Here is a 453,869-nt window from a genome sequence, read left to right as displayed (position 1 = left end):
GGCGGCCACGCTCCGGCCGAAATCAGTGAGGTCAGCAGGTCAGCAGGACCTGCCCGTCCCCCGGCCCTCGCCCGGGAGGGCGCCGGCCCCGTCGGCCACCTCGCTTTCCTCCGGAGCGCGACAATTCGAAAGCTCGCCAATGACTTCGGGCGCAGCCGTTGCTACCCGGCCGCCGCCGACGCCATGCCCGCGGAGCGAGTTCGCTTCAGGCCAATGGCCACCACGACCACGACCGCTAATGTCAGAACTACGTCCGCTATGAATGCGAGATGGATACCGGCCAAAAGATCCGCCCGGAGAGCCATGACGGCGCCTAGAACCGGAATTCCAACGGTGACCGCAACCTGCTGGGTCATGCTTAGAAGGCCGGTAGCCAATCCTTCGTTTTCGTCTGTGACTTGCGAGGTTGCGGCAACGGTTGCTGCGACGACAGCCGTGATGTGACCGAAGAAGCCGACAAAGAGCGCCGGCACGAGCAGCCACATCCAGATTGCATCGCTGCCAAGCACGATCAGGGGCGCGGTGAAGCCCGCTTGAACCAACATCGCAACAAGCAGCACACGCCGCGCACCACGGTGGGCAATGATCCGACCCGCGATGACGCCGGCAACCACCGACGCGATCCCTGGAACGCCAAAGATCAGGCCGGTCGTCATCGCACCGAAATGCAATGCGTCCTGAAGATACAGGGTGATCAGATAGATAAGACCAGCCTCCATCGAGAAGATGGTCAGGAGCGCCAGGTTGCCCCACCGCACGGAAGGCAGAGCCAGCATGTCGATCGCGACCAGCGGGGCCTTCGCGCGGCGCTCGATCCAAAAGAACAGGATCAGAAGAACGGCTCCGGCGATTAGCGCCAGAAGAGTGTGCTCGGTGATTCCGAACACAATGGCAAACAGACCGAGCGTCACTGACACCGCGCCTGGCACGTCGAGCCGCACCGTCTCAGGAGCATGACCTGCGGGAACGACGAAGGGCGTCAACGCGAGGATGGCAACGGCGAAGGGTACGTTGATCAGGAAAGTCCAGCGCCAGCTCAACGCCCCGACGAGTATTCCGCCCGCGAGCGCCCCCACCGTAAAGCCGGCCGAAAGAAAGGCGCCGTTCAGGCCCAGAACCCGCGCACGCTGTCGTTCATCAGCGAAAGTCGTGATCAGGAGCGACAGAGCGGCCGGTGCTGTCATTGCGGTTGCGCCCCCTGAAGGGCGCGAGCTGAGAGGAGCATGGTCGGCCCTGTCGCCAGGCCACCCATCAGCGAAGCCGCGGCGAGAAGCGCGAGCCCCAAGAGAAACATGCGACGCCGACCATATAGATCGGCAAACCGCCCAGAGAGGAGCGACAATCCAGCGGCCGGTAGGGCGAAGGCCGTCGCTACCCAAGGCAGGCTGACGATGTCGAGCCCGACCGCTCGTCCGACCTCGGGCAACGCTATGTTGAGGATTGAGAAGTCGACCGACAACATGAAGTTGGTGCCGAGAAGAAGGACGGCGATCAGGCGTTGCCGAGGCGTCATAATAGGCGCTTCGTCCGCTTGCGTTTGAGAGATTGTAGATGTCGCCACCGGGCCGACTCCTTGGGCGTTAGTTGAGTTCGTTCAGATCCGCGCCCCGCGGCACGTTCAAGGCGACGCGAGTTCGCAAAGCGCATTGTCGGTAGGGACGGAAGCTGCCCCGAGCAGTCGGCTAGGTTGCCGCCTGCCTAAAGCCTGCTCGAGATCGGAGTAACCGTGCGGCTTCCGGGATGACTCATGTATTAGATGGTCGGAGGCGATCGTAGTTGCGTCGGAACAGGGCAACCGACCTCTCGACGCCCAGTTCGCTGACACTCGCAAGCGTCCAGCCCCGCGCCCAGACGAACGGTTGCCCAAGTCCTTCAGCGACCAGCTCCTCACTAAGCTGCGGACTCGTGGCCAAATGGATCGAGCCATCGAGATGGATGTGCCCGAGTTCATCGGGCCCGACGTAAAAGTCGACGCCGTCAACCTGGTTCGGAGCGTCGAAACGCCAATGAGTTGTGGCCTGGACCTCGGGCCAGACAGTCACCGCGTCGGCCACCGCCTTCAGCGCGCCTGTCAGCGCAGGCGGCGGGCAAACTCGCCCCTTAGCAGCGCGGGGCAGAGTGGAGAAAGCTTTGTCAGTCATCACGACTCCTTGTTCTTTCAGTTGCAAATGATTTGCCGCATCTGAGATGCTTTTCGTCGCATCTACTCCGGCTAAGTTTTGCCGTTTCTTACGTTGTACTTCGGCGTGCCCATCGGCCTCGGGCGGACGGCTTCAGCTCGGGTCGCGAGATCGTGTAGTGGCAACGCAGGCCTGCGCTGCCGCGATGACGCTCAGCTCGGTGCCCCGCAGCTCGATAGCTACTCTTTGGCGCGCTGCGCATGATCGTCATGCGACTATGAACTCGACCCGCCATGCGCGTCGCCACCACGGGCAAGCACGAGCTTTTTCGGCGACTACGCTACCGATCCAAGCGAGACCGCCACACCTGTCCTCGTCCGGGTTTGGTTTTCCCGTCGCACTAACTTGGTTCCAAAGCGCCCCGCAGCGTGCTAAACCGAAGGGTAACTACGCTTAATATACGTAGGCACCCTACGTTTATCAAGAGGCTTATTCGATTTGCAGGAAAAAACCACTCCGAAGGCGACGCGCCGGCCCCGTTCTGACGGCGAGCGAAACCGCATCCGATTAATCGAGGCGGCCAAGCGCGCCTTTGCGGAAAAAGGCCCAAGCGTCGGTCTCGAACACATCGCACGCGACGCAGGCGTCAGTATCGCCTCGCTCTACCGCCATTTTCCAACGCGCGACGACCTCATTTCGGAGGTATATCAGCAGGAGGTCACTGCGCTCATCGAAGCAGCCGATGAGTTGATGAGCAAGCAAGAGCCGGTGGCTGCGCTCCGCGAGTGGCTGATGATGTTTGTAGAGTTTCTCGACGCCAAACACGGCATGGCCGCCGCCATGGACACCCTTCTCGGCGGACCGGAGCCCATCTACAGCAAAACCCCGCACCGCCTCGACGTGCCCGTTAAGGCGCTGGTCTCGCGTGGTGTCGCGGCTGGCGTGTTTCGGAGCGACATCGAACCGCACGATTTGCTTCGCGCGCTCTCTGGCGTGGCGCACGTTCGGCCCGGCAAGAACTGGAAACAGCAAGCAGTTCGGATGGTCGACCTTCTGCTTGACGGCTTGCAGCGAGTCTAATTGCGCGGCCCAACGAGGCCCTCCGATCAGGACTTGGGTGCTATGAGGGGTTACCGCCCCGCTTCACACTTGGTCAGGATCGCCGTGGCGACGACGCCGAGAAGGTGTTCCGCGCGCGACGCGAAAGCGGGCTGGTCGCCAACCCATCCGAGCGCTCCGATCAGCGCGAAGAGATCGACACCATCCAGGTCGTGACGAGCCTCTCCTTGGGACTGAGCGCGTCGAAGCAGCCTTCCGCCTGCCGAACGCAGGTTGGAGCAAGAGGCGTGAAGCGCAGAGCTGTCGTCGGCCAGTGCTGCAGCCATCGCGCTGACGACGCCGTTATAACTCCGGACAAACGCCACCGCCTCCCGCAGCCACGACGCAAGGGCCTCCCTAGGCGACGCGGACGCTTCCAGATCGGCCGCCATCTGCGTCAGCTCGTCAAGCGTGGTCCGCAAAAGCGCCTCGAGCAGGGCCTCCCGCGTCGGGAAGTGGCGATAAAGCGTCGCTAATCCCACCTCCGCCCGGCGCGCGATATCGCGCAGCGAAGCGTCCGCGCCGTGCTCAGCGACGACGGTGCGGGCGACGGCCAGCAGGTGATCATAGTTCTTCTGAGCATCGGCGCGCATGGGCATGGGCCCTCTTGACAAACGGAGCAGTGCTACGGATATCTGTAGCACTGCTCCGTTTAGATAGCCATTTCCAATCATGAAGGAAACAGCCATGTCGAAAACGCTGCGATACAAGGTCTTTGGCAAGCACACGGGACTGCGCGTCTCCGAACTCGTCCTCGGCACCGCCAACTTCGGCTAGGCGTGGGGAGGACATGGAGCCGATCCAGACGAAGCCCGGCGGATATTCAATGCGTATGCCGAGGCGGGAGGCAATTTCCTCGACACCGCCAATGGCTATCAGGACGGCCAATCGGAAGAGTTTCTGGGCGATCTGCTGGCTGGCCGACGCGACGATTTTGTCTTGGGCACGAAGTACTCCGTGAAGACCGACGCCAATTCCGGCGTCCTTGTCACCGGCAACAGCCGCCAGGCCATGGCGGCGTCGGTCGAGGCCAGCCTCAAACGGCTCAAGACGGATCGGATCGATTTGTACTGGGTGCACGTCTCGGATGGCGTGACGCCGCTGGAGGAGATTGTCCGCGGGTTTGATGACCTCACGCGCGCCGGCAAGATCCTATACGGTGGGTTGTCGAACTTCCCGGCATGGCGGATCGCGCGCGCCGCAACGATCGCGGAGCTGCGTGGCGCCGTTCCGATCGCGGGCATTCAGGTGGAACATAGCCTTGTCCAGCGCGCGACCGAGCAGGAACTGATCCCTGCCGCTCGGGCACTCGGCCTCGGCGTGGTGGCATTCTCGCCCCTTGGCGGCGGCGTGCTGACCGGCAAATATCGCAGCGGCAAGTCCCAAGACCGGCGCGACGAGGCTTGGGGAGGTGCCGGCTTCCAGCCTGAGAACACCGCGCAGCGCACCGCCGTTATCGATACGGTGATTGCCGTCGCCGAGGAGGCCGGTGTCACCCCGGGTGAGATTGCAATCGCATGGGTCGCCGCCAAGGGCTCGCTGCCGATCATCGGGCCACGCACACTCGCGCAGTTCCACGACAATCTTGCTGCGGCGAGCGTCACGCTGGAAGCAGACCAGATCGCGCGGTTGGACGCGGTGAGCGCGATCCCCGCGGTCTATCCCTATACGGTGCTCGATGATCCTCGAATCCAGGACCTCATCACGGGGGGAAGCTCGATCTGATCGATGTGCCGACAGCACCAATCGCGTAAGTGAACCTGAAGGCGGATCGCAAGTCTGGTGTGTTGATCGTCCAGCGGGCGCATTTCGAACCGGATGCGCCGCGACATGCGGCCGAACGGCTCATTGACGAGCTCGCCTGATGGCATTGTGCCTGGGACTTTCGAGCCTCGCTGTGGCATGACCTGCCGCAGGAGCAGCCCTCGGCCTTCGTAGACGCCATCGTCAAGGTGCGCGACTGGCTTTGATGGCGGCATTGAAAGGCTCCCCGGTCGTCGCCGGCCGCGGGGAGTCTTCTTTTGCGATGGGAGTCGGGGATCTCTCTCGATCCGGTGAGTGGTCGACGCATCGAGCGACGCTCAGGCCGTCACCCCTGGCGGACCCCGGTCCGACGGTACTTAACGTCCTAAAGACCGATCATTCGCTTCGTGATGCTCATCTGACGCTTCGACCCAAGCCAACGCCGGACCTCCTTTCCTCGCCTTCGATCATTCGCCTTCTCCCAGCGGATTGGTTTCATCAAAGGGAAGATCGTACATTTCGCACAGGCTTTGGCGCAGCAATGAAAGGTGCGGATCGCGGCCGTCGACTGGCAGAAGCGTGCGCCGGGCAATAACCCAGCGACCATTGCGCCGTTCAAGCTCCCACCTGTTCACGACCGCCCGATGGATCCGATAGCCGGTCGACACGCCGTGGTTGGGCAGATCCCGCGGCTCGCCCTCGTGATCGAGATGGATAATCATCAGATAGGAGGTCGCGGTCGCGGTGTCGCCGTTGATTTTGACCAGCGGAAGACCGACGAAATGCGCCAAGCCGCTGCGAATGGCGGCCTGATGTTCCGGCCGTCGAATGAATGCAGCGATCGCCTCGGAGCCTTTCGCGCCGTCCAGCGTCGGACCGCGGTCGAACACCCCGTCTTCGCGGTAAGCTGAGATGGTATAATCCGCGCTTCCAGTATCCGCACTCGGGGGATGCGATGCGAGTAGATCGTAAATCGCGAGCTTGTCTTCGATAATGCGCAGTCTGGCTTCTAAGTCTTGTGGGGCAGTACTCATTCTCTAACCTTTCTGGGACATTTCGCCTCAGGGCGCCAGCTCGCCCCTCTCGCCGGAGCGAAAATGCGTACGCCCGCTTGACGATCATCCTACTAGTAGGTAGCTTGCGTTGCAATGGCCAACCTAAGAAACACCTCTGACGAAATTCTTCGTTGCACCCGCTCTCTTATCGTCGCTGGGGGCTACAACGGCTTCAGCTATGCCGACATCTCTGAAGCCGTCGGTATTCGGAAGGCGAGCATTCATCATCATTTCCCCAGCAAGGTCGATCTCGTCCGGACGCTCGTGGCCGGTTATCGCGAGGATACAGAGGCGGCGCTCGCCCAGCTCGCGCATCAGCAGCCCGTCGATCAGCTTCGCGCCTATGCAGAGTATTGGGCTGCCTGCATCGGGGATGGGACCATGCCCTTTTGCGTGTGCGCCTTGCTTGCCACCGAAATGCCGCTGCTGCCGCCGGAGATCGTGCTGGAAGTCCGAGCCCATTTCCGCGTTTTGTCGGCGTGGCTGACCTCGGTGATGGAGCGAGGCGCGAAGCAGGGGTCTCTCACACTGTCTGGCACCGCCCGATCTGAAGCGGAAACCTTCATCGCAACCGCGCATGGTGCCATGCTTTCGGCAAGGGCTTACGGCGACCCTACCCTATTCGCGACCATCACCTTCCCCTTGATCGAAAGGCTTGCTGCCGTTCGACAATGAATGGGGCTGTGGGCACCTGGCACCTCCCGCAGCAAATTTAGACGCCAAAGCTACCTATTAGTAGGTAGAAAGGAGATCTAAGATGTTTGGAATCTCACCCATCGGCTGGGTGCACACGCTCGGCAGCTTGCCCGCCATTCCGCTGGCCATCTACATGTTCGCTCGCCATGGACGAATCGTACCTCGGTCGACTGCCGGGACCGTCTATTTTGCTTCGATGCTGATCGGCGCGACCACGGTGTTCCTCGTCGCGCATAAGCCGGTGAGCTACGGGATTGGCGCGGTCACGATCCTGCTGCTGCTCGCCGGATACGGCGTAGGCCGTATTTCGAGCTTCGGGCGTGCAGCTATTTACCTCGAGACAATTTTCCTCAGCCTTACAGCGTTTCTACTGATGGTGCCGACCGTTACCGAAACTCTGCGGCGCGTTCCGGACGGCCATCCCTTCGTTACGGACCTGAACTCACCGCTTCTTCTCGGCTCTCAAGCCAGTCTCCTAGTCATGCTCGTCGTCGGGCTGACAGCCCAAATCCTCCGTTTGCGCAGGCAAGGCAGGCTCGCGGCGTTCGCCTCGCCGAACCAGATATCCGCCCAATGACGTGAGCGCCCTACTGCCGAGCGATCAATCTTGACAGTTTGTTTGATAGCAAACATTCTTGTTTGATGGCTAACAAACTGGTCGATCATACCTCTGTGGGGCATTGGGCAAAGCGGTGCTACCTCGCGGGGCGTCAGATGATGGACGATGCGCTACGCCCCTACGGGCTTGGCGCGACGCAATGGTACATCCTGCATCAATTGGTCCATGCCGGGCCCACGATGCAGCGCGACCTCGTCGGATTACTCCAGATCGAACGCGCGACGGTGAGCATCGTCGTCACAAGCCTCGTTCGGAAGGGCTTAGTCGAGCAGACCCCGGACGCGGCCGATCAGCGCCAGAAGAAACTGCGCCTGACCGCAGCTGGAGCTGCGCTGTGGGACAAGCTGCCGGACCTCACCTTCATCCGTGACATTGCTTTCGACGGTTTTTCCGATGCCGAAATCGAAACGACGGTGCGCGTGCTGAAAACGGCGACTGAGCAGCTTCAACAAAGATCAAAAGGAACCAATGCATGACGATCCTCGTGACCGGAGCCACCGGATTGGTCGGCGCGCGCCTGTTGCCGCGCCTTGTCGAGAGGGGTGAGGACTGCCGCGCCTTGATACGCCCCGGAAAAGCCACTTCGGCAGGCGTGACGGCCGTGGAAGGTGACCTTTTCGATTCCGCGGCGCTGGCGGACGCCGTTACTGGTGTTTCGGCGATCATTCACCTAGCAGCGGTGTTTCGCACGCAGGACACCGATCTGATCTGGAAAAGCAATCTGGAGGGTACCCGCAGCCTGATCGCCGCGGCCCAGGCACATGCTCCCGAAGCCCGTTTCATCATGGCGAGCACCTCAAACGTCTACGGCAAAAATTTATCGTGCCCAGGCCGCGAGACAGATAACGTCGAACCGGCACAGGCGTATCCGGCCAGCAAAGTCGCCGCCGAGAAACTGCTTCGAGAGACCGCGCTGAACTGGTCGATCGTTCGATTTCCGTTCGTTTATGGTGATGGCGATGGTCACTTGGAGATGCTGCCCAAGCTCCTCCATCTGTTCGACTTCCATCCGGCCAATCGGATGAGCACGATACATCATCGCGACATCGCCACCGCCATGGAAATGGCGCTGAAGGGCGTATTCGACGGTCGCATCGTCAACATTTCTGACGATGCGCCCACGACCATTTACGAGCTGGTTCAACTCGTCGGCGCGACGATGGAGCCTTCATCTGAAGCGATGCAGTACCCTTGGTACCAACATATCGACGCTTCGCTTGCCCGCAGCCTTGGCTTTCAGCCGACGGTGCGATCCGTCTATCAAGCTGTGCATGAAGGCATAATGTAAGCCGTGACGATAGCTATTTCGCCCGCTGTCATCGCCGACGCTGTTGAGCCGGTCCCGAGCAAACTGCGCATACAGGCGTTGGACGTCATTCGCGGATTGGCAATCCTCGGCATTCTCGCTGTGAATGCCGACGGCTTCGCCGCTCCCCAATCAGCCTCACTCAAGCCCGCGATGTGGCTGTTTCCGAACGTAGGATGGACCGCCATTTCCTACTGGGTCATGGACACCTTCTTTCATGAGAAATTCCTGACCATCTTCTCGATGCTGTTCGGCGTGTCGCTGTTCCTGGTTGGAGGCGACGGAACAGACCCGCGCAAGGGGAGGATTCTTGCCAGACGACTTGCGGTCCTCCTCGTGTTCGGCTTGTTGCACGGATTCGGCATTTGGTGGGGAGACATTCTCTCGCTCTACGCGGTGACCGGCTTCCTGATGTTCTTCTGTCGTAGTTGGAAGCCGAAGCTACTGATGGGCATTGGCGTGTCGCTGTACGCGGCAATGGCACTGTCCGCCGTTCCGACTGCGGCCTATCCATTTGCCCCGCCTTCGGCGCGGGCGGAAGCCGGCGCCGCGCTCATTCCTGACCCAAAGGCGCTCGCGGATCGCAAAGCCAAGACGCTGGAAAGGATGGTTGAGGCGAAAGCCTCTTGGGCCGGTGCCTATCGGCTCAACACGAAGGAATACCTGAACCTTTTGTCCGGAAACCCATGGCTTATCCCGCAGACGCTCGCCCTTATGATGATCGGCCTGTCGCTGTTCAAAAGCGGCTTCCTGGCTGGGAAATCCAGCAACCGGCGATATGTCGTCGCGATTGCAGCCGGGGCGGCCGCGCTTGTTTTCGTAGCTTGTCTGGCCTGGCAGGCGGATGTTCTTGAGCGGCCTGTGCTCGGAGACAAGGGATTGAGCCTTCTCCTGACGCCGGTGGTCTCGCTGGCCTACGTCGGCGGGCTCGTTCTTCTGCTCAGATCCGGTGCAGGCAAACTGCTGTCTCCGCTGGCCGCGGCGGGGCGCATGGCGTTCACCAACTACATCACCCAGTCACTCATAATGACCTCGATCTTCTACGGGGGTCGTGGAGCGTTGATGGGCGAGGTCGATCGTCCCGGCCTTTGGGCGCTTACGGCCGCAGTCTGGTTGCTTCAGTTGGTTTGGTCCTGGTTATGGCTTTCGCGCTTTGAGATGGGACCGCTCGAGTGGATCTGGCGGTGCTTGACCCTCGGCCAGCTTGTACCCCTGCGAAAGCCTGCATGAGCCCGGGGCCATAGGTGCCGGGAGGCCTACTGCCCATCTGTTCAAGCCGCCGCGGCAATAACCGGCGGCGACCTTGTAAGGAATCGAGGATCATGATCAATCACGTCATGTTAGGCTCCAGCGACATCGAACGGTCCAAAAGGTTCTATGACGCGGTCCTTGCTGTGCTGGGCGCCGGCGAGCCCGTCCGCAACATTGCGGCGTCCGGGCATGTGCGATATTTCTATCGCCACGACGGCAGCACCTTTTCGATCAGTCAGCCGATCAACGATGAGCCCGCGTCAGCAGGAAACGGGTCCACCATCGCCTTCAAGTGCAACTCCGCCGCGCAAGTGCTGGAATTCCATGACGTCGCTGTGGCGCATGGCGGGACGTCGATTGAGGATGCGCCAGGGCCGCGCAACAGCAACATGGGTGTGGTCGAGCTCGCCTATGTCCGCGATCCCGATGGCAACAAACTTTGTGCCATCCATTGGCATTGACTGGGCTCGAAATCTGAAAGGGCGCGCTTTTTCGGACGGATGCCGCGCAGTAGCGAAGGCACAGACCAAACAAGCAGTGAGCATCAGGCCGCATTTGGCACCGATGCGCGATAGCGACCATAGCCCACCTTCACGAGCAGCCCCTCCTCGATCATCTGCGCAAGGTAGCAACGATGAACCCCGATCTCGGTAAGATCCCTTGTACGGACCTCTCCCTTTTCCTGGGCAAGCGCGATCGCGCGCTCTCTTAAAGTGGGTTTCGGCCCACCAGCCAGCCTAATCCTCTCCGCGCGGTCACGGTCGCGCTTACGCATCGCGACGGTGGGTTGTGGCGTAGAATGGAGAGGAATATCGTATTGGTAATTCGCGGATTCTGTCGGTCCCGGAGAGCCCGTCCGGATTTGAACTTTTGCCATCGGCGTCAAATCCTTCTCGGTCTTAGAAGGTCGACCCATCCGATTTGCACGCTATAATGCGATATTCCCGCACCAGTACATGCGGCATCTTCCCATAATCCAAGCCTATCGCTTTCTATTGTCGCGAAGACCATAGGAGGCAGGGAAATGAACGGACGAGTTACCAGTCCGATTTTGCGTCGGACTATTCGACGCCAGCAATTGCGCGAAATGGTCCCGCTTGCCGATAGCACGATCTATGAAATGGAGCAGCGTGGCGAATTCCCGCGGCGCTTTGCGCTTTCGCCGAGATGCATCGTCTGGGACTTGGCCGAAGTGGAGGCGTGGCTGTTGGCGCGGCGGACGGTGCCGATCCTTCGCGCTCAGCACCCAGACGTCACGAAGCGAAAGACGCGCCCGGTCAAAGCGCGGGATCGAGCTCCATCAAAGACATAGCCGGGGGCAAGAGCACCGGTATGTGCTTCCGCCCTTCGACCCAAGCGTCCACGATGTCCGACCATTCCTGCATCATGTGGCGGCGCTGAACCTCGTACTCCGCCTTGTTATAGACGCCACGCGACGAGCGTCCGTCCTCGTGAGCAAGGCATTTCTCGATCCAGTCGCTGTTGAAGCCCAGCTCATTCAAGAGCGTCGATCCAGTGCGCCTCAGGTCGTGAACCGTGAACGGTTCAAGCGGCAGCCCCTCCTTCTTCGCCTGCTCGACCACGGCGTAGGTCACCCGGTTGAACGTGGCGCGCGACATCGGAGCATCGGCATCGTAGCGCGATGGCAAGAGATATCGCGAATTGCCTGCACAGGTCTTCAGCGCGATCATGATGTCCAGAGCCTGTCGCGAGAGATAGACATTGTGAGGCTTCGAGCGCTTCATTCTCTCCTTCGGGATGGTCCAGACAGCATTCTCGAAATCCACCTCGTCCCAAACCGCATCCTGCAGTTCGCTCTTCCGCACCATCGTCAGCAGGTAGAGCTTCATACCTAGCCGGATGGTCGGCAACGTAGGGACGTGCTCGAGTTGCTTGAGCATGATCCGAATTTCCGTCGGCGACAGCGCGCGGTCTCTCGGTGCGAACGTCGCGATCGCGGCTGGTCCAACCTCATCCGCTGGGTTGGGCACCTTCTCTCCATGGAGGATCGCGAAGCCGTAGATCTGCTTCAGGATGTCCCGCACATGGATCGCTGTGGCCGGGGCGCCTCGCTCGACGATCTTAGCGCAGTGCGCTCGCAGATCGTCCGGCGTGATTTCCGTAAGCAGGCGATTGCGCCAGACCGGGAGCAGCTCACGTTCGAAGATGGCACGGCGCATTGCCCGAGTGCTATCCGCCATCGGAGCATTCACCAGCCATTTCTCGCCGAACTCGCCAAAGCTCTTAGCCTCTTTTAGGCGGCGCTTCTCGCGCTGCTTCTCGATCGCCGGTGAACGTCCCTCTCTGATCGCCCGCCGTGCATCTAGGCACAGCTCCCGTGCCCGCGCGAGAGAGATGCCATCACGCCCATACTTGCCGAGATAGACCGTCTCTCGCCGGCCGTTCAGCCGGTAGTCCAGCCGGAAGGATATCTGTCCTGACGGCATGACACGGACATACATGCCGTCGCGATCCGCGACCTTGTAGATTTTGTCTTTGGGTCTCAAGGCCTTGAGTGCAGCGTCCGTCAGCATTGTCGTATCACCTCCGAAAAGTACCGTCATACGGTTTTTGGGAGGCCCGCGTCTCAAAATGCGCGTTCTTACAATGGCTTAAGCCAAAAAAAGTACCGTCACGAGCCTCATTTCCCGTGACGGTACTTTCAAAATCAGCAGCGATCAATACGGGTAAGGGCCGTCAGCTGTGACGGCACTCGCGACCTATGCCCACCGATAGGTATCGATAGGCATCGTCGTAAAAATTATTTTAGTTCAGTGACTTATGTCGAACTCTGGCGTAGAATCGGCGGCGTTCGGATGGGCCTGAATCATTCCCACTCGATCGTGCCCGGCGGCTTCGACGTGTAGTCGTAGCAGACGCGGTTGATGCCCTTCACCTCGTTGACGATGCGGGTCGCCACGCGGGCGAGGAAGGCGGCATCGAACGGGTAGATGTCGGCGGTCATGCCGTCGGTCGAGGTCACGGCGCGCAGGGCGCACACGGCATCGTACGTGCGGCTGTCGCCCATCACGCCCACGGTCTTGACCGGCAGCAGCACGGCGAAGGCCTGCCAGATGGCGTCATAGAGGCCCGCCTTGCGGATCTCCTCAAGGTAGATGGCATCCGCCTTGCGGAGGATATCGCACTTCTCCTTGGTGACCTCGCCCGGAATGCGGATGGCAAGGCCAGGCCCCGGGAACGGATGGCGGCCGACGAACTGGTCCGGCAGGCCCAGCTCCCGGCCCAGCTCGCGCACCTCGTCCTTGAACAACTCGCGCAAGGGCTCCACCAGCTTCAGCTTCATGAAGTCCGGCAGGCCGCCCACGTTGTGGTGCGACTTGATGGTGACCGACGGGCCGCCGGTGAAGGAGACGCTCTCGATCACGTCAGGGTACAGCGTGCCCTGCGCCAGGAACTCCGCGCCTTCGATTCTTTTGGCTTCGGCATCGAACACGTCGATGAACGCCTTGCCGATGAACTTGCGCTTGGCCTCGGGGTCGGTGACGCCGGCGAGGCCGCCGAGGAACATATCCTCCGCGTTCACGTGCACCAGCGGAATGTTGTAATGCTCACGGAACAGGGTGACGACCTGCTCGGCCTCGCCCGCGCGCATCAGGCCGTGGTCCACGAACACGCAGGTCAGCTGGTCGCCGATGGCTTCGTGGATCAGCACGGCGGCAACCGCCGAGTCGACGCCGCCCGACAGGCCGCAGATCACCTTGCCCTTGCCGACCTGAGCGCGGATCTCCGCCTTCTTGGTCTCGCGGAAGGAAGCCATGGTCCAGGTGCCCTCGCACCCGGCGATGTGCCGCACGAAGTTGGCGATCAGCTTCGCGCCATCCGGCGTGTGCGCCACCTCGGGGTGGAACTGCACGGCGTAGATGCGCTTCTCGTCGTTCGCGATGGCGGCGAACGGCGCGCCCTCAGTGACCGCCACGGTGCGGAAGCCTTCCGGCAGGCTGTCCACCCGGTCGCCGTGGGACATCCACACCTGATGCTTCTCGCCCTTCTTCCACAGCCCGTTGAACAGGCTGCAGTCATCCACGATCTCGATGAACGCCCGGCCGAACTCCCGGTGATCCGACGGCGTAACCGACCCGCCCATCTGGGCGCAGATGGTCTGCTCGCCGTAGCAGATGCCCATGATGGGCAGGCCGCTGGCGAACACCGCTTCCGGCGCGCGAGGCGTTGCCACCTCGGTCACCGACGCCGGGCCGCCGGAGAGGATGACGCCCTTCGGCTTCAGGCGGGCCAGCGCGGCCTCGCCCTGATGGAAAGGGACGACTTCGGAATAGACCCCGGCCTCGCGCACGCGCCGCGCAATCAGCTGCGTCACCTGGCTGCCGAAATCGAGGATTAGAATGGTTTCATTGGGCTGCATGGCGAGCATTTAGCGGCGCACGGCTCTCAAGTCCAGTATGCCTGGAGCAGCTTTCGAGCAGGACGCACGTCCTGCGGTTAAGAAAGTGCGACCAATAAAGCGCAGGGCTGGCGTCACGGTGGCGCAGGGGTGGGGCCGCGGGCTTGATTTGAAGGGGGACTCGTCCCCCTTCACCCCCTTCGTTCATCGGGCCGCGCTCGTCACGATCGGTTGCGCTTGCCGGAGGGAGAATGAAAGGGCCGCGCCCCGCATCGGCGCCGGGCACAGGAACATGGCCCAGGGAGCCGCACTCCCCGCTCCTTCGTCGTCCCCTGCCCCTCATTGCTTGAATGATTTTAAGGAGCGATCTTCCCCTCGTGCCTGACGGCAAGACCGGGTGCGTTCCCATAAAGCCCCCCGCCGACTCGCACCGGCTCCCTGTCCGTCATTCATCGAATGATTGTAAGGAGCAGTTTCGCGAGATCGCACGACGGCAAGGCCGGGTGCGTTCCGATGAAACGCCGGGGTGCAGGGGACCTAAGTCCCCTGCCCTGCGGAGCAAAGACCCTCAAACCACCAGCGTCTCCAGAAACCCGCGCATGCCGGCGGGCAATGGCACCGGGCGGCGCGTCTGCCGGTCCACGTAGACGTGGACGAAATGGCCGAGGGCGGCAGCCTCATCCTCCTGCCCGCCGAACAGGGCAATCTCGTAGCGCACGCTGGAATTGCCGAGGCGGCCGACGCGCAGGCCAGCCGTCACCGGCTCAGGGAAGGCGAGCGGGCGGTGGTAGCGGCACTGGCTTTCAACCACGAGGCCGATGACCGGCCCGGCGTGGATGTCGAGCACGCCCGCCTCGATGAGCGCGGCGTTCACGGCCGTATCGAAGAAGGAATAGTAGACCACGTTGTTGACGTGGCCGTAGATGTCGTTGTCCATCCAGCGGGTGGTGATGGACTGGAAGCGGGGAAAGCCCGCCCGGCGCACGATCGGCCTGTCGTCCTGCTCTGCCATGGTGCGCCTGCGCTCAAAATGCTGCGCGGTAGAGGGCGCGGGCGTCTGCCAGCCCCACCTCGCGCGGGTTGTTCACGAGAAGGCGGGTCTGGTTCATGGCGTCCCTGGCCAGCCGCTCCACGTCCTCCTCGCCGATGCCAACATCCCGCAGGCGGCGCGGCACCTTTACGTCATCGCACAGCTGCTCGATGGCGGCGATGAAGCCGTCCGCCCCTTGCGCGCCCACCAGCGGGGCCAGTTCGGCGTAGAGGCTTTCCGCCGCCTCTCGGTTGAAGCGCAGCACGTGGGGCAGCATCAGCGCGTTGGAGACGCCGTGAGGCACATGGAACAGCCCGCCGATCGGGTAGGCCAGCGCGTGCACGGCGGCGACGGGCGCATTGGTGAAGCTCTGGCCCGCCAGCATGGCCCCGAGCAGCATGGCCTGCCGCGCCTCGCGGTTCTCCCCATCCGCGCAGGCGGCGCGAATGTTGCCCGCCAACAGCCGCAGCGCCTCCCGCGCCAGCATGTCGGAAAGCGGGTTCTTCTTGTGGCGGCTGGTGTAAGCCTCGATGGCGTGGACCATGGCGTCGATGCCAGTAGCGGCCGTCGCGTGCGGCGGCAGGCCCAGCGTCAGGTCCGCATCCAGCACCGCCCAGTCGGCAAACAGCGCGGGCGAGACCACGCCCTTCTTCTCAGCCTGGCCGGTCGTCACGATGGCGATGGGCGTCACTTCCGAGCCCGTGCCCGCCGTCGTCGGCGCCAGCACCAGCGGCAAGCGCCTGCCCTTGGCGTTGCCGATGCCGTAGATATCCTCCAGCTGCTCGCCCGAGCCCAGCAGATAGGCGGTGAGCTTGGCCGTATCCATCGGGCTGCCGCCGCCGATGCCGAGCACCGCCTCGGCCTTGCAGCTGCGCCCCGCTTCAACCGCCGCCTCGATCACCTCGACCGGCGGGTCGGCCAGCACCCCGTCGAACACCGTGCAGGCGATCCCCGCCTCGCCCAGCGCGGGCAGAACGCCATCCAGCAACCCGGCCCTCACCACCCCCATGTCGGTGACGACAAGCACGCGCCTTGCCCCCAGCCCGCCCAGAATCGGCCCGATCTCTGCCGCGCAGCCGGGCCCGACCCGGAGGTTGGCAGGCGTCTGGAACAGGAAATCCGGCATGGGCCCCTCCCCGGCGGTTGCTCATTCTTCCAAAGAATGAAACCGGGCCCCTGGCCGCACAAGGCGAGCCACGGGGGGCACCCTGCCATCGGGACCGGAGGAAGATTTCCCTGGGATGATTCTTTGCAGGGGGATCGCGATCCCCCTGCAACCCCCTTTCGTTTTGCGGCCGCGTTTGCGGCGTTTCTTGGATGAGGAGACGGATTGGGCCGCGCCCTCGCATCAGCGCCGAGGCTCAGGACGTTAGGCGCAGGGTCTGCTCTTCCCTCCCCCGACTTGAATGATTTTAAGGAGCGATCTTGTTCTGTTGCCCGACAGCTGGACCGGGTGCGGCTGGTCACCCCTCGGAGGCTGCGCGCTGGAACCACGACCCTTGGATGAATGGGAGGTTGCCAGGAGGGTTACAGACCCTCCTGCAAAAACTGCAAAAAACCGCCAACAACGTCCAAACGAAAGCGGGCGGCCCCGAAGGACCGCCCGCTTTTCCAACTCAAGCCTGAAGCCTGGCTTATTCAGCCGCTTCCAGCTCTTCGGCCTGCTCAGCGGTCGGGCCGCTGTCCTGGCCCTTGGCCGAGACGTCGCGGTCGACGAACTCGATGATGGCCATCGGCGCGGCGTCGGAGGCGCGCAGACCGGCCTTCAGCACGCGGGTGTAGCCGCCGTTGCGATCGGCATAGCGCGGGGCCAGCACGTCGAACAGCTTCTCGATCTGCTGCAGATCGCCCAGGCGAGCAATCGCGAGACGACGGTTGGCGAGGCCACCGTGCTTGGCGAGGGTGATCAGCTTTTCCACGTACGGGCGCAGCTCGCGCGCCTTCGGCAGGGTGGTGGTGATCTGCTCGTGCTTGATGAGAGCAGCGGCCATGTTCTTGAACAGGGCGGCGCGGTGGCTGGACGTACGGCCGAGCTTACGGCCTGCAATGCGGTGACGCATGGTTCTCTCTCCGTTTGTTCGCGGGGCCGTGCGAGGTACCCCGGACCAGGCCTGGCGGGATCAGGCCCATTTCTGTTTCGACGTTCCCGCTTGCGGAAAGGCCGACGGGGTTAACCGTCGGCCGTCCCTGTGTTCGTTGCCTGACGCCTTAGCCCCTAGAAACTCAAAGGTCCAGGGGCTTCCGCGTCCAGCCGGATCAGTATTCCTGCTCCAGCTTCTTGGCGAGGTCTTCGATGTTCTCCGGCGGCCAGCCGGGGATTTCCATGCCGAGGCGCAGGCCCATGCTGGCAAGGACTTCCTTGATCTCGTTGAGCGACTTGCGGCCGAAGTTCGGGGTCCGCAGCATCTCGGCCTCGGTCTTCTGGACCAGATCGCCGATGTAGATGATGTTGTCGTTCTTGAGGCAGTTGGCCGAACGGACCGACAGCTCCAGCTCGTCCACCTTCTTGAGGAGGTACTTGTTGAGCGTCGGCTTCTCTTCTTCCGGCTTCGCGGCGACGGCCTTCGGCTCTTCGAAGTTGATGAAGAGCTGCAGCTGGTCCTGCAGGATGCGGGCGGCGTAGGCCACCGCGTCTTCCGGCGTCACCGTGCCGTCGGTCTCAACGGTCATGGTGAGCTTGTCGTAGTCCAGCTCCTGGCCGACGCGGGTGTTCTCGACCTTGTAGGCCACCTGGCGCACCGGCGAGTACAGGGCATCGATCGGGATGAGGCCGATCGGCGCGTCAACCGGGCGGTTGGCGGCAGCCGGAACGTAGCCCTTACCGGTATCGACGATCAGCTCCATGTTGAGCGTCGCGCCCTGGTCCAGCGTGCAGATGACCAGATCCGGGTTCATGATCTCGACGTTGGCGACGGTCGTGATCTGACCGGCCTTCACCTCGCCCGGGCCCGTGGCCGTCAGGTGGAGGCGCTTGGTGCCTTCCTGGCTCACCTTCACGGCGAGCTGCTTCACGTTCAGGACGATGTCCGTCACGTCTTCGCGAACGCCGGGGATGGAGGAGAACTCGTGCAGAACGCCGTCAATGCGGAGCGCCGTTACGGCAGCGCCCTGCAGCGACGACAGCAGCACCCGGCGAAGCGAATTGCCGAGGGTCAGACCGAAGCCCCGCTCCAGCGGTTCCGCGACGAAGGTCACCTTGCGGGCCGCGTCGACAGCTTCCTTGACCTCGAGCTTGTTGGGCTTCTTCAGCTCCTGCCAGTTCTTTGCGATCACGGGTGCACCCCTTAGCTCTTAATATCTCAAGCGGCCGACGCCATCGCCGGCCGCTCCCTGCATGCAGAAACGCTTGCTGCGACCTTAGACGCGGCGACGCTTCGGCGGACGGCAGCCGTTGTGCGGGATCGGCGTCACGTCGCGGATCGACGTGATGGTGAAACCAACAGCCTGAAGCGCGCGCAGAGCCGACTCACGACCCGAACCCGGACCGCGAACCATGACTTCCAGAACACGAACGCCGTGCTCCTGAGCCTTGCGGCCGGCGTCTTCGGCGGCAACCTGGGCAGCATACGGGGTCGACTTGCGCGAACCCTTGAAGCCCATCATGCCCGAGGACGACCAGGCGATCGCGTTGCCCTGGGCATCCGTGATCGTGATCATGGTATTGTTGAACGAGGCGTTCACATGAGCGACGCCGTTGGTGATGTTCTTCCGCTCGCGACGCTTAACGCGGGTGGTATCACGTGCCATTCTATAAATCCTTTACGGCCGGACTTACTTCTTCTTGCCGGCGATCGGCTTGGCCTTACCCTTGCGGGTACGGGCATTCGTGTGGGTGCGCTGACCGCGGACCGGCAGACCCTTGCGGTGACGCAGGCCACGGTAGCAGGCCAGGTCCATCAGACGCTTGATGTTCATGGCGACTTCGCGGCGAAGGTCACCCTCCACCGTGTAGCCGGCATCGATGATTTCACGGATCTGGAGAACTTCCGAGTCGGACAGCTCGCTAACGCGGCGCTCCCGCGGAAACTTCATCTTCTCGCAGATCTCCTTGGCCTTTGCAGGGCCAATGCCGTGGATGTAGGTCAACGCGATCTCGACCCGCTTATTGGTCGGAATGTTGACACCTGCAATACGCGCCACGTTTGATCTCCTCGTTCCACCCCGTCAGCGGGGCCAACACCCGCGTTGGGCACGCGTTAAGTTTTTGTCAAGCCGATTCGGAAAGGCGGGGATTATAGGAAGGCTCCCGTCCCCGTCAATCACGGAATCGACTCAGCTCTTTCCGTTCAGGATCGATACGATCTCGGCATAGACCTCGTCTATGTCCGCCATCCCGTCGATCTCTTTCAAAAGCCCCTTCTCCCGATAGTAGGTCGAGATGGGGGCCGTCTTCTCACGATACTCAGCCATGCGCTTCCGGACCGTCTCTTCAGTGTCGTCCGGACGACGCTTGAACTCCGTCGATCCGCAAACGTCGCAGACGCCCGGAGTCGCCGGCTGCTTGAACTTGTCGTGGTAGCCCGTGCCGCACTTGGCACAGGAGAAACGGCCGGTGATACGCTCAACCAGCGCTTCCTCGTCCACCACCAGTTCGATGACGTGCGCCAGGGTCAGGCCCTTGCCCGTCAGCATGGCATCCAACGCGTCGGCCTGGGCCGTGGTGCGCGGGAAGCCGTCAAAAATCACGCCGGCCGCAGTGTCCGGCTGCTCAAGGCGGTCGGCGATCAGGGCCACGATGATGTCGTCGGACACCAGCTGCCCTGCATCCATGACCGCCTTGGCCTTGAGGCCGACCGGCGTTCCGGCCGCAACAGCGGCCCGGAGCATATCGCCGGTCGAAAGCTGGACCATGCCGCGCTCGGCCTGGAGGCGCTGCGCCTGGGTGCCCTTACCGGCACCCGGCGGCCCGAGAAGGATGATGTTCACTTAACGACGCCCCCCACGCAGCTTGGCCTTCTTGATGAGCCCTTCATACTGATGAGCCATCAGGTGACCGTGAATCTGCGCCACCGTGTCCATAGTCACGTTCACGACGATCAGCAGGCTGGTGCCACCGAAGTAGAAGCCTACGCCCATCTCCGCGATCAGCCATTCCGGCAGAAGACAGATGATGGTCAGGTATGCCGCGCCAACGACCGTGATACGGGTCAGCACATAGTCCAGATACTCGGCGGTCCGCTGGCCGGGACGGATGCCCGGAATGAAGCCGCCGTAGCGCTTCAGGTTGTCGGCCGTCTCCTCCGGGTTGAACACAACCGCGGTGTAGAAGAAGCTGAAGAAGATGATGCCAGCCGCGTACAGCGCCATGTAGAGCGGTTGCCCATGGCCCAGCAGCGTCGTCACCGTCTGCAGCCAGCCGTTGCCCTGGCCCGCGCCGAACTGCGCCAGCGTCAGCGGCAGCATGAGCAGCGACGAGGCGAAGATCGGCGGGATAACGCCGGAGGTATTCAGCTTCAGCGGCAGGTGCGAGGTATCGCCCTGGAACATCTTGTTGCCGACCTGGCGCTTCGGATACTGGATCAGGATCCGGCGCTGGGCGCGCTCCATGAAGACGATGCCGAACACCACCGCAACCGCCATCACGCAGATGAAGATGATGGCGAAGGCGGACAGCGCGCCGGTGCGGCCCAGTTCAAACATCTGGGCAAAGGCGCCCGGCAGGGCCGCCACGATGCCGGCCATGATGATGAGCGAAATGCCGTTGCCGATGCCACGGCTGGTGATCTGCTCGCCCAGCCACATCAGGAACAGGGTGCCGCCAATCAGCGTGATGACCGTGGTGATGCGGAAGAACCAGCCCGGATCGATGACGGCCGAGACGCCCTGGGTTGCTCCCCAGCTTTCGAGACCGACAGCGATGCTATAAGCCTGGATGGCGGTCAGGACCACCGTGCCAAGCCGGGTGTACTGGTTGATCTTCTTGCGCCCGCTCTCGCCTTCCTTCTTCAGGGCGGCCATCGAGGGCGACAGGCTGGTCAACAGCTGAACGATAATCGATGCCGTGATGTACGGCATGATGTTCAGCGCGATGATCGACATGCGCTGCAGCGCTCCACCAGAGAACAGGTTGAGCATGCCAAGCATGCCACCCGCGTGCTGCTGGTAGAGCCGCGACAGAGCGACAGGATCAATTCCAGGCAGCGGCACAAACGTGCAGAGCCGGTAGATGATCAGCGCACCCAGCGTGAACCAGATGCGCTGCTTCAGCTCAGTCGCCTTGGAGAAGGCGCCAAAGTTGATGTTTGCCGCCAGTTGCTCGGCTGCAGAGGCCATGCCAGATCGCCTTAGGCCACAATCTCAACCGAGCCGCCAGCCTTCTCGACGGCTTCGATCGCCGCCTTGGAAGCACCGGCAACCTTCAGCTTCAGAGCGGTCTTCAGCTCGCCCTTGGCCAGCAGGCGCACGCCGTCCTTGCCCTTGCCGGCCAGGCCCGCGGCGCGCAGCGCCTCGGCATCCAGCTCGGCGCCGGCAGCGAACTTGCCAGCCTCAACCGCCTTCTGCAGACGGCCCAGGTTCACCTCGGCAAATTCCTTGGCGAAGATGTTGTTGAAGCCGCGCTTCGGAATACGCATGTGCAGCGGCATCTGGCCGCCCTCGAATCCGGCGAGCGCAACGCCGGAACGCGAGGTCTGACCCTTCTGACCGCGGCCGGCGGTCTTGCCCTTGCCGGAGCCGATGCCGCGAGCAACGCGCATGCGGCCCTTGCGGGCGCCTTCGTTATCTTTCAATTCGTTCAGCTTCATGGCTGACTCCGTTTCGCTCCGTCCCCGTACCCGACCAATATCAGGCCGGAGAGGTCAGCTTACAACCTTGAAAGGCGAAGGTGCGACATCCGCCGCACCGTTCCCCGTTCTTACTCGCCCTCGACCCGAACCAGGTGGGCAACCTTGCGAACCATGCCGCGAACCGACGGAGTGTCCTCCAGTTCACGGGTCCGGTGCATCTTGTTGAGCCCCAGCCCGACCAGCGTCGCGCGCTGATCCTTGGTCCGGCGGATCGGCGAGCCGATCTGAGTCACCTTGATGGTCTTCTTCTCGCTCATCTTAGCCTCGCTCGCCCGGATTATTCGGTCTGGGCGTCGGCCTCGACGGCCGCCACCTTGGCGCCAACGTCGCCGCGACGGGCGATGATGTCAGCGATCTTCTTGCCACGACGGGCAGCAACCATCTTCGGGCTGGCCTGGTTCACCAGAGCGTTAAAGGTGGCGCGGATCATGTTGTAGGGGTTGTTAGACCCCATCGACTTGGTCACCACGTCCTGCACGCCCAGGCTCTCGAACACGGCGCGCATCGGACCACCGGCGATGATGCCGGTACCCTGCGGAGCCGAGCGGAGGAACACCTTGCCGGCGCCCCAGCGGCCATTGACGTCGTGATGCAGCGTACGGCCTTCGCGCAGCGGCACGCGCACCATCGTCTTCTTGGCAGCGGCGGTCGCCTTGGAGATGGCTTCCGGCACTTCGCGCGCCTTGCCGTGGCCGAAACCGACCCGGCCCTTGCCGTCGCCGACGACGACGAGCGCAGCAAAGCCAAAGCGCTTACCACCCTTCACCGTCTTCGAGACGCGGTTGATGTGGACGAGCTTTTCGATCAGCTCGTCGCCCTCGCCGCGTTCGCCACGCTGTTCTTTTGGTTCGCGCGCCATTCTTAAAACTCCAATCCGCCTTCACGAGCCGCTTCGGCGAGAGCCTTCACGCGACCGTGATAGATGAAACCGCCGCGATCGAAGACGACCGCGCTGATGCCAGCCGCCTTGGCGCGCTCGGCGAGCAGCTTGCCCACCTCTGCCGCCGCTGCGACGGTTGCGCCAGTCTTGCCGCGCAGCGACGCATCGAGCGTCGAGGCGGCCGCGACGGTGGCGCCCTTGGTATCGTCGATCACCTGAGCGTAGATGTGCTTCGACGACCGGTGAACGGAAAGCCGCGGACGGCCACCCGACTTGAGCCGGAGCTGGGTGCGAACCCGCTGCCGGCGCCGCTCGAACAATGAGAGACCCTTGGCCATTGGTGCACCCCTTACTTCTTCTTGCCTTCCTTGCGGAAGATGTATTCGCCCCGGTACTTGATACCCTTGCCCTTGTAGGGCTCCGGACGACGCCAGCGACGGATTTCAGCCGCCACCTGGCCCACCTTCTGCTTGTCAGTGCCAGAGATCTCGACCGTGGTCTGATCCGGGCACTTGATCGCGATACCTTCCGGGATCGGATAATCGACGTCGTGGCTGAAGCCGAGCTGCAGCTTCAGGTTCGAGCCCTGAACGCTGGCGCGGTAACCAACGCCGTTGATTTCCAGCACCTCGGTGTAACCCTCGGTCACGCCGACCACCAGGTTGTTCACCATGGTGCGCTGCATGCCCCAGAAGGAGCGCGAGCGCTTGGAGTCGTTGCGCGGCTGCACGGAGATGACGTTGCCGTCGATGGTGCAAACCACCTCGTCGGCAATGGTCATGGCCAGCTGGCCCTTCGGCCCCTTCACCGCCAGGTCGGCGCCGCTGAGCGTCGCCGTCACGCCGGCCGGGAGAGCCACAGGTTTCTTACCAATACGAGACATTGCGGCCCTCCGTTAGAACACGGTGCAGAGCACTTCGCCGCCGACGTTCTGCTCGCGCGCTTCCGCGTCGGACAGCACACCCTTCGGCGTCGAAACGATCGAAATGCCAAGGCCGTTACGCACGCGCGGCAGCTCCTTGGAGCCGGCGTAGATGCGGCGGCCAGGCTTGGACACGCGCTGCAGCCACTGAATGGCGGGATCGCCCTCGTGGTACTTCAGCTCGATCCGAATTTCGCGGCGGCCGGGGCCCTGCTCATATTCGGAATAGCCACGAATGTAGCCCTCGCGCTTCAGCACCTCGAGCACGTTCGCACGCAGCTTGGAAGCGGGGGAAACAACGGAGTCCTTGCGGGCCTGCTGACCGTTACGAATACGGGTCAGCATATCGCCCAGGGGATCGGTCATCGGCATTGGATGAGTCTCCCGCTTACCAGCTTGACTTCACGACGCCCGGAATCAGGCCCTGATTGGCCAGTTCACGAAGCGACACGCGAGACATGCGGAATTTGCGATAATAGGCGCGCGGACGGCCCGTGACTTCGCAGCGGTTGCGAATGCGGGTCGGGTTCGCATTGCGGGGAAGCTCGGCGAGCTTCAGGCGAGCCAGGAACCGCTCGTCGTCGGAGAGGTTCTGGTCGTCGGCGGTCGCCTTCAGCCGCGCAAACTTGCCGGCGAATTTCTTCGCCAGCCGCTTGCGCCGCTCGTTCTTATTGATCGAACTCAGTTTGGCCATCTTTTATCCTTCCCGGTGGTCAGGCCGCTTGCTTGCCCTGGGCTTCGCCGGTGAACGGCATCTCGAAGCCTTTCAGCAGAGCACGCGCCTCCTCGTCGGTCTTGGCGGTGGTGCAGATGATGATGTCCATGCCCCGGACCTTGTCGATCTTGTCGTAGTTGATCTCGGGGAAGACAATCTGCTCTTTGAGACCGAGGGCATAGTTGCCCCGGCCGTCAAAGCTGTTCGGGTTCACGCCCCGGAAGTCACGCACGCGCGGCAGCGCGATGTTGATCAGCCGGTCCAGGAACTCGTACATACGGTCGCGGCGCAGGGTCACCTTGCAGCCGATCGGCATGCCCTCGCGCAGCTTGAAGGTCGCGATGGACTTCTTGGCGCGGGTGATGACCGGCTTCTGGCCGGCGATCAGCGTCAGGTCGGCAACGGCGGAGTCCACCTTCTTGCGGTCCTGGGTCGCTTCGCCCACGCCCATGTTGATCACGATCTTCTCGAGCGTCGGCACTTCCATCGGATTGCCGTACCCGAACTGCTTCTGGAGCTCTTCGCGGACCTTGGTCTCGTAGACCGTCTTCAGCCGCGGCTTGGGAGCTTGCTCAGCCATCGATCACCTCGCCCGAACGCTTGGCCACACGAACCTTGCGCCCGTCTTCCAGCACCTTGAAACCAACGCGGGTCGGCTTGCCAGTCTTGGGGTCCTGCAGAGCCACCTTGGAAGCGGCCAGCGGAGCCTCGACCCGCTCAATGCCACCGGCACCCTGGCCCGTCGGGCGCTTGTGCTTGGTGACGACATTCACGCCGGCGACCACGAGCTTGCCTTCCTTCGGAAGAGCGCGGACGACCTCACCGGTCTTGCCCTTGTCGCGGCCCGACAGGACGACAACCTTGTCGCCCTTTTTAATCTTCGCAGCGGACATCAGAGCACCTCCGGAGCCAGCGAAATGATCTTCATGTGGTTCTTGGCGCGCAGCTCACGAACCACCGGGCCGAAGATACGGGTGCCGATGGGCTCGTTGTTCTTGTTGATGAGCACTGCGGCGTTGCGATCAAAGCGGATCACCGAGCCGTCTGCACGGCGGATGTCCTTCGCGGTCCGAACGACGATCGCGCGGTGCACGTCGCCCTTCTTCACGCGGCCCCGGGGAGAGGCCTCCTTGACCGACACGACGATGATATCGCCGACGCTCGCGTACTTACGCTTGGAGCCGCCCAGCACCTTAATGCACATAACGCGCTTGGCACCCGAGTTGTCGGCGACGTCCAGGTTAGTTTGCATCTGAATCATAGCACTACCTCCTGTCTAGGTCGCCAACTCAGGAGACTTTTTTCGAGAACGCGCCACGACTTCTGCTTAGAAATCGGACGGCATTCCTCGATACGCACGATGTCACCCGCCTTCATGGCGTTGTCCGCGTCGTGCGCGTGATACTTTTTGGACCGACGCACGATCTTGCCGTACAGCGGATGGCGCACGCGGCGCTCCACCAGTACGACCACCGTCTTGTCCGCCTTGTCGGACACCACCGTGCCCTGAAGGATACGCTTCGGCATGTCCTGACTCCTTAGTTCGACGCGCGCCGACGCTCGTTCAGGAGCGTCTGGATCTGGGCGATGGTGCGCCGCACCTGGCGGACACGCGCGGTATTGGTCAGCTGGCTGGTCGCCGCCTGGAAGCGCAGCGAGAACTGCTCCTTCTTCAGGCTGGCCATATCTTCAGCGAGCTGATCGTCGGTCTTCGTCTTGAGGTCCGCGAATTTCATAGTTTCCTCCACGAGCCTCACGCGTTTTCGCCAAGGCGGGCGACGAACTTGACTTTGATCGGCAGCTTCGCGGCCGCGCGCTCGAAAGCGCCGCGGGCGACGTCCGCCGGAACACCGTCCAGTTCGAACAGGATACGACCCGGCTTCACGCGGGCTGCCCAATATTCGGGCGAGCCCTTACCGGAGCCCATGCGGACTTCGGCAGGCTTGGTCGAAACCGGAACGTCGGGAAACACGCGGATCCAGAGCCGGCCAGCACGCTTGATGTGGCGGCTGATGGCGCGACGCGCCGCCTCGATCTGGCGGGCGGTGATGCGCTCGGGCTCAAGGGCCTTCATGCCGAACGCGCCAAAGTTGAGTTCGGCGCCGCCCTTGGCCAGGCCGTGAATGCGGCCCTTGTGAGCCTTGCGGAATTTAGTCTTCTTCGGTTGCAGCATTTTCTATCGCCTTCTGACAGAGCCCCGGGGGACCGGGATATGCCCTCGATCAGGCGACGCGGTGGGTTACCGCGCCGGCCGGACCCCCGCGGTCTGAGCCTCAAGCATCAGCTTATCCTGCGCCATCGGATCGTGACCCAGGATCTCGCCCTTGAAGATCCAAACCTTCACGCCGCAAACGCCGTACGCTGTATGGGCTTGCGCTTCGGCATAGTCAACATTGGCGCGCAGCGTATGAAGCGGAACGCGACCTTCGCGGTACCATTCCATACGAGCGATTTCAGCGCCGCCGAGACGGCCGGAGCAGTTGATACGAATGCCCTCAGCGCCAAGACGCAGAGCGGACTGCACAGCGCGCTTCATAGCGCGACGGAATGCCACACGGCGCTCCAGCTGGTCAGCGACCGACTGGCCCACCAGGCGCGCGTCGATTTCCGGCTTGCGAATCTCGACGATGTTCAGCGACACTTCCGACGTCGTGAACTGGCTGATGCGCTTGCGCAGCTTCTCGATGTCGGCGCCCTTCTTGCCGATGATGACGCCCGGACGGGCGGCATAGATCGACACGCGGCACAGCTTGGCCGGACGCTCGATGACCACCTTGGAGATGGCGGCCTGCGGCAGTTCCTTCATCACGAACTGGCGGATCTTCAGATCCTCGTGCAGCAGACGGCCATACTCGGCGCGATCAGCGAACCAGCGCGAATCCCAGGTGCGGTTGATCTGCAGACGCAGACCGATCGGGGAGGTTTTCTGACCCATTAGGCTTGCTCCTCGACTTCACGCACCACGATACGGATGCGGCTGAACGGCTTCACGATCGGGGCGCCACGGCCGCGAGCGCGGGCCATGAAGCGCTTCATCTGCAGCGACTTGCCGACCGAAGCTTCCTTAACGACCAGGGCGTCCACGTCCAGGTTGTGGTTGTTCTCGGCGTTGGCGATGGCCGATTGCAACACCTTCTTCACGTCCCGGGCCATGGCCTTGGGAGAGAAGGTCAGAATGTTGATCGCCTCGGCAACCGGACGGCCCCGAATGAGGCCGGCCACGAGATTGAGCTTGCGCGGGCTACCGCGGACCATCGTATTGACGGCCAGCGCTTCCTTGTCACCCACGCGGCGGGGAGCGGATGGCTTACCCATGCCTCAGCCTCACTTCTTCGATTTCTTGTCGCCGGCGTGGCCGGGGAACGAACGGGTCGGGGCGAACTCGCCCAGCTTGTGACCCACCATTTCCTCAGACACGTAGACGGGGATGAATTTCTTGCCGTTGTAGACGTTGAACGTCAGACCAACGAACTGCGGCAAGATGGTCGAACGACGCGACCAGGTCTTGATCGGCGTCTTTGCGGCACCCGATTCCTGAGCAGCTTCCGCCTTCTTCAGAAGGTGGAGGTCAACGAACGGGCCCTTCCAAACAGAACGTGCCATCTCGCCTTAGCCCTTCTTCTTCGCATGACGCGAGCGGACGATCCACTTGTCGGTCGCCTTGTTCGACCGGGTCCGCTTGCCCTTCGTCGGCTTACCCCACGGGGTCACCGGATGACGGCCACCGGAGGTCCGGCCTTCACCACCGCCGTGCGGGTGGTCAACCGGGTTCTTCGCCACACCGCGGGTCAGCGGGCGCTTGCCCAGCCAGCGGTTGCGACCGGCTTTCGCCAGGTTCTGGTTCGAATTATCCGGGTTCGAAACCGCGCCGACCGTGCCCATGCAGTTGGACTGGATGTAGCGCTGCTCGCCCGAGTTCAGACGAACGATCACCAGACCGCGATCACGACCCACCACCTGAGCGTAGGTGCCGGCGGCGCGGGCGATCTGACCGCCCTTCATCGGCTTCAGCTCGACGTTGTGGCAGATGGTGCCGACCGGCATCTGGCCCAGCTCCATCGCGTTGCCCGGCTTCACGTCGACCTTGCGGCCGGCGACCACCGTGTCGCCCACGGCCAGGCGCTGCGGCGCCAGGATGTAGGCCAGCTCGCCGTCCTCATACTTGATGAGGGCGATGAACGCCGTGCGGTTGGGATCGTATTCCAGGCGCTCGACGGTCGCGGGGATGTCCCACTTGCGGCGCTTGAAGTCGACGATGCGGTAGGTGCGCTTGTGACCGCCGCCAATGCCGCGCGCGGTGGCGTGGCCCTGGTTGTTGCGGCCGCCGGACTTGGTGAGACCCTGGGTCAGGGCCTTCACCGGCTTGCCCTTCCACAGGCCGGAGCGGTCGACGAGCACGAGGCCGCGGCGGGCCGGGCTGGTCGGATTATATTGCTTCAGTGCCATGTTACTTCAACTCCGGCGCCGTAAGGTCGATCGCGCCCTCGGAGAGAGTGACGATCGCCTTCTTCTGGTCCGAACGCATGTAGGGCTGGCCGCGCCAACGCTTGGTCTTGCCCTTCTGCACGATGGTGTTCACGGACTTCACCTTCACGCCCGCGAACAGAGCCTCCACCGCCGCCTTCACGTCGCCCTTGGTCGCACCCAGCGCCACCTTGAAGGTGTACTGCGAGTGCTCCGACCCCAGGGTCGACTTTTCGGTGATCACCGGCGAGAGGATCACGTCATAGTGCTTCAGCTCAGCCATTGAACCGCGCCTCCAGCTTCTCGACAGCGGCCTTGGTCAGAACCAGCGTGTCATGCTTCAGAATGTCATAGACGTTCGCGCCGATGACGGGGAGGGCGTCGATCTTCGGCAGGTTGGAAGCCGCCAGCTTGAAACCGGCGTCAACCGCTTCGCCGTCGATGAACAGGCCGGACGTGATGCCCAGCTTGCTTAGCTTCTCCGCCAGAACCTTGGTCTTGCCTTCGGCAATGGACAGGTTCTCGAGAACGACCAGCTTGCCTTCAGCCTGCTTGGCGGACAGAGCCGTCTTCAGACCGAGAGCGCGGATCTTCTTGTTCAGCGAGATTTCGAAGTCGCGGGCGCGCGGACCGTGAGCCTTACCACCCTTGCGGAACTGCGGAGCCGCCTTGTTGCCGTGGCGAGCCGAGCCGGAGCCCTTCTGGCGGTACATCTTTTTCGACGTCATCTTGACGTCGCCACGCTCCTTCGCAGCGCGTGCGTAGGCGCGGCGGTTGGCCAGCTGCCAGGTCACGACGCGATGCAGAATGTCGGCGCGGATTTCGCGGGCGAAGATTTCCTCGACCAGATCAATCTGGCCGACGGTCGCCGCATCGAGGTTCTTTACATCGACCTTCATGGCTTACTCTCCCGCCTGCTCGGTGGCCGGCGCTTCAGCCGGAGCCTGCTCAGCGGCAGCGGTCAGGACGGCAGCCGGGTACGGCGCAGCCTCGGGGCGCGCCACCTTGGCGGCATCCTTCACCAGCAGCCAGCTGCCCTTCGCGCCGGGGACGGAGCCCTTCACGAAGAGCAGACCGCGCTCGGCGTCGGTCTGAACGATTTCAAGATTCTGCTGGGTGATCCGGCTGGCGCCCATGTGACCGGCCATCTTCTTGTTCTTGAAGACCTTGCCCGGATCCTGACGCTGACCGGTCGAACCGTGGGAACGGTGGCTGACGGAAACGCCGTGCGTGGCGCGAAGACCACCGAAGTTCCAGCGCTTCATGGCGCCGGCGAAACCCTTACCGATGGTGTCGCCCGACACGTCGACCAGCTGGCCCGGCACGAAGTGCTCGGCCGAGATGGTCGCGCCGACATCGACGAGGGCATCCTCGGCAACGCGGAACTCGACCAGCTTGCGCTTCGGCTCAACCTGCTGCTTGGCGAAGTGACCGCGCTCGGGCTTGGTCAGGTTCTTCACCTTCACGGTGCCGGCACCAAGCTGAACGGCGGCGTAGCCGTCCTTCTCAACGGTGCGTTGGGCCACCACCTGGCAACCCTCCAGTGCCAGAACGGTGACCGGCACGTGCCGCCCGTCGTCCTGGAACAGGCGGGTCATGCCCACCTTCTTTGCAATAACTCCGGTGCGCATCGCACCTTCTCTCCTTCTTCAGAGGCTTGCCGGACCATCCAGCAAGCGTGACGCTGCAGATTTCTTAGGCCTGCAGCTTAATCTCAACGTCCACGCCAGCAGCCAGATCAAGCTTCATCAGCGCGTCAACCGTCTGCGGCGTCGGATCGACAATGTCCAGCAAGCGCTTGTAGGTGCGAACCTCAAACTGCTCGCGGCTCTTCTTGTCGATATGCGGCGACCGGTTGACCGTAAACTTTTCGATCCGGGTCGGCAGCGGAATCGGCCCGCGTACGAGTGCGCCGGTCCGCTTGGCGGTCATTGCGATTTCACCCGTCGCCTGGTCAAGCACCCGGTGGTCAAAGGCCTTCAGCCGGATCCGGATGTTCTGCGTTTCCATGGGTCAGACCCTTCGTCAACGTAACTGCACAGTTCCGCTTCGAGTCGTCCGGAAGCGGCCGGCGTTCATATCCCACAAATAGAAAAAGCGAAAGCCGCTCGGGCCCAAAAATCAAAGTTTTTTGAGCCCGAGCGGCGGTAAGCGTTTTTACTCGACGATCTGGCTCACCACGCCGGCGCCGACGGTGCGGCCACCTTCGCGGATCGCGAAGCGCAGACCCTGGTCCATGGCGATCGGAGCGATCAGCTGGACGGTCAGGGTCACGTTGTCGCCCGGCATCACCATCTCGGTGCCTTCCGGCAGAGTGACCTGGCCGGTCACGTCCGTGGTGCGGAAGTAGAATTGCGGACGGTAGTTACCGAAGAACGGCGTGTGACGGCCACCCTCTTCCTTCGACAGGATGTAGGTCTCGGCCTTGAACTTGGTGTGCGGGGTGATGGTGCCCGGCTTGGCCAGAACCTGACCGCGCTCCACGTCCTCACGACCGATGCCGCGCAGCAGGGCGCCGATGTTGTCGCCGGCCTGACCCTGGTCAAGCAGCTTGCGGAACATCTCGACGCCGGTCACGACGGTCTTCTGGGTGTCCTTGATGCCGACGATTTCGACTTCCTCGCCAACCTTCACGACGCCGGTCTCGACGCGGCCGGTCACCACGGTGCCGCGGCCCGAGATCGAGAACACGTCTTCGATCGGCATCAGGAAGGTCTTGTCGAGCGGACGCTCCGGCTGCGGAATGTAGCGGTCGACCTCAGCCATCAGCTTCAGGACGGCTTCCTTGCCGATTTCCGGCGAACGGTCCTCGAGGGCGCACAGAGCCGAACCGGCAACGATGGGAATGTCGTCGCCCGGGAACTCGTACTTGGACAGCAGTTCGCGGATTTCCAGCTCGACCAGCTCGAGCAGCTCCGGATCGTCGACCATGTCGACCTTGTTCAGGAACACCACCAGAGCCGGCACGCCGACCTGACGGGCGAGCAGGATGTGCTCGCGGGTCTGCGGCATCGGGCCGTCAGCAGCGGACACCACCAGGATGGCGCCGTCCATCTGCGCCGCACCGGTGATCATGTTCTTCACGTAGTCGGCGTGACCCGGGCAGTCGACGTGCGCGTAGTGACGGGTCTCGGTCTCATACTCCACGTGCGAGGTGGAGATGGTGATGCCGCGAGCGCGCTCTTCCGGCGCCTTGTCGATGTTCGCGTAATCGACAAAGTTCGCGCCACCCTTTTCGGCCAAGACCTTGGTGATCGCCGCGGTCAGCGACGTCTTGCCGTGGTCGACGTGACCGATCGTGCCGATATTGCAGTGCGGTTTGGTCCGCTCAAATTTAGCCTTGGCCATTGTGCTTTACCTCTTCTCGACAGGTCTTGTTTCGGCGATCTGCTTTAAGTGATTTAAGCGAACTTCGCCTTAACTTCTTCCGCCACGTTGGCGGGCACTTCATCGTAGTGACTGAAAACCATGGAGTATTGCGCGCGACCCTGCGTGAAGCCACGCAGCTGGTTCACATAGCCGAACATGTTGGCCAAGGGAACCATCGCGGTGACGACCTGCGCGTTGCCGCGCGAGTCGGTACCCTGGATCTGTCCGCGCCGCGAGTTCAGGTCGCCGATAACGTCGCCCATGAAGTCTTCCGGCGTGACAACCTCGACCTTCATGATCGGTTCGAGGATCTTGATGCCCGCCTTCTGCGCGACTTCACGCATCGCGCCACGGCCGGCGATTTCGAAGGCCAGCGCGCTCGAGTCCACATCGTGGTACGCGCCGTCCACCAGACGGATTTCAAAGTCGATGAGCGGGAAGCCGATGAGCGTACCGGAGGCCGCCACTTCGCGCATGCCCTTCTCGATCGCGGGGATGTATTCCTTCGGAATGACGCCGCCCTTGATCTCGTCGATGAAGGTGATGCCCGAGCCCAGTTCGCCCGGAGCAACCTGCACCTTCACGCGGCCGAACTGACCCGAGCCGCCCGACTGCTTCTTGTGGGTGTAGTCGATCTCGACCGCCTTCTTGAGCGATTCGCGGTAGGCCACCTGCGGCGCGCCGACGTTGGCCTCGACCTTGAACTCGCGCTTCATGCGATCGACGATGATCTCCAGGTGGAGTTCGCCCATGCCCTTGATGATGGTCTGGCCGGACTCGTGGTCGATCGACACGCGGAAGGACGGATCTTCCTGCGCCAGACGGTGCAGGGCGGTACCCATCTTTTCCTGGTCGGCCTTGGTCTTCGGCTCGACCGCAACCTCGATCACCGGATCCGGGAAGTCCATGGACTCAAGGACGATCGGCTTGTTGTTCACGCAGAGCGTGTCGCCGGTGATGGTTTCCTTGAGACCGCAGATGGCGATGATGTCGCCGGCGCGGGCTTCCTTGATGTCCTCACGGCTGTTCGCATGCATGAGCAGCATGCGGCCGATCTTTTCCTTCTTGCCCTTCGTGGCGTTGGTCACGGTGGTGCCGGACTCGATGATGCCCGAGTAGACGCGAACGAAGGTGAGCGAACCGACGAACGGGTCGTTCATGATCTTGAAGGCGAGGCCGGAGAACGGAGCCTCGTCCGAGGTCTCGCGGGTGTCCTCGCTGCCGTCCGGCAGCACGCCCTGCACCGCCGGAATGTCGAGCGGGGACGGCAGGTAGTCGACAACGGCGTCGAGCAGCGGCTGCACGCCCTTGTTCTTGAACGACGAACCGCAAAGAACCGGCACGAAGTCGAACGCGATGGTGCCCTTGCGGATCAGACGCTTCAGCGTCTCGACGTCCGGCTCCTGGCCTTCCAGGTAGGCTTCCATCACGGCTTCGTCCTGCTCCACGGCGAGCTCGATCAGCTCGCTGCGAGCAACGGCGGCAGCCTCGGCCATGTCAGCCGGGATGTCCTTGTAGTCGAACTTCGCACCCAGCGAGTCGTCCTGCCACACGATGGCGCGGTTGTGCACCAGATCGACCAGGCCGACGAAATCCGACTCCAGGCCGATGGGCAGGTACAGCACCGCAGTGCGGACGCCCAGGCGGTCCTGGATCATCTTCACGCAGCGGTCGAAGTTGGCGCCGGTGCGGTCCAGCTTGTTGACGTAGCACATGCGCGGCACGCGGTACTTGTCCGCCTGACGCCACACGGTCTCGGACTGCGGCTCAACGCCGGCCACACCGTCGAACGCGGTGATGGCGCCGTCGAGCACGCGCAGCGAGCGCTCCACCTCGACGGTGAAGTCCACGTGACCCGGAGTGTCGATGATGTTGATGCGGTGGTCGCGCCAGAAGCAGGTGGTCGCCGCAGAGGTGATCGTAATGCCACGCTCCTGCTCCTGCTCCATCCAGTCCATCGTCGCGGCGCCGTCATGCACCTCGCCGATCTTGTGGCTCTTACCGGTGTAGTACAGGATACGCTCGGTCGTGGTCGTCTTGCCGGCATCGATGTGAGCCATGATGCCGATGTTGCGATAGCGCTCGAGCGGATGGGTGCGGGACATAGTACGATCCTTGGGCGAACAGTTTACCAGCGGTAGTGCGAGAACGCCCGGTTGGCTTCAGCCATGCGGTGCGTGTCTTCACGCTTCTTCACTGCAGTGCCACGGTTGTTCGATGCGTCGATGAGCTCGGCCGACAGGCGGGCGGCCATGGTGTTCTCCGAGCGGTTGCGGGCAGCCTGCACCAGCCAGCGGATGGCCAGGGCCTGGGCGCGCTCCGGACGGACTTCCACCGGAACCTGATAGGTGGCGCCACCGACACGGCGCGAGCGGACTTCGATGCCCGGGCGCACGTTGTCGAGAGCGGTGTGGAACACCTCCATCGGCTCGCGCTTCAGGCGAGCTTCGATGGAATCAAGGGCACCGTACAGGATGCGCTCGGCAACCGACTTCTTGCCCTGTTCCATAACGCTGTTCATGAACTTGGTCAGCACGACATCCCCGAACTTCGGATCGGGGAGAACTTCGCGCTTTTCTGGACGACGACGACGAGCCATCGGTCAAACTCCTTATTTCGGCCGCTTGGCGCCGTACTTGGAACGGCTCTGGCGACGGTCCTTGACGCCCTGAGTATCGAGCACACCGCGCAGGATGTGATAGCGCACACCCGGCAAGTCCTTTACGCGGCCGCCGCGGATGAGCACGACGGAGTGCTCCTGAAGGTTGTGACCTTCACCCGGGATGTAGCCGATCACTTCGTAACCGTTGGTCAGACGCACCTTGGCGACCTTACGAAGCGCCGAGTTCGGCTTCTTCGGGGTCGTCGTGTAGACACGCGTGCAGACGCCACGCTTCTGGGGGCAGGCCTCCATGGCCGGCACCTTGTTGCGAGCCTTCTGCGGTTCGCGGCCCTTGCGGACCAGCTGGTTAATCGTCGGCATCCTTTACCGCCTCACAATCTCTATCTGCCCCTCAACGAAGCAGGCTTGCGCATAAAAAAACGGAGCCCGGACGGGCCGCCTTTTCCAGCCCTTCCAGAGGCCAGCGCGCAATACAACTCCGTCTGTCAGCTCTCAAGCTCGTACCAGGCAGCGTTTCGGACGTACGCCGACCACCAACCCGCGAGCGACGGCGGCTTATATTGCCGTGGCTGCGCCCCGTCAACGGGATTCTTCCAAAGCAGGCTGATCGGCGGGCCGCCCGAAGCTGCCCGGCTTGCCCCGTTGCCAAGCACCGGAGCGCAAGAAAATTAGCAAAATTTGAACTGCATTGAAAGGGTCCGTACAACATCAGCCTCAAACAAGCCCCGGGCCGACGGAAGCCGGGGCCGCAGCCCGCCGGATCAGGCCCTTGACCTGTGGAAAAGAGGCGCGATCGCGCGCCCGGCCGACAGCTGGCGACCATAGATTCGCCCCCGTGCCCCCGCCATTCAGGCGGGTTCGCGAATCACGCGTTCGGGGGATTCGCAGCCAGCAGGCCGAGCCTGACCGCACAAGGAAAAGCGGCCGATTCCGGAGACCGCCGTTCGCGTCAGCACGGCGCGCCTGCCTGCCGGGGCACAGGCATGCAAAAGCAAGACGCGGAGGCGTTGCCGCCCCCCGCGCCTCGTAACGTGCTCTGCGCGTCTCAGTCGCGCCCGTGGCAGTGCTTGAACTTGCGGCCGGACCCGCACGGGCACGGCGCGTTGCGGGAGACCAGATGCTCCCACGTGGACGTATCCTCCGGATTGAACTCCGGCCCGTACTGGTCGGCCACCGCCCGCGCGTTCTCCACCTCCTGGGGCGTCAGCGCGGCCATGGTCATCACGCCGACTGGCATCGTGCCGAAGGAGAACTCGGGCACCGGCGCCGCATCGTTCTCGCCCGTGAAGGGGTCGATGTGCGTCGGCGTCATGTCCTCGGGCAGCTCCAGCGGCGGCGGCGCCTGGAACTGAACCCTGGAGGTCAGCTCCGAGACGTGCGCCCGCACGGCCGTCAGCATGCGCTCGAACAGGGCGAAGGCTTCCGACTTGTATTCGTTCAGCGGGTTGCGCTGGGCATAGGCCCGCAGGTGGATGACCTGGCGCAGCGCATCGAGCGTCGCCAGATGCTCCTTCCAGTGCTGGTCGATCGCCTGAAGCAGCAGGCTCTTCTCGATCTGCCGCCACAGGTCCTCGCCGACCTGGGCCACCTTCTCCTGGATCTGAACCGCAGCCGCCGCCGCGATCCGCTCCTCCAGCATCACCGGATCGACCGCCTCTTCCTGCACCCAGGCGTCGATCGGCAAGGCCAGGCCGAAGATGCGCTCCACCTCGGCCTTGAGGCCCTCCACGTTCCACTGCTCGGGATAGGTGTTGGGCGGGCAGGCGTCGGCGATAATCATGTTGATCGTCTCGGCCCGCATGTCGTTGACGATGTCGGTGACCGATTCGGACTCCATGATGTCGCGGCGCTGTTCGTAGACCACCTTGCGCTGGTCGTTCATCACGTCGTCGTACTGGAGCAGCTGTTTGCGGATGTCGTAGTTCCGCGCCTCGACCTTGTGCTGCGCCTTCTCGATGGCCTTGTTGATCCACGGATGGATGATGGCCTCGCCTTCCTGCAGGCCAAGGCGCACCAGCATGGCGTCCATGCGGGTCTGCGGCCCGAAGATGCGAAGCAGGTCATCCTGCAGCGACAGGTAGAACTTGGAGAGGCCGGGGTCGCCCTGACGGCCGGCGCGGCCGCGCAGCTGGTTGTCGATGCGCCGGCTCTCGTGCCGCTCGGTGCCCAGCACGAACAGACCGCCCGCCGCCAGCACTTCCTGGCGCTCGGCTTCCACCTCGGCGATAAGCTTCTCGCGGATGCGAGCGATCTCGTCCGGATCCGTGACGTCGCCATATTCATCGTTCAGGCGGAAGTCGACGTTGCCGCCCAGCTGAATGTCGGTGCCGCGGCCCGCCATGTTGGTGGCGATGGTGACCGCGCCCTTGCGGCCCGCCTGCGCCACGATGTGCGCTTCCTGCTCGTGATAGCGGGCGTTCAGCACCGTGTGCGGCACGCCTTCCTTCTTCAGGTGCTCGGAGAGCAGCTCGGACTTCTCGATGGAGACCGTGCCCACCAGCACCGGCTGGCCCCGCTCCTGCGCGGCGCGGATGCCCTTGACGATGGCGGCGAACTTCTCCTGCGCGGTGCGGTAGAACTCGTCGTGTTCGTCGCGGCGCTGCACCGGCACGTTGGTCGGGATCTCAACGACATTCAGCTTGTAGATGTCGAAGAATTCCTGCGCCTCGGTCGCGGCCGTGCCGGTCATGCCCGCCAGCTTGGGGTACATGCGGAAGTAGTTCTGGAAGGTGATGGAGGCCAGCGTCTGGTTCTCCGGCTGGATCTCCACGCCTTCCTTGGCTTCCACCGCCTGGTGCAGGCCTTCCGACCAGCGGCGGCCTTCCATCATGCGGCCGGTGAACTCGTCGATGATGACGACCTTGCCGTTGCGGACGATGTAATCCGTCTCGCGGTGGAACAGCACGTTGGCACGCAGGGCCTGGTTCAGGTGGTGCACCACCTGGGTGTTCTCGAAATCGTAGAGGTTCTCCGACTTCAGCAGCCCGGCGGCCTCGAGCATGCGCTCGGCCTTCTCGGTGCCGCCCTCGGTCAGGATGACGGACTTCTGCTTCTCGTCGACCTCGTAGTCCTCCGCCACCAGCTGCTTCACGATGGCGTCGACCTGAATGTACAGCTCCGACTTGTCCTCGGTGGGGCCGGAGATGATGAGCGGCGTGCGCGCCTCGTCGATGAGAATGGAGTCCACCTCGTCGACGATGGCGAAGCTGAAGGGCCGCTGGACCATCTGCTCCAGCGAATACTTCATGTTGTCGCGCAGGTAATCGAAGCCGAACTCGTTGTTCGTGCCGTAGGTGATGTCGGCAGCGTAGGCGCTGCGGCGTTCCTCGTCGGTCAGGCCGTGAACGATGACGCCGACGCTGAGGCCGAGGAAGTTGTGGATCCGCCCCATGGTGCCGGCGTCGCGGCTGGCCAGGTAGTCGTTGACCGTGACCACGTGGACGCCCTTGCCGGTGAGCGCGTTGAGATAGCACGGCAGGGTGGCGACCAGCGTCTTGCCTTCGCCGGTCCGCATCTCGGCGATCTCGCCCCGATGCAGCACGATACCGCCGATCATCTGCACGTCGTAGTGGCGCTGGCCGAGCACGCGCTTGGCAGCCTCGCGCACGGTGGCGAAGGCCTCCGGCAGGAGGTCGTCCAACGACTCGCCCGCGGCCAGGCGCGCCTTGAACTTGTCCGTCTGCGCCTTGAGCGCGTCGTCGGACAAGGCCGAGATTTCCGGCTCAAGAGCGTTGATTTGAGCGACCAGAGACCGCAGCGATTTTACATAGCGATCGTTTGACGAACCGAAAATACGCCGAGCGATCGCGCCCAATCCGAGCATGAAGTTACCCCAGTATTGGATAAATGAATGGGCTGTTTAGCGGACCCCGAGGCTTGAGAACAGCCCTTTGAAACCCGATATAGCCCCCTGCAGATAGGAACCCCTCGGGAAACTGTCAACGTTGCCTCTCCAAACCGGGCCTGGCCAAACCCGCCTGCGGCCCAGCTGCCTGAATTTTTGCGGCGTGTGGGCGGAGTGTAACTGCTTAGTCACTTCTCCGCCCTAGCAGAATGGGTCATAAGGCTTGCACGCCCCCCGTATCGTTTCGAGTTACACCATGTCGTTCTGGAAAAAGCGCCTGCCAAAGCGTGAGGAGATCCTCGAATCTCGCTTCGTCCGCCCGTTTGCCCACTATTTCGGGCACGGCGCCCTTTGGCATCTCAACCGTCGCTCGGTGGCGCGGGGCGTGGCCATCGGCATGTTCGTGGCGTTCATGACGCCCATCGCGCAGACCGTGTTTGCGGCCCTGGCCTCGGTGCCGTTCCGCGCCAACGTGACGGTGGCGGCGCTGGCGACCTTCATCACCAACCCCCTCACCACCCCGCCCATTCTGTATTTCGCCCATTATATCGGCATGAGGCTGCTGCACCTGCTGGGCCTGGCGGACGAGCACCGGGAGGTGCTCAACTCCCTCGGCTCGCTGTGGTCGGATGCCCCGATGATCCTGGGCGCAACCGCCATCGGCCTCTTCGCCATCGCCGTTGCCTGCTCTCTCGTCAGCTACTTCGCGGTGGACATGCTCTGGCGCTGGCGCCTCGCCCAGCGCTGGCGCACCCGGCGCGGGTGATTTCACGGCAGATTTCGCGGTCTGGGCTTCATTCCGGCAATTGCAAAACCTTGCGTCCTTCGCCAGTGTCCCCCGGCGCCGCTGTTCCCGGCGCATGAATGTTCCGACCCCCTGGGGTCCTGTTCAACGGATAACGCCGATGGCCAAAGATCTTGCGGTCTCCCCGCTCGCCCCTGCCCGTTTCCCTGATCTCCTGCCCGTTACCGGCGTGCGGTTCGGCATGACCTATGCCGGCATCCGCTACAAGCCGGGGCGCAATGACCTGCTGGTAGCCCTCTTCCCCGAAGGCACCACGCTTGCGGGCGTCTACACCAAGTCGCTGACTGCCAGCCCGGCCGTCCACTGGTGCCGCAACGCCCTGCAGGCGGCCAAGGGCCACGCCCGCGCGCTGATCGTGACCGCCGGCAACTCCACCGCCGGCACGGGAGCGGACGGCGACCGCGCCTGCCGCGCCATCGCCGAGGGGCTGGCGGGCCACCTCGGCTGCGCGCCGGAAGAGGTGCAGTTCTCCGCCACCGGCGTGATCGGCGAGCCCTTCCCGGCGAGCAAGCTCATCCAGGCCCTGCCCGCCGCGCTGGAAAGCGCCGAGGCGAACGTGTGGGAAGCGGCCGCCCGCGCCATCATGACCACCGACACCTACCCCAAGGGCACCAGCCAGACCGCCGTCATCGACGGCGTGGCGGTCAACATCTCGGGCTTCGTGAAGGGCTCGGGCATGATCCAGCCCAACATGGCGACCATGCTCGGCTACCTGTTCACCGATGCCAGGCTTCCCGCCGACGTGCTCGACGCCCTGCTGCACGAGGCGGTGGAGAAGACCTTCAACTGCATCACGGTGGACGGCGACACCTCCACCTCCGACACGGTGCAGCTGTTTGCAACAGGCGCAGCCGCCCACGGCCCGGTGACATCGGCCGACGACCCGCGCCTTGCCGACTTCCGGGCCAGGCTGTTCGACGCCTGCCTGGAGCTGGCCACGCTGGTGGTGAAGGACGGCGAAGGCGCGCAGAAGTTCATCACCATCAACGTCTCGGGCGCGCAAACCTTCGAGGACGCCCGGACGCTGGGCCTGTCCATCGGCAACTCGCCGCTGGTGAAGACCGCCATTGCGGGCGCGGACGCCAACTGGGGCCGCGTCGTCATGGCCGTCGGCAAGGCCGGGCCGCTCATCGACCCGAACAGGCTGTCGGTCGCCTTCGGCGGCACCACCATCTGCCGGGACGGCCTGCGCGTTGAAGGCTACGACGAAGGCCCAGTCGCTGAACACCTCAAGGGCCGCGACGTGGTGATCGACGTGGACGTGGGCGTCGGCGACGCCTCGGCCACGGTCTACACCTGCGACCTCACCCACGGATACATCAGCATCAACGGCGACTACCGCAGCTGAGCAGGTTGCCGTTTTAGCGAACCGGGAAAGGCAGCCCACGGGCTGCCTTTTTTCTTTGCAGGGGACTCAGTCCCCTGCACCCAGTCCTTTAGGGACGTGCGGTAGCAACCGTCGCGCCCTTTGAATTGACCAAACGAAAGGGCCGCGCCCCTGGATGCAGGACACGGCCCTCTCAAAACGAACAGGGGGTCGCAGGGGGAACAAGGTCCCCCTGCTAACAATTCCCTGAATTACTGCGCCGCCACGTTGGCCGCGCCCTCGCTCGCCGGGATCTGGGTACGATATTTCTCGAACCAGGCGAGGATGTTGAGGTTTTTGGCGATAAGCTGGGTCGGGCGGCTGGACATGCCGTGCGAGGCATCGGGGATACGGACCATGGCGGTGTCCACCCGGCGCAGCTTCAGCGCCTGATAGTACTGCTCCGTTTCGGACATCGGCGTGCGGTAGTCGGATTCGCCGGTCAGCAGCATGGTCGGCGTCTTCACGTTGCCGACGAGGGACAGCGGCGAGCGCTTCCAGTACTGCTCGTGCGCTTCCCACGGCATGGCCGGGAACCAGTATTGGGTGAAGAAGGGCGCCATGTCCGCCGTCAGGGCGAAGCTGGTCCAGTTAATGACCGGCTTGGAGACGACCGCCGCGCGGAAACGGTCGGTCTTGCCGACGATCCATGCGGTGAGCACGCCGCCGCCCGAGCCGCCGGTGACGAACAGGTTCTTGTCATCGACGAAGCCCTTGGCGATGACCGCGTCCACCACGCTCATCAGGTCGTCATAGTCCTGGCTCGGGTAGTTGTGGTGGATGAGGTTGCCGAAGGCCTCGCCATAGCTGGTCGAGCCGCGCGGGTTGGCATAGACCACCACATAGCCCGCCGCCGCATAGGCCTGCATCTCCGCGCCGAAGCGCGGGCCATAGTTGGCGAACGGGCCGCCGTGAATCTCAAGGATCAGCGGATACTTCTTGTTGGGGTCGAACCCCGGCGGCTTCATCAGCCACGCCTGGATATCGCGCCCATCGGCGGAGGACTTCACCCACATTTCCTCAGCGTCGGCGAGATCGCGGTAGGCGAGCACGTCCTCGTTCAGGCCGGTCAGCTGGCGCACCTTGCCGCCGCTGTAGAGGGCAACGTCGGCCGGCCGCTTCGGGTTGGTGGTGAGGAAGGCGATCTTGCCGGTCTTCGAGACCGAGAAGCTGCCGCTGCCGTAGGGACGGCCGAGATCCGTGCCGCCGAGGTTGGCGGCGAGGTCGCGCACGCGGCCGTCGAGGCTGATTTCCGCGAGGCGGGTGACGCCCTTGTCGTCATACTGGAAATAGAAGCCCTTGCCGTCTTCCCGCCACACCGGGTTGTCCACGTCCCGATCCAGATTGGCGGAGATCACGCGCCGGTTCTTGCCGTCGCGGTCCATCACTTCCAGCCGGGCGATCTGGTAACCCAGCTTCTGGTCGTCATAGCCGATGATGGCGATGTGCTTGCCATCGGGCGAGACGATCGGGCGGCCGTCCGGCCCGTTGCGGTCGGTCAGCTGGCGGATGCCGCCGGTCGCGAGGGTGATTTCATAGACCTCGCTGTTGTTCAGATTATAAACCGCATCGTCGCGCCGGTTGGCGGAGATGAGGAGGCTCTTGCCGTCCGGCGCCCAGGTCGGGGTGCCGTCGTGGTCGAAGTGGCCGGTGGTCAGCTGGCGCGGGCTGCCGCCTTCGCTCGGCGCGAGGAACACCTGGCTGAAACCGCTTTCCAGATAGCCGGCGCCGTCCACGCGGTAGATCACGTCGTCGATCACGCGCGGCGCATCGCCCCACTTGGCCCCTTCGGGCTTGGGCGGCATGGCGGCGAGCGGCTTCTTGTCCTCCGGCACGAACATGGTGAAGGCCAGCCACTTGCCATCCGGCGACCAGGCGAGGTTGGACGGCCCCTCGGGCAGGTTGGTCACGCGCGCGGTCTGGCCGGTGTCCATCCAGCGCACATAGATCTGGGCTGAGCCGCCCGTCGATGAGATATAGGCCAGCCGCTTGCCATCCGGCGACCAGCGCGGGCTGGAATAGCTGTCGGTGCCCGAGAGAATGGGCCGCTGCTCGCCCGTTTGCGTGTCGATGATCCACAGGTTCCGGCGCGCACGATCGGTCATGATGTCGTTGCTGACGCGCACGTAGACGATGTGGCGGCCGTCCGGGGAGATCTGCGGGTCGTCCGCATATTCCAGGTCGAACAGGTCGCGCGGGGAATAGTGCGGCAGCGCCGTGCCGGCCTCGGCGGCCGAAGCGGCGGATACGCCCATGGCCGGCATCAGCGCAGCCGCGGACGAGGCGGAGAGAAGAAGGGCGGCCATGGCCGCGCGCAAGGCTGTCATAAGGCACTCGCTCGGAAGGTTGATGAATGCCCGTCATCATATCCCCCAAGCGAGGCGGAGCAATATAATTACAATAAGAATATTGCCTTAACCAGAGTCCTTGGCTTTCCAGCAACAGCTGCAGGAAGGAAATTCGCAGAAGGCAGACCGGAAGAAGAAGAGGAAGAGGAGTCCAGTTCCGCCCTTGCCAGATCCGGGTGCTGGTGCAGGCAGCGTGCCGGATCTCTCGGGGACTTTACGCGGAACTGGACCTCCCACTTCCCTGGCCATCGGACGGGAGGCCCTTTGGGGCGCGGATGGGCTCATCCCGTCGGCGATCATCCTATCCCTGATCCCGGCGACAGAGGGAGGCGCATATACTGCAATATTGCCTGGAATATTAGGACGGCCCGCCTGATCCGGTGGCTGGATGGAGGGCTGCAAAAGAAAAGGCCGCCGGATTTCTCCGGCGGCCCTTCCAGTCTTTGGCGTTCCGGTGGAACGAGCTGGAGCAGCTTTCGAGCAGGGCGCATGCCCTGCGGTGAACAAAAGTGCGACCAACCAAACAACCAAAGCGGGCGACCTGCTCACCGAGCAGGTCGCAAACCGCCTTAGAAGTCCATGCCGCCCATGCCGCCCATGCCGCCCGGCATCGCCGGAGCCGCGGCTTCCTCGCGCGGCAGTTCGGCAATGGTCGCCTCGGTGGTGATGAGGAGACCCGCAACCGAAGCAGCATCCTGCAGAGCCGTGCGAACGACCTTGGTCGGGTCGATGACGCCGGACTTCACCAGATCCTCGTACTTCTCGGTCTGGGCGTTGAAGCCGATCTCGGCGCCCTTGCTGTCCAGCAGCTTGCCGGCAACCACCGCGCCGTCGAAACCGGCGTTCTCGGCGATCTGACGGATCGGGGCCTGCAGCGCCTTGCGGACGATGTCGACGCCGCGGGTCTGGTCGTCGTTCTGGCCCTTCAGCTTGTCGAGCGCGCGGGTGGCGTACAGCAGGGCGGTACCGCCGCCCGGCACGATGCCTTCCTCAACCGCGGCGCGGGTGGCGTGCAGCGCATCGTCCACGCGGTCCTTGCGCTCCTTCACCTCGACCTCGGTCGCGCCGCCAACCTTGATTACGGCCACGCCGCCGGCCAGCTTGGCGAGACGCTCCTGGAGCTTCTCACGGTCGTAGTCCGACGTGGTGGTCTCGATCTGGGCGCGGATCTGCTCGACGCGGGCCTTGATGTCGACCGGCTTGCCGGCGCCGCCGACGATCGTGGTGTTTTCCTTGTCGATCGTCACCTTCTTGGCGCGGCCAAGCATGTTGAGCGTGACGTTCTCAAGCTTGATGCCCAGGTCTTCGGAGACCAGCTCGCCATTGGTGAGGATGGCGATGTCTTCCAGCATGGCCTTGCGGCGATCGCCGAAGCCCGGAGCCTTCACGGCAGCGACCTTCAGGCCACCGCGCAGACGGTTGACGACGAGGGTGGCCAGCGCCTCGCCTTCCACGTCCTCAGCGATGATAAGGAGCGGACGGCCAGACTGCACCACGCCTTCGAGGATCGGCAGCATGGACTGGAGGTTGGAGAGCTTCTTCTCGAAGATGAGAACGTAGGGGTTCTCCAGCTCGACGAGCATCTTCTCCGGGTTGGTGATGAAGTAGGGGCTGAGGTAGCCGCGGTCGAACTGCATGCCCTCAACGACGTCCAGCTCGCTCTCGAGGCCCTTGGCCTCTTCAACGGTGATGACGCCTTCCTTGCCGACCTTGTCCATGGCCTGGGCGATCATCTTGCCGATTTCGGCCTCACCGTTGGCGGAGATGGTGCCGACCTGGGCGATCTCGGCGTTGTTCTTCACCGGGCGCGAACGCTTCTGCAGGTCTTCGATGACCTTGATGACGGCAAGATCAATGCCGCGCTTCAGGTCCATCGGGTTCATGCCAGCGGCCACCGACTTCATGCCCTCGCGGACAATGGCCTGGGCCAGCACGGTGGCGGTGGTGGTGCCGTCGCCGGCCAGGTCGTTGGTGCGCGAGGCCACTTCACGGACCATCTGCGCGCCCATGTTCTCGAACTTGTCCTTCAGTTCGATTTCCTTGGCGACCGACACGCCGTCCTTCGTGATGCGCGGCGCGCCGAACGACTTCTCGATGACCACGTTGCGGCCCTTCGGGCCCAGGGTCACCTTCACGGCGTCCGCCAGAATGTCCACGCCGCGCAGAATGCGCTCGCGGGCGTCGCGGGCGAATTTTACCTCTTTGGCTGCCATTATATCAGCTCCTTAAAAAACAGAATCGGGGAATCTCTCAGCCGAACAGGCCGGATTTACTTCTTCTTCGGGCGGCCGCGCTTGGCCGGGGCCGGAGCAGCAGCCTTGGTCGAACCCTTGGGGCGGCCGCGCTTGGCCGGAGCCGGCGCAGCGGCAGCAGCTTTCGGGGCAGCCTTGGCGGCGACAGCCTTCGGCGCGGCCTTCGGAGCCGGGACACCCTCGATGACGCCCATCACGTCCGTCTCTTTCATGATCAGCAGCTCTTCGCCGTCGATCTTGACTTCGGTGCCGGACCACTTGCCGAACAGCACACGGTCCCCCGGCTTCACGTCCAGCGGCGTGACGTTGCCAGCCTCATCGCGCGTGCCGGAACCGACAGCAACGATAATACCCTCCTGCGGCTTTTCCTTGGCGCTATCGGGGATAATGATGCCACCGGCGGTCTTTTCCTCGGACTCGACACGACGCACCAGCACTCGATCGTGCAGGGGACGGAAAGACATGCAGTCACCTCTTCGTTCTTCAACGAGGACCAGACCCACAGCGGCCCCCGGGTCGGTTGCATAAAAAGTCGCGGCGTTAGCACTCGAGCAATTCGAGTGCTAACGTCCTTCTGGCATATGAGGTTGCATTTTTGCCGAGTCAAGAACCCGCCCCCGGATTTATTCCGGAGGAAGAGCATTTAATGTCGCGATAAATAAGGTAATGTCCGATGCGGCGGGCGACAATCCCTCCGCCGGGCACGACAGGCGCCAGGAATTGCCGGCCGGTCTGTCCGGTCTATTTGTCTGCTTCATTTATTCATCATGTCCGATTGGCGGTGACATGCTCGATTTTCTGAAAATGCTCTGGCGCGCGTTTGTCGCTCTCAAGGATCTGGTCTTCGGCATTATCGCCATCGTGATCCTTCTTGGGGTCATCGCGCTTCTTTCCCCGGAAACGGAAACGGCGGTGCCCGACAAGGCGGCGCTGCTCGTCAGGCTTGACGGATATCTGGTCGAGCAACGCTCGGCGGCCGATCCGCTTGCGCTTCTGGGCGGCGGCGAGGGCCTGATTCCAGAGACGCTGCTGCGCGACGTGGTAAAGGGCATCGACCGCGCGGCGAAGGACAAGCGGATATCGGCATTGACGCTGGAGCTGGACGGCTTTTACGGCGCGGGCCCCGGCGCGCTGGAAGCGGTGGGCGATGCGCTCGAGCGCTTCAAGAAATCGGGCAAGCCCATCTATGCCTATGGCCGCTATTACACCGAGCCGCAGTATTACCTGGCGAGCCTGGCGGACGAGGTCTGGCTGCACCCGATGGGCGGCCTCCTGCTGCGCGGCTACGGCCAATATAATGTCTACCTGAAGGACGCCCTCGACCGGCTGAAGGTGACGGTCAACGTTTTCCAGGCCGGAAAATATAAATCCTTCATCGAGCCCTATACCCGCGCAGGCATGTCGGAGCCGGCGCGCGTTTCCCTGCAATCGCTCTACGACAATCTGTGGCAGACCTACGTGCGCGACGTGGAAGCCGCCCGCAAGCAGCACGGCCTCAACCTGACCGCGGCCATCAACGGCGCGGCGGACAGCATTGCCGCCAATGGCGGCGACCTGGCCGAGTTCGCCATCAGAGCCAAGGCGGTGGACAAGCTCGGCACCTATGCGAACTTCGTGGAGCAGGTGCAGGGCGTCGCCGGCAGCGGCGAGGACATGGACGGCCTTCCATCCTACAACCAGATCGATCTGCCCACCTATGTCGCCGCCACGGCGGGCGAGGAGAAGCAGACCGGCGACGCGGTTGGCGTCATTTACGTGAGCGGCGAGATCGTCGATGGCGAAGCCCCTCCGGGCATGGCGGGCGGCGACACCATCGCGCGGCTCATCCGCCAGGCGGTGAACGATGATTCCATCAAGGCGCTCGTCGTTCGCATCGACTCCCCCGGCGGATCGGCCACGGCGGCGGAGGCCATCCGTGAGCAACTGATGCTGGCCCGGCTGAAAGGGCTCCCGGTCGTCACCTCCATGGGGTCGATCGCGGCCTCCGGCGGCTACTGGGTCGCGGCGGGCACCGATGAAATCTGGGCCGAGCCCTCCACCATCACCGGTTCCATCGGCGTGTTCGGCATCCTGCCGACGTTCGAGCGCACGCTGAATGCCGTCGGCATCCAGTCGGACGGCATCGGCACCACGCCGCTGTCGGACATCGGCGATCTCACCCGGCCGCTCAGCCCGGATGCGCGCCGCATCGTGCAGTCAACGGTCGAGAACACCTACCGGCGCTTCCTCGGCGTCGTCTCCCAGAACCGCAACATCTCCATCGACCAGGCCGATGCCGTGGGCCAGGGCCGTCCGTGGAGCGGCGCAACCGCCAAGGAGCTGAAGCTGGTCGATCACCTCGGCGGTCTCGATCAGGCGGTGGCCGCCGCCGCCCGGCGCGCCAAGCTGGAAGAATACCGCGTCGTCCACGTGGACCCGATCGAGCCCTGGGCCGGTTTCATCATGCGGAAGCTGGTGGGCGCGGCCCAGCCCGGCGCGCACGTCAAAGCCCCCTTGCCCGCCACCGGCGCAGGCGAGAAGCTGCGGGCGGCGGCGGTGCAGCTTGCCACCGCGCGGGTGGCCGGGCTTGGGGCCGCGCAGGCGGTCTGCCTCGAATGCCTGCCGATGATGCCGCCGCGCGCCCTGACGGCGGCGCAGGGCGAGCAGATCGCAGGCCTCGCCGGGCTGGTGGGGCTCACCGGCATGGCAGACGAGCTTGGGCTGATAAGCCATCATTAGAGCCATCGGAGCCGGGCTTCGGGAAAACCCGGCAACGAAAAACGAAAAAGGGCGCGCTTGCCAACGGCCTGCGCGCCCTTCTCTTTAGAATCAGAATAGTTTTAAAGCTGGCTCAGCGTGTTCTCGGCGGTCGAGGCCTTGAACTCGCCCGGCTGCTCCACGTTGAGGTGGGTGACAACGCCGTCCTTGGCGATCAGCGAGAAACGCTGGCAGCGGGTGCCAAGGCCGAACTTGCTGCCGTCCATCTCCAGGCCCAGCTTGCGGGTGAGGTCCGCATTGCCGTCGGCGACCAGCAGCACCTCGTCGCTCACGCCCTGGTCCTTGCCCCAGGCGTTCATCACGAACACATCGTTGACCGCCATGCAGACGATCTCATCGGCGCCCTTCGCCTTGAGGGCGGCGGCGTTCTGCACGAAGCCCGGCAGGTGCTTGGCCGAGCAGGTCGGCGTGAAGGCGCCCGGCACGGCGAACAGCACGACGGTCTTGCCGGCGAAAAGCTCATCGGTGGTCACCGGGCCGGGACCATCCGGGGTCATACGCATCAACGTGGCAGAGGGAATCTTGTCGCCGACCTGAATCGTCATGAATGGAACCCTTTCTTCCGAGGACGCTTGATTTCTTGGCATGGCTTGTCGCTGCCTCGTTGCGACTGCACGCCAGTTATAGTCTCAACACATGGCATGTCGAGGACTTGCCAGCGAGGGTTGGTAGGATCATCCTTATGACCATGAGCGACGATCACTACCTTGAAGGACAGCTCCTGCTGGCAATGCCCGGCATCGGCGACCCACGTTTTGAACGGGCGGTTATTCTTGTGTGCCAACATTCCGCCGAAGGCGCGATGGGCATTATCATCAACCGCCCCTTCCAGCGGCTCTCGGTCGCCGAGCTGCTGCAGCAGCTTGAGGTCGACCCGCCCGAGGAATTCGAGCACACGCTGGTTCATGCGGGCGGGCCGGTGGAGCCGTCGCGCGGTTTCGTATTGCACAGCGCGGAATATTCCCAGCCTTCAACGCTCAAGGTAACCGACACGATCGCGCTGACCGCCACGCTCGATATCCTGCGCGACATGGCCGCCCATCACGGGCCCGCCCAGAGTCTGGTGGCGCTGGGCTATGCGGGCTGGGCCCCCGGCCAGCTGGACAAGGAGTTGACCCGCCACGGCTGGCTGAGCGCGCCGGCCACCGGCGCCATCGTGTTCGATGCGCCCATAGAGCAGAAGTGGTCCCGCGCCATGACCTCCATCGGCATCGACGTGCGGATGCTCTCGGGCGAGGCCGGCCACGCCTGAGGCGCCTTCCGTGCATCTTCTGTTGCGAAGCCCGCCACAGCCCGTATAGGTGCGGGTCATGTCCAAGCTCATCACCAGTCCGTCCAATCCCTTCATCAAGCGCATCAATTCCCTGCACGAGAAGAAGTTCAGGGTGCGCGAAGGCCTGTTCCTGGCCGAGGGCATGCGCGTCGTCACCGAGGCGGTGGAGGCGGGCGTCGCGCCGGCCTACCTCATCCACGGCCCGGACATGGGCGACCACCCGGTGCTGAAGCGCCTCGCCGAGGCAACCGAGGCCGCAGGCGGCGAGGTGATCGAGACCAGCGCGGACGTGCTCCGCAAGCTCTCCCGCAAGGACAACCCGCAAAGCGTGCTCGGCGTCTTCACCGAGATCGGCAAGTCGCTGGCCGACCTCGACCGCAACACCTCCTACGTCTGGATCGTCTGCGAAAGCCTGAAGGATCCCGGCAACCTCGGCACCATCCTCCGCACCGCCGACGCGGTGGGCGCGGGCGGCGTCATCCTCATCGACAACAGCTGCGATCCCTACAGCGTCGAGGCCGTGCGCGCCTCCATGGGCGCGCTGTTCACCGTGCCGCTGGTGCAGGCCAAGTGGGAGGAGTTCCAGCCCTGGCTGCGCTCCGGCCCCGGCTTCCTCGTCGGCGCGTCGCTGAACACCGAGCACGACTACCAGGCCATCGACTACCCCGCGCCCACCTTCCTGTTCATGGGCAACGAACAGTCCGGCCTGCCGGAGCCCTACGAGCAGGAATGCGACGCGCTGGTGAAAATCCCCATGCGCGGCAAGGCCGACAGCCTCAACGTCGCCATCGCCACGGCCGTCATCGTCTACGAAGTGCTGAACCAGACGCGCCGGAAGTAGGGTTTCCAGGTTTCCAGAAGTTTTCTTTGCAGAGGGGCTTGCCCCTCTGCACTCCCATTCGTTTTTCAGGCCGCGCTTGTGGGACGGATGGCGCACGATTGCTGCCAGCGTGAGCAGGATCAGAAAACAGAACAGCCCCGGCATACGCGCTCCCTTCGTTTGCATTTGGCCCAACCACAACACGCAAACCGGAACACGAGTACGCCCCTCGGAAACACGCCCGAGGCTCATCCCTTCTCTCATGGGGCGTTTCCAATGTCAATAGGTTTTTAACAATCACCCGACGGAGCAAACCTGCGCTCTGCCAGAGCGACCGGGTGCGTTCCGAAATGACAAGGGGGTGTGGGGGTTATAGACCCCCACGAAACCTAACCCGAAAACCTAACCCCGCTCGCCTTCCCAGCGCACGAACAGCGCCGTGGGGATGAGGTTGCCACGCTGCGACGACTCGCGGATGGCCATTTCGCCGAAGGTGATGCGGCCGCCGAGATCCTTGAGCGCTTCCTCGACGGCCTGTGCGAAGGCGAGCGAGGAGGCGCGGATGGCGTAGACGGTGAGGATGAGGAACAGGGAGTCCTTGTCCAGCACCTGTCGGCAGAGCTGAAGCAGTTCGGGCAGCTGCTCGAACAGCTTCCAGATTTCGCCCTTGGGGCCTCGGCCGTACTTGGGCGGATCGAGGATGAGGCCCTGATACGTGCGGCCGCGCCGCACCTCGCGGGCGAGAAACTTGCCTGCGTCTTCCACCAGCCAGCGGATCGGCTTGTCTGTAAGCCCTGAGAGCTTTTGGTTCTCGACCGCCGCCGTGATCGCCTTCTTGGAGGCATCGACGTGGGTGACGCGTGCGCCCGCATCGGCGCAGATGAGGCTGGCAAGGCCGGTGTAGCCGAACAGGTTCAGCACCTCGGGCTCACCGCCCGCGCCTTCGATCTTGCGCCGCATGAAATCCCACTGCGGGGCCATGTCGGGAAAGAACGCGAGGTGGCGGAACGGCGTGCAGGAGCCCCAGAAGCGGATGTCCCCGCGCGCCAGCGGCCAGGCGTCGGGCACCTGGCGCGCGAACTGCCACTTGCCGGTGTCTTCGGTGCTGCCGGGCACGAACTCGGCGTCGGCGTCCCAGTTGGGCAACGCCGGTTGCCACAGCGCCTGCGGCTCGGGCCGGATGAAGCGGTACTTGCCGTAGCGTTCCAGCTTGCGGCCGTTGCCGCTGTCCAGCAGCTCGAAATCCGCCCACGGCTCGGTAATCAGCAACTCAAGCTTGGGGTCGATGTTTGCAGCAGGGGGCGTCATGACAGGTAGGCCTGGAGTTTGTTGAGGCTCGGCACGATGCGCGAGGGGCCAACCGTTGCCAGCGACAGGGGCCCCGCCTCGATCATGCGCTGGGCCGCCCGGCGCACGTCCTCGGCGGTTGCCGATTCGATGCGCTCGATGATTTCCTTGGTGGGGATCACCCGGTCGAACAGCAGCAGCTGGCGGCCGATCTGCTCGGAGAGGCCCGAGCAGCTCTCCAGCCCCATGAACACGCTGGCCTTCAGCTGCGCCCGCGCCCGGTGCAGCTCCTCCTCGCTCATGCCGTCGAGCGAGCGCAGCAGGGTTTCCAGCGTCAGGGAGACCGCGTCGCCCGCCGCCTCCGGCCCGGTCGCCATGTAGATGGTCGTGAGGCCGGTCTCGGCGTAGTTGGAGGCGTAGGAATAGATGGAATAGGCCAGCCCCCGCTCTTCCCGCACCGCCTGGAACAGGCGGGAGGACATGCCCCCGCCCAGCGCGGTGGCAAAGATGAGCAGCGGGTAATAGTCCGGGTCCGCGTAGCTGACGCCCGGCAGGCCCAGCGTCACGTGGGTCTGCTCCAGCGGTTTGGAGGTGCGGGCCTCGCCGCCGGTGTAATGGGCAGCAAAGCCCTCGGGGCGCTTGCCGGACGGCAGGCCGCCCAGCCGCTCCTCGGCCAGGCGCACGATGGTGTCGTGGTCCACCTTGCCGGCGGCGGCCAGCACCATGGACTCGGCGCGATAGTGCTCATCGAGCCAGGTCCGCACATCCTCCGGCTGGAGGGACTGAATGGTCTCCTCCGTGCCCAGGATCGAGCGGCCCAGCGGCTGGCCCGCGAAGGCGGCTTCCTGCAGGTCATCGAAGATGATGTCGTCGGGCGTGTCCCGCGCCTGGGACAGCTCCTGCAGCACCACCTCCCGCTCCCGGTTCATTTCCTGCGCGTCGAGCACGGGCTCGGTGATGAGGTCGGCCACGAGGTCCAGCCCCAGCGGCATGTCCTCGGCGAGGATGCGGGCGTAGAAGGTGGTCTGGTCCCGGCTGGTGTAGGCGTTGAGGTGCCCGCCCACCGCCTCGATCTCCTCGGCGATCTGCCGGGCTGAGCGGCGGCGGGTGCCCTTGAACACCATGTGTTCCAGCATGTGGGCAACGCCGTGCGCGGGCGCCGGCTCGAACCGGCTGCCCGTATCGACGTAAAGGCCGACCGCGGCCGTTTCCAGCCCCGGCATGTCCAAACTGGCAACACGCAACCCGTTGGCAAGCCTGGATACGGTGAGGGTCATTCCTTGATCCGTTCAGCGATGAAGGATTCGATCGCCTCCAGGGAGTTCGGCAGAACGTCGTACCGCTCCTCGCGGTCGAACAGCCCTTGCGCGCGCGCCGGCATCACCGGGCGCTGGCCGGTGGCCCGCTCGACGGCATCGCGGAACTTGGCCGGATGGGCGGTCGAAAGGGTGACGACAGGCGCGCTGCCCTCGGGCGCCTTGGCCCAGGCGGCGGCCACGCCGACTGCCGTGTGCGGGTCGAGCAGCAGGCCGCTGTCCGCCCACACCTGACGCAGGGTGTAGGCGGTCTCGTCCTCATCCGCGCGGAAGGAGGTGAACAGCGCGGCTGCCCGCTGGCGCTGCTCCGGCGTCAGCTCCATGCGGCGGGTCTTCTCGAAGCCCTCCATGGTGGCCTTCAGCGCCGCGCCGTCCCGGTCGTGCAGGTCGAACAGCAGCCGCTCGAAGTTGGAGGATACCTGAATGTCCATGGAGGGCGAGCAGGTGGGCTGCACCGTGCCCACCGAATAGTCGCCCTCGCTCAGCGCGCGGTGCAGAATGTCGTTCACGTTGGTGGCGACGATGAGCTGCTCGATCGGCAGGCCCATCTGGGCCGCGATGTATCCGGCGAACACGTCGCCGAAGTTGCCGGTGGGCACGGAGAACACCACCTTCCGGTCGGGCGCGCCGAGGCGCACGCCGGCGTAGAAGTAGTAGACCACCTGCACCAGGAGCCGCGTCCAGTTGATGGAATTGACGGCGGACAGGCGGAAACGGTCGCGGAACGGCTGGTCGTTGAACATCGCCTTGACCAACGCCTGGCAGTCGTCGAACGTGCCCTCGATGGCGATGTTGTGGACGTTGTGCGCCATGACGGTCGTCATCTGGCGGCGCTGCACGTCGGACACCCGGCCCAGCGGATGCAGCATGAAGATGTCAACGTTATCGCGGCCCGCCAGTGCGTGGATGGCGGCGGAGCCCGTATCGCCCGATGTTGCGCCGACCACGGTCATGTGCTGCTTGTCTTCGGCGAGGAAGCGCTCGAACAGCAGGCCAAGCACCTGAAGGGCGAAGTCCTTGAAGGCGAGCGTCGGCCCGTGGAACAGCTCCAGGATCCAATGGCGTGAGTCCAGCTGCTTGAGCGGGGCAACGGCGGCGTGGTCGAACTGGCCGTAGGCTTCGGTCAAAAGCCCGCGCAGGTCGGCCTCGTTGATGACGTCGCCGAGGTAGGGCATCAGCACCCGCACCGCCGTCTCCACATAGGAGAGGCCGGCCATGGCGCGGATGTCGTCCGCCGAGAACTGGGGAATGGATTCGGGGACGTAGAGACCGCCATCGCGCGCGAGGCCCGCCAGGGTCACGTCTTTAAAGTTCAGAACTGGAGCGCTGCCCCGCGTGCTTTTGTATTTCACGTTACTGTCACCGAATCGCGATTCTATGAGCGGCGGACTGTATCGTTGGCACCTGCTGCCTGCAACCTGCGCCAGCGGGCCAAATAAACGCCGTAAATAATTAGCAAGATTGTTGCGAAGGCGAACCACTGGATGGCGTAGGATCGGTGGTTGTTGGGGATCGCCTCCACCTGCAACGGGCTGGGCTGGATGCCCGGCAGGCTCGCCCCTTCAAGCGGGGCAATCGTCCTTGCCTGCACGAACACCGGCGCGATCGGGCTGTCGGCCTCGCCACCGCTCTGGAAGGTCTGCGGGGACACCCGCGCCGACCCGCTGAGCGTCTCGACGAAGGTGTGCTCGGTCCATGGCCGGGCGATGCCCTCAATGCGGGCGCGCAGCCCGGCAATCAAGGGCACGTCCGCCTGGAACGGCACCCAGCCGAGGTCAACGACCACCCGCGCAGCGCGGCCCTCTTCCCGGCAAAGGGCGTAGACATGCTGGCCGGCCCGTCCGTTCGGGCTGCTGCCGGGCGACAGGTGGGCCGGTCCCTCGAAGGCGCAGTCGAGCTGCACGGCGCGAAAGGCATAGCTTTGCGGATCGGCGATCTGCCGGGGCAGCGGCGCAGGTGCCGCAAGGCTGTTGGCATGATAGCGCGCCAGCATGGCCTCTTTCTGGCGCATCCGGTCGAGCTGCCAGAAACCGAGGCTGCACAGTACCGTCAGCAGCACGGCGACGGTCAAGGTCGGCAGAACGGGGACGATACGCGGCATTCTTTTAGCTCCAAAAGACAACGCCCCGGACACGAGGCCGGGGCGTTGTCTTTGTGACAAGCGAGCAGTTCGGTCTTAGTGGCCAGCCACCACGGCGGCGCCGAAGTCGCTGCCCCAGATGTAGATGGCCAGGAACAGGAACAGCCACACCACGTCGACGAAGTGCCAGTACCAGGCGGCGGCTTCGAAGCCGAAGTGCTGCTTCTGGGTGAACTGGCCCTTGGCGGCGCGGATGAGGCAGACGACCAGGAAGATCGTGCCGACGAACACGTGGAAGCCGTGGAAGCCGGTCGCCATGTAGAAGGTGCCGCCATAGACGTGGCCCGCGAAGGCGAACGCGGCGTGCGCGTATTCGAAGACCTGGATGCAGGAGAAGATCGCGCCCAGGATGACCGTGCAGATCAGGCCGTTCTTCAGGCCCTGGCGATCGCCGTGGATCAGGGCGTGGTGAGCCCAGGTCACGGTGGTGCCGGACAGCAGCAGGATCAGCGTGTTCAGCAGCGGGAACATGAACGGATCAAGGACCTGGATGTCCTTCGGCGGCCACACGCCACCGGTCGCGGTGGAGATGGCATCATACCCCTGCGGGAACAGGGAGAAGTTGAAGTAGGCCCAGAACCAGGCGACGAAGAACATCACCTCGGAGGCGATGAACAGGATCATGCCGTAGCGGTGGTGCAGCTGCACAACGGGGGTGTGATGGCCGGTTTCGGCCTCGTGCACCACGTCCGCCCACCAGGCGTACATCACGTAGAGAATGCCGGCCAGCCCCAGGCCGAACACCCACGGACCCCATGCCGCGTCACGCATCCACGAAATACCGCCGACCGCTGCTGCGAAGGCAGAGAACGAGGCGATAATCGGCCACGGGCTCGGGTCAATAATGTGATAATCGTGTTGTTTAGCAGCCGCCATCACGAACGGTCCTTTTCTAGATTCTTGTCGCCCCAACGGCCGAAGCGGCTGCCGCAGTCGCTTGCTTCGGAGCCTCGGCCGGTTTGTTTACCTTGTAGAATGTGTAGCTCAGCGTGATTTCGCTGATCTTGCTCGCCTGCGGATCGTCGAGGATCGCCGGGTCGATGAAATAGACCACCGGCATGTCGACGCTCTCGCCAGGCTTCAGCGTCTGCTCCGTGAAGCAGAAGCATTCGATCTTGTTGAAATACTGCCCGGCGATGTCCGGCGTCACGTTGAAGACCGCCGAGCCCACCACCGTCTGGTCGCTGGTGTTGACGGCCTTGTAATAGGCCATCTTCTGCTCGCCGACCTCCAGCGTCTGGGTGGTCTGCTCGGGATGGAACTTCCACGGCATCCCCTGGCTGACGTTGCCGTCGAACCGCACGGTGATCGAGGTGCCCTCGACCGCGCCGGTGGAAGCCTCCGCCCGCTGGGTGGTGCCGCCAAAGCCGGTAACCTGGCAGAATACGCGATAAAGCGGGACGGCGGCATAGGCCAGGCCCGTCATGCCCACGACAATGCCGATTGCAACCAGCGCCACGCGCCGATTGCTGCGGCTGATGTTTTGCTGCTCGCTCACGATCCGCCTCCCATCCGGGCGATCGACATCAGGTAGACGATGACGACGAAGGCGAACAGCGCCAGGCCGAGCGCGATGTTACGGCCGCGCAGGTTCTTCTTCGGATTGGGCTGATCGCTCACAAGCTCCTCCCGAGGTAATGGTCGGCAACCAGCGTGCCGAACAGCACGAAGAGATACAGCACCGAATAGGCGAACAGGTGCTTGGGAGCCTTCATGTCCTCGCCGCGCCACACGCGGAACGCGCCGACAAGGAACAGCACGCCGAGCGCGGTGGAGACAAGGCCATAGGTCGCCCCGGTAAGGCCAAGCGGCCAGGGGGCGATGGCGGCAGCCACCAGGGCCCAGGTGTAGAGCCAGATTTGCAGCCGGGTGGCGCGTTCTCCCGCAACCACCGGCAGCATGGGGATGCCCGCCCGCTCGTAGTCGCCCTTCACGAACAGCGACAGGGCCCAGAAGTGCGGGGGCGTCCACAGGAAAATGATGGCGAACAGCAGGGCCGGCAGCAGGGTGACGTCGCCCGTCACCGCGGCCCAGCCGATGACCGGCGGAAAGGCGCCCGCGCCGCCGCCGATGACGATGTTCTGCGGCGTGCGCCGCTTCAGCCACACCGTATAGATGTGGGTGTAATAGAGAATCGAGGCCAGCAGCAGGCCTGCCGCCACCCAGTTGGTGGCCAGCCCCATCAGGACCACGGATGCGCCCGCCAGCGTGACGGCAAAGGCCAGCGCCTCGGGCTTGGCGATCCGCCCGGCCGGGATCGGCCGGTTGGCGGTCCGGCGCATCAGGGCGTCGGTGTCCGCTTCGTACCACATATTGAACGCGCCAGCCGCGCCCGCGCCAACGGCGATGCACAGGATGGCAATTGCCGCCAGGATCGGGTTGATCGACCCCGGCGCGATCATCAGGCCGCAGATGCCGGTGAAGACCACCAGGCTGACGACCCGCGGCTTAAGCAACTCGAAATAATCCCGCCACGTGGCCAGCTGCCCGCTTTGGGCGAAGCCCAGCCAGTCGGCCTCGGCGCCGTGCGCCGAGGCCGTCATGGTGGTCGAGGTGACGGACTTGTTCACCGTCTCAAGTTCCCTTTTCCAGACCTGCTTACTTGATCTTCGGCAGGGTCTCGAACTGGTGGAACGGCGGCGGCGAGGACAGGGTCCACTCCAGCGTCGTCGCGCCTTCGCCCCACTGGTTGTCACCAACGCGGCGGCCGGCGGCCAGCGTGTAGATGACGTTCAGGAAGAAGAACACCATGCCGAGAATCGTGATCCGGTAACCCCAGCTGGACACCATGTTCCAGTGCTCGAAGGCATCCGGGTAATCAGGGATACGCCGCGGCATACCGTTCAGGCCCAGGAAGTGCTGGGGGAAGAAGATCAGGTTGACGCCAATGAACATCAGCCAGAAGTGCAGGTGGCCGAGGATGTTGCTGTACTGGCGACCGCTGATCTTGCCGATCCAGTAGTACCAGCCGGCGAAGATGGCGAACACGGCGCCCAGCGACAGCACGTAGTGGAAGTGTGCCACCACATAGTAGGTGTCGTGCATGGCCAGGTCGATGCCCGCGTTGGAGAGCACCACGCCGGTCACGCCGCCAACCGTGAACAGGAAGATGAAGGCGATCGCCCACAGCATCGGAAGCTCGAACTTGATCGAGCCGCCCCACATGGTGGCGATCCAGGAGAAGATCTTCACGCCCGTGGGCACCGCGATAATCATGGTCGCGGCGGTGAAGTAGGCCTTGGTGTCCACCGAGAGACCGGCGGTGTACATGTGGTGCGCCCACACGACGAAGCCGACGACGCCGATGGCGACCATGGCGTAGGCCATGCCGAGGTAGCCGAACACCGGCTTCTTCGAGAAGGTCGAGACGATGTGGCTGACAATGCCGAAGGCCGGCAGAATCATGATGTACACTTCGGGGTGGCCGAAGAACCAGAACAGGTGCTGGTACAGAACCGGGTCACCGCCGCCGGCCGGATCGAAGAAGGTGGTGCCGAAGTTGCGGTCGGTCAGCAGCATGGTGATGCCGCCCGCCAGAACCGGCAGCGAAATCAGCAGCAGGAAGGCCGTGACCAGCATACCCCAGGCGAACAGCGGCATCTTGTGCAGCGTCATGCCCGGCGCGCGCATGTTGAAGATGGTGGTGATGAAGTTGATCGCGCCCAGGATCGACGAGGCGCCCGACAGGTGGAGCGACAGGATGATGAAGTCCGTCGCCGGGCCGGGGTGGCCTGCGGTCGAGAGCGGCGGATAGGCCGTCCAGCCGCCGCCGAAGCCGTGCTGGCCGGCCGGGCCTTCGACGAACATGGAGCACAGCGCCAGGATCAGCGAGGGCGGCAGCAGCCAGAACGAGATGTTGTTGAGGCGCGGGAACGCCATGTCCGGCGCGCCGATCATGATCGGAACGAAGTAGTTGCCGAAGCCGCCGATCAGCGCCGGCATCACCATGAAGAAGATCATGACCACGCCGTGGGCGGAGATGACCATGTTCCACATCTGGTAGGCGCTATCGAGATCGCCGCCCGTCATGCCGGTGAGGACCTGCATGCCCGGCTGCATCAGCTCTTCGCGCATGATGCCCGAAAGGCCGCCGCCGATGATACCGGCGACGATGGCGAAGATCAGATAGAGAATGCCGATGTCCTTGTGGTTGGTGGACATCAGCCAGCGACGCCAGCCCGTCGGCAGGTCGTGCGCGTGCTCGTCGTGAGCGTGTGCTGTGGCGTTTGCCATCTTGTACTCCGTATCTCGAACTTACTGCCGCACGGTCAGGTCGGCTGAAGCGAACTGCGTCGACGCCGAGGCAGAGGCGAACTGGGCCTTGGCTTCCTCAAGCCAGGCCGCGAACTGCTCTTCGGACACCACTTCGACCATGATCGGCATGAAGCCGTGGCGGATACCGCACAGCTCGGAGCACTGGCCGTAATAGATGCCGGGCTTTTCCGCCTTGAACCAGGTTTCGTTGATCCGGCCCGGAACGGCATCCATCTTCACGAAGAAGGACGGGATGGTCCACGAGTGGATCACGTCGGTCGACGTCAGCAGCAGCTTCACGGTCTTGCCGACCGGAACCACCACGCGGTTGTCGGTCGCCAGCAGACGCGGAAGATTGGCCTTCGCGGCGTCTTCGTCCGTCAGCATGATGGAGTCGAACGAAAGGCCGTCATGGTCCGGGTATTCATAGGACCAGTACCACTGGTGCCCGGTGACCTTGATGGTCAGGTCCGCCTTGGGCGGGGTATATTCCGAATACAGCAGCTTGAACGACGGAATCGCGATCGCCACCAGGATAAGCACCGGCACGACCGTCCAGATCACTTCGATCAAGGTGTTGTGCGAGGTCTTGGACGGCTCCGGATTGGCGCTGGCGCGATAACGGACCATGACCCAGACCAAGAGTACCGTCACGAAAACCGTGATGGCCGCGATGATCGGGAACAGCCAGTCGTTGTACATCCAGTTGCCGAATTCGCCGATTTCAGTGACCGGCGCCTGCAGCCCAAGAGCTTCAGGAACCGGCTGGCCCGCCACGCTCTCCGTAGCCTGGGCACCGGCGCTCCAAGTCACTGCTGCCCCCGCGGCCAGCATCTGCACCGTGCTTGTGATCTTTCTCATGGTGACCCCGCCATTACTCACCGCCAAGAAGGCGGCCATAATCGCCCGCGTTATAGGGGGAGATCCTGTCCCGACAAGCGGCCAAGGTGACGCATTGACGGAAATCAAAGCTAATTCTGTAAATTCGGGATATCGTTGGAAATCCCGCGCCCCGCGCAACAGCCCGGCGAACCGGGTCCGCGCCCTGCCTTCCGCCCCTTGTTCCGGCCATGAAGCGCCGCGCGGCCCGCAAGGCTGCGCCTCATTTATCGCACCGGTCCCCGCGCCGGCATTGCGGCCTCGGGGCCGTGCGGACATGAAGTTGCGCTTCGTGCCGCTGCGCCTTTCGCCCACGCCATGAATATGCTTTTAAGAAGCATCGAATGAACGAGGTGCCCATGCCCAAGATCGTCCTCAACGGACGCTTGACCGAATTTGATGTCGACCCGGAGATGCCGCTTCTCTGGGTGCTGCGCGATGTCGCCAATCTGACCGGCACGAAATACGGTTGCGGCGCGGGGCTGTGCGGCGCCTGCACCGTGCAGGTGGAGGGTGTGGCCACCCGCGCCTGCCAGACGCCCATCGGCACCATCGAGGGCGCGCGCGTCCTGACCATCGAGGGCCTTTCCTCCGACCGGAAGCACCCGCTGCAACAGGCGTGGATCGAGCATCAGGTGCCGAGCTGTGGTTACTGTCAGTCGGGAATGCTGATGGCGGCTGCGGTTCTGCTCCAGGAAACCCCTGAGCCGACACGGGAAGACATCGCCCGCCAGATGACCAACCTGTGCCGGTGCGGCACCTACCCCCGCGTCGAGAAGGCGATTCTGCGCGCGGCGGAGCTGACGAAGATCGCCGCCCTCAAGGCGCTTGAATCCTCCAGCCCCTTTGCGCGCCCCGAGGAAACGGAAGAAGAAAAAGAAGCGGAAACGACGGAATAACGGGCGCTTCGCGCCCAAATGCAGGGCCGCCTGCCCGGTTTTCGCCTTTCCGTGCCCCGGCCTGGCGCTGCTTCCCCTGACAGCGCCGCCGCCTTGCGGCCCGGCTCAGCAGTGGAAAGCCAGCGTGCCTCCCGAGTCGGACCGGGAATCGGCCCGCACGCCCGCACGCCGCCAGGCGCGCTCGTGGAAGAAGAACACGACCGCGTTGGCCATCGGCTCCACAAGAGCGATGGCGCTGGAGACGCCGATCTGTCCGGTAAAGGCATAGGCGACCGAGAAGCCAACCATGAAATGCAGCATGAGAAAGCTCAGGGTCTTGGCAAGGTCGCGTTTCATACGGAACTCCACATGTCACAAGGGGAATGACATCTCACATATAGTGAAATTGCGAATTACTTTCAATATCACATTGCAAGGCCATTCCCTCGGTTCAACGCAACAGACGGGACGATTGATCCGCCGGCGCGAATCAGCCGCCGGTCTCTTTCTGAAACGCAAAGCGGCGGCCCCTTTCGAGACCGCCGCCCAGAGTCGTTCCTGCCAGGGAGGCCGACGCTGGCGTTACCGTTAGGCCCGCTTGCGGCGCGCCAGGGCGCCAAGAGCGAGCAGCCCGCCGCCCAGCAGGCCGATCGAGGCGGGCTCAGGCACTTCCACCTCTCGGGAGGACAGCCAGAAGCTGATGTGCGAGACGCCCTTGTTCTTGAGGGCCGCAGTCGAGAAGGTGCCGGATTGGGCGCCGATTCCGTCCAGCTCGTAAAGGACGTAGGAGGTGCCGGCCTTGACGGTGATGTACTTCACGAAGACATCATCGGACAGCACCTGCCATTCGCCGGTCAGGATGCCCCCGTCGCCCTTGACCTTGATCGGCGTGATGTCGATGAGGCTGCTATCCCCTTCCCACTTGCCGAACAGGGAAATGTCCACGGCCTCGTTGGTTGCCCTCTGGATCGCCTCCTCGACAGCCTGCTCGCTGTCGCCGCCCGGCGGGCTGTAGACGCCGAAGGGGTCCCCCCTTGGAAGCAACGCAGCCATCGTGGACCAGATCAAGCGCCGCGCTGCCCGTGCCGCCGCTACCGGAAATGCAACGGTACGCAACGGCGCCGGCTTCCGGCGCCGCCAACAGGTAAGCGCACGCTGCAAACACGGCCGTACCGGCCAGCTTGGTCCATCCTGACGACATGTCGTCCCTCCTCGTCCCTCCCGGGCGCGATTCGCTATTGCTGGGTAAGCTAAGCAATAGCTATGCCAGTGGCGGATTTCCGCCGACACCAGCGATTCAGACACCAGTAATCGTATCGGAACTGTAAAGAGTCCCGACTCTTTTCATTGGACTAACCGGCAGATCCGCCGTCCATGATTGCGCGGCTTGCGCGCCTGCCCTTACCGGCCGAGGACCGAAAGGGCCGCCGCCGTCATCGCCTCGATACCCGTGGCAAGGGTCGGCTGCGGATCGGGCGCGAAGAACGGCGAATGCAGGGACGGCAAGGGCTTGCCGGATTTCTGCGCCTCTTCCCAGGTGGCGCGCTTTACGGCGCCCAGCCAGAACAGCGTGCTCTCCAACGAGCGATCGGCCCGGTAATAGCGGGCAAAATCCTCGCCGCCCATAACCGGCTGGGTCTCCACCACCCGATTTTCGCCGAAGCGAGCCTTGAACACGCCGGCCAGCCGGGCGCTCTGCGCCTCGGTGTTGAAGACGGCCGGGGTGTATTCATCCTTCACCTCGACCACCGGCAGCAGGTCCTGCGGCAGGCCAAAGGCGATCGCCTCCCCTTCGGCAACCCGCTTGATGCCGGAGAGCAGATTCTCGCGCACCTCGTCGGTGTAGGAGCGCACGGTCAGCTGCAGCTTCACCGTATCGGGAATGATGTTGTGCTTGGTGCCGCCGTGAATGGAGCCGACCGTCACCACCGCTGGCTCGGACGGGTCGGTGTTGCGGCTGACCAGCGTTTGCAGCGCCGTGACGATGTGCGCCGCCAGCACCACCGGGTCGCGCGTCGTCTGCGGGTAAGCCCCGTGGCCGCCGATGCCGCGCACCGTCACGTCGACCGAGTCCACATTGGCCATGGCGAAGCCCGAATGAACGCCCACCGACCCGGCCGGCAGCCCGGCGTTCACATGCAGGGCGATCACGTGGTCCGGCTTGGGAAAGCGCGCGTAAAGCCCGTCGTCCAGCATGGCCTTGGCGCCGCCGCCGCGCTCCTCCGCGGGCTGGGCGACCATCACCAGCGTGCCCTTCCACTGGTCCTTGAGGGCGGCAAGGCGGCGGGCCGCGCCTACCCAGGCGCTCATGTGGATATCATGGCCGCAGGCGTGCATCACCGGCACTTGCGCGCCCGAGTCATCCTTCGTCGTCACCGTGGAGGCATAGGGCAGGCCGGTCTGTTCCTTGACCGGCAACGCGTCCATATCGGCGCGGATCAGGAGCGTCGGCCCCTCGCCGTTGCGGAGCACGCCAACGACGCCATGGCCGCCCACGCCCGTCGTCACCTCGGTAAAGCCGGCCTTCTTCAACTCCTCGGCCATGCGCGCCGACGAGCGGGTTTCGTGAAACGACAGCTCCGGCGCCTTGTGCAGCTCGATGTAGAGACTTTGCACATAGGGCAGGTCGGCCAAGACCGCATTCCGCAGGGAATCGGCGCACGCCGGCATGGCGACGAGCATGGCTGCAAGGCTGGTGACCAGAAGACGCATGGTTTGCCCCCTTAACGACACTGGTTGGTTTATCCGCCATCCCCCGGCGATGGGCAAGAAGAACGCGTTCGGCCTCAAGGCCGTATTGCGCGGGCGATCGGCCGCTGACGGCGCGGAACCCTGCCTGCGACGAGGCGTGCCCGCACGGTTCGCCGCAAATCATCGAAGACGTTGTTGACACTCATTCGCATAATCAGTTACCCAAAAGCCACCGTAAAACTGGCTTTCGGGTTCGGCGCATGTACGTTTGCATTTGCAATGGATTACGAGAAGCGGATGTCCGCGCCGCCGCGCGCACGTCTGGCGAGCAGCGGCCCAACGCGGTCTATGCCCATCTCGGATGCCGCTTCGAATGCGGCCAGTGCGCCAGCTTCGCACGCTCGGTCATCACGGAAGAGCACAAGGTGGGCCAGCCCACCTGGCCGGCGGAATAGAACCGCGCCGGGCCACCCGCCGAGCATGAACCAGCCGCCCCTGCCGGCGGCCTGGCCTTTTGGCGCGCCCTGATTTCCACTCTCCTTCACGATCCTTTTGGTGTTAGAGTGGCTGCGTATATTCCCGTGTTTTTTCAGCCATGATGGCAGATTCGTCGGAAGGAGTTGAAGATGAAGGGCGATCCCGAGGTCATCAAGCACCTGAACAAGATCCTCAAGAACGAGCTGACTGCCATCAACCAGTATTTCCTTCATGCCCGGATGCTGCAGAACTGGGGCCTCGATCGGCTGGGCGACTATGAATACAAGGAATCCATCGACGAGATGAAGCACGCGGACCGCCTGACCAAGCGGATCCTGTTCCTCGATGGCCTGCCCAACCTCCAGACCCTGAACCGCCTGCGGATCGGCGAGACCGTACCCGAGATCCTGGAAGCGGACCTCGCGGTGGAGATGGAGGCGATGCTCGACCTGCGCACCGCCATCGCCTACTGCGAATCCATCCAGGACTATGTGAGCCGCGAGCTGCTGGAAGACATCCTTGCCTCCGAGGAGGAGCACGTCGACTTCATCGAGACCCAGCTGGGCCTCATCCGCACCGTGGGCCTGGAGAACTACTTGCAAAAGCAGATGAAGGCGGCCGACGAGCACTGATCAACGCGGCTCTCAATCCGGCGGGCGCTTTCAGAAGGCAGGCACCGGGCGCTCCGCCGCCTCGGGCAGGGATATCCGTATCCTGGCGGTCCCTGGCGCGCAGGAGGTGACGGAAAGCCTGCCGCCCCACCGGACCAGCATGGTCCGGATGACGGCATGGCGCGCAGGCTCTGGCATCCGTAGAATCCGCATCGCCTGCTCAGGCTCATCCGGCGCGCTGCTTTGCGCCGTTGCAATTGCAATCTCCAGAACCCCCGCATGCCGGCCCCCTGCCCGGCCTGCGCCCAGCAGCACCTCTCCCTTTCCGCTGATGTCCTCGGCTGCCTCGAGCACGAGGGCCAGAAGCGCCTGCGCCAACTCCGCCCGGCAAGCCATGATCCGGCCCTCCGGCGGGTCCGCCTCCACGCGCACCGCCACCTGCGGCGGCAGGATGAGGCAGGCCGCCCGCGCCACGTCCCGCAGCAGGCCGGCCACCGGCACGACGACCGGAACGCCATCCGCCTCCCGGCCGGTCCGCGCGATTGCCTGGGCCGTTTCCATGACGTCGCGGATCTGCAACGCCGCTTCGTAGATGAAATTGAGATACTGCTGGCGCGTCTCGGGCGGCGTGTCCTCCCGCATATGGCGGGAGAATGTCAGGATCGGTTGCAGGTGATTGTTGAGGGCGTGACCGCAGCCGGACGCCAAACGGCCCAGCACCTCCATCCTGTGCAGGTGCTGGCAGGCGTTGCCGCACGCCGGGTCGCCCATCGCCGTGCCGGCCTCCGGCGTCTCCTGCTCCACGGCGGTCACGGTGCTGATGACGCACCGGCCATCCCCCGCCCCGCCGGCAACGGACCGGTGGCTGATCCGCAGCCGCCGCCTGCCTTCGGGCAACGCCATGCAGTGCTCGGAAACCATGTCTTCCAGCCCGCCATCAAGACACTGCGCCACGGCGCGCTCAACCTCGGCCGCCAGGGACCGGGGCAGGCAGCGGGCAACGGGCTGGCCGAAAACCGCCGCGAGATTCAACCCCAGCAGACGGCAGGCATGATCATTCGCGCCGATGAGCCGGATACGCCCGTCCGCCCCGCGGTCCAGCGCCAGCACGGCCACGCCGATTGCCTGAAGGAATGCCTGCATGGGTCCTCGCCGGGCAGCTCGCATCAAGCCCTGGGAGCGCACCTCCGCCAGGGCTTTGATGTAACGCGCCAGACGGGCTTACGCCCGCAACGGCAAGGTGGGAATTTGGCGGGACGGGCATTGCCCCATCCCGCCGGTGTTCTCGCGGAACGTTACGCGGCTGCGCGGCCCGCCAGTTCCTGCTGCAGCCCCTCGGCGATGAGGAACGCCAGCTCCAGCGCCTGCGCCGCGTTGAGGCGCGGGTCGCAATGGGTGTGGTAGCGATCGCCCAGGGTCTCGTCGGTCACGGCGATCGCGCCACCCGTGCACTCGGTCACGTTCTGGCCGGTCATCTCCGTGTGGATGCCGCCCGCATGCGTGCCCTCGGCCCGGTGGATGGCGAAGAACGAGCGCACCTCGGAGAGGATGCGGTCGAACGGCCGGGTCTTGTAGCCGGTGCCGGTCTTGACGGTATTGCCGTGCATCGGGTCGCACGACCAGATGACGCTGCGGCCTTCCTTCTTCACCGCCCGCACCAGCTGGGGCAGGTGCGCCTCGATCTTCTCCGCGCCATAGCGGGCGATGAGGGTGAGGCGGCCGGGCTCGTTGTTCGGGTTCAGCGTGTCGATGAGGCGCAGCAGCATGTCCGTATCGATCGACGGGCCCACCTTCATGCCGATGGGGTTGCCGATGCCGCGCATGAACTCCACGTGGGCCGAGCCGGGGAAGCGGGTACGATCGCCGATCCACAGCATGTGGGCCGAGGTATCGTACCATTGGCCGGTCAGCGAATCCTGCCGGGTCATGGACTGCTCATAGCCCAGCAGCAGCGCCTCGTGGCTGGTGTAGAAGTTGGTGCCCTGCAACTGGGGCGCGCTTTCCGGGTTGACGCCGCAGGCCTCCATGAAGGCGAGCGCCTCGCCGATCCGGTCCGCCAGTTCGCGGTAGCGCTTGGTGACGGGCGAGGAGCCGACGAAATCCAGCGTCCACTTGTGCACCTGGTGCAGGTTGGCGTAGCCGCCCTGGGCGAAGGCGCGCAGCAGGTTGAGCGTGGCCGCCGCCTGCATGTAGGCGCGCAGCATGCGCTTGGGATCCGGCTCGCGCGATTCCGGGTTGAAGTGGATGTCGTTGACGATATCGCCCCGGTAGCTCGGCAGGCTGACGCCACCGATGGTCTCCAGCGGTTCGGAGCGCGGCTTGGCGAACTGGCCCGCCATGCGCCCCACCTTCACCACCGGCATGCGGCCGGCAAAAGTGAGCACCACCGCCATCTGCAGCAGCACGCGGAACGTGTCGCGAATGTTGTTCGGATGGAACTCGGCGAAGCTTTCCGCGCAGTCGCCGCCCTGGAGCAGGAAAGCGCGGCCGGCGGCCACGTCCGCCAGCTCTTCCTTCAGGCGGCGCGCCTCGCCCGCGAACACCAGCGGCGGATAGGATTGCAGCTCCTTCTCCACGTCCGCCAGCGCCTGCGGGTCGTTATAGGTCGGCATCTGGCGGGCCTCAAAGCTCCGCCAGCTGTCCGGGGTCCAGGGGGTGGACGTTCCCATCTCAGCCATGATGCACCTTGCCTTTCTTCCGCCCGCAACCTTGGGCAATATTCTTACAGATCCGGCACGCCGGATATTCGGTTAATGCGTTGCTTGCGCGCCAATGGCAAGCCTCAACGCATGAGGACAAATTCCTCGGCCGCCGTCGGGTGAACCGCGACCGTCTGGTCGAACTGGGCCTTCGTCGCCCCCAGCTTCACGGCAATGGCGACAGCCTGAATGATTTCAGGCGCATCCGGCCCCAGCATGTGGGCGCCCAGCACCCGGTCGGTCTTCACGTCGACCACCAGCTTGCACAGCGTCCGCTCCTGCCGTCCCGCCAGAGTGAATTTCATCGGACGGAACTCGGAACGGAAGACCCGTATTTCGTGCCCCTCTTTTTGGGCAGTATCTTCGTCGAGTCCAACGCTGGCCAGCGGCGGCTGGCTGAACACGGCCGAGGGGACACGGGTGTGGTCCGCCGTCCAGTGCTTGCCGCCGAACACTGTATCAGAAAACGCATGACCTTCCTTGATCGCGACGGGGGTGAGCTGGATTCTGTCGGTCACGTCGCCCACGGCATAAATGTGGGCGCAGCTGGTCTGGGAGTTGGCATCGACAAGAATCGCCCCGTTCTCGCGCGTCTTGACGTTCGCCTTGTCCAGCCCAAGCCCGTCGATATTGGGACGGCGACCGATGGCGTACATCACCGCATCCGTCTCGATCACCGCGCCGTCGGTCATGGTGGCGCGGATGACATCCCCATCCCTGTCCAGCCGGGCGATGGACGCGCCGCCGCGCATGTGGATGCCCTTCTGCACGTAGATATCCTGAAGCCGCGTCCGCAGCTCCTCGTCCCAGCCGCGCAGGATCGTCACGCCCCGGAACGCCTGCGTCACCTCGACGCCAAGACCGTGGAAGATGCCCGCGAACTCGGTGGCGATGTAGCCGCCGCCGTAAATGAGAATGCGCTTAGGGAGTCGCTCCAGATGGAACGCCTCATTGGAGGTGAAACCCAGATCCGCCCCCGGAAAATCGGGGATGACCGGCGTGGCCCCGGTCGCCACCAGAATCTTGCGCGCCGTCACCCGCTGGCCGCCCACGTCCAGCGTGTGCGGGTCGAGGAACGTGGCGCGGGCGTCGTAGACGCTTACGCCCGCCTTGGCGAGCGTCTGCCCATAAAGCCCCTGAAGGCGGGAGACTTCCCTTTGCACGTTGTCGCGCAGGGTCGGCCAGTCGAAGCGCGCGCCCTCGACGGTCCAGCCGAAGCTGGCCGCGTCCTCCAGCTCCTCGGCGTAGTGGGAGGCGTAGACGAACAGCTTCTTCGGCACGCAGCCGCGAATCACGCAGGTCCCGCCGACGCGGTACTCCTCGGCGATCGCCACCTTCGCGCCGTGCGCGCTGGCAATCCGCGCCGCGCGGACGCCGCCCGAACCGGCACCGATGACGAAAAGATCGTAATCAAACTGGGACATTGCGCGTATCCTGCCTGTCAGCCGTCAGGCTGAGGTAAGACGCCCGGCGCGCGGAAGCAAACTGAAAGTCCCGATCACACCGTTCGAATTTGTCGCAAAGGAAGGGAAGAGGGCGATGGGCCGGTTTCTCATCATCGCCGGAATCGTGATGCTGGCGCTGGGCCTTGCCTGGCCGCTGATCTCCAAGCTCGGGCTCGGCCGCCTGCCCGGCGACATCGTGTGGGAGCGCGGCAATACGAGGGTGTATTTCCCGATCGTCACCAGCATCATCCTCAGCGTGGCGCTGAGCCTGATCCTCTATCTCATTGGCCGCGGGCGCGGGTGATCCGGACTGCCGGGCGGAGCGCGCGCCTCATCTTAAATCTGGCGAATTTCAGCAAAACGCCGCATAGTCCCTTTGGGTTAAACGGCGGGCGGAACAGCACGTGCTTCCCAATCGATGGTCCAGCCGGGATGTAAACGTCCCCCGCACCGCCGTCCTTGGCGGGGCCAGCCCTGCCCCATCCCTTCAGACACTTCCCTGCCAGAGAGAGCCGTTATGAGCGCCACCGCGCACCAGCCGCTGCCAACGTCTCCGGATACGGATGGCCCGGATACGACCGGAATGCCCGACTGGCCGCTGCGCGCCTGGGGCCTTGCCCTGCTGGGCGGGCTGACCGGCCTTGCCGTCTTCGCCATTCTCCGCCCGGACCAGCGGCCCATGGGCCTGCAGCCAACCGATTTCCATCCGACGGCGGCCACATTCCTCACCGTTGCGGGACTGGTCTTCGCCTTTGTCGTCGAGCGCCGGCACATGGCCTGGAGCCTCATTTTCGCCCTGCTCTCCGCCCTCGTGGTCGCCGGGGCGACCCACGGCTCGACCAGAGCAGGCTTTGACGAACCGTGGCGCATCCTCTGTGCGGCGCTGGCCGTCGGCATCGCGGCGCCGCTGTTTCAGGCGTGGCGCGACCAGCGGCTGAAAAACTCTCAGGGCAACCGCTGGGCCATCCCCTACCGGCCCGCGCACAACCATGCCTGGACCAACTTCGTCCTGTGGTGCGCGGCATGGGTTTTCGTTGTCGTTGTCTGGCTGATGGCGTGGCTGCTGGCGGGCCTGTTCAACCTGATCGGCATCGGGATCCTTGAGGACCTTCTGCATAAATCATGGATGCAACTGGCGCTGGTCGGCATGGCGCTTGGCGGAGGCATCGGCCTGTTGCGCGACCGGGCGCCAATCGTCGGGCTGTTGCAGCGCGTGGTGACGACCGTTCTGTCCGTCCTCGCCCCGCCTCTGGCGTTGGGGCTGGCGGTCTTCCTGATCGCCCTGCCCTTCACCGGCCTCGCGCCCTTGTGGGAGGCAACCAAATCGACGACGCCCATCCTGCTGTGCTGCGTGATCGGCGGCCTTGGCCTCATCAACGCCGCCATCGGCGACGCGCCGGACCATGAGGCCCGCCACCCCGTGCTGCGCTCCAGCGTGATCGTGCTGTGCCTCGCCCTGACGCCGCTGGCGGTGATCGCGGCGGTCTCGGTCGGCAGCCGCGTCTCCCAGCATGGCCTCACGCCTGAGCGGCTGTGGGCGATCATCTTCACCGGCATCGCCGTGGCCTATGGCCTCGCCTATCTCGTCTCGCTCATCCGCGGCCGGACCAAGCCTGCGCCGTTCCTGCGGGCTGCCAATCTCAAGCTGGCGATCGGCCTGTGCCTCGTGGCCTTTATCCTCTCGACCCCGCTCATCAACTTTAACGCCATATCGACGCGCAATCAGGTGGCGCGGCTGAACAGCGGCGCCGTTTCGGCAGACGAGTTCGACTGGGCCGCCTTGCGCTTCGATTTCGGTCAGGCCGGCTCTGCCGCAACCGAAGAGCTGGCCCGGAACGGCAAGACGCCCGCCATCCGCAAAGCCGCGGCCAAGGCCTTGCAACAAACGGATCGCTGGGCCGCCAGAACGGTTAATCCGCCAATCGATGCGGCGCGCCTGACCATTCTGCCGCGCCCCGTCGAACTGCCGGCGGCGCTGCATGAAAAGCTGAGCCAGTATAACGCCTGCGGTCTGCACGGCCCCTGCGCCGTCATCCACGAGGCGGGAAGCGACGAGGCGATCATCGTCGTTGGGCAGAGCGTCACGCTGTGGCACCGGGAGGGAGCGTCGTGGCAACCGGTGGAACCCGCCTATGGGATTGCGACACCCCTTCGTGTCAGGCCGGAGCAGCTTGATAAGGCCGTGGCCGCCGGCAAGGTGGAGGTGCGGACCATCCAGCGCCGCCAGGTCTTCATCGATGGCCAGCCGGTTGGCGCGGACTTCAAATGAGCGAGACCCAGCTCCACAATGCCCCGCCAAGGCCCGTGAAGGCCCCTACAGCGCGATTCCAGGGGCGCCCGCTACCCACCTAGCCGGAATAGGCAAAAACCTCTCAGTGAGCGTTTAAACCCCCTTAGCGTCGATTTCGCGCAACAGGAGAATTTTCGCGAAAATATATCGCCAAATAGGTGCAGAAGCGCGCCGCGCGGGAACCGGGGCGCAGAGGGACCGGGTCCCCGTGCGCCCCGCCAAAATCACTCGACCGTCACCGACTTGGCGAGGTTGCGCGGCTGGTCCACGTCCGTGCCCTTGGCGACGGCGACGTGATAGGCCAGCAGCTGCACCGGCACCGCATAGACCAGCGGGGCGATGATGCCATCGACCTTCGGCATTTCGATGGTGGCCATGAGGCCGGTGCCGTGGTGGGCGAGGCCCTCCTTGTCGGAGATGAGGATAACCTGGCCGCCGCGGGCGATCACCTCCTGCATGTTGGAGATGGTCTTCTCGAACAGCGGGCCCGAGGGGGCGACGACGACCACCGGCACGTTCTCGTCGATCAGCGCGATCGGGCCGTGCTTCATCTCGCCGGCGGCATAGCCTTCGGCGTGGATATAGCTGATTTCCTTCAGCTTCAGCGCGCCTTCCAGCGCGATCGGATAATCCGGGCCACGGCCGAGGTACAGCACGTCCGTCGCGCGGGCGACCGCGTGGGCCAGCTTGGCGATGTCCTCGTCGTGCGCCAGCGCCTCGTTCATGTAGGCCGGGATTTCGGTGAGGCACTGCACGAGCGCGGCTTCTCGCTCCTCATCGACCTTGCCCTTGGCCTGCGCCATGGCGATGGCGAAGGCGGAGAGCGTCGCCAGCTGGCAGGTGAAGGCCTTGGTGGAGGCAACGCCGATCTCCGGCCCCGCGTGGGTGGGCAGCACCGCATGGGCTTCGCGCGCCATGCTGGAGGTGGGCACATTGACGATGGCCACCGTGTGCTGGCCGTTTTCCTTGCAGTGGCGCAGGGCCGCCAGCGTGTCCGCCGTCTCGCCGGACTGGGAGATGAAGATGGCAAGGCCGCCCGGCGTCAGCACCGGGTCGCGGTAACGGAACTCGGAGGCGATATCCAGCTCCACCGGCACGCGGGCCATCTGCTCCAGCCAGTATTTGCCAACCATGCCCGCATAGTAGCTGGTGCCGCAGGCGATGATAGACACCCGCTCAACCGACGCCAGATCGAACGGCAGGTCCGGCAGGGCGATGCGGCCATCGAGCGGCCGGATGTAGGTGCCCAGCGTCTGGGCGACCACCGTCGGCTGCTCGTAGATTTCCTTCTGCATGTAGTGGCGGTGGTTGCCCTTGTCGATCAGGCCGCCCGTCACCGTGGAGATGGTGACGGGGCGCTCCACCGGCCGGTCGTCCGCGTCGTAAACCTGAATGGAGGTGCGGCTCAGCACCACCCAGTCGCCCTCGTCCAGATAGGCGATGCGGCTGGTCAGGTCCGACAGGGCGATGGCGTCCGAGCCCAGGTACATCTCGCCGTCGCCATAGCCCACCACCAGCGGGCTGCCGCGCCGCGCGCCGATCATCAGGTCGTCATGGCCCGAGAACAGAATGGCGAGCGCGAATGCGCCGTGCAGGCGCTTCAGCGTGCGCTGCACCGCCTCGACCGGGCCCGCGCCCTGGTCCATCTCGGCGGAGATGAGGTGAACGACCACCTCCGTATCCGTTTCGGATTCGAAGGCGTAGCCGTTCGCCACCAGCTCCTGGCGCAGCTGCTTGAAGTTCTCGATGATGCCGTTGTGCACCACCGCCACATGGCGGCTGGCGTGCGGGTGAGCGTTGCTCTCGGTCGGCGCGCCATGGGTCGCCCAGCGGGTGTGGGCGATGCCCAGCTCGCCCGCCAGCGGAGCCTCGATCAGCCGCCGTTCCAGATTTTTCAGCTTGCCCTCGGCGCGGCAGCGCGCCAGCGCGCCATCAACCAGGGTGCAGATGCCCGCCGAGTCGTAGCCGCGATATTCCAGTCGGCGCAGGCCATCCAGAAGGCGATCCGCAACCGGTTCCTGGCCGATAATCCCAATGATTCCGCACATAAGCCGCCTGTTACCCTGCCTTCTTCTTCGATTGCATGGCCGCGCGGAAGCGCGCTGCCCAACCCTGTTTTTCTACCTGTTGGCCACGCGCCACGGCCAGCGCATCTGCCGCCACGTCCTGCGTCACCACGCTGCCCGCGCCGATGATGGCCCCATCGCCGATCGTGACCGGCGCCACCAGCGACGAGTTGGAGCCGATGAAGGCCCCCGCGCCGATCCGCGTCTGGGACTTGTTGTAGCCGTCGTAGTTGCAGGTGATGGTGCCCGCGCCGATGTTGGCCTTCTCGCCCACGTGCGCGTCGCCGATGTAGGTCAGGTGATTGACCTTGGCACCGGCCTCCAGCACCGCCTTCTTGATTTCGACGAAGTTGCCGACCTTGGCCTTGGCCTTCATCACCGCACCGGGCCGCAGCCGCGCATAGGGACCGACCTCGCAGCCCGCGCCGACGCTCGCGCCCTCAAGGTGCGAGAAGGCGCGGATGACGGCGCCGGATTCAACCGTAACGCCCGGCCCGAACACCACGTTGGGCTCGATCACCACATCGCGGCCAATCACCGTGTCGTGGCTGAAGAACACCGTCTCCGGCGCGATCAGGGTCACGCCGTCCAACATCATCTCGCGGCGGCGGCGGTTTTGGAACACCTGCTCCACGGCCGCCAGCTCGACGCGGGAGTTGACGCCCGCCACCTCTTCCTCGCCGGTCTCGACGACAAGCGAGGGCAGGCCATCCTGGCGCGCCAGCATCACCACGTCCGGCAGGTAGTATTCGCCCGCAGCGTTGTCGTTATCGACGCGCGAGAGCAGCGACCACAGCTGCTCGGACTTCACGGCCATGACGCCCGAGTTGCACAGGTTGATGGCGCGCTGCTCGGGGCTCGCGTCCTTGAACTCCACCATCGTTTCGATGACGCCGTTCTCATCCGTGATGATCCGGCCGTAGGCCGCCGGGTCCTGCGGGCGGAACGCCAACACCACGCAGGCGGGCAGCTGGCCGCCGACCGGCGTGTTCAGCCGCTCCAGCATGGCGCGCAGCGTCTCGGGGCGGATGAGCGGCACATCGCCATAGAGAATGAGAATGTCGCCGTCGAAGTCGGCCAGCTGGCCTTGCGCCGCCTGCACCGCATGGGCGGTGCCCAGCTGCGGTTCCTGCACGGAAATGGCGGCCTTGTGCCCGAAGGCGGCCTCCACTTGCTCCTTCAGCGAGCCGACTACCAGCACGGAGCGGCGGGCGTCCAGCGCCTCGGCGGTTTTCAGCACATGGCCCACCATCGGCAGGCCGCCAATGGGGTGCAGCACCTTGTGCTTGTCCGACTTCATTCGCGTACCCTTGCCGGCCGCGAGGATAATGACGGCCACAGGCCGCGTCGTCATAAGCGGATCCCCCATCAATCAGCTATGCTTGCTCTGCGTGTCGGCGGTGTGCCACAGAAGGCTTGGCGTTTCTACTCAATTGCATCACTCCGGACCTTGCGAAATCCATACCATGACCGTTCTTAATAATATGCCACGTTGCGTTGTTTTCGACCTCGACGGCACTCTGGTCGACACGGGACCAGACCTGACCGCCGCCACCAACCACATCCTGTCCCTGGCCGGGCGGCCGCCGGTCACGATTACCGAGGTGCGGGACATGGTGGGGCTGGGGGCCCGGAAGCTGATCGAGCGGGGCTTGGCGCATACCGGGGGCGGAACGCCCGAGCAGGCGGAAAGTCTCCTCAAGCCGTTCCTCGATTATTACGCCGCGAACGTGTGTGAGACTCCCAACCCTTTCCCGGAGTTGAACAGACCCTGGCCCAGCTTCAGGAAGCGGGCATCTTCATCGGCATCTGCACCAACAAGCCGGAGAAGCTGAGCCGGGCGCTGATCGAGGCTCTGGGGTGGGAGCGCTTCTTCCCGGTCAACGTCGGGGGCGACAGCCTGCCCTTCCGTAAGCCGGACGGCCGCCACATCCTCACCGCCATCGAGCGGCTGGGCGGCAACCCGGCAGAGGCGGTGATGGTGGGCGATTCCGCCGTGGACGTAGGCGCGGCGCGCGATGCGGGCGTGCCGGTGGTCGCCGTCTCCTTCGGCTTCTCCAGCGTGCCCGCGACCGAGCTGGAAGCCGATGCCCTCATCGATCATTACGACCAGCTGTGGGATGCGCTGGCGGCCGTTCACGGAGCGCGGGCGGCGGCCTAGCAAAAAAATCGCAAAAACTTTTGCACCCCTGTTACGCATCGTGTCACGCGGGCGGGCGCTGCCTCGTCTTTCTCCTGCAACCCCGATTTTTCAGGAGATCAAGCGATGCAAGCCCGCCTCGACTATTTCAAGATCGCCCCCGAACTCATGAAGGCCATGCTCGGCTTGGAGACCGCCACGCGGAACAGCGGCCTTGAGATGAGCCTCATGGAACTGGTCAAGATCCGCGCCTCGCAGATCAACGGCTGCGCCTACTGCCTGCACATGCACACCCGCGATGCCCGCCAGGCGGGAGAGACCGAGGAGCGCATTCACCTCCTCCCGGCCTGGCGCGAGTCTTCCTACTACACCCCACGCGAGCGGGCAGCGCTGGCCTGGACCGAGGCCCTGACGCTGATCGCCGAGACTCAGGCTCCCGATGCCGTTTATGATGAGCTGCGTAAGCACTTCAGCGAGGAGGAGATCGTGAAGCTGACGTTGCTGATCGGCACCATCAACGTCTGGAACCGGATTGCCGTCGGCTTCCGCAGCCAGCACCCGGCCGCCTATGTCGTCAAGGCCGCCTGAAGACGTCCCGGCCAACCGCGCGGCGGCGTTCGAGGCTGAGCGCCGCCGCCTGACGGGCCTTGCCTATCGCCTGCTCGGCTCGATGAGCGACGCCGAGGACGTCATGCAGGATGCCTGGCTGCGCTGGCAGAACACACCTTTGGGCGAAATCCGGCAGCCCTCGGCCTTCCTCTCGACCATCACGACCCGGCTGTGCCTCGACCGGCTGAAGCAGGCACGCCGCCACCGGGAGGTGTACGTGGGCCCCTGGCTGCCCGAACCCGTGCTGGAAGACCCGGCCTCCGCCCTCCTGCCGGAGGAGACGATCGCCAGCGATGTCTCCTTCGCCCTGATGCTGGCGCTGGAACGGCTCTCTCCGCTGGAGCGGGCCGCCTTCGTGCTGCACGACGTGTTCGACATGAACTTCGCGGAGATCGCCACAACCCTTGGCCGCAGCGAGGCCGCGTGCCGCCAGCTGGCCAAGCGCGCCCGCGAGCACATCCGCGCCGAGCGCCCACGCTTTACCGTCAACAAACGGGAGAGCGAGGCGGTGGCGGAAGCCTTCTTCGCCGCCTCCCGTACGGGCGACGCCCAGATCCTGGGCCGCCTGCTGGCCGAAACCGCGACGCTGCAAACCGATGGCGGCGGCCGCGCAACCGCGGCGCTCAACATCATCCACAGCGCGGCCAAGGTGGCGCGCTTCTTCATCGGCATCGCCCGCAAGCCGCGCACGGCCCCGCCGCGCTGGTCCCGCCGCATCACCGTGAACGGCCTGCCCGCTGAACTGACGTTGGAGGCCGACGGCACCCGGCAACTGAAAGCCGTGGAAATCAGCGCCGGGCAGATCAGCAACGTCTACATCATCCGCAATCCGGAGAAGCTGGAGCGCCTCTGGGCCGCAGTCGCCGAGGATGCGCCGGTTACCGCCGCGATCTAAGAGTAAGTTTAAAAAGACTATTGCAGGAGGGGGCCTCGCCCCCTGCACCTCCCTATTTGTTTTGCTTGGGCCGCGTTCTGCACAGGCCATAAGGCTCTCCGGACTGTCAACGTTGGCGCATCCGCACGACCGGGTGCGTCCCGTTCAAAACAAATGGGGGATCGTAAGGGGGTCCAAGACCCCCTTAACCCTTCTTTCGAGGTGACGCCTTGGTGCCGGTAGGGGTGCGCTAGGCGGGAGTGCGCGACTGGACCACGCGGTGCTGCCCGCCAACGCTGCGGCGGCGCCATTTGGTCCACAGGTGCCGCGCCAGCAGCAGGGGCGGCATCTTCAGCCAGTGGGAGCGGATGAGGAGCAGGAGGCCCGCCAGATACGCCGCCGTGCCATCTTCCGCCGCCCCGGCGTGGCGGAAGGTGGTGAGGAACAGCCGGTCCATCAGCCAGAGCAGCGGCTGGGCAGGCAGGGCCTGGGCGGCCTCAGACATCGTCGCGGCGGGAATGGCCGTGCCGAACAACCGGCTGGCGTAGCGCAGGGCGTAGGCGAGCGTGCGGCCAAGCCCGTGAAGGCGGGCTCGCTCGGCAAGGTCCGGCCAGAAGGCGGGGCTTTGGCCGAACTCGGTGAGGAGGGCATGAATGTCCCACAGGTTCCGCAGGGGTTTGACCATGTCCCCGCCGTGGAACAGGTGGGCGGCGCTGTGCAGCACCATGTCGGCGGGCGCGAGGATGGAAAGGCCGCTGTCGGCCAGCGGCCGGGCGTCGCGCACCAGCGCCCTTGCATCAGGTTTCGCACGCGCCGTCAGCGGCAGGACGGTGTGGTGCACGTCCAGCTCCGTCCCGCGCGTTCCGTGCACCATGGGCGGCAGCTCGTGCATCCATGCCCGGTAATAGTGCATGTCATAGGAGTCGGTGTGAACGAAGCTCCAGCCCGCTTCCTGCAACTGCGCCTCCGCCGCGCCGAGGTAAGAGCGGGGAATGAGGATATCGAGATCCCCCGCCGCCCGGCCCCGCCCCGCGTGCAGGCCCGCCAGCGCATAGGCCGAGCCCTTGAGCAGGATGACGGGGCAGCCCAGCGGTTTCAGCGCCGCCCGCGCCTGCCGCGCTTCCCACCCGGCAACCACGTGGCTGCGGGCAACCGCAATCTCCGCATCTTCCAGAATGGCGCGCACCTGCATCGACAAGCGGTCCCACACGCCCGTCTCACGCAGGCGGCCCGCCAGCACCCCCGCCAGCCCCTCGCGCCGGGCGCAGCGCAACGCGTCGGACCACGTCGCGGGCGGCAAGCCAAGGCCATCGCCCGGCGTTCGCAGCAGACGGCAGAGCAGAAGCGCAGGCGTCTCAGCCATGCCGCCGCCTCGCCGGGGCCTGCGCCCCGCTGTCCTGCCACACCTGGTCGACCAGCCGCGTTGCGGCATCGAGCGAGGGGTAGGTGATGGCATAGGCCGGGCAGGCATCGAGCAGATTGGCCATGGCGCGAAAGCCCGCCTCGCCCAGGGTCTGGTAGTTGGTGGAACTGGCCACCAGCAGAATATGCGCCTCCGCCACCGGCACCCGGCGGATGGCGGGCGTGCTGTCTGGCTGGAACTTGGGAAAGACGACGCAGCGCGGCCGGGCGGGCTCACTCATGCGGGAGATAGCGTCTGACGGCGGCAGCAGGTAGCCGAGCGTGCCCTTGGGCGCGCCGGTATAGCGGCGGCTGAACCGCTCGGCGGGCGCGCGCTCCATCATCACGTCGATCGACCGGTTCTTGAGGGAAATCGGCCGGGGGAACGGGCGGGCGAGCCCGGTGCGCGGCTCGATGAGGGCGAATTCGTCCCCCAGCAGCCGCCAGCCCGCATAGGCCAGCCCCGCCGCCAGCGTGCTTTTGCCCGAGCCCGATTCGGCGGAGAAGAGGACGCACTCCCCCTCCCGCTCCACCGCCGAGGCATGGAGCAGGAGGTAGCGGTTGAGCCCCATCGCCAGCTGGTAGTTCATGCCCATTTCGAACGCCACCTGCCCCAGGCTGGCGGGCAGCGGCGCGAATGGCCCCATGATATCGGCGCGCAGCTCGATCTGCGGCCGGGCGAATCGCCGCCACCAGCTGGTGAGGCGAACCGATACCTCAAATTCCGGGCAATGCTGCGGGTCGTCGCGCGGATAGTCGCGGTAGAGGGCGGACAACTCCCGCCAGACGGTCTCCACCGGCGTCGCCAACCGATAGTCGATCGGGCCGACACGCACGGTCATGGCGCGCCAGCCCCGCTGGCGAAGCGCTTCACCCGCCGTCATTACGTTGCGGCCTCAACAAGGCCTGCTGCCTGCAACTCCCGCAACTGCCGCTCCACGACGCCCTCGATGCCAACCTCCGGCTCCACATCATAACGCGCCGCGAGCGCCGCGGGAATCTCGGGCACGCTGAGGCTGTTTTCGTCCAGCAATTCAAGCAGGGCGAAGGATTGCACCGGCAGCAGGTGAGTCTGGCCGGAGGGACGAAAGAACACCAGGAACAGGCCATCCACCGGCTGAACGACGCAATCCCGGCTGAGCGAAGACCGGAACTTCAGGTTCATGCAATCGCACGCACGCGAAACAGCGCCCTGCCGGCAGGTAAGTCGCCCTTAGGAGAAGCTCTAAGACAATCAGCCTTGGGCAAGATCCAGGCTCATCAGGCAGGAGACGCCCGCGCCGTGCTCCTGCTTCACCTTGTTGAGGTAGGCGACATAGGCATCGTACTGGTCCTTGTCGGCGCTGATGCCGTCGATGCCGAAGCCGTTCTGAATTTGCTGGGCCGTCAGGCCACCGCTGTCCGGACCCAGATAGCACATGGAGCCGGAAGTCTGGCCGGTCTGCGTCTTATCATGGCCGACCGACAGCCCGTGGGCGTTACTCTGTTCCATGGTATGACCCATGGCCATGCCGGTGCTGTCAGAAGTGCCGGCCACCTGCTGGCTGGACTGGGTCGCGCCGGAGCAGGGCTCGCCCCGCTCGTTCACGCTTGTCGGCATGGGAACGAAGCAATGCAGAACCGAGGTTGCCGCCCGGGCGCTGGCCGGCGCCAGTGTGATGACGGCGGGCGCGGCCATCGCACCCAATTTCAGAAGATGGCGCCGCGACGCCACGTCAGCATGGGGTTTACGCTCGCTCATCCTTCACCTTCTTGCTCACTTAGGTTTTAGTGATGCGTCGTCCATTACGCAAAACTGGTGGCCGTCATCTCAGCGTGGGATCTTGTCTCGATGTATCAAGGCTTCGATGTATCAAGCACTTAAGACGTCGTTCGGTTCCCAACCCGAGCAAAATCCGTACCACATCCATAACTAACTGAATCCGAGCGGCATTTTTTTACTGTTAAGGTCAGCTTGCCTCAAAATTGTAAAAAAAACCGACGAACATCCGCCAGATCGCTACCAACGAGATAACCATGGATTCAATTACAAAGCGCTTGCTCCGTCGTCTGCTCGCCGCAAGCGCTGCCGCTCTGGCCGTATTCCTGACCGTCGCCCTGTTCGCCGACGACACTCTCGCGGCGGCAGCCTGCGCGGTTGTCGCCGCCATGGTCGTCATTGCCATCGCCTATGACAGCGAGGCCCGCGATCGCGAGGGCGCGCTGGAACGCGAGCGCAATCTTAACGCCGAGCTTCGGACCCGGCTGGCCCAGGACCGGGTGCGCCAGATTCTCGAGGCCATCAACGAGCCCCTTCTTATAATCGACCGGGACCTGACCGTCCACCGCGTCAACCGCGAAGCCCGCACGCTCCTGGGCGGCGTGTCCGAGGGCGAGACCCTGGCGCTGTTTCTGCGCCAGCCGGGGGCGATGGAGGCGATCCGCAGCGTCGCGGCGGGCGGCGCGCCGACCGAACGGGAGGTGCAGTTCCTCGCGCCCGTCGAGGCCACCTACGTGCTCGGCGCGCGCCCCCTCAGCGGCGACGAGGGTCTGCTGCTGGTGTGGATGCGCGACATTACCAAGGCCCGGCTCACCGACCAGATGCGGGTGGACTTTGTCGCCAATGCCAGCCACGAGCTTCGCACGCCGCTGGCAACGCTGATCGGCTTCATCGAAACCCTGCAGGGCCCCGCCGCCAGGGACGAGGCCGCCCGCGTCCGCTTTCTCAGCATCATGGGCGAGGAAGCGGCGCGCATGGCCCGCTTGATCGACGACCTGCTCTCCCTGTCCCGCATCGAGATGGACAAGCACGTGCGCCCCTCGACCAGGCTGGACGTGCGCCCGCTGCTCAGCCAGGTCGGCCAGGCCCAGGCGATGCGGCTGGAGACGGACAAGCGGCGCCTCGACGTGCAGGTGCCGGAAAGCCTGCCCAAGGTGATCGCCGATCGCGACCAGGTGCTGCAGGTGCTCCACAACCTCGTCTCGAACGCGATCAAATATGGCCGCACGGGCACGGTCATTACGCTGGAGGCCGATGTGGTGACCAACCCGAAGACTGGCCAGCCCCTGCACGTGCGAATCGCCGTCACGGACCAGGGAGAAGGCATCGCGCCGGAAAACCTGCCCCGCCTGACCGAGCGATTCTACCGCGTGGACACGGCGCGCTCGCGCAAGCTGGGCGGCACGGGGCTGGGCCTCGCCATCGTCAAGCACATCGTCGAGAAGCACCGGGGCGAATTGACGATCCAGAGCCGGCTGGGCGTGGGCACGACCGTTGCCTTCACTCTGCCCGCCGAAACGGCCGAAACCCCGGCGGAAGCGGCCTAATCTCCTCTTTTTCAAGCTTGTCATAAAACTGTAACAAACCCTTGTCACAGACTTGCAACATAAAAGGCATAGAGGGGTTCCTGCCAGAAGGCGGCGCCGGAGCCGGCAACATAAGGATGCGTGATTACTCGCAGTTCGCTTGGTTTGACGGCCGCCACGAGAAGAGATGGCGCGGGATATGCCCGGCCAAATGAGGAGATCCGAAAGTGCTGAAACAGAGCCTGATGATCGCAGTCGCTACTGCGACGTTGACGGCCGCTTGCGCCGACAACGCTGAAGCGCGCGATCAGATTCGCGTGGTTGGCTCGTCGACGGTCTATCCGTTCACGACCGCGGTGGCCGAGCAGTTCGCCCGCTCGAACCCCAAGTTCAAGGCCCCCATCGTGGAATCGACCGGCACCGGCGGCGGTCTCAAGCTGTTCTGCGCGGGCGTGGGCGCCAACACGCCCGATATCGCCAACGCCTCGCGCCGCATCAAGGCCTCCGAGATCAAGCAGTGCGCCCAGAACGGCGTGACCAAGATCATCGAGATTCAGGTCGGCCTTGACGGTCTGGTCCTGGCCCAGGCCAAGAACGGCCCGGCCATGGAGCTGACCCGCGCCGACGTCTACAAGGCGCTCGCCGCCCAGCCGCTGGGCAAGAAGAACACCGCCCGCACCTGGAAGGACGTGAACGCCAAGCTGCCGGCCAACAAGATCGAGCTGATCGGCCCGCCGCCGACCTCCGGCACCCGCGACTCGCTGAACGAGCTGCTCATGCTCGCCGGCTGCAAGACCTTCCCGCAGATGAAGAAGATGGAAGAGGCCGACAAGAAGAAGGCCGAGGCCATGTGCGTCACGCTGCGCGAGGACGGCGCCTACATCGAGGCCGGCGAGAACGACAACCTGATTGTTCAGAAGCTGGTGGCCAACCCGCAGGCCGTCGGCGCCTTCGGCTACAGCTTCCTGGAAGAGAATCAGGACAAGCTGCGCGGCATCAAGGTCGACGGCGTGGAGCCGACCTACGCCAACATCCAGACCTTCAAGTATCCGGCCGCGCGCGCCCTTTACATCTACGTGAAGGCCCAGCACATCGGCCCGATCCCCGGCATCAAGGAATTCCTTGCCGAATACAGCAAGGAGAGCACCTGGGGTCCGCGCGGATACCTTGCCCGCCGCGGTCTGGTCGCCTCGACGGACAAGGTCCGCGCCGAGGCGGCGAAGATCGCCAAGACGCTCAAGCCGCTTGACCCGGCGAGCGTGAAGTAAAATACACACGCAAGGGGAGCGGTCCCGCAAGGGTCGCTCCCCTTGTCCTTATGCTGAACTGGTGGTTGGTATGCCCTTATCTGCCCTCGTGCTCCTGCTTCTTGGCCTCGCAACCATCGGATTCCTTGTTTCCCGCGGCCGCGCCGCGCAGTTCCAGGCCGATTTCCGCGCGGTTCACTCCCGGCCCAACTACCACGGCTGGTTCAGCTTCATCTGGGTGTTTCTGCCCGCCGCCCTCTTGGTGGTGGCGTGGAGCCTCTTCGCCCCCAGCTACATCGGCCCAAGCGTCATCAACAGCCTGCCGGCCGAGATGCAGCCGGAGCCCGGCATTGCCCGCCAGATGTTCCTGAACGAGGTGCGGAGCCTGGCCGAGGGCACGTCGGACTACGCCTTCAGCCCCGGCGCCGAAGAAGCCGCCGCCCAGTACAAGGCCATTGCCACCCGCGCCAACTGGGTCGTCGCCGCCCTTGCCGGCGCGCTCGCGCTTCTTGGCTTCTTCTATGCCTTTACCCGCGTGAAACCGCAGTTCCGCGCCCGCACGCGCGTCGAGCGCTTCATGATGGGTCTGCTCATCATTGCCTCCATCGTCGCCATCATGACGACGCTGGGCATCGTCTTCTCCCTGCTGTTCGAGAGCCTGCGCTTCTTCGACAAGGTTTCCCCCATCGAGTTCCTGTTCGGCACGCACTGGAGCCCGCAGCAGGCGATCCGCGCCGATCAGGTGGGCTCGTCCGGCGCGTTCGGCGCGGTGCCGCTGTTCTGGGGCACGGCGTTCATCACCATCATCGCCATGGCGGTCGCCGTTCCCATCGGCTTGCTTTCGGCCATTTACCTCACGCAGTACGCCAGCTCGCGCTTCCGCAAGTGGATGAAGCCGATCCTCGAGATCCTGGCCGGCGTGCCGACCGTGGTTTACGGCTACTTCGCCGCGCTCACCGTCGCGCCGCTGGTGCGCCAGTTCGGCTACGCGATCGGCCTGTCGGACCCCTCCTCCGAAAGCGCGCTGGCCGCCGGCCTCGTGATGGGCGTGATGATTATTCCGTTCATGTCCTCGCTGTCGGACGACGCCATCACCGCCGTGCCGAGCGCGATGAAGGACGGCTCGCTGGCGCTTGGCGCCACGCCCTCGGAGACCATCCGCAAGGTGCTCATTCCCGCCGCCCTGCCCGGCATCGTCGGCGGCTTCCTGCTGGCGGTCTCCCGCGCCATCGGCGAGACCATGATCGTGGTGATGGCGGCCGGCCTTGCCGCCAACATGACCGCCAATCCCTTCCAGTCCGTCACCACCGTGACGACCCAGATCGTGGCTCTGCTCACCGGCGACCAGGAGTTCGACTCGGCCAAGACCCTCTCGGCCTTCGCGCTCGGCCTGGTGCTGTTCCTTGTCACCCTGGCCCTCAACGTCTACGCCCTCCGGGTCGTGAAGAAGTATCGGGAAGCTTATGAATAACGCCGCCATGACCTCCCGCCCGGCAGAGGAAGAGACCATGCAGCGCCCGACCGACTGGAAGTCGCCGGAGATGGTGGCGCGCATCCGCAAACGCTACCGCTCGGAGAAGCTGTTCCGCACCATGGGGCTCGTCGCCCTTACCTTCGCGGGCGCGTTCCTGGCCTTCCTGCTGTTCACCATGGTCCGCAACGGCCTGCCCGGCTTCGAGGCGACCGAGGTCCGCCTCAACGTCGCCTACACCGAGCAATCGCTGGGCGTGAGCGCGGCGGATGTGAAGGGTCCGAACGGCCTCGAGACGCTGCGGAACGCCGACTACGGCCTCCTGGCGGGCGATGCGCTGGCGGCAAAGCTCGGTATCGCAGACCCCAACGAGATCATGCGCGCCGAGCGGATGGTGAGCCAGGCGACTTCCACCATCTTGCGCGATCACCTGCTCGCCAACCCCTCGCTGTTCGGCAAGACCGTGCCGGTGTGGGTGCCGGCCGCTTCCGACTTCGATATGCTGCGCAAGGGCAACATCCGCCGCGATGCGCCGGAGGGCGTGCGCCGCATCTCCGACGACATGCTGGCCTATTTCGAGAAGCTGGAAGCCTCGGGCGACGTTCGCACCGCCTTCAACACCCGCTTCTTCACCAGCGCGGACAGCCGCGATCCCGAACTGGCCTCGGTATGGGGCGCGACGGTGGGCTCGCTGCTCACCCTGTTCGTCACGCTCCTCATCTCCTTCCCCATCGGCGTGCTGACGGCGGTGTACCTTGAGGAGTTCGCGCCGAAGAACCGGATCACCGACTTCATCGAGGTCAACATCAACAACCTGGCCGCCGTGCCGTCGATCATCTTCGGCTTGCTCGGCCTCGCCGTGTTCCTCGGCACCTTCGGGATGCCGCGCTCGGCCCCGCTCGTCGGCGGCCTGACGCTGGCGCTGATGACCCTGCCGACCATCGTGATCGCCAGCCGCGTCGCCATCCGCGCCGTGCCGCCGTCGATCCGCGATGCCGCCCGCGGCATCGGCGCATCGCCGCTCCAGGTGGTGTTCCACCACGTGGTGCCGCTGTCGATGCCGGGCATCCTGACCGGCACCATCATCGGCATGGCCCGCGCGCTGGGCGAGACGGCGCCGCTGCTCATGATCGGCATGCGCGCCTTCATCGTGGATGTGCCCCGCTCCCTGGAAGACCCCGCAACGGTTCTGCCCGTTCAGGTGTTCCTGTGGTCTGATAGTATCGAGCGCGGCTTCGTGGAGAAAACCTCCGCCGCCATCCTGGTGCTCCTCGTCTTCCTGATGCTGATGAATGGCCTGGCCATTTACCTGCGCCAGAAGTTCGAGCGCCGCTGGTAACCGGCTAGAAACACGGGGCTGACCGCCATGTATGCAAACAACGAGACGCCAATGACTGAAGCCACCAACAGCGCCCTCAAGATGACGGCCCGCGATGTGAACGTTTACTACGGCGAGAAGCACGCCCTCAAAGGCGTCTCCATCGACGTGCGCGCCGACGAGGTGACGGCGTTCATCGGCCCGTCGGGCTGCGGCAAGTCCACGTTTCTGCGCTGTCTCAACCGCATGAACGACACCGTGGCGGCGGCCCGGGTGGTCGGCGATATCCGCCTCGATGGCGAGGACATCTACGACCGCCAGATGGACGTGGTGCAGCTGCGCGCCCGCGTCGGCATGGTGTTCCAGAAGCCCAACCCCTTCCCCAAGTCGATCTACGAGAACATCGCCTACGGCCCGCGCATCCATGGCCTGGCCAAGTCCAAGGCGGATCTCGATGAGGTCGTCGCCACCAGCCTCCAGAAGGCGGGCCTGTGGGACGAGGTGAAGGACCGGCTGAACGACAGCGGCACCGCCCTGTCCGGCGGCCAGCAGCAGCGCCTGTGCATCGCCCGCGCTATCGCGGTGAACCCGGAGGTGATCCTGATGGACGAGCCCTGCTCGGCGCTCGATCCGATCGCCACCGCCAAGATCGAGGAGCTGATCGAGGACCTGCGCGGGCGCTACGCCATCGTCATCGTGACACACAACATGCAGCAGGCCGCCCGCGTCAGCCAGAAGACGGCTTTCTTCCATCTGGGCGATCTGGTGGAATACGGTCCCACTTCGGAAATCTTCACCAATCCGAAGAAGGACAAGACCAAGGACTACATCACCGGCCGTTATGGCTGAGCTGGCTCGGGTTTAAGGAGAAGGGCGTCATGGCCAACATGCACACCGTCAAATCGTTCGACGAGGACCTGCGGCAGCTCCGGTCGTACATCTCGCAGATGGGCGGCCTGGCCGAGGCCCAGATCATGGGGGCCATCGAGGCGCTGGCCACCCGCAATCCGGAAATGGCCCGGAAGGTTGTGGAAGGCGACCGCGCTCTCGATGATCTGGAAGTGGCCGCCGAACGCAACGCCATCCAGACCATCGCCCGCCGCCAGCCGCTGGCGGACGACCTGCGCGAGGTGATCTCGGCCCTCAAAATCGCGGCGCTCCTGGAGCGCATTGGCGACTACGCCAAGAACATCGCCAAGCGCGCGACCGTGCTCTCGCAGGTGGAGCCGATCGAGCCGCTGGTCATCGTGCCGGAGATGGGCCGCACCGTCACCCACATGCTGAAGGACGTGCTGGACGCCTACGGCTCCCGCGATGCCGACAAGGCCCGGGCGGTGTGGTCGCGCGACAAGAGCGTGGACGACTTCTACAATAGCCTGTTCCGCTCGCTCCTCACCTACATGATGGAGAACCCGCAGCAGATCACGCCGTCCACCCATGTGATGTTCATTGCCAAGAACCTGGAGCGGATCGGCGACCACGCGACCAACATCGCGGAAATCATCTACTTCAACGTGACGGGCAGCTACATGGATACGGATCGCCCGAAAGGGGATGAAACCGCCTACGCCCTTGTCAACAAATCGGCGGAATAACCCATGAAGCCCAAGGTTCTGCTGGTCGAGGACGATGTCAGCCTGACGGAGCTGCTCACCTACAACCTGGAACAGGAAGGCTTTGAGGTCATCCATGCCGGAGACGGCGAGGAAGCCATGGCGCTGGCCGAGGAACGCCAGCCCGACATCGCCATTCTGGACTGGATGATCCCCTACCTCTCGGGCATCGAGGTCTGCCGCCGCCTGCGCCGCCTGCCGGAAACCGCCAACCTGCCGATCCTGATGCTGACGGCGCGTTCGGAAGAAGGGGACCGCATCCGGGGGCTGGAGACGGGCGCCGATGATTACATCACCAAGCCCTTCTCCCCGCGCGAGCTGATCGCCCGCATGAAGGCGGTGCTGCGCCGCCTGCGCCCGGCACTGACCGGCGCGCCGCTGTCCTTCGGCGGCATCGAGCTGGACACCACCACCCACAAGGTGGTGCGCGACGGCAAGGCCATCGCGCTTGGGCCCACTGAATTCCGGCTGCTGCGCCACTTCATGGAGCATCCGCGCCGGGTGTTCTCCCGCGAGCAGCTGCTGGATTCGGTGTGGGGCCATGACGTGGAGGTGGAGCTGCGGACGGTCGATGTGCACATCCGCCGTCTCCGCAAGGCGCTGAACGTCGGCGACCTGCCGGACGTGATCCGCACCGTTCGTTCCGCCGGGTACGCGCTGGACAGCGAAGCGGAGACGGAGACCGTCCGCTAACAGCCTGAAAGCTTTTCCAGAACCAGGCGCCCCGGCGGCCATCCGCCCACCGGCAGCCTTGCCGCATGATTGTAACCTTGGCCTGCTAAAGCCAGGCGCACAGGCTGGCGCGTCCCGGTGGCATATGAATGCAACCGGGCGTCGCATATGGCGTCCTGCGTCGATAGATTTTACATCTTCCCCGAAACGTTCTCGGGCAGCCATTTAGCTGCGCCTTGAATTTATTATATATTTTCAACCTCGTCTCAGGCTGGCCCAAAAATTGCTTCTAAATCGTAACGCTGGCAGCGCTGCCTTTTCCGGGGGCGATGCAGGCAGGCTGCCGCGTCGCGGGTCGCGTCTGGCAGTCTTGTTGTACACGGGGGTCGATACCAAGGGCCGTAGAGTATTCGGCCGGAGGCCGGGGAGAGAAACATGACACGTCTCGATCAGGGCACGGGCCGCCTTTCGCTCCGAAATTCCATCCTGGTATGGGTTGCAGGAATCGTGATTGGCTGGGGGTGCGCGGTCGTTCTGTTCTACCAGCTGATCCGGGACTCGAGCGAGGAACGCGGGGCCAACGCGGCCGCCCTGATGGCAAGCTCGGAGGAGGCCGTGGGCGTGGCCGATATCGCGCCGGCCGCCGGCGGCGCGTCGGATACGGAAAAGGCATCGTCCCCGGCAAAACCCCAGGCCAGGCAATCGGCTAGCCAAGCGGAACAACAGCTCCGCTAAACCTGCCCGCCAATCGGAATGCGCCGCCAGCCGTAGCTGCTACGGCTGGATGCCGTTTGCTGTGAGCAACTGACGGATGAACCCGGCCGGAATGGCGTAGGCGATGCCGCTGGGATCGGCGATGACCTTTTCCCGCGTCGACTTGATGAAGGTGGCGTTCAGAATGCCGATCACTTCGCCGGTTTCCGCATTATAGAGCGGGCTGCCGCTGTGGCCGGGGTAGGCCACCAGATCGAGCTGGTAGACCTCATAGCGCGGGGTGGTCACAAAGGCGGCGTCGAGAAAGCGGCTGTCCGGCTGCGGGCTGACGTTGGGCGTGCGCGCAGAGACGATGCCCGCCTGCGTCGCCGGGTAAAGCCCCAGCACGGTGCCGATGGGAAAGCCGGTGACGGCGATGCTGGAGCCTTCCGGCAGCAGCTCGGGTTCTGCCCGCAGTTGCACGGCGGGCAGCGGATCGCCGGACATGCGGAGCAGGGCCAGGTCGTGCGCCGGATCCTCCGCCACGACGGTGAGCGTGCGCCGGTCCACATCGCTGCCGTTTTTCACCAGCGCGAACAGCGCCTGCTGGCCGCCCTTGCTCGAATCCGAATGAATGACATGGCTGTTGGTGATGACATGCTGGCCGTCACCCACCACGAAGCCAGTGCCCGCCAGATGCGAGGCAAGTGGCCGCATCACCCGGAAGGTGGTGATGCCCACGACCGACGGCTGCACTCTGCGAACAGCTTCCACCAGGTTGGCCAATGCCGGAGCGGGCGCCAGCGCGCTGGCGAAAACCAGCGCCAGCGCGAGCAAACGCGGCAGCGCAACGGCCGCCCGGAGGAGGTGCGCCATTCGTCAGACTCCGGCAGCTGCAGGTTGGTTGACCAGATGTTTGAGGCTGAGGTCGAACATAAGCAACTGCCAAAGCAGGCGGCTGTTGTCGCGCAGGCCCTTGATGTGGTCCTGCGCCGCCTGGGTGATGAACTCAGGGTTGAACCAGCCGGTCTCGGTGACGGTCGCGCTCGAGGCCAACGACAGGGCCGTCTCCGCCAGCGGGCCACGGAACCAGCGGTCGATGGGCACCACGAAGCCCATCTTGGGCCGGTAGAGCAGGTCGTGCGGCACGTAGGGCTCCAGCGCCTTCTTGAACAGCCACTTGCCCTGCCCGCCCCGGATTCGCATGGCCGTCGGGATGCCCGCAGCCCACTCCATCAATTGGTGATCGAGCAGTGGCTCGCGCGATTCCAGGCTCACCGCCATGCTGGCCCGGTCCATCTTGGTGAGGATGTCGCCGGGCAGCCAGACCTTGAGATCGGCATACTGGGCCTGGCTCAGCGGGTCATCCGCCGGGGCCTTCTCCATCACGTCGCGGTAGATGTCGCTGGCGCGATACCCCTGCAGGGAGCGGCGGAACGCGTCGCTGAACAGGCGCTGGCGATCCGCATCGCGCACCACGGCGATGGAGTTGAAGTAGGCTTCAGCCGTCGACAGCCCCAGGGACTGGAAGGTGGTCTTGGCGCGCAAGGGGCGCGGCGCCCAGTCCATCTTCGGCCAGGCGCGACCCAGAAAGCCGAACAGCGAGCAGCGCAGGCCAAGGGGCAGCATGGAGCGCACCCGCTCCTCATGGGCATGGAAACGATAGCGCCGGTAGCCGGCCAGAATCTCATCGCCGCCGTCGCCCGACAGGGCCACGGTGACGGTCTCCCGCGCCAACTCGCACACCCGGTAGGTGGGCAGGGCCGAGGCGTCGGCGAAGGGCTCGTCGTAAGCCAGCGCCAGCCGCTCGATCAGCCCGAAGTCGTCGGGCGAGACGCGGCGGCTGCGATGATTGGTGTGGTAACGCTGGGCCAGCCGCTCGGCATAGCCGGACTCATCGTAGCCGGCCGCATCGAAGCCGATGGAGCAGGTGTTGACCGGCGTGTTCGACAGCCCGGCCATCATGGCGACGATGGCGCTGGAATCAACGCCGCCTGAAAGGAAGGCGCCCAGCGGCACTTCCGAGACCAGGCGGATCTTCACCGCTTCGCGCAGCCGCGCGATCAGCTCTTCCCCCAGTTCCTCCGCCGTGCCGGGGTGGGTGGTGTGGAAGGAGATATCCCAATACGGCTTGGGCTCGGGGATCGAGCGTCCGCGCCGCAGCGTCAGGCTGTGCCCGGCGGGCAGCTTGTAGACGCCGCGCAGGATGGTGCGCGGGTCTGGCACGTAGCCGTAGGCGAAGTAGTCCTCAACCGCCTGCTCGTCGATGGTGCGGGAGACGCCGGGATAGGGCAGCAGCGCCTTCAGCTCCGAACCGAACACCACCATCCCATCGGGCAGCACGCTGTAGTAGAGCGGCTTCACGCCCAGCCGGTCGCGGGCGAGGAACAGGGTTTCGGTGCGCCGGTCGTAAATGGCGAAGGCGAACATGCCCCGGAAGTGCTGGAGGCAGGCCTCGCCCCACTCCATCCAGGCGTAGAGGATCACTTCCGTGTCGCAGTTGGTGCGGAACTGGTAGCCGCAGTCGATCAGCAGAGCGCGGGTTTCCTGGTAGTTGTAGATCTCGCCGTTGTAGGTAACGACGATCTGGCCGTCGCCGGTGGCCATGGGCTGCTGGCCGCTGGCCAGGTCGATGATCGCCAGGCGGCGATGGCCGAGGCCAACGCCGGGGTCGGTCCACAGCCCCGCCTCGTCCGGTCCCCGGTGGGCGATGACATTGGTCATGCGCTGCAGCAGGTTGCGGTCGATCCGCCGTCCCCCGCGCGTATCAAAAATGCCGCTGATGCCACACATGGCTACTGGTGCCCCTTTGCACTGGCGCTGAGGATGCCGCGCAGGCTGGATTCAACCGGGCCCAGCTGGTCCGCGAACGCCTGCAGGTCATCGGTGGATCGCACAGTGGTTTCCTTCCGCTCCGTAGAGAGAACGAGTGTGGCCGCCGCAAGGTCCCCGCCGAAAAGCTTCGCCTTCAACCCTTCGACCTTGGCGACATAGGGGTTTCCGGTCAGCTTGCCGTTGACCCAATACCATTGCCACACGTCCCGCACCTTGCCGCGCCCGTTGATCTGCATGGCCTGCGCCTCGGTCGTCTTGCCGCCGATGGTGAGCCGGTTCGGCAAAGCCGCCGCCCAGGTCCAGATATCGCTCGGCGCCACCGCCGTCTGGCCGTAGGCGACCAGCTCGGCGTCGTCCGTCTGGCGGCCAAAGGCAGCGACATAAAGGCTCACCGTCCGCGTGCCGTCGCTGTAGGTCTGGAACAGCTCGGCGTCGGCCCCGGCGAAATGGGGCTTCCAGTCCGTCGGCGCGGAGGTGGCCTGCCAGCCCTCCACCTCGGGCGGGGTCATTTGGGCGAAGGTGACGCTGGCGGCCCGGTGGTCCATCCAGCTGCCGTAGGCCGCGCCCGCCACGACGACGGCGAGCACGGCGGGCACCGCCACCCACGCCTGCCGGGGCGTGCCGGCGGCCACGCGGGTAAAGCCCTTGCCCACCACATCCACTTGCGGATCGTCGATCCAGCGATCGGAGAACAGGCGGCCGATGAGCAGCACCGCGATCATCACGACGGAGAAGAACAGCCAGCCGTAGACGATGTGGTCGACGCCCACCGCGTATTCGTTGCTGGTCTTGTAGGCGATGTAGATGATGCCGAAGGCGCGAAAGCCGTTGGCGATGACCGGCACGATGAGCGAAATGATGATGATCGCCGCGCGCCGCCACGGGCTGGCGAAGGCCACGTTGGCATAAAGGCTGCCCACCGCCAGCATGGCGATGACGAAGCGCACGCCCGAGCACGCCTGCGCCACCTCGAAATCGCCGGTCGGGATCGAGATGAAGATGCCGTCGTGATAGACGGGGATTTGCAGCCACTCCAGCAGCGCTACCGAGAAGTGGGCGGTGAAGTCCTGCAACGCCGGCATGACCTGGTCGCCGAACGGCACCAGGAACAGCAGGTAGAACAGCGGGAACATGAGCGTGCGCGCCACCGTCAGCCCGAGGACGGTGAGCACGCTCGCCTGAATCATGAAAATGAGCGCGAACTGCTCGACGAACGCCACCCTCGCCACGTCGCCTATGACCCACAGCAGCGCCGCGCCCGCCATGGGGACGAGCCCCCACCAGAACGGCCGGGGGTTGATCTGGGCGAGCAGGCCCCGGCGCATCCACACCAGCCACAGCACGATGGGCAGGATGAGCCAGGCGTGGCCGAAGGTCTCGTCGTTCTCCCACTTCTCGACCATGGAGATGGCCTCGGCCCGGAAGAGGAAGAGGATGACGGCCACCACCGCCAGCCATGCCAGCGCATAGGGCCGCCAGATGGGCGCGAAGCGGATCGGGGCTGTTGCCTTTGGCGTTGCCGTCTTTTCGGCGCTTGCGGCCTCCAGCGCCTCAGCGCCGTCCGCTGTGGTCGTGTCCGGTTTCAAGCCGCGTCTCCTCCGGATGCTCGGCTAAGGGGAACAACGGCAGGCCCGGCCTGCCGCTGAGGCGTCAGGTCAAGCAAATCATCAAGCAACGATAGCGACCGGCCCCAGTCATACCGGTCGAGCACCAGCCTGCGCGCCTCCCGGCCCATGGCCGCCGCCCGCTGGGGATCCTGCGCCAGGCTTACCACAGCGTCAGCCACCGACTGCGCGGTAGCCCCCACCAAAAACTCCTTGCCCGGCGTGGCGGCGATGCCTTGCGCGGCGGCCGGCGTCGTCACCACCGCCTTGGCCATGGCCATCGCTTCCAGCACCTTGTTCTGCACGCCCCGCGCGATCCTGAGCGGGGCAACCGCCATGCTGGCCGCCGCAATGTAGGGGCGCACGTCGTCCACCGTGCCGGTAACCGTAATGCCGGGCCGCCTGGCCAGCTTCTGCACCTCGGCCGTTGGCCGCGCGCCGACGATGGTGAAATGCGTCTCGGGCAGCGCGGCGCGCACTTTGGGCAACACCTCATCCGCGAACCAGACAACCGCATCCACATTGGCCCAGTAATCCATGGCCCCGGTGAAGACGAGGTTGGGGGCGCCGGGAAGCGACACCGGCTCGAACGGCGCATCGGGCGAGAACTTCTCATGGTCGACGCCGTTGAACAGCGCCCGCACGTCATGCGCGGCGGAACCCGCCACCGCCTTGAAGCTGGCAACTTCCGCGTCGGTGACGAACAGCGACACATCCGACCGGTAGGCGGCGGTGCGCTCCAGCCCCAGCACCTTCACCGCCTCGCGCCTGTAGAGGGCGGACATGGGCCAGCGCTTGGACTGGGCATATTGCCGCCACTTATCCGAATCCATATCCACGAAGTCCATCACCACCCGGCGGCCGGGGCGGATAAGCGGGGTGGCGAAGGGGAACATGGCGGAGGAATAGAGAAACACCCGCTCCACCCCATGGCGCTGGGCGATATCCTGCGCCCATTTGGCCAGCGGCTGGCGCGGATAGTAGCTGGCAGTGATGGACTCGCCGTCCATCAACCCCTTCAGCCCCCGCACCTTGCACGCCAGCGGGCTGATGGGCACGAAGCAGGCTTCCCCGCCAATGACGGAGCGCAGGGTATCCTGATGCTGCATGTCTGCGGGATCGTCGATGAAGCAGCCCAGATGCACCCGCGCCCGCTCGGCCAGGTGCCTGAGGATGTGCCACGACCGGATCTTGTCCCCCTTGTTAGGAGGATAGGGAATGCGGTGGGCAAGAAAGAGCACGTCCATCGTCAGGCCAGACCTCGCGCAATCAGGGGGCCAAGCGTGTTGGCAACCGGCAATGGCAGGCGGCTCCACACTTCGGTCATCAGCTTGTACTTGGGGTTGAGCGGGTTGAGGTCGGGCATGGCGTGCCCATCCGCCAGCCGGTACTCATAGACGAGCGGCGTCGGCTCGAACCCCCAGTTCTTCTTGAACGAAAAGGCGCCGGTGCCGACCTTGGAGCGGCCGAAATCGAAGCGGTCGCAGCCCCGCTCCACCGCGTGGAGCATCAGCTTCCAGTACATGTGGTCGTTGGCCCGCCAGGTGCGCGCCGCCTCAACGCCGCCGCCGTAGTAGGGCGCAACCTCGCCGTTGAAGTAAAGCGACAGCACGGAGGAGAGCGGCTTGCCGTCCCTGGCGACGGTGAGGATGTCCGCGTCCGGCCCATAGGCGTTGAGGAGCGCCGCGAACCAGCGCTTGGGGAACACCGGCGTGCCCAGGTTCCGCACGCTTTCGGCATAGACGGCGAAGTGCCGGTCCACGTTCCGGTCGATCAGGGTTTCCAGGTCGAAGCCCAGGCTGCGGCGCACCTCCGCCCGCTGCTTGCGGGGAATGGCCTTCAGGTTGTCATCCTCGCTCACCGCCAGCGGGCGGCGGAAGGTGACGTAGGTCTCCGCCTTGGCCGCCCAATCGGGGCGCAAGCGCTCCTGATTGCGATACTCGAGCGCAGGCACGCCGAACTTCTGCGCCAGCACCCACGCCTCGGCGTCGAGCGCCGCGTGGGCCTCCGCATCGTCCGCCAGCGGGCCGCCATAGACCGCGAAGGCGTTGGAGATGAGCGACTTGCCGAACAAAGCCGAGCGCACGTGGGTGAGCGGCAGCACGCCCACCACCTCCTGCCCGCGCCGGGCGCGCAGGTAAGGCGTCTCATAGCCGTAGGCATCGTTGATGGCCTGCGCCCAGTGGGTGAGGTGGAACGGCGTGCCGCTGGGGTGCGCCCGCACATAGGCGTTCCAGCCCTCGGCGTCCCGGCCGCTGCGTACGTCGATCAGGTCAACCTGCACCATCGCCTACTCCGCCGCCGGGAGGGACGAAGCCTGGGGCAGGAACAGGGCGTCCATCCGGTCCCACGCGAAGTCGTCGGTCAGGCGATCAAGCTTGGCGTACATGCGCTTGAGGTTGGTGTAGTGCCGGAAGCGGGAGCGCAAGGGCGCATCCGCAATGCGCGGCTGCTCCGGGTCCACTTCCCACGGGTGGAAATAGAACACCGCCGGCTGCCCCTCCTCCCGGTTCACCTTGGCGACGGCCCAGCGGGCGACGCCATAGGGCAGCAGGCGGAAGAAGCCGCCGCCGAAGGAGAGCGTGCGCCCGGCCACCGGCACGGTGGTGATGGGCACCTCGATGAGCGGGAACTGCTTGAACGGCTGGTAGGCAAAGCGGGGCGCTTCCGGCCAGCCGTAATGATCGTGCCGAATGGGCGCAACGGAGGAGGAGTAGGCATAGCCCAGCTCCGCCAGCACCTCGAGCGCCCAGGCGTTGCGCTTGCCGATGGAGAAGCTGGGCGCGCGATAACCGCGCACGGCAACGCCGCCCGCATCCTCCAGCAGCTTCTTGGAGCGCTCTAGGTCCGCCCGGAAGCCGCGCGCATCAAAGCTCGTCACCCGGTCGTGGGCGTAGCCGTGGGAGGCCAGCTCGTGCCCGCCCTCCACGATGCGGCGGATCAGCTGCGGCTGGCGCTCTGCCACCCATCCCAGCGTGAAGAAGGTGGCGCGGATGCCCTTCTCGGCGAACAGGTCGAGCACGCGGCGGGTGTTGGTGTCCACCCGGCTGGCGTAGCTCTCCCAGTCCTCGCGCCGGATGCAGCGCTCGAACGCGCCCACCTGGAAATACTCCTCCACGTCCACGGTCATGGCGTTGCGGAGGCGCGCGCCGTCCGCCCGTGCGGCGCGGAACGCGGAGCCGTTCTCCTCGGGGGTCGCCGGAGCGTCGAAAGCGTTGGTTGAAACGTTACTGGGCATCGGTTCCGGTCTTTGAGTAGCTGTCGGAGGCATTCTCCGCCCATTCGGAGAGAATATCCAACATCTGCCGGATTGTCCGGTCGTGCTGGCGCACATAGCGCTCCAGCACCTCCAGCCGCCGCAGGATATGAGCCTCCGCACCGTTCAGATAGACCTCGGAGGCCGCCGCGGCCAGTTCCGCCCGCACCTTGGGCGGAATGTTGGAGCGCATGGGGCCGACGCCCGACACCGTATCCACCTGCGAGATGTGCTTGGGGCCGGTGGTGGGGGTCTGGTCCTTCTTGAGATCGTCGATGACCTCGCGCACCACCTTCTCGTCGATCTCGTGCAGCTCCTCGAGCGCGCCGAACAGCAGCACGCGCGAGCACAGGTTGTTGAGCCGCCGCGGCACGCCGCCCGAATATTCGAACATCAAGGAGAAGGCCTCGGGTGTGAACATGGGGTCGTTCTGCCAGCCGCACAGCTTGAGGCGGTGGTAGACGTAGCCCGGCACCTCCTCCTCCTGCATCGGCTCCAGGTGGTGGGTGGCGATCACGCGCTGACGCAGCTGCTCCAGCTCGGGCGAGAGGGCCAGCTTGTCGCGGAACTCCGGCTGGCCGAGCAGGAAGATCTGGAGCAAGGCCCGGTTGCCCTCCTGGAAGTTGGAGAGCATCCGCAACTCCTCCAGCGCCGAGACCGGCAGGTTCTGCACCTCATCGACGATGAGCAGCACCCGCCGCCCCTCGCGGTGCTGGGAGCGCAGGAAGTCCTCGATGCGGTGAAGGATGGCCGACTTCTCCAGCCCGTCGGTGCCGATGCCGAAGGCGTTGGCCACCATCTTCAGCGTGTTGTCCGCATCCAGCTGGGTGCTGACGATCTTGGCAAGCAGGAAGCGGGTCTTGTCCAGCGCATCGAACAGGTGGCCAACCAGCGTGGTTTTGCCCGCGCCGATGTCCCCGGTGATGATGATGAACCCCTCCCCCTGGTTGATGCCGTAGGTGAGGTAGGCCATCGCCTTCTTGTGGGTCCGCGTATCGAAATAGAAGCGCGGGTCGGGGGTGAGCTGGAACGGGCGGCCGTTCAGCTTGTAAAACTCCATGTACATGGCGCGCTTCCTCCCGCGTTTAATGCCTTGCACAGGACAGGACGCCGTTCGGCGGAACCGCGCCCGGCCCTGATCTTCGTCTCCGATCGCACTGCGTTCCGCGAAGAACCGGCGCCGCTTTCTCGCGCAGTGCCCTAGAAAGTTGCCCGCAACGTCAACGTCAGGGTGTTGCTGTGCTGGCTCGATCCAAAACCCTTTGAAGAACGATGCAGGCTGTTGAACATTGCCGAGGCCTGCAGGTTCTCCATCAGCTTCCAGTTGTAGCTGATCGATCCGCCAAACACACTATCCCGGCGCTCGCGCGACAGGGCGTACTTCAGGTTGCTGTAATACAGGTTGCCGCTGATGGACTGGCTGCCCGACAGCTGGCGCGACAGGCCGGCCGTCACACCCCAGGTCACGTCGCTGCGGCCCGCCAGGGTGTTCTCCGCCACCGGCGTGTCCGGGCTGACGGCCTGACCAAGGTTCAGATAGTTCCGACGGTCGTAATAGGCAGCAATGTTCGCGTTGGTCCGCTCCGTCGTGTAGTTCAGTCGCAGCTGGCCGAGGCGGGACTTGAAGGTAGCGTTGGTGACGATGCCCGGCACCGGCAGCAGGCCGAACTCTGTCGGCACCATGATGAAACCGGGCCCGAGGCGATAGTTGTTGCCCACCATGAAGGAGAAGGGCTGCCCCGCCAGCTGGCCGCTGAACAGCCGCCCGAAGGTGTTGAGCGATTCCGAATACTGGGCGACGAGCGTGATGCCGTTGCGGATCTGGTAGGAGAGATCGCCATTGATGACGGTGCCGCCATACTGGCGACCGCCACGCAGGGTGAGTTGGGTGCGGCGGGACGGCGTCAGGCGCACGCCCACATCCCAGGTCATGCCCGAGCGATCCATCACCATCTGGCGCGGCTGATCGGGGTCCACCTGCAGGCGGCCCTCGTCATCGAGGATGGGGAAGCCGGTCTCCGGGTCCACCAGCAGGTTGTCCTGCTCGTCGGTGATGTCCTCGTAGCCGACGCTGCCGAGCAAGGCGAGCTTGCGCGTCACCGAATAGCTGAGGTCAAGGACGCCCGATTTGATCCGCAGCTCCTCATTCAGATCATCGCGATCATCGGCGGTGTAGTTGCCCCGCAGGGTCCAGCCCAGGCGCGAGTTGCGGTTGGTCCTGTTGGACAACGCCACCTGCACGTCCTGCGAGACGGAATCGGAGGCCGGAGCCAGGCTGAAGGCCGTGCCCGGCGGCGCCTCCTCGCCCGCCTGGAACAGGCGGCCAGCGTTGTTCACGTCGTTGTAGCTGAAGCGATAGAAGGCATCGAACACGGCGATGGTGCCGATCTCCTCCTGCAGCGTGGGCTGCACGTAGAAGGATGACACCGTGGACTGGTTCGGGTTGTTCTGCTCCGGCCCGGTGGAAAGCGGCCCGCGCCAGTCGCGGAAGGTCTGGGTGACCACGCCGCCCGCGTTCAGATTGAGCAGGTCGCGGATGATCGTGGCCTGGCCGTTGGCGTTCAGCCGGTGCTGACCCTTGTCGTAGAGGGTTCCGCTCCAGGCGAAGCGGCGCGAGAACTCGTAATCGAGCTGCCCCTTGAGGCGCTTGGTATCCGCCACCACGTGCATGCCCGGCACCACCGCCGTCAACACCTGAAAGTCGTTGTAGGTCGTATCGCCGAAGCTTTGCCGCAACTCCACGCGGGGCGTCACCTGAACGTCGGCCCGCGCCCCGGACGGCAAGGCCACAGCCGAAACCGATGCCAATAAACCCGTCGTCACGCTCACCCAACGACGCCGGAACCCCTGACGCCGAAACACCAGACGCTGGAACCCATGCACACCGCGCACGTATCCGTTCCCCCCTGTGCAGCTACCATTCCCTGCCCCCCTGATCTGTACGGTCAGGAGCCGTACGTGTAACCGTACCCATACCCGTAGTAGGCGCCGAACCGGCGGCCCGACGCGCTGAAGCGGGTCTTGTTCAACAACAGATGCGTGTGCTCGCACGCCGAAACCATTGCCAGCCCCTCGCGCAACTGCTGCTCACGGGTGCGCTCGGCCTCGACGACGAACATGGTCTGGCCCACATGCAGGGCCAGCACGCCCGCGGCTGACGATGCCAGCGCCGGGGGCGAGTCGAAAATGATGATGCGGTCGCGGTAACGCTGGGCGATCTCTTCGATCATCGCGCCCATGCGCTCGGATGCCAGCAGCTCGGTGGTGAGGTGGTGCTGGCGCCCCGCCGGCAGCACCGACAGGTTCTCGATATTGGTGCGAATGAGGCAGTCGGCCAGGTCGATGTTCGGATCGGCGATCACGTCGATCAGGCCCTTGCCGCCTTCCAGTCCCAGGGTGGAGAGCACCTCGGGCTTGGCGAAATCCGCGTCCACCAGCAGCACGGTCACGTCCCGCTCGGAGGCGATGGAGAGCGCCAGGTTGATGGCGCAGAAGGTCTTGCCCTCGTTGGGCTGGGCCGAGCACACCAGGATGAGGTTGCCGTTCTTGATCGCCGCCTCGCCCTTGGCGAAGGCGTTGAGCAGCAGCTGCCGCTTGACGAGGCGGAATTCCTCCGCCGTGAGCGTGGAGGGGCTGTCCGGCACCACGAACCCGGCTTCCCGCAGGGATTGCAGGTCGATCTCGCCCCGACGGCTCTGGCGGCCGGACGTGCGGCGCGCGGTGGGCCGCGCCGCCGGAGCGGCGGTTGCTGCGGCCGGCGGCGCGGGCATTTCCATTACCGGCGCTGCGCCCGCGGACCCAGCAGGCACGGTCTCCAGCGGTATGGCCGTGGTCGCGCCTTGCGCGGCCTGCGCCTTTTCCAGACGCCGGGCGGCCCGCTCCAGAAGGGAGACGCCTTCGTCGCGGCGGCTCGTCTTGGGGGTTTCGTCACTCATCCCGTCTTGCCTTTCAAATCCGCGTTGCAACGGCGCGTCTAGATGGCCGGCGTCTGCCGGCTGAACTCAAGCACCAGCAGCGCCACGAAGACGCCGGCGAGGCCGATGCAGCAGAAGGCGAAGACGCCAAGCCGGAGCCGTTCCTGCGCGCGCTGCTGCTCGTTGGTGATGGCGCTGACCGCGCCGAGCACCGACATATTGGCGAAGCTGTTCTTGAGGCTGGAGACCGTGACGTAGACCGTGTGGATCTGGCTCATCAGGAACGCCAGGCCGACGCCCGCCGCCAGGCCGACCGCCAGCACCACGGCCAGCAGCATCGGGCGGTTGGGCGCCACCGGCTTGGAAGGCACCTGCGGCGGATCGACGATGCGGAACTGCACCTTGTCGGTCTTGCTTTCAAGGTCGGAGGCGACGCGGGTTTCCTCGCGGGAGCGCAGCAGCTCCTCATACTTGGCCTTGAGCACGCTGTAGTCGCGGTTGAGCTTGGCGCGTTCGGCCTCGATGCCCGGCAGGGTTTCGGCGCGGCTTTGCAGCGCGTTCAGCTCCTGCTGGACCTGCGCGCGCTGGGCCTGGAGGGTCGCGATCTCGGCATCGCGGTCGAACAGGCGGCTGCGAAGATCCACATAGACCGGGTTGGATACGCCACGTTCCTCGGAAGCGCCGGACTGGCCGGCCGCCTTCACCTCTTCCTCGTGCTGCTTCTTGAGCCGCGCGATGGTCTGGCGGGCCGAGACGATGTCCGGGTGCTTCTCCGTGTAGCCGCGGGCAAGCGAATCGGTGATCTGGCGCTCCAGCACCTCGATACGGCCGAGCGTCGTGGACGGGTCGAACCGGGGCGCGCCACCCGTGGGCGCCATGCCCGCGTTCGGCAGGGTCGCCGGAATGGAAGCCAGCTGCGAGGCCAGGGCCCGGCGGGCGCTTTGCGCCTGCTGGATCTTGAAGTCGATGTCCCGCAGGCTGCCCTGGACCGATTCCAGCCGCTGGCTGTAGTTCACATCCCCCGGCAGCAGGCCCATGTACTGGCGCTGGAATTCAGCCCGGCGCGCCTCGGCCTCCTCCAGCTGCTTCTCGTACTCCTGGATCTGCCGGTCGATGAACTGCCGCGTCTCGTTGTAGCTTTCGCGGCTGCCCTCCATGTTCCCCTCAACGAAGATGTTGATGAGGTTGGTGACCACCCGCTTGGCCACCGCCGCATTCTGGGCGTCGGTCAGATCCGGGTTGCCGGAGGTGTAGGAAAGGGTGAACAGGTCGCCGCCCTGCTGGTTGACCTCGATGTTCTCCATCATGTTGTTGATGAGGCGCTCCATGCCGGCCTCGTCCTGCACCGTCAGGTCCAGGTCGGAGCGGCGGATCACCTTCTCCAGGTTGGGACGGCTGATGAGGGTCCGGCGGACGATGTCCACCTGCCGGTAGATGTTGGCGTTCACCGTACCGACCAGCTTGGGCAGCACCGTGTTGGTGTCAACGAAGACACGCGCGCTGGCTTCATACTGGTTGGGAATGGCCGCGACGATGCCCCAGCCGACGAGGCACACGATCCACATGGCCGCCAAGCCATACCACCGTTTGCGCCAGACCATGTAAAGTATCGTCATGATCTGGTCGTAGATCGACGTCATCGCCTACTCCTCAGCCTTTCGCCGGCACCTGCGCCTGTCACTGAAATCGAATATGCCTGTTGTGCCCGACGGTCCGAAAAAGCCGGCACCGCCTACGCCAATCTATGCACTGCCAATCTATGCACTGATCGTAAACGCCTTGTGTACGCAGGCCGGGCCGGCAGGCCGCCCGTCGCCACCTTGCCGCCTTCCGCCTCATTCCGCCCTTCCGGCGGCCGCGACGGGCCGGCCGTCTCTCGGCCAGCCCACCCCGCCGGATCAGGACCGGATCAGAAGAAGCCCTCAGGAATGATGATCACGTCGCCCGGCTCGATTCGCACGTTGGCCGAGGTGTCGCCGTCCTTGATGAGGTTCTCGATCTTCACCTCGTACTCTTTCTGCTTGCCGGTCGCCTTGTCGAAGCGAACCAGGCGCGCCCGGTTGCCCGAGGCGTAGTCGGTCAAGCCGCCGACCGCAATCATTACATCAAGCAGGGTCATGTTCGCCCGGTACGGGATGGCCTGCGGGTTGGCCGCCTCGCCCACCACGCGCACCCTGCTGCGCGAACGGCCCCTGGAACCCGGTGACGATGATCGAGACCAGCGGGTTCTGAATGTAATTCTTCAGCTGCTCCTCGATGTCCTTGGCCAGCTGGGTCGGCGTCTTGCCGGTGGCCGGAAGGTCGTCGATGAGCGGCACGGTAATCCGCCCGTCAGGCCGCACGGTCACGCCGGTGGACAGCTCCGGATTGCGCCACACGAAGATGCTGAGCGAATCCATCGGGCCGATGATGTAATCCGGCCCTGGCCCCTCGGCCGGCGACACGAACTGGGCGGAAGGCAGCTCGCCGGACGAGCCCGAGGAACAGCCTGCCAATGCCAACGCGAGACACGACACAAGACCAGCAAATTTAAGATAGGATGACGTCACGGTTGTTACCCCCTTGCGAACAGCAACCGCCCCGACAGCGGCCTGCCACTTTGCCGGCGCAGACCCTGCGCTATTGCACCACCTAAAACTCCAGAGCTGCAAACTATGGGCTCGGCGGGCCGGGCGCAATGAGAATCACCTAGTTCCAATGCATTGCCCGCTTTGAGAGAAAGCATAGAACCCCTAGCGTGGATCCAATTGGTGACCCTGTTCAAGTGCCGCCGCGATCAAACCAATCGCTCGGCAGGTTCCGGATGCCCCAGGAATCGGACCGGGCTTGCGGTCAAGCCATAGGCACCCGCGAGAAAAACGCCAATGACCTCACCGGGTTCCACGACGGGAACCTGGATCTTCTCGGCCAGGCGGTCAAGCGGCGTGCACAGACAACCAACAATTGTCGCAGTCTCTTCTGGTGAAGCACTGAAGCGTGTAGCGACCGCCACTGGATAGTTCCTTCGGATGACCTGCCCGAAGTTGCCGCTGGCGGCCAGCTGATGGTGCAGCCCGCCATCGGTAATGAGGAATACCTCGCCATGGGACACTTTCCGGTCGATCACTTGCGTCAGATAAACTCCGGCCTCGCCCACGATGTAGCGACCGAGCTCGATGATGATTTCGCTATCTGCGATTTCCACGTCCAGCCGGTCAAGCCGTGCAGAAAGAGCGGCGCCCACCGCAGCTAAATCGAGGGGCTTATCCGCAGGCGCGTAGGGAATACCGAAGCCGCCGCCGATGTTGACGAAACGGGGCGGGCGCGGCGCATGGCGAGCCAGCTCGGCGGCAAGGGTGAGCGCCTTGTCCTGCGCCTCGATGAGCGCGGTGGCGGAGAGGTTTTGCGAACCGGTGAAGATGTGGAAGCCTTCGAACTGAAGGCCGAGTTGCCCCAGCTCCGCCAGCATGGCGGGCACCCGCTCGGCATCGACGCCAAACGGCTTGGCCCCGCCGCCCATTCGCATCCCCGAGCCCTTCAGCTCGAAGTCCGGGTTCACGCGCACGGCGGCAGAAGCCGGCTTGCCCAGCTGCTTCGCCAGCCGGGCGAGGCGGCGCATCTCGCCTTCCGATTCCAGATTGACGACAACGCCCGCAACGATGGCGGCGGCCAGCTCCGCATCGCGCTTGCCGGGCCCGGCGAAGCTGATATGGCGCGGCTCCATGCCGGCGCTGAGCGCGATCTCCAGTTCCCCGGCGGAGGCGATGTCGAGCCCGTCCACCAGCGGCGCGATGAAGCCCACCACATCCGGCATGGGGTTGGCCTTGATGGCGTAGTGCAGATGAACCCGCTCCGGCAGGGCGGCGCGCAACTGCTCGATGCGGCGCGCAATGAGCGCGCTGTCGTAGAGGAACAGGGGCGTGCCCCCGGCCTCCTCGATCCAGTGGGTGACGGGGCGACCGCCAACCGTCAGCACGCCGCCGGGCGTAACGCCGAAGCCCTCCGGCCAATAGCGCTGCTCCCCATGCGCGGGCGCGACCCCAGAACTTGCGGGCGCGGTCATGCCCCGGTCTCCTCCAAACGCTGCCTCGACGACTCCACCAGACTGGCGCTCAAGCTCGCCCGGTCCAGCTTGCCGTTGGCGTTGCGCGGCAACGCCTCCCGCCAGATGATCCGGGCAGGCACCATGTAGCCCGGCATTTCCCGACGGCAAAAGTCGAGCACCGCTTCGGTGGGTTCGGGGTCATCGCCCGCGGGCGCGGCGATGACGACGATGGCCTGCCCCAGCCTGTCATCAGGCACGCCGACGGCCACCGCCTCGGCGACGAGGCCGGAGGCATAGAGCGCCTCCTCCACCTCCGTGGGGCTGACGCGATAGCCGGAGGTCTTGATCATTTCATCGTTGCGGCCGACGAAGGTGAGGAAGCCCTCTTCGTCTCGCACCACCATGTCGCCGGACCACACGGCCAGCGCGCCCGGCTGCGCCGTGCGGGAGCAGGGCGGGGCAGGTTTGAAGCGTTGGGCCGTGCGCCTTGGGTCGCCCCAATAGCCCAGCGCCACGAACGGCCCCACGTGCACCAGCTCGCCGGGCTCGCCGGGGGCCGTCTCCTGCCCGTCCGGCCGCACCGCCAGCACCTCGGCGAAGGGCACCGCCTTGCCGATGGACTCGGGCCGCCGGTCGACTTCCCTTGGGTCGAGGTAGGTGGAGCGGAAGGCTTCGGTCAGGCCATACATCAGGTAGGGCGTGGCGTTGGGCAGCAATGCCCGCAGTTTCGCCAGCAGCGGCCGGGGCATGCGCCCCCCGAGTTCGTGAAGAAGCGAAGCGACTCCCTCGCCTCCTCCGGCCAGGTGACGCCCGCCAGCTGCATCCACAGCGGCGGCACGCCCGCAAGGCCGGTGATGCGGTGCTTCGCCACCGCCTTGGCCACATCCAGCGGAAACAGGTAATCGAGCAGAACGACGCTCGCCCCGGCCCTGAGCGCCGAGGTGATCTGGTTAAGGCCATAATCGAAGCTGAGGGGGAGCACGGCGAGCAGCCGGTCATCCTGCCTCAAGCCCAGATACTCCGCCACGCTCACCGCCCCCATCACCAGGCTACGGTGGGGCAGCACCACGCCCTTTGGGTTGCCGGTGGAGCCGGAGGTGTAGAGGATCGCCGCCATATCCTCCGCCGTGCGGGGCGCGGGCGAAGACTGGGGCGCGGCGGCGAGGAAATCTTCCCAGCCGATGAGGCGGGCATCATCCGCATCGGCGGGCTTGCCGCCAGCCAGCACCACGCGGCGTACCGTCTCCGGCACCGCGTCGCTGTCGGCCAGCGCGCGCCAGCGCTCGGGCGAGGTGACGAGGGTATCGACCGCGCAGTCGGACAGGATGTAGTGCACCTGCCGGCCTTTCAGCACCGGGTTTACCGGCACGAACACGCCCCCGGCACGGGCAGCCCCCAGCATGGCGGCGACCGCCTCCACATCCTTGCCGAGATAGACGGCGACGCGCGCCCCCGCCGCCAGCCCCAGCGCGAGGAAGCCGTTTGCCGCCGCGCTCACCAGCGCATCGAATGCCGCATAGTCGAGCTGGCGCCTGCGGTCGGCGAGCGCCGGGTGGCCTGGGCAGCGGCGGGCGGCTTCGGCCAGGAGGCCGTCAATGCTCACGGGAATTGGGGTCATACGGCCCTCAGCGGCGGCGCGAGGCGGATGACCGGGGCGTTGCCGCCAACCCGGTGCCAGTGCGGGCGCTCCAGAAGCGATGATCCGGTCAATTGCCACTGCCCCATGCTGATTGCCCAAACCGTTCCCAATCGCCAGCCCTGTAGCCGGGCATGGGCCGAAAGCGAAGCGGCGTTATAATCGGTTATCCTGCTGAACGACCAGCCCAATCCCCGCGCGTCCAGCCACGCCCCCGCCCCGGCCCACAGGGCGGCGAAGGCGCGGGTGGCCCGGTGCTCGGGCGGCACGTAAAGCCCCAGGTCCCAGGCCCCCTGCCCTTGCGTATCATACCATAGGTCGATCTCATCCTCCCGGAAGGGGGAGGCGGTGAGCCAGAACACGCCGACCAGCTGGTCCTTGCGGTTGAAGGCGGCCAGCGCGTCACACCCCATGGACAGGCGATAGGCCACGGCCTCGGGCGACGTGCCCAAATTCATTCCGGCACATTGCGCCGCGCTCAACGTTTCCACCGTGTAGCCGCGCGGCATGGCCGGCATGGCCTGACGGGGCACGGCAGTGAGGATGTAACGGTGAAAGCCCAGGCCCGGCAGGAGGCCGAACGCCCGCGTGGTTTGCCACGAGAAGTCGGCCCAGCGGTCCAGTTGGCCGCTGAGGCGCACATCAACGGGCCTTTTCTGGAGGGCAGGCGGTTTTCCGGGCAGAGACGGCGGGACCGGGGATGTCACAATGTCTCGAACTCCGCTGAGGCGCCCCAGAGAACGGCTCTGTGCTGCGCTATTGCTGTTGGCGTTGAACCATCGTGCGGGTATAACCGCGCGGTTTCGTAGCGAGATATAATCCGAAGGCAACGAACCCCATGGCTCAGCTTATCGCAAAGTCCGATCCCGCCGTCGAGGCGCGCCTGCGCGATCTGCTCGGCAGCGTCCTCAATCTGGGCGCGCGGGCGGACGGACTGGAATCAGACACGCCGCTTCTGGGGGCGCTGCCCGAACTGGACTCCATGGCCATCGCCACGCTGCTGACGGCGCTGGAGGAGCGGTTCGACATCATCATCGATGATGAGGACGTGAGCGCCGATATCTTCGAGACCTTCGGCAGCCTGTCCGAATTCCTCACCGCCAAGGTGGCGGCTTGAGCCGCCCCGGCTGGCCAGAGGTTCGATTTCTCCCCACCGAGGCGGGCCTGACGCCCGCCATCTGGCGGTCGCCCGCGCCGGAGCGCCCCCGGCACCCCTTCGCGGCGCTGTTCGTCCCGCCCTTCGCCGAGGAAATGAACCGCACCCGCCGCCTGATGGCCCTTGCCGGCCAGATGCTGGCGATCGAGGGCATCCCCTCCCTACTGCCGGACCTGCCGGGCACGGGGGACAGCCCGCTCCCCTTCCGCGAGGCGACGTGGGAAGGCTGGGTCGAGGCGCTGACGGCCTGCGCCGGGCATCTGGCGGAACAGGGGCTTGGCGTGCGCCTCGTCGGCATCCGGCTCGGCGGGCTGCTCGCAGCAGACGCGCTGGCGCAAGGGTGCCAGGCCCAGTCCCTTGCGCTGGTGGACCCGGTCGAGGACGGGCGGCTCCACATGCGCCATTGGCTTCGCATCCGCTCCGCCGCGTCCATGGAGATTGGACCGCGCATCACCCTGAGCTACCTTCAGACCCAGCTCGACAACGGCCAGACCATCGAAGTGGCGGGGTATGAGATGGGCCCGCAGCTGGTGAACCGCATCAACGCGCTGAAGCTCGCCCCGCTGCTGGCGGAGGCGCAGGTGCCCGTGCACCGGCTGGACGTGACGGCGCCCGGCGCGGAGACGCAGGCGCCGGTGGCGGATGGCCGCCGCATCATCGCGGCGGACGCGCCGTGGAATTCCTTCGAACCCGCCGAGCCGGCGGCGCTGGCCCGCGCGGTGGCCGACATGGTGCAGGAGGCCGCATGACCGCCTCGCGCACGCCGCCCTTCACGCCGCTGATCTTTGCCTGCGAGGACGAGCCGCTGGTGGGCGCGCTCCACCCGGCTGCCCAGTCCACACCGGGCTCGATCGGCGGGCTTATCGTCAGCGGCGGGGTGCAGGTACGCGCCGGGCCGCACCGCAGCCATGTGGATCTGGCGAACGGCCTCGCCGCCGAGGGGCTGCCGACGCTGCGCTTCGACCGGCGCGGCGTGGGCGACAGCGGCGGCACGAACCCCGGCTTCGAGATGGCCGGGCCGGACATTCTGGCGGCCATCGACGCCCTGTGCCGCGAAACCGGAGTCGAGGGGTGCATCGGCTATGGCCTGTGCGACGGCGCGACGGCCCTTGGGCTGCTCGCCCCCTACGAGCCGCGCCTTGCGGGCCTCATCCTGATGAACCCGTGGACCATCGACGAGGCGGACAACGGCAACAGCCTCGTCATGCACCACTACCGCCGGCGGCTGCGCGACCCGCGCCAGCTCGGCCGCCTGCTGCGCGGGGAAATCGCGCTGGGTTCGGCGATTGCCTCCCTCGGCAGCACCCTCGGCCGCTCGCTGAGCCGGGTGACGCTCGACCGGCTGCGCGCCCGGCCGCGCCCGGCCATCCTGCCGCTCGGCCACCGGCTGGCCAAGGCGCTCAGCAGCTTTCCGGGGCCCATCCACATCATCCTGTCGGACCATGACCGCACCGCAAGCGCCTTCGAGGCGGGGCTGCACACGCCCGCCTGGAAAGCCGTGCTGGCCCGCCCGAACGTGACGGTGCAGCGCATCGGCGGGGCGGACCACACCTGCAGCCCGGCCACCGCCAAGGCCGCCTTCCTCAGGGAATGCCGCGCCGCCGCCAAGGCAATGGCCGCACGCGAGGCGATACCGGCCTGAGCGCAGGCGAAATCAGGCTCCCAAGGCGATGAAGCGGGCGCGACCCGAGGCGGAAACGCCGGGTAAAACCGAACTGAGGCTCGACCTTCGGCCGGGGCCGTCTATTTTTCCGAAGAGTCCGGCTTATCCTCGCGGATGGCCCAGACGAACAGGACATACAAGCCGATGCAGGTCAGCGCGATGGCAATGGTGGTCATGGTTTTCTCCCTCCCTTCCCGTCTCGCGCCCCCTTTCGCGCGGCACGAGCGCGCTTCCGTTTTGTCCGGGCGCAAGCGCCCCGGCGGCGCATCGAACCATATCTAGGGCACAAACTCCGCTGTTGCAGCGAAAACGATGATAGCATACCTGCGAACCAGGGGGACGCGCAAACACGTGCATCCGGAAACGCAACACGATGATCGGGCAAACCGGCAGCGGCGCGGGCGCGCCTGCCTGCCAGGGTTCTGCGCCGGCCAGGGCGGCGTCACTCCAGCGGGAGAGGGCCATTGGGCAGCCTGTTCGTAGCGATCGTGGTGATGGCGGTGGTGCCGCTGATCTTCAAGCGCGCCTTCGTCGGCGTGCTGGCCTGGTCGTGGCTGTCGTTCATGTACCCACACCGGCTGGTCTACGGCTTTGCCACCCGCTTTCCGTTCCTCGACGTGGTGGCGGGCTCCACCATCCTCTCGGCCCTGTTCTCGCGGGACAAGAAACGCTTTCCGGCCCACCCGGTACTGATCCCGTTCATCCTCTATGCCTTGTGGGTGTGCATCACCACCGTCTTCGCCGCCGACGTGGAACTGGCGGCGGGCAAGCTGTCCAACGTGATGAAGGCCATGCTGCTGGGCCTCATGGTGCCCATTCTCATCACCACCCGGCACCGCATGATCGCGCTGATGATGGCCATTGGCGGCTCGTTCGGCTTCTACGCGCTGAAGGGCGGGGCCTTCACGCTTGCCACCGGCGGCCAGTTCAACGTGATGGGCCCCATGGGCACCTTCATTCAGGACCGTAACGACCTGGCGCTGGCGCTGGTGATGTGCGTGCCGCTGTTCCGCTATCTCCACATCCACGCGCCCCACAAGATCCTGCGCCTCGGCGCGCTGGGCCTGATGCTGGGGGCATCGGTCGCGGTCATCGGCTCCCAGTCGCGCGGCGGCCTCATCGCCATTGCCCTCGTCGGCCTGTGGCTCATCCTCACCTCGCGCCACCGGTTTGGCCTCCTATGCGCGGCGGGCATCATGGTCGTCTTCACCATTAGCTTCATGCCGGATTCCTGGCGGGAACGCATGGAAACGGTGGAAACCTACCAGGAAGACGGCTCGGCCATGGGCCGCCTGCATATGTGGCGCTACGGCATCGAACTGGCGGACAACCACCCGCTCGGCATCGGCTTTCGCGCCTACAAGAACCGCGCCGTGGCCGCGGGCTATCTGCCCCAAGGCATCAAGCTGCGCGCCTCCCACTCCATCTATTTCGAGGTGCTGGGCGAACACGGCTACGTGGGGCTGTTCCTGTTCCTCTTCCTTTATGCCGCCGCCTTCTTCAGCTTCTGGGATACGCGCAGGAAGGCCCGGCGAAACGGCCTCTATTGGGCGGCGGACCTGGCCAGCATGATGCAGGCGAGCCTCGTTGCCTATGCCATCGGCGGGGCCTTCCTCGAGGTCGCCAGCTTCGACCTGGCGTTCCAGATCGTCGGCATCTCCATGGCGCTTGGCCTCATCGTCCAGGAAACCCTGAAGGAGCGGGAAGCGGCCAAGGCCCCCGCGCCCGTGCCGTTCGGCCTGCGCCGGCCCCAGCCGGTGGGCCAGCTGGCCGCGACCAGACAGGGGCCTGCGGCGTGATCCTTCTCAAGGAAGCCTTAGCGCCTGCCTTCCCTGCGCCGCGCCCGCGCGCCGCAACCGTTCGTTCTCTCCGCTTCTCTGCCAAGAGGTGTTCATGCCTGCCCTTGTTCATCTGATTGCCGCTGCCCGGCCGAATTTCATGAAGGTCGCGCCGCTCTACCATGCGCTGAAGGCCAGCGGCGATTTCACGCCGAAGATCGTTCACACCGGGCAGCACTATGACTTCAACATGTCCGACGCCTTCTTCGTCGATCTCGGCCTGCCCGAGCCGGACCACCACCTGAACGTGGGCGGCGGCAGCCATGCCGAGCAGGTGGGCAACGTGATGATCGCCTACGAGAAGGTGGCGCTCGCCGAGCGGCCCGACTGGCTGGTCGTCGTGGGTGACGTGAACTCGACCGTCGCCTGCGCCATGGTGGGCGCGAAGCTCTGGATTCCGGTCGTGCATCTGGAGGCAGGCCTTCGCAGCCGTGACCGCCGCATGCCGGAGGAGATCAACCGGCTCGCCACCGACGTGCTCTCCGACGTGCTGTGGACCCCCTCGCCCGACGGCGACGAGAACCTAGCCCTTGAGGGCATTGCGCCTGAGCGCATCACCCGCGTCGGCAACATCATGCTGGACTCTTACGAGTTGCTGCGCGAACGCATCGAGGCGGAGAACGCCCCGGCCCAGCACGGGCTGCAACCCGGCGGTTACGGCATCGTCACGCTCCACCGCCCGTCCAACGTCGACCAGAGGGAAACGCTCGAGCCGCTGGTCGCCCAGTTGGAGAAGGTGGCCGCCCGCCTGCCGCTCATCTTCCCGGTCCACCCGCGCACGCGCAAGAAACTGAACGATTTCGGCCTCTGGGGACGGCTGGAGACCGCAGGCATCAAGCTGGTGGAGCCGGTGAGCTACCGCCCGTTCATGAGCCTCGTCAGCAACGCCCGCCTGTGCATCACCGACAGCGGCGGCGTGCAGGAGGAAACCACCTACCTCGACATCCCCTGCCTCACGCTGCGCGAGAACACCGAGCGCCCCGTCACCGTCACCGAGGGCACCAACCGCCTCGTGAGGCCCGAAAAGCTGCTGGAAGCCGTGGAGACCGTTCTGGCCGGCCAGTGGCCCTCCGGCCGCCGCCCGGACCTGTGGGACGGCAAGACCGCCCAGCGCTGCGTTGAGGACCTGCGCCGCCGCGCCGCCCTGCGCCAAGCAGCGGAATAGGGCCGGACCGGAAGAAGGTGTTTGATGCAGAGGGTCGCGGACCCTCTGCACTCCCGTCATTTTATCGGAACGTGTCTGGCAGGATCCACCGTACACTTCCAGCCTGCCGGGCATATGCGCGCAGCCACAAGCTCTCCAACCAAGGGACGCCGGGCGGCATACGGCGCGTCCGGCCGCCGCCCGCATATCCGGACAACCGGATAGGGTCGCAGGGGCCCTTTTGCTTGTACGCCTCCGCGTCCTTGGCTCCCTGCATATGCAATTTGAAAAAACTACACCCTGAGAACCATTCGCCCGATCTGCGGCCAAACGCCAAACAGGGCGAGACCCAGCCTGGCAATGCCCCGTAAAGGCCCGTGGAGGCACTTTACAGCGCGATTCCAAGCTTGCCCGCTACCACCCTAGCCGAAATAGGCAAAAACCTCTGTACGGGCGTTTAAAGCCGATTACGGGCCATTCGCGCTTTACGAGCACAACAGCCCATCCAACACGCGCCATTTACAAGTCGCTGCGGGCGGACCACCAGGCGCGGTAGGCGCTGGCGGAATCGAGCAGATAAGCCAGCTTGCTGTGCCCGAGCTTGGTGAACATGAGGGCCGCCAGCTCCACCTCCGGCCGGATGAACGGCGGGCGGCCGAGCCCGGCCTCGCGCACCGAGCGGTAGCGGGCCAGCGCCGTGCGCCGCTGCTGGGCGTGGTAGTCGGCGCTGAGGGGCTTCCACTGGATGTCGGCGTCCGGCAGCGGCAGGGGCGAGGCAATATGCCCGGCATAGGCCTGCCAGGGCACGGAGCGCACCACGGCGGGAAAGCGATCCATCCACTTGTCGTAGAGCTTGTGGCCCATGCACTCATCCAGCGGGAAGCGCTGGAAGGCGGCGGCCAGCTTGGTGTCGAACAGCGGCATCACATATTCGAAGCGCCGCAGGTCGATGTTCTCGTAAAGACCGGTGACCTGAAAACGCTCCTGCGTCGTCAGCATGAACCACTGCACCGCCCGGCCGGGATCGCGCCCGCCGTAACTGCGGAGAATGTCCGCGATGCGAGACTCGAAGTAGCTGTTGAACCGCTCACGCTCCTCGCGCTTGAGCAAGGTCGAGCGCAGGCGCATGAACTTGCGCTCCACATGGATGCGCGCCGCCTCGTTGTAGCGCCCGGCCCGCAGCGCCTCGACAAGCGCCGGGGTGGTGTTGACATAGCCGAGGCAGACGCTGCCGCCGTCCCCCGCCCAGACGAGGCCGGGCCGCGCGCCCGGCACATCGCGGAAGGCCGCGTTTTCCCGGTACACCTGATCGGTGTAATAGCTGATGTCGTGCGGCATGGGGCGCGGCACCTCGGCCATAAAGTGGCGCGCGCCAAGCCTTGCGGCGTACTGCTCCGCCAGCACGGCATCGAGCGAGCGCGGCCAGGTGAGCGTGAGGGTTCGCACGTCCACGTTGCGCCGGCGCAGCTCGGTGACGATCATGCGGGAGTCGAGCCCGCCCGAAAGCTGGGCGCGCGCGGCCGTATCACCGCGGAGCCGCAGGTCAACCGCCTCGCGGAACAGCTGGTAAAGCTCATCCACCGCCTCGGGCGTGACCGGCCGGTCATCGGGCACCTTGTCCCACGCCCAGTCGGTGACGACACGAACGCCGTTGCCGTCCGCCAGCAGCCGCTCGCCGCCACGCAGCATGTAGATGCCCTGATAGGGCGTGCGATTCTCGAAACAGTAGTGGATGGTCACCCACTCGTGCACAGCGCCGTTGTCCACCCGCTTCGGCACGAACGGCAGGGCATCCAAAATCCTGAGGGCCGTGGCGAAGACCACGCAGCCGCCCACCTGCGTATAGTAAAGGGTGCGAACGCCAAGCCGGTCGTTGGCAAGGCAGAGCCGGTGCGATCCGAGATCATAGAGCGCAGCGGCATAGGTGCCCCGCGCTTGCGAGAAGGCCGTGGCATCGCCCTTCACGTGGGCGCGCAGCAGCGTCTCCAGATCCTGCTGGCGCGGCGCGGCGGGCGGCCCGCTGACCAGCGGCTCGCCCGCGCCGACGGCCCCATGGCCCTCATCGATGAACGCCGGTTCGCCGAAGACGCCGATATCCACCTTGGCCAGCAGCAGCCCCGGCCGGTTAACGACCTGCGCCACGTCCCTCGGGTCGCGCGACAGGGCGCGGGTGAGCAAGCGCCGCCAGCCCTCGTCGATCGGCTGGCGATCATGACGGAACACACCAGCAAAAACAGTCATGCAGGATTAAACCCCGAAAAATGCCGCGCTTCGCGCAGCGCCTTTCCTACAAGATATTTTCGGAGACAAATTGGTCCAGCAACTCGAACTGCCCACTGCGGGTAAAACGCTGCTTGTGGGGGCTTTTCACATCAGGCAGACGCGGCTGCGCGTCCTTCCGGGCGATCCACTCCCGCAGCTGCGCCGCCAGCACGTCCGGGTTGTTGGAGACAACGCCGAAGCCGCCCTCGCGCACGATGTCCGCCGCCTCGCCGGTCTCCGAGCCGATCGCCAGAATTGGCCGCTCCGCCCCGATGTACTCGAACAGCTTGCCGGGGATGATGCCATCGTCCGCCGGGTTGTCCCAGCGGCAAAGCAGCAGCACGTCCGTCCGCCGCTCCAGCTCCAGCACCTGATTGCGCGGGATGGGCGGCGAGATGGTCACCTGCGCCTCCACCCCGTATTTGCGGGCGAGGGCCTGCAGCGAATCCGCCTGCTCGCCATAGAACAGCAGGCTCACCCGGTCCTTGAGATCGCCCAGCTTCGCTGTTGCCGCGAACAGCGACGAGGGATCGCGCTTGCCGATGTAGATGGAGCCGGCATGCATGATGGTGAGCCTGGCGGGATCGAGCGGGGCAACATTCTCCAGCCCCGCGAAGTCCGCCGGATCGTAGCCGTTCATCGAGAGGATGGTGGGCTTGCCGTAGGCGTTCATCAGCGTCTGGCGGGTGGTGGCGGTGAGCGCCACCAGCGCCTGCGCCTGGCCCAACACCCGCTGCTCCAGCCGCTTCTCGAGGAACGAGCGCAGCCAGCTCTCAAGGCCGTAAGGGTTGCCCGCCCACTCGTCGCGCAGCTCCGCGACCCACGGCGCGCTCAGCGACTGGGCAAGGCGGGCGGCGATGAGATGCCCGGAATGGGGCGGCCCGCTGGAATAGATGAGGTCCGGCTTCCATCCCTTTGTCCACTCCAGCCCGGCGCGGGTGCCGGTCTCCACCCAGAACAGGTGCTTGTCGGGAATGAACATCAGGTCCCAGTAGAGGTCCGCCAGCAGCTGGCGGAACGGCAGGCCGCGCAGGCGCGGGCCGGACTTCGCCTCGGACCGGGACCCCGAGCCTCCCCCTGCCGCCACGCCGGCGACGCCCTCAACGGAGGGAATGCGCCCCGAGAGATGATAGGCCAGCACGTCGCGCAGCGCCTTCACCTCGGGGAAGGGCACGAACCGCACCGCCTCGTCCGGCAGGCTGTGGCTGAGCACCTGCGGCTTGCCCGGATTGTGGGCCGCCAGCACGCGCACGTCATAGCCCCGGTCCATCCAATAGCGCGCGAGCGTCGGCGCGCGGGTGGAGGCAGACGGGGCCAGTGGCGGGAAAAAGCCGGTGACGAGCAGGACGCGGCGACGCGCGGACTCGAACGGCGGCGCCGGTTCCGTTACGGTGGTTTCTAGGATGGCGTCGTTCTCCACCTGGGTGCCGCACTCGCAAAGTTAATCCGGCTCGACGGTTTTCCTTATCAACCTGCCCTTGGGTCGATCAAGCCCGCAGCCTGAGATAACCCGTAAAAAGCGCAGGGCAACTTTGGAATAAATTCTTTGCACTGGCCTGAACGCATGGGAGAAGACGCGCTATCTTTCTGTGCGATGAACCATGAGCTACAACGGGCGAGATGCCCCAGCCGTATAACGGGCGCAACGCCCAAGCCGGAGGTTGCCGCTTCCCACCATGCGTATCCTGCACGTCTTCGACCACTCGCTTCCGCTGCACAGCGGCTACACGTTTCGCAGCCGGTCCATCCTGCGGGAGCAGAACCGCCGCGGGTGGCAGACCATGCACCTGACCACGCCCCGCCATATCAAGCCCGGCCCGGACCCGGAGGAGGCGGACGGCCTCCTGTTCCACCGCACCCCACCCATCGGCGGGATGGCGGCGAAGCTGCCGGTGCTGCGGGAAATGGCGGAGGTGAACGCCACCACGCGCAAGCTGGCCGAACTGGTGGAAGAGACCCGGCCGGACATCCTCCACGCCCACTCGCCGGTGCTGAACGCCATTCCCGCGCAGCGGGTGGCGAAGCGCTTTGGCCTTCCGTGGGTTTATGAAATCCGCGCCTTCTGGGAGGACGCCGCCGCCTCCCACGGCACCACGCGGGAGGGCAGCCCCCGCTACCACGCCACCCGCTGGCTGGAGACCCGCGCGGCGAGCCAGGCCGATGCGGTGGGAGCCATCTGCCACGGCCTGCTCGATGACCTGCGGAAACGGGGCATCGCGGCGGACAAGCTGTTCCACGTGCCCAATGCGGTCGATGCGGAACAGTTCACCTTGGGACGCCCGCGCGACGAGGCGCTTGCCGCCCAGCTTGGCCTCCAGTCGGCTGATATCATTGGCTTCATCGGCTCCTTCTACGACTACGAGGGGCTGGATGTGCTGCTGGCCGCCATGCCAGAAATGATCGCGGCCCGGCCGAAGCTGCACCTCTTGCTGGTGGGCGGCGGGCCGATGGACGCAAGCCTCAGGGCCCAGGCGAAGGCGCTGGGGCTTGAGGGGCATGTGCATTTCACCGGCCGGGTGCCGCATGGGGAGGTGGACCGCTATTACAGCCTTGTCGACGTGCTGGTTTACCCGCGCAAGCGGATGCGCCTGACCGAGCTGGTAACGCCGCTGAAACCGCTGGAGGCGATGGCCGAGGGCAAGCTGGTCGCCGCTTCGGATGTGGGTGGCCACCGCGAGCTGATTACGGATGGCGAAACCGGCGCGCTGTTCCGGGCGGACGATCCGAAGGCCCTGGCCACCAGCGTGCTGGATCTGCTCGCCCACCCGGAAAGGTGGGAAGAGCGGCGGGAGATCGCCCGGCGCTACGTGACGCAAGAGAAAAGCTGGGCCAGAACGGTGGACAACTACGTGCCGGTGTACGAACGGCTGACGTCAGGGGCCGCGCGTAAGCTGGCCGCCTGAGGGCTGGCCCTTGCCAGCGGACGTAATTGGTCAAGATGTGCGATCGGGACACACGTTCTGATCGGAACAGGATGCGCGTTCCAAAGGTATGACGCGCAATCGGAGCAGGGAAGCTTGGGGGGCTGAGCCATGGTCAACAAGGTTGCATTCTGGATCGGTCTGGCGGCAGCTGCCCTGATCGTCGCCATTGCCGTGGGTGCGGGCGACAAGGTGGCTGCCCTGTCTTCCGACGCCGGGCTGGCCTCCGCCTTCTTCGGCGCACCGCTGGCCGAGCCGCTGGTCATGACCAGCCTGGGCGTGGCGCTGGGCACGCTGGCGTGGATGCTCATTGGCTGGACCATCCCGCTGGTCGCGCTCGATGGCCGCATCGGCACGGTGCTGGAAGACGCGCTGGAGCCCGGCCAGATGGAGTTCGACGCCCTCAACGACCGCCTGGGCGGCAACCTCGTGCCCCTGCCGACCGGCGACGGCGGCGTTGCCTCCGCCCTGCCCGAGCAGGGGCGCGGGCATGCGCTCCTCAACCAGTATGCGGACGCCTGGTTTTTTCGCCTGCTGCCGCTGGCGGCGCTGGGGCTGGGCGTGCTGATCGCGGGCATCGCGCTCATCAACGGCCCGACGCACGCCACCAGCCTGGCGGGCGGCATCGAGGGCGCGCTGTACGACGTGCTCGACCTGCCCACGCCCACGGGCGGCACGCTGGCGCTGGGTTGCCTCATCATCTCGGCAGCGGGCGCGTTCTTCGCGGCGCTGCTCTACTGGCTGACCGGCGGGGCCGTGGCCGCCCGGCTGGACCGGCTGATCGCCATTACCCGCGCCCGCGTGCTGGGCGGCGCCTCCCATCGGCTGGAACACCGGCTGGCGGAAGCGCTGGCGCCGGTGTCCGAGGCGCTGACCGCCACGGCCGAGAAGCTGGCGGACGCGCAGGCCCGCACCACCCAGGCGGGCATCGAGGAAGCTTGCGCCCGCTTCCTCAAGCAGCTGGAGAAGGCGACCGGCAGCCGCGCCGCCGCGCTGGAGAAGACCATGGCCGCGCTGGAGGGCAGCGCCGGGGCTCTCTTGGAGGCCCTCACCCAGACCGAGGCCCGGCTGGCGGCCGCCCGCGAGGCCCAGGCCGCGCAGGTGGCCGAGACCTACGCCACGACCCTGCAAACCCTGCAACAGCAGCAGGCCGAGCATGCGGATACGGCGCTGGGCGAATTCCGCGCCCTTTCGGCCGAACTCAAGGCCCTCACCCAGACGGCGGTGGAGAGCGTGACCGAGCAGGTACGCCAGACCCGCGATGCGACCCAGCAGGCGCTCGACCTCATCACCAAGGAGGCGGGCGGCGCTGATTCCATCCGCCAGGCCGCCGAGCAGATGGCCGTTGCCGCCAAGGCCAGCCGCGAGACGGTGGAGCGGTTCATCGCGCTGGCCGAGCGGATGCGCGATGTCAGCCAGACCATCACCCCGCTGGCAAGCAATGCGGACCTCACCCCCGAGCCGGCCAACATCAACCGCATCGAGCCGCCGCTCACCAGCCCGGAGACCGCCAAGCGCCTCTCCAACGCCATCCGCTCGCTCAAGCAAACGGTGGACGAACCGCTGCCGGAGCTGTGAGGCAGGCGGCCCGTGCGGCCGCCCGGCCCAGCGCCGGGCTTCGCTTGCTGTTCATTCTATTGAATGGTATGCTTCTCTCTCATTCTGGAGAATGAAGCCATGCACCCAGCTCCGGCGATGGATACCGCGCCCGCCTCCCCGACCGACACAACGGCGCGGGAGGAACAAGCCCTCACCCGCGCGGTGACGAAGGTGGCCGAGTTCTGGGCCTTCGGCAACGAACAGCTGGGCGAAATTCTCGGCCTCTCCGATTCCACCGTCTCCCGCCTTCGCAACGGTCGCCTCACGCTGAAGCGCGGCACCAAAAGTTTCGAGTTGGCGCAATATCTGGTGCGCCTGTTCCGAAGCCTCGATGCCCTGATGGGCAGCGACGACGCAGCCGCCCGCTCGTGGCTGGCAACGCACAACCTCGACCTGCAAGCCGCCCCCATCCGGCTGCTCGGCACCGTTCATGGCCTCGTGACCGTTTGCGATTATGTGGACGCCTTCCGCGCTCGCATCTGAGGCGCGGCCCTACCGCGCCATGGTGTGGCGCGTCGTCGAGGGACAGCACCGCATCTCCACCAACCGGCTGGCCGAAAACCGCGAAGATCAGGCCCTGCTGGAAAACCTCGTCGAAGAGGTAAAGCCCCTCATGCCCGCCGCCTGCGCCGGGCTGCACTTCCTGCTGGCGACCCCCTTCCGCTACGGCCACACCGTCGCCTCCCGCTTCCGCCGCGCCCGCACCCGCGAAGGCATCTTCTATGCCGCCGAGCAGATCAAAACCGCGCTGGCGGAAATCGCCTACCACCGGCTGGCCTTTCTCGCCCGCTCGCCCGGCGTCCTGGCCCCGCGCACCGTCATCGAACACACCGCCTTCAGCGTCACCGTCGCCACGCCCGACGCACTCGACCTGACCCGGCCGCCCCACGACACCGACCCGCGCCTCTGGGCCGAGCCCAACCACTACGAAGGCTGCCAGCTTCTCGGCGAAGCCGCCCGCGCCGGAGGCCTCAAGCTGCTGCGCTACGCCTCAAGACGCGACCCCGGCGGCATCAACGTCGCCGCCCTGACGCCCGACGCCCTGCGCGACCGCCAGCCCGCCATCTCCGGCACATGGCACATCCGCATGACCGCCGACTCCCTCACGGCGCTGGCCGCCTTCCCCTCCAGCGAAAGCTACCACTTCACCGCCGCCCAGTTCGGGCTGGGCGGTTAAAGCGTCTCCATGGATTAACGCAAGGGGGCGCAGCCCCTCCCGTGCGCGGAGGCACACGACTAAGAATGTAAGGGGGTCTCAGACCCCCTTACGATCCCCGATTCGTTGAAAGGGCCGCGCCCTGCATGACGCGCCCCGCGCGCTGGAAAAGGCGAGTGCGGTCTGGATGGTCGAAACTCTCAGGAGCGCGCCCGGCGCTTTCTGCCGATCAGCGCTTGCGCTTCATCCATAACCTGTTGGTGAGGAAGTGGAGGCCGCGTATCGGCCAGCGCTTCTCGCACCTTCGCGCGGAACCAGACCTCGTGGGCATCGGGTTTGGTCATCATCGAAATTCCTTCCGCAGCACGCACGAAGCGCGAAGCTTCCCCTTAAGCTCATTCAAATAAACGACTTTACGAACACAAGTGCCAACCGGTTGCCACCCGCGCGGCCCGATAACCGAATGGGAGCGCGAGGGGTAAGCCCCTCGCATCATCCTGCAAACTGATTGTAAACCGCTCTAAAAACCCGAAAACCAGAGGACCAGTCCCTCAGCCCAGCGCCTCGCCCTGCGGCGGGTGGTCGGCGAGGACGGCGCGAGCGAGGCCGAGCACGGTGTCGCGTTCCTGCGGGAAGCCGGCGTCGATCCAGCGTTCGCGGACAATGCCCATGGTGCGGGCGATATCCGGCCCCTTGGGGATGCCCAGTTCCATCAGGTCGTTGCCGGAGAGCGGCAGGCGCGGCGGGGCGTAGCTGCGGGCCAGCCCGGCCCAGTGGGCGGCTACGTGAATGAGGCTGTCGGCGCCTTGCGCGGCGGCCTCGGCCTCGGCGTTGGGCGTGGGCTCGGCCCCGATTTCGCCTACCTGCGCGGCCAGTTGCAGCACCATCCGGTCGATGAAGGTTTCGGCCCCCAGCCGGTAGATGGCGGCTTCGGCCTGCTGCCGGGTGGCGGGAATTTCGAACCGGCGCTCGGCCATGGCCACCAGCCGCTTGCGCTCAAGGTTGGAGAGGCGCAGGCGACGGCCGATGTCATCCAGCAGGTCGGCCGCCGGGGGCAGCAGCTGGGCAAGGCGGCGCAGGGCATCAGCATCACCGAGCGCGCGCTCCACCACCACGAGGCCGGCAAGGCCCGCCAGCCCTTCTGCCGTCAGCTCCGGCAGCACGGGCGTGAACACGCCGTGGCGCACCATGAGGTCGACCGTCGGCGCGGGATCGGTAGTGGCGAGCAAGCGCAGCACCTCCTCGCGGATGCGCTCGCGCGAGAGGGCCATGAGGTCGTTGGCGCGGGCAACACAGGCCTCGAAGCTCTCCGGGTCGGGCGCGCCCCGGCCGAAGCGGGCGTGGAAGCGGAAGAAGCGCAGGATTCTGCAAGTGATCCTCGGCGATGCGCTCCAGCGGCTGGCCAATGAAGCGCACCCGTCGCGCCTCGAGGTCCGCAAGGCCGCCGAAATAGTCGAAGATCTCGCCGGTCAGCGGGTTGGCATAGAGGGCGTTGATGGTGAAGTCGCGCCGGGCGGCGTCTTCCTTCCAGTCCTCGGTGAAGGCGACGGTCGCGCGCCTGCCGTCGGTCGAGACATCGCGGCGCAGGGTGGTGATCTCGAACGGCTGGTGATTGGAGACCGCCGTGATGGTGCCGTGCTCGATGCCGGTGGGGATGGCCTTGATGCCTGCCGATTCCAGACGGCGGATCACCTCTTGGGGCGCGAAGCGGGTGGCGAGGTCCACATCCTGCACCGGCAGGCCGAGCAGGGTGTCGCGCACCGCGCCGCCAACGATGCGCGCGGCGCCGGCTTCCGCCTCCAGCGCGAGCAGCACGCGCTGGAGACCCTGGCTGTCCTGCCAGGACTGGTGGGGCAGACGGATCATGGGCCTTACTCTTCCCCAGGTTTCTCGAAGCGGCCCTGGACGATCTTGCCGTTTTCCTCATGAGCCGGGATGTAGCGGTCGCCCGGCGCGCCGGATTCGGTGAGGCTGGCCGCCAGCCCGAAGCCGAGCAGCGTGGCGACGAGCAGCCCGGTCACCAGCGCGAACAGGCCGAGCTTGCGCGGGCCCGAAAGCCGCCCGCTCCAGCGCAGCCAGGCCCAGAACAGCAGGAACGGCAGGAAGAACAGGCAAAGGCGAATAACCCAGATCACGCAGTCGCTCCTTGCTCCGTTTTCTCGTGCGCCAGCAACACATCGGCCAGATTGACGATGATACCGGCGGTTGCACCCCAGATGTAACGCTCGCCATAGGGGATTGCATAGAAGAAACGGGGCACACCCTGATGGAGGAGCAGAATCGCGCACCCGCCGCTCGGGGTCGATGAGGAAGGCCAGCGGCACCTCGAAGGCGTCCGCCACCTCGACCGCGTGGAGGGCAAGCGTGAAGCCCGGCTGCACGATGCCGACGACCGGCGTGATGGCATAGCCGGTGCGGGTGCGGTAGCAATCCAGCGTGGCGATCACCTCCACCCGGTGCGGCTCCAGCCCCACTTCCTCGAAGGCCTCGCGCAGCGCCGCCTGAACGGGTGTTTCCTCCGGCCCGTCGAGCCGCCCGCCGGGAAAGGCGATCTGCCCGGCGTGGGCCCGCAGCGTCGTCACCCGCTGGGTGAGCAGCACGGTGGGCCCTTCCGGCCGGTCGATGATGGGAATGAGCACCGCCGCCGGTTTGAGGGCGCTTGCCGCCAGCGGGAAGACCACGCCGGGGTTGAGGTCATCGTCGCTGCGGTGGGAGACGCCGCAACCCTCGGCATGATGGCGCGTCAGGCGCTGGCGCACCGCCTCGATCGATAGGTTCAGGGGAACGGGGACGGGCGGCGTCACGATCCGCCTTCTCCGATCTCGCCCCCGCCAGTGTCTCCAAGCGGGAAGAACACGCCGTCGCTCCACAGGCCAAGCGTGCCCGTCTCGCCGCCTTCCTCCATGGCAAGGCTCACCAACTCGTAGAACACCGGGCGGTTGATGAGCGCCTCCAGCCCGCGCCGCACATGGATGTAGGGGCGCGGTTCGCCGGTTTTTCCGTCCACCTCAACCCGCAGGCGGTTGTTCGGCCCCGCAATGACGTAATCATCGGTGTTGAGCCGGAAGCCGAGGCGGCGCTGCCCGCCTTTGCCCTCGCTCACCAGTTCCACCGCCACAAAGGGAGCATCCTCAACCGTGATTTGCAGTTTTTCGACCGGCGTCACCAGATAGTACCGGCCGTCCTCATCGCGGCGGAGCACGGTGGAGAACAGTTTCACCAGCGCATGCCGGCCGATGGGCGAGCCCAGATACAACCAGCTGCCATCGCGTTTAATCACCATGTCGATGGCGCCGCAGTACGGCGGATTCCAGCGTTCGACAGGCGGCAGCCGCTTGTCCGCCAGAAGGCGGGCAATATCTGCAAGGGATTGACCCGGCTGCACGGTATCAAGGCCCGCCATGGATCGTCTCACGCTGCTTGGTTATGGCCAGTCGTTAACATCGCTCTTATATAAGAACTTGTCCTCTTGTTGGAACCGCGTGGATGCTCAATCAGTTCGCCCAGGGAACCCCGAACGCCGACGCGCAGGCGGAACGCCGGCTGGCCGAGCTGGCCAACCGGATGCTGGCCGCGCGGCAGGCTGTCGAGACCGTCATCATCGGCCAGCGCAGCGTCGTCGACCTGACGCTCATCACCCTGCTGGCGGGCGGCCACGCCCTTCTGGTGGGCGTGCCGGGCCTCGCCAAAACCCGGCTGGTGAAGACGCTGGGCACGGTGCTGGGGCTGGATACCCGGCGCGTGCAGTTCACGCCCGATCTGATGCCGACGGACATTCTGGGCTCGGAAGTGCTGGAGACGACGAGCGAGGGCAGCCGCGCCTTCCGCTTCGTCCACGGCCCGGTGTTCTGCCAGCTTTTGATGGCGGACGAGATCAACCGCGCCAGCCCGCGCACCCAGTCCGCGCTGCTTGAGGCCATGCAGGAAATGCAGGTGACGGTGGCGGGCCAGCGCTACACGCTGCCCCAGCCCTACCATGTGCTGGCCACCCAAAACCCCATCGAGCAGGAAGGCACCTACCCCCTGCCGGAAGCCCAGCTTGACCGCTTCCTGTTCGAGATCCGCATCGATTACCCCGGCCTCGACGACGAGCGGGCCATTCTGCTCGCCACCACCTCCGGCCTTGAGGAAGCGCCGCCGGTGCTGTTCTCGCCCGAGGAGCTGCTGGAGGCACAACAGCTCATCCGCCGCATCCCGGTGCCGGAACAGGTGGTGGAGAGCATCCTGCGCGTGGTGCGCGCCACCCGCCCCGGCCCCGAGCGGCCGGACATCGCCTGGGGCGCAGGCCCCCGCGCCGCACAGGCGCTGCTGGCGGGCGCAAAGGCGCGGGCCTTCCTGATGGGCCGCACCGTGCCGCTGCTGGAGGACGTGGAGGCGCTGCTGCACCCGGCGCTCGGCCACCGCATCGCGCTTACCTACGGCGGGCGGGCGCGGGGCCTGACGACGGCGGACGTCATCAACGGCGTCGTTCCGCTGCTGGACGCCTGACCGGCCCTCATGGCGGCAGACCAGCCTCGACAAGCACCCGGTATCAACACCCTCTGGCCCGAGGCCGAACGGGCGGCCAGCCTGCTCGGCCCGCTTTCACTGCTGCGCCCGGAGCTGGGCCGCCCCAGCTGGCAGCAGGGCCAGCACCCGCGCCGCCGCGCCGGGCAGGGCAGCGAGTTCTGGCAATACCGCCCGCTTGAGCCCGGAGAGGCGGTGGACCGGGTGGACTGGCGGCGCTCAGGCCGCAGCGACTCGCTTTATGTTCGCACCCACGAGCGGGAATTGCCCGCCCGCCTCGCCCTGTGGGCCGACCCCTCCCCCACCATGGACTATGCGAGCGCGCGCCGCGTGCCCACCAAGCGCGAGCGGGCGCTGGTGCTGGCGGCAGCCCTTGCGCTGAGCGCCGAGGCGGCGGGCGAGGCCTGCGCCGCGCTTTCCGCCGCGCGCCCGGCCCGCGCCCGCGCCGTCGCCGAACTGCTGGCGGCCGAGCCCGCGGGGCCCATGCACAGCGCGCCCACCGGCACCTTGGCTGCGCCGGGGGACACGGTGGTCATCCTCAGCGATTTCCTGGAGCCGGACCGGCTGCCTGCCCTTGCCGCGCTCGCGGCGCAGGGGGCGGGCGGCCTCGCGGTGCAAATCGCCGACCCGGCCGAGATCGACTTTCCCTTCGAAGGACGCGTCGAGCTGCGGGACGTTGCGCCGGATACCGAGCCGCGCCTCATCGACGCCAGCGAGGACACCCGCGCCCGCTACCGCGAGGCATGGAGCGCCCACGTGGCCGCCGTGGAGACCGCCGCCCGCGCTATCGGCTGGCAGAGCCTTCTCCTTCGCACCGACGCGCCGCTGCAGGACGGATTGGCAAGCATCGCGGCGCGCATTGGGGCCACACACATCGCGGGAGGTCCGCCCCGGCGATGATCTCCCTTGGTCCCCTATCCCTTGCTGCGCCTGCGGTGCTCGCCGGGCTTGCCGCCCTGCCGTTGCTGTGGTGGCTGATCCGTCGCCTGCCGCCGCCCACCCAGCGCGTGGTGTTTCCCGCCGTGCGCCTGCTGGGACCCGTGGTGGAGGAGCCGCCGCCGCAGGCCCGCCCGCCGTGGTGGCTGCTGGCGCTACGGCTAGGGGCGCTCACCGCCCTGCTGCTGGGCCTTGCCGGGCCGCGCTGGGACCCGACACCCAATGCCCCGAGCCCTGACCGGCTGCTGTTGGTGCTGGACAACGGCTGGCAGGCCGCCCCCGGCTGGCAGGAGATGATATCGGCGGCGCGCAATCGCATCGAGGCGCTGGAGGGAGAGGCCGCGCGCGTCGCGCTGGTGACGACCGCCGCCCCGGCCGGAGGCTGGCCGAACGGCGTGCCGCCTGCCCCCAACTGGGTGACGCCGCGCACCGCCCTTGCCCTGCTCGCCCAGCTTGCGCCCCAGCCCTGGCCCGCCGACCGGGAGGCGACGGCCCGCCAGCTGGCCCGCTTCGCCCCTGGCAGCGCCGATGAAACCCTGTGGATCACGACCGGCTGGGACACTGAAGGGGCCGGGCGGCTGGGCGCGGTGCTGGAAGCGCTGGGCCCGGCGCGGCTGGTCATCGTGCCCGCGCGGATGCTTGCCATCCGCCAGTTCGACGGCACGGCGGGCGGCTGGCGCGTGCAGCTGGTGCGCCCCGAAGGGTTGCCCGCCGAGACGGCGCGGCTGACCGCCGTCGACACGAGCGGCCGCCCGCGCGCCGAAACGCTCGTCACCTTCCCGGCGGGCGAAACCAGCGCCACCGTGCGCCTCAACGTGGCGGTGGGAGACTTGGCGCGCATCAGCCGCCTGACGGTGAGCGAGAGCCGCTCCGCCGCCACCACCGCGCTCATCGACGCCGCAACGCTTCACCCGCGCGTCGCCGTCCTCTCCGGCGAGCGGCGGGGTGAGCCGCGCCCGCTGCAATCGGCAGCCTTCTACGTGCGCCGGGCGCTGGAGCCCTATGCCGATGTGGATGCCGTGCCGCTGGAGGATATGCTGAGCCACGAGGCGAACCTGCGCGTCTTCCTCGACCTGCCGGTGACGGGGCAGGATCAGGCAGCGGCGATGATGCGCTGGGTGCGCGAGGGCGGCATCGCCATCACCTTTGCCGGGCCCCGCATCGCCCAGAACGGCACCGAACTTGCCCCCGGCCCGCTGCTCACCGGCACCCGTGCCGTCGGCACCCGCCTGTCGTGGGACAAGCCGCAAAAATTAGGCGGCTTCGCCACGGACGGCCCGCTAGCCGGCCTTTCCATCGACCCCGAAGTCACCATCACCCGGCAGGTGCTGGTGGCCGACCCCTCCGCCCCCGGCCTGATGCGCTGGGCCTGGCTGGAGGACGGCACGCCGCTGGTGACGGCCCGTGCTGTCGGCGCGGGCGCGTTGGTGATGGTGCACGCCAATGCGGACCCGCGCTGGACCAACCTGCCGCTCTCCGGCCTGTTCGAGCAGATGCTGCGCCGCTTCCTGCCGCTGGTGGGCCGCGCCAGCCAGCCTTCCGGTGCGCCGCAGGGCAGCTTCGCGCTGGAAACCGCGCTGGATGCCGAAGGCATGCTGGTAAACCCGCGCCAGCCCCGGCAGGTAAGCCCGCAAGACTGGGAGGCCGCCACCGCCAGCCCCCAAACCCCGCCCGGCCTCTACCGCGCCGGGGGCGTCAGCCGCGTGCTCAACCTGATGCGGGGCAACGGCCCCATCAGTCCCCTGTTCCGCTTCGAGCCGCTGGCGGATGCCGCGGGCCTGCCGGTTTCCACCGGCACGGGCGCACGCGCGCCCGTTGACCTCGCCACGCCCCTGCTCATCCTTGGGCTGCTGCTGGCGGTTATCGACGGCTTCCTCAGCCTCGGCAAGGCGCTGCCGTTCCGCTGGCCGGGCAAGCGGACGACCGCAACCGCCGCCATCGCCGCGCTGGCGCTGCTGGCAGGCGTACTCGCCATACCGCAAACCGGCCATGCCCAGATTCTGCCGCCGCTGGTGCCGCGCCAGGCTCCCGCCGATGAAATCCCGGCGGCAGCGGTGGACCCGGTGCAGCTCGGCTACGTGACGACCGGCAACCCGGCCGCCGACAGCCTCGCCCGCACCGGGCTCGATGTTCTGACCAGGGTGCTCGGCACCCGCACCGCCGTGCGCGCGGGGGCCCCGGTTGCCGTCAATCTGGAGAAGGACGAGCTGGGCCCGCTCGCCCTCATCTACTGGCCGGTGACGGGTGGGGGCGCGGGCGCGCGCCCGCTCTCGCCCGAGGCGGCGGCGCGGCTCAGCGCCTACCTGTCGAGCGGCGGCCTGCTGGTGGTCGATCTCGGCGCAAACCCGCCCCCGCCTGGGATCGTGCGGCAGGTGCTCCAGCCGCTCGGCCTGCCGCGGCTCGAACCGCTCACCTCCGACCACGTGCTCGCCCGCAGCTTCTACCTGCTCGACCGCTACCCCGGCCGGGTGCAGGGGCAAACCGTATGGGTGGAAGCGGGCACCGAAGGCGGCAGTGACGGCGCGGTGGCCGCCGTCGTCATGGGCAGCGCGGACTGGGCCGGCGCCTGGGCCAGCCATCAGGACATCAACGCCCGCCAGCGCGAGTGGGCGCTGCGCTTCGGCGTGAACCTCGTCATGTATGCGCTCACCGGCACCTACAAGGCGGACCAGGTGCACGTGAAGGCCATTCTCGACCGCCTGCCGGAGCGCCACAGATGACCGCGCTGGCGCTCGATTCCCTCATTCCTGCATGGGCGCTGTGGCTGCTGGTCGTCCTGCTGGCGCTGCCCGGCCTCGTTGCCCTGTGGCGGCGGCGCTGGCTGACAGGCGCGGCGCGCCTTCTTGTCGCCGTCATCGCCTTTGCCATTCTCGCCCGCCCCATTACCCGTATCGAGGAGCGCCGCGCCGAGCCCGACATCGCGGTGGCGGTGGTGGACACTTCCGACAGCATGAACATCGGCAACCGCCGGGCCGAGGCCGCCGCCGCGCTCAAGGCCCTGCGCGAGGCCAGCGGCCCCGACCTGCGCTGGCGGGTGGTGGAAACCGAAGGGCGGCCCCTCGCCAATGGCGGCACCGGGCTGATGGACGAGATCGGCCGCGCCATCGGCCAGACCTCGGCCGACCGGCTGGCGGGCGCGGTCGTTATCAGCGACGGCATTGTGGGCAAGGAACAGCCGCCCGTGCTGCCCGAGGGCAAGCCGGTGCACGTGCTGCTGGCGGGGGACCGCAACATGGTCGACCGCCGCATGGTGGTGGAAGCCAGCCCGCCCTACGCGGTCGTCGGGCAGATCGCCCACGTCACCGTGCGGGTGGAAGGCGGCCCGGCGGGCCTGCCGGTCAACTGGAGCATCGACGGCCAGCCCCAGCAGCCGGTGGCGACGGATGCCAAGGGTCGCGCCCGCCTCGCCATCAAGATGGCCCGGCGCGGGCCTGCCATCGTCACCGCCAGCGTGCCCCCCGCCCCCGGCGAGCAGGTGATCGCCAACAACGCCGCGCTCGTGCGCCTCAACGGCGTGCGCGACCGGCTGGCGGTGCTCCTGGTCTCCGGCGCGCCGAGCCTTTCCACCCGCATGTGGCGGGATATCCTGACGCTGGATGCGGCGCTGGACACGGTGCACTTCACCATCCTGCGCCTGCCCTCCTCCTTCGACCCGACGCCGACGGAAGAACTCTCGCTCATCCCCTTCCCGGTCGAGCAGCTGTTCGAGCAGCGCCTGCGCCGGTTCGACCTCATCGTGCTCGACCGCTTCGACCAGCTGGACCTGCTCTCGCCCGCCTATTTCGACGCCATCAGCGACTATGTGATGGGCGGCGGGGCGCTGCTCGTCGTCACCGGGCCGGAGCATCAGGCCCCCTTCGGCCTCAGCAGCACCTCCGTCGGGCGGATGCTGCCCGCCCGGCCCACCGGCTTCTGGGAGACGACGCCCTACCGCGCCGCCGTCACAAGCGAGGGCAAGCGCCACCCCATCACCGCGACGCTGGAGGAGGAATGGGGCCTTGGCCGCCCGTGGGGCCGCTGGCGCACCCGCCTGCCTGCAACCGCCACACGCGGGCACACCCTGCTCTCTGGCCCCGGCAATGCGCCGCTCCTTGTGATCGACCGGCAGGGGCGCGGGCGGGTCGGCGTGCTGCTGGCGCTGGACGTGTGGCGTTGGGGCCGGGGAGTTGATGGCGGCGGCCCGCGCGATGCGCTCCTCACCCGCCTCGTCCACTGGCTGATGCAGGAGCCGGACCTGGAGGAGGAACAGCTCTCCGCCCGCGGCGTCGGTGGCGACCGGCTGGAGGTGACGGTGCGCTCCATGGCCGAGCCCGAACCCGTCACCATCACCCCGCCGCAAGGCGCGCCGCAGCGCCTCGACCCCAAGGTGGATGCCCAAGGCCTCGCCCACCTCACCGTGCCCGCCCCCGTGCCCGGCCTCTACCGCATCGAGAGCGGCAAGCGGCGCACCTTCGCCCTCGTCGGCGCAGGGCCGGAGCGGCAGGAAGTGCGCCCCCGCCCCGAACCCCTCGCCAGCCTCGCAAAGGCAACCGGCGGCGGCGTCTTCTGGCTGGCGGACGGCACGCCCTCCCTCCGCCGCCTTGAGGCCGGTCGCCCGCAGGCGGGCGGCAGCTGGCTCGGCCTCATCCGCAACGGCGGCGGCGCGCTGCTGGGCGTGCGCGAGGAACCCCTGATTCCCCCGCTGGTGCTGTGGAGCCTGCTCGCCGTCGCCCTCGGCGTGGCATGGGTCGCGGAACGGCGACGGTAATTCTCTTTGAGAGATTTTTTATTTCTTGCAGGAGACCTGGGTCCCCTGCGACCCCATTCGTTTTCAGGGACGCACCCGGTCATGCTGGCGCACCCGCTGGAGGAAGGACACGGCCCGATAATTCTTTTTATTGGGATGTGTGCCAGGTGGGCGCTGGAAACGCGGCCCGAAAAACGAATGGGGGTCGCAGGGGGTTATAGACCCCCTGCAAAGCTCACTTCCTGAGCACACGCCTTATTCCGCTGCCGCGCGCAGCGGGGCTTGTACGTCCGCCTCAACCGGCAGAGTGAGCGAGGGGTCGCTCGCCCGTACCATCAGCCGCCGTTGTTCAACCGGGCCGGGCATGCCCCAGTTGGCGGTGGCGGTGTTGGAGAAGCCGAAGCGGCTGTAATATTCCGGGTCGCCCACCAGCAGCACGAGGGTGTGGCCGAGCGCTTGCGCCTCCACCAGCCCGAGGCGGATGAGGTCACCGCCGAGGCCCTTGCCCCGGCAGTCTTCCGCCACGGCGATGGGGCCCAGCAGCAGGGCGGGGAGCCGCGCGCCGGTGCTCCGGCAGGCGATCTCGATGGGCCAGAACTCGATGGTGGCGCACAGGTGGCCGTTGCATTCGCCATCCTCGCGGCGCGCGACGAAGCAGAGGGCATCGATTGGCGCCGAGCCCTCGCGCAGCCGGTAGGCGGTACGAAGGTGCCGGTCCGGGCCGAAGGCGGTGTCCAGCAGCTGTTCGATCTCCGGCCGGTCTTCGGCCGTCGTCTGGCGAATGTGCATTGAGGGTTGTGATCTTTCTGGCAGGCAAAAAACAGGGCATGGCAGACCGCAGCCGCAGCGGGCTGCGGAGAGGAGACGACTTACTGTCGTCGGAGGAGCGCCAGACGCGGGCCAGCCAGGTGGATCATCAACGTTTATCCCAAAGGGGCATGAATTTTGGCGGCGCTTATCACGAACCCCTGCCGCACGCCAGAGCATTTTCCACCGGCGCCCTCCGTTATGAAAAGCCACCCAAAAGGAATAATGGTCGATACCTGCATATACACGCTTTATTCCTCCGCGCAGCCGGGTTAGGCTCACCATCACCAGACATGGGGAAAGGAAAGCCAATGAAGCTTTACGAGCTGGAGAAAGCGCCCAATGCGCGGCGCGTGCGTTGGTTTCTGGCAGAGAAGGGAATGACGGTCGAGACGCAGCAGATCGACCTGGCAAGCGGCGAGAACCTGAAGCCGGAGTATCTTGCCATCAACCCGCGCGGCCTCATTCCAACGCTGGTGCTGGATGACGGCACGGTGATCGACGAATCGGTCTCCATCTGCCGCTACTTCGAGGAACTTCATCCCGAGCCGAACCTGCTGGGGCAGGATGCGAAGGAGAAGGCGCTGATCGACTGCTGGCAGCGCCGCGTGGAGTTCGACGGCCTCGCCTCCGTGGCGCTGGCCTTCCGCAACAGCACGCCGGTGTTTGCCAACCGGTCCGTGGCGGGTTGCCCGGAGCCGACCGAGCAGCTGGCTCCGCTGGTGGAACGCGGCCTGATGCTCACCCACCGCTTCTTCGATATGCTCGACAAGCGCCTCGGCGAATCGGACTACGTAGCGGGTGACCGCTTCACCATCGCCGACATCACCGCCTTCGTGACACTTACCTTCGCCCGCTGGATCAAGGAAACGCCGGGCGAACAGCACGCCCATATCCATCGCTGGTTCGAGACAGTCTCGGCGCGTCCGGCCTCGCGGGCGTGAGAATACCGCAACGCTTTTTGCAGGAGGGACTTCCCCCTCCTGCGCCTCGCATCCACAAACAAAAAGGGCGGCCTTTCAGCCGCCCCTCTTGGTCTGGTCGGTTGCCCGCTCAGGCGAGGTTGCCTTCCAGCCACTCCTTGAGAGCGGTCTTGGGCGCCGCACCCACCTTGGTGGCATAGGGCTTGCCGTCGCGGAACAGAATCAGGGTCGGGATACCGCGAATACCGAAGCGGGTCGGCACTTCCGGGTTCGCGTCCGTATCGATCTTGGCGACGGTAACCTGCCCTGCCATTTCGTCCGCCAACTCCTCAAGGATCGGCGCGACCTGACGGCACGGGCCGCACCACGTCGCCCAGAAGTCCACCAGCACGGGCTTCGAGGACTTCAGAACATCATTCTCGAACGAATCGTCGGTAACATGGATCGACGGCATGGAAACTCTCCTGGGCAAGCCGGACACAAAACCTGTTCATTTCAGTCGGTTCATGATGCAACGTAGGTATCGGCCAGATACCGGTCAAGCGATGTGCTGCGCGGACGCAGCGTTCTCTGCTTACGAACCAATGGCCCCAAACGCCTGTTCCATCAAAGCCCCCGGAAGCGGCATCAAGGTGGGACCGGCCGTCCACAGCAACGCGGCCTCGATGGTCTTGCCCTCGAACATGCGGGTGAGCGCGGCCCGATAAGCCCCCATCTGCTGGAGATAGGCGAGCGGCGTCTCCTCCGCAGTGGCGGGCACCTGCGCGCCGGTCTTGATATCAACGACCAGCACCACTCCGTCCTTCACGATCAGCCGGTCCACCTGGCCGGAGAACACCCGGCCCTCGATCACCGCCGAGAGCGGAATTTCCGCCAGCGCATCGGGGCCGAACAGGGCGTTGATGTCGGGGTCGCGCAGGGTGCGGAGCACGGTGCCGATGATCTCCTCTCGCGCTTCCCACGTAAGGTCGGCCGCGCAGCGCTCCAGCCAGCGGCGGGCGACCTCTTCCCGCGCGTCCTCGGGCGTTACGGGCAGCCGCTCCAGCAGCCGGTGGATGAGCGTGCCGCGCCGGGCGGCGGGCGTGCCCGCTTCCAGCGGCGAGCCGGCGGGCGGCTCGGGCACCGTTGCCACCTGGCTGGGAGCGAGCGGGCGCGGCGGGCGCGGCTCGGCCCCGGCGGGTGAGCGGGCCCAGGCGGGCAGTTCCAGCGCGGGAGCCACATCCCCCTCGCCCGGCCGATCGAGGTGGACGTTCGGCCCTTCCAGCCGGAACGCGCGCACCTCGCCATAGTCGCGCCACAGGGGATCATCCTGTGGTTGCGCGCCAAGCTCGTCAAGCGCCGAGGCCACGGTTTCGTACCACGGCGTCAGCGTGCGGGTAATCTGCCGGCGCGGCTTCCACCCGGCCACATACAGCCGGTCCTCCGCGCGGGTGAGGGCCACGTAGAGGAGGCGGGCGTGTTCCTGCGCCTGTTTCTCGCGGATGGCCTCGATGGACTGGCTGACCGGCCCGACGGCGTAACTCTTGCCGCCGTACCAGATGGGAACCGTCCCCTCCTGCGCCGAAATGGGCACCATGGGGTTCTTCTCGTCCGGCAGCGCATAGGCGTCCGCCAGAATGACGATCGGCGCTTGCAAGCCCTTCGCGCCGTGCACGGTCATCACCCGCACCTCGTCGCGGGCGGCCTCGGGATCGCGCTTCACCTCGATATCGCCGCGCTCCAGCCAGTCGAGGAAGCCTTGCAGCGAGGGCGGGAAGTCCCGCTCGTAGGCCAGCGCCGCTTCCATCAGCATGTCGAGCGGGTCACGCGCCTGTGGGCCGAAGCGCCCCAAAGCCCGGTTGCGCCCGCCGAGGTCGGAGAGCACGATTTCCAGAAACTCGTAAGGCGGGGCCCAGTCCGCAATCGCCAGCACGTCGTGCAGACGGTCGTAGGCCTTGGCGGACTTGGTCTCGCCGGTCTCGGCCCAGCGCTTCAGTTCGGTCCACAACGAGGCCTCGCCGCGCCCGTGGGCCAGATCGAACAGTTGGCTCTCGTCCCAGCCGATGAAGGGGGACTTGAGCACCTCGGCCAGCGTCAGGTCATCGTCCGGCAGCAGGGCGAAGCGGATGAGGGAGAGGATGTCCCGCACCACAAGGGGCACGGCCAGCATCATGCGGTCAACGCCCGCCACCGGCACGCGCAGGTGGGCCAGTTCCGCCACAAGGGCGCGCACGAACTCGCTGCGTTTCCGCACCAGCACGAGAATATCGCCGGGGCGCACCGGGCGGCGGCGCGCTTCCAGCTCCTCGCCGCTGCGAATCCAGTCCGCGATCTGATGGGCGATTTTCTCGGCCAGCTTGCGCTCGGCGGGCGGCTGCCAGCCCATTTCGGCGGCAGCGCCGTTGGAGCCGTTGCCGTTCTCGCCCTCTTCTTCCTCCGCCTCCGTCGGCTCGATGGCGGGCCAGAGGGCGACCATGCCGGTCTGCCCGGCGCGAGAGGCGACATGCGGGTGCGCCTCGCGAATGCCCAGCGCCTGTGGGCCCAGCTGGTTGATGGCGGCATCCACGAGCTTGAGCACGGCCTCGACCGAGCGGAAGGAGCGATCGAGCGGCACGCGCCGCAGCTCCGCCCCCACCGCTTCGGCCTCCTGCGCGTAGCGCTGCTCCGCCTCGATGAAGGTGGCGGGGTCCGACCCCTGGAAGCCGAAGATCGCCTGCTTGAGATCACCCACGGCAAAGACCGTGCGGCCCGGCTCGTGCGTGCCGAGCCCGGCGAAGAACTCTTCGGTCAGCGCGCGCACGATCGCCCACTGGTCCGCGTTGGTGTCCTGCGCCTCGTCGACCAGCACGTGGTCGATGGACATGTCCAGCTTGTAGCGCACCCACTGGGCCGCGCCCTCGGCGGTGAGCAGCCGGGCGGCGCGGGCGATGAGGTCATCGAAGCCGAGCGCGCCGACTCTCGCCTTGTAGGCATCCATCGCCGCGGCCAGCGTGAAGCCGAAGCGCAGGTAGCAGGCGGCCGTATCCACCGCGCGGAAGCGGGCGACCGTATCTTGCAGCTCCGCCACGCGGTTCAGGGCCTGCTCGGCCACCTCCGTGATGGCGGGATCGAAGGTAATCGCGCCCTTGGTGGCCAGCTTGGCGAAGGGCTTGCCGGTGGACTCGCTGAAGAACAGGCCCCGGAAAGCATCGAACCCGATGGCGCGATCATACGCCTCCTGCGCCAGCCAGAGTTGCAGGCGGGCCGCCTTGTCCTGATCGCCCGCCGCGCCATGCTTCCAGCTTTCGGCAAGGCGCGGCAATTCTAGCGCTGCAATCTCGTCGTCGGTCAGCCGGCTCGCCAGCCAGTCGGTCGGCGTGCCCTCGCGCGGCAGCTTGAACAGCGCCCGCAGGCGCGGCTCAATGCCCCGCATGCCGCCCTGCCCCGCAAAGGCGAGGATGCGCGGCCCCTGCCGGATGAGTTCGCCGACGATGGACATGAACTTCTGGTCGCCCGCCGCGACGGAAATGCAGGCCACATCTTCCAGCAGGCGATGGTCCCCCTGCCGCGCGGCGCGGGAAAGCTCGGCGGTCATCACGGTGCGGACAGCCTCCGCCGCCGTGCGATCATCGAGCGTCGAGAAGCCCGGCGCGATGCCCGCCTCCAAGGGAAAGTTGGCAAGCAAAGACTGGGCGAAGGCGTGCAAGGTCTGGATTTTCAGCCCGCCTTCCGCATCAAGGCAGCGGGCGAACAGCGTACGGGCACGCGCCAGACGCTGGGGGGACGGAATCTCGCCCAGGCCTTCAAATTCTGCACGGAGCTGGTCGTCGCTCGCCCGCGCCCAGTCGCCCAGCACCTTGAACACGCGGGTCGCCATTTCGGCGGCCGCCGCCTTGGTGAAGGTGATGCAGAGGATGGATTCCGGTTTTACGTCCTGCAGCAGCAGGCGCAACACGCGGGCGGTCAGCACCTGCGTCTTGCCGGACCCGGCCGAGGCCGACACCCACACCGGAGCCGTAGGGTCCGCCGCCGAGGCCTGTTCGGGCGTGAGGCGGAAGCTAGCCCTGGCCATGGTCGTCTCCCGCCGCGATGCTGCGGCCGATATTGCCGGTGTCGTGGCCGTTGCTGCGGCCGAGCCATTCGTCGACGCGGGCGAGCACGTCGTAATCTTGGCCCTTTGCATACTCCGGGTGCAGCTTGGCGACGAACGGTGCCGTGCCGTCCAGATACTCCGCCACCGCTTCTCGCAAGCGCACGACGGAGAGCGCCACCCAGTCCTCAACCGAAATCCACGGCTTGCGGCCGTACATCAGCGCGTCCACGTCCTTGCCCTCTGTCGCGCCGCCGCTCAGCTTCCAGTAGCGCAGGTCGGCGGCCTTAGCCGCGCCCAGCTCCTTGAAGCCGCCGTGCTCGGCGATCAGCGCGAGCAGCGGCAGCTGGGGCGCGTAGCCCGCCTCGCGCTGGGCATGGGAGGGCGGCTCGCCGGTCTTGTAGTCGATGATGGCGAGCAGGCCGTCCTGATTGCGCTCGACGCGGTCCGCCTTGCCTTTCAGCATGACGCCCGCCACCTCGACCTCGCCGCTGGCCTCGATGCCGGCTTGCGTCCAGTTGTTCGCCATGCGCTCGTGCACCCGCTCCGCCACCCAGCGGGAGATGCGCTCCAGCCTTGGCCGCCACAGGTTGGCGATGAGGGGCTGGCGGAAGATATCCGCCAAGACGGCTTCCATTTCCGCCTGCAGATGCTCGGCGGCGAATATCTGCTTGTGCGCCCAGTTTTCGAGCGCCTTGTGGAGGAGGGTGCCGCGCTCGGCCGCGTCCGGGTCCGCCTCCAGCGGGTCGAGCGGGCGCAGGCGCAAAATCTTGCGAGCGTAGAACACGTAAGGGTCGGTGAGCAGCGTCTCCACTTCCGTCACCGAGAGCTTGCGCGGGCGGGCTTCCAGCGGCGGGGCGGGACGCGGCCGTTCGGCGGGCACCACGGCGGGCGGGTGATCGAGCCCGCGCGCGTACGCCAGCAGTTCCTTGTCGTGCGGCAGGCCGCCGACGGTCGCCTCCAGCCGCAGCCAGAAGCGGGAGGGGACGGTGGGGGCCGAGCCGTCCTTGCGGGCGCGGGTGAGCAGCACGTGCGGGCTGCCGAGCAACTGAGCAAAGTCGTGCGCGCTCTGGCCGACGCGGCGTTCGGCGGTCCAAAGCCCCAGCTGGCGGCGGATGGCGGGGCTCAGCCATGGGTCGGGCGCAGGCAGGCCGGGCCACACGCCCTCGTTGAGACCGGCGAGGATCATCAGGTCCATGCGCTGGAGCCGCGCTTCCATCAGACCCCAGATCGCAAGGCGCGGGTGGGTGCGGTAATGCGGGCGCACCACCACATCGTCCATCCACGCGGTAAACAGCGCCGGGTAGTCCTCCGGCGCGAAGCGGCCGAGCTTTTCGCCGCAGCGCTTGAGGTCGCCGAGGCGGCTCGACAGCTCCCGCCCCGCATCGCCCAGCCACAGGTCGCCGTTGCCCACCAGCCGCTGCGAGGCTTCGATGTGAGCGTCGAGCATGGCCTCGCCGTCCACCTGATCGGCATGCATCAGGTCGGAAAACGGCTGGAGGATTTCGGCAATGCCCTTCCACCAGCGCGCCAGATCGCGGCCGATCTTGGCCAAGTCCTTGCCTTCGTTCTGCAAACTGTCGATGGCGCGGGCAATGCCCTCAATCCCCGGCGCGGCCCGCAGGCGGCGCAGCACGTGGCGGTCGAGATCGCGCACGGAGTGCAGGTGGGCCGCGCGGTTGGCGTGGGAGCAGGCGAGCGGGTGCTTGAGCAGCGCCAAGAGCGAAACGGCGGAGAACTCCCGCAAGCAGGCGGTCGCCAGCAGCCGCATGAACACGGCGGGCGGGGTGACACCCAGCGGGCGACCGGCGGAATCGTCCACCTCCACCCCATAGCGGCGCATGAGGGCGGCGACGCGCCGGGCAAGGTTGCGGTCCGGTGTTACGAGGGCAGCGGTGCGGCCCGGCTCCTCCAGCACCTGCCGGAGGGCGAGCGCGATCACCTGCGCTTCCTCGGCCGGGTTCCCGGCCTCGATCACCTTCACCCCTTCCAGCGCCTTGTCCGCCGGGGGAGCTGACGCCAGCGGGTGGTGACGCTGGCGGGCAGCATGGCGATGCGGGCGGCCTCCACCCGGTGGGGTTCGGCATGGCCGTCCCACGGCCACGGCTCCACTTCCTCACGGGCGACGCCCAGGGTGTCGAGCAGCTGCTTCAGGTCCCACTGCGGGTGGCGGGGGTCGACGGCATCCCACGCCTCGTCGTCCAGTTCCAGATCGAGCCCCGGCAGCACCACCATGCCGTTCGGCAAACGGGCGATAACGCGCAAGAGGTCGCTCGCTGCGGGAATGGAGCCGATGGACCCCACCGCCACCACCAGATGGTCCGGCGGACGGTCCATCCAGCGGCGGGTGAGGGCTTCCAGAAGGCGATTGCGCCGGTCGGTCGCGTCGATCAGCCCGCGCTCGGCCAGATGCTGTGGCCAGGCGTCGAGCACGATGGAGAGGAAGCCCAGCGTCATCTGCCAGTGTTCGGCGAGCGTGTCCGGCACAGTTTCGCGAAGCTGGGTGGGGTCCACCCGCTCGATAATGAGCTGGTCGAGCGTGCGGGTAAGCGCCGCCGCCAGCCGGTGCACCTCGGCGGCGGGCGTGTCGGCGCGGCCTTGCGTGGCGAGCCATGCGCGCACCAGGCGGGAGAGCTCCACCTGCCGCTCCACCGTGCCGATGGAGGGGGAATATCGGTTTCCGCCGCGAAATCGTCGATGAAGCTGCCGAGCGCCTCGTCTTCATCGATGTCACCGAAGGGGGTGAGGCGCGGCAGCAGCGTCGCCCGCGCCTCGCTCTGGCGGATCAGCGCCTCGCTCATGGCGCGGGTGGAGCGGCGGTTGGGCAGGAAAATCTGGGCGCGGGCCAGCTGGAGAGGATCGCGTTCGGTCATGGCGTAGACGCCGCGCGCCACCGAATCGACGAACGCCTCGTGGGGCGCGAGGGTGTAGACTCTGGGCCGTCCCGGCTGTTGCTCCGCCATGCCCCTACCCTCGCGTCAGCCGCCGCGTGGCCTCGCCAACGGCTTCCGGCGTGCCGACGTGATGCCACAGCCCGTCATGCACCAGCCCGTAGAGACGCTGCGCGGCCAGCGCCCGGTTGTAGAGCAGGTTCAGCGAAAACGGCCCCTCCGGCAGGTCGGCAAACAGGCGGCGGGAGAGCAGCTGCACGCCGGAGAAGACGTAGTTGGCGGTCAAATCATGGCCGCGCCGGTGCAGGCGGCCGGAGGGCTCGCGGTGAAAGTCCCCCGCCCCGTCGTAGCCCGCAGCCTCCGCCCGGTCGACGACCAGCAACAGCGCGTCCATCCGCGCCGGGTCCCACTCATGGGCGAGGCGGGCGATGGTGTTCTCAGGCCCGTCCAGCCACAGGTTGTCCGCATTGGCGATGAGCAGCGTATCGTCTCTCAGGAGCGGCAGGGCCTTGGCGACGCCGCCGCCGGTCTCCAGCAGTTCGCCCCGTTCGTCGGAGATGAGATATTGCGCCTTGTCGCCTGCTGCCGAGCGGGCGCTCAGATGCGCCTCGATCTGGCCGGCGAGGTAATGGACGTTGACGACGATGGTTTTGACGCCTGCCGCCTCGAAATTGTCGAGCGCGCGGTCGAGCAGCGTGCGGCCTGCCACTTCAATGAGCGGCTTGGGGCAAGCGTCGGTGAGCGGGCGCATCCGGGTGCCGAGGCCCGCCGCCAGCACCATGCCGCAAGTTGGGACTTGGCCCATCAGGCGGCCTCCGCCCAGCGGGCGGCGCGCCATTCGGCGGGCATGTGGGCATCGAACCACGCCTTGACCGGAGCCAAGGCCGGATGCTCCAGATTGCGGGAGAGCAGCGCCCACACGCGCGGCTGGTGGGCGAGGTAACCCGGCTTGCCGTCCCGCTTCCACAGGCGCACGAACACGCCCAAGATGCGGCTGGCCCGCTGTGCGCCCAGCACCGCATAGGCGGTGCGGAAGGCGGCAGGGTCAATCTCTGGCCGGGCGGCCAAATACCGTTCGATCAGCACCGGCTCCAGCCCGGCAGCCACATCCCGGCGCGGGTCCTGCAACAGCGAAACAACGTCATAGGCGGCCGGGGCTTGCAGCGAATCCTGAAAGTCGAGCACGCCGACGTGGCGCAAACCCTCCCGCTCCGGCAGCCACAGGAGGTTGGGCGAGTGGTAATCGAACTGCACCAGCACCGGGCGGTCGTGCCACGCGAGCGGCCACACCGCTTCCCACGCCGCGCGCCACTCGGCGGCCACGCTCTCCTGCACGGGCGAACCGGCGACAGCGGGCCAGTACCATTCCAGCACCAGATCCACCTCGCGCTGCATCCGCTCGTTGGAATAGCGGGGCAGCGCATGGGTGCCATCCGCAACGGGCAGACTGTCCGGCACCGGCTCATTGTGCACCCGCGCCAGCACGTCGGTAGCGGCGGCGTAAAGCTCGGCCTCATCATGCCCCGCCTTGATGGCGGCCACAAAACTGAGATCCCCCAGATCCTCCAGCAGCACGAGGCCGTTTTTGGCATCGACGCCAAGGATGGTCGGCACCGACAGGCCCAGCCCCGCCAGATACTGGCCCACCGCCACGAACGGCTCCACCAGTTCCAGCCCCGGCGGCGCGATCATCAGCACGGCGGTCTTATCGGCTTGGCGCAGGCGCATGTAACGCCGGTGGGAGGCATCGCCCGCCAACGGCAGGATTTCGGCATCCCCCAGCCATGATTGGTGAGAAACTGGTTCATTTCGCTCGGCAACGACATGGGTTTACTCGGCGGAGAGGAAGGGTTGGAACAGGCGCTCGGCCCGCTCTTCCCAAGCGGGCGGCGCGTCAACTGTCAAGGTTCGCCCCTTGCCGTTCGTCGCAGGGGCGAGGGCGAGCCACAGCCGGTCAGCGGGCATGAAACCCTCCATGCGCTCCGGCCATTCGATGAGCGAGAGGGCGGTGTCGAACGCCTCATCCAGCCCCAGCTCCACCGTTTCCTCCGGCTCTTCAAGGCGATAGAGGTCCACGTGCCACACCGGCAGGCGCAAGGGCGGCGCGTCGTAGGTGACGACGATGGTGAAGGTGGGGCTCGGCGCTTCCTCAGCAAGGCCAAGGCTGGAAAGAATCGCCCGGGCCAGCGTGGTCTTGCCCGCCCCCAAATCGCCTGAGAGAGCGAGGATGTCCCCGACGCGCGCCTCCTGGGCGATGGCCGCGCCCAATCGGGCAACGGCGTCGAGGTCGGGCAGGTCGATATGATAGGCGGTCATGTGGAGCAGCGGTCCGGTCACAGGGCGACAAGAGGGGCGATATTCGGCGGCAATACTCAACGCCGGAGCGCCCCAGCGCAAGGCTCATTCGGTGGCGGGTTCACTCCGTAGCGGGCAACGGCTCGCTTGGAGCCTTGCGGGCCAAATGCACCACGACGCGGGTGCCCTGCTCATCGGCTAGAAGTTCGACCGTGCCGCCGTGCATGGCAACGAAGCGGCGCACCAGCGACAGGCCCAGCCCCACCCCGGCCTCGCCGTCGCCCTCAGCGCCGCGCCGGAAGGGGTCAAAGTCCGAAATGCCAGCGCCCGCACCGGAGGTGCCGGTGTCTGCCACTTCGAGCGTGATGCCGTTCACGTTGCCCGAGGCGCGCACGGCGACCCCACCGCCCGGCGGGGTGAAGCGGATGGCATTGGACAGCAGGTTGTAGAGCACCTGCTTCAGGCGGCGTTCGTCGCCTTCGATCACCCCGGCGGATGCATCCACCGCCTGCGTAAGGTGCAAGGTGCGGGCGCGGGCTTGTTCCTCGACCATTTGCACCACGGAGGAGACCATCGGCTCGACCGCCACCTGCGCGATATCGAGCACCAGCGCGCCGGTCTCGATCACCGCCAGGTCGAGCATGTCGTTGATGAGCACCATCAGCCGGTTGGACGAGGTGAGGATGGAGCGCACATAGTCCCGCTGCCGGTCGTTCAGCGTGCCGAAATAGCCCTGGTCCAGCATCTCGGCAAAGCCGATGATGGAGGTGAGCGGCGTCCGCAGCTCGTAGGACACATTGGCGACGAACTGGGACTTGAGCCGGTCCGCCGCCTCCAGCGCCTCGTTGCGCTCGCGCAGGGCCTTTTCCATGTTGGTGGAGGCGGTGACATCGAGGAAGGTGACCAGCGCGTTGCCATCCGGCAGCGGCACGGCCACGTAGTCGATGACCCGGCTGTGCACCAGATGGAAGCGGCCGGTGGAGGGAACCCGCCCCTCGGCGGCCTGCAGCACTACGTCGCGCAGGCGCTGGGCCTGGTCCGCCTGCTCCAGCTGACCGGCCACGTGGGCAGCCAGCTGGTCCACGTGAGGCTGCTCGTCCAGCAGCTCGGGCGGGCACTCCCACAGCGCCTTGAAGCGGGTATTGTGCAGCTCCAGCCGCCCGGACGGGCCGAACACCGCCACCGCTTCATAAAGGTTGTTGAGCGTTGCCGCCTGCACCTTGATGAGCGTGTCACGCGTCGAGCGCAGGCTGAGCTCTTCCGTATAGTCCTCGAACGCCAGCAGGAGCCCGCCGATGGGGTGCGGCTGGGCGATGACGCGCAGCACCGTCTCATCCGGCAGCACCCAGGTTTCCTCCAGCGGCTCCAGCGCCGTCGTAAACCAGCCCAGATGCCGGCGCTTCCATTCGGGGAAGTCGCGCTGCTCGGGCAGGCGATGCTTCTCGCGCATCCGCTCCAGCACCTCGGCCATGGTCGGCCGCACGTCCAGCCACTCGGATTCCAGCTGGAACAGCGTGGCGAAGGCCTTGTTGTGGAAGAACAGGGAGGTATCCGGCCCGAAGATCGCCACGCCCGAAGACAGGCGGTCGAGCGTCTCGTTCTGCGCCTGCTCGTAGCGGGCCAGTTCCGCCCGCGCCTCCTCCCGCTCGGTGATATCGAGCGCAAAACCGCCGACGCCCGCCTGGCCCAGCGGCACGTCGTAGATCTGCAGGGTCCGGCGGTGGCCGTAGAGAATGACGTTTTCCTGGTGCACCTGCGCGGTCTCCAGGTCCCGCGCCCGCTCGGCGGAGAGGGCGGGGGACATGCCCGGCGCATTGCCCACCAGCTCGATGCCCTGCTCGATCACCTGCCGCGCGTCGGCGGCCTCCACCGCGTCCACATAGGCCGCGTTCACATGGGCCAGCTTCAGGTCGGCCCCACGCCGCCACATGGGCAACGGCGCGGCCTGCACCAACGCCTGCGTCGCCGCCAACTCCTGACGGGTGGCCGCCAGCTCGTCCTTCAGCCGGTCCAGCGCCTCCTGCGTTGCCGTGGCGTCGAAGAACCACACGACAACGCCCGTATCCCCCGCCACGTCGATGGGGGCCGCGCGCCCCTCGGCCAGCAGCTGCCGGTCGCCCTTGGCGCTGGAGATGAGCCGCTGGAACGGCCGGGCGGACAGGGAGAGCGCATCGATGTCGCGCACCAGCTGGACATAGTCGCCAACGTCGATGCCGCTGGCGCCCTGCCCCTCCAGCTCTTCAAGGCGGGAGATCTGATGGTCCAGCCCCAGCCAGCTGCGGAGGGAATCCGAGCAGCTGGCCTCGCCGTTCGCGCCGACGACCAGATAGGCGCTGGGCGCGGTTGAAAGGAGGCCATGCAGCCGTCGGCTCCAGCGGGTGGACACCCGGGCCGTCATGATAGCGTTGCTGCCGCGAATGATGGCCCACACGGCCACGGCGAGCCAAGCCGCCGCCACCATGGCCGCCAGCGCCAGGCGCCAGGTTTCGGGAGTCTCGATCACCGGGGCATCAAAAGACACGGGCCGAACCGCATACGGTCGCCAGCGCCTCCACGAGCATCCAGGATCATGCCTCTCCCCTCAACTGTCCGGCAGCATAATCACGCGCACGGCCAGACGGCAAACCAACCATCTTAAAGCGCCGCACCGGACATATGTGCCGGATCGAGGAGCAGGCAGCAAGAGGGGCCGAAGTCGACCCGCGACCCCGACCTCTCAAATAAACTCGATTATTTCTTGTTGCAGAGGGTGTTGGGACCCTCTGCAACCATTGTTTTTAATACCGGTAGTGGTCAGGCTTGAACGGACCCTGCTGCGGCACGCCGATGTAGGCGGCCTGCTTGTCGGAAAGCTGGGTCAGCTTCACGCCCAGCTTGGCCAGGTGCAGCGCCGCCACCTTCTCGTCGAGGTGCTTCGGCAGGGTGTAGACCTTGTTCTCGTAGGAAGCGTTGTTGGTCCACAGCTCGATCTGGGCCAGCGTCTGGTTGGTGAAGCTGGCGGACATGACGAAGCTGGGGTGGCCGGTGGCGCAGCCCAGGTTCACGAGGCGGCCTTCAGCCAGCAGGATGATGCGCTTGCCGTCGGGGAACTCGATCTCGTCCACCTGCGGCTTGACGTTGTGCCACTTGTAGTTCTTGAGCGCGCCCACCTGGATCTCGCTGTCGAAGTGGCCGATGTTGCAGACGATGGCACGGTCCTTCATCGCCCGCATGTGGTCGAGCGTAATCACGTCCACGTTGCCGGTGGCGGTGACGAAGATGTCGCCGCGCGGCGCGGCGTCTTCCATGGTCACCACTTCATAGCCTTCCATCGCCGCCTGCAGGGCGCAGATGGGGTCGACTTCCGTCACCAGCACGCGCGCGCCGCCCGAGCGCAGCGAGGCGGCCGAGCCCTTGCCCACGTCGCCGTAGCCGGCAACCACGGCCACCTTGCCCGCCAGCATCACGTCCGTCGCGCGGCGGATGCCGTCAACGAGGCTCTCGCGGCAGCCGTAGAGGTTATCGAACTTGGACTTGGTGACGCTGTCGTTCACGTTGATCGCCGGGAACGGCAGGCGGCTGTCCTTGGCCATCTGATAGAGGCGGTGGACGCCGGTGGTCGTCTCTTCCGACACGCCCTTGATGGCTTCGCGGCACTTGGCGAAGAAGCCGGGGCGCTCTTCGTTCACGCGGCGGATGAGGGCGAAGAGAACCTCTTCTTCCTCATTGGAAGGGTTCGCGATCTTGGAAGGATCCTTCTCCGCTTCCGCGCCGAGGATGACGAGCACGGTGGCGTCGCCGCCGTCGTCCAGAATGAGGTTCGGCGTGCCGCCATCGCCCCATTCCATGATCTTCAGCACGAAATCCCAGTATTCCTTCAAGCTCTCGCCCTTGAAGGCAAACACCGGCACGCCCGCCTCGGCGATGGCGGCGGCGGCGTGGTCCTGCGTCGAGAAGATGTTGCATGAGGCCCAGCGGATGTCCGCGCCCAGCGCCTTCAGCGTCTCGATGAGCACGGCGGTCTGGATGGTCATGTGCAGGCAGCCGGCGATGCGCGCGCCCTTCAGCGGCTGCTTCGCGCCATATTCGTCCCGCAGCGCCATGAGGCCGGGCATCTCGGTTTCGGCAATGGCGATTTCCTTGCGCCCCCAGCCGGCAAGGCTGATGTCTTTGACCACATAGTCGGTAAAGGCCACGGATGAACTCCCTCGTGCTGACAAGCGCCGGGCGGCAAGTAGAGCGGCCATCGCCGCTCCCCCGCGTCCCCGAGCAACATTGTTGCTCTTGTGGCAGCAGCGCAGACGGCATGCAAGCATAAAGATATCTTTATGTTCTGAGCCGGCCCCATCATGGCCTGGTCCCGTGCAGCCAAGGCGCAGGCCGTTCGTTGCTTGGGAAGGGCTTGTGGCAAAATGCCCGCAGGGCCATGCAAATAAAGAGAAAACACGCGGCTCCGCCGGCAGTTTCGCTCTGGCCGCCGCCCAGCTTTTCCCATCATAGTCGGTTTATGTTTCAGGACTCTGTCGGAAGGCACCCGCATGACATACGAGACCTATCACAAGCAGAAGGTCGGTCAGCATATCCTGCACCCCGAAACCCAGATGATGGGCTACGGCTATGACCCGCACCTGTCGGAAGGGGCGCTGAAGCCGCCCGTGTTCCTCACCTCCACCTTCGTGTTCAGGAACGCGCAGGAGGGGAAGGACTTCTTCGACTACGCCTCCGGCCGCCGCGAGCCGCCCGCCGGCACCTCCGCCGGCCTTGTCTATTCCCGCTTCAACAACCCGAACCTCGAGGTTCTGGAAGACCGGCTGGCGTTGTGGGACGGGGCACAGACTGCCGCCGTCTTCGCCTCGGGCATGGCGGCCATTGCAACGACCCTGCTGGCCTACCTGCGCCCAGGCGATTCCATCCTTATCAGCCGGCCGCTCTACGGCGGCACCGAAGGGCTGGTGGACAAGGTGATGCCGCAGTTCGGCATCAACGTCTTCGGCTTCACCGACGGCTGCTCGGCGGACGAGGTGCGCGAGGCGGCGCAGGCTGCCCGCGCCAAGGGCCGCGTCGGCCTCATTCTGGTGGAGACGCCCGCCAACCCCACCAACGGCCTCGTCGACCTCCAGCTGATGGCCGCCGTTGCCGATGAGCTGGGCCAGGCCCAGGGTTTCCGCCCGCCGGTGGCGGTCGATAACACCTTCCTCGGCCCGGTCTACCAGCAGCCGCTCCAGCTGGGGGCGGATCTGGTGCTCTACAGCCTCACCAAATATGCGGGCGGCCACTCGGACCTGGTGGCGGGGGCCGTCACCGGACCGAAGACATGGGTAGGCCCGGTCAAGGCGCTGCGCGGCGCGCTCGGCACCCAGGCCGACCCCAACACCGCGTGGATGCTCATGCGCTCGCTTGAAACCCTGTCGCTGCGGATGGAGCGGGCCAACACCAACGCCGCCGCCATCGCCGCCTACCTGAAGGACCATCCCAAGGTCGCCTCGGTGAACTACCTCGGCTTCCTCCAGGCGGGCGATCCGCGCAAGGCGGTCTATGATCGCCAGTGCAAGGCGCCGGGCTCCACCTTCTCCTTCTACGTGAAGGGCGGCGAGCCGGAGGCCTTCCGCTTCCTCGATGCGCTTCAGGTCATCAAGCTGGCGGTGTCGCTGGGCGGCACGGAATCCCTGTGCTCCCACCCGGCCTCCACTACCCACTCCGGTATCCCGGCAGAGCAGCGCGCCCGCTCGGGCGTCACCGACGCCATGATCCGCCTGTCGGTGGGCATCGAGAACCCGGACGATCTCATCGCCGATCTGGAGCAGGCGCTGGCCGCCATCTGAGGCGCCGGATAAGGGTAACGGGCGCGGGCAGCCTGCCTGCCTCGCCCGCCCCTGCCGCCCTATTGTCTTCCGTTGCAATCTTCCCCTGCGCGCCCCCTACTCTGGTAGGCCGCGCCCTGCGTTGGCAGGTGCGCTTCTTCCGGCGCATCCCCTGAAAAACCGTGCGAAAACGGAAAAGAGGCGAAGCCTGCCGGGCAGCGCTTCCCCGGCCTGCTACAATTTTTCTCTTTCATTTCTTCTAGCAAATAGGTTTAGGTCCCGGCCCATTGTTTGGCATTTGAGTGAAAGACGGCTGTGAACGACCCCCGATCCTCAGCTTTCCTCCATTGCCCGCGCTCCAACAGGCGCAGCGTTGTCTAGCGGAGCCCGGCCATGGTTACTATTTCCCCTTCCGAGGAAGCGGCAAGCGCCGATGCCTCGGCCACAACCCGCATGCGCCTGCTCCTGGCTGCGATCGAGCTGATCGGCGAGCACGGCGTCGAGGGCACCTCCCTGCGCCGGATCAACGAACTGGCGGAGTGCCGGAACTCCAGCGCGGTCCACTATCACTTCGGCGGCCGGGAGAAGCTGATCGGCGCGGCGATGGAATTCATCGGCTCGCGTTGGGAAACGGACACGCTGACATCCCACGGCATTACCTCAACCGAAGCGCTGATCGAGGCCGTTGGCAAGTCGCTGCTGGATATGCGGAACAACATGCCCTGGGGCTACAACGCCATCCGCTTCATGCAGCGGCTGATCGCCGAGCGCGACCCCAAGGTGCAGGCATTGTGGCGTACCCACTTCGGCCAGCACCTGGAGCCGCTGCTGAATGCCTTTCAGGCGCTGAACCCGCATCTCGAGGAAAGGATCGTTCGCCTGCGGCTCATCTTTGCGCTGGTTTGCCTGATTAACAGCATTGCGGGGCTGGATGGCTACTACCGCACCGCTTTGGGCGATGTGCGGGGGGCGCGCACCGACGCGCAGATGGTGGACGAGGTTATCGCCTTCATCACTCGCGGGTTGGGCGCGCCGCAGCTTGAGCATGCCTGACACGGCAGGCCGGCCTCGCACGGCAGGCTTAAACGTCAGCCCGCCTTGAAGCCGGCCCGCTCCAGCCCCTGGTCGATCAGTTCGTCGGTGACACGCAGGGTCTGGCCGATTTCGATGTGCGCCATCTCGCGGAACAGGGTGCGGGCGCGCTGCCGGTCCACCGTCGTCTTGGAGGGGAACACCTTGACCGGTTCATCCGGGCCGATGCCGAGCGCCGTGGCGATGCGGTGGGCGTATTTGTCCACCAGTCCCCACATGGTGCTGCACTTGTCCGTCTTGCGTCCCTTCTCGCGACAGGCGGGGCTGAGGATGTAGCGGGTCATGATTTCGCGGGGCGTCCGCAGGTTGTGCTTGAAGCGGTAGGCGTGCAGCGTGATCGCGATGGCCCGGGCCGCGTAAACCGGGTCCTGAAACACCGCCAGGCGCTGCTCGCCCACCTTGGCCTGCCCTTCCCACTGGGTGCCCTTGAGGCACCAGTAGTTGTTGTACTGGTAGCAGGGTTGGCGGGTCACGGTGTCGGGCAGCGCGTCTTCATCCGCCTGCACGTATTTGCCGTCCGGCTGGCGCATGAGCAGCGGCAGGGCATCCTGCGCCGCAGGCGCGGCCGTTGCGGCAGCCGTTGCCGTGGCCGAGGCGGCATCAGCGGTTTCGACGGGGGCTGCGGTTTCAGCGGAAGCCGGGGTTTGAGCAATTGCGGAGGTCGATGCGGCGGCCAGGACAATCGCGGTGGCCAGACCGGCCTGGAGTGCAATTGACCTGAAAGCTGACGGTAGAGGCCGCATAAGGGTCTCTCCTTCCAGTTGATCCCTTGGCCTGCCGCCGAAGCGGCAGTTTACAGGCAACAGGCACGCATAAGCGCCCGCCCCATTCCGGATGTGTACGCAGAACGATTGACGGGTTCTGACGAAAAAAGCCAGCCAGTGCAAGCCGATCCCGAAAAAGCCCGGAAAACCGGGCAATATGGAGGGACGAAACCTCTCGGCAAAGGATCGGTTCCATGCGGAATCCCGCGCCTGGCGCAGTGTGTCAGGCGCGCATCAGCCGATCCGCGAGCAGAACGGTAGGAAGGGGGGAAGGAAGGAGAATTGCGAGGGGGAAAACTCCCGCGCCTCGCTTTACTCTTCGTTGAACTTGGCCTCGACCAGCGCCACCAGCGCCGAGAGCGCCTCGCCGGCCTGGCGGCCGGAGGCGTTGATGGTGATGTCCTCGCCAATGCCGGCGGCCAGCATCATCAGGCCCATGATGGAGGTGCCGGCGACCTTGGCGCCATCCTTGCAGACTTGCACGTTCGCATCGAACTGGGAGGCGAGCGTGACGAACTTGGCCGACGCCCGCGCGTGCAGGCCGCGCTTGTTGAGGATCGTAACCGTCTTTGACAGCTCCAGCGTTTCCATCAGGAGACACCCGCGAGAATCTTGGAAGCAACGGAAATATATTTACGCCCGGCTTCCTGGGCGGCTTCAACCGCGGCCGTTACGTCGCAGGTGCGCCGTACGGTCGCCAGCTTGATGAGCATGGGCAGGTTGATGCCCGCGATCACCTCCACATTGGGCTTGCCCATGAGTGAGATGGCAAGATTCGACGGCGTGCCGCCGAACATGTCGGTCAGCAGGATGACGCCGGAGCCGGCATCCACCGCCTCCACTGCCTGGGCGATATCCTGCCGGCGGGCTTCCATGTCGTCCTCGGGGCCGATGCAGATGGCCTTCACGGCCTCCTGCGGCCCGACAACATGTTCCATGGCCGAGACGAACTCGGCCGCAAGCCGGCCGTGGGTGACCAGCACCAGTCCGATCATACGCTGATACTCTCTGCTTTTTCGGTCAGGGATTGCTCCGCGCCCTGGGTCTGGGACCGCAGGTCGCGATGCACGATGGAAAGGACGTGCCCCTCGTTTCTGAGGACTGCCGCCATGCGCTCCGCAACAAACACCGAGCGGTGCTTGCCGCCCGTGCATCCGAAAGCGACGGTCAGATAGGCCTTTCCTTCCTTCCGGTAAAGCGGAAGAAGGTACGAGATCACGTCATGAAACTTGTCGAAGGCGGGGGCGAAGTTGGGGTCGGCCTCGATATACTGGCCCACGCCGTCGTCCTGCCCGGTCAAGGGGCGCAGATCCTCTACCCAGTGCGGGTTGGAGAGGAAGCGCATGTCGAACACCAGGTCGGCATCGCGCGGGATGCCGCGCGCATAGCCGAAGGACATGATGGTCAGCGTCATGTCGCTGGAGCGGGCCAGCGCGAACCGGCTGGAGAGCGCATGGCGCAGCTGGCGCGAGGAATACTGGGTGGTGTCGAGCACCACGTCAGCCCAGCGCCGCAGCGGCGCGAGCAGCTCCCGTTCGCGGGCGATGCCGTCCTGCACCGGCCGGTCGAGCGCCAGCGGATGGCGACGGCGCGTCTCGGAAAAACGGCGGCTCAACTCTTCGCCCGAGCAGTCGAGGAACAGAACGCTGACCGCAATGTTCTCCCTGTCGCGCAGGTCCTTCAGCGTCTGGACAATCTGTTCGGCGTCAAAGGCGCGCGTGCGGCTGTCGATGCCGAGCGCGATGGGACGATCCGGCGCATGATCGCCGGTATCCTCCGTCGCCAGCAGCTTGGTCAGCAGGCTGATGGGCAGGTTGTCGACGGCCTCATAACCCAGGTCCTCAAGCACCTTGAGGGCCGAGGATTTTCCGGCGCCCGACATGCCGGTGACCAGCAGAAGCCGGGTTGTCGGTTGCCGATCGGCGCCCTGGGCAGGGCTCACCTGAACAGGGCTCAGGGGCTGTTGAGACATATCCCTCACTTATAGCGGAAGTGGCCCGCCGCTCAAAGCCATCTCCACCTTGAGCGGCGAGTCGTCGCGTAAAGCATCCATTACGATCAACGGCACAGTGACGCCCAACATCTCCCATTCTTTGGGTTCTGGCAACCGCTCGTCCTCCCGGCCGAGACGGACCGTAAGAACAAGAGGAATATTGCGCCGGAAGGGCAGGCGAAAAATGCCAAGGCCGCGCACTTCGATGAGCCCGGCGATTCGCCGGGGCGGGGTCGCGACCAGCGCGTCGCCCGCGCGAGTCAGCAGCGTGTAGTCGTCCGCCACCAGCATCGCGCCCCGGTCAATAAGACGCAGGGCAAGGCTTGATTTGCCCGTGCCCGGCTCGCCCATGATGAGCACACCCCGGCCGTGGCAGGAAACGCAGCTGGCGTGCTGAAGCACGCCGTCCTCAGCGCCGGCGCCGATGGCGGGGACCTCTTCCGGGCCGGTCATTTTCCTGCCTCCCGGCCGGGGCGGGAAGCCGCCGGCAGGTCCACCGTGAAGCGCGCGCCCAGAACCGCGTCGCCCTGCACCCGGTTGGCGGCGGTAATGTGCCCGCCATGGGCCTCCACCACCTGCTTGGAAATGGCGAGCCCCAGCCCCGAGTGCTGGCCGAAGTCCTCGCCAGAGGGCCGCTCGGAATAGAAGCGCTTGAAGATGTTCTCCTCGGTCCCCTCGGGGATGCCGGGGCCGTCGTCGTCCACCATGAGCCGCACCGTCCGGTCGTCCACGGTGAGCATAACGCGCACGCTGCCTCCTTCGGGCGAGAAGGAAACCGCATTGTCGATGAGATTGCGCGCCACCTGCCCCAGCCGCGTCTCCAGCCCCATGACCATGGCCGTGCCGGGGCGCGGGCCCGCATAGGCGATGGTGACGTTGCGCTGCTTGGCGTTCAATCGCTGCACTTCGATGAGGGTGGAGATCATCTGGCCAAGATCCACCGGCTCGAAGCGGGCGCGGGACAGCTCGGCGTCCATGCGCGAGGCATCGGAAATATCGGTGATAAGCCGATCAAGTCGCTGCACGTCGCCCTGGATGATGCCCAGCAGCTGCTTCTGGAGCGCCGGGTCCTTCACCCGTTCCAGCGTCTCGACCGCGCTGCGGAGCGAGCTGAGCGGGTTCTTGATTTCATGGCTCACGTCCGCCGCGAATGCCTCGATGGCGTCCATCCGCAGGTGCAGCGCCTGGGTCATATCCGAAAGGGCGCGGGCGAGCTGGCCGATCTCGTCGGTGCGCTTCGGCAGCCGCGGCACGATCACGTCCCGCGCGCGGCCCTGGCGCACCCGGTCCGCCGCACGGGCCAGCCGCCGGATCGGCCGCACGATGGTGCGGGCGAGGAAGAACGACACGAGCACGGTGAGCGCCAACACCAGGCAGAAGATCTTGAACGAGGCCAGCCGCTCGGCGCGCACCACCTTGGTGATGTCCCGCGTGTCGGCGGTCAGCACGACGACGCCCATCACCCGCTGCACCCGCTGGATCGGCTCGGCGACGCTCACCACCACCGTGCCCGCCTCGCTGAGCCGCAGCTGGCTGGCGGCATCGCCCCGCGCGGCAGCGCTCACCTCTGGCAGGCGGAACGTCTCTCTGGATGGCAGGTCCCGGTAGGGCTCCAGCCGGGGCGCGGCGGCAACCAGTTCGACCATGCGGTCGAGCCAGAGCGCGACCTTGCGCCGCCAGCCGGGCTTGAGCTGGGTACGGATGACGGCCCGGTCGGGCAGCATGTTGCTGTCGATGACGGTGCGGCCATCAGGCAGGAATACCTGAATGCGCGCCTGCGTCGCCTCCGCCAGCCGGGTGACGAGATCGGCGGCGCGCGTCGGGTCGAGCGTGGGGGTTTCCGGCGTGAGCGCCGCCAGCTCCGACAGGCTGCCGGCCATCAGCGAGGCCTGGGTCTGCATCTCGTCCCGCCGCTGCTCGATCAGCCGGTTGCGGAATTCATCGAGATAGAAGATGCCGCCCGCCAGCATGAGCACGGCGAAGAGGTTGACGGCGAGGATGCGGGCCGTCAGCGGAGAGATGGACCGCTCCCGCGCTTGCGGGCGAAAGGCGAGCGCCGGTTTCATTCGTTGAACCGGTAGCCCACGCCGTAAAGGGTCTCGATGCTCTTGAAGTCGCCGTCCACCGCGCGAAACTTCTTGCGAAGGCGCTTGATGTGGCTGTCGATGGTGCGATCGTCCACATAGACATCATCGCTGTAGGCCGCGTCCATCAGCTGGTCGCGCGACTTCACGAAGCCGGGACGCTGGGCCAGCGCCTGCAGGATGAGGAATTCGGTAACGGTGAGCGAGACCTCCTTGCCGTCCCACGTCACCTCATGCTTGGCCGGGTACATGGCGAGGCGGCCGCGGATCATCGCCTGCTCCTCGGGCTCGGCGGCGAGATCCGGGTCGTTGCGCGAGGCGGAGCGGCGCAGCACGGCGCGGATGCGCTCGATGAGCAGCCGCTGCGAGAACGGCTTGCCGATGTAGTCGTCCGCGCCCATGGCAAGGCCCAGCGCCTCGTCGATCTCATCATCCTTGGAGGTGAGGAAGATCACCGGCAGCTTGGACTTCTCCCGCAGGCGGCGCAGCAGCTCCATGCCGTCCATGCGGGGCATCTTGATGTCCAGCACCGCCAGGTCGGGCGGGTTGTCGAGCAAGGCCTTCAGCGCCGACGCGCCGTCGGAATAGACGCGTACGGTGAAACCCTCCGCCTGCAACGCAATGCTGACGGAGGTGAGAATGTTGCGGTCATCATCAACCAGGGCAATCGTGGCGTTCACGCCGTCACATCCTTAACGCTTGTGGGCCACACATCTTGCGTGTCTGTCTATTTGCCCGCTCAAGCGCCTTGCTGCAAGGCCGCGCTCCCCGCAGGTGCAGAGAAGCGCATGGAAATTATGAAAGATGCCGGAGGAACCCGTTCCCAGACGCGCGGAGGCGCGCAGTCAATGAGATGCAGGGGAAACTCGTTCCCCCTGCAATAAAACCAGAACCTTGAAACCAGACTATGCCGCCAGATGGGCGAGGAACGCATCGATCGCGGCGATGGAGTCCGGCTCCTCCAGCGAGGGGGCGTGGCCGACGCCGGGCACGGTAACGCCGGTGACGTGAGCCCCGCGCGCCGTCATGCGGGCGAGGGTTTTGTCGCTGAGGATGTCGGACGTCTCGCCGCGCAGCACGGTGACCGGCAGGCCGGCCAGCGCATCGAAGGCGGGCCACAGATCGACGCCGGCCGAGCCGTTGGGCAGTTTGAACGGCACCGCGAGGTTGGGGTCGTAATCGGGCACGATACGCCCGCTCGGGTGCAGGTAGCAGGTGCGCTTGGCCATGCGGAGCCAGTCGTCCATGGTGTAGTGGGGGTAGACCTCGGCGTTGAGGTCGCGGATCGCCCAGGCCGCATGTATCCAGGTGGGCCAGGGGCCCATCTTGCCCACGTAGCTGCCGATGCGCTCCAGCCCCGCCGCCTCGATTTCCGGCCCCACGTCGTTGAGCAGCACGCCCGCCAGATGCTGCTTGAGCGTGCCCGCCATCAGCATGGCGATGATGCCCCCTAAGGACGTGCCGATGACCGCGACCCTGCCCGGCTTTTCGGCGGCGATCAGCGCCTCCACGTCGCGCAGGTAGGTGAGCGGCACGTAGGTGAGCGGGTCCTTGGCGTAGGCCGAATCCCCCCGCCCCCGCAGATCGAGGCACCAGACGCGCCATTGGCCCGCCAGCCGCCCGGCCACGCCCTCGAAGTCGCGGGCGTTGCGGGTGAGGCCCGGAATGCACAGCACGATCGGCCGCTCGTCAGGCCCGGCGTAGTCGCGGTAGTGCAGCCTCAGCCCGTCGTGGGACCAGTAGTAGCGATCCTCGTAAGCGGCCATCTCCTCCCCCCACGGGTTTTGGATCAGCATCATTCATCGGCGCGTCCTCCCCTCCCCCTAGGTTTAGCCCCGGCCCGCCGCCTGCCGGAAGCCTTTTTGTGCACGGAACCTCCCCCCGGCAGGCCGCGCTAAATCGCATGGGCCGCCGCAAGGGTGGTCGCGTCGATGAAACCGAGGCGTTATGAACAACCCGGCGCCCCATCGGTGAATGAAGGACTCCCATGACCAAGGCCGAGTATCAGCCCGCGCAGGACATTCTCACCCTGGGCGAGGCGTTCTACGATGCCGTCGAGCCCGCCGACTTTCCCAAGCACATCATTCGCTTCCGCAACCAGCGCTGGGCGGAGCGGGTGGGGCTGGATGACCTCTCCGACGCGGAGTGGATCAACCACTTCGGGCGCTTCCAGCCGTTGCCGGGCTCCCTCCCGAACCCGCTCGCGCTGCGCTACCACGGCCACCAGTTCAGGGTTTACAACCCGGATATCGGCGACGGGCGCGGCTTCCTCTTTGCCCAATTGCGGGACGTAGAGGACCACCGCCTGCTCGACCTCGGCACCAAGGGATCGGGCCAGACGCCCTACAGCCGCTTCGGCGATGGCAAGCTCACGCTGAAGGGCGGCGTGCGCGAGGTGCTGGCGACCGAGCAGCTGGAAGCGCTGGGGGTTTACACCTCCAAGTCCTTCTCGCTCATCGAGACCGGGGAGGCACTCACCCGCCACGACGAGCCCTCGCCCACCCGCTCCTCCGTGCTGGTGCGCCTGTCCCACAGCCACATCCGCTACGGCACCTTCCAGCGGCTGGCCTATTTCAGCCTGGCTGATGAAATGATCCAGCTTACCGACTATGTGCTCGCCCGCTACGTGCCGGACGCGCCGGGGCCGGAGACGGCGCTGGAAGAACGGGTCTCGGCCCTTCTCGATCACGCGGTCAAGGGTGCGGCAAGGCTGGTCTCCAGCTACATGGCGGCCGGGTTCGTCCATGGCGTTCTGAACACCGACAATATCAACATCACCGCCGAGAGCTTCGACTACGGCCCCTGGCGCTTCGCCCCCATCTACGACCTCGCCTTCACTGCCGCCTATTTTGATGAATACGGCCTCTACGCCTATGGCCGGCAGGCGGAGGCGCTGCACTGGAACGTCTACCAGCTGGCCAAGGCGCTGCTCACCATCGTGCCCAAGGAGGTGGTAACGCCGGTGCTGGAGACCTTCCCCGAGCACTTCGAGAATGAGTTGGTTTCCGCGATTTTCCGGCGGCTCGGGGTCGTCCCCGCCGAGGACGAGCAGCGCAACCTCGCGCTCCTCCAGGCCATGGAGCGGTTCCTTATCGATACGAAAGTGGGGCTGGAGCGCTTCTATTTCGACTGGTACGGCGGCTCGCTTTCCGAGGGTCGCCGCGACAAATCGTCCGCCGCCAACACCTACGCGGGCGAGGACGCCGCGCCGTTGCGCGAGCAGATCGCCACCTTCCAGCCGAGCGATGCGGCGCGGCAGAACCTCGCCCACCCCTATTTCGCGGAGGAAAACCCCTGCACAATGCTCATCGACGAGGTGGAGGCCATCTGGGCGGCCATCGACGAGCGGGACGACTGGGAGCCCTTCAACGCTAAAATCGCCAGCATTCGCCGCATGGGCGAAGCCTACGGCCGCAAACCCTGAAATCCCAAAAACGCGTTGCGTGCTGCGGGTGCGAAGCGCTATCCCCCCGCGCGTGTAGTTTCCCCGTTGAAGGACGTTCCGCATGGATATTCGTTACATTCCGGTCGGCAAGAACCCGCCCGAAGAGATCAACGTCGTGATCGAGATCCCGGCAGGCGGCGCGCCTGTGAAGTATGAGATCGACAAGAAATCGGGTGCGCTGTTCGTCGATCGTTTCGTCAACACCGCCATGGTGTACCCGGCCAACTACGGCTTCGTGCCGCACACCCTGTCGGAAGACGGCGACCCCGTTGACGTGCTGGTGCTGACCGATACCCCGGTCGTGCCGGGCTGCGTCATCCCCGCCCGCCCCATCGGCGTTCTTCACATGGAAGACGAAGCCGGCAACGACGAGAAGATCCTCGCCGTCCCCATCGCCAAGCTGAACCCGGTTTACGCCAACGTGCAGAGCCACGACGAGCTGCCGCCGATCCTGCTGGAGCGCATCGCCCACTTCTTCCAGCACTACAAGGACCTGGAAAAGGGCAAGTGGGTGAAGATCGTGAAGTGGGACGGCCCCGAGGCCGCCCGCAAGGCGATCGTTGAAGGCGTCGAGCGCGCCGGCGGCAAGCTGACCGCCGCCTGAGCGGTTGCTTGGGATTTTAAATGCAGGAGGGTCTTGGACCCTCCTGCACCTCCCCTTCGTTAGAACGGGCCGCGCCCGGTCAGACCGGGTGCGTCCCTAAAAACGAATGGGGGATTTTTTAAGGGGGTTTGCGACCCCCTTATATTTTTTGCGGAACAAATAGCTGCTAAACCCTAGGATGTTACGCAAACAAATGTGCAGGCATTCTGATGGCAGTAACGCGCCCCTATCGCCGTATTATACGCCAGTTCGCCGACGGTGATTATGCTGAAGGTGGCCGCTGGATGTATATTCGGCATCCCAAATATGCGACGGATCCAGCGCATTTCATCCGCTCCTTCCTGATGATCCAGAGGGACCTCCAGAGTCTCCTCGATTTCATTGAACCCGCAGATACGAATCTCCAGACCTATTCTTTCAGGATTCACCAGCTTCTGATGGCTACTTGCATGGAAATCGAAGCTAACTTCAAAGCGATATTCTTTGATAATGGCTGTGATCTAGGCAGCAAGGGCAACATTAAAACCTACGAACAAGTAGGAAAATCACACCAATTATCTGGATATGAAATAAAACTGCCTCTATGGCGCGAGCGGACAATGATCTTAAGACCATTCAGAAACTGGCCTAATGCCATAGGAAAAGGCCCAAGCTGGTATCAAGCCTACAACAATCTAAAGCATAACCGGCATGAGAACTTCGCTCAAGCCAACCTTGAGAACCTGCTCAATGCAATCGCCGGGCTTGCCATCTTGCTGACAGCCCAATTTCAACATGAAGCGTTCTCGTCTGGGCCTGATTTTTTATCTATTTCTTTGGAGGCAGACACAGGCGGATTTGAGTCCTGTATCGGCGACTATTTCACGGTTCGCTACCCTACAGACTGGCCTGAAAACGAGCGCTATGATTTTGACTGGCGACAATTCAAATCAGAGAAGGACCCCTTCGTAAATTATCCGTATCGCGGCCTAGAGAAGCGCTGTCATCAGAAAAAAGAAACTTAACTTCCTATAAAATCGGCCTCTTACTGTCCTGCAACCAACGCTTTGCTGCCCAGCTTGGCGGAATGCCTGCCAGGGGCCCGGCGGCCTGCCAGTCTGCCGATTGACTCCGGCACACCGGCATCGCACCACGGCTGTATGGCCGAAACCATCCGCACCGCCGCGCAACAACTGGTCGATTGTCTCATCGCCCAGGGCGCAACCCATGCCTTCTGCGTTCCGGGCGAGAGCTACCTCGCCGTGCTCGATGCGCTGCATGACGTTCAGGATCGCATCCGGCTCATCACCTGCCGTCACGAAGCGGGGGCCGCCAACATGGCGAGCGCCTACGGCAGCCTGACCGGCCGCCCCGGCCTCTGTTTCGTCACCCGCGGCCCCGGCGCGACCCATGCCGCCATCGGCGTGCACACCGCCCGGCAGGATTCCATCCCGATGATCCTGTTCATCGGTCAGGTGGCGCGGCAGGACCGGGACCGCGAAGCCTTTCAGGAGGTGGACTACCGCCAGATGTTCGGCACGCTGGCCAAGTGGGTGGCGGAGGTGGACGACCCCAACCGCATGGCCGAATATGTGGACCGCGCCTATGCCGTCGCCATGAGTGGCCGCCCCGGCCCGGTGGTGCTCGCCCTGCCGGAGGACATGCTGGTGGAGCCGAGCACGGGTCCCACCTTCGGACGCGTGGAGCCCGCCGTCTCCGCGCCGGCGCTTTCCTCCATCGAACAGCTGAAGGCGCTGCTGGCGGGCTCGATGCGCCCGCTGGTGCTGCTGGGCGGCAGCGGCTGGAGCGAGGAGGGGCTGGCCAACCTCAGGATTTTCGTGGAGGCGAACGACCTGCCGGTCGCCACCACCTTCCGCCGCAAGTCCCTGTTCGACAACACCCACCCCAATTACGCGGGCGACCTGGGCATCGGCCCCAACCCACGGCTCGCCGAGCGGGTGAAGGACGCAGACCTGCTGCTGGTGTTCGGCTCGCGCCTTTCGGAGATGACGACGAGCGGCTACACCCTCATCCAGCCGCCGGTGCCGCAGCAACGGCTCATCCATATTCATCCGGATGCGAACGAGCTGGGCAAGGTCTACCAGCCGGTGCTCAGCATTGCCTCCAGCCTTGATGAAGCCGCCCATGCGCTGGCCGCCATCCGGGTGGACGCCGCCGCCTGGGCGGGCGAGGCGGCCCGCGCCCATGCCGATTATCAGGACTGGATCAGGCCGGTCGTGGTAGGCGAGGGCGTGAACCTTGCGGAGGTGATGGCGCATCTGGACCGCACCCTGCCGCACGATGCCATTCTCACCAACGGCGCGGGCAACTTTGCCGCGTGGCTGCACCGCTTCTACCAGCACCGGCGCTACCGCACCCAGCTTGCGCCCACCAGCGGGGCCATGGGCTACGGCCTGCCCGCCGCCATCGCCGCCAAGATCGTGCACCCGGAGCGCACCGTCGTTTGCGTGGCGGGGGATGGGGATTTCGTCATGTCCGTGCAGGAACTGGCGACCGCCGCCCAGTATGGCGTCAACATCATCGTGCTCATCGCCAACAACGGCGTCTATGGCACCATCCGCATGCACCAAAGTCGGGAGTATCCGGGCCGGGTTTCCGGCACGGTCCTTGCCAACCCGGATTTCGTGGCGCTGGGCGCCAGCTTCGGCTGCTTTGCAGCAAAGGTGGAGCGCACGGAGGATTTTGCCCCGGCCTTCGAGGCGGCCGTTGCCAGCAATCGCCCGGCCGTGCTCGAGCTGCCGGTCAGCGCCCGCCACATTGCGCCGGGCAAAACGCTGAGTGATCTTTAAATCATCGAACTATCTTTGTTTCCTCGAACCGCTTTTGAATTCCCCAAAGGAGTAGACAGCATGGTGGATGTGACCGGTTATCTCGATGCGATGGGCGTTCCGCGCACCCTCTATGCCGAGGGCGATCTCGTCGCCCGCTCGCCCATCGACGGCAGCGAGACCGGCCGCCTGAAGATGGACACGCCCGCAAGCGTCACGGAGAAGATCGGCCAGAGCGTCGAGGCCTTCCGCGCCTGGTCGCGTGTGCCAGGCCCGGTGCGTGGCGAGCTGGTCCGCCGCCTCGGCGATGCGCTGCGCCAGCACAAGGAGCCGCTGGGCCGCCTCGTCTCCGCCGAGAGCGGCAAGCCCCTCTCCGAAGGGCTGGGCGAGGTGCAGGAAATGATCGACGTGTGCGATTTCGCCCTCGGTCTTTCCCGCCAGCTTTACGGCCTCACCATCGCGACCGAGCGCACCAACCATCACCTGCGCGAGATGTGGCACCCGCTGGGCCCCGTCGGCATCATCTCGGCGTTCAACTTCCCGGTCGCCGTGTGGTCGTGGAACGCGGCGCTGGCGCTGGTGTGCGGCGATTCCATCCTCTGGAAGCCGTCCGAAAAGACGCCGCTGACAGCCATCGCCGTGCAGCACCTGATGGAAACCGTGGCGGCGGACTTCCCGCAAGCCCCCAAGGGCCTCTCCCAGCTCATCATGGGCCGGGCGGATGTGGGCGAGGCGATGACCGCTGATCCCCGCGTGCCGCTTGTCTCGGCAACGGGCAGCACCCGCATGGGCCGGGCCGTGGCGCAAACGGTCGCCGCCCGCCTTGGCCGCACGCTCCTGGAGCTGGGCGGCAACGCCGCCACCATCGTCTGCCCGTCGGCGGATCTGGAACTGGCGGTGCGGGCCGTCGCTTTTGGCGCGGCGGGCACCACCGGCCAGCGCTGCACCACGCTGCGCCGCCTCATCGTACATGACTCGGTTTACGACGCGCTGGTGCCGCGCCTGAAGGCGGCGTTCGCGTCGCTGCCCATCGGCGACCCGCTGGATGCGAAGAACCTGCTCGGCCCGCTCATCGACGAGGGCGCTTACGAGGCCATGAAGCACGCGCTTGAGCAGGCGAAGGCCGAGGGCGGCGCCATTACCGGCGGCGAGCGCATCGAGCGGGTGCCGGGCGGCGTCTACGTCACCCCGGCGCTGGTGGAAATGCCGGAGCAGACGGCAATCGTCCGCGAGGAAACCTTCGCGCCCATTCTCTACGTGCTGCGCTACACCGACTTCGAGGAGGCCATCCGCCTGCAGCGGGACGTGCCGCAGGGCCTCTCCTCCTCCATCCTGACGACGGACATGCGCGAGGCAGAATACTTCCTCTCCGCCCAGGGCAGCGACTGCGGCATCGCCAACGTCAACATGGGTACGTCGGGCGCCGAGATCGGCGGCGCGTTCGGCGGCGAGAAGGAGACCGGTGGCGGCCGCGAATCCGGCTCGGACGCCTGGAAGGCCTACATGCGCCGCCAGACCCAGACCATCAACTACGGCCGCGATCTGCCGCTGGCCCAGGGCGTCAAGTTCGAGATCGACGCTTAGAGCCTCTGCAAGCCTCAACGGCACGGAAGAACACCGGCGGGAGTCAGCTTCCCGCCGGTGTTTTTTTGGAAGATATATCCTCCCCCCACCCCGGCGTTTTGCCTTGGCCCATATAGTTGCTTTGAGCTAACTATTTCGGCTGAGAAACTTGTTGCCGGGGGGCTGTAACATGGGGAAACGTTGCTGGGCGGCAGCCTTGGCGGCTGCAATGATGCTGTTGGGGAGCGTGCCGCCACAGGCGGCGGTGGCCGCAAACGCGAACAGCGCGCAGCCTGCGCTTATTCCAACCGAAGACTTTGCCCAGCTTCCCGTCATCAGTGCGCCTGAGCTGTCGCCGAGCGGCACGATGCTGCTCGGCATGGTGAGGCGCGGAAGCGAGGAGCCCAAGGAAACCCTTGGGGTCATCGACCTGTTCGGCGACCAGCATCAGTTCTTTCCCGTGTCCGACGGCTACGAAGTCGCGTGGTATCGCTGGGCGGGCAACGGCAAGGTACTTATCAGCCTCGGCCGCAATCAGAAGTTTCGGGGCAACGACATTTACGTCACCCGTCTCGTCGCCTTCGATCTGGCGACCCGGGAGACGAAATTCGTCGGCAAGCGGACGCAGGGCATCGTTGGGGATGACGTGCTTTACGTGGACCCGGACGGCAAGTGGCTGCTGCTCTCCATCCAGAAGACGCTGGAGGATTACCCCGCTGTCTACCGGGTGGATCTGGAGACGGACGACATGGAGCTGGTCGTCGGCCAGCGGGCAGGCGTATGGCAGTGGTTCGCGGACAGTGCCGGCGTCGTGCGTGGGGGCTATTCCTTTACGCAGCAGGGGTATTCGCTCTTTTACCGCAGTAGGGACGGCGACCCGTTGCGCCGGATCGACAAGGTTCGCTACGACGGCCCCGCCAGCATCATCGACGGGTTTGTGCCGGTGCCGGACAGCGACGAGGGTTACGTTCTCTCCAGCGAGCAGACGGGGCGCCGCGCCGTCTACCGCTTCGACTTCGCGACCCTGACGCTCGGCGAGCGGCTGTTCGAAAGCCCGACCAATGATATCAGCAACATCAGCCTCGCCCCGGACAAAAAATCATTGCTGGCCGCCTATTACACCGACGAGCGCCATCGGGTGGAGTGGTTCGACCCGGCGCTGAAGGAGCTTCAGGCCGCCCTCGACAAGTCCGTTGCGCCGCAGCGGGCCTCGATCGTCTCCCGCAGCCGCGACAACACGCGCCTCCTCGTTCACGTGTCCAGCCCGGACAACCCGGGCAACTACTATCTGTTCCAGATGGCCACGGCCACCATGAACCGCGTCGCCGCCGTGAACGAGAAGTTGCGGGGCAAGACGCTCGCCAGTCCGAAGCCGATCTCCTACAAGGCCCGCGACGGGCTGGAGATCCATGGTTACCTCACCCTGCCGCCGGGGCGCGAGGCGAAGGGCCTGCCGCTCATCATCATGCCCCATGGCGGCCCCTATGGCGTGCGGGACAACGACGCCTACGACCCCGACGTGCAGTTCCTCGCCAACCGCGGCTATGCCGTGCTGCAACCCAACTACCGGGGCTCGGGAGGCTATGGCTGGGCGTTCGAGGAGCGCGGCGACGGCCAGTGGGGCCGGGCCATGCAGGACGATCTGGACGACGGCATGGACTGGCTGGTGAAGGAAGGCATCGCCGACCCCAAGCGCGTCTGCATCGTCGGCGCCTCCTACGGCGGTTATGCCGCCCTGTGGGGCGCGACCCGCAACCCGGAGCGCTATCGCTGCGCCGCCAGCTTCGCCGGGGTTACCGACATCGCCCGGCAGCTGCGCTATTCGCGCGACTTCTTCTACAGCGGCACGGAGGCGCGGGTCTGGAAGGAGCGGGTGCGCGGCGACAAGGACGCGGACATCGACGACTTCTCACCGCTCAGGCAGATCGACCGCCTGCAGGTGCCGGTGTTCCTCGCCCACGGCGACGACGACCAGCGCGTACCACCGGAGCAGTCCATTCTCTACGCCAGGGCGCTGGAGAAGGCGGGCAAGCCGCACGAGTTCTACCTCTATAAGGACGAAGGCCACGGCTTCTCCCACATGTCCAACCGCAAGGCCTATTTTAACCAGCTGGAAGCGTTCCTCCGCAAGCACAACCCACCGGATTGAGCTTCGTCGCCGTTAGCCGTTAACAACACAAAAAACACTGGCGGGAGTCAGCTTCCCGCCGGTGTTTTTCGTCACTCTCGGAAGAGGGATTTAAAAAAGCGCATAATCTTGCCCGATTGGCGTTGGGGCACTGGAGCCACGTCAGGCCTCTGTGATGCGACAGGTTCGGGCGGGTTAAGCTGACCGGAAGAAGGCGGCACTTCTTCCATCACATTCAACAATCCAGCTCGTGCCGCCGCCATTGATACGAGTTCCTGATTTGCGATCGCAGCGCGGCGAAGCCCCTCCTCGTCTGGTTGAAAACCATGGGTGCGAGTGACCCATGAGTAATCTACGCGCCACTGATGCCTCGACCGCCGTTCCCATTGTCGAAATGCAAAATCAGCCGCCTTTTCTGCTTCGCTCCGGCTCCACCGGTTGATGTGCATTACCCACTCGAAAGCCTCCTCCTCGTTGCCATCGACCATGGTCTTTCCCCAGTGTCGGACACGGTGACACGACGGGCAAAGGGCAATGACACCCTTTAAGGTCTGGGTGAGGGTAGCATCATCATATTCCCATGCCTCATCAGCCTCTACGGGCCACTTGGGGCCACGCCCTCCGCACACACGGCAGCGATTGCCAGCAGAAGCGTAGGCATGTCGGCGAACAACGTCCCATTCTTCTTTCTTAAGGACGGCCCGTAGGTTCTTCCCCCATGAGGTCTGCGGGACCATCCATGGACGGATGTATGGTGGCTCCACATCCAGCCGGTACATACGCGGGACAAAAGGGCGAAGCTGCGCGTATAAGTGAGACGTGAGCTGGGCAGGCTCGCAGATCCAGGCTCGGAGCTCTGGATCCCATTTTGCGCCAGCGCGGCGAGCTTCATCTTTCCGATTGTAAGGAACGCATAGGGGTATCCTGTCCATTTATCCTGGTTACCCGATGCCAATTCCAGGATCCAGACCGACCAACGATCAGAGATGCTTTACCAACCCCTCCCACCCCTTGCGGTCGAGGCGGTAGAGGACGTGGCGGCGGAGCCAGTTGCCCTCGGGCACGAGGGGGTGGTCGAAGTCGAGGGCGGGCTCATGCCGGAAACCGATGCGCTGCATCACCCGCTGGGAGGGCTCGTTCGGCACGGCGGTGAAGGAGACGATCTCCTCCAGCCCCAGCCGGGTGAAGGCATCGTCGCGCACGGCGCGGGCCGCCTCGGTGGCGTAGCCCTGCCCCCCACGCGGACCGCATCAGCCGCCAGCCGATCTCGACGCAGGGCGTGAACGCCGCCTCGAACCGGGGCACGGAGAGGCCGACGAAACCGATGAACGGCGCGCCGCCCTTTTCCTCCACCGCATAGAAGCCGAAGCCGCGCTCCGCCATCATCGCCATGATGCGGTCCACCATGGCGTTGCTCTCTTCGGGCGTGTAGGGCCGGGGGAAGTAGCGCATCACCTCCGGGTCCGCGTTCATGGCGGCGAAAGGGGCGCGGTCTTCGCCCCGCCATTCCCGCAAGGCAAGGCGCGGCGTCTCAATAACAACAGTCGACATGCAATGAGTCCTTTGAGTTGAATCCGGCTCAGCCCTTGCGTGCCCCGCCTGGCGGCCGGACCCCGTCTATCGGATAGCCGGTGAAGCGCTTCACCTCGGCCATGCGGATGAGGGAGGTGATCTTGGCGACGCCGAAGTCTCCCGCCAGCACCGCATCCGCAAGCGTCCGCCAGGCGTTGATATCCGGCACCGCGACTTTCAGGAGATAATCGAAGTTGCCGCTCACCTGCGCCGCCTCGATGACGGCGGGCAGGGCAGCGATCCGCTCCTCGAAGCGGGCGAAATCCTGCGGGTGGTGGCTGGCCAGGGTCACGCCCGCATAGATCACCACCGTTGGCTGCACCCGCTCGATATCCACCGCCGCATGCGCGCCGAGAATCAACCCCGCCGCCTCCAGCCGCCGCACTCGCGCAAGGCAGGCGCTGGGCGACAGGTTCACCCTTCCTGCCAGCGCCTGGTTGGTCATCCGCGCGTCCTGCTGGAGCGCGTGGAGAATCCGCCGGTCAGTGGCATCGAGAGTGGCTTGCCTCATATTATTACGCATACACCGAATTTTCTGCGGCGAAAAGCACAGCCTTTCGTAACCCCTGCGGCGGCAGGCGTGACAATATCTGTGCCGGAAGGATTAATCCCCATGCTAGGTTCAATGACGCGCATCGATACTCGCGAACAGGCCGCGCTGGACTGGATCGACGGCCAGAGCAACGCCATGATCGATACCGTGCGCCGGTGGAGCGCCATCAACTCCGGCAGCCGCAACCTCGCCGGGCTGGCCCGCATGGCCGACGTGCTGCGCGAGGCCTTCGCCCCGCTTGGCGGCGACCTGCGGCTGGTGGACCCCGCGCCTGCCCATGCCGTCACCGCCGACGGCCGCCTCGCCCCCCTTGAGCACGGGCGCATCCTGCGCCTTTCCAAGCGGCCGGAAGCGCCCATCCGCGTGCTGCTGGCCGGCCATATGGACACGGTGTTCGCGCCCGACCACCCGTTCCAGACGCCGCAGGACTTACGCCCCGGCGTCATCAACGGGCCGGGCGTTGCCGACATGAAGGGCGGGCTGCTCGTGATGCTGCACGCCTTGCAGGCGCTGGAGCGCAGCCCGTGGGCGGACCGGCTGGGCTATGAGATCGTCATCAACGCCGACGAGGAGGTCTCCTCCCTCGGCTCCGCCCCCGTTCTGGCGGAGGCGGCACGCAGCGCGCACCTGGGGCTGGTCTACGAGCCCGCCATGGAAGACGGGCGGCTGGCGGGCGCGCGCAAGGGCATCGGCTCGTTCAGCATTGTGGCGGAGGGCCGCTCGGCCCACGCCGGGCGCAACCCGCAGGAAGGGCGCAACGCCGTGCTCGCTGTCGCCGACGCCTTCGTGCGGCTGGCGGCGCTCACCGGCGCAAAAGAGGGCCTGACGGTGAACGTTGCCCGCATGGAGGGCGGTGCGCCGACCAATGTGGTGCCAGCCTCCGCCGTCGGCCGGTTCGAGATTCGGGTGAAGACTCACGCGGACATGCACTGGGCGCAGACGCAGGCGGAGCGGATCATCGCCGAGGTCTCCGCCGCGCGGGATGTTGCGCTCACGCTCCACGGCCGCTTCAACCGCCCGCCCAAGCCGATGGACGAGCGACAGGCCGCCTTGTTCGCGGCGGTGAAGCTGTGCGGAGAGGACTTGGGCCTGCCAATCCACTGGGCGGCGACCGGCGGCTGCTGCGATGGCAACAACCTCGCCGCCGAGGGCCTCGCCGTTGTGGACACTTTGGGCGTACGCGGCGGAGCCATCCATTCGTCTGATGAGTTTCTTGTTACCGAGAGCCTGGCCGAGCGCGCCCGGCTTTCAGCATTGCTTCTGATGCGGCTGGCTTCCGGGACGCTTCCGGTTCCGCCGCGGGGGGACCGTCCGTGAGCCCGAACGCAAGCGAGAAACTGATCGCGAACCAGGCCGTGCGCGCCGAAGCGCGGGGCGGCGCTTTTCGTGTTCGCATGGCCCGGCCGGAGGATATCGACGCCCTCTACCAGTTGTCGCTCAAGACTGGCGGCGGCTTCACCAACCTGCCGCCCAATCGGGACGACCTTGCCCGCCGGGTGAACGCCAGCGTGGCCGGTCTGTCCCAGGCCGCCGCCGAGGGCTCGGGCGAGCTTTACATGCTGGTGCTGGAAGACGTGGGCACCGGTGCCGTCTTCGGCACCGCCAGCCTGTTCACCCGGCTGGGCGTTGAGTGGCCGTTCTACAGCTACAAGATCACCCGCATCTCCCAGACCTGCAAGGAGCTGGGCAAGTCGCTCACCTCCGACGTGCTGCACCTGGTCAACGACTTCGACGGCTGCTCGGAAGTGGGCGGGCTGTTTCTGGAGCCGGAGCGGCGCGCCGCCGGCGCGGGCCGCCTGATCGCCCGCAGCCGCTACCTGTTCCTTGCCGCCCACCGGTCACGCTTCGCCGCCAAGATCATCGCCGACCTGCGCGGCTATCAGGCGGAGGATGGCAGCTGGCCGTTCTGGGAGGGGCTGGGCCGCCACTTCTTCGACATGGAGTTCGAGGACGCGGACCGCTTCAACAGCCTGCACGGCAACCAGTTCATCGCCGACCTGATGCCCAAATATCCCATCTATGCGCGCCTGCTGCCGCCTGCCGCCCAGGCGGCCATCGGCCGCCCGCACCGGGATGGGGAGCGGGCCTATACCCTCCTCGCCGAGGAAGGCTTTCGCTACGAGGGCTATGTGGACATCTTTGACGGCGGGCCGACCGTTGTCGCCTACGCCGATGACCTGAAGGCGGTGAAGGATCACCACCTCTCCGAAGTGGCGGGCGTGCGCCCGCTCGATAGCGAGACCAGCCTCGATGCGCTGGTGGCCGTCGGCCGGGGCGCGGATTTTCGCGCTGCGCGCGGGCGGCTGGAACTTCTTCCCCACAGCGCCGTGATGGTGGACGAACCCCTGGCCGCCTGTCTCGGCCTCAGCCCCGGCATGGAGATCCTGCATGTCACCTTTTGACAAGACCGGCGTGCCCGCGCCTCTGACCGATCAGGCGGGCGCCGAAGCCGGCGCGCTTCTCGTTTCCTACGACCCCTCGACCGGCGCGCCGGTGTGGCGCGGCCCGGTTGCCACCGAGGCGCAGGTTTCCGCCGCCATCGCGGCCGCGCGCAGTGCCCTTCCTGATTGGGCGCGCCGTTCGTTCGAGGCGCGGGCCGCCATCGCCACCACCTACGCCGAGCGGATGCGCGAGCGGAAGGAAGAGCTGGCCCGCCTCATCTCGCAGGAAACCGGCAAGCCGTTCTGGGAAGCGCAGACGGAAATCGACAGCGTCGCCGCTAAGGTGGAAATCTCCATCCGCGCCTATGGGGAGCGCACCGGCACGAAGGTGCAGGAGGCGGGCGGGATGCGCCAGCGCGTCGCCCACAAGCCGCACGGCGTGCTGGCGGTGCTGGGGCCCTACAACTTCCCCATGCACCTGGCCAACGGGCACATCGTGCCCGCCCTCTTGGCGGGCAACACGGTCGTCTTCAAGCCGAGCGAGGAGACGCCCGCCTGCGGCCTTGCCATGGCCGAGGTGTGGGAGGAAGCGGGCCTGCCCGCCGATGCGCTGCGCGTGGTCAACGGCGGGGCAAGCACCGGCCGGGCGCTCGCCGGGCACCCGGATATCGATGGCCTCCTGTTCACCGGCTCCATGCCGACGGGCCTTGCGCTCCACCGCCAGTTCGCCGAGACGCCGAACAGAATCCTCGCGCTGGAGATGGGCGGCAACAACCCGCTCGTCGTGTGGGGCGTCAGCGACGCGGAAGCGGCCGCCCACATCATCGCCCAATCCGCTTTTCTCTCCGCCGGGCAGCGCTGCACCTGCGCCCGCCGCCTCATCCTGCCCGCAGGGGACGAGGGCAACCGGGTGCTGGATGCGCTGGTGGGCGTGACCGAGCGGCTGATCGTCGGCGCGCCGTTCGACGAGCCCCAGCCGTTCATGGGCCCGGTCATCAACCGCAACGCCGCCCGCCGCCTACTCGCCGCGCAGGAGGGAATGCTGGCCGCCGGGGGCAAGCCGGTGAAGCTGATGACCCACCCCATCGAGGACAGGCCGTTCCTCACCCCCGGCATCATCGACGTCACCCACGTCGCCTCCCGCCCGGATGAGGAGCATTTCGGCCCGCTCCTGCAGGTGATCCGCGTCACCGATTTCAGCGCCGCGCTCGATGAAGCCAATGCCACCCGCTATGGCCTTGCCGCCGGGTTCATCGGGGAAGACGAAGCGCTTTACACCCGCTTCTGGGCCGAAACGCGCGCCGGGGTGCTCGCCTGGAACCGGCCGACGACCGGGGCGGCCTCCGCCTCCCCCTTCGGCGGCGTGGGGCTTTCCGGCAATCACCGGCCGAGCGCCTACTATGCGGCCGACTACTGCGCCTATCCTGTCGCCAGCCTGGAGCAAAGCGCGCCGGGCGCCCCCATCCGCACCGGCCTGAAGCCAGCCTGACAACCGAAGAGTCCGCACCCTATGTCCTACAGGGAAATCAATTTCGACGGGCTGATCGGCCCGACCCACAACTACGCCGGCCTCAGCCTCGGCAACGTGGCCTCCGCCGCCAACGCGGGCGAGGTTTCCTCGCCGCGGGCCGCGGCGCTCCAGGGCCTCGCCAAGATGAAGCAGCTGTTGGATCTGGGCCTGCCCCAGGGCGTGCTGCCGCCGCAGGAGCGCCCCCATGTGCCCGCCCTGCGGATGCTGGGTTTCGACGGCTCGGATGCCGCCGTGTGCGCGGCGGCTTTCGCGGCGGACCCGGCCCTGTTCCGCAACGCCTTTGCCGCCTCTTCCATGTGGACGGCCAACGCCGCCACCGTCTCCCCCAAGCCGGACACGGCGGACGGGCGCGCGCATATAACCGTCGCCAACCTCGCCTCCATGGCCCACCGCTCGCTGGAAGCGCAGGAGACGGAGCAGTGGCTCCGCATGGCCTTCACGGACGAACAGCATTTCTGCGTGCACGCACCGTTGCGCTACGGCGTCCACTTCGGGGATGAGGGCGCGGCCAACCACATGCGTCTGGCGCCCGCCCACGGCGCACCGGGCGTTGAGGTGTTCGTCTACGGCGAGGAGAAAGGCGGCCGCTTCCCGGCGCGCCAGCGCAGGCGGGCGAGCGAGGCCGTGGCGCGCCTCCATGGGCTCGACCCCAAGCGCACGCTGCTCGTTGCCCAGTCCGACACCGCCATTCAGGCCGGGGCCTTCCATAACGACGTGGTGGCGGTCGCCAACGAACAGGTGCTGTTCGCCCACGAGCACGCCTTCGAGGACAAGGCGAAGTTCTACGCCGCGCTGGAGGAGGCGCTGCCGGGCGTCGTCATCATCGAGGTGCCGTCAAGCGAGGTGGGGCTGGAGGACGCCATCCGCTCCTACCTGTTCAACTCCCAGCTCGTCACGCTTCCAGAAGGCGGCATGGCGCTGGTGATGCCGCAGGAGTGCCGGGACAACCACCGCGTCTGGGACTACGTGCAGAAGCTGCTGGCCGCCGACAACCCGATCCGCGAAGCCATCGTCATCGACGTGCGCGAGAGCATGCGGAACGGCGGCGGCCCCGCCTGCCTGCGCCTGCGCGTGCAGGTGGACGAGGCAGCGCTGGCCGCCATCGACCAGCGTTTCCTGCTGGACGACGCCAAGTGGGAGCGGCTGTGCCGCGTGGTCGAGGAGCACTGGCCCGAGCGCATCACCCCCGGCGACATCGGCAACCCCGCCCTCTGGGACCAGTGCTGGGCCGCCCGCCGCGCGCTTCTCGCCGCCATGCGGCTGGCGTAGTTTTCTCAAGGATTATCTCGCAGGAGGGGCTTACCCCTCTTGGCAACCTCCCTTTCCATTTAGGGCCGCGCCTTTCATGCAGGACACGGCCCTTTCAAAAAACGAATAGGGAGGTCGCAGGGGAACGAGTTCCCCCTGCAAAAATCTCGCGGGAACCCCACCCCTCAATGCGACAGCAGCACCGGCATGGTGGCGTTGGCGAGCACGTCGCGCGTCGCGCCGCCCAGCAGCATTTCCCACATGCGGGAGTGGCCGTAGGCGCCCATCACCAGGAGGCGCGCGCCCTGATCGCGCGCGAAGGTCTGGAGGACTTCACCGATGGGGCGGCCCTGGCTGTCCAGCCGGTGCACATCCACGTTTCGCACGTGGCGGGCCAGATGCGCCGCCAGGCCCGCGCCCGGCTCCTCGCCGTGGCCGTCGTCGCTGGGCACGGCATCGACCACGGCCACATCCACCCGCTCGGCGGCGCTGATGAGGTCCATGGCGTCGTGCACCGCCCGCACCGCCTCGCGGCTGGCGTTCCAGCCGATCATCACCTTGTCCAGCGGCAGGTGCGCCCGCTCGGGCACGATGATGAGCGGGCGGCCCGTCTGGAAGACGATGCTCTGCACCAGCCGGTCCCACATGCGCCCGTCGCCGTACGAGCCGCGATGGCCGACCAGCACCAGATCGGCGTAGCGGGCGTGCACCGCCGCATCCATGGGCAGGATATCCAGGTCAACGATAATGGTGCGGACCTCGTGGGGAACGCCCGAAGCGCCCAGCCGCTCGCGCACGGCGGCGCACGCGGCCTCCGCCACCTCGGTCTGACGGCCGACCTCGGTCTGGTATGCCTCGAACACGACCGTGCCGAGCAGGTATTCCTGATAGAGCGGCACGCCCGCGCACACGACGGCGGTGAGATGGGCGCTGTTGGCCCGCGCCAGTTCAACCGCGAATTCAAGGGCGGGCGACTCCGCCCCGGTTTCGCCCAGCAGCACCAGAATGTCTTTCAGCATGGCAGGGTCCCCGTTTCACTTGGCCCGTTCGATTGGGCCCGTTCCGGCGCGACGGAACCATCGCGCTATGATCCCATGTATTCACATGTGTAACGCATCAGCGGGCCGGCCAGCCCAACGGAGTGCCGCGTCCGCCTTTCCCCTGTGGGTCCGTTCCCCAAGTTGGGCTAGGGGTCGCCCAAGAAAACCTCGTTTGCGATTCAACCCGTCTGAAGCCAGTTTACGCTCCCGGATTTCAGGAGAGAACCATGCAACGGTGGCTGGCTTCAGGGGCCAACCGTCCCTTTGGCGTCGATTCATCCCAACGCGGGCAAGAGCCCGCGGCGGGGCGCGTCGTACTCGTGGGCGGCGGCCCAGGCGATCCGGATCTGCTCACCGTCAAGGCGGTGAAGGCCCTGCGCGATGCCGAGGTGGTGGTCTACGACGGCCTCATCGATCCGCGCATCATGGACCTCGTCAACCCGCTGGCCGAGCGCATCTGCGTGGCCAAGGCCCGCTCCCGCCACACCATGAAGCAGGAGGACATCAACGCCCTGCTCGTCGCCAAGGCCCGCGCCGGCTACCGCGTGGCGCGGCTGAAGGGCGGCGACCCGTTCGTCTTCGGCCGGGGCGGCGAGGAGGTGGAAGCCTGCCGGGATGCCGGCATTGCGGTCGAGGTCATCCCCGGCATCACCGCCGCGCTCGGTTGCGCCGCCGAGAGCTTGCTGCCGCTGACCCACCGGGAGCACGCCAGCGCCGTCACTTTTGTGGCGGGCCAGTGCAAGGGCCTTACCGACCAGAACTGGAAGGGTCTGGCCAGCCCAGGCCGCACGCTCGTCGTCTACATGGGCCTCGCCGCCGCGCCGCTGATCGCCGAGAAGCTGATGGAAGATGGCCTTGCCCCCGACACTCCCGCCGCCGTGCTGGAAGGCGGCACGCGCCTTGAGGGCCGCACCTTCAAGACCACGGTTGGCGGCCTGGCCGAGACTATCGCCACCCACAAGGTCCGCAGCCCGGCGCTCTTGGTGGTGGGCGAGGTGGCGGCGCTGGCGGTGGAGCGGCCGGGCATCATCGCCCCCTTTATCCCTGAAAATCTCGATCTTCTGATGGCCGCGGAGTGAGTTGGATGCCGCAAGTGATGACCGCCTATGACGTTCCCACAGGCGACGTTGTGTATTGGGCCGGAAACGGCTGGACCCGCGACGTGCGCGAGGCCGCAGTGTTCGACGACCCCGCGACTGCCGAGGCGGTCGCCGTCCGCGACGCCGCCGCGCAGATCGTGATGGATTACTACCCCATTGATGTCGAGCTGAAGGACGGCAAGCCCTGGCCCACCCGCTACCGCGAGGTGGTGCGCGCCAGCGGGCCCTCGGTCCGCCTCGACCTTGGCAAGCAGGCGGAGCTTTAAGCCATGTACCAGTATGATTCCTTCGACCAGGCGATGTTGGACGCCCGCATCGACGAGTTCAGCGATCAGATCTCCCGCCGCCTGTCGGGCGAGCTGACGGAAGAGCAGTTCAAGCCGCTCAGGCTGATGAACGGCATCTACCTCCAGCTGCACGCCTACATGCTCCGCATCGCGATCCCCTATGGCACGCTGAACGCGGCCAAGCTGCGGGGCCTTGCTCACGTGGCGCGTACCTACGACAAGGGCTACGGCCACTTCACCACCCGCACCAACATGCAGATGCACTGGCTGAAGCTGGAGCAGGCCCCCGATGCCCTGCGGGCGCTCGCCAAGGTGGGGCTGCACACCATCCAGACCTCGGGCAATTGCATCCGCAACACCACGGCGGACCAGTTCGCCGGCGCCGCCGCCGACGAGGTGTGCGACCCGCGCGTGTGGGGCGAGGTGATCCGTCAGTGGTCCACCTTCCACCCCGAGTATTCGTTCCTGCCGCGCAAGTTCAAGATTGCGATTTCCGCCGCGCCGAGCGACCGCGCCGCCGTGCAGTGGCACGACGTGGGGCTTTATATCCTGAAGAACGAGGCGGGCGAGCTGGGCTTCCGCGTGATGGCGGGCGGCGGCATGGGCCGCACGCCGCTCATCGCCAAGACGGTGCGCGAGTGGCTGCCGCAGCAGCACCTGCTGTCGTATCTGGAAGCGTTGCTGCGGGTCTACAACCGCTACGGCCGCCGCGACAACGCCTTCAAGGCGCGCATCAAGATCCTCGTCCACGAAATCGGCATCGAGAAGTTCCAGGAGGAAGTGGAGGCCGAGTGGCAGGAGGTCTTGAAGACCTTCGAGGATATCGACCCCCGCGAGGTGGAGCGCATCGCCCGCTTCTTCGCCCCGCCGCCGTTCGAGACCCTGCCCGAGACGGACGAGGCTTATGAGGCCGCGCTGGCGAGCGACCCCGAGTTCGCCCGCTGGGTTGAGCAGAACGTGCACGCCCACAAGGCACCGGGCTACGCCATCGCCACCATCAGCCTGAAGGCGACCGGCGAGACGCCGGGCGACATCTCCGCCGACCAGATGGACGCGGTGGCCGACATCGCCGAGCGCTACTCGTTCGACGACGTACGGGTGACGCACGAGCAGAACATCGTGCTGCCGCATGTGAAAAAGGCGGACCTCTACACGGTCTACCAGCAGCTGAAGGCGCTGAACCTGGCGACGCCCAACCTCGGGCTGGTCTCCGACATCATCGCCTGCCCCGGCCTTGACTACTGCTCGCTGGCCAACACCCGCGCCATTCCCGTGGCGATGGATATTCAGAAGCGCTTTGCCGACATCGAGCGGCAGCGGGACATCGGCGAGCTGAAGATCAAGATCTCGGGGTGCATCAACGCCTGCGGCCACCACCACGCGGGCCACATCGGCATCCTCGGCGTTGACCGGCGCGGCGAGGAGAACTTCCAGATCACGCTCGGCGGCTCGGGCGCGGAAGACGCGTCCACCGGCAAGATCATCGGCCCCGGCTTTGACTATGACGGCGTCGTCAACGCCGTCGAGACCATCGTCGAGACCTATCGCTCGATCCGCGAGCCGGGCGAGCGGTTCCTCGACACCTATCGCCGGGTCGGCATTCAGCCCTTCAAGGAGGCGGTCTATGGCCAGAATTGAAATCAAGCGGCAGGTTCAGCACGAAACGACCGCCGGCGTTCTGGAGGTCGAGGGCCAGCTGGAGATCCGCTTGCGCGAGGATGAATCCCGCAACTGGACCCAGATCTCCGACGATGCCGAGCTGCCGGAAGGCGGCGCGGTGGTGGTGAACCTCAAGCGGCTGCCAGAAGTGGCGGAAGACCCGCGCTTCGAGGCCATCGGCGTGCGCGTCGCCGCGGGCGAGGACGTGCGCCAGATCGCGCCGCATCTCCCCCGCATCCGCCTGGTCGAGCTGGAATTCCCCAAGTTCCGCGACGGGCGGAATTACTCGTCGGCCTCCATCCTGCGCCAGCAGATGAAGTACGCGGGCGAGATCAAGGCGGTGGGCGACGTGCTGGCCGACCAGCTGTTCTTCATGGCCCGCTGCGGCATCGACTGCCTCGCGCTGCACCCGAGCGTGCGCGAGGAAACCGCCCGCCGGTCGCTCGATCGCTACAAGTTCGTCTACCAGCAGGCCAGCGACGGCCGCCGGCCGATCTGGTCCCTCAGGAACGGGTGAGATGGAAATGACCGATTTCACCGAGCTGCGGGAAGCCGACCTCAACGCCGACAGCGTTGATGCCGCGCCCGCGCAGCGCTTCACGCAAGGCTTCGCCGACGAGTTGAACCAGCGCTTCGACCGTGTGCCCGCGGCCGAGATGCTGCGCGCGGTGCTGACCGAGATTCTGCCGGGGCAGGTATCGATGGTGTCCTCCTTCGGCACCGAATCCTCCGTGCTGCTGCATCTGGCGGCGCAAGCCGACCCGAGCATTCCGGTCATCTTCATCGATACGCTGCGCCTGTTTCCCGAGACGCTGCGCTACCGCGACCAGCTCGTGAAGCTGCTGGGCCTGACCAACGTCAAGACCTTCGAGCCGCTTCCCGAGAAGCTGGCGGAGGCCGATCCCAAGTATCTGCTGTGGTCGCACAATCCGGATGCCTGCTGCGCCGTTCGCAAGGTGGAGCCGCTGGCCCGGGCGCTGACCGGCGTCGAGGCGTGGATTTCCGGCCGCAAGGGCTTTCAGGCGAAGACGCGGGCGAACATTCCCCTGTTCGAGATCGCCGATGGGCGGCTGAAGATCAATCCGCTGGCCCGCTGGACCCGCGAGGACCTGGTGGCCTACATGGAGCAGTACAACCTGCCCCACCACCCGCTGGAGGCGGACGGCTACCTTTCCATCGGCTGCATGCCCTGCACCACCCCGGTGCGCCCCGGCGAGGATCCGCGCGCGGGCCGCTGGCGCGGCTGGGACAAGACCGAGTGCGGCATTCATTTGCCGCTGAACCCTGGCTCCGAACCGGCGTTCTGAGAGACAACCAATTTGGCATACGCCGGGCCGCCTGCCCCGGCGTGCGAACAGCCCCCCGTTCGCCCTTCAGCAGGCCTGCCCCGCCCCGGTCTCCCCCTGCCGGCGGCGGGGCGCCCTTTTGGGCGAGACCCGCCCCTGGCATGCCCCATAAAGGCCCGTAGAGGCCCCTTACAGCGCCAAGATGGGCCTGCCCGCTACCACCCTAGCGGAGATAGGCAAAAACCTCTCTACGGGCGTTTTAACCCCATTAGCGGCGATTTCGTGTTTTAGGCGTATCCGGCAGGCGTGAACGCCGCCCGTTGGTTTCAGCCCGGCCTACTGGCCCCGATAGCGCTCTATGCGCTCGACCCGCTCAAGATGGCCGAAGTAATCGGACGCGCCGTAGGTGCCGCGATAGCCATAGGGGTAGCGGCCGTATCCGTAGCCGTAGTAGGGATCGTACCGGTAGGTGTTGCGCTCGTAGGAGAAGGCCGCGCCCACGGTGGCGTTCTCGCCGACCGGAGCCACCATGGACGTGGCAACGCCCATCGCGCCGCCGGTGCCGACCATGATGGATGCCTCGCCATGGATGCGCCGGTCCCCGGCCTCATCAAGCCCGCTCAGGCCCAGCCGCTCGCGCTCGTAGGCCTCCGCCTCAAGCTTTGCCTTCTCCTCGGGCGAAAGGCTGAAGACCCGGCCTTCCGCCGTCTCCTCCGGCTCATCCGCCGATGCCGCCGTCGCGCAGAAGCCAGCCGCAATGCCGCCCATGAGGACGGCAACAAATCTGGCGTTGCGGGTGCTGGTCATTGCGGCTCTCCGCCGTTTCGTTGGGCCTCCACGCTGCGGCCGAACGTCGTTAATGTCAAACAATCACATCATCTGTTCATCGCAACGTTCCCACGCCATACCGGCACCGATGCGCGCCCTGCCCGCCTTTTCCGGGTGCGCTGGCCACCCGCGCCCGCCTTCGCTAGAGTGAGGCCATGCGCGTGCTTCCTCTCAGCTTTGATATCCAGGGCAAGCCGGTCCTCGTGGTGGGCGAGGGCGACATGGCCGAAGCCAAGGCCCGGCTGGTGAGCGCCGCTGGCGGCCGCCCGGTGCGGCTGGCCCCCGGCGTGAGCCTGGATGAGCTTCCGACGGAGGCCGCCAAAATCGCCTTCGTCGCGGTGATGGAAAGTGGCCCGGCTGAACGCTGGGCCGAACGGCTGCGCGCCCGCGGCCTTGCGGTCAATGTGGTGGACCGGCCGGACCTGTGCGACTTCCAGGTGCCCGCCATTGTCGACCGCGGCTCGGTGAGCCTTGCCATCGCGACGGGCGGCCGGTCCGCCTCGCTCGCCAAGGCGCTGCGGGAGCGGCTGGAGGCGTGGCTGCCCCCCGCGCTGGGCGCGCTTGCCGAGGCGATCGCCCGCCGCCGCGCGGATGTGGCCCGCCGCGCCACCACCATCGAGGCCCGCCGCGCCTTCTGGGACCGGCTGCTCGCCCCCGGCGGCGCGCTTGACCCCTTTGGCGAGACGCCCGATCCGGACGCCGCCATCGATGCCGCCCTTGGCGAGGAGGCCCGCCCTGCGAGCGAGCGTCTGGACCTCATCCTCTCCAGCCTTGATCCCGAAGACCTGACCCTGCGCCAGCTGCGACTGCTGCAACGGGCGGATTATATCCTGCACGACGAGGGCATCCCCCCGGCCCTGCTTGACCGGGCGCGGCGCGACGCGGTGCGGATGCCGCTGCGGGAGGAGGCGAACATGCCCGCCGGCCTTGCCGGCGTGGTGCTGCGATTGCGACTGAGCGGAGAGGATTAACGGTTGCCCAGCAGCCGGCGTACGGCTTCGATGAACTGCTGGGCCAAATAGGGCTTGGACAGGTAGGCATCGTGCCCGCGCGCATAGGAGACGGGCAGCTTTTCCTCCGGGATGGAGGTGACCAGCATGATCGGCCCCGCCCAGCCCTGCGCGCGCAGGCGGGTAATCATCTCCAGCCCATCCATCACCGGCATCATGTAATCGGCGATGATGAGGTCGGGAGGGTTGGCCGCCACCATCTCCAACGCCTCCGCGCCGTCATACGCCACATCCACGTGAAAGCCCTCATCCTCCAGAAGCATGGAGGCGTTCAGGGAGATGATGAACTCATCCTCAACAACCAGAATCGTTGACATGGCTCAGCGGTCTTTCCTGCCGGCCTCATCCGGGGAGTCGTATCCCGTGTCCGCACTCGCCGCCGGATCGGGGCTTGCGTTGGCCGGACGCCGCTCACTCCCCGTCCTCTGCCCGAACACAATCCCCTTGCTACAAACATGAAACTCTTCCGCGATCGGATCATAGTCGCTGTCGCGCACCTTCAGGATCGACAGGTTGCGGGTCAGCGTGCCTTCCCGCCGCGCGTAATGCAGGAGAAGCACATTGTTAAACAACGTGGACATCTCGGCCGTTCCCAGATCGGCGGGCAGAAAAACCGCGCTATTCACCAGGGTTCCGACGACCGTGACGCCGAGCGACTGCAAGCGATAAAGAAGGGCGTTGACGATGAGCGGCAACCGCTCCTCGTGGATCAGCGAGGCCTTGAGGGAGTGCAGGCCGTCGATGAACAGCCGCTGCGCGCCGGTTTCCACCACCTGCTGAACGATGTGGTGGATGATCTCGTCCACATGGCTCTCGCCGAGCGAGCGCCAGATGATCCGCAGAGCCCCAGTCTCCAGCATCTTCGCCAGGTCGATGCCGATGGAGGCCGCCTTGGCGATCAGCCGGTCCGGCGTTTCGTAGAAGCCGAAGAACAGCGCCGGGGATTGCGGGGTCGCCTGGCTGATGAAATGCAGGCCAAAGGTGGTCTTGCCCGCACCGGACGGCCCATAGATCAGCGTCGATGAGGTCTTGGGCAGCCCGCCGTGGAACATGGTGTCCAGGCCCTCGATACCCCAGCTCGTCCGTCCGGCGGCCGTTTTGGCCGGCACGCAATCCCTGAAAAAGGCCTCCACCCGGGGAAAGACCTGAACGCCGCTGTTGGTGATGCGGAACAGGTGGCGGCCGCGCAGGAAGCTGCCGCCGCGCTGCTTGTGCACCTCCAGCAGGCGAACGGCGCGGTAGGTGTGGGTTTCGTCGTGCAGCTCGATCCAGCCGTCCACCATGGTGTATTCCGGCGAGGACGGGTCCCGGCGCTGGTTGGTGAGCAGCAGCAGGGTCGCCCCCAGGAACGCCGCCTGCCCCTGAAGCTCGTGCACGAATTCGCGGAACGCCTGGTCGCTGATGGCGGCATCCTGGGCGACGAACAGGCCGTCGAAGATCACCAGCGTCGCCCCGCGCCTGCGGGTTTCGGCCGCAAGCAGGTTGAGAACGCCGGGAAGCCCCTCCCGCCGCAGGGCGGAATAGGCGGAGATGTAGGTCAGCCGCTCCGGCACGTGCTCGGGCAGGTAAAAGCCCATCCGCTGCATGAAGCGCATCATGCGATCATGGGATTCCGCGAACAGCGAGACGTAAAGCGCCACCTCGCCCCGCTGGGTGTGGCCGAAGCAGATCTGGTTGGAAAGGATCGTTTTGCCTGCGCCCGGCGGACCATGGATGATGTAGGCCGCCCCGCGCAGCAGTCCGCCGTTCAGAACGGTATCAAGACCCTCAACACCCGTCTGTAGGCGATCAATCTCCGCTGGTTCCTTTTGCGTCACCCTCGACCTCCGTAACCCCAACCACCACACAGCAAAGTAACAGCCGTTTTTGGGACGGCCACCCATGGTGGCCGAATACCGGCATTTCAATCGCTTTTTTGGAATTTTAGCGCGGCCCAGCGGAAACCGGCGGCCGGAGACGGCCTAGAACTGCCTTGGCGGCAGCGGCGCGCCGCGGATGAGGCTGATGAGATGCGCCCCCAGCACGAACAGGGCGATGAGACCGATGAGCTGGATGACATCGGGCGGGATGAGCGGCACCCGCCCCAGCTTGCGCGGACGGCGCGAGGCGATGTTGGCCCACAGGGTGAGCGCCGCCACCGCCACCAGCGCCCCGACAGTGATCTGCCAATCCATGTTTGCGCCTTCGCCTCGATCCGTTACCTTCACGCCCAACAGCATGTTCCGCGTGCTCTGGCAACAGGCAGGCGCACGCGACATTGCGGAAGGGGGGACCAATAGTCGGAAGCGCCGCCTTGAATCCACCAGGGCTGCGGCCGGGCCATAGAGCCCTTTGCGACCCGCTTGCAGCGGATCGCGGCTCTAAGTCATTTATTGGTCGCATTTTTAACCGCAGGGTGATGCACCCTGCCCGAAAACTGCTTTAGGGGAGACCAGCTTCATGCGTCAGATATCGATCAAGGCACTGGCCGCGGCCTCGCTTCTTTGCGCCGCGGCGCCCGCTCTCGCGCAGACCGGCGGGGCGGCCCCTGTCGCCGCTCCCTCCGGGGCGGACGTAGGCGCGGCGCTGGATGCCGCCATCACCGGCGCGCACCGCAGCCCGGAGAACCGGGGGCGCGACGCCCACCGCCACCCGAAGGAAACGCTCGGCTTCTTCGGCCTCCAGCCGAACATGACGGTGGTGGAAATCGCGCCGGGCGCGGGTTGGTACACCGAGGTCCTTGCGCCCGTTCTGAAGGACCAGGGCAAGCTCATCGCCGCCCATGGCGACCCCAACGGCGGGGCCTATCGCCGGCGCGCGCTGGGCGGGTATCTCCTGAAGCTGGCCGCCAACCCGGATATCTACGGCAAGGTGGAAGTGGCCGACTTCAGCCCGGCCAAGGGCATTCTGGATGTCGCCCCCGGCAGCGCCGACATGGTGCTGACCTTCCGCAACGTCCATAACTGGGTGGGCGCGGGCACGGCCGGGACCGCGTTCAAGCTGTTCTTCGATGCGCTAAAGCCGGGCGGCGTGCTGGGCGTCGTTGACCACCGCTGGCCGGAGGACCGGCCGTCCGACCCCCGCTCCGGTTACCTGAAGGAGTCGGAGGTGATCCGCCTGGCGGAGCAGGCGGGCTTCAAACTGGTGGGCCGGTCCGAAATCAACGCCAACGCGAAGGATACCAAGGACTACCCCAAGGGCGTGTGGACCCTGCCGCCCACCTTCCGCGAAGGCAACACGGATCGCGGCCGCTATGCCGCCATTGGGGAATCCGACCGCATGACCCTCAAGTTCGTGAAACCGTAAGCGCCGAACGGGCTGTCGGAGACGGCCCGAAATTTCGTGGAATTACCGGACCCCGAGGATACTTCTTCGGGGTCCGCATTCTTTATCCGGGCATGGAAGGAAGCCTTCCAGCCAGCCGGGTCGCAGCCGTGGGGGAATCGCCCGATACCCCCTCGACGGCGGCGATTCTCCGGTTTAAGTCAAATTCTTACGGTAGGGGTTGGAACGGCCGAGATGGATATTTATCTGCCCATTGCCGAGATGTCGGTGAACGCCCTCGTCATTATCGGCTTCGGCGCGCTGGTGGGCTTTCTCTCGGGCATGTTCGGCGTCGGCGGCGGCTTCCTCACCACCCCGCTTCTCATCTTCTACGGCATCCCGCCCTCGGTCGCTGTGGCCAGCGCCGCCACCCAGATCGCCGGCTCCTCCGTCTCGGGCGTGCGCGCCCACTGGCGGCGCGGCGGCGTCGACGCCAAGATGGGCGTCGTGCTCATCATTGGCGGCCTCGTCGGCTCCACCCTCGGCTCCTACATCTTCAAGGCGCTGAAGGAAGTCGGACAAATCGACTTCATCATCCAGCTGCTCTACGTGCTGATCCTCGGCGTCATCGGCGGGCTCATGCTCATCAGAATCCGTCGGCGCGCTGCTGCGCGCCCGCAGCGGCGAGGCCCCGCCCCCGGCGCGGCGGCGGCACCACGGCATTCTGCACCGCCTGCCCTGGCGGATGCGCTTCCCCCGCTCCGGCCTTTACATCAGCCCGCTCGCGCCGCTGGCGCTGGGCGGGGGCGTCGGCATGCTCACCGCCATCATGGGCGTGGGCGGCGGCTTCATTCTCGTGCCCGCCATGATCTATATGCTCGGCGTCTCGACCAGCGTCGTCGTCGGCACCTCGCTGTTCCAGATCATCTTCGTTTCGGCGGCCGTCACCGTGCTGCACGCCATCAACACCCAGAGCGTCGATATCATGCTCGCCATCCTCCTGCTGGTGGGCGGCACCGTGGGCGCGCAGCTGGGCGCGCAGTTCGCCCAGCGGCTGGGCGGCGAGAAGCTGCGCGTGGCGCTGGGCTTGCTCGTGTTCCTCGTCTCGGCGCGGCTGGCGGTCGAGCTGATGATCCGCCCGAGCGAGCTGTTCTCCATGGTGGAAGGGATGGCGTCATGAGGCGGCTGGCTGTCCTTCTCCTCGCGCTGGCCGGCGTTCTCGGCGCGGGACTGGCCCTGCCCGAACCGGCGGCGGCGCAGCGCGGCCCACGGCTCATCACCGACCTGTCGCAAAGCCGCATCGATATCGAATACACCTTCGCCGGCGCGGACATCCTGCTGTTCGGCGCGATCGACCGGGCCTCGTCCCTTCGCAACCGACAGCTCGATCTCGTCGTCGTGGTGCGCGGCCCGTCCTACCCGCTGACGGTCCGCAAGAAGGAGCGGGTGGCGGGCGTGTGGCTGAACACCCGCTCGGTGCGGTTCCAGACCGCGCCCAGCTATTACGCCCTCTCCAGCACCCGGCCGGTCAGCGAGCTTGTCGATGAAAAAACGGCGGCGATCTACGAGTTCGGCATCAAGAACCTGCACTTCTCCCCCGCCTCCACCGAGCGCAGCGCCAAGGAAATTCAGGAGTTCCAGCAGGGCCTCGTGGAGCTGCGCCAGCGGCGCGGCCTCTACGTGGAAGACCCGACCGGCGTGCGGGTGGTGGAAGGCGTGCTGTTCCGCGCCCGCACCCGGCTGCCGGGTGACGCGCCGGTGGGCGAATATACCGCCTCGGTGTTCCTGGTATCGGGCGGCGACGTGATCGCCACCACCTCCGTGCCGCTGACCGTGGGCAAGACCGGCTTCGAGCAGGTGGTCTACAATTTCGCGGTGAACCACGGCCTTGCCTACGGCCTGCTCGCCGTCGTCATCGCGCTCGCCTCCGGCTGGGGCGTCGCTGCCATCATGAAGCGCTGAGGGTTCCCCCATTACAGGGGGCCGGTGCCCCTTTCCCCTTGCGAATCCTGACCCGGCTTAACCGAGTGGAAGGAACTGGCCGCCTAGTCTTCCGGGCCCGAGAACCGGGCTCGTGAAAGGAAAGTGCCATGCTTGACGCCAGCGCCCCTGCTGCCCCCTTCACCACCGCGGACCGGCAGGCGCCGGAGACGCAGGTGGCGATCGGCCAGATCATCAGCGTTTCGGGCGATGCGGCAACGGCACTGCTGGACCAGCAGGTGCTGGCCCGCCTGGCCGAGCACCCGGACGTCGCCTTGCAGACCGCCGGGCAGGTGGGCGTGCCGGTGAAAACCCTGGTGCGCGGCCGCTGGGTGGTGGCCAGCGTGAAGGCGATTGAGCTGGCCGGCGGACAGGACGGCATGCTGGCGGCGCGGCTGGATTTCCTCGGCGAGGGCTGGGTGCAGGGCGAGGCGGCGGGCCTTAGCGACTTTCGCCGCGGCATCACCCACCATCCCGCGCCGGGCAACACCCTTTATCCCGTCACCTCCGATGATCTGGAGCAGATCTACGCCACCCGCGACCGGCCGCACATCACCCTGGGCACGGTCTACCCCACCGACCACGTGAGCGCGGCCCTGTTCATCGACCCGCTGCTCAGCCGCCATTTCGCGCTGCTGGGCTCGACCGGCACCGGCAAGTCGACGACCACCGCGCTGCTGTTGCGGCGGATCATCGAGCAGGCCCCGCACGGGCATGTTCTGATGCTCGATCCCCATGGCGAATATGCCGCCGCCTTTGCGGATGTGGGGCAGGTCTACGATGTCTCCAACCTCCACCTGCCCTACTGGCTGATGAACTTCGAGGAACATGTGGAGGTGCTGATCGGCCCGCGCACGCCGGAGCGGGAGCCGGAGGTGGACATCCTCCAGCGCTGCCTGCTTGCCGCCCGGCAAAAGTCGCGCCTGGCGAACGCCAGCACCAGGGTGACGGTGGACACGCCCCTGCCCTACACCCTCGCCGAACTGCTCAACCAGCTTGCGGTGCAGATGGGCAAGCTGGACAAGCCGGAGAAGATCACCCCCTACCTGCGCCTCAAGAGCAAGCTGGAGGAATTGAAGGCGGACCCGCGCTACAGCTTCATGTTCTCCGGCCTGCAGGTGAACGACACGCTCGGCCCGCTGCTCTCCGATCTCTTGCGGATGCCGGCGCACGGGCGGCCGGTTTCGATCATCGACCTCTCCGGCGTGCCTTCCGACATCACCAACGTGGTGGTGGCGTTGCTCGCCCGCCTAGTGTTCGACTTCGCGGTGTGGACGCCGCATGAGACGCGCCGCCCCATCCTCCTCGTCTGCGAGGAAGCGCACCGCTACGTGCCCGCCGAGCGGCTGGACGCTTTTGGTTCCGCCCGCAAGAACCTGGAGCGCATCGCCAAGGAAGGGCGCAAGTATGGCGTCTCGCTGGGGCTGGTCTCCCAGCGTCCGTCCGATCTTTCGGAGGCCGTGCTCTCCCAGTGCGGCACCATCATCTCCATGCGCCTCAACAACGAACGGGACCAGACTTACGTGCGCTCGGCCATGTCCGAAGGGGCGCGCGGCTTCCTCGACGCCATCCCGTCCTTACGCAACCGCGAATGCATCATCTGCGGCGAAGGCGCGGCCGTGCCCATGCGCGTGCGGATCGACACCCTCAAACCCGAACACCGCCCCGCCTCCGACGACCCCGTGTTCTCCACCAGCTGGGCCTCCAGCAGCCACGGCCTCGCCGCGATCGAGACCGCCGTCACTCGCTGGCGCAACCAGCGGCGGTAGGTTTCATTTCAAGATGCTTTTTGCAGGGGACTCGGTCCCCTGCGACCCCATTTGTTTGAACGGGACGCGTTTCCGGCGCTACTCGCAAGGAACGCGGCGATATACGACCTTGGGGCGCGTTGCGAAAATCCGGGACATTGGGTAGTCTACCAAAACTCGGGGGCGGGTTCCTAGGCCCTGCCCCCGAGCGTTCGGGTTAGAAGAAGAACCAGAGGGTGATTCTGATCTTCATCCACTCGAACAGGAGTGGGAATATCATTCTCTTTCCTTTCGGTAGAATCGGCGGGGCCCATTCCCCGCCGACCACCGGACCATAGCGCAGCCATTACGCTCCCCCGAAGCGGGCAATGGTCTAATATCATTTCTAATGCATTGATATTTAACGAGCTTTATTCAACAAGGTCGCACCCTTTGTGAAGCGCACAGCTGTGAAGCGCACAGCCTGAAACGAACGGGGTGCAGAGGGAGTCTTGTTTGTGCGCCTTCGCGCACAGGAATCTCGTTTGTGCGCCTCCGCGCATGGGAGTCTCGTTTGTGCGCCTCCGCGCACGAGGACCCCTGCTAGAAATCCTTACCTGAAAGCCCCCTCACTTTGCCGAGGGGAACGGCTCGTCGGTTTGGGGCGTGTGGATGATGTCCGTCAGATCGAACCCCTGGGCGCTCGCGGTGGCGAGCCATTCGTCGCGGCGGGCCGGGTCCATGCGCGGCGTGCGGGAGAGCAGCCAGAGGTGCTTTCGGTCGGGCGTGCCGACGAGGGCGGTGGTGTAGTCCGGGTCCAGCCGGAGGATCCAGTAGTCGCCCTTGGTGAACGGCACCCAGCGCAGCCCTTCAGGGAGGAAACTGATCTCCAGCTTGGCGTTGGAGGGATCGACCGGTTCGGCGACGCCCACCGCCACCTCCTGCTCGCCCGAGGCGGTGACGCAGCGGTTGACGACGTGGATCTTGCCGTTTTCCTCGAAGGAATATTGGGCGATCACGTCCCGGTCGGCGATGTCCTCATGGGCAAACGGCAGCCGGGCGATCTCGTACCAGGTGCCGAGGTAGCGGGTGAGGTCCACCGAAGGGACGGTGATCGGGTCCTTGGTGTCGTCCGTCATGCGCCATGCTCCTTGCCCCTGTGGAGCAAGAACGATCCGGCGCGGCGATGGTTGACCAGAAGGAAGACGGGCGTCAGGCCGCGTCCGTCCTGCCGTGGCCCATGGGGCAGACGCCGGTGCGGGGCTGAGCGATGCTGTCGCGCACGCGGCCATAGGCTGCGCCCCAGCGGTCGGTCATCTGGGCGCGGATGGCCCACAGCTCGGGGAAGAACTGGTGGCGCGCGCCCGCTTCCAGCAGCTCGACCGGGCGGCCCTTCAGCGAGGCCGAGCCCATGCCGATGGAGCGGTGGATGAGGAGAATGTGGTAGGCGCGAAACTTCTGGAAGCGCTCGTCGAATTCCGCCAGCGCTTCTGCCACGGCATAGGTTTCATCGTGGGCGTACTGGCTATCATAGACGCTCTCGACCGTGCGGCCTTGGGCTTCCAGATAATGCGTCTTGAAGGTGCGCCACAGGTGCGGGGCCATCCGCAGCAGCACGCGAAAGCCAGGGCTTTCCTGCCCGCTGCCGTTGCCCAGCTGCAGCCGGATGGTCTGGTAATCCTTGGGGGACATGGTCTCCAAGAGCCCCAGCTGCTGCGTCATCAGGTCGATCACCCGGTTCACCCGCTCGAACAGGGTAAGCACACGGAAGCTCTGGCGCTCGGCCAGCTGTTCGTCGATTTCAAGGAGCGTGTAGGCCGCCAGCTTCATCCACAGCTCCTCCACCTGATGGACAATCTGGAACTGAAGCTCATCACGGTTGGCGAGCTGGTCGAACGGCTTCTGGCAGCTGAGCAGCCGGGCGCAGTTGAGGTAGGCCTCGTAATCCAGCGACTCGTCGCTTTGCATCAGCGTATAGAACTGCTCGCGGTCCATCGACCTGCCCTCCCCACGTCTTACAGCGTTGTTCTGAACGCTCATGATAGCCGGGGCGGGCGGAAACATTGTCCCCAACCGATTGCGCTTCGCGCGGAATTGCAGGACATTGTTCCTAATAAACACGTTTATGGAGAACGAACGTGCCGCTCGACCGCATCGACCGCGCCCTGCTGACCGAACTGGAGCGGGACGCCCGCCAGTCCTTCGCCCAGCTCGGCGAGGCGGTGGGGCTTTCCAAAACCCCGGCATGGAAGCGGGTGCAAGCGCTGGAGAGTGCAGGAGTGATCGAGGGCTACCGCGCGCTCATCAACCCGCAGGCGGTGGGGCTGGAAATCCACGCCTTCGTGCAGGTGGAAGTGGCGTTCGAGCGGCACGACGCCTTCGAGGCCGCCGTGAAACGCCACCCCGCCGTGCTCGCCTGCTACGCCACGGCGGGCGACGCCGACTACGTGCTCGAAGTGCGCGCCCGCACCATGCCCGACCTCGACCAGCTCCTCCGGCAGGAGCTCTGCCTGCTTCCCGGCGTCAAACGCTTCTCCACCACCATCGGCATGAAAACCATCAAGGCCCACGGCGGCGTGATGGGACTGGTGGCGGGGTGAGGGCTGAAAGGGGGACCCTTGGCACTGCCACGCTATAGTTGCAGTGCCGGTCGCGCGTCGGTGCGGTTTACGTTTCTAACATATAATTACTAGGTTCTTTCAGCTAATCGCCTGATATGGCTCACCTTGGCCTATCGGCACGCATCTTGCGTCAACCGCCATGTTCCGTGTGTCCGGTAGCCCGGCCGCCCATACCGACACTCCGTCGCGTCAACCGTGTAGCGGTTGTTCAGCAACATCCATCGGTTGTCACAACGAAAGCGCGAATGCCGTTCGCGCCAGCGGCGGCTTGCGCCCCAAACAACACGGAGAATTGCAAATGAGAAAAGGCATCGCCTCGATTGCTGTTTCGGCCTTTGCGTTTCTGACTGCCCCGCAGGCCTTCGCCATCCCTGTCGGCGGTTTGCCGACCGGCGTCAGCGGAGACATCACCGACGGCCCCTTCGATCTGACCTTCACGCTCAACGGCGGCGAAGTCGTCGATGACGCCGATGCCACAAACGTCACGCCCAACCCGGCCCCCGGCGGCAACTGGCCGATCACCTTTTCCGTCATCAAGGAAGATCGCAGCGGCGACATGATGCCCGCGGCGGACTTCGTGGTGATCTCCGGCACCGTGTTTCACAACTTCGACCCGCACGCCGGCGAGGAAAACGGCGCAATCCTGAGTTTCAACGTCACATTCGAAACGCCGAACAATCCTCGCATCGTCGCCAACGCCATAGGGCAGGACTTCGAGAACATCCGCGCCCTGGACCATGAAGGACACCTCGACACCTATACGTTGAGGGCACAGTACACGTTCATCGGCAACAACATCCTGACCTGGTCGCTCACCATCAACGGCGAGCATCCGCGTGTCGTGCCGGAACCCGCCGCCCTTGCTCTCGTAGGGCTCGGCCTCATCGGCGCCGCCAGCCTGCGGCGCAGAAAAACCGCCTGACGGCATCCAGACAAGGGACGGCGGCAGCGCCGTCCCTTTCCTTGGCATGTGGGATTTGATTCTTTGCAGGAGGGATTCATCCCTTCTGCGCCTCCCATTCATTCTTACGGTCGCGTTTCCTGTGCGCTCCTGAAGCACGGCCCCTTTAACAAAGTTCAGAGGGCCGCACCCGCCATCCCACGCACGGCCCGATCATGACCGGGGGTGCAGGGGGTTTTGAAAACCCCCTGCAATCAAAAAGCCGTCAGGCTTACTTCCCCACCTCACCGCTGCCACGGCATGAGCTGCCTTGCCAACGCCGCCTCGGCGTCGCCGACGGCGATGAAGGGGATGTTCTCGAAGCCGGGTTTGGCGTAGCGGAGGGGTTCGCCGGTGGCGGCGTCGAAAACTGCGCCGCCTGCGCCCACGAGGAGGCCGTGTCCGGCGGCGGTGTCCCATTCGGAGCAGGCGTACCAGCGGGGGTAGAGGTCGGCCTTGCCGTCGGCGAGCATGGCGAACTTGATGCTGCTGCCGCGCCCGGTGACCTTGGCTTCGGGCAGGGTTTCGAGATAGCGTTTGGTTTGCACGTCGCGGTGGCGGTAGCTGGCGAGCACGATGAGCGGGCGGTTGCCGAGCCTGCGGGTGGAGACGGGCTCGCGCCGGTTCTGCCGGTCCAGCCGGAATGCGCCCAGCCCAAGGCCACCGGCCCAGAGCGTGCCCTCGCGCGGGGACATGACGACGCCGAGCACGGCTTCGTAATCAACGATGAGGCCGACGTTGACGGTGTAATCCTTGCCGCCGCGCACGAATTCCTTGGTGCCGTCCACCGGGTCGATGAGCCAGAAGGTGCCGCCGATATCGGAGGGCGCAAGCCCGGCGGAGAAGGCTTCCTCCCCGATGATGGGAATGTCGGGCGTGAGCGTTTTGAGGGCCGCCTCGATGATCTCCTCGGCGGCTTCATCAGCGGCGGTGACGGGGGATTTGTCCGCCTTCTGGCGGGTGGTGATGCCCTCCTCGCGGACGGCCTCGATGGCGTCGGCCGCCTCGCGGACAGGTTTGATGAGCGCATCCAGCAAGGCACGGCGAGCCTCGGGCGTCTCTAAGCCCGGTGTGATGCTCTCGCCGCTTCCTGCCGTCATGCCACTCTCACGCTAGATGATGCCGCGCGCCTCCAGATCCTGAACGATCCGCTCGGCCGCGGTTTCCGGCCCGCCGTCCGTCGGCCGCACGACCACCTCGGCAGAGTCCGGCGCTTCATAGGGGCTGTCGATGCCGGTGAAGTTCTTGATCTGCCCGGCCTTGGCCTTGGCGTAGAGACCCTTGGGGTCGCGTTTCATGCACTCCTCAAGCGGCGTATCCACATGGATTTCGAGGAATTCGCCCTCGCCCACGCGCTCGCGCACCATCTGCCGCTCGGCCTTGAACGGCGAGATGAAGCTGCACAGCACCACCAGGCCTGCGTCCACGAACAGCTTGGCCACCTCGCCCACGCGGCGAATGTTCTCCACCCGGTCGGCATCCGTAAAGCCGAGGTCGCCGTTGAGGCCGTGGCGCACGTTGTCGCCATCCAGCAGGTAGGTGTGGATGCCGCGCGCGTTCAGCTTCTGCTCAACGATGTTGGCGATGGTGGACTTGCCCGCCCCCGAAAGCCCGGTGAACCACAGCACGCCAGCGCCATGGCCCTTGATGCGGGCGCGCGCCTCGCGGTCCACCGCCAGATCCTGCTTGTGGATGTTGGTGGCGCGGCGCAAGCCGAAGCTGATGAGCCCCGCACCGACGGTCGCGTTGGTGAAGCGGTCGATGAGAATGAACGCGCCGGTCTCGCGGTTCTCGGCATAGGGGTCGATGGCAATGGGCGCCGCGGTCGCCACGTTGCAGAAGCCGATGCCGTTCAGCTCCAGCGTCTTGCCCGCCAGATGCTGGAGGGTGTTGACGCAAACCTTGTGCTTCAGCTCGGTTACGCGGGCGGGGACATACCGGGTGCCGATCCGCATGAGGTATTGCCGCTCGGGCAGCAGGGCTTCCTCGCCCATCCACAGGATGTGGGCAGCGAACTGGTCGGTTACTTCCGGGCGGGACTGGGCAAGCGCCAGCACGTCGCCCCGGGCGATGTCGATTTCGTCCTGAAGCGTGATGGTGACGGCGTCCCCCGCCACGGCTTCATCCAGGTCGCCGTCGGCGGTGACGATGCGGGCAACGATCGATTCCTTGGCCGACGCCGCCACGACCACCCGGTCCCCCACCTTCACCCGGCCCGAGGAAATGGTGCCGGAGAAGCCGCGGAAGTCGAGGTTCGGGCGGTTGACCCACTGGACGTAGAAGCGGAACGGCTTCTCGGCGAGGCCGGCTTCCACATCGACCGATTCCAGCCACTCGATGAGGCTCGGCCCCTCATACCAGGGCATGTTGTCGGAACGGGTCGTCACGTTGTCGCCGAAGCGGGCGGAGAGCGGAATCGGCGTGATGCTCTCGAAGCCGAGCTGCTCTGCGAACTCGCGGTATTCGGCGACGATCTTGTCGAACGTCTCCTGCGAGAAGCCGACGAGATCGATCTTGTTGATGGCGACGACGACGTGGCGGATGCCCAGCAGCGAACAGATAAAACTGTGGCGGCGGGTTTGCGTCAGCACGCCTTTGCGCGCGTCGACGAGGATGACGGCGGCATCCGAATTGGACGCGCCGGTCGCCATGTTGCGGGTGTACTGCTCGTGACCCGGCGTGTCCGCCACGATGAACGAGCGGTGCGGGGTGGTGAAGAAGCGGTAGGCCACATCGATGGTGATGCCCTGCTCGCGCTCGGCCTCGAGGCCATCCACCAGCAGCGCGAAGTCGATATCGCCCTCGCCCACGGTGCCGTGCTTTTTCGAGTCGCGCTCAAGGGCGGCCAGCTGGTCTTCGAAGATCAGCTTGGTGTCGTAAAGCAGGCGGCCGATGAGGGTGGACTTGCCGTCGTCCACCGAGCCGCAGGTGAGAAACCGCAGCAGGCTCTTGGCCTCAGCGTCGCCGTGGGGAATGGAGTGCTGATCGGGGCGCATCAGAAATAACCCTCGCGCTTCTTCTTTTCCATGGAGGCGGCTTCATCGCTGTCGATGAGGCGGCCCTGACGCTCGGAGGTGCGCGAGGCGCGCATCTCGGCGATGATGTCATCAAGCGTGGCGGCTTCGGATTCCACCGCCGCGCTCAGCGGATAGCAGCCGAGCGAGCGGAAGCGCACCATGCGGATCTCTTCCGTCTCGCCGGGGAGCAGCGGCAGCCGCTCGTCGTCGCGCATGATGAGCATGCCATTGCGCTTCACCACCGGGCGGGGCGCGGCGAAGTACAGCGGCACCACCGGAATGTTCTCGGCGCGGGTGTATTCCCAGATGTCCAGCTCGGTCCAGTTGGAGAGCGGGAAGACGCGGATGGTCTCGCCCTGCCGGATTTTCGTATTGTAAAGCTGCCAGAGTTCGGGGCGCTGGTTGCGCGGGTCCCACACGTGGCCCGCCGAGCGGAAGGAGAACACGCGCTCCTTGGCGCGGGACTTCTCCTCATCGCGGCGCGCGCCACCGAAGGCCGCATCGAAGCCGTATTTATCGAGCGCCTGCTTCAGCGCCTCGGTCTTCATCACCTGCGTGTGCAGCGACGAGCCGGACGCGATCGGGTTGATGCCCCGGCGCACGCCGTCCTCATTCTGGTGAACCAGCAGCTCCATGCCGTACTGCGTGCCGACCGTATCGCGGTGGGTAATCATGTCGCGGAACTTCCAGCCCGTATCCACATGCAAGAGCGGAAACGGCGGGCGCGACGGGAAGAAGGCCTTGCGGGCGAGATGCAGCATCACGCCCGAATCCTTGCCGATGGAATAGAGCATCACCGGGTTGTCGAACTCGGCGGCCACTTCCCGAATGATGGCGATGGACTCGGCTTCCAGCCGGCGCAGATGCTCGGTCAGCCCCGAAGACTGGCGCGCGATCGACGGCGCGGCGGATGCGATGACGGAAGTTGCGGCGGCGGATGTCTCGGACATGGCTTCCTGAACTCATGGATCGCGCGGAAAAATCAGCGCAAGGGCACGCAACGTTAATGCCCCATGGGTTCGACCCGAGACAAAGCAGTTTTTCTTGAACGTTCGAAAGCCATGCATGGGGTGGGAGCCGGACAAAGGAGGGTGTTCCGGCTCCCACCATTGGGGCACAGGATCGTGAGGGGATTGATCCTGTGCCCCAAACCGCTGGCGCATCCCTGCCTCTTAAAAGGCGGGCGCGCGTGCGAGATTTGTTTTCCCCAAGAGGGGTTATGCCCCCCCTTGAAGCTCCCTCAGCCTCAGACCGCCAGATCATCCGCCAGGGCCAGCAGCGAGGTGTTGCCGCCGGCCGAGGTGGTGTCGATGGAGACGGCGCGCTCCGCCGCGAAGCGCAGCAGGTAGTGCGGGCCGCCCGCCTTGGGACCGGTGCCGGACAGGCCCTCGCCGCCGAACGGCTGCACGCCAACGACCGCGCCGATCATGGAGCGGTTGACGTAGAGGTTGCCCACGTGGGCCGTGGCGGCCACCGTCTTGGCGGCCTCGCCCATGCGGCTGTGCAGGCCCATGGTAAGGCCATAGCCGGAGGCGTTGATGCGCTCGACCAGCTGGGCCAGCTCGCCTGCCTTCCAGGTGGCGACGTGCAGCACCGGGCCGAAGATCTCCTGCTTGAGGTCTTCCGGTTGGTCGAGCCGCACGATGGCCGGGCCGACGAAGTGGCCGTTCAGCTCCGCCGGCACATCCAGCCGGAACAGGATGCGGTCTGCGTTGCGCGCCAGATGGTCCTCGATCTTGGCGCGTGCAGCCTCGTCGATAACCGGGCCGATGTCGGTGGACAGCTCGCCCGGATCGCCCAGCCGCAGCTCGCACATCGCGCCGCGCAGCATATCGAGAATGCGCGGGGCCACGTCTTCCTGCACGCACAGGAGGCGCGCGGCGGAGCAGCGCTGACCGGCGCTCTGGAACGCCGAGATGATGACATCGCGCACCACCTGCTCCGGCAGGGCGGTCGAGTCGACGATCATGGCGTTGAGGCCGCCGGTCTCGGCGATGAACGGCACGATGGGCCGGGTGTCATCCTCCAGGAGCGTGCGGGCGATGCGCTTGGCGGTTCCGGTGGAGCCGGTGAAGGCAACGCCCATCACGCGCGGATCGCCCGTCATGGCCGAGCCCACGTCCGGCCCGCCGGGCAGCAGGTGGAACACCTCTGCGGGCACGCCCGCTTCCAGAATGAGGCGGGTGGCATGGGCGGCGATGAGCGGCGTTTGCGGCGCGGGCTTGGCGACGACGGCATTGCCCGCCACCAGCGCGGCCGTGATCTGGCCGAGGAAGATCGCCAGCGGGAAGTTCCACGGCGCGATGCAGGCGAACACGCCCCGGCCGGTCAGGCGCAGCACATTGCTCTCGCCGGTGGGGCCGGGCAGCGGCATGTCCTGGAACAGCTTGCGGGCCTGGACGGCGTAGTAGCGGCAGAAATCAACCGCCTCGCGCACCTCGGCCAGCGCATCGGGGATGCTCTTGCCCGCCTCGCGCACGGCCAGCGCCATCAGCACCGCGCGGTCGCGCTCTAGAAGATCGCCCAGGCGCTCGAGGCACTGGGCACGCAACGCAACATCACTTTGACTCCACGACTTGGCCGCCGCCTGCGCGATGCCGATGGCGCGGGCCACGTCCTGCGGCGTCGCCTCGACCACCGAACCGACGGTGCGGGTGCGATCCGCCGGGTCGATCACCGGCTTCGCCGCGCCCGCGACCACCTGGCCGCCGATAACCGGCGCCGCCGTGTGGGTTTTCGCCCAAACCTTCTGCATTTCCTCGAGCAACGCGGCGTTGATGGCCTCGTCAGACATGTCGATTCCTTCTGAATTACGGCGCTCGTCCCCGTAGATGTTGAGGGGCAGCGCAATCGCCGGGTGCGGCGTACGGTTGAGCCCTTCGACGGTGGAGGCAGGATCCCGGAGAAGATCGTCCGCCGCGACCATCGGGTCGGCAAGCTGGTGCACGAAGCTGGAGTTGGCGCCGTTCTCAAGCAGGCGGCGGACCAGATAGGCCAGCAGGTCGCTGTGGCCGCCCACCGGCGCGTAGACGCGGCAGTGGTAGCCCTGCCGTTCCACCAGCAGGTCGTGCATGCCGTTGCCCATGCCGTGCAGGCGCTGCAGCTCGAAATCGCGCCGCGCGCCCGCCCAGGTGAGGATGGTGGCCACGGTGTGGGCGTTGTGGCTGGCAAAGGCCGGATAGAGGTGCTTCTTCTGCAGCATCGCCTTGGCGCAGGCGAGGTAGCTGACATCCGTTGCCACCTTGCGGGTGTAGACCGGATAGCCGGAAAGCCCCTGCTCCTGCGCGCGCTTGATCTCGGCATCCCAGTAGGCGCCCTTCACCAGACGCACGGTCAGCTTGCGCTGCGTATCCTCGGCGAGCGCATCGGCCCAGTCGATCACGGCAAGGGCGCGCTTCTGGTAGGCCTGCACCGCCATGCCAAGGCCGTCCCAGCCCTTCAGCTCGGGCGCGCGGGCAATGGCCTCCATGATGTCGAGCGACATCTCCAGCCGGTCCGCCTCCTCCGCATCGACGGTGAGGCCGATGCCGGCTTCCCGCGCCTCGATGCACAGGCGGACCATCTTGTCGACCAGTTCGGGCACGCAGCGGTCGGCTTGCGCCACCTCATAGCGCGGGTGCAGGGCCGACAGCTTCACCGAGACGGTGTTGCGCTCCCAGAAGTCAGGCTCGCTCGCCGCATCGGCGCCGACGGCACGAATCGCATCCGTATAGGCCTTGAAGTAGCGCTCGGCGTCCTCGGCGGTGCGGGCGGCCTCGCCCAGCATGTCGAAGGAGTAGCGGAACAGCTTGTAGCCCGGCTTGGCGGCGCGGGTGAGCGCCTCCTCGATGGTGCGGCCCATCACGAACTGCTCGCCCATCACGCGCATGGCCGCCCCCACGCCGATGCGGATGAACGGTTCGCCCATGCGGGCGATGAGCTTCTTGAGAACGCCCGCAGTCTCGTCGTTCTTCACCAGCGCCTTGGTGATGACGAGGCCAAGGGTCGCGCTGTTGACCAGCACCGAACTGGCCTTGCCCTTGTGGGCCTCCCAGTCGGCGGAGGTCAGCTTGTCGCGGATGAGGGCATCGGCGGTCGGCACGTCCGGCACGCGCAGGTACGCCTCGGCGAGCGTGAGCAGCGCCAGGCCCTCCGCCGTGTTGAGGCGGTATTCGTGCAGGAAGCTGTCGATCATGCCGCCATGCTTCTGGGCGCGCACATGCGCGATCAGCTCGCGTCCCTTCTCCAGCACGGCCTGCCGCTCCTCGGCGGCGGGCGCCGCCTGGGGCACGAGGCCGGCCAGCACGTCGGATTCCGGCGCGCGATAGAGGTCCGGCAGGCGGGCCCTGATTGCGGCGAGGGATGCTGCGGTGTTCTTCATTTTTTTAGGTTCATTCAAGAGTTGAACTATCGTCGTTATTGTCTGAAACACATCAAATGTGCTTTTAATTTTGGGCCATCGCACCGATTTTTCATCGCCGGAAATAGGGCTTTGCCGTAGAACTTTCGACGATGGCGAGGGACGGTATCATGGACGAAATCGACCGCCGCCTGCTGCGGGACTTGCAGGCCAATGGACGCATCACGAATCAGGAGCTGGCGCAGCGAAACAGCCTGTCTCCGGCGGCCTGCCACGACCGGGTGCGCCGCCTGCGGGACCAGGGCTACATCAAGGGCTACACGGCGATTCTCGACCCGCACAAGCTCGACCGTTCGCTGATGATCTTCGTCGAGATCCTGCTCGACCGGACGACGGCGGACCTGTTCGATGACTTCGCCGCCGCCGTGCGGCGGATGCCCGATGTGCTGGAGTGCCACATGGTGGCCGGCGGCTTCGATTACCTCATCAAGGCGCGGGTGAAGGATATGGAGGCCTACCGGCAGTTCCTCGGCGACACGCTGGTGCGGCTGCCGGGCGTGCGTGAGACGCGCACCTATGCCGTGCTGGAAGAGGTGAAGAACACCCTCTCCATCCCGCTTTGACGCAAAAGGCGAGCCCGCTGGCTCAGCCGAGGGTGACCCGCCGGTCCTGCTCGCCGTAGCTGAACTTGCGGCCGAGCAGCCGGACAGCGGCGGAGCCGGGCACGGGCGGCGAGAAGAAGTAGCCCTGCGCCGTGGTGCAGCCCATGTCCAGCAGCGCCTGGGCGTCGGAGGCTGTCTCGATGCCCTCGGCGATGACCGGCAGCCCCAGGCTGCGCCCGAGGCCGATGATGGACTTGACGATGGTCGCGCTCTGCTCCTGCCCGTGCATGGTGCGGGTGAAGGAGCGGTCAATCTTGATCTTGTCCACCGGCAGCTGGGCCAGATGCCCGAGGCAAGAGTAGCCGGTGCCGAAGTCATCGAGCGAAATCCGCACGCCCCGGCTCTTGAGGCCGTGGAGGATGTACTTGGCCATGCGAATGTCCGAGGCCAGGGCATTCTCGGTCACCTCCACCTCGAAGCGGTGCGGCGGGAAGTTCACCTCCGCCAGCACGCCCAGCAGCTTGCCCGCGAGCCGGGGATCGATGAGCTGCTTCTGCGAGATGTTGACCGCGATGGTCGGCTCGCCCGGCCAGTCGCGGGCCTCGAGCAGCGCAGAGCGGACAAGGGCGAAGGTGAGATCACCGATGAGGCCGCTGTCCTCGGCAAACGAGATGAAGCTGACCGGGGAGATGACGCCGCGCGTCGGGTGGTTCCAGCGGGCCAACACCTCGAAGCCGAGGGGAGACCCGGTTTCCAGATCCACCACCGGCTGGAAGTAGGGAACGATCTGCCCCTCCAGGATGCCCTGCTTCAGCTCGGTCTGGAGCAGGGAGCGCTCGCGCAGGTCCGCATCCATCATGGGCTGGAAGAAACGCACCTCGCCCCGGCTTTCCGCCTTGGCGCGGGCCAGAGCCACGTCCGCCTTGCGGAGCAGCTCGTCAGGCAGGGCCGAATCATCCGGCCACAGGGCAACGCCGGCCGTTGCCCCCACGTCCACGCTGATGCCGTCCACCAGATCGTGCGCCGCGCTGACGGCGTCGATGATGCGCCGGGCCACGCGCAGCGGCGCGTCGCGGGTGTTGTGGCAGGCGATGACGATGACGAACTCATCATCGCCCAGGCGCGCGGCGATCTCGTCCTGGCGGACGGAGGCGGCGATGCGCCGGCCCACCTCGCGCAGCACCTGATCGCCCACCTCGTGGCCGAACTGGTCGTTGAGGTCGCGGAAGCCGTCGATGTCGAGCGCGATCACGGCGATGCGGTGCCCCGATCGCTCGGCGCGAATCATCATCTGCTGCACCTCCTCGACGAGGCGCTGGCGGTTGGGCAGGCCGGTGAGCGGATCGAAGCTGGAGAGGCGCTCCAGCTGGGCCTCCGCCAGGGCGAAGGCGGCTTCCGACTTCACCATGTCGAGGTTGAGGCGGCGCCAGATGAGCGCAAAGTACAGGAACCCGGCGACGACCATGCAGAGGAACACCCCCCACGAGCGCAACTGGGCCTCATGGATGCGCCGGTCCACATAGGCCCGCGCGGAGGACCGCAGGGTCGCCAGCTCCCGCCACAGCGAATCGCTGATACCCCGATACTCAGGCGAGCTGACCAGCTTCAGCGCCATATCGCGGTCGCCGGCGCGCACCAGCGCCAGCGCCTGCTCGTCCATCTGGCGGCGCGTCTGGCTGACAACCGCCAGCTGGCGTCCGTCCACCTCGCGCGGCAGGCGCCTGATGACCTCGTGCGGCAGCGGGTCCATCTGCGACATCAGCTGGTCGTGAACACCGAACCAGGCCTCGGACCCGGTGGCGGCGGCCATCTGGGTTGCGGCCACCAGCTTGCGGTCGAGCAGCCCGATCTCCCACGTCAGGTCGATGGCCTGACGCGCGTCGGTGAGCATGGCGGGATAGCGGTAGTGGAACAGGGCGCGCTCGGTGAGCAGGAAACCGAGCACGAACATCAACCCGAGGAAGGCCAGCAGGACCATATGACGGGCTGTCCGCGTTGCCTGGCGGACACTCAAGCTACTTGTACTCAGCCGATCCCTCGCCATAGTCCCTGGCGAAACTCCCTGCCTGCGGCCAGAGACCCATCCAAACTCAACGGGCCGGGATTATCTCTGGAATATACTGCGAAATATTAGACACCTGCTTTGTTAACGAAAGCGTTAACATTGCAAGCAACGAATATTCGCTCTGTCGTGTTGTACGGCAATTCTGTCCAGGCAGCAGGATGAATCGAGCAAATTCAACGCAGGGCGCCCCACCCGAACGGGTAGGACGCCCTGGCGAAGATCCCATGTTCAGGCAGTGTGCTCCCGGCGGCGCGGGGCGAGGGCAAGAACAGCGATGCCGACGAGCGAGGAGATGATCGAGCCCGTCAGGATGCCGAGCCGGACCTCGTTCATATAAAGCGGGGTGGTAAAGGCGAGGCCGCCGATGAACAGGCTCATGGTAAAGCCGATGCCGCACAGGATCGCCATGCCGTAGAGGCTCGTCCACGTCGCCTCGTAGGGCATGCGCGCCCACTTCATTTTAATCATCAGCCAGCAACTGCCGAAAATGCCGATCTGCTTGCCGATGAACAGGCCCGCGGCAATGCCCAGCGGCAGCGGCTCCAGCAGCAGCGACAGCGACAGGCCCTCAAGGTCAACGCCCGCGTTGGTGAAGGCGAACAGCGGCAGGATGAGGAAGGAGACCCACGGGTGCAGGCCGTGCTCCAGCCGCTTGAGCGGTGATCCCTGATCTTCCCTCCGGGGTTGCAGCGGAATGGTGAGCGCGGTCAGCACGCCCGCGATGGTGGCATGCAGCCCGGATTTGAAGATGAAGAACCACAGAAACGCGCCGACGAGCAAGTAAGGCCACAGCCGCATCTGGCCCGACCGGTTGAACGCTATCAGAATGGCGAGGCAGACCGCCGCCCCCAGCAGATAGCCGAGGCTGAGATGGGCGGTATAGAACAGGGCGATGACGACGATCGCCCCCATGTCGTCGACGACGGCGATGGCGGTCAGCAGCACCTTGAGCGACACGGGCGCGCGCTTGCCCACCAGCGAGAACAGGCAGATGGCAAAGGCAATGTCGGTGGCCGACGGAATGGCCCAGCCGCGCAGCGTCTCCGGCGTATCCATGTTGAAGGCCACGTAGATGAGGGCCGGAACCACCATGCCGGCGATGGCCGCCACCACCGGCAGGATCACCTGATCGCGGCTGGACAGCTGGCCTTCCAGAATCTCGCGTTTGATCTCCATGCCAACCAGCAGGAAGAAGATGGCCATGAGGCCGTCGTTGATCCACAACACCAGCGGCTTGGTGAGGCTGTAGCTGTCCAGCCCCACCGTGAGCGGAAAGTTCTGGAGGAAATCGTAAAGGCCGGAGAACTCTGAATTCCGCATGAAAACGGCAACGGCCGCCGCGATCAGCAGCAACAGGCCGCCCGCAGCCTCCATCCTGAGGAAGTTCAGCAGCATCTGCGCCGCCCCCCCTACGCACTTGTCGCGCCATTCAACTCTCTCCGCTCGAAGATGAAACGCCGAGGCCACGCTGAACGGCTCCGGCATCGACTCCCAGACCAGCCCCGGCCGTGCGCCAAACAAGCGCGCCGAAGCCGCAAATTCGGGGCGCAGCATAGGAACCACCTGTTGAGAGGACAATAAAAACCGGGCGCGGCGCAGGTGGCCCCAGGGTTGCCGGTGGGAAAATGCGGCTCAGGCGCGGGGCGGCAGGTCGAGGCTGGCGGCAAGCTGGGCGCGGCTGAAAGGCTTGGGCAGAAGCATCGTATTGCCGTTTTCCACCGTCTTCATCCCCGTGATGTCGCCCGACATCAGCACGACCCGCAGGTGGGGGAAGCGCGCCCCGATCTGCTGCGCGAGCCACAGGCCGCTCCGCTCGCCTTCCAGCCCGAGATCAGCAAGGACCGACGTGATGGAGGCATCCTTTTCCAGCAGCGCCAGCGCCTCGTCTGCCGTTGCCGCCGTCGCCGCCGGACAGCCGAGGCTGGCAAGCTCGGCAATGGTGGCCTCGCGCATCAGGTCGTCATCATCCACCACCAGCACGTGGGGCGCAGCCGGAGCAACCTTGACCGGGGCAGCCTCGGCCTGGGAAGCATCGGGCGCGGCGGCCTGGACAGGCTGAAGCTGCGGCGCGCCCGTCAGATCAGGCGCCGCCTCGAAAGGCTCCGCCGGGCGGCCGGTAAGCACCGCCAAGTCATCGTCGCCTGGAATTACGGGCATGAAGAGCGGCAGCTCGATTTCCAGAACGGGGCCGCAGCCAGGCTCCTCGACGAACTGCGCCTGCCCGCCCGATTGGCGGATGAAGCCGGCAACGAGGCTGAGACCGAAGCCACCCCCCGCAATCGAGGACGTGCCGCTGCTGTACGGCTCTTCCAGCAGACGGCGGGCGTCTTCCATGTCCAGCCGCGTGCCCGATCGGGCAATGGTGAGCACCACGGCATCGGGCGGCGCGCCTTCCTGCCGCGACATCGCCTCGAAACGGGAGCGAAAGCTCACCCGCCCGCCTTCGGGCAGCACGGACTGGCAGTAGGCCAGCACGTTTACCAGCGCGGCCCGCATCCGCGTCGGGTCAAGCAGAACCGGGCATTCGCCGTCGGCCAGATCGTAGTACAGCTCGATCTCAGGCCCGAGGACCGATTTGAACTCAACCGCCTGCTCCCGAAGGAAGGTATGCAGGTCCAGCTCCTCCGCCATCAGGTCCAGGCGGCCGGCAAAGGCGCGCAGCTTGTCGGTCAGGTCGGCCCCGCGCTGGGCTGCGCTGTGCATCCGCTCGATGCGGCGGCGCAGAGATGCCGGCAGGCCTTCTTCTTCCATCAGCAGAATCTCACTGGCGGTCAGGATGACGGTCAGCACGTTGCTGAAATCGTGCGCCAGGCCCGCCGCCAGCCGGGTCATCGCCGCCTCGCTTTCCGCCTGGAGGCGCTCGAGCGCGCTGGAAACATCGCCGCTGCTCATCTCAAGGATTGCCAGCACCAGGTTGGTGTGGCCCTTCTCCCCAGCCGCGCCATCCTGGGCAGGCGCCAGGATCAGGCGAACCGTCTGCGCCTGGTCCTCTTTATCGCCAGGCAAGGTCAGCAGCTCGCAAACCGGCTCATTCCTGCACAGCGTCTCGGTGATTACCGGCCACAGCCCGCTCCGGCCGGCCGCCGTGAACAGGCCGGCAAGCGTCGGCGGCTGGTCCGTCTCGATACTTCGCTGCAGCCAGCCCTGCGCCTCCGGGTTGGCATAGATTACCGGCCCGAACGCCGCGGTGCTCTTATCCAGCGCAGCGACCATGACGCCTGCCTGCGCCCGTTCGACCACGCTTGCGAGGGCCCTGCGGTTTTCATTCCCCTGGCCCGGCAGCAGGACGGGGCGGTAACGCAGCACGCCGGCCAGCGCAAGGCCGCCGGCAATGAGGCCCACCGCCTCCATGGCGATACGGTCGGGCGCGTCCGCAGCCTGGTGCAACACGGTAAAGGCCGCGCCGATCAGAACGCCCGCGCCAACGACGGCAAGGCCGGCCAGCACCAGCCGCAGCCCACCGGGCGAGGCGCGCCAGGCCGGGCGGCGGATCATCAGGGCAATGAGAACCGCCAGCCAGACCGCGCAGGCCAGGCCGCGCAGGAGAGACGGGCTGAGCGTGAACAGGGTCATCGCCAGGGGCCTTTCGGGGCGCGCATTCAGACCTTTCAGCAGATCAACGCATCGCCCCCGGCAGATGCCGCATCCGGTGGCTCCGGGTTAGACTCAAAAGAAGCCGGGAAAGCCGCGGGAGGCACGCCGCCAGCGCAGCCCGGCCGGCGAACGCGCAAGGCCGCGCGGCAACCCCCGCCACCCCATGCACGCCGGCGTGGCGGGAGCGCTTCCGCGTGTCGTCTCCCAACTCCAGATGCCGCAACCGCCGAAGCCCGGTTTGGTTCAAATTAAAATGCGAGGTTTCGGCGCGTTCCGTCGCAAATCTCTTCGCACGGGGGCGGAGACCCCTTGGCGTCAAGAACCATTCTACACGGCCAGCCGGCTGCCCAGCTTTCCGGCCAGGTGCTCAAGCGTCGCGATGCGGCGGTAGAGGGTGGCGTCGGCCAGCCGGTCCATGCGGAAGTAGCGGCGCATGGCGGGGAAGGTGAGGTCGATCACCCGGCCGAGGTACTCCGGGGCCATGAAGCCGGTGGGCTGCAAGGCGGGGCGGCCCTTGATGGCCTGCTTCATCCGCCAGCCATAGCGGCGCAGCCACGGCGGCCGGTAGAGGCTGACGGCTTCCGACAGGCGGTGTTTGAGGCTGGCGGCCTCAAGGAAGCTGTGACCGTAGGCGGACATGTAGCCGGCCAGGCGCGGGTGGATGGTGGCGAGAAGCTGGCTCTGGAACGCGCCGTGGTTGCGGGCGGCAACCGGCAGGTGGATGGTCTCCCTCACCATCTGATACTCAAAGAAGGGCATGAAATAGGCGCCGAACCGGCCGACCATGCTGATCTCCCGCCCGAAGAACGGCGGGCAGCGGAACAGGGGGTAGGCGCTTTCCACCTCCGCGCGGGTGAGGGTGCCCGAGGCATTCCCCAGCGCCCGGCGCAGCTTGGCGTCCATGGCGTTGAAGTAGGCGGCCTCATCGAAGGCGTCCGTGCAGTCCTCCGGATCGAAGCCGGAATAGAAGGCGTAGAGGATGTCCCGGCTGTGGAAGGGCCGGTCGCGCAGGTAGAAGTAGTTGCGGAAAATCTCCCCCGCCGCGCCGGAGACGGCGAGCGCCCCTTCCTTCGCCCGGTTATGGCGGGCGACCGAATTGCCGCCGTTGTCGAACAGGCCGCCATCGATGGGCACGCCGTCCATCTCATGGAAGTTATGCTCGACGATCTCGGCGAACCGGTCCGGGTCCACCTTGGCGTAGGCCGCCTTGTTGAACACCTCAACGTCAAAGCCTTCCGCCTTGCCGATGGCCGTTGCCACCGACACGTCCTCGTCGCCGTCCGAGCCGTAGACGTAGACATGCGGCTTCACGCCCGCATCCAGCAGCAGGGCGAGCACGAGGCGGCTGTCGAACCCGCCTGACAGCGGACATTGGATATTGTCGCCGAAGGTTTTCAGTGGGCCGGTGAACAGCGACCGCAGCCGGTCCGCCTGCTGCTTCACGTCGGCGGCCAGGGGGTCGAAGCGGGCGTCCAACCCTTTTCGAACGGCATGGACCGTGACGGCCTCGCCCAGCTCCAGCTGCTCGAAGGGGGAGAGTTTGGTGATCTCGGCCAGCACCGTGGACTCGCCCAAGGGCGTCGCGTTGAACACGAACTCGTAGAGCCCTTGGCGGTCGAAGCTCACCCGAGGGAGCGACTCCGCAGCGGCGAGGAAGGAGGTGGCGACCACCTCGTGCCCCGGCGTGGCGTAGACATGGAACGCGCCGAAATAGTCGTTGAGGATGAACAGCCTGCCGCCCTTGCAAGCCAGCAGCGCGAAGTGGCCGGTGATGCGCCCCCCACCCCTCGAACGGCAGGGCAAGGTCCCCCCAAAAGGCGCTTGAGCGCCGCCTCGCTCGCCTCCCCGTCGTAGAAAAGCGTGCCGGCAACCGCGATGAAATCCGCGCCATTGCTTGCGAAGGTCGCCGCCGGGCCGGGGTGGACATGGCCTGCCAGCAGCCCTGCGTGGGTGGGCGTCTCGAACCGGCGCGGGGTGCTGAACCCGTGGGCGGCAAACTGCGCCTCCGCCGCCGCAAGCCTTGTTTCAGCCGCTTCGTTCTTCCGGCAAACATACCAGCCGCCCATAAACCCCCTCGCCCCGGTGTCTTCACCCATTCCATATAGAGTGATTTCATTTTGGATGGCAGAGGAACTGGCCATTGCCTGTTGCCCGTCCCAAGTTATGCAGGACCAAGTCCTGCGGGCCCAAGTTATGCAGGACTCATTGCAACTCTTGGCAGGTGCGGCTACGTCCTCCCTATGACTTCCGACGAAAATGAACCGAAAATCTTCCTGGCCCGCAACGTCAAGCCCGCGAGCGTGCGCGGGCGGCCCTGGGTCTTCTCCAACCAGCTGCAGTTCTCGGCCGATGTGCGCGCCATCGCGCCCGGCACAGTGGTGCGGCTGGCCGAGGCGGACGGGCGCCTGCTCGGCCTCTATCACTTCAACCCCCATTCGCTGATCGCGGCGCGGCTGCTCACCCGCAACCACAGCCGCACCATCGATGCCCGCTTCTACAAGGAGCGGATCGAGAAGGCCCTCACCCTCCGCGAACGCCTGTTCGACCGGCCGTTCTACCGCCTCGTGCACAGTGAGGGTGATTTCCTCCCCGGCCTCGTCATCGACCGTTACGGCGATGCCGTTGTCGTGCAGCCCAACACGGCGGGCATGGACGCGCACAAGGAGATGATCCTCGAGGCGCTGCAAGCGGTTTTGAAGCCCAAAACCATCGCGCTCGTCTCCGGCGGCGCGGCGCGCACGCTTGAGGGGCTGGAGCCGCTGAACGAGGTGCCAGTGGGCGCCATCGACGGCCCGGTGCAGCTGGAGGAAAACGGCCTCACCTACTTCGGGGACCTGACCGGCGGCCAGAAGACCGGCTGGTTCTTCGACCACCGCCTCAACCGCGCCTTCGTCTCCCGCTTGGCCCGCGGCCAGGACGTGCTCGACCTCTACACCTACGCCGGGGCGTTCGCGCTGGCGGCGGCATCGGGCGGGGCGAACAGCGTGACGGCGGTCGATCGCTCCGACTCCGCGCTCCAGCTCGCCAACAAGGCCGCCGAGGCCAACGGGCTTGCCGACAAGGTGACGACCGTGACGGCGGATGTGTTCGAATATCTCCAGAACGACACCCGCCACTACGGCGTGGTGGTGGCGGACCCGCCCGCCTTCGCCAAGAGCCGCAAGGACATCCCCTCGGCGATGAAGGGCTACGAGAAGCTGGCGCGGCTCGCCGTGCAGCGGGTCGCGCCCGATGGCCTCCTCTGCATCGCCTCGTGCAGCCACCACATCTCGGCCGAGGCCTTCCAGGAGGCGACCAGCGCCGGCATCCGCACCGGCGGGCGCGCGGCAAAGCTGATCCACGCCGCCGCCGCCGGGCCGGACCACCCGGTCCACCCGCTGCTGCCGCAGACCGCCTACCTCAAGTTCCTCGTCTACGCGCTGGACTAAGGGCGGAATGCTGACCCGGCCCCGCTGGCTCCATGTAATGCCCACCTTCAACCTGGGCGGTGCGGAAACCCGTACCGCCCGGTTGATGAATGCCTTCGGGGATCGGGTCGAGCATATCGTGGTGCCCACTCTTGCCGGGCAGACGGCAGCAGCCAAGCTGCTGGACCCCGCCGTGCCGGTGGCGTTTCCCGAACCGCCCTGCCGTTTCAAGGGGCCGGCGCTCCCCGTGCGTCTGTGGGAAATCGGGCGATACCTGCGCCAGGGCAACTTCGACCTGGTGCTCACCTACAACTGGGGCTCCATCGAGGTGGCGATGGCCAACCGGCTGTTCGCCCGCCGCCCGCTGGTGCACCATGAGGACGGCTTCGGGCCGGAGGAAGCGCAGACGACGCTGCCCCGCCGCAACCACTTCCGCCGCCTCGCCCTGCCGGGGGCCCATGCGCTCGTCGCCTGCTCCCGCCGCATCGAGAGCCTGGCGCTCAACGAATGGGGCCAGCCGCCGACCCGGGTGCGCTTCATCCCCAACGGGGTGGAGATTGCCCCGTTCGATGTGCCGCCGCCGCCGAACGCCATTCCCGGCTTCGTGAAGCAGCCGGGCGATCTGGTGGTGGGCACGCTGGCGGGCCTAAGGGACGTGAAGAACCTGCCGCGGTTGGTCCGCGCCTTCGCCGCCGCTGCAAGAGGCCGCATGGACTGCTGGCTCATCATCGGCGGGCAGGGACCGGAAGAAGCAGCAATCAAGGCCGAGGCGGCGCGCGAGGGCGTGGCCGACCGGCTGGTGATGCCGGGCTACCTCACCAACCCCGCCCGCTACGTGGGCCTGTTCGATGTTTACGCGATTTCATCGGATACCGAGCAGTTCCCCATCAGCCTTGTCGAGGCCATGGCCGCCCGCCTGCCCGCCGCCTGCACCGACGTGGGCGATATCGCCCGGATCATCGCAAAGGAGAACGCGCCCTTCGTGGTGCCCGCAAACGACGAGGCGGCGTTCGCTGCGGCCCTCGCCGCGCTGCTGGCAGACGATACGCTGCGCGCGAGGGTCGGCGCGGCCAACCGCGCGCGCGTCGAGGCCGAGTTCACACAAGAGAAGATGGTCGCCGCCTACGCCCGCCTCTACGCCGAAGCCTCGGGGCGCGCGTTTTAGCTTTTGTATTTTAAAGGATTTTTTGCAGGGGGATCCCCGTGCGCGAAGGCGCACAACCATCAAGCTCCCCCTGCACTCCTTTTCGTTTTTCGGGACGCGCCCTTACGCAGCCCGACGCCGCGTTGCCGCGCCCACGCCCGCAAGGCCGAGGCCGACGAGCGTCAAGGTCAGCGGCTCGGGCACCGGCGTTTCGCCGGAGCCGACGACGGCCCCGAATGCGGCCGAGGGCCAGCTGTCCCTGAAGTAAAGCACGCCGCCGGTGGTCTCAACCGGCATGTGATCCCACTGCAGCAGGTGGCCGCCGCTCGCCGCGGCGAACTCAACGCTGGTCAGCATATCCCACCCGGAGAAGCGGGCGTCGTACACGCTGAACAGGTCGTGCCCGGTGCCGTAGGAGAAGCCTGCCGCACCTGCCTGCATGTTCACGTATGACCGCGTGGGCGACAGGAAGGTGAAGCTGCCGAGGCCATCGATGGTGATGGAGGCGGTCAGGTGATCGAGAGTGAAGACGCCGTCGGCCGAACTGCCCTGGCGGTCGTCCGTGTCGCCCGTCGCGGTGATGGTGAAGCCGGTCGTCCCGAATGCGATGCCATCCAGCGAGCCCCAGCCCTCGCCCGAGTAGGTGAAGGTGATCGGTGCCGCCTGCGCCGGAGCGGCGAGGAACAGAGCCGCGGATGCCAGCAGGCCCGCCGTCAGTGCGCGAAGATGCTTCATTTTGAATGCCCCTGAAAACTCGTTTCGAGGGAGCAAGCAAAACGGGGGCCAACTGGCCGCTTATACGCAATATCAACGAACTATATAGTTAAGGCCACGCCATGGCCCCGGCCGGTGTAAAGCGTACCGACGCCTCCCTACCGCAGATGCCGCCCGAACCAGCCGAGCGTCTCCTTCCACGCGGCCGTGGCGGCCTCGCGGTTGTAGCTGGGCCGGTAGTCCGCCAGGAAACCGTGCTCGGCCTCCGAATAGACGATGATTTGCGAGGGCGAGCGGGCCTGCGCCAGCGCGACCCGCATCGCCTCCACGTGTTCCAGCGGGATGCCGCGATCCTGCCCGCCGTAAAGCCCCAGCACCGGGGCTTTGAGCCGGTCTACCACATCAATCGGATAGGTGGGCTGCATGCTGTTCGGCTCGCCCCGCAGGCGGCCATACCAGGCGACGCCCGCCTTCACGCCTGGGTTGTGCGCCGTATAGAGCCAGACGATACGCCCGCCCCAGCAGAAGCCGGTGATGCCGAGCAGATCGGCATTGCCGCCGTCCTTGCCGGTAAAGGCGACGGTGGCGTCAAGATCGCCCATCACCTGCGCGTCCGGCACCTTGGAGACAATGGTGCGGACGAGCGTTGGAATGTCCGCCACCTTGGTGGCATCGCCTTGCCGCGCATAGAGATCGGGGGCGATGGCATAGTAGCCAGCCTTGGCGAAGCGGCGCACGATGTCCTGAATCCAGGCATGGACGCCAAAGATCTCCTGCACCACGAGGATGACCGGCCGCGGCCCGCCGCCTGCGGGCTTGGCGCGATAAGCGGGAATGGAGCGGTCATGGACCGGCACCTGCACCCAGCCGGCATCCAGCCCCTCGCTGTCAGTGCGGATGGCAGAGGCCGCAACCGGGCCGGCCGCAACCGCGAACCCGGCGGCGGCCGCCGCGCCCAGCGCCTGGCGGCGAGACCATTGCGCGGTGGAGATCCAGTCTGCATCCTCGGGGAGTTGGCGTGTCATAGCGGCCCTTCCAGCCCTTCCGGTTCATCCTATGCTCATTCCCTCGGGACGAAACGCGCCCAAGGCACTCAAAACCATCAGCAGATTAGCCGCAAGCGCATGGAGAAGAAACATGTCTGATCGGCTTGAGGTCATAACCGGCGATATCACCACCTGCGCGCTCGATGCCATCGTCAACGCCGCCAACGAAAGCCTGCTGGGCGGCGGCGGGGTGGACGGCGCGATCCACCGCGCGGCCGGGCCCGAACTGCTCGCCGAATGCCGCGGCCTGGGCGGCTGCCCCACCGGTGAGGCGCGCATCACCAAGGGCTACAACCTGCCCGCCCGGCATGTCATCCACACCGTCGGCCCCATCTGGCGCGGCGGACAGGCCGGGGAGCCGGAACTGCTGGCCCGCTGCTATCGCAACAGCCTCGACCTCGCCGCTCACCACGGCCTTCGCGCCATCGCCTTTCCCGCCATCTCCACCGGCGTCTACGGCTACCCGGCCGATGAGGCCGCGCGCATCGCCGCCCGCACCACGCTCGACTGGCTGGCCGCCCACCCGAACGCCATGGACAAGGTGATCTTCGTCTGTTTCAGCGAACCCTCGGCGCGAGCCTACCGGGAGGCGGTGGAGGCGGAGGGCAGGGCTTCCTGAAGGGTTTCTTTTCGCAGGGAAGACCCTCCTGCAAACAGAAAGCCACCCGTAAAATCACGCCGCCTTCTGGGCCGCCTGCTGCTGTTGCCTGGCGATCCAGCCGTTGATGTGGCTCTCCAGCACGTCGAGCGGGACGGAGCCGTTCTCGAGCACCGCATCGTGAAAGGCGCGCAGGTCGAACTTCTCGCCCAGCGCCTTCTCGGCTTTCGCGCGCAGCTCACGGATCTTCAGCTCGCCGATCTTGTAAGCCAGCGCCTGGCCGGGCGAGGCAATGTATCGGTTCACCTCCGCCTCGATGTTGTGACGGCTCAGCGCCGTGTTTTCGAGCAGGTATTCAATCGCCTGTTCCTTGCTCCAGCCCTTGGCGTGGATGCCGGTGTCAACCACGAGGCGGCAGGCGCGCCACATCTCGTAGGAGAGACGGCCGAACTCGGCGTAGGGATCATCATAAAGGCCCATCTCGTAACCGAGCAGTTCCGCATAGAGGCCCCAGCCTTCGGTGAAGGCCGTGAACCCGATGCGGTGCCGCCGGATTTCGGGCATCTCCATCTCTTGCTGGAGCGAGATTTGCAGATGATGGCCCGGCACCGCCTCATGCAGCGTCAAAGCCGGCAGCTCGAACAGCGGTCGCTGGTCGAGCTTGGAGGTATTGATTTCGAAGATGCCAGGAAGGCCAGCCTCCAACATGCCGGGATTGAAGTAGGCTGTCGGTGCCCCTTCGGCATAATCGGCCCCCATGGGCTTCACCGTATAGGGCAGGCGGGGCAACCGCCTGAAAAGCTTAGGCAGTTCGCCATCGATCTGCTTGGCCAGCGCGCGGGCGCGCATCACCAGTTCATCGGGAGACTTTGCGTAGAAGCGCGGGTCGGTCCGCAGCATCTCGATGAACGCCTTGCGGTCGTCCTTGAAGCCGGAGCGCTCGATAACCTTGTCCATCTCGGCGCGGATGCGCGCCACTTCCTTCAAGCCGATCTGATGGATGTCATCTGGCGTCAGGTCCGTAGAGGTCGCAACGCGCACCAGGGCGGCATAGTAGGCGGCGCCATCAGGCAGCGATGCGACACTGACCGACTCCCGGCAATTCGGCGCATATTCCTTGAGATAAAAGGTTTCCAGTTCCTGCAAGGCGGGGATGATCTTCTGGCTGACGATCTCTTCTGCCCGTGCCTTCAGCACTGCCCAATCCGCCTCTGATATGCTGCTCGGCTTGCGCGCAAACGGCTTCATGAAAGCGGAGTGCGACACGTCTTTAACAATGTGCACTTGAATGGTCTTCTCGAAACCGTTCAGTACGGCACAGGACTGCACGAGGCCCTGGCGCAGCGCCTCACGACTGGTGGCGATGCCTTCGGCGTTCACGCGTAAGAAGTCGTTCAGATAGGCGATATGGCGTTCGTAATGCGCCTTGGTCTGGAAGGGCAGGCTCGCCAGCAGGTCCGCCAATCCGCTATGCCAGGCCCCATAGGGCCGGAACAGAATCATCTCATGGCGGGAGCCAAACCGGTCGCGGTCGTCTCGCAGGCTGTGCAGCAGGATGGCTTTGTTCAGCCGTTCCTCTTCGTTGAGCCCGGCGTCGGGAATGGCCTCCAACCGCCGCATGAACTTCTCGAACGAAGCCTTGCGCCATTGCATGTATTCAATGGAAAGGCTGCCCAGCCTGCCTTCGTATTCCTTGTAACCCTGCATGGCGGCTTGCAGGGGCAGCTCCTCCAGCGTCCAGACCCAATAGTCTTCCATGAATTTGCTGAAGTCCGCAGAGGCTTGCGTCTGTGCGCCGTGAACCGCCGTGCTTGTCAGCAGCGCCGCCGCCAGGGCCGCCGCCCGAAGGATTCTCCGCATTGCCATCTCGCCCCCTTGCCGGTTGTGAGGCGCCTATTTGGCCAGCCTTATCTCCTTGAAGGAAGGCGCGTATATTCTTGCGCCTGGCGCAAACGAAACGGGGCCTGCCGGTGGCAGGCCCCGCTCTTGTTGTCTCTGAAGGGAGGGCCTCAGGCGGCCTTTTGGGCCACCTGCTGCTGTTGCTTGGCGATCCAGCCGTTGATGTGGCTCTCCAGCACATCAAGCGGTACGGAGCCGTTCTCGAGCACCGCGTCGTGGAAGGCGCGGATGTCGAACCGCTCGCCCAGCGCCTTCTCGGCTTTTGCGCGCAGCTCACGGATCTTCAGCTCGCCGATCTTGTAGGCCAGCGCCTGGCCGGGCCAGGAGATATAGCGGTTCACCTCCGCCTCGATGTTGTGGCGGCTCAGCGCCGTATTCTCCAGCATGAAGTCCATCGCCTGCTCCTTGGTCCAGCCCTTGGCGTGGATGCCGGTATCGACCACCAGGCGGCAGGCGCGCCACATCTCGTAGGAGAGGCGGCCGAACTCGGCGTAGGGGTCGTCATAAAGGCCCATGTCGTAGCCCAGCCGCTCGGCATAGAGGCCCCAGCCTTCGGTGAAGGCGGTGAAGTGCGACAGGTGGCGGCGGAACAGCGGCAGGTCCAGCTCCTGCTGGAGGGCGATTTGCAGGTGATGGCCCGGCACCGCCTCATGCAATGTCAGCGAGGGCATTTCGAACAGCGGCCGCTGGTCGAGCTTGGAGGTATTGACCGCATAGGTGCCCGCGCGCCCCGCCTGCATCAGGCCGGACATGTAATAGGCGGTGGTGGTGCCTTCGGCCTGGTCGGCCGGAATGGGCTTCACCGTGTAGGGCAGGCGCGGCAGGCGGCCGAAGAACCGGGGCAGCTCGCCGTCGATCTGCTTGGCCAGCGCGCCGGAGCGCATCAGCAGTTCCTCGGGCGTCTTCACGTAGAAGCGCGGGTCGGTCCGCAGCATCTGGATAAACGCCTTGCGGTCACCCTTGAAGCCGGAGCGCTTGACCACCCCATCCATCTCGGCGCGGATGCGCGCCACTTCCTTAAGGCCGATCTGGTGGATCTCCTCAGGGCTGAGGTTGGTGGTGGTCATCGCCCTGGCGCTGTAGGCGTAGTATTTCGCGCCGTCGGGCGTTGCGGAGATGCCCGCCGTCTTGCGGCAGTTGGGAGCGTACTCGTTCTTGTAGAAGGCCGCCATGTCCCGGTACGCCGGGACGACCTTGGTCATAACCGCCTTCTCGGCCTCAGCCTTCAGCCTTGCCCAGTCCGCATCCGTAATGTTGGCGGGCTTGCGCGCGAACGGCTTCATGAAGACGGACTTGGACGCATCGTCAACGATGTGCGCCTCGATGGTCTTCTCGAACCCGCCCATGGCGTCGCATGCCTGCACGAAGCCCCGGCGCACCGCCTCGCGGCTGGTGGCAAGCCCTTCGGCATTGTAGCGCGCGTAGTCGTTGAGACGGCCGATATAGCTTTCGTAATCCGCCTTGTTGAAGAAGGGGTGGCGATCCGGCAGTCCGGCAAAGCCGCTGTGCCAGCCATAGTAGGTGGTGAACAGCATCAGCCGCTGGCCGAAGCCCAGCCCTTCTGCCTCATCGCGCAGCTCGCGCAGCAAAATGGCCTTGTTGAGCCGGTTCTGCTCGCTGAGCGAGGCGTCGGGCACCGCCTCCAGCCGCTGGATGAACGCCTCCAACGCCGCCTTGCGCTTGTCCAGCCCCGCGATGGTGAGATCGCCCAGCTTGCCGTCGTAAGCGCGCTCACCGAAGCTCGATGCCATCACCGGCTCCTGCGACAGCGACCAGGCCCAGTGATCCGACAGAATCTTCGAGAAGGCGCCAGACGACTGATCCGCCGTCTCGCCGTGGGCACTGCCTGTCGCAAACAGGGCGGCGCAAAGCGCTGCGGCCCGCAAGGTCTTCTTCACGGTCAATTCCTCCCTCCGTTGCATTGGCGTCATCATTGAGAGGAATTTTGGCTTTGCAAACCCAAAAACAAATCAACCGCTGCCCATGGTTTTTAATTCAAGCTTAGCATTTGGGCCCTATTCACCTATCTCTTTTCAGAAAAGCTGCCCTGCGTCGTTTCCTGAACGGTTTGTGGGTATCGTAGGAGTTTGGCGTCCGTTATGCCCGTTGGACCAGTTGACCAGCGAGAGTCGTTCCCTCGCAACGGCACCCCAGGCAGGGGTCGGTCAACAGGCACGCGCGTACGCCTCCCGACGCCGGACTCCCCTGTCGTCGCGCCGCCGGCGCAGGATGCCAACACCTTCCTCGCCCGCCTACCGCTGACTGCCAGCCTGCTGTTCGCCATCGCCAGCGTCCTGTGGGTGATGCTGACAGACATCCTGGTCGAACTCCTGTCCAGCAGCCCGGACCAGCTGGCCATGGTCCAGACCTTCAAGGGCATCGCCTTCACGCTGGTCAGCGCCGCCCTGCTGTACGGCCTGTTGCGGCAGGCCACGCAGCGCACGCTGAACCAGCAGGCCCGGGCGCAGCAGAATTCCGAACGCCTTGGCATTGCGCTTGCCGCCACCAAGAGCGGCGTGTGGGAGTGGCATTTTCCCAGCCGTACCTTCTACCTCTCCGCCCATCTGACCGACCTTACCGGAACCGGGCGCGGCGCCGCCTACACCTGGGCCGATGTGCTTGAGCGCATCCACCCCGATGACCGGGCGCAGTTCGGCAATGTCATCAGCCAGGCGCTGCAGGAGCCGGAGCAGGAGCATTCCGCCCAGTACCGGGTCATGCGCGAGGACGGCACCACTGCCTGGTTCGAGGTGCGGGGCCGGCTGTTGACCGATGCCGACGGCGAGCCCATGCGGGTGGCGGGCGTTGCCATCGACATCAGCCACACCAAGGAGAAGGACTGGCGGATCGAGCGGCTGACTCACTTCGATTCGCTGACGGGCTTGCCCAACCGCGCCCAGTTCATGCGGATTCTGGAAGGCCGGATCGAGCAGCGGAACGGCTCGGACACCTTCCTCCTGGTGGTGCGGCTGGACATCAGCCGGTTTCAGGACATCAACAACATGATGGGCGCCCGCACGGGCGACGAGGTGCTAACGATCATCGGCCACCGGCTGGAGGATGTCTGCGGCCAGACCGGCCTGGTATCGCGCTTCGCCGGGGATGACTTCGCCCTGGCGGTCTCCTCCATCGACAGTCTGGAAGCCGCGCAGGAGCTGGCCGGAGCGCTGAGCCAGATCCTTCACGCCCCGATCGAGCTGCACGGCAAGACCCTCTCCGTTAGCATTGTCATGGGCGCGGCCATTGCCCCCAGCGACGGCGGCGATGCCGAGACGCTGATTGCCAATGCCGAGATGGCCCTGGTGCGCGCCCGGCGGGACGGCGCGCCGCTGGGCTTCTACGAAGTGGGCATGAACGAGACCTTCCGCGAGCGCGCCTTCATAGAGCAAGAGCTGAGCGCCGCCCTTCGCAACGGCGGCCTGTCGCTGGTCTACCAGCCCATCGTGCGGGCGGACGACCAGGGGTTGATCGGCTTTGAGGCGCTGTCGCGCTGGTCTCACCCCAAGCTGGGCGTGGTGCCGCCATCGACCTTCATCCCGCTGGCGGAATCGACCGGCCTCATCGCCGACCTCGGCAGCTATGTGCTTCGCACCGCCTGCGCCCAGGCGGCCAGCTGGAACAGCGCGCTGCGGCGCTCGCTCCTGGTGGCCGTCAACGTCTCGGCGCGGCAGATGGAAAGCGATTGCTTCGTCGATGAGGTTGCGCGCGTGCTGGCTGAGACCGGCCTGGCTCCTGAGTGCCTGGAGCTGGAAGTCACCGAATCCCTCATCATGGAAGACCCGGAGGCGATCAGCGGCCGGTTGCAGCGCCTGCGCGACCTGGGCGTGCAGGTGGCGATCGACGACTTCGGCACAGGCTACTCCTCGCTGGCGGTGCTGAAGCATCTGCCGGTCAGCAAGCTGAAGATCGACCGCTCGTTCGTGCAGGATCTGAATGCCAGCCAGGGGGGCGATGCCATCGTCGCCGCCATTCTGGAGCTGGCCCACTCCATGGGCCTCACGGTTACCGCCGAAGGCGTAGAGACGCCCAAGCAGCTGGAGTTTCTGCGCCAGCGACGGTGCCAGACCGTGCAAGGCTATCTCATCGGCCGTCCGCTGCCGCCGGAAGCGCTGGGCGCATACATCAACGGCTCCGCCACATCCCTTCCGCCGCGCTAGGGCATCCTCTGGCCGGGCGGCATTCCCTTGTTCTCAAAAGAGCGCAGCAGAACAGGATGATTAGGTCGCAGGCCCGCGTTCGACGGGCCGCCAGCCGCGCCGGTGAGCGCACGGCCTCCCGCAGCCTCCATTGTTCTCGTATCACCAATTCTGAGTTGCGGAATTGGGGAGTAGCCGCGCCGCGTCATAAGCGTAAAAGGGCGGCCGGCGCGTTCCTCCCCCTTAAGTGTTGCCGTGCTTGCCTTCCCCCCCTCGCAGGCACCCCAGCAACCACGCGCCACTTTTTCCCTCTCCTCTCCCGTTTTTCATGCGCCCCGAAAAAGGCGACTTCTACGCCCTTCGGCTCGCCTATCGCCGGATGCGAACCAAATAGTAAAAAAAGCAGCCACAGAAGGGACCAAAACGTCAGCTGTGGAGTTGTGGGCGAGGGGGCGGCGTGCATCAGCTCACACGTGACGGTGGCAATGCCTGCCGCTCTCAAGGCCAGGAGGCCGCGGCCGTCTCGGCGGTCGTTCAATTTGTTTTCTCACCCGTTTTGCCAACCGGACGCCCCCCGTGCCGAAAGGCCAGGGTCGTCCTATCGGAACCGAGACCAGCATCTTGGTACGCCCACGTTTTATTTGTAGATCGTCATTCTATTTAAATATAGAAATGCTATATCGCTTTATATTTAAATACAATAAAGCGTACTTATACACACAGTTTTAATAAATCATCCCTGTTTTCGGGTAAACGGCCTCCTTTTTTCGTTCGTTGCTTTAAAGTGATGCCCTTTGGTTGCGTTCCACTCATTGGGAATTTCATCACAGCAACTTTTCAACTTTTATATCGAAAAAGAGGTCAACATGATCGACGTGACAGCAAGTCAGGCCCCTTATGGGTCGATTCCCTATGGCGTCCTCGACGGAGCGGGCCAGTATTCGCCGCAGGGCTTCGGCGGCGGCTTTCTGGGAGGCACGCTTGGCGGTCTGGCCGGCCGCGCGATAGGCGGGCTCTTCGGCAACCAGGGCACGGGGCAGACCGTGGGCAGCACCCTTGGCGGCATTCTGGGCGGTTTCCTGCCCTTCCAGGCCGCGCCGGAATTCCAATCCCAGTTCCAGCAGCCATTTCCGCAGATGGACCAGCTGCAACAATTGCAACAACTGCAACAGCTTCAGCAACTGCAGCAGCAGTTCGCGCCGCAGGGCTTCTTCGGCAACCTGCTGAAGCAGTATGGCGCGCCGATCGGCGGAGCCATCGGCGGCGCCTTTGGCAACCAGGGGCTCGGCCAGGCCATCGGCGGCCTTGCCGGCCAGCTGGGCGGCTTCCTGCCGTTCCAGGCCATGCCGCAACTCCAACAGCAGCAACCGTTTGGTCAGCAGTCTTTTGGTCAGCAGCCCTTTGGCGGCCAGCAGTTCGGCTCGCCGTTTGAGCAACAGCAGTTCGCACCGCAGGGCTTCTTCGGCAACCTGCTGAAGCAGTACGGCGCGCCGGTTGGCGGCGCCATCGGCAACCTGTTCGGCAACCAGGGGCTTGGCCAAACCATCGGCGGCCTTGCCGGCCAGCTGGGCGGCTTCCTGCCGTTCCAGGCCATGCCGCAACTCCAGCAGCAGCAACAGCCGTTTGGTCAGCAGCCCTTTGGCGGCCAGCAGTTCGGCTCGCCGTTTGAGCAGCAGCAACAGTTCGCACCGCAGGGCTTCTTCGGCAACCTGCTGAAGCAGTATGGCGCGCCGATCGGCGGGGCCATTGGCAGCGCATTCGGCAACCAGGGGCTTGGCCAGACCATCGGCGGTCTTGCCGGCCAGCTGGGCAGCTTCCTGCCGTTCCAGGCCATGCCGCAACTCCAGCAGCAGCCGTTTGGCCAGCAACCGTTTGGTCAGCAGCCCTTTGGCGGCCAGCAGTTCGGCGCGCCGTTCGGCCAACAGCAGTTCGCGCCACAGGGCTTCTTCGGCAACCTGCTGAAACAGTATGGGGCGCCGATCGGCGGGGCCATCGGCGGCGCGTTCGGCAACCAGGGGCTTGGCCAGACCATCGGCGGCCTTGCCGGCCAGCTGGGCGGCTTCCTGCCGTTCCAGGCCATGCCGCAGTTCCAGCAGCAGCAACAGCCGTTTGGCCAACAGCCGTTTGGCCAACAGTCCTTTGGCCAACAGTCCTTTGGCCAGCAGCCCTTTGGCGGCCAGCAATTTGGCCCGCCCCAGGGAATCCTGCCGATCCAGTTCGCCCAGCAGCCGGGCCTCTGCTGAGGGGGCGGCCATAGCGTACTGAACTGAGGGACTGGAGCTTCGCGATGCGACGGACCGGCCGGGATGCCGGGGCAACCCTGAGGGGAACGATGGCAGCCTTATCTTCATATTCAGCCAAGGCCGCGCACCATGGGCCTCCCTGGGTCAGCCGCACGCAAGCTCCAGCGCCTTCGGGCAGAAAGGCAAGGGCAAGGCGAACACCATGCCGGGATGCGCTTCCCTAGGCCAGGCGGCGTATGGAATGATCATCATGTCAGGCAAGCAGGAAATCCGTCACTTTCGCCCAGCGCAACAGGAGCAGGATCATGGCTGAGAAAAGCCGCGGCGCCGCCGGGGACGAAAAGGCTGAAAGCTACATGATCGCCCCGCGTGATCCGCGCAATGAAACCCAGCTTCAGGAATTGCAACGGTGCAGGGAGGAACTCGAGGCCCTGCCTGCATCACAGGTATCTGAAAGCCGGACTCTTCTGAAGGCGAAGCTTCCGCCGTCCCTGGCCCGCCAGATCGGGCAGAGGTTCGCGGAGCACCTGATTATCGAGAAGGACACGCCCTTGCCGGATCCCCGGATGATGCCCGACCTCAAGTTCTAGCCTCTTGTTTTTATTGCTTTCCGCACAGGCGGACAGTCTCGCCGGTCCTGTGAGACCGGCTTTGGGTGCACTCGCGTTTGGTCTTCTTCTCATACGGAGGTCATGATGCCGGAACACAAGAATCAAGAGCCTGACGGCCAGAAGAAAAAGGCGGGCCGGGAAGAGCAGGCTCGAAGCGGGCAAGCCAGTCCCCAGCAGCAGGAGCAGCCCCCTGCCGCCCAGCAGACCGCCGCGCCGCAACGCGGCGTGCAGCAGCAACCGTCCCAGTTCGTCGCGGACAGCGAGCGCGGCAGCCGGGGCGAGCGCGGTCCGGTTGGTCCTCGCAAGCGTCGCTATCTCGTCGCCCAGCGGCCGATCCCGCCGGGCATGCACATGATGGTCGCCGGCGGCTTGCAGCCGATGAGCAGCCAGCAGATCGAAGACGAGCTTCGCAGCCTCGGCGCGAACATCGTGAAGGAAATCAAGCCCCGCGCGCCCAGCCTCAGCATGTTCGGCACGGAAGCCGGGCGCGCGGCCGTCACCACACCCAGCATCGTCGTTGCCGAGCTGGAGCCCGAAAAAGGCGAGCAGTTGCGGATGGCCGTCGCCGCCAACATGATCGTGGAGCATGATGCGCTGCTGAAGCATCTGGATGTCGGCGTAAGCGCCACGCTGGTGCGCTCGGCGGTGGAGGCGTCCGTATCGCCCCTGGCCCCCACAACGTCCACCCAGTTGTCGGTGCGTGTCTGCGGGCCGGACGGCGAACCCGTGGGCAGGGCGACCGTATGCCTCTACGGCCGCGGCTTCCCGGCCCAGGGCACCACCGACGACAATGGAGCGGCCACGATCAGTATGATGGGCGGCGGCCCTGACTCCATCCAGGCCATCTACGTCAAGCCCGCGGCGGATTATTGGGAACGGTTCATCGTTCGCCCCGCCCTCAACGAGGGTGACGACAACACCATCCTGCTGCGCCGGCTGGACGAAACCTATCCCGAGTTCGAAACCAAGGGCATGGTCGGCTGGGGCCAGAAGCTGATGGGCGTCGACCAGCTGGCAAAGAGCCTGACCGGGCGCGGCGTGAAGATCGCCATCATCGATTCGGGCTGCGACAACAGCCACCCGCAGCTCCAGCATGTACGCCAGGGCGTGGACCTGACGACCGAGGGCGGCAATTCCGACACCTGGACGCAGGATACCATCTCCCACGGCACCCACTGCGCCGGCATCATCGGCGCAGGCTCCGGCCCCAACGCCGCCGGCATTCGCGGCTTTGCTCCTGAAGCGGAAATCCACGCCTTCAAGGTGTTCCCCGGCGGGCGCTTCAGCGCGCTGATCGAAGCGCTGGACCTGTGCATCGAGCGGGGCATCGACGTGGTCAACCTCAGCCTCGGCAGCGATGAGGTGTCGGAGCTGGTCACCCAGAAAATCCTGGAGGCGCAGAGCAAGGGTGTGGCCTGCATCGTCGCGGCGGGCAACTCGGGCGGTCCGGTGCAGTTTCCGGGCAGCCTGCCGGGCGTGCTGACAGTCAGCGCCATCGGCAAGACCGGCGAATACCCGGAGGACAGCTACCACGCCCAGACGCTCGACCCCAGCCTGCCGATAAACAACGGCATCTTCCCGGCCAAGTTCAGCTGCTTTGGGCCGGGCATCGACGTCTGCGCGCCGGGCGTGGCGATCCTGTCGTGCGTGGCGGGCGGCGGCTATGCCGCGTGGGACGGCACCTCGATGGCGACGCCCCATGTCACCGGCCTTGCCGCGCTGCTGCTGGCGCACCACCCGCTGTTCCAGGGGCCGCTGAAGGCTCGCTCCGCCGAGCGTGTCGCCGCCCTCTTCCAGCTTATCAAGAGCAGCGCCGTGCCACTGGTGGCCGATATCCAGCGCGGCGGTGCAGGACTGCCGACCGTGCAGGCGCTGCTTGGCCTGGCCACGGCCGCGCCGGCCCCAACCATGCAGCCGCCCCAAACCCGTCCGGGCGAAGGAGCGGAAGGCCATCGGCAACCAGGCATGATCGACAACATGCCGGGCTATGCCGCCGGCCAGCCTGGGCGGACCGGCTACGGCACGGGCATCAGCATGAGCGCCGGAATTGGCGCCGCCGCAGGACTGGGCCCCCAGCCGGGAATCTACTTCTCCGGCGTTCCCGCGGTCGGCTACATGCCGTGGCCGCAGCAGCCCGCCTACGGCGCGGCGATTGGAGTGCAGGACCCCCTGACCAATCTCGCCCTCACCAACCCGGCCGCCTTCCGCCTGATCTCGCAGATGCGCGCCGCCGGTCTGCTCTAGGCGTCACCGGTCCTGTCATCGTCCTTGCGTTCTTTGGGCCACACGCAGCCTGCCGCGCTCCCGCCGGCAGGCTGCTTTTTTGGCCAAGCAACCACAGGCAATCGCAAACACGGCGCACCAGCATAAGGCCATCGCCCCGGTGCAACTTTTCATATTCGATTTTTTGGGAGAAAATGGCGCGCCCGGAACGATTCGAACGTCCGACCCTCAGATTCGTAGTCTGATGCTCTATCCAGCTGAGCTACGGGCGCGCAAGCCTCATCGGCTGACGGGGGCGGAAACTATCCAGATCGCCCCAAGCTTGCAAGGACTTTTGTTCGGCTTTTTCATTCTTTTTCTGCGCCCCGTTCTCGCGCCTTCGCAACGATCAAAACCGGCAGGCAAGGCCATGCCTTGCGGCAGCCTCGCGCACTTTCCTGCGTGAAGCCCGTTTTCACCAGAGGGCCAAATGCATTAGGGTGCGCGCCATGATGAACCGCTTCCCTTCGCTTCTCGCCGCCGTGGCGTGCTTCATGCCGCTGTCCGCCTGCGCCAACATGGAGGGCGACTGGCCCAGCCTTAAAACCCCCGCCGAGCAGCGGGCCGGCACATGCGACAACCTTGAGGTCGCCAAGGCCGATCCCGCCAGCATTGCGGCGCTGGCCCAAGCCACCGGCACGCAGGGTGCGGCCACGCCCGCCCCCGGCCAGCCGCAAGCGGGCACGGCAGCTGCCCCCAACGTGGCGGCGGTTTCGACCCGGCTGGCAGAGGAAGCGCGGAGTTTCACCGCGGCACAGGAAACGTGGACCCGGCAGCGCACCGCCACCGAATCGGCCGTGAACGCCGCCCGCAACGCCGCGCCGGCCTCCCCAGCCTGGGCAACGGCGGAACTGGAGCTGACCCGCTTCAACCAGGCCGCCGCCCGGTTCGACCAGATCCGCGAGACCGTCAGCCGCCTCACGGGCGATCTTGCCCTTCTCGCCGCCAACGGCGCGAACGTGCAGCCCCCCTGCAGGAGGCAGGCCAGCTGCTCAAGCGCATCGATGACGCCATCGCCGCGCATCAGGCGGCCGTCACCCCGCTCCAGGCCAGCATGCCGCGCTGATCCTGTTCCGCGACGATTCCTTATCCTTTGCAGGGGGCTCGGCTCCTCTGCGAAATAACAAGTCTTAGAGTCCGACTGCCCGGCGGACGGCGCGGACAACGCAGTCCGCCCCCCAAGGTGCCGAGCACGGCAAGGTCGAGCGGCGCGAGAGGCGCTTGGCCCGCCTCGGCGGTTGAAAGGGCAAACAGGGTATCGCCATCGAACGGCGTGTGGATGGGGCGGATGGCGCGGGCAAGGCCGTCCTGCGCCATTTGCGCCAGCTTCTGCGCCTGCGCCTTGGTGATGGGCGCGTTGGTCGCCACCACGCCGATGGTGGTGTTGGTGCCGGGAATGGGCACCTTGGGCAGCGCGACGGGCGCATTTACCGGGGGTTCGCCCGCGTAGACCTCGCCGAAGCTGTTGACCGCGATGAGCGCCGCGACCTGCCAGCCGGTGCGCGTGCAGGTGATGCGCGCCGTGCCGATGCCGCCCGGACGCGAGCCCGCGCGTGCGCCAAAGCCGGCGCCCACCGGGCCATGGGGGCACTCAAGCCCCGCCGATTCGCAGGCTTCCAGCCCCAGCCGCCGGTAGGGCGGCTCAAGGCCCCAGTTTTTATCTCCGCCATTGGAAAGGTCGAACAGGATGGCCGCCGGCACCACCGGCACTGGCCGCGCGCCGACCGGCAGCCCCACGCCGCGCTCGGAGAGCCAGGCGGCAACGCCATCGGCCGCGCCCAGCCCGAACGCCGAACCGCCCGAGAGCACGAGGCCGTGGAAGCGCTCGACCAGCGTATGCGGGGCCAGCGCATCGGTCTCCCGCGTGCCGGGGCCGCCGCCGCGCACGTCAACGCCCATCACCACGGGCGGATCGGGCAGGATGACGGTGACGCCGGTGCGCGCCTGCGCGTCCTCGGCGTGGCCCACCTTCAGCCCGGCGATATCGGTGAAGCGATCTTCGTCGGCAGAGGAATCCGGGACCATGGACCGCATCCTGGCCTAGTGGGCGGCAGCGCGCAACCGGGGCACGACGCGGCGCAGCAGCACGGCGGAGCACAGGGCCGCCACCAGGATGCCCAACGCCATCGGTACCGCCGTGCCGTTGTAGGCCGCGCCGGTGACGGCGGCGAACAGCGCGCCGACGGTGAACTGGAGGCACCCGACCACCGAGGATACCGTGCCCGCGCGGCTGCGGTCCGCCCCCATCGCCAGCGCCGTGGCATTGGGGGCGGTGAAGCCGAGGGTGGACATGACGAAGAACATGGGCACCAGCACGCCCCACATGCCGCCCCAGCCGGTGGCCGCCGATGCGGTCATGGCGATGCCGAGCAGCGACATGGCAACGTTTGCCCGCCGGATGAGGGTGAGCGGGCCGTGGCGGGCGAGCAGCACCCGGTTGATCTGGGTGGAGACGATGAGCGCGGCGGCGTTGAGGCCGAACACCCAGCCGAAGTGGGCGGGGGAGACGCCGTAGGTCTCGATGATGAGGGCCGCCGCGTTGCTGATGTAGGAGAACAGCGCCGCGCTGCCCAGCGCCGCGAGCAGGGCATAGGCGATGACCGCCGGGTTGGCGATGACCTGCTTGTAGGCGCTGAGCGTTGGTTCATGCGGGCGGCTGTTGCGGACCTCGGCCGGCAGGCTCTCGGGCAGGCCGGCGAGGGACCACACGAGCGCCAGCGCGCCGAAGCCCGCCAATACCCAGAAGATGGCCCGCCAGCCGCCCGCCAGCAGCACGAAGCCGCCCAGCGTCGGGGCGAGGATGGGAGCCAGGCCCATGATGAGCATGAGCATGGAGAAGGTGCGCGCCGCCTCCACGCCGCTGCACCGGTCGGCCACCACCGCGCGGGCGATAAGCGGCGCTGCCGCCGCGCCCAGCGCCTGCACGAAGCGTAAGCCGATCAACGCCTCCATGCTGGTGGTAAAGGCGCAGCCCACCGAGGCGAGGGTATAGAGCAGCACGCCTGCCATCAGCGGCGGTCGCCGCCCGAGCCGGTCGGAGAGCGGGCCGTAGATCAGCTGGCCGAGGGCAAGCCCGATGAAGAAGCTGGCGAGCGTGAGCTGGCCTGTCGATGTGGGCGCGCCCATGTCGCGGCTCATCGCCGGCAGGCTCGGCAGGTACATATCGATGGCCATGGGGGAAAAGGCCGTCAGCACGCCCAGGAGAATGATGAGCGTCAGCGGCAGGCCGGAGGCGCCCGGCCTGGTCGTGGCGGAAGGAGGGGAGGTCTCGGACATGGAACAACGCACCGGGTACGATGGCAGGGGCAAACTGGCGAAGGCCGGATTTCAGCCGGCCGGAAGCAGGAACGCTTGCCGGAATCATCAGGCCGCGATCCTCCGCCTTACTGGCGTTGCCGCATGCGGATGGCAACGTCTGGTTTTAACGACAGTGCGTTTGCAGGGCTGCCCAACGGAGCGCCCACGCTTTCTCAGGCAAACACCCATCGGGTGCTGGGCAGGGCCAGGCGCTCGCCCTCCTCCGCCAGACGCGACACCTGCGCCGCGGTGAGCGGTGGGCTGAAGAAATAGCCCTGCCCCAGCGCGCAGCCGCACGCCATCACCATCGAGGCGTTGCTTTCGGTCTCCACCCCTTCGGCAACCACCGGCACGCCGAGGCTGCGCCCGAGAGTTCCGAGCGCCGAAAGCACGGCGCGGGCGTTGTCGCTCCAGCTGGCGTGGGGCAGCAGGTCCCGGTCCAGCTTGATCTTGACGAACTGGGAGCTTCTCAGGGCCGCAAGGCTTGCCCGCTCGCCGCCGAATCGGTCCAGCACCATTCGCACGCCCAGGCCCGACAGCACCGTGAGGGCGCGGCGGGTCTGGCTGCACTGGGTATTGAACACCGTCTCGGGCAGTTCCAGCTCCAGCCGCGCGGCCGGCAGGCCGGTGCGGTCCAGCACCGATTCCACCTGAGCCACGAAGCCCGGCTTGCGAATCTCGGAAATGGCGACGTTGATGCCAACCGGCAGGTCGGCCCACCCTTGGGCCTGGCGGCAAGCCTCCTCCAGCATCCACTGCGTCAGCTGGCTGAGACAGCCGCTTTCCTCCGCCAGCGCCATCAGTTCCTCGGCTGAAAGGCGGTAGCGCCCCGGCTGGTCCCACTGGAGCTGCGCCTCGACCGCCATCACCCGCCCGTCGCGCAGCGACACCTGCGGCTGGTAGACGAGGCTGAGCGAATTGCCCTCCAGCGCCGCGCGGAACGCCGCCATCTGGTCGCGGCGGCGGCGGCTCAGCTCCTCCAGCTCCGCCGAATAGAAGCAGGCCCCGCCGCGCAGCTTCTTGGCCTCGTACATGGCGATGTCGGCGCGGCGCAGCACGTCGGCGGCGTCTCCGTCCTCCGGCCCGAGAAAGGCGATGCCGATGCTCGCCCCCACCGTCACCTCGGAGCCGGCCGCCGACAGCGGCTCGCAGAGCGCGGCCCTGATCCGCTCGCTCACGTCCTCGGCGGTCTCGGGCTGCGGCTTGCCGTGAATGAGAATGGCGAACTCGTCGCCGCCGAGGCGCGCCGGCACGGCGATGCCCTTCGTCTCGCGCTTGAGCACGCCCGCCACCTGGCGCAGCAGCTCGTCCCCCGCCGTGTGGCCCAGCTTGTCGTTGACCGGCTTGAAGCCGTCCAGGTCGATGAACAGCACGCCGATGGGCGGGTCGCTGGGGCAGAGGCGGGCATGGGCTTCCATCAGCATGGCGCGGAAGCGCGAGCGGTTGACCAGCCCGGTGAGCGCATCGCGCTGGGCCATCTTGAGGGCGCGGACCTCGCTGGCCGCGACCAGCAGCACGATGTGCCGGCTGTTCCGCAGAATGAACCACGTCAGCACCACCAGGCCCACCAGCAGCGCAAGCGCGAGAATCCAGAAGAGAGTGGGCAGGTCCGGCCCCGTGCTTTCGTTCGGCCAGAAGATCTGCCCCAGAACCTCGCCTCCGTTGGAGACGAGATCGAGACTGTTGTATGAGCCGCCGCCGTCCGGCTGGCGCACGCTGAGGGGCCCCAGGTGATAGGTGGCCGCCAGGTTTTCCAGCATGGCGCCGTCGAACGGCACGCCGATGATGAGCACGTGCTGGGCATCGGGCCTTGCCTCGCCCGCCGCCTCGCGGCTGATGCGCGCCGCCGCCACGACGGCCGGCTGCCCATCGAATCGCAGCAGGTCGGTCTTTGCCACCCCGTTGGGCGCACGCCGCACCGCCTCGACCAGATGGGTCAGGTCCGGCGAGAACCGGGCAAAGGGGTCTTCCTGGCCCGCCTTGCCGGACATGTTGGAATAGAGCGGCGCGTTGTCCGGCCCGATGAGAAACACGAGCGGCACTCCTGCCTCGTGCATCCACGGGCCCCAGTTCCTCTCGACCCAGCTCTGGTTGTAGCGCGCCGAGACGTTGTCGTAGGCCTCGGTCCAGTAGGTCTGGAGCCGAACCCCTTCCATGAGCGTGTTGCGCTTCAGGTTGATGCCGGTCTGCACCATGATGATGGAGGTGCGGCGGGCCTGCTCGTTCTGGGCTCTGACCGACCAGAAGAACAGGAGGGCAAAGCCGGCCATGGCCAGCACCAGAAGACCCGCCACCGGCGCGGTGAAGTGGCGGCGGAACAGACCCGGGTTATAGGATTCGCCCCGGACCAGCCGCCTTGCTGTCCGCCTTGAACGCCTCCGTACGTCGGCTTGCTGCATGTCTTGCAAAGCCGCCCCCCGTTTGTGCTCTACAGCCCCCGCTGTGACGAGAAATCGTTTTTACCGCGAATCGTTCCACAAAGGATCATATAAAATTTAGGGTTAGGTAAATTTTTGTTATACGATTTTCCGCCCATGGCCCGTTCCGGCGCGCCGTCGGCCGCTGTCCGGAACGGGGGCAACACCCCGCCCGGCCTCGCCGCCGGATCGGCCGGATTGCGGCGTCCGGCCCACGGCCGGGCCGGTTGGCGGCCCATAGGCGTTGACTCCTCTGCCCACCGCCGGTATAGCCCAGCGCTCATTCGCGAACCGAAGCTATTTGTCCTTGAGGACGTGTTATGAAGCGGACTTATCAACCGAGCCGTCTGGTGCGTAAGCGCCGTCATGGTTTCCGTGCCCGTATGGCCACTGCTGGTGGCCGCAAGGTTCTGGCCAATCGCCGGGCCAAGGGTCGCAAGAAGCTGTCGGCCTAAGGGGGTTGCCCCCCGGTAAACACAAGGGGGCAAGACCTTGAAGCTCGAGAAGCTACGCAAACGCCAGGATTTCCTGGCGGCGAACGGAGGGCGTCGCTGGTCGGCGCCCGGTTTCGTTTTGCTGGCGCGCGAGCGCTCGGCAAAGGCGAACGCAAAGACGGGCAACGGCCCGGATACGGGCCAGGCCGAGCCGGGAGCAACCCCGGGCGCTCCCCCGCCGCCGGGCGGGGCGGAGCCGATTTCTCCTTCGCCAGCCGGGCAGCCGGACCCAGGCCCGCCCCGGGTCGGCTTTACCGTGACCAAGAGGGTCGGCACTTCGGTCGTCCGCAATCGTTTGAAGCGGCGTCTGCGCGCCCTCGCCCGCGAGGTGCTGGCGCCCCGCGCCGCCCAGGGAACGGATTATGTGCTGATTGGCCGCAGCGGCGGCCTGACGCGCTCCTATTCTGACATGGTTTCAGACCTTGAGCGGGCCATGCGAAAACTGGCGCGGCATTGACATGAGCGGCGGGCACGGGAATAGCCAGCCTATGGTCACGCGCGTACTCGGGATGTTTGTGCGGCTCTGGCAATGGTCGTTTTCGGCCGTGCTGCCGCCCTCGTGCCGGTATCATCCGTCGTGTTCCGACTATGCGCTGGAGGCTCTGCGGCTGCATGGGCCGTGGCGCGGCACGTGGCTGGCGGTTAAACGCATTGCGCGTTGCCATCCCTGGGGCGGACATGGGTTCGATCCGGTGCCGCCGCGCAAAGACTTCAATCATCCACCCGTTCAAAGGTAGTGACGTGGGCGATCAAAAGAACCTGATCCTGGCAATGGTGTTGTCAGTCCTGATCCTGATCGGTTGGGATCACTTCTTCGTGAAACCCCAGGCCGAGGAGCAGCAGAAGGCAGCCGTCGTCGAGCAAACGGACGTGATCCCCACGTCGCCGCATGCCGAAGGCGGGCCCGAATCGCCCTCGCCGCGCACGCAGCCGCGCGAGGCCCTCATCAACGGCGCGCCCCGCGTCGCCATCAGCACGCCGGAGCTGAAGGGCTCGATCTCGCTCAAGGGCGCGCGCATCGATGACCTGGTGCTGACCAAGTACCACGAGACGGTGGACAAGACTTCGCCCAACATCACCCTGTTCTCGCCCGCGGGCGCGGCGCACCCCTACTACGCCGAGTTCGGCTGGACCGCGACCGGCGGCCTTGCGCTGCCCACCAAGGACACGGTGTGGACCGCCGACAACGCGCAGCTCCGCCCCGGCCAGCCGGTCACCCTGTCGTGGGACAACGGCCAGGGCCTCACCTTCCGCCTGCGCTTCGCGGTGGACGAAAACTTCATGTTCACCGTCACCCAGAGCGTCGAGAACAAGGCTGGCGCTCCGGTGGCGCTGAACGGCTATGGCCGCGTCGCCCGCGCCGGCTTGCCCCACGGCAAGAGCTACTACGTGCTGCACGAAGGCCCGCTCGGCGTCTTCAACGGCACGCTTGAGGAAGTAAAGTACAAGGACCTGGTGGAAGACGGCCCGCAGCAGTTCCAGACGACCGGCGGCTGGCTCGGCATCACCGACAAGTACTGGCTCGCCGCCATGGTGCCGGATCAGAAGCTGCCCTTCACCGGCGCGTTCCGCAGCTTCGGCCCGGACAGCTTCCAGGCCGACTACCTCACCGGCGCGATCAACGTCGCCCCCGGCGCGGCCGAGGCCCAGACCATCCGCCTGTTCGCCGGCGCGAAGGAAGTCGCTCTCATCGACCAGTATGAGAAGCAGTACGCCATTCCGCTGTTCGACCGCGCCATCGACTGGGGCTGGTTCTACTTCCTCACCCGTCCGATCTTCGCGGTGCTGGACTGGCTCTATAACCTGGTGGGCAACTTCGGCTTCGCCATCATCGGCCTCACCGTCATCGTGAAGGCGATCATGTTCCCGCTGGCCAACAAGTCCTATGCCAGCATGAACCGCCTGCGCGTGCTCCAGCCCAAGATGAAGGAGCTGCAGGAGCGCTATAAGGACGACAAGCAGCAGCAGCAGCGCGCCATCATGGAGCTGTACCAGAAGGAGAAGGTCAATCCGCTGGGCGGGTGCCTGCCGATCGTTCTGCAGATCCCGGTGTTCTTCGCGCTCTACAAGGTGCTGTTCGTCACCATTGAAATGCGCCACCAGCCCTTCATCCTGTGGATCAAGGATCTCTCCGCGCCCGATCCGCTGACCCCGGTGAACCTGTTCGGCCTCTTGGATTTCACGCCGCCGCCGATGCTGGCCGTGGGCGTGCTGCCGATCATCATGGGCGTGACCATGTACCTCCAGCAGAAGCTGAACCCGCAGCCGGTCGACCCGGTGCAGCAGAAGGTCTTCGGCCTCATGCCGATCATCTTCACCTTCATCCTCGCGCCGTTCGCCGCGGGCCTGGTGCTCTACTGGACCGTCAACAACCTGCTCTCCATCCTGCAGCAGTGGGTGCTCCTCAAGCGCCACGGCAAGCAGGAGGAGGAGAAGGCGCAGGCCAAGGCCGAGAAGCGCAAGGCCAACAAGGCCTGAGGCGCAAGCCCTCAGGCCTCGCCCGACAGACAGGACGCACAATGACCGAGACCACCGCAGACCAGCCGCTGAGCGCGCAGAACGACCCCGAGATGATCGAGGCCGGACGGCGGCTGTTCGCGGGGCCGGTCACCTTCCTGCTCTCCGCCCCCAAGGTGGAGTTCCTGCCGCAGGCCATCTGCCCGGAGATCGCCTTTGCCGGGCGCTCGAATGTGGGCAAGTCGAGCCTCATCAACGCCATCACCAACCGCAACGGCCTGGCGCGCACCTCCAACACGCCGGGGCGCACGCAGGAGCTGAACTTCTTCGACGTCGGCGATCCTGCCGGGCCGCAGCTGCGCCTCGTCGACATGCCCGGCTACGGCTACGCCGAGGCGCCCAAGCCGATGGTCGAGGCCTGGCAGCGGCAGATCCGCACTTACCTGCGCGGCCGTTCGGTGCTGAAGCGGGTGTTCGTGCTGATCGATTCACGCCATGGCGTGAAGGATGCGGACCTGCCGATCATGAAGCTGCTCGACGAGGCCGCCGTCTCCTACCAGCTCATCCTCACCAAGCTGGACAAGCTGAACCAGTACGAGGCCGCCAAGGCCATCGAGAGCGTCGAGGCCGTCGCCCGCAAGCACACCGCCTGCCACCCGGAACTGCTGGCCACCTCCTCCGCCAAGGGTCGGGGCATTGATGAGGTCCGCGCCGTTATCGCCAGCCTGGCGCTGTCGGAGTTCTGAGGCTTTAAGGTTTTGCAGGGGACGCGCAGAGGGTCCGGGCCCTCTGCAAGCAAATTCCCTGAAATTATCTTTCCCCGAATCCGCCCCGCTGTCGCGCCCGCGCAACGCGCGCGGGCGGCAAATCTGCCACGCCTTACGGAACTGCTGGCGTGCGGGACGTTTCGGCGCTATGGCGCACCCAAAGCCGGGAGGCCGTTGGCCGAGGGGCTGGTTGGTATTGTGTGGCGCGTGCCATGCGCCGCGTGCCAGGAGAGCAGCGTTGACGGACAACACCAAGAATCACAGCCCCGATCCGGTGGACCTGGAAAAGGTTGAAACCCTCATCGAGGCCCTGCCCTACCTTCGCAAGTACGCGGGCAAGACCTTCGTGGTGAAGTACGGCGGCCATGCCATGGGCGAATCCCACCTCGCCGCCGCCTTCGCCAAGGATATCGTTCTCCTGAAGAAAGTCGGCATCCACCCGGTGGTGGTGCATGGCGGCGGCCCGCAGATCGGCAAGATGCTGGAACGCCTCGGCATTCGCTCGAATTTCATCGATGGCCTGCGCGTCACCGACGCCGAGACCGCCGCGATCGCCGAGATGGTGCTGGCCGGGTCCATCAACAAGGAAGTGGTGCACCACATCAACCGGGCGGGCGGCACGGCCGTCGGCCTGTCGGGCAAGGATGCCAACCTCGTCACCGCCCGCAAGGTCACCCGCACCAAGCGCGACCCTGATTCGAACATCGAGCGCATCCTCGACCTCGGCTTCGTCGGCGAGCCGGACGTGGTGGACGTAAGCGTCTTGGACATGTTCCGCCAGTCCAACGTCATTCCCGTCATCGCGCCCATCGGCGTCGATGCGGAAGGCAACACCTACAACATCAACGCCGACACCATGGCCGGGGCCATTGCCGGGGCGTTGAAGGCGGCGCGGCTGTTTCTGCTGACCGACGTGCCGGGCGTGCTCGACAAGGAGAAGAACCTCCTGACCGACCTGACGCCCCAGAAGATCGACGGCCTCATCGCCGACGGCACCATTCAGGGCGGCATGATCCCGAAGATCGAGACCTGCATCGATGCGCTGAAGAAGGGCGTGGATGCCGCCGTCATCCTCAACGGCCGGGTGCCCCACTCCATGCTGCTGGAAATCTTCACCCGTCGCGGCGCGGGCACGCTCGTCCGCCGGAGCTAGGGTTTGGAAGGTGGAATTGGGTTTTGCAGGAGGGCCGAGCCCCTCTTGGCAACCTCCCCGTTCGTTAAAAAGGGCCGTGTCCTTCAATCAAGGGCGCGGCCCTTTTCGATCCGGCTCCTGGCAAGAGACTCAGGAAACATAGCCCGCTCAAACGAACTGGGGATGCAGGGGAAGCGAAGCCGCTGGCTGAGCGTGACCCCTGCAAAAAAACCACCCGACTCGCCCTCTACTCAACGTGGCAGTGCACGCGCCGCATGGTGCCGGCGTTCTCCAGCGCGCGGGCCATGCTTGGAGCGGTGCGCGGGTTGAGCGCTTGCGGCGGCGCGGCCTGGCCTGCGGCGCGGCTGACCGTCAGCGCCTTCTCTGCCGCCAGCACGGCGGCGATGGCGTCCGGGTGGGCGGTGAGGATGCGCCCGCGCCGCTCGCTGACGGCGATGTTGATGCCGATGAGCCTGCCCCGGCCGTTGAGCGCCGGGCCGCCGCTGATGCCGGCCAGCGTGCCGCTGAAGGCGGGCAGGCGCTGGCGCTCCGCCCACACCAGCACCGGGCTGCGCTTGCGGGTGCCCACCATCGCTTCCGCCTCGCCCATGTAGCGGCTGACGACGACGGCGCGGTGCCCGCGCGGGAAGCCCATGTGATAGCCGGCATCGCCCGGCTCCGGCAGCTGCCGCGCCAGCGGCAGGGATTGGGGCACATGTGCCGGCAGGTGAATGGCCGCCACATCCGCCTCCGGCAGGCTGTAACCGGGCTCGACCGTGGCGGCATAGAACGGCCCCATGTCGAGCCCCACCTGGTCGCACTGGCTGACCACATGGTTGGCGGTGAGCCACAGCGTGCCGCCGCCCACCTTGAAGGCGGTGCCGAGGGAATTGCCGGGTTCCGGATCGCTCATGCGGAACAGCACGCCGGGCTGGAGGATCTTCGCCTCCCCCGTCCGCCCAGGCCGGCGCGGGGTGGCATCGCCGTCAATCAGCCGTTCGCCGGAAGATCTCAGCCGCCTGATCTGCGTCATCGCCTCGGGGGCGAGGTAGTGCATCACCACCGCCGCCGTGAGAAAGAAGACCATCAGGCGCAGCACGCCGCCAACAATACGACCCAGATACTCGAACATTGCTCATCACACCGCAACTGCGGCGGCCAGCAGCGCGGCCATGGACAGCTTGACGCCGGTCAGCAGCGCCGCCGCCGCCATGTCGCCGCGCGCGATGCGGCGCGGCAGATTGGGTAAAACCACCAGATCAATGATCGTGGCGGTGATGACCTGCACGGTCAGCGTCAGGAGGCCCCACAGCAGGATGTCCCAGGCGTTCACCGCGCCGGCGAGGCAGAAGGCCAGCGGAATGGCGAGGCTGAGGGCCGTTCCGCCCAGCAGCACCGCCGCCGCCGCGTTGCCCGCGCGGATGAGGGCGATTTCCTTGTGCGGGGTGATGGCGATGTAGATGGCCAGCGCCGCCACAAGCACCGCAATGGCCACGCCCAGGTGCAGCAGCAGCACCGGCACGCCCTGAAGCAAACTCTCAACCACGGGCCCCATGATGTGTCCCTCGCATCTGGCCCTCACGCCCGGCGCCGCCCCGTGCCTGCAGCAGCTCTCGCGCAGGACGGCGCGTCCTGCGGCGCGGAAGCTGCGGCCAGCAAGGGGCTTAGAGCCGCGATCCAACGCGATCCAAGCAGATCGTGGCTCTAGAACGCGCGAAGCCGCCCTCCTGTCCCTGCGCGCCTGGGATGGCTGGCGTCCTGCGCGAAACCAGAGCCGCCCTAGGCGGCGTGGAAGCTGTCGAGAATCTCGGCCATCTGGGTGGCGGGAAGCGGATAGAGGCCGCCCCGCGTCTGGGTGAGGCGCTCGGTCTCGGGGATTTTGGCCACCAGCTGCTGCATTCCCTCCGCCGTGGTGGCGGAAAGCTGCGCTGCCCAGCACAGGGCCATCACCGCCTGGGCCGAGCCGCTGGCCATGATGCGCTGGGCCGTCGGGATTCCCACCTCGGCGGCAAGGCCGATCACCGCCGTCACCAGCCCAAGCTTGCCCTCCACCACCATGCGGCGCACCCAGGCATCGCCAAAGCGCCCGGCATGGAGCACCGCCGCAGCCTGCACCGCCGTGTCGTCCGCTTCCGTAAGCGCCCCGGCGTGGTCCAGCCGCCGCTGCACGCGGGAGAGAAGGTCGCTGGCAACCGAAGGCTCCACCCCATGGCGGGCGATCATCTGCTCCACCAGCGCGGCAGCGACGAACCCGGCGATGCGCCGCATCGCCGGCACCGGCAGCTCCGTCCGCAGCGCCAGCGGCTGATGCCAGGTCTCCTGCTCGGGCGCGGCGTCCAGAATGGCGTCCAGCGTATCCTCGCGGATCTGGGCGTTGGGGTTGGCGAGCAAAGCCGCCACCGCCGCGGCGTCGGCCGATTGCACGATGGCGTGGGACAGGCGCTCGCTCACCTGCGGCCGGCCGGCGATGGCCGCCCGCGCGCCCGGCGCCGGGCAGGTGGCCACGATGGCCAGCAGGTCCTCTTCCGTCAGCACCGGCGAGCAGGCCAGCATCGGGCCGCTCACCGCGAGTTCCACGTCCTGCGCCAGCTTGAGCGCCACATGGTGGGGCACATGGGCGCTGGACTTGATCTCCTCGGCCAGAATCATCCGCACGCGCGGAGCCTGGTCGTGCGCCAGCGCCTCCAGCACGGCCGTCACATGCTCCTGCGCCCGGCGGTTGTCGGCCTGGCTCGCTTCCGGCAGCAGGTGGGCCACCTTGCGGGCCAGCTGAACGCGCACGGCGTCGGTCCGGTCGCGGGCCAGCAGCCGGTTGGCGAGGTGGGGCGCGGCCCTGTTGGCGGCCACCGTTGCCCGCACCTGCGGGCTGCCTCGCTCCGCAAGGTAGTAGAGCACTTCCGGCGGCGTCGAGGCATCGGCGGCCAGCCGCTCGCGCGCCGCCTCGTCTCCCTCGGTCAGGATGCGGATGGAGCGGCGCGTCGCCGTTGGTTGTTCCTGCGCCGGCTCGATTGCGGCGGAAATGCCCTTGAAGGGAGGCTTTCTCATCCGCCCTCCCCTTGCGCTGCGGCATAGCCGCCCCGGCCCTTGCCCTTGACCGTATAGAGCGCGCTATCGGCGCGCAGCATCAGGGCATGGAGCGACTCCTGCGCCCCGCAGCTGGCGGCAAAGCCCACCGAAGCGCTGATCTGCGTCGCGCCCACGGCCTGGCGAATCCCGTCCATGCCGTCCATCACGGCGCGCGCCGTCGTCTCCCCCCGGAAAGGCTTGCCCCCTCCAACCACAGGACGAACTCGTCGCCGCCGAAGCGGGCCACCACATCCTGCGGCCCGCTCAGCTTGCGAAGCAGCTGGGCGACCTCGCACAGGGCCGTATCGCCCGCCGCATGGCCGCCGGTGTCGTTGAGCTGCTTGAAATGGTCGAGGTCGATGAGCATGAGCACGCCCCCGCCCTCGCCGAGCCCCCCGAGGCGGTGAGCCATCACCTCCTCGAAGGCGCGGCGGTTGAGAAGGCCGGTCAGCCCATCGGTGCGCGCCAGCCGCTCCAGCGCCCGCAAATGGTTGGCCTGGGCGATGGCCATGGCCACGTGCGCCGCCACCTGCCCGAGAAGAACCGAATCCTCCCGGCCCCAGCCGGCGCTGCGCCGCTCCACCTCCAGCACGCCCACCTTCTCGCCCTGGAACCGGCAATCCGCGCGCAGCCGCTGCACGCTGCCCTGCCGGCTGCGCGCCGGGTTCACGTCCTCCACCGTCTCCTGCTCATAGCGGATGCGGCAGACATCCGCCTCGAACGCGGCGCGGGTCACTCTGGAGGCATTCTCCAGCATGGCGGCGGGGTCGGTGCCGGTGTGAATGCCGTCCAGCACCTGGCGCAGCAGCCGGTCGCGCTTGCGCGCCTCCTCCAGCATGCGCTCGGCGCGGCGCTCCTCCGTCACGTTGCGGGCAATGCCCCGCGCCCCGACCCACTGGGCGCCGTTCATGATGGGCACCGCCGCCACCGACAGGCAGACCGTGCGGCCAAGCGGGGTGCGAATGTTCACGTCGCGCAGCGGCATGGGACTGCGCGCCAGGAAGCAGGCGGCTGCCTCCTCGCCCAGGTCGCTGACGCGCCGTCCGGTGAGATCCCATGCGGCAAGGCCGGCCGAGGGCACGCCGCCGCTCACGTAGGCGAAGCGCCCTTCCGCATCGACCACCCAGGCGAAATCCCCCACCGCTTCGGTGAGGCTCTTGAACATGGCGCGGGATTCGCGCAGCGCCTCGATGAGCTGGTCCTTGACCGTGGTTTCCACCGCCTGGAACCACACGGCCCGCCGCCCGTCATCCACGCCGATGACGCGGGCCCGCACGACGAAGTAGCGCCGGGGCTCGCCGCCGATGGTCACCTGCGCCTGCGTCGACCGGCCGGTCGACAGCGCCTCGGCCGCCGCACGGTCCAGCTGCGTCCGCGCCGCCGGGTCGCCCAGCAGCAGCGAGGCGCCATCGTTCCGCATCAGGAGATGCCCGCCGCCATCGATCGCCCACGACGGCCCCAGCGGATCGTCCACCAGCGCCACCAATGCCGCCAGCGGCAGCACCGCGACGGGCCCACTGGACGAAGGGTCAGGGTGGGATACGACGATGGAGGCCGTTTCGAACATGAATCGCTTTTTAATGGGATGCTATTAACAGGTCGCTAAACCGCTGGGCGAAGACGCGCACTTAACAGGCCGCGCCCCCGCTGCTAAACGGGCGGCATTGCGGCGCGCGCCCCTGAGGGCGGCTCCGCGGGCGGGTTCGTCGAAGGCGGCGCGGCCGGCAGGAACAGAGGAATGAAGGACGCAAGATCATGACGGCCGCCCCCAGTCCCGATATCCCGAACCCCGCTTTCCGGCAGAGCGCCGAGCCTGCGGCGGGCCTGGCCCCTGCCCGCACCGTTAACTGGGCCCATATCGATACCTGGGTGTTCGATCTGGACAATACCCTCTACCACCCGCGCGCCAACCTCTTCGCCCAGATCGACCAGCGCATGACCGCCTTCATCATGCAGCTTTTGTCGCTGGATTTCGCTGCCGCGCGGACCCTGCAGAAGAGCTATTTCCTCGATTACGGCACCACCCTGCGCGGCCTGATGCACCATCATGCCATCGAGCCCCGCGCCTTCCTCGATTTCGTGCACGATATCGACCTGGGCGTCGTCGCTGCCGACCTCGCGCTTGCCCGCGCGCTGGAGGCGCTTCCCGGCCGCAAGCTCATCTTCACCAATGCGGATGCCGCCTATGCCGGGCGGGTGCTGGCAAGGCTGGGCATTGGCGGCCACTTCGAGGCCATCCACGACATCGTGGCGACCGATTTCATTCCCAAGCCGGAGGAGGCCGCCTACGACCAGCTGCTCTCCGTCCATGGCGTTGATCCGCGCCGCGCCGTGTTCGTGGAGGACATGGCCCGCAACCTTGCCCCCGCCAAGGCGCGGGGCATGGCGACGGTGTGGGTCAACAACGGCTCGGAGAAGGGCGGCTTCAACGCCAGCCCCGATTTCATCGACCTGGAGATCACCGACGTTGCGGCCTGGTTGTCCGGCATCGGGCTGGCGACAGCCGCCGCAGCCGCCACCGCCTGCCCGGCGCTCTGATCCGCCCCTTTTCAACAGGAGACTTTCCCCGTGAGTGACATTCAATCCATCATCGACGCCGCCTGGGAGGACCGGGCCAACGTGAGCGCCGCCACGAAGGGCGAGGTGCGCGACGCCGTGGAGACGGCGCTCAGCGACCTGGATTCGGGCAAGCGCCGCGTCGTCGAGAAGGTGGACGGGCAGTGGGTCGTCAACCAGTGGCTGAAGAAGGCGGTGCTGCTCTCCTTCCGCCTCAACGACATGGCGCTGATCCCCGGCGGTCCGGGCGGCGATGCGTCGTGGTGGGACAAGGTGCCCTCCAAGTTCGCCGGCTGGGGCGAGGCCCAGTTCAAGGCCGCCGGTTTCCGCGCCGTGCCCGGCTCCATCGTCCGCCGCGGCGCGCACATCGCGCCGGGCGTGGTGCTGATGCCGAGCTTCGTGAACCTCGGCGCCTATGTGGGCGAAGGCACGATGGTCGACACCTGGGCGACCGTCGGCTCCTGCGCCCAGATCGGGAAGAACGTGCACCTCTCGGGCGGCGTCGGCATCGGCGGCGTTCTGGAGCCGCTGCAGGCCAACCCGGTCATCATCGAGGACAACTGCTTCATCGGCGCGCGCGCGGAAGTGGCCGAGGGCGTGATCGTGGAGGAAGGCTCCGTGCTCTCCATGGGCGTGTATCTGGGCGCATCCACCAAGATCATCGACCGGGCGACCGGCGAGGTGTTCACCGGCCGCGTTCCGGCCTATTCGGTGGTGGTGCCGGGCACCCTGCCGGGCAAGCCGCTGCCTGACGGCACCACCGGCCCCGGCCTTTACTGCGCTGTCATCGTGAAGCGCGTCGACGCCCAAACCCGCTCCAAGACCAGCATCAACGAGCTGCTGCGCGACTAGAGCGCAGCTTCACCTGCGTTGAACAGGAAAGCCCGCCGGCGCACGCCACCAGCGGGCTTTTTCTTTTGATTTTGCAGGAAGTCCGGGCCAAGCCCTGGAAAGAGAGCCCGAATAATTCAAGGGCACAACCGCGCCATCCCAAAGGACCGCCCCGTCTACGACCACAGATCTCTGGTGGCCAGCGACAGCATTTCTATAATCAAAACAATGAAGAACAGACTAAAAATACATTGGGATTAAAAAAGCGAAACCCCCGGAGGGCCGAAGCTGTCCGGGGGCTCTGTCCAGTCCGGCATTATTTCAGACCGGCACACAAGAATAAAATAGAATTTCCATGCCGATCCGTCAAGACAGGCCGCCGTCTCCCCTGCCGCTGAACCTCCTGCTGGCCCTTAACAGGACAGTCTCGCAAGACCGCTGGCGCACCTATCTGATCGCGGGTGGCTTTGACGAGCATCTGGCGCATCGGCTTTATCTCTGGAACGTCGCCGTCGGGCAGAGCTTCCATTATCCCCTGCAAAGCGTGGAGGTTGCGCTACGCAATGTCATCCACAACGCGCTGAGCGCAGACTACGGCCCGGAATGGTGCTCCAGCCGGGACTGCGGCAGGATGCTCGGCCAAGGCGCCGTTCTGGCCATCGAAAAGACAGCGCGCTTACATCAGAGCAAATACGGGCACCGGCCAAACACCACGCAGGTCGTCGCCTCCCTGTCGCTGGGCTTTTGGGTGAAACTGCTCCGCGAGCGTTATCATGGCCCGCTCTGGGTGCGCCATGCAGCCCATGCCTTTCCGCACCTGTCGCAAACCGTGGCCTTCACGACGCTGAGCGATACAAGCACCCGAATCAAGGAGTTCCGCAACCGCGTGTTTCACCACGAACCCCTGATCCGCCACGATCTGACGAAGGAATACTCCCGCATCCTGCAACTGCTGGGCTGGATCTGCCCGGAAACGCGGGACTGGATGCGGCGGCACGCCTCCGTGCCGCGCGTCATCCGCGAGCGCCCGCGCTGAGGGCAAGCCCACTGGGAAAGCGCAATCGCCTCATCCGCTCCGCTTGGGATACGGCGTGCCGTCCTTCCGGCAGAAGCCGCCGCGCGCGGGGTCCAGGTGCAGGTCCACGTCCGGGTAGTGGCATATGCCATCGGCGCTGCGGGTGCCGACTTCCAGATAGATGGCCGGCGCGTCGCTGCGGTTGATCATGTGATGGCCGTTGGCCACGCCCTTGGGAAAGGCGGCGCAGTCGCCAGCCTGCAGCACCGTCTCGCCCTCGTTCGTCACCAGCACCAGTTCGCCCGCCAGCACATAGACGAACTCGTCCTCCGCCTCGTGCCAGTGGCGCTGGCTCGACCAGCCATCCGGCGGCAGCTCGACCAGGTTGACGCCGAAATCGCTGAGGCCGCCCGCATCCCCCAGCTGCCACTTGGCCCGCCCCGCCGCCAGTTCGTGAAACGGCGCGGGATAGCCGGAGCCTTCCCGCATCGGCGCGCGCGCCAGATCGATCTTCGCCATAGGTTTCCGTCCCTTCTCGCCTTCCGGGTCCCTCCTGCCGGGCAACCATCCGCCGTCCCGCCGGCCTCCCGGCCCGCGGTCCGGCGCATGGCCGGAAGTATTACGCAGCTTCTGCTACAACCCGGCCCAAGGCAACGGACAAGATCATCGGATGCGGCGGACAGCCATCTCCTCCGGTTGGCCGGGGTCTGCCGCCATCCGCCGCGTGTCCCGTCCGCTCTGGCCTCCGGCGTTTTCACAAGCGCACCTCAGCCTTTGACGCGGGCACGCCGCGCCGTTACCACTTGATTCCACTATGTCTCAGTGTGCCCCGTCCCTCGACCCCGTCGCTCTCGCCCAGGAGCTGATTCGCTGTCCCTCCGTCACGCCCGCCGATGCGGGCGCGCTCGATATTGTCGAGCGGGAGCTGAAATCCCTCGGCTTCGCCACCTGGCGGCTGCCGTTCGGCGAAGCCCCCGATGGCCCGGTCGACAACCTCTACGCCCGCATCGGCACGGGCAGCCCCCACTTCTGCTTCGCCGGCCATACGGACGTGGTGCCTGCGGGCGACGGCAACGGCTGGACGGTCGACCCCTTCGCCGGCACCATCGACCAGGGCTTCCTCATCGGCCGCGGCGCGGCGGACATGAAGGGCGGCATCGCCGCCTTCCTGGTGGCGCTGCGCCGGCATCTGGCGGCGGCGCAAGGCTCAGGCGGCCTCAAGGGCTCCATTTCCCTGCTCATCACCGGGGACGAGGAGGGCCCGGCCCGTCACGGCACCAATGAGGTGCTGGACTGGATGGAGGCCAATGGCCAGCGGCCCGACCACTGCCTGGTGGGCGAGCCCACCAGCGCCCGCACGCTTGGCGACATGGTGAAGGTGGGGCGGCGCGGCAGCCTCAACGCCACCATCACCGTGCACGGCATTCAGGGCCATGTGGCCTACCCGCACCGGGCCGATAACCCCATCACCCGCCTCGTGCGGATTCTCGATCGGGTGAAGGCCGAACCGCTCGACAGCGGGACGGAGTTCTTCGATCCCTCCAACCTGGAAGTCACCAATCTCGATGTGGGCAACCCCACCGAGAATCTCATTCCAGCCAGGGCCACCGCCCGCCTCAACATCCGCTTCAACGACCGGCACACCGGCCAATCCCTTTCCGACTGGCTGCGCGCCATCGTCGCCGAGGAAGCGCCCCGGCACGACATCGCCATCCGCGTCTCGGGCGAAAGCTTCTTCACCGGCCCCGGCCTGCTGACGGACCTCACCGTCGCGGCCATCCGGCAGCACGCCGGCCTCTCGCCCGATCTCTCCACCACCGGCGGCACGTCGGACGCCCGCTTCATCCGCCGCCTCTGCCCGGTCATCGAGTTCGGCCTGGTGGGCGAATCCATGCACAAGGCGGATGAAAAGGTGCCGGTTGAAGACCTGAGGCGCCTTACCGACATCTACGAGACTCTTCTCGACCGCTACTTCGCCCAGGAATCACCGCAGAAGGCCCCGACTCCGTGAGCAGCGTGTACCAGGCTGTCGCCCAGCCGCTTCTTGGCATTGCCGAGCTTTGCCGTTTCCGCCGCGCGGGGCTCGCGCGGTTCGAATACAACTGGCACGGCTTCTGGCAGTCGTGGTCTGCCCTGCCGTTCGCTGCCGCGCCCTTTGCCGTTAACGCCCACATGCTCTCCCTCCTGGCCACGGGCCGGGGAGCGCACGCCATCAGCCTGTCCCAGTCCATCCTCGTCTTCGCGGCGGGGTGGCTGGCCTATGTGGCGCTGTTCCTTGTCGTCGCCCGCTTCCTGCTGCTTCACCGCGGCACGCTGGCAACGCTTTTGGTGCTGAACTGGCTGCGCCTGTTCAAGCAGCTGGTCACCCTGCCGTTGCTGGCGCTGGCCGCGGGCGGGGTGCTGTCGTCCGGCTTCCTCGCCGTCCTCTACCTCGCCCTTGGCGTGTATCTGATAAGCGTCGAGATCTTCATTCTCCGCCAGGCGCTTGGCGCCACGCTGGCGCAGGCCATCGGCTTTGTCGTCCTCGACGAGCTGACGAGCCGGCTTCTGGTGCACGGTTTCCAGCTGCTGCTGCGATGAGCTGACCCGCAAGGCCGCCGTGACGCGCCGGCTTCGTGCAGGGTCTCGGGAACGTTCAGCGGGGATACAGTCTTATTGGGGTATCGGACGAGCACCTGCGCCGCTTCCGGCAAAAGCGCTTTGGCTGCCAGCATTAAGGCGGTATTTAATCAAAAGCGTTTATCCAGGACGGCGCCTCGACAAAGAGGAGCCCCGGCTCGCGCCGAACGGTTCAAGGCACACTCTCGGAAAGGAAAGCCCCATGTTCCGTCATGCCCTGATGGCGCTGACCGCCACCGTCGTCACCGTCGCCGCCGCCCCTGCCATGTCCCAATCCGCCGAGGAAAAGGGCAAGGCCATCGCCGTGGAGGCGGACAAGCGCGACACCGGCTGGGTGGACAGCCGCGCTTCTCTCAGGATGATTCTCGGCACCAGGGAAGGCCAGCAGCGTGCCGTGCGCGAGCTGGATTCCATGGCGCTGGAGCGCACGCCGGGCACCGATGGCGACAAGAGCCTCATCGTTTTCCGCGCGCCCAAGGACGTGCAGAACACCGCGCTGCTCACCTACAACCACATCCACGGCAACGACGATCAGTGGATCTACCTGCCCGCGCTGAAGCGGGTGAAGCGCATCGCCTCGGCCAACCGCTCGGGCCCGTTCATGGGCTCGGAGTTCTCCTATGAGGACTTCACCGCCGCCGAAATCGAGAAGTTCACCTACAAGTGGTTGAAGGACGAGCCCTGCGGCCAGCTCACCTGCCATGTGGTCGAGCGCGTGCCGACCTATGAGAACTCCGGCTACTCCCGCCAGATCGCCTGGTTCGACACGCAGGAGCTGCGGGTCCAGCGGGTGGACTACTACGACCGGCGCGGCAAGCTGCTGAAGACGCTCACCTCGTCCGCCTGGAAGAAGTACAACGACAAGTTCTGGCGGTCCCACGACATGAACATGGTCAATCACCAGACCGGCAAGACCACCCGGCTGGTATGGGGCCCGTTCCGCATGAACACCGGCATCAACCCCGCCGTGTTCGATCCCTCGGCCCTCTCCCGCCAGTAAGGCGGTCAGGGGCGAGCCGCTCTAACCGTCGCCGCCTTCCAGCGGCGCGGGGGCCGTGGGCGCGCCCTTGGCCGATGCCTTGTCGGCCCTTGACCGGGGCTGGCGGCGCAGTTTGGACCACACTGTGCTCCACATGTGCTCAAGCACCGAGGGCAGGTTGATGCCATGCTTCAGGGCGTGGCGCACCGGCCCCACCGTGCCGGGATGCCGCCGCTTCAACCGGATGAAGAAGCGGCGCGCCCAGCGCGAATTTCGCAGTACCAGAATGAGTCCGGCGGCAAAGCCGACGACGCCGAAGGGGCCGGGAAGCGGGCCGCCGATCAGCGGGCCGAGAATCAGCAGCAGCCAACCTACGATGAGTTGGCCCCACCGCCAGACTTCGACCAGGAGCAATCTCGTCACAAACTTTCCTTTTTACCGGAGCATCTGAGATGCGAACGCGTTGAGGCCAATGCAAGGGCCAAGATGCAATGCCATGGCTTTACCAACCTTCAAGACGTCTTAGGCCACATTAGGTCTGAAAGGTTGCAAATCGGGGGCACGGACATGGCCATTCACCGCTGGCTGACCACCTGCGTGGGACTCATCGTTCTGCTGCTGGGAATTGGCCATGCGGCCATTGCCCGCGCCGCTGCTGAAATCCTGCAGGTGCGGGCCGCCGCGCATCAGGATGACGGGCCGGGCAACGAGACGTTGCCGCGCATCCGCATCGTCCTCGATGTAGCCGCCCCCCGCCCAGGCACGGCTTCCGCCGTGGAGATCAAGCCCATCCCGATCGACAGCGGCTCCGCCTGGGCAGTGCGCCTCAACATGCCCCTGTCCGGCCGGGCCGAAGCCCAGATCCGTTCCCTGCCCAGGCGCATTCCTGGGGTCGTATTCGACCTTGCCGGGGATGGCGCTGCCGGGGCTTCCGTGCTCACATTGCGGTTCGAGAAGCCCACCGCTCTGGCCCGCCACTTTGTCCTGCCTGGCCGCGGTGGTCAGCAGGAGCGCGTCGTGCTTGATTTCGTGCCCGATACCGCCCCGGCGCCTGTCGTTGCGACCCACGTCGCAGCGGAGGTCAGGGTCGCGCAGGCAGGGCAAGTCGCAGAGCAGGCCGCAAAGCAGACCGCAGAGCAGGCCAGGGCCGGCAGCCAGGCAGGAGCGGGCGCAGGCGCGGCCGCCCAGCGGCAGGCGCTGCTTTCCAGCCCCGCCATGGACTTCTCCGGGCCGAGCAATTCCGCACAGGCGGATACCACGCAGGTTGCGCTTGCCCAAACCCTGCCGCCCGAGGCCGGCGCGGCGCGGTCGCAGGAGACCCAGCCGGCACCGGGCGGAACCCCAGGTCAACCCCAAGGCCAGGAGCAGGGCGAGCCTGGCACGGTGCAGGGCACGGAACCGGGCGTGTTCGATGTCGGCCCGAGCGCGCCGCAAACGGGCGATGAGAACCTGCCGGGCACGCTGGAGGGCCAGGGCGCGCCGCAGGCCGGCACCCAAAAACAGCCCGCAGCGCCGGGAGGCGGGGAGGATTTGCAGGCGCAGGAACGGCGCGTGAACCTGCCCCGCCCGCAGGCCGAACCCGCCGGCGCCCTGCCCATGCGGAACGAGGACGAACTGCCGCCCCCGCCGACAGGCAGTTCGCCCCCTCACCCTGTGGGGCTTCTTCGAGGCGGAGGGGCGCTGGTTCCCGCAGGACAGCCGCGACGGCGCGCCCGACCATCTGATCGGCTCCATGGCCATGGAACCGACCATTGAGTACGCCTGGAAAGGCGGCAGCCAGTTCCTGCGCTTCACCGGCTTTGCCCGGGTCGACACGGTGGTTGAGAATCGCACCCATGCGGATGTGCGCGAGGCCAAGTATGTGGGCGTGTTCGGCCCGCTGGAGCTGACCGCGGGCCTGGATCGCCGCTTCTGGGGCGTCACCGAGGCCGTTCACCTTGTGAACATCATCAACCAGGTCGATACCCTTGAGGACGTGGACTTCGAGGACTACCTGGGCCAGCCGCTGATCTCGGCCGCCTACACCACGCGGTTCGGCACCTTCAGCGGCTTCTACATGCCCTATTTCCGCGAGCGCCTGTTCCCCACCGGCGAGGACCGGCCCAACCTGCCGGTACACGTCAACCGCGAGCTGACCCAATACGAATCCGGGGACAACAACTGGCATTCGGACTGGGCGTTGCGCTGGGCCATGGACGCCGGCCCGGTGGACCTGGGCGTTTCCTACTTCTCCGGCTTCTCGCGCGAGCCACGCCTGCTGCTTTCGTTCAACAGTTTCGGCCAGCCGCAACTCATTCCGCGCTACGATCTCATCGACCAGGTCGGCGTCGATCTGCAGGCAACGCTGGGCGCGCTGCTCCTGAAGTTCGAGGGCATTCACCGCTGGGATCCGGTGAACGACTACGCCGCCTTCGCTGGCGGCTTCGAATACACGCTCTACGGCGTCAGCGCCGCCGGGGCGGATCTGGGAATCCTGGCTGAATATCTCTACGACGAGCGGGGCAAGGGCACGCCGCTTGCCCCCGGTATTCCGCCCTTCTCCAACGTGTCGCCTTATGATGACGACCTGTTCGTCGGCCTGCGCTGGAGCGGCAACGATATCGCCACCACCGAGATTCTGGGCGGTGCGATCCTTGATCTGGACACCAAGTCCAAGGCGTTCGTGCTTGAGGCCTCCCGCCGCCTCGGGGCTAACCTGCGAATCAGCCTGGATGGCCGCTTCTTCACCAGCGTTTCCACCCGCGATGTGCTGTATCCGCTGGGCGACGACGACTTCCTCCAGCTCAAGCTGCAGTGGCACTACTAGAGAACGCCGGTTTCTCTCTGCAGGAGGAGCTTACCCCGCCTGCACCTCCCGCCTCGTTTATACGGCCGCGCCTGCCATCTTGGGCGCGGCCCTTCTTGCTCGTGAACACTTCTTGCTCATGAACAGGGACGCACCGGGCCGCGTCCTCGCGCGTCCCTGAAAACGAAATGGGGATTGTTAAGGGGCGAAGCGATGGGCTGATCCGCTGTCCCTTCCTATGCCGGGACTGCTGATGCCGGTTCGCCGGAGATGAGGCTCTCCGCCAGTGCGGGGAAGGAGTCGAACAGGGCGGCGGGCCCAAAGCTTTGCAGGAGCGCGGGCGTTGCGTAGCCCCACGTCACCGCGCCCGCCGCGACGCCGGCTTGCCCGGCGGCCTCGATATCCCGCGCTTCGTCGCCGATGGAGATTGTTGCTTCCGCCGGGATGCCGGTGCGGCGCAGCACGCGCCTGAACTTGGCGGCCTTGCCGAACAGCGAGGCGCCGCATTCGTAGGTTTCCACCAGCGCCGCAATCTCCGCCCCCAGCACCCGGCGGATGGTCGCCTCCGTGTTGGAGCTGACGATGGCAATGCCGATTCCAGCCGCGCGCAGGCGGATGAGGGCATCCCCAACGCCGGGGAACAACCGGAGCGACCCCGCATCCTCGGCCGACAGACGGCGTATGTATGCCGCGATCATCGGCATCTTCCACATCGGCACCCGGAGGTAGCGGATAATCTCCCGGTTGCTGCGCCCGCGCAGCATCGCCACTTCCTCGCCAGACAGCGTCCGGAAACCGAAGCGTAGGGCGGCCTTGTTCAAGGCGGCGATGAACCAATCGGCGCTGTCGGCCAGAGTGCCGTCGAAGTCGAAGATCACAAGCCTGTAGGTCATGGGCGGTCTGTAACCGTTTGGATACGTCAAGAAAATCCCGTGCGTGGAGACGCACAAGCAAAAGACCCCTGCGTGGAGACGCAAGGAGGCGATGCCACTGGTTGGACGCCACTGGCTGAGCATCCCCCCTGCCGAAGGAAACATCCCTGCTCCTCACCCGATTCCGGCTTGCTTCCCTTGCGGCAGAACGCGGCCTCAGAGTGCGCCGCGCTGCCGGATATTCGACCATGGAATCGTTGCTCGACCGTTTCTTGGTTTGCACAGTCGGCCCCAACGAGAACAAAGCAGGGCGGGAGGCAGCATGGTCGCGCATGCGACAACGGTTGCGTTTCTGGGGTTGGAAGCGCGCACGGTTGATGTTCAGGTACAGATTGCGCCTGGCCTGCCCGCCTTTTCCATCGTGGGCCTGCCGGACAAGGCGGTGAATGAAAGCCGGGAGCGGGTGCGCGCGGCGCTGACCGCCATCGGCCTGTCGCTGCCGCCCAAGCGAATCACCGTCAACCTGTCCCCCGCCGACCTGCGGAAGGAAGGCAGTCACTTCGACCTGGCCATCGCCTGCGCCCTGCTGGCGGGCATGGGGCTGCTGGATGCCGAGTCCATCGCCCATCATGTCATCGTGGGGGAACTGGGGCTGGACGGCGGCATCGCCCCGGTGCCGGGCGTGCTGCTGGCCGCGATCCATGCTTCCTCCTGCAATCTCGGCCTCGCCTGCCCGGCGGCGCAGGGCAGCGAAGCGGCCTGGGCCGGTGCGGTGGAGGTATTGGCCGCCCCTCACCTGCTTGCCCTCATCAACCATCTCAAAGGCACCTGCCTGCTGCCCGCGCCTGCCCCCGGCGTTGCCGACGAGCCTGCCGGCGGACCGGATCTGAGGGCGATCAAGGGGCAGGAAAGCGCCAAGCGCGCGCTTGAGGTGGCCGCCGCCGGCAACCACAATCTGCTGATGTGCGGCCCGCCCGGTGCGGGCAAGTCCCTGCTCGCCGCCTGCCTGCCCGGCATCCTGCCGCCGCTCGACCCCGCCGAGGCGCTGGAGGTCTCCATGGTCGCCTCCGCCGCCGGGAGCCTGGAAGGCGGGCGCATCCGCCGCGCCCGGCCCTTTCGCGCCCCGCATCACTCCGCCTCCATGGCGGCGCTGACCGGCGGCGGCACCCGGGCGCGCCCCGGCGAAGTAAGCCTTGCCCACCTGGGCGTGCTGTTCCTCGATGAGCTGCCCGAATTCCACCGCGCCGTGCTCGATGCCCTGCGCCAGCCGCTGGAGACCGGGCGCATCACCGTCGCCCGCGCCCAGGCCCATGTCACCTACCCGGCGCGCATCCAGCTGATCGCCGCCATGAACCCGTGCCGCTGCGGCCATCTGGCCGACGCCGCCCGCGCCTGCGGCCGTGCCCCGCGCTGCGCGCAGGACTACCAGTCCCGCATCTCCGGCCCCATGCTCGACCGCATCGACCTGCACGTGGACGTGCCCGCGGTCTCCGCGCTCGATCTCACCCTGCCGCCGGCGGCCGAGGGCTCCGCCGAGGTTGCCGCCCGCGTGGCCGCCGCCCGCGCCCTCCAGCGGGAGCGCTACGAGGACCATGGCATCCGCACCAATGCGGAGGCCGACGGCCTGCTGCTGGAACAGGTGGCCGCGCCCGACGACGCCGGTCATCGCCTGCTGGTGCAGGCCGCCGAGGGCATGAAGCTCTCCGCCCGCAGCTACCACCGGGTGCTGCGCGTCGCCCGCACCCTCGCCGACCTCGGCGGCAGAGAGACGGTCTCCCGCAGTCACATCGCCGAGGCGCTGGGCTACCGCCCGCCAGGCACGACCGCCTGAGCCCGCCGCCCGCGCGCACAGGGCCCGAACGGCCAGAAGAAGCACGACGATCAGCACCCCTCTCATCCGCTTCGCCCCGGCCCACCCCCGCATTGTTGCCTCCTTCCGTCAAGCCATATGTTCTACATTTGTTCTAGGCAAACTTAACCATGCGGCGGCCGGGCCGGTCAATGGCGCCATGGTCGTAGATTCGGGAGGCTCGCGCCCGGTCCGGCTCGTCGCGTTAGGAACCGAAAACACAAGAAGAAACAAAAGTGTAGCAATAGACTAGGCATCTGTCGGTGCAGCTTACAGCGTAATACAATTGCAATATTTCTGTCCCGTATTTTCAATTGTTTAGTTTGTGGCACGACCGTTGCTTTTGCCCTCCTGCCTTTTCAGCGCAAGGAGAGCCGAATGTTTCGCATGTTTGTTTCCAGCGTGATTGTCGCAACCGCGATTGCCGCCGCGTCCGCCGCCTCGGCGACAGTGATTACCCCCGTCGGCGTCACCGCCTCCAGCGAGTGGGGCATCTGGGGTCCCACCCACTACCGGGGGATCAATGTCATTAACGGCAGTGGCCTTGAGGCCGGCCTGCATGATGGCGACTTCAACAACATGTGGCTGACGTGGGAGGGAACCTCCGCCACGCTGGATTTCGATCTGGGCGCGGACTACCAGCTGACCGGAATCAACATTTGGAATTACAACTCGGACATCGAGCTTGAGCGCGGCGCGCAGGACTTTGTGCTCTCCGTCTCGCTTGACGGCGTCGGGTACAGCCAGATCCTCGCCGGCAGCCTGTCGATGGGCACCGGCGGCCTCATCCCCGCCGAAAGCTTCGCGCTCGACGGCCTCGCCCGTTACGTGCGGCTCGACATTCTGAACAACCACGGCGGAGCCTGGGTCGGCCTCAGCGAGGTGAACTTCACCGCCGTGCCCGAGCCCGCCGCCCTGCCGCTGCTGGGTGCGGGCGTGGGGCTGCTTGGCCTGTCCCTGCGCCGTCGCCGCGCCTGAGCTTAACGGCCATCCACCGGGGCGGTGCCGCCAGGTGCCGCCCCTTGCAGCATCGCCTCCAGCGTCTCGTGGAAGCGGGCGACGTTCTGCTCCAGCCCGCCGAGCGTTACCCGGTCGATGGCCCCGGCCGCCAACCCCTGGTGGCAGAGCGTGGCGGCGCGGAAGTCCTCCGCCGCGAACACGCCGCCGTCCAGCAGCTCGAACGAGCGCCGCCAGTGGTCCTCCGCCTTCTCGTCCGCGGGCGGCTCGGGGATGAGCATGAAGTCCTCCACCAGCGTGCAATCGACGGCGCGCGGGTAGAGCAGCATGACGTTGATGTAATCGGGGCTGGCCACCACCACCGCGCCGGGCAGGATGCTGTAGGAGAAGGTGAGCAGTTGGCGCAGGTGGGTGAAATCCTCCGCGTCGCCCGCGCGCACATGATCCACCCGCCCCACCGCGTTGCGGAAATGCGGGCCGATGCGCTCGGTCACCGCCACCGCATCGGCGAAGAAGGGGGCAATGGTGTTCCGGTGCAGCCGCTGCACGTGGTAGGCCTCCAGGAACGCATCCATGATGAGCTTCCAGTTGGCGGCAACCTCATGGGTGCGCCGCGCGTAAAGGTGGTGCTCGCCCAGCCCCAGCGCGTCCAGATCCGCCGCCACGTCGCCGATGAAGCCGTCGAGATCGGGCGCGCGCGCCTCCTCCGGGCTCAGCACCGCCCAGATCAATCCGCCCCGCTCCGCCGCCGGCAGGGCCTTGAGGCCGTAGTTTGCCTTATCGAGGCCAAGGAAGGTCTCTTGGCGCGGCAGGCCGACGAGCCGCCCGTCGAGCCCGTAGGTCCAGGCGTGGTAGGGGCAGACGATGCGCGGGACTTTCTCCGGGCCCTCCGCCTCCACCAGCCGGGTGCCCCGGTGGCGGCAGGCATTGAGGAACACCCGCGCCTCCCCCGCCTTGTCCCGCGTCAGCAGCAGCGGCACGCCATAGCCGTCGTGCACCACTGCCATGCCCGGCTCCGGCAGCAGCGCCGCCGGCACGAGCGGCACCGGCACCCGGCGGAACAGCTGCGCCTCCCGCGCGAAGCGGGCCGGGTCGAGATAAACGCCCGCCTCCAGCGTGGCGAGCGCGGGCGCATCCTCCGTCTCCTGCCGCGCGATGCTGCGCGCCAGCGCCAGCTGGCCCTCCGTCGGCCGGTGGTGGAACACCCGGTGATGAGACGCAGACGCCATGCCTTGCCTCCCCTGCAAGCGGAAAAGCGCCCTGTGCCCGCAGTGTCGCCCCGCCCGATCCGCTCCGCAAGCCCGCCGTGCGCTACCCCCCGCATTTGGCCCCCGCTTTTGCGCCCCCCGCTTTTGCGGCGAAGCGCACCGCGGCCTCTTCCCCCGCACCAGGAGTCGCTAGGATGCGGTGCCATGACATCCCGTGCCGCGTCCTTCTCGCCCGTTGCCGCCGCCCGCGCGCTTGGGCTTTACCTGCGCCCCCGCCCGCTGGCCGCGTTTCTGCTCGGCATATCGAGCGGCTTTCCCCTCACGTTGCTGCTCGCCACCATGACCTATTGGCTGAGCAAGGTGGGGGTAGACAAGAAGACCATCGGCTTCGCCGTGGGGCTGACGACGCCCTATACCCTCAAGTTCCTGTGGTCCCCGCTCATCGACCGGCTGCGCCTGCCGGTGCTGGATGGCCTCTTGGGCCAGCGGCGCAGCTGGCTGTTCCTTGTGGGCTTCATGCTGATGGGGGCGCTCTGGCAGCTGGGCCACAGCGACCCGGCGCATGATCTCGCCCGCTTCGCCACCTGGGCGATCATCGTCTCCTTCCTCAGCGCCACGCAGGATATCGTGATCGATGCCTACCGCATCGAGATCCTGCCGCCCGAGCAGCTGGCGCATGGCACGGCGCTCAACCAGTTCGGCTACCGCACCGGCAATCTCCTCGCTGGCGCCGGCACCGTGTGGCTGGCGACCCAGCACGGCTGGGCGGCGGCCTACAGCGTCACCGGCCTTCTCGTGCTCTGCGGCCTGGCGGCGGCCCTGTGGGCGGGAGATACCGCGCACAGCCGCACGGTGGCGGAGGCGCCGCGCTCGGGCGAACCGGCGCTCGATCGCCTCGGCCGCTGGTTCAGCGATACGGTGATTGGCCCCTTCGCCGAGTTCTTCCGCCGCAACGGCGTCTCCGGCGCGCTGCTCATCCTCGGCTTCGTGCTCATCTACAAGCTGGGCGATGCCATGGCGAACGTCATGCTGAGCCCGCTCATCGTGGAGCTGGGCTTCACCGACGAGCAGTACATCGCCGCCAACAAGCTGGTGGGCTTCTGGGCGCTCATCGCCGGCACGGCGCTGGCCGCGCCCTTTCTCAGCCTTGTCGGCATGGGGCGCGCCCTCATCATCACCGGCGTCTTGATGATGGTGACTAACCTCGGCTTCGCGGCGCTCGCCATGACGGGCAACGATCCGGTCGTGCTGGGCCTCGTCATCGGGCTGGAGAATTTCTCCAGTGGCCTGGGGCTCACCGTGTTCGTCACCTACCTCTCCGGGTTGTCGAACGTCGCCTACACCGCCACCCAGTTCGCTTTGCTCTCCTCGCTGGCGGCGGTGGGGCGCACCTGGCTGTCCGCCCCCTCCGGCATTCTCGCGGAAAGCCTGGGGTGGGTCGGGTTCTATGTCTTCACCACTCTTATCGCCGTGCCGGGCCTTTTCCTGCTGTGGCTGATCTGGCGGCGGAGCAACACCGGCCAGCAACCCGTCTGACGCCGCTCACGCTTCGTTTCGGCGGGATTTGACACGACTGTCACATTTCGTGTTTAGATTCGCGTGCGGAGGGTCCCGGGGGCGGGTCCCGCCACGAAAAGGCAATCGCAAGAGGTTACATGACCTACCAGGCCTTCGGCATGACGGCGGTGGCTCCGGCCACGCTGGCTGCCTCCCCGTACATCCACAAGGCAGGACAACTGGATGTACGGCTCGCCACCTCGGAAGAGGAAATCGCGGCCGCCCAGGCGCTGCGCTATCAAATCTTCTACGAGGAAATGGGCGCGCGTCCGACGCCCGAGATTCTCGCCGCCCGGCGCGATATCGATGATTACGACAGCATCTGCGACCATCTCCTGGTGATCGACCATGGCTTGGACGGCAAGCCGCATGTGGTTGGCACCTACCGGCTGCTGCGCCAGGTGGTGGCGATGCAGCACCGCGGCTTCTACTCCAGCGCGGAGTTCGATCTCTCGCCGCTTCTGGGCCGCACCTTCCAGAACCGCATCGGCGAGGGCCGCCAGCTCCTCGAGCTGGGCCGCTCGTGCGTTGCCGCCAGCTATCGGAACCCGGCCACCATCAACCTGCTGTGGCGGGGCATCGCCTCCTACTTGCAGACCCACAACATCGGCTACATGTTCGGCTGCGCCTCGCTGCACGGCACGGACCCGGAGAGCCACGCGCTCGCCCTCTCCTACCTGCACCACCATCACCTGGTGCCGGAAGAGCTGCACGTGCGCGCCCTGCCGGAGCACTATGTGCCGATGGACCGGCTGCCGCTGGGCAGCTACGACATCAAGGAGGCGCAGCGCGCGCTTCCCCCGCTGGTGAAGGGCTACCTGCGGCTGGGCTGCCTGATCGGCGACGGGGCGTTCGTCGACCACCAGTTCAACACGGTGGACGTGTTCATCCTGCTGCCTGTCGAGCGCATCACCCGCCGCTACTCGACCCGCTACGCCGTCGGCGCCAACGACGCTGACTGATCGCCTTCTCCGGCCCGGCATCAGCCGGGCCGCTTCTGGTCCTTCCGCCAGGTGACGACGCGGTAAAGGTAGTAAAGCAGCCCGCTGCCCAGAATCACGTTGGTGGCAGGGTTCAGGTAGTCTGCCACGGCGTGGTAGTTGTTACCAAGGAGGTAGCCCGCGGTTGCCAGCGCAGCCGACCAGATCGCCGTGCCGAGGGCCGAATAGAGCAGAAACGGGCCGGGCTTCATTTCGAACAACCCGGCAGGCACCGAGATCAGCGTGCGGATGGCGGGCAACAACCGCCCGAAAAACACCGCCGAGGCGTTGTAGCGATCGAACCAGTCGTCGGCCTTGTCCACATCCTTCGGCGTCAGCGTCAGCCAGCGCCCATGGCGGGCGGCCCAGCGCTTCAGCCGCTCCTCCCCGGCATAGCGGCCCGCCAGATACCAGAACAGCGCGCCGAGCAGCGAGCCTGCCGTACCGGCGACAATCGCCCCGGCCAGGCTGAGGCTCCCCTGGCTGGCCTGAAAGCCCGCCGAGGGCATGATAAGTTCGGAAGGGATCGGCGGAAAAACGTTCTCAAGGAACATCAGCGCGGCAATGCCGAAGTAGCCGCCGCGCTCGATCAAGCCGGTCATCCATTCAAACATGCATCCGCCCTCTGGGGTTCTCATCGTTCATAACGAACCCGCCCGGCGAAAGGCTGCGTTTCAGGCCGGGATCAGCCCCGACTCTTCCAGCACCCGGCCCGCCACATAAAGCGAGCCGCAGACCAGCACCACGGGCGGGCGCTGCCGATCCGCCCCGTTGGCGATGGCTTTCAGCGCTGCCGCCACGCTGTCGGCGGGCTGGCCGGGCAGGCCGATGGCCTCGGCCATGGCGGCGAGATCGACGGGAGAGAAGTGCTCGTGCCCCTCGATCGGCACGGCGTAAAGCGCCGTCGCCCGGCTGGCGAAGGGACGCAGGAAACCGGCCGCATCCTTGGTGGTGAGCATGCCGACCACCAGATAGAACGGCCGCTCGGCGAGGTTGTGGCCACGGAAGCGGTCCGCCAGCATGCGCCCGGCGAGCGGGTTGTGCCCGCCGTCCAGCCATAACTCCGCCCCCTTGGGCAGCAGATCATAGAGCGGACCGGTGGCGATTCGCTGCAGACGGGCCGGCCAGTCCGCCCAGCCCAGCCCCGCGCGGAAGGCGGCATCGGGCACATGGACCTGGCTTTGATGGCGCAGCATGGCGATGGCGAGCCCGGCATTGTCGATCTGGTGCGCGCCGATAAGGCGCGGCGGGGTGAGGTCCAGCTTGCCGTGGCTGTCCTTGTAGTGAAAGGCGTCGTTGTAGAGGGTGGCGTCCCAGTCCTGCCCGCGCAGCACCAGCTTTGCCCCCGCCAGCCCTGCCACTTCGCCGATGCGTGCCGTCACCGTGCGCGGATAGCGGGAGAGCACCAACGGCACCCCCTGCTTGGCGATGCCCGCCTTTTCCGCGGCGATGTCGAGAATGGTCGAGCCGAGGAAACTGGTATGGTCCAGCCCCAGCTGGGCGATGCCGCAGGCGGCGGGCCGGCGCACCACGTTGGTGGCATCCAGCCGCCCGCCCATGCCCACCTCCAGCACGCAGGCATCGGCGGGCGTGCGGGAGAAGGCGAGGAAGGCGGCAGCCGTCAGGATTTCGAACACCGTGATCGGCGCGCCGTTGTTGATCTGGAGCACATCGCGCAGGGTCGAGACCAGCGTGTCGTCGTCGATCAGCTTGCCCGCCAGCCGGATGCGCTCGTTGTACCGCACCAGGTGGGGCGAGGTGTAGACGTGCACCCGCTTGCCCGCCGCTTCCAGACAGGCGCGCAGGAAAGCAACGGTCGAGCCCTTGCCGTTGGTGCCCGCCACGTGGAAGACCGGCGGCAGCCGGTCCTGCGGGTCGCCGAGCTTTGCCAGCAACCGGCGCAGCCGCTCCAGCGAGAGGTCAATCTCGCTGGGGTGCAGCGACCGCGCTTCGGCCAGCAGGGTCTCGACGACCGTATTGGGCATTCAGCCTGTGCCTCAGGAGGCGGCGAGCGCCGATTGGCGGACAGCCGGCTTGGGCAGCATCAGGAGGCCGATGATCCGGGCCAGCGTCGAGCGCAGGTCGCGGCGGTGCACCACCGAGTCCACCATGCCGTGCTCGTAGAGGTATTCGGAGCGCTGGAAGCCCTCGGGCAGCTTCTCTCGGATGGTCTGCTCGATCACGCGCTGGCCGGCAAAGCCGATGAGCGCGCCCGGCTCAGCCAGCTGGATATCGCCCAGCATGGCGTAGGAGGCGGTGACGCCGCCGGTGGTCGGGTCGGTCAGCACCACGATGTAGGGCAGACGGGCTTCCTTCAGCTCCTCGATGCCCACGGTGGTGCGCGGCATCTGCATGAGCGAGAGGATGCCTTCCTGCATGCGCGCGCCGCCAGCGGCGGTGAAGGCGATCATCGGGCAGCGGCGCTGGATGGCGGCGCGGGCGGCGGTGAGGAACGCCTCGCCCACGGCCAGACCCATGGAGCCGCCCATGAACGAGAAGTCCTGCACGAACACCACGGACTCAAGCCCGCCGATGCGGCCCACAGCCACGGCCACGGCCTCGTCCTGCCCGGTGGTGGCGCGGGCGGCCTTCAGCCGGTCCACGTACTTCTTCTGGTCCTTGAAGTTCAGCGGGTCCTCGGGCACCGCCGGCAGGGGCAGGCGCTCGCACGCGCCGTCGTCGAACACCTGGGAGAGGCGCTCGCCAGCTGTCAGCCGCTCGTGGTAGCCGCAGTTATGGCACACCGAGAGGTCGGCCAGGAAATCCTTGCGGAAAATCATCTTCCCGCAGTTCCGGCATTTGTACCAGAGGTTGTCGGGCGTATCCCGGCGCTCCAGAAACTTGTTCAGCTTGGGGCGCAGCCGCGTAATCCAGCTCATGCCAATTCCTCCTCGGCGCGTGCCGACCGGACCGCTTGCGCGAGAGACCGGACCAGCGTGGCCGCCTGTTCTGCAATGTTGGTGTCGCCCTGCTCCGCCGCCTTGCCGATGAGCGAGACGATGGCGGAGCCGACCACGACGCCGTCAGCCTGCCGCGCCATGGCGGCGGCCTGTTCCGGCGTGCGGATGCCAAAGCCCACGGCAACGGGAAGGCCGCTGGCCTGCCGCAAGCGCTGGACTGCCGCGCCCACGGCCTGGATTTCGCCCGCTGCGCCGCCGGTGATGCCGGCAACCGAAACGTAGTAGAGAAAGCCCGAAGCGCCGTTCAGCACGGCGGGCATGCGGGCAGCATCGGTCGTCGGCGTGGCAAGGCGGATGATGTGAAGCCCGGCTGCCCGCGCGGGGCCGCCCAGCTCCTCGTCTTCCTCCGGCGGCACATCGACAACGATGAGGCCATCAACGCCTGCGTCCCTCGCATCGCGCACGAACCGCTCGGTGCCGTAGGCGAAGATGGGGTTGAAATAGCCCATCAGCACGATGGGGGGTGTCGTTGTCGTTTGCGCGAAAAGCCCGCACCGCCTCGATCACCTTAGGCAGCGTCATGCCCGCCGCCAGCGCCCGCAGGTCCGCCGCCTCGATGGCGGGGCCGTCGGCCATGGGGTCGGTGAAGGGCATGCCCACTTCGATGATATCCGCGCCCGCCCCCGGCAGGGCGGCGAGGATTTCGGTGAAGACTTGCGGGTTCGGGTCGCCCGCCGTCACGAAGGTGACGAGGCCCGCCCGGTTTTCGGTGTGAAGCGCGTCGAAGCGCGCGGCAATGCGATCCGGGCCAACCATGGCTGCAACACTTCCCATTACAGCGTCACTCCCATCGCGTTGGCGACCGTGTTGATGTCCTTGTCGCCCCGGCCGCTGAGGTTCACCACCATCAGATGGTCACGCGGCTTGGTGACTGCGAGCTTGGCGGCCAAAGCAAGGGCGTGGCTGCTCTCCAGCGCCGGAATGATGCCCTCGTGCACCGAGCAGAGCTTGAACGCCTCCAGCGCCTCTTCGTCGGTGATCGGCAGGTACTTCACCCGATTGACCGAATGCAGCCAGGCGTGCTCCGGGCCAATCCCCGGATAGTCTAGCCCGGCAGAAATCGAGTGGGCCTCGGTGATCTGCCCGTCCTCGGTTTGCAGCAGGTAGGTCTTGTTGCCGTGGAGGACGCCGGGGCGGCCACCCGCAAGGCTTGCTGCATGTTCCTGGGTGTCCAGTCCGTGGCCACCGGCCTCGACGCCGTAGATTTCAATGCCTGCGTCGTCGAGGAAGGGGTGGAACAGGCCGATGGCGTTGGAGCCGCCCCCCCACCGCCGCGACCAGCGAATCCGGCAGGCGGCCTTCCGCCTCCATGATCTGCTCACGCGCCTCGTTGCCGATGACGGTCTGGAAGTCGCGCACCAGCTCGGGGTAGGGATGCGGCCCCGCCGCCGTGCCGATGATGTAAAACGTATCGTGCACGTTGGTCACCCAGTCGCGCAGCGCCTCGTTCATGGCGTCCTTCAGCGTCTGGCTGCCGGAAGTGACGGCCCGCACTTCCGCGCCCAGCAAGCGCATGCGGAACACATTGGGTTGCTGGCGCTCGATATCCCGCGCGCCCATGTAGATGACACAGGGCAGGCCGAAGCGGGCAGCGACGGTGGCCGTCGCCACGCCGTGCTGGCCCGCGCCGGTCTCGGCGATGATGCGCTTCTTGCCCATCCGCACGGCGAGCAGGATCTGGCCGATGCAGTTGTTGATCTTGTGCGCGCCGGTGTGGTTCAGGTCCTCGCGCTTGAAGTAGATCTTCGCGCCTTGTGCCTGGCCCGCCGTCTCCCGCAGATGCTCGGTCATCCGCTCGGCGTAGTAGAGCGGCGAGGGGCGGCCCACGTAATGCTTGAGCAGGCCCTCGAACTCCGCCTTGAAGGCGGGGTCGGCTTTGGCCTCGCGGTAAGCTTTCTCCAGGTCCAGCACCAGCGGCATCAGGGTTTCAGCCACATAGCGCCCGCCGAATTCGCCGAAGTGGCCGCGTTCGTCGGGTCCTGCGCGATAACTGTTGAGCTGAGCGGTCATGGGTTGCGCGCTGCCTTGATGAAGGCTTCGATCTTGGCCACCGATTTTACTCCCGGCGCGTCCTCGACGCCTGATGAAACATCCACGAGATGCGGCCGGGTGAGCCGAATGGCCTCGCCAACGCTTTGTGCATCCAGCCCGCCTGCCAGCCCCCAACGGGCATCCAGACGAAGGTTCTGCACCAGCCGCCAGTCGAAGCGGACGCCGGTGCCGCCCGGCACGGCCGTCTCGCCTGCTGGCGGTGTAGGAGGTTTCGCATCGAACAGCAAGAGATCGGCCGCGCCCGCGAAACCTTGCGCCGCCGCCACATCGGCGGAGGTGCGAACCCCCATGGCCTTCCAGGTTTCCAGTCCGAACCGGCGGCGAACCTCCGCCACCCGCTCCGGCCCTTCCTGCCCATGGAGTTGCAGCACATCCGGGCGCGCGGCGGCCACCACCTGCGCCGTCAGCGCGTCGGGCGCATCCACCAGCAGCGCCACCAGCTTCACCTTGGAGGGCAGGACGCCCCGCAGGCCGCTCGCCGCCTCCAGGCTGATGTTACGCGGGCTTTTGGGAAAGAACACGAAGCCGACGTGAGTCGCGCCCGCCCCCACGGCAGCAAGGATGCTCTCCCGCGTGGTCAGTCCGCAAATCTTGACGTCCGGTGCCATGGTTCAAGGTGCCTGCGTTAGCTGGCGATCGTGCTGGCAATCGCCTCGGCCGCTGCCGCGGGGTCGCCCGCTTCCGTGATCGGCCGCCCGATCACCAGAACGCTCGCGCCCGCCGCCAAGGCCTCGCGCGGGCCCATCACCCGCTTCTGGTCGCCCACCTGCGCGCCCGCCGGGCGAATACCCGGCACCACGGTGAACGCCTCCGGCCATACCTGCTTCACCAGCGCCACTTCCTTGGGCGAGCAGACCGTGCCGTCCAGCCCGCTGTCGCGCACCAGTTCGGCCAGCCGCGCCACCTGATCGGCGGGAGAGGCCGCAACGCCCACGGCATTGAGATCGCCCGCGTCCATGCTGGTGAGCACGGTGACGGCCACCACCTTGGGCGCCTCGACGCCCAGCTTCGCCGCTTCCTCTCGGGCAGCATTGCCCGCCGCTTCCAGCATCGCCCGGCCGCCGGTGGCGTGGACGGTTAGAATCGCGGGGCGTAGCGCCATGACCGAGCGCACCGCGCCCGCCACCGTGTTGGGGATGTCGTGAAACTTGAGGTCGAGGAACACGGGCAAGCCCGCTTCCTCGGCCACGCGGCGGATGCCCTCCGGCCCCACGGCGCAGAAGAACTCCAGCCCCAGCTTCAGCCCGCCCACATGCGGCGCGATGCGGCGGCCAAGGGCAAGCGCCGCGTCCACCTCGGGCACATCGAGGGCGCAGAAAATCGGATTACGCATCATAAATTCGCCGTTTCGCAGCGGATGATAAGGTCTTGGGCGCCTATGCCTCAGACGCCGGGCGGCATCGGCGCGGAACGCTTGGTCACCGGCTCGTCGTCCACATAGGCGGCGCCAGCGGCGGCCACGCGGGCCTTGAGCGCGGCCTCGGCTTCTTCCGGCAGCATCATGCGCTCACGCTCGCCCTTGATCTCGGCCAGCTCCAGCGCCCGCTGTTCGGCAAGCTGCTCGGCCCGCTTCACCCGGCGCTTCCAGCGCCAACGGTCGATCATGTGGGAGAAGGTCGGCGGCAGCGCGCCCAGCGCCAGGCAGATCAGCACCAGAAGCGGCAGCGGCATGACAAGCTGGGTGGGCGGGACCAGATTGATCGTCACCATCGACCAGTTCGTGGCCGCGAACCAGGCCAGAGCAGCCGCAATGACGAAGTAGAAAAACCAACGAAAGAACCGCATCCCGCGCCTCGAACTCCTGATAGATGGTTCATCAATAACGAAGGCATCGGCTCATTGCCAGCATCGATGAGCGCCGATGACAGGCGGCAGGAGCATAATGACCGCACGCCCCGCAGAACCCAGCCGAAGAGTCTGGAGGCCGCGCCTCCCGGCGCGAAGCCCGGCCTCTGGCGCGCTCTACTCCTCGTTCAGCCGCTCCCGCAGTTCCTTGCCCGCCTTGAAGTAAGGAACCCGCTTGGCCTCCACGGCCACCGCCTCGCCGGTGCGCGGGTTGCGTCCGGTGCGAGCCATGCGTCCGCGCGTGGAGAAGGCGCCGAAGCCCCGCAGCTCGACCCGCTTGCCTTCCGCCAGGGCCTCGACGATTTCGTTGAAGATGGTCGTGACCACCCGCTCAACCACCTTGTGCTGAAGGCCCGGGTTCTTTTCGGCCAGTTTCTGGACCAACTCCGACTTGATCATCGGCTTTCCCTCTTGCTGGTTGTGGCCTGCCCGGCCGCGAAAATCACCACGCTTGCCTAAGCTTACACCAAATCCCGTGGTGCCAAACCAACATAACGTCCGTCAAGCGTCTGGGTCTATGGGCGTATGTTCTGCCGTGGTCTTAAATGGCTCGGCGCACAGGCTTTTCTCGCCTCACGGCCCCGTCTGGCTGCGAATTGGCGCAAAATCGGCACGAAAAAGGCCCCGCAGCATGGCTGCGGAGCCTCTTTTTCGTCTGGTTCCGCCGAAAAGCTCCGGCGGACAGAACAACCGGATTAGCGGTTGTCCTTGGCCTTCGAGAGGGCCGCACCCAGAATGTCGCCGAGCGACGCGCCCGAGTCGGTCGAACCGTACTGGGCAACCGCCTGCTGCTCTTCGGCGATCTGGAGCGCCTTGATCGACAGGTTCGGCTTCTTGGTCTGGCGGTCGGTGCCCACCACGAGGGCGTCCACCTTCTGGCCGACCTGGAAGCGGTCCGGACGCTGCTCGTCGCGGTCGCGCGACAGGTCCGAGCGCTTGATGAAGGCGGTCGGGCCGCCATCGCCGATTTCGACCTCGATGCCGCCGTCCTTCACTTCGAGAACGGTGACGGTCACGATGTCGCCCTTGCGCTTGTCGGCAGCGGCCTGGCCAGCCTGGTCAAGCTGCTTGATGCCGAGGCTGATGCGCTCCTTCTCGATGTCCACATCGAGAACGACGGCCTTGACCATCTCGCCGCGACGGAAGGAGGCCAGAGCCTCTTCGCCCGACTTGCCCCAAGCGATGTCCGACATGTGAACCATGCCGTCCACGTCGCCCTCGAGGCCGATGAACAGACCGAACTCGGTCGTGTTCTTGACTTCGCCCTCGACGACCGAACCCACCGGGTGCTTCTCGGCGAAGGACGCCCACGGGTTGTCCATGCACTGCTTCAGGCCGAGCGAGATGCGGCGCTTGTCCTCGTCGACCTCGAGCACCATCACTTCGACTTCCTGCGAGGTCGAAACGATCTTGCCCGGGTGGACGTTCTTCTTCACCCAGCTCATCTCGGAGACGTGCACCAGACCCTCGACGCCCGGCTCCAGCTCCACGAAGGCGCCGTAGTCGGTGATGTTGGTCACGCGGCCCGAGAACTTGGCGCCGACCGGGTACTTGGCGGCAGCGCCTTCCCACGGATCGGACTCAAGCTGCTTCATGCCCAGCGAGATGCGCTGGGTGTCGCGGTTGATGCGGATGATCTGAACGCGGACGGTGTCGCCGATGTTCAGGATCTCGGACGGGTGGCCGACGCGGCGGTAGGACATGTCGGTGACATGCAGCAGGCCGTCGATGCCGCCCAGGTCGATGAACGCACCGTAATCGGTGATGTTCTTCACGACGCCCTCGATCACCTGACCCTCGGCCAGGGTCTGGATGAGGCCCGAACGCTGCTCGGCGCGGGTTTCCTCCAGAACGGCGCGGCGGGAGACCACGATGTTGCCGCGGCGGCGGTCCATCTTCAGGATCTGGAACGGCTGCGGGATGTTCATCAGCGGGGTGATGTCGCGGATCGGACGGATGTCCACCTGGCTGCCCGGCAGGAACGCCACGGCGCCCGACAGGTCGACGGTGAAGCCGCCCTTCACGCGGCCGAAGATCACGCCTTCGACGCGCACGCCGTCGGAGTACTGAGCTTCCAGCTTATCCCAGGCAGCTTCGCGGCGCGCACGGTCGCGCGACAGCATGGCTTCGCCCGAGGCGTTCTCGATGCGGTCGACGTACACGTCGACTTCGTCACCAACCTGGATCTCGGCCTTCTGGCCCGGAGCGGCGAATTCCTTCAGCGGCACGCGGCCTTCGGACTTCAGGCCGACGTCGATCACGACCATGTCGTTTTCGATGGCGGTGATGGTGCCCTTTACAACGCGGCCTTCAAACGACTGCGCGGTGCCGAGAGTGCTCTCGAGCAGGGCCGCGAAATCGTCGCGGCTCGGAATGGTGTTCGACATAAGAGTTAAGTCCTTTCACAAGTTCTTTCCGGCCAGCCGGTTGGCTCCGGCGGTCTTCCGGTACGCAATCGGACCATCCGCTTGCGCCGGCATTTGGGCCCCTGTTACACCATCCAAATGACGAGACGCGGCCAGGCCCAGAGGGCCTGCCCGGCACATCGCAGGTGCTGGCGCTCCGCCGGTCAGAAGATCGGTCCCATTCTCAGGGGCGATTACGAACGGCGCGGGAACCGAGTTTCAATTCAGCAAGACGCGAGTCTACCAAACTCAGGGCCTGCTGAACCGCAGCGTCTATATCTAAATCGCTGGTGTCGAGCAAGAGCGCGTCCGGCGCGGGTTTGAGCGGCGCCACGGCCCGGTTCATGTCCCGCGCATCGCGCGCCTCGATATCCGCCAGCACCGTCTCGTAGGATACTTCAACGCCATAGCGGGTCAGCTCCGCGTGGCGTCGCCGGGCACGCACGTCCGCCCGGGCGATGACGAACAGCTTCACGCTTGCCTCCGGGCACACCACCGTGCCGATGTCCCGCCCATCCAGCACCGCGCCGCCGTTCTCGTTGGCAAAATCCCGCTGGAACTGCAGCAGCGCCGCCCGTACGGCCGGCTGCGCCGCCACCTTGGAAGCCGCCCCGCCCGTCACCTCCGAGCGCAGCTCGGGGTGCTCCAGCAGGCTGAGATCGATCGTCCTGGCCGCCGCCAGCGCCGCCGCCTCGTCGGCCGGGTCCCCACCCGACAGGAGGACAGCCAGACCCACCATCCTGTAGAGCGCGCCCGTATCCAGATGCCGTAGGCCATAATGCTGGGCCAGCCTGCGGGCCAACGTGCCCTTGCCGGACGCGGAGGGGCCATCGACGGCGATAATCATTGCTTATCCTCAAACCTTGACTGGCGACTGTCTTCTTTGATTGCAGGAGGGCCTTAGCCCTCCTGGCCCTCCGCCACCTCCAGGCTCGCCCCCAGTCCGGTCATCAGTGGCACAAAGGTGGGGAAGCTGGTGTTGATGGGGGAGGCATCGTCAACCGTCACCGGCGATTTGGCCCGCTGGCCGAGAACGGCGAAGCTCATGGCGATACGGTGGTCGAGCTTAGTCGCCACCATCGCGCCGCCGGGGACGGGCTCGCCGCCCGTGCCCTCAACAATCATGCCTTCGGGCTCTTCCGTGACATGCACGCCGCAGGCTGCAAGGCCTGCCGCCATCATGGCGATGCGGTCCGATTCCTTCACCCGCAGCTCGCCAATCCCGCGCATCACCGTCGTGCCTTCGGCAAAAGCCGCGGCCACAGCGAGGATGGGGTATTCGTCGATCATGGAAGGGGCGATCTCGGGCGGCACCTCGATGCCCTTCAGCACGCCGCCGCGCACCCGGATGTCCGCCACCGGCTCGCCGCCCACCTCGCGCTCGTTCTCGAAGGTGAGGTCGGCGCCCATCTCCTTCAGCACAGTGAACAGCCCGGCGCGGGTGGGGTTCAGGCCCACATTCTCCACCAGCACGTCCGAGCCCGGCAGAATTGCCGCGGCAACGACCGGGAAGGCAGCGGAGGAGGGGTCCCCCGGCACCACGATGTTGGTGGGGCGAAGTTCCGCCTCGCCGCGCACGTGGATGGCCCGGCCTTGCGGGGGTCTCCTCCACCCAGAGGTCCGCGCCGAAGCCGCGCAGCATCCGCTCGCTGTGGTCGCGGGTCGGCTCCTTCTCGATGACGGTGGTGATGCCCGGCGTATTGAGCCCGGCGAGCAATATGGCCGACTTCACCTGCGCCGAGGCGACGGGCAGGGTATAGGTGATGGGAACGGCCGGCGTGCGCCCGGTCATGGTGAGCGGCAGCCGCCCGCCGCTGCGGGAGACGAACGCCGCGCCCATCTGGCTCAGCGGATCGATCACCCGCTGCATGGGGCGGCGGCGCAGCGAGGCGTCACCGGTGAAGACGGCGGTGATCGGGTGGCTCGCCACCAGCCCCATGATGAGGCGGGTGGAGGTGCCGGAGTTGCCCATGTCGAGCACGTCTTCCGGCTCCAGGAGGCCGCCAACGCCCACGCCGTGGATGGTCCAGGCGCCCTTGCCCGTCTGCTCCACGCACGCGCCGAAGGCCCGCATGGCAGCAGCGGTGGCCAGCACATCCTCCCCTTCCAGCAGGCCTTCGACCCGTGTCTCGCCCACGGCGAGGCATCCCAGCATCAAGGAGCGGTGGGAGATGGACTTGTCGCCGGGGACACGGACACGGCCCTTCAGGGCGGATGCGGAACGGGCAGTCAGTGGCAGCATGGATATGGCTCGGTCTTTCTTGTGCATTCGGCGTAAGGGCCGCCCCGCTGGGGAATTTCCTTTTGACAGCGCCCGAGGGCTGTGGCAAGCACGCCGCCACTTCGTGGCCAGTATGCGCTGGCCGCGCCATTTTTTGTTTCCTGTCGCCACCACATGGGGCGACCGTTCGGGGAGAACCAAGCGTGGTTAAGCCGGAGTGGGGTTCGAAGCGGACGTGCCCGCGCTGCAGCACGCGCTTCTACGATCTTGGCAACGAGGATCCTGTGACCTGCATCAACTGCGGGTTCGCCTGGGTTCCCGAACCGATCCTGAAGTCCAAGCAGCCCTTGCCGTTCGAAGAAGCGGCCAAGACCAAAGCGCGCACCGAGGGCGAAGACGTCGAGCTGGTGGATGATGAGGATCTGCTGGAAGCGGACGATCTGGACGGTAGCGGCGATGCCGCCGACACCGATCTGGACGACGACACCGACCTGGCCGAAGTCGTCGACCCGGACATGGAAGAAGAATAAAAAATTTCTTCAAAAAGTGCTTGCGGGGTGGTGCGGCATCCGGTAGAGAGCCGCCCACCACATAGCGAGGCGCCCCCAAGCGCCCTGCCGCTGGAAAGAAAAACGGGGCCGTAGCTCAGTTGGGAGAGCGCTACAATGGCATTGTAGAGGTCAGGGGTTCGACTCCCCTCGGCTCCACCAGGTTTCGCAAAACCCCGGCTCGGCAATCGCCCAGCCGGGGTTTTGTCATTCTGGGGCGCTTGACTTTCCGGATTAGGCAGAATTGGGCAGTTTACGAGACCTGCATTTCAAACCACGGCGCTGTGGCTGACAGAGCGAGCAACGGCCCAAGGCAGAAGGGCGTCGACGTGCTTTGACGGGTGGCCCTTGGCGAACGCCGTCAGGGTGTTGGTCAGGTAGGCTCGCGGATCGAGGCTGTTGAGCTTTGCGGCCTCGGCCAGCCTGGCTTGCGTGACCACCTCGCAGGCGCGGCAGGAATAGCCGGGATGCCAGGTCATCAGCACCCGGCACTGGGCCGGAACCACATCGAGGCGTTCCGTTCCGATACATCCTCGCCGATCCTGTGCAGGAACGCCCCCTGGCGCAGATCAGGCTCTGGGGCTCGCTGACCTCTTCGATGCGCGGCAAGTACGCCGGCAGAGCACCGCGGTTGACCCTGCGCGCTTGAGATCGCCGTCCAGGTCTTGCCCTGGGTTCGTTCTCGGCGTTAATGATGCTAAGATCTGTCTCGATGTCCTCCAGCGCCAGCCGCAGCTAGTTAGCGTCGATCCGCTCGGAACGTCGACCGTAAAGCGCGCGCCGCAGCTCCTGTAAGAGATGCTTCAGCCGCTCGCATCCCTCACGCTTAGTATGGAGATGCTGCTCCGCAGCTTGCCGCGCGGCGCGTTCGGCCACGAGCTGCGCCTTGAGCGTGGCGACGCCATCAGGAAGGGGAGTCTCAATCTCCATGCGCCAATCGTACAGTGGGGCAGCCTGGCTGGGAGCCGGCCCGAGGGATGCATGAGTCAATCCGCCGCACGGGGCCGCGGAACTCGTGACCGGTGAACCCAGCGTCAATCCAGCCTTTCCAGCAAGGCTTCCAGCTGGCCGCGCGTCAGCCGCATGACCCCGTCCTGGATCGATGGCCCCAGGCGAACGTGCTGGCCTCCAGCCGCAAGCGAAAGTCGACGGGCCGAGTTGCGATAGATACCTGCAAGCGCCCGTCGGGCACAATTGATGCGCACCCCAGTGCTGCAATGAGTTCGGCGATGCGGCAAGCCGGGCTCTCGGCAGCAGACAGAAGTCACCTGCCGTCGCGGAGCTGGCGCCGCTAGGCAAACAGGCGCGAGGGACGCAGCCCATGTCGGTGCGCCACCGCAGACACTAATGTCCCGGGTGCAAGCGACCCCACCACGATCCGCGCCTTCACCCCTGCCGACCACCAACGACGGCCCGTGGGGCTGGCGACCACGTCCAGCCGCCTGACACCAGCCAGATCAGTACAGTCCTTATGAATATCCATATGTACAGGCTCTTGCTGCTCCATCCATAAAAGCAGCATTCTCGCCTATCTGTTCAGCCTAGGCCATGTGGGGGAAAAAAAGCGCTTATTAAGCGTAATGATGTACTTCCCAGATTTCAGCCGACCTGAAGTAGAGCTTTTTGCTGTTGATGCCCTGACCGGGCTATGACGGCTGACGTTGCGCCTCCAGGCTCGAGTGCGGCCTGACTTGGCTGTCGTCATGTTGCCAATCGGCAAGGATCCGGCGGGCATGGCTCAGAGATGCAAACAACGTCTCATTGAGGCACTCATCACGAAGACGACCATTGAAGCTCTCGACAAAAGCGTTCTGGGTGAATGTGCCGGGGGGGGCGATGCAATGCTAATCGATCATGCGATCCTGGGCCCATTTGAGGAGGGCGGCGCTGGTGAGCTCGGTGCCGTTGTCGCTGACACACAGCCGCGGCTTGCCTTGCCTGGCGATGATCGCACCCAAGTCCCTGCAGACCCTGGCGTCGGACAGGGGCGTATCGGCGATCGGGGCAAGGCATTCGCGCATGAAGTTGTCGAGGACCGTCACTGAGGGCATCGCTGCCAAAATCCAATGACCAGCACTGATTAGGCCTCTCAGCAACCACCATGGGCGCCCGTGTTCCCAAGGTGCGTTTGCGGCCACTGCGGCGGCGCTCTGCCGCCAGAGTACGCAGACGAGCGCGGACCTCGCTATCTTCCGGCTTGGTGGCACGGTAACGGACCATTGAGCGGCCCGCTCCCAGCACCTGACACGCCCGCCTCTCGCTCACCTTCGTGCTCAGCACGAAAATGGGCGACGGCCGATCTCATCGCGGCGGGCGTCACCACTTGTTTGATGCAATGTCTTTCAACATGGCATTATCGAGCATGGCTTCAGCCAGAAGCTTCTTCAGGCGTGTATTTTCCTCCTCAAGGGCCTCCGGCCGCTTGGCCTCGGATACCTCCAGGCCGCCGTACTTAGCTTGCCACTTGCAAAAGGTCGCTTCACTGATCTCGTGCCGACGATAGACATCCCCTGTCTTGGCCCCAGCTTCCTGCTCCTTCAAAATCCCAATGATCTACCCTTCGATAAAACGGCTGCGCTTCATGAATATCCCCCGCTGCTTGGAAGACTCTACCTCAAACCGGAGGAAATTATGGGGAGTACGCCAATAAAATTATACATCTCCAGAATCGTGCTATCCATTACCCGGCTCCCCAAAGGAAGCGGCAGCATCTCGTCCCGCCAATCCGCAAAGGCGGCCTACAACCGACGGTTACTTTCCGGCCGCAATTTTTACGGAAACGGGAGTGGGCAGGCCGTCAGACCGGGCAAAGGATGGCTGGTCTTTCAGATTCGCTGTGTAAGGATGAGTGCTTCATTGAACGTGCGTGACTGGACGAGCCTTTTATGCTCCCTGCACAGCACCCTGAGGCGTACAATCAGGCACATTTAGCCATCGGGCACGCGAGGCCACCCAGAGCAGAACATGTGACCGATCGGGGTGGCGCCTTCGCCTCAGCGGCAAACCCAAGCGGCTTTTACGCAACTGCACAATGCGCTATGAGCCCTCCTCCGAGTGATAATCGCAGTAAAGTAGAGGATTTGACGACGCTCAAGCCTGCCTACGCACAGGGTTGGATTTTCGCTTATAGTCGCCCGAGAAGTAGCAAGAGAGCGAATTTCGCCAAGTTGGTCTGGCGCCCGATCCGGGATGGCTGGCGCAACAAGCGATAGAACCACTCTAGGCCCAGTCGCTGCATAATCACAGGCGCGCGTTGAACCCGGCCGATGAATACATCAAACGTCCCCCCCCCACGCCCATGCAGAAGCAATCAGGGCGGCGTTGACGGACCTTGTGAATAAAGACCTCTTGCTTCGGTGAGCCCATGGCAACAAAAAGTATTTTAGCATCTGATTGGCAAATGTCGTCAAGAACAGCATCTTCATTCTCGAAATAGCCGTGCTGTGTGCCAGCAATGACCAAGCCAGGCATTTCCGCAATAGCGCGCCGACTCACCTGGCCAACTACACCGGGCGCCCCGCCAAGCAAATACACGGGCGTACCAGTTTGCGCTGCACATCGCATCAATCGTTCCCATAGGTCGACCCCTGCAACACGAGTGGTGTGTACGCCCTTGGCCCGCATTGCGAGCGTCACACCGATACCATCCGGGTAACGCAGAGTTGCATCAGAGACGGCCTTACGCAGCGCCGAGTCACCCTGGTATCGAATTACCTTTTCCGGGTTAATCGCAATGGCAAACCCAGGAGTGACTTGTCCATCAGCGGAAATAACGAATTCAACAGCTTCGTCCAGCGATCGAAAGCCTTGAATAGCAATTCCGCCAACTGATACTTCGGCACCAACGCGTATATTCATTATTTGGCCTACATCTTCTTCGTTAAGCAGAGCTGCGTGCCATACCCGGTCGCCCGAAATCAGCGATAATGTCGCAATTAGGTGCTTGCTTCGGCGGCACAGACACCCTGCCAATCACTGGCGCCATGGCCCCAGAAGTCCTGAACTTTTAGCAAATGTCTTATCTGAAATTTTCTGAAGCAGATATTGAATTCAGGCCACCGCTTGCCTAAGTTACGCTTAGTGGGGACGCAATCGAGCGCTGTTCGCCGCTTGTGGACCAGTTTGTAAATGCCAAGGCAGTAAACATCGCCCAGGCTGGTCCGGCGAGACTCCCAAGAATGACGTGCCCTGCAATAATGGATATGCCAAGCAGTACCCATGTTGTCACAAGTAGCGCAGGCGCCACAACATTGCGCGGATCTCGCTTGGCACGCAACGGCAAATAGATAAATATGGCCACGAATATAGTCAAGTAGAACAGACCAGGGACACCAAACCAGAGGTAAAAGTCAACAGGATCCATCTCTACGCTGGACTTGATGGCCAATTGCTGCATCTGATGCAGACCCGGGCCAAAGAACATATCAGCCAGGCTCTGAAACTCCCAGACTAGCTGAGCCGAATCAGCCAGAAAGCTGTCCCGCCCCGAAAAAGAGAATACCTGTCCAGCCGCGACGACTGTAGGCATACTGCAGCCGATCGGCCAACCCAGCAGCCTCAAGGATGAACCACACTCGCGCCATGGTAATGGCAAGCGCAACAAGAAGAATAAACAGGCTGATTGCCACGCCTGCCGGCATCTTTCCCCATTGCCCGCGTTGATTGGCAGCTGGAACCATTAGTGCCAGCATTACGGCAGAAAGCATGGCCGCTTTGGTGGCAATAAGAACTCCAATCAACGCCACCACGCCCGCCACAAGAACATAGATTTTTCTACGCCGGCACCACGTCCACATGAGAACGAAACCAGAAAGGGCGGTAAAGACAGCCCCAAGTTCATTTCCGGCATAGAAGAAGCCGATAATGCCAATCCCGTGCTCGCCAGTACCATAGGTGGAATTCCCAAGCCCAGCCAAGCCTAGCATCATGTTCAAAATCACAGCAAGAACCGCGGACCAAAGGGCTCTGAGCGGCCATATCTCTATTAGCCGATGACGAGCCGTCTGTTGATCCATGCACCATAATAGGATTACTAGCGGCATCAATGCCTTTAGCGCGGTCGCACTTTCGAATCCAAATCCTGAGGCGTTCGGAGTCGCCAGAAGACGATAGAATGGACCAACCAGAAGCATGACGGCAGAGGCCCCGGAAAGTAAGATTGTCGTAAGGGACCGCTTCACCGATACAAGCAGTATCAGGAAAAGAATCCCTCCCTTCCACACTTGCGATAATGGAGCTTGGCCACCCATTATCCCAATTAGGACGCCACTGATCGTATCCACGTACAGATACATGCTGATCATGAGCCAAATGCTGAGATCGAGCAGCGCGCTATTGTCAGTTGGACCAGCGGCCTGATGGCGCTCACGACTCATTAAAAATTCCCTATCTCAACCTTGCCCCAGGCCATACCCCAGTCAGACGCCAACGGTCAGACGCTGATACACGCCTTCCAGACGATCTGTCATTTCCTTCACGGAGAAGCGATGTAATGCGTGATCTCTTAGCGCCTGCCGATCTACGGCAAACTCACCTGAGAACATCTTGGCCGCCGCAGCAGCAATAGCCTGGGAATCACCGACCGGGACCAGAATACCGCCGCCGGCCGGCAGGATTTCCTCGGGGCCGCCACAGCGCGTTGCTATGACAGGCGTGCCACTGGCCAGTGCCTCGGCGCACACCAAGCTGAATGTTTCACTCTGACTGGCAACAACCAATGCAGTATGCTGCCTCATCAGAGCGGCAAGCTGATCCCGGCTTTGGCGCCCCAGCCAACGCACCCTATCCGAAATTCCCAACTGATCTGCAAGTCTATGCAGGTATTGACGTTGCGATCCGTCTCCCGCAACTGTTAACGATATATCGTCGGGTAGACCAGCCATCGCATGGAGAATGATATCAACCCCTTTAACTGGCTCCAGGCCGCCGGCAAACAGCAGAGCACGTGCGCGTGGCTGGTTAGGATCCCCTATGGAGAACTGAACAGGATCGATACCATTGTAGATCACCTCCCAGCTCCCACCGTCCGGAAAGTAATGCTCGAGCGTGGCCTGATGGACTTTAGAAACGGCAATTCGCGCATTGCTCGATTGAAACGCGCGTTCAATCTGTCGAAAGCCGTGATCGGTTTTCCAGAATCCCCGCTGAAGGTTGGAATGTTCTGTCAGGACAAGCGGAATGTTTAACCCAGCGCAACCCATTGATGCGACTACTCCGGCAGGCCGAGTAGCATGCGCATGGACCAATGCTGGCCGCAGGTGTTGAATCAACTCTCTAAGGCGCATCGCAAAAAGCTGCGGCCAGTAAAATCCAATCAGTCGATGCAGCGGCCACGGTGCTCCGAGCCTGTGCTCAACTAGGCCGTTGTCGTCTGCCTGCTGCCACGAAAGTGGGATACGGAGGCGATCCCGGTCGAATTGAACCACATGCACTTCATGGCCGCGTGCCGCCAGCGCCATTGTCTGTTCGCGAATGAAGCTTCCGCGAATCGGATTACGCGGTCCCGCATACCAAGATGCTACAACGAGAATTCGCATGATACTTGTTACCCGCGACCTTGGGCGGGCGACTGTGATCCGATAGTATCCACAAGAATCGATGCGACTTTTTCGACTTGCTCTTTCCTGGTAAATCCTACGCCGACGGACGCCGGAAGGTCGGGAATCCGGCCGTGCGTCAACTTCCGTTCATAGAGCTCGACGAGCACTTGCGACAGCCTGCCAGGATCGCCAGAAACAAAGCCTGCATCTCGTTCAATGATTAGGTCGGTAGCAACTGATCGCACGGTACCCACCCCAATGATCGGCCTGCGCGCGCCAAGATATTCAAACAGCTTGCCCGAGTATACCCCCGGCTCGGCCGGATCATTCCACACGAGAAAAACCGCTGCATCGGCGGAGCGCTGGGCAGCAAGAGCCTCTTTATAGGAAATAGTTCCATGGTACTGTACGCTACTTCCCATGCCAAATGCGGCAACGTTGTTGAGAACATCGCCAATGGCCCGCCCGTAGAGATGCAGAACCACCTTTTCTCTATCACGATTAACTTGCTGAATAGCCGCCAGAAGCGGCCTAATATCTTGCTTATTTCTGTATACAGACCCTGTATAGACAAGGTTTAACCGATCGGATGGGAAGATTGACGGATTGATCTCGGGAAAGTCAGATTCCTCGAAACCGTTTGTCACAACGTGCACCGGCAAGGCGTACTTGATCTTCAGTTTGTCAGCGAGTGGATCCGAGACAGTTATCAAAGCCGATGCGCCCGTGAGGATTCTCCGTTCCAAACGATTTTCTAGAGTACGCCGCCACTGCGGAAACTGATAGTTTGCGTTGTCTGCCCACAGATCACGAAGCTCGCAGACCCATGGGATGCCACTCTCGCGAGACAACTGTGCCGCTGCCATCAAAGGCGTAAATGGCGGACCGGAGGCGAAAATTATATCTGGGCAGAAATTTTTGATTTCTTCACGCCCTTCCTTCACGAGCGGCTTTCGCCAAGTGCGGACTTGATCAGGATACCATAAAATAGTTTTATAAAAGAAATAGATTTTCCTGAGCAATTTGCGGGTAAAATTGTCAGTTCGTCGTGCTTCCGGTATTACAAGGCCGCTACTGACTGAATTTGCGGCTTGGCGGGCAAATTGATCCAGGTTCAAACAACGCAAACGTCTTACTGTGTCTGGGTTGACTTCCAGCGGGAGGTTTGGCGGGTACGGCTGATCGGCGGCGGCAAGCACCCGGACGGAATGCCCCATTTCACTTAGATACTTGGCAGTTTTAACGCACCGGACAGCTCCGATGTGATTATAGGGCGCAAAATGATAGGTCAAAAACAGAATTTTCATTTAGTGTCTCGAAGAAGTGCGCTCATGTTTGTCATTACAAAGTGAAGTGCCAAGCAGCATGGACATCCTGGTGCAGAATTAAGTATAATTGGCAAGTCTTACTCGCCATTTGCTCGCTTAATGAGAATAACGCAATGCAGCCTGTCCGCTTTGATTGAACAGCAGCCTCACAGAACAAACTTTCAGGACGTTGCTGCGAGTGTGTTTTCCGCAGAGTGCTTTGCAATCCGACGGGGCCGCAGGGCGCCGGCAACAAGCACAATAAGCATGCCGACCATGGTACCTAGTGTCGCCGCAGCAACAGCAATGAGCTTCCGGTTCGGGCCATACTTAGACAGAGGAAGATTTGCAGGATCGAGCGTTTCCAGTGCATACTCGTCCCGGGCCTGCGCCAACAAGCGGTCCCGCAGTTGTTGAATATATAACTGCTCAAGCGAAGCCTGCATGCGTGCGATCTCGTTCGCCTGAATGCGCTGCTCGAGATATTTAAGCGCCTTGTCCATCTGCCTTAACTGACGATTTCGAAGTTCCGTATTCAATTCGTCCACCAGAGATTGCGCCCATTGCTGGGCGTACATAGGTGAAAGAAACGTCACGTTCAGGTCAACCAGACCCGTTGCGGGATCCCGCTCAACCTCAAGAATAGATCTCAGCCTATCGTAAATTTCTTCATCAGTCGGCTCTACGCTGAGGGGCGGCTCGACTTGCCGCACCCACTGCCTTGATTTCACATCGTAGATTGCGGGGTCTAGTTCCAGAACCTGCTTTTCCGGGTTCCATTCCTTGCCAGCCATCAGTGGAATGGCAACATCGTTTCTTCTGGCAAAATCAAGCAAAAATTTTCGCGACCTCAGCACTGCGATCGCCGCATCAGTGGAATCGACACCCTGCCCGCCTATATCTATGCCCGCCAAGGGCGCAAGGGACGCCAAGCTTGACATCCCTCCCAAGCCACCACTCTCGGCGCCAGAGGGCTTCAACACGACCTCGGAGCGGTATTCGTTCGGGATTGTGAGCGAAATGCCAATAGCGGCTAGAGTCAAAACGGTCGCCACAGCTACCACGATCCATTTGCCTCGCCAGAGTAGGGCAATTAGATCAGCCAAGTCCACCTGATGGGCCTCGACAAGTTCCTGCGTTTTCATTTCCGATACCTAATCTTAGGGCGAAGGGTAGCGAAACCTTGGGCCGCCGCCATTTCTGGCCCCCTTCGAATAAGGGGGCCAACCGATAAGACGTTACGGCGAAGGGAATGCCTGGCCTGTCGCCCAAAAAAACTGCTTCATGCAGACGACCAGGCCAGGGGCGCCAAGTTCAGGCAACTGCCGCGCAGAGGCAAGCAATGACTCGGTCCTGATCTTCTTCAGAGAGATCCGGGCCCATTGGCAGGCTCATCACCCGGGCAGCCAACGCATCGGCTACAGGAGTACCGTCAGGAGCGGCCCATTGCTTGTAAGCAGGCTGCTGATCGAGCGGAACCGGATAGTGAACGGCGGTAGGGATACCGCTCGATTGGAAATGCGCCTGCACCGCGTCCCGGTCGGCGACGAGAACCGTATACTGGGCATATACCGATGTGCGGTCCTCTTTTGCGCCAAAAACCGCAACCGGCGCATTGAGAGACTGAAGATCCATGTCGGCAGTGATGGTCGCACTGCCCGAGATACGGCGCAGAATTTCATCGGTGTACCGTTGGCCAATTCGCATCCGTTGCTCAACTTCCCAAGCGAAACGGGGCCACTTAGCCAGTAGTATTGCACACTGAATCGTATCCATGCGGCCACCGACACCGATGCGGGTGTGAACATACCGCTGGGCTTGACCATGCACCCGGATCTCCTTCGCGGCCTGGGCGATGGCATCATCGCTTGTGAACAGGGCTCCGCCATCACCATAGCATCCGAGCGGCTTGCTCGGGAAAAAGCTGGTGCAGCCGATCGTAGAGAGGCCGCAGCTTTTACGCCCCTTGTACACCGCACCGAAGCTCTGGGCTGCATCCTCGATAACCGAAATTCCGTGTCGAGAAGCGATCTGCTCGATCTCCTCCATATCGGCCACCTGGCCGTAGAGGCTTACCGGAATGATGGCTCTCGTTCGGGGGGTGATCTTCGCCTCGACAGCGCGAGGATCAATGTTGGCAGTTTCGGGCAGCACGTCGACGAACACCGGTGTCGCACCGGCGAGAGCGATAACCTCGGCTGTCGCAACAAAAGTGAATGTTGAGGTAATGACTTCGTCGCCCGGACCGATTCCAAGCGCCATAAGAGCTATCAGTAGCGCTTCGGTTCCACTAGCAACCGAAATGCAGTGCTTGACGCCAACATATTCGGCAAGGATTTGCTCAAGCTCAATGACCTCCGGGCCCAAGATGTATTGGCCATGGTCCAGCACCGCAGCAATTCGACGGTCAATCTCACTCCGAATTGCTGCTTGCTGAGCCTTTAAGTCGATGAACTGCACGATTGCATCCCTCTCTATGGTTCATTTCGCTGGCCTGATCCCCGCCCTGACGAAGACCCGCAGCCTACACTCCGCATTTTAAAGTATAGTAAGAGCCCGCTGTGTGCCGTCGGACAGTGATCATGCAAAGCAGCAGAGTTTCGGCGCAACAAACCAGGCAGGATTGTGCCCGTCAGCCCCGCAACCAATGCTTTACATGCCAATCCGATCTGGGATTGTCCGGTAGCACGGAAAAATACTGAGCTGGGACCTAGTGCAGTCGCCAACACTGAAGTTGTCTGAGACAATGATCCGCGAGGCAATCTGCTGAACTCCCACGCCCAGGTTCGGCAGTTCTTGCCTGCGGAATACCGACCAGACATATACCGAATGACTGCCAACAGCCTTTGAGCCAAGCGGCACCTAGTTATCGGCTGACATGGCAGAATGCAATCTGATTGTTTCAGGCTCCCGATTGAGAGGAAGCTCGAAATTGAACACGAGCTTCCCAATAGCTTCCAACCTGACCAATGCCGATAGAATAAAGATGGCGGGGGGGGGAAGAGACATAGCGCCAATGTAATGGGATAGATTGCTGGCAGAGATCCTGAATATATCGAAACGAAGTCATACCATAGATCAACATTTAGCCAGACCAGTCCACGCAAACCGCGACACAGACCCGACTGCATGTGGCGTACTCCCCATAATTTCCTCCGGTTTGAGGTAGAGTCTTCCAAGCAGCGGGGGATATTCATGAAGCGCAGCCGTTTTATCGAAGGGTAGATCATTGGGATTTTGAAGGAGCAGGAAGCTGGGGCCAAGACAGGGGATGTCTATCGTCGGCACGAGATCAGTGAAGCGACCTTTTGCAAGTGGCAAGCTAAGTACGGCGGCCTGGAGGTATCCGAGGCCAAGCGGCCGGAGGCCCTTGAGGAGGAAAATACACGCCTGAAGAAGCTTCTGGCTGAAGCCATGCTCGATAATGCCATGTTGAAAGACATTGCATCAAACAAGTGGTGACGCCCGCCGCGATGAGATCGGCCGTCGCCCATTTTCGTGCTGAGCACGAAGGTGAGCGAGAGGCGGGCGTGTCAGGTGCTGGGAGCGGGCCGCTCAATGGTCCGTTACCGTGCCACCAAGCCGGAAGATAGCGAGGTCCGCGCTCGTCTGCGTACTCTGGCGGCAGAGCGCCGCCGCAGTGGCCGCAAACGCACCTTGGGAACACGGGCGCCCATGGTGGTTGCTGAGAGGCCTAATCAGTGCTGGTCATTGGATTTTGGCAGCGATGCCCTCAGTGACGGTCCTCGACAACTTCATGCGCGAATGCCTTGCCCCGATCGCCGATACGCCCCTGTCCGACGCCAGGGTCTGCAGGGACTTGGGTGCGATCATCGCCAGGCAAGGCAAGCCGCGGCTGTGTGTCAGCGACAACGGCACCGAGCTCACCAGCGCCGCCCTCCTCAAATGGGCCCAGGATCGCATGATCGATTAGCATTGCATCGCCCCCCCCGGCACATTCACCCAGAACGCTTTTGTCGAGAGCTTCAATGGTCGTCTTCGTGATGAGTGCCTCAATGAGACGTTGTTTGCATCTCTGAGCCATGCCCGCCGGATCCTTGCCGATTGGCAACATGACGACAGCCAAGTCAGGCCGCACTCGAGCCTGGAGGCGCAACGTCAGCCGTCATAGCCCGGTCAGGGCATCAACAGCAAAAAGCTCTACTTCAGGTCGGCTGAAATCTGGGAAGTACATCATATGAGATGCAACTAGACGTGACCTGAGCCGGTGGCCAGTGTATGCGGAACCAAACGTGCAAGACAGTACCGCCTGATTGGAGCGGGCAAGGTCAGAAGCCAAGGCGTGAAGTCACTTTGCCGAATATGATCTGGAGGTCTTCCCGCGAAATCAACCCCGCGACGACCGTGCATGCCGCGAAGACCACAACCAGCCCTGCCTTGGCCACCAGCAATACCCAGCCTGGAGCCATATGAGCTTGAATACAGGCCCCAAACAGACCTGCAACAAGAACCAACAGAGCTGCCGTCACCAACCGCCCGATCCTGAGCGGCAACGGATAGAGGCGCTGACTGACCGCGATCCACAGGCTGATGAACAGCGTGGAAGACAGCAGGGTAGCCAGGGCAGCTCCGAAGGCCTCCCAGAAGCTCACTAAAACCCAATTTACGGCTAGGCCGAACAGAGCCGTTGCCGCAAAGATGCCGAGTTGCAGAACAGTCCGCTTGGAAATGGCAATACCTGGGAAGAAAATATACATCTGGCTTAGAAGCGTCGCCAACGAGAGCATAAGGACAAGGTTCGCAGCCTCGCGATACTCAGACGGAACTAGTATCGATAGGATCTCGGGTGCGAAGAGGCCCAGCGCCAAGCAGCATGTGAAAGCTCCGGCGACGAACCCGTGTACAATTCGCGCCAGGCGCGCCGGGGTTTCTGGCTCCTTGTAGTAAGTATAGATCAGGGGCGTAAGAGCGGCCTGCAAGCCGACGATAAGCAGCCCCACAGATCCCGCAATGCGTGCACCAATGCCAAACATACCCACACTGTCCAAGCTTGCCAGCGTGTTTAGCATGATGCGGTTGGCATAAAGAGTGAAGAAAGTTGCAAGGGCGGAGGGCACCAGCGGTAGCGAGAATGCAAGCATTGATCGCAACCGACCTCCATCAAAAAGGAAACCATACCGTCCTGGCAATCTGGAGAAGCTGAGAACACTGCCTAGCATTGCCGCGATCAGTTGCGAAAAGATTATGCCTTCAAGGCCAAATCCTAGAAGCTTGCCTAGCAAAACACCGAAGACCAGGGTCGATAAGGCGTATACGACACTAACCTTCGCGTATTCCTTGCTGAGCAGCTCAAAGCGAAGCTGGCTCTGCAGAATATAAAATACCCCGTTCAATGAGATGACGCATAGACTGAGCCGAAAGGCGCTCAGGTAACGCAGGTTGCCCAGTAACTGTCGACAAAGCCAATCCGATGCTACCAGAGCTGCCGCGAGCGCAGCGACATAGGCTGCGACAGCAAACCATAAGGCCGTGCTTGCCATAACGCGACGGCGCTCTGAGGTTTCTTCGTGAAGGAAGCGTGAGAGAGCCTGGTTGATCTCCAGGGTGATTACTAGATTGGCCAGCGTGCCGATGACCATAAACATATCTAGTGCACCGTAGTCCGCCGGTGCCAAAATTCTTGCGTAGATTGGCAGGCTAATAAGGGAAAGACCCCGCGAGAATATGGCCGACACCCCATAAACCAGAGTGTCTTTGAAGAGTCTCTGGATCATTGACTGGCAGCGGACTGTATGCCCGCGTAGGCGAGCATGAACTTTTGAAGCTCTGGATTGTGTGCAAGGCACAGCGCCTCAGCACCGCAGTCGGATACCAACTGCCGCACGACGGCGCGGCTGACATCCTCCGGCAGGCCACATCCCTGAGCGTACTGGACAGCATTTGGTGAGACCCACCACTCATCAGGAGTACTACCCTCAAGCATGCGGATGTATTTGGCCGCTACAACGCGTGGCGCCCATTCGCTGCGAACAAAGTCCCGTGCGCGTCGCCCTAGTTCAGCCCGCGCTTCGACGTTCGTGATTAAATGCTCAACTGCCTCTTCCAGTTGGTCAGGATGAACGAAGAGACTGGGCGGGGCTGGCCAGTTGGGAAACTTCGCGAGCTCAGGCGCGGCGTAGCCCGCAACGATAGTTGGCTTTCCGTAGTAGGCAGCCTCGGTTGCAATGGTCGAAAGTGGAAGATCTGAGTAAATCTGATCCAGCACAAAGTCACATCTTCTAATCTCAGCGATCATTTCTGCATTTGAGGCTCCGTGGACACAGATAAACTCGATTGTATAACCGCGCGAGCGCAGCTTCTCGATGACAGCCTGAATTACCGCAGTGCCCTTGATCCGCGGTACGGAAGGGCCGTGCAGTATCCTAATCGGCCTTGCCGCATTATCGGCCGTGCTCGTATCGCCAGCCACAGGCTCATCTGCCGGCAACTGGCGTGGCAGGCCGATGAGTAGGGAATTTATATACGGCTTCTTATGGAAATGCGCCGCAAACGGCAGATTGACGCAAACGCCAAGCTGCTCCTGTTGCTGTAGGCGACGGCTCATTCTGCTGGCGCGCTTATGCAAACTCTCCGACGAAACGCCTCCAGGCTTATAAGCGAATGGGCCGCTGATGTAAGGTGGCCGCGCGTCGGACCCAAGGTAAACGAAAATAAGGCGTTTACGTAAAATACGATGCAGCCATAATTCAAGGCGCGTATTCGTTACAGTCCCGCCGAAGAGAAAAATGAAGGCATCATACCGCCTGATCGCCCAAAGAAGGACAATAATGCTCCACGCTTTCCAAAGAACCCAGAGCGGAAACGACTTGTAGCCACGCGCATTTTGCTTTGATGAGACGATATATCTATCGCCTAGTGCAGTCCAGAACTTGGCCACCCAGGGCGAACTGTCAGTACCACCATAGGAGAACGTATGACTATGGGAGAGGGCCAGGTCTGCCTCCCGACCTAGCTCTCGCAAACCAGAGCGCAAACCAGTGCCAACCCCAGCGATTTCGGTTGGCCCAATCAGTATGCGCATTCCGTCACCTATCACTTCGAAAAGTACCGCCAGGCGCTCTGCGCTTCACCAAAAGGTTCCGCTTGGTAACGGAACTTGCATAAGGCGGAAGCGGCTACCAGGCCGATTTTTTTGATGTCTTTATGGCGCAATGCCGGAGCCACGGCTTAAGCGTGCCCCTTAGAGATGGCCATGATGATATCTTCTGCAATGGCGAGGCTACTAATGCCTGAATCAAGCACTGGAACAGGGGCGTTGCCCTTACCGCGAACGGCCTGAATGAATGTCTGAAGTTCGGACAGGAGCGCTTCCTGCTGTCCCACCACGACACTTTCCTGCTGCGATGCGATCGAGTAGGCGCTGAAGTCGCTCTGTTGGGTCACCGACTGGCGATGAATCTGGATTTCCTTACGCAGAAGATCACAATCAACGAAGCGGTCGTCGCAGGTAGCCTGAATCAGTCGAATCTTCTTTTCAGTAATCCGGCTCGCCTGGAGACGCGAAAAGCGACCATTTTGGTGGATCAGCTGGGCGGACGCGAACTCGATGAGACCGTTCTGGACAACACCCTGCGCAGCCGTCGTCTTTACTGGCCCATTAAGGTAGAGGGCTAAGTCGATGTCATGAATCATCAGGTCCATGACGACATCAACATCGGTGATCCGAGAACTGAGGCGGTTCGTCCGGGTAAAGTCGATACTGATGACGCGCTCGGCGTCGCGCAATACCCGCTCTAAACCCACAACGGCTGGATTAAAGCGCTCGATGAAGCCGACTTGAACGAAGGTGCCATGCCCCTGCACCGCCTTTTCGATTGCATGTGCGGCATCAAGAGAATGGGCAAGCGGTTTTTCAACGAAAAGCGCTCGTACACGCGGCGCAAAGCGCAACACATACTCCGCGTGGGTTGCTGTAGGCGTGCATACGATCAGGGCATCCACGTTGCCGACGGCAGCGTCCAGATTGGAAGCAGTCTCTACCCCATACTGAGCTGCAACGTTCGCCGCGTGGTCGGCGTTCGCGTCATAAACGAAGGCGATGTCCACACCCCGTAGCAAGGACAGCACACGAAGGTGATTGCGGCCCATTTGACCGAGCCCCAGAAGGCCCACGCGGATATTCCGATCATGCATTGCCCAGATCCTGAACCTTATTACCTTCGCGGTCGATAAGCGCCTTCGATCGGGCAGGATTACCCATAACGAGCGTGTACGGCGGCACGTCCTTGGTCACGACGCTGCCGGCGGCCACCATCGCGTATTCGCCGATCGTTACGCCACAGACAATCGTCGCATTGGCACCGATGCTGGCACCGTCCATGATACGGGTGGGCGTAATTTTCCACTCGCTGTTGAAGGCTCGCGGTACGCGATCATTCGTAAAGGCGACATTGGGGCCAACGAAAACATCGTTACCGATACTAACCCCCTGATAGACGGAGACGCTGTTTTGCACTTTGCAGCGATCGCCGACAGTTACGTTGCAGTCGATATAGACATCCTTGGAGAGGATGCAGTCGGCTCCGATGTCGGCGTTTTCACGCACCTGAACGTTAATCCAGACGCGTGTTCCTGCGCCAATACGTGCGCGCGGATCGACATGAGCTGAGGGGTGCACGAAGATATCTGACATTTGAAGCTCCTAGACCTCGGCGGACACTGCGCCGTCGACCAGTTTGTAGCGAGTACCGCTGGCCGGGCAGACAGCCTCGCCCTTGCCGGTGAGCGGGAGCTTCAGGCGCTCACCGTGCATGCTCATCCAGCCGATCTGTCGGGCGGGAACGCCAGCCATAAGTGCAAAGGACGGTGTATCCCGGTTGACGACCGCGCCGGCAGCAATAAACGCATATTCGCCAATCGTCACACCGCACACGATCGTCGCATTGGCGCCAATCGTCGCACCGCGACGCACCAGCGTACGCCGGTACTCATGCTTGCGGCTAACACTTGAGCGAGGGTTGTAGACGTTAGTGAAAACCATGGACGGGCCGCAGAACACGTCGTCTTCCAACGTGACCGCATCGTAGATGCTGACGTTGTTCTGAACCTTTACGTTATTCCCGATCGTCACGTCGTTGCCGACGTAAACGTTCTGCCCGAACGAGCACCGCTCTCCAATCCGGGCGCCGGCGCAGATATGCACCCAGTGCCACACGCGTGTGCCATCGCCGATCTGTGCACCTTTGTCGACGATGGCGCTTTCATGGACCGTGATCGCCATATCAATACTCCAGCGGTAAGCTGACCCGCTGACCATCCCGTGCGGACAGATATGCGGCAATCAGGATTTCAAGCGACTTGAGGCCCTCGCGGCCATCCGTCTCTGGCTCGATTTCACCGCGCAGAACACGGATGGCATTGTCGTAGTATAGGGGGTGGCCGAAACCGTAAACGCTGGTCGTCTGATAGTTGGCTTGCTTGACGGTCTCGTCTTCAGGACGCTGATCGCTGAATTCCCAATGTTTGATCTCGTTGACGGCAACACCGCCGACCGACACTGTTCCCTTCTCGCCGAGAATCGTGATCGAACCTTCGAGATTTCGTGGATAGGTGAGCATGGACACGTTGACGGTGCCGATCGCACCGGAACGCCATTTGACGACCATCGCGCCTGTATCTTCAACTTCGATGTTGCGTGCCAGGGTGCCCGTTATCGCTTGGACGCTCTCCACCGGGCCGATCAGCCAATCGAGCAAATCAATGTAGTGGCTGGCCTGATTCATAAAGGCCCCGCCATCAAATTCCCAGGTTCCGCGCCAAGCTGCGCTATCATAATAGCTCTGCGGCCGAGTCCAGAAGACATTGATCGCCACGGAGTAAATCCGGCCGAACCGTCCCTGCTCAATGGCGTTCTTCAGAAGCTGCAAAGTTGGATTACGGCGGTTCTGCTTCACGACAAGGAGTCTCACGCCGGCCTTGTCGCAGGCTTCGACCATGGCGAGACCGTCTTTCCAGCGGGTCGCCATCGGTTTTTCCGTCATCACATGAAAGCCGGCCTGCGAGGCAGCAATCGCCTGTCGCGAATGAAGGCCGCTGGGCGTCGTGAGCACGACAATGTCCGGCCTAGGCGACGCGTTAGCCAGCATGCCATCGAGACTGGAGAAACCGGCGGCACCCGTGCGCGCAACTGCAGCTTCGAGAGCCTTTGGATTCGTATCGCACACCGCGATCAGTTCGGCGCGTTCCGCGTGCTGTTCGATAGCGCCAAAATGATTGGCAGAGATGCGCCCGCAGCCAACCAGAGCAAAGCGGATTTTACGATCTATAATCTTATCGTGCATAAGGCCTCTCGCTACCACTCAGACGCAGAATGCAACCGGCATACCATGCCGTGGAAGGATGCGTCAGCCCTCTCCCACCCTGGAGCGGACAGACGCAACTTGCTGAGATCTCAATTTGCTGTGGCCGCAGAGAGCGAAAAAGGCAAGGCATCGCGGCAGGATGATCCACAAATCAACCTCAGGCATTAGATACCTGCCCTGAAGCTCACTAGAGCCGCCATACCGAAATACCAAGGTCCGCGAGTTCCTGCATGGCATAGATGCCTTTCACATCCGCCAAGATTGGATTGCTTCCCCTCAGGAGGCTACGCAGTTGATCCGGCGTGCAGGCCGCATATTCGTCATGCGCGACAGCCACGATCAGAGAATCCACAGGGGTTTGGGCCGTCACTTTGCCAAGTTGGATGTCCGGATACTCGCGGGCGACCTCCTCCGGATCGGCGTGTGGATCATCCACGATGACGCGAATGTTAAAGTCCTGAAGCTCGCGAACGATGTCGACGGCCTTGCTGTTACGGATGTCCGGGCAGTTTTCCTTGAATGTCAGACCCAACACACCTACCGTCGCCCGGGTTACATTAATTCCATTGCGAACCATGAACTTGACGGTTGTCCGCGCAACATACCGCCCCATGTTATCATTGAGACGGCGGCCCGCCAGAATTACCTGCGGATTGTAGCCCACCTGCTCGGCCTTGTGCGTCAGATAAAAGGGATCGACGCCAATGCAGTGACCGCCAACCAGGCCGGGTCGAAACGGCAAAAAATTCCACTTCGTTCCTGCCGCCTTGAGCACATCCAACGTATCGATGCCCAGCCGGGCGAAAAGCACGCTCAGTTCATTCATCAAGGCGATATTGAGATCGCGCTGCGTATTCTCGATCACCTTTGCCGCCTCGGCAACCTTGATGCTGGGGGCCTTGTGCGTACCCGCCAAAACGACGCTGCGATATACGGCATCCACAAGATCGGCCGCTTCTGGTGTCGAGCCCGACGTTACCTTGAGAATGGACGTGAACCGGTGCTGCTTGTCGCCCGGATTGATGCGCTCCGGACTATAGCCGACAAAGAAGTCTTCATTAAAGCGTAGGCCGGATACGGCCTCAAGAATAGGAACACACTCTTCTTCCGTACAGCCGGGAAAAACCGTGCTTTCGTATACGACTACGTCACCGCGCTTCAGGACGGATCCAATGGTTTGACTCGCCTTGATGAGCGGGGTCAAATCGGGACGATTATGGTCGTCGAGCGGCGTAGGAACCGTGACGATAAAGAAGTTACAATCGCGCAAGCCCGCAAGATCGGCTGTGAGCCTAAGGTACCGTGCTTCGCCCAATCCAGCCGGATCAATCTCTTTGGTATAATCATAACCCTGACGCAGACCCTCAATGCGCCTGGGGTCGATATCGAATCCGACCACCTCGCGATGCTTGCCGAACTCGACTGCAAGCGGGAGTCCAACATAGCCAAGACCAATAACCCCGAGGCGAACTTCATCCAGGCTGCGGATCATTATCAAAAACTTCCAGAGATCTACGAATGCGCGGAGGCGTGTATTAACTTATTCGTCGACATTCTCAAGGCCGTTTTGATGCTCGATCTAGATCAAGAGCGGCTGCATTAGTCTCCCTGGATGGACGGAGCCAGACTTCTGCATGTTTTTCACGAGCCGCAGCAATTTGGCAGCTGTGCAGAAGAGAATGCCCTTTAACTCATTGTTTAACAAGCAGAGGGCGTTCTATTTTGGCCATTTGGTTATCCTCGTCTGCTTATGCGAATGGAAGATAGGGAACGACACCCGGCACCTAGCGACACCCGTTGATCGGAGCATTCTATGTCTCCGTCTGTATTCCGGCAGGCGAGGCCGCGACGACGCGACCCGGGCATGCAAAACATTCGGTTTTGACTGACCCAAAAAGCAATCCGACAACCGCTTGCCCCCCCTTGAAACGCCTTCGCACCCACCCTATCTCGCCCGCCGTTAGCACTCATGAGGGTAGAGTGCTAATCCATTGCAAAACCATTCTGATTTTTGCGGAGGATAACAATGAGCTTCAAACCGCTGCATGATCGCGTGGTGGTTCGGCGGGTTGACCAGGATGAACGCACGGCGGGCGGCATCATCATTCCGGATACCGCCAAGGAGAAGCCGCAGCAGGGCGAAGTTGTCGCCGTTGGTCCGGGCGCCCGCAATGAGGCGGGTGAACTGATCCCCTTGGATGTGCAGGTCGGCGACGTGGTTCTCTTCGGGAAGTGGTCCGGCACCGAGGTCAAGGTCGACGGCGAGGAACTGCTGATCATGAAGGAATCCGACATCCTCGGCATTCTCGAGAATACGGCCGGCAGCCGTCGCAAGGCCGCCTGATCGCTTGACCGCTTGATTTGGAGGAATGCACATGGCTGCTAAAGAGGTAAAGTTCTCGGCTGAAGCCCGGCAGAGGATGCTGCGGGGCGTGGACATTCTGGCGGACGCCGTGAAGGTGACGCTGGGCCCCAAGGGCCGCAACGTGGTCATCGAGAAGTCCTTCGGCGCACCGCGCACCACGAAGGACGGCGTGTCGGTCGCCAAGGAGATCGAACTCTCCGACAAGTTCGAGAACATGGGCGCGCAGATGCTGCGCGAGGTTGCGTCCCGTACCAACGATCTCGCCGGCGACGGCACCACCACCGCCACCGTGCTGGCCCAGGCGATCGTGCGCGAGGGCGCCAAGGCCGTGGCTGCCGGCATGAACCCGATGGACCTGAAGCGCGGCATTGATCTTGCCGTCGTCAAGGTGGTCGAGACCCTGAAGGAGCGTTCGCGGGTCATCAAGTCGAACAGCGAGGTCGCCCAGGTCGGCACCATTTCCGCCAACGGCGAGGCTGAAATCGGCAAGATGATCGCCGAGGCCATGGATAAGGTGGGCCGCGAGGGCGTCATCACCGTTGAGGAAGCCAAGAGTCTCGAGTCCCAGCTGGACGTGGTCGAGGGCATGCAGTTCGACCGCGGCTACCTCAGCCCCTACTTCATCACCGACACCGAGAAGATGAAGGTGGAGCTGGAGGACCCGTACATCCTCATCCACGAGAAGAAGCTCTCCTCCATCCAGGCGCTGGTTCCGGTGCTGGAGAAGGTGGTGCAGTCTGGCCGTCCGCTCCTCATTATCGCCGAGGATGTGGAAGGCGAGGCGCTGGCCACCCTCGTCGTCAACCGTCTGCGCGGCGGACTGAAGGTTGCTGCCGTGAAGGCCCCAGGCTTCGGTGACCGCCGCAAGGCCATGCTGGAGGACATCGCCATCCTCACCAATGGCCAGGTCGTCTCCGAAGAGCTGGGCATCAAGCTCGAGAATGTCACCATCGACATGCTCGGCCGGGCCAAGCGCGTCACCATCGACAAGGAAAACACCACGATCGTCGGCGGCGCTGGCAAGAAGGCTGACGTTTCGGCCCGCTGCGACCAGATTCGCGCCCAGATCGAGACCACCACGTCCGACTACGATCGGGAGAAGCTGCAGGAGCGTCTCGCCAAGCTGTCGGGCGGCGTCGCGGTGATCAAGGTTGGCGGCGCGACCGAGGTCGAGGTGAAGGAGCGCAAGGACCGCGTCGATGACGCGCTCAACGCCACCCGTGCGGCCGTTGAGGAAGGCATCGTGCCGGGCGGCGGTACGGCGCTGCTCTATGCCTCCAAGGCGCTCGACCGCCTGAAGGCGGCCAACGACGACCAGCGCGTCGGCATCGATATCATCCGCAAGGCCCTGCAGGCCCCGGTGCGCCAGATCGCCGAGAACGCCGGTTTCGACGGCGCGGTGATCGCCGGCAAGCTGCTGGAGCAGAACGACTTCGACTACGGCTTCGACGCTCAGGAAGGCAGCTACAAGAACCTGGTGAAGGCTGGCGTGATCGACCCGACCAAGGTGGTCCGCTCGGCCCTGCAGGATGCGGCGTCTGTCGCCGGCCTGCTCATCACCACCGAGGCGATGATCGCCGAAGCGCCGAAGAAGGAAACTCCGGCCCCGGCCATGCCGGGTGGCGGCATGGACTTCTAAGGTCCAATCCTTCGCAATCAGAAAAGAGCCGGTCCGGGACACCCCGGGCCGGCTTTTTTGTCCCCGATTCTAGCGGAAAGCCGCACCTACCGCGCACGACCCGACAAATGAATGGGGAAGGGGGAGCCCACGGCCCCTATAAAGGGGGGCCTTAATCGATCAGCTTGTCCTGTGGGCCGGGCCAGGTGATGCGAACCGTGACAGCACGCGGCTTGCGGTCGGGCGGCGGACTGAACTGGCCGATGCGATCGAGCGCCCGCTCCGCTTCGCGGTCGAGGATATCCGAGCCCGAGGACTGGGCAACCCTGTAGGCCGAGATCAGGCCATTGCCGTCCACCTGAAGGGCGATGAGAGCAGTGCCCGCCTCCTTCCGGACCTGCGCCGAACGTGGATAGGTGCGGGTGGAGGCCAGGCGGCTTTCAGCCTCCTGCACCCATGCATCGGCGGCGCTGGCCGAACTCGCCAAGCAGGACAGAAAAGCGGCTCCAACCAGGAAGGCTTTGGGACGAATCGCCATCATGAATGCGTGACCTTTGTTCCTCCGAATGGCGAGGGCTCTATAGACGGCATGGTTTGCAGTTTCGTGTCGTACCGCCGAGGCGCGCCGGGGCGTCATCACCGGTTCCATCTGTGCCCCCTTGTCGGCTCAGCGCCTTGAAGATCTGCGTCCAAGCCTCGTATAACCCAGTTATTCAGAATGAGTTGCAAACGCAGGATATTCAGGCTAGATACCCCGCCGAACAGAGGGGACTATTCTGATAATGCGTCGTAACATTTCCATTCTGCTGGCCGGTGTCGCCTGTGTGGCCGCTCCGATGGCGCGCGCTGACGAAGCTGGTATCTTTGCGGGAGGCGACATTGTTGTCTCTGCCACGCGGTCGGCCCTGCCATCCAACGCCCTGCCGCTGACCATCGACGTCATCGATGCCGAGAGCCTGGCCCAGCAGGCGGCGATCAGCGGTTCGGTGGTGGATGCGGTTGCAACCCTGGTGCCGTCCTTCTCTCCCACGCGTCAGAAGCTGTCCGGCTCGGGCGAGACCCTGCGCGGCCGCTCGCCGCTGTTCGCCATCAATGGCATTCCCCAGTCTACGCCGCTGCGCGACGGCTCACGCGACGGCTTCACCATCGATCCGTTCTTCGTCGAGCGGGTGGAGCTTATCTATGGCTCCAACGCCCTGCAGGGCATCGGCGGCACCGGCGGCATCGTCAACCAGGTAACGGTGGGCGCACCGAAGACCGATGGCGTCTCCGGGCGCTTCCTGGCCCAGGGCACGGCGGACGATGGTTTCTCGGAAGACGGCATCGGCGGCAAGACGGCGGGCCTTGTCGGCTACCGTATGGGCCGCTTCGATGCCACGGTGGGCGCGACCTATGAGAAACGCGGCGCTTTCTATGATGGCAAGGGCCGCCGCATCGGCGTCGACAGCACCCAGGGCGAGACGCAGGATTCGGATAGCTGGTCGCTATTCGGCCGCTTCGGCTACCAGCTGGACGATACGGCGCGACTGGACCTGATCGCCAACCGCTTCGAGCTGGAGGGCGACGGCGATTATGTGGTGGTGCCCGGCAGCCGGGCGACGGGCCTTCCGGCGAGCGCCGAGCGGGGCGACCCGCCGGGCCAGCCGGCAACGAACCGCACCGAGAGCGTATCGTTATCGCTGACCGATACCGACCTTGCCGGCGGCGACTTCGTCAGCCAGGTGTTCTTCAACCGCTCGCGCGATACCTTTGGCGGGGACCCGGAGCCGATTGAGACCTTCCAGGATGCCTCCATTGCGCCCGAAGGCACGCTGTTCGACCAATCGCAGAACCGCTCGCGCAAGCTGGGCGGCAAGTTCAGCTATGAGCGCACGGTGCCCGGTTTCGAGGCGCTGACCGCCATCCTTGGCTTCGATGCGCTGTTCGACAAGACCGAACAGCGGCTCATCGCCACCAACCGCACCTGGGTGCCGCCCACCGATTTCCGCAGCCTTGCGCCCTTCGCCCAGCTGAACCTTGCCCTGTTCGATGAGAAGCTGCGCCTGGCCGGCGGCCTGCGCCACGAAATGGCGCGCATCAAGGTGGACGATTACACCACCCTTGCCTCCTACGGCTCGCATGCTGTCAAGGGCGGCGCGCCCAAGTTCAGCGACACGCTGTTCAACGGCGGCGTGATCGTGGAGCCGGTCGATGGTATCCGCGCCTTCGTCAGCTACGCGGAGGGCTATACGATGCCGGACGTCGGCCGTATCACCCGCGCGGTCTCCCGCGAAGGCGTCGATATCGACGACTTCCTCGACATCAGCCCGATCGTCTCCAACAACCGCGAAATCGGCGTGGAGATCAACAAGGGGCCGCTGGATGCCAGCGTTTCCTACTTCTGGTCCACCAGCAAGAAGGGGCAGCGGCTCGTGTTTGTGGGCGGCGTCTACGAGGTGGAACGCCAGCGCGTCGAGATCGAGGGACTGGAGCTGAATGTCGCCGTCCGCACGCCCGTGCCGGGCCTCACCCTCTCGACCGGCTACGCCCACCTTGTGGGCCGCGCCGACAGCGATGAGGACGGCAAGGTGGACATCGACCTTGACGGCGCCAACATCTCGCCAGACCGCTTGAACCTTGCCGCCGCCTTTGCCTACGGGCCGGTGACGGCGCGGGTGCAGACGCAGGTCTACTTCTCGCGCACGTTCGAGGGCGATGATCCGCGCAACGACTTCGGCGGCTACACGCTGACCGATGCCACCGTGCGCTATGTCACCCGCTTTGGCGGAATTTCGCTGAGCGTGCAGAACCTGTTCGACAAGCAGTACATCAGCTACAACAGCCAGGTGCAGCGCCCGACCGATAACCTGCGCTTCTTCGCCGGTCGCGGCCGGACCTGGACGCTGGGCTGGGATTACCAGTTCTGATGAAACTCATCGACCTCCTGCACCGCTGGACCGGCGGTCTCATCGGCCTGCTGCTGGCGGTGCTGGGGCTGTCGGGGGCGATCCTCCTCCATAAGGACGCCTGGGTCCTGCTGCCCCACGCCCGCGACCCGCAGGTACAGGAGGTCGCCGTCCTGTCGGCGACGGTCGAACGGCTGATGGCCGGGCCCTCAACGCCCAGCTCCATCCTGCTCGCCACCCAGGATTTCGGCCTTCACCGCCTGCGCTTCGGGGAAGAGGCGGGAGCCTATGCCAGCCAGGCGGGGAGATCGTCACCCGCTGGGAGAGCAAGTGGGACCGCGTTGAGCTGTGGCTGTTCGACCTGCACCATTACCTATGGGCGGGCGAGCCGGGCTCCGTCGTCGCGGGCTGGCTGGGGCTCATCGGCCTCGCCTTCGTCATCACCGGCGTCATCCTTTGGTGGCGCACCCGCAAGACCTTCGAGTTCCGCCTGTGGCCCGCGCGGATGAGCCGCCCGGCCATCGTGCGCCATCACCGCGATCTTGGCATTGTGGTCGCGCCGCTCCTGTTTCTCTCCATGGTCACGGGCGTCATGCTGACGCTGCGCCCGGTGGCCAATATGTTGCTCACCCCCTGGTCGGGCGGGGAGAACTTCCGGGCGGCCATGGCCCCGCCGAAGGTGGAGGGCGGCGCGCTCAGCCCGGATCTGGATTGGGCCGCCATGCTGGGCGAGGCCCACCGGCGCTTTCCCGAGGCCGAGTTCCGCTCGCTCGGCCTGCCGAAGAACCCCGGCGATCTGATTTCCCTGCGGATGAAGCAGCCGGAGGAATGGCTGCCCAACGGCCGCACCCTCCTGTGGTTTGACCCCGCCGACGGCCGCCTGATCGAGGCGCGGGATGCCTTGGCCATGCCGGCGGCCACGCAAATGTTCAATGCGGTTTACCCGCTCCATGCGGCCAAGGTGGGGGGCCTTGCCTACCGCCTGGTCATGACCCTCTCCGGCCTTGGCCTGTGCCTCTTGGGCACGCTCAGCGTCTGGACCTTCTGGTTCCGCCGGCCCAAGCCCAAGGCGCGCCCGGCAGCGCGGGTTACGGCTCCCAAACTACGGGAGCCCGCCTGAGAGGGGGGCTTGCCTTTACCCCCAGCTTCCACCCCCTGGGCTCTGGACGCCAACCCTGGCGGATATTAGGGTTACGGCATGATCGAGAGCCTCTTCCGGATGGGCGGCCGCATCGCCCTTCTTGCCAGCGCTGCCGCCCTGGCAGGCTGTGCATCTCCCACCCCAAGCTCTGCCGCCACGGCTGCCGGCCAAGCGGTTTCAAGCAAACCGCCCGCAACTGAAACGGTTGCAAGCAAACCCCTGGTCAACGTGGTCTACCGCAAGCTGGAAAACGGGCTGAAGGTGGTGCTCGCGCCCGACCCGTCCGTGCCCACCGCCACCGTCGGCGTCTACTATGGCGTTGGCTGGCGCGTGGAGCCGAAGGACCGCACCGGCTATGCCCACCTGTTCGAACACCTGATGTTCCAGGGCTCGGCCAATCTGCCCAAGGGGGCCTTCAACAGCCTGATCGAGGGCAACGGCGGCGTGCTCAACGGCTCCACCCGCTGGGATTACACCAACTACTATGAAGTGGTGCCCAGCCACCTGGCCGAAACCGTGCTGTGGGCCGAGGCGGACCGGATGAAGAGCCTCAACCTTACGCCCGAGACGCTGAAGAACCAGCAGGACGTGGTCATCAGCGAGGTGCGGGTGAACGTGCTGAACCAGCCCTACGGCGGGTTCATGTGGCTGGACATGCCGCAGGCGGCCTTCTCCAACTGGTATAACGCCCATAACTTCTACGGTGACCTCGATCACCTGCAGGCGGCGACGCTGGAAGACGCAAAGCGCTTCCGCGAGCAGTACTATGCCCCCGGCAACGCCGTGCTGGTGGTGGCCGGCGACATCGATGTGGAGAAGACCTGGGCCTGGGCGCAGAAGTATTTCGGCACCATTGCCGCCCGGCCTGTCGGCCAGATGCCCGATATCACCGAGCCGGAGCAGACCCAGGAAAAGGTGGTGCATCGCACCGATCCGCTGGCTCCGCGCCCGGCATTGGCGTTCGCATACCATGTGCCGCCGCGCGGCACGCCCGAATGGTATGCCTTCGGCATGATCGAGGCCCTGCTGCAAGGTGGCGACGACGCGCGCCTCACCCAGAAACTGGTGCGCGAGAAGGGCTATACCGACAGCGTGATGGGCGGCATCAACCCGCTCCTCGGCGACATGTTCACCTACAACGGGCCCATGCTCATGACCTTCGGCCTGGTGCACGATGCCAGCATCGCGCCCGAGGCGATCATGCGGGACGTGGACACCGTCATCAACCAGCTGCGCGAGCAGCCTGTGCCCCAGTCCGAGCTGGACCGCATCCGCACCCGCCTGCGCTCCGGCCTTTATGACATGGTGGGGTCGAGCACCCGCTTCTCGCTGATGGACCTGCTCGCCTCCTTTGCCCTGTTCGACGATAACCCCGCAAAGGTGAATACCATCGAGCAGGGCTTTGCCGCCGTCACGCCGCAACTCATCCAGGAAACTGCCCGCAAGTACCTCGCGCCCACCAAGCGCACGGTGCTGATTCTGGAACCGGGCGCGGCCGCCCCCGCCGCCAAGGGAGAGGCCAAATGATGCTGAACCATCTGCTTCGTCCGGCGGCGCTTGCCGTCACCCTTGCCGCCACCGCCGCGGCCCCGGCCTTCGCACAGGCCCAGCAGACAGCGGCCGCCCCGGCGCGGGAAACCCCGCCACCGCCGGGCAAGCCGCGAGAGCTGAAGCTGCCCGCCATCGAGACCTACAAGCTCGCCAACGGCATGCAGGTAACCATGATCCCCTTCGGCTCCGTGCCCAAGGTGACGCTCTCCCTGCGTATCCGCGCCGGGCGGCTGGATGAGGGCGGCAAGTTCGGCGTCGCCGACTTCACCTCGGCGCTCATGAACGAGGGCGCGGCCGGTCAGTCCGCCGTCACCATCGCCCAGCGGGCGGGGGACATGGGCGGCGGCATCGGCGTCGACAACGGCCTCGAATTCTTCGGCGCGGGCATTTCGGTGCTCTCCGAGTTCGGCCCCGAGGCCACGCGGCTGCTGGCAGACGTGGTGCGCCGCCCCAACCTGCCGGAAAGCGAGCTGCCGCGCATCAAGCAGGACGCTCTCCGCAGCCTGGCGATTGCCAAGACCAGCCCGCAATCGCTCGCCGATGATGCCTTCACCAAGGCTTTCCTTCCCAATCATCCCTTCGGCCATGGCCTGCTGACCGAACAGGAAGTGCAGGCGGTCACCATTGATGACATCCGCCGCTTCCACACCGAGAAGTTGGGGGCGAAGCGCGCCCATCTCTATGTCGCCGGGCAGTTCGATGCCGCCGCCATGCGCCAGGCCATCGAGGCCGCCTTCGGCGATTGGCAGCAGGGGCCGGAACCGATCATCCGGCCCGCCGACGCCGCATCGAAGCTCAACGTGGTGCTGATCGACCGGCCGGATGCGCCGCAGTCCACCATTTACCTGGGCGCGCCCCTGCCGGACCCGAGGGCGTTCAAGAGCCGCATTCCCATGAGCGTTGCCAACGACGTGCTGGGCGGCAGCTTCACCTCGCGCATCACCCTCAACCTGCGGGAAGACAAGGGCTACACCTATTCGCCCAGTTCCAGCGCCTCCTACGGCACGGGATACGGCCAGTGGATTCTGGTGGCGGACGTGACCTCCGCCCACACCGGCGACTCCTTGCATGAAGTATTCAAGGAAATTCGCCTGCTCGGCAGCGAGCCGCCCTCGAAGGAGGAACTGGAAGCCAAGCAGAACGGCCTTGCGGGCATATGGATTCTTCGCACCGCGACGCGCGGCGGCCTCATCTCCAGTCTTGCCTTCTACGACAGCTTCGGCCTGCCGCGCTCTGAACTGGAGCAATATGTGGGCAAGGTGCGGGCGGTGACGCCGCAGCAGGTCTCCAGCGTTATCAGCCAGTATCTAAAGCCTGACGCCATGACCCTCGTCATCGTGGGCGACCTCAAGACCGTGCGTCCGCAGCTGCAAAAGGTGCCCGAGATAGCGTCCGCCGTTCCTTCGTTGTAAACTGCTAACAGATTACAACTCTAGGGGGGGTTAGGGCAGACACATGGCAGAGGACTCCAACTACGTTCCGGAAGGGCGGCAGCCGCCGTCCTCCGGCTTCCAGTTCAACAACCCGACGATCGTCAGCCTGCTGTATCTCGGCGGCTACATCACCGGCCTGTCGGCGCTCATCGGCCTGGTCCTGGCCTATGTGTGGAACAGCGACACTCCGGCGGATTGGGAGCGCAGCCACTACCGCTATCACATCCGCACCTTCTGGATCGGGCTGCTGCAATCCATTTTGATGGTGGTGGCCTTCGTCACCATCATTCTCATTCCGGTCGCTTGGCTGCTGGGCATCTGGATCGTTGTCTGGTTCGCCGTTCGCACCGTCAAGGCGATGCTGGCGGCCCAGAAGCAGCAGCCGATCGACAATCCCACCACCTGGCTGTGGTGAAGATTTTCCAAGTCCTTGCAGGGGTCTCGGACCCCTGCAAAACCTGAAATTCCCCTCTATTCCCGCAAGCCGCGCCAGCAGTAGGCGGCCATCACGAGGCTGAACCCGGCGAGCACGAGGCAGATGTGGGTGACGCGCAGGCCCGCCCCCAGCAGCGTGGCGCTGACGCCGGTTGCCGCCACCATCCACACGGCGTTGAGCACATTGTTGGCCGCCACCATGCGGGAACGCGCGCCTTCGGCGCTGGCGGTCTGCATGAGAGCATAGAGCGGCACGGAATAAGCCCCGCCGGCAATGGCGAGGACGGTGAGGTCCACGAGCACCCGCCATGCCCCAAGGCTGGCGAGGAAGGCGGCGGGGGACAGCGCCCCGGCCTGCGCCGGCCCGAAGGCATCGACCGCCAGCACCAGATCGAACAGCGCCAGCGCCACCACGGCCATGCTGGCGGCGCAGTACCGCCCCGTCACCCGCCCGCGCAGCAGGCGGCCGATGAGCACCGAACCGATGGCGATACCCACCGAAAAGGCCGCAAGGCACAGGGTCGCCACCTCTTGCGAGGCCCCCAGTTCCGTCTTCACCAGCGGGCCGAGCTGGGCGGTCATCACCGTGCCCAGCGCCCAGAACCATGAGAGGGCGAGGATGGACCGCCACACCGTGCGGTTGGCGCGGGCGGTTTTCATGAGCTTGACCGTTTCGGCCGCCAGGTTCCAGCTGAGGCGGCCGTTCTCCACCAGCGGCGGGGCGGGGGGAATGGGCCAGCTGGCCGCCAGCCCCAGCACCGCCACCAGCACCACGCCCCACGCGGCCTGCACCGGCGTGAACAGCCCGCCCAGAATCTGCCCGAACAGGATGGCGAGGAACGTGCCCGCCTCCACCAGCCCCGTGCCCGCCAGCAGCTCCTGCCGCCCGAGATGCTGGGGCAGGATGGAGTATTTCATCGGGCCGAAGAAAGCCGAGTGCACGCCCATGCAAAACAGGATGAACATCAGAAGGGCGATGGAATCATGCGTCAGCGCGAACGCGCCCACCGCCATGATCGCCACCTCCGCCACCTTCACCGCGCGGGCGACCCACGCCTTGTCCCGCACGTCCGCCAGCTGCCCGGCCAGCGCCGAGAACAGGAAATAGGGGAGGATGAACAGGCCCGCCGCCGCCGTCGCCAGCACCGCCCCCGCCTGCGGATCGCTCGCCTTCAGGTGGTAGACGATGAGGAACGTCATCGCCGTGCGATAGAGGTTGTCGTTGAACGCCCCCAGAAACTGGGTGGCGAACAAAGGCGCAAACCGCCGCGCCCCCAGAAGCTGCACTGTCACCGGCGGCATGTATTTCCCCCTCGCGCCCCATGTCTTTTCAGACTTGTTGTTAAGGGGGACTTGTCCCCCCTTAACAATCCCCATTTCGTTTCAGGGACGCGCAAAGGAAAGGGCTGCGCCCGTCATCACAGACACAGCCCCATGAACAAAATGGGGGTGCAGGGGTCTGCGACCCCCTGCATTTCAAAGCCCAAAGGGCGCAACCCAAAACCCGAAGGGCATACCCCCGCGCCCTCCCTCACGCCGCGAAGTAGCGATCGTAGGCGGGGAGCGTGAGGAATTCCGGACATTCCTCGGCGAGGATCATCTCGCGCATCAGTTCGGCGGCTTCGATGTAACGGCCAGAGGCGAAGAAATTGTCGCCCACCGCTTGCTGCCACACCGCCAGCTGCTCGTTGATAGCGGCGTTGATGAGGTCGTCGTCCACCAGTTCGCCACTGTCGAGGCGGGTTTCGGTCTTGCGCCACTGCCACACCTGGGTGCGGCTGATTTCGGCGGTGGCGGCATCTTCCATCAGGTTGTGGAGCGGGGCTGCGCCCTGGCCGCGCAGCCAGGAGGCGACATAGCCAATGCCCACATTGATGTTCATGGCAAGGCCCTGCCGTGTCTTGGGGCCTTCGCAGGGCCTGAGCAGATCCTCGGCCGATACCGACACGTCGGGGATCTTGGCGACCTGGTTGGGGCCGGGCATGATCCGGTCGAACACTTGCAGAGCTACCGGCACCAGGCCGGGGTGGGCGACCCAGGTGCCGTCGTGGCCGTCCGTTGCCTCGCGTTCCTTGTCAGCGCGCACCTGCTCGAACGCCGCCGCGTTGCGGGCCTCGTCGTTCTTCACCGGAATGAAGGCGGACATGCCGCCCATGGCATAGGCCCCGTGCAGGTGGCAGGTGCGGATGGTGTGGAGAGAGTAGTTCCGCATGAACGGCACGGTCATGGTGACGGCGGCGCGGTCCGGCAGCACGGCGTTGGGGTCGGTACGCTGGCGCTTGATGTAGCTGAAGATGTAGTCCCACCGGCCGCAGTTGAGCGCCACGATGTGCTCGCGCAGCTCCCACAGGATCTCCTCGGTCTGGAAGGCGGCGGGCAGGGTCTCGATGAGCACCGTCGCCTTGATGGTGCCCACCGGAAGACCCAGCTGTGATTGGGCGTAGACGAACACATCGTTCCACAGCCGCGCTTCCAGATAGTGCTCCATCTTGGGCAGGTAGAGGTAAGGCCCGGAACCCTTGGCCAGCAGCGCCTTCGCGTTATGGAAGAAGTAGAGGCCGAAGTCGAACAGCGCGCCTGCGATCGGCTCGCCGTCCACATAGAGGTGCTTCTCCAGAAGATGCCAGCCGCGCGGCCTGGCGATGAGCGTCGCGGTCTCCTTGCCCAGCCGGTATTCCTTGCCGGATGTCTCGTCCGTCAGGCTGATGGTGCCGGCAACGGCGTCGCGCAGGTTGACCTGCCCTTCGACCATGATCTCCCACGCCGGCGTCGAGGCATCCTCGAAGCAGGCCATGAAGCACTTCGCGCCGGAGTTCAGCGCGTTGATGACCATCTTGCGATCAACCGGCCCGGTGATTTCCACCCGGCGGTCGGTGAGGTCCTGCGGGATGGTGCCGATCTTCCACGGTGCGCCGCGAATGGCGGCGGTTTCCGGCAAAAAGCCCAGCTTCTCGCCTGCGTCCAGCCGGGCTTGCAGGGCGGCGCGGGCGGCCAGCCGCTCCCGCCGCGTCGCCTCGAACCGGCGATGCAGCCCGGCAAGGAAGGCGACGGCCTCGTCCGTCAGGATGGTTTCATAGCCCGGATTCATGGGGCCGGTGATCTGAACGCCGGTTACGGACATCAAAGCCTCCTCCTTCTGCACGTGACGTGTTCAGTCCCCGCCGGTCAGCGCGGCAGGGGTGCGGGAACTCCCGGTTCTGCGAAACGGTAGGGGGTCGCCCCCCGCGAGCGCTCGTCGATGATGAGGGTTCTGGACAGCGGCGGCTGGCTGCGCTGGCGGCAGGCTTCCCGCTCGCACAGGGCGCAGTTGACGCCGATGGGCGTGGCGTTGGGGTTTTCGAGGTCGAGCCCCCGGCTGTAGACCAGATGGCGGGCGTATTTCAGCTCGCACCCGAGGCCGATGGCGAACTGCGGCTCGATGTTGCCCCAGCCGTTCACATGGGTTCGCACCGTGCGGCTGATGGAGAAGTAGCGGGTGCCATCCGGCATCTCGACGACTTCGGTGAGGATTTGCCCCGGCGCGCGGAAGGTGGCGTGCAGGGACCACAGCGGGCAGGTGCCGCCGAACTTGGAGAAGTGGAACCGCCCCGCCGAGTAGCGCTTGGAGACGTTGCCCGCCTGATCCACCCGGATGAGGAAGAAGGGCACGCCGCGCGCGCCCGGCCGCTGGAGCGTGGTGAGCCGGTGGCACACCTGCTCGTAGCTGGCCCCGAAGCGCGCGCCGAGCAGGGTGAGGTCGTAGTTCAGCTGCTCCGCCGCCGCGAGGAAGCGGCCGTAGGGCATCATCACCGCCGCCGCGAAGTAGTTGGCGAGGTTCACGCGCAGCAGGTGCTGGGCCGGGCCATCCTCCAGCCCTGCGCCTTCGATGATGCGATCCATGTCCGCCCGCGCCTCGGCATAGGCCAGCTGATAGGCGGCGTGGAAAGCCCGGCTCTCCGGTTGCAACAGTTCGGAGAGCTGGAGCTGGCGGCGGTGGTAGTCGTACCGGCGCAGCGATTCGGGCAGCACGTCGACAGGCAGCACGCGCACCGCAATGCCGTGCTTGGCCCGCAGCCGCTCCTTCAGCGCGGCGAACAGGTCCTCGCCATGCAGCCGCAGCTCCTCGGCGATTGTCTCCGCCTTCTCGTCCAGCTCGGGGAAGTGGTTGCGCCGTTCCTGAATGATGTCGCGCACCCGCTCCAGCGGGCCGGAGGCATCCGTCACGCCGCGCCCATCGTCGCCCGCGCCGCCCGCATCGGCCACGGCCGCGCCCGCCTTGTCGCGGTAGAGGCCATAGAGGCGGGTCAACGCCTGCGCCATGGCGGGGAAGCTCTGCACGAAGTCGCTCACCTCGTTGCGGCTCACCTCGAGGCTGCGGAACAGCCCGTCCGCCAGCACCTCGCCCACGTCCGCCAGCGTGCGGTCGTCCGCGTCGCCGGTCAGTTGCCGCAGGTCGAGATTGAACACCTCCGCCAGCCGCAGCAGGAACTGGGCCGTCAGCGGCCGCTGGTTGCGCTCGATCAGGTTCAGGTAGCTGACCGAAACCCCCAGCTCCTCCGCCATGCGGCTTTGGGTGAGGCCCAGCTGGGCGCGCAACCGCCGCAGCCGCGGGCCAGCGAAGAGTTTCCGTTCGGTTGAGACCGCCAGAGCCATTTTTACATTTCTTTACAATTTGACCAATTTAACCCACGCCACTGAATACATGGCCACACTTTTCGGCGGCCCATCAACTTGTAATTCGATACTGACTCGCGCAAACCAAGGCAAGCACTTGTTTGTCAAACCCCCGAACAACAGGTGGCCCGGCAGGAGACTTTGTCAAAACCTCTGCCGGCGCAACCAAGACAGTACTTGGTTTGTAAAATTTTTCACGTGCACAGAAGGGACGAGACATGACCGCAACCAGCTTTGAGCAACTGGTTCCCGCCGCCCCGAAGGGCCGGTTCGATGGCATCAAGCGCAACTATACCCCGGCCGATGTGGAGCGGCTGCGCGGCTCGGTGCGGATCAGCCACACCCTGGCCGAGCGCACGAGCCTGAAGCTGTGGGAATTGCTGCATACCGAGGATTACATCAACGCGCTGGGCGCGCTGTCCGGCAACCAGGCCATGCAGATGGTGCGCGCCGGGCTGAAGGCCATCTACCTCTCCGGCTGGCAGGTGGCAGCGGACGCTAATACGGCGGGCCAGATGTACCCGGACCAGTCGCTCTACCCGGCCAACGCCGCGCCGGAGCTGGTGCGGAAGATCAACAAGACGCTCCAGCGCGCCGACCAGATCGAGCACGCCGAGGGCGGCGCGCAGCGGGACTGGTTCGCGCCGATCATCGCCGATGCCGAGGCGGGCTTCGGCGGGCCGCTCAATGCCCACGAGATCATGAAGGCGTTCATCGAGGCGGGCGCGGCAGGCGTGCACTTCGAGGACCAGCTGGCCTCCGAGAAGAAGTGCGGGCACTTAGGGGGCAAGGTGCTGATCCCGACGCAAGCCCACATCCGCAACCTCAACGCCGCCCGGCTGGCGGCGGACATCTGCGGCGTGCCGACCGTGATCGTCGCCCGCACGGACGCCGAATCGGCCAAGCTCATCACATCCGACGTGGACGAGCGCGACCGCGAGTTCCTGACCGGCGAGCGCACGCCCGAGGGCTTCTTCCGCCTGAAGGAGGGCACGGGGCTGGCCCACTGCATCAAGCGCGGGCTCTCCTTCGCCGAATATGCCGATTTGCTGTGGTGGGAGACCAGCCACCCGAACCTGGACGAGGCGCGCCAGTTCGCGGAAGCCGTGAAGAAGGAATATCCGGGCAAGCTGCTGGCCTATAACTGCTCGCCCTCGTTCAACTGGGAGGCGAACCTGGACAAGGCCACCATCGCCAAGTTCCAGCGTGAGCTGGGCGCGATGGGCTACAAGTTCCAGTTCGTCACGCTGGCAGGCTTCCACAGCCTCAACCACGGCATGTTCGAGCTGGCGCGCGGCTACCGCGACCGGGGCATGGCCGCCTATTCCGAGCTGCAACAGGCCGAGTTCGCCTCCGAGCAGTTCGGGTACACCGCCACCCGCCACCAGCGCGAGGTGGGCACCGGCTACTTCGACCAGGTGGCCGTCGCCATCGCGGGGGGCGAGGCTTCGACCATTGCACTGAAGGAGTCGACGGAAGCGGCGCAGTTCAAGACCGCCGCCGCGTAATCCGGTGCGCGCCACCGGTGGGGAGGGGGCCGGTGGGGGAGGGGGAAGGGGTCGGTGCGCCTGTCGGCACCGGCCCCTTTTTCCTATTCGCCACCGGCCATGCGTGTGGTTCCGGACACGCTTCCCAAAAAAGAGGGGGGCACGGGGGGACAAGCCCTCCTGCAGGAAATAGAATGAAAGACGGCAGACAAAGGAGGGGGGCCGATGGAGAAGCTGCCGGCGATCACGGCGGATCTGTGCGATGCGCTGGGCGACAAGGCCCAGGTGCTGGCGCTGGATTGGCGGGACTACGGCGCGGTGCGGCGTTTCTCCGGCCGCGTGGCGACCATTGCCGCCCGCAACGACAACGGCCTCGTGCGCGCCCAGCTTGAACAGCCAGGCGAAGGACGGGTGCTGGTGGTGGACAACGGCGGCGGGCGCCACTGCGCCATGGTGGGCGGCAACCTTGGAGCGCTGGCGGTCCGCAACGGCTGGGCGGGCATGATCGTCTTCGGCGTGGTACGGGACTCGATCGAGCTGGCGAGCCTGCCCGTGGGCGTAAAGGCGCTGGGCACCTGCCCGCGTCCCCCCGCCAAGCAAGGCACCGGTTCGCTCAATGTCGCCGTCAATATCAATGGCATCTTCATCCAGCCCGGCGACCATGTGGTGGCGGACGAGGACGGCGTGGTGATCGTGCGCGCCTGATCGCGCCTTATCGTGTGGGGGCCGGCGCCGGCATGGGCGTCAGGGTATCGGCGGGACAGCGCACCAGCCTCTTGTCGCTGCTGGCCGCCGAGATCTGGGGCTTGCCGTCCACCTCCGTCTCCAGCGGCTGGAGCGTGTCGGCGTCCAGCGCCAGGTACTGCTCCTCGAAGTCCCGATCCTCGTAATCGCGGTCCTCGAAGTCGCGAACCTCAAGGTCGCGCTCCTTGAGCGTGTAGCGCACGGTGAGCAGTGGCTTGCCGTCGAGCATGTCCTCCGAGATCTCGGCATCCGATACCGACATCGTGAGATCACCGTGCAGGAATACCTGAATGCTGCGCCCCTTGAAGGCGATGGTGTTCTCGTTGCCGTAGCAGTTCATCTCGCTCGCCCACGCCCAGGTGCCGTCCAGCTTGTAATGGATCGGCTCGGGCTTGCGGTCGCAGCCGGCCAGCAATGCCAGGGCAAGAAGGGGCAGGGGAAAGAGCCGCCAGGTCACGCGCACGGAAAGAAACCTCGCTTGTTGGGCCAAATCTTGTTGATCTGGGGCGCGAACGGTACACCAATGGCATGACCGATCCCAAGCCCGATCACGGCCCGGCGATGCATCCTGTCGCACGGGAAGAGCAGATCCCCGAAGGCCGGGCGCTCGTCGTGCCCTTCCGGGGCGGCACGGTGCTGCTCTACCGCTGGCAAGGGGAGGTGCGCGCCTTCCGCAACCGCTGCCCGCACGTGGGCACGCCGCTCGATCTCGTGCCCGGCCGGGTATTCACGGCGGACGGCCAGCGCCTCATCTGCGCCACCCACGGGGCGCTGTTCGATCCCGCCTCCGGCCTGTGCACCGCCGGGCCCTGCCGGGGCAAGGCGCTGGAGGCGGCGCCTATTCGGCTGGCTGACGGGCAGATCTGGCTGGAAGGGACTGGCTGATTAACGCCAGGAGAATGAGGGATGCGCCGAACAGCTCCAGCGGGCCCATCACTTCCCCGAACGCCAGCCAGCCGATGAGCGTGGCCAGCACCGGTTGGGAGAGCAGGCCGATGCCGCTGACCGACGGCGACAGGTGGGCAAGGGCATAGACGATCAGCCCCTGGCCCAGCACCTGCCCGCCCAGCCCGAGCACGATGAGCGGCAGCCAGCCTTCGAAGGTGGCGGGCACCAGCGGCTCCGGCGACATCAGAACGATCGGCAGGATGGCGAGCGCGCCGGCCAGCGAACTGCCTGCCAGCACCGCCATGGCGGAGAGGGCGCTGCGCGCCCGGGCGATGGAGACGAGATAGCCGGTGTAGAAGGCGGCCGCGAGCAGGCACAACAGGTCGCCCGTGAAGTGGCGCAGGGAAAGCTCGGCACTGGCCCCGAACAGGCACAGCGCGCCGATGACCGCCACCCCCATGCCCATGGCCTGCCGCCGCGTGGGCCGCAGACCCATCACCGCAACGCCGTAGCCCATCATCATGAAGCTGGCCATGTTGCCGAACAGGCTGGCGTTGGCGATGGTGGTGCGGACTATCCCCAGGTGCCAGGTCATGAGGTCGGCGGCAAAGAACAGGCCGGCCAGCGCCATGCCGGCCCACAGGCCGCGACTGGGCCGGGTTTCCGGCCGCTGGCCGGGCATGAGGTAGACCAGAAGCAGAAGCGGGATCACCGCCACCCCCAGCCGCCAGAAGGCGGACTGCATGGGGCCGACCGGGGCGACGCGGACCAACAATGGTCCCAGCGCCAGAACGCCACTCCCCAGCAGGAGGGCGGGAAAGGCCAGACGTGACGCCACTTTTTGAGCCTCCGGAAACCTTATGGTAAAATAATTTAAGGCCCTCGCCACCCGGGAGAAAACCGCCTCGCGGGGTAACGATCCGTTTTCTCATGGCGGCAGCTTCTGGCGGGCGCAAGGGTCAAGCATGGCCGGCATATGCTTTTTTGCGTGGGAGCAGAGGGCCCAGATCACTTTCCGGACTACATTGTGCTGGGTTGCCCTTCAGCCTTCGATCAAGCCGCATGGGGGAGAGCCGATGAGTGAGTCGCAAGTGTTTCCGGTGCCGGATTGGGTTGCGGCGCAGACGCGCTGCACGGCGGAACAGTATGAAGAGATGTACCGCCGCTCCATCGAGGACCCTGAGGGCTTCTGGGCCGAGCAGGCCCGTATGCTCACCTGGGTGAAGCCCCCGGCCAAGATCAAGAACACGCGGTTCGCGCCGGATGTCTCCATCAAGTGGTTCGAGGACGGCGTGCTCAATGTCAGCGCCAACTGCATCGACCGGCACCTGCCGCGCAAGGCGAACGATATTGCCATCCTGTGGGAAGGGGACAACCCGTCCGAGGAGCGCAAGATCACCTACCAGCAGCTGCACGACGACGTGTGCCGCATGGCCAATGTCATCCGCGAGCTGGGGGTGAAGAAGGGCGACCGGGTGACGATCTACATGCCCATGATCCCCGAGGCCGCCTACGCCATGCTGGCCTGCGCGCGGATCGGCGCCATCCACTCGGTGGTGTTCGGCGGCTTCTCGCCCGAGGCGCTGGCCGGGCGCATTCAGGATTGCGACTCCCATCTCGTCATCACGGCGGACGAAGGCGTGCGCGGCGGCAAGGTCATCCCGCTCAAGGCCAATGTGGACAAGGCGCTGGAGCACTGCCCGCAGGTAAGGAACGTGCTGGTGGTGCGCCGCACGGGCGGCCATGTGCATTGGAATACGGCGCGGGACCGCTGGTTTCACGACATTGCCGAGACCGTGCCCGCCATCTGCGAGCCCGAGCCGATGAACGCGGAAGACCCTTTGTTCATCCTCTACACCTCCGGCTCCACCGGCAAGCCGAAGGGCGTGCTGCACACCACCGGCGGCTACCTGCTGTGGGCGGCCATGACCCATTCCTACGTGTTCGACTACAAGGAAGGCGAGATCTTCTGGTGCACGGCGGACGTGGGCTGGGTGACCGGACACAGCTATGTGGTCTATGGCCCGCTCGCCAACGGCGCGACCACGCTGATGTTCGAGGGCGTGCCCAACTACCCGGCGTGCGACCGCTTCTGGCAGGTGGTGGACAAGCACGGCGTGAACATCTTCTACACCGCGCCCACCGCCATCCGCGCCCTGATGCGCGAGGGCGACGCGCCAGTGAAGAAGCACAGCCGCAAGTCGCTGCGCCTGCTCGGCACCGTGGGCGAGCCCATCAATCCCGAGGCCTGGCTGTGGTATCACCGGGTGGTGGGCGACGGGAAACTGCCCATTGTCGACACCTGGTGGCAGACCGAAACCGGCGCCACCATGATCGCGCCCCTGCCGGGCGCCATGGCGCTGAAGCCGGGCTCGGCCTGCATGCCCTTCTTCGGCGTGCAACCTGCGCTGGTGGACGGCGAAGGCAAGGTGCTGAAGGGCGCGGGCGAAGGCAACCTCATCATCACCGACAGCTGGCCCGGCCAGATGCGGACGGTCTACGGCGACCATGCCCGCTTCGAGCAGACCTATTTCAGCACCTACAAGGGCGTTTACTTCACCGGGGACGGCTGCCGCCGCGATGAGGACGGCTACTACTGGGTCACCGGCCGCGTCGATGACGTGCTCAACGTCTCCGGCCACCGCATGGGCACGGCGGAAATCGAATCCGCGCTCGTTGCCCACCCGGACGTGGCGGAGGCAGCGGTGGTCGGCTTCCCGCACGACATCAAGGGCCAAGGCATCTACGCCTACGTGACCTTGGTGGCGCATGTCGAGCCGTCCGACGCCCTGCTGGCTGAACTGAAAACCTACGTGCGGGAGGAGATCGGCGCCATCGCCGTGCCCGATCGCATCCAGTTCACCCCCGCCCTGCCCAAGACCCGCTCGGGCAAGATCATGCGCCGCATCCTGCGAAAGATCGCCGAGAATGAAATTCATGCCCTTGGCGATACCTCGACCCTGGCGGACCCCAGCGTCGTCGAGGCGTTGGTTGCCGGACGGCAGCAGGCAGTCAGCTAGGGCGGTTTGTCCCCATACGGGCTTGCCAAGGGGAGCGCAGATCCCCTCCCGGCGCGGAGGCCTTGATTAAGGCGCAAGCGATCCTGCCGTGCGCGGCCCGACAAGAAGAGCGGGAGCGCAGAGGATGCCTTCTATCTGCCTGTACGCCTCCGCGCATGAGCTTTTGCTTGTGCGCCTCCGCGCACGAACTTTTGCTTGTGCGCCTCCGCGCGCGAACTTTTGCATGTGCGCCTCCGCGCACGAACTTTTACGTGTGCGCCTCCGCGCACGGGCCCCCTCTGCAGGATTGAAGATAACCTGTCCTGATCCTCCGACAGTTGAAAACAGTTACCCGAAACGCCGCCGAGATACGGGCACAAAGCGCGTCAGCGGCATATTCCGCATATATACGCTTTATTTTCGATAGCAAGATAACCCGTTTCAGAGACGAGACGAAATGCGCCAAAAGCGAAACAAACGTCGAGATTATTTACAGGTACGTATCGGTTAATTTTAATTTAACTGTAATTCTAAGAGCTTAAAGCTTGGCGCGAATCTTGAATCTCCGGCTGTAGGGAGCCGCATTGGCGCGGCTCCGGCAGGTGGTGCGAACCGCCTGCCTGATCCCGATACGGCAGGGGGGTTATTATGAAGAAATTTCTATCTTCCCTTTGCGTTGGCGTAAGCGTTGGCGTTGTTGCCCTGGCGGGCAGCACGGTGTTCATGTCGTCCGAGGCCAACGCGGTTCCGCTTTCCGCCGCCCAGGCCCGCCCGCTTCTGAAGACGACGGGCAACTATCTTGATCCGCGGTATTTCCCCAGCTCAGAGCAGCGCAACGGCACCGCCCTGCTGATGACGCCAATCAACAACTCGCCTTCGTCCTACGTCTGCTCGGGCACGGTGGTCTCGCCGACCCAGATCGTCACCGCCGCCCACTGCGTCGATACCCATGATCCGCGCAGCCCCGAATACGGCACCACCGGCACGACCCAGGTTTACCTTGGTGGCCGCGGCAGCTCGCCGATCGCCTCCGCCAGCTATGAAATCCACCCGCTCTATTTCGATCCGATCGTCGGCTCGCCCGGACAAGGCGCGTTCGCAACCGGCGATATCGCGATCATCACGCTGAGCGAGCCGGTGCCGGCGGGCACCAAGATCTATGGTCTTTACGGCGGCGATGCCATCGGCAAGGTTTCCACCCACATCAGCTACGGCACCACCGGCAACGGCGACGGCACGGGCGAGAACCTGGGCCTCGACAGCCTGACCAACGGCCGCATCGGCCAGAACCTTTATGAAAGCGATCTGGCGAGCCTGTTCGGCGTCGGCCTCGATGGGGCGCACCTGCTCTATGACTTCGACGATGGCACGCCGGAGCACAATGCCATGGCATGGTGGGCCAGCCCGTTTGCCTCCCTCAATCCGGACGGCTCGATCGAGATTGTCATTCCGGAAGACCTCTTCCCAGATCTCGGCCTCGGCCTTGATGAAGTTCTCATCGATGGTGGCGATTCCGGCGGCGGCTCATTCATCGACGACCTGCTGGCGGGCGTCCACTCCTTCGGCGTGACGCTGGCGGGTGAGTATTGCGATGGCATCCTCAACCCGAACCCCGACGATCCGTACGACACGACCGGGGACTGGAATCCGGAAATCTCCAACCCGTCGGACGTGACCTGCGCCAACGACTCCACTTTCGGCGAGATCGCCGGCGACACCAGCATCGCCTTCTTCTACGACTGGCTGATGCAGCGCCTCGACCTGGCAACGGAAGTGCCGGCGCCGGCCACGCTCGGCCTGTTCGGTTTCGGTCTCGCCGCCCTTGGCTTGGGCCGCCGTCGCCGCGCCTGATCTTCCACAAGAACAATCAAGCCTTATACATACCGGCCCGCAACCCTGCGGGCCGGTTTTTTATGTCCTGGCCATGCAATCATCAGGTGCACAGCCCAAGCGAAACAAATTCTTGCCAATTATAATGTTGAATTATTCTGAAATAAATCGAGAGACAATAATTCGTCGAAATTATTTACAATCATATTATTGTGAAGCCACAACCATACAATTGACATAGAGACTTAATTTTCTGGCTCGAGACTTGAATCCCTACCAGCAGGACATCGCATGGTTGCGATCCTGGCAGGCAACGCCAGCCGATGGCGCCGGCCTGCCCAACCTGTCAGTAGAGGATTTTTTCCATGATCAGGTTTCAACCATCTCTTTATGTCAGCCTGAGTCTTTGTGCGCTGATCTTTCCTGGACTTTCGGCTATTGCGCCCACCACGGCCGAGGCCATACCTCTCTCGGCCGTGAAGGCCCGCCAAGTACTGAAGACGGCGGGCGACTATCGGGACCCCCGCTACCTGCCCAGCGCAGCGCAGCGCAGCGGCACCGTGGTCATACGTTCGCCGCTTGTCGATTCCGACAGCGCCTTCTTCTGCACCGGCACGGTGGTCTCACCGACCCAGATCGTAACCGCGGCCCATTGCGTGGACTTTCACGACCCGCGCAGCCCGGACTTCGGCATCGCCGGGCAGACGGAGGTCCACTTCGGCGGCCTCTCCGGCCCGGCCCGCGCCGCCACCAACATTAACATCCATCCCCTCTATTTCGATGAGACCGTGGGTTTTCCCATGCAGGGAGCCTTTGCCGCCGGTGATATCGCGGTGCTGACGCTCAATGCGCCTGCGCCCGCCGGCACCCGCACCTACGGCCTCTATGACGGCAACGCCATCGGACAGGTCGCCACCCACATCGGCTACGGCACCACCGGCAACGGCGACGGCTCGGTAACGGAGTTCTCCCTCGACAATCTGGAGAACGGCCGCATCGGCAAGAACTTCTACGAAACCGATCTCACAGGCCTGCTCGGCATCGGGCTGGAGGGCGCCCAGCTGATCTACGACTTTGACGACGGCACCAGGGCGCACAACGCGCTCCCCTGGTGGGCCAGTACGGACGAGACCATCCTCAGCGACGGCTCGATCTTCGTGGAGCCGGTGACCGACCGGTTCCAGGGCCGCGGGCTCCGCCTGGATGAAGTGCTGATCGATGCCGGGGACTCAGGCGGCGGCGCGTTCATCGACGGGCTGCTCGCCGGCGTTCACTCCTTCGGCTTCACGCTGGAGGACGAATACTGCGACGGCATTCTCAATCCAGACCCCAGCAATCCTTACAACACCGCTGGGGCCTTTAACCCGGAGATCGTCAATTCCCCGGATATCGATTGCGAACTGAATTCCACCTTCGGGGAGATTTCCGGCGATACCAACGTCGCCTTCTTCCATGACTGGCTGAGCGAGCTTATCCACAACTCGAACGGCCCTGACCCGAACCCAGGCTCCGATCCGGCCCTGGTCTCGGCTCCGGCCACGGTCGGCCTCATGGGGATCGGCCTCCTCTTCCTCGGGCTGCGGCCCCGCCGGCGGTATATCTGAGCCCTAAACACAAGGGATCAGGATAAGGACATGCCTGTCCCGTGCCGGTCCGCCTCCGTTGCGGGCCGGCATCCTTGGGCGGGGTCTCCTCAAGGCAGCTCCCTTAGAAGTCGCTGCAAATTCCGCCCTTCTCCCAGTCGCCGTAGCGGGTGGGCTCGGGTCCCTTGCGGCCGCCGATCTCCTTCGGCAGCTGCGGCGGCTGGGTCTCGCCGGCCTGGCCAGGCTCCTGCCCGGTTTTCTCGGCTTCCTGTTCGCGCGGCTTGTCGGTCATGGCACACTCTCGCACACGGGGGAATGCGCCTCCCTTACCACGCCTGCCGCCTGCCAGAAACCCTGCGGCCGACCAGCCCGCGCGCCGGGCCATCCCTCGCCATCCCCTTGAACCCCAGCGCCCGCTACGCCACATCTGTGAAGCGTCTGACAACCGGATGGGCATGATGAACTATTTCAAGACCGCAATGCTTCTGGCTGCCATGACGGCCCTGTTCATGGCCGTCGGCTTCATGATCGGCGGCGGCCAGGGCGCGCTGATCGCGCTGCTGTTCGCGGCGGGCATGAACGTTTTCGCCTACTGGAATGCCGACAAGATCGTGCTCAAGATGCACGGCGCCCACCCCGTGGACGAGCGCTCCTCCCCCGAGTTCTACGGCCTGGTGCGGGAGCTGGCGCAGCGGGCGAACCTGCCCATGCCCAAGGTCTATGTCATCGACACGCCCCAGCCCAACGCCTTCGCCACCGGCCGCAACCCGGAGAACGCGGCCGTTGCCGCCACCACCGGCATCATGCAGATGCTCACCCGCGAGGAGCTGGCGGGCGTGATGGCGCACGAGCTGGGCCATATCCGCAACCGCGACACCCTCATTATGACCATCACCGCCACCATCGCGGGCGCGATTTCCATGCTGGCCAACTTCGCCTTCCTGTTCGGCGGCAACCGCGACGGGGAAGACCGGCCCAACCCCATCGCCATGATCGCGCTGATGATCCTCGCGCCCTTGGCGGCCATGCTGGTGCAGATGGCCATCTCCCGCACCCGCGAATACGCCGCCGACCGCGCGGGCGCGGAAATCTCCGGCAACCCCCATGCGCTCGCCTCCGCGCTCAACAAGATCCAGCACGGCGCCGCCCGCATCCCCAACGCCGCCGCCGAGGCCAACCCGGCGACCGCCCACCTGTTCATCATCAACCCGCTCACCAAGCGGGGCATGGACAACCTGTTCTCCACCCACCCCAACACCGCCAACCGCATCGCCGAGCTGCAAAAGCTGGGCGGCACCATGGGCGAACGCGCCGTGTGGTCCGCCGCCGCCGAGCGCCACGAGACCGCCCCGTCGGATCGCCCCGCAGCCTCGCCCTCCGGTGGCGCGCGCCGCTCCGCGCTCGACCCGCTGGGCGGCGCGAACCGCCAGCAGCGCGGCCCGTGGGGGTGATGGGGCTTTATGCGGGGGACTTGTCCCCCGCGCCCCCATTCGTTTGATCGGGACGTGCGCGTAGATACCCGCGCGCATTCTGGAATTTCAGCAACAGGGCCGCGCATGGGACCAGACCGGGTGCGTCCCTTTCATTCCTTAAATCCAGCAAGCACCCGAAACACAGCCACAAAAAAATGGGGTGCAGGGGTCCAAGACCCCTGCAAAAACCAAGAAACTCACCCAACCCGCTCCCACTCATCGCGTCACATGGCTGGTTTGCCTGAAAACCGGCTTACGGCTTTTGGCTTGATGCGCTAAACGCCCCGGATGATCGAGAACATTCCCGGCCTTTCCGCCCGTCGAGGCGCGTTCAAACTGCTTTCGTCCGTGCTGTGGCAGCACCGTCCGCTCGACATGGCGCTGGACCGGGCGCTGCATGGGCTTGAAGGGCCGGACCGCGCGCTGGCCCGCGCCATTGCCAGCCACACGCTGCGCTGGATGGTGGATTTCGACATGGCGATCGACGGCTGCACCCGCAAGCCGCTGCCGCATGACGCCCGCGCGCGGCTGGTGCTGCGGATGGCGCTCGCCCAGCTGTGGGTGCTGAAAACCCCGGCGCACGCGGTGGTGTCGACCGCCCTGCCGCTGGTGGAGGCGGGCCCGCGCCGTCTGGTGCATGGCGTGCTGGGGCGCCTGATCCGCGAGGAGCATGTGCTGCCCGCCGTACCGCTGCTGCCCGAGCCCTACGCCACCCGCTGGCAGGAGACCTACGGCATCGACATGGCGGAAAGCATCGCGCGGGCGACCGTGATGGAAGCGCCGCTGGATATTGTGTTTCGGAGCAACGAGGACGAAGCCCGCTGGGCCCCTGAACTGGGCGGCGAGCGCCTTGCCCCCGGCATGGTGCGCCTGATGGAATGGCAGGGCGTTGAGGAACTGCCCGGCTATGGCGAGGGCGCGTGGTGGGTGCAGGACGTGGCGGCCCAGCTGCCCGCGCGCCTCGTCAACGCCAAGCCCGGTGAGCGTGTCGCCGACCTGTGCGCCGCCCCTGGCGGCAAGACGCTCCAGCTCGCCGCCGCTGGTGCAAGCGTGACGGCGGTGGACGTGTCGGAGGCGCGCCTGCGCCGGGTGACGGAGAATCTGGAGCGCACCGGCCTTGCCGCCGAAACCGTGGCGAGGGACGCCCGCAAGTGGAAGGCGCCGGAGCCGCTGGATGCCATCGTGCTCGATGCGCCGTGCTCCGCCACCGGCACCCTTCGCCGCCACCCGGACGTGCTGCACCTGAAGGGCGCGCGCAACCTGAAGCCGCTCTTGGAGTTGCAGGCCGAGCTGATCGACCACGCGCTCAAGCTTTTGAGGCCCGGCGGGCGGATGGTCTACGCCGTCTGCTCGCTGGAGCCGGAGGAGGGCGAGCGCCAGATCGAGGCCCTGCTGGAGCGCAACAAGGACGTTGCCCTCGACCCCATTGCCCCTGAGGAAACCGGCGGCATCGAGGTTCTGCACTCGCCTGAAGGCTGGCTGCGGACCCTGCCCGGCATGCTTGCCGACAAGGGCGGGCTCGACGGCTTCTTCATGGCCCGGCTCGTCCGTCAGGCCCCGTGAGAATTTTCCCTTAATTGCTCCTTCCCGCTCAACCTGCTAAGAGCCGAACTCATGCCACAACAACCCGTTCGCATCGCCCCGTCGATCCTGTCCGCCGACTTCGCCAAGCTGGGCGAGGAGGTGCGCGCCGTTGACGCCGCCGGTGCCGACTACATCCACATCGACGTGATGGACGGCCACTTCGTGCCCAACATCACCATCGGCCCGAGCGTGGTGAAGGCCCTGCGCCCGCACACGAAGAAGCCGTTCGACGTGCACCTGATGATCGCCCCCGTGGACCCCTACATCGACGCCTTCGCCGATGCGGGCGCGGACATCATCACCGTTCACCCGGAGGCGGGCCCGCACCTGCACCGCACCATCCAGCGCATCAAGGCGCGGGGTTTGAAGGCGGGCGTGTCGCTGAACCCGGCGACCCCGGTCGAGGTGCTGGACTACATCCTGCCCGATCTCGACCTCGTGCTGGTCATGTCGGTCAACCCCGGCTTCGGCGGCCAATCGTTCATCGACAGCCAGATCGAGAAGATTGCCCGCATCCGCCGCATGATCGACCGGCTCGGAAAGCAGATCGATCTGGAAGTAGACGGCGGCATCACCACCGAGACCATCGGCGCGGCCGTTGCCGCCGGGGCCGATGTGCTGGTGGCCGGCACCGCCACCTTCAAGGGCGGGCCGGACGTTTATGCCGCCAACATCAAGGCTCTGAAAGAAGCTGCCCTTAAGGATATCGGCGGGAGCAAGGCGTGAGCGACAAGGCAGACAAGGCCGCCCCCCAGACCCCGGCGCACCGGCTGGTGCGCTATGGCGAGGACCGCGGCCTGTCGCTGACCGAAAAGATCGGTCACAGCCTGCGCCGCCTGCAATACCGCTCGTTCCTCCATGGCCTGCGCCTGCGCGGCCGGTTTCCGCTCAAGCTGCTGGCCGCCCCGCCAGACCTGTGGCCGGGTGACCCGGCCGTCGGCCGCGCCCTGATGGAAGGGCGGCTGGAGTACATGGGCATCTCCATCACCACCCACGGGGTGCGCTTCTCCGCCATCCATGCGCCCACCGCCTGGCTGGAGTGGCTGCACAGCTTCCGCTGGCTGCGCGACCTCGCCGCCGAGGCGGACCACAAGCGGGGCGCCGCCTTCGTCGAGCCGCTGGTGCAGCGCTGGCTGGGCGAATACGCCAAGTTCGATGAGCTGGCGTGGCGGGCGGACGTGCTCGGCGAACGCCTGATGCAGTGGATGACCCACGCGCCCTACATCCTCTCGGCGGAGGATCACGTCTACCGCTCGTCCGTCTTGAACGCGCTGGCGCGGCAGGGCCGCCACCTCGTACAGACGGCGGAGAAAACGCCCGAAGGCCTTGCCCGCATCAAGGCAACCGCAGGCCTGATGATCAACGGCATGCTGCTGCCCGGCGGCGAAGCCCGCGCCCACAAGGGCGCGCAGGCGCTGGAGCGGGCGCTCGACCTCTTCATCCTGGCGGATGGCGGCGTTGCCTCCCGCTGCCCGGAGGAACAGCTGGAAATCCTGAAACTCCTGCTCACCGTCCGCTCCGTCGTCATGGAGCGCAAGGCGGAAGAGCCCGCGGGCCTCACCCGCGCCATCGACCGGCTGGTGCCGAGCTTGCGCGGCGTGGTGTTGGGGGACAGCCACCTCTCCGCCGTCCACGGCGGCGGGCTGGCCGACAAGCATGTGCTGGAGCACGCGCTGAAACTCTCCGGCGTCACCGCCAAGCCGCTGAAGAACGGCATCTACAGCGGCTTCCAGCGGCTGGAAGGCGGGCGCAGCGTCGTGGTGCTGGATGCGGGGCCGCCCCCGCCGGGCCGCGTGAGCCAGACCGCCCACGCGGGCACGCTGGCGTTCGAATTCTCCGACGGCCTCAACCGCGTCGTCGTCAACTGCGGCGGCGGGCGCGGCACTGCGCTTGCGCTGATCCCCGACCTTCAACAGGTGCTGCGGGCCTCGGCCGCGCACTCGACGCTCATCATCGATGACACCAACTCCACCCGCATCCGCGACGACGGCACGCTCGGCAAGGGCGTGGGCGAGGTGATCGCCGTGCGGCAGGAGAGCGACGAGGGCGTGCTGGTGGACGCCGTGCACGACGGCTACGTGCGCCGCTTCGGCTTCCAGCACCGCCGCCGCCTTTACCTGGCGGGCGACGGCATGGATTTCCGCGGCGAGGACCGGCTGGTGCCGTCCAAGCGGCGGGGCCTCAGCCTGCGCGGGCCGCAGGACGTGCCGTTCGACATCCGCTTCCACCTGGGGCTGGGCATCGAGGCGACCGCCACCGCCGACAATCAGGGCGCGCTTTTGAAGCTGCCGGGCGGCACCGTGTGGCAGTTCAAGGCGCGCGGCGCGAGCCTCGCCATCGCGCCCTCCCTGTGGATCGATGCGGAAGGCCGCCGCCGGAAGACGGAGCAGATCGTGCTGAGCGGGCAGGCTCCTGCGGCAGGGGCGGTGGTCAACTGGTCGTTCAAGCGTTCCGCAAAGCAATAGGCCGCCAGGCAGTAAAGCCAATCCCAAGTCATTCGTTATAGCGTTCAGAGCAACCCGGAGAACAAGTCATGGCCGAACCGCTGGTGCGCATCACCCGCGCGCTTCTTTCCGTTTCCGACAAGACGGGGCTGGTGCCCTTCGCTGAGGCGCTGGCCGCGCGCGGCGTCGAACTGCTGTCGACCGGCGGCACCGCCAAGGCCCTGCGCGATGCAGGCCTCGCCGTGAAGGACGTGGCCGAGCACACCGGCTTCCCCGAGATGATGGACGGGCGGGTGAAGACCCTGCACCCGAAGATTCACGGCGGCTTGCTTGCGCTCCGCGACCACCCGGAACACGCGAAGGCGATGGCGGACCACGCCATTCCGCCGATCGATCTCGTGGTGGTGAACCTCTATCCGTTCGAGGCGACCGTCGCCAAGGGCGCGGACTTCGAGACCTGCATCGAGAACATCGATATCGGCGGCCCCTCCATGGTGCGCTCGGCCGCCAAAAACCACGCCTACGTCACCATCATCACCGACCCGGCCGACTATGACGCCGTGGTGGCCGAACTGAACGCCAACGATGGCGCGACCACGCTCGAACTGCGCCGCCGCCTTGCCGGCAAGGCCTACGCCCGCACCGCCGCCTACGACAGCGCCATTGCCGCGTGGTTCTCGGGCGCCGTGCATGGCGAAACCTTCCCCGAGACGCTCACCGTCTCCGCCGCCAAGGTCGCCGAACTGCGCTACGGCGAGAACCCGCACCAGACCGCCGCCGTCTACCGCTCGCCCAAGGCCGAGCCGGGTTTGGTCGGCGCGTGCCAGGTGCAGGGCAAGGAGCTTTCCTTCAACAACTTCAACGACACGGACGCGGCGCTGGAGCTTATCAGCGAGTTCGATGCCTCCCAGCCCGCCATCGCCATCATCAAGCACGCCAACCCGTGCGGCGTGGCGACCGGCGCAACGCTGGAGGAGGCCTACCGCAAGGCGCTGACCTGCGATCCGGTCTCGGCGTTCGGCGGCATCATTGCCGCCAACCGGCCGCTGGATGGCGCAACGGCCCGCGCGATCACCGAAATCTTCACCGAAGTCGTCGTCGCCCCGGATGCGGACGAAGAGGCCATCGCGGCGTTCGCTGCCAAGAAGAACCTGCGCCTGCTGCTCACGGGCGGCATGCTGAACCCGGCGCGTCCGGGCCTCACCATCCGCTCCATCGCCGGCGGCTATCTGGTGCAGGGCCGCGACAACGGCATCACGGCGGAGGCTGACCTCAAGGTCGTCACCAAGCGCGCGCCGACGGCCCAGGAAATGGCGGACCTGCTGTTCGCCTTCCGCGTCGCCAAGCACGTGAAGTCCAACGCCATCGTCTACGCCAAGAACGGCGCGACCGTCGGCGTCGGCGCGGGCCAGATGAGCCGCGTCGACAGCGCCCGCATCGCCGCCTGGAAATCGAAGGAAGCCGCCGAGAAGGCCGGTGAGGCGCAAGCCCTCACCATCGGCTCGGTCGTGGCGTCGGACGCCTTCTTCCCCTTCGCCGACGGCCTGCTGGCCGCTGCCGAAGCCGGCGCGACCGCCGTCATCCAGCCGGGCGGCTCGATCCGCGACGATGAGGTGATCGCCGCCGCCGACGAGAAGGGCCTCGCCATGGTCTTCACCGGCAAGCGCCACTTCCGGCATTAATCCGCGCAGGATTGTTCGCACCGACAGAGGGGCGGGGCCTTCATGGCTCCGCCCTTTTTGTTTGTTTTTATTTACTTTTTTGCAGGGGACTCAGTCCCTTGCACCCCATTCGACTCAAAGGGCCGTGTCCCTCATAAAGAGTGCGGCCCTTTTCTTATGCGTATTCAATGGGGCGCACCCGGTCGTTCCCGCGCACGTCCTGAAAAACAAAGGGGGTGCAGGGGTCCGAGACCCCTGCAAGAAACCAAAAAACTATCCAGAAGCCTCTATCTTCCGGCCACATCTCCCTATAGAGGCGGGGCAGGAGGTGCCTTATGACAGGCTTTGAATTTCTCCCGCACGATGTGCTTCCCCCTTTGCCGCAGCTGATGGCGTTTGCCGTGGCGGCGCTGGCGCTCAACGTGACGCCGGGGGCGGACATGACCCTCGTGGGCGTCTCCGCCGCCAGGGGCGGCCTGCGCTCCGGCGTTGCCGCCTCGCTCGGCATCATGGTGGGCTGCTGCGCCCATATCCTGTTTGCGGTGGCGGGGCTTTCGGCGCTGATCGCCGCCTCGCAAACCGCCTTTACGGTGCTCAAATGGGCGGGCGCGGCTTACCTGCTGTATCTGGCGTGGGGGCTGGTCCGCAAGGCCCCGGCGGCAGGTGACAAGCCGGATGCACCGGCGGCCCCGGCCAGCCCGTGGCGCGCCTTCCGGCAGGGGGCGCTGGTGAACGTGGCCAACCCCAAGGTGGGCCTGTTCTTCCTTGCCTTCCTGCCCCAGTTCCTCGACCCCGCCAGCCGGCACCAGACGGCGCAAATCGCCATGCTCGGCCTGTGGTTCAACGTGAGCGGCACGCTGGTGAACATCGGGGTGGCCATCATCGCCGCCCGTGCCGCCCTGCGCCTGAAGGGCAGCGCGCGGGTAGGGCGAGCCATCCGCTGGGCGACGGCCACCCTCATGGGCGGCCTGGCGGTGCGGCTGGCGCTGGCCGAGCGCTGAGCGGCAGGCCGGGCGCGCCTAGGCCCGGCGCATGTGAAGGAGGGGGTAGGGCCGGCCGTCGTCGTCCGTGGGCGCGCGGCCGGTCTGGATGAAGCCCATCTTCAGATAGAAGCCGACGGCCTGTTCGTTCTGCTCGTTCACGTCGACCGTGAGCGCGCCGCACTTGCCGGCGGCATGCTCCACCATCCTTCGCCCCAGCCCCTGGCCGTGGCAGGCGGGGTCGATGAACAGGCTGTCGATGTGGCTGCCGGTCATCCCCATGAAGCCGAGGGGGCGACCATCGCCATTTACCGCCACCATGAGATCGGCGTTGGGCAGGTACAACTCCGCCACGATCCTCTCGATCTCCTGGAAGTCCGCTTGGCTGAGGAAATGGTGGGTGGCGCGCACGGCCCGGCGCCAGACATCGACGAGGGCCGGAACATCAGCAACGTTGGAGGGGCGGAGCGTAATCATCGAGCAGGCTTTCTGATAACGGTTGAGAGCATGTTGGCGCGCCCAAGGCCAAACGGGGCGAGACTCAACACTGGAATGCCTCATAAACGCCCGTAGAGGCCTATTACAGAAGGATTATGGACCTGCCCGCTACCACCCTAGCCGGAATAGGCAAAAACCTCTCTACGAGCGTTTAAACCCCGCTAGCGTCGATTTGCCAATCAGGTACATTTCCTGTCGAAATGTATCCGAAATTGCATCCAACAAGCCATGGCCGGGGTAGAGCAAACGGGGCGCCTTGACCACCCCCCTGTTGAAAAAACGGCGCAGCTTAAAAAAAACGCGGATACGGCTCCCCCTTTGCCCAAAAGAGGTATAGCAGAGGCCGGGGCCGCCTCGCGGGACCGGAATGGTTGACCGGGGCAGGACCTCCTGCAAAGCCCCCACGTTCTAGCGCCGGACAATGCAGATCGAATTTCTCGAGGTGTATGAAAGGATAGACAAATGGCCAAACCCCCCTCTTCGCGTAGCCGTTACGGGCGCTGCCGGGCAGATCTGCTACTCGCTGCTGTTCCGTATCGCCAACGGCGATGTCTTCGGCAAGGATCAGCCGGTTATCCTGCAGTTGCTCGACATTCCGCAGTCCATCAATGCCGTGAAGGGCGTGGTGATGGAGCTGGAAGACTGCGCCTTCCCGCTGCTGGCCGGCGTGACCATTTCCGACGACGCCAACGTCGCCTTCAAGGACATCGATGCTGCGTTCCTGGTCGGCGCGCGTCCGCGCTCGAAGGGTATGGAGCGCCGCGATCTGCTGGCCGCCAACGCCGCCATCTTCAAGGTGCAGGGCGCGGCCCTCAACACCGTCGCCAAGAAAACGGCCAAGGTTATCGTGGTGGGCAACCCGGCTAACACCAACGCCTGGATTCTGGCCCGCAACGCGCCGGACTTCCCGGCCGAGAACATCAGCGCCATGACCCGCCTCGACCACAACCGCGCGCTCGCCCAGCTGGCCGAGAAGACCGGCGTTGCGGTCGACTCCATCGAGAAGTTCGTCATCTGGGGCAACCACTCGCCCACCATGTTCGCCGACTATTTCCAGGCCTCCTCGGGCGGCAAGGCCCTGCCGGAGCTGGTGAACGACGAGGCTTGGTACAAGGACACCTTCATCCCGAAGGTCGCCCAGCGCGGCACCGCCATCATCGAGGCCCGCGGCGCGTCCTCGGCGGCTTCCGCCGCCAACGCCGCCATCGACCACATGCGCGACTGGTTCCTGGGCGCGGGCGACCGCTGGCTGTCCATGGCCATTCCGTCCGACGGCTCCTACGGCATTCCGGAAGGCCTGATGTGCTCGGTGCCGGTCACCGTCCAGAACGGTGAGCTGAAGCGCGTGACGGGTCTGGAGCTGAACGAGTTCCAGCGCCAGAAGATCGACCGCACGGTGCAGGAGCTGATCGAGGAGCGCGACGCCGTGCAGGAAATCCTGTCGGCCGAGTAAAGCGCTTCGCAGCTTAGCTGACGGAAACACCAGACAAGCCGTCCTGCCCCCAGGCAGGGCGGCTTTGTCTTTGAGATATCCACATTGCACCCTCGTGTGGTTCGATCGCCGAAGTTCTGCTGTTTCCAAGGCGGCGGCTTGCCGCTGGCATTTGCAGCCGGCCGCCTGACACGACGCCGCAAACGAAAGGGCCGCGCCCTTACATGAAGGACACGGCCCGAAAGACGAGTGGAGGCGCAGGGGGCTTGAGAACCCCCTGCGAAGATTGCCCGCCCGCTTAGTGCGCCAGCTGCTGGCGCACCTGCGAGGCGAGGTGGGTGAGCTTGGCCGTGGTGGCGGGCTTGGAGGCCCGCACGTTGGCAACCAGCGCCCGGATGCGGTTGGCGCAGGCCTCCTGCTCATCCAGCCACTGCGCGACGATATCCTGCGCCGACGCGCCATCGCCCGCCTGCACGAGACGGCGGATGAGGTCGAGCCGCACCCGCTCGAAGTCGTGCGCCGTGCCCGCGATGAGCAGCCGCTCCCACGGGTCGGCAGGCATGAGGCTGGAGGCCATGCCGGCCGCCCAGTCGAGACCCAGCCGGTCGCCAAGCAGGGTGTAGGCATGGGCGATATCCGCCTCGTCCTTGCCCAGCTCCTCGGCCAGCAGGGCAACGCCCACGCCGCCGTTGAGCACCACCAGCAGCAGCAGGGCCTGTTCCACATCCGGCGGCGTGCCGCGTTCCTGGAGAACCTGCCGGTACTGCTCGACCATGGCGCGCGGCTCGGGCCGCAGCAGATCCTCCACCTGCGGGATCAGCCGCTCGATGCCCGGCTTCAGCCGCGCGATCATGCTGCTGGGCACCATGCCTTCGCCGGAGAAGCGCAGGATATCCTCGATCTGACGCTTGAGAGCGCTTGCCGCCTCCCGGTGCAGGCCGATCTGCACATCGGCCGCGATGCGGTAATCGTAGGAGTCGATGAGGCGCCACAGCGCGCGGGTGTTGAACACCTCCCGCGCCACCACGAACGCGCCAACCACCTGATCGAGCCCGGCGCCGGTTTCCTCCGCCAGTTCGAAGGCGAGCGGGATGCCGCCCCGGTTGACGATGGCGTTGGACAGCTTGGTGGCGATCAGCTCGCGCCGCAGCGGGTGGTTGCGGATCTCCGCGCCGAACCGCTGCTGCAGCTGCTCGGGGAAGGCCTGCACCAGATCCTCGGTCATCACCGGATCGTCCAGCACGTCGGAGGCCAGCAGCGCCTCGTAGAGCCGCAGCTTGGAATAGGCCAGCAGCACGGCCAGCTCCGGCCGGGTGAGGCCTTCGCCCGCCGCGATGCGGCGATCCAGCTCCTCGTCGGACGGCAGGCCCTCGACCGCGCGGTTGAGATGGCCGCTCGCCTCCAGCGTCTGGATGAGGCGGGCATAGGCCGGCACGGCGTGCACGCCGCCCAGCTCGGCCACGGAAAGGGCCTGGGTCTGCAGGTAGTTGTCGCGCAGCACGATGGAGGCGACGTTGTCGGTCATCTCCTCCAGCAGCTTGTCGCGCTCCGGCATCGGCAGCTGGCCGCTGGCGACGATCGGGTTGAGGAGAGATCTTGATGTTCACCTCGTTGTCCGAGCAGTCGACACCCGCCGAGTTGTCGATGAAGTCGGCGTTGATGCGCCCGCCCTTGCGGGCAAAGGCAATGCGCGCCGCCTGGGTGAAGCCGAGGTTGGCGCCTTCGCCCACCACCTTCACGCGCAGCTCCTCCGCGTCGATCCGCACCGGATCGTTGGCCTTGTCGCCCGCGGCCGAATGGGGCTCGGCGGCTGCCTTCACGTAGGTGCCGATGCCGCCCATCCACAGGAGGTCCGCCTCCATCTTGAGGACGGCGCGGATCAGCTCGATCGGCGAGACGCTGGCCGCCTCGATGCTCAGCATGGCCCGGATTTCCGGGCTGAGGTCGATGGACTTGGCCGTGCGCGGGAAGACGCCGCCGCCCTGGGAGATGAGCGCCGGGTCGTAGTCCTCCCACGACGAGCGCGGCAGGTTGAACAGGCGCTGGCGCTCAACGAAGCTCTTCTCCGGGTCCGGGTTGGGATCGAGGAAGATGTGGCGATGGTCGAACGCCGCCACCAGCTTGATCGCCCGGCTGAGCAGCATGCCGTTGCCGAACACGTCGCCCGACATGTCGCCGACGCCGATGACGCGCACCGGATCGGTCGCCACGTTGATGCCCATTTCGCGGAAGTGGCGCTCGACGGAGATCCACCCGCCCTTGGCGGTGATGCCCATGGCCTTGTGGTCGTAGCCGTGGCTGCCGCCCGAGGCGAAGGCATCGCCCAGCCAGTGGCCGCGCTCGAGCGAAATGGCGTTGGCGATGTCGGAGAAGGTGGCCGTGCCCTTGTCGGCCGCGACCACCAGATAGGGGTCGTCCTCATCGTGGCGCACCACCCGCGGCGGCGGCACCACCTCGCCTTCCACCAGGTTGTCCGTCACCGTCAGCAGCGAGCGGATGAAGATCTGGTAGGAGGCCTTGCCCTCGGCCAGCCAGGCCTCGCGGTCGGAGGCGGGAGGCAGCTGCTTCGCATAGAAGCCGCCCTTGGCGCCCACCGGCACGATGACCGCGTTCTTGACCATCTGCGCCTTCAAGAGGCTCAACACCTCGGTGCGGAAGTCGTCGCGCCGATCGGACCAGCGCAGGCCGCCACGCGCCACCTTGCCGCCGCGCAGGTGAATGCCCTCGACGCGCGGGCTGTAGACGAAAATCTCGCGGAACGGCACCGGCAGCGGCAGGCCCGGCACCTGGGAGGAGTTGATCTTGAATGCCAGCGCCTCGCGCTCCGCCTGGTAGGCGTTGGTGCGAACCGTAGCCAGAATGACCGAGCGGTAGAGCCGGAGGATGCGATCATCCGCCAGCGCCTCGACGGTTGCCAGTTCCTCGCCCACGCGGGTGAGGACGGACTCCTCCAGCTTCGCATCGGCCCGGTCGGGGTCGAAGCGGGCAGCGAACAGATCAGCCAGCCCCGCCGTCAGCTTCGGATAGGCGATGAGCGCCGCCTGCACCGTATCCTGGCCGTAGGGCAGGCCGATCTGGCGCATGTAGCGGAAGTAGGCGCGGAACAAGCCGGCCTGCTCAACCGACAGATTCACCTTGATGACGAGGGCGTTGAAGCCATCGTCCTCCTGCTCGCCGCCGAGGATGGCGCGCAGCGCCGGCTCCAGCGTCGGCTTCAGCCAATCGAGATCGAGCGGCTGGCCGTGGGGATCCTCCAGCAGGAAGTCGTGAATCCAGCCCAGCCGGCCTTCGGCCAGATCGAACGGATACTCCTCGATCACCTTCAGCCCCAGATGCTCCAGCACCGGCACGCACTCGGACAACGGAATGATCTGGCCGAGCCGGAAGATCTTGAGGCGAATCTGATGCGCCAAGTCCTCGCTGCGGCGGTAGATGAGCACATCGCGGTCGCTCTCGTCGCGCAGGGCAATGAGCCGCTCGATGTCGGTGGCGGCCTCCGCAGGCGAATACTGGGCGCGGTAGGACGCGGAGAGCATCCGGCCGTGGCTGAGGCGCAGACGGGCAGCACGGGCGGCGCCGAGGGTTTCGGCCAGCGCCGTTTCCAGCTGGTCGTCCCAGCCCAGCACCAGCGCGCGCAGGCGGCGGTCCAGCTCGGCCTCGTCCACCTGCGGCACGGAGCCGGGGGTGGTGCCGAGGATGAAGTGGATGCGCGCCACCGGATCATCCCGCAGCTCCACCGAGAACAGGGAGACCCGCGCCTTGAAGGCGGTAGAGAGCATCCGCCCCACGGTGACGCGAATATCGCTGCGGTAGAGGTCGCGCGGGATGCAGGTGAGAACCGACACGTAGCGCTCGAACCGGTCGCGGCGCAGGAACAGCTTGGGCCGGGGCCGGTCGATGAGCGAGAGCAAGCCGAGCGCCATTTCCGTCAGCTGCTCGGGGTCGATCTGGAGCATCTCGTCGCGCGGGAAGTTCTCCAGCACGTGCAGCAGCGCCTTGCCGGCGTGGCCGCGCGGATCGAACCCGCAGGCATCCACCACCTTGTCCACCTTGCGGCGGAGCAACGGAATGTTGCGTGGGCTGGTGGCGTAGGACGACGAGGTGAACAGGCCGATGAAGCGGTGTTCGCCCACCACCCGGCCATCCTTGAAGGCCTTCACGCCCACGTAGTCCATGTGCACCCGGCGGTGCACGGTGGACAGGGCGTTGGACTTGGTGATGAGCAGCGGCTCGGGCGTCGCCAGGAAATAGCGCAGCTGCGGCGAGACGGCAGTGAAGCCCTCGGGGCCGCGCCACACCCGGAAGTTGGGGTCGCGCAGGTAGCCAAGGCCCAGCTCCGACTCGGGCTCCAGCGTCTCGTCGCTAAGATCGCCCTCGTAGCTGTAGTAGCGGTAGCCGAGGAAGGTGAAGTTGTCCTTCGCCAGCCATTCGAGGAAAGCGAGGGCCTCGGCCTGCTCGCCCGCGTTCACCGGCGGGGGATCGTTCCGCAGGCCGTCCGTCGCGGTCTTGAGCGCGCCGACCATGGGCTTCCAGTCTTCCACGACCGCGCGCACGTCGCCCAGCACGCCTTCCAGGTCCGCCAGCAGGTCCTGGCGCGCCTTGGCGCTGATGCGCTCCAGCTCGATATAGATGACCGACTCGCGCACCAGGCCATCGGCCGGGGCCGGCCCCTGGCGGGGGCCGATGGTCTCGAGCCGCGTGCCGTCCTCATCGCGGCGAACGTCGAGCACCGGGTGAATGACGCGATCAACCGTCAGGCCGCGCGCCGCCAGAATGGCCGCCACCGAGTCGACCAGGAAGGGCATGTCGTCGTTGACGATGCACAGGATGGTGCGCCGCGAGCCGGGCGCATCCGTGTCCATCTTCAGCGACTCCAGCCGGATATCCGGCCGGCCGGGCATGCGGACCTTGGCCGCTTCCCAGGCAAACTCGGCGATTTCCGCCATGTCCGCCGCATCGAGCCCACGCAGCTCCTCAGGCAAGGCATCCCGGAAGAATGCGCTGGTAAACCTCTGCAAATCCGCCTTTGCTTCGCCTTCTACTCCCAAGTGCGAAACCACTTCCTCCGCATGTTCCTGCGCGAGGCCCAAAACTGACATGATTCGGTTCCCTCATGCTTTTGCGCGGGTTAGGCCCGAAGGGACCGCCAGCGCCTTACATTATAAGGACAAAACCTAGGCCAACGAACAGCAGGTGTCAGCCCATGCTGGCGATTTTCGGCCTCTGATTGCCGATGTGAAGCGCCGTTCCGGTCGATTTTCACCCCGGTCTGACGATTTTGGGCAACACATCCATGCAAGCCTGCGGATCGGTTCCGCCCGCCACGGCTGTACCAACGCCCGAGGCGGCAACCATGGCCCCGGCTTTCGGCCTTGCGCCCGGCAGCCCGCTGCCTGGCCGTGTTCAACCGTTGGATGGACGGGAGAACGGCCCGCCCCTCCAAAGCCGACCAGGCGAATTCTGCTCCGGCAAAAGCACGCCAGATACGACGAATGGAGTAGTTTGATTAAAAATGCGCCTTACTGCGACTTACAGAGCCAACACGATCATTATGATCAAAGTGAAACTTGGCCTGAAATTCATTGCCGGTCCGGAAATTTCTTCTGAACCATTCTATTCATCCGTCGTTCATCACAGGGTGATAGCACTGATAGCGTAACGATGACTGGCTCGGCAGACCGCCGGATTGTCCAGAAGGAGTTGATTGCTATCAGCTAACTCTTGCGGACATCTCTGGCCCAGGGGGGTATATGAACTACATGAGCGTTTTGCCTATGATCGACGACGGGCACCCGATCGAACCCGCCCTTGAAACCATGGCTCGTGAGACTGCGCCTGCGGGTCCGCAGAAAAGTCTCGTCGCCCTGGCCGTCCTGCTGGAGCAGACCGTGCGGCTGATCTACCCGGAGCGATCACCCCAGGCCATGCATCCGGGCCAGTGGGCAGCGCTGCGCTATCTGGCGCGGGCCAACCGGGAAGCGGCCACCGTGGCGGGGCTCGCGCGCTATCTCGGCGTGACCCTGGCCCCCGCGTCGCGCGCCGTCTCCGCGCTCATCCGCAAAGGCTTCGTGAAGGGCGAGCCCGACAGCCGCGACCGGCGCATCGTGCGCCTGTCGCTGACGCCCGAGGGCGAGCAGCTGATCCAGCAGGATCCAATCCTGCGCCTGGCGGAAATCATCGGCGAACTGCCGGCGGAACGGCAGCATGGCCTGACCGTTGTTCTGGAGCATGTTTTTGAGCGGCTGGGTCAGAAGAAGGGTCAGCACAAGGCGACCAATCCGTTCGTGATCCACTCCTGATCCGCGCGTTTTTTCTCGTTTTCTCAGGCCCTGCCGCTGCCGCGCCGCCACGTGACGGAGAGCGGCGCGGGCAGCGGCCGCCGGAGGCGCGCAGGAACCGGTAGACCGGCCCGACCCTTGAGGGCCGGTCTACGCCAGCCTCGCCCGATCCGGACTGCGGGAGCTAGGCGGTGCGAATCCTTTTGGCAGAAGACCTGGAGTCGGCGCGGGCAGCGATGAAGCTGGTCCTTGAATCCGCCGGGCATGACGTGGTGTGCGTCGAGAACGGCGCGGAGGCCATCGAGCACAGCGAGCAGGAAACGTTCGATGTGGCGGTGCTCGACATCTGGATGCCGCGGCTCAGCGGCATTGACGTGCTGAAGGCACTGAGAAACCTTCGCCGGCCGATGCCGGTGATTTTGATCTCTGGCGGCGGCCCCGGCGCAAGCCTGGAGCAGGCGACCGCACTGGGGGACATCTACGGCGCGGCCGCCGTGCTCTACAAGCCGGTCGACGATAAGGAACTGCTGGCAGCGATCAGCGACGCGGTGGAGACAGCGTAAGGGCGGGCCACCGCCCGTCCGCGCGCCCGCTTATCTCCCGCCGTCCTTCAGCAGCGGCGCAATTTTCTCGATTTCATTGGTCAGGATGCCGCCCGCATAGCCTTCGGGCAGGCGGGCAACGGCTTTAGCCGAGTCGATGCCGGAGGAGAAGCCGCCGCCATGGTAGGGCCCCAGCACGAAGACCGTGCTTCCGGCGGCCTCCATGCGGGCAAGAAAGCGGTTCGGCCAGCCCCACAGCCACGGCGCGACATTGATGGGCACGTAGACGACCATCCGCTCGCAGGCCTTGGGCGCAAGGCCGGTCCAGCCGTAGGCCATGTAGCGGATGAGGCAGGCCTTGATCGAGGCGCGCGACAGGGTTTTGACATCAACGAGCCGCCGCACCTCGGCGACCGGCCTGTCCCCGCCATAGACCATGAGCCGGTGGCGCTGCACGGGCGAGAGGCGCTTGAGAGCTGCCGCCAGCAGGCGACCTTCCTCCGGGTCGTTGCTCTTGATGTTGATGAGGAACGCGCGATCGGGAAATGTCCCGAGCACCTCGTCCAGCGAAGGCATGAGGCCGACGCCCTTGCCGCGGAACGGAAAGGTGCGCCCGCCATCCGCCGTGTAGCCGTAGCCGATATCGAGCGCCTTCAACTCCGCCAGCGTGCGCTCGCGGGTGACGCCATGGCCGTTGGTGCGGCAATCGAGCGTCCAGTCGTGGAATACGGCGAAATGGCCATCCCGTGTCGGGTGAATGTCCAGCTCCACCACGTCCGCCCCGGCATCGAAGCCCGCCCGCATGGAGGGAATGGTGTTCTCCAGAAAGCCATGGGTGGGCGGCAGCATACGCGTGGCGGTGCAGGTGTCGTTAGTCAGCCCCTCGGTCTCGAACCGCTGGGCGATGCCGCGATGGGCCAGCAGCACCGGCTGGCCGGACATGCCGGGGGCAAGCAGCGCCGTGTTGTTGAGAAAGATAAATATCACCAGCAGGGTCAACGCGATCAGCAGCTTGCGCCAGAACTTCCGCATGTCGTCTCCCCCGGTTACTCGCCCCTCAGCAGGGCTCGGGCCCCATACGGCGCTAGTGTTACGCACCCAACCACAGCGTCACGATAGAAAAGTGAGACGGTGTGGCGGCAACAGAGGCGATGTCACGCCGCCCGCGGCCCGAACAGGATGATGGCGGCCCCGAGAAGCGCCACGGCGGAGCCAATCAGGTCCCAGCGATCGGGTGGCTGGCGCTCCACCACCCACAGCCACAGGATGGAGGCGGTGATATAGACGCCGCCATAGGCCGCATAGGCGCGCCCGGCGAAATCCGCCTCGACGCGGGTGAGCGCAAAGGCGAAGAAGGCGAGGCTGGCCATGCCGGGGATGAGCCACCACGCGGACCTGCCCAGGCGCACCCAGGCCCAGAAGGCGAAGCACCCGCCGATTTCCCCTAATGCCGCAATGATATACCAGCCGATGGCGGCCATGTGCGTCTCTATGAAAAAGCAACCGCGTGACTGACAGGCCTACAGCCCCTGTACTGACCCGACAACACCCTTTGCCAGCCGCCCTGGGCGCTGCGGTTGCACCGCCAGGATACGCCGGGATAGACTGCCGCCTTTTGTAGCGTTGCAGAAGGAAGCAGCCATGATGAGCAGGAACAGCCCGGACGAGATCATCCTGTCCGAAGGTGAGGCGCTTGGCCTCGCCCGCGATTTCCTGACCGCGCATGGCTTGTCGGCGGCGCAGGCGGAAGCCGTGGCCAGCGCCCTGTGCGCGGCGCAGCGCGACGGCTGTGCGTCCCACGGCTTGCAGCGGCTGCCCGGCACGCTGGACACCATGGCGCATCCCGCCTTCAATCGTATGGCCGACCCCCGGCCGGAGGCGGTGACGCCCGCCGTCACCCGCGTCGATGCGGACTATGGCTTCTCCATCCTTGCGGCGGAGCGCGGCCTGCCGTCCCTCGTTGCCAATGCCCGGCGGCTGGGCGTTGCCATTTTGGCCGTGAACAACGGCTTTCATTCAACCGCGCTGTGGCCGGTCGTCGAGAAGATCGCCACCCATGGCCTTGCGGCGCTTTCGATGAATCCGACGCACGACTGGGTGGCACCAAGCGGCGGCACGAAGGGAACGCTCGGCACCAACCCCATCGCCTTCGCCTGGCCGCGCGCAGGGCACCCACCCTATGTGTTCGATTTCGCCACCAGCGCGGCGGCGCGGGCCGATATCGCGCTCCACCGGCAGCGGGGCCAGGAAATTCCGGCCGGGTGGGGTCTCGACCCGCAAGGGCGACCGAGCACCGACCCCGCCGCGGTTCTGGCCGGGGCCATGCTGCCCTTCGGCGGCCACAAGGGCTCGGCGCTCGCAACCATGATCGAGCTGCTGGCGGGCCCCTTCATCGGCGACAGGACCAGCCGCCAATCGGCGGCGTTCGATAAGGGCGCCAAGGCCGCTCCCTGCCACGGGGAGCTGATCCTTGCCTTCAATCCCGATCTTTTCCAGTTTGATTCGGCGCAGCCCGATCTTGAAGGAACGCCCCAAGACGCTGCCGAGGATCTCTTCTCCAGAATCACGCAGCAGGGCGCGCGGTTGCCCGGTGATCGCCGCTATGCCGCGCGGGCTGCCGCCGCGCAGCACGGCATCCGGGTGCCGAAGGCGCTTTACGAGCGCATCCTGCGCCTGTTTCCGCAACAGGAATGAGGGAAGCAAGGGGAGCGGCAGGAGCCTGAAACGAAAAAACGCCCCGAAGGGCGTCTTTCATCCTGCTGTTTTCTCTTAGAGAAAACTGGAGCGGGCGAAGGGATTCGAACCCTCGACCCCAACCTTGGCAAGGTTGTGCTCTACCCCTGAGCTACGCCCGCTCGGCGTTGTCGCTGCGGTGTGTCGCGTCGACGGGCGGGCTGATACTATGCCGGATCACACCGCGCAAGGGCAAAGATGACATTTCTTGTGATTGATGATGAAAAAGCTGAGCTGGAGGCTCGGGTGTTCGGTCGGCTGGACCGGCTCGGCATCCCCCACCGCACCGTGCGCCACCCGCCCGCGCATACGGTGGAGGAGGCGAGAAGGTTGCGCGGGGACCTGGCCGGGGGCCATGCTAAGAACCTGTTTTTAAAATCGAAACGGGACGAATATGTGCTCGCCGTGGCGCAGGAGGACGCGCCCGTTGATGTGCAGGCGCTCGCTAGGGCGTGCGGGGTAGGGCGGTTGAGCTTCGCCCGGCCGGAGCGGGTGTTCGAGTGGCTGGGCGTGTGGCCCGGCGCGGTGACGCCCTTCGCGCTTGTGAACGCGCAGCAGCATCCGAATCGGAACCGGCTGCGAATCGTTGTGGACCAGACGCTGCTGGACCACGAGACCGTCTGGTTTCACCCGCTGCACAACGCGGCGACGACCGGCATTTCCTCCGCCGGGCTCGTGCGTTTCATCGAGGACTGCGGCTGGGCACCGGTGGCGCACCGGTTCGCCTGAGCCGCAAGGCCAAACGCGCGTTAGACGCGAACGCGGCTTGGATTTTGCCGTGACAATCGTCACATAAGGCGTGAACAAGGACCGGACAGATTTCTGGGAGGCGACCCTTATGGCTTTGGAATCGATCAATGCGCCGTCACCTCTGGTCGCGGAAGCCACGGCGGAGACCTTCCGCGAACTGGTGATCGATGCCTCGATGCAGGCGCTGGTGCTGGTTGATTTCTGGGCCGAGTGGTGCGGGCCGTGCAAGAGCCTCACCCCGCTCTTGGAAAAGCTGGTGGCCGACTATCAGGGCCGGGTGCGGCTGGTGAAGATCGACGTGGACAAGAACCAGATGCTGGCCGGCCAGTTTCGGGTGCAGTCCATCCCCACGGTCTATGCCTTCGGCGGCGGCCGGCCGCTCGATGGCTTCATGGGCGCGCTGCCGGAGAGCCAGCTGCGCGCCTTCATCGACCGTCTGCTTCAGGCGATGGGCGGCGAGGATCTGGCCCACGCCGATGGCGGGGAGGACATGGCGGCGCTGCTGGAAGCCGCCGAGACCGCCGCGCTGAATGGCGACCATGCCTCCGCCGAGACGCTCTTTGGCGACATCCTCGACATCGAGCCGGAGAACCTGCAGGCGCTCACCGGCCTGGCCCGCGCCCGCTGCGCCGCCGGGGACCTGCCGGGCGCGAAGGCGCTGCTGGAGCGCATCCCAGAGGAAAGCGCCAACGACCCCGCAGTGGTGCGCGCCCGCGCCACCGTGGCGCTGGCGGCGGAGGCAAAGCCGGTGGCGGACTTGGACTCCTTACGCGCCCACGTGGAGGCAAACCCGAACGACCATGAGAAGCGCTACGAGCTGGCCGGCGGCCTGATGGCCGTGGGCGACCAGGAGGGCGCAGCGGATCAGCTGCTAGAGATCATCCAGCGCGACCGGAACTGGAACGGCGGCGAGGCCAAGGCCCGTCTCCTTCGCATGTTCGACGCCATCGGCCTGGAAAACCCGTTCACCAAGGCTACCCGCCGGCGGCTTTCATCCGTTCTCTTTTCCTGACATCCAGCCGGGGAGCAGGCAGGCGATGGCTGCAGCAAAGGCCCTTTCAGGCGAGGCGGAAGCGCTGCCAGGCGTGATCCCCGTGTTTCCGCTGCCGGGGGCGCTGCTGCTGCCGCGCGCCTACCTGCCGCTGCACATCTTCGAGCCGCGCTATCTGGCGATGGTGCGAGATGCGATGAAGAACGGGAAATACATCGGCATGGTGCAGCCCCACGGCCTGCAGGACGACGGGCGGCCAAGGCTGTTCTCGGTGGGGTGCCTCGGGCGTATCTCCCAGTTCGAGGAGACCAAGGACGGCCGCTTCCTCATCAGCCTGAAAGGCGTCAGCCGCTTCCGCATCGTCTCTGAACTGCAGGTGGATACGCCCTACCGGCAGGTAGAGGCGGACTATACCCTCTATGCCGATGACCGGATTCCGCCCGCCCCACTGCCTTCCGTCTTGCGCGCCCAGCTGCTCGATCAGCTGGGGCAATATCTGGAAGCGCGTACCCTGAAGGCGGACTGGGATTCGATCCACGGCGCCGACGACGAAATGCTGGTAAGCGCCATCTGCATGCTCTGCCCGTTCACCGAAGCGGAGAAGCAGGCGCTGCTGGAGGCCGCATCGCTGACGGAAAGGGCGGAAGCCGCCATTCTTCTGATGCGCTTTGCCGGAGAGGACACCGGCTCAACCGATGCGAGACACTGATGAGCGAGACCGACACCAAGACCCTCGACCCGCGCCTCCTGGAAATTCTGGTATGCCCGCTGACCAAGGGGCCGCTGGAATACGACCGGGACGCCAATGAACTGATCAGCCGCTCGGCCGGGCTGGCCTATCCCATCCGCAACGGCATCCCCATCATGCTGGTGGACGAAGCCCGCCAGATCGAGGCAAAGCCATGACCGGCGACCCCTGGCCCACGGACCTGACCTACAAGCGCAGCACGCGGTTGCTCACGATTACCTTCGACACGGGCGAAGCCTTCGACCTGCCCGCCGAACTGCTGCGGGTGGAAAGCCCCTCCGCCGAGGTGCAGGGCCATGGCCCCGGCCAGAAGCAGATCGTCTCCGGCAAGGCGGATGTGGAAATCGAACGCATCGAGCCGGTGGGTCGCTATGCGGTGCGGATCGTCTTCAACGACGGACACAACAGCGGCCTCTACACCTGGAATTACCTCCACAAGCTGGGCCGCGAGAAGGACAAGGTGTGGTCCGATTACCTCGCCGCCCTGTCCGCACGCGGCCTCAGCCGCACGCGGTAGGGGTTCGAGAGGGCTCCTTGGGAATTTTTGCAGAGGCGGACCCTCTGCAAACAAGTCTTCCAACTCAAGCCCGTTCGCCCAGCAGCAGCTTGGGCAGCTTGCCGGTTGCGCCCATGGCTTCGCGCATGAAGAAGCCCTTCAGCGGCGGGATACGGTTGACGAGGCCCATGCCAAGGCGGCGGGCCATGGTGACGGTCTTGAGATCGTTGGAGAACAGGCGCACCAGCCCATCCATCACGGCGGCAGACATCACGTTGTCCGGCCGCCGCCACTGCTGGTAGCGGGTGAGCACGTCGGGCGAGCCGAGGTCGAGCCCGATCCGGGCGGATTCGATCAGCACCTGGGTGAAGGCGGCCACATCGCGCAGGCCCATGTTGAGGCCTTGCCCCGCGATGGGGTGGATGCCGTGGGCGGCGTCGCCGATGAGGGCGAAGCGGTCATCGACGTAGCGCTCGGCATGGATGAAGCCGAGAGGGTAGGACCAGCGCGGCGCGGCCAGTTGCAGCTCGCCCAGAAAATCGCCGAAGCGATGCTTCACCTCGGCAAGGAAGGCGCGATCGCCGAGCTGCATGAGGGCCGGGCCGTCCTTCTCGGAGACGGTCCAGACGATGGAGGAGCGGTTGTGCTGCAACGGCAGGATGGCGAAGGGGCCGTTGGGCAGGAAGCGCTCGTGCGCCACATCGCCATGGGGTTTTTCGTGGGCAACGGTCGTCACGATGCCGTGCTGGCGATAGGACCAGCTGGCGGTGCGGATGCCCACTTCGGCGCGCAGGCGGGAGCGGCGGCCTTCCGCCGACACCAGCAGCGGCGCGGTGATCTTCACGCCGCTGGCCAGTACGGCCTCGACGCGGCTGTTGCTGCGGGTCCATGAAACCAGCTGATCCGGCGCGAACAGGCGGATGCCTTTGCTCGCCCGGTAGGCATCCATCAGCCCCACGCGCAGGCGGCGGTTCTCGAACATGTAGCCCAGCGGCTCGTCGCCGATGGCGGCGCTGTCGAACTGGAGGAACCGGGGCGAGTCGCCGTCCGTCACCATGATCTTGGCGATCGGCTGGGCGACATCGGCAAGGTGCGGCCAGACGCCGATGGCCTGGAACATCTTGGACGAGGCGTTGGCGATGGCCGAGGCGCGGCCATCAAACCCGGCTTCCAGCGTCGCGCCCAAGTCGGCAGCGTCCACCACCGCCACCTCCAGCCCGTGGGCGGAGAGCGCCAGCGCCAGGGTCATCCCCACAAGGCCGCCGCCAATGATGATCGCGTCGACCGAAACTGCCTTCTGCGCGTCCGCCATGAGCCTGTCCTTTACGTCCTGCGGCACCGGTGTGCCTGCCGCCTTATGCCCCGGCGGCGCGGGATTTTCCACCGGCAAGGCCAACGCCTCCCATATGCGCGAGAACACAAAGGGACCGCCATGGCTTGTTCGCGCTCCGGCAAACGGTTTATCGTGTACCAGGCCGCGCTTACTTGACGGTGGCCGGGCCTTCCGGCTCATAAGCGCGTGAGAAGAACAGATGCGATTCCGGCAAAGACCGGCGAACCATCGGCTAAAGGCAGGACAAGGTATCAAAGCAGTGGCACGTGCGCGCTTCCTCAAGTTGCCCGGCTCCCTCACCGAACGGTTGAGCGCGGCCAGCGAACCGGTTCTGCGCCTGGGCGGCGGCGTGGGGCTGGGTCTGCTCGGCCTGTGCCTCCTGACCGCGCTGCTCAGCTACGACCCGGCAGACCCATCGCTCAACAACGCAACCGCCGCGGCGCCCAACAACTGGCTGGGCACCATGGGAGCCTCGCTGGCGGACCTGGCTTACCAGATCTTCGGGCTGGGCATCTGGTTCGTCGTCATTCCCGTGCTGTGCTGGGCCTTCCGGGCGCTGCGCCGCCTGCCGCTGGTCAATCTGCGCCGCTCGGTCATCCTCGCGTTCTGCGGGGCCATCGTGCTCAGTCTCGCCTGCGGCTGGGTGCCCGCCTGGCCCACCTGGCCGGTGGATGCGGGCGTGGGGGGCGTCGTGGGCTATCTCGGCGTCAAGGGCATCACCGCGCTCATGGGCCTGTGGGGCTGGCAGCCGCTGGGCTGGGCCTTCTGCGTGCCACTGCTCATCATCGGCCTGGTGCTGTTCGCCTTCAGCCTGGGGCTGGAGGGCAGCGACTGGGGACGGCTCAAGGCCTTGTTCCAGCGCCGCGAGCGCTACGTGCCGCCCTACGAGCTGGAAGAAGAGGAGCCCAAGCCCCAGAGCATCAAGCGCGAGGTGCGTGTTGCGCCGGAGTTCACCGTGCCGGCGCAGGAAGAACCCGCGCCCGCCCGCCTGCGCGACCGCGTGAAGCCACCGAAGGAGAAGGCGGCGCCGATCGAGAAGGCCACCCGCCAGGGCGACCTCAAGCTGGGCGACAAGTACGAATCCCCCTCGCTCGAGCTGCTGGCCCCGGTCGTGAAATCGGACAGCAAGGGCTTCGACCGCTCGGCGCTGGAGCAGAACGCGCGGCTGCTGGAATCGGTGCTCGATGACTATGGCGTCAAAGGCCAGATCATCCAGGTGCGCCCCGGCCCGGTCGTCACCATGTACGAGCTGGAGCCCGCGCCCGGCATCAAGTCCTCCCGCGTCATCGGTTTGGCGGACGATATCGCCCGCTCCATGAGCGCCATTTCGGCCCGCGTCGCCGTGGTGCCGGGGCGCAACGTCATCGGCATCGAACTGCCGAACGCCAAGCGCGACACGGTTTACCTGCGCGAACTCCTGATGTCGGAGTCGTTCACAACCGACAAGAAGACCCTGCCCATGGTGCTGGGCAAGGACATCGCGGGCGACGCGGTGGTGGCGGACCTTGCGCCCATGCCGCACCTCCTGATCGCGGGCACCACCGGTTCGGGCAAGTCGGTCGGCCTCAACGCCATGATCGTCTCGCTGCTCTACCGCATGGGGCCGGACCGCCTGCGTTTCATCATGATCGACCCCAAGATGCTGGAGTTGTCGGTCTACGATGGCATTCCGCATCTGCTCGCCCCGGTCGTCACCGAGCCGAAGAAGGCCATCGCGGCGCTGAAGTGGGCCGTGCGCGAGATGGACGACCGCTATCGCAAGATGGCCAGCGTCAACGCCCGCTCGCTGGCCGGCTTCAACGAGAAGGTGATGGAGAGCAAGGCGCGCGGCCAGTCCCTCGTGCGGCGCGTCCACACCGGCTACGACCGCGAGAGCGGCCAGCCGATCTACGAGGAGCAGACCTTCGATTTCGACCCGCTGCCGCTCATCATCGTGGTGGTGGACGAGCTGGCCGACCTGATGATGGTGGCGGGCAAGGAAGTGGAAATCCTCATCCAGCGCTTGGCGCAGAAGGCGCGCGCGGCGGGCATCCACCTCATCATGGCGACGCAGCGGCCGTCGGTCGATGTCATCACCGGCGTCATCAAGGCCAACCTGCCGACTCGCATCTCCTTCTCCGTCACCTCCAAGATCGACAGCCGCACCATCCTCGGCGAGCAGGGCGCGGAGCAGCTGCTGGGCAAGGGCGACATGCTTTACATGGCCGGCGGCAAGCAGATCATCCGCGTCCACGGCCCGTTCGTCACCGAGGAAGAGGTGGAGCGCGTCGCAGACCACTGGCGCAGCCAGGGCATGCCGGATTACGTGGAAGCCGTGACCGAGGAGCCGGAGGAGAGCGAGGACGGCAGCTTTGACGCCGAAGGCGGCGAGGACGGCGGCGAGGGCGACATGTACCGCCGCGCCGTGCAGATCGTGGCGGAATCGCAAAAGGCCTCCACCAGCTACCTGCAACGGCAGCTGCGGATCGGCTATAACAGCGCTGCCCGCCTCATCGAGCGCATGGAGAAGGAGGGCCTTGTGGGCCAGCCGGACCATGTGGGCCGCCGGGAGGTTTTCCTCGACCGCGACGGCACCCGGCTGTAACGGGAGGCCGAAGGTTCGGTTCAGCCGCAGTTCAGGCGGCAACGGCCAGTTGAGACAGGCCATCCGTGGAGATTTCAACGATGCGTTTTTTGATCGCCCCGCTTCTGTGCCTCGCCACCCTTGGTGCGGCCGCAGCCCCGGCGGCGGCGCAGATCGGCCCGGCAGCGACGGCGCAGAGCTCGTCCGCCGCCCTTGCCCAGATTGAGAGCCACCTGCGGCAGGTGAAAAGCCTGCAGGCGGACTTCACCCAGACCGCCGATACCGGAGCCGTGGCCAAGGGCAAGATGATCCTGGCCAAGCCGGGCAAGGTGCGGTTCGACTTCGGCAAGGATTCGCCGCTGCTCATCGTCTCCAACGGCAGCGTGCTGTCGATGGTGGACTACGATGTCGCCCAGGTGACCCGCTGGCCGGTGAAGGAGACGCCGCTCGCCCTGCTGCTGGACGACAAGGTGTCGCTGAAGGGCCGGGCCACGGTGCTGCCGCCGAGCGAAACGCCGGAAGGCTTCATCGCCATCGAGGGGCGCGACCCCAAGCACCCCGAATACGGCACCATCACCCTGTTCTTCCAGAAGACGCCCAAGGGCCCCGCAGGCGTGATGCTGATGGGCTGGCGCGTTCTGGACGGCCAGGGCCGTACCACATTGGTTCAACTGGCCAACCAGAAACTCAATGAACAGGTTTCCGACAGCGCTTTTCGCTTCAAGGATCCGCGCGGCTTGCGGACCTCCAGGCCCGGCCGGACTCGCTGAGAGACCAACCGTGCCGGAATGGCGTCTAGCCGCGTTGACCAGCGAAAAAGTTGGGACCTGCCGTGGTTGAAAAGCCAGGGGGGCAATCCTATTTTGGATGTGGCAGCGGCACACTTCTCGTCGGGATTTGCCCCCTGTTGCCCGACCCTGTCGCTGCTTGCGTGACGAGCGCAGTCCGGACCCCGCCTCCTGCCCCCGAGGCGGGGTCCTTCTCGTTTAAAGAGCTTCTTGGGACCTGTCTTGCGCGCATCGTCGCGGCGGTGGGTTGGGCTTATCCGGCGGGGCAGCGTAGCAGGAGCTGCTTTCGAGCAGGACAAAGGCCCCGCGGCAGGCAAGTGCGACCAATAATGAGTTTGAGCCACGATCTGTTGCAAACAGATCGAAAATGGCTCTAGTACAACCACAAATGTCAGTTACTCTTCGCATCGCATCCTGGAACATCAACTCCGTCCGCGCGCGGCTGGACCTTGTGGCCCGCTTCCTCAACGAATACGCGCCCGACGTGCTGTGCCTCCAGGAAACCAAGGCCACGAACGGGGACTTCCCGGCCGCCTTCTTCGCCGAGCTTGGCTATACCCACATGCAGTTGCGCGGGCAGCGCATGCATCATGGCGTCGCCATCCTCTCGCGCGTCGAACTGGCGGAGGCAGGCAGCCACGACTGGCAGGGCAACGATGAAGCCCGCCATGTGGGAGCCCAGCTCCCCGGCGGCATCCGGCTGGAGAACGTCTACATCCCGGCCGGCGGCGACATTCCCGACGCCAAGCTCAATCCCAAGTTCGGCCAGAAGCTGGACTTCTACGACCGCATGACCCGCTGGTCGGAAAAGCTGAAGCAGCCGACCATCCTCTTGGGCGATTTCAATATCGCCCCGCTGCCTTGCGACGTGTGGAACCACAAGCATATGCTGAAGGTGGTGAGCCACACGCCGATGGAGGTGGAGAAGATGGAGCAGCTTCGGCAAAGCCACGGCTGGGTGGACCTGGGCCGCGTCGCCATCCCCGCGCCGGAGCGGCAGTTCACCTGGTGGAGCTACCGCGCCAAGGACTGGCGGGAGAGCGACCGGGGTCTCAGGCTCGACCACATCTGGCTCTCGCCGGAGCTGGCCGAAACCCATGTGGACTATCAGGTGCTGGAAGACATCCGGGGCTGGGACAAGCCTTCGGACCACGCGCCGCTGCTTGCGAGCTTCAGCTGGTGACGGAAAGCGCGCTCCTGACGGTCGACCGGGCCATCGACGATCTGCGCCGGGGCCGCCCCGTCGTGGTGACGGATGGCATGAGCCGGGTGGCCGCCATGGCGCTGGATCTTGCCACCGACGACAGCATCACCGCCTTCGAGAGCAACGCGGGCAGCCGCGCTCACCTGCTCATCAGCGGACGGCGCGCGCAGGTGCTCAAGATCACCAGCGATGCCCGCGCCGCCGGGCATCAGGTGGTGATGATCGAGCGCGAGCCGCGTGCCGACCTCGGCTTCCTCCTCTCCGTCGCCGACCCGGTGGAGGATCTGGCCGTGCCCCTCAAGGGCCCGTTCCGTCCCCTGGCCCTTGGCGCGCATGAAGCCGCCGCGCAGGCCGCCATCGAACTGGCGAAGAACGCCCGCCTGCTGCCCTCTTGCCTGATCGTGACGGATCCTTCCGCACAGCCGGACTGGCTGGAGGTGCGGGCCGAGACCATCATGGGCTATGCGGAAGCCCGCGCCGCCCGCCTCAAGATCGTGGCGCAGGCCAAGGTGCCCTTGGCGGATGCGGAGAGCGCCCGCATCGTCGCCTTCCGGGCGGACGACGGCGCGCTGGAGCACCTCGCCATTATCATCGGCGAGCCCAACCGGCACGCGCCAGTGCTCTCCCGCCTGCACTCCGAGTGCTTCACCGGGGACCTGCTCGCCTCCCTCAAGTGCGATTGCGGCCCGCAGCTGCGCGGCGCGCTCAAGGCGATTTCAGAGCATGGCTCGGGTGTTCTCCTCTATCTCGCGCAGGAGGGGCGGGGCATCGGCCTCATCAACAAGCTGCGCGCCTATGCCCTGCAGGATCAGGGCTTCGACACGGTGGACGCCAACCACCGCCTCGGCTTCGAGACGGACGAGCGCGCCTTCTGGCCCGCCGCGCGCATGTTGACGCTCTTGGGCTTCACCTCCGTGCGGTTGATGACCAACAACCCGCAGAAGGTGGCGGGGCTGGAGGCGTGCGGCATCCGGGTGGCCGAGCGGGTGCCGCATCAGTTCCCCGCCAACCCGCACAACGCGGGCTACTTGAAGACGAAGCAACAAAGAACTGGGCATTTGCTGTAGGGCATCGTTTCGCTAAAAGAGGGCAACATCTGCCGGGCGACAAGGGCGCCCTGTGGATAACGCCTTGGAATCCCTGATTTCTGTCTTTTGGCATGGCTTTTGCTGATCTCCTTGCGGAGGAGACTGCCATGCCCAGCAGCACCAACATCGACTTTCTGTTGCCGAACATGCGCCAAGGCCCCACCGCAGCCATGCGGGTGGAGGCAAACGCGCAGCGCGAGAAGACGTCCTTGTTCGGCGAGGCGCTGGATACGATCAATCCGCTCCAGCACGTACCGGGCGTGAGCCAGGCCTACCGGGCCGTCACCAAGGACAAGATTTCCGAAGGCGCGAAGTTCGCGGGCCACGTGGGGCTGGGCGCGGCAGTGGCCGGCCCGGTCGGCGCCGCCATCGGCGCAGGCGTCTATCTGGTCGAGAGCCTGTTCGGCGCGATCTTCGGCGGCGGCAAGAAAGACAGCGAGCTGGTGCAGGCCCAGAACGTCAAGCAGGGCCCCACGGCGCTGACGGGCGATCAGGCCATCCACGCCGGGGTGATGCGCCCGCGCGGCGCGGGTATCCCCATGCAGGCGCTGGCGCAAGCGCAGGCAAAACCACTGCTGCCAGAGGCCCGCGCAGCCGATCCCGCACCGGCTTCTGCCAAGCCTGTCACCTCTGCCGCTGCGCCCTCGCTGGGCTCTGCTCCCGTGGACATGAGTTCAGACCAGTTCGCTGCCCTGATGGCCGCCTTCGGCAGCAGCGCCCCGGCCCCGACATCGACGGCGAAACGCGAAAACGATGATCGCCAGCCGCAAGGCGCGACTGCGGTCAGCGGCGCGGACTTCGCCGCTCGCATGGCCGCCAACCTCGACAAGCTGGACGCCCTGAAGCGCAACCAGGCGGGCCAGTAAACGAGGCGCACCCCGAGCCTGTGGTCATGCGGGCAGGCGCGCGATAAGATTGGCGTTCCAGCTTACAAGGAAGGCACTCGCCCGCCATGGCCGACCGTCTGATCGTGGAAACCGCCACCGGCGTGCTGCGCTGGGGCAAGCAGTCCACCCCTTGCGCCATCGGCAAGGGCGGCGCAAAGCCGGAGGCCGACAAGCGAGAGGGGGACGGCGCAACCCCGCTCGGCAGCTATGCCTTGCGCTGGGTCTATTTCCGCCCGGACCGGGTGCCGCCGCCCGCCACTGCGCTCCCCATTCGCGGCCTCTGCCGCCAGGACGGCTGGTGCGACGATCCCCAAAGCCCCGCCTACAACCGCCCGGTCGTCCTGCCGTGCGACGCCAGCGCCGAGGCCCTGTGGCGCGAGGACGGGCTCTACGACCTTATCGTTGTGCTCGGCCACAACGACGCGCCCGCCCGAGCCGGGCTGGGCAGCGCTATCTTCCTCCACTGCTGCAAGTACGATGACACGGGCGCGATGAAACCCACCCTCGGCTGCGTCGCCGTGCCGCGTGAAACACTGGCCGGTATCCTGAAAGCCTGCACGCCGCAGACGGTGATCGAGATAGTGGGGTAGCTTCGCTGTTCTTGCAGAGGGTCTTGGACCCTCTGCACTCCCATTCATTTTATCGGCCGCGTCTGTGTTTGCTGTCGTGCCTGATGGAGTTGAGTTCTTCAGGGCCGCGTCATCCGTGCGCGCTTTCAACAGGTGCGGCCCAATCCACCCCAACAGAGACAAGGCCGCACCGGTTATCCCGTACACGGCCCTGAAAACGAACGGGGTGCAGGGGCCTGCGACCCCTGCGAAAATTCCAAAATTCAGCGCCCGCCGAACAGGGCGGTGCCCACGCGGATCTCGGTTGCGCCGAGCGTGATGGCCGTCTCGAAATCGCCGGACATGCCCATGGAGAGGCGGGGCAGGCCATGGCGCTTGGCGAGCTTGGAAAGAAGGGCGAAGTAGGGCGCGGGCTCCCTCTCGGCCGGAGGCACGCACATGAGGCCAACGACCGGCAGGCCGAGCGCCTGCGCTTCATCGAGCAGCGCGGGCAGGGCCTCGATGGCGATGCCGCCCTTCTGCTCCTCCTGCCCGATGTTGACCTGCACGTAGCAGGAGGGCCGACGCCCAAGCTTGGCCATGACCTTGGCGAGCGCCTGGGCGAGGGACGAGCGGTCGAGGCTGTGGATGACATCGAACAGCGCGACCGCATCTTCCGCCTTGTTGGATTGAAGCTGGCCGACGAGGTGCAGTTCGATATCCGGGTAAGCCTCCCTCAAGGCGGGCCACTTGCCCTGCGCTTCCTGCACCCGGTTTTCCCCGAACAGGCGCTGGCCCGCTTGCAGCAGCGGCTCGATCGCCTCCGGTCCGAAGGTCTTGGAGACGGCGATGAGGCGCGTGTCCTCCGGCTTGCGGTCGGCAAGGCGCGCGGCCTTCGCCATCCGGTCGCGGATATCGTGGAGCCGCCGGGCGGCATCGAGAAGGGGCGTGTCTGTGGTGTTCATGGCCTTGCGGTGTATAGAGTAGGAATCGTGAGCCGCCAATGACTTCCAGACCCAACACCTTTCCCCGCCGATGGTTCTTCACCGACAGCCGGTTGGGCGATGCGGTGTGGGCTGTGATCGCGCGGCTGCCGAACGATGTGGGGGTGATCGTGCGGGTGCCAAGCCCCAAGCGCGACGCCGCCTTGGCGCGGCGGCTTGTTGCTGCCTGCAGCAGACGTGGCCTCATCGTGCTGATGGCCGGGCCCGTGACCCTGGCGCAGCGGCTGGGGGCCCATGGCGCACACCTGCCCGAGCGAGAAGCGCGCCGAGGCCGCAACCTGCGCCCGAAAGCCGGATTTTACCTCACCGCTGCCGCCCATTCCCGCCCCGCGCTCGTCCGCGCTGAACGGCTGGGGGTGGACGGAGTGTTCCTTTCCCCCGTCTTTCCCACCCGCAGCCACCCGACCGCCCGCACGCTGGGCCCCGCGCGCTTCGGCCTGCTGACACGAGGGGTAAACGTTCCCGTGCTGGCGCTGGGCGGGATGACGCCCGCCACCCTGAAACGCCTTGCTCCCTTGCAACCCTATGGCTGGGGCGCGATCGACGCTTGGCTCGACAATGATGAGGGACCGGAATGATAAAGACCCGGTGAGGATTTAATTAAAGCGAACCAAAAGCAGTATTAATATAAATAGATCAGTAAATAATTTTTGTAGAAATTAATCTGCAATATTTAACTTCAGAATATATTCATTTCACTTAAATTTTTCGTTGAAAGGGGCGCCGCAATTTGCCAACATACATTCAGCGCCAACTTGTATAAGTCGATTTAATTTTTTATTGAATTTACGCAAGCATACACATTTACTTTAATTCTTCCTTCGGGCGGACGGGCATATTTATTGATGCCCATGGGCTGCTCCCAGAAAAACAACCCGCGTGTAAGTCGTTTTCCGCAGAAAATCAATCATCCTAGCCAAGGTGATTACCGCAGTAGCGCTGACACCGTAATCGGCAGATCAAGTTGTAAATGCTTAGATATCAATATCCGTAGTCAAAGTTATTCATAGAAACATTACAAAACTAGCCAATTCCCAAGCCACACCTGGATAAAAAGGGAGGAGAACTGCAAACAGAAGATGCATAGACCTCATGGCATCATTGCAGCCGATAAAAAACAGCATATTCAACAATGGTGAAGCAATGAAAGTTAACACCAATAAGAAAGCAACAAATATTACAATAACTATATTTATTTCTATTATAATATGGGTGCCAAACGAACGACCCATACCATACCCTGTATTTGACTGCCCAGCCAAACATAGCAGTCTTAATCAGTTGGAGCCGAAAGAGCGAGGCGACCCCGAAACGCCAAGCCAAATGCCACAGAACCGTATGTGACAGTCGCCGTGCAGCTGGCGGGCAAACGGAACACAGCGCAAGCTAGGTAACACGTTCATTCTAAAGGGGGCGGCACAGGGCTCGGGAAAGCGAGTGCCGTCCCCCCTTAAGACACAGGAAATGGGCTAAAAAATCAGAACTTCAGGTTGGTGCCGACGTAAACCGAGCCGCTAGCCTGATCGGTATCGCGGGCGCGCAGCTCTTCACGCGGTGAGACGACCTGATACTTGATGCCGCCGGTCAGGCTGAGGCGTGGCGTGAGCAGGTAAGCGCCGCCCAGTTCCACGCTATAGCTCTTATCCAGCCCAAGCGGAGCAACGGACTTGTCATCGCCATAGCGCTCGCCGGCCACCTGCAGGGTCGTCTTCCAGTCCTTGCCCCGGTAGGACAGGCCCAGGTCCACCCCTTCACTGCCATGCAGGCGGGCATCATCCAGGCGGGAGTAACCGGCCTCGACCGAGAAGCCGCGATAGCCTACCGACAGGCCGACGTTGTAGCCGGAGACATCGACGCTGTTGGCCGCCGTCTTGTCCGCGTCGCGGTCAGCAAGGTTGAGCGTGCGGGTGGTTACGCCAATGCTAAGCGCCTTGCGGTCGTTCACCTTGCCGGACGGCGTGAACAGGAAGGTCCGCTCCGAAGCCTTGGCCTTGCCGTTGGGGCGCAGCGGCGCCACCACCGAACGGGCGGATTGCTTGGTTTCCAGCAAAGACGGCGTCAGCCCCCTGGCTCTGGGCGCTGAGGGTGGTGGCGGAGCCTTCGCGGAAGTAAAGATAACCGGAGTCGGAGTCGGCGTTTTGACGCGCGGACTCGGCAGCCGCAGCCGGAATGGCCGCTACTGCGAGAGTTACCGTCAAAATGCGCGCGAACGCCGTCATCGTCCCTGTTATCCTTTTTTATTCATATGCCTGGAGATACGCTTCGTTTCCAGTAATTCCTCCGCCTCTCCCAGCCCTCCAGGGCGGAATGGGGCAGCACTGTGGCGACGAATCCACAAACCTTTCGGCTGATCGGCGCGACGGGCCTTGGCCCCGCGCTGCGCCCATGTCTATAAGGGGTGCGAGTTTCGCGGGGACCGGGGTTCCCGAGTCGAATGGGGAAACACTATGAAATTGGTCGTGCGGATTGCCTTGGGTTTGGGTACGGCGCTCGGTCTGGCGGCGTGCGGCGGCGGAGATCATCCAACCCCCGCGAAGTTGCCGCCCGCAAAAGTGACGACGCTCGGCATCAACACCTATCTGTGGCGCGCCGCGCTGGATGTGCTGTCGTTCATGCCGACGACGCAGGTGGACGCCAACAGCGGCGTTATCCTGACCGACTGGAAGGTGAACCCCAAGGTCCCCAATGAACGCTTCAAGCTCTCAGCTTATGTGCTGGACCGCGACCTGCGCGCCGATGCCATCAAGGTGGCGGTGCAGCGCCAGGTGCAGCAGAACGGCGCGTGGGTGGATGCTCCGGTTCAGGCCGGCACCGTGCAGAAGCTTGAAGACGCTATTCTCACCCGCGCCCGGCAGATCCGGCAGGGTTCGGTCGGCGTCGAGTAACCATCGTACAGAACTGATCCAGGTCCATGACTCGCTATAATCCGAAGGCCGCGGAGGCCAAGTGGCAGCGCGTTTGGGAAGAGCGTAAGACTTTCCAGGCGCAAGACCAGTCCGGCAAGCCCAAGGCCTATGTGCTTGAGATGTTTCCCTATCCTTCGGGGCGCATCCACATCGGCCACGTGCGGAACTACACCATGGGCGACGTGATCGCCCGGTTCCGCCGCGCGCAAGGCTATGAAGTGCTGCACCCCATGGGCTGGGACGCCTTCGGCATGCCCGCCGAGAACGCCGCCTTCGAGAAGAAGGTGCACCCGGCGAGCTGGACCTATGCCAACATCGCCACCATGCGCGACCAGCTGAAACTGCTGGGCTTCGCCATCGACTGGTCCCGCGAGTTCGCCACCTGCGATCCGGAATACTATGGGCAGGAACAGGCGCTGTTCCTCGACCTCTATAACGCCGGTCTGGTCTACCGGAAGGAAAGCTGGGTCAACTGGGACCCGGTGGATCACACAGTGCTCGCCAACGAGCAGGTGATCGACGGGCGCGGCTGGCGCTCGGGCGCGCTCGTCGAGCGCCGCAAGCTGAGCCAGTGGTTCTTCAAGATCACCGACTTCTCCGAGGATCTGCTGGAAGGGCTGAAGACGCTCGACCACTGGCCGGAGAAGGTGCGCCTGATGCAGGAGAACTGGATCGGCAAATCGACCGGTCTCAAGTTCCGCTTCGAGGTGACGCAGCCCGCGCCGGTGCCCTCCATCGAGGTGTTCACCACCCGGCCGGACACCATGTTCGGCGCCAGCTTCTGCGCCATCGCCATCGATCACCCGCTGGCGGAAGCGGTTGTGCGCGACAACCCTGAGGCCGCCGCGTTCATCGCCGAATGCCGCAAGTCCGGCACCGCGACGGCCGACCTGGAAACCGCAGAGAAGCTGGGCTTCAACACCGGCTACCGGGTGAAGCACCCGCTCGACCCGAGCTGGGAGCTGCCGGTTTACATCGCCAACTTCGTGCTGATGGAATATGGCACCGGCGCCATCTTCGGCTGCCCGGCCCACGACCAGCGCGACCTGGACTTCGCCCGCAAGTACGGCCTGCCGGTGACCCCGGTGGTGGTGCCGGAAGGCACGGACGCCGCCGACTTCGCCGTGGGCGACGAGGCTTATGTGGGCCCCGGCCGCCTGGCCAACTCCCGCTTCCTTGACGGGCTGGATGTGGAAGCCGGCAAGACCGCCGTCATCTCCCGCGCGGAAAGCGAAGGCTGGGGTGAGGGCACCACCACCTATCGCCTGCGCGACTGGGGCGTCTCCCGCCAGCGCTACTGGGGCACGCCGATCCCCATTATCCACTGCGAGGCCTGCGGCCCGGTGGGCGTGCCGCAGGATCAGCTGCCGGTGAAGCTGCCGGAGGACGTGACCTTCGACACGCCCGGCAATCCGCTGGACCGCCATCCCACCTGGAAGCACGTCAACTGCCCCAAGTGCGGCAAGCCTGCCGTGCGCGAGACCGACACGCTCGATACGTTCGTCGACAGCTCGTGGTATTTCGTGCGCTTCGCCAGCCAGCCGCAGGACAAGCCGTTCGACAAGGACACGGCAGGCTGGTGGCTGCCGGTCGACCAGTACATCGGCGGCATCGAGCACGCCATTTTGCACCTGCTCTACAGCCGCTTCTTCACCCGCGCGCTGAACAAGGTGGGGCGGCTGGACATCACCGAGCCGTTCAAGGGCCTGTTCACCCAAGGCATGGTGACCCACGAGACCTACAAGGCGCTCGACGGCCGCTGGCTGGAGCCGGGGCAGGTGGAGCGGCGCGACGACGGCGTCTTCGAGAAGGAGACCGGGCTTGCCGTTTCGGTGGGCCGCTCCGAGAAGATGAGCAAGTCGAAGAAGAACACGGTGGACCCCACGGTGATCGTGGACCAGTTCGGCGCGGATGCCGTGCGCTGGTTCATGCTCTCCGACAGCCCGCCGGAGCGCGACCTGTCGTGGACCGAAGCGGGCATCGAGGGCGCATGGCGCTTTACCAACCGGGTGTGGCGTCTGGTCACCGAGACCTGGCCGCAGGTCTCCGGCGCGGTTGAGCCGAACGACAGCGGCGAGGAGAAGAAGATCCGCCAGGCCACGCACAAGGCCATCGACGGCGTGACCAGCGACATCGCGGGCCTCCACTTCAACAAGGCCGTGGCGCGGCTCTACGAGTTCGTGAACACCCTCTCGTCCGCCAAGGAGGACGAGGCCCTAGCATTTGCGCGCCGGGAGGGTTTGATCGCGCTCGTCCAAATGGTTGCTCCCATGATGCCGCACCTGGCGGAAGAAGTGTGGAGCTTCATGGGCTTCGATACGCTGGTGGCGGAAAGCGCGTGGCCGGTGGCTGATCCCGCCCTGCTGGTGGCCGACGAGGTGACCGTGGCGGTTCAGGTGAACGGCAAGCTGCGCGATACGTTGACCCTGCCCAAGGGCACCGACAAGGCGACACTGGAAGCCGCCGCGCTGGCGTCCGAAAAGGTGCAGCGGGCCATCGATGGCGCGCCGCTCCGCAAGGTCATCGTGGTTCCCGATCGTCTGGTCAATCTGGTGGTGTGATGCGCGCTCTTGCTGCCTCTCTGCTTCTGACCGGTCTTGGCTCGGCCCTGGCCGGCTGCGGCCTTCAGCCCATCTATGCGGAGGGGCGCCAGGGCGTCGCCGCCGAGCAGCTCTCCATGGTCGCTGTCAGCCCCATTGCGGAGCGCAGCGGCCAGATGCTGCAGGAAGAACTGCTGCGCCAGCTCCAGCCCGATGGCTCGCCCGCCTACCGGCTTGATGTGGCGCTGCAGGAGCGGATCGAAGGCTTCGGCATTCGCGGCGACGAATCCGTCGCCCGCGAGCGCGTGTCGCTTACCGCCACCTACCGGCTGGTTGATGTCGCGACCGACAAGGTTCTACTGGAGGACGTGGCCAGCTCCGACGCCGGCATCGATGTGGTGCGGAGCGAATATGCCGTGGTCGCCGCCGAGCGCACCGCGTTCGAGCGCAACACCCGCGCCATCGCCAACCGTATCATCACCCGGCTGGCGCTTTACTTCCGTACCCAGAACCAGTGAAACCCGGTCCCGCCCAGATCCAGGCTGCGCTGAAGCGCCTCGACCCCGGCATCCGTCTCGTTCACATCTTCGGACCCGACGAAGCGCTGGTGCGCGAGCGCGCCCGCATCTTCGGCAAGCAGGTGGTGGAAGACCTCACCGACCCATTCCTCGTCGTTGATCTCGATGGCAAGGCGGTGGCGGACGACGATGCCGTGCTCGCCGATGAAGCCGCCAGCCTGCCCATGCTGGGCGGGCGCAAGCTGATCCGTGTGACAGGCCTCACCGACGGCGGCCTGAAGGCAATAGAAAGCCTGCTGGATTCCGATACGGCGGAAAATCTCGTTGTCGCCACCAGCGGCGACCTGCCCAAGACCTCCAAAATCCGCAAGGCGACCGAAGCTCACCCCCGCGCCCTTGCCATCGCCTGCTACGCGGAGGAGGGCGTGCGGCTGTCCTCCTTCCTCATGCAGGAAGCGCAAGCCCGTGGCCTCCAGATGGATCAGGACGCCATCGAACTGCTCTCCCGCGCCGTGGGGCCGGAGCGGGACATCGCCCGCAACGAGCTGGACAAGCTGGCGCTCTATACGGGCGGCGGGCGCGTAACCCTTGAAGATATGGAAGCCGTCGGCGCGGACTTCGGCCAGACCGGCTACGACAAGCTCATCAACGCGGTGCTCGGCGGCAACCCGGTGGAAGCCGCCCGCCAGATCGACCGCATGGCGGAAGAAGGCGAGGCGGGCATCGCGCTCCTGCGCGCCGTTTCCCGCCGCCTGTGGCAGCTTCTGCAAGTGCGAACCGCTATGGCGGACGGGCAATCGCTCGACACCGCCATCGGCGCGCTGCGCCCGCCCGTCTTCTGGAAGGAGAAGGACGCGCTTGCCGCCCAGGCCCGCCGCTGGAGCGCGGAGCGGTTACGCTCGGCCCTTAACCGCCTGCTGGCCGCAGAGAGAGACATCAAGTCCTCCGGCAGCGCTGGCGACGTGATCGCCCACCAAAGCCTCATGGCCCTCGCAGCCGCCGGCAGCCGTCGCTGATCGGCTTCCTTATCTTCTGATTTCTCATGCGGGGAAACTCGGGTCCCCTGCAAAGCATATGTCCGCTTGCCGGGGCAGGAACGATGCGCCACCTTGGCATCCTGTGACTGCGAGGAGGGGCCTTGCCTATGACGCGTGTGGATATTGTCCTGTCCACGTCTCCCACGGATGACATGTATGACGCGATTGTTGGGCCGCTGGTGGATTATAACACCCGTGTTGCCGGGCCATCGCGCAAAGAACTCATTGCTCTGCTGCTCAAGGAGCCGAAGACCAAACGCCCGGTCGGCGGGTTATGGGGCCAATTCGGCTATGATTGGCTGTTTGTAGAACTGCTGGTGGTGCCGGAGCACCTGCGGGGCGGCGGCTACGGCACCAAGTTGATGCAGGAGGCAGAGCGCATTGCCATGGACCGCGGTGCAGCCGGAATTTGGCTGGACACCTTCAGCTTTCAGGCGCGGGGTTTCTACGAAAAGCTGGGCTTCAGCGTGTTCGGCGAACTGCCGGGCCACCCCCGGGGCGGGGCCCGTTATTTCATGAGCAAGACACTGGGCTGATCCGCTTCCTGTTCCACGTGAAACATTGAAATTAGGATCGCAGGGAAACACGGCCCTTTAAGCGGGCTTTTTGCAGAGTTTTCTCATTGCAGAGGGTCGCAGACCCTCTGCACTCCCTATCATTTCATGGATGTGCAACGGACCGACCAGGTGCGTCCCTATCGATCAGAGAGGGAAAGAGGCGCATCCTCAAATAAACGGACGCGGCCCGAAAAACGTTAGGGGGTGCAGGGGGCTATAGCCCCCCTGCAAAAACCAAAACCTAAAAAACAACCGGGGATCACATCCGCTGGGCTGTCAACCGCGCGCAGATTTCGTCCAGTTGGTCGAGGTTTTTGTAGCTGATGGTCAGCGTGCCCTGGCCGTTGCGGTCGGTGATCGTGACGGCCATGCCAATGGTGGCAGAGAGGTCGCGTTCCAGAGCCATGGTGTCGGCATCCTTGCCCGGCTTCAGTTTCACTTCGGCCTTGGGGCTGGCAGCGACGCTCGGGTTCTTGGCTTCCTGCGCCAGCAACTCGGTCTGGCGGACGCTGAGGCCCTTTTCGATTACCTCATCGGCCAGTTTGGCCGGGTCCGGCGTGTTGGCCAGCGCGCGGGCGTGGCCCATGGTGAGGGTGCCTTCGGCCAGCAGGGCGCGCACATAGGGCGGCAGGTCAAGCAAGCGCAGCAGGTTGGCGACATGGCTGCGGCTCTTGCCCACCAGCTTGGCGATATCTTCCTGCGTGTGGCTGAACTCATCAATCAGGCGGCGATAGCCCTCCGCCTCCTCGATGGGATTCAGATCCTGTCGCTGGATGTTCTCGATAAGGGCGATTTCCAGCGTGGTGCTGTCGTCCAGATCCTTGACGATCGCTGGCAGCTCGTGGAGCGGCACCCGCTGCGAGGCGCGCCAGCGACGCTCGCCCGCCACGATCTCGTAAAAGCCGGGGCGGTTCGGGGCAGGGCGCAGCAACAGCGGCTGGAGGATGCCCTTTTCGCGAATGGAGCGGGCCAGCTCATCAATGGCTTCGTCCGAGAAGCTGCGGCGCGGCTGCTTGGCATTGGGGACAATCTTTTCAATGGCGATACGCTGCGGGGCCTGGCGCGGCGTGGCGGAGGCGGTCGCCGTTTCGTCCGGTTGTTTACTGACCTGTCCAGCGACAGCAAAGCCTCCCATGCCGCGCGATGGGTCAATCACGCTGGCGTTGTAATCACCGAAAATGGCTTCAAGCCCTTTGCCCAGCCCTTTCGGTTGTTTGGGATTCGCCATGTCTTACCAGTCCTCAAGTCAAGGTCGCGTCAAGCTGCTTCCACAGCCGTTTCCATACGCCGCAGGATTTCCGTTGCCAGCTTCATATAGGCTTCGGAGCCAAGGCATTTGTGATCGTAGAGCAGCGCCGGCTTGCCGTGGGATGGCGCTTCGGAAAGCCGCACGTTGCGGGGGATAACCGTTTCGTACACCAGATTGCCGAGGCAGCTCCGCACATCCGCCGCTACCTGATCGGACAGGCGATTGCGCTTGTCGTACATGGTGAGCACGACGCCGGAAATGCCGAGCATGGGGTTGAAGCTGGCGCGCACCCGCTCGATGGTTTGCAGCAGCTGGCTGAGGCCTTCCAGCGCAAAGAACTCGCACTGCAACGGCACCAGCACGCCTTCGGCCGCCACCAGCGCATTGATGGTCAGCAACCCAAGCGAGGGCGGGCAGTCGATGAGGACGTAATCGTACTCTTCGCAGCCTTCGGCGAGGGCGTTCTTCAGCCGGTGGCTGCGTTGCTCCATATCCACCAGTTCCACCTCCGCACCCGAAAGGTCGATGGTGGAGGGGATGAGCCACAGGTTGGGCACCACGGTTTCCTGCCGGGCCTCGGCAACCGTGGTTTCTCCCAGCAACAGTTGATAGGCGGAAAGGCCGCGCTTGGATCGGTCCAGCCCAAGGCCGGTGGAGGCATTACCCTGCGGGTCCATGTCGATCACCAGCACCTTGCGTCCCACGGCCGCCATGCCGGTGGCAAGGTTGATCGCCGTGGTGGTCTTGCCCACGCCGCCCTTCTGGTTGGCAATGGCAAAGATTCGGCAAGCAGGGGAGTTACCCGTCATTTCCTGGCCTTTCGCGCCACGCCCCATGCCTCGACGACACGGCCGCGCGGGTCCGACAGACTGGCGTGCAAGTGGTACTCAAAGGCCCACTTTTGCTGGGCTTCAGCCAGTTCCGCTTCAACATCCTGACCCTTGAGCATGAGCCAGCGGGTGGATGATGCCGCGAAAGGATGCCCCCAGTCAAACAGTTGCGCCAGCTTGGCCAAGGCACGGGCCGAGATGATATCCGCCTTGAAGCGATCCATCTTCTCCAGCCGCTCGTTGTGGACGATCACCCGGTCGTGCAGGGCGAGCGCATCCACCACCGCCTCCAGGAAACGGCACTTTTTGCCAATCGACTCAACCAGATGCACTTCGCCCACGCCCATGATGGCCATGACAAGGCCGGGAAAGCCCGCGCCCGAGCCCATGTCCATCCACACCGTCTCTTCCGGCTTTTCGACCAGCCGGAACAGCTGGGCCGAATCGAGGATATGCCGCCGCCAGGCATCCGGCAGGGTGGCCGGGCCAACGAGATTGAGCCGGGTTTGCCAGTCGTGAAGCATGAGGACGTAGCGGTTGAGGGCGCTCAGTGTTTCACGTGAAACATCAACAACGCCGGTCAGCACCTCGGGACCGGACGTTTCCTGTACTGCATCACTCATGCTGCTGACCGCCGGTTGGCTTGCTTCTTTACATAGGCGAGGAGGGCGGTGAGCGCCGCGGGCGTCACACCCTGCAACCGTGCCGCTGCGCCGAGCGTGGCCGGGCGGGCGACAGCCAGCTTCTCCCGCAACTCGGCGGACAGGCCCATCACCGCCGCATAGTCCAGATTCTCCGGCAGCCGCAGGGCCTCATCGCGCCGGAAGGCTTCGATATCCTCGGCCTGGCGGTCGATATAGGTGGCGTACTTGGCGTCGATCTCCACCTGCTCGGCAACCGCCGGGTCCACGTCGCCCAGCTCTGGCCATACCGAGACGAGCCGTGCCCAGTCGATGTTCGGGTAGCGCATCAGCTCGAACGCCGTGCGGACGATGCCGTCCTGATTGACGCTGAGGCCGTGCTTCGCCGCCTGGTTGGGGGAGAGGGAACGGTTTTCCACCATCTCCCGCGCCTTGGCGAGCGCGTCCATCTTCTGGCGGAAGGCCGCCGCGCGCTCGGCGCTGATGCAGCCCAGTTCCAGCCCGAGCGGGGTCAGCCGCTGGTCCGCATTATCCGCCCGCAGACGCAGGCGATACTCGGCGCGGGAAGTGAACATGCGGTAAGGCTCGCGCGTTCCCTGCGTCGTCAAATCATCGACCATCACGCCGAGGTAGGCATCGGCGCGATCGATGAGGAATGGCTCCGCGCTGCCGCCCGCGATCCGGGCGGCGTTAAGACCGGCGAGCAACCCTTGCGCCGCCGCTTCCTCGTAGCCCGTGGTGCCGTTGATCTGCCCGGCGAAGAAAAGACCTTTCACCTTCAGCGTCTCAAGGCTGGGCTTCAATTCGCGTGGATCAACGAAGTCATACTCGATGGCATAGCCGGGGCGGATGATCTTCACCCGCTCCAGCCCCGGAATGGTCCGCAGGAAAGCATCCTGCACCTCTTCCGGCAGGGAGGTGGAAATGCCGTTCGGGTAGATCGTAACGTCGTCCAGCCCCTCCGGCTCAAGGAAGATTTGGTGGCTGTCCTTGTCCGCAAAGCGCATCACCTTGTCCTCAATGGACGGGCAATAGCGCGGGCCCACACCCTCGATCCGCCCCGCATACATGGGCGCGCGGTGGATGTTGGCGCGGATGATCTCGTGCGTCTTCGCCGTAGTCCGGGTGATGTAACAGGCCACCTGCGGCGTGGTGATTTGCTTCGTCAGGAACGAGAAGGGCACGGCCGGGTCATCACCCGGCTGCGGCTCCAGCCCGGCCCAGTCGATCGAGCGAGCATCCAGCCGGGCAGGGGTGCCGGTCTTCAACCGGCCAAGAGCAAAGCCGAACCGGGCCAGCGTATCCGACAGGCCGATGGATGGCTGCTCCCCAACGCGACCCGCTGGAATCTGCTTCTCGCCAATGTGAATAACACCGCGCAGGAAGGTGCCCGTGGTCAGCACGACAGCGCCGGCGGAAAGCCGCGTGCCGTCCGCCAGCACCACGCCGCTGATGACCGGGCCGCTCTCCGTTTCTGCGTAGGTGAGGTCTTCCGCAGCCGCGCCCACAACCGTGAGGTTAGGGTAGTTCAGCAGCATGTCCTGCATCGCCCGGCGATAGAGCTTGCGGTCTGCCTGCGCGCGCGGCCCTTGGACGGCCGGACCCTTGCGGCGGTTGAGCAAGCGAAACTGAATGCCCGCCGCGTCCGCCACCCGACCCATCACGCCATCGAGCGCGTCGATCTCGCGGACCAGATGGCCCTTGCCAAGCCCGCCAATGGCAGGATTGCACGACATCTCGCCGATAGTTTCAATCTTGTGCGTGATGAGTGCGGTCTTCGCGCCCAGGCGCGCGGCAGCCGCTGCGGCTTCGCAGCCGGCGTGACCCCCGCCGATAACGATAACGTCGTAGCTTGGCATGATCTCTCATCCCTATGGATTCGGCGGCCGGAAGTCAAACGGCACAGCGGTGTTTCACGTGAAACATCCAGTGATGGAGTGGGGCGGGTCATGGGACGATGTTCCACGTGGAACATTTTTTCTTTGCAGAGGGTCTCGGACCCTCTGCACTCCCTAATTTTTATCGGGCCGCACCCTGCATCAACCGTTCAGTCAGTCCCCCAAGCGAAGTCACAGGCACGGCCCGTCAAAGCGAAGGGGGATCTAAAGGGGATCCAAGACCCCCCTTTTTGCTACTTCCCAATACAGAAATCGCGGAAGATCACGTCGAGCAGGTCTTCCACGTCCACGCGACCGGTGATGCGGCCCAAGGCGCGGGCGGCAAGGCGCATGTCTTCCGCCATCAGGACAAGATCGGGCTGGGTGAGGGCGGCGTGCAGGTGAGCGCGGCAGGCCTCGAGCGCATGGCGGTGCCGTTCGCGGGTGAGGAGCACGGATTCGCCGCCGCCGAGGGCTTTGCTTGCCCAGTCGGCGAGGTGGGCGACCAGTTCGGTAAGCCCCGCGCCGGTAACGACGGAGATGTAAAAGCGGCCGTCGCGGTGGCCGGGAGACCCGCCGCCGAGATCAATCTTGGTGATGACGGAGAGGCTTTCGCCCTCCGTTGTCTCCGGCTCTTCCCCGTAAGGGGTGAGGTGCAGGCGCAGGTCAGCGGCCTGGGCACGGGCGCGGGCGCGGGCAACGCCCTCAGCTTCCACCGGGTCATCAGTCTCCCGTAAGCCAGCCGTATCAATCAGCGTGACCGGATAGCCACCGAGGTTCAGGTGTACTTCGATTACATCTCGCGTGGTGCCGGCGATGTTGGAGACGATCGCCACCTCCCGCTTAGCCAAGGCGTTGAGCAGGCTGGATTTTCCCGCGTTCGGCTTGCCGATGATGGCAACGCCGAGGCCATCGCGCAGCCGCTCGCCCCGGCTGCCGTCCGCCAAGTGGCTTGCAATCTCTGCGCTCAGCCGCTCGATAGCGTCCTTCACCTGCGCCGAGACGTGCTCGGGTACGTCGTCCTCGTCGGCGAAGTCGATGTCCGCTTCCACATAGGCAAGGGCCCGCACCAGTTGCTCGCGCCAGCCTTCGTAGAGATTGGCCAGCACGCCCTGCATCTGGCGCAAGGCTTGGCGCCGCTGGGCTTCGGTTTCGGCGTTGATGAGGTCGGCAAGGCCCTCCACCTGGGTCAGGTCCATCTTGCCAGCAAGGAAGGCGCGGCGGGTGAACTCGCCCGGTTCGGCCGGGCGCAGGCCCGGCTGCTGCCCAAGGGCGGTGAGGACGCCGGAGACCACCGCCGGGCCGCCGTGCACGTGAAACTCCGCCACGTCCTCGCCGGTAAAGCTGTTCGGCGCGGGAAACCAGAGGAGGAGAGACTGGTCGATCACTTCCCCATCGTGCGGGTCGTGCAGCAGGCGCAGCGCCGCCATGCGAGGCGCAGGGACTGGCTGGCCGGTGAGGAGCGTGACCGCATCGCCCGCCCTCAAGCCCGAGACGCGCACTACCGCAACGCCCGCCGGGCCGCGCCCCGAGGAAAGGGCGAAGATCGTCTCACTCATCGCTCAGCCACCTTCGTTCTCTTCAGTGGTCGGCATACGCCTATCAACTCTTCCCTCGCAAGCGCCTGTTCGTGCTAAGAATCCGGGCACAGTCGTTCTTATCCGCCGGAGATGCCTCATGCCCACCATTTCTCTCCACACGCCCATTGGCGATATCACCGTGTGCGAGGACGAGGGACAGATCGTTGCCGTTGAATGGGGGTGGGGCAGCGAGCAGGAGGAAACACCCTTGTTACGGGAGGCGCGCGAGCAGCTGGACGCCTATTTCGACGGTAAGCTTCAGAATTTCGCCCTGCCGCTTGCGCCCTATGGCACGCCGCGCCGCCAGCAGATCTGGCAAGCCATGTCGGCCATTCCTTACGGCCAAACCAAAACATACGGACAAATCGCCAATGAGATTGGCACTGCGGCCCGCGCGGTCGGACAAGCTTGCGCGCGGAATCCCATTCCTATTCTTATCCCATGCCACCGGGTGTTGAGCGCAACGCCAAGCCGGGATTTCTACAGCTTCGGCGAAGGCACCGAGACCAAGACCATGCTGCTGCGCCTTGAAGGTGCGCTGGGTCATTGACCGGCAAAGTTTCTGGCGTATCTGATTTTTTCGAAAACTTTTCAAAGATATAAGGAGAGATCAATGGGACGCGAGATCAGCCTTACCGCAAGCGACGGCTCCGGCAGCTTCAGCGCCTATCTGGCGGAACCGGCCAGCGGCACCGGCCCCGGCATCGTGGTCATCCAGGAAATCTTCGGCGTGAACCACGACGTGCGCGCCAAGTGCGACGCCTGGGCCGAGAAGGGCTATTTCGCGCTCGCGCCCGATCTCTTCTGGCGGCAGGAGCCAGGCGTGCAGATCACCGACAAGACCGAGGCGGAATGGGCCAAGGCCATGTCGCTGATGAACGGCTTGGATCTGGACAAGGGGATAGAGGACCTGAAGACCGCCATTGATTCCCTGCGCGAGGTTCATGGCTGCACCGGCAAGGTGGGCACCGTCGGCTTCTGCCTCGGCGGGCGGCTGGCCTACATGTGCGCCACCCGCACCAACGCGGATGCCAATGCCGCCTACTATGGCGTCACCATCGAGAAGATGCTCGATGAAGCCGCCAACATCACCAGGCCGCTGCTGATGCATATTGCCCAGGAAGACCGGTTCGTCAGCAAGGACGCGCAAGCGCAGATCCATGCCGCGCTCGACGATCACCCGCAGGTGACGATCTACGACTATCCGGGCGTGGACCACGCCTTCACCCGCATCAACGGCCAAAACTTCGACAGGCAAGCCACCGACCTGGCGCACGGCCGCACCACTGAATTCTTCGCCGAGCATCTCCGCTAACAGCGTGGCACGAAACCGGGTGAAATCCGACGCCCTCGCGCTGGCGGCAGCCTTGCTGCCGCTGGCCGGGCCGCAAGCCCAGGCCGATGATCTAACCACGCAGCTCGATTGCCTGCGTGAAAGCCACATCGGCCTGGCATCGGCCCACCGGGGGCGTTTGGCCCCTGAAGCGCCCGAGAACAGCCTCTCAGGCCTTCAGGCAGCTTGGCAAGCAGGCATCCGCCTTCTGGAGGTGGATGTGGCGGCGACCCGCGAGGGCAAGCTTGTCCTTCTTCATGACGACACGCTCGACCGGACGACCACCGGCGCCGGGCCGGTGAGCGAAATCGCATTTGAGCGCCTGAAATCCGTTTCCCTGAAGGACGCGCAGGGCAAGCCGGTGCCGGAAACGGTGCCCAGCCTTGTCGAGGCGCTCCGTTGGGCGAAGAAAGCTGGCGCCTGGCTTCAGCTGGACGTCAAACGAAAGACGCGCTTCGAGGACGTGATCGCCGCCGTCCAATCCGAAGGCATGACGGGGCAGGTGGTCATCATCACCTATAGCCTGAAGGATGCCCTCAAGGTTCACCGGTTGGAACCGCAGGTGATGATTTCGGCTCCCATCTGGTCAGCGGGGGACCTTACCACCCTGCAGCAGAAAGGGTTCGACCTGACCCGGCTGATCGCCTTCACCGGCACCCGCACGCCCAATCCCGCCCTCTGGGCGGCGCTGCGCCGGGAGGGCGTGGAGGCCATCTTCGGCACCTTGGGACCGGAGGAAACGCGCCTTGATGAAGCCTATCTGGCGGACGGCAACCCTTCCGAATACGCCGATCTCGTCCGTCAGGGCGTCACGATCGTTGCCACTGACAGGCCGGCCATGGCGCAGCAGGCGCTGGACGCGGCCCTGGACACTTGCATCGCGGACACGAAGGACAAATCATGAAAGCCATTCAGGTTAACGAGACAGGCGGCCCGGAAGTCCTGAAACTGGTGGATCTGCCAACGCCAACGCCCGGTCCCGGCGAGGTGCTGGTGCGCCACACCGCCATCGGGCTGAATTTCATCGATACCTACCACCGCAGCGGGCTCTATGCCCTGCCGCTGCCCTTCACGCCGGGGCAGGAAGGCGCAGGCGTCGTCGAGGCCGTGGGCGAGGGGGTGACGCGTCTGAGCAAGGGAGACCGCATCGCCTATGCCTGGGGGCCGGTCGGCGCCTATGCAGAGTATCGCACCCTTCCGGCCGACAGGGCCGTCAAGCTGCCCGAGGGACTGGACGACCGCATTGCCGCCGCAAGCCTGCTGAAGGCCTGTACAGTTGAATATCTCGTCTGCCGCACCCACACCGTCAAGAAGGGCGAAACGGTGCTGTGGCATGCCGCTGCGGGCGGCGTGGGGCTATTGGCGGTGCAGTGGCTCAAGTCCATCGGCGCAGCCGTCATCGGCACGGCGGGCAGCAAGGAGAAGGCGGACCTCGCCCGCGCCCACGGCTGCGACCACGTGATCCTCTACCGCGAGGAAGATGTTCCCACCCGCGTGAAGGAGATCACCAACGGCAAGGGCGTGCCTGTGGTCTATGACTCGGTCGGCAAGGACACCTTCGCCGCATCCCTCGACTGCCTCCAGCCGCGCGGGCTGATGGTCTCCTTCGGCAACGCCTCCGGTCCGGTGACGGGCGTTGATCTCGGCATCCTCGCCACCAAGGGCTCGCTCTACGTCACCCGGCCGACGCTGGTGCACTACTACGCCACCCCCGAAGATCGGGAGCGCTACTGCGCCCAGGTGTTCGACAAGATCCTGAAGGGCGACCTCAAGGTGGAGATCGAGCAGACCTTCGCGCTCGATAACGTCGCTGAAGCCCACCGGGCGCTCGCCGCGCGCAAGACCACCGGCTGCACGATCATCGAGCCATAGGGCTTCGCCGGTTGGTCTTTTTTATGCAGGAGGGGTCCGCAGTTCCTGCACAAATCCCTTCAAACCCCAAAAACAAAACGGGCGTCGGGATCTCTCCCAACGCCCGTTTCGCTGTTCGGCGATGATCTGGCGGCCGTTACGCGCCAATGAAGGGCGCAACCTGGTGCCAGCCCTCCCAGATCATCTTGAGGGCCACGTAAATGATTACGACAAGGCCCACGTAGGCGATCCACCGGAAGCGGTCGATGACGCGGGCGATGAAGCCTGCGGCCACGCCCATGAGGGCAACCGAGAGAACCAGGCCGAAGACCATGATCCACGGGTGCTCGTGCGACGCGCCGGCCACGGCCAGCACGTTGTCGAGGCTCATGGAAACGTCGGCCAGCGCCACGGCCCAGGCAGCCTGGGCGAAGGACTTGACCGGCTTGACGTTGCCGTCCTCGGGAATGCCGTCGCCATTCTCGTCGCTCTGAGGCTTGGCGGGATGCAACTCGCGGTACATTTTCCATGCGACCCAGAGAAGCAGAATGCCGCCGGCAAGCAGCAGGCCAATGATCTCGAGCAGCTGGGAGGCGACCAACGCGAAGATGATCCGCAGGATCAGCGCGGCAAGAATGCCGATGAAGATGACCCGCCGCTGGTCAGCCTTGGGCAGGCCCGCTGCCAAGGAGCCCACCACAATGGCATTGTCGCCGGCCAGGGTAATGTCGATCAGCACCACCTGGAGGAAGGCGGCCAGCGCAGCCGTATCGACCACGCCTTGTAAAAGTGACTCCACGATAACGTCCTCTGCTCAGCCAAACTCGCCATCAAAAGCCAACGGCGTCCTGTGGGAGGACGCCGTTTGGCCTTACTGGTTCATCGCGGCGAAGAAATCCTCGTTGGATTTGGAATCCTTCATCTTGTCGAGGAGGAATTCCATGGCATCCACCGTGCCCATCTGCATGAGGATGCGGCGCAGCACCCACATCTTGGACAGCGTGCCCTTGTCCACCAGCATTTCTTCCTTGCGGGTGCCGGACTTGCCCACGTCGATGGCCGGGAAGATGCGCTTGTCGGCCACCTTGCGGTCGAGAATGATTTCCGAGTTGCCGGTGCCCTTGAACTCTTCGAAGATCACTTCGTCCATGCGGCTGCCGGTATCGATGAGCGCGGTGGCGATGATCGACAGCGAGCCGCCTTCCTCGATGTTGCGGGCCGCGCCGAAGAAGCGCTTCGGCCGCTGGAGGGCGTTGGCGTCCACGCCGCCGGTCAGCACCTTGCCAGAGGAGGGCACCACGGTGTTGTAGGCGCGTGCCAGGCGGGTGATCGAGTCGAGCAGGATCACCACGTCGCGCTTGTGCTCAACGAGGCGCTTGGCCTTCTCGATGACCATTTCTGCCACCTGCACGTGCCGCGCGGCCGGTTCGTCGAAGGTGGAGGAGATGACCTCGCCGCGCACCGAGCGCTGCATGTCGGTCACTTCTTCCGGGCGCTCATCGATCAGGAGAACGATGAGGTAGACTTCCGGGTGGTTGGCGGTGATGGCGTGGGCCATGTTCTGCAGCAGCACGGTCTTACCGGTGCGCGGCGGCGCCACGATCAGGGCGCGCTGGCCCTTGCCCTGCGGCGAGATGATGTCGATGACGCGCGAGGACATGTCCTTGCGGGTCGGATCATAAAGATCGAGGGTGAACTTCTCGTTCGGATAGAGCGGCGTCAGGTTGTCGAAGTTGACGCGATGACGAACAACGTCCGGCTCGTCGAAGTTGATGGTCGAAACCTTGACCAGGGCGAAGTAGCGCTCACCATCCTTGGGAGCGCGGATCTCACCTTCAACCGTGTCGCCGGTCCGCAGACCGAAGCGGCGCACTTGGGAGGGAGAGACATAAATATCGTCGGGACCGGCCAGATAGTTGGCCTCGGGCGACCGCAGAAAACCGAAGCCGTCCGGCAGAACCTCGATGACGCCGCCGCCCATGATCTGGACGTCGGTTTCGGCCATCTGCTTCAGGATGGAGAACATCAGGTCCTGCTTCCGCAGGGTAGAGGCGTTCTCGACACCCAGCTCTTCGGCCATGGCCACGAGTTCAGCCGGCGTTTTCCGCTTGAGGTCTTGCAAATGCATAGCTGTGCCTAATGGTAGGAGTCCGCGGTTTGCTTAACGATGATGCACGCGGGAAGGGTAGGAGAAGGGCCGTGCCAGACCGGCACATGGCTCATGAGCAGGTAAGCAGCACTGTTGTGGAAGTCAAGCGTCGCTTAATACCGAACCCTAATTAGAACGGCTTTACGATAACCAGAATAACGATGACAACAACTGCCAGGGTAGGCAGTTCATTGACCACCCGGTAGAACTTGGTCGTGCGCGGGTTGTTCCCGGCCGCGAATTCTTTCCGCCAGCGGGACAGGAAGCCGTGATAGGCGGAAAGCAGCAGCACAATCGCAACCTTGGCGTGCAGCCAGCCGCCCATCCAACCGATATTGAACGCCAGCATCAACCCCAGGACCCAGGCAACGATCATCGCCGGGTTGATGATGATCCGCATCAGGCGGCGCTCGCGCTCCCGCCAGGTCAGGTCAACGGGCGAGCCGACGCCGTGCGTGGCATTCTCCTCGGCGTGATAGGCGAAGAAGCGGGGCATCATGAACATGCCCGCCACCCAGAAAATCACGGCGATGAGGTGGAATGCCTTCACCCACAGGTAGGCATCGCCCAGAAAACCTGCCACGCCTCGTTACCTCCCCCGCATTTTACCGGCCCCGCATTACCGGCGCAGCCGCGCCAGCAGCCGTTCCACATGAGCCACCGGAACGTCCGGCAGAATCCCATGGCCGAGATTGAAGATATGTGGCCGCCCGTCAAGTGATTCCATGATCGCATCGACCGCCTGGGTTAGAGCCGCGCCGCCCGCGCGCAGGGCGAGCGGATCAAGGTTGCCCTGCACCGGCAGCCCCTTGGGCAGGGCATCGTTGGCCCAGCGAGGATCAACCGTTTCATCGAGGCCAACGGCGGTCACGCCAGTCTTTTCGGCATATTCCACCAGCTTGGCCCCTGCGCCCTTCGGGAAGCCGATAACGGGGAAGCCGGGATGCTGTGCCTGGATGGCCTCCACGATGCGCTTGGTCGGCGCAATCACCCATTGCCGGAACTGTTCGGGCGACAAGGTGCCGGCCCAGCTATCGAAGATCTGCACGACTTCAACGCCCGCCTCGATCTGCCCGAGGAGGTAAGAAATGCTTTGCTCGGTAATTCTGTCGATGAGCTGTTGGAAGCGCTCCGGCTCCTGATAGGCCATGGATCGCGCCGTCGCCTGGTCGCGGCTGCCGCGCCCCTCCACCATGTAGGTGGCAACGGTCCAGGGCGCTCCTGCAAAGCCGATGAACGTCACCTCAGGGGGAGGAGGGCCTTCACCTTTCGCACCGTCTCCAGCACCGGTTGCAGGCGCTCTGGCGCAGGCGTCAGCGCCTCAAGCGTGCTTTCCGCCATGCGGGGAGCCAAGCGCGGGCCTTCGCCCTCCGCAAACCACAGCTTCTGCCCCAGCGCATGCGGTACCACCAGAATGTCGCTGAACAGAATGGCCGCATCGAAACCGAACCGGCGGATGGGTTGCAGCGTCACCTCGGCGGCGAGGTCCGGATTGTAGCAGAGATCGAGGAAGGAGCCGGCCTTGGCGCGCACTTCGCGGTACTCGCTGAGGTAGCGTCCGGCCTGCCGCATGAGCCAGACGGGGGGTGGATCGAGCCGCTCGCCGGCGAGCACGCGTAACAAAGGCTTCGTCTCCACTACCAATATCCTTCCTTTAAGAATCAAAGAGTCTGTGGCTGTAGTTGTGCGGTGTGAATCGGGTTTAACGGGTCATCCACAGCCTGGCCATGGCTCTTTCGGTCGCGTTTGTGAAGGGATTCCGCGCCCTCCCCAGACTTATCCCCATTATCCCCAGGAAGCCTGAAATTTCATCCCCATGGGCATAATTTGGGGATAAGTTGGGCACGACTCACCGGCTGGCGTGGATGACCGGGATATCCCCTTTCCACCAAGGCGCGTTCCACACAGTTATCCACAGGCTTATGACCAGGCTCCATCTTCATCTCGTGTCGGACTCCACAGGCGAAACGCTGGAATCCGTGGCAAAGGCGTGTCTCGCCCAGTTCGAGGGCGTGCAGGCCGTCAAACACTTCTGGCCGATGATCCGCTCCGAACGGCAGATCGAGCGGGTGATGGAAGAGATCGCCCAGCGGCCGGGCCTGGTGTTGTTCACACTGGTCAATCCGGCCGCGCGGGACCGCCTGCAAAGCCGCTGCCTGCAAATGGGCCTGCCCGCCATTTCGGTGCTCGATCCGGTGCTGCAGGCGCTGAGCCAGACCCTCGGCCAGACGGCGCGCGGCCTGCCCGGCCGCCAGCACCTCATGGACGCGGCCTATTTCAACCGCATCGAGGCCATGCACTTCACCATGGCGCACGACGACGGCCAGTCGGCCGAAACGCTGAACGAGGCGGATATCGTGCTGCTGGGCGTCTCCCGCACGTCCAAGACACCGACGAGCATCTATCTCGCCAACCGCGGCTACAAGACCGCCAACGTGCCGGTGGTGCCCAGCATTCCGCTGCCCGAGAGCGTGTTCCGCCTCACCCGGCCGCTGGTGATCGGCCTCACCACCTCGGCGGAGCGCTTGGTGCAGATCCGCCGCAACCGGCTGCTCACGCTCAACCAGTCCACCGACAGCGACTATGTGCGCGAGGACGAGGTGACGGCTGAGATCACCTTCGCCCGCCGCCTGTTTACGCAGCACGGCTGGCCCGTTATCGATGTGACCCGCCGCTCGATCGAGGAGACGGCGGCGGCGATCCTCAACTATCTGGCCCAGCGTCAGGAGGCCCTGAACGGGAATGGGAACGGGAGCGGAAATGGCAAGTGATCCAACCAAAGGCGGGCCGCCCGCGCCAAGCCTTATCCTGGCCTCCACCAGCGCCAGCCGACAGGCCATGCTGACGGCGGCGGGCGTGCCGTTCGAGGCGATCCCGCCCCGCGTGGACGAAGATGAGCTGAAGGCCAGTCTCAAGGCGCAGAAGGCCAGCCCCCGCGCCATCGCCGATGCGCTGGCCGAAACCAAGGCGCTGAAAATCTCGCAACGCATCCCCGGCGCGCTGGTGCTCGGCTGCGATCAGGTGCTGAGCTTCGGCAAGGCTGAGATGCTGGACAAGCCGCGCTCGCTGGAGGAAGCGCGCGCGCATCTGGAACTGCTGCGGGGCCAGGAGCACAAGCTCATCTCCGCTGCTGTCATCGCCCAGAACGGCCAGGCCGTGTGGCGCTTCGTCGATACCGCAACGCTGAGCATGCGGAACTTCAGCCCAGCGTTTCTGGACGACTACCTCGCCCACGAGGGCGAGGCGCTGCTGGGCTGCGTCGGCTGCTACCGGCTGGAAGGGCGGGGCGCGCAGCTGTTCAGCCGCATCAACGGAGACTTCTTCACCATCCTCGGCCTGCCGCTGCTCGCGGTGCTGGACTACCTGCGCGAGCGCAAGGTGCTAGTGAGGTAGGGGGTGTTTTGTGGAGGTCGCGGACCCCCACGCCCCCATTCCTTTCCGGAGGCGTTTCAGACGCTTTCTGGAGTTTGAGCTAAAATGGCCGTGTTTCCAGAGGCTTACCGAAACACGGTCCGATAACACGAACGGGGTGCAGGGGACCCCAGTCCTCTGCAAAAAACTTAATAAGACGGTGCTGTCATCCAATGTCCGCTGCAAATGAATCCGTAACCCCAACCCGGCCCAATCCGCCGGTTGCCGGTGTAATCGGCTGGCCCATCTCCCAGTCCAAGTCTCCCATCATCCACAGTTACTGGATGAAGCTGCTGGGGATCGACGGGCATTATGTGCGCCTTCCCGTCGCGCCCGAGGGGCTGAAAACCGCCGTCCGCGCGCTGCCAATGCTGGGCTTGCGCGGCGTCAACGTCACCATTCCGCACAAGCAGGCGGTGATGGACGCGCTGGATGAGATTGTCCCCGCCGCCCGGATGATCGGCGCGGTCAACACGGTGGTGGTGACAAACGAGGGCAGGCTCGTTGGCCACAACACGGATGTGGTGGGCGTCGCCGAACCCTTACGCGCCTATGCGCTGGCGGGGCGGCCCGCCTGCGTGGTGGGCGCGGGCGGCGCGGCGCGGGCGGTGCTGGCGGCGCTGAAGGAGCTGGGTGTTTCCGAAGTGCGGCTCATCAACCGCTCGCAGGACAAGGCCAAGGAGCTGCTCGCCCATTTCGGCCTCAGGGGCCGGGCCTATGGGTTCGAGGAGCAGGCGAAGGCGCTGGCTGGCGCGGCGGTGGTCGTCAACTCCTCCAGCCTCGGCATGAAGGGCTATCCGCCGCTGAATCTCGATCTGTCGCCGGTCGCCCCTGATGCGGTGGTCTACGATGTGGTCTACGCGCCCATCGAGACCGACCTGCTGCGCGACGCCAGGCGGCGCGGCCTTGTCGCCATCGATGGCCTTACCATGCTGGTAGGGCAGGCGAAGGTTGCCTTCCGCCTGTTCTTCGATGCCGAACCGCCGAGCGATGAAGCATCCGAGGCGGAGCTGAGGGGCGCGGCTGCTGGCATGATCGTCCTCGGCCTCACCGGCTCCATCGGCATGGGCAAGTCCACGGCGACGCGCATGTTCCGCCGCCATGGCGTGCCCGTGTTCGATGCGGATGCAACCGTGCGCCGGTTGCAGGGGCCGGGGGCGCGGCGCTGCCGTTCATCGAGGCGGCGTTTCCCGGCACCACCGGCCCCGAGGGGCTGGATCGCCAGAAGCTGGGGGCCATGGTGTTCGGCGATCCGCTGGCGCTCCGCACGCTGGAGGCGATCCTTCACCCCATGGTCGATGTGGCCCGCCGGCGCTGGCTCGCCGCCCAGGCGCGGGCGCGCCGCCCTCTGGTGGTGCTGGACGTGCCCCTGCTGTTCGAGGGCGAGGGCTGGCGCACCTGTGACGCGACGGCGGTCGTCAGCGCGCCGTACCTGATCCAGCGCCAGCGGGTGCTCGCCCGGCCGGGCATGACGGAGCAGAAGTTCCGCCAGATCCTCGCCAAGCAGATGCCGGATCGGGAGAAGCGCCGCCTCGCCGATTTCATCATCCCGTCGGGCCTTGGCCTTGCGCCCGCCAATGCAGCGGTTGAGCGCATCATCCGTTGCCTTCGCGGAAAAAAGCGAGACATTGGCCGCCGCGGCAGCCGGGCTGGAAAGCACGCCGGAAAGTGCATTGCCGCTAAGAAGAAGAACAGACGGGCAAGACCATGCGTGAAGTCGTTTTTGATACCGAAACCACGGGCTTCGACCCGGAGAAGGGCGATCGGCTCATCGAAATCGGCTGCGTCGAGCTGTTCGACCGGCTGCCCACGGGCCGCACGCTGCACCTGCTCATCAATCCCCAGCGCGACGTTCCGGCCGCGGCGGTCGAGGTGCACGGCATCACGACCGAAATGCTGAAGGACAAGCCGATCTTCGGCGCGATCGCGGACGAGTTTCTGGAGTTCATCGGCGATGCGCCCCTGGTGGCGCACAACGCCGAGTTCGACTTCCGTTTCATCAACTGGGAGCTACGGAACATCGGGCGGGATATCCTGCCGGCCCGCCGCATGGTCGACACGCTGGAAATCGCCAAGCGCAAGTTCCCCGGCGCCAAGGCGACGCTGGATATGCTCTGCACCCGCTTCGGCATCGACCGCTCGGCCCGCGTGAAGCACGGCGCGCTGCTCGATGCCCAGCTGCTCGCCGAGGTCTACCTCGAACTCATGGGCGGGCGGCAGAACCGGCTGGAACTGGTCGCCGACGTTGCCTCGGCGACAGAGGAAATCAAGGTGGTCCGCACCTGGCGCGCGCCCCGCCCGCACGAGCCGACCGAAGAAGAACTCGCCGCCCACGCCGCCTTCCTCGACAAGATGAAAAAGCCGCCCATCTGGCGTCAGGCGTAATCGCTTATCTTTTTGACTGTTTTATAGTTTTTTGCAGAGGGTCTCGGACCCTCTGCACTCCCGTTCGCTTGATTGTGCCGCGCTTCCAGTGCTCGCTGACACACGTTTCAATAACAAAATAAAAATTATCGGGCCGCACCCTTCATCCAGCAGGTAACGCCAGTAAAACCAGGTGCGTCCCCGTAAACAAACGGGGTGCAGGGGTCCAAGACCCCTGCAAAAAACAAAGTAATTCCGGCCTACTCCGCCGCTACCGGGCTCGTGGCAGGAACTTCCTCTTCGCCGTCCGTGCCGTCGATGGCGGCGAGCAGGCGGCGTTCCAGCGCCTTCAAACGGTTGGCGTTGGTGATTTTCCCGCCGGTGAGGTCGGTGATGTAGAACACGTCCACGGCGCGCTCGCCGTAGGTGGCGATGTGGGCGGAGTGGATCGTCACCTTGGCCTGGTAGAAGATGGAGGTGAGGGAGAACAGCAGGGCGGGGCGGTCCGTGGCGTTGATCTCGACCACCGTGTAGCGGTTGGATGCCATGTTATCGATGAGCACGTTGGTCTCCACGTGGAAGACCTCGGCCCGCGCCCGAAGGAGCGGCTTGGCCGCCAGCCGGTCCTTCAGCTTCACCCGGCCCGCAAGGGTTTCAGCGACGGTCTGTTCGAGGCGCAGGATCTGGTCAGGCTCGTTGAATGCGCCGCCGGTGGCGCATTCGATGGTGATGTTGTCGAGCGCCATGCCGTCGCGCGTGGTGTGGATGCGCGCGCCCAGGATGTTCGCGCCCGCCAGCGAGATCGCGCCCGCGAGGCGGTAGAACAGGCCGGGGTGGTCGGCGGCGTAGAGGGAGACGAGGGTGGTGCCTGCGTTCTCGTCCACCACCGTCGAGATAGAGAGCGGCTTCTTGGCCTTGTCCGCCGCATGAACCTGCTCGGCATTCAGCGCCAGCACATCCTGCGGCTCGGCGATCCAGTAGGCATCGAAGAAGCGGGTGCGATAGGCCTTGAAGCGCCGCTCGCTCCACTTCAGCTGCTCGGCAAGCTGGTCCTGCTTGGCGTTGATACGCTCCTGCCGGCCGACGGTCTTGTGGCCGAGGCGCAGCACCTCCTCGGCGGCGGCATAGAGTTCGCGCAGCAGTTGGCCCTTCCAGCCGTTCCACACGCCGGGGCCGACGGCGCGGATATCGACGCAGGTGAGCAGGAACAGCAGCTTCAGCCGCTCCGGGCTCTGCACCTGGTCAGCGAAGTCGAGGATGGTCTTGAAGTCGGCCAGGTCGCGCTTGAAGGCGACGTTGGACATCAGCAGGTGATACCGCACCAGCCAGGAGACGGTTTCCGTTTCCGCCGCCGTCAGGCCGAAGCGGGGGCACAGGCGCAGCGCTACTTCCGCCCCCAGCTCGCTGTGGTCGCCCTTGCGACCCTTGGCGATGTCATGCAGCAGCACGGCAACATAGAGCACCCGGCGCGAGACCATCTTCTGCATCAGCTCTGTGCCGGTCGGGTGATCGTCCTTCAGCTCGCCTTTCTCGATGCGGGAGAGCAGGCCAATGGCACGGATGGTGTGCTCGTCCACCGTGTAGTGGTGGTACATGTCGTACTGCATCTGCGCGACGACGCGGCCGAAGTCCGGCACGAAGCGGCCGAACACACCCACCTCGTTCATCAGGCGCAGGGATTTCTCCGGGCTGTTGCGCGAGGTGAGGATCTCGAGAAACAGACGGTTGGCTTCCCGGTCCTCGCGCAGCCGCGTGCCGATCATGGAGGCATCGCGCGCCACCTGCCGCACGGTTTGCGGGTGGATTTCAACCCCATGCTGGTCGGCCAAATGAAACAGCTGCAACAGGCGGATCGGCTCCTGCCGGAAGAAGTCTTCCGAGGGGGCGGAGATGCGCCCGTCCGCCAGCACGAAGCCTGCGAGTTTGCGGGAGCGCAGCTTGAGCGCGGGCAGTCGCCATAGCGGCCGCTTCTTCTGGCTTTCCTCCAGGTGCGCGAGGAACTGGCGGGTGAGGTCCCCCACCTGCTTGGCGATGAGGAAGTAGTGTTTCATGAACCGCTCGACGCCGGAGGCGCCGGGCCGGTCGGCGTATTTCAGGCGGGCGGCCAGCTCCCGCTGCACGTCGAAGGTCAGCCGCTCGTCGGCGCGGCCCACCAGGTCATGGAGGTGGCAGCGCACGCTCCACAGGAACTCCTCGGCCTTGAGGAACTGGCGCAACTCTCCGGCGCGCAGCAGGCCCTTCTCCACCAGTTCGCTCACATCGGCCGTGCGGTGCATGTACTTGCCGATCCAGAACAGAGTGTGCAGGTCGCGCAAGCCGCCCTTGCCCTCCTTCAGGTTGGGCTCCACCACATAGCGGCTGTCGCCCATGCGCTTGTGGCGCTGGTCCCGCTCGGCCAGCTTGTCGCGCACATAGTCCTGCTCGGTGCCGGGGATGACATCGCGGTAAAAGGCGGCGCGGGCCTCGTCGTAGAGCGCCTCGTCGCCCCATACATAGCGCGCTTCCAGAAGCGCGGTGCGAATGGTCAGGTCCTCCCGCGCATAGCGGATGATCTCAGGGATAGTGCGGCTGGCGTGGCCCACTTTCAGGCGCAGGTCCCACAGCATGTAAAGGGTGGCTTCCACCACCTGCTCGGTCCACGGCGTCGGCTTGTAGGGCGTGATGAACAGGATATCGACGTCGGAATGCGGCGCCATCTCGCCCCGTCCATAGCCGCCCACGGCGCATAGGCTCAGCCGCTCGCCCTGGGTGGGGTTGGCGCGCGGGTAAAGCACGCGGGCGGCAAAATCAAAGCTGAGGCGCACGATCTGGTCGGTCAGGAAGGCATAGGCGCGGGCCAGCTGCTTGCCTCGCGTCTCGTCCTCCAGCATGCGCCGGCGCAGCTCCATGCGTCCGGTCGTCAAGGCCTTCTTGAGAATGGCGACGGCCTTTCGCCGCAGATCCCCGGCGTCGCCGCCTTCCTCCGCCAGCTCTGCGATCTGGTCGGCGATCACAGGCCGGTTGATGATGGCGCGGCGGTTGGGGATCTTGGCGAACAGCTCTTTCATGGGCTCAGCCTACGAGGGATCGGGTTTCTCTGCCAACGATATAAGCTGGTAGATGAGATCATGTGCCTGCCGTGGGGTCAGGTCATCGGGGCGCACGGCGGATAACGCTTCCCGCAGCGGATCGGGGCCAGCCTTAGCTGCCGGCTCCTCTGCCGGGGCGGCGGCGAACAGCGGCAGGCTCTCCAGCGCGGCCTTGGCCCCGCCGTCCTTCGCGCTCCCTGCCTGATTGCCGGGCTGCTCCAGCCGGTTGAGGATATCCTGCGCGCGGCGCACCACCGGGGCGGGCAGGCCCGCCAGCTTGGCAACCGCAAGACCGTAGGAGCGGTCGGCCGCGCCCGGCGCGATCTCGTGCAGGAATACCAGCTCGTCCTTCCACTGGCTCACCCGCACGGTGTAGAGCGCGATGGCGGACATGCGCTCCGCAAGCGCGGTCAGCTCATGATAGTGGGTGGCGAACAGGGTGCGGCAGCGGGTGTTCTCGTGCAGGTGCTCCAGCACCGCCCAGGCGATGGAAAGGCCGTCGTAGGTCGCCGTGCCGCGCCCCACCTCGTCGAGAATGACGAGGGAGCGCTCCGTCGCCTGATTGAGGATGGCGGCGGTCTCGATCATCTCCACCATGAAGGTGGAGCGCCCCTGCGCCAGATTGTCCGCCGCGCCGACGCGGCTGAACAAACGGTCGACGACGCCGATGCTGGCCGTGCGCGCGGGCACGAACGATCCCATCTGCGCGAGGATGGCAATAAGCGCGTTCTGCCTGAGAAAAGTGGACTTACCCGCCATGTTGGGGCCGGTGATGAGCCACACGCGGCGTTCCGACCGCAGGTCGCAATCGTTGGCGACGAACGGCTGGCCCTGTTTCCTGAGCGCCGCTTCTACCACCGGGTGGCGGCCGCCCTCGATGTGGAAGCCGCTGTCCGGCGTTACCTCCGGGCGGCACCAGCTGTCCTTAGCGGCCAGTTCGGCGAGCGCCGAGGCCACGTCCAGCCGGGAGAGCGCGGCGGCAGTCAGGCCGATCGCCTGCCCGTCGGTCAGGATTGCCGTCCGCAGCGCCTCGAAATGCTCCTTCTCCAGCGCCAGCGCGCGGTCCCCCGCCTGCGAAATGCGAAGGGCGAGGTCCGCCAGTTCGCCGGTCGAGAAGCGCACCGCGCCCGCCATGGTCTGGCGGTGCACGTAAGTATCGTTGGCCAGCAGCGGGTCTGCCTGCTTGGCCGGCACCTCGATGTGATAGCCGATCAGGTTGTTGTGCTTGATCTTGAGCGTGTTGATGCCAGTCTCGTCCCGATAGCGGGCTTCGAGCGCCGCGATCGCCCGGCGGCCGTCGGCGCTCAAGGAGCGCAGCTCATCGAGCGTCGCATCAAAGCCGCTGGCGATGAAGCCACCATCCGCCACGGCGACGGGCGGCTCGGCCACCAGCGCGCGGGAGAGCAGGTCCAGCAGTTCGCCGTGCGCGCCGATGCGCCCCAGTTGCTCCTCCAGCATGGCGCAGGCGGCGATGGGCTGGCCATAGGCGTCCAGCAGGGTTGCCTTGAGGCTGAGCGCCTGGGTGAGCCCGCTGCGGATGGCGGCGATGTCTCGCGGCCCGGCCCGGCCCACGGAGAGGCGGGAGAGCGCCCGCTCCATGTCCGGCGTTTCTTTCAGGATATCCCGCGTGCGGGTGCGGATGATGGTATCCTCGAAGAACCAGTTCACCAGGTCCAGCCGCTGGCGGATGACGTCGCAGTCGGTCAGCGGCGCGGCGAGGTCATCGGCCAGCAGGCGCGCGCCCGCGCCGGTGACGGTGAGATCGATGCAGGAAAGCAGGCTGCCCTTGCGCTCGCCACCCGTGGTGCGGGTGAGCTCCAGCGAGAACCGCGTGGCAGCGTCGATCGCCATGACGGTTGCGGCCTCTTCCCGACGGGGGCCGAAAGGCGGGGCAGCGCGCCCTTCTGGGTTTCGTCGAGGTAGTCGACCAGCGCTCCGGCGGCGGACATTTCCGCCCGCGAAAACTCCCCGAAACTGTCGAGGCTGGAGACCCCAAACAGCCCCTTCAGGCGTTCCGCCCCCTTGAGGCTGTCGAACCGGTGGCGGGGCATGATGGTGGTGGAGGTGCCGGTCACCTCGCACACGGCGGGCGGCTGGAGGTTGTCCGGGTAGAGCAGTTCGGCGGGCGCGAGGCGGGCGATCTCCGCCTCCACCCGGTCCGGCGTCAGCGCCATGGTGCAGAACCGGCCCGTCGACATGTCGCACCAGGCAAGGGCCAGCGTGCCTTGCGCCTCGCCAAGGGCGGCGATGTAGTTGCTGGCGCGGGTGTCGAGCAGCGTCTCTTCCGTCAGCGTGCCGGGGGTGACAAGGCGCACGATCTCCCGCCGCACGACGGACTTGGAGCCGCGCTTCTTGGCCTCGGCCGGGTCTTCCATCTGCTCGGCAACGGCGACGCGGAAGCCGTGTTTGATGAGGCGGGCGAGATACCCCTCGGCGGCATGGATGGGCACGCCGCACATGGGGATGTCCTCGCCCAGGTGCTTGCCCCGGTGGGTGAGGGCGATATCGAGGGCAGCGGCGGCCTGCCGGGCGTCCTCAAAAAACAATTCGTAAAAGTCACCCATGCGATAGAACAGCAAACAGTCAGGATACTCGGCCTTGACTGAAAGATACTGAGCCATCATTGGCGTTGCACCGGCCGTTACGGGCGTGTTGGCTTTGATAGACGCGTCGGGTGAGTTTCTGTACATCGGACCAGTTTTAGCGGTGAGCGTAGAGGAAAGGGAGAGGGAATGGCAGGCAATAAGGACGTGCAGTTCAGTGACCAAGAGGCGCTGCTGTTCCATTCGGCCAAGCGGCCGGGCAAGATCGAGATCGTAGCCTCCAAGCCCATGGCGACGCAGCGCGACCTGAGCCTTGCCTATTCTCCCGGCGTTGCGGTTCCGGTCAAGGCCATCGCTGCCGAACCGTCCACGGCATACGACTATACCGCCAAGGGCAACCTGGTGGCAGTCATTTCCAACGGCACGGCCATTCTGGGCCTTGGCAACCTGGGCGCGCTGGCGTCCAAGCCGGTGATGGAAGGCAAGGCGGTGCTGTTCAAGCGCTTCGCCGACGTCGATTCCATCGACCTTGAGGTGGCGACGGAAGACGCCGACGCCTTCGTCGACGCGGTGAAGCTGCTGGAGCCCTCCTTCGGCGGCATCAACCTTGAGGATATCAAGGCCCCCGAGTGCTTCATCATCGAAAGCCGCCTCAAGGAGCTGATGAACATTCCGGTGTTCCACGACGACCAGCACGGCACCGCCATCATTGCGGCGGCAGGCCTCATCAACGCGCTGGAGATCACCGGCAAGAGCATCAAGGACATCAAGATGGTGGTGAACGGCGCGGGCGCCGCCGCCATCGCCTGCACCGAGCTCGCCAAGGCGCTGGGCGTGCCGCACAACAACGTCATCATGTGCGACAGCAAGGGCGTCATCTACCAGGGCCGCACGGACGGCATGAACCAGTGGAAGGCGGCCCACGCCACCGTGACGGATGCCCGCACCCTTGAGGAAGCCCTGAAGGGGGCGGATGTGTTCCTGGGGCTGTCGGCCGCCGGCGCGGTGACGAAGGAGATGGTGAAGACCATGGCGGCCAAGCCCATCATCTTCGCCATGGCCAACCCGGACCCGGAGATCACGCCGGAGGAAGTGGCCGAGGTGCGCGCCGATGCCATCGTCGCCACCGGCCGGTCGGACTACCCGAACCAGGTTAACAACGTTCTCTGCTTCCCCTATCTCTTCCGCGGGGCGCTTGATGTGCGCGCCACCACCATCAACGAAGAGATGAAGATTGCGGCGGCCCAGGCGCTGGCGGAGCTGGCCCGGCAGGACGTGCCTGACGAGGTGGCGGCGGCCTACGGCGGCGACCGGCGCTCGTTCGGGCCGAAGTACATCATCCCCGCGCCGTTCGACCCGCGCCTCATCGAGTGGGTGCCGAGCCGGGTGGCGCAGGCGGCGATGGATTCGGGCGTTGCCCGCAAGCCCATCACCGACATGGATGCCTACCGCACCGAGCTCAAAACCCGACTCAACCCGTCGACGGCGGTCTTGAACACCAGCTTTGATCTGGCCCGCCAGAACCCGAAGCGGGTGGTGTTCGCGGAAGCCGAGGAAGAGAAGGTGCTGCGCGCCGCCATCAGCTTCAAGAATGGCGGCTATGGCATTCCGCTGCTGGTGGGCCGCACCGAGCAGGTGGAAGCGGGCCTCCGGGCGCTGGGCGTCGAGAACCCGGAAGAGTTCGAGATCTACAACGCCCGCGTCACGCCGGGCACGGCGAAGATGGTGGAGGTTCTCTACGGCCGCCTGCAGCGCAAGGGCTTCCTGCTGCGCGACTGCCAGCGGCTGGTGAACCAGGACCGCAACGTCTTCGCCTCGCTGCTCGTCGCGCTGGGCCACGCGGACGCCATGATTACCGGCGTTACCCGCCACTTCCGCCAGAGCCTCGATAAGGTGCTGCTGGCCATCGATCCCAAGCCGGAGCACGCGCTGTTCGGCATGCATATCGTGGTCGGCCGCAGCCAGACCCTGTTCATCGCCGATACGACCGTGCACGAGCGCCCGGACCCGGAGACGCTGGCGGACATCGCCATCCAGTCGGCCGAAGTGGTTCGCAGCCTCGGGCACGAGCCGCGCGTCGCGTTCCTCAGCTATTCGAACTTCGGCAACCCGCGCGGCAACATTCCGTCGGTGGTGCGCGAGGCGGTTGCGCTGCTTGATGCGCGCCAGCCGGGCTTCGAATACGAGGGCGAGGTGTCGGCCGACGTGGCGCTCAACCGCGAGCTGAAGAACCTTTATCCCTTCAGCCGCCTCACCGGCCCGGCCAACGTTCTTATCATGCCGGGGTTGCATGCGGCCAATATCACCGCCAAGCTCCTGAAGGAGATCAACGGCGGCGTGATCGGGCCGCTGCTCATCGGCATGTCCAAGCCGATCCAGATCGTGCCGATGACCTCGAGCGCGTCGGATCTGGTCAACATGGCGGTGCTGGCAGCAGCAGGCGCCCTGCGCTGAGCCGGGACGGGGAGACGAGAGTCAGAGGGGGACTGTCATGGCTGAAAAGCCGTTGCTGTACTTTATCCATGGCATGTGGGCGCAGCCCCGCATTTGGGACGCCGTTCGCGCGCACTTCGAGGCGAACGGCTACCAGACCAGGGCGCCGGCCCTGCCGGGCCATGACATTTCCCCTTCCGATCCGGTTCCGCCCGCGCTGGCCGATCTCAGCGTCACCGACTATGTGGCGGCGCTGGAGGCAGACCTGCGCGAGATCGAAGGGCCGGTGGTGCTCATCGGCCATTCGCTTGGCGGCCTCATCGCCCAGATGCTGGCGGATCGGCTCTCCCCCGCGGGGCTGGTGCTGCTCGCCCCCGGACCGTCGGCGGACATCCTGCCGCTGGCGTGGGGGCCCATCCGCACCTGCTGGCCGATCATGAGCCGCTGGGGCTTCTGGGATGAAGCCCTGCCGCTGCCGCGCGAGGTGGCGTTCTACGGCGTGTTCAACGGCGTGCCCGCCGACGTGGCCGAGCTGGAGTACGGGCAGGCGGTCTATGAATCCGGCAAGGTTCTGGCCGAGGTCGCCTTCGGTGCCGTTTCCCTCGCCCGCCGGACCAAGGTGAATTACGACCACATCCGCTGCCCCAGTCTGGTGGTTGTGGGCACGCAGGATCGCATCACGCCCGCCTCTGTGGGGCGGGCGACCGCGCGGCGGTTGCCCCGGCCGGTCCAGTACTGCGAGCTGGACGACACCGGGCACTGGCTGTTCCACCTGCCCGTGCGCGACAAGGTGACCGGCCTCATCGACGCGTTCCTGGCAAGCCTTCAAACGGCCTGAGGCCGGCAAGCCTTACGTTGATGTGAGGAAGGGCGGCCCGGCCGGGGGGATGAGCCCGGCCGTGGCGTGGCCCGTCAGTCAGGCCGCGGGCCTGACGCGGATGATGACGTCGATCCGCTCGATCTGCGTGCCCTCGGGCGGGGGCGGCAGCTGGGCAAATACGATTTCTTTTGAGTCAATGTCGCGGATGTCCGTGCTGTCCACGATCACGACATGCTGGTGCGGCTCCACATTGGTGTCGAAATGGCAGCGTCCCGCCTCCAGCACCACCTGCTGGAGCAGTCCCGCCGCCGTGAACTGGCGCAACGTGTTGTAGACCGTTGCCAGCGAGATCGGCACGCCCGCTGCCGTCGCGCCGGCGAACAGTTGTTCGGCGGTAACATGACGTGGCTGCTCCCCCTGAAACAACAGGGCGGCCAGGGCAATGCGTTGCTGCGTGGGCCGCAAGCCCGCAGCCCGCAGTCGGCTCACAAGGGCCGCCTGAGGCTGTATGCGCTGTGATCGACCTGTATTGATGCGCCCCATGCGCGATCTCCCACGTGAACAATGGTGGGGAACATAGCATCGCGGTGCCCGGCTTCCTAGGTAGAAGAGACTAATTTGAAGTATTATGTCCGTAGAAATGGACCTCTTACACGTAAATCAAGAAAGTCTTTAAGGATTAAAAACGCATATTATTTATGGAATCCATCTTGATAATTTTGTCGTGTGGAGAATAATTTCACATTAAGTCATACATTAAAAATATTTTGCAAAACAACTTATCGTTGACTTGTTTCTCTGCCGGAGCCCTCACCTGAACAGGTGGGTTTTGGCTGCTCCTTCAATGCCCCGGCCGGCCCTCGTGTCTGGGGAGAACCGCAGATTTCTGCGCTTCACAGCCGGACAGGCAACCTCAGCCTTCATCCGCCGTCTCCGGCCGCCCCCCGTTGCCATTCACGCCGAAACAGGGGGAGGGATTGGCGGCGCTGCCGGCCGCTCGCTACTCATTTCGAGAACAAACCCAGGGGGAAGGGGCCGGTTGCCGGCGGAGGAGAGGGAGGAAGGCGCGATGACCATGCAGCCGGGCGGAACATCCGGGTACAGGGGCGGGGACGGAAGACTGGCCGGCAAGACCGCCCTCGTCACCGGCGCGGCCTCGGGGCTGGGGCGCGCCATGGCGACCCGCTTCGTGGGCGAGGGCGCGCGGGTGCTGCTCACCGACATCAATGGCCCGGCGGTGGAGAAGGTGGCGGCAGCGCTGGGGCCCGCGGCCGCCGGCATCCAGCACGATGTCATCAACCCCGCCCAGTGGGAAGCCGCGCTGGCGGAGGCGGAGCGGCGCTTCGGCGGCCTGCACATTCTGGTGAACAACGCCGGCATCGGCGCCCACGGCACGGTGGAGGAAACCTCGCTGGAGGACTGGCGGCGCGTTCACGCCGTGGACCTGGACAGCGTGTTCTTGGGGTGCAAGCTGGCCCTGCCGGTCATCAACCGCACCGCAAGCGCTATGGGTGGACGCGGCTCCATCCTCAACATTTCATCCATCGCCGGGGTTATCGCCTCGGCCAACCTTGCCGCCTACAATTCGGCCAAGGCGGCGGTGCGGCACCTCACCAAGTCGGTGGCGCTCCACTGTACCAAGGCGCGCTATCCCATCACCTGCAACTCCGTGCATCCCACTTTCATCGACACGCCCATTCTCGATGGCATGGCGCCTGATCTCGAGCGGCAGGCGCTCCTTGAAAAGCTGGGCCGGCAGATCCCCATGGGCCGGGTGGGCGAACCGGACGACGTGGCCCATGCCGCCGTCTACCTGTGCTCGGATGAGGCTCGCTATGTCACCGGCGCGGAGCTGTACATCGACGGCGGTGTCTCGGCGATGTGAGGCGGAGGCAAACAAGCAGAAGGCATAGCAAAGGGGGTCTTGGGCCCCCCTTAGAATCCCCCATTCGTTTTGTCTGGACGCACCCGGTCAGTTGCTTCGCGCCTCTTTCGGGTGCGGCAACTCACCGGCATGACCGGCGGGTGGCCACCGCTTCCGCGAGACGCGGCCCGAAAAACATAAGGGAGTGCAGAGGGGGCCAAGACCCTTTGCAAAAAGAAACTTCCCTAAAAAATCAGGCCTAAAAAACCAGAAAGAGCCCGCTCACCCCAGCGGGCGGGTGGAGGCGTCGAGGATGAGCGCGTGCACCTTGCCCTTGCCTTTGCCGTGGATGCGATTGGCGGTGGACTCCAGCGTGCTGGCGAGCAGCTTCACGTCGAGGGGCCGGTTGGGCATGACATGCAGCCGCCCCATCTGCATCAGGGCGGCGTTGAAGGCGTCGATGTATTTCATCCGCCGCGTTTCGATATCCTCCCTGTCCTCGGGCGTTGACACCTGCAGGGCCACGGTCACCGACATCAGGCCGGTGGCGCGGTTGCTGTCGAAGATGGTGACGATGATCGGCTCGAAGCGCACGAAATTGAAAAGGGGCTGGCCTTCCGCCCCGGCCTCGGCCGCCTGCGCGGCAACGGGCGCGCCAAGGCAGGCCGTCAAGGCGAGGGTTGCCATCAGTTGCAGGAGGCGGGGGCGAGGCATCAGTAGGATCCGGTCAGTCGGGCGAGCGCGTCCTGATAGTTGGCGATCTTGTTGGTCAGATAGGCCGGAACCGCGCCGGCATACTTGGCCTGCTCTTCCATCGCCGCCTTGTTCGGGTCGTAGTAGAGCGAGCGATAGGCGCGCTTGATGGTCTCCACCGAGTTCTTCATCAGGTTGGTGACATACTCGGCCGACTTCTCGTCGCTGATGGAAAGGCCGAGGTCCAGATCCAGCGCGAAGCTGCCGCCAGGCTTCAGGGCGCTGCTGGAGTTGTCCTTGTCCTTGTCGTCATCCTCCCCGCCGACGCCATAGAGCACCTGGGTGCTGTAGAGCTTGCCGGGCTCGATTCCCAGCTTGGCAAGGGCGTCCTGCCCTTCGGCTCCGGCGGAGAAGGTGATCTCCTTGCCCGATTTGGTCTTGATCTGGAGCTTGGTGCCTGCCGAGAGGGTGCTCACCGTCACGGAGATGTCGGTGCCGAAGGTGGAGCGGATGCGCGTGGCCAGCCGCTCCATGGTGTCACCGTCCTGCACCGTCACCTTGCGGGTGGTGTTGCCCACGGTGATGGAGAAGTGGTCGCCCGCCTTCAGGCCCGTGGCGCTGAACAGATCCTGCGATTGCTGCGGGTTGAGCACGCCAGTGCGAAGGCCCAGCTTTTCCAGGGTGTTGGAGTGGCCGGTCGGGTTCAATGCCAGGGCAACGCCCGAGGTCGCGGTTTCCAGCGCGCCGAACTGGGTGGTGGCTTCCACGGCGCCCGTGGCGGCATCGAGCCGCGAGACGAAGGCGTCCGTCGAGCCCTTCTTGCCCGTGCCCGCCATCACGCCCGAAGTGGTGCCGGTGACGAAGAACTCGCCGTTGCTGGCGATCACGTCCCCGATCTTCTCGGTGCCCGTGGTGCCGAGAAGGGTGTACCCCTGCGCGGTCAGCGCGCCGTCCAGCCGGGCGAGGAAGCCGTCGGTCGCGCCGTTGAAGGTGCCCGTCGCCGCGCCCGCGTTCAGCACGCCGGTGGTGGTGTTGCCGACGACCGCAACCGTGCCCGTGGTCTCATCGACCGTGATGCCGGAAAGGCTGGCGGCTCCCAGGTTCACCATGTCCAGCTGGCTGGTCAGGTCGGCGGTATCGAACTTGCGGACCACGGCCTCGCCGTTTTCGGTGCCCGCCACCAGCAGCTGGCCGTCCGGGCCGATGGCGATGTCCGCCACCGTGTCCGTGCCCGAGGTGCCGTACTGGTTGATGGAGACGAGGCGGCTGGGAATACCCTCCACCACGCGCGGGCCGGCGTCGATCTTGGCGACGAAGATGTCGCCGCCGCCAAGGGACTGCTGGCCGCTCACCACCGGGCCCATCGAGGCGTTGCCCGCGATGTAGATGTCGCCGTTGGCATCCGTGGTCACGGCGGTCGCGGCATCGACCGCAAGGCCGTCCAGCTGCACGGTGAAGTCCAGCGTGCCGTCGGCGGAGTAGCGGGAGACGAAGCTGTCCTGCCCCGAGAAGACATCGCGGGGGCCCAGCTTGCCGGTGGTGCTGCCCGTGACGATGACGTTGTCGTCCTTATCGACGGTAACGCCATAGCCCTCGCTTTCGCCCTCGGCGACGAGCCGCGAATAGACCACCGAGCCATCGGGGGCGTATTTGGTGAGGAAGAGGCCGTTGCCGCCGTCGTTCTGCTGGGTGCCGAAGTCGCCGGTGGAGGAGCCGACCACGTAGATGAAACCCTGCGAGTCGACGGCCGTCGAGCGGGCGGTGGTCGCGCCGTAGACCGTATGGTCCTCGGGGGCGCTCACGTCCCCGTCCTCGGTCTTGGTCTCGGTCTTGTCTTCCGATTTGGCGACCGCTTCGGCCAGCTCGGTCGCGCCGGTATCGACGCCCGCCACCACGGTGTTGCCGTAGTAGGGCACCGTCAGCGCGCCGTTCACGTCATCGATGCGCCTGAGGCCGCCAACGGCGGTATCGCTGTTCTTCTGGTTGCCGGTCACCACGTAGAGCGAGGACCCGACCGCCGGGTCGCCGAGCGTGATGGTTTCGGTGGAACTGCTGGTGAAGCGGATGCCCCACTTGCCGTCTTCCGTCTTGTAGGATTCGGCGCGGGTGGCGAAGAGCGGGATGGTGTTGCCGCTCGAATTGGTCACCGGATTGCCGCTGGCGTCGGTCAGCACCTTGGAGGTGATCTGGTTGTTGATCAGGCTGACGACCGACTGGACCGAGATGTTGCCCGGAATCTGCGACAGGTCGATGGTGAAGGTATCCGCCTGGGTCGAGTTTTTGAGGCTGATGGTGAACTTCTCGGTGCCATCCAGCCCGCTGATCGTGCCAAGGGATGTCTCGGCGACGAGACCCAGCCCCTCATATTTGGTGGGGGTCTTGGGGATGGTGACGGTTTCGATCTGGGACTGCTTCTTGCCGAACAGGATCTTGGCCTGATCGTCCTGGGCGGTCACCAGATAGGACTGGATCTCCGCCAGCCCCGCCTGGAACCGCTCGTTCAGCTGGTTCCGGTAGGTGTCGGAAATAGTCTTGGAGGAAGCCTTCTCCGCCAGCGCCGACAGGGTGTTCAGCGCCTGGTAGAGGCCGAACAGATTCTCCAGATCCTTGTTGCCGTCCGCGTCGCTGAGGCCGGGGGCGTTGCGGTCGAACAGCGTCTTGGCGGCCAGCGCCTTGCGGATCAGGGCATCGGTGGAGGTTTCGCCCTCAGGATTGCTGTTCCACGGCGCGATCACCGCCGGGGTGGTGAAGTTCTTCTGCGCCACCATCGCCTGAACGGAGGATGTCGTGTTGATAGGCGTCGCCAGCACCGACAGGTCCATCTGGATGATGTTGTACCCGGTGCTTTGCGAAGTGCTGCCGAAAAGGTTTATCGCCATGCCGCACGTCCTCCAGTTCACACCCTGTACGACAGGGCGTTACCAAGTCGTTAATCTCATGACGCCGGGTTGACGATCGGGTTGATGAGGGAGCCCTCACCGGCTACACCGCGAGAGGAACTGCCCCAGGGGAATCCGCGATGCTTGCGCTTTACTGGCTTATCGACACGATCCTGAAGCTTCTGCTGTTCGCCATCATCATCAGCGCCGTGGCGAGCTGGCTGGTCGCGTTCAACGTCATCAATCCGTACAACGCCTTCGTGCGGACCGTCCTGCATACGCTGAACCGAATCGTCGAGCCGCTGTGCCGTCCGGTGCGCCGCGTGCTGCCGGATCTCGGCGGCGTGGACTTCTCCCCGCTGGTGGTGGCGCTGGGCATCGAGTTCGTGCGTCGCCTGCTGGCCGAGCTGTTCTTCTAGGCATGAATGCCGCCGCGCCCCGGTCGGAGGCTGGCCTGCGCGTCTCGGTGCGCGTGACGCCCAAGGGCGGGCGGGATGCGATCACCGGGGCGAGCCGGGATGAGGCGGGCCAGTGCCGTCTCACGCTCAAGGTGTCCGCGCCCCCGGCCGAAGGTGCGGCCAATGCCGCGGTTGTGGCGTTGATCGCCAAGACGTTTCAAGTTTCAAAATCCCGCGTGTCCATGCTTCGTGGCGACACGGCGCGGGAAAAACTGTTATTAATCGAGGGCGATATGAAGGCTCTCGAGGACCGCTTCGCGGAGTTGGAAAGGAGTTCGTCGTGACGGCACAGGTGATCGATGGCAAGGCGTTCGCGGCCGGTCTGCGGAGCCGCGTTGCCACTGTCGTGAGCGGCCTCATGGCCAGCCATGGCTTGCAGCCGGGCCTGGCGGTGGTTCTCGTCGGCTCCGATCCGGCATCGGAAATCTACGTGCGCTCCAAGGCCAAGCAGACCGTCGAGGCGGGCATGGCGAGCTTCGAGCACCGCCTGCCCGAGACCACGACGCAGGAAGAGCTGCTGGCGCTTGTCCACCAGCTGAACAACGACCCCAAGGTGCATGGCATCCTCGTCCAGCTGCCCCTGCCGAGGCAGATCTCGGAAGAGGCGGTCATCAACGCCATCGATCCGGCAAAGGATGTGGACGGCTTCCATGTCATCAACGCCGGGCGGCTCGCCACCGGCCAGGCGGCCATGGTGCCCTGCACGCCGCTCGGGTGCCTCATGCTCCTTAAGGACACGCTCGGCGACCTTTCGGGCAAGACCGCCGTCGTCATCGGCCGCTCCAACATCGTCGGCAAGCCCATGGCCCAGCTGCTGCTGGGCGAGAGCTGCACCGTCACCATCGCCCACTCGCGCACGAAGGACCTGCCCTCGGTGGTCCGTCAGGCGGACATCGTGGTGGCGGCGGTCGGCCGGCCCAACATGGTGAAGGGCGACTGGATCAAGCCGGGCGCAGCGGTCATCGACGTGGGCATCAACCGCATCCCCGCGCCCGAGAAGGGCGAGGGCGCAACCCGCGTGGTGGGCGACGTGGACTATGCCGAGGTGGCCGAGGTGGCGGGCGCCGTCACGCCGGTTCCGGGCGGCGTCGGCCCCATGACCATCGCCTGCTTGCTGCGTAACGCCACGGTGGCGGCCTGCCGTCAGGCCGGGCTGCCGGATCCGGAGGGGCTGTGATCCTCGATATCTTCGTTCCCGCGTTCGTCACCCTGCTGGTCGCCATCGATCCGCCGGGCTGCGTGCCGATCTTCGCCAGTCTCACCGCAGGCACCTCGCGCCCGCACCAGAAGACCATGGCGATCCGCTCCGTGCTCATCGCCGGGATGCTGCTGCTCGCCTTCGCCTTCGTGGGCGATCCGCTCTTGGGCGCGCTTGGCATCAGCATGGACGCCTTCCGCACGGCGGGCGGCGTTCTCCTGTTCCTCATCGCGCTCGACATGGTGTTCGAGAAGCGCACCGAACGGCGTGAAAGCCGCGCCGAGAAGGTGGCGAAGGAGGCGGAGGACAAGCACCATCCGCTGGAGGAGGAAGACATCTCTGTCTTCCCCATGGCCATGCCCATGCTGGCGGGGCCAGGCTCCATCGCCTCCATCGTGCTGCTGATGTCGCGGGCCAGCGGCAGCTGGGAATCGCAGGCGGCCGTGCTGGCGGCGCTGGCCTGCGTGCTGGCCATCACCTTCCTCGGGCTGCTGGCCGCCGGGCCGCTCCTGAAGCTGATGGGCAAAACCGTCTCCGCCGTCATCAGCCGCCTGCTCGGCGTCATCCTCGCCGCGCTCGCCGCCCAGTTCGTGTTCGACGGCATCAAGCACGCCTTCAACTTCTGAGGCGGTTTTTCTAGGGAAAGGTTAGCAGGAGGGGCTCGCCCCTCCTGCACCTCCCATTCTTTTCAGACGATCGTGCTCCGGGCACTCAATCGGTACGCGGCGCGTGGTTCGTGCTGTTTGAAAGCCGTCCTCAAACTTAACATAATCCGAAATCGCCGCTAATGGGGTTAAAACGCCCGCACAGAGGTTTTTGCCTATTCCGGCTAGGGTGGTAGCGGGCAGGTTTGTTTTGGCGCTGTAAGGGGCCTCTGCGGGGCTTTACGGGGCATCCCAAGGCGGGGTCTCGCCCCGCTTCGGTTCTGGCCATGAAAAAGGGCCGCGCCCTGTATGACGGACGCGGCCCTTTCTAACGAGTGGGAGATGCAGGAGGGGCGAAGGCACTGCCTGAGCGTCCCTCCTGCATAAAGCCCCTTACAGCGAGCCGCGCTGGCCGAGCAGGCGCAGGCGAAGGGCGTTCAGCTTGATGAACCCTTGCGCGTCGCGCTGATCGTAGGCGCCGGCGTCTTCCTCGAAGGTGACGATCTTGTCGCTGTAGAGCGACTTCGGCGACTTGCGGCCGACGACGTTGACCGAGCCCTTGTAGAGCTTCAGGCGCACGGTGCCGGTGACGTTTTCCTGGCTGTGATCGATGGCGGCCTGGAGCATCTCGCGCTCCGGCGAGAACCAGAAGCCGTTGTAGATCAGCTCGGCATACTGCGGCATCAGCTGGTCCTTCAGGTGGGCCGCGCCGCGATCGAGCGTGATCTGCTCGATGCCGCGGTGGGCTTGCAGAAGGATGGTGCCGCCCGGCGTTTCATACATGCCGCGGGACTTCATGCCGACGAAGCGGTTTTCCACCAGATCCAGCCGGCCGATGCCGTTGACGCGGCCCAGTTCGTTGAGGTGGGCGAGCAGGGTCGCCGGGCTCATGGCCTTGCCGTCGACCGCAACCGCATCGCCCTTTTCGAAGTCGATGGTGATGTAGGTGGGCGCATCCGGCGCGTCTTCCGGGTTCACCGTGCGGGAGTAGACGTAGTCCGGCACCTCTTCCCACGGGTCCTCCAGCACCTTGCCCTCGGAGGAGGTGTGCAGCAGGTTCGCGTCCACCGAGAACGGGGCTTCGCCGCGCTTGTCCTTGGCAATGGGGATCTGGTTCTGCTCGGCGAACTCCAGCAGCTTGGTGCGGGAGGTCAGGTCCCACTCGCGCCAAGGGGCGATCACCTTGATGTTGGGGTCGAGCGCGTAGTAGCCCAGCTCGAAGCGCACCTGGTCGTTGCCCTTGCCGGTCGCGCCGTGGCAGACGGCGTCCGCGCCCATGCGCTTGGCAATCTCGATCTGCTTCTTGGCGATCAGCGGGCGGGCGATGGAGGTGCCGAGCAGGTACAGCCCTTCATAGAGGGCGTTGGCGCGCATCATCGGGAACACGTAGTCGCGCACGAACTCTTCGCGCAGGTCCTCGATGAAGATGTTCTCCGGCTTGATGCCGAGGAGTTCGGCCTTCTTGCGGGCCGGCTCCAGCTCCTCGCCCTGGCCGAGGTCGGCCGTGAAGGTGATGACCTCAGCGTTGTACTCGGTCTGAAGCCACTTGAGGATGATCGAGGTGTCCAGTCCGCCCGAATAGGCGAGAACCACTTTCTTGATGTCGCGCGCCATGTTGCAGCCTCCATGAGGCTGGAGTGCGCTTCATCGAACCCGGCTGAAAGCGCACCCCAGTGAATTTGGTTATTGGTATTTTTCTTAGCCGCAGCCCGACTGCCGGTTGCCGAAAAACACTCAAGGGCGCGGCGTAACGGTGCAGGGGGTCTGCGTCAAGCGCAGGAATGGACCTCAACCGTCACATGCGACAGCATATGCGCTTGGGGGCCGAGCGCCTTCAGCCGGTCGTGGTAGGCACAGGCAGGCTGGGGGTTGGTGGAAACGATGGTCGCCATGGCCGCCAGATGCCCCGGTCCCACCCGCCAGATGTGCAGGTCGGTCACGTGGTCGGCCTCGGTTTCCAGCGCCGCGCGGGCCCGCTCCACCAGGTGCGGGTCGGGCGTCATGTCGAGGAGGATGCCCGCCGTCGAGCGCATCAGCGAGAAGGACCAGCGGGCGATGACCACCGCGCCGAGGAGGCCGATCAGCGCGTCCAGCCAGGTCCAGCCCACCGTCATGCCGACGACCAGCGCGGCGATGGCCAGAACCGAGGTAAGGGCATCGGCCAGCACATGGACGTAGGCTGCCGTGATGTTGTGGTCCTTGTGGTGCTCGCCCCCCTCGTGCCCGTGATGGGCATGATCGTGCTCATGGCCGTGATCGTGATGGTGGTCGTGATGATCGTGCCCGTGATGGTGCCCGTGGCTGTGGCCGTGCTCGTGCCCGCCGTGCAGCAGCCAGGCGCTGACGAGGTTCACCGCGAGGCCGAGAATCGCCACGCTGATGGCCTCGCCGTAGCGGATGGGCTGCGGCTCGATCAGGCGGCCGATGGATTCAAGGGCGATCAGCAGGGCGACCAGCCCCAGCGCCACGGCGCTGGCGAAGGCGGCGAGGTCTCCCACCTTGCCGGTGCCCAGCGTGAAGCGCGGGTTATGGACGTGCTTGCGGGCGATCATGTAGGCGAGGGCCGAGATGCCGAGCGCGCCTGCATGGCTCGCCATGTGCCAGCCATCGGCCAGCAGCGCCATCGACCCCCACAGGTAGCCGCCAGCGATTTCCGCCACCATCATCACGAGGGTCAGCGCGATCACAGACCACAGCCGCCGCTCGTTGCGGCCGTGGGAGCTGGCCAGGAAATGGTGGTTCTTCTCCCAGGCGCCGGGGTGCGGTTCCTGGGAAATATCTAGGGTACGGGTGACGCGACCTTGGGGCATGGCTCCGCCGACAACAGTTTTGCTTCCGCCTGTCCCATGTAATCGCGGGTGAGGGGAACGGTGTCCACCCGCCGGGCAAGCTGAATCTGGAATACCACATGCCCGTTGTGGCGAAAGGCACATAACGCGCCGGCAAGATAGAACATCCACATGCGCCAGAACCGTTCGTCGTAAAGCTCGACGATGGCCTGCTTGTTCGCCTTGGTGCGGTCGTACCAGTGCTGGAGCGTGTGCATGTAGTGGAGGCGCAGCACCTCGACGTCGGTGACGTAGAGCCCGGCCCTCTCGATGGCGGGCGTGATTTCCGACAAAGCGGGGCAGTAGCCGCCGGGGAAGATGTACTTGCGGGTCCAAGGATCGGTGACGCCCGGCCCGTCCGCCCGGCCGATGGTGTGCAGCAGCATCACCCCGTCGTCCTTGAGCAGGCGGCAGGCGGTCTCGAAATAAGTATCGTAGTACGGCCTGCCCACGTGCTCGAACATGCCGACCGAGACGATGCGATCGAACTTCCGGTTGACGGTGCGGTAATCCTGCAGATGGAAGGAGACTTCCTCGGCGACGCCCGCCGCCTCGGCCCGCTGGCGGGCGACGGCCAGCTGTTCTTCCGAAAGCGTCACGCCCATCACCTGGGCAGAGGCCACCTGGTTCAGGTAGAGCGCAAGGCCGCCCCAGCCGCAGCCGATGTCCAGCACCGAAAGGCCGGGCTTGTCCAGGAGCAGCTTGGCGGCGATGTGCGCCTTCTTGTCCAGCTGGGCTTTGTCGAGGCTGTTGGCGGGGTCGCGGAAGTAGGCGCAGCTGTACTGCCGGTCCTTGTCGAGGAACAGGTCGTAGAGCTTGCCGGAGAGGTCGTAGTGGTGGGCGACGTTCTTTTTCGCCGAGCGCTCGTTGTTCCATTGCTGGAGGGCGGTCCACCAGCGCGGCGCGCGCTTCAGCTGATTGCGAAGCTCGTTGTCCGGGTGCCAGTGAAGGTTGCCGGTGAACAGGTCGATCAGGTCGAGGATGTCGCCCTGCTCGATGACGATGCGCCCGTCCATGTAGCCCTCGCCGGTGCCCAGCGTTGGGTTCATGGAAATGGCCCAGGGAATCCGCCCGTCCGTAAAGCGGATGGTGCACGACGTGCCCTGGCCGTCTCCGAAGCGGTGGCGCTTGCCGGAGGCGTCGATGACCGTGAGGTCGCCGTGGCGAACAATCCGACGCAACAGTGCCGAGAGTGGGCCCATGGCAAAACCCCTTCCTGTTAGCACCTCAAAAGAGTCTGACCCTTAACTTAGCACAGCTGCCCGAAGGGACGACCCCAAAGATGCTTTGTCGCATGCCCTGTGGGCGCGGCGCGCACGACACCTTAGCCCATTGCGGTAGGCTGCAATGGTTCGCTAAGAATTGCAAATGGTCACGGCATTGAAACTGCGCGGTACATTCGATTGGGTTGGCCTTGCCAGCCACTACCATGCCCATGGCTGGGTGCAGATCCCGAACATCCTGGCGCGGGCGGATGCCGAGGCGCTGCACCGTATGCTGGCGGGGCTCGATGGCTGGCATACGTCCATCGGGGCGGGGAAGCAGAGCTGGTCGGTTCCCTCCGGCAGCGACCTCGGCTTCGCGACCGGCCAGGCGCATGCGGCGGCGCAGCAGGGCTTTGCCTACATCTTCGAGCATATTCCCGCCATCGAGGCCGGCGCGGCCCCGGTGCTGGAGAGCGTGCGCGCGCTCGTCACCTCCGAGGCGTTCCTGGACATCGGCCGCCGCCTGACCGGCGATGACGACATCTGTTTTGCCGATGCACAGGCCTGCCGCTATGGGCCCGGCCATTTCCTCACCACCCATAACGACGACGTGGCGGGCAAGCACCGGCGGGCCGCCTACGTGCTGAACCTGACGCCCCAGTGGCGGGCGGACTGGGGCGGCCTCCTGCTGTTTCACGACGACAAGGGCGGCGTCACCCGCGGGCTGGTGCCGGCATTCAACGTGCTCAACATCTTCAAGGTGCCGGTGGCCCATTCGGTCAGCGCGGTCGCGCCGTTCGCGCCGGCCAGGCGCTACTCCGTGACTGGCTGGCTTAGAACCCAGCCGGACGCCTGAGCCGCACCTGCTCTGGCGCCAGCGAGAAGGTGACGGGCGTCATCCCCAGAAAATCCCCGTCCACCTGCGCCGGAACGGGGCCACTGGCCCTTACCTGCGCCTGATCGGCGGCAAAGCGATGCACGCCGCGTAAGGCGCCCTGCCGGCCGAGCGCGGCCGCCAGGGCGAAGCGCGTTACCTCCAGCCGGCTGCCCGCGCGCACGACCAGCACGTTGAGCCTGTTGTCGAACGGCAGGGCGTCGGGAAACAGGCGGAAGCGCCCGGCATAGTAGGGCACGCGCGAGAGGATAACCTGCGCCGCCTCGAAATGCTGGCCGCCCGCATGCACCTCAAGGCGCGGCGGCGGCTCGGTCAGGGCGGAGATGCCGGCCATCGCATAGGCCAGCTTGCCGGCCCGCTGTTTGAGCGTCAGGCTCACCCGGCGCACGGCTTCCGCATCCACGCCAACGCTCGCCACGCACAGGAACGGCTGGCCGTTGGCGAGCGCCGGGCGGAAGGAGATGGCGGGGCCGCTGAGAAGGGTGCGGGCCAGAGCATCGGCGTCGCGGGGCAGGCCCAGCGACAGGGCGGCGACATTCGCCGTGCCGGCGGGAAGGATGGCCATGGGAACGGGCGAGCCGATCAGCCCGGCCATCACCTCGCCGCAGGTGCCGTCGCCACCGGAGGCGACAACCGTGTCGATGGCGCCGGAGGCGGCGGCCTGCCGGGCGAGCACGGTGGCGTGGCCGGGGCCTTCGGTCGGGGCGAGCTCAACCTGTGCGCCGTGGCGCGTCAGGATGCTTGCCATGCGGCTGGCAGGGCCAAGCCCGGCGCCCGCCGTGGGGTTGGCGATGATGAGGAGGCGAGGGCGCGGCCTCAGCTCAGGCTCCCGCCTCAGCCATGATCTGGGCCTGCTTCTCGGCGGCGATGCGGTCCAGCTCGGCGCGGCTGATCTTCTGGCTTTCCGACTTCAGCTGGCCGCAGGCGGCCATGATGTCCCCGCCCGCGCGGGGTGCGGATGGGCGCGGAGATGCCGGCGCGGAACACGATGTCGGAGAAGCGCTCGATTTGCTTCCAGTCCGAGCATTCGTAGGCAGAGCCCGGCCACGGGTTGAACGGAATGAGGTTCACCTTGGCCGGAATCTTATACTTCCGCAGCAGGCGGACGAGTTCGTGGGCATCCTCGTCCCGGTCGTTCTTGTCCTTCAGCATCACATATTCGAAGGTGATGCGGCGGGCGTTGTTGGCGCCGGGGTAGGCGGCGCAGGCCTCGAGCAGCTCCTCGATGCCGTACTTGCGGTTGAGCGGCACGATCTCGTCCCGCACGTCCTTGGTGACGGCATGCAGCGAGACGGCGAGGTTGACGCCGATTTCCTCGCCCGCGCGGGCCATCATGGGGACGACGCCCGAGGTGGAAAGCGTGATCCGGCGGCGGGAGAGCTGGATGCCCGCCTCGTCCATGACGATGTTCAGCGCCTTCTTCACGTTGTCGAAGTTGTAGAGCGGCTCGCCCATGCCCATCATCACGATGTTGGTGAGCAGGCGGCCGTCCTGCGCCGAGGGCCATTCGCCCAGCGCATCGCGGGCGAGCATGATCTGGCCCACGATCTCGCCCGGCGTCAGGTTCCGCACCAGCTTCATGGTGCCGGTGTAGCAGAAGCGGCAGTTGAGGGTGCAGCCCACCTGGCTGGAGACGCACAGCGTGCCCCGGTCGGCGTCTGGAATGAACACCATCTCGAACTCGTTGCCATCGGGCGCGCGCAGCAGCCACTTGCGGGTGCCGTCGGTCGACACCTGCGCCGTCACCACCTCCGGGCGGCCGACGACGAAGTGCTCGGCCAGGAGCGCCCGCACGTCCTTGGCGATGTTCGCCATGGCGGCAAAGTCGGTCACGCCCCGGTGGTAGACCCAGTGCCAGACTTGAGAAGCGCGCATGCGGGCCTGGCCCTCGGGCACGCCCACCTCGATGAGCGCGGCCTTCAGCTCGTCCCGGTCGAGGCCGAGCACGTCCCGGCGGCCGTCGGCGCGGAGAACGGGGGCGCGCGAGGCTACCACAGGGTCGATGTTGCCGGGGATCTGCATGGCTTTACTTCTTCGTTTGTCTGGGGGCTTGAAGCGCTGATTTAAGCGATTCTATCCCGATTCACCAGTGTCACCCGCCGTTTTTGGCGCCGTTTTTACCGCTGCAGGCCCTCCGTGCGGCGTCCAGCGCGGCGGAAAAGCCTTTCAGCGAGTAGCGATCCGTCACCTGCGTGCCGCGGGTGGAGGTGCTGCTCACCTCCGCCGTGCTGCCGCGGCGCAGGGCACCGACGATGGTCTCGTCCGCCCCGCCGTTCTCCGCCCAGGCCGACTCCCCGTCCGGCAAGAGGGTGAAGCTGCGCGAGCCCACCTTGAGGGTAACGGGCTTGCCGGCGTCCATGTTGAAACCAACTTCGGCGTAGACCTGCCCGTCAATCTTCTTGCCCGGCCAGACGCCAACGCTGAGCGCCGCCGCCCCGCGCCGGATGTTCCGGGCGCTCGCGCGGGTTTGGCTGGGTGGGCTGACGATGTAGCACTTGCCCTCCGCCTCGTCGCGGAAGGCGGCCCAGTCGCCATATGCGCCGATGGCCTCCTTGGCCTTGGCGGTGGGCGCGGCCATCAGCAGCGCGCAAGCCGTCAGGCCAAGGGCGACCATGTTGGGGGCAGGTGGTGCAAAAAGGGCACGAAAATGGGGCATCCGGCCAAGCATTTCCCGTGTTTTGCGAAAAAAGTTGAATCGCGGTTCAGGTTCGTGTTGCATGCTGTTGACCGGTTTCCGCGCTTCCAGCTAAACCAAATTCGATAAAGGAGGGGGGAAGATGAGTAAAGTCTACTCGGATGCGGCCGCCGCCCTGGAGGGCCTGCTTTTCGACGGGATGACCGTCATGTCCGGCGGCTTCGGCCTGTGCGGCATTCCTGAACATCTCATCGCCGCCCTGCGCGACAGCGGCGTCAAGGGTCTTACGGTCATCTCCAACAACGCGGGCGTCGATGACTTCGGCCTCGGGCTGCTGCTGAAGACCCGCCAGATCAAGAAGATGATCTCGTCTTATGTGGGCGAGAACAAGGAGTTCGAGCGCCAGTTCCTCTCGGGCGAGCTGGAGCTGGAGTTCAACCCGCAAGGGACGCTCGCCGAGCGCATCCGCGCCGGCGGGGCGGGCATTCCGGCCTTCTTCACCGCCACGGGCGTTGGCACCATGGTTTCGGAAGGCAAGGAAATCCGCGAGTTCAACGGCCGCAAATATGTGATGGAGACGGGGCTCGTCGCCGATCTTGCTATCGTCAAGGCCTGGAAGGCGGATACGGAAGGCAACCTCGTCTTCCGCAAGACCGCCCGCAACTTCAACCCGATGATGGCGACGGCGGGCCGCGTGACGGTTGTCGAGGTGGAGGAACTGGTTCCCGTCGGCAGCCTCGACCCGGACCACATCCACACGCCGGGCATCTTCGTGCAGCGCATCATCAAGGGCACGAACTTCGAGAAGCGCATCGAGCAGCGCACGGTTCGCAAGCGGGAGGTGGCATAACATGGCCTGGACACGCGATGAGATGGCGGCCCGCGCCGCCCGTGAACTGAAGGACGGCTTCTACGTCAACCTCGGCATCGGCATTCCGACGCTGGTGGCCAACCACATTCCCCACGGCATGCACGTGGTGCTGCAGTCGGAGAACGGCATGCTGGGCATGGGGCCTTTCCCCTTCGAGGGCGAGGAAGACCCGGACCTCATCAACGCCGGCAAGCAGACCATCACCGAACTGCCCTACAGCGCCTACTTCTCCTCCAGCGACAGCTTCGCCATGATCCGCGGCGGCCATGTGGACCTCACCATCCTCGGCGCCATGGAAGTCTCCGAGAACGGGGATCTGGCCAACTGGATGGTGCCCGGCAAGCTGGTGAAGGGCATGGGCGGGGCCATGGACCTGGTGGCGGGGGCCAAGAAGGTCGTCGTCGTCATGGAGCACACCGCCAAGGATGGCTCGGCCAAGTTCAAGCCGCAGTGCGAGTTGCCGCTGACCGGCGTTGACGTGGTCGATATGCTGATTACAGACATCGCTGTGTTCAACCGGCCTGCCAAGGGTCAGCCGTTCCAACTGGTCGAACTGGCCCCCGGCGTCACCGTCGACGAGGTGAAGGCTAAGACGACCGCCGCCTTCGAGGTGGCTTTGGAGATGGCATGAGCATTACCCTCTGGCACAATCCCCGGTGCAGCACCTCCCGTAAGGCGCTTGAGATGCTGCAGGACAAGGGCGTGGAGCCCACGCTTAGGCTTTACCTCGAAGACGCGCCAAGCCTTGAGGAGCTGAAGGCCGTCAGCGCCCAGCTGCCGGGCGGCGCGCAATCGCTGGTGCGCTGGAAGGAGCCGGAAGCCGCGGCGCTGAAGGGCGCTGGCGACGATGCGCTGCTCGCCGCCCTTGCCGCCAACCCGCGCCTTATCGAACGGCCGGTCGCCATCGGCAACGGCATGGCGCGCGTCGGCCGCCCGGCGGAGACGGTGCTGGAGACGCTGTAACTTTCGGGCTGTGTTTTGCAGGGGGACCTTGACGGCCCCCTGCAACCTCCCATTCGGTTATCGGGCCGCGCCCGGCATGACGTGGGATGCGCGCTGGATTTTTAAGGATCAGGAGCGCCGCGGACGTTCCTTAAAAATCGCTCAAGCGAGTATCGCGCCGGGGCGAGGCGCGCGGGGTTCCCCTGGCCCCTGCAATCAAGAAATCAGACGACCAGAAACTTGCTTTTTGCGCGCAAATGCTTGACCCAAGCGCTGTTTCAGTAGAAATATCCACAGCTTTATAGGGGGCAAATCCTATATTTAGGGTGCCTGTAGTTGGGGCCTCCGATATGCTGTGTCGGTGTCAGAACCGGGTCGTGCAAATCGGCTTCGCAGAATGAGGGATCGATGAGAGTAACGGTCGAACGGGCGGCAGTTTTGAAGGCCCTCGCCCACGTCCAATCGGTGGTCGAACGCCGCAATACCATTCCCATTCTGTCGAACGTGCTGATCGAGGCCGAAGACGATGGCCTGCGCCTGATGGCGACCGACCTCGACCTTCAGGTGGTCGAGACCGTGCCCGCCACCACCGTGCAGCGCGGCGCGACCACGGTTGCAGCCCACACCATCTTCGACATCGTGCGGAAGCTGCCGGACGGCTCCCAGATCGAACTGACGCTGGCCGATGGCCGCCTGTCGGTTGCCGCCGGGCGCTCCCGCTTCCAGCTGGCCACCCTGCCGCGCGACGACTTCCCGATCTTCGCCGAGGGCGACCTGCCGTTCGGCTTCACCATTCCGGCGGCAACGCTGCGGCAGACCATCGACCGCACCCGCTTTGCCATCTCGACCGAAGAGACCCGTTACTACCTGAACGGCATCTTCATGCACGTGACGGACGAGGCCAAGCCTGCGCTTCGTGCCGTCGCCACCGACGGCCACCGTCTCGCCCGCGTCGCCATCGAGCGGCCGGAAGGCTCCGACGGCATGCCGGACGTCATCATTCCCCGCAAGGCGGTGGCGGAAGTCCGCAAACTGCTGGACGAGGTGGACGGCGACGTCCAGGTGTCGCTCTCGCAATCCAAGATCCGCTTCGCGTTCAACAACGCGGTGCTCACCTCCAAGCTGATCGACGGGACTTTCCCGGATTACAGCCGCGTTATCCCGACGGCGAACGATCGCCTGCTCCGCATCAACGCCAAGGAGCTGGCGCAGGGCGTCGATCGCGTGTCGACCATCGCCACCGAGAAGACCCGCGCGGTGAAGCTGAGCCTCGACACCAACAAGGTGACGCTCTCTGTCACCTCGCCCGAGGCCGGCACAGCGGCGGAAGAGATTTCAGCGGAGTACGGCTCCGGCCCGCTCGAGGTGGGCTTCAACTCCCGCTACCTGCTGGACATCCTCAGCCAGATCGAAACCGAAACCGTCGAGGTGCATCTGGCCGATGCCGCCTCGCCGACCCTCATCCGCGAAACGGCGGACTCGCCCGCCATCTTCGTGCTGATGCCGATGCGCGTTTGACGCGCTAAAGCGCTGGGGCGGGTGTGATCCAGGTTTAGAGGGGTTTTGCAGGGGACTCGGTCCCCTGCACCCCTTCGTTTGAAAGGGCCGTGTCCTTGCATAAGAGGGCGCGGCCCTTTTCTTATCCGGTGTTCAGAACTGGGCTGCGCCTGTTCTCATTGGCACGGCGCAAAAACGAAAAGGAGGTGCAGGAGGATCGAGATCCTTCTGCAAACTTGAAATTTAACCCTTCACTTGAACGTCGAGCACCCCGCCCACAGCGGCAGCCTTGCCGCCCACCGGCCGGGGGGCTACAGAGCTTTCGTTATGACTGCTCCCTTTGCCAGTTGGGTGTCGCGCCTTCTGCTCACGCGCTTTCGCTCCTATTCCGAGGCGGGCCTTGAGGTAGAGGCAAGGCCGGTTGTGCTGGCGGGGCCCAACGGGGCGGGCAAGACCAACATTCTGGAGGCGCTTTCCCTGCTCTCGCCGGGGCGGGGCCTTCGCAGCGCGACCTACCGGGAGATGGAGCGCGAGGGCGATGCGCCGGGCTGGGCCGTTGCCGCCCGGCTGATGGGCCGCGCGGGGCCCACCGACATCGGCACCGGCACCACGGTTGAAGCGCGGGACCGCCGCCAGCTGCGGATCGACGGCACCCCGGCCACCAATGCGGATTTGCTGGCGGTGGTAAACGTGCTGTGGCTGACGCCCGCCATGGACCGCCTGTTCGTGGAAGGGGCCTCGGCCCGCCGCAAGTTCTTCGACCGGATGGTGCTGGCGCTTTACCCCGACCACGCGGGGCACGTGGCGCGCTATGAGGCGGCGATGCGGGAGCGGGCGCGCCTCCTGGCGGAGGCCCGCGCGGACCCCGCATGGCTGTCGGCGCTGGAGCGCAAGATGGCGGAGCATGGCGTGGCGGTCGCCGCCGCGCGGCGCGATGCGCTGGGAGCATTGCAGCGGCTCATCGATACCAACTGGGAGGGGCCGTTCCCCAAGGCCGTGCTGGCGCTGGAGGGCGAGGTGGAAGCGCGCCTCGCCGAGGCCAAGGCGCTCGATGTGGAGGATTGGCTGGTTGAAACGCTCGGGCACCGGCGCGGGCAGGATCAGGCGGCAGGCCGGGCTGGCGTTGGCATTCACCGCACCGATCTGGTGGTCACGCACGCAACGAAGGCGATGCCCGCCGGGCGGTGCTCAACCGGCGAGCAAAAGGCACTGCTCATCGGTTTGGTCTTGGCTCAGACGCGGCTCGTGGCAGAACTGACAGGGCGCTGGCCTCTCCTTTTATTGGATGAAGTTGCGGCACATCTGGACGCGGGCCGCCGTGGCGGGCTATTTGATATTCTGATGAACATGGGTGTGCAGGCGTGGATGACCGGAACCGACGCTGACGTTTTCGTCGGCCTCAAGGGCCGTGCACAGCTTTGGACGATTGAAGCCGGTAAACCCATCCGGCTTGAATTCTAAGACGAGGATGCATCGTGACTGATGAGACGCTGCCGTCGAACGACAGCTATGGCGCGGAATCCATTAAGGTTCTGAAGGGCCTGGACGCCGTTCGCAAGCGGCCTGGCATGTACATCGGCGATACCGAGGACGGCTCGGGCCTGCACCACATGGTCTTCGAGGTGACGGACAACGCCATCGACGAGAGCCTGGCGGGCTGGTGCGACCGGATCGACGTGATCCTCAACCCGGACGGCTCGGTGACGGTGCGCGACAACGGTCGCGGCATCCCCACCGACATCCACCCGGAAGAGGGCGTGTCGGCGGCCGAGGTCATCATGACCCAGCTGCACGCGGGCGGTAAGTTCGATCAGAACAGCTACAAGGTGTCGGGCGGTCTGCACGGCGTCGGCGTCTCGGTGGTGAACGCGCTGTCGGAATGGCTGGAGCTGCGGATCTGGCGCGACGGCAAGGAGCACTTCATGCGCTTCCGTCACGGCGAGGCGGAAGCCCCGCTGGCCGTGGTGGGCGAGGCCGGGCTCGACGAGCAGGGTCGCCCGCGCCGCGGCACGGAAGTGACCTTCCTGCCGTCTCCCGCCACGTTCAAGATCACCGAGTTCGACTTCGCGCGTCTGGAGCACCGCTTCCGCGAGCTGGCGTTCCTCAACTCGGGCGTGCGCCTGTTCATCACCGATGATCGCCACGCTGAGCCCAAGACGATCACGCTGCACTACGAAGGCGGCATTACCGCGTTCGTGAAGTACATCGACCGGGCCAAGCAGGCGCTGTTGCCCAACCCCATCGCCGTGCGCGGCGAGCGGGACGGCATTACGGTCGACATCGCGCTCCAGTGGAACGACAGCTACTACGAGCAGGTGATGTGCTTCACCAACAACATCCCGCAGCGGGATGGCGGCACCCACTTGGCGGCGTTCCGCGCGGCGCTCACCCGCACGCTGAACAGCTATGCCGACAGCTCCGGCCTGATGAAGCGCGAGAAGGTGGACCTCTCGGGCGAGGACATGCGCGAAGGCCTCACCGCCATCGTTTCGGTGAAGGTGCCGGACCCCAAGTTCTCCAGCCAGACCAAGGACAAGCTGGTCTCCTCGGAAGTGCGCGCGCCGGTTGAAAGCCTCTTGAACGAGAAGCTGGGCGAATGGCTGGAAGAGAACCCGGCCATGGCCAAGGCGATCGTGCAGAAGATCGTCGATGCGGCGGTTGCGCGCGAGGCGGCCCGCAAGGCGCGCGAGCTGACCCGCCGCAAGGGCGCGCTGGACGTGGCCTCGCTGCCCGGCAAGCTGGCGGACTGCCAGGAGCGCGACCCGGCCAAGTCCGAACTCTTCCTGGTGGAGGGTGACTCGGCAGGCGGCTCGGCCAAGCAGGGCCGCAACCGCAGCTATCAGGCCATCCTGCCGCTGCGCGGCAAGATCCTGAACGTGGAGCGGGCGCGGTTCGACAAGATGCTGTCGTCGAAGGAAATCGGCACGATGATCTCGGCGCTTGGCACCGGCATCGGGCGGGAGGACTTCGACCTCTCCAAGCTGCGCTACCACAAGGTCGTCATCATGACGGACGCCGACGTGGACGGCGCGCACATCCGCACGCTGCTGCTCACCTTCTTTTACCGCCAGATGCGCGAGCTGATTGAGGCCGGGCACCTCTATATCGCCCAGCCGCCGCTGTATAAGGTCAGCAAGGGCCGGTCCGAGGTGTACCTGAAGGACAATGCGGCGCTCGATAACTACCTGGTGGATGCAGGGCTCCACGACGCGGTGCTGGTGACGGCCAACGGCCAGCGCGGCGGCGACGACCTGCGTCATCTGGTGCAGCATGCCCGGCGCATCCGCACGCTGCTGGACTATGTGCCGACCCGCTATAACCTGCTCCTCGTCGAGGAACTGGCATTGACCGGTGGCCTCGACCCGGCGCTGGCAGGCAACGCCGACCAGCAGGCAATCCAGGCGAAGATGGTGGCCGAGCGCCTCAATGCCTGGGACGAGGCGGAGTGGACCGGCGAGGCGGCGCTTGGCGGCGGCTATCACTTCATCCGCACCTCGCGCGGGGTGGCCGACCACTACATCATCGACAAGGGCCTGCTCATCTCCGCCGAAGCGCGCAAGCTGCACGCCGCGGCGCGGGAGGAGGCGGAAAGCTATGCCCAGCCCGCCACGCTGGGGGATGCCACCATCCGCCGCCCGACCGACCTTCTCAACCGCGTGATGGTGGTGGGCCGCAAGGGCCTCTCCATCCAGCGGTACAAGGGTCTGGGCGAAATGAACCCGGAACAGCTGTGGGAAACCACGCTGGACCCGGCCAACCGCTCCATGCTCCAGGTGAAGATCGACGACGCCAACTCGGCGGACGAGATGTTCACCAAGCTGATGGGCGACGTGGTGGAACCCCGCCGCGAATTCATTCAGGACAACGCGCTGACGGTGGCCAACCTCGACGTGTGATTTGGGGAATTCTCGCAGAGGGTCTTGGGACCCTCTGCACTCCCGATTTTCAAAGGGCCGCGCCTTCTATCCAAGGGCGCGGCCCTTTTCTTATCCGGCTACCCGCTGCCAGAGGATCTCCCGCGCTTCCATGCGCCCGTTCGCTCTTCAGGCCTGCCTGTCCATCCGTTGCTGGATGCGTCGAAAAGGTGTATAAACAGCGCATCAAGCACTTGCGGAGGTGACTATGAGCGTCCGTTTCAACCTTGTCTTGTCCGATGACCTGAACCGGGAAATTGATAAGGTCGCCGCCGAATCCGAAACCAACAAAAGCGAAATTCTGCGCAAGGCGCTCCAGTTGTATCTAGTTGCGCGTGAGGGCAAACGTGAGCAACTGAAGCTGGGGCTGGTTGATCCGCAAACCGGTCAGCTCAAGACAGAGATCGTCGGTTTGTGAGCATTATCGACCTGAACAATCCACCACCCGATCATAAATTCAAACTTGCAGTCGAACCTGAGGAAACCAACGGCGAGCGCACCGTGCGGCTGGCCAAGGATCTGGGGCTGTTTTTCTTTGCAATGGCCCTTGTCGCCATCATCATGTGGCTCTGTGTCGATACGCTGAGGTCGTCGGCCTCGGCGGACGAAAAGAAGTGGGCCATGTCCATTCTTACCTCCGCCGCAGGCGGCATCATCGGCTATCTGATCCGCAAGTAAGGGCTTAACCCTCCGCCTCCCCGATCCCCAGCTGGGTGCGGATGCGCTCCAGCATGGAGGCGAGGCTGCCGGTGCGGTCGCTGAGACGGGAGAGGACGAGCGCGCCCTGGATGCGGGCGATGATGTCCTCGGCCTCATCCATGGCCTGCGCCTCGCTGCGGCCCAGCTCCTCCAGCGCGCGGGCGATCAGCCGCTGCCAGGCGTTGTGGGTGTTGCGGATATCCTTGCCGAACAGCGGCAGGGCGTCACCCAGCGTCAGCGTATTCATCAGGCAGGCAGGCGATTCGGCGCCGTAGAAGGCGGCGATGCCCGACAGCATGGCGGAAAGGCGGTTCAGCGCGGGCTTGTCGGTTTGCAGCGGCTTCAGCACCAGCGTGGCGAAGCGCCGCCCGGCTTCGGCGAGAGCCGTGCGACCCAACTCCGGCTTGCCGCCGGGAAAGCGGTGGTAGAGGCTCGCCTTGGCGATGCCGGTGGCCGAGGCCAGGTCCGACAGCGAAGCGCCGTCATAGCCCTTGTGTTTGAAAACATTGATGAGGCCATCCACAATGCCGGTGTTGCGGGCGGCGGCATCCTTGACGATCGGGCGGGCCATTGGTGTTTCGTCTCCTGAACCGGCCCCGTCGATCCGGGGAGGGGCAGCGTAAATGTCGGGCAAATATAACCGAACGATCGGTTATATGGGAAGGCGAAAAGGCAGAGGCACTGGCAGGGGGGGCGGCCCCTGCGGCGTTTGGCTTTGCGGGCCGGGGCGTATAATCGTAACAATTCATTGCCGGTTAAGCAGCAACATGACATGGCGAACCGGAACCATGGGCGGTGTGCATTTTGGGGTGGCGCATCTTGCCGATAGCACGAATGCACGGTAGCGGTTGTACTCAATGACCAGAAACACTGATTCCAGGCGCTCCTCCGGGCGCAAACCGTCGGCGCCGCGGCGGGGCAGGGGGTTTTCAAAACCTTCTTGGCTCTTGCGTGCGGCGTCGCTCTGCTCGTCGCGCTTGGGGTCGGGGCGGCCATCGGCCTTGCCATCCAGTCGCTTCCCTCTTTTGAGGAGCTGAAGACCCAGCCGCGCGGCCAGATGATCGTCATCAAGGGCATGGATGGCTCCACGCTCGTCACCATCGGCCCGTCCTACGGCGAATGGCTGTCGTCCCGGCAGCTGCCGGACACCATCAAGACGGCGATGGTGGATATCGAGGACCGCAAGTTCTACCGCCACTTCGGCATCGACCCGGAGGGTATCGCGCGTGCACTCGTTCGCAACATTCAGGCCGGGCGGCATGTGCAGGGCGGCTCCACCATCACCCAGCAGGTGGCCAAGAACCTGTTCCTGACCAACGAGCGCTCCTACACCCGCAAGCTGCGCGAAATGATCCTGGCGCTGGCGCTGGAATCGCAGTTTACCAAGGACCAGATCCTCGAGCTTTACCTCAACCGCGTGTACTTTGGCGGCGGCGCTTACGGCGTCGATGCGGCGTCCCGCAAGTTCTTCGGCCATTCGGCCCGCACGCTCAGCCTGCCCGAGGCCTCCATCATCGCCGGTCTCGTGAAGGCCCCGACGCGCTACGCGCCCTCGTCCGACCCGGAAAAGGCGAAGGATCGCGCGGCGATCGTGCTGGCGGCCATGGTCGCCACCGGCGACGTTTCGCCCGCCGAGGCGAAGCGGATCGACTTCGACCAGGTGCGGTTTGCGCGCCAGCCGCGCGAGAACAACGTGCGCTACTTCACCGACTGGGTGCTGGAGCAGCTGGACAGCATCACCGATGAGGCGGTGCAGCCGCTGGAGATCGAGACCACGCTTGACCCCAAGGCCCAGCGGGCGGCGGAGCAGGCGATCGCCGCCAACACGCCCGAGGGCGTGCAGGGCGCGCTGGTGGCCCTGGCCCATGATGGCGCGGTGCGGGCGATGGTGGGCGGGCGCGACTATGTATCGAGCACCTACAACCGGGCGACGGTCGCCCGCCGCCAGCCGGGATCGTCCTTCAAGCTGTTCGTCTACCTGGCGGCGCTGGAGAACGGGGCGAAGCCGCAGGACGTCTACATGGACGAGCCCATCACCATCAACGGCTGGTCTCCTTCCAACTACACCCGCACCTTCAAGGGGCCGATGACGGTGGAGCAGGCTTTCGCCCAGTCCATCAACACCATCGCGGTGCGGATCGCCGACGAGGTGGGCTTCGAACGAGTGGCCTCCATGGCGCGCCGCTTCGGGATTACCACGCCGGTCGCCACCACGCCGGCCATGGCGCTGGGCGCTTCGGAAGTGCGCGTCATCGACATGACGGCGGCCTACGCCGCCGTGGCGCGGGGCGGCGTCGAGGTGCGGCCCTACGGCATTCGCCTGGTCAAGACCATGAAGGGCAAGGTGCTCTACCGCTACCAGCCGGACGCGCCGCGCGAGCTGGTATCGCCCGAAGTGGCGGCGGATATCACCCGCCTATTGCAGGCGGCGGTGCAGACCGGCACGGCGCACCGTGCCGATATCGGCCGCCCGGCAGCAGGCAAGACCGGCACCACCCAGTCCAACCGCGACGGCTGGTTCCTCGGCTTCACGGCGGACCTGACCGCCGGCGTGTGGATGGGCCGCGACGACAGCAAGGCCGTGCGCGGCCTGGCGGGCGGCGCAGCGCCGACGCGGGCGTGGGCGGCCTTCATGTCCGAGGCGACCAAGGGTCTTCCGGTGCAACCGCTGTTCGTCGATGCCTCGGGCGTGGACGGCGCGGAGCCGGACGATGAGGCCTATGGCCTCATCGAAGGCGATCTGGCCGCAGCGCCGGGCGAGGAGGGCAGCCTGCTCCCCGATGGTACGCCAGTGCCGATGCCGGGCGAAGTGGCCGAGGTGCCCCTGGGGCAGGGCGTGCCGGCCGGCGCGGTTCAGGCCCAGGCTCAGCCCCAGGTGGCAGGGCAGCAGCAGGGCTCGCCGCGTCTGGATGATGCCTGGCTGAAGGATGTGCTGGAAGGCAATGCGGCAACCGGTAGTTCTGCGGCTCAGGCTACGGGTGGCCGCCCTGCGGCTGGGGCTCCGATTGGCCGCCCTGCGGCCGGGGCCGCCGGGGGGTCAGACGCCAATCCGATATAGGTTGCTGCCGTGCGCGCGCAGCCAGGCGCGTGCCGGCGTCACCGGGCCGCCGTACAGCTCGGCGTTGAAGGCCCAGAAGTCAGCGCTGTGGTTCATGTGGCGCAGGTGGGCGACCTCATGCGCCACCACGTACTGGCGCACGAACTCCGGCGCGCAGATCAGCCGCCAGGAAAAGCGGATTTTCTGCTGCCATGAGCAGCTGCCCCAGCGGGCGCTGGGATCGCCGATGGAAACCGCCGCCACCTTCAGCTGGTGAGCGCTGGCCAGCGCCACGGTCCGCTCGGTCAGGTCCTTGAGCGCGGCTTCCTTCAGGAAGCGCGCCACGCGGGCGGGGACATGCTCCTCCGGTCCGCCGACGATAAGCTTGTTCCCCATCAGCACTGCGCGCCGCCCGGCCTTGGGCTCCCACTCGATGAGCAGGTCCTCGCCGTTGAAGGGCACGCGGCTGCCATGACCCACCGGCTGGATGGTCGGCCAGCGGGTGAGGGCATCGGCGATCCAATCGTGGCGCTCGCTGACGAATTCCATGCCCTTGGCGAGAGAGATCCGGCGCGGCAGGCTGAGGCGGAAGACGCCCTTGGTGGGAAGCGATGTCAGGATGATGCGGCGCGCGCGGGGCACCCGGTGGATTTCCAGCGGAATGGTGCGCCCGCCGATGGAGAGTTCACGGCGTTCGACGGTCACGGTTCCTCGTCGAGGATATGGTCTTCCAAGGGCCCGGCGAAGCGTTCGGAAACCACCCAGCCGCGCACGGACGCGCCGCTTTTAACGGTGGACTCGGGATCGCCGGTGATGAGCGGATGCCACTCGGGCAGGTCTTCCCCTCTCGCCACCAGCCGGTAGGCGCAAGTGTTCGGCAGCCAGGCGAGGCGCTTCACGTCTTTCGCCGTCAGCTTCAGGCAATCGGGCACCAGGCGCTTCCGCTGGGCGTAGTTGCTGCACCGGGCGGTGTTCAGATCCAGCAGGCGGCAGGCCACGTTGGTGTGGGCGATCTCGCCCGTGTCTTCATATTCCAGCTTGTGCAGGCAGCATTTGGCGCAGCCATCGCAGAGGGATTCCCACTCCTCGGTGGTCATGTCCTCAAGGCGTTTGCGCTTCCAGAAGGGTAGGGTTCTCTCGGTCATCCAGCCAGTTCGCCCAACCGCTTCGCCATGACGGCGGGCGGCGTATTAGAGGTGAAGTGGGCCTCGTATTCGCCCTTGGGGCTGATGAGGTATATAAGGGCCGTGTGGTCCATCAAATAGTCGCTGGCCCCTTCCTCCTCACGCTTGACCGCATACACCCGGTAGGACTTCTTCGCCGCCTCGATCTGCTCTGGCGTGCCGGTGAGGCCGACGAGCCGGGGGTGGAACAGGCTGACGTAATCCTTGAGGGCCAGCACCGTGTCCCGCTCCGGGTCGATGGTGATGAACAGCGGCTGGATTTCGGCGGCCGCCTTCGGGTTTTCCTTCTCCAGCGTGGTCAGCGCCAGGGACATGTTCTGCAGGTCGGCCGGGCACACGTCCGGGCAGTAGGTGTACCCGAAGTAGACCAGCAGGTGCTTGCCGGGCCAGCTCTTCTCCGTCACCGGCTTGCCGGTGTGGTCGACGAGGCTGAACGGCCCGCCGATGGGCACGCGCCCCTGGTCGGAGATCTGCGAGGCGCGCCATGTCTGCCAGACGAGAACCCCGGCCACCATGCATAGCCCGACCAGTGCGGCGAGGATCGTGGTGAAGGAGAGGGTACGCTTGCTTGCCATACGGCCTCGCTCTGCTTGGTTTGCGACGGATGTCCGGCTCGGGGGTGTACCGTCATGCCTCCTCCCGATATATAAAATCCAGGATGTCACGGAGAGGATAAAATGACGCGTATGATGGGACGCCTGGTCTCGGCCCTTGCCGCAACCTTGCTGGGAACCGCTCTTCTGGCCTCGCCGGCTCTGGCGGACATCGGCGGGCCTTCCTACCAGTTCATCAAGGCGGTCAAGGAGAAGGACCTGGCCAAGGTCAACACCTTGCTCAATGAGCCGGGGGCGGCGATCATCGATTACCGCGATAATGATACCGGCGAGGGCGCGCTGCACATGGTCGTGAAGCGGCGGGACCTGCCGTGGCTGAACTATCTCCTCTCCAAGGGGGCCAACCCCAATCTCGAAGACGGGAATGGCAACACGCCGCTCATTCTCGCCGCATCGCAGGGCTTTGCCGATGGCGTGCGGTCGCTCGTGGCCTTCAAGGCGGATGTGAATGGCCGCAACCGCGCTGGTGAGACGCCGCTCATCAAGGCCGTGCAGGCGCTGAACGTGCAGGTGGTCCGCATCCTGATGGCGGCGGGCGCCGATCCGGACCTGGCCGATCACGTGGCGGGCTATTCCGCCATCGATTATGCGGAGCGCAACCGTCGCGCCGGGACCATCCTGCGGCTGATGAAGAACCCGCCGAAGGCCGAGGAAACGGCGGCGGCCGGGGAGTAACCGGCCGGGCCATGGGCGCGAGGGGGCATGGGCCCCTGCCGCCAGGGCCAGGGCGTTACAGGCCTGAATAGGCCGGGCTGTTCCGTTCTGCCGCCGGGGCGAAACGTCGCAACGGTTGCATAACAACTGAAATGCCAGGCCAAGATCATGTATTTAACCAGGCCAAGAGAAGGCGACCATGGCATATGGCGGAGCCGTGACACGGGACAGAGACCAGAATGAGTCGGCGGCGGGCCCCCTGGTTCTGGGGCTGCCGGGCGTGCGCGTTCGCACGCTGCTGACGATCCGCTGGATCGCCATTATCGGCCAGTTCGTCACGCTCGTCATCGTCGGGCTGGTCCTGCAATACCCCTTGCCGTTCTGGCCCACGCTGGCGGCGCTGGCGGCCAGCGTTGCCGTCAACCTCGGCTCATCGCTGCTGCACCCGGCCAAGGCCTACCTCACCGGCCGGGAAGCCACGATCCATCTGGCCTTTGATCTGCTGCAGCTCTCCGTGCTGCTGTACTTGACTGGCGGGCTCACCAACCCGTTCGCCATGCTCATCCTGGTGCCGGTCACCATTTCCTCGACCCTACTGTCGCTCAGGAACACGGTGTTCCTGTTCCTCCTGGCGACGGTGTGTCTCACGGTCGTTGCCTTCACCTCGCTGCCGCTGCCCTGGCCGGGCGAGCCGCTGACCCTGCCGGTCGCCTACCGGGTGGGCCAGTGGATGGCGCTGGTGTTCGGCATGGGGTTCCTTGCGGCCTACGCCTGGCAGGTCTCCGCCGAAGGGCGGCGGCGGCAGCTGGCGCTGGTGGCGACCCAAACCGCGCTGGCGCGGGAGCAGAAGATGTCGGCGCTGGGCGCGCTGGCGGCGGCCGCCGCGCACGAGCTGGGCGGTCCTTTGGGCACCATTACCCTCATCGCGCGGGAACTGGATGACCAGCTGGGCAATGATCCGGATTTCGGCTCCGACATTCGCCTGCTGCGCGACGAGGCGGCGCGCTGCCGGGAGATTCTCGTCGGCATCGCCCGCCGCGCCGAGGCGGAGCAGCCGTTTCCCGTGCTGCGGCTGGACACGGTGGCGCAAGAAGCCCTCCAGCCCTTCGAGGGGCGGGGCATCGAGCTGTCGGTCAAATACGCCAGCGGCGCGCTTGCCCAGCAGCCGGTGACGGTTGCCCGCTCGCCCGAGCTTATGCACGGGCTTTACAACATCGTCTCCAACGCGGTCCGGCATGCCCGCACGCGGGTGGAAGCGGAGATTACCGACGACCGCGACGTTGTATGCTTAACGATCAAGGACGATGGCGAGGGTTTTGACCCCATCCTCCTGCCAAGGCTCGGCGAGCCCTATCTCGGGCCGTCGCAATCCGGCTCGGGCGGAACCGGTCTCGGAATTTTCATCGCCACAACCCTGCTGGAGCGCACGGGCGCCACGCTCAGCTTCGCCAACCGCCAGGACGGCGGCGCACAGGTGGATATCTGCTGGCCACGGCGCGCTTTAAGCGCAGAGGAGACCAAACCATGACTTCGGTTGCCAAGGATGACATGAGCTTGCTTCTGGTGGACGATGACGCGGCGTTCCGGCAGCGGCTGGCGGTCACTCTGGAACGGCGGGGGTTCGCGGTGAACATGGCCACGGGCGTGGCCGAGGCGCGCAAGCTGGCAGCAACGCTGAAGCCGGCCTTCGCGGTGGTGGACATGCGGCTGGAGGACGGCAACGGCCTTGATGTGGTCTCCGACCTGCGCCAGCTGCGCCCCGATATCCGCGCGATCATCCTGACCGGCTACGGCAACCTGGCCACCGCCGTGGCGGCGGTGAAGACCGGCGCGGTCGATTACCTCGCCAAGCCGGCAGACCCGGACGACATCGTGAAGGCCCTCTTGGCGGAGGAGGGCGAGCGCCCGGCCCCGCCCGAGGAGCCGATGTCGGCCGACCGGGTGCGGTGGGAACACATCCAGCGCGTCTACGAACTGTGCGGCCGCAACGTGTCGGAGACCGCGCGGCGGCTCAAGATGCACCGGCGCACCCTGCAACGCATCCTCTCCAAGCGCTCGCCCAAGTAGGGGGCGGAGGCGCACAGGCAATCAGGCTCAAGGGGGATTTGTCCCCTTTGAAAAATCCCCCATTCGTCTATCGGGACGCACCCGGTCGTTTGCTTCGCGGCTTCTGAAAGGCGCGGCCCGATCAAACGAATGGGAGGTGCAGGGGGACCTCGGTCCCTTCGGCGAAAAGAATCAAAAGAACAGCCCGCCAAAAACAGGCCGTCCTATTCCTCCCGGTGCAGCCACCAGAATTTCTCGTTGATGGAGTAGATCGGCCGGTAGTGAACGATCGCCGTGTCCGGCATGATCTGCTTGATCTGGTTGTCGAGGATCAGCCACTGGTTGCCCTCGCGCACGGCCAGGATGGCGTGGGGCACGCCAAGGTTGAGATCCTGCAGCACGACGATTCGCATCTCATCGGGCGAGAAACCCGCCGCCTTCAACGCCATGTACTTGGCGATGGCGAAGTCCTCGCAGTCGCCCGCGCCGCGCGCGAGGAACTGGTCGACCGTTTCCCAGTAGTCGGCAACGCCCCAGTTCTCCTGGTCGGTGACGTAGCGCACCCGGTTCATGGTGTCGTTGACCAGGCGCATCTGCGCCTTCCGGTCGAGGCCCTTGAGGCCCTCCATCAGCACGGACCAGTTGGGGCGGGCGCAGCCAACGGGCGAATCCGGCTTGCACTGGCCGCTGTTCGCCAGCGCCGAGCCTTCGGGCCCGGCCGCGCTGCCGCCGGCGCCAGGCAGGGTGGTGCGCGCCAGCATGTCCGTCCATTTGCGAAACGCCCCGATGGTGCTGTTGCGCGTTTCACTGCTGCCGAAAAGGCCGGCAGGCGCCGCGATGGCCTGCGCCGGCACGGCCATGAGCAAGACGGCAGCGAGGAAGAGCTTACGCATGGTTCCGTTCATTGAGCAAAGTGGTTTATACTCCGTCAACATTCGGGAGGCGGGGCGTGGCACTAACTAAGCTGAGCAGTGAAAACGGTGGATTCAGGAGCCAGGTCTGGGTCTGGCTGGCCGGCGTTGCGCTTCTTTTCATTGTGGGTCTGATCCTCGCTTTCGTTGTGGCGGGACGTGACCGCGACCGGGCGGAAGAGCTTCTCGAGCAAGAGATGGCTCTCACTGCCAGTGGCCGCGCTCAGGCGGTCAATGGCTGGCTGAACGAGCAACGGGGCATTCTGGATCGCCTCGCCGCAAATCCGGCTGTCGCCATCTATGCCATGAGCAGCCAGGAACCGGCGGCTGGCCAGGCGCCCGCAGTTGGTCAGGGGCAGGCAGAATACCTGGCGCGCCTTCTGGAAACCGTTGCCGCCCAGACCGGCTTCGCCAAGGCGACGCCCCAGCTGCGCGCCAATGTGGAAATGCCGCCCGCCCCAGGCCTTGCGGTGCTGAACCGCGATGGCCGGCCCATCGCCAGCTTTGGTGGCCCGCTGCCTGATCCGCGCGCCTATCTGCCCCAGGCCACCCGTGAAACGGTAACCGATTATGGCGCGAAGCTGGTGGACCAGCCGGCGCTGGCCATTCTCTCTCCCGTGCCCGATCCACAGGGCGGCGCGCCCGTGGCCTACGTTTATGGCGTGCGGGCCCTTGATGATGCGGCGCGGGTTCTGACCACGACGACGGAGCGCTTCTCCTCCGCCCGCACGGGGCTGGTCCTGCGCGGCAACGTTCTGGTGGGAGATGCCGACCGGTTGCCGACCCCGGCGCATCTGGCCAAGTTCGCCGCCGAGCCCGGCCGGCTGCACGACTATGGCAATGCGCTGGTGATGCTGCAGCCGGTGGCGGGCACGCCCTGGCATGTGGTGCGGGTTATCGATGCGGATGAAGGCCTGGGCCCGGTCAACACCCAATGGCGGTTGCGCCTGCTCAGCCTGCTGGCGCTGGCAGCATTGGTGACGGCGCTCATTCTGCTCGCCTGGCGGCACGGCGCATCGCGGCGCGCGGCTCAATCGGCCGCCATCGCCCGCGAGACGGCGGAGAGCGAGGCGCGGCTGCGGGCGTTCCTTTCCACCATTGCGGACCGCCAGCCGACGCTGATCGGCGTTGTTGACGAGAACGGCCTGCTGCGCTTCTCCAATGCCCGCCTGCGCGACTGGGTGAACGCCGGCGAGGATGTGCATGGCGTGCCGCTGGCCCGCCTGTTCGGCGCGGCGGAGCCGGCCATCGCCACCCTGCTGGCCGAGGCTGCCAAGGGCAAGGACGTGGCCGAGGCGCTGGTGGACCTCAAGGACGCGAGCGGCGACGACCGCCGCCATCAGGTGGAGGCGGTGAGCCTGCCTGATGGCAACACGCTGCTGGTAGCCCATGATATCACTGACCTGCTTGCCGAGCGCGCCCGGCGCGAGGAGAACATGGCGGCGCTGGTGCTGGCGCTGACCGGCCTCATCGATGCCCGCGACCCCGGCAGCCGCCACCATTCCGAGAAGGTGTCCGCCGTGGCGGCGGCGGTGGCGGCGGAACTGGGGCTCGAGCCGGGCGAGGTGGAGACGCTGCGCCTTGCAGGCCAGCTGATGAACCTCGGCAAGATCATGGTGTCTCGCCACATCCTCACCAAGGAAGGGCCGCTGACAGAGGAGGAGCGGGCGATCGTGCGCGCCTCCATGGCCCAGAGCGCAGGCATCCTCGCCAACGTGCCGTTCGATGGCCCGGTGGCGGAAACCGTGGCTGGCGTCGAGGCGCCCAATCCTTCCCAGCTGTCGCGCGTGCTGCGCCTCTCCAACGCGCTGGTGGGCATGGTCAGCCCGCGCGCCTTCCGCAACCCGCTGTCCATCGAGGAAGCGCTCGTGCTGCTGCGTCAGAACGCCCAGCCGGAAGACGCCCAGATCCTCTCCGCCATGGCCCACGTGATCGACAACCGCGGCGGACGCGACGTGCTAGGGGTTTGATTTTTGCAGGCGGGACAAGCCCCGCCTGCCGCGAAAATTCCCTAGCAAACCCAAAAACTCACCCCTCGAACGTCGGGTCGAGGTGGAAGAACAGCCGGTGCGCCGCGTGGCGGGCGAAGCGCAGGGTTTCGGCCTTGCGGCGGGCGGCGCTGAGCGGCGCGCAGGCGGCGGGGCGGACGACGGCGGCCTCGAAGCGATCGGCGATGATGAGCCCGGCGCGTTCGGGGAGGAAGGCGGGGGTATCGAAGTCGCCCAGCGGGAAGCCGGCCGGCACGGCGAAGTAGAACTGGTCGCAGTAGTCCAGGTACTCCGGCCACTTGGCATCGCCCCGCAGGTCGGAAAGGGAGACCTTGATCTCGACGAGGGTGAGCTGGCCTTTCTGGGAGAGGCCGGCGACATCGGCCCGGCGGCCGTTGCCCAGCGGAAACTCCACGAGGGCGGCGCATCCCTGGCGGTAGAGCAGGCGGCTGACGCCGCGCGCCACGTCCTTTGCGTCGAGCGGCGCTGCGGAGGAAAGGGGGAAGGCTGTATCCGGCATCTGCCCATTCTAGCAGATCAAACCGGGAACAGAAGGGAGGGTCAGGCCTCGATGCGGCTAAGGCCCGTCAAATGGTGCAGCGGCGCGATGAACCGCGCGTGGGTTGCATCGTCGTAGTCCACGGGGCCAAGGGCGAGGATCTGCTCCATGCCCTGCACGTGCGCCTCGACCACCGAAAGCTCCTCAGGCTCGCCCGGCTTCATCCGCAGATAGGCGCACAAGGACCGGCCGGCCTCGGTCATCAGCGGGTGGCCGAAGCTGCTGCCCATTCCCTTGATGTTGTGCGCGATCTCCAGGATGCGTTGCCGCGCCTCGTTCGCCGGGCAGGCCTGTTTTTGCCAATCCGCTGCGATTTGCCGGAGCTGGGCAACAGCGTCCGCCGTCCACACCCGGTAGCTGCTGAGCAGCTCAGGGCTGGCGTAGCTTATGGCTGTTCGCTCGGGCATTTGCTCAATCACCAACTTCTGAAACGCGTCGCCTGTCCTGCCAAACGAAGGAAGGCTCTATTACAAAACACATGACTTAACGATTGGTCATTGAGCCAGCACAACTTCATCCAAAAAATCCTGCGGCCGTTCTGTTTCAATCTCGATCACCCACAGGTCCGGATCGAACCGGCGCTGCTTCTCGATGATGGTGTCGGCCTCGGGCGGGTTTACCGGCTCAGGGCCGGTCAGCGCAAGCCAGGCTCTCTGGCCATTCTGCTGCAAAGTTGCGCCGAACAGCCGGGTGAGGCCGCTGCGGTAGCGGGCCAGCAGGAGAACTGCGCCTGCCTCGTCATAGCCATGGCGGATGACCGTCGCCGCAACGCCCTCGGCATTGCAGCGCCGGACAAGGGCTGAAACCCAGATGCGCGTGGTCAGGCGCGGCAGCATCATGGCTGCGCGTCCTGCGGCTGCTTTCTAAAGCCAAGGGATTCGGCCCGCTTGCCGAAGGCCGCCCGCACCATCGCCTCGGGTTCGGTGAAGGACAGGCCGTGAAACACGCCCGACGACCAGGCGACCTTTGCCATCAGCGGCCGGATGTCCGGCAGCACCACCTGGAGCGCGACGCCGGTTGCCAGCGACAGATCCAGCTCCACCAGCATGCCGCCGGGCGTTACGTTGCGAACGAGGCACGTGAAGCGATGCGAAGCCGCCTGCACATAGCCCTTCCACAGCACCGGCCGCCGCCGAAAACGACGCTGCTCTTCGGTTTCGTCAGACATCCCGGGAATGTCGCTCATAGCATTCACCGCACAGCCCCCTGCCACGAAAATAAGGATAGGGTATTTTATTGCTGAAAGCCACTCACGGTGGATTGACACTCTTCGGGGGGCTCTAGATAAATCGGGGTATCCAAGGGGTGCCCTGTCAGAGGGCTGAGATACCGCCGGCTGGTCATCACAACCGGGCGCGGGAACCCTAGAACCTGATCCGGATCATACCGGCGGAGGGATGGAGAAAACCGGGGGAGAAGCCCAACCCCGGCCCCACACTCAGCAAGGGGTCCGGATCTCTTAGGCAATGCCAGGAGATCCCGATGAACAAGCCTGTTTCACCAAAGGAACTGAGCGTCACCACTGGCCCGATCGTGGGCTCGCGCAAGATTTACGTGGGTGGCGAGAATTGCGCCGCCATGCGCGTGCCGATGCGCGAGATCGCGCTGCACCCGAGCGCCAACGAGCCGCCGGTCATCGTCTACGACACCTCCGGCCCGTATACCGACCCGGACATTGCAATCGACATCACCAAGGGCCTGCCGCGCATCCGCACGCCCTGGATCGAGGGGCGCGGGGACGTGGAAGCCTATGATGGCCGCCATGTGAAGCCGGAGGACAACGGCTTCGCCTCGGGCGAGTATCTGGTGCCGGAGTTCCCGGTGCGCCACCGGCCGCTGCGCGCCAAGGCGGGCAAGGCCGTCACCCAGTTGGCCTACGCCCGCGCCGGGATCGTGACGCCGGAGATGGAATTCATCGCCATCCGCGAGAACCTGGGCCGCAAGGCGCTGAAGGACAAGCTGGTGCGCGACGGCCAGCCGATGGGCGCCGAGATCCCCGACTTCATCACCCCTGAGTTCGTGCGCGACGAGGTGGCCCGCGGCCGCGCCATCATCCCGTCGAACATTAACCACCCCGAGGCCGAGCCGATGATCATCGGCCGCAACTTCCTAGTGAAGATCAACGCCAACATCGGTAATTCGGCCGTCACCTCGTCGGTGGCGGAAGAGGTGGACAAGCTGGTGTGGGCGATCCGCTGGGGCGCGGACAACGTCATGGATCTGTCCACCGGCCGCAACATCCACAACATCCGCGACTGGATCATCCGCAACTCCCCCGTGCCCATCGGCACGGTGCCGATCTATCAGGCGCTGGAGAAGGTGGGCGGCATCGCCGAGGAGCTGACGTGGGAAGTGTTCCGCGACACGCTCATCGAGCAGTGCGAGCAGGGCGTGGACTATTTCACCATCCACGCGGGCGTGCGCCTCGCCTATGTGCCGCTGACCGCCGAGCGCACCACCGGCATCGTCAGCCGCGGCGGCTCCATCATGGCCAAGTGGTGCCTTGCCCACCACAAGGAGAACTTCCTCTACGAGGCGTTCGATGAGATCTGCGACATCATGCGGGCGTATGATGTCTCCTTCTCGCTGGGTGACGGCCTGCGCCCCGGCTCGATCGCGGATGCCAACGACGCCGCCCAGTTCGGCGAGTTGGAGACGCTGGGCGAGCTGACCAAGGTGGCCTGGGCCAAGGACTGCCAGGTGATGATCGAAGGGCCGGGCCACGTGCCCATGCACAAGATCAAAGCCAACATGGACAAGCAGCTGGAAACCTGCGGCGAAGCCCCGTTCTATACGCTTGGGCCGCTCACCACGGACATCGCGCCGGGGTACGACCACATCACCTCCGCCATCGGCGCGGCGATGATCGGCTGGTTCGGCACTGCCATGCTCTGCTACGTGACGCCCAAGGAGCACTTAGGGCTTCCCGACCGCAACGACGTGAAGGATGGCGTTATCGCCTACAAGATCGCGGCGCACGCGGCGGACCTCGCCAAGGGCCACCCGGCCGCCAAGATGCGGGACGATGCGCTGAGCCGCGCCCGCTTCGAGTTCCGCTGGGAAGACCAGTTCAACCTCTCGCTGGACCCGGACACGGCGCGCTCGTTCCACGACGAAACCCTGCCGAAGGAAGCGCACAAGGTTGCCCACTTCTGCTCCATGTGCGGGCCGAAGTTCTGCTCCATGAAGATCAGCCAGGACATCCGCGACGCTGCCCGCGCGCAGAATGAGGTGGCTGGCCTCGACCCGATGGCCGGCATGGAGGAAAAGTCCCGCGAGTTCCGCGAGAAGGGCGCGGAGATCTACCAGCCGGTGAAGTAAGGGGGGTATGCAGGGGTCTCGGACCCCTGCACCCGGTTCGTTTGAAAGGGCCGTGTCCTTGGCAAAAGGGCGCGGCCCTTTTTTCTTTGCCGGGGGGCTGTGCCGGTGAGGCTGGGTACGGCCCAGAAATGACAGGGAGGTGCAGGAGGGTTAAGATCCTCCTGCGAAAACCAATAAAAAGAATAGGATAACAAAAAGGCCCGGCGGTGAGCCGGGCCTTCTCTTGTGTTTCCGGGATGGAAAGCCGCGTCAGGCGGCCTTTTGCTGGCCGTGGGAGGCCAGCAGGGCATAGAGGGCATCGCTTGTGGACGAGCCCCGCAGCTTGGCCACGGCAGCCTGATCGCGGAACAGGCGCGAGACGCTGGCCAGCGCCCGCAGATGTTCCGCACCCGCATCTTCCGGCGCGAGCAGAAGAAAGATCAGATCGACAGGCTTGCCGTCCAGCGAATCGAAATCGATGGGCGTCTCCAGTTGCATGAAGAGGCCCACGACCGATTGCAGGGATGGCAGCTTGGCGTGAGGAATGGCAACGCCTCCGCCCAGACCGGTCGAGCCAAGCCGCTCGCGTTCCAGAATCGCTTCCAGAATGCGGCGTTCATCCAGGCCGATCAGTTTGCTCGCTTGTGCCGCGAGATGGCTAAGGAGTTGTTTTTTCGAAGAAGCTTTCACACCGGCGAAAACGGCGCCGGGGACAAGCAAATCCGCGAGTTCCATTTCAATCTTTCTCGCTCGTCAACAAACCCGCCCGCAAGGGGCGGCCTCATGCGTCGTCGGCAATCCCGGTCAGGCTGGCCGGATCAGGCCGGCTCCGCCTGACGCTGTGCATGGGGTTCTACCCAACCAATATTACCGTCTGTGCGACGATAGACCATAGCCAGCTGGCCATTGCCAGCATTTCGGAAAAGCAATGCCGGTGCCTGGCGCATATCCATGAGCATCACGGCATCGGAAACCGAAACTTCGGGGATGTGCTCCTGGGTCTCGGCGACGATGACCGGGTGCTCCTCCTCCGCTTCTTCCTCCTCGGGGCGTGGCTGGAGAATGGTGTAGTTGGCGGTGGCGAGGCCCATGTCGGTACGGTCCACGCCGTTGTGGTTATCCTTCAGCCGCCGCTTGTAACGCCGCAGCTGCTTCTCGAGCCGGTCCGCCGTGAAGTTGAAGGCGACATAGGGATCGAAGTCGGTCGCTTCGGCTTTCAGGAACACGCCCTGACGGAGGTACATCTGGCAATCAAGGTGGAAGCCGTGTCCGCGCGCTTCTCGGGCCAGGGTGACAGTCGCGCTGATAGCTCGGGGAAAGTACTTCTCGGCCATTTGATTAAGTCGTTCTTCCACATGGGTTCGAAAGGCATCGCCCACATCGACCTGATGACCAGAGACGCGAATGTCCATAGCACTCTCCTTGGTTGGTCCTTAGGTAACGGCCCCTCCCTGAAAACGCCGGGCCGCACCTCTGCGGAGGGTGGTGGCCGCTCGTTAATGGCCACCCCCTTAAAAGGGATGTCGTGACGGTCGGGAGATCTTGCAAGGCCGTCCCCGAAAGGAATGCGCCTTGCTGCGAAACGCTCCTTAGCGACCGTTCATCCGTTGACCAGCTTCAAGCATCTTGAGCCTACGGCGTTGAACGCTTGAAGGGATTTTCAGTGCTTCGCGATATTTTGCCACCGTGCGGCGGGCGATGTCGAACTTTTCCGCGACCAGGATTTCCACCAGCTTGTCGTCGGACAGGATGGCGTCGGGTTTCTCCTGATCGATCAGTTCCTTAATCCGCTGCTTCACGGCTTCCGCCGAGTGGGCATCGCCCCCGTCGGCGGATTGAATGGCCGAGGTGAAGAAATACTTCAGCTCGAAAACGCCCCGCTGACAGGCGAGGAACTTGTTGGCCGTCACACGCGAGACGGTCGATTCGTGCATGCCGATGGCCTCTGCGATGTGCTTGAGGTTGAGCGGCTTCAGGGCCTTGACCCCTTGCTCGAAGAACTCTTCCTGCTGGCGCACCAGCTCGGTCGCCACCTTGAGGATGGTGCGGGCGCGTTGGTCCAGCGCCTTGACCAGCCAGTTGGCGGACTGGAGGCATTCGGACAGGAACAGGCGCTCGGCCTTGGAGGCGCGGGTGCTAAGCTCGGCATAGTAGGTGCGGTTCACCAGCACCCGCGGCAGGGTGGCGGTGTTCAGCTCCACGCCCCAGCCGCCGGCGGACATGCGGCGCACGAAGATGTCGGGCACCACCGTCTGGGCGCTCTCCGAGCCGAAGGCGAGGCCGGGCTTGGGGTTGTAGCCGCGCAGCTCCTGAATCATGTCGGCCAGGTCTTCCTGGTCCACCCCGCAGATGCGGCGCAGCGCGGCGAGGTCGCCCTTGGCCAGCACATCGAGGTTATCGAGCAGGGCTTCCATGGCGGGGTCGAGCCGGTCCGCCTCGCGGGCCTGAATCTTGAGGCACTCGCCCAGCGACCGGGCGCAGACGCCGGCCGGCTCGAAGGTCTGGAGCACCTTGAGGACGCCAAGAGCCTGCGCGAGCGAAGCGCCAAGGCGCGCGGCGACTTCCTCCACCGGCTCGCTGAGGTAACCGGCGTCGTCCACCAGATCGATGAGGTAGGTGGCGATGGCCAGCGACTGGGGATCGCGGAAGGCGGCGCGGGCCTGATCGTGCAGATGATCCGTCAGGCTGCGGTTATCGATCAGGAGGCCGTCGATGCCGGGCAGGTCTTCGTCCGGCTGGCCACCGGACATGGAGCCCTGGCTGCTAAGGCTGAGGGAGGACTCGAGCCCGCCATCCGCCGCGCCATCGGACATGCGGTCGCTCGCGCTGTCGTGATGGTAGATTTCGGAATCGATATCGATGTCGAGAGGCGAGTCGTTTCCGTTCGCCATGGCGCCGTCCAGCAGGGCATCGGCGGTAGGGACGTCGGCGCCTCCGTCGAGCAGGTCCCCGTCGAGGGCAGAGTCGCCTCCGTCCGCGCCGTCGGCTTCCAGGGGGATGTCATCCGGCCCGCCATCAGGCCCATCGCCGTCGTTGTCGGAGGCCTCGAGCAGCGGATTCTTCTCTACCTCGGCGGCAATGAAGCTCTCCAGTTCCAGGTTCGTGAGCGCCAGGAGCTTGATCGCCTGCTGCAGCTGGGGAGTCATCACCAGCTGCTGGCCTTGGCGGAGATCGAGGCGGGGTCCCAGAACCATGGGGGAGCGGTTTTTCCCTTCTGCTAGAGCGAGAAATGTTCGCCAAGATAAACGCGGCGAACCTGAGGATCGGCGACAAGGGCATCGGGCGTACCCTCGAACAGCACCTTGCCATCATAGATGATGCACGCGCGGTCGACGATATCCAGGGTCTCGCGCACATTATGGTCGGTAATGAGCACGCCGATATCCCGGTCCTTCAGGTGGGCGACCAGCTCGCGGATGTCGGCGATGGAAATGGGGTCGATGCCGGCGAACGGCTCGTCCAGCAGCATGATGGACGGCGCGGCCGCCAGCGCCCGGGCGATCTCCACGCGCCGCCGCTCGCCGCCGGACAGCGCAAGCGCCGGGGATTTCCGCAGGCGGGTGATGGAGAACTCCTCCAGCAGCTGGTCGAGCCGGGCCATGCGCTCGTCGCGGTCCTTCACCACCACCTCGAGCACGGCGAGGATGTTCTCCTCAACCGTGAGGCCGCGGAAGATGGAGGTTTCCTGCGGCAGGTAGCCAAGGCCGAGCCCGGCGCGGCGGTACATGGGCAGGCGGGTGATATCCAGCCCGTTCAGCATGATGCGGCCGTGGTCCGGCAGTACCAGCCCCATGATGGAATAGAAGCAGGTGGTCTTGCCCGCGCCGTTGGGGCCGAGCAGGCCCACCACCTCGCCGCGGTGGACCGAAAGCGAGACGTCCCTGAGGACGGCGCGGCTGTCATAGGACTTGGCGATGGAGACGACGTGCAGGCCGGTCTGTTCCGCCGTGGCGATGTCCGCCGCGTCGGGTTGAAGGTCCGTGCCGAGAGTGCCGTCTGTCATGATTCACCGTCGCCTTGAGTCGTGGCTAAAGCATTACATTTAACAATTGGTGTTGCAGCCGCCCAAGCTGGCCCAGAATATGCATGAGCCAGCTGGAAGGAAAGGCGCAATGGGCGGTTTGCCCACGTCTACACGGCAGCCTAGCGCTGATCCTCGCGCGGCGGCACAACGAAGCGGCCCGTTACGCGGCCGCTGGATTGGCCAGCCTGGGTCGGGGCGCCATTGAGACGTATGACGCCCGAGTCCAGATTTACCTGCAGGCGGTCGCCATTCAAGGTGGACTCGCCCTTGATGAGACGCACGTTGCCGACAAGCGTGATCTGCCGCTGCTTGACATCGTAGATGCCATAGTTGCCCAGCGCCCGCTCGGACGGAGAGGTGAGCTGGACATTGCCGTTGGCATCGATCCGCAGGATGGCCAGATCGTTGTTTTGTGCACGGTCGTAGTAGACGCGCACCGTGTTGGCCTCGAGCGTCAGGTTGGCCTGATTCACCTTCACGTTGCCCTGGAAGACGGCGATGTTCTCCCGGTCGCGCACCTCGAAGCGGTCGGCGTCCACATCGATCGTGGCGTCCGTGTCGTGGCGGCGCAGGGCTGAGATGTCCTGTGCGAAGACGTTCTGTGGGGTTGCCTCAACCCCCAGTGCGGCCATTGCGGCCAAGCCTGCCAGCCACCAGCGCATGTCTGCCCTCTTTCCTTTACGACCGCGGCGTGATCCGCATGTGCGTGCCGCCCTCGAAGACCACCGTCTCGGCATCGATATTGGCGCGGAACCGCTGCGCCCGGAATTCCCCGAGGGGACCCCTGCCTTCAACGCCGTCCGACCCGTAGGCGGTCTTCGACGGCAAGTCCACGACAGCGTCTCGCGTGGTGAGGTGATAGCCGCGGTCGGTTGTCAGCACCAGTGGTCCCGTGACCCGCAACTGTTCCTGATCGAGGTCGTAGCTGCCCTTCTTGGCCTCGACATGCACCACGTCGTTCGACATGGTCATCCGCGCGGCCACGTCCACCAGCTCCACGATCGGCGTCGCCGAGGTGCGCTGTACGGCGCGACGAGCCGTAATCTCAAAGGGCCGGCCACGCGCATCCGTTCCCCGGTAGTGCGGCGATTCCATACGCAGCCGCTCCGGGCTGACCTCCACCCGGTCCTTCGACAGCACGAACGACATCTCCTGCCCGCTGATGAGCGGCCAGACCAGAACGGCCAGCAGCAGCACCACCGAAGCAGCCGGCATGGCGACCCGCATCACCTTGACGAAGCGGTCGTACCGCCCGCCAACCTTCGGGCCGCGCATGGCTCCGGCGCGCCATTCGGGAAGAGGGGGAGGCTTCAGCGTCACGCGTGAGCAAAGATGTCGGTTTCGGGCCAGCCGAGCAGATCCAGTTCGGCGCGGTAGGGCAGGAAGGTGAAGCAGGCCTGCGCCAGTTCCGTCCGGCCCTCGCGCGCCAGCCGCGTGTCCAGAACCGCCTTCAGGCGGTGCAGGTAGCGCACGTCGCCGGCGGCGTATTCCTTCTGGGCATCGGACAGCACGTCCGCGCCCCAGTCGGAGGACTGCTGCTGCTTGGAGATATCGACGCCCAGCATTTCCCGCACCAAGTCCTTGAGGCCGTGGCGGTCGGTATAGGTCCGGGTGAGCTTGGAGGCGATCTTGGTGCAGTAGACCGGCTGGACGGTCACGCCCAGATAATGGCGCAGCACCGCCAGATCGAAGCGGGCGAAGTGGAAGAGCTTCAACTGGTTCGGATTTTCCAGCAGGCGCTTGAGGTTCGGCGCGTCGTACTGGCCAGGGCGGAACCGCACCAGGTGCTCGTCACCCTGGCCATCGGAAAGCTGGACAAGGCACAGCCGGTCACGCAACGGCACCAGGCCCAGCGTTTCAGTGTCAACCGCGATCGCGCCGTCGGTCAGGACACCGTCCGGCAGATCGCCTTCATGAAGATAGATTGCCATGGCGGAGGCTTAGCGATTTCAGAAGCGAAGGCCAATGGTTAAACGCGCCGCAGACGGGCCCGTTCGCCAAATTTTTTGCAGCGTTCGGCGTAACTGTGACACGCCTGGAACAGGAAAAAGGCGGGGCAGCCGTGGCGGCCCCGCCTTGTCCGGTCATATGTGCGGGTGATGCCGGTCAGCCGAACAGGCGGTTGGCGACCTCCGCCACGTGGCGGCCCTGGAAGCGGGCGCCCTCCAGCTCGGACTCGCTCGGCTTGCGCGAGCCGTCGCCGGCGGCCAGCGTGGTGGCGCCATAGGGGCTCCCGCCGGTGATCTCGTCCATCCGCGTCTGACCCTGGAAGCTGTAGGGCAGGCCCACCACCACCATGCCGAAGTGCAGCAGCGTCGGGATGACGGAGAACAGCGTCATCTCCTGGCCGCCATGCTGGGTTGCGGTGGAGGTGAACACCGCGCCCACCTTGCCGTTCAGCGCCCCGCGCGCCCACAGGCCGCCCGCCTGATCGAGGAAGCTGGCCATCTGCGAGGCGAGGCGCCCGAAGCGGGTGGGCGTGCCGATGATGATGGCGTCATATTTCTCCAGGTCCGCGACCGTGGCAATGGGCGCTTCCTGGTCGAGCTTGAAGTGAGCGTTCCGCGCCACCTCGTCCGGAACCAGTTCCGGCACCCGCTTGATATCGACCGTGGCACCCGCTTCGCGCGCGCCCTCGGCGATCGCCTGGGCCATTGTCTCAATATGTCCGTAGGACGAGTAGTACAGAACGAGCACTTTGCTCATGGGTAATCTCCAACTCCACCTGTTTCAATGAAACGCAACGCAACTGAAAGACTTGGCAGACCGCCTACGCGGGGGCATTGCTCTTGCCGCCTACGCGGGGGTATTAGCCTTGCCGCCTACGCGGCATCGACCAGCACGATCTCGGCGTCCTCAAGGGCGGTAATGCGGATCGTCTCCTCGTCCTTGATCGCTGCGCCGTCGCGGGTGTTGATCTTGACGCCGTTCACCTCCACCGTGCCGACGGCGGGCACGAGATAGGCGTGGCGGCCAGCGCCCAGGCCATAATCCGCCGTCTCGCCCGCCTTCAGGGTCGCGCCGAGCACGCGGGCGTGGGCGTTGATGGGCAGGGCGTCCGTATCCTCCTCGAAACCGCTGGCCAGCACCGCAAGGCGGCCGGCCCGCTCGCCCTTGGGGAAAGGCTTGGCGCCCCACGACGGGGTGGCGCCGGGCTTGTCCGTCTCGATCCAGATCTGGAACAGCGTCGTGGTCTCGGCCTCCAGATTGTATTCGGAATGAACGATGCCGGTGCCGGCGGCCATCACCTGCACGTCACCCGCTTCGGTGCGGCCGTGGTTGCCCTGGCTGTCCTCGTGGGTGATGGCCCCGGTGCGGACATAGGTGATGATTTCCATGTCGGCGTGCGGATGGGGTGGAAAGCCCGAGTTGGCCGCGATGGCATCATCATTCCAGACCCGGAGCTTGCCCCAGCCCATGCGGGCCGGATCGAAGTAGCGGGAGAACGAGAAGTGATGCCGGGCATCGAGCCAGCCATGGTTGGCGTGGCCGAGGCTGCTGAATGGGCGAATGTCGATCATGATTTCAGCTCCTCTGTCGCTGAAGGGCTTGCTTGAGTGCAAGATAAGGGGCAGAACGGATTTCAAAATAGAAATGGTTGAAAACCATCGTTTCCAAATTTTTGCGTTTCTGCATTTTGGCATTTCCGGATTTTCGCATGTCGCGCCTGCCTGACTTCGAAGCCTGGGCCATCTTCGCCAAGGTGGCGGAAACCGGCTCCTTTGCCCGCGCCGCCCTTGACCTGGGGCTGTCCAAGCCCACCGTTTCCAAGGCGGTATCGCGGCTGGAGGAGCGGCTGGGCGCCAGCCTGTTCCACCGCACCTCGCGGCGGCTGTCGCTGAGCGAGAGCGGCCGGGCCGCCCTGCCGCGCGCGGCGCAGATCCTGGCGGAGGGCGAGGCGGCGGAAGCCGAGGCCATGATGCAGTCCGCCACGCCGCGCGGGCTGGTTCGCATGGCTGCGCCCATGACCTTCGGCGTGCAGCATCTGGCGCCGCTGCTGCCGGAATTTCTGAAAACCTATCCGGATGTGGAGATAGACCTGCACCTCAGCGACCAGACGGTCGATCTGGTGGGCGGTGGGTTTGATCTTGGTCTGCGGATCGCGGCGCTGCCGGACTCATCCCTCAGGGTACGACGCCTGTGCGCGGTGCGGCGCATGGTGGCGGCATCGCCCGCCTACTTCGACCAGCACGGCCGGCCCCAGCATCCGCGCGACCTGCAATCGCACCGGGCGCTCATCTATACTTATCTGTCCACACCCTATGTCTGGCACTTCCACCATCCAAGGGAGGGGGAATACAGCGTCAGCCTGTCGGGCCCGCTGCGGATCAACAACGCCGATGCCATGCTGCCGGCGCTCTGCGCCGGGCTGGGGCTGGCCGTGCTGCCGGAGTTCCTGATGTGGCGCGAGCTGCACGAGGGCAAGATGGAGGTGGTGCTGCCCGACTGGTCGCTGCCGCCCATCAGCCTCTACATCGTCACGCCCCCGGGTGGGCTGCGCCCGGCCCGGGTGTCCGTGCTCATCGACTTCCTCGCCCGCCGCTTCGCCTCCGCTCCCTGGGCCGAACGGCCGGAAGAGGCGCAGGCTACTTAAGCGTGGCGTCGAGCGTGATCTCGGCGTTCAGCAGCTTGGAGATGGGGCAGCCCGCCTTGGCCTTGTTCGCCAGCTCGTCGAACTGTGCGCGCTCGATGCCCGGCACGTCGGCGGTCAGCGTGAGGGCCGAGCGGCTGACCTTGAAGCCTTCTCCCTCCTTCTCCAGCGTTACCGCCGCTTCGGTGGTCAGTTCAGTGGGCGTGACGCCCGCGTTCTGAAGCTGGAAGGCGAGGGCCATGGTGAAGCAGCCGGCATGGGCAGCTGCGATCAGCTCCTCCGGGTTGGTGCCTTCGCCATTCTCAAAGCGGGTGCGGAAGGAGTAGGCGGTGCCGTTCAGGACCCCTGAGTCCGTGGTAAGCGCGCCGGTGCCCTCCTTGCCCGTACCGCGCCAGACGGCGCGTGCCTTGCGGATCATGCTGACCTCCCTGAAGTTCGAAGCTGCGTTTGGGAACCGATGAGAAGGTAGTTCCGCCTGCCCGCGGAGGGAAGCGCATTGCCGGACGCGCCGGTTCCCCGGACCGGGGCAAGCACGGCATTGCCGCGCGGCGCGAGACAGGCCACCATGGCGCGGCGCAATGCGTTGTCGCCACATGCGGCGAGGAGAGGAGACCTCATATGATCGAGCTGGCGATCGAACAGCGGTGCCGGGACCTGGGCGGCTTCGAGGTAGGGCGGGTGCTGCCCTATGCGAAGCGGCGCATGGTGGGGCCGTTCATCTTCTTCGACCGCATGGGGCCGGTGGAGTTTCCGGCAGGGCTGCCCCGCAGCGTCGACGTGCGGCCGCACCCGCACATCGGGCTGTCCACCATCACCTACCTGTTCGAGGGCGAGATCATGCACCGCGACAGCCTGGGGACGGAGCAGCCCATCCGCCCCGGTGAGGTGAACTGGATGACCGCCGGACGCGGCATCACCCACAGCGAGCGCTTCGAGAGGGCCCGGCGCGAGGGCGGACCCATGGATGGCATCCAGGCCTGGGTGGCGCTGCCCGAAGCGCATGAAGAAACCGAACCCGGCTTCGAGCATGTGGGCGGCGCGGACCTGCCGGTGTGGCAGGAGGACGGCGTGTGGGGCCGGGTGGTGGCGGGCGAGGCCTTTGGCCTTAAGGCGGGGGTGAGCACCTTCTCGCCCATGGCCTATGTGCATCTGGTCATGGACGCGGGCGCGCGCGCCGCCGTGCCGGACGACTATGCCGAGCGGGCGGCCTACATTGCCTCGGGCAGCGTCGAGGTGGATGGCCGCCGCTATGGCGCGGGCCAGATGCTGGTGTTCACCCCGCGCCAGCCGGTGACGCTTGCGGCTGCGGAACCGGCCATCATCATGCTGCTGGCGGGCGAGCCGATCGGCCCGCGCTATATCGAGTGGAATTTCGTCTCCTCGTCCAGGGAGCGCATCGAGCAGGCCAAGGCTGACTGGCGCGCGGGCCGCATGAAACTGCCCGACCTGGACAACCAGGAGTTCATCCCCCTGCCGGGCGAACCGGCCGCGCCGCCCAATCCCATGTCCTGAAGGCAGGCCCCTTCTGACGCCCTGCCCGAGGGAGGGTTTGCAATTTAAGGTAAAGTCATTACACCCGACGTGACATTTTATTTGTAAGTCGGGGAGTGATGAATGCGTGTCGCAACCGCGCTGGGACAGCGGAAGCTTGGAGCTTTTCTTATTCTTGCGGCGGCTGGCCTGCCGTTTGCGGCGCAAGCGGAGGCGCTGAAGCTCGCCTCGCCCGACGGTCGCGTGGAAATTGTGCTGGATGCCAACGCGGAGCAGCAGCCCACCTACGCCGTATCGTTCAACGGCCATCCGATCATCGCCCCCTCGCCCCTGGGGCTGAACCTCGACAAGGGCGGGCGGCTTGCCACCGGCCTTGCGGTAACGGGCTCCAAGCGGCGTTCGGCCGACAAGACCTATACGCTGGTGGCGGGCAAGGTGAGCACCGCGCGGGACCACTACAACGAGCTGGTGGTCGACCTGAAGGAAACAGGCGAAGCAGGCCGCACGCTGCAGCTGGTCTTCCGCGCCTATGATGACGGCGCGGCCTTCCGCTACCGCCTGCCGGTGCAGCCGGGCCTGGAGGCGGTGAACATCCGCAGCGAAGTGACCGAGTTCGACTTCCCGAAGGACTATTCCTGCTGGGGCCTGAACCTTGGCCGCTACGACACGGCGCACGAGGGCGAATACGATCCCGTTCAGGCATCGCACCTGCGGCCGCACAACCTCTATGAACCGCCGCTGGTGTGCCGCACCAAGGAGGGCCAGACCACCTTCGCCCTCACCGAGGCCGACCTGAAGAATTACTCGGGCATGTATCTGCAAGGACGGGATGACGGCGGCCTCGGCGCGCAGGTGCGCCTAACGCCCCGGCAGGAAGACCGCAAGGTGGCCGTCCGCACCCGCATCGGCTCCGATATCGAATCTCCGTGGCGGGTGGTGATGCTGGGCGACACCCCAGGCAAGCTGATCGAATCGACCCTCATCACCAACCTCAACCCCGATCCCGACCCGGCGCTCGACTTCTCCTGGGTGAAGCCGGGCAAGGCGGCGTGGGACTGGTGGAACGGCCCGACGCTGGCCAGCGTGCCCAAGGCCGGCATGAACAACGCGACCATCAAGGCCTACATCGATTTCGCCGCCGAGGCGGGCCTTGAATACATGCTCATCGACGAGGGCTGGTACGCCGGCGCGGGCGGCGGCGGCACGGTGCGGCCGGGCGTGGACGTGACCCGCACCATCCCTGAGATCAACCTGCCGATGCTGGTGGAATACGGCCGTAAGAAGGGCGTCGGCCTGTGGCTGTGGCTCAACTGGCAGGCGCTCGACGCCCAGATGGAAGAGGCGCTGACGCTCTACGAGAAACTGGGCATCAAGGGCATCAAGGTCGACTTCATGGACCGCTCGGACCAGGAGATCGTCGACTGGTATCACAAGGTGCTCACCCAGACGGCCAAGCATAAGCTGATGGTGAACCTGCACGGCGCCTACAAGCCGACGGGGCTCATCCGCACCTACCCGCACTACCTGACGCAGGAAGGCGTGCTGGGCGCGGAATACAACAAGTGGACCCGCCGCATCACCGCCGGCCACAACGTGATGCTGGCCTACACCCGCATGCTGCTGGGGCCGATGGACTATACGCCGGGCGGTTTCCTCAACGTGCGCCCCGAAGACTTCACCATCCGCAACGCGCCGCCCATGGTGCAGACGACGCGCGGGCAGGGGCTGGCCATGTATGTGGTCTACGACAGCCCCATGGGTATCGTTGCCGACAGCCCGGACAACCTGCGCGGCCAGCCGGGGCTGGACTTCATCTCCCTTGTGCCGACCACCTGGGATGAGATCCGCGTGCTGGGCGGCGAGATCGGCCAGTACATCGTCGTCGCCCGCCGCAAGGGGAAGGACTGGTTCGTCGGCGCGATGACTAACGAAGAGGGCCGCGCCGTCGAGGTGCCGCTGACCTTCCTCGGCAAGGGCGGCTACGCACTCACCAGCTGGACGGACGGCGACAAGCCCACCGCGCTGAAGATCGACCGGCGCAAGCTGGGCGGGGGCGACCGGTCGCCGCTCACGCTCAAGCTCGCTCCCAGCGGCGGCGGCGTGCTGCACTTCAAGGCGGAGTGAGTCGTGTGATTCGATAAGGGTTTTTTGCAGGGGTCTTGGGCTGCGGTGACATTTTAGGAGGTGATGCGTTTCGGGAGGCGTGGTTCACGGCTGGCTGATGGAGGCTGGTGTGGAAGGCGAGGTTCTTCGGGACGATCAGTGGGAGCGGCTGCGCGCGTTTGTGCCCGGCGGCCGCAAGGGCAAACGCGGTCCGCGCAGCGACGGGCGGCGGTTCTTCGATGCGCTGCTGTGGCTGGCGCGCTCGGGGGCACGCTGGCGCGATCTGCCGGAGGATCGTTTTGGCCCCTACCAGACGGTCAAGAGGCGCTATTACCGCTGGATCGAGCAGGGCGTATTTGATCGCATCTTCGAGGCGGTGGCCTCGGACCCGGACATGGAGTGGCTGGCGATCGACGCCACGGTGGTCCGCGCTCAAGCTCAGGCGGCGGGCGGGCGCCAAAAAAAGGGGGGACCGCAAGCCCAGGCTCTTGGCCGCTCCTGTAGCGGTTTCGGGACCAAGATCCATGCCGTAGTTGACGCGCTGGGCCTGCCGGTCCGCTTCGCCCTTGGTCCGGGTCAGCAGAGCGACATGACCCCGGCCTGCGAGCTGCTGTACGGCCTGCACGCGCTGCTGGTTCTGGGCGACCGCGCCTATGATGCCGACTGCGTCTATGACCTCGTCCGCGAACAGGGCGGCAGTCCGGTCATCCCGCCGCGCCGGCACCGCAGATGCCAGCATGGCTATGACCGCTTTGCCTACAAACAGCGATGGGGCATCGAGGGCTTCTTCGCCAAGCTCAAGCAATGGCGGCGCATCGCCACCCGCTACGACAAGCTCGCCGCCACCTTCCTCGGATTCGTAAAGCTTGTCAGCATCATGCTCTGGCTCAAATAATTAAAATGTCACCACAGCCTGGACCCCTGCACCCCGGCTCTTATCGGGCCGCGCCCGTCATCGGGCGGTGCGAATCGGCTGCAACGCCGCGTGTCGATTTGGCGGATGCAAGGCGAAGCACCAGCAAAGCGCTGCTGCTTGCCGGTTTGGGCCTTACTGAAATCTTTTTTAGCTGGAAAATCGCTGCCTGAGCGGGGCCCGCCGGGCGGGGAAATCTTTCTCAGCGAAGCGCTTCTTCTGTGAGAAGCGATGGTGCCCAGGAGAGGACTCGAACCTCCACGCCCGTGAAGGCGCTAGCACCTGAAGCTAGTGCGTCTACCAATTCCGCCACCTGGGCACGGGGCTAAGAAAGTCTTGATGCGTTCAAGTGCGAGGCGAGCGTTTAAGGGGGTCCGGAGAGGTTGTCAACATCGTTGTCATCATAAATTCGATAGGGCAAAAGTGCCCGAGTTCGCAGTCTCTCGTTTCACAGTCTCTCCCGGAGGCAATATCCATGGCTTATGGTCTGTACACGGTGTTCGGCGGGTCCGGTTTTCTGGGCCGGCATGTGGTGCAGCGGCTGGCTGCCCAAGGGCACCGGGTGCGCGTCGCGGTTCGCAAACCCTATCTGGCCGCGTTTCTGAAGCCCCTGGGGCATATCGGACAGATTCAACTGGTCTACGCCGACGTGCGTGACCCCCAGTCGGTGGCAAAAGCCGTGGAGGGCTCCACCGCCGTCATCAACCTGGTGGGCGTCCTGTCGGAAGCCGGGCACCAGAAGTTCGATGCGATCCATGTTGAAGGTGCGGCCAACGTGGCGCGTGCCGCGGCGCAGGCCGGCTGCCTGGGGCTGGCGCATGTCTCCGCCATCGGCGCGGACCCCGAATCGCAGGCCGGCTATGCCCGCACCAAGGGCCTCGGCGAGGCGCGGGTGCGCGAGGCCTTCCCCAAGGCGACCATCGTGCGCCCCTCGGTGATGTTCGGCCCGGAGGATGGCTTCCTCAACCGCTTTGCCGGGCTCATCAAGATGCTGCCCATCGTGCCGGTGATCTGCGGCAAGACCCGCTTCCAGCCGGTCTACGTGGGCGACGTGGCCGAGGCCATCGTCGCATCGCTGCATGATCCGGTGCGCTACGCCGGCAAGACCTTCGAGTTGGGCGGGCCGAGCGTGCTCACCATGCGCGAGGTCATGGCCTATGTGCGCGAAGAGATCATGTGCAAGAAAGAGCTGGTGAACATCCCCGATGCGCTCGCCAAGGTTCAGGCATCGCTGCTGGGCCTGCTGCCCAATGCGCCGCTGACCACCGATCAGCTCATGATGCTGCAGAAGGACAATGTGACCGCGCCCGGCGCGCAAGGGCTGGAAGCGTTCGGCATCACGCCGACCCCGATGGAGGCAATCGCGCCGAGCTATCTGGTGCGCTACCGCCCCAAGGGCCGGTTCTCCCAGCCCATCGACACGGCGCAGCCGCGCTGAGGCTGAGGGACCCCGCACGGGGCTCCCGTTTCGTGCCGTTTTTCCAAGCGCGCCATTCGGCCGGGCGGTTGCCCGGGTCGCCGGATGGCGCGCTTCTCGTGTTTGTCTGCCAAGCTGTTGTGGTCTAAGACGGCGCAAACGCTGCTGTTGCGAACGGGAGGCTCCGTGGAAGGCATAGAACTGATTAAGGTCGTCATTCTGGGTCTCCTTGAAGGGCTTACCGAGTTCATCCCCGTCTCCTCCACCGGCCATCTGGTGCTAGGCGGGCACTTCCTCGGCTTCGAGGACGCCGGGGACACCTTCAAGATCGCCATTCAGCTGGGGGCGATTCTCGCCATCTGCTTCGCCTATCGGGAAAAGCTGGTCTCCGTGACCACAGGGCTCGTCCGCCGCGACCGGGACGCGCTGCGCTTCACCACGGCGGTGCTGCTGGGCTTCCTGCCCGCCATGCTCATCGGCGTCGTCGCCTACAAGCACATCAAGGCGCTGCTGAACAATCCGTGGGGCGTGGCCTGGGCGCTGGTGATCGGCGGCGTGGCGATCCTCGTCATCGAGCGCATGGTGAAGCGGGTGCGCTTCAATCGCGTCGAGGAATTCTCGCCCGGCCTGTCGCTGCGGATCGGTCTCGTCCAGTGCCTCGCCATGATCCCCGGCGTCTCCCGCTCGGGCGCGACCATCATGGGCTCGCTGCTCATGGGCGTCGAGCGCAAGGCGGCGGCGGAATACTCCTTCTTCCTCGCCGTGCCGACCATGGCGGGCGCCACGGTTTACGACCTCTACAAGCAGTGGGACGTGCTCGATTTCAGCCAGGGCGCATACATCGCCATCGGCTTCCTGATGGCCTTCCTTGCGGCGCTGGCCGTGGTGAAGACGCTGGTGGCGTTCGTCGGCAAGCACGGCTTCGCGCCCTTCGCCTGGTACCGAATCATCATAGGCGGATTGGCCCTGATTCTGCTGTTTTTGGGCCAATAGGTCCGATTTGGTACTAATCAGGGAGGAATGAGAAGCGCTCGCAACGGTTTGTCGCGGGCGCTTCGTTGCTTTTGGATAAGTTTATTGCTTTTTAGGTCAGCAATGCTGACTTACCCCTTATTTTTCCCTAGAACAGAGGCAGACCTTCCATTAAGCACGCAATGACCCGACCCCTCGGAGGGTGCCGGGTGAACTTTTATTGCTTGTGAGAAACAGGAGTCGCGCCATGGCCAAGTCCAAGATGCTGCAATTCGTCAGCCTGGATCAGGCTTATCCGGACAAACGGTCCGCCGAGGAACGGCGGGGCGACTTCCTTGAGATTTACGGCGGCTACATCGCCGAGAAGGCGACCGAGCAGGCCAGCCGCTGCTCCCAGTGCGGCGTGCCCTTCTGCTCGGTGCACTGCCCGCTGCACAACAACATCCCCGACTGGCTGAAGCTGACCGCCGAGGGCCGCCTCGAGGAAGCCTATGAGGTTTCCTCCGCCACCTCGTCCATGCCGGAGATCTGCGGCCGCATCTGCCCGCAGGACCGGCTGTGCGAGGGCAACTGCGTCATCGAGAAGGGCTTCAACTCGGTCACCATCGGCTCGGTGGAGAAGTTCATCACCGACACCGCGTGGGAAGAGGGCTGGGTGAAGCCGCTCCAGCCCGTGGCGGATCGCTCCTCCCAGTCCGTCGCCATCATCGGCGCGGGTCCGGCGGGCCTCACCGCCGCCGAGCAGCTGCGCGTGAAGGGCTACGAGGTGCATGTCTACGACCGGCACGACCGCCCCGGCGGCCTCCTGATGTACGGCATCCCCGGCTTCAAGCTGGAGAAGGACGTGGTGCAGCGCCGCACCCAGCGCCTCGCCGACGGCGGCGTGATCTTCCACACCAGCTTCGAGGTGGGCAAGGATGCAACCCTCGCCCAGCTGCGCGAGCGCCACGACGCGGTGCTGATCGCCACCGGCGTCTACAAGGCGCGCGACCTGAAGGCCCCCGGCAGCGGCCTTGCCGGCATCGTGCCCGCGCTGGAGTACCTGACCGCCTCCAACCGCCTGTCGCTGGGCGACACCGTGCCCGCGTTCGAGAACGGCACGCTCAATGCCGCGGGCAAGAACGTGGTCGTCATCGGCGGCGGCGACACGGCGATGGATTGCGTCCGCACCGCCATCCGCCAGGGCGCGAAGTCGGTGAAGTGCCTCTATCGCCGCGACAAGGAGAACATGCCGGGCTCCATGCGCGAGGTGAAGAACGCGGAGGAAGAGGGCGTCGAGTTTGTGTGGCTCTCCGCGCCGGAAGCCTTCCACGGCAAGGACAAGGTAGAGGCGGTGCAGGTGATCCGCATGCGCCTCGGCTCGCCCGATGCCACCGGCCGCCGCCTGCCCGAGCCGGAGCCGGGCTCCGCGTTCCGCATGGAGGCGGATCTGGTCATCAAGGCGCTGGGCTTCGAGCCGGAAGAACTGCCGGTGCTGTTTGATGCTCCGGAGCTGGGCGTGACCCGCTGGGGCACGGTGCGGGTGAACCACCAGACGCAGATGACCAACCTCGACGGCGTGTTCGCCGCGGGCGACATCGTGCGCGGCGCGAGCCTCGTCGTGTGGGGCATCCGCGACGGCCGCGACGCGGCGCGGGCCATGCACGACTATCTGGCGGCGCAGGTGGAAGCGAAAGCAGCCTGAGCCCCAGCTCCCGTTCTTCAGCAGACCTGTTCAGATTTCAGAGCGCACAGGAGCGCCACATGACCGAGAAGACCAACATCGTTGCCTGGATGGAAGCCGAGCGTGAGCGGCTGGAGCGCGAAGGCCTCTACCGCCAGGACGAGGAGCACGACAGCTGCGGCGTCGGCCTCGTCGCCGCGGTGGACGGCAAGCCGTCCCGCCGGGTGGTCACGGCTGCCATCGAGGCGCTGAAGGCGGTTTGGCACCGCGGCGCGGTGGACGCCGACGGCAAGACCGGCGACGGCGCGGGCATCCATCTGGAGCTGCCGCGCGGCTTCTTCGAGGAGCATATCGAGAACACCGGCCACACCCCGCGCCCCGGCCAGTTCGCCGTCGGCATGATCTTCCTGCCGCGCACCAGCATGGGCGATCAGGAAACCTGCCGTCAGATCGTCGAGTCCGAGATCATCGACTTCGGCTACGGCATCTACGGCTGGCGTCAGGTGCCGGTCGATACGAGCGTCATCGGCCAGAAGGCGGCGCTGTCCCGCCCGGAAATCGAGCAGATCCTCATCTACAACGACCGGGAGGACGAGGACCAGGCGACCTTCGAGCGCCAGCTGTACCTCATCCGCCGCCGTATCGAGAAGAAGATCATCGCCGCGCAGATCTCGGGCTTCTACATCTGCTCGCTGTCGAGCCGGTCGATCATCTACAAGGGCCTGTTCCTGGCGGAGGAGCTGTCGGTCTTCTATCCGGACCTGACGGATGACCGGTTCGTCTCGCGCTTCGCCATCTACCACCAGCGCTACTCGACCAACACCTTCCCGCAGTGGTGGCTGGCCCAGCCGTTCCGCATGGTCGCCCACAATGGCGAGATCAACACCATCCGCGGCAACACCAACTGGATGAAGTCCCACGAGATCCGCATGGCGAGCCTCGCCTTCGGTGAGTACTCGGAGGACATCAAGCCGGTGATCCCCTCGGGCGCGTCCGACACGGCGGCGTTCGACGCGGTGTTCGAGGCCATCGTGCGCGCCGGCCGCGATGCCCCCACCGCCAAGCTGATGATGGTGCCGGAGGCGTGGTCCAACAAGGCCTCCATGCCCGCCAACCATCAGGACATGTATGCCTTCTTCAACTCGGTGATGGAGCCGTGGGACGGCCCGGCCGCGCTGGCGCTGACCGACGGCCGCTGGGTCGTGGCCGGTGTCGACCGCAACGCGCTGCGGCCCCTGCGCTACACCCTGACGACCGATGGCCTGCTGATCGCCGGCTCGGAGGCGGGCATGGTGCTCGTGCCCGAGACCAGCGTGAAGGAGAAGGGCCGCCTCGGGCCGGGCAAGATGATCGCCGTCGATCTGGACGAGGGCAAGCTCTACCACGACAGCGCCATCAAGGACCGCATCGCGGACGAGCAGCCCTATGCCGAGTGGGTGAAGGACTTCCGCACCATGTCGGACATCCTGCCCCAGGGCGAGGGCGAGCCGGCGCGGCTGGACCGGGACAGCTTGCGCCAGCGGCAGGTGGCCTCCGGCCTCACCCTGGAAGACCTGGAGCTGATCCTGCACCCGATGGTGGAGGACGCGAAGGAAGCCATCGGCTCCATGGGCGATGACACGCCGCTGGCCGTCATCTCTGACAATCCGCGCTGCCTCAGCCACTTCTTCCGGCAGAACTTCAGCCAGGTCACCAACCCGCCGATCGATAGCTTGCGCGAAGTCGGCGTGATGAGCCTCAAGACCCGCTTCGGCAACTTCGCCAACGTTTTGGACCGCGACGCGCGCCAGCCGGACGTGATGGTGCTGGACAGCCCGGTCATCACCAACGGTGAGTGGGAAGCGCTGCTTCACCACTTCGGCGAGGCCGCGCAGGTGATCGACTGCACCTTCCCGGCGGGCTCCGGCCCCGAGGGGCTGAAGGAGGCCATCGCCCGCATCCGCGCCGAGGCGGAGCGCGCCGTGCGCTCGGGCAAGAGCCAGCTGTTCCTGACCGATGAGGCCGTCTCCAAGGACCGCGCTGCGCTGCCGATGATCCTGGCGGCGGCGGGCGTGCACACCAGCCTCGTCCGCAAGGGCCTGCGGACCTTCGCCTCCATCAACGTGCGCTCGGCCGAATGCCTCGACACCCACTATTTCGCCGTGCTGATCGGCGTCGGGTCGACCACGGTCAACGCCTACCTCGCCCAGGAGGCGATCGCCGACCGCCACGCCCGCGGCCTGTTCGGCACCGTGGCCTATGACGAGTGCGTCGCCCGCTTCCGCAAGGCGGTGAACGACGGCCTCCTCAAGATCATGGCCAAGATGGGCATCGCGGTCATCTCGTCCTACCGGGGCGGCTACAACTTCGAGGCGGTGGGCCTCTCCCGCGCGCTGGTGAACGAGTTCTTCCCCGGCATGCCCACTAAAATCTCGGGCATGGGCCTTACCTCCATCTACCGCAACGTGATGGAGAAGCACGAGAAGGCGTTCAACGAGGACGTCGTGACCCTTCCCGTGGGCGGCCTCTATCGCTACCGCGCCGGGGGCGAGCTGCACGCCTACCAGGGCCAGCTCATCCACACGCTGCAAACGGCGGTGGCGACGGACAGCTACCAGACCTACCTCCAGTTCTCGCGCGGGATGCGCGACCTGCCGCCGGTAAGCCTTCGTGATCTGCTTGAATTTAACTGGGCGAAGGATGCGCTGCCGCTGGAGGAGGTGGAATCCATCACCGAAATCCGCAAGCGCTTCATCACGCCGGGCATGTCGCTGGGCGCTCTCAGCCCAGAGGCGCACGAGACGCTGACCATCGCCATGAACCGCATCGGCGCCAAGTCTGTCTCGGGCGAGGGCGGCGAGGATTCGGTGCGCTACAAGCCCTACGGCAACGGCGACAACGCCAACTCGCCGATCAAGCAGGTGGCCTCGGGCCGCTTCGGCGTCACCGCCGAATACCTGAACGCTTGTGAGGAAGTGGAGATCAAGGTCGCGCAGGGCGCCAAGCCCGGTGAGGGCGGCCAGCTGCCCGGCTTCAAGGTGACCGAGATGATCGCCCGCCTGCGCCACTCGACGCCGGGCGTCACCCTCATCTCGCCGCCGCCGCACCACGACATCTACTCGATCGAGGATCTGGCCCAGCTCATCTACGACCTGAAGCAGATCAACCCCGATGCGCGGGTGTGCGTGAAGCTGGTCTCCTCGGCCGGCATCGGCACCGTGGCGGCGGGCGTCGCCAAGGCGCACGCGGACGCCATTCTGGTCTCCGGCCACGTGGGCGGCACGGGCGCTTCCCCGCAGACCTCGATCAAGTACGCAGGCACGCCGTGGGAGATGGGCCTCAGCGAGGTCAACCAGGTGCTTACCCTCAACGGTCTGCGCCACCGGGTGAAGCTGCGGACCGACGGCGGCCTCAAGACCGGCCGTGATATCGTCATCGCCGCCATCCTGGGCGCTGAGGAGTTCGGCATCGGCACGCTGTCGCTGGTGGCCATGGGCTGCATCATGGTGCGCCAGTGCCACTCCAACACCTGCCCGGTGGGCGTGTGCGTGCAGGACGAGGCGCTGCGGAAGAAGTTCGAGGGCACGCCGGAGAAGGTGGTGAACCTCTTCACCTTCATCGCGGAAGAGGTGCGCGAGATCCTCGCCCGCCTCGGCGTCAAGTCGCTGAACGAGGTGGTGGGCCGCACCGAGCTCTTGCGCCAGATCTCGCGCGGCGCGGAACACCTCGATGACCTCGACCTCAACCCGATCCTCGCCAAGGTGGACGCCCCGCAGGAGAAGCGCCGCTTCAACATCCCGACCCACCGCAACCCGGTGCCGGACAGCCTGGACGCCCAGATGCTGGCCGATGCCCAGGCGGTGTTCACGCGGGGTGAGAAGATGCAGCTCACCTACTCGGTGCGGAACACCATGCGCGCCATTGGCACGCGCTTCTCCAGCCACCTCGTCCGCAAGTTCGGCATGACCGGCCTGCAGCCGGGCCACGTCACCGTGCGCCTGCGCGGCACCTGCGGCCAGTCGCTCGGCGCGTTCGCGGTGCAGGGCCTGAAGCTGGAAGTATTCGGCGATGCCAACGACTATGTGGGCAAGGGCCTCTCGGGCGCGACCATCGTGGTGCGGCCGATGGTCTCGAGCCCCTTGGACACGCAGGACAACACTATCATCGGCAACACCGTGCTCTACGGCGCGACCTCCGGCAAGCTGTTCGCCGCCGGCCAGGCGGGCGAACGCTTCGCGGTGCGTAACTCCGGCGCGACGGTGGTGGTCGAGGGCTGCGGCGCAAACGGCTGCGAGTACATGACCGGCGGCACGGCGGTGATCCTGGGGAGCGTCGGCGACAACTTCGCGGCGGGCATGACCGGCGGCATGGCCTTTGTCTACGACCGCTTCGATAATTTCCACGAGCGGGTGAACGACGAATCGGTGGTCTACCAGCGGCTCGCCTCCGCCCACTGGGAAGGCGTTCTGAAGGCGCTTATCGAGGAGCATGTGGCCGAGACCGGCTCCCGCTGGGCGGCGGAACTGCTGCACAACTGGCAGGCAGAGCGTGGCCGCTTCTGGCAGGTGTGCCCGAAGGAAATGGTCTCCCGCATTGCTCACCCGCTGAGCGACACGCCGCTCGAGACGGCGCTCAGCGTTCCGGCGGAGTAAGGGGCTCTTTGCCAAGGGGGTCGCGGGGCCCCTTGGCGATCCCCCTTTCCTTATCGGGCCGCGTTTCTGGCGCACGCACGGTCAGCGCGGTCCTGAAAACGAATAGGGTGCAGGGGTCCGCGACCCTTGCATTAAAACTTCCAACCTTCGTTCGAAAAAATTCGGCGGTTCAGGCGCTCAACCTGCATCACGCGCCCTTCCCGTTGCGGGACCGGGCGGCTATGTTGGCGGCCCTATGTGGCGGATTTACCAATATACGCTTTGTCCATTCTCCAGGAAGGTTCGGCTGGCCCTGGCCGAGAAGGGCGTGAGCTTCGAACTGGTGGATGAATACCCGTGGCAGGGGCGCGACGCCTTCCTCCAGATGAACCCGGCGGGGCAGACGCCGGTCGTCGCCTGGAAGGACAACGAGTGCGTGCTGTGCGACTCAGCGGCGATTATTGAGTATTTCGAGGAAACGGTGCGGGAGAGCCCGGTGCTGGGCTCCGGGCCGCTGGAGCGGGCCGAGGTGCGCCGGGTGGTGGCCTGGTTCGACCAGAAGTTCTTCGCCGAGGTGGGGGTCATCCTCTTGCAGGAGCGGATGTACAACCGGCTCGTCACCCACCAGCCGCCCAACACCACGTTGCTGCGGCAGGCCCACCAGGCAATCGAAACTCACCTTGATTATATCGAGTACCTGCTGGACCATCGCCGGTGGCTGGGCGGCGCCACATTCAGTCTTGCGGACATGGCGGCTGCTGCACACATCTCCGTGGTAGATTATCTGGGCGGCATCGATTGGAAGACGCACGATCAGGCGAAGCAATGGTACTCGGCGATCAAGTCCCGCCCGAGCTTCCGTCCGTTCCTCGGGGAGCGGATGCCCGGCCTCGTGCCGCCGAGCTACTACGAGAAGCTCGACTTCTAACCGACGCGCTGAAAGCGCAGGCGAAGGCCATCGGCTTTGATGCCATCGGCATTGCGCCCGCAAACGCCTGCCCGGAGGCGGGCGAGCGGCTGCGCGCGTTCGTGGCCGAAGGCCGCCACGGCGACATGCTGTGGATGGAGGAACGGCTGCACCACCGCGAAAGCCCGCAGGGGCTGTGGCCGGAGGTGCGCTCCGTCATCATGCTGGGCACCAACTACGGCCCCGCGCTCGACCCGCTGCGCCATGCGGAGCACCCGGATGTGGGGGTGATCTCGGTCTACGCGCAAGGGAGCGACTACCACGACCTCATCAAGCGGCGTCTGAAGCAACTGGCCCGCTGGTTCGTGGAGCATACCGGGAAAAGCGGCGCGCAGGCGGACGTGAAGGTGTTTGTGGACACCGCGCCCGTCATGGAAAAGCCGCTGGCGCGGGCAGCGGGTTTGGGCTGGCAGGGCAAGCACACCAACCTCGTCTCCCGCGAACACGGCAACTGGCTGTTCCTGGGCGCGATCTACACCACGGCCGAGCTTGCGCCCGACAGCCCCCATGCGGACCGCTGCGGCAGATGCTCGGCCTGTCAGGACGCCTGCCCCACGGCGGCCTTCCCCACGCCCTACCAGCTGGATGCGCGGCGCTGCATCTCTTACCTCACGATCGAGAACAAGGGGATGATCCCCCACGAATTCCGCAAGGCCATCGGCAACCGCATCTACGGCTGCGACGATTGCCTTGCCGTCTGCCCGTGGAACAAGTTCGCGCAAGCCTCGCACGAGCTGGCCTTCGCCCCGCGCGCCGAACTGACCGCGCCCGCGCTTGCCGACCTCCTGCAGCTGGACGACGCCTCATTTCGGCAGGTGTTCGCAGGTTCCCCCATCAAACGGGTGGGCCGCAACCGCTTCATCCGCAACGCGCTCATCGCGGCAGGCAACAGCGGCAACCCGGCACTTCTCAAGCGGGTGCGCCCGCTGCTCGACGACCCCGAGCCGGTGGTGCGGGGAACGGCAGTGTGGGCCTTCCGCCAGCTTGCGAACGAGGCAGAGATCGAAGCGGAACGCGCCGCCCGCCTGCCTGGCGAAACGGATGCCGATGTCGCCCGCGAGTGGGTGGGTTAGTTTTGCAGAGGGTCGCGGACCCTCTGCACTCCCATTCGTTTTTACGAGCGCGTTTCCGGTGCGTACTGGAAACATGTTCGATTGAGAATTCATCGAGCCGCGCTTTCCGTGCGGGTACCTGAACCACGGCCCGGAAAACGAATGGGGTTGTAGGGGACAAGTCCCCTACAAAAAATCTCACAAAACAACCTTTTCAGGCCCCTCAGGACGTGGCTCGCTCGCGCAGGCGCGCATCGACGCAGGCGTCCGCCACGGCGTCGCGGCCATCGGCCATGCGGGCTTCCGCATAGGTGGCGACGGCCGGGGTGCCCGCCGTCTTGGGGTAGAAGTAGACATCGAGGATGCAGGGGCCGTCACCGAACTGGAGGTGGCGGGCGGTGCCTTCGCTGCGGTCGAGGGTGGCTGCGCCGAGAAGGGCGAGCACGGCCTCGGCCGGTTTGCCCAGAATCTCTTCGGTGCCGCGGGGCTTGGGCTCAGGTTTTGGGGCGTCTGTCGTAGCCGGGGCGGAGGCGGTCGGTTCCTTCTTCTGCGGGGCGGTGGCCGGCGCGGGCGCGGTGGCGGGCCGGGTGGTGGTCGCCATGGGCGAGCAAGCGGCGGCCAGCAGCAGGAGGGGAAGCCAGGTGAGCCTCGGCATGGGGGTAATCCTGAACATGGTCTTTTAAGGGCGCTCGCCGCGCGTGCGGTGGAAGGCATGGGTGGCAAGGGCCGCTCCCATGAGCGGCGCGAACAGGTTGACGATGGGCACCAGGAACAGAAGCGTCGTAAGGATACCCACCTGCAGGATGAGCCAGCCGTGGCGGGTGCGGAAGGCCTCCCGCTCGTGGCGGGAAAGGTGGCGGACGGTGACCATCTCGATCATGTCCCGCCCGAGCAGCGCGCTGTTGATGGCAAGGAACAGAATGAGCGGGCCCAGGCCCGTGAACAGCAGGAAGATGTAGAGCGGCAGGGCGAGCAGGTTGTAGCCCACCAGCCGCAGGAACGAGCGGAGGCCGAGCAGCGCGTTCTCGGCGAGGCTGGGGTCGCGCGGGGCGCGGTCCGCCGGGTAGTGGCGGTCCTCCACCGCATCGACCACGCTGTCGAGAAACAGGGCCATGATGCCGGTGGCAACGGCGGGAAACAGGAACCAGAGGGCGGCAAGCAGGCCGAGGATGGCCAGGGCATTTTCCAGCCAGCCCCACGCGCGGGCGAGCCAGGCGGGCCAGCCGGTGGTGGAAACGGCGGCAAGGCCCCAGTCTATTCCCCACCACAGCAGGCCGAACAGCACCAGCGCGAGGCCGGTGGCGGCGAGGAAAATCCGCAGGAAGCGCCGGTCGGAAAGCTGGGCGACGGAAAGGGCAAGGGCGCGAAGCATCGCCGGCGAGAGTGGCGGAGCGGGCCGCCGCCGTCAACTCCTGCTGCCCTGTTGGCGCCCCAAGCTCTCCAGAGTTGCCCGGTGGACCCCGTACCATTACTCAAGGGCAAGCAACGGTTGAAAAACCAGAAAGGACGAGCGTGACGGATCGCCTGCATGTACTTGCCATCGGCAATGCCATCGTTGATGTGCTGGCCAAGACGGATGATACCTTCCTTCATGACAAGGGCATGGTGAAGGGCTCCATGCGCCTCATCAGCGAGGAGGAGGCCGAGGAGATCTACGGCCAGATGGGCCCGGCCAAGGAAATCTCCGGCGGCGCAGCGGCCAACACGGCGGCGGGGCTGGCGGCGCTGGGATCACGCGTCGGCTTCATCGGCCGGGTGCGCGATGACCAGCTGGGCGAGGTGTTCACTCACGACATCCGGGCGCAAGGGGTGGAGTACAAGACCGCGCCCGCCACCAACGGGCTGGCGACGGCGCGCTGCTTCATCTTCATCACGCCGGACGGCCAGCGCACGATGAACACGTTTCTGGGCGCCTCCACCCGGCTCAATTCCAGCGATCTCAACCGGGAGCAGATCGAGCGCGCCGACGTGATTTACGTCGAGGGCTACCTGTGGGATGCGCCGGAGGCCAAGCAGGCCATTCTGGACGCCATCGGCATGGCCAAGGCGGCGGGCAACCGGGTGGCCTTCACCCTGTCCGACAGCTTTTGCGTGGACCGGCACCGGGCGGAGTTTCTGGAGCTGGTCCGCAATCACGTGGACATCCTCTTCGCCAACGAGGCGGAGATCAAATCCCTCTACCAGACCGGAGACGCCCACACCGCCGCCGCACAGGCAGCAACGGACTGCGCCATCACCGCCATCACCCGCTCCGAAAAGGGCGCATGGGTGCTCGCGGGTGCGGAGCGGCATGAGGTGCAGGTGATTGCGGGCGTGCATGTGGTGGATACCACCGGCGCGGGCGACCTGTTCGCCGCCGGGTTCCTCCACGGCCTCACCGCCGGCCGGAGCCTTGCCGACTGCGGCGCCATGGGCTGCCTTGCCGCCGCCGAGGTTATCAGCCACGTGGGCGCGCGGCCCGAGGCCGACCTGAAGGCGATGGTCGCGGCGCGTCTGGGGTAAGGGGGCTGGGGGGACTCTGAAGTTTGCGCGCCTCCGCGCAGGGGGAAGAACCAAAGAAAAAGCCGGCGTGCCTCCCCGCACGCCGGCTTTCTCGTGTCAGGCCTTACGGCGCTGAGGCTTAGGCGGCCTCGCTGGCCGAGGCTCCCTCGCGCAGCGGACTGCGACGGTAGCCATAGAGGGCGTAGACCACGACGCCGATGGCGACCCAGCCGAAGAAGCGCTCGATGGTGTGGCCCGGCAGGCTGATGAACAGGTAGGCGCAGCCGATGATCGAGGCGGTGCCGACGAACCACACGCTCGGGCAGCGGAACGGCCGGTGCCGGTCGGGCTGGGTGCGGCGCAGCACCATGACGCCGAGGGACACGCAGATGAAGGCGAACAGCGTGCCGGTGTTGGACAGCTCGGCGATTTCGTCCACGCGGAAGAAGCCGGCGACGGCGGCCACGAACACGCAGGTCAGCATGGTGACGACGTGCGGCGTCTTGAAGCGCGGGTGCACCTGGGCGAAGACGTCCGGCAGCATGCGGTCGCGGGCCATCACGAAGAAGATGCGGGTCTGGCCGAACAGCATCATCAGGATGACGGTCGGCATGGCGACGATGGCGGCGACGCCGATCAGCTGGGCGACGCTGTCATAGCCCAGCATGCGCATCACATGGGCCAGCGGCTCGGTGTTGCCGATCAGCTGGGTGTAGGGCAGGGCGCCGACGGCGCCGGCGGTGACCAGCACGTAGAACAGGGTGCAGATGACCAGCGAGCCGATGAGGCCGATGGGCACGTTGCGGTTGGGGTCCTTGGTTTCCTCGGCGGCGGTGGAGACGGCATCGAAGCCGACGTACGCGAAGAAGATAAGGGCCGCCGCGCCCATGACGCCCGAGAAGCCGAACGGCATGAACGGCTGGAAGTGCGCGGGCTCGATGTGCGGGCCGGCGAGGCCGATGAAGAGCACCAGCGCGACAATCTTGATCGCCACCAGAATGGCGTTGACGGTGGCGCTTTCGCGCGTGCCGACGATCAGGAGCGCGCTGACCACGACCGTAATGAACACGGCGGGCAGGTTGATGATGCCCCCGGCGTGCGGGCCGACCGTAAGGGCGTGCGGCAGCGGCATCCCAACGGATTCAAGGAATCCCACGGCATAGCCGGACCAGCCCACCGCCACGGCGGAGGCCGCCACGGCATACTCAAGGATAAGGCACCAGCCGACAAGCCAGGCGACGACTTCGCCCAGCACGGCGTAGGAGTAGGTGTAGGCACTGCCGGCCACCGGCACCATGGCCGCCAGTTCGGCGTAGGCCAGGGCGGCAAAGCCGCACACGGTGGCCGCGATGATGAATGAAAGCATCAGGCCCGGTCCGGCACGTTCCGCGCCGACGGCCGTCAGCACGAAGATGCCGGTGCCGATGATGGCGCCGATGCCGAGCATGGTAAGCTGGAATGCGCCGAGCGATCGATGCAGGCTTTTGCGGCCTGCCCCCTCGATGATCTGCTCGAGCGGCTTTACCCGCCAGTTCATGTTTTCCGTCTCCTCCCCGCATCCGGGGTTTTATTGCTTGTAAGTTTTCGCGCGTCCCAAGCTAGCGAGGCCAGCGACGTCGTAAAGACATAAAATTTCAATGGCTGGCGGGAGGGGCCGAAAAGGCGCCCTTCCGCGCAATCGTTTCGGCTTAGACCATGCGTCAGCCGGCCTTGCGGGCGAGCATCGGCCCGAGGGGAGCGCCTGCAAAAATATGAACATGCAGGTGCGGCACCTCCTGATGGGCGTTCACCCCGGCGTTGGCGAGGATGCGGTAGCCGCCGTCCACAAGGCCCAGCTCATCGGCCACCTTGCCGACCGCCTTGAAGAAGCCAGCGATCAGGGACTCGGGGGCGTTGGCGGTGAAGTCTACCATGGAGACGTACTCGCCCTTCGGAATGACGAGCACGTGGGTGGGCGCCTGCGGGTTGATGTCGTGGAAGGCGAGGGCGAACTCGTCCTCATAGACCTTCTTGCACGGAATCTCGCCGCGCAGGATGCGGGCGAAGATGTTGTTGGTGTCGTAGGTCGAACGCGCATCAACGGCCATGTGCCTCACTCCTTCCGGTTGGCTTTCTCGACAAGTCCCGATGTGCCCTTGCGCCGCGCCAGCTCAGCCGCCACGTCGGCGGGGTCGATGCCGCACTCGGCCCACAGCACGGCAAGGTGAAACAGCAGGTCGGCGGATTCGGCGACGACCGCCGCGCGGTCCTCGCTCACGGCCGCCAAGGCTGTCTCCAGCCCTTCCTCGCCCACCTTCTGCGCGATCTTGGCCCGGCCCTTGGCGTAGAGCTTCGCCACATAGCTGCTCTCGGGGTCCGCCCCCTTGCGGGCAATGGCGGTGGCGTAAAGCTCGGCGAGGAAGTCGGGCGTATTCGTCATGTGGGCTCCAGATCGGTCTACAGGCGGACCGGAATGCCGCGGGAGGCCATGTGCGCCTTGGCTTCGGCAATGGTGTAGGTGCCAAAGTGGAAGATGGAGGCGGCAAGCACGGCATTCGCCCCGCCCTCGATCACGCCTTCGGCCAGATGCTCCAGCGTGCCGACCCCGCCCGAGGCGATGACCGGCACCGGCACGGCGCTGGAGACGGCGCGCACGAGCGCGTTGTCGAACCCGCTCTTGGTGCCGTCCTTGTCCATGGAGGTCAGCAGGATCTCGCCCGCACCCAGCGAGGCGACCTGTTTGGCGAAGGCGACCGCATCGATGCCGGTCTCCCGGCGGCCGCCGTGGGTGAAAATCTCCCAGTGGTCGCCGACGCGCTTGGCGTCCACGGCCACCACGATGCACTGGCTGCCGAACTGCTCGGCCAGCTCCCGAACCACCTCCGGCCGGTTGACGGCGGCGGTGTTGAGCGAAACCTTGTCAGCCCCTGCCAGCAGCAGGCGGCGCACGTCTTCCGCCGTGCGGACGCCGCCGCCGACGGTCAGCGGCATGAAGCACGCCTCCGCCGTGCGGGCGACCACATCGAGGAGGATGCCCCGGTTCTCGGAGGAGGCGGTGATGTCGAGGAAGCAGAGTTCATCCGCGCCAGCCGCGTCGTAGACCTTGGCCTGCTCGACCGGATCGCCTGCGTCGATGAGATCGACGAACTGCACGCCCTTGACGACGCGGCCGTCCTTCACGTCGAGGCAGGGGATGATGCGCTTGGTCAGCATGGCCTATGCCGCTCTCGCCAGTTGCAGGGCGTCTTCCAGCACGAGGCGGCCGTCGTAGATCGCCCGGCCGGTGATGACGCCCTCCAGCGTGCCGCGCACCGTGGCGGCGGCCTTCACCAGCGCCTCGATGTCTTCAATGCCTGCAACGCCGCCCGAGGCGATGACGGGAAGGCTGGTCGCCTCCGCAAGCTGGACGGTCGCCTCCAGGTTCACGCCCTTGAGCAGGCCATCCCGGCCCACGTCGGTGAACAGCACGGCAGCGACGCCCGCATCCTCGAAGCGCTTGGCCAGCTCGACGATGGAAACATCCGACACGGCGGCCCAGCCGTCCGTCGCCACCATGCCGTCCTTCGCATCCACCGCGACGACGATCCGGTTCGGGTATTGCTTCGCGGCGGCCTTCACCAGCTCCGGGTTCTTGAGCGCCGCCGTGCCGATGATGACGCGCTCGACGCCCAGCCCCAGCCAGCGCTCGATGCCTTCCATATCGCGGATGCCGCCGCCGACCTGGGTCTTGCCGGGGAAGGTGCGTAAGATAGCCTCAACGGCCTTTGCATTGACCGCGTGGCCCGCGAACGCGCCGTCGAGGTCCACGATGTGCAGCCACTCGGCCCCGGCTTTCGCAAAGTCGGCGGCGGGGGCGGTGGGGTCATTGGCGAAGACGGTCGCCTGATCCATCAGCCCCTCGCGCAGGCGGACGACTTGACCGCCCTTGAGGTCGATGGCGGGGAAGATGCGGAAAGGGGTGCAGGTCATGGACGCCACTCCAGAAAGGCGCGCAGCAGGGCAAGGCCGTAGCCTTGGCTCTTTTCAGGGTGGAACTGGGTTCCGATCATGGTGTCCCGCCCCACCAGCGCCGTCACGGGCCCGCCGTAGTCGGTGCGGCCGAGCACGTGAGGCTCGCTTGCGGCGCGGAAGTGATAGCTGTGGACGAAGTAGGCAAAGCCGTTGTCGGGAAGCCGGGAGAACACCGGGTGCGCTGCGCCGCCCTCGGTCAGGCTCACGGTGTTCCAGCCCATGTGGGGGATCTTCAGCTGCGGGTCGGCGGGTTCAAGCGGCACCACCTCGCCCGGAATCCAGCCCAGCCCTGCGTGTTCGCCGTGCTCCAGCCCGCGTGTGGCGAGCAGCTGCATCCCAACGCAGATACCGAGAAACGGGCGGGCCTTCGCCTGAACGGTTTCCACCAGCGCGTCTTCGAGGCCGGGAATGGAGCGCAACGCCCGCGAGCACTGGCCATAGGCCCCAACGCCGGGCAGCACGAGGCGGTCCGCGCTTGAGATGTCTTCCGGCGCGCCGGAGACCTTCACCTGCGTGTCCAGCCCAAGGTCGGCGGCCGCCCGCTCGAACGCCTTGGCGGCGGAGCGCAGGTTGCCCGAGCCGTAATCGATGAGAACGAGGGTTTCGGCCACGCGCCCGTTTCTCCTGCTTGTGGCTTAGAGGGTGCCGCCCAGCGTGCCCTTGGTGGAGGGAACGCTGTCGGCCTTGCGCGGGTCGATGGCAAGGGCAGTGCGAAGCGCCCGCGCCAAAGCCTTGTAGCAGGATTCGATGATGTGGTGGTTGTTCGTGCCGTAGAGGTTCTCGACGTGCAGCGTGATGCCCGCGCCTTGCGCGAACGCCTGGAACCACTCCTTGAACAGCTCGGTATCGAAATCGCCCAGCTTGTCGCGGGTGAACGCCACCTTCCAGATGAGGTAGGGGCGGGCGGAGATGTCCAGCGCCACGCGGGTCAGCGTCTCATCCATGGGGATGAGCGCATCGCCATAGCGGGTGATGCCCTTCATGTCGCCCAGCGCCTGCGCGAACGCCTGGCCGATGGCGATGCCGGTGTCTTCCGTGGTGTGGTGGAAATCAATGTGCAGGTCGCCCTTGGCTTCCACCTCAAGGTCGATGAGCGAGTGGCGGGAGAGCTGCTCCAGCATGTGGTCGAGGAAGCCGATGCCGGTGGAGACCCGGTAGGTGCCGGTGCCGTCGAGGTTCACCGTTACCTTGATCTCGGTTTCCTTGGTCTTGCGCTCGAGAGTTGCTGTCCGCATGGCCGTGCTCCTTAGAAGGGCGGCTATAGCGGCTCCGGCGCGATCCGCCAATTCTTTTGGCAAACTCCCAGTGCCGCAGCCTCTTCGGCAAAGCCCTTTTCAGGCACCGCGCCCGTCCCCATATCGGGCCTGTGGATTTCTCATCCGGTCTTTCTTCCCGTAACTTTAAAGGAGTTCCCCTTTGTCTCAGCAGCCCAGCCCGTTCGATGCCTCGCAGTGGCACGGCACCACCATCCTCGCCGTGCGGAAGGGAAACACGGTGGTGATTGCCGGCGACGGGCAGGTCTCGCTCGGCCAGACGGTCATCAAGAACAACGCCCGCAAGGTGCGCCGCATCGGCGACGGCTCGGTGATCGCGGGCTTTGCCGGCGCAACGGCCGACGCCTTCACCCTGTTCGAGCGGCTGGAGCAGAAGCTGGAGCGCTTCCCCGGCCAGCTGACCCGCGCCGCCGTTGAACTGGCCAAGGACTGGCGCACCGACCGCTACCTGCGCCGGCTGGAGGCGATGATGGCCGTGGCGGACAAGAACGTGAGCCTCGTCATCACCGGCACCGGCGACGTGCTGGAGCCGACGGACAACGTCATCGGCATCGGCTCGGGCGGCAACTATGCGCTCGCCGCTGCCCGCGCGCTTGTGGACCTGGACATGGACCCCGAAGCCGTCGCCCGCAAGGCCATGGCCATCGCGGCGGACATCTGCGTCTACACCAACAACAACCTGACCATTGAAAAGATTGAAGGTTAAAATCCATGTACGAGTCCCAGAATTCCGCCCAATCCGGCGGCAACGGCTCCGGCGGCAATGGTCCGGTAGCCGGTAGCAGCGCGGAGGCCCGCGCCATGGCCGAGCTGACGCCGAAGCAGATCGTGGCCGAGCTGGACCGCTACATCATCGGCCAGAGGGAAGCGAAGAAGGCCGTGGCCATCGCGCTTCGCAACCGCTGGCGGCGGCAGCAGCTCTCCCCCGAGCTGCGCGACGAGGTGAGCCCTAAGAACATCCTGATGATCGGGCCGACGGGGTGCGGCAAGACCGAGATCAGCCGCCGCCTCGCCAAGCTTGCCAATGCGCCGTTCCTCAAGATCGAGGCCACCAAGTTCACGGAAGTGGGCTATGTGGGCCGGGACGTGGATTCCATCATCCGCGATCTGGTGGAAGAGGCCATTCGCCTCGTGAAGGAAAACCGCCGCGCGGGCGTGCGCGAGGCCGCCGAGAAGGCCGCCGAGGAGCGGCTGCTCGATGCGCTCGTCGGCAAGGATGCCTCCAGCGCCACGCGCGAGCGCTTCCGCGAGATGGGCCGCAACGGCCAGCTGGGCGACAAGGAAGTGGAGCTGGAGGTGCAGGACACCGGCGCCGGCATGCCTTCCTTCGATATTCCCGGTATGCCAGGGGCATCCGTTGGCATGATCAACATCGGCGACATGCTGGGCAAGGCGCTGGGGCCGCGCACCAAGCGGCGCAAGATGACCGTCGACCAGGCCTGGGACGTGCTGGTGGCCGAGGAATCGGACAAGCGGCTGGACCAGGAGGAGATCACCCGCGAGGCCATCCGCGCCACGGAGCAGAACGGCATCGTCTTCCTCGATGAGGTGGACAAGATCGCCGTCTCCAACGTGCAGGGCGGTTCCGTCTCCCGCGAGGGCGTGCAGCGCGACCTCCTGCCGCTGATCGAGGGCACCACCATCGCCACCAAGTACGGCCCGGTGAAGACGGACCACATCCTGTTCATCGCCAGCGGCGCGTTCCACGTGGCCAAGCCCTCGGACCTGCTGCCCGAACTTCAGGGCCGCCTGCCGATCCGCGTGGAGTTGAAGGGGCTGACCAAGGATGACTTCCGCCGCATCCTGACCGAGCCCACCAACTCGCTCATCCGCCAGTACCGCGAGCTGCTGGCGACCGAACAGGTGACGCTCGACTTCACGGAAGACGGCATCGATGCCATCGCCCGCATCGCCTTCGAGGTGAACGAGACGGTGGAGAACATCGGCGCCCGCCGCCTGCAAACGGTGATGGAGCGCCTCTTGGAGGAAATCAGCTTCGACGCCACCGAGAAGCCGGGCGAGACCATCGCCATCAACGGCGGCTATGTGGAAGGGCAACTCCAAGGCCTCGCCAAGAACACCGACCTCAGCCGGTTCATTCTATAAGGGCCTTGGCAGGTGTAAAACATCGGCAATAGTTAAAAACCTATTGACATTGCCAGACGCCTATGAGACAAGGGGCGAGCCTCGGCCATTCGGGGCTCGCCCTTTTGTATTTGGGGCGGCGGTTGGGTGAAGCGTGGTTTTTAGGTGGAGCAGGCAAGGGGAAGCAGGATGATGGACAGGGCTTTGGGATTTCTGGTTTCCGCACTGCTGGGCTGCCTTGCGCTGTTCACCCTCGCGGTCCCGGCGCGGACCGGCACGGTTGACTGCGAGGCGGCCACGGGCCCGGTGGCGTCGGCCGTCTGTCATGGCAAGACCCTGCCGGAGCTGGACCGCCAGCTTCAGGTTTCCCTCGGCGCGGCCAAGGCGGCGCTGAGCGATGGCGCGATCTGCCTGTCGGAAGACGAGGCGCGCTGGGAGGCCGAGGTCCGCAAGCCCTGCGGCGACAACGAGGACTGCCTGCGCCGCGTCTACCTGGAGCGCCTGGCCGCGCTCAACGAGGTGCTGCCGGAGGACCGCCGGCCAGCCGAGCTGGACCTGCCACAGGTGCCCGTGCTGGTAACGGCCCTGCCGCCCGCGCCGGAGGCCAAGGGCGAGCCGGTGGGCGGCCCGTTCGCCGTGACCGGCCAGCTGGTGGAGAAGGGCGGGGACGCCGAAGCCTCGGGCATCGCCATACGGTCGCTTGTCGGGCGGACCACCGTCATTCTGCCCGCCGCGCATGCTAATGATGGCCCGGCCCACGCGGCGCTTGTGGCGGCTGTCAAATCGGCGGGAGAGACCCTCTTCCGTATCGAGGGAAACATGAACCCGACCACCGGCAGCCTGGCGATGAACAAGTGCCGGTTCGTTTATCGGCTGCCAGAATAGCCGTTCTGGATAAAACCCGGCTCTTCCGGGCGGGATGCGACGAACAGGGGCCCCTCATTCTTGCCATCAGCGCGGCACGCGTGTAGCGCGAGCACAGCGAGGCAAGATTATTGCTCGCCCGGATCCTGCGTTCGCACAGCGCCGCGCGTGCCCAACGGAGAAATGATCCCGGCATGAGCGGAAACGATGCCGCTATCCCCAGCAGAGCGACGACCCCGAATTGACCGAAGCAGTAACCCCCATGCCCACCTTATCAGCCGCCATCATTGCGCCGGGGGTGCTGACCGTTTTCGGGCTGGCGTTCCTGTGGGCATGGTCGATCGAGCGCAAGCGCCATTACCTGCTGCTGCTGGCCGGCGCTTGCCTGTGTTTTTGTATCGGCAGCCTGTCGCAGGTGTTCGGGTTGCCGCCCGGCACCGGCCCCAATTCCCTGTTCTCGGGCCTCTTCCATACGCTGGCCGTGCTGCTGACCGCCGAGGGCGTGCTGACGCGCTCCGGCAAACGGCTGGGGAGGGGCGTGTTCGCCGGCGTCCTGGTGGGCATGGTCGGGCTGCTCGGGTGCTTCGCCTATGTGTGGCCGAACCTGCTGGCGCGCATCTATCTGCAGAACTTCGGCTATGGCGCGATCCTGCTGATGACGGCGCTGAAGCTGCGCCCGCTGGCGCGCGGACGCAGGGTCGACCGCGCCCTGTTCTGGTTCATGCTGATCTTTGCCGCGCAGTTCTTCCCGCGCACGGTGCTCACCTTGGGGCTGCGTACCTTCACCAGCGTGCAGGAGTTCGCCAGCTCTCCCTTCTGGCAGGTGCTCCAGTTCTCGCTGGCCATCTTCGGATCGGGCCTTGGCTTCACCATTCTGGCAGCGGCGCTCACCGACGTGATGGACGACCTGCGCCGGGAGCGGGACACGGACCCCTTGACCGGCGTCTTCAACCGGCGCGGCTTTCTGGACAAGGCGGGCGCTGCCCTGCGGCACGGCCGCAGCGCGCCCATGACGCTGGTGGCCTGCGACCTCGACCATTTCAAAAGCATCAATGACACCTTCGGCCATGAGGCGGGCGACGAGGTGCTGCGGACCTTCGGCGCGCTCCTACGGGATACGGCCCGCGGCACCGACATCATCGGGCGGACCGGCGGCGAGGAGTTTCTCGTGCTGCTGCCGGGCACCGCGCGGGCCGGGGCCTTTGAGCTGTGCGAGCGCGTGCGCCAGCGGCTGGAGGGGTGGCGCTTCCCCCCCCTCGGCGGGGCAAGAACGGTGACGGCCAGCTTCGGCATCGCCGAGCGCGAGGGCAGCGAGAGCCTCCAGGCCCTGATGCGAAAGGCGGACCGCCGCCTCTACGCCGCCAAGGCCGCCGGGCGGAACTGCACGGTTGCGGTGGACAAGGTGGAGCTGAAGTGCCTGCCGGGAAAGCAGGCCATCGGCTGAGGGAGCGAACTCCTTGCGGAGAGTAGAGGAGTTGCGGGAGGGGCTTGCGCCCCCCGTCGCCCCCTTTGTTTGAACGGGCCGAGCCCCGCACTGGCCGCCAAGCCCTTCGGGACGGCTGGCGAAAGTGCTCCTTAAAAATCATTCAGATCGTTGTGAAGGGTGAAGCGGGGGCGCTGCGGTAGCCGCCTGGTGCGGCCCTTAATTCCCAAATTCAGCGCTCAAGGCCCGTTCGCACGACGGTGAACCCGCGCACGTTCCGATAAAACGAATGGGGCGCGGGGGTTTAGACCTCCCGCAAAAAACCTAAAAACCAAAAACCTGGCTTGCTCACTCGCCCCGCGTGCGGCGGAGGATGGCGTAGAACGCGCCCATGCCGCCGTGGCGCTGGTGGGCGGGGCGCAGGGCGGAGATGTAGGGGCGAAGGCCGGGCTGGTCGAGCCAGCGGGGCAGTTCTTCCTTGAGGATGCCGCGCGGGGTCTCGGGCCATGGCGTCGTCGAGCGGCCCTTGCCGGTGACGATGAGCACGACGCGGGCACGACGCTCGTGCGCCTGGCGGATGCGGCGTTCCAGAAGGTTGTAGGCGGCCTCGCGGGTGTAGCCGTGCAGGTCGATCACAAGGTCGGGCAGCACCTCGCCGGTGCGGATCTTGCGGTCCCACACCGCATCCAGCGTGGCGTCGGTGACGGAAATTCCGGCCAGATGGTGGGCGACGGCGGGCAGGACCGGTTCGGCGCGCGGCCCCTCGGGCGGCTTGACGCGCGGCAGGGCGGGCGCGGCCGGCCGGTTGCCGAGCGGGCGCACGGAGGCGGCGATCTGCTCCCACAGGGCCGCCTCTTCGGGGCGCAGCTCGCGGGGCTTGCGTGAGGGCTTTTCCTTTTTGCCGACCTGCGCCGCCATGGCCTCCCACGCCGCCTTCTCATCCGGGCGCAGGCGGCGGGTCATGAGGTGGGACTGGCGACAGGAGGCGTCGAGAGCAGCCGCTCAACCGCCTGTTTGGGCAGCAGGAGCGTGGTGATGCCGCGCCACGACAGCCCGCCGGCGATGAGCGCAGCGCGCTCGCCTGCGCCCCAGAACAGGTCCAGCCGGTTCGCGCCCTTGATGGCCCCGCCCGTATCCTGCGCCACCATCATCTTGGCGATGGGCAGCTGCTGCTGGCGGTTCTGCGGGTTGGGGTAGGCGGATTGCAGCCACAAGGGCGCACCCAGCGGGATGAAGCGCGGGTCGCTCGCGACGGAGGTTTCCGGCGTCAACGCAACGCCCATCGCGCCGAGCGGGCCGTCGCCCGTCAGCTCGCGGAAGAAGATGAAAGAGCGGTTCTCGCGCATCACGTCCCGCGCCTTGTCCGGGTTGGCCCGCGCCCAGGCGATGATGCCCTGCATGGTGGCCTGACCCGGCGGCAGGAGCCCCATGTCGAGCAGGCGGCGGCCCAGCCCCACGTAGGCGTGGCCGTTCTGCCCGTCATAGCCCACCCGCATCACCGAGCCGTCCGGCAGCTTGATCCGGCCCGAGCCCTGGATATGGAGGAAGAACGCCTCATAGGGGTCCTTGACCCATGCGAGTTCGAGGCCGCGGTTCTTCAGCGCGCCGTCCTCGATCTGGCCGCGGTCGTAATAGGGCACGAGGCTCTTGCCCTGCACTCGGCCCGCGATGCGCTGGCCGCGCAAGGAGACGCGGAACGCGCCGAGGTCCACATCCACCAGCTCGGGCGGGCGCTTGTAGAGCGGCACGGAATATTCCACCGACCACGTGCGCGAGCCCGCCAGTTCGGGCTCGTAGTAGCCGGTGTTGAGGCCGGTGCCATCGCCCACGCGCAGGGTGGCGAAGCGGGTCTCGAAGAAGCGGCGGGCATCGGCGGAGGTTTGCGGCGTCGTGCTCGCGCTAGCGCAAGCCTCGCTCCAGTCTTCCGGCCGGGTGAGGCCGGAGACGTCCTGCCGCTTCTGCAGCGACCGGCACGACTTGTTGAAGGCTTGAAGCGCGGGCAGCAGGTCCGCTTGTTGCCAGCCGGGAAGCTGGGACACGAGAGGCCCGCTCGTGCGGGGCAGCTCAAGGGCGCTGATCGGCTCCTGCGCCTCGGGAGGCTTGGGCGGGGCCGGCGCTGGCGCGGGCTCGGCGGGCGGTGCGGGCGTGACCGGTTGTTTCGGGGTTTGGGTGCAGGCGGCGAGGACAGACAGGCTGACCGTGACGGCAACCGCCGTCCAGAACGCGTTACGGCTCATGGGGGTCAGGCCGCCGTGTCAGTTGCCGTGAGGAGCCAGTTGGGGTCCGGCGAGCGGGTGTGGCGGCTGAAGGTCCAGATATCGTGAGTCTTGACCGCATCGGTTTCCGAGCCCGCGATCACCTTGCCGTCGCGGTCGCGCGTGACGGCGGCCAGCGTCGCGTCGAAGCGCACGGTCACCTCCGCCATCGCACCGGAGAGGGTGGCCTCCACCATGGCGGCGCGATCGATGCTGATGAGGCGGTTGTCGAGCACCAGCCCCTCGGCCTTGCGGGCGTCGATGGCGCGGCGGAACTGCTCCAGCACGTGGTCGGCGACGAACGGCTTCACCGAGTCCAGATCATCGCCCCAGAAGGCTTCCAGAATCATGCGGTAGGCGGCGCGGGAGCCTTCCATGAACATCCGGGCGTCGAACTGGCCGTCGGCCTCGGCGATCTGCTGGAGGCCCTCGCGGGTTTCGGCGGAGATGTCCGAGGGCAGGTGCAGGGCCGCGCCGCGCGGCTCGGTGCGCGCATTGGCGTTGCCGTTGTCCGCGCCGGCGGTGTCGGAGCCCGAGACCACATCGGTTGCCGGCTTCTCGTTGCCCGTGCGACGGCCCAGAACGCTGACCAGCCGCAGGGCGACGAAGCCCGCCAGCATCGCGAGGAACACGATCTCGATGATTTGAGTACTGTCAGACATTCGATCCGGCCCGGTCTCTCACTGGTAAAACGCCCACATCCTTCTCTGTTACCATAGCAACAGGACAGCGGGCGGTCTATCTTTACCCCGTTTCCACTTAAGTGCTTCCCCCTCATCCGCAACCCAAGCTGGGCGCAATCCATGCACGAGGGGGCGCATTTTCTCCTCTCGCCCTCTTGCCGCAGGCAAAAACGCCCGAACCTGCGCCGATTTCAAAAGAGGCCGCCGGTGGCGCACTTGCCTCTGTTCGCCGCGCCATGCTAACGCCGGGGGCAAGACTGATATCAACCGTTTCTCGTTTCAAAGCAGACATAAAGCAAAGGCTATCCATGAGCGAACAACCCGAAGACACCACCGAGGTTGCGGCCGGCGAGGACACCACGCCGCAGGTGGGCATTCTCGCCCAGTACGTGAAGGACCTGTCGTTCGAGAACCCGAACGCGCCCCAGTCCCTGCAGAACGCCGGTGCCCAGCCGCGCATCGAGGTGAACGTGAACGTGGGCGTGCGCCGCGTGGCCGACGAGGCCTACGAGGTGGACCTGCGGATCGAGGCGATCGCCCGTCATGAAGCCCAGAAGGCCTTCCAGGTGGAGCTGATGTACTCCGGCCTGTTCGCGCTGAAGAACGTGCCGGAAGAGGCGCTGGAGCCGTTCCTGCTGGTGGAAGCGCCGCGCATGCTCTTCCCGTTCGCGCGCCGAATCATCGCCGACTGCACCCGCGACGGCGGCTTCCCGCCGCTGCTGCTGGACCCGATCGACTTCGCCGCGCTGTTCGTGCAGCAGCGCCAGGCCAACGGCGGGGCCGACCTGTCGGGCGAAGTGGCGGGCAATGCCTAATCACGCCTTTGCGCGGGGAGCCTGACGCTGCCCGCGCGCGCGACATGGCGTCATACTGGCGGTTCGGGCCGGGGCCGATGACCCCGATCCGGGCCGCCAGTCTCGTTCGGGCCGCAAGCCTTATCGGCGGGCTGACGCTCGTCAGCCGCGTGCTCGGCTTCGCGCGCGAGATGGTGATGGCGCGCCTGCTCGGCGCAGGGCTTGCCGCCGACGCCTTCAACCTCGCCTTCAAGCTGCCCAACATCTTCCGCCGCCTGTTCGCGGAAGGGGCATTCTCGGCCGCCTTCGTGCCGCTCTTCAACCGGGAGAAGGCCGAAGGGGGGCTGGAGGCGGCAAGGCGCTTCGCCGAGGATATTCTCTCGGTCTTCCTCCCCCTCCTCCTGCTGCTGACGGCGCTGGCGGAGATCGCCATGCCCGGCCTCTTGTGGCTGATGAACGGCGGCGGCGGCTTTCTGGATGTTCCGGGCAAGTTCGACCTGGCGGTTGCGCTGTCGCGCCTCACCTTTCCCTACCTGCTGTTCATTGCGCTCGCCTCGCTCATGGGCGGCATCCTCAACAGCCTCGGCCGCTTCGCCGCCGCTGCCGCCGCGCCGGTGCTGCTGAACGTGGTGCTGATTGCCGCCATGCTGCTGGCCGCAGGAGATGGGGAGGCGATGACCGCAACCGCGCTCGCCTGGGGCGTGGCGCTGGCCGGGCTGCTGCAATTCCTGTGGCTGCTGTGGGCCTGCCGCCGGGCGGGGGTGCGCCTGCGCCTGCGGTGGCCCAGCTTTGGCCCCCGTGTGCGCCGCCTCGGCCGCACGGTCGTTCCGGCGGCGGTGGGCGCGGGCATCTACCAGATCGGCCAGCTCATCGACCTGTTCTTCGCCAGTCACCTGCCGCAGGGTGCGCTTAGTTACCTCAATTACGCCGACCGGCTGAACCAGCTGCCGCTGGGGGTTGTTGGCATCGCGCTCGGCACGGCGCTGCTGCCCGCGCTCTCCCGCCACGTGGCGGAAGGGGAGGAGGCGAAGGCGGTCCACCTGCAAAACCGGGCGGCGGAGATGGCGCTGTTTCTCGCCCTGCCCGCCGCAGCCGGGCTGATGGTGCTCAGCCACCCGCTCGCCACCGCCTTTTATGTGGGCGGACGCTTCGGCGGCGAGGATGCGGCGTGGACCGGCCATGTGCTCACCGGCCTGGCGGCGGGGCTGCCCGCCTACGTGCTCGTCAAGGTGCTCACCCCCGGCTTCTTCGCGCGGGGGGGACACGGCAACGCCGGTCAGGACCGCGCTCGCCGCCATGGCGCTCAACGTGGCGCTCATCCTGCTGCTGATCGACCGCTTCCAAGTGGCGGCGCTGGGCTGGGCGACGGCGCTGGCCGCCTGGGGCAACTGCGCGCTGCTCTACGCCGTGCTGCGGCGGACGGGGGCGTTCCGCTTCGATGCCCGGCTCAGGCGGCGGGCGCTGGGGGCGGCGGCGGCCTCCGCCGTGATGGCGGGCGCGCTATGGGCGTTCCTGAGCGTCACCGGCCTCAGCTTCGACGGGCCCGCGTTTGAGCGGGCGGGGGCCGTGCTGCTGGCGGTGGCGGTGGGCGGGGCGGTGTATTTCCTTGCGGCGGCGCTGTTCGGCGCGATGCCGCTGGCCGAGCTCAAGGCGCGCCTTGGACGCCAAAGCCAGTGATTGCGCGTCTTTGACGCGCGGGTGCCAGGATTGCGCGTCTTTGACGCGCGGGTGCCAGGATTGCGCGTCTTTGACGCGCGGGTGATTGACCCCTTCGCGGTGGGTGGTATGACCCCGGCACGAGAAATTCGAGCCGCCGGGCCAGTGGGGCCGGGGTGGCCAGGCGACAGGAAGCAAACCCATGACCAAGCGCGTCTTCTCGGGCATCCAGCCCACCGGCAATCTGCATCTCGGCAACTACCTGGGGGCGATCCGGAACTGGGTGCGCTGGCAGGAAGACGCGCCGTGCATCTTCTCCGTCGTTGACCTGCACGCCATCACGGTCAAGCAGAACCCGGCCGAGCTGCGCGCCCAGACGCGGGAAATGGCGGCGGCCATCCTGGCGGCGGGCGTCGATCCCAAGAAGGCGACCCTGTTCAACCAGAGCGCCGTCACCGCCCACGCGGAGCTGAGCTGGGTGTTGAACTGCGTCGCCCGCATCGGCTGGCTGAACCGCATGACCCAGTTCAAGGAAAAGGCGGGCAAGGACCGGGAGGGCGCGAGCGTCGGCCTCTATGTCTACCCCGTGCTCCAGGCGGCGGACATTCTGGCCTACCAGGCGACCCACGTGCCGGTGGGCGAGGACCAGAAGCAGCACATCGAGCTGGCGCGCGACATCGCCCAGAAGTTCAACAACGATTACGAGACCGAGCTGCTCGTGCTGCCCGAGCCGGTCATCACCGGCCCGGCCACCCGCGTGATGAGCCTGCGGGATGGTTCGAAGAAGATGAGCAAGTCCGACCCCTCGGACATGAGCCGCATCAACCTGACCGACGACGCGGACGCCATCACCTCCAAGATCAAGAAGGCCAAGACCGATCCCGAGGTGCTGCCGGAAACCAAGGAGGGGCTGGAAGGCCGCCCGGAGGCGCAGAACCTCGTTGGCATCTACGCCGCGCTCGCCGACACCACGGTGGAGGCCGTGCTGGCCGAGTTCGCCGGCAAGGGCTTCGGCGCGTTCAAGCCGGCGCTGGCGGAGCTGACCGTCTCCAAGCTTGCGCCCATCGCCGCCCGCTTCCGCGAGCTGCTGGCCGATCCGGCCTATGTGGACGCGGTGCTGCGGGAAGGGGCCGAGAAGGCCGACGCCATCGCCCGTCCGGTGCTGGACAAGGTCTACGACACGGTGGGCTTCCTGCGCCCCTGAGGCATTCGGGATTGCTTTTGGCTTGAGGGTTTCTTGCAAGAGCCTCGGGCCCTTGCGTCCCATCTCTTACCGGGCCGTGCGCGCAATGGCGGGCACGGCCCGTCTCTTTGGCGGACCAACAAGGCCGGGCATCCGGGGATGGTCCCGTGGTTGGCCGCCTGGCCCCGCGCATGAGGCCTTCTGTCAAGAAAGCGTCTTAAAGCCATCCTAAAGAGTGGCAGGCAACCGGCCGGATGAGGCGGAATGGCGAAGCCGAACCTGGCGCGCGCCGGACCCTCCATTCGGCTTAAAATATTGTTACCCTAAAACAATCCTTTTGCTCTCTTGCGGAGAGAGGGGCACAATAGCTTTTGTACACGCTACGGAGGGTGAAAACCGGGGGGGTGTTGCCCGCTCGCTACCGTGCCGTGGCAGTTCGGGTTGTTCAGACGGGGTTCAGTGCCAATTCCTTACAGTGGATTTTGGAGGAACTCCAAACAACAGCCAAGTGAGCGGGAAGGGCCTAGGAGTAAGGTTTTATGTCCCACATCAGTAAAGTGTTCGCTGGCCTGATGCTGCTGG

407 protein-coding genes, 4 tRNA genes, 21 pseudogenes and 1 riboswitch (1 of these 433 running past the window's edge) are annotated in these 453,869 nt (G+C 65.5%); of the genes and pseudogenes, 188 read left to right on the top strand and 244 right to left on the bottom strand.

What is annotated here, in order from left to right; all coding sequences use genetic code 11:
• Positions 1-161 precede the first annotated feature (161 nt).
• Together L0C21_RS03815 and L0C21_RS03810 are read right to left on the bottom strand one after the other, a co-directional pair.
• Positions 162-1,462 (bottom strand): annotated as a pseudogene (locus L0C21_RS03815) (MFS transporter).
• A 283-nt stretch (positions 1,463-1,745) separates the two neighbouring features.
• Complete coding sequence (locus tag L0C21_RS03810) at positions 1,746-2,141, bottom strand: luciferase domain-containing protein (RefSeq protein WP_259277100.1); 396 nt, start codon at positions 2,139-2,141, stop codon at positions 1,746-1,748.
• 477 nt (positions 2,142-2,618) lie between these two features.
• On the opposite strand from L0C21_RS03810, the gene L0C21_RS03805 reads away from it, so the two are divergent.
• Positions 2,619-3,200: a TetR/AcrR family transcriptional regulator gene (locus L0C21_RS03805; RefSeq protein ID WP_259277099.1), complete on the top strand. Its 582-nt coding sequence runs from the start codon at positions 2,619-2,621 to the stop codon at positions 3,198-3,200.
• 50 nt (positions 3,201-3,250) lie between these two features.
• Here the strand turns inward: L0C21_RS03805 and L0C21_RS03800 are convergent, their stop codons facing one another.
• Complete coding sequence (locus L0C21_RS03800) at positions 3,251-3,817, bottom strand: TetR/AcrR family transcriptional regulator (protein WP_259277098.1); 567 nt, start codon at positions 3,815-3,817, stop codon at positions 3,251-3,253.
• Between the two features lie 202 nt (positions 3,818-4,019).
• Between L0C21_RS03800 and L0C21_RS03795 the strand changes: the two are divergent.
• A pseudogene (locus tag L0C21_RS03795) lies at positions 4,020-4,943 on the top strand (aldo/keto reductase); the annotation flags it as partial.
• Positions 4,944-5,428: 485 nt separating this feature from the next.
• On the opposite strand, the gene L0C21_RS03790 reads toward L0C21_RS03795, so the two are convergent.
• A complete protein-coding gene (locus L0C21_RS03790; protein WP_259277097.1) occupies positions 5,429-5,995 on the bottom strand; it encodes a nuclear transport factor 2 family protein in 567 nt (188 codons plus the stop codon).
• Between the two features lie 114 nt (positions 5,996-6,109).
• Between L0C21_RS03790 and L0C21_RS03785 the strand changes: the two genes are divergently transcribed.
• The 6 genes from L0C21_RS03785 to L0C21_RS03760 all read left to right on the top strand — a co-directional run bounded on the left by L0C21_RS03785 (position 6,110) and on the right by L0C21_RS03760 (position 10,349).
• A complete protein-coding gene (locus L0C21_RS03785) occupies positions 6,110-6,691 on the top strand; it encodes a TetR/AcrR family transcriptional regulator (protein ID WP_259277096.1) in 582 nt (193 codons plus the stop codon).
• Between the two features lie 82 nt (positions 6,692-6,773).
• Positions 6,774-7,289, top strand: coding sequence for a hypothetical protein (locus L0C21_RS03780; RefSeq protein WP_259277095.1), 516 nt, complete (start codon positions 6,774-6,776; stop codon positions 7,287-7,289).
• Between the two features lie 137 nt (positions 7,290-7,426).
• A complete protein-coding gene (locus tag L0C21_RS03775; protein ID WP_259277094.1) occupies positions 7,427-7,807 on the top strand; it encodes a MarR family winged helix-turn-helix transcriptional regulator in 381 nt (126 codons plus the stop codon).
• Positions 7,804-8,619, top strand: coding sequence for an NAD-dependent epimerase/dehydratase family protein (locus L0C21_RS03770; protein WP_259277093.1), 816 nt, complete (start codon positions 7,804-7,806; stop codon positions 8,617-8,619). The genes L0C21_RS03775 and L0C21_RS03770 overlap by 4 nt, the downstream gene beginning before the upstream one ends.
• Positions 8,620-8,622: 3 nt before the next feature.
• A complete protein-coding gene (locus tag L0C21_RS03765; protein ID WP_259277092.1) occupies positions 8,623-9,867 on the top strand; it encodes a DUF418 domain-containing protein in 1,245 nt (414 codons plus the stop codon).
• Positions 9,868-9,959: 92 nt separating this feature from the next.
• Entirely contained in the window at positions 9,960-10,349 is a 390-nt protein-coding gene (locus L0C21_RS03760; protein ID WP_176075662.1) for a VOC family protein, read from the top strand.
• 83 nt (positions 10,350-10,432) lie between these two features.
• Here L0C21_RS03760 and L0C21_RS03755 read toward each other — a convergent pair whose 3' ends face one another.
• The gene (locus L0C21_RS03755; RefSeq protein WP_259277091.1) at positions 10,433-10,765 is read right to left on the bottom strand and encodes a type IV toxin-antitoxin system AbiEi family antitoxin domain-containing protein; all 333 of its coding nucleotides are present in this window, start codon (positions 10,763-10,765) and stop codon (positions 10,433-10,435) included.
• Between the two features lie 147 nt (positions 10,766-10,912).
• Between L0C21_RS03755 and L0C21_RS03750 the strand changes: the two genes are divergently transcribed.
• Complete coding sequence (locus L0C21_RS03750; RefSeq protein WP_259277090.1) at positions 10,913-11,200, top strand: helix-turn-helix transcriptional regulator; 288 nt, start codon at positions 10,913-10,915, stop codon at positions 11,198-11,200.
• Here L0C21_RS03750 and L0C21_RS03745 read toward each other — a convergent pair.
• The 36 genes and pseudogenes from L0C21_RS03745 to secA form a co-directional block, all read right to left on the bottom strand.
• The gene (locus L0C21_RS03745) at positions 11,166-12,422 is read right to left on the bottom strand and encodes a tyrosine-type recombinase/integrase (protein WP_259277089.1); all 1,257 of its coding nucleotides are present in this window, start codon (positions 12,420-12,422) and stop codon (positions 11,166-11,168) included. The genes L0C21_RS03750 and L0C21_RS03745 overlap by 35 nt on opposite strands.
• Positions 12,423-12,715: 293 nt before the next feature.
• A complete protein-coding gene (gene guaA, locus L0C21_RS03740; RefSeq protein ID WP_259277088.1) occupies positions 12,716-14,278 on the bottom strand; it encodes a glutamine-hydrolyzing GMP synthase in 1,563 nt (520 codons plus the stop codon).
• A 538-nt stretch (positions 14,279-14,816) separates the two neighbouring features.
• Entirely contained in the window at positions 14,817-15,260 is a 444-nt protein-coding gene (locus L0C21_RS03735; RefSeq protein WP_259277087.1) for an acyl-CoA thioesterase, read from the bottom strand.
• 13 nt (positions 15,261-15,273) lie between these two features.
• On the bottom strand, positions 15,274-16,404 hold the full coding sequence (locus tag L0C21_RS03730; RefSeq protein ID WP_259277086.1) for an iron-containing alcohol dehydrogenase: 1,131 nt from the start codon (positions 16,402-16,404) through the stop codon (positions 15,274-15,276).
• 508 nt (positions 16,405-16,912) lie between these two features.
• A complete protein-coding gene (gene rplQ / locus L0C21_RS03725) occupies positions 16,913-17,338 on the bottom strand; it encodes a 50S ribosomal protein L17 (RefSeq protein ID WP_259277085.1) in 426 nt (141 codons plus the stop codon).
• Between the two features lie 196 nt (positions 17,339-17,534).
• Positions 17,535-18,551, bottom strand: coding sequence for a DNA-directed RNA polymerase subunit alpha (locus L0C21_RS03720; protein ID WP_259277084.1), 1,017 nt, complete (start codon positions 18,549-18,551; stop codon positions 17,535-17,537).
• Positions 18,552-18,635: 84 nt separating this feature from the next.
• Positions 18,636-19,025, bottom strand: coding sequence for a 30S ribosomal protein S11 (rpsK, locus tag L0C21_RS03715; protein ID WP_259277083.1), 390 nt, complete (start codon positions 19,023-19,025; stop codon positions 18,636-18,638).
• Between the two features lie 24 nt (positions 19,026-19,049).
• Positions 19,050-19,418 carry a 30S ribosomal protein S13 gene (rpsM, locus tag L0C21_RS03710; RefSeq protein WP_259277082.1) on the bottom strand — a complete coding sequence of 123 codons (369 nt, stop codon included), beginning with the start codon at positions 19,416-19,418 and terminating at the stop codon, positions 19,050-19,052.
• Between the two features lie 132 nt (positions 19,419-19,550).
• Positions 19,551-20,204: an adenylate kinase gene (locus L0C21_RS03705; protein ID WP_259277081.1), complete on the bottom strand. Its 654-nt coding sequence runs from the start codon at positions 20,202-20,204 to the stop codon at positions 19,551-19,553.
• Complete coding sequence (secY, locus tag L0C21_RS03700; RefSeq protein WP_259277080.1) at positions 20,205-21,551, bottom strand: preprotein translocase subunit SecY; 1,347 nt, start codon at positions 21,549-21,551, stop codon at positions 20,205-20,207.
• A gap of 11 nt (positions 21,552-21,562) precedes the next feature.
• The gene (gene rplO / locus L0C21_RS03695) at positions 21,563-22,021 is read right to left on the bottom strand and encodes a 50S ribosomal protein L15 (protein ID WP_259277079.1); all 459 of its coding nucleotides are present in this window, start codon (positions 22,019-22,021) and stop codon (positions 21,563-21,565) included.
• Between the two features lie 110 nt (positions 22,022-22,131).
• On the bottom strand, positions 22,132-22,320 hold the full coding sequence (gene rpmD / locus L0C21_RS03690; RefSeq protein WP_259277078.1) for a 50S ribosomal protein L30: 189 nt from the start codon (positions 22,318-22,320) through the stop codon (positions 22,132-22,134).
• A 20-nt stretch (positions 22,321-22,340) separates the two neighbouring features.
• Positions 22,341-22,880: pseudogene (rpsE, locus tag L0C21_RS03685) on the bottom strand (30S ribosomal protein S5); the annotation flags it as partial.
• Positions 22,881-22,924: 44 nt separating this feature from the next.
• On the bottom strand, positions 22,925-23,281 hold the full coding sequence (gene rplR / locus L0C21_RS03680) for a 50S ribosomal protein L18 (RefSeq protein ID WP_259277077.1): 357 nt from the start codon (positions 23,279-23,281) through the stop codon (positions 22,925-22,927).
• 11 nt (positions 23,282-23,292) lie between these two features.
• Complete coding sequence (rplF, locus tag L0C21_RS03675; RefSeq protein WP_259277076.1) at positions 23,293-23,826, bottom strand: 50S ribosomal protein L6; 534 nt, start codon at positions 23,824-23,826, stop codon at positions 23,293-23,295.
• Between the two features lie 12 nt (positions 23,827-23,838).
• Positions 23,839-24,237: a 30S ribosomal protein S8 gene (gene rpsH, locus L0C21_RS03670; protein WP_259277075.1), complete on the bottom strand. Its 399-nt coding sequence runs from the start codon at positions 24,235-24,237 to the stop codon at positions 23,839-23,841.
• 16 nt (positions 24,238-24,253) lie between these two features.
• Positions 24,254-24,559 (bottom strand): 30S ribosomal protein S14, encoded by a 306-nt coding sequence (gene rpsN, locus L0C21_RS03665; protein ID WP_259277074.1) that lies wholly within the window; start codon positions 24,557-24,559, stop codon positions 24,254-24,256.
• A gap of 19 nt (positions 24,560-24,578) precedes the next feature.
• On the bottom strand, positions 24,579-25,160 hold the full coding sequence (rplE, locus tag L0C21_RS03660; protein WP_259277073.1) for a 50S ribosomal protein L5: 582 nt from the start codon (positions 25,158-25,160) through the stop codon (positions 24,579-24,581).
• Complete coding sequence (gene rplX / locus L0C21_RS03655; protein ID WP_259277072.1) at positions 25,153-25,473, bottom strand: 50S ribosomal protein L24; 321 nt, start codon at positions 25,471-25,473, stop codon at positions 25,153-25,155. The genes rplE and rplX overlap by 8 nt, the downstream gene beginning before the upstream one ends.
• On the bottom strand, positions 25,473-25,841 hold the full coding sequence (gene rplN / locus L0C21_RS03650; RefSeq protein ID WP_259277071.1) for a 50S ribosomal protein L14: 369 nt from the start codon (positions 25,839-25,841) through the stop codon (positions 25,473-25,475). The genes rplX and rplN overlap by 1 nt, the downstream gene beginning before the upstream one ends.
• Positions 25,838-26,107 carry a 30S ribosomal protein S17 gene (rpsQ, locus tag L0C21_RS03645; protein WP_259277070.1) on the bottom strand — a complete coding sequence of 90 codons (270 nt, stop codon included), beginning with the start codon at positions 26,105-26,107 and terminating at the stop codon, positions 25,838-25,840. Before rpsQ ends, rplN begins: the two co-directional genes overlap by 4 nt.
• Before the next feature lie 11 nt (positions 26,108-26,118).
• Complete coding sequence (gene rpmC / locus L0C21_RS03640) at positions 26,119-26,316, bottom strand: 50S ribosomal protein L29 (protein ID WP_259277069.1); 198 nt, start codon at positions 26,314-26,316, stop codon at positions 26,119-26,121.
• 17 nt (positions 26,317-26,333) lie between these two features.
• Positions 26,334-26,753, bottom strand: coding sequence for a 50S ribosomal protein L16 (rplP, locus tag L0C21_RS03635; RefSeq protein ID WP_259277068.1), 420 nt, complete (start codon positions 26,751-26,753; stop codon positions 26,334-26,336).
• 66 nt (positions 26,754-26,819) lie between these two features.
• Positions 26,820-27,515, bottom strand: coding sequence for a 30S ribosomal protein S3 (gene rpsC, locus L0C21_RS03630; protein WP_259277067.1), 696 nt, complete (start codon positions 27,513-27,515; stop codon positions 26,820-26,822).
• A complete protein-coding gene (rplV, locus tag L0C21_RS03625) occupies positions 27,515-27,895 on the bottom strand; it encodes a 50S ribosomal protein L22 (protein WP_259277066.1) in 381 nt (126 codons plus the stop codon). Before rplV ends, rpsC begins: the two co-directional genes overlap by 1 nt.
• A gap of 9 nt (positions 27,896-27,904) precedes the next feature.
• Positions 27,905-28,183 (bottom strand): 30S ribosomal protein S19, encoded by a 279-nt coding sequence (rpsS, locus tag L0C21_RS03620; RefSeq protein ID WP_259277065.1) that lies wholly within the window; start codon positions 28,181-28,183, stop codon positions 27,905-27,907.
• A gap of 6 nt (positions 28,184-28,189) precedes the next feature.
• Entirely contained in the window at positions 28,190-29,026 is an 837-nt protein-coding gene (gene rplB / locus L0C21_RS03615) for a 50S ribosomal protein L2 (protein ID WP_259277064.1), read from the bottom strand.
• 1 nt (position 29,027) lies between these two features.
• Positions 29,028-29,327, bottom strand: a complete 300-nt coding sequence (locus L0C21_RS03610) for a 50S ribosomal protein L23 (protein ID WP_259277063.1) — start codon at positions 29,325-29,327, stop codon at positions 29,028-29,030.
• Positions 29,320-29,943 (bottom strand): 50S ribosomal protein L4, encoded by a 624-nt coding sequence (rplD, locus tag L0C21_RS03605; protein WP_259277062.1) that lies wholly within the window; start codon positions 29,941-29,943, stop codon positions 29,320-29,322. The genes L0C21_RS03610 and rplD overlap by 8 nt, the downstream gene beginning before the upstream one ends.
• 3 nt (positions 29,944-29,946) lie before the next feature.
• The gene (gene rplC / locus L0C21_RS03600; RefSeq protein WP_259277061.1) at positions 29,947-30,675 is read right to left on the bottom strand and encodes a 50S ribosomal protein L3; all 729 of its coding nucleotides are present in this window, start codon (positions 30,673-30,675) and stop codon (positions 29,947-29,949) included.
• A gap of 64 nt (positions 30,676-30,739) precedes the next feature.
• On the bottom strand, positions 30,740-31,054 hold the full coding sequence (rpsJ, locus tag L0C21_RS03595) for a 30S ribosomal protein S10 (RefSeq protein WP_259277060.1): 315 nt from the start codon (positions 31,052-31,054) through the stop codon (positions 30,740-30,742).
• 147 nt (positions 31,055-31,201) lie between these two features.
• Entirely contained in the window at positions 31,202-32,392 is a 1,191-nt protein-coding gene (gene tuf, locus L0C21_RS03590) for an elongation factor Tu (RefSeq protein ID WP_259277059.1), read from the bottom strand.
• 53 nt (positions 32,393-32,445) lie between these two features.
• Positions 32,446-34,518, bottom strand: a complete 2,073-nt coding sequence (gene fusA / locus L0C21_RS03585) for an elongation factor G (protein ID WP_259277058.1) — start codon at positions 34,516-34,518, stop codon at positions 32,446-32,448.
• Between the two features lie 23 nt (positions 34,519-34,541).
• On the bottom strand, positions 34,542-35,012 hold the full coding sequence (gene rpsG, locus L0C21_RS03580; RefSeq protein WP_259277057.1) for a 30S ribosomal protein S7: 471 nt from the start codon (positions 35,010-35,012) through the stop codon (positions 34,542-34,544).
• Between the two features lie 12 nt (positions 35,013-35,024).
• On the bottom strand, positions 35,025-35,396 hold the full coding sequence (gene rpsL, locus L0C21_RS03575) for a 30S ribosomal protein S12 (RefSeq protein WP_259277056.1): 372 nt from the start codon (positions 35,394-35,396) through the stop codon (positions 35,025-35,027).
• A gap of 685 nt (positions 35,397-36,081) precedes the next feature.
• Positions 36,082-38,859, bottom strand: coding sequence for a preprotein translocase subunit SecA (secA, locus tag L0C21_RS03570; RefSeq protein WP_259277055.1), 2,778 nt, complete (start codon positions 38,857-38,859; stop codon positions 36,082-36,084).
• Positions 38,860-39,136: 277 nt separating this feature from the next.
• Here secA and L0C21_RS03565 point away from each other — a divergent pair, with 277 nt between their 5' ends.
• Positions 39,137-39,646 (top strand): DUF2062 domain-containing protein, encoded by a 510-nt coding sequence (locus tag L0C21_RS03565; protein ID WP_259277054.1) that lies wholly within the window; start codon positions 39,137-39,139, stop codon positions 39,644-39,646.
• 139 nt (positions 39,647-39,785) lie between these two features.
• A complete protein-coding gene (gene argJ / locus L0C21_RS03560; RefSeq protein ID WP_259277053.1) occupies positions 39,786-41,033 on the top strand; it encodes a bifunctional glutamate N-acetyltransferase/amino-acid acetyltransferase ArgJ in 1,248 nt (415 codons plus the stop codon).
• 230 nt (positions 41,034-41,263) lie between these two features.
• Here the strand turns inward: argJ and L0C21_RS03555 are convergent, their stop codons facing one another.
• The 3 genes and pseudogenes from L0C21_RS03555 to L0C21_RS03545 form a co-directional block, all read right to left on the bottom strand.
• Entirely contained in the window at positions 41,264-43,378 is a 2,115-nt protein-coding gene (locus tag L0C21_RS03555) for an alpha/beta hydrolase family protein (RefSeq protein WP_259277052.1), read from the bottom strand.
• A gap of 590 nt (positions 43,379-43,968) precedes the next feature.
• A complete protein-coding gene (gene groL / locus L0C21_RS03550; protein ID WP_259277051.1) occupies positions 43,969-45,612 on the bottom strand; it encodes a chaperonin GroEL in 1,644 nt (547 codons plus the stop codon).
• 221 nt (positions 45,613-45,833) lie between these two features.
• Positions 45,834-46,115, bottom strand: a pseudogene (locus L0C21_RS03545) (co-chaperone GroES); the annotation flags it as partial.
• A gap of 322 nt (positions 46,116-46,437) precedes the next feature.
• Between L0C21_RS03545 and sppA the strand changes: the two are divergent.
• Positions 46,438-48,369, top strand: coding sequence for a signal peptide peptidase SppA (gene sppA, locus L0C21_RS03540; RefSeq protein WP_259277050.1), 1,932 nt, complete (start codon positions 46,438-46,440; stop codon positions 48,367-48,369).
• 101 nt (positions 48,370-48,470) lie between these two features.
• Here the strand turns inward: sppA and L0C21_RS03535 are convergent, their stop codons facing one another.
• Positions 48,471-48,953 carry a peroxiredoxin gene (locus L0C21_RS03535; protein WP_259277049.1) on the bottom strand — a complete coding sequence of 161 codons (483 nt, stop codon included), beginning with the start codon at positions 48,951-48,953 and terminating at the stop codon, positions 48,471-48,473.
• A gap of 143 nt (positions 48,954-49,096) precedes the next feature.
• Here L0C21_RS03535 and L0C21_RS03530 point away from each other — a divergent pair, with 143 nt between their 5' ends.
• Both L0C21_RS03530 and L0C21_RS03525 read left to right on the top strand, forming a co-directional pair.
• Entirely contained in the window at positions 49,097-49,660 is a 564-nt protein-coding gene (locus tag L0C21_RS03530) for a YqgE/AlgH family protein (protein WP_259278807.1), read from the top strand.
• A 58-nt stretch (positions 49,661-49,718) separates the two neighbouring features.
• Positions 49,719-50,522, top strand: a complete 804-nt coding sequence (locus L0C21_RS03525) for a TrmH family RNA methyltransferase (RefSeq protein WP_259277048.1) — start codon at positions 49,719-49,721, stop codon at positions 50,520-50,522.
• 381 nt (positions 50,523-50,903) lie between these two features.
• On the opposite strand, the gene L0C21_RS03520 is transcribed toward L0C21_RS03525, so the two are convergent.
• The 10 genes from L0C21_RS03520 to coxB form a co-directional block, all read right to left on the bottom strand.
• Positions 50,904-51,809: a class I SAM-dependent rRNA methyltransferase gene (locus L0C21_RS03520; RefSeq protein ID WP_259277047.1), complete on the bottom strand. Its 906-nt coding sequence runs from the start codon at positions 51,807-51,809 to the stop codon at positions 50,904-50,906.
• Positions 51,806-53,065 (bottom strand): M16 family metallopeptidase, encoded by a 1,260-nt coding sequence (locus L0C21_RS03515; RefSeq protein WP_259277046.1) that lies wholly within the window; start codon positions 53,063-53,065, stop codon positions 51,806-51,808. Before L0C21_RS03515 ends, L0C21_RS03520 begins: the two co-directional genes overlap by 4 nt.
• A complete protein-coding gene (gene thrC / locus L0C21_RS03510) occupies positions 53,062-54,456 on the bottom strand; it encodes a threonine synthase (protein WP_259277045.1) in 1,395 nt (464 codons plus the stop codon). The genes L0C21_RS03515 and thrC overlap by 4 nt, the downstream gene beginning before the upstream one ends.
• Positions 54,457-54,479: 23 nt before the next feature.
• Entirely contained in the window at positions 54,480-55,205 is a 726-nt protein-coding gene (locus tag L0C21_RS03505) for an SURF1 family protein (RefSeq protein ID WP_259277044.1), read from the bottom strand.
• Between the two features lie 75 nt (positions 55,206-55,280).
• Positions 55,281-56,120, bottom strand: coding sequence for a cytochrome c oxidase subunit 3 (locus L0C21_RS03500; RefSeq protein ID WP_259277043.1), 840 nt, complete (start codon positions 56,118-56,120; stop codon positions 55,281-55,283).
• Between the two features lie 16 nt (positions 56,121-56,136).
• Positions 56,137-56,742, bottom strand: coding sequence for a cytochrome c oxidase assembly protein (locus L0C21_RS03495; protein ID WP_259277042.1), 606 nt, complete (start codon positions 56,740-56,742; stop codon positions 56,137-56,139).
• Positions 56,739-56,864 carry a cytochrome c oxidase system small membrane protein gene (locus L0C21_RS03490; RefSeq protein WP_259277041.1) on the bottom strand — a complete coding sequence of 42 codons (126 nt, stop codon included), beginning with the start codon at positions 56,862-56,864 and terminating at the stop codon, positions 56,739-56,741. Before L0C21_RS03490 ends, L0C21_RS03495 begins: the two co-directional genes overlap by 4 nt.
• Positions 56,861-57,814 (bottom strand): heme o synthase, encoded by a 954-nt coding sequence (locus L0C21_RS03485; RefSeq protein ID WP_259277040.1) that lies wholly within the window; start codon positions 57,812-57,814, stop codon positions 56,861-56,863. Before L0C21_RS03485 ends, L0C21_RS03490 begins: the two co-directional genes overlap by 4 nt.
• A gap of 28 nt (positions 57,815-57,842) precedes the next feature.
• On the bottom strand, positions 57,843-59,477 hold the full coding sequence (gene ctaD, locus L0C21_RS03480; protein ID WP_259277039.1) for a cytochrome c oxidase subunit I: 1,635 nt from the start codon (positions 59,475-59,477) through the stop codon (positions 57,843-57,845).
• A 21-nt stretch (positions 59,478-59,498) separates the two neighbouring features.
• The gene (coxB, locus tag L0C21_RS03475; RefSeq protein ID WP_259277038.1) at positions 59,499-60,359 is read right to left on the bottom strand and encodes a cytochrome c oxidase subunit II; all 861 of its coding nucleotides are present in this window, start codon (positions 60,357-60,359) and stop codon (positions 59,499-59,501) included.
• Between the two features lie 362 nt (positions 60,360-60,721).
• Here coxB and L0C21_RS03470 point away from each other — a divergent pair, with 362 nt between their 5' ends.
• Positions 60,722-61,276, top strand: coding sequence for a (2Fe-2S)-binding protein (locus L0C21_RS03470; protein WP_259277037.1), 555 nt, complete (start codon positions 60,722-60,724; stop codon positions 61,274-61,276).
• A 105-nt stretch (positions 61,277-61,381) separates the two neighbouring features.
• Here L0C21_RS03470 and L0C21_RS03465 read toward each other — a convergent pair whose 3' ends face one another.
• From L0C21_RS03465 to L0C21_RS03455, 3 genes are all read right to left on the bottom strand, one after another.
• A complete protein-coding gene (locus L0C21_RS03465) occupies positions 61,382-61,612 on the bottom strand; it encodes a DUF2061 domain-containing protein (protein WP_259277036.1) in 231 nt (76 codons plus the stop codon).
• Between the two features lie 231 nt (positions 61,613-61,843).
• Positions 61,844-62,308 (bottom strand): VPLPA-CTERM sorting domain-containing protein, encoded by a 465-nt coding sequence (locus tag L0C21_RS03460; RefSeq protein WP_259277035.1) that lies wholly within the window; start codon positions 62,306-62,308, stop codon positions 61,844-61,846.
• Positions 62,309-62,656: 348 nt separating this feature from the next.
• Positions 62,657-63,967 carry an amidohydrolase gene (locus tag L0C21_RS03455; protein ID WP_259277034.1) on the bottom strand — a complete coding sequence of 437 codons (1,311 nt, stop codon included), beginning with the start codon at positions 63,965-63,967 and terminating at the stop codon, positions 62,657-62,659.
• 239 nt (positions 63,968-64,206) lie between these two features.
• Here L0C21_RS03455 and L0C21_RS03450 point away from each other — a divergent pair, with 239 nt between their 5' ends.
• The gene (locus L0C21_RS03450; RefSeq protein ID WP_259277033.1) at positions 64,207-64,401 is read left to right on the top strand and encodes a (2Fe-2S)-binding protein; all 195 of its coding nucleotides are present in this window, start codon (positions 64,207-64,209) and stop codon (positions 64,399-64,401) included.
• A gap of 171 nt (positions 64,402-64,572) precedes the next feature.
• Complete coding sequence (gene bfr, locus L0C21_RS03445; protein WP_259277032.1) at positions 64,573-65,055, top strand: bacterioferritin; 483 nt, start codon at positions 64,573-64,575, stop codon at positions 65,053-65,055.
• Positions 65,056-65,085: 30 nt separating this feature from the next.
• Here bfr and L0C21_RS03440 read toward each other — a convergent pair whose 3' ends face one another.
• The 3 genes from L0C21_RS03440 to gor all read right to left on the bottom strand — a co-directional run bounded on the left by L0C21_RS03440 (position 65,086) and on the right by gor (position 69,157).
• The gene (locus L0C21_RS03440; RefSeq protein WP_259277031.1) at positions 65,086-66,177 is read right to left on the bottom strand and encodes a nitrogen regulation protein NR(II); all 1,092 of its coding nucleotides are present in this window, start codon (positions 66,175-66,177) and stop codon (positions 65,086-65,088) included.
• Between the two features lie 152 nt (positions 66,178-66,329).
• A complete protein-coding gene (locus L0C21_RS03435; RefSeq protein WP_259277030.1) occupies positions 66,330-67,712 on the bottom strand; it encodes a class II 3-deoxy-7-phosphoheptulonate synthase in 1,383 nt (460 codons plus the stop codon).
• Positions 67,713-67,816: 104 nt separating this feature from the next.
• Positions 67,817-69,157 carry a glutathione-disulfide reductase gene (gene gor, locus L0C21_RS03430; protein WP_259277029.1) on the bottom strand — a complete coding sequence of 447 codons (1,341 nt, stop codon included), beginning with the start codon at positions 69,155-69,157 and terminating at the stop codon, positions 67,817-67,819.
• Positions 69,158-69,272: 115 nt separating this feature from the next.
• Between gor and L0C21_RS03425 the strand changes: the two genes are divergently transcribed.
• Together L0C21_RS03425 and L0C21_RS03420 are read left to right on the top strand one after the other, a co-directional pair.
• Positions 69,273-69,482 carry a DUF2905 domain-containing protein gene (locus L0C21_RS03425; protein WP_259277028.1) on the top strand — a complete coding sequence of 70 codons (210 nt, stop codon included), beginning with the start codon at positions 69,273-69,275 and terminating at the stop codon, positions 69,480-69,482.
• A gap of 213 nt (positions 69,483-69,695) precedes the next feature.
• Positions 69,696-71,447, top strand: coding sequence for a DUF4153 domain-containing protein (locus L0C21_RS03420; protein WP_259277027.1), 1,752 nt, complete (start codon positions 69,696-69,698; stop codon positions 71,445-71,447).
• Positions 71,448-71,692: 245 nt separating this feature from the next.
• On the opposite strand, the gene glmS is transcribed toward L0C21_RS03420, so the two are convergent.
• Positions 71,693-73,516, bottom strand: a complete 1,824-nt coding sequence (gene glmS, locus L0C21_RS03415) for a glutamine--fructose-6-phosphate transaminase (isomerizing) (protein ID WP_259277026.1) — start codon at positions 73,514-73,516, stop codon at positions 71,693-71,695.
• 10 nt (positions 73,517-73,526) lie between these two features.
• Complete coding sequence (gene glmU, locus L0C21_RS03410; RefSeq protein ID WP_259277025.1) at positions 73,527-74,888, bottom strand: bifunctional UDP-N-acetylglucosamine diphosphorylase/glucosamine-1-phosphate N-acetyltransferase GlmU; 1,362 nt, start codon at positions 74,886-74,888, stop codon at positions 73,527-73,529.
• Positions 74,889-75,000: 112 nt separating this feature from the next.
• Between glmU and L0C21_RS03405 the strand changes: the two genes are divergently transcribed.
• The 4 genes from L0C21_RS03405 to L0C21_RS03390 all read left to right on the top strand — a co-directional run bounded on the left by L0C21_RS03405 (position 75,001) and on the right by L0C21_RS03390 (position 77,178).
• Complete coding sequence (locus L0C21_RS03405; RefSeq protein WP_259277024.1) at positions 75,001-75,369, top strand: HAD hydrolase-like protein; 369 nt, start codon at positions 75,001-75,003, stop codon at positions 75,367-75,369.
• Positions 75,306-75,695: an HAD-IA family hydrolase gene (locus tag L0C21_RS03400; protein ID WP_310593379.1), complete on the top strand. Its 390-nt coding sequence runs from the start codon at positions 75,306-75,308 to the stop codon at positions 75,693-75,695. Before L0C21_RS03405 ends, L0C21_RS03400 begins: the two co-directional genes overlap by 64 nt.
• A 105-nt stretch (positions 75,696-75,800) precedes the next feature.
• Positions 75,801-76,262 carry a carboxymuconolactone decarboxylase family protein gene (locus L0C21_RS03395; protein ID WP_259277023.1) on the top strand — a complete coding sequence of 154 codons (462 nt, stop codon included), beginning with the start codon at positions 75,801-75,803 and terminating at the stop codon, positions 76,260-76,262.
• Positions 76,243-77,178 carry a sigma-70 family RNA polymerase sigma factor gene (locus L0C21_RS03390; protein ID WP_259277022.1) on the top strand — a complete coding sequence of 312 codons (936 nt, stop codon included), beginning with the start codon at positions 76,243-76,245 and terminating at the stop codon, positions 77,176-77,178. The genes L0C21_RS03395 and L0C21_RS03390 overlap by 20 nt, the downstream gene beginning before the upstream one ends.
• Before the next feature lie 229 nt (positions 77,179-77,407).
• On the opposite strand, the gene L0C21_RS03385 is transcribed toward L0C21_RS03390, so the two are convergent.
• The 4 genes from L0C21_RS03385 to L0C21_RS03370 all read right to left on the bottom strand — a co-directional run bounded on the left by L0C21_RS03385 (position 77,408) and on the right by L0C21_RS03370 (position 80,299).
• Positions 77,408-78,520, bottom strand: coding sequence for a nucleotidyltransferase domain-containing protein (locus tag L0C21_RS03385; RefSeq protein ID WP_259277021.1), 1,113 nt, complete (start codon positions 78,518-78,520; stop codon positions 77,408-77,410).
• Entirely contained in the window at positions 78,513-79,442 is a 930-nt protein-coding gene (locus L0C21_RS03380; protein WP_259277020.1) for an HprK-related kinase A, read from the bottom strand. Before L0C21_RS03380 ends, L0C21_RS03385 begins: the two co-directional genes overlap by 8 nt.
• Positions 79,442-79,723: an HPr-rel-A system PqqD family peptide chaperone gene (locus L0C21_RS03375; protein WP_259277019.1), complete on the bottom strand. Its 282-nt coding sequence runs from the start codon at positions 79,721-79,723 to the stop codon at positions 79,442-79,444. Before L0C21_RS03375 ends, L0C21_RS03380 begins: the two co-directional genes overlap by 1 nt.
• Before the next feature lie 69 nt (positions 79,724-79,792).
• Complete coding sequence (locus tag L0C21_RS03370) at positions 79,793-80,299, bottom strand: hypothetical protein (protein WP_259277018.1); 507 nt, start codon at positions 80,297-80,299, stop codon at positions 79,793-79,795.
• A 275-nt stretch (positions 80,300-80,574) separates the two neighbouring features.
• Between L0C21_RS03370 and L0C21_RS03365 the strand changes: the two genes are divergently transcribed.
• From L0C21_RS03365 to L0C21_RS03330, 8 genes are all read left to right on the top strand, one after another.
• Entirely contained in the window at positions 80,575-81,864 is a 1,290-nt protein-coding gene (locus L0C21_RS03365; RefSeq protein ID WP_259277017.1) for a sensor histidine kinase, read from the top strand.
• A 224-nt stretch (positions 81,865-82,088) separates the two neighbouring features.
• Positions 82,089-83,111 carry a substrate-binding domain-containing protein gene (locus L0C21_RS03360; protein ID WP_259278805.1) on the top strand — a complete coding sequence of 341 codons (1,023 nt, stop codon included), beginning with the start codon at positions 82,089-82,091 and terminating at the stop codon, positions 83,109-83,111.
• A gap of 70 nt (positions 83,112-83,181) precedes the next feature.
• The gene (gene pstC, locus L0C21_RS03355) at positions 83,182-84,561 is read left to right on the top strand and encodes a phosphate ABC transporter permease subunit PstC (RefSeq protein ID WP_259277016.1); all 1,380 of its coding nucleotides are present in this window, start codon (positions 83,182-83,184) and stop codon (positions 84,559-84,561) included.
• Entirely contained in the window at positions 84,554-85,900 is a 1,347-nt protein-coding gene (gene pstA / locus L0C21_RS03350; RefSeq protein WP_259277015.1) for a phosphate ABC transporter permease PstA, read from the top strand. Before pstC ends, pstA begins: the two co-directional genes overlap by 8 nt.
• A gap of 51 nt (positions 85,901-85,951) precedes the next feature.
• On the top strand, positions 85,952-86,728 hold the full coding sequence (gene pstB, locus L0C21_RS03345) for a phosphate ABC transporter ATP-binding protein PstB (RefSeq protein WP_259277014.1): 777 nt from the start codon (positions 85,952-85,954) through the stop codon (positions 86,726-86,728).
• A gap of 29 nt (positions 86,729-86,757) precedes the next feature.
• Complete coding sequence (phoU, locus tag L0C21_RS03340) at positions 86,758-87,474, top strand: phosphate signaling complex protein PhoU (protein ID WP_259277013.1); 717 nt, start codon at positions 86,758-86,760, stop codon at positions 87,472-87,474.
• A 3-nt stretch (positions 87,475-87,477) separates the two neighbouring features.
• Positions 87,478-88,185 (top strand): phosphate regulon transcriptional regulator PhoB, encoded by a 708-nt coding sequence (gene phoB, locus L0C21_RS03335; protein ID WP_259277012.1) that lies wholly within the window; start codon positions 87,478-87,480, stop codon positions 88,183-88,185.
• A 414-nt stretch (positions 88,186-88,599) separates the two neighbouring features.
• The gene (locus L0C21_RS03330) at positions 88,600-88,899 is read left to right on the top strand and encodes a hypothetical protein (RefSeq protein WP_259277011.1); all 300 of its coding nucleotides are present in this window, start codon (positions 88,600-88,602) and stop codon (positions 88,897-88,899) included.
• A 39-nt stretch (positions 88,900-88,938) separates the two neighbouring features.
• On the opposite strand, the gene L0C21_RS03325 is transcribed toward L0C21_RS03330, so the two are convergent.
• From L0C21_RS03325 to L0C21_RS03255, 15 genes and pseudogenes are all read right to left on the bottom strand, one after another.
• Positions 88,939-89,733 carry a S1 family peptidase gene (locus L0C21_RS03325; protein ID WP_259277010.1) on the bottom strand — a complete coding sequence of 265 codons (795 nt, stop codon included), beginning with the start codon at positions 89,731-89,733 and terminating at the stop codon, positions 88,939-88,941.
• Positions 89,734-89,736: 3 nt separating this feature from the next.
• Positions 89,737-91,650: an XrtA/PEP-CTERM system amidotransferase gene (locus tag L0C21_RS03320; RefSeq protein ID WP_259277009.1), complete on the bottom strand. Its 1,914-nt coding sequence runs from the start codon at positions 91,648-91,650 to the stop codon at positions 89,737-89,739.
• Positions 91,651-91,652: 2 nt separating this feature from the next.
• The gene (gene xrtA, locus L0C21_RS03315; protein ID WP_259277008.1) at positions 91,653-93,278 is read right to left on the bottom strand and encodes an exosortase A; all 1,626 of its coding nucleotides are present in this window, start codon (positions 93,276-93,278) and stop codon (positions 91,653-91,655) included.
• Entirely contained in the window at positions 93,275-94,543 is a 1,269-nt protein-coding gene (locus L0C21_RS03310; RefSeq protein WP_259277007.1) for a TIGR03087 family PEP-CTERM/XrtA system glycosyltransferase, read from the bottom strand. The genes xrtA and L0C21_RS03310 overlap by 4 nt, the downstream gene beginning before the upstream one ends.
• Before the next feature lie 2 nt (positions 94,544-94,545).
• The gene (locus L0C21_RS03305; protein WP_259277006.1) at positions 94,546-95,583 is read right to left on the bottom strand and encodes a FemAB family XrtA/PEP-CTERM system-associated protein; all 1,038 of its coding nucleotides are present in this window, start codon (positions 95,581-95,583) and stop codon (positions 94,546-94,548) included.
• Positions 95,584-95,586: 3 nt separating this feature from the next.
• Entirely contained in the window at positions 95,587-96,426 is an 840-nt protein-coding gene (locus L0C21_RS03300; RefSeq protein WP_259278804.1) for an XrtA system polysaccharide deacetylase, read from the bottom strand.
• A gap of 97 nt (positions 96,427-96,523) precedes the next feature.
• Complete coding sequence (locus L0C21_RS03295) at positions 96,524-97,618, bottom strand: XrtA/PEP-CTERM system-associated ATPase (RefSeq protein ID WP_259277005.1); 1,095 nt, start codon at positions 97,616-97,618, stop codon at positions 96,524-96,526.
• 134 nt (positions 97,619-97,752) lie between these two features.
• Positions 97,753-99,444, bottom strand: coding sequence for a porin family protein (locus L0C21_RS03290; RefSeq protein ID WP_259277004.1), 1,692 nt, complete (start codon positions 99,442-99,444; stop codon positions 97,753-97,755).
• 53 nt (positions 99,445-99,497) lie between these two features.
• Entirely contained in the window at positions 99,498-100,487 is a 990-nt protein-coding gene (locus L0C21_RS03285; RefSeq protein WP_259277003.1) for an XrtA-associated tyrosine autokinase, read from the bottom strand.
• A gap of 38 nt (positions 100,488-100,525) precedes the next feature.
• Complete coding sequence (locus L0C21_RS03280) at positions 100,526-102,106, bottom strand: XrtA system polysaccharide chain length determinant (protein ID WP_259277002.1); 1,581 nt, start codon at positions 102,104-102,106, stop codon at positions 100,526-100,528.
• A 269-nt stretch (positions 102,107-102,375) separates the two neighbouring features.
• Positions 102,376-103,015 (bottom strand): annotated as a pseudogene (locus tag L0C21_RS03275) (XrtA/PEP-CTERM system exopolysaccharide export protein).
• Between the two features lie 227 nt (positions 103,016-103,242).
• Positions 103,243-104,508, bottom strand: a complete 1,266-nt coding sequence (locus tag L0C21_RS03270; RefSeq protein WP_259277001.1) for a pyridoxal-dependent decarboxylase, exosortase A system-associated — start codon at positions 104,506-104,508, stop codon at positions 103,243-103,245.
• Positions 104,505-104,840: an AMP-binding enzyme gene (locus L0C21_RS03265; RefSeq protein WP_259278803.1), complete on the bottom strand. Its 336-nt coding sequence runs from the start codon at positions 104,838-104,840 to the stop codon at positions 104,505-104,507. Before L0C21_RS03265 ends, L0C21_RS03270 begins: the two co-directional genes overlap by 4 nt.
• A 207-nt stretch (positions 104,841-105,047) precedes the next feature.
• Positions 105,048-106,108, bottom strand: a pseudogene (locus L0C21_RS03260) (AMP-binding protein); the annotation flags it as partial.
• Positions 106,105-106,767: a hypothetical protein gene (locus L0C21_RS03255; protein WP_259277000.1), complete on the bottom strand. Its 663-nt coding sequence runs from the start codon at positions 106,765-106,767 to the stop codon at positions 106,105-106,107. The pseudogene L0C21_RS03260 and the gene L0C21_RS03255, both read right to left, overlap by 4 nt.
• A gap of 197 nt (positions 106,768-106,964) precedes the next feature.
• On the opposite strand from L0C21_RS03255, the gene L0C21_RS03250 reads away from it, so the two are divergent.
• The 5 genes from L0C21_RS03250 (at position 106,965) to wecB (ending at position 111,948) form a co-directional block, all read left to right on the top strand.
• Positions 106,965-107,243 carry an acyl carrier protein gene (locus L0C21_RS03250; RefSeq protein ID WP_259276999.1) on the top strand — a complete coding sequence of 93 codons (279 nt, stop codon included), beginning with the start codon at positions 106,965-106,967 and terminating at the stop codon, positions 107,241-107,243.
• Positions 107,240-108,031, top strand: a complete 792-nt coding sequence (locus tag L0C21_RS03245) for an alpha/beta hydrolase family protein (protein WP_259278886.1) — start codon at positions 107,240-107,242, stop codon at positions 108,029-108,031. The genes L0C21_RS03250 and L0C21_RS03245 overlap by 4 nt, the downstream gene beginning before the upstream one ends.
• On the top strand, positions 108,028-108,924 hold the full coding sequence (locus L0C21_RS03240; RefSeq protein WP_259276998.1) for a hydrolase 1, exosortase A system-associated: 897 nt from the start codon (positions 108,028-108,030) through the stop codon (positions 108,922-108,924). The genes L0C21_RS03245 and L0C21_RS03240 overlap by 4 nt, the downstream gene beginning before the upstream one ends.
• 485 nt (positions 108,925-109,409) lie before the next feature.
• Entirely contained in the window at positions 109,410-110,744 is a 1,335-nt protein-coding gene (locus L0C21_RS03235; RefSeq protein WP_259276997.1) for a putative O-glycosylation ligase, exosortase A system-associated, read from the top strand.
• A 94-nt stretch (positions 110,745-110,838) separates the two neighbouring features.
• On the top strand, positions 110,839-111,948 hold the full coding sequence (gene wecB, locus L0C21_RS03230) for a non-hydrolyzing UDP-N-acetylglucosamine 2-epimerase (protein ID WP_259276996.1): 1,110 nt from the start codon (positions 110,839-110,841) through the stop codon (positions 111,946-111,948).
• 498 nt (positions 111,949-112,446) lie between these two features.
• On the opposite strand, the gene L0C21_RS03225 is transcribed toward wecB, so the two are convergent.
• Positions 112,447-114,168, bottom strand: a complete 1,722-nt coding sequence (locus L0C21_RS03225; protein WP_259276995.1) for an asparagine synthase-related protein — start codon at positions 114,166-114,168, stop codon at positions 112,447-112,449.
• 46 nt (positions 114,169-114,214) lie between these two features.
• On the bottom strand, positions 114,215-115,609 hold the full coding sequence (locus L0C21_RS03220; RefSeq protein ID WP_259276994.1) for a glycosyltransferase: 1,395 nt from the start codon (positions 115,607-115,609) through the stop codon (positions 114,215-114,217).
• Between the two features lie 256 nt (positions 115,610-115,865).
• Between L0C21_RS03220 and L0C21_RS03215 the strand changes: the two genes are divergently transcribed.
• The 4 genes from L0C21_RS03215 (at position 115,866) to L0C21_RS03200 (ending at position 119,886) form a co-directional block, all read left to right on the top strand.
• A complete protein-coding gene (locus L0C21_RS03215) occupies positions 115,866-117,092 on the top strand; it encodes a TIGR04063 family PEP-CTERM/XrtA system glycosyltransferase (RefSeq protein ID WP_259276993.1) in 1,227 nt (408 codons plus the stop codon).
• A 129-nt stretch (positions 117,093-117,221) separates the two neighbouring features.
• The gene (locus L0C21_RS03210) at positions 117,222-118,688 is read left to right on the top strand and encodes a coiled-coil domain-containing protein (RefSeq protein WP_259276992.1); all 1,467 of its coding nucleotides are present in this window, start codon (positions 117,222-117,224) and stop codon (positions 118,686-118,688) included.
• Between the two features lie 99 nt (positions 118,689-118,787).
• On the top strand, positions 118,788-119,192 hold the full coding sequence (locus L0C21_RS03205; protein ID WP_259276991.1) for an MbcA/ParS/Xre antitoxin family protein: 405 nt from the start codon (positions 118,788-118,790) through the stop codon (positions 119,190-119,192).
• Positions 119,164-119,886, top strand: coding sequence for an RES family NAD+ phosphorylase (locus L0C21_RS03200; RefSeq protein WP_259276990.1), 723 nt, complete (start codon positions 119,164-119,166; stop codon positions 119,884-119,886). The genes L0C21_RS03205 and L0C21_RS03200 overlap by 29 nt, the downstream gene beginning before the upstream one ends.
• Before the next feature lie 179 nt (positions 119,887-120,065).
• Here L0C21_RS03200 and L0C21_RS03195 read toward each other — a convergent pair whose 3' ends face one another.
• The 6 genes and pseudogenes from L0C21_RS03195 to L0C21_RS03180 form a co-directional block, all read right to left on the bottom strand.
• Positions 120,066-120,212, bottom strand: a complete 147-nt coding sequence (locus L0C21_RS03195; protein WP_259276989.1) for an antitoxin PaaA2 family protein — start codon at positions 120,210-120,212, stop codon at positions 120,066-120,068.
• Positions 120,213-120,416: 204 nt separating this feature from the next.
• Complete coding sequence (locus L0C21_RS17030) at positions 120,417-121,040, bottom strand: tRNA nucleotidyltransferase/poly(A) polymerase family protein (RefSeq protein WP_310593389.1); 624 nt, start codon at positions 121,038-121,040, stop codon at positions 120,417-120,419.
• A 27-nt stretch (positions 121,041-121,067) separates the two neighbouring features.
• Positions 121,068-121,136 (bottom strand): annotated as a pseudogene (locus L0C21_RS17025) (hypothetical protein); the annotation flags it as partial.
• A 199-nt stretch (positions 121,137-121,335) separates the two neighbouring features.
• A pseudogene (locus tag L0C21_RS17020) lies at positions 121,336-121,731 on the bottom strand (CCA tRNA nucleotidyltransferase); the annotation flags it as partial.
• Positions 121,732-121,736: 5 nt separating this feature from the next.
• Positions 121,737-122,669, bottom strand: a complete 933-nt coding sequence (locus tag L0C21_RS03185; RefSeq protein WP_259276988.1) for an NUDIX domain-containing protein — start codon at positions 122,667-122,669, stop codon at positions 121,737-121,739.
• Positions 122,666-123,268, bottom strand: a complete 603-nt coding sequence (locus tag L0C21_RS03180; protein ID WP_259276987.1) for a DUF1285 domain-containing protein — start codon at positions 123,266-123,268, stop codon at positions 122,666-122,668. The genes L0C21_RS03185 and L0C21_RS03180 overlap by 4 nt, the downstream gene beginning before the upstream one ends.
• 83 nt (positions 123,269-123,351) lie before the next feature.
• Between L0C21_RS03180 and L0C21_RS03175 the strand changes: the two genes are divergently transcribed.
• Genes L0C21_RS03175 through L0C21_RS03160 form a run of 4 tightly spaced genes read left to right on the top strand, consistent with a single transcriptional unit; the run spans position 123,352 to position 130,054 of the window.
• Entirely contained in the window at positions 123,352-124,353 is a 1,002-nt protein-coding gene (locus L0C21_RS03175; RefSeq protein ID WP_259276986.1) for an AAA family ATPase, read from the top strand.
• A gap of 9 nt (positions 124,354-124,362) precedes the next feature.
• Positions 124,363-125,271, top strand: a complete 909-nt coding sequence (locus tag L0C21_RS03170; protein ID WP_259276985.1) for a DUF58 domain-containing protein — start codon at positions 124,363-124,365, stop codon at positions 125,269-125,271.
• Complete coding sequence (locus L0C21_RS03165) at positions 125,268-128,027, top strand: DUF4159 domain-containing protein (protein ID WP_259276984.1); 2,760 nt, start codon at positions 125,268-125,270, stop codon at positions 128,025-128,027. The genes L0C21_RS03170 and L0C21_RS03165 overlap by 4 nt, the downstream gene beginning before the upstream one ends.
• Positions 128,024-130,054 (top strand): Ig-like domain-containing protein, encoded by a 2,031-nt coding sequence (locus L0C21_RS03160; protein ID WP_259276983.1) that lies wholly within the window; start codon positions 128,024-128,026, stop codon positions 130,052-130,054. Before L0C21_RS03165 ends, L0C21_RS03160 begins: the two co-directional genes overlap by 4 nt.
• Positions 130,055-130,288: 234 nt before the next feature.
• Here the strand turns inward: L0C21_RS03160 and L0C21_RS03155 are convergent, their stop codons facing one another.
• On the bottom strand, positions 130,289-130,822 hold the full coding sequence (locus tag L0C21_RS03155) for a GNAT family N-acetyltransferase (protein WP_259276982.1): 534 nt from the start codon (positions 130,820-130,822) through the stop codon (positions 130,289-130,291).
• Positions 130,823-131,151: 329 nt separating this feature from the next.
• Between L0C21_RS03155 and L0C21_RS03150 the strand changes: the two genes are divergently transcribed.
• Entirely contained in the window at positions 131,152-131,784 is a 633-nt protein-coding gene (locus L0C21_RS03150) for a glutathione S-transferase family protein (RefSeq protein WP_259276981.1), read from the top strand.
• Positions 131,785-131,893: 109 nt separating this feature from the next.
• Here the strand turns inward: L0C21_RS03150 and trxA (L0C21_RS03145) are convergent, their stop codons facing one another.
• The 9 genes from trxA (L0C21_RS03145) to ahcY form a co-directional block, all read right to left on the bottom strand.
• Complete coding sequence (gene trxA / locus L0C21_RS03145; RefSeq protein ID WP_259276980.1) at positions 131,894-132,217, bottom strand: thioredoxin TrxA; 324 nt, start codon at positions 132,215-132,217, stop codon at positions 131,894-131,896.
• Between the two features lie 120 nt (positions 132,218-132,337).
• Positions 132,338-135,793 carry a double-strand break repair helicase AddA gene (gene addA, locus L0C21_RS03140; protein ID WP_259276979.1) on the bottom strand — a complete coding sequence of 1,152 codons (3,456 nt, stop codon included), beginning with the start codon at positions 135,791-135,793 and terminating at the stop codon, positions 132,338-132,340.
• Complete coding sequence (gene addB, locus L0C21_RS03135) at positions 135,780-137,789, bottom strand: double-strand break repair protein AddB (protein ID WP_259276978.1); 2,010 nt, start codon at positions 137,787-137,789, stop codon at positions 135,780-135,782. Before addB ends, addA begins: the two co-directional genes overlap by 14 nt.
• 2 nt (positions 137,790-137,791) lie before the next feature.
• Positions 137,792-138,451, bottom strand: coding sequence for a PD-(D/E)XK nuclease family protein (locus tag L0C21_RS03130; protein ID WP_259276977.1), 660 nt, complete (start codon positions 138,449-138,451; stop codon positions 137,792-137,794).
• Positions 138,452-138,778: 327 nt separating this feature from the next.
• Positions 138,779-139,507, bottom strand: a complete 729-nt coding sequence (locus L0C21_RS03125) for a nucleotidyltransferase family protein (protein WP_259276976.1) — start codon at positions 139,505-139,507, stop codon at positions 138,779-138,781.
• Complete coding sequence (locus L0C21_RS03120) at positions 139,507-140,430, bottom strand: aminoglycoside phosphotransferase family protein (RefSeq protein WP_259276975.1); 924 nt, start codon at positions 140,428-140,430, stop codon at positions 139,507-139,509. The genes L0C21_RS03125 and L0C21_RS03120 overlap by 1 nt, the downstream gene beginning before the upstream one ends.
• A 102-nt stretch (positions 140,431-140,532) precedes the next feature.
• Positions 140,533-141,018, bottom strand: a complete 486-nt coding sequence (gene tsaE, locus L0C21_RS03115) for a tRNA (adenosine(37)-N6)-threonylcarbamoyltransferase complex ATPase subunit type 1 TsaE (protein WP_259276974.1) — start codon at positions 141,016-141,018, stop codon at positions 140,533-140,535.
• Positions 141,019-141,118: 100 nt separating this feature from the next.
• Complete coding sequence (locus L0C21_RS03110) at positions 141,119-143,518, bottom strand: PAS domain-containing sensor histidine kinase (protein WP_259276973.1); 2,400 nt, start codon at positions 143,516-143,518, stop codon at positions 141,119-141,121.
• A gap of 256 nt (positions 143,519-143,774) precedes the next feature.
• Entirely contained in the window at positions 143,775-145,172 is a 1,398-nt protein-coding gene (gene ahcY, locus L0C21_RS03105) for an adenosylhomocysteinase (protein ID WP_259276972.1), read from the bottom strand.
• A 342-nt stretch (positions 145,173-145,514) separates the two neighbouring features.
• Between ahcY and L0C21_RS03100 the strand changes: the two genes are divergently transcribed.
• Both L0C21_RS03100 and L0C21_RS03095 read left to right on the top strand, forming a co-directional pair.
• A complete protein-coding gene (locus L0C21_RS03100; RefSeq protein ID WP_259276971.1) occupies positions 145,515-146,798 on the top strand; it encodes a cystathionine gamma-synthase family protein in 1,284 nt (427 codons plus the stop codon).
• Positions 146,799-147,170: 372 nt separating this feature from the next.
• Positions 147,171-147,830 carry a TetR/AcrR family transcriptional regulator gene (locus tag L0C21_RS03095; protein ID WP_259276970.1) on the top strand — a complete coding sequence of 220 codons (660 nt, stop codon included), beginning with the start codon at positions 147,171-147,173 and terminating at the stop codon, positions 147,828-147,830.
• A gap of 35 nt (positions 147,831-147,865) precedes the next feature.
• Here the strand turns inward: L0C21_RS03095 and L0C21_RS03090 are convergent, their stop codons facing one another.
• The 8 genes from L0C21_RS03090 to L0C21_RS03055 all read right to left on the bottom strand — a co-directional run bounded on the left by L0C21_RS03090 (position 147,866) and on the right by L0C21_RS03055 (position 154,476).
• Entirely contained in the window at positions 147,866-148,612 is a 747-nt protein-coding gene (locus L0C21_RS03090; protein ID WP_259276969.1) for a hypothetical protein, read from the bottom strand.
• 333 nt (positions 148,613-148,945) lie between these two features.
• Positions 148,946-149,224: an HPr family phosphocarrier protein gene (locus tag L0C21_RS03085; protein WP_259276968.1), complete on the bottom strand. Its 279-nt coding sequence runs from the start codon at positions 149,222-149,224 to the stop codon at positions 148,946-148,948.
• Positions 149,224-149,628, bottom strand: coding sequence for a PTS sugar transporter subunit IIA (locus L0C21_RS03080; RefSeq protein WP_259276967.1), 405 nt, complete (start codon positions 149,626-149,628; stop codon positions 149,224-149,226). Before L0C21_RS03080 ends, L0C21_RS03085 begins: the two co-directional genes overlap by 1 nt.
• Positions 149,625-150,605 (bottom strand): RNase adapter RapZ, encoded by a 981-nt coding sequence (rapZ, locus tag L0C21_RS03075; RefSeq protein ID WP_259276966.1) that lies wholly within the window; start codon positions 150,603-150,605, stop codon positions 149,625-149,627. The genes L0C21_RS03080 and rapZ overlap by 4 nt, the downstream gene beginning before the upstream one ends.
• Positions 150,606-150,614: 9 nt before the next feature.
• Positions 150,615-151,079, bottom strand: coding sequence for an HPr kinase/phosphorylase (locus L0C21_RS03070; RefSeq protein ID WP_259276965.1), 465 nt, complete (start codon positions 151,077-151,079; stop codon positions 150,615-150,617).
• On the bottom strand, positions 151,076-152,692 hold the full coding sequence (locus L0C21_RS03065; RefSeq protein WP_259276964.1) for a stimulus-sensing domain-containing protein: 1,617 nt from the start codon (positions 152,690-152,692) through the stop codon (positions 151,076-151,078). The genes L0C21_RS03070 and L0C21_RS03065 overlap by 4 nt, the downstream gene beginning before the upstream one ends.
• The gene (locus L0C21_RS03060; protein ID WP_259276963.1) at positions 152,689-153,390 is read right to left on the bottom strand and encodes a response regulator transcription factor; all 702 of its coding nucleotides are present in this window, start codon (positions 153,388-153,390) and stop codon (positions 152,689-152,691) included. The genes L0C21_RS03065 and L0C21_RS03060 overlap by 4 nt, the downstream gene beginning before the upstream one ends.
• A gap of 225 nt (positions 153,391-153,615) precedes the next feature.
• A complete protein-coding gene (locus L0C21_RS03055; RefSeq protein WP_259278802.1) occupies positions 153,616-154,476 on the bottom strand; it encodes an alpha/beta fold hydrolase in 861 nt (286 codons plus the stop codon).
• A gap of 221 nt (positions 154,477-154,697) precedes the next feature.
• Here L0C21_RS03055 and L0C21_RS03050 point away from each other — a divergent pair, with 221 nt between their 5' ends.
• From L0C21_RS03050 to L0C21_RS03025, 6 genes are all read left to right on the top strand, one after another.
• Positions 154,698-156,134 carry a protein adenylyltransferase SelO family protein gene (locus tag L0C21_RS03050; RefSeq protein ID WP_259276962.1) on the top strand — a complete coding sequence of 479 codons (1,437 nt, stop codon included), beginning with the start codon at positions 154,698-154,700 and terminating at the stop codon, positions 156,132-156,134.
• 82 nt (positions 156,135-156,216) lie between these two features.
• A complete protein-coding gene (ppa, locus tag L0C21_RS03045; RefSeq protein WP_259276961.1) occupies positions 156,217-156,759 on the top strand; it encodes an inorganic diphosphatase in 543 nt (180 codons plus the stop codon).
• A gap of 209 nt (positions 156,760-156,968) precedes the next feature.
• On the top strand, positions 156,969-157,763 hold the full coding sequence (locus L0C21_RS03040; RefSeq protein WP_259276960.1) for a hypothetical protein: 795 nt from the start codon (positions 156,969-156,971) through the stop codon (positions 157,761-157,763).
• Between the two features lie 135 nt (positions 157,764-157,898).
• Entirely contained in the window at positions 157,899-159,548 is a 1,650-nt protein-coding gene (locus tag L0C21_RS03035) for a thiamine pyrophosphate-binding protein (protein WP_259276959.1), read from the top strand.
• Positions 159,549-159,608: 60 nt separating this feature from the next.
• Positions 159,609-161,111, top strand: a complete 1,503-nt coding sequence (amaB, locus tag L0C21_RS03030; protein ID WP_259276958.1) for an L-piperidine-6-carboxylate dehydrogenase — start codon at positions 159,609-159,611, stop codon at positions 161,109-161,111.
• 208 nt (positions 161,112-161,319) lie between these two features.
• Positions 161,320-163,239: an alpha/beta hydrolase family protein gene (locus tag L0C21_RS03025; RefSeq protein WP_259276957.1), complete on the top strand. Its 1,920-nt coding sequence runs from the start codon at positions 161,320-161,322 to the stop codon at positions 163,237-163,239.
• 71 nt (positions 163,240-163,310) lie between these two features.
• Here the strand turns inward: L0C21_RS03025 and L0C21_RS17075 are convergent, their stop codons facing one another.
• From L0C21_RS17075 to L0C21_RS03005, 4 genes are read right to left on the bottom strand one after another with little or no spacing between them, the layout of a single operon-like run.
• Complete coding sequence (locus L0C21_RS17075; protein ID WP_510380957.1) at positions 163,311-164,150, bottom strand: DUF5710 domain-containing protein; 840 nt, start codon at positions 164,148-164,150, stop codon at positions 163,311-163,313.
• A 48-nt stretch (positions 164,151-164,198) separates the two neighbouring features.
• On the bottom strand, positions 164,199-164,396 hold the full coding sequence (locus L0C21_RS03015; protein WP_374940244.1) for a GNAT family N-acetyltransferase: 198 nt from the start codon (positions 164,394-164,396) through the stop codon (positions 164,199-164,201).
• Positions 164,311-164,769, bottom strand: a complete 459-nt coding sequence (locus L0C21_RS03010) for a GNAT family N-acetyltransferase (protein ID WP_259276954.1) — start codon at positions 164,767-164,769, stop codon at positions 164,311-164,313. Before L0C21_RS03010 ends, L0C21_RS03015 begins: the two co-directional genes overlap by 86 nt.
• A 28-nt stretch (positions 164,770-164,797) precedes the next feature.
• A complete protein-coding gene (locus L0C21_RS03005) occupies positions 164,798-165,301 on the bottom strand; it encodes an Lrp/AsnC family transcriptional regulator (RefSeq protein ID WP_259276953.1) in 504 nt (167 codons plus the stop codon).
• 102 nt (positions 165,302-165,403) lie between these two features.
• Here L0C21_RS03005 and L0C21_RS03000 point away from each other — a divergent pair, with 102 nt between their 5' ends.
• The 4 genes from L0C21_RS03000 to L0C21_RS02985 are packed head-to-tail and all read left to right on the top strand — an operon-like array spanning position 165,404 to position 170,524.
• Positions 165,404-166,660 carry a hydrolase gene (locus L0C21_RS03000; RefSeq protein ID WP_259276952.1) on the top strand — a complete coding sequence of 419 codons (1,257 nt, stop codon included), beginning with the start codon at positions 165,404-165,406 and terminating at the stop codon, positions 166,658-166,660.
• Entirely contained in the window at positions 166,657-167,745 is a 1,089-nt protein-coding gene (gene astA / locus L0C21_RS02995; protein WP_259276951.1) for an arginine N-succinyltransferase, read from the top strand. The genes L0C21_RS03000 and astA overlap by 4 nt, the downstream gene beginning before the upstream one ends.
• Entirely contained in the window at positions 167,732-169,213 is a 1,482-nt protein-coding gene (gene astD / locus L0C21_RS02990; RefSeq protein WP_259276950.1) for a succinylglutamate-semialdehyde dehydrogenase, read from the top strand. Before astA ends, astD begins: the two co-directional genes overlap by 14 nt.
• A gap of 21 nt (positions 169,214-169,234) precedes the next feature.
• A complete protein-coding gene (locus tag L0C21_RS02985; RefSeq protein ID WP_259276949.1) occupies positions 169,235-170,524 on the top strand; it encodes an N-succinylarginine dihydrolase in 1,290 nt (429 codons plus the stop codon).
• Between the two features lie 164 nt (positions 170,525-170,688).
• Here L0C21_RS02985 and L0C21_RS02980 read toward each other — a convergent pair whose 3' ends face one another.
• Positions 170,689-171,522 (bottom strand): universal stress protein, encoded by an 834-nt coding sequence (locus L0C21_RS02980; protein WP_259276948.1) that lies wholly within the window; start codon positions 171,520-171,522, stop codon positions 170,689-170,691.
• A 248-nt stretch (positions 171,523-171,770) separates the two neighbouring features.
• Between L0C21_RS02980 and cobA the strand changes: the two genes are divergently transcribed.
• From cobA to L0C21_RS02955, 5 genes are read left to right on the top strand one after another with little or no spacing between them, the layout of a single operon-like run.
• Entirely contained in the window at positions 171,771-172,622 is an 852-nt protein-coding gene (cobA, locus tag L0C21_RS02975) for a uroporphyrinogen-III C-methyltransferase (protein ID WP_259276947.1), read from the top strand.
• Between the two features lie 5 nt (positions 172,623-172,627).
• Positions 172,628-172,909, top strand: coding sequence for a DUF2849 domain-containing protein (locus L0C21_RS02970; RefSeq protein ID WP_259276946.1), 282 nt, complete (start codon positions 172,628-172,630; stop codon positions 172,907-172,909).
• Between the two features lie 3 nt (positions 172,910-172,912).
• Positions 172,913-174,568 (top strand): nitrite/sulfite reductase, encoded by a 1,656-nt coding sequence (locus L0C21_RS02965; protein WP_259276945.1) that lies wholly within the window; start codon positions 172,913-172,915, stop codon positions 174,566-174,568.
• Complete coding sequence (locus L0C21_RS02960; protein ID WP_259276944.1) at positions 174,555-175,106, top strand: DUF934 domain-containing protein; 552 nt, start codon at positions 174,555-174,557, stop codon at positions 175,104-175,106. Before L0C21_RS02965 ends, L0C21_RS02960 begins: the two co-directional genes overlap by 14 nt.
• Positions 175,107-175,131: 25 nt before the next feature.
• Complete coding sequence (locus L0C21_RS02955) at positions 175,132-175,896, top strand: phosphoadenylyl-sulfate reductase (RefSeq protein WP_374940243.1); 765 nt, start codon at positions 175,132-175,134, stop codon at positions 175,894-175,896.
• 315 nt (positions 175,897-176,211) lie between these two features.
• Here L0C21_RS02955 and L0C21_RS02950 read toward each other — a convergent pair whose 3' ends face one another.
• On the bottom strand, positions 176,212-176,682 hold the full coding sequence (locus tag L0C21_RS02950; RefSeq protein ID WP_259276942.1) for a hypothetical protein: 471 nt from the start codon (positions 176,680-176,682) through the stop codon (positions 176,212-176,214).
• A 176-nt stretch (positions 176,683-176,858) separates the two neighbouring features.
• Here L0C21_RS02950 and L0C21_RS02945 point away from each other — a divergent pair, with 176 nt between their 5' ends.
• The gene (locus L0C21_RS02945; protein WP_259276941.1) at positions 176,859-177,674 is read left to right on the top strand and encodes a precorrin-2 dehydrogenase/sirohydrochlorin ferrochelatase family protein; all 816 of its coding nucleotides are present in this window, start codon (positions 176,859-176,861) and stop codon (positions 177,672-177,674) included.
• Here the strand turns inward: L0C21_RS02945 and L0C21_RS02940 are convergent.
• From L0C21_RS02940 to L0C21_RS02930, 3 genes are all read right to left on the bottom strand, one after another.
• Entirely contained in the window at positions 177,671-178,030 is a 360-nt protein-coding gene (locus L0C21_RS02940) for a response regulator transcription factor (RefSeq protein ID WP_259276940.1), read from the bottom strand. The two genes, L0C21_RS02945 and L0C21_RS02940, sit on opposite strands and share 4 nt — an antisense overlap.
• Positions 178,031-178,033: 3 nt before the next feature.
• Positions 178,034-179,530 carry an RAD55 family ATPase gene (locus L0C21_RS02935; protein ID WP_259276939.1) on the bottom strand — a complete coding sequence of 499 codons (1,497 nt, stop codon included), beginning with the start codon at positions 179,528-179,530 and terminating at the stop codon, positions 178,034-178,036.
• Between the two features lie 144 nt (positions 179,531-179,674).
• Positions 179,675-179,887, bottom strand: a complete 213-nt coding sequence (locus L0C21_RS02930; protein WP_259276938.1) for a hypothetical protein — start codon at positions 179,885-179,887, stop codon at positions 179,675-179,677.
• 265 nt (positions 179,888-180,152) lie between these two features.
• Between L0C21_RS02930 and L0C21_RS02925 the strand changes: the two genes are divergently transcribed.
• The 4 genes and pseudogenes from L0C21_RS02925 to L0C21_RS02910 all read left to right on the top strand — a co-directional run bounded on the left by L0C21_RS02925 (position 180,153) and on the right by L0C21_RS02910 (position 184,705).
• Positions 180,153-180,998 carry a class I SAM-dependent methyltransferase gene (locus L0C21_RS02925; RefSeq protein ID WP_259278885.1) on the top strand — a complete coding sequence of 282 codons (846 nt, stop codon included), beginning with the start codon at positions 180,153-180,155 and terminating at the stop codon, positions 180,996-180,998.
• Between the two features lie 213 nt (positions 180,999-181,211).
• Positions 181,212-182,136 (top strand): annotated as a pseudogene (locus tag L0C21_RS02920) (sulfite exporter TauE/SafE family protein).
• Complete coding sequence (locus tag L0C21_RS02915) at positions 182,133-182,918, top strand: TIGR02186 family protein (protein ID WP_259276937.1); 786 nt, start codon at positions 182,133-182,135, stop codon at positions 182,916-182,918. The pseudogene L0C21_RS02920 and the gene L0C21_RS02915 overlap by 4 nt, the downstream one beginning before the upstream one ends.
• 128 nt (positions 182,919-183,046) lie before the next feature.
• Positions 183,047-184,705, top strand: a complete 1,659-nt coding sequence (locus L0C21_RS02910) for an ATP-binding protein (RefSeq protein ID WP_259276936.1) — start codon at positions 183,047-183,049, stop codon at positions 184,703-184,705.
• Positions 184,706-185,292: 587 nt separating this feature from the next.
• On the opposite strand, the gene L0C21_RS02905 is transcribed toward L0C21_RS02910, so the two are convergent.
• Together L0C21_RS02905 and L0C21_RS02900 are read right to left on the bottom strand one after the other, a co-directional pair.
• A complete protein-coding gene (locus L0C21_RS02905) occupies positions 185,293-185,802 on the bottom strand; it encodes a lipocalin family protein (RefSeq protein WP_259276935.1) in 510 nt (169 codons plus the stop codon).
• A gap of 73 nt (positions 185,803-185,875) precedes the next feature.
• Positions 185,876-186,658 carry a tryptophan 2,3-dioxygenase family protein gene (locus L0C21_RS02900; protein ID WP_259276934.1) on the bottom strand — a complete coding sequence of 261 codons (783 nt, stop codon included), beginning with the start codon at positions 186,656-186,658 and terminating at the stop codon, positions 185,876-185,878.
• A 143-nt stretch (positions 186,659-186,801) separates the two neighbouring features.
• On the opposite strand from L0C21_RS02900, the gene L0C21_RS02895 reads away from it, so the two are divergent.
• Both L0C21_RS02895 and L0C21_RS02890 read left to right on the top strand, forming a co-directional pair.
• Positions 186,802-187,263 carry an Lrp/AsnC family transcriptional regulator gene (locus tag L0C21_RS02895; protein WP_259276933.1) on the top strand — a complete coding sequence of 154 codons (462 nt, stop codon included), beginning with the start codon at positions 186,802-186,804 and terminating at the stop codon, positions 187,261-187,263.
• A 319-nt stretch (positions 187,264-187,582) separates the two neighbouring features.
• On the top strand, positions 187,583-188,206 hold the full coding sequence (locus L0C21_RS02890; protein WP_259276932.1) for a PEP-CTERM sorting domain-containing protein: 624 nt from the start codon (positions 187,583-187,585) through the stop codon (positions 188,204-188,206).
• A 263-nt stretch (positions 188,207-188,469) separates the two neighbouring features.
• On the opposite strand, the gene cysQ is transcribed toward L0C21_RS02890, so the two are convergent.
• From cysQ to putA, 4 genes are all read right to left on the bottom strand, one after another.
• The gene (cysQ, locus tag L0C21_RS02885; RefSeq protein WP_259276931.1) at positions 188,470-189,324 is read right to left on the bottom strand and encodes a 3'(2'),5'-bisphosphate nucleotidase CysQ; all 855 of its coding nucleotides are present in this window, start codon (positions 189,322-189,324) and stop codon (positions 188,470-188,472) included.
• Between the two features lie 12 nt (positions 189,325-189,336).
• Complete coding sequence (cysN, locus tag L0C21_RS02880; protein ID WP_259276930.1) at positions 189,337-191,220, bottom strand: sulfate adenylyltransferase subunit CysN; 1,884 nt, start codon at positions 191,218-191,220, stop codon at positions 189,337-189,339.
• Positions 191,220-192,191: a sulfate adenylyltransferase subunit CysD gene (gene cysD / locus L0C21_RS02875; RefSeq protein ID WP_259276929.1), complete on the bottom strand. Its 972-nt coding sequence runs from the start codon at positions 192,189-192,191 to the stop codon at positions 191,220-191,222. Before cysD ends, cysN begins: the two co-directional genes overlap by 1 nt.
• A gap of 296 nt (positions 192,192-192,487) precedes the next feature.
• The gene (gene putA / locus L0C21_RS02870; RefSeq protein WP_259276928.1) at positions 192,488-195,601 is read right to left on the bottom strand and encodes a bifunctional proline dehydrogenase/L-glutamate gamma-semialdehyde dehydrogenase PutA; all 3,114 of its coding nucleotides are present in this window, start codon (positions 195,599-195,601) and stop codon (positions 192,488-192,490) included.
• A 149-nt stretch (positions 195,602-195,750) separates the two neighbouring features.
• Between putA and L0C21_RS02865 the strand changes: the two genes are divergently transcribed.
• On the top strand, positions 195,751-196,203 hold the full coding sequence (locus L0C21_RS02865; RefSeq protein WP_259276927.1) for an Lrp/AsnC ligand binding domain-containing protein: 453 nt from the start codon (positions 195,751-195,753) through the stop codon (positions 196,201-196,203).
• A 22-nt stretch (positions 196,204-196,225) separates the two neighbouring features.
• On the opposite strand, the gene L0C21_RS02860 is transcribed toward L0C21_RS02865, so the two are convergent.
• From L0C21_RS02860 to L0C21_RS02845, 4 genes are all read right to left on the bottom strand, one after another.
• Positions 196,226-198,160 (bottom strand): putative bifunctional diguanylate cyclase/phosphodiesterase, encoded by a 1,935-nt coding sequence (locus L0C21_RS02860; protein WP_259276926.1) that lies wholly within the window; start codon positions 198,158-198,160, stop codon positions 196,226-196,228.
• A gap of 315 nt (positions 198,161-198,475) precedes the next feature.
• The gene (gene nhaA / locus L0C21_RS02855) at positions 198,476-199,801 is read right to left on the bottom strand and encodes a Na+/H+ antiporter NhaA (RefSeq protein ID WP_310593347.1); all 1,326 of its coding nucleotides are present in this window, start codon (positions 199,799-199,801) and stop codon (positions 198,476-198,478) included.
• Positions 199,802-199,879: 78 nt separating this feature from the next.
• Positions 199,880-201,820: a response regulator gene (locus L0C21_RS02850; protein ID WP_259276925.1), complete on the bottom strand. Its 1,941-nt coding sequence runs from the start codon at positions 201,818-201,820 to the stop codon at positions 199,880-199,882.
• A 348-nt stretch (positions 201,821-202,168) separates the two neighbouring features.
• A complete protein-coding gene (locus tag L0C21_RS02845; protein WP_259276924.1) occupies positions 202,169-203,644 on the bottom strand; it encodes an asparagine synthetase B family protein in 1,476 nt (491 codons plus the stop codon).
• A 437-nt stretch (positions 203,645-204,081) separates the two neighbouring features.
• On the opposite strand from L0C21_RS02845, the gene L0C21_RS02840 reads away from it, so the two are divergent.
• Positions 204,082-205,269 carry a class I SAM-dependent rRNA methyltransferase gene (locus L0C21_RS02840; protein WP_259276923.1) on the top strand — a complete coding sequence of 396 codons (1,188 nt, stop codon included), beginning with the start codon at positions 204,082-204,084 and terminating at the stop codon, positions 205,267-205,269.
• Between the two features lie 7 nt (positions 205,270-205,276).
• Positions 205,277-206,413: a glycosyltransferase gene (locus tag L0C21_RS02835; protein WP_259276922.1), complete on the top strand. Its 1,137-nt coding sequence runs from the start codon at positions 205,277-205,279 to the stop codon at positions 206,411-206,413.
• Positions 206,414-206,515: 102 nt separating this feature from the next.
• Here the strand turns inward: L0C21_RS02835 and L0C21_RS02830 are convergent, their stop codons facing one another.
• Together L0C21_RS02830 and L0C21_RS02825 are read right to left on the bottom strand one after the other, a co-directional pair.
• Positions 206,516-207,127, bottom strand: coding sequence for a PEP-CTERM sorting domain-containing protein (locus L0C21_RS02830; protein ID WP_259276921.1), 612 nt, complete (start codon positions 207,125-207,127; stop codon positions 206,516-206,518).
• A 137-nt stretch (positions 207,128-207,264) separates the two neighbouring features.
• A complete protein-coding gene (locus tag L0C21_RS02825) occupies positions 207,265-208,131 on the bottom strand; it encodes a dienelactone hydrolase family protein (RefSeq protein WP_259276920.1) in 867 nt (288 codons plus the stop codon).
• A 112-nt stretch (positions 208,132-208,243) separates the two neighbouring features.
• On the opposite strand from L0C21_RS02825, the gene L0C21_RS02820 reads away from it, so the two are divergent.
• Complete coding sequence (locus L0C21_RS02820; RefSeq protein WP_259276919.1) at positions 208,244-208,771, top strand: O-acetyl-ADP-ribose deacetylase; 528 nt, start codon at positions 208,244-208,246, stop codon at positions 208,769-208,771.
• Between the two features lie 54 nt (positions 208,772-208,825).
• Here the strand turns inward: L0C21_RS02820 and L0C21_RS02815 are convergent, their stop codons facing one another.
• Together L0C21_RS02815 and L0C21_RS02810 are read right to left on the bottom strand one after the other, a co-directional pair.
• Complete coding sequence (locus L0C21_RS02815; protein ID WP_259276918.1) at positions 208,826-210,610, bottom strand: DUF885 domain-containing protein; 1,785 nt, start codon at positions 210,608-210,610, stop codon at positions 208,826-208,828.
• A gap of 149 nt (positions 210,611-210,759) precedes the next feature.
• The gene (locus L0C21_RS02810) at positions 210,760-212,547 is read right to left on the bottom strand and encodes a DUF885 domain-containing protein (RefSeq protein ID WP_259276917.1); all 1,788 of its coding nucleotides are present in this window, start codon (positions 212,545-212,547) and stop codon (positions 210,760-210,762) included.
• Positions 212,548-212,748: 201 nt separating this feature from the next.
• Here L0C21_RS02810 and L0C21_RS02805 point away from each other — a divergent pair, with 201 nt between their 5' ends.
• Positions 212,749-214,806, top strand: coding sequence for a putative bifunctional diguanylate cyclase/phosphodiesterase (locus tag L0C21_RS02805; RefSeq protein ID WP_259276916.1), 2,058 nt, complete (start codon positions 212,749-212,751; stop codon positions 214,804-214,806).
• A gap of 803 nt (positions 214,807-215,609) precedes the next feature.
• On the opposite strand, the gene L0C21_RS02800 is transcribed toward L0C21_RS02805, so the two are convergent.
• Positions 215,610-217,040 carry a hypothetical protein gene (locus L0C21_RS02800; RefSeq protein ID WP_259276915.1) on the bottom strand — a complete coding sequence of 477 codons (1,431 nt, stop codon included), beginning with the start codon at positions 217,038-217,040 and terminating at the stop codon, positions 215,610-215,612.
• Positions 217,041-217,333: 293 nt separating this feature from the next.
• Between L0C21_RS02800 and L0C21_RS02795 the strand changes: the two genes are divergently transcribed.
• On the top strand, positions 217,334-217,618 hold the full coding sequence (locus L0C21_RS02795) for a hypothetical protein (protein WP_259276914.1): 285 nt from the start codon (positions 217,334-217,336) through the stop codon (positions 217,616-217,618).
• A 102-nt stretch (positions 217,619-217,720) separates the two neighbouring features.
• Positions 217,721-219,883 (top strand): S8 family peptidase, encoded by a 2,163-nt coding sequence (locus tag L0C21_RS02790; protein ID WP_259276913.1) that lies wholly within the window; start codon positions 217,721-217,723, stop codon positions 219,881-219,883.
• A 174-nt stretch (positions 219,884-220,057) separates the two neighbouring features.
• Here L0C21_RS02790 and L0C21_RS02785 read toward each other — a convergent pair.
• A tRNA-Arg gene (locus L0C21_RS02785) sits at positions 220,058-220,134 on the bottom strand.
• Between the two features lie 216 nt (positions 220,135-220,350).
• Between L0C21_RS02785 and L0C21_RS02780 the strand changes: the two genes are divergently transcribed.
• The gene (locus L0C21_RS02780; protein WP_259276912.1) at positions 220,351-221,025 is read left to right on the top strand and encodes a hypothetical protein; all 675 of its coding nucleotides are present in this window, start codon (positions 220,351-220,353) and stop codon (positions 221,023-221,025) included.
• Here the strand turns inward: L0C21_RS02780 and L0C21_RS02775 are convergent.
• From L0C21_RS02775 to L0C21_RS02765, 3 genes are all read right to left on the bottom strand, one after another.
• Positions 220,988-221,926 (bottom strand): P1 family peptidase, encoded by a 939-nt coding sequence (locus L0C21_RS02775; RefSeq protein WP_259276911.1) that lies wholly within the window; start codon positions 221,924-221,926, stop codon positions 220,988-220,990. The genes L0C21_RS02780 and L0C21_RS02775 overlap by 38 nt on opposite strands.
• A gap of 15 nt (positions 221,927-221,941) precedes the next feature.
• Positions 221,942-223,177 carry a multidrug effflux MFS transporter gene (locus L0C21_RS02770; protein ID WP_259276910.1) on the bottom strand — a complete coding sequence of 412 codons (1,236 nt, stop codon included), beginning with the start codon at positions 223,175-223,177 and terminating at the stop codon, positions 221,942-221,944.
• Positions 223,178-223,371: 194 nt separating this feature from the next.
• Positions 223,372-225,597 carry a putative bifunctional diguanylate cyclase/phosphodiesterase gene (locus L0C21_RS02765; RefSeq protein WP_259276909.1) on the bottom strand — a complete coding sequence of 742 codons (2,226 nt, stop codon included), beginning with the start codon at positions 225,595-225,597 and terminating at the stop codon, positions 223,372-223,374.
• Between the two features lie 338 nt (positions 225,598-225,935).
• On the opposite strand from L0C21_RS02765, the gene rpmH reads away from it, so the two are divergent.
• The 6 genes from rpmH to argB all read left to right on the top strand — a co-directional run bounded on the left by rpmH (position 225,936) and on the right by argB (position 230,486).
• Entirely contained in the window at positions 225,936-226,070 is a 135-nt protein-coding gene (gene rpmH / locus L0C21_RS02760; RefSeq protein ID WP_259276908.1) for a 50S ribosomal protein L34, read from the top strand.
• A 37-nt stretch (positions 226,071-226,107) separates the two neighbouring features.
• Positions 226,108-226,566, top strand: coding sequence for a ribonuclease P protein component (gene rnpA / locus L0C21_RS02755; RefSeq protein WP_259276907.1), 459 nt, complete (start codon positions 226,108-226,110; stop codon positions 226,564-226,566).
• Between the two features lie 31 nt (positions 226,567-226,597).
• Entirely contained in the window at positions 226,598-226,846 is a 249-nt protein-coding gene (yidD, locus tag L0C21_RS02750; protein WP_259276906.1) for a membrane protein insertion efficiency factor YidD, read from the top strand.
• A 4-nt stretch (positions 226,847-226,850) separates the two neighbouring features.
• Positions 226,851-228,587, top strand: a complete 1,737-nt coding sequence (yidC, locus tag L0C21_RS02745; protein WP_259276905.1) for a membrane protein insertase YidC — start codon at positions 226,851-226,853, stop codon at positions 228,585-228,587.
• Between the two features lie 41 nt (positions 228,588-228,628).
• The gene (yihA, locus tag L0C21_RS02740) at positions 228,629-229,312 is read left to right on the top strand and encodes a ribosome biogenesis GTP-binding protein YihA/YsxC (RefSeq protein WP_259276904.1); all 684 of its coding nucleotides are present in this window, start codon (positions 228,629-228,631) and stop codon (positions 229,310-229,312) included.
• A 259-nt stretch (positions 229,313-229,571) separates the two neighbouring features.
• Entirely contained in the window at positions 229,572-230,486 is a 915-nt protein-coding gene (gene argB / locus L0C21_RS02735) for an acetylglutamate kinase (RefSeq protein ID WP_259276903.1), read from the top strand.
• 226 nt (positions 230,487-230,712) lie between these two features.
• Here the strand turns inward: argB and L0C21_RS02730 are convergent, their stop codons facing one another.
• From L0C21_RS02730 to L0C21_RS02710, 5 genes are all read right to left on the bottom strand, one after another.
• Positions 230,713-231,597 carry a S1 family peptidase gene (locus L0C21_RS02730; RefSeq protein WP_259276902.1) on the bottom strand — a complete coding sequence of 295 codons (885 nt, stop codon included), beginning with the start codon at positions 231,595-231,597 and terminating at the stop codon, positions 230,713-230,715.
• Between the two features lie 6 nt (positions 231,598-231,603).
• The gene (locus tag L0C21_RS02725; RefSeq protein ID WP_259276901.1) at positions 231,604-232,020 is read right to left on the bottom strand and encodes a DUF350 domain-containing protein; all 417 of its coding nucleotides are present in this window, start codon (positions 232,018-232,020) and stop codon (positions 231,604-231,606) included.
• Positions 232,021-232,244: 224 nt separating this feature from the next.
• The gene (locus L0C21_RS02720; protein ID WP_259276900.1) at positions 232,245-233,510 is read right to left on the bottom strand and encodes a DUF2336 domain-containing protein; all 1,266 of its coding nucleotides are present in this window, start codon (positions 233,508-233,510) and stop codon (positions 232,245-232,247) included.
• Complete coding sequence (locus L0C21_RS02715) at positions 233,507-233,686, bottom strand: nucleotidyl cyclase domain-containing protein (RefSeq protein WP_259276899.1); 180 nt, start codon at positions 233,684-233,686, stop codon at positions 233,507-233,509. The genes L0C21_RS02720 and L0C21_RS02715 overlap by 4 nt, the downstream gene beginning before the upstream one ends.
• A gap of 8 nt (positions 233,687-233,694) precedes the next feature.
• Complete coding sequence (locus L0C21_RS02710) at positions 233,695-235,098, bottom strand: sensor domain-containing diguanylate cyclase (RefSeq protein WP_259276898.1); 1,404 nt, start codon at positions 235,096-235,098, stop codon at positions 233,695-233,697.
• 188 nt (positions 235,099-235,286) lie between these two features.
• Here L0C21_RS02710 and L0C21_RS02705 point away from each other — a divergent pair, with 188 nt between their 5' ends.
• From L0C21_RS02705 to L0C21_RS02695, 3 genes are all read left to right on the top strand, one after another.
• Positions 235,287-236,069, top strand: coding sequence for a pyrimidine 5'-nucleotidase (locus L0C21_RS02705; RefSeq protein WP_259276897.1), 783 nt, complete (start codon positions 235,287-235,289; stop codon positions 236,067-236,069).
• A 30-nt stretch (positions 236,070-236,099) separates the two neighbouring features.
• Complete coding sequence (gene dapD / locus L0C21_RS02700; protein WP_259276896.1) at positions 236,100-236,939, top strand: 2,3,4,5-tetrahydropyridine-2,6-dicarboxylate N-succinyltransferase; 840 nt, start codon at positions 236,100-236,102, stop codon at positions 236,937-236,939.
• A 334-nt stretch (positions 236,940-237,273) separates the two neighbouring features.
• Complete coding sequence (locus L0C21_RS02695; protein WP_259276895.1) at positions 237,274-237,954, top strand: hypothetical protein; 681 nt, start codon at positions 237,274-237,276, stop codon at positions 237,952-237,954.
• A gap of 30 nt (positions 237,955-237,984) precedes the next feature.
• Here the strand turns inward: L0C21_RS02695 and L0C21_RS02690 are convergent, their stop codons facing one another.
• On the bottom strand, positions 237,985-238,452 hold the full coding sequence (locus L0C21_RS02690) for a cupin domain-containing protein (RefSeq protein ID WP_259276894.1): 468 nt from the start codon (positions 238,450-238,452) through the stop codon (positions 237,985-237,987).
• A 295-nt stretch (positions 238,453-238,747) separates the two neighbouring features.
• On the opposite strand from L0C21_RS02690, the gene dapE reads away from it, so the two are divergent.
• The 3 genes from dapE to L0C21_RS02675 all read left to right on the top strand — a co-directional run bounded on the left by dapE (position 238,748) and on the right by L0C21_RS02675 (position 241,552).
• The gene (gene dapE, locus L0C21_RS02685) at positions 238,748-239,944 is read left to right on the top strand and encodes a succinyl-diaminopimelate desuccinylase (RefSeq protein WP_259276893.1); all 1,197 of its coding nucleotides are present in this window, start codon (positions 238,748-238,750) and stop codon (positions 239,942-239,944) included.
• Positions 239,941-240,513, top strand: coding sequence for a hypothetical protein (locus tag L0C21_RS02680; protein WP_259276892.1), 573 nt, complete (start codon positions 239,941-239,943; stop codon positions 240,511-240,513). The genes dapE and L0C21_RS02680 overlap by 4 nt, the downstream gene beginning before the upstream one ends.
• A gap of 241 nt (positions 240,514-240,754) precedes the next feature.
• Positions 240,755-241,552, top strand: a complete 798-nt coding sequence (locus L0C21_RS02675) for an outer membrane lipoprotein-sorting protein (protein ID WP_259276891.1) — start codon at positions 240,755-240,757, stop codon at positions 241,550-241,552.
• Between the two features lie 21 nt (positions 241,553-241,573).
• Here L0C21_RS02675 and L0C21_RS02670 read toward each other — a convergent pair whose 3' ends face one another.
• Complete coding sequence (locus tag L0C21_RS02670; RefSeq protein WP_259276890.1) at positions 241,574-241,954, bottom strand: hypothetical protein; 381 nt, start codon at positions 241,952-241,954, stop codon at positions 241,574-241,576.
• Between the two features lie 144 nt (positions 241,955-242,098).
• Here L0C21_RS02670 and L0C21_RS02665 point away from each other — a divergent pair, with 144 nt between their 5' ends.
• A complete protein-coding gene (locus L0C21_RS02665) occupies positions 242,099-243,286 on the top strand; it encodes a hypothetical protein (protein WP_259276889.1) in 1,188 nt (395 codons plus the stop codon).
• On the top strand, positions 243,270-244,337 hold the full coding sequence (locus tag L0C21_RS02660) for a hypothetical protein (RefSeq protein ID WP_259276888.1): 1,068 nt from the start codon (positions 243,270-243,272) through the stop codon (positions 244,335-244,337). The genes L0C21_RS02665 and L0C21_RS02660 overlap by 17 nt, the downstream gene beginning before the upstream one ends.
• Before the next feature lie 215 nt (positions 244,338-244,552).
• On the opposite strand, the gene L0C21_RS02655 is transcribed toward L0C21_RS02660, so the two are convergent.
• On the bottom strand, positions 244,553-245,209 hold the full coding sequence (locus tag L0C21_RS02655) for an HAD hydrolase-like protein (RefSeq protein ID WP_259276887.1): 657 nt from the start codon (positions 245,207-245,209) through the stop codon (positions 244,553-244,555).
• Positions 245,210-245,510: 301 nt separating this feature from the next.
• On the opposite strand from L0C21_RS02655, the gene L0C21_RS02650 reads away from it, so the two are divergent.
• Positions 245,511-247,019: a YifB family Mg chelatase-like AAA ATPase gene (locus tag L0C21_RS02650; RefSeq protein ID WP_259276886.1), complete on the top strand. Its 1,509-nt coding sequence runs from the start codon at positions 245,511-245,513 to the stop codon at positions 247,017-247,019.
• 396 nt (positions 247,020-247,415) lie between these two features.
• Positions 247,416-248,015, top strand: a complete 600-nt coding sequence (locus L0C21_RS02645; protein WP_259276885.1) for a discoidin domain-containing protein — start codon at positions 247,416-247,418, stop codon at positions 248,013-248,015.
• 2 nt (positions 248,016-248,017) lie between these two features.
• On the opposite strand, the gene L0C21_RS02640 is transcribed toward L0C21_RS02645, so the two are convergent.
• Entirely contained in the window at positions 248,018-249,223 is a 1,206-nt protein-coding gene (locus tag L0C21_RS02640) for an aromatic ring-hydroxylating oxygenase subunit alpha (RefSeq protein ID WP_259276884.1), read from the bottom strand.
• A gap of 183 nt (positions 249,224-249,406) precedes the next feature.
• Here L0C21_RS02640 and L0C21_RS02635 point away from each other — a divergent pair, with 183 nt between their 5' ends.
• Both L0C21_RS02635 and olsB read left to right on the top strand, forming a co-directional pair.
• Entirely contained in the window at positions 249,407-250,738 is a 1,332-nt protein-coding gene (locus L0C21_RS02635; RefSeq protein ID WP_259276883.1) for an AmpG family muropeptide MFS transporter, read from the top strand.
• A 119-nt stretch (positions 250,739-250,857) separates the two neighbouring features.
• Positions 250,858-251,721, top strand: a complete 864-nt coding sequence (gene olsB, locus L0C21_RS02630; RefSeq protein ID WP_259276882.1) for a l-ornithine N(alpha)-acyltransferase — start codon at positions 250,858-250,860, stop codon at positions 251,719-251,721.
• Between the two features lie 20 nt (positions 251,722-251,741).
• Here olsB and L0C21_RS02625 read toward each other — a convergent pair whose 3' ends face one another.
• The 12 genes and pseudogenes from L0C21_RS02625 to aroA all read right to left on the bottom strand — a co-directional run bounded on the left by L0C21_RS02625 (position 251,742) and on the right by aroA (position 263,243).
• Positions 251,742-252,353, bottom strand: coding sequence for a DedA family protein (locus tag L0C21_RS02625; RefSeq protein WP_259276881.1), 612 nt, complete (start codon positions 252,351-252,353; stop codon positions 251,742-251,744).
• Positions 252,354-252,413: 60 nt separating this feature from the next.
• Positions 252,414-253,724 carry a bifunctional folylpolyglutamate synthase/dihydrofolate synthase gene (locus tag L0C21_RS02620; protein WP_259276880.1) on the bottom strand — a complete coding sequence of 437 codons (1,311 nt, stop codon included), beginning with the start codon at positions 253,722-253,724 and terminating at the stop codon, positions 252,414-252,416.
• A 12-nt stretch (positions 253,725-253,736) separates the two neighbouring features.
• A complete protein-coding gene (gene accD, locus L0C21_RS02615; protein WP_259276879.1) occupies positions 253,737-254,618 on the bottom strand; it encodes an acetyl-CoA carboxylase, carboxyltransferase subunit beta in 882 nt (293 codons plus the stop codon).
• A pseudogene (trpA, locus tag L0C21_RS02610) lies at positions 254,615-255,455 on the bottom strand (tryptophan synthase subunit alpha). The gene accD and the pseudogene trpA overlap by 4 nt, the downstream one beginning before the upstream one ends.
• 17 nt (positions 255,456-255,472) lie before the next feature.
• A pseudogene (trpB, locus tag L0C21_RS02605) lies at positions 255,473-256,709 on the bottom strand (tryptophan synthase subunit beta).
• Entirely contained in the window at positions 256,706-257,359 is a 654-nt protein-coding gene (locus L0C21_RS02600; RefSeq protein WP_259276878.1) for a phosphoribosylanthranilate isomerase, read from the bottom strand. Before L0C21_RS02600 ends, trpB begins: the two are co-directional and overlap by 4 nt.
• Positions 257,360-257,376: 17 nt before the next feature.
• Positions 257,377-258,084 carry an orotidine-5'-phosphate decarboxylase gene (pyrF, locus tag L0C21_RS02595; protein WP_259278800.1) on the bottom strand — a complete coding sequence of 236 codons (708 nt, stop codon included), beginning with the start codon at positions 258,082-258,084 and terminating at the stop codon, positions 257,377-257,379.
• Between the two features lie 50 nt (positions 258,085-258,134).
• On the bottom strand, positions 258,135-258,536 hold the full coding sequence (locus tag L0C21_RS02590; RefSeq protein WP_259276877.1) for a hypothetical protein: 402 nt from the start codon (positions 258,534-258,536) through the stop codon (positions 258,135-258,137).
• 177 nt (positions 258,537-258,713) lie between these two features.
• The gene (locus tag L0C21_RS02585; RefSeq protein ID WP_259276876.1) at positions 258,714-258,995 is read right to left on the bottom strand and encodes an integration host factor subunit beta; all 282 of its coding nucleotides are present in this window, start codon (positions 258,993-258,995) and stop codon (positions 258,714-258,716) included.
• Positions 258,996-259,291: 296 nt separating this feature from the next.
• On the bottom strand, positions 259,292-260,983 hold the full coding sequence (gene rpsA / locus L0C21_RS02580) for a 30S ribosomal protein S1 (protein WP_259276875.1): 1,692 nt from the start codon (positions 260,981-260,983) through the stop codon (positions 259,292-259,294).
• Between the two features lie 202 nt (positions 260,984-261,185).
• A complete protein-coding gene (gene cmk / locus L0C21_RS02575) occupies positions 261,186-261,848 on the bottom strand; it encodes a (d)CMP kinase (protein WP_259276874.1) in 663 nt (220 codons plus the stop codon).
• 53 nt (positions 261,849-261,901) lie between these two features.
• Positions 261,902-263,243, bottom strand: a pseudogene (gene aroA / locus L0C21_RS02570) (3-phosphoshikimate 1-carboxyvinyltransferase).
• 182 nt (positions 263,244-263,425) lie between these two features.
• On the opposite strand from aroA, the gene L0C21_RS02565 reads away from it, so the two are divergent.
• Both L0C21_RS02565 and L0C21_RS02560 read left to right on the top strand, forming a co-directional pair.
• Positions 263,426-263,752, top strand: a complete 327-nt coding sequence (locus L0C21_RS02565; RefSeq protein WP_259276873.1) for a TIGR02300 family protein — start codon at positions 263,426-263,428, stop codon at positions 263,750-263,752.
• A 104-nt stretch (positions 263,753-263,856) separates the two neighbouring features.
• Positions 263,857-263,932 (top strand) — tRNA-Ala (locus L0C21_RS02560).
• A gap of 107 nt (positions 263,933-264,039) precedes the next feature.
• On the opposite strand, the gene L0C21_RS02555 is transcribed toward L0C21_RS02560, so the two are convergent.
• The 12 genes and pseudogenes from L0C21_RS02555 to L0C21_RS02515 all read right to left on the bottom strand — a co-directional run bounded on the left by L0C21_RS02555 (position 264,040) and on the right by L0C21_RS02515 (position 274,076).
• Complete coding sequence (locus L0C21_RS02555) at positions 264,040-264,276, bottom strand: transposase domain-containing protein (protein WP_259276872.1); 237 nt, start codon at positions 264,274-264,276, stop codon at positions 264,040-264,042.
• Positions 264,277-264,505: 229 nt separating this feature from the next.
• The gene (locus L0C21_RS02550; RefSeq protein WP_259276871.1) at positions 264,506-264,700 is read right to left on the bottom strand and encodes a hypothetical protein; all 195 of its coding nucleotides are present in this window, start codon (positions 264,698-264,700) and stop codon (positions 264,506-264,508) included.
• Positions 264,701-265,061: 361 nt separating this feature from the next.
• Complete coding sequence (locus L0C21_RS16810; protein WP_374940242.1) at positions 265,062-265,253, bottom strand: transposase; 192 nt, start codon at positions 265,251-265,253, stop codon at positions 265,062-265,064.
• Positions 265,254-265,440: 187 nt separating this feature from the next.
• Positions 265,441-266,323, bottom strand: a pseudogene (locus tag L0C21_RS02545) (integrase core domain-containing protein); the annotation flags it as partial.
• A gap of 571 nt (positions 266,324-266,894) precedes the next feature.
• Positions 266,895-267,008 (bottom strand): WecB/TagA/CpsF family glycosyltransferase, encoded by a 114-nt coding sequence (locus L0C21_RS16805; RefSeq protein WP_374940216.1) that lies wholly within the window; start codon positions 267,006-267,008, stop codon positions 266,895-266,897.
• Between the two features lie 2 nt (positions 267,009-267,010).
• A complete protein-coding gene (locus L0C21_RS02540) occupies positions 267,011-267,628 on the bottom strand; it encodes a WecB/TagA/CpsF family glycosyltransferase (RefSeq protein ID WP_259276870.1) in 618 nt (205 codons plus the stop codon).
• 208 nt (positions 267,629-267,836) lie between these two features.
• Positions 267,837-268,298: an O-antigen ligase family protein gene (locus tag L0C21_RS17070; protein ID WP_510380956.1), complete on the bottom strand. Its 462-nt coding sequence runs from the start codon at positions 268,296-268,298 to the stop codon at positions 267,837-267,839.
• Positions 268,234-269,145: an O-antigen ligase family protein gene (locus L0C21_RS02535; RefSeq protein ID WP_259276869.1), complete on the bottom strand. Its 912-nt coding sequence runs from the start codon at positions 269,143-269,145 to the stop codon at positions 268,234-268,236. Before L0C21_RS02535 ends, L0C21_RS17070 begins: the two co-directional genes overlap by 65 nt.
• Positions 269,146-269,187: 42 nt before the next feature.
• The gene (locus L0C21_RS02530; RefSeq protein ID WP_259276868.1) at positions 269,188-270,306 is read right to left on the bottom strand and encodes a glycosyltransferase; all 1,119 of its coding nucleotides are present in this window, start codon (positions 270,304-270,306) and stop codon (positions 269,188-269,190) included.
• 8 nt (positions 270,307-270,314) lie between these two features.
• Positions 270,315-271,616 (bottom strand): glycosyltransferase, encoded by a 1,302-nt coding sequence (locus tag L0C21_RS02525; protein ID WP_259276867.1) that lies wholly within the window; start codon positions 271,614-271,616, stop codon positions 270,315-270,317.
• Between the two features lie 182 nt (positions 271,617-271,798).
• The gene (locus L0C21_RS02520) at positions 271,799-272,761 is read right to left on the bottom strand and encodes a Wzz/FepE/Etk N-terminal domain-containing protein (protein ID WP_259276866.1); all 963 of its coding nucleotides are present in this window, start codon (positions 272,759-272,761) and stop codon (positions 271,799-271,801) included.
• 169 nt (positions 272,762-272,930) lie between these two features.
• Entirely contained in the window at positions 272,931-274,076 is a 1,146-nt protein-coding gene (locus tag L0C21_RS02515; RefSeq protein WP_259276865.1) for a DegT/DnrJ/EryC1/StrS family aminotransferase, read from the bottom strand.
• A 765-nt stretch (positions 274,077-274,841) separates the two neighbouring features.
• Between L0C21_RS02515 and L0C21_RS02510 the strand changes: the two are divergent.
• Positions 274,842-275,724, top strand: a pseudogene (locus L0C21_RS02510) (integrase core domain-containing protein); the annotation flags it as partial.
• Between the two features lie 181 nt (positions 275,725-275,905).
• Here the strand turns inward: L0C21_RS02510 and L0C21_RS02505 are convergent.
• The 7 genes from L0C21_RS02505 to L0C21_RS02475 form a co-directional block, all read right to left on the bottom strand.
• Entirely contained in the window at positions 275,906-277,351 is a 1,446-nt protein-coding gene (locus tag L0C21_RS02505) for a lipopolysaccharide biosynthesis protein (protein ID WP_259276864.1), read from the bottom strand.
• Entirely contained in the window at positions 277,348-278,658 is a 1,311-nt protein-coding gene (locus L0C21_RS02500; RefSeq protein WP_259276863.1) for a glycosyltransferase, read from the bottom strand. The genes L0C21_RS02505 and L0C21_RS02500 overlap by 4 nt, the downstream gene beginning before the upstream one ends.
• A 146-nt stretch (positions 278,659-278,804) precedes the next feature.
• Complete coding sequence (locus L0C21_RS02495; RefSeq protein ID WP_259276862.1) at positions 278,805-279,770, bottom strand: Gfo/Idh/MocA family protein; 966 nt, start codon at positions 279,768-279,770, stop codon at positions 278,805-278,807.
• The gene (locus L0C21_RS16800) at positions 279,763-280,269 is read right to left on the bottom strand and encodes an acyltransferase (protein WP_259276861.1); all 507 of its coding nucleotides are present in this window, start codon (positions 280,267-280,269) and stop codon (positions 279,763-279,765) included. The genes L0C21_RS02495 and L0C21_RS16800 overlap by 8 nt, the downstream gene beginning before the upstream one ends.
• Positions 280,270-280,278: 9 nt before the next feature.
• The gene (locus tag L0C21_RS02485) at positions 280,279-280,857 is read right to left on the bottom strand and encodes an N-acetyltransferase (RefSeq protein WP_259276860.1); all 579 of its coding nucleotides are present in this window, start codon (positions 280,855-280,857) and stop codon (positions 280,279-280,281) included.
• 1 nt (position 280,858) lies between these two features.
• Complete coding sequence (locus tag L0C21_RS02480) at positions 280,859-281,917, bottom strand: Gfo/Idh/MocA family protein (RefSeq protein ID WP_259276859.1); 1,059 nt, start codon at positions 281,915-281,917, stop codon at positions 280,859-280,861.
• A 208-nt stretch (positions 281,918-282,125) separates the two neighbouring features.
• On the bottom strand, positions 282,126-283,430 hold the full coding sequence (locus tag L0C21_RS02475; RefSeq protein ID WP_259276858.1) for a nucleotide sugar dehydrogenase: 1,305 nt from the start codon (positions 283,428-283,430) through the stop codon (positions 282,126-282,128).
• A 534-nt stretch (positions 283,431-283,964) separates the two neighbouring features.
• On the opposite strand from L0C21_RS02475, the gene groES reads away from it, so the two are divergent.
• Both groES and groL (L0C21_RS02465) read left to right on the top strand, forming a co-directional pair.
• Positions 283,965-284,282: a co-chaperone GroES gene (groES, locus tag L0C21_RS02470; RefSeq protein WP_259276857.1), complete on the top strand. Its 318-nt coding sequence runs from the start codon at positions 283,965-283,967 to the stop codon at positions 284,280-284,282.
• 31 nt (positions 284,283-284,313) lie between these two features.
• A complete protein-coding gene (gene groL / locus L0C21_RS02465) occupies positions 284,314-285,942 on the top strand; it encodes a chaperonin GroEL (RefSeq protein ID WP_259276856.1) in 1,629 nt (542 codons plus the stop codon).
• Between the two features lie 151 nt (positions 285,943-286,093).
• Here groL (L0C21_RS02465) and L0C21_RS02460 read toward each other — a convergent pair whose 3' ends face one another.
• A complete protein-coding gene (locus L0C21_RS02460; RefSeq protein ID WP_259276855.1) occupies positions 286,094-286,462 on the bottom strand; it encodes an energy transducer TonB in 369 nt (122 codons plus the stop codon).
• A gap of 241 nt (positions 286,463-286,703) precedes the next feature.
• Between L0C21_RS02460 and L0C21_RS02455 the strand changes: the two genes are divergently transcribed.
• From L0C21_RS02455 to L0C21_RS02435, 5 genes are all read left to right on the top strand, one after another.
• A complete protein-coding gene (locus L0C21_RS02455) occupies positions 286,704-288,827 on the top strand; it encodes a TonB-dependent receptor (RefSeq protein WP_374940215.1) in 2,124 nt (707 codons plus the stop codon).
• Between the two features lie 100 nt (positions 288,828-288,927).
• Positions 288,928-289,926, top strand: a complete 999-nt coding sequence (locus L0C21_RS02450) for a PepSY-associated TM helix domain-containing protein (RefSeq protein ID WP_374940241.1) — start codon at positions 288,928-288,930, stop codon at positions 289,924-289,926.
• 78 nt (positions 289,927-290,004) lie between these two features.
• Complete coding sequence (locus L0C21_RS02445) at positions 290,005-291,474, top strand: M16 family metallopeptidase (protein ID WP_259276854.1); 1,470 nt, start codon at positions 290,005-290,007, stop codon at positions 291,472-291,474.
• On the top strand, positions 291,471-292,910 hold the full coding sequence (locus tag L0C21_RS02440) for a M16 family metallopeptidase (protein WP_259276853.1): 1,440 nt from the start codon (positions 291,471-291,473) through the stop codon (positions 292,908-292,910). The genes L0C21_RS02445 and L0C21_RS02440 overlap by 4 nt, the downstream gene beginning before the upstream one ends.
• A gap of 43 nt (positions 292,911-292,953) precedes the next feature.
• Complete coding sequence (locus L0C21_RS02435) at positions 292,954-293,346, top strand: DUF4870 family protein (protein ID WP_259276852.1); 393 nt, start codon at positions 292,954-292,956, stop codon at positions 293,344-293,346.
• Positions 293,347-293,402: 56 nt separating this feature from the next.
• On the opposite strand, the gene L0C21_RS02430 is transcribed toward L0C21_RS02435, so the two are convergent.
• From L0C21_RS02430 to L0C21_RS02420, 3 genes are all read right to left on the bottom strand, one after another.
• Positions 293,403-294,668 carry an MFS transporter gene (locus L0C21_RS02430; RefSeq protein ID WP_259276851.1) on the bottom strand — a complete coding sequence of 422 codons (1,266 nt, stop codon included), beginning with the start codon at positions 294,666-294,668 and terminating at the stop codon, positions 293,403-293,405.
• Between the two features lie 229 nt (positions 294,669-294,897).
• Positions 294,898-296,487 (bottom strand): malate synthase A, encoded by a 1,590-nt coding sequence (gene aceB / locus L0C21_RS02425; RefSeq protein ID WP_259276850.1) that lies wholly within the window; start codon positions 296,485-296,487, stop codon positions 294,898-294,900.
• A 44-nt stretch (positions 296,488-296,531) separates the two neighbouring features.
• The gene (locus L0C21_RS02420) at positions 296,532-297,998 is read right to left on the bottom strand and encodes a helix-turn-helix domain-containing protein (RefSeq protein WP_259276849.1); all 1,467 of its coding nucleotides are present in this window, start codon (positions 297,996-297,998) and stop codon (positions 296,532-296,534) included.
• Between the two features lie 239 nt (positions 297,999-298,237).
• Here L0C21_RS02420 and aceA point away from each other — a divergent pair, with 239 nt between their 5' ends.
• Together aceA and rraA are read left to right on the top strand one after the other, a co-directional pair.
• A complete protein-coding gene (aceA, locus tag L0C21_RS02415) occupies positions 298,238-299,527 on the top strand; it encodes an isocitrate lyase (protein WP_259276848.1) in 1,290 nt (429 codons plus the stop codon).
• 204 nt (positions 299,528-299,731) lie between these two features.
• Positions 299,732-300,211, top strand: coding sequence for a ribonuclease E activity regulator RraA (gene rraA / locus L0C21_RS02410; RefSeq protein ID WP_259276847.1), 480 nt, complete (start codon positions 299,732-299,734; stop codon positions 300,209-300,211).
• A 7-nt stretch (positions 300,212-300,218) separates the two neighbouring features.
• Here rraA and L0C21_RS02405 read toward each other — a convergent pair whose 3' ends face one another.
• On the bottom strand, positions 300,219-300,713 hold the full coding sequence (locus L0C21_RS02405) for a hypothetical protein (protein ID WP_259276846.1): 495 nt from the start codon (positions 300,711-300,713) through the stop codon (positions 300,219-300,221).
• Positions 300,714-300,778: 65 nt separating this feature from the next.
• Here L0C21_RS02405 and L0C21_RS02400 point away from each other — a divergent pair, with 65 nt between their 5' ends.
• Positions 300,779-301,135 (top strand): Rieske (2Fe-2S) protein, encoded by a 357-nt coding sequence (locus tag L0C21_RS02400; protein WP_259276845.1) that lies wholly within the window; start codon positions 300,779-300,781, stop codon positions 301,133-301,135.
• On the opposite strand, the gene L0C21_RS02395 is transcribed toward L0C21_RS02400, so the two are convergent.
• On the bottom strand, positions 301,089-301,976 hold the full coding sequence (locus tag L0C21_RS02395; RefSeq protein WP_259276844.1) for a DMT family transporter: 888 nt from the start codon (positions 301,974-301,976) through the stop codon (positions 301,089-301,091). The genes L0C21_RS02400 and L0C21_RS02395 overlap by 47 nt on opposite strands.
• A gap of 238 nt (positions 301,977-302,214) precedes the next feature.
• On the opposite strand from L0C21_RS02395, the gene acs reads away from it, so the two are divergent.
• The 3 genes from acs (at position 302,215) to L0C21_RS02380 (ending at position 307,571) form a co-directional block, all read left to right on the top strand.
• Positions 302,215-304,158 (top strand): acetate--CoA ligase, encoded by a 1,944-nt coding sequence (gene acs / locus L0C21_RS02390; RefSeq protein ID WP_259276843.1) that lies wholly within the window; start codon positions 302,215-302,217, stop codon positions 304,156-304,158.
• A 627-nt stretch (positions 304,159-304,785) separates the two neighbouring features.
• Complete coding sequence (locus L0C21_RS02385) at positions 304,786-305,988, top strand: trypsin-like serine protease (protein ID WP_259276842.1); 1,203 nt, start codon at positions 304,786-304,788, stop codon at positions 305,986-305,988.
• A gap of 344 nt (positions 305,989-306,332) precedes the next feature.
• A complete protein-coding gene (locus L0C21_RS02380) occupies positions 306,333-307,571 on the top strand; it encodes a trypsin-like serine protease (protein WP_259276841.1) in 1,239 nt (412 codons plus the stop codon).
• Positions 307,572-307,674: 103 nt separating this feature from the next.
• On the opposite strand, the gene L0C21_RS02375 is transcribed toward L0C21_RS02380, so the two are convergent.
• The gene (locus tag L0C21_RS02375) at positions 307,675-307,842 is read right to left on the bottom strand and encodes a DUF1674 domain-containing protein (protein WP_259276840.1); all 168 of its coding nucleotides are present in this window, start codon (positions 307,840-307,842) and stop codon (positions 307,675-307,677) included.
• A 166-nt stretch (positions 307,843-308,008) separates the two neighbouring features.
• On the opposite strand from L0C21_RS02375, the gene htpX reads away from it, so the two are divergent.
• The 6 genes from htpX (at position 308,009) to L0C21_RS02345 (ending at position 315,712) form a co-directional block, all read left to right on the top strand.
• On the top strand, positions 308,009-309,001 hold the full coding sequence (gene htpX, locus L0C21_RS02370) for a zinc metalloprotease HtpX (RefSeq protein ID WP_259278798.1): 993 nt from the start codon (positions 308,009-308,011) through the stop codon (positions 308,999-309,001).
• 309 nt (positions 309,002-309,310) lie between these two features.
• The gene (locus tag L0C21_RS02365; protein WP_259276839.1) at positions 309,311-310,585 is read left to right on the top strand and encodes an RsmB/NOP family class I SAM-dependent RNA methyltransferase; all 1,275 of its coding nucleotides are present in this window, start codon (positions 309,311-309,313) and stop codon (positions 310,583-310,585) included.
• Positions 310,586-310,636: 51 nt separating this feature from the next.
• Positions 310,637-311,332: a ribulose-phosphate 3-epimerase gene (gene rpe / locus L0C21_RS02360; protein WP_259276838.1), complete on the top strand. Its 696-nt coding sequence runs from the start codon at positions 310,637-310,639 to the stop codon at positions 311,330-311,332.
• The gene (locus L0C21_RS02355) at positions 311,329-313,071 is read left to right on the top strand and encodes a heparinase II/III family protein (RefSeq protein ID WP_259276837.1); all 1,743 of its coding nucleotides are present in this window, start codon (positions 311,329-311,331) and stop codon (positions 313,069-313,071) included. Before rpe ends, L0C21_RS02355 begins: the two co-directional genes overlap by 4 nt.
• 68 nt (positions 313,072-313,139) lie before the next feature.
• Positions 313,140-314,732, top strand: coding sequence for a bifunctional phosphoribosylaminoimidazolecarboxamide formyltransferase/IMP cyclohydrolase (gene purH, locus L0C21_RS02350; protein ID WP_259276836.1), 1,593 nt, complete (start codon positions 313,140-313,142; stop codon positions 314,730-314,732).
• A 314-nt stretch (positions 314,733-315,046) separates the two neighbouring features.
• The gene (locus L0C21_RS02345) at positions 315,047-315,712 is read left to right on the top strand and encodes a LysE family translocator (RefSeq protein ID WP_259276835.1); all 666 of its coding nucleotides are present in this window, start codon (positions 315,047-315,049) and stop codon (positions 315,710-315,712) included.
• An 18-nt stretch (positions 315,713-315,730) separates the two neighbouring features.
• Here the strand turns inward: L0C21_RS02345 and L0C21_RS02340 are convergent, their stop codons facing one another.
• Positions 315,731-316,168, bottom strand: coding sequence for an acetyltransferase (locus tag L0C21_RS02340; protein WP_259276834.1), 438 nt, complete (start codon positions 316,166-316,168; stop codon positions 315,731-315,733).
• Positions 316,169-316,610: 442 nt separating this feature from the next.
• Between L0C21_RS02340 and L0C21_RS02335 the strand changes: the two genes are divergently transcribed.
• Positions 316,611-317,642 (top strand): malate dehydrogenase, encoded by a 1,032-nt coding sequence (locus L0C21_RS02335; protein ID WP_259276833.1) that lies wholly within the window; start codon positions 316,611-316,613, stop codon positions 317,640-317,642.
• Positions 317,643-317,919: 277 nt separating this feature from the next.
• On the opposite strand, the gene L0C21_RS02330 is transcribed toward L0C21_RS02335, so the two are convergent.
• The gene (locus L0C21_RS02330) at positions 317,920-319,176 is read right to left on the bottom strand and encodes an NAD-glutamate dehydrogenase domain-containing protein (RefSeq protein ID WP_259278797.1); all 1,257 of its coding nucleotides are present in this window, start codon (positions 319,174-319,176) and stop codon (positions 317,920-317,922) included.
• Between the two features lie 97 nt (positions 319,177-319,273).
• Positions 319,274-322,720 (bottom strand): annotated as a pseudogene (locus L0C21_RS02325) (NAD-glutamate dehydrogenase); the annotation flags it as partial.
• Positions 322,721-323,380: 660 nt separating this feature from the next.
• Between L0C21_RS02325 and L0C21_RS02320 the strand changes: the two are divergent.
• Positions 323,381-323,920 carry a MarR family winged helix-turn-helix transcriptional regulator gene (locus L0C21_RS02320; RefSeq protein ID WP_259276832.1) on the top strand — a complete coding sequence of 180 codons (540 nt, stop codon included), beginning with the start codon at positions 323,381-323,383 and terminating at the stop codon, positions 323,918-323,920.
• A 170-nt stretch (positions 323,921-324,090) separates the two neighbouring features.
• Positions 324,091-324,462 carry a response regulator gene (locus L0C21_RS02315; RefSeq protein ID WP_259276831.1) on the top strand — a complete coding sequence of 124 codons (372 nt, stop codon included), beginning with the start codon at positions 324,091-324,093 and terminating at the stop codon, positions 324,460-324,462.
• Positions 324,463-324,492: 30 nt separating this feature from the next.
• On the opposite strand, the gene L0C21_RS02310 is transcribed toward L0C21_RS02315, so the two are convergent.
• Positions 324,493-325,473, bottom strand: coding sequence for a glycerophosphodiester phosphodiesterase family protein (locus tag L0C21_RS02310; RefSeq protein WP_259276830.1), 981 nt, complete (start codon positions 325,471-325,473; stop codon positions 324,493-324,495).
• 122 nt (positions 325,474-325,595) lie between these two features.
• Entirely contained in the window at positions 325,596-325,922 is a 327-nt protein-coding gene (locus L0C21_RS02305; protein ID WP_259276829.1) for a YnfA family protein, read from the bottom strand.
• 160 nt (positions 325,923-326,082) lie between these two features.
• Here L0C21_RS02305 and L0C21_RS02300 point away from each other — a divergent pair, with 160 nt between their 5' ends.
• Complete coding sequence (locus L0C21_RS02300) at positions 326,083-327,135, top strand: Ldh family oxidoreductase (RefSeq protein ID WP_259276828.1); 1,053 nt, start codon at positions 326,083-326,085, stop codon at positions 327,133-327,135.
• An 86-nt stretch (positions 327,136-327,221) separates the two neighbouring features.
• Here L0C21_RS02300 and L0C21_RS02295 read toward each other — a convergent pair.
• Positions 327,222-327,296 (bottom strand) — tRNA-Gly (locus tag L0C21_RS02295).
• 76 nt (positions 327,297-327,372) lie between these two features.
• On the opposite strand from L0C21_RS02295, the gene L0C21_RS02290 reads away from it, so the two are divergent.
• From L0C21_RS02290 to L0C21_RS02270, 5 genes are all read left to right on the top strand, one after another.
• Positions 327,373-327,903 carry a prolyl-tRNA synthetase associated domain-containing protein gene (locus L0C21_RS02290; RefSeq protein WP_259276827.1) on the top strand — a complete coding sequence of 177 codons (531 nt, stop codon included), beginning with the start codon at positions 327,373-327,375 and terminating at the stop codon, positions 327,901-327,903.
• Between the two features lie 109 nt (positions 327,904-328,012).
• On the top strand, positions 328,013-328,936 hold the full coding sequence (gene trxA / locus L0C21_RS02285) for a thioredoxin (RefSeq protein WP_259276826.1): 924 nt from the start codon (positions 328,013-328,015) through the stop codon (positions 328,934-328,936).
• A gap of 25 nt (positions 328,937-328,961) precedes the next feature.
• Complete coding sequence (locus L0C21_RS02280) at positions 328,962-329,624, top strand: LON peptidase substrate-binding domain-containing protein (protein ID WP_259276825.1); 663 nt, start codon at positions 328,962-328,964, stop codon at positions 329,622-329,624.
• On the top strand, positions 329,624-329,821 hold the full coding sequence (locus L0C21_RS02275; protein ID WP_259276824.1) for a Trm112 family protein: 198 nt from the start codon (positions 329,624-329,626) through the stop codon (positions 329,819-329,821). Before L0C21_RS02280 ends, L0C21_RS02275 begins: the two co-directional genes overlap by 1 nt.
• Complete coding sequence (locus L0C21_RS02270; RefSeq protein WP_259276823.1) at positions 329,818-330,180, top strand: gamma-butyrobetaine hydroxylase family protein; 363 nt, start codon at positions 329,818-329,820, stop codon at positions 330,178-330,180. Before L0C21_RS02275 ends, L0C21_RS02270 begins: the two co-directional genes overlap by 4 nt.
• Positions 330,181-330,244: 64 nt before the next feature.
• Here L0C21_RS02270 and L0C21_RS02265 read toward each other — a convergent pair whose 3' ends face one another.
• Positions 330,245-331,579 (bottom strand): UbiH/UbiF/VisC/COQ6 family ubiquinone biosynthesis hydroxylase, encoded by a 1,335-nt coding sequence (locus L0C21_RS02265; protein ID WP_310593346.1) that lies wholly within the window; start codon positions 331,577-331,579, stop codon positions 330,245-330,247.
• Positions 331,580-331,742: 163 nt separating this feature from the next.
• On the opposite strand from L0C21_RS02265, the gene L0C21_RS02260 reads away from it, so the two are divergent.
• The 6 genes from L0C21_RS02260 (at position 331,743) to L0C21_RS02235 (ending at position 338,612) form a co-directional block, all read left to right on the top strand.
• Positions 331,743-334,076 carry an FtsK/SpoIIIE family DNA translocase gene (locus L0C21_RS02260; protein ID WP_374940240.1) on the top strand — a complete coding sequence of 778 codons (2,334 nt, stop codon included), beginning with the start codon at positions 331,743-331,745 and terminating at the stop codon, positions 334,074-334,076.
• An 80-nt stretch (positions 334,077-334,156) separates the two neighbouring features.
• Positions 334,157-334,825, top strand: a complete 669-nt coding sequence (locus tag L0C21_RS02255; RefSeq protein ID WP_259276822.1) for a LolA family protein — start codon at positions 334,157-334,159, stop codon at positions 334,823-334,825.
• Positions 334,826-335,231: 406 nt separating this feature from the next.
• On the top strand, positions 335,232-336,026 hold the full coding sequence (gene xth, locus L0C21_RS02250; RefSeq protein WP_259276821.1) for an exodeoxyribonuclease III: 795 nt from the start codon (positions 335,232-335,234) through the stop codon (positions 336,024-336,026).
• Positions 336,023-337,114 (top strand): GTP cyclohydrolase II, encoded by a 1,092-nt coding sequence (ribA, locus tag L0C21_RS02245; protein WP_259276820.1) that lies wholly within the window; start codon positions 336,023-336,025, stop codon positions 337,112-337,114. Before xth ends, ribA begins: the two co-directional genes overlap by 4 nt.
• A 128-nt stretch (positions 337,115-337,242) precedes the next feature.
• Positions 337,243-338,001, top strand: coding sequence for a hypothetical protein (locus L0C21_RS02240; RefSeq protein ID WP_259276819.1), 759 nt, complete (start codon positions 337,243-337,245; stop codon positions 337,999-338,001).
• Between the two features lie 86 nt (positions 338,002-338,087).
• The gene (locus L0C21_RS02235) at positions 338,088-338,612 is read left to right on the top strand and encodes a L,D-transpeptidase family protein (RefSeq protein WP_259276818.1); all 525 of its coding nucleotides are present in this window, start codon (positions 338,088-338,090) and stop codon (positions 338,610-338,612) included.
• A 242-nt stretch (positions 338,613-338,854) separates the two neighbouring features.
• On the opposite strand, the gene L0C21_RS02230 is transcribed toward L0C21_RS02235, so the two are convergent.
• Positions 338,855-339,535, bottom strand: a complete 681-nt coding sequence (locus L0C21_RS02230) for a YggS family pyridoxal phosphate-dependent enzyme (protein WP_259276817.1) — start codon at positions 339,533-339,535, stop codon at positions 338,855-338,857.
• A gap of 38 nt (positions 339,536-339,573) precedes the next feature.
• On the opposite strand from L0C21_RS02230, the gene L0C21_RS02225 reads away from it, so the two are divergent.
• The gene (locus L0C21_RS02225) at positions 339,574-340,152 is read left to right on the top strand and encodes a thiamine phosphate synthase (protein WP_259276816.1); all 579 of its coding nucleotides are present in this window, start codon (positions 339,574-339,576) and stop codon (positions 340,150-340,152) included.
• 899 nt (positions 340,153-341,051) lie between these two features.
• On the opposite strand, the gene L0C21_RS02220 is transcribed toward L0C21_RS02225, so the two are convergent.
• A complete protein-coding gene (locus tag L0C21_RS02220) occupies positions 341,052-341,624 on the bottom strand; it encodes a porin (protein WP_259276815.1) in 573 nt (190 codons plus the stop codon).
• Positions 341,625-342,021: 397 nt separating this feature from the next.
• Between L0C21_RS02220 and L0C21_RS02215 the strand changes: the two genes are divergently transcribed.
• From L0C21_RS02215 to L0C21_RS02195, 5 genes are all read left to right on the top strand, one after another.
• The gene (locus L0C21_RS02215) at positions 342,022-342,459 is read left to right on the top strand and encodes a DUF3576 domain-containing protein (RefSeq protein WP_259276814.1); all 438 of its coding nucleotides are present in this window, start codon (positions 342,022-342,024) and stop codon (positions 342,457-342,459) included.
• A 26-nt stretch (positions 342,460-342,485) separates the two neighbouring features.
• Complete coding sequence (leuS, locus tag L0C21_RS02210; protein ID WP_259276813.1) at positions 342,486-345,041, top strand: leucine--tRNA ligase; 2,556 nt, start codon at positions 342,486-342,488, stop codon at positions 345,039-345,041.
• On the top strand, positions 345,041-345,538 hold the full coding sequence (gene lptE, locus L0C21_RS02205) for an LPS assembly lipoprotein LptE (RefSeq protein WP_259276812.1): 498 nt from the start codon (positions 345,041-345,043) through the stop codon (positions 345,536-345,538). The genes leuS and lptE overlap by 1 nt, the downstream gene beginning before the upstream one ends.
• Positions 345,535-346,554: a DNA polymerase III subunit delta gene (holA, locus tag L0C21_RS02200; RefSeq protein ID WP_259276811.1), complete on the top strand. Its 1,020-nt coding sequence runs from the start codon at positions 345,535-345,537 to the stop codon at positions 346,552-346,554. The genes lptE and holA overlap by 4 nt, the downstream gene beginning before the upstream one ends.
• 128 nt (positions 346,555-346,682) lie before the next feature.
• On the top strand, positions 346,683-347,111 hold the full coding sequence (locus tag L0C21_RS02195) for a GNAT family N-acetyltransferase (protein WP_259276810.1): 429 nt from the start codon (positions 346,683-346,685) through the stop codon (positions 347,109-347,111).
• Between the two features lie 280 nt (positions 347,112-347,391).
• On the opposite strand, the gene L0C21_RS02190 is transcribed toward L0C21_RS02195, so the two are convergent.
• The 5 genes from L0C21_RS02190 to mnmE all read right to left on the bottom strand — a co-directional run bounded on the left by L0C21_RS02190 (position 347,392) and on the right by mnmE (position 353,288).
• Positions 347,392-348,360 carry a ParB/RepB/Spo0J family partition protein gene (locus L0C21_RS02190; protein ID WP_259276809.1) on the bottom strand — a complete coding sequence of 323 codons (969 nt, stop codon included), beginning with the start codon at positions 348,358-348,360 and terminating at the stop codon, positions 347,392-347,394.
• Positions 348,361-348,389: 29 nt separating this feature from the next.
• The gene (locus tag L0C21_RS02185; protein WP_259276808.1) at positions 348,390-349,190 is read right to left on the bottom strand and encodes a ParA family protein; all 801 of its coding nucleotides are present in this window, start codon (positions 349,188-349,190) and stop codon (positions 348,390-348,392) included.
• Positions 349,187-349,834: a 16S rRNA (guanine(527)-N(7))-methyltransferase RsmG gene (gene rsmG / locus L0C21_RS02180; protein ID WP_259276807.1), complete on the bottom strand. Its 648-nt coding sequence runs from the start codon at positions 349,832-349,834 to the stop codon at positions 349,187-349,189. Before rsmG ends, L0C21_RS02185 begins: the two co-directional genes overlap by 4 nt.
• Positions 349,831-351,714: a tRNA uridine-5-carboxymethylaminomethyl(34) synthesis enzyme MnmG gene (mnmG, locus tag L0C21_RS02175; protein ID WP_259278794.1), complete on the bottom strand. Its 1,884-nt coding sequence runs from the start codon at positions 351,712-351,714 to the stop codon at positions 349,831-349,833. The genes rsmG and mnmG overlap by 4 nt, the downstream gene beginning before the upstream one ends.
• 269 nt (positions 351,715-351,983) lie before the next feature.
• Positions 351,984-353,288: a tRNA uridine-5-carboxymethylaminomethyl(34) synthesis GTPase MnmE gene (mnmE, locus tag L0C21_RS02170; protein ID WP_259276806.1), complete on the bottom strand. Its 1,305-nt coding sequence runs from the start codon at positions 353,286-353,288 to the stop codon at positions 351,984-351,986.
• 118 nt (positions 353,289-353,406) lie between these two features.
• On the opposite strand from mnmE, the gene L0C21_RS02165 reads away from it, so the two are divergent.
• The 4 genes from L0C21_RS02165 to L0C21_RS02150 all read left to right on the top strand — a co-directional run bounded on the left by L0C21_RS02165 (position 353,407) and on the right by L0C21_RS02150 (position 356,514).
• On the top strand, positions 353,407-353,859 hold the full coding sequence (locus L0C21_RS02165) for a methylated-DNA--[protein]-cysteine S-methyltransferase (protein WP_259276805.1): 453 nt from the start codon (positions 353,407-353,409) through the stop codon (positions 353,857-353,859).
• 63 nt (positions 353,860-353,922) lie between these two features.
• Positions 353,923-354,624 (top strand): dienelactone hydrolase family protein, encoded by a 702-nt coding sequence (locus L0C21_RS02160; RefSeq protein WP_259276804.1) that lies wholly within the window; start codon positions 353,923-353,925, stop codon positions 354,622-354,624.
• A gap of 19 nt (positions 354,625-354,643) precedes the next feature.
• The gene (locus tag L0C21_RS02155; protein ID WP_259276803.1) at positions 354,644-355,546 is read left to right on the top strand and encodes a glycerophosphodiester phosphodiesterase family protein; all 903 of its coding nucleotides are present in this window, start codon (positions 354,644-354,646) and stop codon (positions 355,544-355,546) included.
• On the top strand, positions 355,543-356,514 hold the full coding sequence (locus L0C21_RS02150; RefSeq protein WP_259276802.1) for a quinone oxidoreductase family protein: 972 nt from the start codon (positions 355,543-355,545) through the stop codon (positions 356,512-356,514). The genes L0C21_RS02155 and L0C21_RS02150 overlap by 4 nt, the downstream gene beginning before the upstream one ends.
• 136 nt (positions 356,515-356,650) lie before the next feature.
• On the opposite strand, the gene L0C21_RS02145 is transcribed toward L0C21_RS02150, so the two are convergent.
• From L0C21_RS02145 to hemE, 4 genes and pseudogenes are all read right to left on the bottom strand, one after another.
• On the bottom strand, positions 356,651-357,292 hold the full coding sequence (locus L0C21_RS02145; protein WP_259276801.1) for a YjbE family putative metal transport protein: 642 nt from the start codon (positions 357,290-357,292) through the stop codon (positions 356,651-356,653).
• A 72-nt stretch (positions 357,293-357,364) separates the two neighbouring features.
• Positions 357,365-358,621 carry a transcription termination factor Rho gene (rho, locus tag L0C21_RS02140; protein WP_259276800.1) on the bottom strand — a complete coding sequence of 419 codons (1,257 nt, stop codon included), beginning with the start codon at positions 358,619-358,621 and terminating at the stop codon, positions 357,365-357,367.
• 151 nt (positions 358,622-358,772) lie between these two features.
• Positions 358,773-359,225: a protoporphyrinogen oxidase HemJ gene (gene hemJ, locus L0C21_RS02135; protein WP_259276799.1), complete on the bottom strand. Its 453-nt coding sequence runs from the start codon at positions 359,223-359,225 to the stop codon at positions 358,773-358,775.
• 36 nt (positions 359,226-359,261) lie between these two features.
• A pseudogene (hemE, locus tag L0C21_RS02130) lies at positions 359,262-360,286 on the bottom strand (uroporphyrinogen decarboxylase).
• 278 nt (positions 360,287-360,564) lie between these two features.
• Between hemE and L0C21_RS02125 the strand changes: the two are divergent.
• From L0C21_RS02125 to dnaQ, 4 genes and pseudogenes are all read left to right on the top strand, one after another.
• Positions 360,565-361,413, top strand: coding sequence for a pyruvate, water dikinase regulatory protein (locus tag L0C21_RS02125; protein WP_259276798.1), 849 nt, complete (start codon positions 360,565-360,567; stop codon positions 361,411-361,413).
• Positions 361,403-362,035, top strand: a complete 633-nt coding sequence (locus tag L0C21_RS02120) for a Maf family protein (RefSeq protein ID WP_259276797.1) — start codon at positions 361,403-361,405, stop codon at positions 362,033-362,035. The genes L0C21_RS02125 and L0C21_RS02120 overlap by 11 nt, the downstream gene beginning before the upstream one ends.
• A 191-nt stretch (positions 362,036-362,226) precedes the next feature.
• Positions 362,227-363,765 (top strand): annotated as a pseudogene (gene aroE, locus L0C21_RS16795) (shikimate dehydrogenase); the annotation flags it as partial.
• Positions 363,761-364,438 (top strand): DNA polymerase III subunit epsilon, encoded by a 678-nt coding sequence (gene dnaQ / locus L0C21_RS02105; RefSeq protein WP_259276796.1) that lies wholly within the window; start codon positions 363,761-363,763, stop codon positions 364,436-364,438. The pseudogene aroE and the gene dnaQ, both read left to right, overlap by 5 nt.
• Before the next feature lie 239 nt (positions 364,439-364,677).
• Here dnaQ and L0C21_RS02100 read toward each other — a convergent pair whose 3' ends face one another.
• A complete protein-coding gene (locus L0C21_RS02100) occupies positions 364,678-367,464 on the bottom strand; it encodes a [protein-PII] uridylyltransferase (protein ID WP_259276795.1) in 2,787 nt (928 codons plus the stop codon).
• A gap of 9 nt (positions 367,465-367,473) precedes the next feature.
• Positions 367,474-370,109 (bottom strand): annotated as a pseudogene (mutS, locus tag L0C21_RS02095) (DNA mismatch repair protein MutS).
• Between the two features lie 108 nt (positions 370,110-370,217).
• Here mutS and L0C21_RS02090 point away from each other — a divergent pair.
• Complete coding sequence (locus L0C21_RS02090; protein ID WP_259276794.1) at positions 370,218-372,482, top strand: NADP-dependent malic enzyme; 2,265 nt, start codon at positions 370,218-370,220, stop codon at positions 372,480-372,482.
• Positions 372,483-372,519: 37 nt separating this feature from the next.
• Positions 372,520-373,299 carry an alpha/beta hydrolase gene (locus L0C21_RS02085; RefSeq protein WP_259276793.1) on the top strand — a complete coding sequence of 260 codons (780 nt, stop codon included), beginning with the start codon at positions 372,520-372,522 and terminating at the stop codon, positions 373,297-373,299.
• 78 nt (positions 373,300-373,377) lie between these two features.
• Here L0C21_RS02085 and irrA read toward each other — a convergent pair whose 3' ends face one another.
• A complete protein-coding gene (irrA, locus tag L0C21_RS02080; RefSeq protein ID WP_259276792.1) occupies positions 373,378-373,824 on the bottom strand; it encodes an iron response transcriptional regulator IrrA in 447 nt (148 codons plus the stop codon).
• Positions 373,825-374,356: 532 nt separating this feature from the next.
• Between irrA and L0C21_RS02075 the strand changes: the two genes are divergently transcribed.
• Positions 374,357-375,166 (top strand): glucose 1-dehydrogenase, encoded by an 810-nt coding sequence (locus L0C21_RS02075; protein WP_259278793.1) that lies wholly within the window; start codon positions 374,357-374,359, stop codon positions 375,164-375,166.
• A 261-nt stretch (positions 375,167-375,427) separates the two neighbouring features.
• On the opposite strand, the gene L0C21_RS02070 is transcribed toward L0C21_RS02075, so the two are convergent.
• On the bottom strand, positions 375,428-375,859 hold the full coding sequence (locus tag L0C21_RS02070) for a hypothetical protein (protein WP_259276791.1): 432 nt from the start codon (positions 375,857-375,859) through the stop codon (positions 375,428-375,430).
• Positions 375,859-378,717 carry an SBBP repeat-containing protein gene (locus L0C21_RS02065; RefSeq protein WP_259276790.1) on the bottom strand — a complete coding sequence of 953 codons (2,859 nt, stop codon included), beginning with the start codon at positions 378,715-378,717 and terminating at the stop codon, positions 375,859-375,861. The genes L0C21_RS02070 and L0C21_RS02065 overlap by 1 nt, the downstream gene beginning before the upstream one ends.
• A gap of 140 nt (positions 378,718-378,857) precedes the next feature.
• Here L0C21_RS02065 and L0C21_RS02060 point away from each other — a divergent pair, with 140 nt between their 5' ends.
• Genes L0C21_RS02060 through L0C21_RS02045 form a run of 4 tightly spaced genes read left to right on the top strand, consistent with a single transcriptional unit; the run spans position 378,858 to position 380,999 of the window.
• Positions 378,858-379,136: a YggT family protein gene (locus tag L0C21_RS02060; protein WP_259276789.1), complete on the top strand. Its 279-nt coding sequence runs from the start codon at positions 378,858-378,860 to the stop codon at positions 379,134-379,136.
• A gap of 2 nt (positions 379,137-379,138) precedes the next feature.
• Entirely contained in the window at positions 379,139-379,459 is a 321-nt protein-coding gene (locus tag L0C21_RS02055; RefSeq protein WP_259276788.1) for an ACR/YggU family protein, read from the top strand.
• Positions 379,456-380,352, top strand: coding sequence for a bifunctional methylenetetrahydrofolate dehydrogenase/methenyltetrahydrofolate cyclohydrolase FolD (gene folD, locus L0C21_RS02050; RefSeq protein ID WP_259276787.1), 897 nt, complete (start codon positions 379,456-379,458; stop codon positions 380,350-380,352). The genes L0C21_RS02055 and folD overlap by 4 nt, the downstream gene beginning before the upstream one ends.
• Positions 380,352-380,999: a MarC family protein gene (locus tag L0C21_RS02045; RefSeq protein ID WP_259278792.1), complete on the top strand. Its 648-nt coding sequence runs from the start codon at positions 380,352-380,354 to the stop codon at positions 380,997-380,999. The genes folD and L0C21_RS02045 overlap by 1 nt, the downstream gene beginning before the upstream one ends.
• 411 nt (positions 381,000-381,410) lie before the next feature.
• Here L0C21_RS02045 and L0C21_RS02040 read toward each other — a convergent pair whose 3' ends face one another.
• The 3 genes from L0C21_RS02040 to L0C21_RS02030 form a co-directional block, all read right to left on the bottom strand.
• Positions 381,411-382,631 (bottom strand): argininosuccinate synthase, encoded by a 1,221-nt coding sequence (locus L0C21_RS02040; protein WP_259276786.1) that lies wholly within the window; start codon positions 382,629-382,631, stop codon positions 381,411-381,413.
• Positions 382,632-382,786: 155 nt separating this feature from the next.
• A complete protein-coding gene (gene dmeF, locus L0C21_RS02035) occupies positions 382,787-383,827 on the bottom strand; it encodes a CDF family Co(II)/Ni(II) efflux transporter DmeF (RefSeq protein ID WP_259276785.1) in 1,041 nt (346 codons plus the stop codon).
• Positions 383,797-385,047, bottom strand: a complete 1,251-nt coding sequence (locus tag L0C21_RS02030) for an SAM-dependent methyltransferase (RefSeq protein ID WP_259276784.1) — start codon at positions 385,045-385,047, stop codon at positions 383,797-383,799. Before L0C21_RS02030 ends, dmeF begins: the two co-directional genes overlap by 31 nt.
• A gap of 166 nt (positions 385,048-385,213) precedes the next feature.
• On the opposite strand from L0C21_RS02030, the gene L0C21_RS02025 reads away from it, so the two are divergent.
• Positions 385,214-385,906, top strand: coding sequence for a 2OG-Fe(II) oxygenase (locus L0C21_RS02025; RefSeq protein ID WP_259276783.1), 693 nt, complete (start codon positions 385,214-385,216; stop codon positions 385,904-385,906).
• Here the strand turns inward: L0C21_RS02025 and L0C21_RS02020 are convergent.
• The 3 genes and pseudogenes from L0C21_RS02020 to L0C21_RS02010 form a co-directional block, all read right to left on the bottom strand.
• Complete coding sequence (locus tag L0C21_RS02020; protein WP_259278791.1) at positions 385,884-386,738, bottom strand: diacylglycerol/lipid kinase family protein; 855 nt, start codon at positions 386,736-386,738, stop codon at positions 385,884-385,886. The genes L0C21_RS02025 and L0C21_RS02020 overlap by 23 nt on opposite strands.
• A 28-nt stretch (positions 386,739-386,766) precedes the next feature.
• Positions 386,767-387,967 (bottom strand): annotated as a pseudogene (rlmN, locus tag L0C21_RS02015) (dual-specificity RNA methyltransferase RlmN).
• Between the two features lie 70 nt (positions 387,968-388,037).
• A complete protein-coding gene (locus L0C21_RS02010) occupies positions 388,038-388,601 on the bottom strand; it encodes an invasion associated locus B family protein (RefSeq protein ID WP_259276782.1) in 564 nt (187 codons plus the stop codon).
• Positions 388,602-388,722: 121 nt separating this feature from the next.
• Here L0C21_RS02010 and L0C21_RS02005 point away from each other — a divergent pair, with 121 nt between their 5' ends.
• The 8 genes from L0C21_RS02005 to L0C21_RS01970 all read left to right on the top strand — a co-directional run bounded on the left by L0C21_RS02005 (position 388,723) and on the right by L0C21_RS01970 (position 396,482).
• Complete coding sequence (locus L0C21_RS02005; protein ID WP_259276781.1) at positions 388,723-389,430, top strand: CoA transferase subunit A; 708 nt, start codon at positions 388,723-388,725, stop codon at positions 389,428-389,430.
• 1 nt (position 389,431) lies between these two features.
• A complete protein-coding gene (locus tag L0C21_RS02000; RefSeq protein ID WP_259276780.1) occupies positions 389,432-390,082 on the top strand; it encodes a 3-oxoacid CoA-transferase subunit B in 651 nt (216 codons plus the stop codon).
• The gene (locus tag L0C21_RS01995; RefSeq protein ID WP_259276779.1) at positions 390,079-390,414 is read left to right on the top strand and encodes an ArsC/Spx/MgsR family protein; all 336 of its coding nucleotides are present in this window, start codon (positions 390,079-390,081) and stop codon (positions 390,412-390,414) included. The genes L0C21_RS02000 and L0C21_RS01995 overlap by 4 nt, the downstream gene beginning before the upstream one ends.
• Positions 390,415-390,801: 387 nt before the next feature.
• Entirely contained in the window at positions 390,802-391,911 is a 1,110-nt protein-coding gene (dnaN, locus tag L0C21_RS01990) for a DNA polymerase III subunit beta (RefSeq protein WP_259276778.1), read from the top strand.
• A gap of 306 nt (positions 391,912-392,217) precedes the next feature.
• A complete protein-coding gene (gene recF / locus L0C21_RS01985) occupies positions 392,218-393,351 on the top strand; it encodes a DNA replication/repair protein RecF (RefSeq protein ID WP_259276777.1) in 1,134 nt (377 codons plus the stop codon).
• Positions 393,352-393,365: 14 nt separating this feature from the next.
• Positions 393,366-395,786 carry a DNA topoisomerase (ATP-hydrolyzing) subunit B gene (gene gyrB / locus L0C21_RS01980; RefSeq protein ID WP_259276776.1) on the top strand — a complete coding sequence of 807 codons (2,421 nt, stop codon included), beginning with the start codon at positions 393,366-393,368 and terminating at the stop codon, positions 395,784-395,786.
• Between the two features lie 226 nt (positions 395,787-396,012).
• A complete protein-coding gene (locus L0C21_RS01975; RefSeq protein ID WP_259276775.1) occupies positions 396,013-396,222 on the top strand; it encodes a ribbon-helix-helix protein, CopG family in 210 nt (69 codons plus the stop codon).
• Positions 396,219-396,482 (top strand): hypothetical protein, encoded by a 264-nt coding sequence (locus tag L0C21_RS01970; RefSeq protein WP_259276774.1) that lies wholly within the window; start codon positions 396,219-396,221, stop codon positions 396,480-396,482. Before L0C21_RS01975 ends, L0C21_RS01970 begins: the two co-directional genes overlap by 4 nt.
• A gap of 4 nt (positions 396,483-396,486) precedes the next feature.
• On the opposite strand, the gene L0C21_RS01965 is transcribed toward L0C21_RS01970, so the two are convergent.
• Positions 396,487-397,074: a TetR/AcrR family transcriptional regulator gene (locus tag L0C21_RS01965; protein WP_259276773.1), complete on the bottom strand. Its 588-nt coding sequence runs from the start codon at positions 397,072-397,074 to the stop codon at positions 396,487-396,489.
• A gap of 369 nt (positions 397,075-397,443) precedes the next feature.
• Here L0C21_RS01965 and L0C21_RS01960 point away from each other — a divergent pair, with 369 nt between their 5' ends.
• The gene (locus tag L0C21_RS01960; RefSeq protein WP_259276772.1) at positions 397,444-399,561 is read left to right on the top strand and encodes a transglycosylase domain-containing protein; all 2,118 of its coding nucleotides are present in this window, start codon (positions 397,444-397,446) and stop codon (positions 399,559-399,561) included.
• Here L0C21_RS01960 and L0C21_RS01955 read toward each other — a convergent pair.
• Genes L0C21_RS01955 through L0C21_RS01945 form a run of 3 tightly spaced genes read right to left on the bottom strand, consistent with a single transcriptional unit; the run spans position 399,541 to position 401,299 of the window.
• Positions 399,541-400,245: a M48 family metallopeptidase gene (locus tag L0C21_RS01955; protein ID WP_259276771.1), complete on the bottom strand. Its 705-nt coding sequence runs from the start codon at positions 400,243-400,245 to the stop codon at positions 399,541-399,543. The two genes, L0C21_RS01960 and L0C21_RS01955, sit on opposite strands and share 21 nt — an antisense overlap.
• Complete coding sequence (locus L0C21_RS01950; protein ID WP_259276770.1) at positions 400,242-400,685, bottom strand: YcgN family cysteine cluster protein; 444 nt, start codon at positions 400,683-400,685, stop codon at positions 400,242-400,244. The genes L0C21_RS01955 and L0C21_RS01950 overlap by 4 nt, the downstream gene beginning before the upstream one ends.
• Positions 400,682-401,299, bottom strand: a complete 618-nt coding sequence (locus L0C21_RS01945) for an SCO family protein (protein ID WP_259276769.1) — start codon at positions 401,297-401,299, stop codon at positions 400,682-400,684. Before L0C21_RS01945 ends, L0C21_RS01950 begins: the two co-directional genes overlap by 4 nt.
• Positions 401,300-401,401: 102 nt before the next feature.
• On the opposite strand from L0C21_RS01945, the gene L0C21_RS01940 reads away from it, so the two are divergent.
• From L0C21_RS01940 to L0C21_RS01930, 3 genes are all read left to right on the top strand, one after another.
• Positions 401,402-402,013 carry an ankyrin repeat domain-containing protein gene (locus L0C21_RS01940; protein ID WP_259276768.1) on the top strand — a complete coding sequence of 204 codons (612 nt, stop codon included), beginning with the start codon at positions 401,402-401,404 and terminating at the stop codon, positions 402,011-402,013.
• Positions 402,014-402,209: 196 nt separating this feature from the next.
• Entirely contained in the window at positions 402,210-403,520 is a 1,311-nt protein-coding gene (locus tag L0C21_RS01935) for an ActS/PrrB/RegB family redox-sensitive histidine kinase (RefSeq protein WP_259276767.1), read from the top strand.
• The gene (locus L0C21_RS01930) at positions 403,517-404,059 is read left to right on the top strand and encodes an ActR/PrrA/RegA family redox response regulator transcription factor (RefSeq protein WP_259276766.1); all 543 of its coding nucleotides are present in this window, start codon (positions 403,517-403,519) and stop codon (positions 404,057-404,059) included. Before L0C21_RS01935 ends, L0C21_RS01930 begins: the two co-directional genes overlap by 4 nt.
• Before the next feature lie 203 nt (positions 404,060-404,262).
• On the opposite strand, the gene L0C21_RS01925 is transcribed toward L0C21_RS01930, so the two are convergent.
• Positions 404,263-404,931: a transglutaminase-like cysteine peptidase gene (locus L0C21_RS01925; protein ID WP_259276765.1), complete on the bottom strand. Its 669-nt coding sequence runs from the start codon at positions 404,929-404,931 to the stop codon at positions 404,263-404,265.
• 56 nt (positions 404,932-404,987) lie between these two features.
• Between L0C21_RS01925 and L0C21_RS01920 the strand changes: the two genes are divergently transcribed.
• Complete coding sequence (locus L0C21_RS01920) at positions 404,988-406,919, top strand: HD domain-containing phosphohydrolase (RefSeq protein ID WP_259276764.1); 1,932 nt, start codon at positions 404,988-404,990, stop codon at positions 406,917-406,919.
• Between the two features lie 58 nt (positions 406,920-406,977).
• On the opposite strand, the gene L0C21_RS01915 is transcribed toward L0C21_RS01920, so the two are convergent.
• The 4 genes from L0C21_RS01915 to L0C21_RS01900 form a co-directional block, all read right to left on the bottom strand.
• On the bottom strand, positions 406,978-407,457 hold the full coding sequence (locus L0C21_RS01915) for an MmcB family DNA repair protein (RefSeq protein ID WP_259276763.1): 480 nt from the start codon (positions 407,455-407,457) through the stop codon (positions 406,978-406,980).
• Between the two features lie 41 nt (positions 407,458-407,498).
• Positions 407,499-407,903, bottom strand: a complete 405-nt coding sequence (locus L0C21_RS01910; RefSeq protein WP_259276762.1) for an Hpt domain-containing protein — start codon at positions 407,901-407,903, stop codon at positions 407,499-407,501.
• An 87-nt stretch (positions 407,904-407,990) separates the two neighbouring features.
• The gene (locus L0C21_RS01905; RefSeq protein ID WP_259276761.1) at positions 407,991-408,335 is read right to left on the bottom strand and encodes a DUF1491 family protein; all 345 of its coding nucleotides are present in this window, start codon (positions 408,333-408,335) and stop codon (positions 407,991-407,993) included.
• A complete protein-coding gene (locus L0C21_RS01900) occupies positions 408,332-408,682 on the bottom strand; it encodes a PilZ domain-containing protein (protein WP_259276760.1) in 351 nt (116 codons plus the stop codon). Before L0C21_RS01900 ends, L0C21_RS01905 begins: the two co-directional genes overlap by 4 nt.
• 105 nt (positions 408,683-408,787) lie before the next feature.
• A riboswitch (TPP riboswitch) is annotated at positions 408,788-408,911 on the top strand.
• 67 nt (positions 408,912-408,978) lie between these two features.
• Here L0C21_RS01900 and thiC point away from each other — a divergent pair.
• Entirely contained in the window at positions 408,979-410,817 is a 1,839-nt protein-coding gene (thiC, locus tag L0C21_RS01895; RefSeq protein ID WP_259276759.1) for a phosphomethylpyrimidine synthase ThiC, read from the top strand.
• Positions 410,818-411,066: 249 nt separating this feature from the next.
• Here the strand turns inward: thiC and ptsN are convergent, their stop codons facing one another.
• The 9 genes from ptsN to L0C21_RS01850 all read right to left on the bottom strand — a co-directional run bounded on the left by ptsN (position 411,067) and on the right by L0C21_RS01850 (position 418,341).
• Positions 411,067-411,531, bottom strand: coding sequence for a PTS IIA-like nitrogen regulatory protein PtsN (ptsN, locus tag L0C21_RS01890; protein ID WP_259276758.1), 465 nt, complete (start codon positions 411,529-411,531; stop codon positions 411,067-411,069).
• 83 nt (positions 411,532-411,614) lie between these two features.
• Positions 411,615-412,208 (bottom strand): ribosome hibernation-promoting factor, HPF/YfiA family, encoded by a 594-nt coding sequence (hpf, locus tag L0C21_RS01885; protein WP_259276757.1) that lies wholly within the window; start codon positions 412,206-412,208, stop codon positions 411,615-411,617.
• A gap of 177 nt (positions 412,209-412,385) precedes the next feature.
• Positions 412,386-413,990: an RNA polymerase factor sigma-54 gene (gene rpoN / locus L0C21_RS01880; RefSeq protein WP_259276756.1), complete on the bottom strand. Its 1,605-nt coding sequence runs from the start codon at positions 413,988-413,990 to the stop codon at positions 412,386-412,388.
• 23 nt (positions 413,991-414,013) lie between these two features.
• On the bottom strand, positions 414,014-414,799 hold the full coding sequence (gene lptB, locus L0C21_RS01875) for an LPS export ABC transporter ATP-binding protein (RefSeq protein WP_259276755.1): 786 nt from the start codon (positions 414,797-414,799) through the stop codon (positions 414,014-414,016).
• A 140-nt stretch (positions 414,800-414,939) separates the two neighbouring features.
• Positions 414,940-415,482: an LptA/OstA family protein gene (locus L0C21_RS01870; protein WP_259276754.1), complete on the bottom strand. Its 543-nt coding sequence runs from the start codon at positions 415,480-415,482 to the stop codon at positions 414,940-414,942.
• 16 nt (positions 415,483-415,498) lie between these two features.
• On the bottom strand, positions 415,499-416,095 hold the full coding sequence (lptC, locus tag L0C21_RS01865) for an LPS export ABC transporter periplasmic protein LptC (protein ID WP_259276753.1): 597 nt from the start codon (positions 416,093-416,095) through the stop codon (positions 415,499-415,501).
• A 41-nt stretch (positions 416,096-416,136) separates the two neighbouring features.
• Complete coding sequence (locus L0C21_RS01860) at positions 416,137-416,751, bottom strand: ribonuclease D (RefSeq protein WP_259276752.1); 615 nt, start codon at positions 416,749-416,751, stop codon at positions 416,137-416,139.
• Between the two features lie 175 nt (positions 416,752-416,926).
• Complete coding sequence (gene wrbA / locus L0C21_RS01855) at positions 416,927-417,526, bottom strand: NAD(P)H:quinone oxidoreductase (RefSeq protein WP_259276751.1); 600 nt, start codon at positions 417,524-417,526, stop codon at positions 416,927-416,929.
• Positions 417,527-417,642: 116 nt separating this feature from the next.
• Positions 417,643-418,341: a pirin family protein gene (locus tag L0C21_RS01850; protein WP_259276750.1), complete on the bottom strand. Its 699-nt coding sequence runs from the start codon at positions 418,339-418,341 to the stop codon at positions 417,643-417,645.
• A 137-nt stretch (positions 418,342-418,478) separates the two neighbouring features.
• On the opposite strand from L0C21_RS01850, the gene L0C21_RS01845 reads away from it, so the two are divergent.
• A complete protein-coding gene (locus L0C21_RS01845; protein ID WP_259276749.1) occupies positions 418,479-419,414 on the top strand; it encodes a LysR family transcriptional regulator in 936 nt (311 codons plus the stop codon).
• Here the strand turns inward: L0C21_RS01845 and L0C21_RS01840 are convergent.
• Complete coding sequence (locus L0C21_RS01840) at positions 419,407-419,829, bottom strand: OsmC family protein (RefSeq protein ID WP_259276748.1); 423 nt, start codon at positions 419,827-419,829, stop codon at positions 419,407-419,409. The genes L0C21_RS01845 and L0C21_RS01840 overlap by 8 nt on opposite strands.
• Before the next feature lie 200 nt (positions 419,830-420,029).
• On the opposite strand from L0C21_RS01840, the gene L0C21_RS01835 reads away from it, so the two are divergent.
• The 3 genes from L0C21_RS01835 (at position 420,030) to L0C21_RS01825 (ending at position 423,900) form a co-directional block, all read left to right on the top strand.
• Positions 420,030-420,923, top strand: a complete 894-nt coding sequence (locus L0C21_RS01835) for a pirin family protein (RefSeq protein ID WP_259276747.1) — start codon at positions 420,030-420,032, stop codon at positions 420,921-420,923.
• A 102-nt stretch (positions 420,924-421,025) separates the two neighbouring features.
• Positions 421,026-423,026, top strand: a complete 2,001-nt coding sequence (locus L0C21_RS01830) for a glycoside hydrolase family 97 protein (RefSeq protein WP_259276746.1) — start codon at positions 421,026-421,028, stop codon at positions 423,024-423,026.
• A gap of 109 nt (positions 423,027-423,135) precedes the next feature.
• Positions 423,136-423,900 (top strand): IS5 family transposase, encoded by a 765-nt coding sequence (locus L0C21_RS01825; protein ID WP_259278790.1) that lies wholly within the window; start codon positions 423,136-423,138, stop codon positions 423,898-423,900.
• Between the two features lie 250 nt (positions 423,901-424,150).
• Here L0C21_RS01825 and L0C21_RS01820 read toward each other — a convergent pair.
• Positions 424,151-424,237: transfer RNA gene (locus L0C21_RS01820), tRNA-Leu, on the bottom strand.
• 156 nt (positions 424,238-424,393) lie between these two features.
• Here L0C21_RS01820 and L0C21_RS01815 point away from each other — a divergent pair.
• The 6 genes from L0C21_RS01815 (at position 424,394) to queG (ending at position 434,620) form a co-directional block, all read left to right on the top strand.
• Positions 424,394-425,356: a complex I NDUFA9 subunit family protein gene (locus tag L0C21_RS01815; protein WP_259276745.1), complete on the top strand. Its 963-nt coding sequence runs from the start codon at positions 424,394-424,396 to the stop codon at positions 425,354-425,356.
• Between the two features lie 174 nt (positions 425,357-425,530).
• Positions 425,531-426,328, top strand: coding sequence for an undecaprenyl-diphosphate phosphatase (locus tag L0C21_RS01810; protein WP_259278789.1), 798 nt, complete (start codon positions 425,531-425,533; stop codon positions 426,326-426,328).
• A gap of 226 nt (positions 426,329-426,554) precedes the next feature.
• Positions 426,555-427,991, top strand: a complete 1,437-nt coding sequence (locus tag L0C21_RS01805; protein ID WP_259276744.1) for an NAD(P)-dependent oxidoreductase — start codon at positions 426,555-426,557, stop codon at positions 427,989-427,991.
• A gap of 59 nt (positions 427,992-428,050) precedes the next feature.
• Complete coding sequence (gene gltB / locus L0C21_RS01800) at positions 428,051-432,601, top strand: glutamate synthase large subunit (RefSeq protein ID WP_259276743.1); 4,551 nt, start codon at positions 428,051-428,053, stop codon at positions 432,599-432,601.
• Positions 432,602-432,836: 235 nt separating this feature from the next.
• Positions 432,837-433,508 (top strand): glutathione S-transferase family protein, encoded by a 672-nt coding sequence (locus L0C21_RS01795; RefSeq protein ID WP_259276742.1) that lies wholly within the window; start codon positions 432,837-432,839, stop codon positions 433,506-433,508.
• Positions 433,406-434,620, top strand: coding sequence for a tRNA epoxyqueuosine(34) reductase QueG (gene queG, locus L0C21_RS01790; RefSeq protein WP_259276741.1), 1,215 nt, complete (start codon positions 433,406-433,408; stop codon positions 434,618-434,620). The genes L0C21_RS01795 and queG overlap by 103 nt, the downstream gene beginning before the upstream one ends.
• Before the next feature lie 202 nt (positions 434,621-434,822).
• On the opposite strand, the gene L0C21_RS01785 is transcribed toward queG, so the two are convergent.
• Complete coding sequence (locus tag L0C21_RS01785) at positions 434,823-435,254, bottom strand: hypothetical protein (protein WP_259276740.1); 432 nt, start codon at positions 435,252-435,254, stop codon at positions 434,823-434,825.
• Between the two features lie 24 nt (positions 435,255-435,278).
• Entirely contained in the window at positions 435,279-435,971 is a 693-nt protein-coding gene (locus L0C21_RS01780) for an EI24 domain-containing protein (RefSeq protein ID WP_259276739.1), read from the bottom strand.
• A 140-nt stretch (positions 435,972-436,111) separates the two neighbouring features.
• On the opposite strand from L0C21_RS01780, the gene L0C21_RS01775 reads away from it, so the two are divergent.
• Complete coding sequence (locus L0C21_RS01775; protein WP_259276738.1) at positions 436,112-437,101, top strand: adenosine kinase; 990 nt, start codon at positions 436,112-436,114, stop codon at positions 437,099-437,101.
• A gap of 118 nt (positions 437,102-437,219) precedes the next feature.
• Here L0C21_RS01775 and L0C21_RS01770 read toward each other — a convergent pair whose 3' ends face one another.
• From L0C21_RS01770 to hisB, 7 genes are all read right to left on the bottom strand, one after another.
• On the bottom strand, positions 437,220-438,617 hold the full coding sequence (locus L0C21_RS01770) for an amino acid permease (protein WP_259276737.1): 1,398 nt from the start codon (positions 438,615-438,617) through the stop codon (positions 437,220-437,222).
• Between the two features lie 163 nt (positions 438,618-438,780).
• Complete coding sequence (locus L0C21_RS01765) at positions 438,781-439,167, bottom strand: histidine triad nucleotide-binding protein (protein ID WP_259276736.1); 387 nt, start codon at positions 439,165-439,167, stop codon at positions 438,781-438,783.
• 5 nt (positions 439,168-439,172) lie between these two features.
• On the bottom strand, positions 439,173-439,499 hold the full coding sequence (locus tag L0C21_RS01760) for a phosphoribosyl-ATP diphosphatase (protein WP_259276735.1): 327 nt from the start codon (positions 439,497-439,499) through the stop codon (positions 439,173-439,175).
• A gap of 17 nt (positions 439,500-439,516) precedes the next feature.
• Entirely contained in the window at positions 439,517-440,272 is a 756-nt protein-coding gene (hisF, locus tag L0C21_RS01755) for an imidazole glycerol phosphate synthase subunit HisF (RefSeq protein WP_259276734.1), read from the bottom strand.
• Positions 440,273-440,275: 3 nt separating this feature from the next.
• Positions 440,276-441,028 (bottom strand): 1-(5-phosphoribosyl)-5-[(5-phosphoribosylamino)methylideneamino]imidazole-4-carboxamide isomerase, encoded by a 753-nt coding sequence (hisA, locus tag L0C21_RS01750; RefSeq protein ID WP_259276733.1) that lies wholly within the window; start codon positions 441,026-441,028, stop codon positions 440,276-440,278.
• A complete protein-coding gene (hisH, locus tag L0C21_RS01745) occupies positions 441,025-441,681 on the bottom strand; it encodes an imidazole glycerol phosphate synthase subunit HisH (RefSeq protein WP_259276732.1) in 657 nt (218 codons plus the stop codon). Before hisH ends, hisA begins: the two co-directional genes overlap by 4 nt.
• A 24-nt stretch (positions 441,682-441,705) precedes the next feature.
• The gene (gene hisB / locus L0C21_RS01740) at positions 441,706-442,305 is read right to left on the bottom strand and encodes an imidazoleglycerol-phosphate dehydratase HisB (RefSeq protein ID WP_259276731.1); all 600 of its coding nucleotides are present in this window, start codon (positions 442,303-442,305) and stop codon (positions 441,706-441,708) included.
• 181 nt (positions 442,306-442,486) lie between these two features.
• Here hisB and hslV point away from each other — a divergent pair, with 181 nt between their 5' ends.
• The 4 genes from hslV to L0C21_RS01720 all read left to right on the top strand — a co-directional run bounded on the left by hslV (position 442,487) and on the right by L0C21_RS01720 (position 446,737).
• A complete protein-coding gene (hslV, locus tag L0C21_RS01735; protein ID WP_259276730.1) occupies positions 442,487-443,050 on the top strand; it encodes an ATP-dependent protease subunit HslV in 564 nt (187 codons plus the stop codon).
• 95 nt (positions 443,051-443,145) lie between these two features.
• Positions 443,146-444,450, top strand: a complete 1,305-nt coding sequence (gene hslU, locus L0C21_RS01730; RefSeq protein WP_259278788.1) for an ATP-dependent protease ATPase subunit HslU — start codon at positions 443,146-443,148, stop codon at positions 444,448-444,450.
• Positions 444,451-444,618: 168 nt separating this feature from the next.
• Positions 444,619-445,314, top strand: coding sequence for a lysozyme inhibitor LprI family protein (locus L0C21_RS01725; RefSeq protein WP_259276729.1), 696 nt, complete (start codon positions 444,619-444,621; stop codon positions 445,312-445,314).
• A gap of 241 nt (positions 445,315-445,555) precedes the next feature.
• Positions 445,556-446,737, top strand: coding sequence for a GGDEF domain-containing protein (locus tag L0C21_RS01720; RefSeq protein ID WP_259276728.1), 1,182 nt, complete (start codon positions 445,556-445,558; stop codon positions 446,735-446,737).
• A gap of 327 nt (positions 446,738-447,064) precedes the next feature.
• On the opposite strand, the gene L0C21_RS01715 is transcribed toward L0C21_RS01720, so the two are convergent.
• From L0C21_RS01715 to L0C21_RS01705, 3 genes are read right to left on the bottom strand one after another with little or no spacing between them, the layout of a single operon-like run.
• Complete coding sequence (locus tag L0C21_RS01715; RefSeq protein ID WP_259276727.1) at positions 447,065-447,679, bottom strand: Smr/MutS family protein; 615 nt, start codon at positions 447,677-447,679, stop codon at positions 447,065-447,067.
• A complete protein-coding gene (mltA, locus tag L0C21_RS01710; RefSeq protein ID WP_259276726.1) occupies positions 447,676-448,953 on the bottom strand; it encodes a murein transglycosylase A in 1,278 nt (425 codons plus the stop codon). Before mltA ends, L0C21_RS01715 begins: the two co-directional genes overlap by 4 nt.
• Positions 448,954-448,958: 5 nt before the next feature.
• Entirely contained in the window at positions 448,959-449,633 is a 675-nt protein-coding gene (locus tag L0C21_RS01705; RefSeq protein ID WP_259276725.1) for a Tim44/TimA family putative adaptor protein, read from the bottom strand.
• 329 nt (positions 449,634-449,962) lie between these two features.
• Here L0C21_RS01705 and secB point away from each other — a divergent pair, with 329 nt between their 5' ends.
• The 5 genes and pseudogenes from secB to L0C21_RS01685 form a co-directional block, all read left to right on the top strand.
• Positions 449,963-450,469 (top strand): protein-export chaperone SecB, encoded by a 507-nt coding sequence (gene secB / locus L0C21_RS01700; RefSeq protein WP_259276724.1) that lies wholly within the window; start codon positions 449,963-449,965, stop codon positions 450,467-450,469.
• 44 nt (positions 450,470-450,513) lie between these two features.
• Positions 450,514-451,647 (top strand): annotated as a pseudogene (gene murJ / locus L0C21_RS01695) (murein biosynthesis integral membrane protein MurJ); the annotation flags it as partial.
• Positions 451,583-451,912: pseudogene (locus L0C21_RS16665) on the top strand (lipid II flippase MurJ); the annotation flags it as partial. The pseudogenes murJ and L0C21_RS16665, both read left to right, overlap by 65 nt.
• A gap of 394 nt (positions 451,913-452,306) precedes the next feature.
• Positions 452,307-453,308: a tryptophan--tRNA ligase gene (gene trpS / locus L0C21_RS01690; RefSeq protein ID WP_259276723.1), complete on the top strand. Its 1,002-nt coding sequence runs from the start codon at positions 452,307-452,309 to the stop codon at positions 453,306-453,308.
• A gap of 518 nt (positions 453,309-453,826) precedes the next feature.
• On the top strand, positions 453,827-453,869 hold the beginning of the coding sequence (locus L0C21_RS01685; RefSeq protein ID WP_259276722.1) for a hypothetical protein. The gene runs 338 nt beyond the window's last position; 43 of the gene's 381 nt are visible here — the first part of the coding sequence; it begins with the start codon at positions 453,827-453,829; the stop codon falls past the right edge of the window.

The organism is Pedomonas mirosovicensis, from assembly GCF_022569295.1.
Lineage (GTDB): Bacteria > Pseudomonadota > Alphaproteobacteria > Sphingomonadales > Sphingomonadaceae > Pedomonas > Pedomonas mirosovicensis.
This window is presented reverse-complemented; position numbering and strand designations above follow the sequence as displayed.

Excerpts from the sequence above, each read along its gene's own strand:
- L0C21_RS03810 (WP_259277100.1), bottom strand. The coding sequence starts at position 2,141 with ATGACTGACAAAGCTTTCTCCACTCTGCCCCGCGCTGCTAAGGGGCGA.
- L0C21_RS03800 (WP_259277098.1), bottom strand. The coding sequence starts at position 3,817 with ATGCCCATGCGCGCCGATGCTCAGAAGAACTATGATCACCTGCTGGCC.
- L0C21_RS03790 (WP_259277097.1), bottom strand. The coding sequence starts at position 5,995 with ATGAGTACTGCCCCACAAGACTTAGAAGCCAGACTGCGCATTATCGAA.
- L0C21_RS03785 (WP_259277096.1), top strand. The coding sequence starts at position 6,110 with ATGGCCAACCTAAGAAACACCTCTGACGAAATTCTTCGTTGCACCCGC.
- L0C21_RS03780 (WP_259277095.1), top strand. The coding sequence starts at position 6,774 with ATGTTTGGAATCTCACCCATCGGCTGGGTGCACACGCTCGGCAGCTTG.
- L0C21_RS03775 (WP_259277094.1), top strand. The coding sequence starts at position 7,427 with ATGATGGACGATGCGCTACGCCCCTACGGGCTTGGCGCGACGCAATGG.
- L0C21_RS03770 (WP_259277093.1), top strand. The coding sequence starts at position 7,804 with ATGACGATCCTCGTGACCGGAGCCACCGGATTGGTCGGCGCGCGCCTG.
- L0C21_RS03760 (WP_176075662.1), top strand. The coding sequence starts at position 9,960 with ATGATCAATCACGTCATGTTAGGCTCCAGCGACATCGAACGGTCCAAA.
- L0C21_RS03755 (WP_259277091.1), bottom strand. The coding sequence starts at position 10,765 with ATGGCAAAAGTTCAAATCCGGACGGGCTCTCCGGGACCGACAGAATCC.
- L0C21_RS03750 (WP_259277090.1), top strand. The coding sequence starts at position 10,913 with ATGAACGGACGAGTTACCAGTCCGATTTTGCGTCGGACTATTCGACGC.
- L0C21_RS03745 (WP_259277089.1), bottom strand. The coding sequence starts at position 12,422 with ATGCTGACGGACGCTGCACTCAAGGCCTTGAGACCCAAAGACAAAATC.
- guaA (WP_259277088.1), bottom strand. The coding sequence starts at position 14,278 with ATGCTCGCCATGCAGCCCAATGAAACCATTCTAATCCTCGATTTCGGC.
- L0C21_RS03735 (WP_259277087.1), bottom strand. The coding sequence starts at position 15,260 with ATGGCAGAGCAGGACGACAGGCCGATCGTGCGCCGGGCGGGCTTTCCC.
- L0C21_RS03730 (WP_259277086.1), bottom strand. The coding sequence starts at position 16,404 with ATGCCGGATTTCCTGTTCCAGACGCCTGCCAACCTCCGGGTCGGGCCC.
- rplQ (WP_259277085.1), bottom strand. The coding sequence starts at position 17,338 with ATGCGTCACCGCATTGCAGGCCGTAAGCTCGGCCGTACGTCCAGCCAC.
- rpsK (WP_259277083.1), bottom strand. The coding sequence starts at position 19,025 with ATGGCACGTGATACCACCCGCGTTAAGCGTCGCGAGCGGAAGAACATC.
- secY (WP_259277080.1), bottom strand. The coding sequence starts at position 21,551 with ATGGCCTCTGCAGCCGAGCAACTGGCGGCAAACATCAACTTTGGCGCC.
- rplO (WP_259277079.1), bottom strand. The coding sequence starts at position 22,021 with ATGAAGCTGAACGAATTGAAAGATAACGAAGGCGCCCGCAAGGGCCGC.
- rpmD (WP_259277078.1), bottom strand. The coding sequence starts at position 22,320 with ATGAGCGAGAAGAAGACCATCAAGGTGACTCAGATCGGCTCGCCGATC.
- rplR (WP_259277077.1), bottom strand. The coding sequence starts at position 23,281 with ATGGCCAAGGGTCTCTCATTGTTCGAGCGGCGCCGGCAGCGGGTTCGC.
- rplF (WP_259277076.1), bottom strand. The coding sequence starts at position 23,826 with ATGTCTCGTATTGGTAAGAAACCTGTGGCTCTCCCGGCCGGCGTGACG.
- rpsH (WP_259277075.1), bottom strand. The coding sequence starts at position 24,237 with ATGCCGATGACCGATCCCCTGGGCGATATGCTGACCCGTATTCGTAAC.
- rpsN (WP_259277074.1), bottom strand. The coding sequence starts at position 24,559 with ATGGCCAAACTGAGTTCGATCAATAAGAACGAGCGGCGCAAGCGGCTG.
- rplE (WP_259277073.1), bottom strand. The coding sequence starts at position 25,160 with ATGGCTGAGCAAGCTCCCAAGCCGCGGCTGAAGACGGTCTACGAGACC.
- rplX (WP_259277072.1), bottom strand. The coding sequence starts at position 25,473 with ATGTCCGCTGCGAAGATTAAAAAGGGCGACAAGGTTGTCGTCCTGTCG.
- rplN (WP_259277071.1), bottom strand. The coding sequence starts at position 25,841 with ATGATTCAGATGCAAACTAACCTGGACGTCGCCGACAACTCGGGTGCC.
- rpsQ (WP_259277070.1), bottom strand. The coding sequence starts at position 26,107 with ATGCCGAAGCGTATCCTTCAGGGCACGGTGGTGTCCGACAAGGCGGAC.
- rpmC (WP_259277069.1), bottom strand. The coding sequence starts at position 26,316 with ATGAAATTCGCGGACCTCAAGACGAAGACCGACGATCAGCTCGCTGAA.
- rplP (WP_259277068.1), bottom strand. The coding sequence starts at position 26,753 with ATGCTGCAACCGAAGAAGACTAAATTCCGCAAGGCTCACAAGGGCCGC.
- rpsC (WP_259277067.1), bottom strand. The coding sequence starts at position 27,515 with ATGGGTCAGAAAACCTCCCCGATCGGTCTGCGTCTGCAGATCAACCGC.
- rplV (WP_259277066.1), bottom strand. The coding sequence starts at position 27,895 with ATGGGTAAGCCATCCGCTCCCCGCCGCGTGGGTGACAAGGAAGCGCTG.
- rpsS (WP_259277065.1), bottom strand. The coding sequence starts at position 28,183 with ATGGCACGTTCTGTTTGGAAGGGCCCGTTCGTTGACCTCCACCTTCTG.
- rplB (WP_259277064.1), bottom strand. The coding sequence starts at position 29,026 with ATGGCACTGAAGCAATATAATCCGACCAGCCCGGCCCGCCGCGGCCTC.
- L0C21_RS03610 (WP_259277063.1), bottom strand. The coding sequence starts at position 29,327 with ATGGCTGAGCTGAAGCACTATGACGTGATCCTCTCGCCGGTGATCACC.
- rplD (WP_259277062.1), bottom strand. The coding sequence starts at position 29,943 with ATGAAGGTCGATGTAAAGAACCTCGATGCGGCGACCGTCGGCCAGATT.
- rplC (WP_259277061.1), bottom strand. The coding sequence starts at position 30,675 with ATGCGCACCGGAGTTATTGCAAAGAAGGTGGGCATGACCCGCCTGTTC.
- rpsJ (WP_259277060.1), bottom strand. The coding sequence starts at position 31,054 with ATGGAAACGCAGAACATCCGGATCCGGCTGAAGGCCTTTGACCACCGG.
- tuf (WP_259277059.1), bottom strand. The coding sequence starts at position 32,392 with ATGGCCAAGGCTAAATTTGAGCGGACCAAACCGCACTGCAATATCGGC.
- fusA (WP_259277058.1), bottom strand. The coding sequence starts at position 34,518 with ATGTCCCGCACCCATCCGCTCGAGCGCTATCGCAACATCGGCATCATG.
- rpsG (WP_259277057.1), bottom strand. The coding sequence starts at position 35,012 with ATGGCTCGTCGTCGTCGTCCAGAAAAGCGCGAAGTTCTCCCCGATCCG.
- rpsL (WP_259277056.1), bottom strand. The coding sequence starts at position 35,396 with ATGCCGACGATTAACCAGCTGGTCCGCAAGGGCCGCGAACCGCAGAAG.
- secA (WP_259277055.1), bottom strand. The coding sequence starts at position 38,859 with ATGCTCGGATTGGGCGCGATCGCTCGGCGTATTTTCGGTTCGTCAAAC.
- L0C21_RS03565 (WP_259277054.1), top strand. The coding sequence starts at position 39,137 with ATGTCGTTCTGGAAAAAGCGCCTGCCAAAGCGTGAGGAGATCCTCGAA.
- argJ (WP_259277053.1), top strand. The coding sequence starts at position 39,786 with ATGGCCAAAGATCTTGCGGTCTCCCCGCTCGCCCCTGCCCGTTTCCCT.
- L0C21_RS03555 (WP_259277052.1), bottom strand. The coding sequence starts at position 43,378 with ATGACAGCCTTGCGCGCGGCCATGGCCGCCCTTCTTCTCTCCGCCTCG.
- groL (WP_259277051.1), bottom strand. The coding sequence starts at position 45,612 with ATGGCAGCCAAAGAGGTAAAATTCGCCCGCGACGCCCGCGAGCGCATT.
- sppA (WP_259277050.1), top strand. The coding sequence starts at position 46,438 with ATGCTCGATTTTCTGAAAATGCTCTGGCGCGCGTTTGTCGCTCTCAAG.
- L0C21_RS03535 (WP_259277049.1), bottom strand. The coding sequence starts at position 48,953 with ATGACGATTCAGGTCGGCGACAAGATTCCCTCTGCCACGTTGATGCGT.
- L0C21_RS03530 (WP_259278807.1), top strand. The coding sequence starts at position 49,097 with ATGAGCGACGATCACTACCTTGAAGGACAGCTCCTGCTGGCAATGCCC.
- L0C21_RS03525 (WP_259277048.1), top strand. The coding sequence starts at position 49,719 with ATGTCCAAGCTCATCACCAGTCCGTCCAATCCCTTCATCAAGCGCATC.
- L0C21_RS03520 (WP_259277047.1), bottom strand. The coding sequence starts at position 51,809 with ATGACGCCCCCTGCTGCAAACATCGACCCCAAGCTTGAGTTGCTGATT.
- L0C21_RS03515 (WP_259277046.1), bottom strand. The coding sequence starts at position 53,065 with ATGACCCTCACCGTATCCAGGCTTGCCAACGGGTTGCGTGTTGCCAGT.
- L0C21_RS03505 (WP_259277044.1), bottom strand. The coding sequence starts at position 55,205 with ATGCCGCGTATCGTCCCCGTTCTGCCGACCTTGACCGTCGCCGTGCTG.
- L0C21_RS03500 (WP_259277043.1), bottom strand. The coding sequence starts at position 56,120 with ATGGCGGCTGCTAAACAACACGATTATCACATTATTGACCCGAGCCCG.
- ctaD (WP_259277039.1), bottom strand. The coding sequence starts at position 59,477 with ATGGCAAACGCCACAGCACACGCTCACGACGAGCACGCGCACGACCTG.
- coxB (WP_259277038.1), bottom strand. The coding sequence starts at position 60,359 with ATGAGAAAGATCACAAGCACGGTGCAGATGCTGGCCGCGGGGGCAGCA.
- L0C21_RS03470 (WP_259277037.1), top strand. The coding sequence starts at position 60,722 with ATGAACGAGGTGCCCATGCCCAAGATCGTCCTCAACGGACGCTTGACC.
- L0C21_RS03465 (WP_259277036.1), bottom strand. The coding sequence starts at position 61,612 with ATGAAACGCGACCTTGCCAAGACCCTGAGCTTTCTCATGCTGCATTTC.
- L0C21_RS03460 (WP_259277035.1), bottom strand. The coding sequence starts at position 62,308 with ATGGCTGCGTTGCTTCCAAGGGGGGACCCCTTCGGCGTCTACAGCCCG.
- L0C21_RS03455 (WP_259277034.1), bottom strand. The coding sequence starts at position 63,967 with ATGCGTCTTCTGGTCACCAGCCTTGCAGCCATGCTCGTCGCCATGCCG.
- L0C21_RS03450 (WP_259277033.1), top strand. The coding sequence starts at position 64,207 with ATGTACGTTTGCATTTGCAATGGATTACGAGAAGCGGATGTCCGCGCC.
- bfr (WP_259277032.1), top strand. The coding sequence starts at position 64,573 with ATGAAGGGCGATCCCGAGGTCATCAAGCACCTGAACAAGATCCTCAAG.
- L0C21_RS03440 (WP_259277031.1), bottom strand. The coding sequence starts at position 66,177 with ATGCAGGCATTCCTTCAGGCAATCGGCGTGGCCGTGCTGGCGCTGGAC.
- L0C21_RS03435 (WP_259277030.1), bottom strand. The coding sequence starts at position 67,712 with ATGGCTGAGATGGGAACGTCCACCCCCTGGACCCCGGACAGCTGGCGG.
- gor (WP_259277029.1), bottom strand. The coding sequence starts at position 69,157 with ATGTCCCAGTTTGATTACGATCTTTTCGTCATCGGTGCCGGTTCGGGC.
- L0C21_RS03425 (WP_259277028.1), top strand. The coding sequence starts at position 69,273 with ATGGGCCGGTTTCTCATCATCGCCGGAATCGTGATGCTGGCGCTGGGC.
- L0C21_RS03420 (WP_259277027.1), top strand. The coding sequence starts at position 69,696 with ATGAGCGCCACCGCGCACCAGCCGCTGCCAACGTCTCCGGATACGGAT.
- glmS (WP_259277026.1), bottom strand. The coding sequence starts at position 73,516 with ATGTGCGGAATCATTGGGATTATCGGCCAGGAACCGGTTGCGGATCGC.
- glmU (WP_259277025.1), bottom strand. The coding sequence starts at position 74,888 with ATGACGACGCGGCCTGTGGCCGTCATTATCCTCGCGGCCGGCAAGGGT.
- L0C21_RS03405 (WP_259277024.1), top strand. The coding sequence starts at position 75,001 with ATGACCGTTCTTAATAATATGCCACGTTGCGTTGTTTTCGACCTCGAC.
- L0C21_RS03395 (WP_259277023.1), top strand. The coding sequence starts at position 75,801 with ATGCAAGCCCGCCTCGACTATTTCAAGATCGCCCCCGAACTCATGAAG.
- L0C21_RS03390 (WP_259277022.1), top strand. The coding sequence starts at position 76,243 with ATGTCGTCAAGGCCGCCTGAAGACGTCCCGGCCAACCGCGCGGCGGCG.
- L0C21_RS03385 (WP_259277021.1), bottom strand. The coding sequence starts at position 78,520 with ATGGCTGAGACGCCTGCGCTTCTGCTCTGCCGTCTGCTGCGAACGCCG.
- L0C21_RS03380 (WP_259277020.1), bottom strand. The coding sequence starts at position 79,442 with ATGACGGCGGGTGAAGCGCTTCGCCAGCGGGGCTGGCGCGCCATGACC.
- L0C21_RS03375 (WP_259277019.1), bottom strand. The coding sequence starts at position 79,723 with ATGAACCTGAAGTTCCGGTCTTCGCTCAGCCGGGATTGCGTCGTTCAG.
- L0C21_RS03370 (WP_259277018.1), bottom strand. The coding sequence starts at position 80,299 with ATGAGCGAGCGTAAACCCCATGCTGACGTGGCGTCGCGGCGCCATCTT.
- L0C21_RS03365 (WP_259277017.1), top strand. The coding sequence starts at position 80,575 with ATGGATTCAATTACAAAGCGCTTGCTCCGTCGTCTGCTCGCCGCAAGC.
- L0C21_RS03360 (WP_259278805.1), top strand. The coding sequence starts at position 82,089 with ATGATCGCAGTCGCTACTGCGACGTTGACGGCCGCTTGCGCCGACAAC.
- pstC (WP_259277016.1), top strand. The coding sequence starts at position 83,182 with ATGCCCTTATCTGCCCTCGTGCTCCTGCTTCTTGGCCTCGCAACCATC.
- pstA (WP_259277015.1), top strand. The coding sequence starts at position 84,554 with ATGAATAACGCCGCCATGACCTCCCGCCCGGCAGAGGAAGAGACCATG.
- pstB (WP_259277014.1), top strand. The coding sequence starts at position 85,952 with ATGACTGAAGCCACCAACAGCGCCCTCAAGATGACGGCCCGCGATGTG.
- phoU (WP_259277013.1), top strand. The coding sequence starts at position 86,758 with ATGGCCAACATGCACACCGTCAAATCGTTCGACGAGGACCTGCGGCAG.
- phoB (WP_259277012.1), top strand. The coding sequence starts at position 87,478 with ATGAAGCCCAAGGTTCTGCTGGTCGAGGACGATGTCAGCCTGACGGAG.
- L0C21_RS03330 (WP_259277011.1), top strand. The coding sequence starts at position 88,600 with ATGACACGTCTCGATCAGGGCACGGGCCGCCTTTCGCTCCGAAATTCC.
- L0C21_RS03325 (WP_259277010.1), bottom strand. The coding sequence starts at position 89,733 with ATGGCGCACCTCCTCCGGGCGGCCGTTGCGCTGCCGCGTTTGCTCGCG.
- L0C21_RS03320 (WP_259277009.1), bottom strand. The coding sequence starts at position 91,650 with ATGTGTGGCATCAGCGGCATTTTTGATACGCGCGGGGGACGGCGGATC.
- L0C21_RS03310 (WP_259277007.1), bottom strand. The coding sequence starts at position 94,543 with ATGGACGTGCTCTTTCTTGCCCACCGCATTCCCTATCCTCCTAACAAG.
- L0C21_RS03305 (WP_259277006.1), bottom strand. The coding sequence starts at position 95,583 with ATGGTGCAGGTTGACCTGATCGACGTACGCAGCGGCCGGGACGCCGAG.
- L0C21_RS03300 (WP_259278804.1), bottom strand. The coding sequence starts at position 96,426 with ATGACCGTGGACGTGGAGGAGTATTTCCAGGTGGGCGCGTTCGAGCGC.
- L0C21_RS03295 (WP_259277005.1), bottom strand. The coding sequence starts at position 97,618 with ATGTACATGGAGTTTTACAAGCTGAACGGCCGCCCGTTCCAGCTCACC.
- L0C21_RS03285 (WP_259277003.1), bottom strand. The coding sequence starts at position 100,487 with ATGAGTGACGAAACCCCCAAGACGAGCCGCCGCGACGAAGGCGTCTCC.
- L0C21_RS03280 (WP_259277002.1), bottom strand. The coding sequence starts at position 102,106 with ATGACGTCGATCTACGACCAGATCATGACGATACTTTACATGGTCTGG.
- L0C21_RS03270 (WP_259277001.1), bottom strand. The coding sequence starts at position 104,508 with ATGACCGCGCCCGCAAGTTCTGGGGTCGCGCCCGCGCATGGGGAGCAG.
- L0C21_RS03265 (WP_259278803.1), bottom strand. The coding sequence starts at position 104,840 with ATGATCAAGACCTCCGGCTATCGCGTCAGCCCCACGGAGGTGGAGGAG.
- L0C21_RS03250 (WP_259276999.1), top strand. The coding sequence starts at position 106,965 with ATGGCTCAGCTTATCGCAAAGTCCGATCCCGCCGTCGAGGCGCGCCTG.
- L0C21_RS03240 (WP_259276998.1), top strand. The coding sequence starts at position 108,028 with ATGACCGCCTCGCGCACGCCGCCCTTCACGCCGCTGATCTTTGCCTGC.
- wecB (WP_259276996.1), top strand. The coding sequence starts at position 110,839 with ATGCCTGCCCTTGTTCATCTGATTGCCGCTGCCCGGCCGAATTTCATG.
- L0C21_RS03225 (WP_259276995.1), bottom strand. The coding sequence starts at position 114,168 with ATGACTGTTTTTGCTGGTGTGTTCCGTCATGATCGCCAGCCGATCGAC.
- L0C21_RS03215 (WP_259276993.1), top strand. The coding sequence starts at position 115,866 with ATGCGTATCCTGCACGTCTTCGACCACTCGCTTCCGCTGCACAGCGGC.
- L0C21_RS03210 (WP_259276992.1), top strand. The coding sequence starts at position 117,222 with ATGGTCAACAAGGTTGCATTCTGGATCGGTCTGGCGGCAGCTGCCCTG.
- L0C21_RS03205 (WP_259276991.1), top strand. The coding sequence starts at position 118,788 with ATGCACCCAGCTCCGGCGATGGATACCGCGCCCGCCTCCCCGACCGAC.
- L0C21_RS03200 (WP_259276990.1), top strand. The coding sequence starts at position 119,164 with ATGTGGACGCCTTCCGCGCTCGCATCTGAGGCGCGGCCCTACCGCGCC.
- L0C21_RS03195 (WP_259276989.1), bottom strand. The coding sequence starts at position 120,212 with ATGATGACCAAACCCGATGCCCACGAGGTCTGGTTCCGCGCGAAGGTG.
- L0C21_RS03180 (WP_259276987.1), bottom strand. The coding sequence starts at position 123,268 with ATGGCGGGCCTTGATACCGTGCAGCCGGGTCAATCCCTTGCAGATATT.
- L0C21_RS03175 (WP_259276986.1), top strand. The coding sequence starts at position 123,352 with ATGCTCAATCAGTTCGCCCAGGGAACCCCGAACGCCGACGCGCAGGCG.
- L0C21_RS03170 (WP_259276985.1), top strand. The coding sequence starts at position 124,363 with ATGGCGGCAGACCAGCCTCGACAAGCACCCGGTATCAACACCCTCTGG.
- L0C21_RS03165 (WP_259276984.1), top strand. The coding sequence starts at position 125,268 with ATGATCTCCCTTGGTCCCCTATCCCTTGCTGCGCCTGCGGTGCTCGCC.
- L0C21_RS03160 (WP_259276983.1), top strand. The coding sequence starts at position 128,024 with ATGACCGCGCTGGCGCTCGATTCCCTCATTCCTGCATGGGCGCTGTGG.
- L0C21_RS03155 (WP_259276982.1), bottom strand. The coding sequence starts at position 130,822 with ATGCACATTCGCCAGACGACGGCCGAAGACCGGCCGGAGATCGAACAG.
- L0C21_RS03150 (WP_259276981.1), top strand. The coding sequence starts at position 131,152 with ATGAAGCTTTACGAGCTGGAGAAAGCGCCCAATGCGCGGCGCGTGCGT.
- trxA (WP_259276980.1), bottom strand. The coding sequence starts at position 132,217 with ATGCCGTCGATCCATGTTACCGACGATTCGTTCGAGAATGATGTTCTG.
- addA (WP_259276979.1), bottom strand. The coding sequence starts at position 135,793 with ATGGCCAGGGCTAGCTTCCGCCTCACGCCCGAACAGGCCTCGGCGGCG.
- L0C21_RS03125 (WP_259276976.1), bottom strand. The coding sequence starts at position 139,507 with ATGGGCCAAGTCCCAACTTGCGGCATGGTGCTGGCGGCGGGCCTCGGC.
- L0C21_RS03120 (WP_259276975.1), bottom strand. The coding sequence starts at position 140,430 with ATGCGCCTGCGCCAAGCCGATAAGACCGCCGTGCTGATGATCGCGCCG.
- tsaE (WP_259276974.1), bottom strand. The coding sequence starts at position 141,018 with ATGACCGCCTATCATATCGACCTGCCCGACCTCGACGCCGTTGCCCGA.
- L0C21_RS03100 (WP_259276971.1), top strand. The coding sequence starts at position 145,515 with ATGACATACGAGACCTATCACAAGCAGAAGGTCGGTCAGCATATCCTG.
- L0C21_RS03095 (WP_259276970.1), top strand. The coding sequence starts at position 147,171 with ATGGTTACTATTTCCCCTTCCGAGGAAGCGGCAAGCGCCGATGCCTCG.
- L0C21_RS03090 (WP_259276969.1), bottom strand. The coding sequence starts at position 148,612 with ATGCGGCCTCTACCGTCAGCTTTCAGGTCAATTGCACTCCAGGCCGGT.
- L0C21_RS03085 (WP_259276968.1), bottom strand. The coding sequence starts at position 149,224 with ATGGAAACGCTGGAGCTGTCAAAGACGGTTACGATCCTCAACAAGCGC.
- L0C21_RS03080 (WP_259276967.1), bottom strand. The coding sequence starts at position 149,628 with ATGATCGGACTGGTGCTGGTCACCCACGGCCGGCTTGCGGCCGAGTTC.
- rapZ (WP_259276966.1), bottom strand. The coding sequence starts at position 150,605 with ATGTCTCAACAGCCCCTGAGCCCTGTTCAGGTGAGCCCTGCCCAGGGC.
- L0C21_RS03070 (WP_259276965.1), bottom strand. The coding sequence starts at position 151,079 with ATGACCGGCCCGGAAGAGGTCCCCGCCATCGGCGCCGGCGCTGAGGAC.
- L0C21_RS03065 (WP_259276964.1), bottom strand. The coding sequence starts at position 152,692 with ATGAAACCGGCGCTCGCCTTTCGCCCGCAAGCGCGGGAGCGGTCCATC.
- L0C21_RS03055 (WP_259278802.1), bottom strand. The coding sequence starts at position 154,476 with ATGGCCGCTTACGAGGATCGCTACTACTGGTCCCACGACGGGCTGAGG.
- L0C21_RS03050 (WP_259276962.1), top strand. The coding sequence starts at position 154,698 with ATGACCAAGGCCGAGTATCAGCCCGCGCAGGACATTCTCACCCTGGGC.
- ppa (WP_259276961.1), top strand. The coding sequence starts at position 156,217 with ATGGATATTCGTTACATTCCGGTCGGCAAGAACCCGCCCGAAGAGATC.
- L0C21_RS03040 (WP_259276960.1), top strand. The coding sequence starts at position 156,969 with ATGGCAGTAACGCGCCCCTATCGCCGTATTATACGCCAGTTCGCCGAC.
- L0C21_RS03035 (WP_259276959.1), top strand. The coding sequence starts at position 157,899 with ATGGCCGAAACCATCCGCACCGCCGCGCAACAACTGGTCGATTGTCTC.
- amaB (WP_259276958.1), top strand. The coding sequence starts at position 159,609 with ATGGTGGATGTGACCGGTTATCTCGATGCGATGGGCGTTCCGCGCACC.
- L0C21_RS03025 (WP_259276957.1), top strand. The coding sequence starts at position 161,320 with ATGATGCTGTTGGGGAGCGTGCCGCCACAGGCGGCGGTGGCCGCAAAC.
- L0C21_RS17075 (WP_510380957.1), bottom strand. The coding sequence starts at position 164,150 with ATGGACAGGATACCCCTATGCGTTCCTTACAATCGGAAAGATGAAGCT.
- L0C21_RS03010 (WP_259276954.1), bottom strand. The coding sequence starts at position 164,769 with ATGTCGACTGTTGTTATTGAGACGCCGCGCCTTGCCTTGCGGGAATGG.
- L0C21_RS03005 (WP_259276953.1), bottom strand. The coding sequence starts at position 165,301 with ATGAGGCAAGCCACTCTCGATGCCACTGACCGGCGGATTCTCCACGCG.
- L0C21_RS03000 (WP_259276952.1), top strand. The coding sequence starts at position 165,404 with ATGCTAGGTTCAATGACGCGCATCGATACTCGCGAACAGGCCGCGCTG.
- astD (WP_259276950.1), top strand. The coding sequence starts at position 167,732 with ATGTCACCTTTTGACAAGACCGGCGTGCCCGCGCCTCTGACCGATCAG.
- L0C21_RS02985 (WP_259276949.1), top strand. The coding sequence starts at position 169,235 with ATGTCCTACAGGGAAATCAATTTCGACGGGCTGATCGGCCCGACCCAC.
- L0C21_RS02980 (WP_259276948.1), bottom strand. The coding sequence starts at position 171,522 with ATGCTGAAAGACATTCTGGTGCTGCTGGGCGAAACCGGGGCGGAGTCG.
- cobA (WP_259276947.1), top strand. The coding sequence starts at position 171,771 with ATGCAACGGTGGCTGGCTTCAGGGGCCAACCGTCCCTTTGGCGTCGAT.
- L0C21_RS02970 (WP_259276946.1), top strand. The coding sequence starts at position 172,628 with ATGCCGCAAGTGATGACCGCCTATGACGTTCCCACAGGCGACGTTGTG.
- L0C21_RS02965 (WP_259276945.1), top strand. The coding sequence starts at position 172,913 with ATGTACCAGTATGATTCCTTCGACCAGGCGATGTTGGACGCCCGCATC.
- L0C21_RS02960 (WP_259276944.1), top strand. The coding sequence starts at position 174,555 with ATGGCCAGAATTGAAATCAAGCGGCAGGTTCAGCACGAAACGACCGCC.
- L0C21_RS02950 (WP_259276942.1), bottom strand. The coding sequence starts at position 176,682 with ATGACCAGCACCCGCAACGCCAGATTTGTTGCCGTCCTCATGGGCGGC.
- L0C21_RS02945 (WP_259276941.1), top strand. The coding sequence starts at position 176,859 with ATGCGCGTGCTTCCTCTCAGCTTTGATATCCAGGGCAAGCCGGTCCTC.
- L0C21_RS02940 (WP_259276940.1), bottom strand. The coding sequence starts at position 178,030 with ATGTCAACGATTCTGGTTGTTGAGGATGAGTTCATCATCTCCCTGAAC.
- L0C21_RS02930 (WP_259276938.1), bottom strand. The coding sequence starts at position 179,887 with ATGGATTGGCAGATCACTGTCGGGGCGCTGGTGGCGGTGGCGGCGCTC.
- L0C21_RS02925 (WP_259278885.1), top strand. The coding sequence starts at position 180,153 with ATGCGTCAGATATCGATCAAGGCACTGGCCGCGGCCTCGCTTCTTTGC.
- L0C21_RS02915 (WP_259276937.1), top strand. The coding sequence starts at position 182,133 with ATGAGGCGGCTGGCTGTCCTTCTCCTCGCGCTGGCCGGCGTTCTCGGC.
- L0C21_RS02910 (WP_259276936.1), top strand. The coding sequence starts at position 183,047 with ATGCTTGACGCCAGCGCCCCTGCTGCCCCCTTCACCACCGCGGACCGG.
- L0C21_RS02905 (WP_259276935.1), bottom strand. The coding sequence starts at position 185,802 with ATGACGGACGACACCAAGGACCCGATCACCGTCCCTTCGGTGGACCTC.
- L0C21_RS02900 (WP_259276934.1), bottom strand. The coding sequence starts at position 186,658 with ATGGACCGCGAGCAGTTCTATACGCTGATGCAAAGCGACGAGTCGCTG.
- L0C21_RS02890 (WP_259276932.1), top strand. The coding sequence starts at position 187,583 with ATGAGAAAAGGCATCGCCTCGATTGCTGTTTCGGCCTTTGCGTTTCTG.
- cysQ (WP_259276931.1), bottom strand. The coding sequence starts at position 189,324 with ATGACGGCAGGAAGCGGCGAGAGCATCACACCGGGCTTAGAGACGCCC.
- cysN (WP_259276930.1), bottom strand. The coding sequence starts at position 191,220 with ATGCGCCCCGATCAGCACTCCATTCCCCACGGCGACGCTGAGGCCAAG.
- cysD (WP_259276929.1), bottom strand. The coding sequence starts at position 192,191 with ATGTCCGAGACATCCGCCGCCGCAACTTCCGTCATCGCATCCGCCGCG.
- putA (WP_259276928.1), bottom strand. The coding sequence starts at position 195,601 with ATGAAGAACACCGCAGCATCCCTCGCCGCAATCAGGGCCCGCCTGCCG.
- L0C21_RS02865 (WP_259276927.1), top strand. The coding sequence starts at position 195,751 with ATGGACGAAATCGACCGCCGCCTGCTGCGGGACTTGCAGGCCAATGGA.
- L0C21_RS02860 (WP_259276926.1), bottom strand. The coding sequence starts at position 198,160 with ATGGTCCTGCTGGCCTTCCTCGGGTTGATGTTCGTGCTCGGTTTCCTG.
- nhaA (WP_310593347.1), bottom strand. The coding sequence starts at position 199,801 with ATGCTGCGCCCCGAATTTGCGGCTTCGGCGCGCTTGTTTGGCGCACGG.
- L0C21_RS02850 (WP_259276925.1), bottom strand. The coding sequence starts at position 201,820 with ATGACCCTGTTCACGCTCAGCCCGTCTCTCCTGCGCGGCCTGGCCTGC.
- L0C21_RS02840 (WP_259276923.1), top strand. The coding sequence starts at position 204,082 with ATGACTTCCGACGAAAATGAACCGAAAATCTTCCTGGCCCGCAACGTC.
- L0C21_RS02835 (WP_259276922.1), top strand. The coding sequence starts at position 205,277 with ATGCTGACCCGGCCCCGCTGGCTCCATGTAATGCCCACCTTCAACCTG.
- L0C21_RS02830 (WP_259276921.1), bottom strand. The coding sequence starts at position 207,127 with ATGAAGCATCTTCGCGCACTGACGGCGGGCCTGCTGGCATCCGCGGCT.
- L0C21_RS02825 (WP_259276920.1), bottom strand. The coding sequence starts at position 208,131 with ATGACACGCCAACTCCCCGAGGATGCAGACTGGATCTCCACCGCGCAA.
- L0C21_RS02820 (WP_259276919.1), top strand. The coding sequence starts at position 208,244 with ATGTCTGATCGGCTTGAGGTCATAACCGGCGATATCACCACCTGCGCG.
- L0C21_RS02815 (WP_259276918.1), bottom strand. The coding sequence starts at position 210,610 with ATGCGGAGAATCCTTCGGGCGGCGGCCCTGGCGGCGGCGCTGCTGACA.
- L0C21_RS02805 (WP_259276916.1), top strand. The coding sequence starts at position 212,749 with ATGCCCGTTGGACCAGTTGACCAGCGAGAGTCGTTCCCTCGCAACGGC.
- L0C21_RS02800 (WP_259276915.1), bottom strand. The coding sequence starts at position 217,040 with ATGGCCGCCCCCTCAGCAGAGGCCCGGCTGCTGGGCGAACTGGATCGG.
- L0C21_RS02795 (WP_259276914.1), top strand. The coding sequence starts at position 217,334 with ATGGCTGAGAAAAGCCGCGGCGCCGCCGGGGACGAAAAGGCTGAAAGC.
- L0C21_RS02790 (WP_259276913.1), top strand. The coding sequence starts at position 217,721 with ATGATGCCGGAACACAAGAATCAAGAGCCTGACGGCCAGAAGAAAAAG.
- L0C21_RS02780 (WP_259276912.1), top strand. The coding sequence starts at position 220,351 with ATGATGAACCGCTTCCCTTCGCTTCTCGCCGCCGTGGCGTGCTTCATG.
- L0C21_RS02775 (WP_259276911.1), bottom strand. The coding sequence starts at position 221,926 with ATGGTCCCGGATTCCTCTGCCGACGAAGATCGCTTCACCGATATCGCC.
- L0C21_RS02770 (WP_259276910.1), bottom strand. The coding sequence starts at position 223,177 with ATGTCCGAGACCTCCCCTCCTTCCGCCACGACCAGGCCGGGCGCCTCC.
- L0C21_RS02765 (WP_259276909.1), bottom strand. The coding sequence starts at position 225,597 with ATGCAGCAAGCCGACGTACGGAGGCGTTCAAGGCGGACAGCAAGGCGG.
- rpmH (WP_259276908.1), top strand. The coding sequence starts at position 225,936 with ATGAAGCGGACTTATCAACCGAGCCGTCTGGTGCGTAAGCGCCGTCAT.
- yidD (WP_259276906.1), top strand. The coding sequence starts at position 226,598 with ATGGTCACGCGCGTACTCGGGATGTTTGTGCGGCTCTGGCAATGGTCG.
- yihA (WP_259276904.1), top strand. The coding sequence starts at position 228,629 with ATGACCGAGACCACCGCAGACCAGCCGCTGAGCGCGCAGAACGACCCC.
- L0C21_RS02730 (WP_259276902.1), bottom strand. The coding sequence starts at position 231,597 with ATGTTCGAGTATCTGGGTCGTATTGTTGGCGGCGTGCTGCGCCTGATG.
- L0C21_RS02725 (WP_259276901.1), bottom strand. The coding sequence starts at position 232,020 with ATGGGGCCCGTGGTTGAGAGTTTGCTTCAGGGCGTGCCGGTGCTGCTG.
- L0C21_RS02720 (WP_259276900.1), bottom strand. The coding sequence starts at position 233,510 with ATGAGAAAGCCTCCCTTCAAGGGCATTTCCGCCGCAATCGAGCCGGCG.
- L0C21_RS02715 (WP_259276899.1), bottom strand. The coding sequence starts at position 233,686 with ATGGACGGGATTCGCCAGGCCGTGGGCGCGACGCAGATCAGCGCTTCG.
- L0C21_RS02710 (WP_259276898.1), bottom strand. The coding sequence starts at position 235,098 with ATGTTCGAAACGGCCTCCATCGTCGTATCCCACCCTGACCCTTCGTCC.
- L0C21_RS02705 (WP_259276897.1), top strand. The coding sequence starts at position 235,287 with ATGACGGCCGCCCCCAGTCCCGATATCCCGAACCCCGCTTTCCGGCAG.
- L0C21_RS02695 (WP_259276895.1), top strand. The coding sequence starts at position 237,274 with ATGCCGATCCGTCAAGACAGGCCGCCGTCTCCCCTGCCGCTGAACCTC.
- L0C21_RS02690 (WP_259276894.1), bottom strand. The coding sequence starts at position 238,452 with ATGGCGAAGATCGATCTGGCGCGCGCGCCGATGCGGGAAGGCTCCGGC.
- dapE (WP_259276893.1), top strand. The coding sequence starts at position 238,748 with ATGTCTCAGTGTGCCCCGTCCCTCGACCCCGTCGCTCTCGCCCAGGAG.
- L0C21_RS02675 (WP_259276891.1), top strand. The coding sequence starts at position 240,755 with ATGTTCCGTCATGCCCTGATGGCGCTGACCGCCACCGTCGTCACCGTC.
- L0C21_RS02665 (WP_259276889.1), top strand. The coding sequence starts at position 242,099 with ATGGCCATTCACCGCTGGCTGACCACCTGCGTGGGACTCATCGTTCTG.
- L0C21_RS02660 (WP_259276888.1), top strand. The coding sequence starts at position 243,270 with ATGGAACCGACCATTGAGTACGCCTGGAAAGGCGGCAGCCAGTTCCTG.
- L0C21_RS02655 (WP_259276887.1), bottom strand. The coding sequence starts at position 245,209 with ATGACCTACAGGCTTGTGATCTTCGACTTCGACGGCACTCTGGCCGAC.
- L0C21_RS02650 (WP_259276886.1), top strand. The coding sequence starts at position 245,511 with ATGGTCGCGCATGCGACAACGGTTGCGTTTCTGGGGTTGGAAGCGCGC.
- L0C21_RS02645 (WP_259276885.1), top strand. The coding sequence starts at position 247,416 with ATGTTTCGCATGTTTGTTTCCAGCGTGATTGTCGCAACCGCGATTGCC.
- L0C21_RS02640 (WP_259276884.1), bottom strand. The coding sequence starts at position 249,223 with ATGGCGTCTGCGTCTCATCACCGGGTGTTCCACCACCGGCCGACGGAG.
- L0C21_RS02635 (WP_259276883.1), top strand. The coding sequence starts at position 249,407 with ATGACATCCCGTGCCGCGTCCTTCTCGCCCGTTGCCGCCGCCCGCGCG.
- olsB (WP_259276882.1), top strand. The coding sequence starts at position 250,858 with ATGACCTACCAGGCCTTCGGCATGACGGCGGTGGCTCCGGCCACGCTG.
- L0C21_RS02625 (WP_259276881.1), bottom strand. The coding sequence starts at position 252,353 with ATGTTTGAATGGATGACCGGCTTGATCGAGCGCGGCGGCTACTTCGGC.
- L0C21_RS02620 (WP_259276880.1), bottom strand. The coding sequence starts at position 253,724 with ATGCCCAATACGGTCGTCGAGACCCTGCTGGCCGAAGCGCGGTCGCTG.
- accD (WP_259276879.1), bottom strand. The coding sequence starts at position 254,618 with ATGAGCTGGATTACGCGGCTGCGCCCCAAGCTGAACAAGTTTCTGGAG.
- L0C21_RS02600 (WP_259276878.1), bottom strand. The coding sequence starts at position 257,359 with ATGGCACCGGACGTCAAGATTTGCGGACTGACCACGCGGGAGAGCATC.
- pyrF (WP_259278800.1), bottom strand. The coding sequence starts at position 258,084 with ATGCGTAATCCGATTTTCTGCGCCCTCGATGTGCCCGAGGTGGACGCG.
- L0C21_RS02590 (WP_259276877.1), bottom strand. The coding sequence starts at position 258,536 with ATGCGGTTCTTTCGTTGGTTTTTCTACTTCGTCATTGCGGCTGCTCTG.
- L0C21_RS02585 (WP_259276876.1), bottom strand. The coding sequence starts at position 258,995 with ATGATCAAGTCGGAGTTGGTCCAGAAACTGGCCGAAAAGAACCCGGGC.
- rpsA (WP_259276875.1), bottom strand. The coding sequence starts at position 260,983 with ATGTCGAACACCATTCCGAGCCGCGACGATTTCGCGGCCCTGCTCGAG.
- cmk (WP_259276874.1), bottom strand. The coding sequence starts at position 261,848 with ATGATTATCGCCGTCGATGGCCCCTCCGCGTCCGGCAAGGGCACGTTG.
- L0C21_RS02550 (WP_259276871.1), bottom strand. The coding sequence starts at position 264,700 with ATGGAGATTGAGACTCCCCTTCCTGATGGCGTCGCCACGCTCAAGGCG.
- L0C21_RS16810 (WP_374940242.1), bottom strand. The coding sequence starts at position 265,253 with ATGGATATTCATAAGGACTGTACTGATCTGGCTGGTGTCAGGCGGCTG.
- L0C21_RS16805 (WP_374940216.1), bottom strand. The coding sequence starts at position 267,008 with ATGCAGCGACTGGGCCTAGAGTGGTTCTATCGCTTGTTGCGCCAGCCA.
- L0C21_RS02540 (WP_259276870.1), bottom strand. The coding sequence starts at position 267,628 with ATGAATATACGCGTTGGTGCCGAAGTATCAGTTGGCGGAATTGCTATT.
- L0C21_RS17070 (WP_510380956.1), bottom strand. The coding sequence starts at position 268,298 with ATGCCTACAGTCGTCGCGGCTGGACAGGTATTCTCTTTTTCGGGGCGG.
- L0C21_RS02535 (WP_259276869.1), bottom strand. The coding sequence starts at position 269,145 with ATGAGTCGTGAGCGCCATCAGGCCGCTGGTCCAACTGACAATAGCGCG.
- L0C21_RS02530 (WP_259276868.1), bottom strand. The coding sequence starts at position 270,306 with ATGCGAATTCTCGTTGTAGCATCTTGGTATGCGGGACCGCGTAATCCG.
- L0C21_RS02525 (WP_259276867.1), bottom strand. The coding sequence starts at position 271,616 with ATGAAAATTCTGTTTTTGACCTATCATTTTGCGCCCTATAATCACATC.
- L0C21_RS02520 (WP_259276866.1), bottom strand. The coding sequence starts at position 272,761 with ATGAAAACGCAGGAACTTGTCGAGGCCCATCAGGTGGACTTGGCTGAT.
- L0C21_RS02505 (WP_259276864.1), bottom strand. The coding sequence starts at position 277,351 with ATGATCCAGAGACTCTTCAAAGACACTCTGGTTTATGGGGTGTCGGCC.
- L0C21_RS02500 (WP_259276863.1), bottom strand. The coding sequence starts at position 278,658 with ATGCGCATACTGATTGGGCCAACCGAAATCGCTGGGGTTGGCACTGGT.
- L0C21_RS02495 (WP_259276862.1), bottom strand. The coding sequence starts at position 279,770 with ATGCATGATCGGAATATCCGCGTGGGCCTTCTGGGGCTCGGTCAAATG.
- L0C21_RS16800 (WP_259276861.1), bottom strand. The coding sequence starts at position 280,269 with ATGTCAGATATCTTCGTGCACCCCTCAGCTCATGTCGATCCGCGCGCA.
- L0C21_RS02485 (WP_259276860.1), bottom strand. The coding sequence starts at position 280,857 with ATGGCGATCACGGTCCATGAAAGCGCCATCGTCGACAAAGGTGCACAG.
- L0C21_RS02480 (WP_259276859.1), bottom strand. The coding sequence starts at position 281,917 with ATGCACGATAAGATTATAGATCGTAAAATCCGCTTTGCTCTGGTTGGC.
- L0C21_RS02475 (WP_259276858.1), bottom strand. The coding sequence starts at position 283,430 with ATGATCCGCAGCCTGGATGAAGTTCGCCTCGGGGTTATTGGTCTTGGC.
- groES (WP_259276857.1), top strand. The coding sequence starts at position 283,965 with ATGAGCTTCAAACCGCTGCATGATCGCGTGGTGGTTCGGCGGGTTGAC.
- groL (WP_259276856.1), top strand. The coding sequence starts at position 284,314 with ATGGCTGCTAAAGAGGTAAAGTTCTCGGCTGAAGCCCGGCAGAGGATG.
- L0C21_RS02460 (WP_259276855.1), bottom strand. The coding sequence starts at position 286,462 with ATGATGGCGATTCGTCCCAAAGCCTTCCTGGTTGGAGCCGCTTTTCTG.
- L0C21_RS02455 (WP_374940215.1), top strand. The coding sequence starts at position 286,704 with ATGCGTCGTAACATTTCCATTCTGCTGGCCGGTGTCGCCTGTGTGGCC.
- L0C21_RS02445 (WP_259276854.1), top strand. The coding sequence starts at position 290,005 with ATGATCGAGAGCCTCTTCCGGATGGGCGGCCGCATCGCCCTTCTTGCC.
- L0C21_RS02440 (WP_259276853.1), top strand. The coding sequence starts at position 291,471 with ATGATGCTGAACCATCTGCTTCGTCCGGCGGCGCTTGCCGTCACCCTT.
- L0C21_RS02435 (WP_259276852.1), top strand. The coding sequence starts at position 292,954 with ATGGCAGAGGACTCCAACTACGTTCCGGAAGGGCGGCAGCCGCCGTCC.
- L0C21_RS02430 (WP_259276851.1), bottom strand. The coding sequence starts at position 294,668 with ATGCCGCCGGTGACAGTGCAGCTTCTGGGGGCGCGGCGGTTTGCGCCT.
- aceB (WP_259276850.1), bottom strand. The coding sequence starts at position 296,487 with ATGTCCGTAACCGGCGTTCAGATCACCGGCCCCATGAATCCGGGCTAT.
- L0C21_RS02420 (WP_259276849.1), bottom strand. The coding sequence starts at position 297,998 with ATGGCTCTGGCGGTCTCAACCGAACGGAAACTCTTCGCTGGCCCGCGG.
- aceA (WP_259276848.1), top strand. The coding sequence starts at position 298,238 with ATGACCGCAACCAGCTTTGAGCAACTGGTTCCCGCCGCCCCGAAGGGC.
- rraA (WP_259276847.1), top strand. The coding sequence starts at position 299,732 with ATGGAGAAGCTGCCGGCGATCACGGCGGATCTGTGCGATGCGCTGGGC.
- L0C21_RS02400 (WP_259276845.1), top strand. The coding sequence starts at position 300,779 with ATGACCGATCCCAAGCCCGATCACGGCCCGGCGATGCATCCTGTCGCA.
- acs (WP_259276843.1), top strand. The coding sequence starts at position 302,215 with ATGAGTGAGTCGCAAGTGTTTCCGGTGCCGGATTGGGTTGCGGCGCAG.
- L0C21_RS02385 (WP_259276842.1), top strand. The coding sequence starts at position 304,786 with ATGAAGAAATTTCTATCTTCCCTTTGCGTTGGCGTAAGCGTTGGCGTT.
- L0C21_RS02380 (WP_259276841.1), top strand. The coding sequence starts at position 306,333 with ATGATCAGGTTTCAACCATCTCTTTATGTCAGCCTGAGTCTTTGTGCG.
- L0C21_RS02375 (WP_259276840.1), bottom strand. The coding sequence starts at position 307,842 with ATGACCGACAAGCCGCGCGAACAGGAAGCCGAGAAAACCGGGCAGGAG.
- htpX (WP_259278798.1), top strand. The coding sequence starts at position 308,009 with ATGAACTATTTCAAGACCGCAATGCTTCTGGCTGCCATGACGGCCCTG.
- L0C21_RS02365 (WP_259276839.1), top strand. The coding sequence starts at position 309,311 with ATGATCGAGAACATTCCCGGCCTTTCCGCCCGTCGAGGCGCGTTCAAA.
- rpe (WP_259276838.1), top strand. The coding sequence starts at position 310,637 with ATGCCACAACAACCCGTTCGCATCGCCCCGTCGATCCTGTCCGCCGAC.
- purH (WP_259276836.1), top strand. The coding sequence starts at position 313,140 with ATGGCCGAACCGCTGGTGCGCATCACCCGCGCGCTTCTTTCCGTTTCC.
- L0C21_RS02345 (WP_259276835.1), top strand. The coding sequence starts at position 315,047 with ATGACAGGCTTTGAATTTCTCCCGCACGATGTGCTTCCCCCTTTGCCG.
- L0C21_RS02340 (WP_259276834.1), bottom strand. The coding sequence starts at position 316,168 with ATGATTACGCTCCGCCCCTCCAACGTTGCTGATGTTCCGGCCCTCGTC.
- L0C21_RS02335 (WP_259276833.1), top strand. The coding sequence starts at position 316,611 with ATGCAGATCGAATTTCTCGAGGTGTATGAAAGGATAGACAAATGGCCA.
- L0C21_RS02330 (WP_259278797.1), bottom strand. The coding sequence starts at position 319,176 with ATGCCGGAGCGCGACAAGCTGCTGGAGGAGATGACCGACAACGTCGCC.
- L0C21_RS02320 (WP_259276832.1), top strand. The coding sequence starts at position 323,381 with ATGAGCGTTTTGCCTATGATCGACGACGGGCACCCGATCGAACCCGCC.
- L0C21_RS02310 (WP_259276830.1), bottom strand. The coding sequence starts at position 325,473 with ATGCGGAAGTTCTGGCGCAAGCTGCTGATCGCGTTGACCCTGCTGGTG.
- L0C21_RS02305 (WP_259276829.1), bottom strand. The coding sequence starts at position 325,922 with ATGGCCGCCATCGGCTGGTATATCATTGCGGCATTAGGGGAAATCGGC.
- L0C21_RS02300 (WP_259276828.1), top strand. The coding sequence starts at position 326,083 with ATGATGAGCAGGAACAGCCCGGACGAGATCATCCTGTCCGAAGGTGAG.
- L0C21_RS02290 (WP_259276827.1), top strand. The coding sequence starts at position 327,373 with ATGACATTTCTTGTGATTGATGATGAAAAAGCTGAGCTGGAGGCTCGG.
- trxA (WP_259276826.1), top strand. The coding sequence starts at position 328,013 with ATGGCTTTGGAATCGATCAATGCGCCGTCACCTCTGGTCGCGGAAGCC.
- L0C21_RS02280 (WP_259276825.1), top strand. The coding sequence starts at position 328,962 with ATGGCTGCAGCAAAGGCCCTTTCAGGCGAGGCGGAAGCGCTGCCAGGC.
- L0C21_RS02275 (WP_259276824.1), top strand. The coding sequence starts at position 329,624 with ATGAGCGAGACCGACACCAAGACCCTCGACCCGCGCCTCCTGGAAATT.
- L0C21_RS02270 (WP_259276823.1), top strand. The coding sequence starts at position 329,818 with ATGACCGGCGACCCCTGGCCCACGGACCTGACCTACAAGCGCAGCACG.
- L0C21_RS02255 (WP_259276822.1), top strand. The coding sequence starts at position 334,157 with ATGCGTTTTTTGATCGCCCCGCTTCTGTGCCTCGCCACCCTTGGTGCG.
- xth (WP_259276821.1), top strand. The coding sequence starts at position 335,232 with ATGTCAGTTACTCTTCGCATCGCATCCTGGAACATCAACTCCGTCCGC.
- L0C21_RS02240 (WP_259276819.1), top strand. The coding sequence starts at position 337,243 with ATGCCCAGCAGCACCAACATCGACTTTCTGTTGCCGAACATGCGCCAA.
- L0C21_RS02235 (WP_259276818.1), top strand. The coding sequence starts at position 338,088 with ATGGCCGACCGTCTGATCGTGGAAACCGCCACCGGCGTGCTGCGCTGG.
- L0C21_RS02230 (WP_259276817.1), bottom strand. The coding sequence starts at position 339,535 with ATGAACACCACAGACACGCCCCTTCTCGATGCCGCCCGGCGGCTCCAC.
- L0C21_RS02225 (WP_259276816.1), top strand. The coding sequence starts at position 339,574 with ATGACTTCCAGACCCAACACCTTTCCCCGCCGATGGTTCTTCACCGAC.
- L0C21_RS02215 (WP_259276814.1), top strand. The coding sequence starts at position 342,022 with ATGAAATTGGTCGTGCGGATTGCCTTGGGTTTGGGTACGGCGCTCGGT.
- leuS (WP_259276813.1), top strand. The coding sequence starts at position 342,486 with ATGACTCGCTATAATCCGAAGGCCGCGGAGGCCAAGTGGCAGCGCGTT.
- lptE (WP_259276812.1), top strand. The coding sequence starts at position 345,041 with ATGCGCGCTCTTGCTGCCTCTCTGCTTCTGACCGGTCTTGGCTCGGCC.
- L0C21_RS02195 (WP_259276810.1), top strand. The coding sequence starts at position 346,683 with ATGACGCGTGTGGATATTGTCCTGTCCACGTCTCCCACGGATGACATG.
- L0C21_RS02190 (WP_259276809.1), bottom strand. The coding sequence starts at position 348,360 with ATGGCGAATCCCAAACAACCGAAAGGGCTGGGCAAAGGGCTTGAAGCC.
- L0C21_RS02185 (WP_259276808.1), bottom strand. The coding sequence starts at position 349,190 with ATGACGGGTAACTCCCCTGCTTGCCGAATCTTTGCCATTGCCAACCAG.
- rsmG (WP_259276807.1), bottom strand. The coding sequence starts at position 349,834 with ATGAGTGATGCAGTACAGGAAACGTCCGGTCCCGAGGTGCTGACCGGC.
- mnmE (WP_259276806.1), bottom strand. The coding sequence starts at position 353,288 with ATGAGTGAGACGATCTTCGCCCTTTCCTCGGGGCGCGGCCCGGCGGGC.
- L0C21_RS02165 (WP_259276805.1), top strand. The coding sequence starts at position 353,407 with ATGCCCACCATTTCTCTCCACACGCCCATTGGCGATATCACCGTGTGC.
- L0C21_RS02160 (WP_259276804.1), top strand. The coding sequence starts at position 353,923 with ATGGGACGCGAGATCAGCCTTACCGCAAGCGACGGCTCCGGCAGCTTC.
- L0C21_RS02150 (WP_259276802.1), top strand. The coding sequence starts at position 355,543 with ATGAAAGCCATTCAGGTTAACGAGACAGGCGGCCCGGAAGTCCTGAAA.
- rho (WP_259276800.1), bottom strand. The coding sequence starts at position 358,621 with ATGCATTTGCAAGACCTCAAGCGGAAAACGCCGGCTGAACTCGTGGCC.
- L0C21_RS02125 (WP_259276798.1), top strand. The coding sequence starts at position 360,565 with ATGACCAGGCTCCATCTTCATCTCGTGTCGGACTCCACAGGCGAAACG.
- L0C21_RS02120 (WP_259276797.1), top strand. The coding sequence starts at position 361,403 with ATGGCAAGTGATCCAACCAAAGGCGGGCCGCCCGCGCCAAGCCTTATC.
- dnaQ (WP_259276796.1), top strand. The coding sequence starts at position 363,761 with ATGCGTGAAGTCGTTTTTGATACCGAAACCACGGGCTTCGACCCGGAG.
- L0C21_RS02100 (WP_259276795.1), bottom strand. The coding sequence starts at position 367,464 with ATGAAAGAGCTGTTCGCCAAGATCCCCAACCGCCGCGCCATCATCAAC.
- L0C21_RS02090 (WP_259276794.1), top strand. The coding sequence starts at position 370,218 with ATGGCAGGCAATAAGGACGTGCAGTTCAGTGACCAAGAGGCGCTGCTG.
- L0C21_RS02085 (WP_259276793.1), top strand. The coding sequence starts at position 372,520 with ATGGCTGAAAAGCCGTTGCTGTACTTTATCCATGGCATGTGGGCGCAG.
- irrA (WP_259276792.1), bottom strand. The coding sequence starts at position 373,824 with ATGGGGCGCATCAATACAGGTCGATCACAGCGCATACAGCCTCAGGCG.
- L0C21_RS02075 (WP_259278793.1), top strand. The coding sequence starts at position 374,357 with ATGCAGCCGGGCGGAACATCCGGGTACAGGGGCGGGGACGGAAGACTG.
- L0C21_RS02070 (WP_259276791.1), bottom strand. The coding sequence starts at position 375,859 with ATGCCTCGCCCCCGCCTCCTGCAACTGATGGCAACCCTCGCCTTGACG.
- L0C21_RS02065 (WP_259276790.1), bottom strand. The coding sequence starts at position 378,717 with ATGGCGATAAACCTTTTCGGCAGCACTTCGCAAAGCACCGGGTACAAC.
- L0C21_RS02060 (WP_259276789.1), top strand. The coding sequence starts at position 378,858 with ATGCTTGCGCTTTACTGGCTTATCGACACGATCCTGAAGCTTCTGCTG.
- L0C21_RS02055 (WP_259276788.1), top strand. The coding sequence starts at position 379,139 with ATGAATGCCGCCGCGCCCCGGTCGGAGGCTGGCCTGCGCGTCTCGGTG.
- L0C21_RS02040 (WP_259276786.1), bottom strand. The coding sequence starts at position 382,631 with ATGGCGCGCGACATCAAGAAAGTGGTTCTCGCCTATTCGGGCGGACTG.
- dmeF (WP_259276785.1), bottom strand. The coding sequence starts at position 383,827 with ATGCCCCAAGGTCGCGTCACCCGTACCCTAGATATTTCCCAGGAACCG.
- L0C21_RS02030 (WP_259276784.1), bottom strand. The coding sequence starts at position 385,047 with ATGGGCCCACTCTCGGCACTGTTGCGTCGGATTGTTCGCCACGGCGAC.
- L0C21_RS02025 (WP_259276783.1), top strand. The coding sequence starts at position 385,214 with ATGGTCACGGCATTGAAACTGCGCGGTACATTCGATTGGGTTGGCCTT.
- L0C21_RS02010 (WP_259276782.1), bottom strand. The coding sequence starts at position 388,601 with ATGCCCCATTTTCGTGCCCTTTTTGCACCACCTGCCCCCAACATGGTC.
- L0C21_RS02005 (WP_259276781.1), top strand. The coding sequence starts at position 388,723 with ATGAGTAAAGTCTACTCGGATGCGGCCGCCGCCCTGGAGGGCCTGCTT.
- L0C21_RS02000 (WP_259276780.1), top strand. The coding sequence starts at position 389,432 with ATGGCCTGGACACGCGATGAGATGGCGGCCCGCGCCGCCCGTGAACTG.
- L0C21_RS01995 (WP_259276779.1), top strand. The coding sequence starts at position 390,079 with ATGAGCATTACCCTCTGGCACAATCCCCGGTGCAGCACCTCCCGTAAG.
- dnaN (WP_259276778.1), top strand. The coding sequence starts at position 390,802 with ATGAGAGTAACGGTCGAACGGGCGGCAGTTTTGAAGGCCCTCGCCCAC.
- recF (WP_259276777.1), top strand. The coding sequence starts at position 392,218 with ATGACTGCTCCCTTTGCCAGTTGGGTGTCGCGCCTTCTGCTCACGCGC.
- L0C21_RS01975 (WP_259276775.1), top strand. The coding sequence starts at position 396,013 with ATGAGCGTCCGTTTCAACCTTGTCTTGTCCGATGACCTGAACCGGGAA.
- L0C21_RS01965 (WP_259276773.1), bottom strand. The coding sequence starts at position 397,074 with ATGGCCCGCCCGATCGTCAAGGATGCCGCCGCCCGCAACACCGGCATT.
- L0C21_RS01950 (WP_259276770.1), bottom strand. The coding sequence starts at position 400,685 with ATGACCGAGAGAACCCTACCCTTCTGGAAGCGCAAACGCCTTGAGGAC.
- L0C21_RS01945 (WP_259276769.1), bottom strand. The coding sequence starts at position 401,299 with ATGGCAAGCAAGCGTACCCTCTCCTTCACCACGATCCTCGCCGCACTG.
- L0C21_RS01940 (WP_259276768.1), top strand. The coding sequence starts at position 401,402 with ATGACGCGTATGATGGGACGCCTGGTCTCGGCCCTTGCCGCAACCTTG.
- L0C21_RS01930 (WP_259276766.1), top strand. The coding sequence starts at position 403,517 with ATGACTTCGGTTGCCAAGGATGACATGAGCTTGCTTCTGGTGGACGAT.
- L0C21_RS01925 (WP_259276765.1), bottom strand. The coding sequence starts at position 404,931 with ATGCGTAAGCTCTTCCTCGCTGCCGTCTTGCTCATGGCCGTGCCGGCG.
- L0C21_RS01915 (WP_259276763.1), bottom strand. The coding sequence starts at position 407,457 with ATGCCGGATACAGCCTTCCCCCTTTCCTCCGCAGCGCCGCTCGACGCA.
- L0C21_RS01910 (WP_259276762.1), bottom strand. The coding sequence starts at position 407,903 with ATGCCCGAGCGAACAGCCATAAGCTACGCCAGCCCTGAGCTGCTCAGC.
- L0C21_RS01905 (WP_259276761.1), bottom strand. The coding sequence starts at position 408,335 with ATGATGCTGCCGCGCCTGACCACGCGCATCTGGGTTTCAGCCCTTGTC.
- L0C21_RS01900 (WP_259276760.1), bottom strand. The coding sequence starts at position 408,682 with ATGAGCGACATTCCCGGGATGTCTGACGAAACCGAAGAGCAGCGTCGT.
- thiC (WP_259276759.1), top strand. The coding sequence starts at position 408,979 with ATGAACAAGCCTGTTTCACCAAAGGAACTGAGCGTCACCACTGGCCCG.
- ptsN (WP_259276758.1), bottom strand. The coding sequence starts at position 411,531 with ATGGAACTCGCGGATTTGCTTGTCCCCGGCGCCGTTTTCGCCGGTGTG.
- hpf (WP_259276757.1), bottom strand. The coding sequence starts at position 412,208 with ATGGACATTCGCGTCTCTGGTCATCAGGTCGATGTGGGCGATGCCTTT.
- rpoN (WP_259276756.1), bottom strand. The coding sequence starts at position 413,990 with ATGGTTCTGGGACCCCGCCTCGATCTCCGCCAAGGCCAGCAGCTGGTG.
- lptB (WP_259276755.1), bottom strand. The coding sequence starts at position 414,799 with ATGACAGACGGCACTCTCGGCACGGACCTTCAACCCGACGCGGCGGAC.
- L0C21_RS01870 (WP_259276754.1), bottom strand. The coding sequence starts at position 415,482 with ATGCGCTGGTGGCTGGCAGGCTTGGCCGCAATGGCCGCACTGGGGGTT.
- lptC (WP_259276753.1), bottom strand. The coding sequence starts at position 416,095 with ATGCGCGGCCCGAAGGTTGGCGGGCGGTACGACCGCTTCGTCAAGGTG.
- L0C21_RS01860 (WP_259276752.1), bottom strand. The coding sequence starts at position 416,751 with ATGGCAATCTATCTTCATGAAGGCGATCTGCCGGACGGTGTCCTGACC.
- wrbA (WP_259276751.1), bottom strand. The coding sequence starts at position 417,526 with ATGAGCAAAGTGCTCGTTCTGTACTACTCGTCCTACGGACATATTGAG.
- L0C21_RS01850 (WP_259276750.1), bottom strand. The coding sequence starts at position 418,341 with ATGATCGACATTCGCCCATTCAGCAGCCTCGGCCACGCCAACCATGGC.
- L0C21_RS01845 (WP_259276749.1), top strand. The coding sequence starts at position 418,479 with ATGTCGCGCCTGCCTGACTTCGAAGCCTGGGCCATCTTCGCCAAGGTG.
- L0C21_RS01840 (WP_259276748.1), bottom strand. The coding sequence starts at position 419,829 with ATGATCCGCAAGGCACGCGCCGTCTGGCGCGGTACGGGCAAGGAGGGC.
- L0C21_RS01835 (WP_259276747.1), top strand. The coding sequence starts at position 420,030 with ATGATCGAGCTGGCGATCGAACAGCGGTGCCGGGACCTGGGCGGCTTC.
- L0C21_RS01830 (WP_259276746.1), top strand. The coding sequence starts at position 421,026 with ATGCGTGTCGCAACCGCGCTGGGACAGCGGAAGCTTGGAGCTTTTCTT.
- L0C21_RS01815 (WP_259276745.1), top strand. The coding sequence starts at position 424,394 with ATGGCTTATGGTCTGTACACGGTGTTCGGCGGGTCCGGTTTTCTGGGC.
- L0C21_RS01805 (WP_259276744.1), top strand. The coding sequence starts at position 426,555 with ATGGCCAAGTCCAAGATGCTGCAATTCGTCAGCCTGGATCAGGCTTAT.
- gltB (WP_259276743.1), top strand. The coding sequence starts at position 428,051 with ATGACCGAGAAGACCAACATCGTTGCCTGGATGGAAGCCGAGCGTGAG.
- L0C21_RS01795 (WP_259276742.1), top strand. The coding sequence starts at position 432,837 with ATGTGGCGGATTTACCAATATACGCTTTGTCCATTCTCCAGGAAGGTT.
- queG (WP_259276741.1), top strand. The coding sequence starts at position 433,406 with ATGGTACTCGGCGATCAAGTCCCGCCCGAGCTTCCGTCCGTTCCTCGG.
- L0C21_RS01785 (WP_259276740.1), bottom strand. The coding sequence starts at position 435,254 with ATGCCGAGGCTCACCTGGCTTCCCCTCCTGCTGCTGGCCGCCGCTTGC.
- L0C21_RS01780 (WP_259276739.1), bottom strand. The coding sequence starts at position 435,971 with ATGCTTCGCGCCCTTGCCCTTTCCGTCGCCCAGCTTTCCGACCGGCGC.
- L0C21_RS01770 (WP_259276737.1), bottom strand. The coding sequence starts at position 438,617 with ATGAACTGGCGGGTAAAGCCGCTCGAGCAGATCATCGAGGGGGCAGGC.
- L0C21_RS01765 (WP_259276736.1), bottom strand. The coding sequence starts at position 439,167 with ATGGCCGTTGATGCGCGTTCGACCTACGACACCAACAACATCTTCGCC.
- L0C21_RS01760 (WP_259276735.1), bottom strand. The coding sequence starts at position 439,499 with ATGACGAATACGCCCGACTTCCTCGCCGAGCTTTACGCCACCGCCATT.
- hisF (WP_259276734.1), bottom strand. The coding sequence starts at position 440,272 with ATGCTGACCAAGCGCATCATCCCCTGCCTCGACGTGAAGGACGGCCGC.
- hisA (WP_259276733.1), bottom strand. The coding sequence starts at position 441,028 with ATGACCTGCACCCCTTTCCGCATCTTCCCCGCCATCGACCTCAAGGGC.
- hisB (WP_259276731.1), bottom strand. The coding sequence starts at position 442,305 with ATGCGGACAGCAACTCTCGAGCGCAAGACCAAGGAAACCGAGATCAAG.
- hslU (WP_259278788.1), top strand. The coding sequence starts at position 443,146 with ATGGCCGAGCTGACGCCGAAGCAGATCGTGGCCGAGCTGGACCGCTAC.
- L0C21_RS01725 (WP_259276729.1), top strand. The coding sequence starts at position 444,619 with ATGATGGACAGGGCTTTGGGATTTCTGGTTTCCGCACTGCTGGGCTGC.
- L0C21_RS01720 (WP_259276728.1), top strand. The coding sequence starts at position 445,556 with ATGCCCACCTTATCAGCCGCCATCATTGCGCCGGGGGTGCTGACCGTT.
- L0C21_RS01715 (WP_259276727.1), bottom strand. The coding sequence starts at position 447,679 with ATGACCCGCCGCCTGCGCCCGGATGAGAAGGCGGCGTGGGAGGCCATG.
- mltA (WP_259276726.1), bottom strand. The coding sequence starts at position 448,953 with ATGAGCCGTAACGCGTTCTGGACGGCGGTTGCCGTCACGGTCAGCCTG.
- L0C21_RS01705 (WP_259276725.1), bottom strand. The coding sequence starts at position 449,633 with ATGTCTGACAGTACTCAAATCATCGAGATCGTGTTCCTCGCGATGCTG.
- secB (WP_259276724.1), top strand. The coding sequence starts at position 449,963 with ATGAGCGAACAACCCGAAGACACCACCGAGGTTGCGGCCGGCGAGGAC.
- trpS (WP_259276723.1), top strand. The coding sequence starts at position 452,307 with ATGACCAAGCGCGTCTTCTCGGGCATCCAGCCCACCGGCAATCTGCAT.